The 461,373-nt window shown below is 54.9% G+C and carries 430 protein-coding genes, 5 tRNA genes, 2 other RNA genes, 1 pseudogene and 1 riboswitch (2 of these 439 cut by a window edge); of the genes and pseudogenes, 185 read left to right on the top strand and 253 right to left on the bottom strand.

The window, feature by feature from the left end; all coding sequences use genetic code 11:
• A protein-coding gene (locus ACB496_RS17850; protein WP_248859103.1) for a glycoside hydrolase family 1 protein crosses the window boundary here: on the bottom strand, positions 1–873 show its 5' portion. The gene continues 555 nt to the left of window position 1, outside the view; the window shows 873 of its 1,428 coding nt (coding positions 1–873); the start codon lies at positions 871–873; the stop codon falls past the left edge of the window.
• A 7-nt stretch (positions 874–880) separates the two neighbouring features.
• Positions 881–2,218, bottom strand: a complete 1,338-nt coding sequence (locus ACB496_RS17855; RefSeq protein WP_100779073.1) for a PTS sugar transporter subunit IIC — start codon at positions 2,216–2,218, stop codon at positions 881–883.
• A gap of 394 nt (positions 2,219–2,612) precedes the next feature.
• Between ACB496_RS17855 and ACB496_RS17860 the strand changes: the two genes are divergently transcribed.
• Positions 2,613–3,629, top strand: coding sequence for a LacI family DNA-binding transcriptional regulator (locus tag ACB496_RS17860; RefSeq protein WP_107702910.1), 1,017 nt, complete (start codon positions 2,613–2,615; stop codon positions 3,627–3,629).
• Here the strand turns inward: ACB496_RS17860 and lysA are convergent.
• The gene (gene lysA, locus ACB496_RS17865) at positions 3,621–4,883 is read right to left on the bottom strand and encodes a diaminopimelate decarboxylase (RefSeq protein ID WP_371973173.1); all 1,263 of its coding nucleotides are present in this window, start codon (positions 4,881–4,883) and stop codon (positions 3,621–3,623) included. The genes ACB496_RS17860 and lysA overlap by 9 nt on opposite strands.
• Before the next feature lie 121 nt (positions 4,884–5,004).
• Here lysA and ACB496_RS17870 point away from each other — a divergent pair, with 121 nt between their 5' ends.
• On the top strand, positions 5,005–5,925 hold the full coding sequence (locus ACB496_RS17870; RefSeq protein ID WP_371973174.1) for a LysR family transcriptional regulator: 921 nt from the start codon (positions 5,005–5,007) through the stop codon (positions 5,923–5,925).
• Between the two features lie 4 nt (positions 5,926–5,929).
• Here ACB496_RS17870 and ACB496_RS17875 read toward each other — a convergent pair whose 3' ends face one another.
• Positions 5,930–6,622 carry an aspartate/glutamate racemase gene (locus tag ACB496_RS17875; RefSeq protein ID WP_371973175.1) on the bottom strand — a complete coding sequence of 231 codons (693 nt, stop codon included), beginning with the start codon at positions 6,620–6,622 and terminating at the stop codon, positions 5,930–5,932.
• Positions 6,623–6,758: 136 nt separating this feature from the next.
• On the opposite strand from ACB496_RS17875, the gene ACB496_RS17880 reads away from it, so the two are divergent.
• Positions 6,759–7,082, top strand: coding sequence for a cupin domain-containing protein (locus tag ACB496_RS17880; RefSeq protein WP_102104682.1), 324 nt, complete (start codon positions 6,759–6,761; stop codon positions 7,080–7,082).
• A 47-nt stretch (positions 7,083–7,129) separates the two neighbouring features.
• On the opposite strand, the gene wzz(fepE) is transcribed toward ACB496_RS17880, so the two are convergent.
• Positions 7,130–8,260 (bottom strand): LPS O-antigen length regulator Wzz(fepE), encoded by a 1,131-nt coding sequence (gene wzz(fepE) / locus ACB496_RS17885; RefSeq protein WP_312155163.1) that lies wholly within the window; start codon positions 8,258–8,260, stop codon positions 7,130–7,132.
• 546 nt (positions 8,261–8,806) lie between these two features.
• Here wzz(fepE) and ACB496_RS17890 point away from each other — a divergent pair.
• The 5 genes from ACB496_RS17890 to ACB496_RS17910 all read left to right on the top strand — a co-directional run bounded on the left by ACB496_RS17890 (position 8,807) and on the right by ACB496_RS17910 (position 14,227).
• Positions 8,807–9,697 (top strand): carbohydrate ABC transporter permease, encoded by an 891-nt coding sequence (locus ACB496_RS17890; RefSeq protein ID WP_100779065.1) that lies wholly within the window; start codon positions 8,807–8,809, stop codon positions 9,695–9,697.
• A complete protein-coding gene (locus ACB496_RS17895; protein WP_100779064.1) occupies positions 9,690–10,592 on the top strand; it encodes a carbohydrate ABC transporter permease in 903 nt (300 codons plus the stop codon). Before ACB496_RS17890 ends, ACB496_RS17895 begins: the two co-directional genes overlap by 8 nt.
• A gap of 12 nt (positions 10,593–10,604) precedes the next feature.
• Positions 10,605–11,732, top strand: coding sequence for an ABC transporter ATP-binding protein (locus ACB496_RS17900; RefSeq protein ID WP_268195650.1), 1,128 nt, complete (start codon positions 10,605–10,607; stop codon positions 11,730–11,732).
• Between the two features lie 14 nt (positions 11,733–11,746).
• The gene (locus tag ACB496_RS17905) at positions 11,747–13,033 is read left to right on the top strand and encodes an ABC transporter substrate-binding protein (RefSeq protein ID WP_123428604.1); all 1,287 of its coding nucleotides are present in this window, start codon (positions 11,747–11,749) and stop codon (positions 13,031–13,033) included.
• A 66-nt stretch (positions 13,034–13,099) separates the two neighbouring features.
• Positions 13,100–14,227: an oligogalacturonate lyase family protein gene (locus tag ACB496_RS17910; protein WP_371973176.1), complete on the top strand. Its 1,128-nt coding sequence runs from the start codon at positions 13,100–13,102 to the stop codon at positions 14,225–14,227.
• A 39-nt stretch (positions 14,228–14,266) separates the two neighbouring features.
• Here the strand turns inward: ACB496_RS17910 and ACB496_RS17915 are convergent, their stop codons facing one another.
• The 3 genes from ACB496_RS17915 to kduI all read right to left on the bottom strand — a co-directional run bounded on the left by ACB496_RS17915 (position 14,267) and on the right by kduI (position 17,657).
• A complete protein-coding gene (locus tag ACB496_RS17915; protein ID WP_100779060.1) occupies positions 14,267–15,682 on the bottom strand; it encodes a sugar porter family MFS transporter in 1,416 nt (471 codons plus the stop codon).
• A 313-nt stretch (positions 15,683–15,995) separates the two neighbouring features.
• Entirely contained in the window at positions 15,996–16,757 is a 762-nt protein-coding gene (gene kduD / locus ACB496_RS17920) for a 2-dehydro-3-deoxy-D-gluconate 5-dehydrogenase KduD (protein WP_100779059.1), read from the bottom strand.
• Between the two features lie 63 nt (positions 16,758–16,820).
• Positions 16,821–17,657: a 5-dehydro-4-deoxy-D-glucuronate isomerase gene (kduI, locus tag ACB496_RS17925; RefSeq protein ID WP_100779058.1), complete on the bottom strand. Its 837-nt coding sequence runs from the start codon at positions 17,655–17,657 to the stop codon at positions 16,821–16,823.
• Between the two features lie 457 nt (positions 17,658–18,114).
• Between kduI and ACB496_RS17930 the strand changes: the two genes are divergently transcribed.
• Positions 18,115–19,290: an oligogalacturonate lyase family protein gene (locus ACB496_RS17930; protein ID WP_371973177.1), complete on the top strand. Its 1,176-nt coding sequence runs from the start codon at positions 18,115–18,117 to the stop codon at positions 19,288–19,290.
• 178 nt (positions 19,291–19,468) lie between these two features.
• On the opposite strand, the gene ACB496_RS17935 is transcribed toward ACB496_RS17930, so the two are convergent.
• The 3 genes from ACB496_RS17935 to ACB496_RS17945 form a co-directional block, all read right to left on the bottom strand.
• Complete coding sequence (locus tag ACB496_RS17935) at positions 19,469–20,152, bottom strand: oligogalacturonate-specific porin KdgM family protein (protein ID WP_371973178.1); 684 nt, start codon at positions 20,150–20,152, stop codon at positions 19,469–19,471.
• A gap of 325 nt (positions 20,153–20,477) precedes the next feature.
• Entirely contained in the window at positions 20,478–21,656 is a 1,179-nt protein-coding gene (locus ACB496_RS17940) for an acetyl-CoA C-acetyltransferase (RefSeq protein WP_100779055.1), read from the bottom strand.
• Positions 21,657–21,750: 94 nt separating this feature from the next.
• Positions 21,751–22,617, bottom strand: coding sequence for a LysR family transcriptional regulator (locus tag ACB496_RS17945; RefSeq protein WP_371973179.1), 867 nt, complete (start codon positions 22,615–22,617; stop codon positions 21,751–21,753).
• Positions 22,618–22,720: 103 nt separating this feature from the next.
• Here ACB496_RS17945 and ACB496_RS17950 point away from each other — a divergent pair, with 103 nt between their 5' ends.
• Both ACB496_RS17950 and ACB496_RS17955 read left to right on the top strand, forming a co-directional pair.
• Positions 22,721–23,179 (top strand): multidrug/biocide efflux PACE transporter, encoded by a 459-nt coding sequence (locus ACB496_RS17950; protein ID WP_371973180.1) that lies wholly within the window; start codon positions 22,721–22,723, stop codon positions 23,177–23,179.
• A 118-nt stretch (positions 23,180–23,297) separates the two neighbouring features.
• Positions 23,298–24,527: an amino acid permease gene (locus tag ACB496_RS17955; RefSeq protein ID WP_123428598.1), complete on the top strand. Its 1,230-nt coding sequence runs from the start codon at positions 23,298–23,300 to the stop codon at positions 24,525–24,527.
• A gap of 37 nt (positions 24,528–24,564) precedes the next feature.
• On the opposite strand, the gene ACB496_RS17960 is transcribed toward ACB496_RS17955, so the two are convergent.
• Positions 24,565–25,092: a GNAT family N-acetyltransferase gene (locus ACB496_RS17960; protein ID WP_194512114.1), complete on the bottom strand. Its 528-nt coding sequence runs from the start codon at positions 25,090–25,092 to the stop codon at positions 24,565–24,567.
• 4 nt (positions 25,093–25,096) lie between these two features.
• Complete coding sequence (locus tag ACB496_RS17965) at positions 25,097–25,567, bottom strand: Lrp/AsnC family transcriptional regulator (protein WP_100779050.1); 471 nt, start codon at positions 25,565–25,567, stop codon at positions 25,097–25,099.
• A gap of 114 nt (positions 25,568–25,681) precedes the next feature.
• Here ACB496_RS17965 and ACB496_RS17970 point away from each other — a divergent pair, with 114 nt between their 5' ends.
• The gene (locus ACB496_RS17970) at positions 25,682–26,293 is read left to right on the top strand and encodes a LysE family translocator (protein ID WP_371973181.1); all 612 of its coding nucleotides are present in this window, start codon (positions 25,682–25,684) and stop codon (positions 26,291–26,293) included.
• Positions 26,294–26,322: 29 nt separating this feature from the next.
• Here ACB496_RS17970 and ACB496_RS17975 read toward each other — a convergent pair whose 3' ends face one another.
• The 3 genes from ACB496_RS17975 to ACB496_RS17985 form a co-directional block, all read right to left on the bottom strand.
• Positions 26,323–26,595 (bottom strand): GNAT family N-acetyltransferase, encoded by a 273-nt coding sequence (locus tag ACB496_RS17975; protein WP_371973182.1) that lies wholly within the window; start codon positions 26,593–26,595, stop codon positions 26,323–26,325.
• A 10-nt stretch (positions 26,596–26,605) separates the two neighbouring features.
• The gene (gene yjdI, locus ACB496_RS17980; protein ID WP_100779047.1) at positions 26,606–26,836 is read right to left on the bottom strand and encodes a 4Fe-4S mono-cluster protein YjdI; all 231 of its coding nucleotides are present in this window, start codon (positions 26,834–26,836) and stop codon (positions 26,606–26,608) included.
• A 68-nt stretch (positions 26,837–26,904) separates the two neighbouring features.
• Positions 26,905–27,801 (bottom strand): LysR family transcriptional regulator, encoded by an 897-nt coding sequence (locus ACB496_RS17985; RefSeq protein WP_371973183.1) that lies wholly within the window; start codon positions 27,799–27,801, stop codon positions 26,905–26,907.
• An 86-nt stretch (positions 27,802–27,887) separates the two neighbouring features.
• On the opposite strand from ACB496_RS17985, the gene ACB496_RS17990 reads away from it, so the two are divergent.
• Positions 27,888–28,673, top strand: a complete 786-nt coding sequence (locus ACB496_RS17990) for an NAD(P)H-dependent oxidoreductase (RefSeq protein WP_371973184.1) — start codon at positions 27,888–27,890, stop codon at positions 28,671–28,673.
• A gap of 37 nt (positions 28,674–28,710) precedes the next feature.
• On the opposite strand, the gene ACB496_RS17995 is transcribed toward ACB496_RS17990, so the two are convergent.
• Together ACB496_RS17995 and actS are read right to left on the bottom strand one after the other, a co-directional pair.
• A tRNA-Gly gene (locus ACB496_RS17995) sits at positions 28,711–28,784 on the bottom strand.
• Positions 28,785–28,864: 80 nt separating this feature from the next.
• Complete coding sequence (gene actS / locus ACB496_RS18000; RefSeq protein ID WP_100779044.1) at positions 28,865–29,560, bottom strand: amidase activator ActS; 696 nt, start codon at positions 29,558–29,560, stop codon at positions 28,865–28,867.
• A 210-nt stretch (positions 29,561–29,770) separates the two neighbouring features.
• On the opposite strand from actS, the gene idi reads away from it, so the two are divergent.
• Positions 29,771–30,322, top strand: coding sequence for an isopentenyl-diphosphate Delta-isomerase (gene idi / locus ACB496_RS18005; RefSeq protein WP_371973185.1), 552 nt, complete (start codon positions 29,771–29,773; stop codon positions 30,320–30,322).
• Positions 30,323–30,370: 48 nt separating this feature from the next.
• Here idi and lysS read toward each other — a convergent pair whose 3' ends face one another.
• The 5 genes from lysS to xerD form a co-directional block, all read right to left on the bottom strand.
• Entirely contained in the window at positions 30,371–31,888 is a 1,518-nt protein-coding gene (gene lysS, locus ACB496_RS18010; protein WP_100779042.1) for a lysine--tRNA ligase, read from the bottom strand.
• A gap of 9 nt (positions 31,889–31,897) precedes the next feature.
• Positions 31,898–32,996, bottom strand: a protein-coding gene (gene prfB / locus ACB496_RS18015; RefSeq protein ID WP_100779041.1) for a peptide chain release factor 2 whose coding sequence is annotated in 2 segments (ribosomal slippage) — positions 31,898–32,920 and positions 32,922–32,996 — 1,098 coding nt in all. Because the reading frame shifts where the segments join, the coding sequence is not laid out codon by codon here.
• Positions 32,997–33,086: 90 nt separating this feature from the next.
• Positions 33,087–34,820, bottom strand: a complete 1,734-nt coding sequence (gene recJ, locus ACB496_RS18020; RefSeq protein ID WP_371973186.1) for a single-stranded-DNA-specific exonuclease RecJ — start codon at positions 34,818–34,820, stop codon at positions 33,087–33,089.
• 5 nt (positions 34,821–34,825) lie between these two features.
• Entirely contained in the window at positions 34,826–35,539 is a 714-nt protein-coding gene (gene dsbC, locus ACB496_RS18025) for a bifunctional protein-disulfide isomerase/oxidoreductase DsbC (RefSeq protein ID WP_371973187.1), read from the bottom strand.
• A 28-nt stretch (positions 35,540–35,567) separates the two neighbouring features.
• Positions 35,568–36,464, bottom strand: a complete 897-nt coding sequence (gene xerD, locus ACB496_RS18030) for a site-specific tyrosine recombinase XerD (protein ID WP_231276053.1) — start codon at positions 36,462–36,464, stop codon at positions 35,568–35,570.
• A 100-nt stretch (positions 36,465–36,564) separates the two neighbouring features.
• On the opposite strand from xerD, the gene fldB reads away from it, so the two are divergent.
• Positions 36,565–37,086, top strand: coding sequence for a flavodoxin FldB (fldB, locus tag ACB496_RS18035; protein WP_100779037.1), 522 nt, complete (start codon positions 36,565–36,567; stop codon positions 37,084–37,086).
• A 4-nt stretch (positions 37,087–37,090) separates the two neighbouring features.
• On the opposite strand, the gene ACB496_RS18040 is transcribed toward fldB, so the two are convergent.
• Both ACB496_RS18040 and sdhE read right to left on the bottom strand, forming a co-directional pair.
• A complete protein-coding gene (locus ACB496_RS18040; RefSeq protein ID WP_100779036.1) occupies positions 37,091–37,504 on the bottom strand; it encodes a protein YgfX in 414 nt (137 codons plus the stop codon).
• Complete coding sequence (gene sdhE / locus ACB496_RS18045; RefSeq protein WP_095283258.1) at positions 37,485–37,751, bottom strand: FAD assembly factor SdhE; 267 nt, start codon at positions 37,749–37,751, stop codon at positions 37,485–37,487. The genes ACB496_RS18040 and sdhE overlap by 20 nt, the downstream gene beginning before the upstream one ends.
• Before the next feature lie 267 nt (positions 37,752–38,018).
• Here sdhE and ygfZ point away from each other — a divergent pair, with 267 nt between their 5' ends.
• On the top strand, positions 38,019–38,999 hold the full coding sequence (gene ygfZ, locus ACB496_RS18050; RefSeq protein ID WP_129035100.1) for a tRNA-modifying protein YgfZ: 981 nt from the start codon (positions 38,019–38,021) through the stop codon (positions 38,997–38,999).
• 46 nt (positions 39,000–39,045) lie between these two features.
• On the opposite strand, the gene trhA is transcribed toward ygfZ, so the two are convergent.
• Together trhA and yqfB are read right to left on the bottom strand one after the other, a co-directional pair.
• On the bottom strand, positions 39,046–39,705 hold the full coding sequence (gene trhA, locus ACB496_RS18055; protein ID WP_100779034.1) for a PAQR family membrane homeostasis protein TrhA: 660 nt from the start codon (positions 39,703–39,705) through the stop codon (positions 39,046–39,048).
• A gap of 163 nt (positions 39,706–39,868) precedes the next feature.
• Positions 39,869–40,180: a N(4)-acetylcytidine aminohydrolase gene (gene yqfB / locus ACB496_RS18060; protein WP_231276048.1), complete on the bottom strand. Its 312-nt coding sequence runs from the start codon at positions 40,178–40,180 to the stop codon at positions 39,869–39,871.
• A 52-nt stretch (positions 40,181–40,232) separates the two neighbouring features.
• Here yqfB and ACB496_RS18065 point away from each other — a divergent pair, with 52 nt between their 5' ends.
• Both ACB496_RS18065 and bglA read left to right on the top strand, forming a co-directional pair.
• Positions 40,233–40,964, top strand: coding sequence for a MurR/RpiR family transcriptional regulator (locus ACB496_RS18065; protein ID WP_102104699.1), 732 nt, complete (start codon positions 40,233–40,235; stop codon positions 40,962–40,964).
• 116 nt (positions 40,965–41,080) lie between these two features.
• Entirely contained in the window at positions 41,081–42,514 is a 1,434-nt protein-coding gene (gene bglA, locus ACB496_RS18070; protein ID WP_371973188.1) for a 6-phospho-beta-glucosidase BglA, read from the top strand.
• A 75-nt stretch (positions 42,515–42,589) separates the two neighbouring features.
• Here the strand turns inward: bglA and ACB496_RS18075 are convergent, their stop codons facing one another.
• From ACB496_RS18075 to ACB496_RS18110, 8 genes are all read right to left on the bottom strand, one after another.
• Positions 42,590–43,333, bottom strand: a complete 744-nt coding sequence (locus tag ACB496_RS18075; protein ID WP_100779031.1) for an SDR family oxidoreductase — start codon at positions 43,331–43,333, stop codon at positions 42,590–42,592.
• A gap of 68 nt (positions 43,334–43,401) precedes the next feature.
• Complete coding sequence (gene gcvP / locus ACB496_RS18080) at positions 43,402–46,275, bottom strand: aminomethyl-transferring glycine dehydrogenase (protein ID WP_371973189.1); 2,874 nt, start codon at positions 46,273–46,275, stop codon at positions 43,402–43,404.
• Between the two features lie 69 nt (positions 46,276–46,344).
• Positions 46,345–46,734 (bottom strand): glycine cleavage system protein GcvH, encoded by a 390-nt coding sequence (gene gcvH, locus ACB496_RS18085; protein WP_100779029.1) that lies wholly within the window; start codon positions 46,732–46,734, stop codon positions 46,345–46,347.
• 24 nt (positions 46,735–46,758) lie between these two features.
• Positions 46,759–47,853, bottom strand: a complete 1,095-nt coding sequence (gcvT, locus tag ACB496_RS18090; protein WP_371973190.1) for a glycine cleavage system aminomethyltransferase GcvT — start codon at positions 47,851–47,853, stop codon at positions 46,759–46,761.
• 445 nt (positions 47,854–48,298) lie between these two features.
• Entirely contained in the window at positions 48,299–49,501 is a 1,203-nt protein-coding gene (ubiI, locus tag ACB496_RS18095) for an FAD-dependent 2-octaprenylphenol hydroxylase (protein ID WP_371973191.1), read from the bottom strand.
• Between the two features lie 11 nt (positions 49,502–49,512).
• Positions 49,513–50,691 (bottom strand): 2-octaprenyl-6-methoxyphenyl hydroxylase, encoded by a 1,179-nt coding sequence (gene ubiH / locus ACB496_RS18100; RefSeq protein WP_371973192.1) that lies wholly within the window; start codon positions 50,689–50,691, stop codon positions 49,513–49,515.
• The gene (pepP, locus tag ACB496_RS18105; RefSeq protein ID WP_371973193.1) at positions 50,688–52,001 is read right to left on the bottom strand and encodes a Xaa-Pro aminopeptidase; all 1,314 of its coding nucleotides are present in this window, start codon (positions 51,999–52,001) and stop codon (positions 50,688–50,690) included. Before pepP ends, ubiH begins: the two co-directional genes overlap by 4 nt.
• Before the next feature lie 25 nt (positions 52,002–52,026).
• Positions 52,027–52,605, bottom strand: a complete 579-nt coding sequence (locus tag ACB496_RS18110; RefSeq protein WP_123428885.1) for a YecA family protein — start codon at positions 52,603–52,605, stop codon at positions 52,027–52,029.
• A 166-nt stretch (positions 52,606–52,771) separates the two neighbouring features.
• On the opposite strand from ACB496_RS18110, the gene zapA reads away from it, so the two are divergent.
• From zapA to ACB496_RS18125, 3 genes are all read left to right on the top strand, one after another.
• The gene (zapA, locus tag ACB496_RS18115; RefSeq protein WP_100779023.1) at positions 52,772–53,101 is read left to right on the top strand and encodes a cell division protein ZapA; all 330 of its coding nucleotides are present in this window, start codon (positions 52,772–52,774) and stop codon (positions 53,099–53,101) included.
• A gap of 41 nt (positions 53,102–53,142) precedes the next feature.
• Positions 53,143–53,326, top strand: a non-coding RNA gene (gene ssrS / locus ACB496_RS18120) — 6S RNA.
• 24 nt (positions 53,327–53,350) lie between these two features.
• Positions 53,351–53,947: a 5-formyltetrahydrofolate cyclo-ligase gene (locus ACB496_RS18125; RefSeq protein ID WP_107702889.1), complete on the top strand. Its 597-nt coding sequence runs from the start codon at positions 53,351–53,353 to the stop codon at positions 53,945–53,947.
• 106 nt (positions 53,948–54,053) lie between these two features.
• Here the strand turns inward: ACB496_RS18125 and serA are convergent, their stop codons facing one another.
• A complete protein-coding gene (gene serA / locus ACB496_RS18130) occupies positions 54,054–55,286 on the bottom strand; it encodes a phosphoglycerate dehydrogenase (protein WP_100779021.1) in 1,233 nt (410 codons plus the stop codon).
• Positions 55,287–55,550: 264 nt separating this feature from the next.
• Positions 55,551–56,210 (bottom strand): ribose-5-phosphate isomerase RpiA, encoded by a 660-nt coding sequence (gene rpiA, locus ACB496_RS18135; protein ID WP_100779020.1) that lies wholly within the window; start codon positions 56,208–56,210, stop codon positions 55,551–55,553.
• A 189-nt stretch (positions 56,211–56,399) separates the two neighbouring features.
• On the opposite strand from rpiA, the gene argP reads away from it, so the two are divergent.
• Entirely contained in the window at positions 56,400–57,293 is an 894-nt protein-coding gene (argP, locus tag ACB496_RS18140; protein WP_100779019.1) for a DNA-binding transcriptional regulator ArgP, read from the top strand.
• Positions 57,294–57,330: 37 nt separating this feature from the next.
• Here the strand turns inward: argP and ACB496_RS18145 are convergent, their stop codons facing one another.
• The gene (locus ACB496_RS18145; protein WP_100779018.1) at positions 57,331–58,071 is read right to left on the bottom strand and encodes an oxidative stress defense protein; all 741 of its coding nucleotides are present in this window, start codon (positions 58,069–58,071) and stop codon (positions 57,331–57,333) included.
• An 88-nt stretch (positions 58,072–58,159) separates the two neighbouring features.
• Entirely contained in the window at positions 58,160–58,795 is a 636-nt protein-coding gene (gene argO, locus ACB496_RS18150) for an arginine exporter ArgO (protein WP_100779017.1), read from the bottom strand.
• Between the two features lie 185 nt (positions 58,796–58,980).
• On the opposite strand from argO, the gene dctP reads away from it, so the two are divergent.
• Positions 58,981–60,030 carry a TRAP transporter substrate-binding protein DctP gene (gene dctP, locus ACB496_RS18155; RefSeq protein ID WP_371973194.1) on the top strand — a complete coding sequence of 350 codons (1,050 nt, stop codon included), beginning with the start codon at positions 58,981–58,983 and terminating at the stop codon, positions 60,028–60,030.
• 50 nt (positions 60,031–60,080) lie between these two features.
• Here the strand turns inward: dctP and mscS are convergent, their stop codons facing one another.
• The 5 genes from mscS to tkt form a co-directional block, all read right to left on the bottom strand.
• Positions 60,081–60,941 carry a small-conductance mechanosensitive channel MscS gene (mscS, locus tag ACB496_RS18160; RefSeq protein WP_100779015.1) on the bottom strand — a complete coding sequence of 287 codons (861 nt, stop codon included), beginning with the start codon at positions 60,939–60,941 and terminating at the stop codon, positions 60,081–60,083.
• Between the two features lie 187 nt (positions 60,942–61,128).
• The gene (fbaA, locus tag ACB496_RS18165) at positions 61,129–62,208 is read right to left on the bottom strand and encodes a class II fructose-bisphosphate aldolase (RefSeq protein ID WP_100779014.1); all 1,080 of its coding nucleotides are present in this window, start codon (positions 62,206–62,208) and stop codon (positions 61,129–61,131) included.
• A 92-nt stretch (positions 62,209–62,300) separates the two neighbouring features.
• Positions 62,301–63,464 carry a phosphoglycerate kinase gene (gene pgk, locus ACB496_RS18170; protein ID WP_100779013.1) on the bottom strand — a complete coding sequence of 388 codons (1,164 nt, stop codon included), beginning with the start codon at positions 63,462–63,464 and terminating at the stop codon, positions 62,301–62,303.
• Positions 63,465–63,513: 49 nt separating this feature from the next.
• Positions 63,514–64,533, bottom strand: a complete 1,020-nt coding sequence (gene epd, locus ACB496_RS18175; RefSeq protein WP_102104708.1) for an erythrose-4-phosphate dehydrogenase — start codon at positions 64,531–64,533, stop codon at positions 63,514–63,516.
• 468 nt (positions 64,534–65,001) lie between these two features.
• The gene (gene tkt, locus ACB496_RS18180; protein WP_371973195.1) at positions 65,002–66,993 is read right to left on the bottom strand and encodes a transketolase; all 1,992 of its coding nucleotides are present in this window, start codon (positions 66,991–66,993) and stop codon (positions 65,002–65,004) included.
• Between the two features lie 271 nt (positions 66,994–67,264).
• On the opposite strand from tkt, the gene ACB496_RS18185 reads away from it, so the two are divergent.
• Positions 67,265–68,023, top strand: coding sequence for a M48 family metallopeptidase (locus ACB496_RS18185; RefSeq protein ID WP_100779010.1), 759 nt, complete (start codon positions 67,265–67,267; stop codon positions 68,021–68,023).
• 107 nt (positions 68,024–68,130) lie between these two features.
• On the opposite strand, the gene speB is transcribed toward ACB496_RS18185, so the two are convergent.
• The 3 genes from speB to yqgB all read right to left on the bottom strand — a co-directional run bounded on the left by speB (position 68,131) and on the right by yqgB (position 71,353).
• Positions 68,131–69,051 (bottom strand): agmatinase, encoded by a 921-nt coding sequence (speB, locus tag ACB496_RS18190; protein ID WP_002434404.1) that lies wholly within the window; start codon positions 69,049–69,051, stop codon positions 68,131–68,133.
• 185 nt (positions 69,052–69,236) lie between these two features.
• Positions 69,237–71,213, bottom strand: coding sequence for a biosynthetic arginine decarboxylase (speA, locus tag ACB496_RS18195; protein ID WP_100779009.1), 1,977 nt, complete (start codon positions 71,211–71,213; stop codon positions 69,237–69,239).
• A gap of 8 nt (positions 71,214–71,221) precedes the next feature.
• Positions 71,222–71,353, bottom strand: coding sequence for an acid stress response protein YqgB (yqgB, locus tag ACB496_RS18200; protein WP_129035190.1), 132 nt, complete (start codon positions 71,351–71,353; stop codon positions 71,222–71,224).
• 663 nt (positions 71,354–72,016) lie between these two features.
• On the opposite strand from yqgB, the gene metK reads away from it, so the two are divergent.
• From metK to ruvX, 8 genes are all read left to right on the top strand, one after another.
• The gene (metK, locus tag ACB496_RS18205; protein ID WP_231276032.1) at positions 72,017–73,168 is read left to right on the top strand and encodes a methionine adenosyltransferase; all 1,152 of its coding nucleotides are present in this window, start codon (positions 72,017–72,019) and stop codon (positions 73,166–73,168) included.
• 438 nt (positions 73,169–73,606) lie between these two features.
• Positions 73,607–75,004, top strand: coding sequence for a sugar porter family MFS transporter (locus tag ACB496_RS18210; RefSeq protein WP_100779007.1), 1,398 nt, complete (start codon positions 73,607–73,609; stop codon positions 75,002–75,004).
• A 115-nt stretch (positions 75,005–75,119) separates the two neighbouring features.
• Complete coding sequence (locus ACB496_RS18215) at positions 75,120–75,617, top strand: SprT family zinc-dependent metalloprotease (protein WP_100779006.1); 498 nt, start codon at positions 75,120–75,122, stop codon at positions 75,615–75,617.
• A 94-nt stretch (positions 75,618–75,711) separates the two neighbouring features.
• On the top strand, positions 75,712–76,419 hold the full coding sequence (gene endA, locus ACB496_RS18220) for a deoxyribonuclease I (RefSeq protein ID WP_371973196.1): 708 nt from the start codon (positions 75,712–75,714) through the stop codon (positions 76,417–76,419).
• 83 nt (positions 76,420–76,502) lie between these two features.
• Complete coding sequence (rsmE, locus tag ACB496_RS18225) at positions 76,503–77,234, top strand: 16S rRNA (uracil(1498)-N(3))-methyltransferase (protein ID WP_100779004.1); 732 nt, start codon at positions 76,503–76,505, stop codon at positions 77,232–77,234.
• Positions 77,235–77,254: 20 nt separating this feature from the next.
• Positions 77,255–78,202 carry a glutathione synthase gene (gene gshB / locus ACB496_RS18230; protein WP_100779003.1) on the top strand — a complete coding sequence of 316 codons (948 nt, stop codon included), beginning with the start codon at positions 77,255–77,257 and terminating at the stop codon, positions 78,200–78,202.
• A gap of 117 nt (positions 78,203–78,319) precedes the next feature.
• The gene (locus ACB496_RS18235; protein WP_100779002.1) at positions 78,320–78,880 is read left to right on the top strand and encodes a YqgE/AlgH family protein; all 561 of its coding nucleotides are present in this window, start codon (positions 78,320–78,322) and stop codon (positions 78,878–78,880) included.
• Positions 78,880–79,296 (top strand): Holliday junction resolvase RuvX, encoded by a 417-nt coding sequence (gene ruvX, locus ACB496_RS18240; protein ID WP_129035112.1) that lies wholly within the window; start codon positions 78,880–78,882, stop codon positions 79,294–79,296. Before ACB496_RS18235 ends, ruvX begins: the two co-directional genes overlap by 1 nt.
• Positions 79,297–79,301: 5 nt before the next feature.
• Here ruvX and ACB496_RS18245 read toward each other — a convergent pair whose 3' ends face one another.
• Positions 79,302–80,282 carry a type IV pilus twitching motility protein PilT gene (locus tag ACB496_RS18245; RefSeq protein ID WP_371973197.1) on the bottom strand — a complete coding sequence of 327 codons (981 nt, stop codon included), beginning with the start codon at positions 80,280–80,282 and terminating at the stop codon, positions 79,302–79,304.
• 18 nt (positions 80,283–80,300) lie between these two features.
• Between ACB496_RS18245 and ACB496_RS18250 the strand changes: the two genes are divergently transcribed.
• The 5 genes from ACB496_RS18250 to hemW are packed head-to-tail and all read left to right on the top strand — an operon-like array spanning position 80,301 to position 83,615.
• Entirely contained in the window at positions 80,301–81,005 is a 705-nt protein-coding gene (locus ACB496_RS18250; protein ID WP_371973198.1) for a YggS family pyridoxal phosphate-dependent enzyme, read from the top strand.
• An 18-nt stretch (positions 81,006–81,023) separates the two neighbouring features.
• The gene (locus ACB496_RS18255) at positions 81,024–81,590 is read left to right on the top strand and encodes a YggT family protein (RefSeq protein ID WP_371973199.1); all 567 of its coding nucleotides are present in this window, start codon (positions 81,024–81,026) and stop codon (positions 81,588–81,590) included.
• Positions 81,587–81,883 (top strand): DUF167 family protein YggU, encoded by a 297-nt coding sequence (gene yggU / locus ACB496_RS18260; protein ID WP_371973200.1) that lies wholly within the window; start codon positions 81,587–81,589, stop codon positions 81,881–81,883. Before ACB496_RS18255 ends, yggU begins: the two co-directional genes overlap by 4 nt.
• A gap of 3 nt (positions 81,884–81,886) precedes the next feature.
• Positions 81,887–82,480, top strand: coding sequence for an XTP/dITP diphosphatase (locus ACB496_RS18265; RefSeq protein ID WP_100778996.1), 594 nt, complete (start codon positions 81,887–81,889; stop codon positions 82,478–82,480).
• On the top strand, positions 82,473–83,615 hold the full coding sequence (hemW, locus tag ACB496_RS18270; protein ID WP_371973201.1) for a radical SAM family heme chaperone HemW: 1,143 nt from the start codon (positions 82,473–82,475) through the stop codon (positions 83,613–83,615). The genes ACB496_RS18265 and hemW overlap by 8 nt, the downstream gene beginning before the upstream one ends.
• A 58-nt stretch (positions 83,616–83,673) precedes the next feature.
• Here the strand turns inward: hemW and ACB496_RS18275 are convergent, their stop codons facing one another.
• The 3 genes from ACB496_RS18275 to trmB are packed head-to-tail and all read right to left on the bottom strand — an operon-like array spanning position 83,674 to position 85,485.
• Positions 83,674–84,393, bottom strand: a complete 720-nt coding sequence (locus ACB496_RS18275; protein ID WP_100778994.1) for a DUF2884 domain-containing protein — start codon at positions 84,391–84,393, stop codon at positions 83,674–83,676.
• Positions 84,394–84,442: 49 nt separating this feature from the next.
• Positions 84,443–84,769 (bottom strand): YggL family protein, encoded by a 327-nt coding sequence (locus ACB496_RS18280; RefSeq protein WP_095283305.1) that lies wholly within the window; start codon positions 84,767–84,769, stop codon positions 84,443–84,445.
• Positions 84,766–85,485, bottom strand: a complete 720-nt coding sequence (gene trmB, locus ACB496_RS18285; protein WP_371973202.1) for a tRNA (guanosine(46)-N7)-methyltransferase TrmB — start codon at positions 85,483–85,485, stop codon at positions 84,766–84,768. The genes ACB496_RS18280 and trmB overlap by 4 nt, the downstream gene beginning before the upstream one ends.
• A gap of 138 nt (positions 85,486–85,623) precedes the next feature.
• Between trmB and mutY the strand changes: the two genes are divergently transcribed.
• The 5 genes from mutY to ACB496_RS18310 all read left to right on the top strand — a co-directional run bounded on the left by mutY (position 85,624) and on the right by ACB496_RS18310 (position 90,431).
• Positions 85,624–86,682 carry an A/G-specific adenine glycosylase gene (mutY, locus tag ACB496_RS18290; RefSeq protein WP_312069285.1) on the top strand — a complete coding sequence of 353 codons (1,059 nt, stop codon included), beginning with the start codon at positions 85,624–85,626 and terminating at the stop codon, positions 86,680–86,682.
• A gap of 26 nt (positions 86,683–86,708) precedes the next feature.
• The gene (locus ACB496_RS18295) at positions 86,709–86,981 is read left to right on the top strand and encodes an oxidative damage protection protein (RefSeq protein ID WP_100778991.1); all 273 of its coding nucleotides are present in this window, start codon (positions 86,709–86,711) and stop codon (positions 86,979–86,981) included.
• Positions 86,982–87,036: 55 nt separating this feature from the next.
• Positions 87,037–88,113 carry a membrane-bound lytic murein transglycosylase MltC gene (gene mltC / locus ACB496_RS18300; RefSeq protein WP_371975256.1) on the top strand — a complete coding sequence of 359 codons (1,077 nt, stop codon included), beginning with the start codon at positions 87,037–87,039 and terminating at the stop codon, positions 88,111–88,113.
• Between the two features lie 228 nt (positions 88,114–88,341).
• Positions 88,342–89,598, top strand: a complete 1,257-nt coding sequence (locus ACB496_RS18305) for a nucleoside permease (protein ID WP_100778989.1) — start codon at positions 88,342–88,344, stop codon at positions 89,596–89,598.
• Positions 89,599–89,756: 158 nt separating this feature from the next.
• Positions 89,757–90,431, top strand: a complete 675-nt coding sequence (locus ACB496_RS18310; RefSeq protein ID WP_102104719.1) for a class I SAM-dependent methyltransferase — start codon at positions 89,757–89,759, stop codon at positions 90,429–90,431.
• A gap of 36 nt (positions 90,432–90,467) precedes the next feature.
• On the opposite strand, the gene citG is transcribed toward ACB496_RS18310, so the two are convergent.
• Genes citG through ACB496_RS18350 form a run of 8 tightly spaced genes read right to left on the bottom strand, consistent with a single transcriptional unit; the run spans position 90,468 to position 97,794 of the window.
• Positions 90,468–91,271, bottom strand: a complete 804-nt coding sequence (citG, locus tag ACB496_RS18315) for a triphosphoribosyl-dephospho-CoA synthase CitG (RefSeq protein WP_371973203.1) — start codon at positions 91,269–91,271, stop codon at positions 90,468–90,470.
• On the bottom strand, positions 91,249–91,788 hold the full coding sequence (citX, locus tag ACB496_RS18320) for a citrate lyase holo-[acyl-carrier protein] synthase (RefSeq protein ID WP_371973204.1): 540 nt from the start codon (positions 91,786–91,788) through the stop codon (positions 91,249–91,251). Before citX ends, citG begins: the two co-directional genes overlap by 23 nt.
• 2 nt (positions 91,789–91,790) lie before the next feature.
• Positions 91,791–93,311: a citrate lyase subunit alpha gene (gene citF, locus ACB496_RS18325; protein ID WP_371973205.1), complete on the bottom strand. Its 1,521-nt coding sequence runs from the start codon at positions 93,309–93,311 to the stop codon at positions 91,791–91,793.
• A 10-nt stretch (positions 93,312–93,321) separates the two neighbouring features.
• Complete coding sequence (gene citE / locus ACB496_RS18330) at positions 93,322–94,197, bottom strand: citrate (pro-3S)-lyase subunit beta (protein ID WP_100778985.1); 876 nt, start codon at positions 94,195–94,197, stop codon at positions 93,322–93,324.
• Positions 94,194–94,487 carry a citrate lyase acyl carrier protein gene (gene citD / locus ACB496_RS18335; protein WP_100778984.1) on the bottom strand — a complete coding sequence of 98 codons (294 nt, stop codon included), beginning with the start codon at positions 94,485–94,487 and terminating at the stop codon, positions 94,194–94,196. Before citD ends, citE begins: the two co-directional genes overlap by 4 nt.
• Before the next feature lie 16 nt (positions 94,488–94,503).
• Positions 94,504–95,538 carry a [citrate (pro-3S)-lyase] ligase gene (citC, locus tag ACB496_RS18340; RefSeq protein ID WP_102104725.1) on the bottom strand — a complete coding sequence of 345 codons (1,035 nt, stop codon included), beginning with the start codon at positions 95,536–95,538 and terminating at the stop codon, positions 94,504–94,506.
• A 13-nt stretch (positions 95,539–95,551) separates the two neighbouring features.
• Positions 95,552–96,415 carry a fumarylacetoacetate hydrolase family protein gene (locus ACB496_RS18345; RefSeq protein WP_231276019.1) on the bottom strand — a complete coding sequence of 288 codons (864 nt, stop codon included), beginning with the start codon at positions 96,413–96,415 and terminating at the stop codon, positions 95,552–95,554.
• Positions 96,416–96,432: 17 nt separating this feature from the next.
• Entirely contained in the window at positions 96,433–97,794 is a 1,362-nt protein-coding gene (locus tag ACB496_RS18350; RefSeq protein WP_194512140.1) for a 2-hydroxycarboxylate transporter family protein, read from the bottom strand.
• Between the two features lie 345 nt (positions 97,795–98,139).
• Between ACB496_RS18350 and ACB496_RS18355 the strand changes: the two genes are divergently transcribed.
• Positions 98,140–99,777: an ATP-binding protein gene (locus ACB496_RS18355; RefSeq protein WP_371973206.1), complete on the top strand. Its 1,638-nt coding sequence runs from the start codon at positions 98,140–98,142 to the stop codon at positions 99,775–99,777.
• Positions 99,767–100,459 (top strand): response regulator, encoded by a 693-nt coding sequence (locus ACB496_RS18360; RefSeq protein WP_371973207.1) that lies wholly within the window; start codon positions 99,767–99,769, stop codon positions 100,457–100,459. The genes ACB496_RS18355 and ACB496_RS18360 overlap by 11 nt, the downstream gene beginning before the upstream one ends.
• A gap of 73 nt (positions 100,460–100,532) precedes the next feature.
• Here ACB496_RS18360 and ACB496_RS18365 read toward each other — a convergent pair whose 3' ends face one another.
• Positions 100,533–102,668 carry an ornithine decarboxylase gene (locus ACB496_RS18365; RefSeq protein ID WP_371973208.1) on the bottom strand — a complete coding sequence of 712 codons (2,136 nt, stop codon included), beginning with the start codon at positions 102,666–102,668 and terminating at the stop codon, positions 100,533–100,535.
• Positions 102,669–102,858: 190 nt separating this feature from the next.
• Between ACB496_RS18365 and ACB496_RS18370 the strand changes: the two genes are divergently transcribed.
• From ACB496_RS18370 to ACB496_RS18380, 3 genes are all read left to right on the top strand, one after another.
• Complete coding sequence (locus tag ACB496_RS18370) at positions 102,859–103,572, top strand: DUF554 domain-containing protein (protein ID WP_107702868.1); 714 nt, start codon at positions 102,859–102,861, stop codon at positions 103,570–103,572.
• A 95-nt stretch (positions 103,573–103,667) separates the two neighbouring features.
• Positions 103,668–103,743, top strand: a tRNA-Phe gene (locus ACB496_RS18375).
• Between the two features lie 410 nt (positions 103,744–104,153).
• Positions 104,154–104,927, top strand: coding sequence for a hypothetical protein (locus ACB496_RS18380; protein ID WP_371973209.1), 774 nt, complete (start codon positions 104,154–104,156; stop codon positions 104,925–104,927).
• Positions 104,928–105,116: 189 nt separating this feature from the next.
• Here the strand turns inward: ACB496_RS18380 and ACB496_RS18385 are convergent, their stop codons facing one another.
• The 15 genes from ACB496_RS18385 to tssB form a co-directional block, all read right to left on the bottom strand.
• Positions 105,117–105,596, bottom strand: coding sequence for an Hcp family type VI secretion system effector (locus ACB496_RS18385; RefSeq protein WP_194512197.1), 480 nt, complete (start codon positions 105,594–105,596; stop codon positions 105,117–105,119).
• Between the two features lie 21 nt (positions 105,597–105,617).
• Positions 105,618–106,946, bottom strand: a complete 1,329-nt coding sequence (locus ACB496_RS18390; protein ID WP_371973210.1) for a type VI secretion system ImpA family N-terminal domain-containing protein — start codon at positions 106,944–106,946, stop codon at positions 105,618–105,620.
• A gap of 10 nt (positions 106,947–106,956) precedes the next feature.
• On the bottom strand, positions 106,957–110,421 hold the full coding sequence (tssM, locus tag ACB496_RS18395) for a type VI secretion system membrane subunit TssM (protein ID WP_371975257.1): 3,465 nt from the start codon (positions 110,419–110,421) through the stop codon (positions 106,957–106,959).
• A 75-nt stretch (positions 110,422–110,496) separates the two neighbouring features.
• Entirely contained in the window at positions 110,497–111,906 is a 1,410-nt protein-coding gene (gene tssA / locus ACB496_RS18400; protein ID WP_371973211.1) for a type VI secretion system protein TssA, read from the bottom strand.
• Positions 111,906–112,604 (bottom strand): type VI secretion system-associated protein VasI, encoded by a 699-nt coding sequence (gene vasI, locus ACB496_RS18405; RefSeq protein ID WP_371973212.1) that lies wholly within the window; start codon positions 112,602–112,604, stop codon positions 111,906–111,908. Before vasI ends, tssA begins: the two co-directional genes overlap by 1 nt.
• On the bottom strand, positions 112,601–115,258 hold the full coding sequence (gene tssH, locus ACB496_RS18410; RefSeq protein ID WP_371973213.1) for a type VI secretion system ATPase TssH: 2,658 nt from the start codon (positions 115,256–115,258) through the stop codon (positions 112,601–112,603). The genes vasI and tssH overlap by 4 nt, the downstream gene beginning before the upstream one ends.
• Before the next feature lie 8 nt (positions 115,259–115,266).
• Complete coding sequence (gene icmH / locus ACB496_RS18415) at positions 115,267–116,016, bottom strand: type IVB secretion system protein IcmH/DotU (RefSeq protein ID WP_194512311.1); 750 nt, start codon at positions 116,014–116,016, stop codon at positions 115,267–115,269.
• Between the two features lie 61 nt (positions 116,017–116,077).
• On the bottom strand, positions 116,078–117,421 hold the full coding sequence (gene tssK / locus ACB496_RS18420) for a type VI secretion system baseplate subunit TssK (RefSeq protein WP_371973214.1): 1,344 nt from the start codon (positions 117,419–117,421) through the stop codon (positions 116,078–116,080).
• 2 nt (positions 117,422–117,423) lie between these two features.
• Complete coding sequence (gene tssJ, locus ACB496_RS18425) at positions 117,424–117,948, bottom strand: type VI secretion system lipoprotein TssJ (RefSeq protein WP_100778967.1); 525 nt, start codon at positions 117,946–117,948, stop codon at positions 117,424–117,426.
• Positions 117,945–119,243 carry a type VI secretion system-associated FHA domain protein TagH gene (gene tagH / locus ACB496_RS18430; RefSeq protein WP_371973215.1) on the bottom strand — a complete coding sequence of 433 codons (1,299 nt, stop codon included), beginning with the start codon at positions 119,241–119,243 and terminating at the stop codon, positions 117,945–117,947. Before tagH ends, tssJ begins: the two co-directional genes overlap by 4 nt.
• A gap of 16 nt (positions 119,244–119,259) precedes the next feature.
• On the bottom strand, positions 119,260–120,303 hold the full coding sequence (tssG, locus tag ACB496_RS18435) for a type VI secretion system baseplate subunit TssG (protein ID WP_371973216.1): 1,044 nt from the start codon (positions 120,301–120,303) through the stop codon (positions 119,260–119,262).
• Entirely contained in the window at positions 120,270–122,090 is a 1,821-nt protein-coding gene (gene tssF / locus ACB496_RS18440) for a type VI secretion system baseplate subunit TssF (protein WP_371973217.1), read from the bottom strand. The genes tssG and tssF overlap by 34 nt, the downstream gene beginning before the upstream one ends.
• 4 nt (positions 122,091–122,094) lie before the next feature.
• Positions 122,095–122,514 carry a type VI secretion system baseplate subunit TssE gene (tssE, locus tag ACB496_RS18445; RefSeq protein WP_371975258.1) on the bottom strand — a complete coding sequence of 140 codons (420 nt, stop codon included), beginning with the start codon at positions 122,512–122,514 and terminating at the stop codon, positions 122,095–122,097.
• An 8-nt stretch (positions 122,515–122,522) separates the two neighbouring features.
• Positions 122,523–124,007 (bottom strand): type VI secretion system contractile sheath large subunit, encoded by a 1,485-nt coding sequence (gene tssC, locus ACB496_RS18450; protein ID WP_371973218.1) that lies wholly within the window; start codon positions 124,005–124,007, stop codon positions 122,523–122,525.
• Between the two features lie 20 nt (positions 124,008–124,027).
• Positions 124,028–124,528, bottom strand: a complete 501-nt coding sequence (gene tssB / locus ACB496_RS18455) for a type VI secretion system contractile sheath small subunit (protein WP_371973219.1) — start codon at positions 124,526–124,528, stop codon at positions 124,028–124,030.
• Positions 124,529–125,187: 659 nt separating this feature from the next.
• Here tssB and ACB496_RS18460 point away from each other — a divergent pair.
• From ACB496_RS18460 to ACB496_RS18495, 8 genes are all read left to right on the top strand, one after another.
• Positions 125,188–125,706, top strand: coding sequence for an Hcp family type VI secretion system effector (locus ACB496_RS18460; RefSeq protein WP_100778963.1), 519 nt, complete (start codon positions 125,188–125,190; stop codon positions 125,704–125,706).
• A 572-nt stretch (positions 125,707–126,278) separates the two neighbouring features.
• Positions 126,279–127,133: a DUF4225 domain-containing protein gene (locus ACB496_RS18465; RefSeq protein ID WP_371973220.1), complete on the top strand. Its 855-nt coding sequence runs from the start codon at positions 126,279–126,281 to the stop codon at positions 127,131–127,133.
• 698 nt (positions 127,134–127,831) lie between these two features.
• On the top strand, positions 127,832–129,823 hold the full coding sequence (tssI, locus tag ACB496_RS18470; protein ID WP_371973221.1) for a type VI secretion system tip protein TssI/VgrG: 1,992 nt from the start codon (positions 127,832–127,834) through the stop codon (positions 129,821–129,823).
• Between the two features lie 9 nt (positions 129,824–129,832).
• Positions 129,833–131,011, top strand: a complete 1,179-nt coding sequence (locus tag ACB496_RS18475) for a DUF2169 domain-containing protein (RefSeq protein WP_371973222.1) — start codon at positions 129,833–129,835, stop codon at positions 131,009–131,011.
• A 17-nt stretch (positions 131,012–131,028) separates the two neighbouring features.
• Entirely contained in the window at positions 131,029–135,414 is a 4,386-nt protein-coding gene (locus ACB496_RS18480; RefSeq protein WP_371975259.1) for a PAAR-like domain-containing protein, read from the top strand.
• Positions 135,407–135,637: a hypothetical protein gene (locus ACB496_RS18485; protein WP_319417757.1), complete on the top strand. Its 231-nt coding sequence runs from the start codon at positions 135,407–135,409 to the stop codon at positions 135,635–135,637. Before ACB496_RS18480 ends, ACB496_RS18485 begins: the two co-directional genes overlap by 8 nt.
• 370 nt (positions 135,638–136,007) lie before the next feature.
• Positions 136,008–136,973, top strand: coding sequence for an RHS repeat domain-containing protein (locus ACB496_RS18490; protein ID WP_371973223.1), 966 nt, complete (start codon positions 136,008–136,010; stop codon positions 136,971–136,973).
• Between the two features lie 11 nt (positions 136,974–136,984).
• A complete protein-coding gene (locus ACB496_RS18495; RefSeq protein WP_371973224.1) occupies positions 136,985–137,587 on the top strand; it encodes a hypothetical protein in 603 nt (200 codons plus the stop codon).
• An 85-nt stretch (positions 137,588–137,672) separates the two neighbouring features.
• Here ACB496_RS18495 and ACB496_RS22530 read toward each other — a convergent pair whose 3' ends face one another.
• A complete protein-coding gene (locus ACB496_RS22530) occupies positions 137,673–137,960 on the bottom strand; it encodes a hypothetical protein (RefSeq protein WP_409340090.1) in 288 nt (95 codons plus the stop codon).
• Here ACB496_RS22530 and ACB496_RS18505 point away from each other — a divergent pair.
• The gene (locus tag ACB496_RS18505; protein WP_371973225.1) at positions 137,937–138,443 is read left to right on the top strand and encodes a hypothetical protein; all 507 of its coding nucleotides are present in this window, start codon (positions 137,937–137,939) and stop codon (positions 138,441–138,443) included. The genes ACB496_RS22530 and ACB496_RS18505 overlap by 24 nt on opposite strands.
• Before the next feature lie 429 nt (positions 138,444–138,872).
• Here the strand turns inward: ACB496_RS18505 and ACB496_RS18510 are convergent, their stop codons facing one another.
• Positions 138,873–139,526: an alpha/beta hydrolase family protein gene (locus ACB496_RS18510; RefSeq protein WP_371973226.1), complete on the bottom strand. Its 654-nt coding sequence runs from the start codon at positions 139,524–139,526 to the stop codon at positions 138,873–138,875.
• A gap of 376 nt (positions 139,527–139,902) precedes the next feature.
• Here ACB496_RS18510 and ACB496_RS18515 point away from each other — a divergent pair, with 376 nt between their 5' ends.
• Complete coding sequence (locus ACB496_RS18515) at positions 139,903–142,920, top strand: autotransporter domain-containing protein (protein WP_371973227.1); 3,018 nt, start codon at positions 139,903–139,905, stop codon at positions 142,918–142,920.
• 115 nt (positions 142,921–143,035) lie between these two features.
• Complete coding sequence (locus ACB496_RS18520) at positions 143,036–143,650, top strand: DUF2238 domain-containing protein (protein ID WP_371973228.1); 615 nt, start codon at positions 143,036–143,038, stop codon at positions 143,648–143,650.
• A gap of 39 nt (positions 143,651–143,689) precedes the next feature.
• On the opposite strand, the gene ACB496_RS18525 is transcribed toward ACB496_RS18520, so the two are convergent.
• The 7 genes from ACB496_RS18525 to ACB496_RS18555 all read right to left on the bottom strand — a co-directional run bounded on the left by ACB496_RS18525 (position 143,690) and on the right by ACB496_RS18555 (position 150,560).
• Positions 143,690–144,919: a PD-(D/E)XK nuclease family protein gene (locus tag ACB496_RS18525; protein ID WP_371973229.1), complete on the bottom strand. Its 1,230-nt coding sequence runs from the start codon at positions 144,917–144,919 to the stop codon at positions 143,690–143,692.
• 27 nt (positions 144,920–144,946) lie between these two features.
• Positions 144,947–145,738 carry an HNH endonuclease gene (locus ACB496_RS18530; protein WP_371973230.1) on the bottom strand — a complete coding sequence of 264 codons (792 nt, stop codon included), beginning with the start codon at positions 145,736–145,738 and terminating at the stop codon, positions 144,947–144,949.
• 94 nt (positions 145,739–145,832) lie between these two features.
• Positions 145,833–146,459: a DUF1109 domain-containing protein gene (locus ACB496_RS18535; RefSeq protein ID WP_371973231.1), complete on the bottom strand. Its 627-nt coding sequence runs from the start codon at positions 146,457–146,459 to the stop codon at positions 145,833–145,835.
• Complete coding sequence (locus ACB496_RS18540; RefSeq protein WP_371973232.1) at positions 146,446–147,006, bottom strand: RNA polymerase sigma factor; 561 nt, start codon at positions 147,004–147,006, stop codon at positions 146,446–146,448. The genes ACB496_RS18535 and ACB496_RS18540 overlap by 14 nt, the downstream gene beginning before the upstream one ends.
• Positions 147,007–147,025: 19 nt before the next feature.
• Complete coding sequence (locus ACB496_RS18545; RefSeq protein ID WP_371973233.1) at positions 147,026–148,258, bottom strand: protein-disulfide reductase DsbD family protein; 1,233 nt, start codon at positions 148,256–148,258, stop codon at positions 147,026–147,028.
• A 31-nt stretch (positions 148,259–148,289) separates the two neighbouring features.
• Positions 148,290–148,841, bottom strand: a complete 552-nt coding sequence (locus ACB496_RS18550; protein WP_100778946.1) for a peroxiredoxin — start codon at positions 148,839–148,841, stop codon at positions 148,290–148,292.
• A 93-nt stretch (positions 148,842–148,934) separates the two neighbouring features.
• Positions 148,935–150,560, bottom strand: a complete 1,626-nt coding sequence (locus ACB496_RS18555) for an EAL domain-containing protein (protein WP_370447042.1) — start codon at positions 150,558–150,560, stop codon at positions 148,935–148,937.
• A gap of 322 nt (positions 150,561–150,882) precedes the next feature.
• Between ACB496_RS18555 and ACB496_RS18560 the strand changes: the two genes are divergently transcribed.
• Entirely contained in the window at positions 150,883–151,749 is an 867-nt protein-coding gene (locus ACB496_RS18560; RefSeq protein WP_371973234.1) for a MarR family transcriptional regulator, read from the top strand.
• 55 nt (positions 151,750–151,804) lie between these two features.
• Here the strand turns inward: ACB496_RS18560 and ACB496_RS18565 are convergent, their stop codons facing one another.
• The 10 genes from ACB496_RS18565 to ACB496_RS18610 all read right to left on the bottom strand — a co-directional run bounded on the left by ACB496_RS18565 (position 151,805) and on the right by ACB496_RS18610 (position 179,364).
• Positions 151,805–152,980, bottom strand: a complete 1,176-nt coding sequence (locus tag ACB496_RS18565; RefSeq protein WP_100778944.1) for an HlyD family type I secretion periplasmic adaptor subunit — start codon at positions 152,978–152,980, stop codon at positions 151,805–151,807.
• Positions 152,977–155,169 (bottom strand): type I secretion system permease/ATPase, encoded by a 2,193-nt coding sequence (locus ACB496_RS18570; protein WP_371973235.1) that lies wholly within the window; start codon positions 155,167–155,169, stop codon positions 152,977–152,979. The genes ACB496_RS18565 and ACB496_RS18570 overlap by 4 nt, the downstream gene beginning before the upstream one ends.
• Positions 155,170–155,346: 177 nt before the next feature.
• The gene (locus ACB496_RS18575; RefSeq protein WP_371973236.1) at positions 155,347–169,764 is read right to left on the bottom strand and encodes an Ig-like domain-containing protein; all 14,418 of its coding nucleotides are present in this window, start codon (positions 169,762–169,764) and stop codon (positions 155,347–155,349) included.
• Positions 169,765–169,887: 123 nt separating this feature from the next.
• Complete coding sequence (locus tag ACB496_RS18580) at positions 169,888–171,147, bottom strand: TolC family outer membrane protein (RefSeq protein ID WP_233446079.1); 1,260 nt, start codon at positions 171,145–171,147, stop codon at positions 169,888–169,890.
• A gap of 799 nt (positions 171,148–171,946) precedes the next feature.
• A complete protein-coding gene (gss, locus tag ACB496_RS18585) occupies positions 171,947–173,818 on the bottom strand; it encodes a bifunctional glutathionylspermidine amidase/synthase (protein ID WP_371973237.1) in 1,872 nt (623 codons plus the stop codon).
• A 159-nt stretch (positions 173,819–173,977) separates the two neighbouring features.
• Complete coding sequence (locus tag ACB496_RS18590) at positions 173,978–174,955, bottom strand: ABC transporter ATP-binding protein (RefSeq protein WP_371973238.1); 978 nt, start codon at positions 174,953–174,955, stop codon at positions 173,978–173,980.
• Positions 174,952–175,929 (bottom strand): ABC transporter ATP-binding protein, encoded by a 978-nt coding sequence (locus tag ACB496_RS18595; protein WP_231275997.1) that lies wholly within the window; start codon positions 175,927–175,929, stop codon positions 174,952–174,954. Before ACB496_RS18595 ends, ACB496_RS18590 begins: the two co-directional genes overlap by 4 nt.
• A complete protein-coding gene (locus ACB496_RS18600) occupies positions 175,922–176,767 on the bottom strand; it encodes an ABC transporter permease (protein ID WP_371973239.1) in 846 nt (281 codons plus the stop codon). Before ACB496_RS18600 ends, ACB496_RS18595 begins: the two co-directional genes overlap by 8 nt.
• A 6-nt stretch (positions 176,768–176,773) precedes the next feature.
• On the bottom strand, positions 176,774–177,727 hold the full coding sequence (locus tag ACB496_RS18605) for an ABC transporter permease (RefSeq protein WP_100778936.1): 954 nt from the start codon (positions 177,725–177,727) through the stop codon (positions 176,774–176,776).
• Positions 177,728–177,774: 47 nt separating this feature from the next.
• A complete protein-coding gene (locus ACB496_RS18610; RefSeq protein ID WP_371973240.1) occupies positions 177,775–179,364 on the bottom strand; it encodes an ABC transporter substrate-binding protein in 1,590 nt (529 codons plus the stop codon).
• Positions 179,365–179,611: 247 nt separating this feature from the next.
• Here ACB496_RS18610 and yghU point away from each other — a divergent pair, with 247 nt between their 5' ends.
• On the top strand, positions 179,612–180,481 hold the full coding sequence (yghU, locus tag ACB496_RS18615; protein WP_371973241.1) for a glutathione-dependent disulfide-bond oxidoreductase: 870 nt from the start codon (positions 179,612–179,614) through the stop codon (positions 180,479–180,481).
• 44 nt (positions 180,482–180,525) lie between these two features.
• Here the strand turns inward: yghU and ACB496_RS18620 are convergent, their stop codons facing one another.
• Together ACB496_RS18620 and ACB496_RS18625 are read right to left on the bottom strand one after the other, a co-directional pair.
• On the bottom strand, positions 180,526–181,209 hold the full coding sequence (locus ACB496_RS18620) for a molybdate ABC transporter substrate-binding protein (RefSeq protein WP_371973242.1): 684 nt from the start codon (positions 181,207–181,209) through the stop codon (positions 180,526–180,528).
• On the bottom strand, positions 181,209–182,261 hold the full coding sequence (locus ACB496_RS18625; RefSeq protein ID WP_371973243.1) for an ABC transporter substrate-binding protein: 1,053 nt from the start codon (positions 182,259–182,261) through the stop codon (positions 181,209–181,211). Before ACB496_RS18625 ends, ACB496_RS18620 begins: the two co-directional genes overlap by 1 nt.
• Positions 182,262–182,583: 322 nt before the next feature.
• On the opposite strand from ACB496_RS18625, the gene ACB496_RS18630 reads away from it, so the two are divergent.
• Entirely contained in the window at positions 182,584–183,567 is a 984-nt protein-coding gene (locus ACB496_RS18630; protein WP_100778931.1) for a sensor domain-containing diguanylate cyclase, read from the top strand.
• Positions 183,564–184,280 carry an L-fucose operon activator gene (gene fucR, locus ACB496_RS18635; protein WP_100778930.1) on the top strand — a complete coding sequence of 239 codons (717 nt, stop codon included), beginning with the start codon at positions 183,564–183,566 and terminating at the stop codon, positions 184,278–184,280. Before ACB496_RS18630 ends, fucR begins: the two co-directional genes overlap by 4 nt.
• Here the strand turns inward: fucR and ACB496_RS18640 are convergent.
• The 3 genes from ACB496_RS18640 to yghX form a co-directional block, all read right to left on the bottom strand.
• On the bottom strand, positions 184,262–184,549 hold the full coding sequence (locus ACB496_RS18640) for a DUF2623 family protein (RefSeq protein WP_371973244.1): 288 nt from the start codon (positions 184,547–184,549) through the stop codon (positions 184,262–184,264). The two genes, fucR and ACB496_RS18640, sit on opposite strands and share 19 nt — an antisense overlap.
• A gap of 98 nt (positions 184,550–184,647) precedes the next feature.
• Positions 184,648–186,285, bottom strand: coding sequence for a methyl-accepting chemotaxis protein (locus ACB496_RS18645; protein WP_371973245.1), 1,638 nt, complete (start codon positions 186,283–186,285; stop codon positions 184,648–184,650).
• Between the two features lie 211 nt (positions 186,286–186,496).
• Complete coding sequence (yghX, locus tag ACB496_RS18650) at positions 186,497–187,384, bottom strand: YghX family hydrolase (RefSeq protein WP_371973246.1); 888 nt, start codon at positions 187,382–187,384, stop codon at positions 186,497–186,499.
• 82 nt (positions 187,385–187,466) lie between these two features.
• On the opposite strand from yghX, the gene ACB496_RS18655 reads away from it, so the two are divergent.
• Positions 187,467–188,507 (top strand): aldo/keto reductase, encoded by a 1,041-nt coding sequence (locus tag ACB496_RS18655; RefSeq protein WP_102104854.1) that lies wholly within the window; start codon positions 187,467–187,469, stop codon positions 188,505–188,507.
• A gap of 70 nt (positions 188,508–188,577) precedes the next feature.
• On the opposite strand, the gene ACB496_RS18660 is transcribed toward ACB496_RS18655, so the two are convergent.
• The gene (locus tag ACB496_RS18660) at positions 188,578–189,081 is read right to left on the bottom strand and encodes an ESA_00282 family adhesion-associated protein (protein ID WP_100778927.1); all 504 of its coding nucleotides are present in this window, start codon (positions 189,079–189,081) and stop codon (positions 188,578–188,580) included.
• A gap of 102 nt (positions 189,082–189,183) precedes the next feature.
• Here ACB496_RS18660 and ACB496_RS18665 point away from each other — a divergent pair, with 102 nt between their 5' ends.
• From ACB496_RS18665 to ACB496_RS18675, 3 genes are all read left to right on the top strand, one after another.
• Positions 189,184–189,588 carry a hypothetical protein gene (locus tag ACB496_RS18665; protein WP_123428449.1) on the top strand — a complete coding sequence of 135 codons (405 nt, stop codon included), beginning with the start codon at positions 189,184–189,186 and terminating at the stop codon, positions 189,586–189,588.
• A complete protein-coding gene (locus ACB496_RS18670) occupies positions 189,581–190,045 on the top strand; it encodes a cytoplasmic protein (RefSeq protein WP_100778926.1) in 465 nt (154 codons plus the stop codon). The genes ACB496_RS18665 and ACB496_RS18670 overlap by 8 nt, the downstream gene beginning before the upstream one ends.
• Before the next feature lie 90 nt (positions 190,046–190,135).
• Entirely contained in the window at positions 190,136–191,032 is an 897-nt protein-coding gene (locus ACB496_RS18675; protein WP_371973247.1) for an SDR family oxidoreductase, read from the top strand.
• Between the two features lie 128 nt (positions 191,033–191,160).
• Here the strand turns inward: ACB496_RS18675 and exbD are convergent, their stop codons facing one another.
• Both exbD and exbB read right to left on the bottom strand, forming a co-directional pair.
• Positions 191,161–191,586, bottom strand: coding sequence for a TonB system transport protein ExbD (gene exbD / locus ACB496_RS18680; protein WP_129035160.1), 426 nt, complete (start codon positions 191,584–191,586; stop codon positions 191,161–191,163).
• Positions 191,587–191,592: 6 nt separating this feature from the next.
• Complete coding sequence (gene exbB / locus ACB496_RS18685) at positions 191,593–192,324, bottom strand: tol-pal system-associated acyl-CoA thioesterase (protein ID WP_100778923.1); 732 nt, start codon at positions 192,322–192,324, stop codon at positions 191,593–191,595.
• Positions 192,325–192,575: 251 nt separating this feature from the next.
• Between exbB and metC the strand changes: the two genes are divergently transcribed.
• Together metC and yghB are read left to right on the top strand one after the other, a co-directional pair.
• Positions 192,576–193,763 (top strand): cystathionine beta-lyase, encoded by a 1,188-nt coding sequence (gene metC, locus ACB496_RS18690; protein WP_100778922.1) that lies wholly within the window; start codon positions 192,576–192,578, stop codon positions 193,761–193,763.
• 142 nt (positions 193,764–193,905) lie between these two features.
• The gene (gene yghB, locus ACB496_RS18695) at positions 193,906–194,565 is read left to right on the top strand and encodes a DedA family general envelope maintenance protein YghB (RefSeq protein WP_100778921.1); all 660 of its coding nucleotides are present in this window, start codon (positions 193,906–193,908) and stop codon (positions 194,563–194,565) included.
• A gap of 36 nt (positions 194,566–194,601) precedes the next feature.
• Here the strand turns inward: yghB and ACB496_RS18700 are convergent, their stop codons facing one another.
• Positions 194,602–195,501 (bottom strand): AraC family transcriptional regulator, encoded by a 900-nt coding sequence (locus tag ACB496_RS18700; protein ID WP_100778920.1) that lies wholly within the window; start codon positions 195,499–195,501, stop codon positions 194,602–194,604.
• Positions 195,498–195,716 carry a hypothetical protein gene (locus tag ACB496_RS18705; protein WP_102104772.1) on the bottom strand — a complete coding sequence of 73 codons (219 nt, stop codon included), beginning with the start codon at positions 195,714–195,716 and terminating at the stop codon, positions 195,498–195,500. The genes ACB496_RS18700 and ACB496_RS18705 overlap by 4 nt, the downstream gene beginning before the upstream one ends.
• Here ACB496_RS18705 and yqhD point away from each other — a divergent pair.
• On the top strand, positions 195,696–196,859 hold the full coding sequence (gene yqhD, locus ACB496_RS18710) for an alcohol dehydrogenase (protein ID WP_371973248.1): 1,164 nt from the start codon (positions 195,696–195,698) through the stop codon (positions 196,857–196,859). The two genes, ACB496_RS18705 and yqhD, sit on opposite strands and share 21 nt — an antisense overlap.
• Before the next feature lie 104 nt (positions 196,860–196,963).
• Entirely contained in the window at positions 196,964–197,791 is an 828-nt protein-coding gene (gene dkgA, locus ACB496_RS18715) for a 2,5-didehydrogluconate reductase DkgA (RefSeq protein WP_100778917.1), read from the top strand.
• Positions 197,792–197,847: 56 nt separating this feature from the next.
• Here the strand turns inward: dkgA and ACB496_RS18720 are convergent, their stop codons facing one another.
• The 5 genes from ACB496_RS18720 to ACB496_RS18740 all read right to left on the bottom strand — a co-directional run bounded on the left by ACB496_RS18720 (position 197,848) and on the right by ACB496_RS18740 (position 205,311).
• A complete protein-coding gene (locus tag ACB496_RS18720; RefSeq protein WP_102104773.1) occupies positions 197,848–200,019 on the bottom strand; it encodes a YgiQ family radical SAM protein in 2,172 nt (723 codons plus the stop codon).
• A gap of 182 nt (positions 200,020–200,201) precedes the next feature.
• Positions 200,202–201,614, bottom strand: a complete 1,413-nt coding sequence (ftsP, locus tag ACB496_RS18725; RefSeq protein ID WP_100778915.1) for a cell division protein FtsP — start codon at positions 201,612–201,614, stop codon at positions 200,202–200,204.
• A 57-nt stretch (positions 201,615–201,671) separates the two neighbouring features.
• Positions 201,672–202,409, bottom strand: coding sequence for a 1-acylglycerol-3-phosphate O-acyltransferase (gene plsC, locus ACB496_RS18730; RefSeq protein ID WP_100778914.1), 738 nt, complete (start codon positions 202,407–202,409; stop codon positions 201,672–201,674).
• A gap of 122 nt (positions 202,410–202,531) precedes the next feature.
• A complete protein-coding gene (gene parC / locus ACB496_RS18735) occupies positions 202,532–204,790 on the bottom strand; it encodes a DNA topoisomerase IV subunit A (protein WP_371973249.1) in 2,259 nt (752 codons plus the stop codon).
• A 119-nt stretch (positions 204,791–204,909) separates the two neighbouring features.
• Positions 204,910–205,311 carry a YgiW/YdeI family stress tolerance OB fold protein gene (locus ACB496_RS18740; protein ID WP_100778912.1) on the bottom strand — a complete coding sequence of 134 codons (402 nt, stop codon included), beginning with the start codon at positions 205,309–205,311 and terminating at the stop codon, positions 204,910–204,912.
• Positions 205,312–205,461: 150 nt separating this feature from the next.
• On the opposite strand from ACB496_RS18740, the gene qseB reads away from it, so the two are divergent.
• From qseB to ACB496_RS18760, 4 genes are all read left to right on the top strand, one after another.
• The gene (qseB, locus tag ACB496_RS18745) at positions 205,462–206,121 is read left to right on the top strand and encodes a quorum sensing response regulator transcription factor QseB (protein WP_102104774.1); all 660 of its coding nucleotides are present in this window, start codon (positions 205,462–205,464) and stop codon (positions 206,119–206,121) included.
• The gene (gene qseC / locus ACB496_RS18750; RefSeq protein ID WP_371973250.1) at positions 206,118–207,467 is read left to right on the top strand and encodes a quorum sensing histidine kinase QseC; all 1,350 of its coding nucleotides are present in this window, start codon (positions 206,118–206,120) and stop codon (positions 207,465–207,467) included. The genes qseB and qseC overlap by 4 nt, the downstream gene beginning before the upstream one ends.
• 106 nt (positions 207,468–207,573) lie before the next feature.
• Entirely contained in the window at positions 207,574–208,155 is a 582-nt protein-coding gene (locus ACB496_RS18755; RefSeq protein WP_100778909.1) for an NAD(P)H-dependent oxidoreductase, read from the top strand.
• 87 nt (positions 208,156–208,242) lie between these two features.
• Positions 208,243–208,557 carry a putative quinol monooxygenase gene (locus ACB496_RS18760; protein ID WP_100778908.1) on the top strand — a complete coding sequence of 105 codons (315 nt, stop codon included), beginning with the start codon at positions 208,243–208,245 and terminating at the stop codon, positions 208,555–208,557.
• A gap of 92 nt (positions 208,558–208,649) precedes the next feature.
• Here ACB496_RS18760 and ACB496_RS18765 read toward each other — a convergent pair whose 3' ends face one another.
• From ACB496_RS18765 to ACB496_RS18775, 3 genes are read right to left on the bottom strand one after another with little or no spacing between them, the layout of a single operon-like run.
• Entirely contained in the window at positions 208,650–209,837 is a 1,188-nt protein-coding gene (locus tag ACB496_RS18765) for a glycoside hydrolase family 88 protein (protein ID WP_371973251.1), read from the bottom strand.
• A gap of 28 nt (positions 209,838–209,865) precedes the next feature.
• Positions 209,866–211,131, bottom strand: a complete 1,266-nt coding sequence (locus tag ACB496_RS18770) for an oligosaccharide MFS transporter (RefSeq protein WP_100778906.1) — start codon at positions 211,129–211,131, stop codon at positions 209,866–209,868.
• A 33-nt stretch (positions 211,132–211,164) separates the two neighbouring features.
• Positions 211,165–212,982, bottom strand: coding sequence for a DUF2264 domain-containing protein (locus ACB496_RS18775; RefSeq protein ID WP_371975260.1), 1,818 nt, complete (start codon positions 212,980–212,982; stop codon positions 211,165–211,167).
• 166 nt (positions 212,983–213,148) lie between these two features.
• On the opposite strand from ACB496_RS18775, the gene ACB496_RS18780 reads away from it, so the two are divergent.
• Positions 213,149–213,988 carry a helix-turn-helix domain-containing protein gene (locus tag ACB496_RS18780; RefSeq protein ID WP_371973252.1) on the top strand — a complete coding sequence of 280 codons (840 nt, stop codon included), beginning with the start codon at positions 213,149–213,151 and terminating at the stop codon, positions 213,986–213,988.
• Between the two features lie 21 nt (positions 213,989–214,009).
• On the opposite strand, the gene ACB496_RS18785 is transcribed toward ACB496_RS18780, so the two are convergent.
• The 5 genes from ACB496_RS18785 to ACB496_RS18805 are packed head-to-tail and all read right to left on the bottom strand — an operon-like array spanning position 214,010 to position 218,695.
• On the bottom strand, positions 214,010–214,897 hold the full coding sequence (locus ACB496_RS18785) for a MurR/RpiR family transcriptional regulator (protein ID WP_100778903.1): 888 nt from the start codon (positions 214,895–214,897) through the stop codon (positions 214,010–214,012).
• Complete coding sequence (locus ACB496_RS18790; protein ID WP_102104779.1) at positions 214,894–215,841, bottom strand: iron-siderophore ABC transporter substrate-binding protein; 948 nt, start codon at positions 215,839–215,841, stop codon at positions 214,894–214,896. The genes ACB496_RS18785 and ACB496_RS18790 overlap by 4 nt, the downstream gene beginning before the upstream one ends.
• Positions 215,842–215,853: 12 nt before the next feature.
• Entirely contained in the window at positions 215,854–216,906 is a 1,053-nt protein-coding gene (locus ACB496_RS18795) for a FecCD family ABC transporter permease (protein WP_371973253.1), read from the bottom strand.
• Positions 216,903–217,886, bottom strand: coding sequence for a FecCD family ABC transporter permease (locus ACB496_RS18800; protein ID WP_371973254.1), 984 nt, complete (start codon positions 217,884–217,886; stop codon positions 216,903–216,905). Before ACB496_RS18800 ends, ACB496_RS18795 begins: the two co-directional genes overlap by 4 nt.
• The gene (locus ACB496_RS18805) at positions 217,883–218,695 is read right to left on the bottom strand and encodes an ABC transporter ATP-binding protein (RefSeq protein WP_371973255.1); all 813 of its coding nucleotides are present in this window, start codon (positions 218,693–218,695) and stop codon (positions 217,883–217,885) included. Before ACB496_RS18805 ends, ACB496_RS18800 begins: the two co-directional genes overlap by 4 nt.
• 380 nt (positions 218,696–219,075) lie before the next feature.
• Here ACB496_RS18805 and ACB496_RS18810 point away from each other — a divergent pair, with 380 nt between their 5' ends.
• Positions 219,076–221,217: a TonB-dependent siderophore receptor gene (locus ACB496_RS18810; RefSeq protein WP_371973256.1), complete on the top strand. Its 2,142-nt coding sequence runs from the start codon at positions 219,076–219,078 to the stop codon at positions 221,215–221,217.
• An 83-nt stretch (positions 221,218–221,300) separates the two neighbouring features.
• Here the strand turns inward: ACB496_RS18810 and parE are convergent, their stop codons facing one another.
• Genes parE through nudF form a run of 5 tightly spaced genes read right to left on the bottom strand, consistent with a single transcriptional unit; the run spans position 221,301 to position 225,708 of the window.
• On the bottom strand, positions 221,301–223,193 hold the full coding sequence (parE, locus tag ACB496_RS18815) for a DNA topoisomerase IV subunit B (RefSeq protein WP_231275979.1): 1,893 nt from the start codon (positions 223,191–223,193) through the stop codon (positions 221,301–221,303).
• 27 nt (positions 223,194–223,220) lie between these two features.
• The gene (yqiA, locus tag ACB496_RS18820) at positions 223,221–223,802 is read right to left on the bottom strand and encodes an esterase YqiA (protein WP_371973257.1); all 582 of its coding nucleotides are present in this window, start codon (positions 223,800–223,802) and stop codon (positions 223,221–223,223) included.
• Positions 223,802–224,629 carry a 3',5'-cyclic-AMP phosphodiesterase gene (gene cpdA, locus ACB496_RS18825; protein WP_100778895.1) on the bottom strand — a complete coding sequence of 276 codons (828 nt, stop codon included), beginning with the start codon at positions 224,627–224,629 and terminating at the stop codon, positions 223,802–223,804. Before cpdA ends, yqiA begins: the two co-directional genes overlap by 1 nt.
• A gap of 27 nt (positions 224,630–224,656) precedes the next feature.
• Positions 224,657–225,079 (bottom strand): DUF1249 family protein, encoded by a 423-nt coding sequence (locus ACB496_RS18830; RefSeq protein ID WP_102104786.1) that lies wholly within the window; start codon positions 225,077–225,079, stop codon positions 224,657–224,659.
• The gene (gene nudF, locus ACB496_RS18835; RefSeq protein ID WP_100778894.1) at positions 225,076–225,708 is read right to left on the bottom strand and encodes an ADP-ribose diphosphatase; all 633 of its coding nucleotides are present in this window, start codon (positions 225,706–225,708) and stop codon (positions 225,076–225,078) included. The genes ACB496_RS18830 and nudF overlap by 4 nt, the downstream gene beginning before the upstream one ends.
• 202 nt (positions 225,709–225,910) lie before the next feature.
• On the opposite strand from nudF, the gene tolC reads away from it, so the two are divergent.
• The 3 genes from tolC to ACB496_RS18850 all read left to right on the top strand — a co-directional run bounded on the left by tolC (position 225,911) and on the right by ACB496_RS18850 (position 229,377).
• Entirely contained in the window at positions 225,911–227,389 is a 1,479-nt protein-coding gene (gene tolC / locus ACB496_RS18840) for an outer membrane channel protein TolC (RefSeq protein WP_102104788.1), read from the top strand.
• A 159-nt stretch (positions 227,390–227,548) separates the two neighbouring features.
• Entirely contained in the window at positions 227,549–228,214 is a 666-nt protein-coding gene (locus tag ACB496_RS18845) for a DUF1190 family protein (RefSeq protein ID WP_100778892.1), read from the top strand.
• A gap of 2 nt (positions 228,215–228,216) precedes the next feature.
• Positions 228,217–229,377, top strand: coding sequence for a glutathionylspermidine synthase family protein (locus tag ACB496_RS18850; protein ID WP_371973258.1), 1,161 nt, complete (start codon positions 228,217–228,219; stop codon positions 229,375–229,377).
• Positions 229,378–229,467: 90 nt separating this feature from the next.
• Here the strand turns inward: ACB496_RS18850 and ygiD are convergent, their stop codons facing one another.
• Positions 229,468–230,256, bottom strand: coding sequence for a 4,5-DOPA dioxygenase extradiol (ygiD, locus tag ACB496_RS18855; protein WP_102104790.1), 789 nt, complete (start codon positions 230,254–230,256; stop codon positions 229,468–229,470).
• A 196-nt stretch (positions 230,257–230,452) separates the two neighbouring features.
• On the opposite strand from ygiD, the gene zupT reads away from it, so the two are divergent.
• Positions 230,453–231,226, top strand: coding sequence for a zinc transporter ZupT (zupT, locus tag ACB496_RS18860; RefSeq protein WP_100778889.1), 774 nt, complete (start codon positions 230,453–230,455; stop codon positions 231,224–231,226).
• Between the two features lie 32 nt (positions 231,227–231,258).
• Here zupT and ribB read toward each other — a convergent pair whose 3' ends face one another.
• Positions 231,259–231,912, bottom strand: coding sequence for a 3,4-dihydroxy-2-butanone-4-phosphate synthase (gene ribB, locus ACB496_RS18865; protein ID WP_095283406.1), 654 nt, complete (start codon positions 231,910–231,912; stop codon positions 231,259–231,261).
• A gap of 105 nt (positions 231,913–232,017) precedes the next feature.
• Positions 232,018–232,168: riboswitch (FMN riboswitch) on the bottom strand.
• Positions 232,169–232,405: 237 nt separating this feature from the next.
• Here ribB and ubiK point away from each other — a divergent pair.
• Positions 232,406–232,699 carry a ubiquinone biosynthesis accessory factor UbiK gene (ubiK, locus tag ACB496_RS18870; RefSeq protein WP_100778888.1) on the top strand — a complete coding sequence of 98 codons (294 nt, stop codon included), beginning with the start codon at positions 232,406–232,408 and terminating at the stop codon, positions 232,697–232,699.
• A 137-nt stretch (positions 232,700–232,836) separates the two neighbouring features.
• Here ubiK and hldE read toward each other — a convergent pair whose 3' ends face one another.
• From hldE to ACB496_RS18885, 3 genes are read right to left on the bottom strand one after another with little or no spacing between them, the layout of a single operon-like run.
• Positions 232,837–234,267, bottom strand: coding sequence for a bifunctional D-glycero-beta-D-manno-heptose-7-phosphate kinase/D-glycero-beta-D-manno-heptose 1-phosphate adenylyltransferase HldE (gene hldE / locus ACB496_RS18875; RefSeq protein WP_100778887.1), 1,431 nt, complete (start codon positions 234,265–234,267; stop codon positions 232,837–232,839).
• A gap of 40 nt (positions 234,268–234,307) precedes the next feature.
• Positions 234,308–237,163, bottom strand: coding sequence for a bifunctional [glutamate--ammonia ligase]-adenylyl-L-tyrosine phosphorylase/[glutamate--ammonia-ligase] adenylyltransferase (glnE, locus tag ACB496_RS18880; RefSeq protein ID WP_371975261.1), 2,856 nt, complete (start codon positions 237,161–237,163; stop codon positions 234,308–234,310).
• A gap of 20 nt (positions 237,164–237,183) precedes the next feature.
• Complete coding sequence (locus ACB496_RS18885; protein WP_371973259.1) at positions 237,184–238,485, bottom strand: inorganic triphosphatase; 1,302 nt, start codon at positions 238,483–238,485, stop codon at positions 237,184–237,186.
• A gap of 229 nt (positions 238,486–238,714) precedes the next feature.
• Between ACB496_RS18885 and ACB496_RS18890 the strand changes: the two genes are divergently transcribed.
• Positions 238,715–239,335 carry a TIGR04211 family SH3 domain-containing protein gene (locus ACB496_RS18890; RefSeq protein WP_100780817.1) on the top strand — a complete coding sequence of 207 codons (621 nt, stop codon included), beginning with the start codon at positions 238,715–238,717 and terminating at the stop codon, positions 239,333–239,335.
• Between the two features lie 61 nt (positions 239,336–239,396).
• Positions 239,397–240,638 (top strand): multifunctional CCA addition/repair protein, encoded by a 1,242-nt coding sequence (locus tag ACB496_RS18895; RefSeq protein ID WP_371973260.1) that lies wholly within the window; start codon positions 239,397–239,399, stop codon positions 240,636–240,638.
• Between the two features lie 14 nt (positions 240,639–240,652).
• Here the strand turns inward: ACB496_RS18895 and bacA are convergent, their stop codons facing one another.
• Both bacA and folB read right to left on the bottom strand, forming a co-directional pair.
• On the bottom strand, positions 240,653–241,474 hold the full coding sequence (gene bacA, locus ACB496_RS18900) for an undecaprenyl-diphosphate phosphatase (RefSeq protein WP_100778883.1): 822 nt from the start codon (positions 241,472–241,474) through the stop codon (positions 240,653–240,655).
• A 105-nt stretch (positions 241,475–241,579) separates the two neighbouring features.
• Positions 241,580–241,948: a bifunctional dihydroneopterin aldolase/7,8-dihydroneopterin epimerase gene (gene folB / locus ACB496_RS18905; RefSeq protein ID WP_102104794.1), complete on the bottom strand. Its 369-nt coding sequence runs from the start codon at positions 241,946–241,948 to the stop codon at positions 241,580–241,582.
• A gap of 107 nt (positions 241,949–242,055) precedes the next feature.
• On the opposite strand from folB, the gene plsY reads away from it, so the two are divergent.
• From plsY to ureG, 8 genes are all read left to right on the top strand, one after another.
• The gene (gene plsY, locus ACB496_RS18910; protein ID WP_371973261.1) at positions 242,056–242,670 is read left to right on the top strand and encodes a glycerol-3-phosphate 1-O-acyltransferase PlsY; all 615 of its coding nucleotides are present in this window, start codon (positions 242,056–242,058) and stop codon (positions 242,668–242,670) included.
• A gap of 136 nt (positions 242,671–242,806) precedes the next feature.
• Positions 242,807–243,634: an urease accessory protein UreD gene (locus ACB496_RS18915; RefSeq protein ID WP_371973262.1), complete on the top strand. Its 828-nt coding sequence runs from the start codon at positions 242,807–242,809 to the stop codon at positions 243,632–243,634.
• A gap of 9 nt (positions 243,635–243,643) precedes the next feature.
• Positions 243,644–243,946, top strand: a complete 303-nt coding sequence (locus tag ACB496_RS18920; RefSeq protein ID WP_039031754.1) for an urease subunit gamma — start codon at positions 243,644–243,646, stop codon at positions 243,944–243,946.
• 10 nt (positions 243,947–243,956) lie between these two features.
• On the top strand, positions 243,957–244,277 hold the full coding sequence (locus ACB496_RS18925; RefSeq protein WP_102104796.1) for an urease subunit beta: 321 nt from the start codon (positions 243,957–243,959) through the stop codon (positions 244,275–244,277).
• On the top strand, positions 244,270–245,973 hold the full coding sequence (gene ureC / locus ACB496_RS18930) for an urease subunit alpha (RefSeq protein ID WP_371973263.1): 1,704 nt from the start codon (positions 244,270–244,272) through the stop codon (positions 245,971–245,973). Before ACB496_RS18925 ends, ureC begins: the two co-directional genes overlap by 8 nt.
• Positions 245,974–245,982: 9 nt before the next feature.
• Positions 245,983–246,441, top strand: a complete 459-nt coding sequence (gene ureE, locus ACB496_RS18935; protein ID WP_194512317.1) for an urease accessory protein UreE — start codon at positions 245,983–245,985, stop codon at positions 246,439–246,441.
• Positions 246,442–246,455: 14 nt separating this feature from the next.
• Positions 246,456–247,130, top strand: a complete 675-nt coding sequence (locus ACB496_RS18940; RefSeq protein ID WP_371973264.1) for an urease accessory protein UreF — start codon at positions 246,456–246,458, stop codon at positions 247,128–247,130.
• A gap of 9 nt (positions 247,131–247,139) precedes the next feature.
• Positions 247,140–247,757: an urease accessory protein UreG gene (gene ureG, locus ACB496_RS18945; protein ID WP_102104800.1), complete on the top strand. Its 618-nt coding sequence runs from the start codon at positions 247,140–247,142 to the stop codon at positions 247,755–247,757.
• A 74-nt stretch (positions 247,758–247,831) separates the two neighbouring features.
• On the opposite strand, the gene tsaD is transcribed toward ureG, so the two are convergent.
• Entirely contained in the window at positions 247,832–248,845 is a 1,014-nt protein-coding gene (tsaD, locus tag ACB496_RS18950) for a tRNA (adenosine(37)-N6)-threonylcarbamoyltransferase complex transferase subunit TsaD (RefSeq protein ID WP_100778874.1), read from the bottom strand.
• Positions 248,846–249,072: 227 nt separating this feature from the next.
• On the opposite strand from tsaD, the gene rpsU reads away from it, so the two are divergent.
• From rpsU to rpoD, 3 genes are all read left to right on the top strand, one after another.
• Positions 249,073–249,288, top strand: coding sequence for a 30S ribosomal protein S21 (gene rpsU, locus ACB496_RS18955; protein ID WP_001144069.1), 216 nt, complete (start codon positions 249,073–249,075; stop codon positions 249,286–249,288).
• Between the two features lie 237 nt (positions 249,289–249,525).
• A complete protein-coding gene (gene dnaG, locus ACB496_RS18960) occupies positions 249,526–251,271 on the top strand; it encodes a DNA primase (protein ID WP_100778873.1) in 1,746 nt (581 codons plus the stop codon).
• A 206-nt stretch (positions 251,272–251,477) separates the two neighbouring features.
• Positions 251,478–253,325 (top strand): RNA polymerase sigma factor RpoD, encoded by a 1,848-nt coding sequence (rpoD, locus tag ACB496_RS18965; protein WP_100778872.1) that lies wholly within the window; start codon positions 251,478–251,480, stop codon positions 253,323–253,325.
• A 76-nt stretch (positions 253,326–253,401) separates the two neighbouring features.
• On the opposite strand, the gene mug is transcribed toward rpoD, so the two are convergent.
• Entirely contained in the window at positions 253,402–253,908 is a 507-nt protein-coding gene (gene mug, locus ACB496_RS18970; RefSeq protein ID WP_100778871.1) for a G/U mismatch-specific DNA glycosylase, read from the bottom strand.
• A 125-nt stretch (positions 253,909–254,033) separates the two neighbouring features.
• On the opposite strand from mug, the gene ACB496_RS18975 reads away from it, so the two are divergent.
• Positions 254,034–254,109, top strand: a tRNA-Ile gene (locus ACB496_RS18975).
• Positions 254,110–254,273: 164 nt separating this feature from the next.
• Here the strand turns inward: ACB496_RS18975 and ACB496_RS18980 are convergent.
• From ACB496_RS18980 to ACB496_RS19105, 26 genes and pseudogenes are all read right to left on the bottom strand, one after another.
• Complete coding sequence (locus ACB496_RS18980) at positions 254,274–254,474, bottom strand: ogr/Delta-like zinc finger family protein (protein WP_102104801.1); 201 nt, start codon at positions 254,472–254,474, stop codon at positions 254,274–254,276.
• Positions 254,475–254,541: 67 nt separating this feature from the next.
• Positions 254,542–255,711: a phage late control D family protein gene (locus ACB496_RS18985; RefSeq protein WP_371973265.1), complete on the bottom strand. Its 1,170-nt coding sequence runs from the start codon at positions 255,709–255,711 to the stop codon at positions 254,542–254,544.
• Positions 255,708–256,172 (bottom strand): phage tail protein, encoded by a 465-nt coding sequence (locus tag ACB496_RS18990; protein ID WP_371973266.1) that lies wholly within the window; start codon positions 256,170–256,172, stop codon positions 255,708–255,710. Before ACB496_RS18990 ends, ACB496_RS18985 begins: the two co-directional genes overlap by 4 nt.
• A 13-nt stretch (positions 256,173–256,185) precedes the next feature.
• Entirely contained in the window at positions 256,186–258,633 is a 2,448-nt protein-coding gene (locus tag ACB496_RS18995) for a phage tail tape measure protein (RefSeq protein ID WP_371973267.1), read from the bottom strand.
• A complete protein-coding gene (locus tag ACB496_RS19000; protein ID WP_102104805.1) occupies positions 258,623–258,745 on the bottom strand; it encodes a GpE family phage tail protein in 123 nt (40 codons plus the stop codon). The genes ACB496_RS18995 and ACB496_RS19000 overlap by 11 nt, the downstream gene beginning before the upstream one ends.
• Positions 258,746–258,777: 32 nt before the next feature.
• Positions 258,778–259,071, bottom strand: a complete 294-nt coding sequence (locus ACB496_RS19005; RefSeq protein WP_371973268.1) for a phage tail assembly protein — start codon at positions 259,069–259,071, stop codon at positions 258,778–258,780.
• A 57-nt stretch (positions 259,072–259,128) separates the two neighbouring features.
• Positions 259,129–259,647 (bottom strand): phage major tail tube protein, encoded by a 519-nt coding sequence (locus ACB496_RS19010; RefSeq protein ID WP_102104807.1) that lies wholly within the window; start codon positions 259,645–259,647, stop codon positions 259,129–259,131.
• Between the two features lie 12 nt (positions 259,648–259,659).
• A complete protein-coding gene (locus tag ACB496_RS19015) occupies positions 259,660–260,853 on the bottom strand; it encodes a phage tail sheath protein (RefSeq protein ID WP_107702810.1) in 1,194 nt (397 codons plus the stop codon).
• 118 nt (positions 260,854–260,971) lie between these two features.
• The gene (locus ACB496_RS19020) at positions 260,972–261,391 is read right to left on the bottom strand and encodes a tail fiber assembly protein (protein WP_231275964.1); all 420 of its coding nucleotides are present in this window, start codon (positions 261,389–261,391) and stop codon (positions 260,972–260,974) included.
• A 1-nt stretch (position 261,392) separates the two neighbouring features.
• Complete coding sequence (locus ACB496_RS19025) at positions 261,393–263,435, bottom strand: phage tail protein (protein WP_371973269.1); 2,043 nt, start codon at positions 263,433–263,435, stop codon at positions 261,393–261,395.
• Positions 263,436–263,446: 11 nt separating this feature from the next.
• A complete protein-coding gene (locus ACB496_RS19030; protein ID WP_231276065.1) occupies positions 263,447–263,977 on the bottom strand; it encodes a phage tail protein I in 531 nt (176 codons plus the stop codon).
• Positions 263,970–264,878, bottom strand: a complete 909-nt coding sequence (locus tag ACB496_RS19035) for a baseplate assembly protein (protein WP_371973270.1) — start codon at positions 264,876–264,878, stop codon at positions 263,970–263,972. Before ACB496_RS19035 ends, ACB496_RS19030 begins: the two co-directional genes overlap by 8 nt.
• Positions 264,879–264,883: 5 nt before the next feature.
• Complete coding sequence (locus ACB496_RS19040) at positions 264,884–265,234, bottom strand: GPW/gp25 family protein (protein WP_149044955.1); 351 nt, start codon at positions 265,232–265,234, stop codon at positions 264,884–264,886.
• Positions 265,231–265,872 carry a phage baseplate assembly protein V gene (locus tag ACB496_RS19045; RefSeq protein ID WP_371973271.1) on the bottom strand — a complete coding sequence of 214 codons (642 nt, stop codon included), beginning with the start codon at positions 265,870–265,872 and terminating at the stop codon, positions 265,231–265,233. The genes ACB496_RS19040 and ACB496_RS19045 overlap by 4 nt, the downstream gene beginning before the upstream one ends.
• A 233-nt stretch (positions 265,873–266,105) precedes the next feature.
• The gene (locus ACB496_RS19050; RefSeq protein WP_371973272.1) at positions 266,106–266,573 is read right to left on the bottom strand and encodes a phage tail protein; all 468 of its coding nucleotides are present in this window, start codon (positions 266,571–266,573) and stop codon (positions 266,106–266,108) included.
• Complete coding sequence (lysC, locus tag ACB496_RS19055; protein ID WP_371973273.1) at positions 266,566–266,826, bottom strand: Rz1-like lysis system protein LysC; 261 nt, start codon at positions 266,824–266,826, stop codon at positions 266,566–266,568. Before lysC ends, ACB496_RS19050 begins: the two co-directional genes overlap by 8 nt.
• A pseudogene (locus tag ACB496_RS19060) lies at positions 266,750–267,094 on the bottom strand (LysB family phage lysis regulatory protein); the annotation flags it as partial. The pseudogene ACB496_RS19060 and the gene lysC, both read right to left, overlap by 77 nt.
• On the bottom strand, positions 267,091–267,600 hold the full coding sequence (locus ACB496_RS19065; RefSeq protein WP_107702803.1) for a lysozyme: 510 nt from the start codon (positions 267,598–267,600) through the stop codon (positions 267,091–267,093). The gene ACB496_RS19065 and the pseudogene ACB496_RS19060, both read right to left, overlap by 4 nt.
• A complete protein-coding gene (locus tag ACB496_RS19070) occupies positions 267,584–267,805 on the bottom strand; it encodes an HP1 family phage holin (RefSeq protein WP_102104818.1) in 222 nt (73 codons plus the stop codon). Before ACB496_RS19070 ends, ACB496_RS19065 begins: the two co-directional genes overlap by 17 nt.
• Positions 267,796–267,999 carry a tail protein X gene (locus ACB496_RS19075; protein ID WP_129036062.1) on the bottom strand — a complete coding sequence of 68 codons (204 nt, stop codon included), beginning with the start codon at positions 267,997–267,999 and terminating at the stop codon, positions 267,796–267,798. Before ACB496_RS19075 ends, ACB496_RS19070 begins: the two co-directional genes overlap by 10 nt.
• Before the next feature lie 333 nt (positions 268,000–268,332).
• Positions 268,333–268,776 carry a DinI-like family protein gene (locus tag ACB496_RS19080; protein ID WP_107702802.1) on the bottom strand — a complete coding sequence of 148 codons (444 nt, stop codon included), beginning with the start codon at positions 268,774–268,776 and terminating at the stop codon, positions 268,333–268,335.
• 176 nt (positions 268,777–268,952) lie between these two features.
• Positions 268,953–271,004, bottom strand: coding sequence for a replication endonuclease (locus ACB496_RS19085; protein ID WP_371973274.1), 2,052 nt, complete (start codon positions 271,002–271,004; stop codon positions 268,953–268,955).
• Between the two features lies 1 nt (position 271,005).
• Positions 271,006–271,227 (bottom strand): TraR/DksA family transcriptional regulator, encoded by a 222-nt coding sequence (locus tag ACB496_RS19090; protein WP_102104821.1) that lies wholly within the window; start codon positions 271,225–271,227, stop codon positions 271,006–271,008.
• Positions 271,227–271,454: a DUF2732 family protein gene (locus ACB496_RS19095; protein ID WP_312069351.1), complete on the bottom strand. Its 228-nt coding sequence runs from the start codon at positions 271,452–271,454 to the stop codon at positions 271,227–271,229. The genes ACB496_RS19090 and ACB496_RS19095 overlap by 1 nt, the downstream gene beginning before the upstream one ends.
• Positions 271,455–271,520: 66 nt before the next feature.
• On the bottom strand, positions 271,521–271,859 hold the full coding sequence (locus tag ACB496_RS19100) for a DUF5347 domain-containing protein (RefSeq protein ID WP_102104823.1): 339 nt from the start codon (positions 271,857–271,859) through the stop codon (positions 271,521–271,523).
• A gap of 117 nt (positions 271,860–271,976) precedes the next feature.
• The gene (locus ACB496_RS19105) at positions 271,977–272,240 is read right to left on the bottom strand and encodes a hypothetical protein (RefSeq protein WP_102104824.1); all 264 of its coding nucleotides are present in this window, start codon (positions 272,238–272,240) and stop codon (positions 271,977–271,979) included.
• 133 nt (positions 272,241–272,373) lie between these two features.
• On the opposite strand from ACB496_RS19105, the gene ACB496_RS19110 reads away from it, so the two are divergent.
• Positions 272,374–272,949 (top strand): phage repressor protein CI, encoded by a 576-nt coding sequence (locus ACB496_RS19110; protein WP_102104825.1) that lies wholly within the window; start codon positions 272,374–272,376, stop codon positions 272,947–272,949.
• Positions 272,949–273,983, top strand: coding sequence for a tyrosine-type recombinase/integrase (locus ACB496_RS19115; RefSeq protein ID WP_371973275.1), 1,035 nt, complete (start codon positions 272,949–272,951; stop codon positions 273,981–273,983). Before ACB496_RS19110 ends, ACB496_RS19115 begins: the two co-directional genes overlap by 1 nt.
• A 191-nt stretch (positions 273,984–274,174) precedes the next feature.
• On the opposite strand, the gene ACB496_RS19120 is transcribed toward ACB496_RS19115, so the two are convergent.
• A complete protein-coding gene (locus ACB496_RS19120; protein ID WP_100778837.1) occupies positions 274,175–274,498 on the bottom strand; it encodes a DUF1889 family protein in 324 nt (107 codons plus the stop codon).
• 269 nt (positions 274,499–274,767) lie between these two features.
• On the opposite strand from ACB496_RS19120, the gene ACB496_RS19125 reads away from it, so the two are divergent.
• Positions 274,768–275,937: a DNA repair protein gene (locus ACB496_RS19125; RefSeq protein ID WP_371973276.1), complete on the top strand. Its 1,170-nt coding sequence runs from the start codon at positions 274,768–274,770 to the stop codon at positions 275,935–275,937.
• On the opposite strand, the gene ACB496_RS19130 is transcribed toward ACB496_RS19125, so the two are convergent.
• Positions 275,938–276,702 (bottom strand): siderophore-interacting protein, encoded by a 765-nt coding sequence (locus ACB496_RS19130; RefSeq protein WP_371973277.1) that lies wholly within the window; start codon positions 276,700–276,702, stop codon positions 275,938–275,940.
• Between the two features lie 235 nt (positions 276,703–276,937).
• On the opposite strand from ACB496_RS19130, the gene ACB496_RS19135 reads away from it, so the two are divergent.
• Positions 276,938–277,486: a PadR family transcriptional regulator gene (locus tag ACB496_RS19135; RefSeq protein ID WP_100778834.1), complete on the top strand. Its 549-nt coding sequence runs from the start codon at positions 276,938–276,940 to the stop codon at positions 277,484–277,486.
• On the opposite strand, the gene ACB496_RS19140 is transcribed toward ACB496_RS19135, so the two are convergent.
• Both ACB496_RS19140 and ACB496_RS19145 read right to left on the bottom strand, forming a co-directional pair.
• Complete coding sequence (locus ACB496_RS19140) at positions 277,483–279,042, bottom strand: methyl-accepting chemotaxis protein (protein ID WP_371973278.1); 1,560 nt, start codon at positions 279,040–279,042, stop codon at positions 277,483–277,485. The genes ACB496_RS19135 and ACB496_RS19140 overlap by 4 nt on opposite strands.
• Before the next feature lie 341 nt (positions 279,043–279,383).
• Entirely contained in the window at positions 279,384–280,904 is a 1,521-nt protein-coding gene (locus ACB496_RS19145; protein ID WP_371973279.1) for a PAS domain-containing methyl-accepting chemotaxis protein, read from the bottom strand.
• 435 nt (positions 280,905–281,339) lie between these two features.
• Here ACB496_RS19145 and ygjG point away from each other — a divergent pair, with 435 nt between their 5' ends.
• A complete protein-coding gene (gene ygjG, locus ACB496_RS19150; protein ID WP_181826894.1) occupies positions 281,340–282,719 on the top strand; it encodes a putrescine aminotransferase in 1,380 nt (459 codons plus the stop codon).
• An 85-nt stretch (positions 282,720–282,804) separates the two neighbouring features.
• Here the strand turns inward: ygjG and lsrG are convergent, their stop codons facing one another.
• From lsrG to lsrA, 6 genes are read right to left on the bottom strand one after another with little or no spacing between them, the layout of a single operon-like run.
• Positions 282,805–283,098, bottom strand: coding sequence for a (4S)-4-hydroxy-5-phosphonooxypentane-2,3-dione isomerase (gene lsrG / locus ACB496_RS19155; protein WP_100778831.1), 294 nt, complete (start codon positions 283,096–283,098; stop codon positions 282,805–282,807).
• A complete protein-coding gene (gene lsrF, locus ACB496_RS19160; RefSeq protein ID WP_371973280.1) occupies positions 283,095–283,982 on the bottom strand; it encodes a 3-hydroxy-5-phosphonooxypentane-2,4-dione thiolase in 888 nt (295 codons plus the stop codon). Before lsrF ends, lsrG begins: the two co-directional genes overlap by 4 nt.
• Positions 283,983–283,993: 11 nt before the next feature.
• On the bottom strand, positions 283,994–284,995 hold the full coding sequence (gene lsrB / locus ACB496_RS19165) for an autoinducer 2 ABC transporter substrate-binding protein LsrB (RefSeq protein WP_371973281.1): 1,002 nt from the start codon (positions 284,993–284,995) through the stop codon (positions 283,994–283,996).
• Positions 284,992–285,975: an autoinducer 2 ABC transporter permease LsrD gene (gene lsrD / locus ACB496_RS19170; protein WP_100778828.1), complete on the bottom strand. Its 984-nt coding sequence runs from the start codon at positions 285,973–285,975 to the stop codon at positions 284,992–284,994. Before lsrD ends, lsrB begins: the two co-directional genes overlap by 4 nt.
• A complete protein-coding gene (gene lsrC / locus ACB496_RS19175) occupies positions 285,976–287,007 on the bottom strand; it encodes an autoinducer 2 ABC transporter permease LsrC (protein ID WP_107702794.1) in 1,032 nt (343 codons plus the stop codon). It lies immediately after the preceding gene.
• Positions 287,004–288,491, bottom strand: a complete 1,488-nt coding sequence (gene lsrA / locus ACB496_RS19180; RefSeq protein ID WP_100778826.1) for an autoinducer 2 ABC transporter ATP-binding protein LsrA — start codon at positions 288,489–288,491, stop codon at positions 287,004–287,006. Before lsrA ends, lsrC begins: the two co-directional genes overlap by 4 nt.
• Before the next feature lie 217 nt (positions 288,492–288,708).
• Between lsrA and lsrR the strand changes: the two genes are divergently transcribed.
• Positions 288,709–289,680, top strand: coding sequence for a transcriptional regulator LsrR (gene lsrR, locus ACB496_RS19185; protein ID WP_100778825.1), 972 nt, complete (start codon positions 288,709–288,711; stop codon positions 289,678–289,680).
• Positions 289,681–289,713: 33 nt separating this feature from the next.
• Positions 289,714–291,294 carry an autoinducer-2 kinase gene (gene lsrK / locus ACB496_RS19190; protein ID WP_102104836.1) on the top strand — a complete coding sequence of 527 codons (1,581 nt, stop codon included), beginning with the start codon at positions 289,714–289,716 and terminating at the stop codon, positions 291,292–291,294.
• Between the two features lie 32 nt (positions 291,295–291,326).
• Here the strand turns inward: lsrK and ACB496_RS19195 are convergent, their stop codons facing one another.
• Both ACB496_RS19195 and ACB496_RS19200 read right to left on the bottom strand, forming a co-directional pair.
• Positions 291,327–291,794 (bottom strand): DUF943 family protein, encoded by a 468-nt coding sequence (locus tag ACB496_RS19195; protein ID WP_371973282.1) that lies wholly within the window; start codon positions 291,792–291,794, stop codon positions 291,327–291,329.
• Positions 291,791–292,639, bottom strand: coding sequence for a YPO3983 family protein (locus ACB496_RS19200; protein ID WP_371973283.1), 849 nt, complete (start codon positions 292,637–292,639; stop codon positions 291,791–291,793). The genes ACB496_RS19195 and ACB496_RS19200 overlap by 4 nt, the downstream gene beginning before the upstream one ends.
• 262 nt (positions 292,640–292,901) lie before the next feature.
• Here ACB496_RS19200 and ACB496_RS19205 point away from each other — a divergent pair, with 262 nt between their 5' ends.
• The gene (locus tag ACB496_RS19205; RefSeq protein ID WP_371973284.1) at positions 292,902–294,923 is read left to right on the top strand and encodes an FAD-dependent oxidoreductase; all 2,022 of its coding nucleotides are present in this window, start codon (positions 292,902–292,904) and stop codon (positions 294,921–294,923) included.
• Positions 294,924–294,981: 58 nt separating this feature from the next.
• Here ACB496_RS19205 and rlmG read toward each other — a convergent pair whose 3' ends face one another.
• Positions 294,982–296,118 carry a 23S rRNA (guanine(1835)-N(2))-methyltransferase RlmG gene (gene rlmG / locus ACB496_RS19210; protein WP_107702790.1) on the bottom strand — a complete coding sequence of 379 codons (1,137 nt, stop codon included), beginning with the start codon at positions 296,116–296,118 and terminating at the stop codon, positions 294,982–294,984.
• Between the two features lie 84 nt (positions 296,119–296,202).
• On the opposite strand from rlmG, the gene ACB496_RS19215 reads away from it, so the two are divergent.
• The 3 genes from ACB496_RS19215 (at position 296,203) to ACB496_RS19225 (ending at position 299,018) form a co-directional block, all read left to right on the top strand.
• Entirely contained in the window at positions 296,203–296,706 is a 504-nt protein-coding gene (locus tag ACB496_RS19215; protein WP_107702789.1) for a M48 family metallopeptidase, read from the top strand.
• Between the two features lie 70 nt (positions 296,707–296,776).
• Entirely contained in the window at positions 296,777–297,775 is a 999-nt protein-coding gene (locus tag ACB496_RS19220; RefSeq protein WP_100778818.1) for a Gfo/Idh/MocA family protein, read from the top strand.
• Positions 297,776–298,049: 274 nt separating this feature from the next.
• Complete coding sequence (locus ACB496_RS19225) at positions 298,050–299,018, top strand: TerC family protein (protein WP_100778817.1); 969 nt, start codon at positions 298,050–298,052, stop codon at positions 299,016–299,018.
• Between the two features lie 19 nt (positions 299,019–299,037).
• Here ACB496_RS19225 and ACB496_RS19230 read toward each other — a convergent pair whose 3' ends face one another.
• The 3 genes from ACB496_RS19230 to uxaC form a co-directional block, all read right to left on the bottom strand.
• The gene (locus tag ACB496_RS19230) at positions 299,038–299,592 is read right to left on the bottom strand and encodes a YgjV family protein (RefSeq protein WP_102104842.1); all 555 of its coding nucleotides are present in this window, start codon (positions 299,590–299,592) and stop codon (positions 299,038–299,040) included.
• A gap of 76 nt (positions 299,593–299,668) precedes the next feature.
• Positions 299,669–301,156 carry a UxaA family hydrolase gene (locus ACB496_RS19235; protein WP_371973285.1) on the bottom strand — a complete coding sequence of 496 codons (1,488 nt, stop codon included), beginning with the start codon at positions 301,154–301,156 and terminating at the stop codon, positions 299,669–299,671.
• A gap of 17 nt (positions 301,157–301,173) precedes the next feature.
• Entirely contained in the window at positions 301,174–302,586 is a 1,413-nt protein-coding gene (gene uxaC / locus ACB496_RS19240; RefSeq protein ID WP_102104844.1) for a glucuronate isomerase, read from the bottom strand.
• 480 nt (positions 302,587–303,066) lie between these two features.
• On the opposite strand from uxaC, the gene ACB496_RS19245 reads away from it, so the two are divergent.
• From ACB496_RS19245 to ACB496_RS19295, 11 genes are all read left to right on the top strand, one after another.
• Entirely contained in the window at positions 303,067–304,365 is a 1,299-nt protein-coding gene (locus ACB496_RS19245) for an MFS transporter (protein ID WP_371973286.1), read from the top strand.
• Positions 304,366–304,482: 117 nt separating this feature from the next.
• On the top strand, positions 304,483–305,259 hold the full coding sequence (gene exuR / locus ACB496_RS19250; RefSeq protein WP_100778812.1) for a transcriptional regulator ExuR: 777 nt from the start codon (positions 304,483–304,485) through the stop codon (positions 305,257–305,259).
• Between the two features lie 348 nt (positions 305,260–305,607).
• Positions 305,608–306,270, top strand: coding sequence for a DedA family general envelope maintenance protein YqjA (yqjA, locus tag ACB496_RS19255; protein ID WP_100778811.1), 663 nt, complete (start codon positions 305,608–305,610; stop codon positions 306,268–306,270).
• Between the two features lies 1 nt (position 306,271).
• Positions 306,272–306,655, top strand: a complete 384-nt coding sequence (mzrA, locus tag ACB496_RS19260; protein ID WP_100778810.1) for an EnvZ/OmpR regulon moderator MzrA — start codon at positions 306,272–306,274, stop codon at positions 306,653–306,655.
• Between the two features lie 154 nt (positions 306,656–306,809).
• Positions 306,810–307,178: a DUF1090 domain-containing protein gene (locus ACB496_RS19265; protein WP_100778809.1), complete on the top strand. Its 369-nt coding sequence runs from the start codon at positions 306,810–306,812 to the stop codon at positions 307,176–307,178.
• 29 nt (positions 307,179–307,207) lie between these two features.
• Positions 307,208–307,513, top strand: coding sequence for a YqjD family protein (locus tag ACB496_RS19270; RefSeq protein WP_100778808.1), 306 nt, complete (start codon positions 307,208–307,210; stop codon positions 307,511–307,513).
• Positions 307,514–307,515: 2 nt separating this feature from the next.
• A complete protein-coding gene (locus ACB496_RS19275) occupies positions 307,516–307,914 on the top strand; it encodes a phage holin family protein (protein WP_100778807.1) in 399 nt (132 codons plus the stop codon).
• On the top strand, positions 307,911–308,210 hold the full coding sequence (locus tag ACB496_RS19280; protein WP_100778806.1) for a YqjK-like family protein: 300 nt from the start codon (positions 307,911–307,913) through the stop codon (positions 308,208–308,210). The genes ACB496_RS19275 and ACB496_RS19280 overlap by 4 nt, the downstream gene beginning before the upstream one ends.
• Before the next feature lie 234 nt (positions 308,211–308,444).
• Positions 308,445–308,837, top strand: a complete 393-nt coding sequence (locus ACB496_RS19285; protein ID WP_184957379.1) for a DoxX family protein — start codon at positions 308,445–308,447, stop codon at positions 308,835–308,837.
• An 80-nt stretch (positions 308,838–308,917) separates the two neighbouring features.
• Entirely contained in the window at positions 308,918–309,904 is a 987-nt protein-coding gene (locus ACB496_RS19290; RefSeq protein ID WP_100778805.1) for a glutathione S-transferase family protein, read from the top strand.
• Positions 309,905–310,009: 105 nt separating this feature from the next.
• Positions 310,010–310,375 (top strand): DUF805 domain-containing protein, encoded by a 366-nt coding sequence (locus ACB496_RS19295; protein WP_100778804.1) that lies wholly within the window; start codon positions 310,010–310,012, stop codon positions 310,373–310,375.
• 43 nt (positions 310,376–310,418) lie between these two features.
• Here the strand turns inward: ACB496_RS19295 and ACB496_RS19300 are convergent, their stop codons facing one another.
• Positions 310,419–311,318 (bottom strand): LysR family transcriptional regulator, encoded by a 900-nt coding sequence (locus tag ACB496_RS19300; RefSeq protein ID WP_100778803.1) that lies wholly within the window; start codon positions 311,316–311,318, stop codon positions 310,419–310,421.
• A gap of 104 nt (positions 311,319–311,422) precedes the next feature.
• Between ACB496_RS19300 and ACB496_RS19305 the strand changes: the two genes are divergently transcribed.
• The 3 genes from ACB496_RS19305 to ACB496_RS19315 all read left to right on the top strand — a co-directional run bounded on the left by ACB496_RS19305 (position 311,423) and on the right by ACB496_RS19315 (position 313,355).
• Positions 311,423–312,124, top strand: coding sequence for a pirin family protein (locus tag ACB496_RS19305; protein WP_100778801.1), 702 nt, complete (start codon positions 311,423–311,425; stop codon positions 312,122–312,124).
• Between the two features lie 254 nt (positions 312,125–312,378).
• Positions 312,379–312,702, top strand: coding sequence for a type VI secretion system tube protein TssD (gene tssD, locus ACB496_RS19310; RefSeq protein WP_371973287.1), 324 nt, complete (start codon positions 312,379–312,381; stop codon positions 312,700–312,702).
• Positions 312,699–313,355, top strand: a complete 657-nt coding sequence (locus tag ACB496_RS19315; RefSeq protein WP_371973288.1) for a DUF2931 family protein — start codon at positions 312,699–312,701, stop codon at positions 313,353–313,355. Before tssD ends, ACB496_RS19315 begins: the two co-directional genes overlap by 4 nt.
• 84 nt (positions 313,356–313,439) lie before the next feature.
• On the opposite strand, the gene ACB496_RS19320 is transcribed toward ACB496_RS19315, so the two are convergent.
• The 11 genes from ACB496_RS19320 to ACB496_RS19370 all read right to left on the bottom strand — a co-directional run bounded on the left by ACB496_RS19320 (position 313,440) and on the right by ACB496_RS19370 (position 326,305).
• Positions 313,440–313,850: a Spy/CpxP family protein refolding chaperone gene (locus ACB496_RS19320; RefSeq protein WP_100778800.1), complete on the bottom strand. Its 411-nt coding sequence runs from the start codon at positions 313,848–313,850 to the stop codon at positions 313,440–313,442.
• Between the two features lie 152 nt (positions 313,851–314,002).
• Entirely contained in the window at positions 314,003–316,297 is a 2,295-nt protein-coding gene (pflB, locus tag ACB496_RS19325) for a formate C-acetyltransferase (RefSeq protein ID WP_123428281.1), read from the bottom strand.
• Between the two features lie 15 nt (positions 316,298–316,312).
• Positions 316,313–317,521, bottom strand: coding sequence for a propionate kinase (gene tdcD, locus ACB496_RS19330; protein ID WP_371973289.1), 1,209 nt, complete (start codon positions 317,519–317,521; stop codon positions 316,313–316,315).
• 30 nt (positions 317,522–317,551) lie between these two features.
• Positions 317,552–318,883, bottom strand: a complete 1,332-nt coding sequence (gene tdcC / locus ACB496_RS19335) for a threonine/serine transporter TdcC (RefSeq protein ID WP_100778797.1) — start codon at positions 318,881–318,883, stop codon at positions 317,552–317,554.
• 13 nt (positions 318,884–318,896) lie between these two features.
• Entirely contained in the window at positions 318,897–319,886 is a 990-nt protein-coding gene (gene tdcB, locus ACB496_RS19340) for a bifunctional threonine ammonia-lyase/L-serine ammonia-lyase TdcB (RefSeq protein ID WP_100780814.1), read from the bottom strand.
• A gap of 96 nt (positions 319,887–319,982) precedes the next feature.
• Complete coding sequence (gene tdcA / locus ACB496_RS19345) at positions 319,983–320,924, bottom strand: transcriptional regulator TdcA (protein WP_100780813.1); 942 nt, start codon at positions 320,922–320,924, stop codon at positions 319,983–319,985.
• A 664-nt stretch (positions 320,925–321,588) separates the two neighbouring features.
• Positions 321,589–321,967: RNase P RNA component class A (rnpB, locus tag ACB496_RS19350), an RNA gene on the bottom strand.
• A 32-nt stretch (positions 321,968–321,999) separates the two neighbouring features.
• A complete protein-coding gene (garK, locus tag ACB496_RS19355) occupies positions 322,000–323,145 on the bottom strand; it encodes a glycerate 2-kinase (RefSeq protein ID WP_100778796.1) in 1,146 nt (381 codons plus the stop codon).
• A gap of 97 nt (positions 323,146–323,242) precedes the next feature.
• The gene (garR, locus tag ACB496_RS19360; protein WP_100778795.1) at positions 323,243–324,133 is read right to left on the bottom strand and encodes a 2-hydroxy-3-oxopropionate reductase; all 891 of its coding nucleotides are present in this window, start codon (positions 324,131–324,133) and stop codon (positions 323,243–323,245) included.
• Between the two features lie 30 nt (positions 324,134–324,163).
• Positions 324,164–324,934 carry a 2-dehydro-3-deoxyglucarate aldolase gene (gene garL, locus ACB496_RS19365; protein ID WP_312069372.1) on the bottom strand — a complete coding sequence of 257 codons (771 nt, stop codon included), beginning with the start codon at positions 324,932–324,934 and terminating at the stop codon, positions 324,164–324,166.
• Between the two features lie 36 nt (positions 324,935–324,970).
• Complete coding sequence (locus ACB496_RS19370) at positions 324,971–326,305, bottom strand: MFS transporter (RefSeq protein WP_100778793.1); 1,335 nt, start codon at positions 326,303–326,305, stop codon at positions 324,971–324,973.
• Between the two features lie 413 nt (positions 326,306–326,718).
• Between ACB496_RS19370 and garD the strand changes: the two genes are divergently transcribed.
• Complete coding sequence (gene garD, locus ACB496_RS19375; RefSeq protein ID WP_371973290.1) at positions 326,719–328,290, top strand: galactarate dehydratase; 1,572 nt, start codon at positions 326,719–326,721, stop codon at positions 328,288–328,290.
• An 87-nt stretch (positions 328,291–328,377) separates the two neighbouring features.
• Here the strand turns inward: garD and ACB496_RS19380 are convergent, their stop codons facing one another.
• Positions 328,378–329,187: a DeoR family transcriptional regulator gene (locus ACB496_RS19380; protein WP_268194794.1), complete on the bottom strand. Its 810-nt coding sequence runs from the start codon at positions 329,185–329,187 to the stop codon at positions 328,378–328,380.
• 249 nt (positions 329,188–329,436) lie between these two features.
• On the opposite strand from ACB496_RS19380, the gene kbaZ reads away from it, so the two are divergent.
• The 10 genes from kbaZ to agaD all read left to right on the top strand — a co-directional run bounded on the left by kbaZ (position 329,437) and on the right by agaD (position 337,860).
• The gene (kbaZ, locus tag ACB496_RS19385) at positions 329,437–330,732 is read left to right on the top strand and encodes a tagatose-bisphosphate aldolase subunit KbaZ (protein WP_371973291.1); all 1,296 of its coding nucleotides are present in this window, start codon (positions 329,437–329,439) and stop codon (positions 330,730–330,732) included.
• A gap of 19 nt (positions 330,733–330,751) precedes the next feature.
• Positions 330,752–331,225, top strand: coding sequence for a PTS N-acetylgalactosamine transporter subunit IIB (gene agaV / locus ACB496_RS19390; RefSeq protein ID WP_181826903.1), 474 nt, complete (start codon positions 330,752–330,754; stop codon positions 331,223–331,225).
• A gap of 10 nt (positions 331,226–331,235) precedes the next feature.
• Complete coding sequence (agaW, locus tag ACB496_RS19395; protein ID WP_100778782.1) at positions 331,236–332,015, top strand: PTS N-acetylgalactosamine transporter subunit IIC; 780 nt, start codon at positions 331,236–331,238, stop codon at positions 332,013–332,015.
• Positions 332,005–332,883, top strand: a complete 879-nt coding sequence (agaE, locus tag ACB496_RS19400) for a PTS N-acetylgalactosamine transporter subunit IID (RefSeq protein ID WP_100778781.1) — start codon at positions 332,005–332,007, stop codon at positions 332,881–332,883. The genes agaW and agaE overlap by 11 nt, the downstream gene beginning before the upstream one ends.
• A gap of 17 nt (positions 332,884–332,900) precedes the next feature.
• Positions 332,901–333,335 carry a PTS galactosamine/N-acetylgalactosamine transporter subunit IIA gene (agaF, locus tag ACB496_RS19405; protein ID WP_100778780.1) on the top strand — a complete coding sequence of 145 codons (435 nt, stop codon included), beginning with the start codon at positions 332,901–332,903 and terminating at the stop codon, positions 333,333–333,335.
• 335 nt (positions 333,336–333,670) lie between these two features.
• Positions 333,671–334,828 carry an SIS domain-containing protein gene (locus tag ACB496_RS19410; protein WP_371973292.1) on the top strand — a complete coding sequence of 386 codons (1,158 nt, stop codon included), beginning with the start codon at positions 333,671–333,673 and terminating at the stop codon, positions 334,826–334,828.
• The gene (gene kbaY / locus ACB496_RS19415; RefSeq protein ID WP_371973293.1) at positions 334,825–335,700 is read left to right on the top strand and encodes a tagatose-bisphosphate aldolase subunit KbaY; all 876 of its coding nucleotides are present in this window, start codon (positions 334,825–334,827) and stop codon (positions 335,698–335,700) included. Before ACB496_RS19410 ends, kbaY begins: the two co-directional genes overlap by 4 nt.
• Before the next feature lie 46 nt (positions 335,701–335,746).
• On the top strand, positions 335,747–336,223 hold the full coding sequence (gene agaB, locus ACB496_RS19420) for a PTS galactosamine transporter subunit IIB (protein ID WP_100778777.1): 477 nt from the start codon (positions 335,747–335,749) through the stop codon (positions 336,221–336,223).
• A gap of 52 nt (positions 336,224–336,275) precedes the next feature.
• A complete protein-coding gene (agaC, locus tag ACB496_RS19425; RefSeq protein WP_100778776.1) occupies positions 336,276–337,079 on the top strand; it encodes a PTS galactosamine transporter subunit IIC in 804 nt (267 codons plus the stop codon).
• Positions 337,069–337,860: a PTS galactosamine transporter subunit IID gene (gene agaD, locus ACB496_RS19430; RefSeq protein WP_102105471.1), complete on the top strand. Its 792-nt coding sequence runs from the start codon at positions 337,069–337,071 to the stop codon at positions 337,858–337,860. The genes agaC and agaD overlap by 11 nt, the downstream gene beginning before the upstream one ends.
• 47 nt (positions 337,861–337,907) lie before the next feature.
• On the opposite strand, the gene rsmI is transcribed toward agaD, so the two are convergent.
• The gene (rsmI, locus tag ACB496_RS19435; RefSeq protein ID WP_371973294.1) at positions 337,908–338,771 is read right to left on the bottom strand and encodes a 16S rRNA (cytidine(1402)-2'-O)-methyltransferase; all 864 of its coding nucleotides are present in this window, start codon (positions 338,769–338,771) and stop codon (positions 337,908–337,910) included.
• Between the two features lie 62 nt (positions 338,772–338,833).
• On the opposite strand from rsmI, the gene ACB496_RS19440 reads away from it, so the two are divergent.
• The 4 genes from ACB496_RS19440 to dolP are packed head-to-tail and all read left to right on the top strand — an operon-like array spanning position 338,834 to position 342,535.
• Positions 338,834–340,984 carry a penicillin-binding protein activator gene (locus ACB496_RS19440; protein WP_371973295.1) on the top strand — a complete coding sequence of 717 codons (2,151 nt, stop codon included), beginning with the start codon at positions 338,834–338,836 and terminating at the stop codon, positions 340,982–340,984.
• Positions 340,942–341,337 carry a YraN family protein gene (locus ACB496_RS19445; RefSeq protein WP_100778771.1) on the top strand — a complete coding sequence of 132 codons (396 nt, stop codon included), beginning with the start codon at positions 340,942–340,944 and terminating at the stop codon, positions 341,335–341,337. The genes ACB496_RS19440 and ACB496_RS19445 overlap by 43 nt, the downstream gene beginning before the upstream one ends.
• A 22-nt stretch (positions 341,338–341,359) precedes the next feature.
• Positions 341,360–341,950: a DnaA initiator-associating protein DiaA gene (gene diaA, locus ACB496_RS19450; RefSeq protein ID WP_003861754.1), complete on the top strand. Its 591-nt coding sequence runs from the start codon at positions 341,360–341,362 to the stop codon at positions 341,948–341,950.
• A gap of 9 nt (positions 341,951–341,959) precedes the next feature.
• Positions 341,960–342,535: a division/outer membrane stress-associated lipid-binding lipoprotein gene (gene dolP / locus ACB496_RS19455; RefSeq protein ID WP_100778770.1), complete on the top strand. Its 576-nt coding sequence runs from the start codon at positions 341,960–341,962 to the stop codon at positions 342,533–342,535.
• A gap of 34 nt (positions 342,536–342,569) precedes the next feature.
• Here the strand turns inward: dolP and ACB496_RS19460 are convergent, their stop codons facing one another.
• Both ACB496_RS19460 and ACB496_RS19465 read right to left on the bottom strand, forming a co-directional pair.
• Positions 342,570–343,607 carry a permease gene (locus tag ACB496_RS19460; RefSeq protein WP_123428259.1) on the bottom strand — a complete coding sequence of 346 codons (1,038 nt, stop codon included), beginning with the start codon at positions 343,605–343,607 and terminating at the stop codon, positions 342,570–342,572.
• Positions 343,608–343,647: 40 nt separating this feature from the next.
• Entirely contained in the window at positions 343,648–344,292 is a 645-nt protein-coding gene (locus ACB496_RS19465) for an NAD(P)H-binding protein (protein WP_142503649.1), read from the bottom strand.
• A gap of 128 nt (positions 344,293–344,420) precedes the next feature.
• On the opposite strand from ACB496_RS19465, the gene ACB496_RS19470 reads away from it, so the two are divergent.
• A complete protein-coding gene (locus ACB496_RS19470) occupies positions 344,421–344,939 on the top strand; it encodes a type 1 glutamine amidotransferase domain-containing protein (protein ID WP_100778768.1) in 519 nt (172 codons plus the stop codon).
• Here the strand turns inward: ACB496_RS19470 and ACB496_RS19475 are convergent.
• Entirely contained in the window at positions 344,919–345,353 is a 435-nt protein-coding gene (locus ACB496_RS19475; protein WP_102105476.1) for a YhbP family protein, read from the bottom strand. The two genes, ACB496_RS19470 and ACB496_RS19475, sit on opposite strands and share 21 nt — an antisense overlap.
• Positions 345,354–345,367: 14 nt before the next feature.
• Between ACB496_RS19475 and ACB496_RS19480 the strand changes: the two genes are divergently transcribed.
• On the top strand, positions 345,368–345,709 hold the full coding sequence (locus tag ACB496_RS19480) for a GIY-YIG nuclease family protein (RefSeq protein WP_371973304.1): 342 nt from the start codon (positions 345,368–345,370) through the stop codon (positions 345,707–345,709).
• Here the strand turns inward: ACB496_RS19480 and ACB496_RS19485 are convergent.
• The gene (locus ACB496_RS19485; protein ID WP_102105478.1) at positions 345,696–346,199 is read right to left on the bottom strand and encodes a GNAT family N-acetyltransferase; all 504 of its coding nucleotides are present in this window, start codon (positions 346,197–346,199) and stop codon (positions 345,696–345,698) included. The genes ACB496_RS19480 and ACB496_RS19485 overlap by 14 nt on opposite strands.
• Entirely contained in the window at positions 346,193–346,717 is a 525-nt protein-coding gene (locus ACB496_RS19490; RefSeq protein WP_181826910.1) for an SCP2 domain-containing protein, read from the bottom strand. Before ACB496_RS19490 ends, ACB496_RS19485 begins: the two co-directional genes overlap by 7 nt.
• 220 nt (positions 346,718–346,937) lie before the next feature.
• Here ACB496_RS19490 and ACB496_RS19495 point away from each other — a divergent pair, with 220 nt between their 5' ends.
• The 3 genes from ACB496_RS19495 to ACB496_RS19505 all read left to right on the top strand — a co-directional run bounded on the left by ACB496_RS19495 (position 346,938) and on the right by ACB496_RS19505 (position 350,027).
• On the top strand, positions 346,938–347,933 hold the full coding sequence (locus ACB496_RS19495) for a peptidase U32 family protein (protein ID WP_100778763.1): 996 nt from the start codon (positions 346,938–346,940) through the stop codon (positions 347,931–347,933).
• Between the two features lie 8 nt (positions 347,934–347,941).
• Entirely contained in the window at positions 347,942–348,820 is an 879-nt protein-coding gene (locus ACB496_RS19500; protein WP_123428249.1) for a U32 family peptidase, read from the top strand.
• 199 nt (positions 348,821–349,019) lie between these two features.
• Positions 349,020–350,027 (top strand): luciferase-like monooxygenase, encoded by a 1,008-nt coding sequence (locus tag ACB496_RS19505; protein WP_100778761.1) that lies wholly within the window; start codon positions 349,020–349,022, stop codon positions 350,025–350,027.
• 82 nt (positions 350,028–350,109) lie between these two features.
• Here ACB496_RS19505 and mtr read toward each other — a convergent pair whose 3' ends face one another.
• From mtr to ACB496_RS19565, 12 genes are all read right to left on the bottom strand, one after another.
• Complete coding sequence (gene mtr / locus ACB496_RS19510; RefSeq protein ID WP_100778760.1) at positions 350,110–351,354, bottom strand: tryptophan permease; 1,245 nt, start codon at positions 351,352–351,354, stop codon at positions 350,110–350,112.
• 155 nt (positions 351,355–351,509) lie between these two features.
• Complete coding sequence (locus ACB496_RS19515; protein ID WP_100778759.1) at positions 351,510–353,429, bottom strand: DEAD/DEAH family ATP-dependent RNA helicase; 1,920 nt, start codon at positions 353,427–353,429, stop codon at positions 351,510–351,512.
• Positions 353,422–353,502 (bottom strand): protein YrbN, encoded by an 81-nt coding sequence (gene yrbN / locus ACB496_RS19520; protein WP_097919743.1) that lies wholly within the window; start codon positions 353,500–353,502, stop codon positions 353,422–353,424. The genes ACB496_RS19515 and yrbN overlap by 8 nt, the downstream gene beginning before the upstream one ends.
• Before the next feature lie 110 nt (positions 353,503–353,612).
• Positions 353,613–354,497, bottom strand: coding sequence for a lipoprotein NlpI (gene nlpI / locus ACB496_RS19525; RefSeq protein ID WP_100778758.1), 885 nt, complete (start codon positions 354,495–354,497; stop codon positions 353,613–353,615).
• A 108-nt stretch (positions 354,498–354,605) separates the two neighbouring features.
• On the bottom strand, positions 354,606–356,741 hold the full coding sequence (gene pnp / locus ACB496_RS19530) for a polyribonucleotide nucleotidyltransferase (protein ID WP_371973309.1): 2,136 nt from the start codon (positions 356,739–356,741) through the stop codon (positions 354,606–354,608).
• A gap of 241 nt (positions 356,742–356,982) precedes the next feature.
• Positions 356,983–357,252 carry a 30S ribosomal protein S15 gene (gene rpsO, locus ACB496_RS19535; RefSeq protein ID WP_003861789.1) on the bottom strand — a complete coding sequence of 90 codons (270 nt, stop codon included), beginning with the start codon at positions 357,250–357,252 and terminating at the stop codon, positions 356,983–356,985.
• 150 nt (positions 357,253–357,402) lie between these two features.
• The gene (gene truB / locus ACB496_RS19540) at positions 357,403–358,347 is read right to left on the bottom strand and encodes a tRNA pseudouridine(55) synthase TruB (RefSeq protein WP_248859223.1); all 945 of its coding nucleotides are present in this window, start codon (positions 358,345–358,347) and stop codon (positions 357,403–357,405) included.
• A complete protein-coding gene (gene rbfA / locus ACB496_RS19545) occupies positions 358,347–358,748 on the bottom strand; it encodes a 30S ribosome-binding factor RbfA (protein ID WP_100778756.1) in 402 nt (133 codons plus the stop codon). Before rbfA ends, truB begins: the two co-directional genes overlap by 1 nt.
• Positions 358,749–358,852: 104 nt before the next feature.
• Positions 358,853–361,546 (bottom strand): translation initiation factor IF-2, encoded by a 2,694-nt coding sequence (gene infB, locus ACB496_RS19550; protein WP_100778755.1) that lies wholly within the window; start codon positions 361,544–361,546, stop codon positions 358,853–358,855.
• A gap of 24 nt (positions 361,547–361,570) precedes the next feature.
• Positions 361,571–363,058, bottom strand: coding sequence for a transcription termination factor NusA (nusA, locus tag ACB496_RS19555; RefSeq protein ID WP_100778754.1), 1,488 nt, complete (start codon positions 363,056–363,058; stop codon positions 361,571–361,573).
• A 28-nt stretch (positions 363,059–363,086) separates the two neighbouring features.
• Positions 363,087–363,539: a ribosome maturation factor RimP gene (rimP, locus tag ACB496_RS19560; protein WP_142503648.1), complete on the bottom strand. Its 453-nt coding sequence runs from the start codon at positions 363,537–363,539 to the stop codon at positions 363,087–363,089.
• Positions 363,540–363,746: 207 nt separating this feature from the next.
• Positions 363,747–363,823, bottom strand: a tRNA-Met gene (locus ACB496_RS19565).
• 341 nt (positions 363,824–364,164) lie between these two features.
• On the opposite strand from ACB496_RS19565, the gene argG reads away from it, so the two are divergent.
• On the top strand, positions 364,165–365,511 hold the full coding sequence (gene argG, locus ACB496_RS19570) for an argininosuccinate synthase (RefSeq protein ID WP_100778752.1): 1,347 nt from the start codon (positions 364,165–364,167) through the stop codon (positions 365,509–365,511).
• 199 nt (positions 365,512–365,710) lie between these two features.
• On the opposite strand, the gene ACB496_RS19575 is transcribed toward argG, so the two are convergent.
• The 6 genes from ACB496_RS19575 to rlmE form a co-directional block, all read right to left on the bottom strand.
• Positions 365,711–365,797, bottom strand: a tRNA-Leu gene (locus ACB496_RS19575).
• Between the two features lie 9 nt (positions 365,798–365,806).
• Entirely contained in the window at positions 365,807–366,139 is a 333-nt protein-coding gene (gene secG / locus ACB496_RS19580) for a preprotein translocase subunit SecG (protein WP_100778751.1), read from the bottom strand.
• 224 nt (positions 366,140–366,363) lie between these two features.
• Complete coding sequence (gene glmM / locus ACB496_RS19585) at positions 366,364–367,701, bottom strand: phosphoglucosamine mutase (protein WP_100778750.1); 1,338 nt, start codon at positions 367,699–367,701, stop codon at positions 366,364–366,366.
• Complete coding sequence (gene folP / locus ACB496_RS19590) at positions 367,694–368,542, bottom strand: dihydropteroate synthase (protein ID WP_100778749.1); 849 nt, start codon at positions 368,540–368,542, stop codon at positions 367,694–367,696. Before folP ends, glmM begins: the two co-directional genes overlap by 8 nt.
• Positions 368,543–368,638: 96 nt before the next feature.
• Complete coding sequence (gene ftsH, locus ACB496_RS19595) at positions 368,639–370,573, bottom strand: ATP-dependent zinc metalloprotease FtsH (RefSeq protein WP_100778748.1); 1,935 nt, start codon at positions 370,571–370,573, stop codon at positions 368,639–368,641.
• 102 nt (positions 370,574–370,675) lie between these two features.
• Complete coding sequence (gene rlmE, locus ACB496_RS19600) at positions 370,676–371,302, bottom strand: 23S rRNA (uridine(2552)-2'-O)-methyltransferase RlmE (protein WP_100778747.1); 627 nt, start codon at positions 371,300–371,302, stop codon at positions 370,676–370,678.
• Positions 371,303–371,428: 126 nt separating this feature from the next.
• Here rlmE and yhbY point away from each other — a divergent pair, with 126 nt between their 5' ends.
• Positions 371,429–371,722 (top strand): ribosome assembly RNA-binding protein YhbY, encoded by a 294-nt coding sequence (gene yhbY, locus ACB496_RS19605; protein WP_095283563.1) that lies wholly within the window; start codon positions 371,429–371,431, stop codon positions 371,720–371,722.
• Between the two features lie 151 nt (positions 371,723–371,873).
• Here the strand turns inward: yhbY and greA are convergent, their stop codons facing one another.
• On the bottom strand, positions 371,874–372,350 hold the full coding sequence (gene greA, locus ACB496_RS19610; RefSeq protein ID WP_100778746.1) for a transcription elongation factor GreA: 477 nt from the start codon (positions 372,348–372,350) through the stop codon (positions 371,874–371,876).
• Positions 372,351–372,596: 246 nt separating this feature from the next.
• On the opposite strand from greA, the gene dacB reads away from it, so the two are divergent.
• Genes dacB through pmrB form a run of 3 tightly spaced genes read left to right on the top strand, consistent with a single transcriptional unit; the run spans position 372,597 to position 375,735 of the window.
• Positions 372,597–374,030, top strand: a complete 1,434-nt coding sequence (gene dacB / locus ACB496_RS19615) for a serine-type D-Ala-D-Ala carboxypeptidase (protein ID WP_100778745.1) — start codon at positions 372,597–372,599, stop codon at positions 374,028–374,030.
• Between the two features lie 2 nt (positions 374,031–374,032).
• The gene (gene pmrA, locus ACB496_RS19620; protein ID WP_100778744.1) at positions 374,033–374,695 is read left to right on the top strand and encodes a two-component system response regulator PmrA; all 663 of its coding nucleotides are present in this window, start codon (positions 374,033–374,035) and stop codon (positions 374,693–374,695) included.
• Positions 374,692–375,735, top strand: coding sequence for a two-component system sensor histidine kinase PmrB (gene pmrB, locus ACB496_RS19625; protein ID WP_371973316.1), 1,044 nt, complete (start codon positions 374,692–374,694; stop codon positions 375,733–375,735). The genes pmrA and pmrB overlap by 4 nt, the downstream gene beginning before the upstream one ends.
• A 36-nt stretch (positions 375,736–375,771) precedes the next feature.
• Here pmrB and cgtA read toward each other — a convergent pair whose 3' ends face one another.
• The 4 genes from cgtA to rplU form a co-directional block, all read right to left on the bottom strand.
• Positions 375,772–376,950: an Obg family GTPase CgtA gene (cgtA, locus tag ACB496_RS19630; RefSeq protein WP_100778742.1), complete on the bottom strand. Its 1,179-nt coding sequence runs from the start codon at positions 376,948–376,950 to the stop codon at positions 375,772–375,774.
• Positions 376,951–376,965: 15 nt separating this feature from the next.
• The gene (locus ACB496_RS19635) at positions 376,966–377,931 is read right to left on the bottom strand and encodes a DMT family transporter (protein ID WP_100778741.1); all 966 of its coding nucleotides are present in this window, start codon (positions 377,929–377,931) and stop codon (positions 376,966–376,968) included.
• Positions 377,932–378,025: 94 nt separating this feature from the next.
• Positions 378,026–378,283 carry a 50S ribosomal protein L27 gene (gene rpmA / locus ACB496_RS19640; protein WP_004385076.1) on the bottom strand — a complete coding sequence of 86 codons (258 nt, stop codon included), beginning with the start codon at positions 378,281–378,283 and terminating at the stop codon, positions 378,026–378,028.
• 19 nt (positions 378,284–378,302) lie between these two features.
• The gene (gene rplU, locus ACB496_RS19645) at positions 378,303–378,614 is read right to left on the bottom strand and encodes a 50S ribosomal protein L21 (protein WP_095284390.1); all 312 of its coding nucleotides are present in this window, start codon (positions 378,612–378,614) and stop codon (positions 378,303–378,305) included.
• A gap of 257 nt (positions 378,615–378,871) precedes the next feature.
• On the opposite strand from rplU, the gene ispB reads away from it, so the two are divergent.
• Complete coding sequence (gene ispB, locus ACB496_RS19650; RefSeq protein ID WP_102105489.1) at positions 378,872–379,843, top strand: octaprenyl diphosphate synthase; 972 nt, start codon at positions 378,872–378,874, stop codon at positions 379,841–379,843.
• Positions 379,844–380,070: 227 nt separating this feature from the next.
• Positions 380,071–380,358, top strand: coding sequence for a DNA-binding transcriptional regulator SfsB (gene sfsB / locus ACB496_RS19655; RefSeq protein ID WP_100778739.1), 288 nt, complete (start codon positions 380,071–380,073; stop codon positions 380,356–380,358).
• A gap of 63 nt (positions 380,359–380,421) precedes the next feature.
• Here sfsB and murA read toward each other — a convergent pair whose 3' ends face one another.
• The 7 genes from murA to mlaF form a co-directional block, all read right to left on the bottom strand.
• Positions 380,422–381,681, bottom strand: a complete 1,260-nt coding sequence (gene murA / locus ACB496_RS19660; protein ID WP_100778738.1) for a UDP-N-acetylglucosamine 1-carboxyvinyltransferase — start codon at positions 381,679–381,681, stop codon at positions 380,422–380,424.
• Between the two features lie 50 nt (positions 381,682–381,731).
• Entirely contained in the window at positions 381,732–381,986 is a 255-nt protein-coding gene (gene ibaG / locus ACB496_RS19665; RefSeq protein WP_100778737.1) for a BolA family iron metabolism protein IbaG, read from the bottom strand.
• Between the two features lie 125 nt (positions 381,987–382,111).
• Positions 382,112–382,405 carry a lipid asymmetry maintenance protein MlaB gene (mlaB, locus tag ACB496_RS19670; protein WP_371973322.1) on the bottom strand — a complete coding sequence of 98 codons (294 nt, stop codon included), beginning with the start codon at positions 382,403–382,405 and terminating at the stop codon, positions 382,112–382,114.
• Positions 382,405–383,040 (bottom strand): phospholipid-binding protein MlaC, encoded by a 636-nt coding sequence (gene mlaC / locus ACB496_RS19675; RefSeq protein ID WP_100778735.1) that lies wholly within the window; start codon positions 383,038–383,040, stop codon positions 382,405–382,407. The genes mlaB and mlaC overlap by 1 nt, the downstream gene beginning before the upstream one ends.
• 3 nt (positions 383,041–383,043) lie before the next feature.
• Positions 383,044–383,607 (bottom strand): outer membrane lipid asymmetry maintenance protein MlaD, encoded by a 564-nt coding sequence (mlaD, locus tag ACB496_RS19680; RefSeq protein WP_100780811.1) that lies wholly within the window; start codon positions 383,605–383,607, stop codon positions 383,044–383,046.
• A 4-nt stretch (positions 383,608–383,611) separates the two neighbouring features.
• Positions 383,612–384,394 carry a lipid asymmetry maintenance ABC transporter permease subunit MlaE gene (mlaE, locus tag ACB496_RS19685; RefSeq protein ID WP_100778734.1) on the bottom strand — a complete coding sequence of 261 codons (783 nt, stop codon included), beginning with the start codon at positions 384,392–384,394 and terminating at the stop codon, positions 383,612–383,614.
• Between the two features lie 7 nt (positions 384,395–384,401).
• The gene (mlaF, locus tag ACB496_RS19690) at positions 384,402–385,214 is read right to left on the bottom strand and encodes a phospholipid ABC transporter ATP-binding protein MlaF (protein ID WP_100778733.1); all 813 of its coding nucleotides are present in this window, start codon (positions 385,212–385,214) and stop codon (positions 384,402–384,404) included.
• Between the two features lie 227 nt (positions 385,215–385,441).
• Here mlaF and ACB496_RS19695 point away from each other — a divergent pair, with 227 nt between their 5' ends.
• The 11 genes from ACB496_RS19695 to npr all read left to right on the top strand — a co-directional run bounded on the left by ACB496_RS19695 (position 385,442) and on the right by npr (position 393,361).
• Complete coding sequence (locus ACB496_RS19695) at positions 385,442–386,419, top strand: calcium/sodium antiporter (RefSeq protein WP_102105490.1); 978 nt, start codon at positions 385,442–385,444, stop codon at positions 386,417–386,419.
• Positions 386,420–386,432: 13 nt separating this feature from the next.
• Positions 386,433–387,419: an arabinose-5-phosphate isomerase KdsD gene (gene kdsD / locus ACB496_RS19700; RefSeq protein WP_100778731.1), complete on the top strand. Its 987-nt coding sequence runs from the start codon at positions 386,433–386,435 to the stop codon at positions 387,417–387,419.
• A gap of 14 nt (positions 387,420–387,433) precedes the next feature.
• Positions 387,434–388,000: a 3-deoxy-manno-octulosonate-8-phosphatase KdsC gene (gene kdsC, locus ACB496_RS19705; protein WP_102105492.1), complete on the top strand. Its 567-nt coding sequence runs from the start codon at positions 387,434–387,436 to the stop codon at positions 387,998–388,000.
• A complete protein-coding gene (gene lptC / locus ACB496_RS19710) occupies positions 387,997–388,572 on the top strand; it encodes an LPS export ABC transporter periplasmic protein LptC (protein WP_100778729.1) in 576 nt (191 codons plus the stop codon). Before kdsC ends, lptC begins: the two co-directional genes overlap by 4 nt.
• On the top strand, positions 388,541–389,095 hold the full coding sequence (gene lptA, locus ACB496_RS19715; protein WP_100778728.1) for a lipopolysaccharide ABC transporter substrate-binding protein LptA: 555 nt from the start codon (positions 388,541–388,543) through the stop codon (positions 389,093–389,095). The genes lptC and lptA overlap by 32 nt, the downstream gene beginning before the upstream one ends.
• Positions 389,096–389,101: 6 nt before the next feature.
• The gene (lptB, locus tag ACB496_RS19720) at positions 389,102–389,827 is read left to right on the top strand and encodes an LPS export ABC transporter ATP-binding protein (protein WP_100778727.1); all 726 of its coding nucleotides are present in this window, start codon (positions 389,102–389,104) and stop codon (positions 389,825–389,827) included.
• A 47-nt stretch (positions 389,828–389,874) separates the two neighbouring features.
• Positions 389,875–391,308, top strand: coding sequence for an RNA polymerase factor sigma-54 (gene rpoN / locus ACB496_RS19725; protein ID WP_102105493.1), 1,434 nt, complete (start codon positions 389,875–389,877; stop codon positions 391,306–391,308).
• A 22-nt stretch (positions 391,309–391,330) separates the two neighbouring features.
• Positions 391,331–391,618 (top strand): ribosome hibernation promoting factor, encoded by a 288-nt coding sequence (gene hpf / locus ACB496_RS19730; RefSeq protein WP_100778725.1) that lies wholly within the window; start codon positions 391,331–391,333, stop codon positions 391,616–391,618.
• A gap of 82 nt (positions 391,619–391,700) precedes the next feature.
• Positions 391,701–392,192, top strand: coding sequence for a PTS IIA-like nitrogen regulatory protein PtsN (ptsN, locus tag ACB496_RS19735; protein WP_100778724.1), 492 nt, complete (start codon positions 391,701–391,703; stop codon positions 392,190–392,192).
• 45 nt (positions 392,193–392,237) lie between these two features.
• Positions 392,238–393,092, top strand: coding sequence for an RNase adapter RapZ (gene rapZ, locus ACB496_RS19740; RefSeq protein WP_100778723.1), 855 nt, complete (start codon positions 392,238–392,240; stop codon positions 393,090–393,092).
• Complete coding sequence (gene npr, locus ACB496_RS19745; protein ID WP_095283587.1) at positions 393,089–393,361, top strand: PTS phosphocarrier protein NPr; 273 nt, start codon at positions 393,089–393,091, stop codon at positions 393,359–393,361. Before rapZ ends, npr begins: the two co-directional genes overlap by 4 nt.
• Before the next feature lie 4 nt (positions 393,362–393,365).
• Here npr and mtgA read toward each other — a convergent pair whose 3' ends face one another.
• The 5 genes from mtgA to lptF all read right to left on the bottom strand — a co-directional run bounded on the left by mtgA (position 393,366) and on the right by lptF (position 399,630).
• Entirely contained in the window at positions 393,366–394,094 is a 729-nt protein-coding gene (gene mtgA / locus ACB496_RS19750; RefSeq protein WP_371973329.1) for a monofunctional biosynthetic peptidoglycan transglycosylase, read from the bottom strand.
• The gene (gene elbB / locus ACB496_RS19755; protein ID WP_268194843.1) at positions 394,091–394,744 is read right to left on the bottom strand and encodes an isoprenoid biosynthesis glyoxalase ElbB; all 654 of its coding nucleotides are present in this window, start codon (positions 394,742–394,744) and stop codon (positions 394,091–394,093) included. The genes mtgA and elbB overlap by 4 nt, the downstream gene beginning before the upstream one ends.
• Before the next feature lie 232 nt (positions 394,745–394,976).
• The gene (arcB, locus tag ACB496_RS19760; RefSeq protein ID WP_371973332.1) at positions 394,977–397,310 is read right to left on the bottom strand and encodes an aerobic respiration two-component sensor histidine kinase ArcB; all 2,334 of its coding nucleotides are present in this window, start codon (positions 397,308–397,310) and stop codon (positions 394,977–394,979) included.
• 137 nt (positions 397,311–397,447) lie between these two features.
• Entirely contained in the window at positions 397,448–398,530 is a 1,083-nt protein-coding gene (gene lptG, locus ACB496_RS19765) for an LPS export ABC transporter permease LptG (RefSeq protein WP_319417670.1), read from the bottom strand.
• Positions 398,530–399,630, bottom strand: a complete 1,101-nt coding sequence (gene lptF, locus ACB496_RS19770) for an LPS export ABC transporter permease LptF (protein WP_100778718.1) — start codon at positions 399,628–399,630, stop codon at positions 398,530–398,532. The genes lptG and lptF overlap by 1 nt, the downstream gene beginning before the upstream one ends.
• Positions 399,631–399,896: 266 nt before the next feature.
• Here lptF and pepA point away from each other — a divergent pair, with 266 nt between their 5' ends.
• From pepA to ACB496_RS19795, 5 genes are all read left to right on the top strand, one after another.
• On the top strand, positions 399,897–401,408 hold the full coding sequence (gene pepA, locus ACB496_RS19775; RefSeq protein WP_100778717.1) for a leucyl aminopeptidase: 1,512 nt from the start codon (positions 399,897–399,899) through the stop codon (positions 401,406–401,408).
• A gap of 107 nt (positions 401,409–401,515) precedes the next feature.
• Positions 401,516–401,959 carry a DNA polymerase III subunit chi gene (gene holC, locus ACB496_RS19780; protein WP_100778716.1) on the top strand — a complete coding sequence of 148 codons (444 nt, stop codon included), beginning with the start codon at positions 401,516–401,518 and terminating at the stop codon, positions 401,957–401,959.
• On the top strand, positions 401,959–404,814 hold the full coding sequence (locus ACB496_RS19785; RefSeq protein ID WP_102105497.1) for a valine--tRNA ligase: 2,856 nt from the start codon (positions 401,959–401,961) through the stop codon (positions 404,812–404,814). The genes holC and ACB496_RS19785 overlap by 1 nt, the downstream gene beginning before the upstream one ends.
• A 123-nt stretch (positions 404,815–404,937) precedes the next feature.
• Complete coding sequence (locus tag ACB496_RS19790) at positions 404,938–405,441, top strand: GNAT family N-acetyltransferase (protein WP_100778714.1); 504 nt, start codon at positions 404,938–404,940, stop codon at positions 405,439–405,441.
• A gap of 83 nt (positions 405,442–405,524) precedes the next feature.
• Entirely contained in the window at positions 405,525–406,544 is a 1,020-nt protein-coding gene (locus ACB496_RS19795; RefSeq protein WP_102105500.1) for an NAD(P)-dependent alcohol dehydrogenase, read from the top strand.
• A gap of 88 nt (positions 406,545–406,632) precedes the next feature.
• On the opposite strand, the gene ACB496_RS19800 is transcribed toward ACB496_RS19795, so the two are convergent.
• Positions 406,633–408,270 (bottom strand): dihydroxyacetone kinase subunit DhaK, encoded by a 1,638-nt coding sequence (locus tag ACB496_RS19800; RefSeq protein ID WP_371973335.1) that lies wholly within the window; start codon positions 408,268–408,270, stop codon positions 406,633–406,635.
• 137 nt (positions 408,271–408,407) lie between these two features.
• Here ACB496_RS19800 and ACB496_RS19805 point away from each other — a divergent pair, with 137 nt between their 5' ends.
• Positions 408,408–409,910, top strand: a complete 1,503-nt coding sequence (locus ACB496_RS19805; protein WP_371973336.1) for a helicase HerA-like C-terminal domain-containing protein — start codon at positions 408,408–408,410, stop codon at positions 409,908–409,910.
• On the opposite strand, the gene ACB496_RS19810 is transcribed toward ACB496_RS19805, so the two are convergent.
• A complete protein-coding gene (locus tag ACB496_RS19810; RefSeq protein ID WP_371975262.1) occupies positions 409,887–410,831 on the bottom strand; it encodes a TIGR01212 family radical SAM protein in 945 nt (314 codons plus the stop codon). The two genes, ACB496_RS19805 and ACB496_RS19810, sit on opposite strands and share 24 nt — an antisense overlap.
• Before the next feature lie 684 nt (positions 410,832–411,515).
• On the opposite strand from ACB496_RS19810, the gene gltB reads away from it, so the two are divergent.
• Positions 411,516–415,976, top strand: coding sequence for a glutamate synthase large subunit (gltB, locus tag ACB496_RS19815; protein ID WP_371973337.1), 4,461 nt, complete (start codon positions 411,516–411,518; stop codon positions 415,974–415,976).
• Between the two features lie 9 nt (positions 415,977–415,985).
• Entirely contained in the window at positions 415,986–417,404 is a 1,419-nt protein-coding gene (locus ACB496_RS19820) for a glutamate synthase small subunit (protein WP_371973338.1), read from the top strand.
• A gap of 34 nt (positions 417,405–417,438) precedes the next feature.
• On the opposite strand, the gene nanQ is transcribed toward ACB496_RS19820, so the two are convergent.
• The 10 genes from nanQ to zapE all read right to left on the bottom strand — a co-directional run bounded on the left by nanQ (position 417,439) and on the right by zapE (position 425,967).
• Positions 417,439–417,900 carry an N-acetylneuraminate anomerase gene (nanQ, locus tag ACB496_RS19825; protein ID WP_371973340.1) on the bottom strand — a complete coding sequence of 154 codons (462 nt, stop codon included), beginning with the start codon at positions 417,898–417,900 and terminating at the stop codon, positions 417,439–417,441.
• Complete coding sequence (gene nanK, locus ACB496_RS19830; RefSeq protein ID WP_371973342.1) at positions 417,897–418,772, bottom strand: N-acetylmannosamine kinase; 876 nt, start codon at positions 418,770–418,772, stop codon at positions 417,897–417,899. The genes nanQ and nanK overlap by 4 nt, the downstream gene beginning before the upstream one ends.
• Positions 418,769–420,256, bottom strand: a complete 1,488-nt coding sequence (locus tag ACB496_RS19835) for an MFS transporter (RefSeq protein ID WP_371973345.1) — start codon at positions 420,254–420,256, stop codon at positions 418,769–418,771. Before ACB496_RS19835 ends, nanK begins: the two co-directional genes overlap by 4 nt.
• Positions 420,257–420,365: 109 nt before the next feature.
• On the bottom strand, positions 420,366–421,259 hold the full coding sequence (nanA, locus tag ACB496_RS19840) for an N-acetylneuraminate lyase (RefSeq protein ID WP_371973346.1): 894 nt from the start codon (positions 421,257–421,259) through the stop codon (positions 420,366–420,368).
• A 120-nt stretch (positions 421,260–421,379) separates the two neighbouring features.
• Entirely contained in the window at positions 421,380–422,162 is a 783-nt protein-coding gene (nanR, locus tag ACB496_RS19845) for a transcriptional regulator NanR (RefSeq protein ID WP_371973348.1), read from the bottom strand.
• A 112-nt stretch (positions 422,163–422,274) separates the two neighbouring features.
• The gene (sspB, locus tag ACB496_RS19850; RefSeq protein ID WP_100778704.1) at positions 422,275–422,772 is read right to left on the bottom strand and encodes a ClpXP protease specificity-enhancing factor; all 498 of its coding nucleotides are present in this window, start codon (positions 422,770–422,772) and stop codon (positions 422,275–422,277) included.
• A gap of 5 nt (positions 422,773–422,777) precedes the next feature.
• The gene (sspA, locus tag ACB496_RS19855; RefSeq protein ID WP_100778703.1) at positions 422,778–423,416 is read right to left on the bottom strand and encodes a stringent starvation protein SspA; all 639 of its coding nucleotides are present in this window, start codon (positions 423,414–423,416) and stop codon (positions 422,778–422,780) included.
• Positions 423,417–423,725: 309 nt separating this feature from the next.
• Positions 423,726–424,118, bottom strand: a complete 393-nt coding sequence (gene rpsI / locus ACB496_RS19860) for a 30S ribosomal protein S9 (protein WP_064543072.1) — start codon at positions 424,116–424,118, stop codon at positions 423,726–423,728.
• A gap of 15 nt (positions 424,119–424,133) precedes the next feature.
• The gene (gene rplM, locus ACB496_RS19865; RefSeq protein ID WP_004868222.1) at positions 424,134–424,562 is read right to left on the bottom strand and encodes a 50S ribosomal protein L13; all 429 of its coding nucleotides are present in this window, start codon (positions 424,560–424,562) and stop codon (positions 424,134–424,136) included.
• A gap of 280 nt (positions 424,563–424,842) precedes the next feature.
• The gene (gene zapE / locus ACB496_RS19870; protein WP_371973351.1) at positions 424,843–425,967 is read right to left on the bottom strand and encodes a cell division protein ZapE; all 1,125 of its coding nucleotides are present in this window, start codon (positions 425,965–425,967) and stop codon (positions 424,843–424,845) included.
• A 189-nt stretch (positions 425,968–426,156) separates the two neighbouring features.
• Between zapE and zapG the strand changes: the two genes are divergently transcribed.
• The 3 genes from zapG (at position 426,157) to degS (ending at position 429,249) form a co-directional block, all read left to right on the top strand.
• Positions 426,157–426,555 carry a Z-ring associated protein ZapG gene (gene zapG / locus ACB496_RS19875; protein ID WP_100778701.1) on the top strand — a complete coding sequence of 133 codons (399 nt, stop codon included), beginning with the start codon at positions 426,157–426,159 and terminating at the stop codon, positions 426,553–426,555.
• 170 nt (positions 426,556–426,725) lie between these two features.
• On the top strand, positions 426,726–428,093 hold the full coding sequence (gene degQ / locus ACB496_RS19880; RefSeq protein WP_107702752.1) for a serine endoprotease DegQ: 1,368 nt from the start codon (positions 426,726–426,728) through the stop codon (positions 428,091–428,093).
• An 88-nt stretch (positions 428,094–428,181) separates the two neighbouring features.
• Entirely contained in the window at positions 428,182–429,249 is a 1,068-nt protein-coding gene (degS, locus tag ACB496_RS19885; RefSeq protein ID WP_100780807.1) for an outer membrane-stress sensor serine endopeptidase DegS, read from the top strand.
• 54 nt (positions 429,250–429,303) lie between these two features.
• On the opposite strand, the gene mdh is transcribed toward degS, so the two are convergent.
• Positions 429,304–430,242: a malate dehydrogenase gene (mdh, locus tag ACB496_RS19890; protein ID WP_123428216.1), complete on the bottom strand. Its 939-nt coding sequence runs from the start codon at positions 430,240–430,242 to the stop codon at positions 429,304–429,306.
• A gap of 405 nt (positions 430,243–430,647) precedes the next feature.
• On the opposite strand from mdh, the gene argR reads away from it, so the two are divergent.
• The 3 genes from argR (at position 430,648) to yhcN (ACB496_RS19905) (ending at position 432,133) form a co-directional block, all read left to right on the top strand.
• On the top strand, positions 430,648–431,118 hold the full coding sequence (gene argR, locus ACB496_RS19895; RefSeq protein WP_100778698.1) for a transcriptional regulator ArgR: 471 nt from the start codon (positions 430,648–430,650) through the stop codon (positions 431,116–431,118).
• A gap of 375 nt (positions 431,119–431,493) precedes the next feature.
• On the top strand, positions 431,494–431,757 hold the full coding sequence (gene yhcN, locus ACB496_RS19900; RefSeq protein ID WP_047347671.1) for a peroxide/acid stress response protein YhcN: 264 nt from the start codon (positions 431,494–431,496) through the stop codon (positions 431,755–431,757).
• 109 nt (positions 431,758–431,866) lie between these two features.
• Positions 431,867–432,133 (top strand): peroxide/acid stress response protein YhcN, encoded by a 267-nt coding sequence (yhcN, locus tag ACB496_RS19905; RefSeq protein WP_100778697.1) that lies wholly within the window; start codon positions 431,867–431,869, stop codon positions 432,131–432,133.
• Between the two features lie 66 nt (positions 432,134–432,199).
• Here the strand turns inward: yhcN (ACB496_RS19905) and ACB496_RS19910 are convergent, their stop codons facing one another.
• From ACB496_RS19910 to aaeX, 5 genes are all read right to left on the bottom strand, one after another.
• Positions 432,200–432,472, bottom strand: coding sequence for a barstar family protein (locus ACB496_RS19910; RefSeq protein ID WP_194512290.1), 273 nt, complete (start codon positions 432,470–432,472; stop codon positions 432,200–432,202).
• 48 nt (positions 432,473–432,520) lie between these two features.
• Entirely contained in the window at positions 432,521–433,975 is a 1,455-nt protein-coding gene (locus tag ACB496_RS19915; RefSeq protein WP_371973354.1) for an NAD-dependent succinate-semialdehyde dehydrogenase, read from the bottom strand.
• A gap of 110 nt (positions 433,976–434,085) precedes the next feature.
• Positions 434,086–436,053 carry a p-hydroxybenzoic acid efflux pump subunit AaeB gene (gene aaeB / locus ACB496_RS19920; RefSeq protein ID WP_100780806.1) on the bottom strand — a complete coding sequence of 656 codons (1,968 nt, stop codon included), beginning with the start codon at positions 436,051–436,053 and terminating at the stop codon, positions 434,086–434,088.
• A gap of 5 nt (positions 436,054–436,058) precedes the next feature.
• Positions 436,059–436,991: a p-hydroxybenzoic acid efflux pump subunit AaeA gene (gene aaeA, locus ACB496_RS19925; protein WP_102105514.1), complete on the bottom strand. Its 933-nt coding sequence runs from the start codon at positions 436,989–436,991 to the stop codon at positions 436,059–436,061.
• Between the two features lie 7 nt (positions 436,992–436,998).
• Positions 436,999–437,202 carry a p-hydroxybenzoic acid efflux pump operon protein AaeX gene (gene aaeX, locus ACB496_RS19930; protein ID WP_102105515.1) on the bottom strand — a complete coding sequence of 68 codons (204 nt, stop codon included), beginning with the start codon at positions 437,200–437,202 and terminating at the stop codon, positions 436,999–437,001.
• 180 nt (positions 437,203–437,382) lie between these two features.
• Between aaeX and aaeR the strand changes: the two genes are divergently transcribed.
• Both aaeR and ACB496_RS19940 read left to right on the top strand, forming a co-directional pair.
• Positions 437,383–438,309, top strand: a complete 927-nt coding sequence (gene aaeR, locus ACB496_RS19935) for an HTH-type transcriptional activator AaeR (RefSeq protein WP_095283622.1) — start codon at positions 437,383–437,385, stop codon at positions 438,307–438,309.
• Positions 438,310–438,582: 273 nt separating this feature from the next.
• Positions 438,583–439,197, top strand: a complete 615-nt coding sequence (locus tag ACB496_RS19940; RefSeq protein ID WP_102105516.1) for a YagU family protein — start codon at positions 438,583–438,585, stop codon at positions 439,195–439,197.
• A 60-nt stretch (positions 439,198–439,257) separates the two neighbouring features.
• On the opposite strand, the gene tldD is transcribed toward ACB496_RS19940, so the two are convergent.
• The 8 genes from tldD to csrD form a co-directional block, all read right to left on the bottom strand.
• Positions 439,258–440,703 (bottom strand): metalloprotease TldD, encoded by a 1,446-nt coding sequence (tldD, locus tag ACB496_RS19945; protein WP_100778690.1) that lies wholly within the window; start codon positions 440,701–440,703, stop codon positions 439,258–439,260.
• A gap of 86 nt (positions 440,704–440,789) precedes the next feature.
• Positions 440,790–444,587 carry an AsmA2 domain-containing protein YhdP gene (gene yhdP / locus ACB496_RS19950; RefSeq protein ID WP_371973355.1) on the bottom strand — a complete coding sequence of 1,266 codons (3,798 nt, stop codon included), beginning with the start codon at positions 444,585–444,587 and terminating at the stop codon, positions 440,790–440,792.
• Between the two features lie 43 nt (positions 444,588–444,630).
• Positions 444,631–446,100, bottom strand: a complete 1,470-nt coding sequence (gene rng, locus ACB496_RS19955; protein ID WP_100778688.1) for a ribonuclease G — start codon at positions 446,098–446,100, stop codon at positions 444,631–444,633.
• Positions 446,090–446,683: a Maf family protein gene (locus ACB496_RS19960; RefSeq protein ID WP_102105518.1), complete on the bottom strand. Its 594-nt coding sequence runs from the start codon at positions 446,681–446,683 to the stop codon at positions 446,090–446,092. Before ACB496_RS19960 ends, rng begins: the two co-directional genes overlap by 11 nt.
• 9 nt (positions 446,684–446,692) lie before the next feature.
• Entirely contained in the window at positions 446,693–447,181 is a 489-nt protein-coding gene (gene mreD, locus ACB496_RS19965; RefSeq protein ID WP_095283628.1) for a rod shape-determining protein MreD, read from the bottom strand.
• A complete protein-coding gene (mreC, locus tag ACB496_RS19970; protein ID WP_100778686.1) occupies positions 447,181–448,197 on the bottom strand; it encodes a rod shape-determining protein MreC in 1,017 nt (338 codons plus the stop codon). Before mreC ends, mreD begins: the two co-directional genes overlap by 1 nt.
• Before the next feature lie 60 nt (positions 448,198–448,257).
• On the bottom strand, positions 448,258–449,301 hold the full coding sequence (gene mreB / locus ACB496_RS19975; RefSeq protein WP_000913396.1) for a rod shape-determining protein MreB: 1,044 nt from the start codon (positions 449,299–449,301) through the stop codon (positions 448,258–448,260).
• A gap of 283 nt (positions 449,302–449,584) precedes the next feature.
• The gene (gene csrD / locus ACB496_RS19980) at positions 449,585–451,525 is read right to left on the bottom strand and encodes an RNase E specificity factor CsrD (RefSeq protein WP_102105519.1); all 1,941 of its coding nucleotides are present in this window, start codon (positions 451,523–451,525) and stop codon (positions 449,585–449,587) included.
• A gap of 194 nt (positions 451,526–451,719) precedes the next feature.
• Here csrD and ACB496_RS19985 point away from each other — a divergent pair, with 194 nt between their 5' ends.
• The 11 genes from ACB496_RS19985 to fis all read left to right on the top strand — a co-directional run.
• Positions 451,720–452,694: an MDR family oxidoreductase gene (locus ACB496_RS19985; protein ID WP_371973359.1), complete on the top strand. Its 975-nt coding sequence runs from the start codon at positions 451,720–451,722 to the stop codon at positions 452,692–452,694.
• Between the two features lie 77 nt (positions 452,695–452,771).
• Complete coding sequence (gene msrP, locus ACB496_RS19990) at positions 452,772–453,773, top strand: protein-methionine-sulfoxide reductase catalytic subunit MsrP (protein ID WP_371973360.1); 1,002 nt, start codon at positions 452,772–452,774, stop codon at positions 453,771–453,773.
• A complete protein-coding gene (gene msrQ, locus ACB496_RS19995; protein WP_371973361.1) occupies positions 453,774–454,373 on the top strand; it encodes a protein-methionine-sulfoxide reductase heme-binding subunit MsrQ in 600 nt (199 codons plus the stop codon).
• 234 nt (positions 454,374–454,607) lie between these two features.
• Positions 454,608–455,060 (top strand): type II 3-dehydroquinate dehydratase, encoded by a 453-nt coding sequence (gene aroQ / locus ACB496_RS20000; protein ID WP_100778681.1) that lies wholly within the window; start codon positions 454,608–454,610, stop codon positions 455,058–455,060.
• Positions 455,061–455,081: 21 nt separating this feature from the next.
• Entirely contained in the window at positions 455,082–455,549 is a 468-nt protein-coding gene (accB, locus tag ACB496_RS20005; RefSeq protein ID WP_100778680.1) for an acetyl-CoA carboxylase biotin carboxyl carrier protein, read from the top strand.
• 10 nt (positions 455,550–455,559) lie between these two features.
• Positions 455,560–456,909, top strand: coding sequence for an acetyl-CoA carboxylase biotin carboxylase subunit (accC, locus tag ACB496_RS20010; protein ID WP_100778679.1), 1,350 nt, complete (start codon positions 455,560–455,562; stop codon positions 456,907–456,909).
• A gap of 109 nt (positions 456,910–457,018) precedes the next feature.
• Positions 457,019–457,261, top strand: a complete 243-nt coding sequence (locus ACB496_RS20015; protein ID WP_102105524.1) for a YhdT family protein — start codon at positions 457,019–457,021, stop codon at positions 457,259–457,261.
• Positions 457,251–458,702, top strand: coding sequence for a sodium/pantothenate symporter (gene panF / locus ACB496_RS20020; protein WP_100778677.1), 1,452 nt, complete (start codon positions 457,251–457,253; stop codon positions 458,700–458,702). Before ACB496_RS20015 ends, panF begins: the two co-directional genes overlap by 11 nt.
• An 11-nt stretch (positions 458,703–458,713) precedes the next feature.
• Entirely contained in the window at positions 458,714–459,595 is an 882-nt protein-coding gene (prmA, locus tag ACB496_RS20025) for a 50S ribosomal protein L11 methyltransferase (protein ID WP_371973362.1), read from the top strand.
• 574 nt (positions 459,596–460,169) lie between these two features.
• The gene (gene dusB / locus ACB496_RS20030) at positions 460,170–461,135 is read left to right on the top strand and encodes a tRNA dihydrouridine synthase DusB (protein ID WP_100778675.1); all 966 of its coding nucleotides are present in this window, start codon (positions 460,170–460,172) and stop codon (positions 461,133–461,135) included.
• 25 nt (positions 461,136–461,160) lie between these two features.
• Positions 461,161–461,373, top strand: partial view of a DNA-binding transcriptional regulator Fis gene (fis, locus tag ACB496_RS20035; protein WP_000462905.1) — the 5' portion only. The gene runs 84 nt beyond the window's last position; the window shows 213 of its 297 coding nt (coding positions 1–213); it begins with the start codon at positions 461,161–461,163; its stop codon lies beyond the right edge, outside the window.

Consider the following 461,373-nt stretch of genomic DNA (forward strand, 5'->3'; position numbering starts at 1 on the left):
TTCGGCAATGATTGCCAGCTCATCCGCGCTGTACTCCCACTGCACATGGTGCTGCTCAAGTAAGGTAAACAGCGCCTGTGGATAGCGCCCATGTACCAGCGGGTCGAGAAAGACGCGGTTATAGAACAGATCGTAGATCTCTGCCGCGCGCACGTCATGGGGCGCTTTCGAGCGCGGATAGGTCACTTCCGGATTCAGGATACAGCCCACGGTTCCCCGGTAGCCTTTCTCATGGAACAGCTTCACCACTTTCGCCGTCGCCAGCACTTTGTGATGGTTCCACTGCATCCAGGTGCCTGTGTTCTGCTCGTAGGGCCAGCGCAGCGCGTCGAGATAAACGCGCGTCTGCACCACAATCGGCTCGTTGAAGGTGAACCAGCGCGTCACTTTCCCGTGATAACGTGCAAACACTTTTTCGGCGTAACGCACAAAGAGTTCCACCACCTGCTTTGAGGCCCAGCCGCCGTAGGTTTCCAGCAGCGCACCCGGTAGCTCGTAGTGCTCCAGGCAGATCATCGGCTCGATGCCCTGAAGGTGCATTTCGTCGAACAGAGCGTCGTAATACGCCGCGTACTCTTCATCGACGGTTACGTTTTCGTAATCGGTCAAAAACCGCGACCAGTTAATAGAGGTACGATAGTGCGTCAGCCCGGCCTGTTTCATCAGCGCCACGTCTTCGCGGAAGCGGTTGATAAAATCGGTCGCCACAGCCGGGCCGTAGCCGTTATGCCAGACGTGACGATCGTTTTTGTACCAGAGATCGATCCACGAATCCTGCCCCTCTTTTTTGCCGCTCCAGCCTTCCGTTTGCCAGGCCGACGCGGCGGCACCCAGAATAAAATCCTGCGGGATCGAGATGTGTTTTGTGCTCATGAGATCCTCATACGTTATTTGTCGCTTGCTGGCTTTGCGCCTGCAGGGCCGCCTGCTCCGCGCGGCGTGAGGCCATTTTCACGAACGGCAGATAGATCAGCACGGCGGTGACGATACAGATCAGCTGGGTGATCACCGCTCCCATCGATCCCGCCGTCGACAGCCAGGCGTTAATCAGCGGAGGCGTAGTCCACGGCACCATCACCACGGCTTTTCCGGCGAAACCGGTGACCGTCGCGAAATAGCCAATCGAGCCGGTCACCAGCGGAGTGATGATGAACGGGATCGCGAGGATGGGGTTGAGCATGATTGGCATACCGAAGATCACCGGCTCGTTGATGTTAAAAATCCCCGGCCCGATAGAGAGCTTGGCGATCTCACGCATCTCTTTGCGCTTCGTGCCAATCATCACCGCGATCAGCAGGCCGATGGTCAAACCCGATCCGCCGATGCTCATGTACACATCCCAGAACGGCATGGTGATGATGTTGGGGATCTCTTTGCCCTGCTCGAAGGCGCTCATGTTGACGGTGATCGCCCCCAGCAGCAGCGGCTCGCGGATCGGTTTGATCATCTGATTACCGTGGATGCCGATCACCCAGAAAAGCTGCGCGACGAACATCAGCAACAGAATACCCGGCAGGCTCTGCACCACGCGCTCAAGCGGTTGCTGCACCACCTGATAGACCGCGTCATACAGGTACATGCCGGTCAGTTGATGGAAGATAAAACCGAAGGTCGCAATGGCGGTGGTGGTGATAATCGCCGGGATCAGCGCCGAGAACGACGCCGAAACGTTCGGCGGGACCGTATCAGGCATTTTGATTTTCAGCCCAGGACGGTTTTCCAGCCAGCAGTAAACCTCGACGGAGAGAATGGCAATAAACATACCAAGGAACAGGCTGCGAGTATCTGAGAACTGGCGCAACAGCACGTCTTTCACCACGTGCATCTGCCCGTCGACCAGCATTTCGACGGTGGTCGGCGTGACACAGATAAAGCAGATCACTGCCAGCAGGCCCGGAAACAGCGATTTGATACCGTTGATACGCCCAAGCTCAATACCAATTAAAAACACCGCGCCAATGTTGAGAAAATTCAGCGTGGCGTAGTTTATCGCGCTGGTGATCGGCTTAAGCGCCGCCAGAAACGAGAGGGACTGGAAGCTCGCGAGGCCGTTTTTAGGGTCCAGCACCATGTTTGAAATCAGCACCGAGAAGGCGCCCACAATGATGACCGGCATTAAGGTAATGAACGAAGATTTTATCGCCATGATATAGCGATAGCTGTTGAATTTAGTGGCGAAACTGCCCAGAGCGTCGATCAGTTTTTCCTGCACTGCCATAAGGTAATACCTCAGTAAAAGGGCTTTTATACCCGTCGCCTTTCACGTTGCAGGCTGCACTCACTCACCTGAACCGCTGCCTAACGTAAGCGCATCGGGATGGATACGGGTGCCGCCGTCCTGCCACATGAAGCCGCCTGGATAGAGAATAAGGTGTACAGCCGGATACTATTGGCATACCAAAAATAGCTTCAGGTCGCTCAGGGTTCTGTGATTCAACTCTCAATGCGGCCAGAGGTATTCCAAATCATGATTTTTCACCACTTTGGTATGCCAGTTACCCCGTTTTATGCTGAACCGTGATCGCGATAGGGATTTTCCCCTCGCCGTCTCGCTTATGCGCCTGAGGGTCTGTGATAAACTGCGGACGATTACGTGAATGCAGGAATGTCTAATGGCAACAATGCTGGATGTCTCACTACGCGCGGGTGTGTCGAAAGCCACGGTATCGCGCGTGCTGAATGGCACAGGTCAGGTCAAAGAGAGTACGCGTCAGCAGGTATTTAACGCGATGGAAGAGCTGGGCTATCGCCCAAATTTCCTCGCGCAGTCGCTGGCGAACCAGACCAGCAACAGCATTGGTCTGGTGGTCTCAACTTTTGACGGTTTTTACTTTGGTCGTCTGCTGCAGCAGGCGTCGCGCCAGACGGAAACGCACGGCAAGCAGCTGATCGTCACCGACGGCCACGACGCGCCTGAGCGTGAAGAGCAGGCGGTGCAAATGCTGGCAGATCGCCAGTGCGACGCCATTGTGCTGTATACGCGCTATATGAGCGAAAAAGCGATCATGAAGCTTATCAACAGCGTGAAAATGCCGCTGGTGGTGATTAACCGCGACGTCAGTCTGGCGCGCGATCGATGCGTGTTTTTCGAGCAGCAGGAAGCGGCGTTTAAAGCGGTCGATTATCTGATTAGCCAGGGCCATCGGGAGATCGCCTGCATTACGGTGCCGATTCATACACCAACGGGTAAAGCACGTCTGATGGGCTATCGTCAGGCACTGGAAAAACACGGCATTGCCTGGGACGATCGTCGGGTGAAGTACGGAGATGCGGGCATGACGCGGGGATATGAGCTGTGTAACGAGCTGCTCAGCGAGAAAGTCCCGTTTACCGCCCTGTTTGCCTGTAACGATGATATGGCGCTCGGATCGTCCAAAGCGCTGCATCAGGCCGGGCTGCATATTCCACAGGACATTTCGCTGTTTGGTTTTGACGACGCGCCGAGCGCCAAATGGCTGGAACCCGCCCTCTCCACTGTCTATCTGCCAATCGATAATATGATCGTCACGGCTATCGATCAGGCGGTTCGGCTGGCTAACCACCAGCCGATCGAGACGATCCCGCCGTTTACCGGTACGCTAATGTTGCGCGATTCGGTCACGACAGGGCCGTTTTATACCTCAAAATAGTTCGAGCGCGAGCAGCTCTTCAATGGTCTGGCGACGGCGAATCAGCCGCGCCACGCCGTTATCGAACAGCACTTCCGGCAGCAACGGACGGCTGTTGTAGTTAGACGACATCGACGCACCATATGCCCCCGTATCGTGCAGCACCAGGTAATCTCCCGGCGCAACGACAGGCAACGCGCGAGTTTCCACTTTGCCCCCTTCCTGCTGGGTAAAGACATCGCCCGATTCGCACAGCGGACCGGCGACCACGGTATCAACCCGCGGCGCCTGCGTTAAATCACGACCATCCGCCGCCAGCGCGGTAATGTGGTGATAGCTGCCGTACATCGCCGGGCGCATCAGATCGTTAAAGCCTGCATCCACCAGCACGAAGTGTCGGCTCCCCATCGCCTTCACGCTGCGGACCTGAGTAACCAGCACACCGGACTCTGCCACCAGGAAGCGTCCCGGCTCGATTTCCAGTTTGACCGCATGGCCCAGATGGGCGGCAATTTTATCGCGCGCCGCGCTCCAGAGGCCGTAGTAGTGATCGGTATCGATCGCCTCTTCCCCTTCGCGATACGGGATCGACAGGCCGCCACCGGCGGAGATCGCCTCCAGATCCTGACCGAATTCGATCACCTGGCGCACCATCGCGCCGCACACCTGCTCAAGATGACCGTAATCGACGCCGGAACCAATGTGCATGTGAATGCCCACCAGCGTCAGGTTGTAGCGCTGCAGCACCGCCAGCGCCGCAGGGAGATCGGTATACCAGATGCCGTGCTTGCTGTTTTCACCGCCGGTGTTGGTTTTCTGGCTGTGCCCGTGACCAAAACCTGGATTGACTCGCAGCCAGACGCGGTGGCCCGGCGAAACTTGCCCCAGCTGTTCCAGCATATCCACCGAACCGGCGTTGACCGGGATCTGCAGCTCATGCACGCGGGCGAGCGTCGCGCTGTCAATCACGTCAGCGGTGAAGACAATCGCCTCGCTGTCGTGCTTCGGATCGTACCCTGCCGCCAGCGCACGTTCGATTTCACCCAGCGAAACGGAATCCACTTTCACGCCCTGCTCGCGCATCAGACGCAGAATATGGATGTTCGAACAGGCTTTTTGCGCGAAACGCACCACGTCAAACTGATGCAGCGCCGCAATCTTTTCGCGAACGATCTGCGCGTCATAAACCCAGACCGGGCAGCCAAACTCAGCGGGTAAGCGCAGCAGGTTCTCGGCATTCAGATCGGTATCGGTACTGTTCAGGGGGCGTGGCATGGTGTTCTCCGGGTAACGTCATTTTTTAACATTACGCCACAGCGCGAAGAGAATAAAAAATATCGTTTTATCGCGAGTCTATGCAAAAATGATATGGCTTACCGATCAAAACAGGTGCCCTATGCCCGCCGTTAACCTACGCCATATCGAAATTTTTCACGCGGTGATGACCACCGGTAATCTGACCGAAGCCGCGCAGATGCTGCACACCTCGCAGCCCACGGTGAGCCGCGAGCTGGCGCGGTTTGAAAAAGTGTTAGGGTTGACGCTGTTTGAGCGTACGCGCGGCAGGCTGCATCCGACGGTACAGGGTTTGCGCTTGTTCGAAGAAGTTCAGCGCTCGTGGTACGGCCTGGACCGCATCGTCAGTGCAGCGGAGAGTCTGCGGGAATTCCGCCAGGGCGAGCTGTCAATTGTCTGCCTGCCGGTCTTTTCCCAGTCGTTCCTGCCGCCGCTGATTCAGCCGTTTCTCGCCCGTTATCCCGACGTGAACCTCACTATTGTGCCGCAGGAGTCGCCGCTGCTTGAAGAGTGGCTCTCGGCACAGCGCCACGATTTAGGCCTGACCGAAACCCTGGTCACACCGGCGGGAACGGAGCGCACAGAACTGCTGTCTCTGGATGAAGTCTGCGTGCTGCCTGAGGGCCACCGCCTTGCCAGCAAAAGCGTGCTGACGCCGGCGGATTTCCACGGTGAAAACTATATCAGCCTGTCACAGACCGACAGCTACCGACAGCTGCTGGATACGCTGTTCCAGGAACATCAGGTGAAACGACGGATGGTGGTGGAGACCCACAGCGCGGCGTCCATTTGCGCGATGGTGCGGGCGGGCGTGGGAATTGCGGTGGTGAATCCGCTCACGGCGCTGGACTATGCCGCAAGCGGGATTGTGATCCGCCGCTTTAGCATTTCCGTTCCCTTTACCGTGAGCCTGATTCGTCCGCTGCATCGCCCAGCGTCTGCGCTGGTTGATGCGTTTACGGCGCATCTGGTGGAGCACTCCCGCCGGGTGGCGCAGCAGTTACCGAACCTGCAAAACTAACCTCTTACGACAGCATAAACTCGACGGCATCGGCGGCATGAATTGCCGTAGTGTCAAAGACCGGGAGCGCGCTGTCGTCAGCCGGAACCAGCAGGCCAATCTCGGTGCAGCCAAAGATCACCCCTTCAGCGCCCTGCTCCGCGAGTTTATCGATCACGCCGAGATAATAGTGGCGGGAGGCGTCGCTGAAGGTACCGAGGCACAACTCTTCAAAGATGATCTGGTTGATGCGCGCCCTGTCGGCCTCGGAGGGGATCAGACTTTCAATGCCGAACTGTGACTCCAGTCGCCCGCGATAAAAATCCTGCTCCATGGTGTAGCGCGTCCCCAGGAGTGCCACGCGCGTCATCCCGCTGGCGGTTATGGCCCGCCCGGTGGCATCGGCGATATGCAGGAATGGCAGCGAGCAGCTTTCCTCAATATGTGACGCCACTTTGTGCATGGTATTGGTACAGAGCAGAATGCCTTCCGCGCCCGCACGCTCCAGCCCGAGGGCCGCTTGTGCGAGGATTTCGCCCGCTTTATCCCACTCGCCGCTGGCCTGGCAGGCCTCTATCTCATGGAAATCGACGCTGTGCAGCAGCAGACTCGCCGAATGCAGGCCGCCGAGACGTTGTTTGATGCCTTCATTAATCAGGCGATAATAAGGAATGGTGGACTCCCAGCTCATTCCTCCCAGCAGACCGATCGTTTTCATATGTTCTCCTGTTCAGATTTCTCCAGTGAAGCAAACTTGTGATCCTGTTTCCAGTTATTTGGCTTGCCGTTTCCTTTTCTCTCGCGCTGATATAAATTAATTAAAACAATGTTTCACTAATTAACAGGACACCACGATGTTTATTTTCCACAAAGAGACACAGCTTGAGGATCTGGGCAATGGCGTGACGCGTCGTATTCTGGCGCACGACGGTAAGATGATGGCGGTGGAAGTCAATTTTGAGCAGGGGGCGATTGGGCCAATGCACAACCATCCGCACGAACAGTTAACCTATGTGCTCTCCGGCGAATTCGAGTTCACCATTGGCGAAGAGAAGCACGTGGTGACGGCGGGCGACACTCTCTATAAAGAGCCGCACGTGATGCACGGCTGCGTGTGCCTGAAACCTGGCACGCTGCTGGATACCTTCACCCCCGTGCGCGAAGATTTTCTCAAATAAATAAAAAAGGGCGGTTGTTATCCCGCCCTTCTCGTCATCAATGTGATTTAGTTCGTCGCCAGTTCATGCTCTGGTAGCGGTGAACGTGCATGCATTGCCTCACGAATCAGCACGCTGCCACAAGCCACGATTCCGCCGATCAGAGCGGCCAGGATAATGATCAGAGCCTTGCCCGGTCCGTCTTTTTTCACCGGCATCGACGGCGAAAGCTGATACTTGAACGGTTCGAAATTCACATCATTGATGGAGAGCTTCTCCAGCTGAGCCAGATGGTATTCGCGGTTCTGGAAATCGGCATTCAGCTCGGCCACATCTTTCAACGATTTCTCAATTCGCAGTTTCTGCGCAATGCCGTCCGCGCCCAGCGCGATGGAGTAATCAGGATCGTCTTTTACCGCCTGACCATTGCTGTAGACCGGCTTTTTGATTCCGGCGGCGTTCGCCACTTCCAGAGAGTAGTTAAGGCGCTGAAGATTGGTGTTATGGATCGTCGTCAGACGGACACGGTCCAGCTCCAGCCGCTCTTTTTCCATCTGCGTTTTCAGTTCCAGCGCGTTACGCACGTTGAGCATCGTCTCTTTCTCAACGATGGCAGAGATGTAATCGATGTACCCTTTCAGCACGATCTGCGCGTCTTGCGCCGTCGGCGCGCTAAAACTCAACGTCCATGACGCGTAGGGCGCTTTATCGGAATTTTTGGCTGCTGCGTTGTCGGTCGCGGTCATGCGTTCGGCAATATTCACCGCCGCGCGATGCAAGTCCTGCGGATCGATCTCAGCATCTTTTAACTGCGCCATCACGAAGGGGGAGGTCTTCAGATACTCTTCCAGCAGCGACTGAGACTGAAACTTTTTGATAAACAGGTTAAAGACGTCCGATCGCTTAACGCTGACATCGACATCCAGCACCTGCAGTGCGACCAGCATTTTCTGCACGTCACTCCACTGGGTTTGCTCCGCGGGAGTCACTACCGCTTTACTGGTCCACTTTTGTGGCATCAGGAAGGCGGCGATAAGCCCCACGACAGCAAAAGCGAAAACCACAGCAATAATCCGCTTTCTGGCGGCAAATAAGATTTCGAAGAGCCCCAGGAGGTCAATTTCTTTCTGGGCAACGACCGGGGGTGGATAACTGGCAAAATGCAGCTCCGTGCTTTTTTTGATATCCATAGCAGACATTCTAATTCTTCTGGTTGAGTTGCAGTGAAATCCTGCCAATCACAGTTAGGTAAAATGGATGATACCCGAAACTAAGAATCATCTGAATGTGCGTTTGCAAAAAATGAGGAATGCGCTACGAAATTTAGTAGTTAGTCGCAATGAGTTATTGAATGTTACAAAGACACATGTTTCACCCGTCACCGATCTCCTCCTTCGGCTTTTCTTCTGTCTAAAAGTCAAAATTGCCAGCCACCTCACCTTATTGAAACAGCGTTTCGACAGCGATCACATTTCCATCATTAATAGAATGACGCAGAAACAAATCGCAATAAAATAAATTAAAACGATGTTTTACAAATCAAGAACAACGGTTCGTTTGTTTTTGAAACCCAGACAAGGCGTGTCCAAATGGAATGATAAAACATCTTATTTATCAGCAGGTAAATGGAGTAGACCTCGTGCGACGCACACCGAACACTCGCTTCCCCGTCTCGTAAAACCGATGCGGGCAGCAGCACCACCAGCAGATTCCGTTTTAAACCATTGATTGCCAGGTAGGTATGTATGAATGAAAACAAAATGCTGGGGCTAGCGTGGATATCACCCTACATAATCGGGTTGATAATCTTTACCGCGTTTCCCTTTGTTTCATCTTTCTTTCTCAGTTTCACTGATTACGATCTGATGAGCCCGCCGGTATTTAACGGCATTGAAAACTACCGCTACATGTTTACAGAAGATACCCTCTTCTGGAAATCCATGGGCGTCACTTTTGCCTATGTATTTTTGACCATCCCGCTGAAGCTGGCCTTTGCGCTGGGAATTGCGTTTGTCCTGAACTTTAAATTACGCGGCATTGGATTCTTCCGAACGGCCTATTATATTCCGTCAATCCTCGGCAGCTCCGTCGCTATTGCCGTTCTGTGGCGCGCGCTGTTTGCGATTGATGGCCTGCTGAACAGCTTTATCGGCGTATTTGGTCTGGACCCGGTGAACTGGCTCGGTGAACCGTCTCTGGCGCTGATGTCCGTCACCTTACTGCGCGTCTGGCAGTTTGGTTCCGCGATGGTCATCTTCCTGGCCGCTCTGCAAAACGTTCCTCAGTCTCAGTATGAAGCGGCGATGATCGACGGCGCTTCTAAATGGCAGATGTTCATGAAAGTGACCGTGCCGCTGATTACGCCAGTGATCTTCTTCAACTTCATTATGCAGACTACCCAGGCGTTCCAGGAATTTACCGGTCCGTACGTGATAACGGGCGGTGGACCAACCTATTCGACCTATCTGTTCTCGCTTTACATCTACGACACCGCCTTCAAGTACTTTGATATGGGTTACGGCGCAGCGCTGGCCTGGATCCTGTTCCTGGTCGTCGCGGTCTTTGCCGCTATCGCCTTTAAATCTTCGAAATACTGGGTGTTCTACTCTGCCGATAAGGGAGGCAAAAATGGCTGATATTCAGGAACTCTCCACGGCGAGAAGCATCGCGGAACGCGAAGTGGCCCGCACGCTGCGCAAAGAGAAAATCAACGCCAGTATCCGCTACGTGATCCTGCTGTTTGTTGGCCTGCTGATGCTCTATCCGCTGGTGTGGATGTTCTCGGCGTCGTTCAAACCGAACCACGAGATCTTCACCACCCTGAGCCTGTGGCCCGCACACGCCACCTGGGACGGCTTTATCAACGGCTGGAAAACCGGTACCGAGTACAACTTTGGCCATTACATGCTGAACACCTTTAAGTATGTGATCCCGAAAGTGATTCTGACCATTATCTCCTCCACCATCGTGGCGTACGGCTTTGCCCGCTTCGAGATCCCCTGGAAGAAATTCTGGTTCGCCACGCTCATCACCACCATGCTCCTGCCGAGCACCGTACTGCTGATCCCGCAGTACCTGATGTTCCGCGAAATGGGCATGCTGAACAGCTATATGCCGCTGTACCTGCCGCTGGCGTTCGCCACCCAAGGGTTCTTCGTCTTCATGCTGATTCAGTTCCTGCGCGGTGTTCCGCGTGACATGGAAGAAGCCGCACAGATCGACGGCTGTAACTCCCTGCAGGTGCTGTGGTATGTGGTAGTGCCGATTCTGAAACCGGCCATTATCTCCGTCGCATTGTTCCAGTTCATGTGGTCAATGAACGACTTTATCGGGCCGCTGATTTATGTCTACAGCGTGGATAAATACCCGATTGCACTGGCTCTGAAAATGTCCATCGACGTCACCGAAGGTGCGCCGTGGAACGAAATTCTGGCAATGGCGAGCATCTCCATTCTGCCATCCATCATTGTCTTCTTCCTGGCACAGCGCTACTTCGTACAGGGCGTAACCAGCAGCGGAATTAAAGGTTAAGAGGGAAATATCATGGCTGAAGTTATTTTCAACAAACTGGAAAAGGTTTACTCCAACGGCTTCAAAGCGGTACATGCTATCGACCTGAAAATCGCTGAAGGGGAATTTATGGTAATCGTCGGGCCATCCGGCTGCGCCAAATCAACCACTCTGCGTATGCTGGCGGGTCTTGAGACCATCAGCGGTGGCGAAGTCCGCATCGGCGAGAAGATCGTCAACAACCTCGCGCCAAAAGAGCGCGGAATTGCGATGGTGTTCCAGAACTACGCGCTCTATCCGCACATGACCGTGCGTGAAAATCTGGCCTTCGGTCTGAAGCTCAGCAAAATGCCGAAAGATCAGATTGAAGCACAGGTCAACGAAGCGGCGAAAATCCTCGAACTGGAAGAGTTGCTGGACCGTTTACCGCGCCAGCTCTCCGGCGGTCAGGCACAGCGTGTGGCCGTGGGTCGCGCCATCGTCAAAAAACCTGACGTGTTCCTGTTCGATGAACCGCTCTCCAACCTCGACGCCAAGCTGCGCGCCTCGATGCGTATCCGTATTTCTGACCTGCACAAACAGCTGAAGAAATCCGGTAAACCGGCGACCACCGTTTACGTCACCCACGATCAGACGGAAGCGATGACCATGGGCGACCGCATCTGCGTGATGAAACTCGGTCACATCATGCAGGTGGATACCCCGGACAACCTCTACCACAAACCGAAAAACATGTTCGTGGCCGGGTTTATCGGCGCGCCTGAGATGAATATTCGCGCCACTCGATTGGTTGATCAGCAGGGCCGTCTGGCGCTGAGCATCGGCAATGAAACGATGCCATTAAGCGAAACCTTGCACGACAAAGTGATCGGCCATCAGGCGCAAGACACCTTCTACGGCATCCGCCCGGAATTTGTCTCTGTCTCTGACGAGCCGTTCGCAGAAGGTAGCTGCAGCGGCGAGCTGGTACGCGTAGAGAACATGGGTCACGAGTTCTTCGTCTACCTGAAAGTCTCTGATTACGAACTGACTGCCCGAATTCCTTCCGATGAAGCTAAACCTATGATTGATAAAGGACTTCATCGTAAGGTGTATTTCAAGTTTGATATGAATAAGTGCCACATTTTTGATGCAAAAACTGAACTGAACATCTCAATCTAACTGGAGTTATAAAAATGAAAAAAGTGCTTTTAAGCGCAGCAATCTCCGCTACCCTGGGCCTTACTGCTTTGCCATCGATGGCGCAAGATGTTGATTTACGTATGTCCTGGTGGGGGGGTAATGGCCGCCATCAGGTTACCCTGAAAGCGTTAGAAGAGTTCCACAAACAGCATCCGGACATTAACGTCAAAGCCGAATACACCGGCTGGGACGGCCACCTGTCGCGTCTGACCACCCAGATTGCAGGCGGCACCGAGCCGGACGTTATGCAGACTAACTGGAACTGGCTGCCGATCTTCTCGAAAACCGGCGACGGCTTCTACGATCTCAACAAAATGAAAGACGTGATCGACTTAAGTCAGTTCGATGCCAAAGAGCTGCAGTCCACCACTGTCGACGGTAAGCTGAACGGTATCCCGATCTCCGTGACCGCGCGCGTGTTCTATTTTAACGATGAGACCTGGAAAAAAGCGGGCGTCGAATACCCGAAAACCTGGGACGAGCTGAAAGCCGCGGGTAAAGCCTTTGAGAGCAAACTGGGTAAACAGTATTACCCGGTAGTTCTGGAACATCAGGACACGCTGGCGCTGCTGAACTCCTATATGATTCAGAAATACAACATTCCAGCCGTTGACGAAAAAGCGAAAAAATTCTCCTACAGCAAAGAGCAGTGGGTGGAATTCTTCCAGACTTACAAAGATCTGGTGGATAGCCACGTGATGCCAGACACCAAATACTACGCGTCATTCGGCAAGAGCAACATGTATGAAATGAAGCCGTGGATTCAGGGTGAATGGGGTGGTACCTACATGTGGAACTCCACCATTAACAAGTATTCCGACAACCTGAAGCCACCGGCGAAACTGGAGCTGGGTAGCTACCCAATGCTGCCAGGCGCAACGGATGCGGGCCTGTTCTTCAAACCGGCGCAGATGCTCTCTATCGGTAAATCGAGCAAAAACCCGGAAGCCGCAGCAAAAGTCATTAACTTCCTGCTGAACAGCAAAGAAGGGGTGGATACGCTGGGTCTGGAGCGCGGCGTGCCGCTGAGTAAAGTGGCGGTGCAATACCTGACAGAAGACGGCACCATCAAAGAGAACGATCCGGCCGTCGCGGGCCTGCGCCTGGCGCAGTCTCTGCCAGCCAAACTCTCTGTCTCGCCATACTTTGACGACCCGCAGATCGTGGCGCAGTTCGGCACCTCCCTGCAGTATCTCGACTACGGTCAGAAATCCGTGGAAGAGACGGCAACCGACTTCCAGCGTCAGGCTGAACGTATCCTGAAACGCGCGATGCGCTAATTCCTGTGACCTTCCCTGCCCTGCTACCTCCGGTGGCAGGGTATTTTTTTATCCGGAGAACACGCTATGAAAGGCAAAATCATCCCGCTGACTTTTCGCACGCGCCAGGACAGTGAAACGGGGCACGAGGTGATACGGATGACGCCCCCGCACATCATTTGTCATCGCAACTACTTCTATCAAAAGTGTTTTACTCAGGACGGCAGCAAGCTGATTTTTGGCGGCGCGTTTGAGGGCCACTGGAACTACTACCTGCTGGATATCGCCAGACAGCAGGCCACCCAGCTCACCGACGGGGCGGGTGATAACACCTTTGGCGGGTTCTTATCTCATGATGATAAAGCGCTGTGGTATGTGAAAAACAACCGCGAACTGCGGCGCGTCTGTCTCGACAGTTTCGAAGAGCAGATTGTGTATGCGGTCGACGACGAGTGGGTGGCGTATGGCACCTGGGTCGCGAATTCAGACTGCACAAAACTGGTCGGGATCGAAATCAAAAAGCGTGACTGGCAGCCGTTGACCGACTGGAGCAAGTTCCGCGCCTTTTACTTTACCCAGCCCGAATGCCGCCTGATCAATATTGATCTACGCACCGGCGAGCAGCAGGTGATTTTGCAGGAAAAACGCTGGCTCGGGCATCCGATCTATCGTCCGTTTGACGACAGCACAGTGGCGTTTTGCCATGAAGGACCGCGCGATGCCATCGACGCCCGCATGTGGCTCATCAATCCCGATGGCAGCCAGCTTCGCAAGGTGCGCCAGCATGCGCCGGGGGAAAGCTTTACCCATGAATTCTGGGTGCCGGATGGTTCCGCGCTCTATTATGTCGCGCACAAGGAGAACGATCCTCAGCGCTATCTTTGCAGCGCCGATCCGCTGACGCTGGAAAATCGTCAGCTGATGGCAATCCCGCCCTGTTCGCATCTGATGAGTAACCACGACGGCTCACTGATCGTGGGCGACGGCGCGCCGCACAATACGGGCGATATCAGCCTGAACGATCCTTTTATCTGGGTATTTAATATTGCGACCGGAACGCAACACGCCGTTTGCCAGCATAACACCAGCTGGAAAGTGCTTGATGGGGACCGCCAGGTGACGCATCCGCACCCGTCGTTTTCGCCGGATAATCAGTGGGTGTTGTATACGTCGGATGAGGAAGGGATGCCGGCGCTGTATTTAGCGCGAGTGTAAAAAAAGCCCGGCAGGCGTAGCGCCACCGGGCAGCAAAAATCAGACGCCGATATTGCGTAACTTCTCCCCCGCCATCAGCTTGCGTTCGATATGTTCCAGCGTGACGTTTTTGGTTTCAGGAATCAGCCAGAACGTGATGCCGATAAACGCCACATTCAGCACCGTATAGAGCCAGAAGGTTCCCGCTGCGCCGATGGAGTCGAGCAGCGTCAGGAAGGTCGCGCCGATAATCATGTTCGACACCCAGTTGGTGGTAGTGGAACAGGTGATACCAAAGTCGCGGCACTTCAGCGGCTGAATTTCCGAGCACAGGATCCACACCACCGGCGCAGCGCTCATCGCATAGCCCGCGATGCACATCATGGTCATGCCGACGGAGAGCCAGGAGAGACTGCTGGAGGCCGTACCGTTATCGAACTGCATCAGACAGTAGCCGAGGATCAGCGTTCCGAGCGCCATCACGCTGAAACCAATTTTCAGCGCCGGTTTGCGCCCCGCTTTATCAACGGTAAATACGGCGATAAAGGTGGCGAACATAAAGGTCAGGCCCACTACCAGCGTGGCGATCATCTGCTGTTCGGTGGTGGTAAAACCGGCCATTTTGAAAATGCGCGGCGCGTAATACATGATGATGTTCATCCCGGTAAACTGTTGCATCGCCTGCAGCAGCATCCCAAGAAACACCGCGCGGCGCACGTTGCGGTTGGCCTTAAACAGCGACCAGCCGCCCTGCTTCAGCTTCAGGCTTTCGCGGATTTCATTCAGCTCTTCGCGCGCTTTTTCCGAGGTATCGCGCAGCATCCGCAGCACTTCTTCCGCCTCCACGTGGCGCCCCTTTTGTGCCAGCCAGCGCGGGCTGTTCGGCAAGAAAATCACCAGCACCATCAGCAGTACGGCGGGCAGCGCCAGCACGCCCAGCATTGCGCGCCAGTTGCCGCTATAGCTGAAATAGGTATCCGAAAGAAATGCCAGCACGATACCCAGCGTCACCATCAGCTGGTACATGCTGATCATTTTTCCGCGCACGTTTTCACTCGCCATCTCAGAGAGGTAGAGCGGGGCCGTGTAGGACGCAATCCCCACCGCTACGCCCAGCAGTACGCGGGAAAGCAGTAGCGCTTCAACGCCTGTGGCAAACGCGGAACCGAGCGAACCGGCGACAAACAGCACTGCCCCCACCATCAGGCTGTATTTGCGCCCCAGCCGGAAAGAGAGCCAGCCGTTGAACAGGGCACCCAGCGCCGCGCCGAGCATCATGCTGCTCACCACCCACTCCTGCAGACGGCTGCTAAGCGTAAAGTGGTCAGTGATAAACGGCAGCGCACCGGCGATGACGCCGATATCCAGCCCAAACAGTAAACCGGCCACCGCCGCTGAAACGGACACGAACAGATTCATTCTGCGGGTATCGCGCAGGGCGCGGGGCATAAAGGTAGAGTCATTGATAGATGTCATAATTTCCTGCCTGAACAGCGATAAGACGTTAACTGAAATTACGAGAAAGCCAGCAAAAGTGTCAGGCCGTTAGACGCGAAGTTATGGATTATTTGGCTGGGCAGTAGCGATCTGTGATGGACATTACAATTTCAACTCTGGGTAATTAATCACCATTTATTGTTAATGCATTAATTTATAAGCATTAAAGTTGTGATATGCATCCATCATGGATTTTCACTATGGATTTTATGACTTTAAGAATATGGACAAGCTGATTTTTTGGCAAAAAAAACCTCCGCACCCGGCAGAGGTTTTCTTTATAAGGCGAGAATTAACGTGCCAGCCAGCCACCGTCCACCGCAACGGTGTAGCCGTTGATGTAGTCAGATGCCGGGGAGGCCAGGAAGACAATCGGCCCCATCAGATCGCTTGGCAGACCCCAACGGCCCGCCGGGATGCGGTCGAGAATTTCCGCGCTACGCTGTTCATCCGCACGCAGCTGCTGGGTGTTGTTGGTCGCCATGTAGCCTGGTGCAATCGCGTTGACGTTGATGTTGTGCTTCGCCCACTCGTTTGCCAGCAGACGGGTCACGCCCATCACGGCGCTTTTTGACGCGGTGTAAGACGGCACACGGATGCCCCCCTGGAAAGAGAGCATGGAGGCGATATTGATGATCTTGCCGCCGTTACCCTGGGCGATAAAGTGTTTCGCCGCCGCCTGAGACATGAAGAACACGCTCTTAATGTTCAGATTCATCACGTCATCCCAGTCGCGCTCGCTGAAGTTGATCGCGTCTTCACGACGAATCAGACCCGCGTTGTTGACCAGCACATCGATATGACCAAATTCAGCCACGGCGCGATCCAGCAGTTCAGGGATCACGTCGATTTTGCGCAGGTCCGCGGTCAGGCTCAGGAAGCGACGACCCAGCGCAGTCACGCGCTCGATGGTTTCAGTCGGTTCAACAATGTTGATCCCCACGATATCGCAGCCCGCTTCCGCCAGACCCAGCGCCATACCCTGGCCCAGACCGGTGTCACACCCGGTTACGACCGCTACTTTACCCTGCAGAGAAAATGCATCCAGAATCATGTTTGTTCCTTAATCTTTCAGAGCCTGTCACGAACAGGCAGGTTTATGCTTCACTGCCCGCGACTAGCGCAGATCCTTAACAGCGACGTGGTCCATGTCATCGAAGACCTGATTTTCACCGACCATACCCCAGATGAAGGTATAGGCTTTGGTGCCAACACCGGAGTGAATGGACCAGCTCGGCGAAATCACGGCCTGCTCGTTTTGCATCACGATATGGCGCGTCTCTTGTGGCTGCCCCATCATGTGGAACACGCAGGCGTCTTCGTCCATGTTGAAATAGAAATACACTTCCATGCGGCGCTCATGGGTATGGCACGGCATGGTGTTCCACAGGTTGCCTGGGTCCAGTTCGGTCAGGCCCATGCTGAGCTGGCAGGTTTCCAGCACATCAGGAACGAAGTATTTGTTGATGGTGCGGCGGTTGCTGGTGAGGTTGTCACCGAGGGTGACTGGCGCAACATCCGCTGGAGTGACTTTTTTGGTTGGGTATGCCGTATGCGCCGGTGCGCAGTTGTAGTAGAACTTCGCCGGTTTGCTGCTATCGATGCTTGCAAACACCACTTCCTGCGCGCCTTTGCCGACATACAGGGCATCGCGATGACCGATTTCATAGCAGGTGCCGTCTACCGTGATAGTGCCCGGCCCGCCGATGTTAATCACACCCAGCTCGCGACGCTCCAGGAAGTAGCTGACGCCCAGCTGTTTACCCACTTCGCCACCCACGGAAACGGTTTTGGTGGTTGGCATGATCCCGCCGACGATGATGCGGTCGATGTGGCTGTACACCATGGTGTATTCATCAGCTACAAACACCTTCTCAACTAAAAACTCATCGCGCAGACCCTGAGTATCCAGTGTTTTAGCGTGCGCGCTGTGGATGCTTTGTCTGACGTCCACATTTACCTCCAGAAATGATCGTGCCCGAGGGCAAGGATGATTAACGAAACAACGTTCCGTTTTCTCTATGAGCACATAGTATCCGCTGCGAAATGGGTTTTCAATTACATTTAAAACGATGTTTCACTTTTTCTGCATCTTAATAACAGAAGTGTAGTTTGGATCACGATTGTTAAGCGTTGACAGGGATGCAGAGGCGGCACACGGAAAACAGGTGCAGAATATTTATCATAGTAAACAATCAATTATAAAACCTTTAAGATTTGACCGCAGAGAAAACATTCCACGTTCAAAATCAAAGATAGCCCTCACGACAAACAATTATTCTTACAAAGTGCGCCATCAGTCACACACATTGAAACAATGTTTTGATAATTTAACACTCAGTTTTTAACTTATCTCACATTCAGATCTGACTGGCAGAAAGTATCCTGCGGTCATATTAAAGGAGCGCATCATGGCTAAAGGTATGCGGGTCAAGCTGAACTATGACGTCAGCCGCGATCCGGATACAGGCGTGGAAATCACCCGCCTGACCCCACCGGAAGTAACCTGTCATCGAAACTACTTTTATCAGAAGTGCTTCTTTAATGATGGCAGCCATCTGCTGTTCGCCGGAGAGTTCGACGGCCACTGGAACTACTATCTGCTGGATCTGAAAAAAGCCGAAGCGGTGCAGCTGACGGAAGGCGCGGGTGACAATACGTTTGGCGGTTTTCTCTCGCCGGACGATAAGTCCCTTTATTACGTCAAAAACGACCGCACTCTGCTGGAAGTGAATCTGGACACGCTGGCCGAGCGCGAAGTGTATCGCGTCTCCGACGAGTGGGTCGGCTACGGCACCTGGGTCGCAAACAGCGATTGCACCAAACTGGTCGGGATCGAGATCGCCAAAAGCGACTGGACGCCACTGAACGACTGGAAAATTTTCCATGACTTCTTCCACAAAGGGCCGCACTGCCGCCTGCTGCGCGTGGATCTGAAAACCGGTGAAAGCGCGACCATTCACGAAGAGAAAAACTGGCTCGGCCACCCTATCTATCGCCCGTTCGACGACAATACTGTCGCCTTCTGCCACGAAGGTCCGCACGACCTGGTGGATGCGCGGATGTGGATGGTGAACGAAGACGGCAGCAATGTGCGCAAAGTGAAAGAGCACGCCGAAGGCGAAAGCTGCACGCACGAGTTCTGGGTGCCAAACGGCTCCGCGCTGGTGTATGTCTCGTATCTGAAAGGTCAGCAGGGCCGCACCATTTACAGCTTTAACCCGGACACCGGCGTCAACGACGCGGTCATGCAGATGCCAGCCTGTTCTCATTTGATGAGCAACTTTGACGGCACGCTGCTGGTCGGCGACGGTTCTGGTACGCCGGTGGATGTGAAAGACACCAGCGGTTACACCATCGATAACGATCCTTATCTGTACGCCTTTGACGTGGCGAAAAAAGCGCACTTCCGCATCGCCCGTCACGATACCTCCTGGGCCACCGTGGCAAACAGCCGGCAGGTGACCCACCCGCATCCATCCTTTACTCCGGATGATAAAGCGGTGCTGTTCAGTTCCGATAAAGACGGCAAACCCGCTCTCTATATCGCGATACTCCCCGAGCAACCTGAAATGTTGCATGCATGATTTAAGTTAGTGTTTCTGTAACTGGCCTTGCCCTCCTCCTGGAGGGCTTTTTTTGGTTTGAAGAACATCTGTTTGCTCGTGATTTCGACCCGACCAGGCGAATCCCCCCCTGCCGACAGGCATAAAAAAGCCGGCTCATGCGAGCCGGCTTTTTCCCGGAGGTACTGTTTATTATTATTTAGAAGGAATATGCCACACCTAAACGGAAACGCGTCTGACGTTCGTCGGTCTCTTTCACGCCCACGTTGCCCACTTCCACATACGGCGCCCAGTTTTTATCCCATTTGTATGCCAGCTTTGCGTTATATTCGTTGGAATAATCTTTATTATTATTACGAATCATCCCTTCTGAACTCTTCGCATAGACATAGTTCAGCTCGGTACGGAAATCACCCATTACCCAGCCTACCCACGCATCGCCACGGTTAACTTTATCGTCGTCTTTATTTGAGCTTGAAGGATAGCGCGTATATTCGTAACGATAACGGGCCGCCACATAGAAGCCACTGTCGAAACTGTATTGCAAATGAAGATTCGGTTTATAGATGGTACGGCTGTCATTACTTTCGATGGTAAATGCCGGTGTCAGCGCAATATTGTCGGTGGCTTTCCAGCGCCAGCTAATCTGGTCTTCGTGGCCGTTACCGACGACATCCGCAAAAGGCTGGTCGGCTTTGTCGCCGCCTGATTTCCATTTTGCTTCAACGGAAAAACCTAAGCCATTGGCGAAGCGGTGTGACATGGAAACACGGTCGGCGTTAGAGCCGCTGTCGATGTATTCGTGACGTAAATCAACGGTAACAGCCTGAGCTGCGAAAGACGCACCAACGAGAGAAGCAAGGACCAGAGATTTTTTAAACATGACAAAACCCTCAAATAAAATTATGTTTCGTTTTTATGAAATTGCATTTTATTTTTTAAATAACGATATTTTAGTGATCGAGATCGTAATTATTTGTTTCAACTTTTTTGGCAAAGATCGACGTGACACCCATCAACAAACATCGGGCATTAAAAGGGAATTTCAGGTGTAAGATCACAAAAAGAGGATATTTGATCAGGATATGAAGTTTCTGGATTTTACTGGAGGCTTTAGAATCATCTCATAAACGTAAAAATAGATTTCAGGCGCACACAATAAAGCCTCCAATAAGGAGGCTTCTTAAGAGAGAACTATTTCAGTGCGGTTATCTTTCGATGGCGAGCGCCACGCCCTGACCGCCACCAATGCACAAGGTCGCCAGCCCTTTGCGGGCATTGCGCTTGGTCATCTCATGCACCAGCGAAACTAAAATACGGCAGCCGGAGGCGCCAATCGGGTGCCCAAGTGCAATCGCCCCACCGTTGACGTTCACCCGGCTCGGATCCCACTCCAGCATTTTCCCCACCGATATCGCCTGTGCGGCAAACGCTTCATTCACTTCAATCAGATCCACGTCGCTGAGCTGCCAGCCCGCGCGCTCAAGACAGCGGCGCGTGGCATATACGGGAGCGATGCCCATCAGGGCAGGATCGACGCCCACGCTGGCGAACGCTTTGATGCGCGCCAGCACCGGCAGATTCAGCTCTTCGGCTTTGCTTTCGCTCATCATCATCACCGCCGCTGCGCCGTCGTTGATCGACGAGGCGTTGCCCGCCGTCACCGAGCCGAGCGTTTCAAAGGCAGGATTGAGTTTAGCCAGCCCTTCCGCGCTGGCATCCGTGCGCGGCTGTTCATCCGTATCGATAATCAGCAGCTCGCCGTTGTGGCGCAGAGTGTCCACCGGCACGATTTCATCGCGAAAACGCCCTGAGTCGATGGCGGCACGCGCTTTTTGCTGTGAACTGAGCGCGTAGGCATCCTGAAGCTCTCGGCTGATGCCGTATTCCCGCGCCAGGTTTTCTGCGGTCACACCCATATGGTAATCGTTGAACGCATCCCACAGGCCGTCATGCACCAGGCTATCGAGCAGCTGGCTGTTGCCGAGCTGTGCGCCGGTGCGGCTGTCCGTCAGGACGTGCGGCGCGCGGCTCATGTTCTCCTGGCCGCCGGCGATGATCACATCGGCCTCGCCGCACTGGATCGCCTGCGTCGCCAGATGCAGCGCTTTCAGACCCGAACCGCAGACGTCGTTGATGGTGATCGCCGACACGGTATTCGGCAGCCCGCCTTTCAGTGCCGCCTGACGCGCAGGGTTCTGCCCGGCGCCCGCCGTCAGCACCTGGCCCAGGATCACTTCATCTATTTCATGGGCGGGAATTCCACTGCGTTCGACCAGCGCCCTGACGACCACGCTCCCCAGCTCCACCGCAGAATGGCGAGCCAGCGCGCCCTGGAAACAGCCGATTGCCGTACGCAACGCCCCCACGATCACGACCTCTTTCATCTCTACCTCTGCGCAAAATGACACCGCTGATAGTAGATGCATTGTTATCAACAATTAACGTAATTGTTTAAAAAAAGTGAGTTTTGTCACAGGATTAGCGCGCGTCCTGCAGATACTGGCGCAGCCAGCTTCCGGCAACGCCTAGCGGGCTTCGTTTGTTCCACAGAAGATCGATGGCGATGGTGCGCGGCCAGCCGGGAACGTTGATTTGTACCAGGCTTTTCGCCGCGGCAAACTCTTCCACCAGCGCACAGGGCAGCGCGCACCAGCCGAAGCCCTGCACCGCCATGCTGAGGAGCAGCAGATAGTTAGGCGCAGACCAGATGGGGCCGCGCACCTGGGTGGTTTCCCGTTCCAGATATGTGCTCAGCTGCAGTTCGCGCCAGCCGTGCAGCTCATCCACCGCCACACTCCCCTGCGCCGCAAGCGGGTGGCTGGTGGCAACATAGATCGCCATCTGGGTTTGCATCGGCAGGCGGATCACGCCGATCCCGGTAGGGTAAATATCGCGCGCTTCCGTAAGGCCGACCTGCGCACGCTCTTTTTGCAGCAGATCGATGACGTCCTCTTCCTCGCCAATCAAACACTCAAATTCCGTATGCGGAAAGCGCTTGTCGAACTGGATCATCAGATCCTCCAGCACGTCCGGGTTGAGCGTGTCCGAGAGCACAAAGGTCAGCCGCGCTTCCGTCTGGGCAGTCAGGGAGACGGCCAGTTCGTCCAGACGCGCACTGGCGGCCAGAATCGACTGCACGTAACCCAGCACCTGCTCGCCCTGTTCGGTTAACACCGGTTGACGGGCGGAACGGTCAAACAGGGCAAACCCCAGATCTGCCTCCAGATTGGCAATCGCGGTGCTGACAGTGGACTGGCTTTTACGCAGGCGTCGCGCCGCAGCGGAGAACGAACCGGTAGCCACGGTTTCGACAAAAGCGGTAAGGGCTTCGGGAGAGTAGCGCATGATGTATCTATTTTATCGATGGATAGTATCTTTTATATATCACAAATTACGATAAAAATAGGCCGCATCAACGCCCATTCCGGCGAATTCATGAGGTCAGGTTATGCAACACAATGTACAAAAACGAAAACTACCGGAGCGTATCTTCCACGCGGTGTGCTTCGAGGGGATTGCCACGGCAATTCTGGCGCCTACCGCCGCCTGGTTAATGCAGCGTTCGATGGTGGAAATGGGTGGACTCACCATCATCCTGGCGACCACAGCGATGGTCTGGAACATTATCTATAACTATGGATTTGACCGTTTGTGGCCCGTTCACCGCGTAACCCGCACGGCAAAAGTGCGTGCGCTCCATGCTCTCGGCTTTGAGTGCGGCTTTATCGTAATCGGGGTGTCGATCGTCTCGGCGGTGCTCGGCGTAACGCTGCTGCAGGCATTTACCCTGGAGATCGGTTTCTTCCTGTTCTTCCTGCCGTACACCATGTTCTATAACTGGGCGTACGACACGCTGCGCGAAAAAGTCATCAAGCGCCGCCAGCAACGACGCGCCCTGGCGAACTGATCCCTCTAAGGCCGGAACCCTCTTCCGGCCTGACCTGCGACGTCAACTGCGCCTTCAACGCATAATTATGGTAAATTACCCTCCTTTTTGTTCGTTTTATAGTTGATACGTTGCTCTAATGTCGAAAATTTGGTCAAAAGAAGAGACTCTCTGGAGTTTCGCCCTCTACGGCACTGCCGTGGGCGCAGGAACCCTGTTCTTGCCCATTCAGCTCGGCTCCGCAGGCGCGATTGTCCTGCTCATTACGGCCCTCGTGGCTTATCCTTTAACCTACTGGCCGCACAAAGCGCTGGCCCAGTTTATCCTGTCGTCGAACGCCAAAGGCAGTGAAGGGATCACCAGCGCGGTGGCGCACTACTACGGCAAAAAGATCGGCAACCTGATCACCACCCTCTATTTTGTCGCCTTCTTTGTGGTGGTGCTGATTTACGCCGTGGCGATCACTAACTCGATAACAGAACAGCTGGCGAAGCATCTGACCGTCGACACCACCGTGCGCGTGCTGGTGAGTCTTGGCGTGGTGATGGTGCTGAATCTGATCTTCTTAACGGGCCGTCATATCACCCTCAAGGTGATGGGTTTTCTGGTCTTCCCGCTGATCGCCTACTTCCTGTTTGTGTCCCTGTATCTCACCGGCAGCTGGCAGCCGTCGCTGCTGACCAGCCAGATGGCGTTCGATCAGCACACGCTGCACCAGGTATGGATTTCTATTCCAGTGATGGTTTTCGCTTTTAGCCATACGCCAATCATCTCCACTTTCGCCGTCGACAGACGTGAAAAGTACGGTGATGCGGCCATGGGTAAATGCAAAAAAATCATGAAGGTCGCGTACCTGATTATTTGCCTGAGCGTGCTGTTCTTTGTCTTCAGCTGCCTGCTGTCGATTCCGCCGTCGTACATCGTGGCGGCCAAAGAAGAGGGCGTGACAATTCTCTCGGCCCTCTCGATGATGCCATCTTCCCCGGCATGGCTGGGTATTTCGGGCATTGTGGTGGCGATTGTGGCGATGTCGAAATCTTTCCTCGGCACCTATTTTGGGGTCATTGAAGGGGCGACGGAGATCGTAAAATCGTCGCTGCATCAGGTGGGCATTAAGAAAAGCCGCGCCTTTAATCGCGCGGTATCGATCATGGTGGTGTCGTTTATTACCTTCGTGGTCTGTTTCATCAACCCGAACGCGATTTCGATGATTTACGCCATCAGCGGGCCTTTGATCGCCATGATTCTGTTCATCATGCCGACGCTCTCCACCTATCTCATCCCGACGCTGAAACCTTACCGCTCTTTCGGCAATCTGCTGACGCTGATCGTCGGCGTGCTGTGCGTGTCGGTCATGTTTGTCGGTTAGCCCTCATGAAAGCCCGGTGAGCGCTTCGCTTTCCGGGCTACACTTGCCGCGCTTTACGATAGAGTACATGCTCCGCGAGACGATGATCGGGGGCGAGCGCAGGATGCAAAAACTCGCCCTCTTTTATCATCCCCAGGCGTTTCATCAGGTTCTCTGACGGTGCATTCAACACCGAGGTAAATGAGACCACCTCGCTCAGCCCCAGCGTTTTAAAGCCATACTCCAGCGCCGCCGTGGCCGCCTCGTACGCCAGCCCCTGATGCCAGAACGGTTTTGCCAGACGCCAGCCAATCTCCGTGCAGGGTGAAAAGGCAAAACGGTCAGGCTGAGGGTGCAGCCCCAGACTACCGACAAACTCCCCCGTCGCGGTTAACTCAACGGCCCAGAACCCCCAGCCGCGTTCGGCGATGCCTTCTTGAAATCGCGCGGCAAGATTGTCGCTCTCTTCCCGCGTCAAGGTCGCCGGGAAAAATCGCATGACGTCGCTGTCGCCATTGAGTGCCGCAAAAGGGGCGAGATCTTCTGGCCTCCACTGCCGGAGCAGCAGTCGTGGTGTCTCTATCATCGGGTTATCCTTGTTTTAAGGTGTCGAGGGGGAATGGCCGATCCTGCACGACGGTTTTCATCACCAGCGTCGAGCGCAAATGCTGCACGCCAGGCATTGCCGATAATTTCTCATCGTACAGTTTCTGGAACGCGGGGAGATCGCGCGTGACCACATGCATTAAATAGTCAGGATCGCCGAACAGACGCTGCGCCAGCACGATCTGCGGGATCTCTTCCACCGCCGCCTCAAAGGCGCTGACGGCCCGCTTGTCGCCCTCTTTTAACGTCGCAAAAACAATCGCCACAAAATTGAAGCCCATTTTCGCGGGATCGAGATTTGCGCGATAGCCCGTAATCGCCCCGCTCTGCTCAAGGGCGCGCACGCGTCGGTGACAGGGCGAAAGGCTTAAGTTTACCCGTTCGGCCAGTTCCGTAAGCGACAGACGGCCATCCACCTGTAGCTCAGCAAGTATTTTTCGATCGATGCTATCCATTTAGAAGAGTTTCTCATTTTAGCCCTGTTTTCAGCATAACATTGGAAGCTCATTTCGCCTGGATGTCGATATTCTTTCTTTCCGCTAATGTCGTTTTGGAAGGGTGATCAAAGAATGGAAATGAGTATCGTCGTCGGGTTCTGGCTGGTCTCTTTTCTGCTGATAATGACGCCAGGCGCCGACTGGGCTTATGCCATCAGCGCGGGGATCAACGGGCGGCGCGTGGTACCGGCTGTGATGGGGCTGATGTCCGGGCATTTGCTGGCGACGGTTATTGTGGTGGCGGGTGTTGGGGTGTTGATCGCCGGGCATCCTCTGGCGCTGTCGCTGCTGACCGTCCTGGGAGCCGTCTATTTGCTGTGGCTGGGCGTGACGATTTTGCGCCATCCGGCCACGGTCAGCGCCACTGAGCAGCAGGACGGAAGCTGGAACCAGTGGGCGCTAAAAGGGCTTTGTATCAGCGGACTGAACCCGAAAGTGTTCCTGCTGTTTCTGGCGCTACTTCCGCAATTTACCGACCCCAAAGGCAGCTGGTCGGTGCCTGTGCAGATGTCCGCGCTGGCGATGATGCACCTGCTCACCTGCACGCTGATCTACCTGCTGGTGGGCTACGGTTCACGGGCGCTATTAGCCACACGCCCGCAGGCGGCGCGGGTGGTGGGCATGATTTCAGGTGGGGTGATGATGGTCATATCCGTCATTCTGATTTACGGACAGTTCAGATAAAAAAACACCGGCGGGAGCCGGTGCTGAAGTCAGGCGCGGATATCGTCGTATTCGCGCGTTTTATCAAACTCGTGTTTGGCGAACGGGCACAGCGGGATAACTTTGCGGTTATCCGCGCGCATTTTCTCGACCACTTTCGCCACCAGCTGTTTTCCTACGCCCTGCCCTTTCAGGCTGGCATCGACGTCCGTGTGCTCGATAATGCTCAGATGCTCCCCGGTCGGAACAAACACAATTTCAGCAACCTGATTCCCTTGTGCATCGTTGACGTAAAACTTGTTATGGCCTTCCAGAATATCCATGGTTCCTCGCTTATTTCTGGCGGTACTTCAGGGCACCGCTCGGGCAGGTATCAATCACTCTCTTGACCGTCTCGACATCCACTTCATCGGGGATGATCCACGGCTTACGCTTCAGATTAAACAGCTTGCTGCTGCCGCGCACGCAGTTTCCTGAGTGCTGGCATATCCCCGTATTGAAGTAGACATCGATCTTTTCCCCGGTATACGCCCGGTACCCCGCGTCCAGTAGATCCTTATCCATGACATTGCCTCTGTTATTGTTATGCGTTCGGGATAAGCATAGCGCTGATATCACGGGGTGACTATGGCTCAGCCGAGCTGTGTCATCAGCATCTGACGCAGCCAGACGTGGCCCGCATCGCGATGCAACCGTTCATGCCAAAGCATCAACATATCAAAGCCTTCCACCTCGACAGGCGGCGCTGAGACAGTTAATCCCGCCACATTACGCGTGAGCCTTTCCGGCACCACCGCCACCAGATCGGTTTTCAACAGCGCTTCGACCAGGAACAGGAAATGCGGCACCGACAGCACGACTTTTCGCGCCAGCCCGCTGCGGGCCAGCGCCACGTCAGTAGCAGCCCAGAAGCCGCCGCCATCCGGGGAAACTATCGCGTGTTCCAGCTGTGAAAACTGCTTTGCCGTGACGCCCGTTCGGAGCGCCGGATGGTCGCGACGGCCTGCCAGAACATAGCGCTCGCTGAAGATCACCCGCTGGTGTAGTGACGCGGGCGCCCCCTCCCGGGTATGAAAAATCAGATCGATATCGCCCTGCTCAGCCTGCCGCAAAATCCGCTGCGGATTAAGCTCATAAACCGCGAGGCGCGAGAGCGGCGCCGCCTGGCGGAGCGCTTCCAGCGCGGGCAGCAGGATTGCCGTCGCCATGTAGTCCGTTGCCGCCACGCGCCAGGTATTTTCCGATTTCTTTGGTTCGAATGATGCCGCCGGGGCGACCACCGACTCCAGAGCCGCCAGCGCCTGACGCAGCGGTTCCCGCAGGGCGTCGGCTCGGGCCGTTGGCCTCATCCCGCGCGGCCCCGGCAGAAGTAGCGGATCGTTAAAAACATCCCGTAACCGAGCCAGCTGGACGCTGACGGAGGGCTGGGAGAGGTTCAAGCGCCTCGCTGCCCGGGTCACATTCAGCTCGTCGAGGAGCACCTGCAACGTGAGGAGGAGATTGAGATCGAGCTGCGAGAAATTAATCATGGCAATACCTGTCATTGCGGTAATCAATTTTTACTATAACGGAGATTTCCCTATTCTGACGGGACTTTCTCTATCAGGAATCGCTCATGAATGTATTAATTGTCTTTGCCCATCCCGAACCCCGCTCGCTTAACGGACAGCTGAAAGATGAGGCTGTCAGACATCTGCAGCAGACCGGTCATCAGGTGCACGTTTCTGATCTCTATGGTATGAAGTGGAAGACCGTCCTGGATACCGATGATTCACTCGCCCCGTTGCGCGGTGAACGTTTTGACCCTTCCGTAGACTCCCGCTTTGCCTACGACAACGCCCAACAAGCAGCGGATATTGCTGCAGAGCAGGAAAAATTACGCTGGGCCGATGCCGTGATTTTCCAGTTTCCGCTGTGGTGGTTCTCAATGCCTGCCATCATGAAAGGCTGGTTTGACCGGGTGTACGCCAACGGTTTTGCCTACGGCGTGGGCGAGCACAGCGACCACCACTGGGGCGATCGTTACGGCGAGGGGAATCTGTCCGGTAAACGCGCGATGCTGCTGGTCACCACCGGCGGCTGGGAATCGCACTACGCTCCGCGCGGCATAAACGGTGCTATCGACGACATTCTGTTTCCAATCCAGCACGGGATGCTTTTCTACCCAGGCTTTACGGTGCTGCCGCCAATGCTGATTTACCGCACCGGGAAAACCGACGACGCGAAGTATGCCGGTTACCGCCAGCAGCTGACTGACAGGCTGGACAGTTTGTGGCACACAGCGCCGCTGAATTATCGTCGTCAGAACGCCGGAGATTATGAGATTCCTGCGTTAACACTGCGTCCGGACCTTGCGAAAGGAAAAACGGGACTGGGAATACATTTGCAGGACAGTGATTGATGCTGGTGTGAGTGTTTTGAACCGGGTGGGGTAGAGCTGGAGCGGGCGAAGGGAATCGAACCCTCGTATAGAGCTTGGGAAGCTCTCGTTCTACCATTGAACTACGCCCGCTTTGAGGTGCGTAAGGCATTATAGACCTTACGCATGTTCACACAAGCCTCCCGACTGCTAACCGGTGAATAATTAACCGCTTAGCATTTCGGTTTGCTGCCCTGCGCCGGAAGGTAGCGCTGGGGATCAATCGCCGTTGCGCGATAGCGAATCTGGAAATGCAGCGCAACGGAACTGGCTCCCGTGCTGCCCATGGTCGCGATTTTCTGTCCGGCTTTTACGTTTTGTCCGTTATTCACCAGCAGCGTATCGTTGTGCGCGTAAGCGGTAATATAGTCCTCACCGTGCTTAATCATGATCAGGTTGCCGTAACCGCGCAGCTGATCGCCCACGTAAACCACCTTCCCTGCACCCGACGCATAGACTGGCGTTCCGCGCGCATTCGCAATATCAATGCCTTTGTTGCCACCTTCGGCGGTGGAGTACGGCATAATCACTTTCCCACTGGCAGGCCACACCCAGCAGCGTTGCCCGACTGGCGGCCAGGACGATTGCGGCACCGCATAAGACGGCGTCACTTTGGCGGTTTTACCTTTCGAGGAAGAGGATTTTTTCGCCGTCGAGCTACCGCTATTGAGCCTGAGCTTTTGCCCTATCTCGATGGTATAAGGTGCAGAAATATTGTTCAGGCGAGCCAGGTCTTTCACGCTCGTTCCGGTTGAGCGCGAAATTTTATAAAGTGTGTCGCCGCGCTTAACGGTGTAGACCGCGCCGGAGTAGCTTCCCGAATCCGCTGATTTACTGCCCGAACAGCCTGCCAGCATGAGCGTCAGCATCAGGCAAAAAAGGGCAATCAGGGGATTTCTTGTCAGGCTTCCTGCAAACAAAGCGGCTCCTCGGTCAGCGTAAATGGCGTCCTATGATAGCAGCCTGAATTCTGTTGCCAATCTTTGCTGCAAAGACTCTTTCCGCATTCAGCATACAAGCCGCCAGCCAAAGAGTGAGGTATAATGTTGCCATCCCGTCGTTCGGGTACTGGAGTCGGAATGAGCACACAAGAACACGTCATTTTGGTTAACGCCCAGGGAGAGGTCATCGGCACTCAGGAAAAGTATGCCGCCCATACATCGCATACCCCTCTGCATCTGGCTTTCTCTTCGTGGTTGTTTAACACCCAGGGGGAGTGCCTTGTCACACGTCGCGCCCTGAGCAAAAAAGCCTGGCCCGGCGTCTGGACCAACTCCGTCTGCGGCCACCCGCAAACCGGCGAACGTACCGAACACGCGCTTATTCGCCGCTGTCGGTATGAAATTGGCGCCGAAATCACAGATCTGACGCCCATCGCGCTGGATTTTCGTTACTGCGAAACAGACCCCTCAGGGATCGTCGAAAACGAAATTTGCCCGGTGTATGCTGCAAAGCTGGTCAGCCCGCTGAATCTCAATCCCGATGAAGTGATGGCGGTTGAGTGGGTTGCTCTGGAGTCGCTGTTCCACGCTGTCGGCGCGACGCCGTGGGCCTTTAGCCCATGGATGGTGTCGCAGGTCGCCATCGCCCATAAAGCGCTCAGGCAGTTCGCCGCCGAGCTAAGGTCATAAAAAAAGCCCCAACGCGATGAACGCCGGGGCTTTTTGCATCTCAGTGACTTATTTTACCGGGCGCATCGCCGGGAACAGAATCACGTCGCGGATGGTGTGGCTGTTGGTGAACAGCATGACCATACGGTCGATACCGATACCCAGACCCGCCGTTGGCGGCAAGCCGTGTTCCAGCGCGGTCACGTAGTCTTCGTCGAAGAACATCGCTTCGTCGTCGCCTGCAGCTTTCGCATCAACCTGATCCTGGAAGCGCTGCGCCTGGTCCTGCGCATCGTTCAGCTCGCTAAAGCCGTTACCGATTTCGCGGCCACCGATGAAGAACTCAAAGCGATCGGTGATTTCCGGGTTTTCGTCGTTACGACGTGCCAGCGGAGAGACTTCTGCCGGATACTCAGTGATGAAGGTTGGCTGAATCAGGTGCGCTTCGGCCACTTCTTCGAAGATCTCGGTCACGATACGGCCCAGACCCCAGCTCTTCTCAACTTTAATACCGATGCTGTCAGCGATAGCTTTAGCGGAATCGAAGTTATCCAGATCGGCCATGTTGGTCTCTGGACGGTACTTCTTGATGGCTTCGCGCATGGTCAGTTTGACGAACGGCTTACCAAAGTCGAACACTTCGTCGCCGTAAGGCACTTCAGTGGTGCCGAGAATATCCTGCGCCAGGGTACGGAACAGGGACTCGGTCAGTTCGATCAGATCTTTGTAATCTGCGTAGGCCATATAGAGTTCCATCATGGTGAACTCTGGGTTATGGCGAACGGAGATGCCTTCGTTACGGAAGTTACGGTTGATTTCGAACACGCGTTCGAAGCCGCCAACCACCAGACGTTTCAGGTACAGTTCCGGCGCGATACGCAGGTACATGTCCAGATCCAGCGCGTTGTGATGGGTGATGAACGGACGCGCAGACGCGCCGCCAGGGATCACCTGCATCATTGGCGTTTCAACTTCCATAAAATCACGGCCAACCATGAACTGACGGATACCCGCCATAATCTGGGAACGGATTTTGAAGGTTTTGCGGGATTCATCGTTAGAGATGAGATCCAGGTAACGCTGACGGTAACGCGCTTCCTGATCCTGCAGACCGTGGAATTTATCCGGCAGCGGACGCAATGCTTTGGTCAGCAAACGCAGTTCGGTACAGTGGATAGACAGCTCGCCCGTCTTGGTCTTGAACAACTTGCCTTTCGCACCCAGGATATCGCCCAGGTCCCACTTCTTGAACTGCTCGTTGTAGATGCCTTCTGGCAGATCGTCACGGGAAACGTACAGCTGAATACGGCCGCCGACGTCCTGTAAAGTCACGAAAGACGCCTTACCCATCACACGACGAGTCATCATGCGGCCTGCAACGGACACTTCTACGTTCAGCGCTTCCAGCTCTTCGTTTTCTTTCGCGTCGAAGTCAGCGTGCAGCTGGTCTGAGGTATGATCGCGACGAAAATCGTTCGGGAATGGGATACCCTGCTCACGCAGTGCAGCCAGCTTCTCGCGACGGGTTTTCAGTTCGTTATTAAGATCGACTACCGCGTCAGTGCCCTGTGCTTGTTGTTCAGACATGTTGGTTCCTCATAACCCTGCTTTCAAACTTGCTTCGATAAATTGGTCCAGGCTGCCGTCCAGCACCGCCTGCGTGTTGCGGGTTTCAACCCCGGTACGCAGATCTTTGATACGGGAGTCATCGAGGACGTAAGAACGAATCTGGCTGCCCCAGCCGATGTCAGATTTGTTATCTTCCATCACCTGTTTCTCAGCATTCTTCTTCTGCATTTCCAACTCATAAAGCTTCGCTTTCATCTGCTTCATGGCCTGGTCTTTGTTCTTATGCTGCGAACGGTCGTTCTGGCACTGTGTCACCAGTCCGGTTGGAATGTGGGTGATACGCACCGCAGATTCCGTACGGTTAACGTGCTGACCACCCGCACCGGATGCGCGGTAAACGTCGATACGCAGATCGGCCGGATTGATTTCGATGTCGATATCATCTTCCACTTCCGGATAGACAAACGCGGAGCTGAAAGAGGTATGACGACGGCCACCGGAATCGAACGGGCTTTTACGCACCAGGCGATGAACGCCCGTTTCGGTACGCAGCCAGCCGTAAGCGTAATCACCGATGATTTTGATGGTCACAGATTTAATACCCGCGACTTCACCTTCAGACTCTTCAATGATTTCGGTTTTGAAACCGCGCGCTTCTGCCCAACGCAGATACATACGCATCAGCATGCTCGCCCAGTCCTGGGCTTCTGTCCCGCCAGAACCGGCCTGGATATCGAGATAGCAGTCGGCGTTGTCGTACTCGCCAGAGAACATGCGGCGGAATTCGAGCTGCGCCAGTTTATCTTCCAGCACGTCGAGTTCGGCGATGGTTTCGTTAAAGGTCTCTTCGTCGTCGGCTTCGACGGCTAATTCCAGCAGGCCGGACACATCTTCCAGCCCCTGAGACATTTGATCCAGGGTTTCAACGATCGCTTCGAGGGAGGAACGCTCTTTACCCAGCGCCTGTGCGCGTTCAGGTTCGTTCCAGACGTCGGGCTGTTCCAGCTCGGCGTTTACTTCTTCAAGACGCTCTTTCTTGGCATCGTAGTCAAAGATACCCCCGAAGAACGCTGGAGCGCTCCGTGAGGTCTTGAATGCGGTTTTTTACCGGATTAATTTCAAACATGGTCTTTTTTCTTTATTGGACTAGTCAAAATGCGGTGATAAGAGCGGGATTGTACCGAATCCACGCCCTTTTTTATAGAGAATAGTGACGCTAAATTGGCCAGATATGATCGATGATAATCTGCAAACTGCGATTGCCGCGAAACTCGTTAATATCCAGTTTGTAGGCCAGTTCGACCTCGCGCACGCCGCTGTCGGGCCAGACGGTGGTATCGACGTTAAAGGCTATGCCATCCAGCAGCGGACCGCCGTTCACCGGCTCGACCATCACTTTCAGATGACGCTCACCCACCAGACGCTGTTGCAGCAGGCGAAAACGCCCGTCGAAGAGCGGCTCCGGGAACATCTGCCCCCACGGCCCGGCGTCGCGCAGCATCTGCGCCACGTCCATGGTCATCTCCGCCGCAGACAGCGCGCCGTCAGAGACCACTTCGCCCTGCAGCAGTGACGGATCCAGCCAGTCAGTCACCAGCGCGCTGAACAGGCGCTGAAATTCATCGAATTTCGCCTCTTCCAGCGATAAACCGGCCGCCATCGCGTGGCCGCCAAACTTGATAATCAAATTGGGATGGAGGGTGTCGAGGCGCTCCAGCGCATCGCGCATGTGCAGCCCCTGGATGGAACGGCCTGAGCCTTTCAGCGTGCCGTCACCCGCAGGTGCAAACGCGATCACCGGGCGGTGAAAACGCTCTTTAATCCGCGAGGCCAAAATCCCGACCACGCCCTGATGCCACTCCGGGTGATACATCGCCAGGCCGCCGGGTAGCGTCTCGGTGCTGCGCTCGAGTTTTTCGCACAGGGTCAGGGCTTCGGCCTGCATCCCCTGTTCGATCTCTTTACGCGTCTGGTTCAGCGCGTCCAGCTCATTGGCCAGCACGCGGGCTTCGCCGATGTTGTCACAGAGCAGAAGCGCCACGCCAACGGACATATCATCGAGCCGCCCTGCCGCATTAAGACGCGGGCCGAGCGCAAAACCGAGATCGCTTGCCGCCAGCTTGAGGGGATCGCGATTGGAGATTTCAAGCAGCGCTTTAATCCCCGGACGGCATTTCCCCGCCCGGATACGCCCCAGCCCTTGCCAGGTCAAAATACGGTTATTGGTATCCAGCGGCACCACGTCCGCCACCGTGCCGAGCGCCACCAAATCGAGGTATTCGGCCAGATTCGGGATCGCAATTCCGCGCGCCTCAAACCAGCCCTTATCACGCAGCAGCGCGCGCAGGGCCAGCATCAGGTAAAAAGCCACGCCTACGCCTGCCAGCGATTTCGACGGGAAATCACAGTCGCGCAGATTGGGGTTAATGATGGCTTCCGCTGCCGGCAGCGTTTCACCCGGCAGGTGGTGATCGGTGACGATAACCGGGATCCCGAGATCGTGTGCCCGATCGACGCCGGCATGGGATGAGATCCCGTTATCAACGGTCAGGATCATCTGCGCGCCGCGTGCGTGCGCCTGATCGACCACTTCCGGGCTGAGACCATAACCGTCTTCAAAACGGTTTGGCACCAGATAGGTGACGTTATCGCAGCCCAGCGCGCGCAGGCTGAGGACGCTCAGGGCGGTACTGGTCGCGCCGTCGGCATCAAAATCGCCGACCACGACGATACGGGTCCCTTCACGCAGCGCGTCATAAAGCAATTCAGTCGCTTTTTCGACGCCGCTGAGCTGCTGCCACGGCAGCATGCCTTTGACGCTGCGCTCCAGTTCACTGGCCGCGCGAACGCCGCGCCCCGCGTACAGACGGCGCAGAAGCGGCGACAGGTCGGCAGGTAAATCAACGCTTTCATCCACCTCGCGGCGGCGCAATTTTGTCTTAGTTTTCACGCGGATTATTTACTGCCAAACTGTTTTTGGTGGGCGTCGAGGAACTCTTTCATCTCTTTTGGTCCCTGATAGCCCGGCACGACGTACCCGTTGCTCAGCACAATGGCTGGCGTGCCGGTGACGCCAAACTGCACGCCCAGCGCGTAATGGTTGGCGATATCAATATCGCAGGAGGCCGGTTTCACACCTTTGCCGTTCATGGCGTCATCAAAGGCTTTGTTACGATCTTTCGCACACCAGATGGCTTTCATATCCTGCTCTGGCTGGCTCTGCACGCCCGCGCGCGGGAACGCCAGATAACGCACGGTGATCCCCAGCGCGTTGTAGTCTTTCATCTCTTCATGCAGCTTGTGGCAGTAGCCACAGGTGATATCAGTGAACACGGTGATCACGTGTTTTTCCTGCGCCGCTTTGTAAACGATCATCTCTTTTTCCAGCGCGTTCAGGTTTTTCATCAGCAGCTGGTTGGTCACGTTCACCGGCTGCGCGCCGCTCACGTCATACATTGGGCCCTGAATGAAGTGCTTGCCGTCTTCGGTCACATACAGCACACCGCTGTTGGTCAGCACGGTTTTCATTCCGGCAACGGGCGCAGGCTGAATATCGCTGCTGGTCACGCCGAGTTTTGCCAGCGACTGTTTGATCGCTGCGTCATCAGCATGGGCAAAACCGGTAAAAGAGGCTGCCAGCAGGGAGAACAGCACTAAAGATTTTTTCATTTTCAATCCTATCACTATGGTTCGGCACTCACGCTCGTGGGTGGTGCTGTTGGTGTAGCTGCCGCAAGCGTTCTGTCGCTACATGGGTGTAGATTTGCGTCGTAGAAAGATCGCTGTGCCCCAGCAGCATCTGCACCACGCGCAAATCGGCGCCATGGTTGAGCAAATGCGTCGCAAAGGCATGACGCAGAACGTGCGGCGAAAGTTTTTCACTGTCGATGCCTGCCAGTGTGGCGTAATGTTTAATGCGATGCCAGAAGGTTTGTCGCGTCATCTGCTGCGCGCGCTGGCTGGGGAACAGAACATCAATCGACACACCGTTCAGAAGCCACGGACGTCCGTGCTCCAGGTAGTTTTCCACCCAGTAGACCGCCTCTTCGCCGAGCGGCACCAGCCGTTCTTTATTTCCCTTGCCGATCACCCGCACTACGCCCTGACGCAGGCTGATGTCGCTCATGGTTAAACCGACAAGTTCCGAGACGCGCAGCCCGGTGGCATACAACACCTCAAGCATGGCTTTATCGCGTAACTCCAGCGGGAGGTCAACCGCCGGGGATTGTAAAAGCCGATCGACCTGGGCCTCGCTGAGATCTTTCGGGAGACGCTGCGGAAGCTTGGGCGACGCCAGCAGTGCGCTGGGATCGTCGGCACGCAGCTTCTCGCGATACATATGCTGGAACAGGCGTCGCATCGCACTCAGCAAGCGGGCAGAGCTGGTGGCTTTATAGCCGCCCTCCATGCGTTCGGCCAATAAGGCCTGGAGGTCATCGTGTTGCGCCTGTTCAAGAGACAGGCCACGGTGCGCCAGCCACTCCACCAGCAGGGTTAAATCGCGGCGATAAGCGCTGAGGGTGTTCTCCGCCAGATTTTTTTCCAGCCACAGCGCATCGAGAAATTGTTCGATGAGGGCGAGATCCTTTTCCACGTCTGCTCCTGTGATTCTGCTATCGGCCATTATGACGTAATGGTACAGGTTTCTGGTACACTACGCGCAAAGTCAAAGCAAGTATTGAGAAGTTTACGCGATGAATATTGGTCTGTTTTATGGTTCCAGCACCTGCTACACCGAAATGGCCGCGGAGAAAATTCGCGACATCATTGGCCCGGAACTGGTGACTCTGCACAATCTTAAAGACGACGCACCCACAGAGATGGAGCAGTACGACGTTCTGATTCTTGGCATTCCGACCTGGGATTTTGGTGAATTACAGGAAGACTGGGAAGCCATCTGGGATCAGCTCGATTCGCTTAATCTTGAAGGCAAAATCATTGCGCTATACGGCATGGGCGATCAGCTGGGTTATGGCGAATGGTTCCTGGACGCGCTCGGGATGCTGCACGATAAACTCGCGCCGAAGGGCGTCACGTTTATCGGCTACTGGCCGACAGAAGGCTACGAGTTCACAAGCGTCAAACCGATCATCGCTGATGGCGAACTCTTTGTCGGACTGGCGCTGGATGAAACCAACCAGTACGATCTCAGTGAAGATCGCCTGCAAAACTGGTGCGAGCAAATTCTGGGCGAAATGGCAGAGAAGTTTAGCTGATTTCTTAGCGTCCTGGCGTCGGCTGCTGCATCACCATCCGGCGCAAATCTCGCCACTCGCTGGCATCCATACTGTCTGCTGACAGCCAAAGATGCTGGCAACGCGCCCCTTCCTCTTTACGCAGGCGGAACATCATCCCGGAATTCAGCATCCAGGGTGTGCCGACGATCTCCCACTCTTTGCCCTGCCAGCGCAACCGCGAGTCCATCAGCAGTTTGATCTCACCCTGACGGGCGTTGATACGCCGCTGACTGCGCACACTGTCGAACACCACCAGCGAAAGAAGCAGCATCCAGAGCGGTGTATAGCTAAGCGGCCACGGCATCAGCAAAATAAAAGCCGCCACAATGCCGTGGAGTAAAAGAGACATCCACTGTGAGCGCCACGAGACGCGCAGATCAGATTGCCACAGGACCACGTTCCCGATTCCGTGTTTGAATTAATTGCACCATCCGCTGCAACTCGGTGTCGGCGGGTTTGCCATGATTCATCAACCAGTTGAATAAATCAGGATCGTCACTCTCCAGCAGGCGGATAAACAGACGTTTATCATCATCGCTTAAGCTGTCGTACTCATATTCGAAGAAGGGCATGACGGAAATATCAAGTTCACGCATGCCGCGACGGCACGCCCAGTGGATACGGGCCTTGTTGTTAATGTCCATGTCGATTTCCTGCTTAACGTTTCTTCTACCTCTAAGAGGGACGATTTCTAGTGTAACGTGTTTTTTGCTGTTTCATTACTGGAATATGAACAACTGGAAGCACGCTTCCAGAATAAACCCTGCAATCTAAGCGGATTACTCTGTTCTACGTAGCGCTACGCAAGAACAGCGATAAGGCACAATTGGGCTGCTGAAAGCGCTTGCAATGACTACAGTCTCTTTTACCATTAGGCATTATCGAAGCGTTATGCATTTCAGGACATCACTATGGCTTTTACTCCATTTTCTCCTCGCCAGCCTGTCGCCTCTGCGCGTCTGCCGCTGACGCTGATTTCTCTTGATGACTGGGCGCTGGCGACCCTCACCGGCGCGGATGCCGAAAAGTATCTGCAAGGCCAAGTGACCGCCGACGTGGGCCAGATGACTGAGCACCAGCATCTGCTGGCAGCGCATTGCGATCCCAAAGGTAAGATGTGGAGCAATCTGCGCCTGTTCCGTCGTCAGGACGGTTTCGCCCTGATCGAACGCCGCAGCCTGCGCGATGCCCAGCTCACTGAGCTGAAGAAATATGCGGTGTTTTCCAAGGTCACTATCGCCGCAGATGACGAACACGTTCTGCTGGGCGTTGCCGGTTTCCAGGCGCGCGCGGCGCTGAAAAATCTGTTCAATGAACTGCCGGATGCGGAAAAACAGCTGGTGAGCGAAGGCGCTACCTCGATTCTGTGGTTTGAACACCCTGCCGAACGCTTCCTGTTGGTCACCGATGTGGCCACCGCCGAGCGCGTCACGGAAGCGCTGCGCGGTGAAGCGCAGTTCAACAACAGCCAGCAGTGGCTGGCCCTGAACATCGAAGCCGGGTTGGCGGTTATCGATGCCGTTAACAGCGCGCAGTTTATCCCGCAGGCAACGAACCTGCAGGCGCTGGGCGGCATCAGCTTTAAGAAAGGCTGCTATACCGGTCAGGAGATGGTGGCGCGTGCGAAATTCCGCGGGGCCAACAAACGCGCCCTGTGGTATCTGGCAGGCCATGCCAGCCGCGTACCGGAAGCCGGAGAAGATCTGGAGCTGAAAATGGGCGACAACTGGCGTCGTACGGGCACTGTGTTGGCCGCCGTTCAGCTGGATGATGGTCGTCTGCTGGTGCAGGTGGTGATGAATAACGACATGGAGCCGGACAGCGTGTTCCGCGTGCGTGACGATGCCAACACCCTGAGCATTGAGCCGCTGCCGTATTCGTTAGAAGAGTGAGTGTTTAGTTTTTTTGCCCGGCAAGCGTAACGCCGCCGGGCAAAAATCAAACCTGTCCGACGTACAGATAAATCGCCAGGAAGTGACACACGCTGCCGCCTAACACAAAGCCGTGCCAGATTGCATGGTTGTAAGGAATACGTTTGCAGACGTAGAAAATCACGCCCAGGGAATAGACCACACCGCCCACCGCCAGCAGCGTTACGCCGCCCGCCGCTAACTTCACCGCCAGCTGATAGACCACAATCAGCGACAGCCAGCCCATCGTCAGATAGGTCACCAGTGAAAGCACTTTAAAACGGTGCGCAATGGTGAGCTTAAACAAGATCCCCAGCAGCGCCAGGCTCCAGATGACAATCATCAGGCCGCGCGACAGAGGCGAATTTAACCCTACCAGTAAAAACGGGGTGTACGTCCCGGCAATCAACAGATAGATCGCGCAGTGGTCGAATTTCTTCAGCCATCGTTTTGCCCGCTGATGCGGAATGGCGTGATACAGGGTCGAGGCGAGGAAAAGCAGGATCATACTCCCGCCGTACAAGCTGTAGCTGGTGATCGCCATCGCGTTTGCGTTGGTGTCGAAGGCCTGAACCAACAACAACACCAGGCCCACAATGCCAAACACCAGGCCGATGCCATGGCTGATACTGTTGGCTATTTCCTCAGCCAGTGAATATCCCTGCGCAGTTAATGGTTTGCTAACCATAGAGGACTCCGGGAAAACATAAGATCATGATGTATCGCTTAACTATGCTAACTGAGAATGATTTCAGTGAACACCTGTTAGCTAAAATAAATCTGAATCCCAGATTAGTCCTTAAAAATCATTAAATTAAAAACGATTTTCACCTAACAGATGTGAGTTTTAATCAAAGGCATTTAAAATCAATCACATAAAACTGACTTTGATTCGGATAGATCTCTGCAATCACCTGTTTAAGCGCCCCAAGTGACATATTCTCCTGCTGCGCATGTTTTTCCGTTAGCGTATCCAGCGTGACGGTCGATGTTCCCACCACTTCGATGGTGCAAAAATAGGCGTCGTCTTCAAAGCGTCCGACGCGCAAAATATCGCCCGTTTTAAAATGTGATTCAGACTCGTCACGAATGGTGATGGTTTTACGTCCGGCCAGAATGTCATCCTGGAAGCGCTGAAAAAAAGTGATGTCGTTAGGCTGCATGTTATTATTCCCTGAAGATGAAGTCTGATGAGTGAGTTTAGCCACTGTGAGCATGTTCTCCCATTCCGCCATTGCCAGTCTCAACAATCTGGAGATGATGGTCTACAACTATGTCATCAAAAACCGCGACAAGGTGACCTACATGACCATCCGCGAGCTGGCGGATGCGGCTGGCGTGTCCACCACCACCGTGCTGCGTTTTTGTCGCAAGCTCAACTGTGACGGTTATTCCGAATTCCGCGTGCGGTTTAAATTATATTTAGAACAAAACGAACCGCAGCAGGCGAATTTCGGCACCAGTGAAATTATCAGCTTTTTTAAAAGCGTAAACAACGAAGAATTTGATGCGTTATTAGAGCAGGCGGTCGATATTATATTATCGTCAGAGCGTATTATTTTTGTCGGCGCGGGCACGTCCGGATCGCTTGCAAAATATGGCGCGAGATTCTTCTCAAACATCGGTAAATTCAGTAACCATATCGACGATCCTTATTTTCCGGTAACGAACGATATGGCGAAAAATGCGCTGGCGATTGTCTTATCCGTCTCAGGCGAAACGGAAGAGATCCTGCGCTTCGCCAGCCAGTTCAGCCTGCATCACTGTAAAGTGCTCTCTATCACCAGCCACGAGCACTCGCGCCTGGCAAAACTGGCGGACTTTAATCTCTCCTGGCATGTGCCGCAAACCCGTATTGCAGGCGTCTACGATATTACGACTCAAATTCCGGTGATTTATATTCTTGAATCAATTGGCCGTAAACTGGCGAAGAAACTGGCGGAATAAAACGCCCTGTTTTTTTGATGTAACATATTACATTCCAGGCTAATTGTTATATCGTGACATTTAATTCTGCTTTGCTAGACTCGGAATCAATAGATCCTAAGACGAGCATAGCAAACATGAAAAAACTCACCTTACCAAAAGATTTTTTATGGGGCGGCGCGGTAGCGGCACACCAGGTTGAAGGCGGCTGGAATAAAGGCGGCAAAGGGCCAAGCATTTGCGACGTGCTGACCGGCGGCGCTCACGGCGTTCCGCGTGAAATCACTCAGGAGGTGGTGCCAGGCAAATATTATCCAAACCACGAAGCCATCGACTTCCACGGTCATTACAAAGAAGACATCAAGCTGTTTGCCGAAATGGGCTTCAAATGTTTCCGTACCTCTATCGCCTGGACGCGAATCTTCCCGAAAGGCGACGAAACTCAGCCGAATGAAGAAGGGCTGAAGTTCTACGATGACATGTTCGATGAACTGCTGAAGTACAACATCGAACCGGTCATCACCCTCTCCCACTTCGAAATGCCGCTGCATCTGGTGCAGGAGTACGGCGGGTGGACCAACCGCAAAGTGGTGGATTTCTTTGTACGCTTTGCGGAAGTGGTCTTCGAGCGCTACAAGAGCAAGGTCAAATACTGGATGACCTTCAACGAAATCAACAACCAGCGTAACTGGCGCGCGCCGCTGTTCGGCTACTGCTGCTCCGGCGTGGTCTATACCGAGCATGAAAACCCGGAAGAGACCATGTATCAGGTGCTGCACCATCAGTTCGTTGCCAGCGCGCTGGCCGTGAAGGCCGCGCGTCGCATCAATCCAGAAATGAAAGTCGGCTGCATGCTGGCGATGGTGGCGCTCTATCCGTTCTCCTGCAAACCAGAAGACGTGATGTTCGCTCAGGAATCCATGCGTGAGCGCTATGTCTTCACCGACGTACAGCTGCGCGGCTACTATCCAAGCTACGTGCTGAACGAGTGGGAACGCCGTGGCTTTACCATCAACATGGAAGCGGGTGACGAGCAGATTCTGCGTGAAGGCACCTGCGATTACTTAGGTTTCAGCTACTACATGACGAACGCCGTCAAAGCCGAAGGCGGAACCGGTGACGCGATTTCCGGCTTCGAAGGCAGCGTGCCGAACCCGCACGTGAAAGCCTCCGACTGGGGCTGGCAGATTGACCCGGTCGGCCTGCGCTATGCCCTTTGCGAGCTGTATGAGCGCTATCAGAAACCGCTGTTTATCGTTGAGAACGGCTTTGGCGCGTACGATAAGGTCGAAGAAGACGGCAGTATCAACGATGACTACCGTATCGACTATCTGCGCGCGCACGTGGAAGAGATGATTAAAGCCGTGACCTATGATGGCGTGGATCTGATGGGATACACCCCGTGGGGCTGCATCGACTGCGTCTCCTTCACCACCGGCCAGTACAGCAAGCGTTACGGCTTTATCTATGTGGATAAGCACGATGACGGCACGGGCGATATGTCCCGCTCCCGTAAGAAGAGCTTTGCGTGGTACAAAGAGGTGATTGCCAGCAACGGCGAGAACATCTAAATACCCGGTCGGCGCTACGTTTGCGCCGGCCTAAAATCTCCAGCCCGGTCAGCGCAACGCCGCCGGGCATTATCACTACTTCCCGCCCGCTAACTCGATAAAACTGCCCGTCACATACGACGCTTTCTCGCTGAGCAGCCAGACAATCGCCTGCGCCACCTCTTCCGGCTGGCCGCCGCGCTGCATCGGTAAAGCGGATTTCACCCGATCCACACGACCAGGCTCACCGCCGGACGCATGGATATCGGTGTAAATCAGGCCGGGACGCACGCCGTTGACCCGAATACCGTACGCCGCCACTTCCAGCGCCAGACCCGTCGTGAGTGAATCCACTGCCCCTTTCGACGCCGCATAATCAACGTACTCGCCCGGAGCCCCCAGACGCGATGCTGCCGACGAGACATTCACAATCGCCCCGCCCTTACCATGATGTTTGAAGGACATACGTTTTACCGCTTCACGACAGCAGAGGAAATAGCCCGTAACGTTGGTCGCCAGCACGCGGTTGATGCGCTCGGCGGAGAGATTTTCGATGGTGCTCTGCTCACACAAAATCCCGGCGTTGTTGACGAGTGCCGCCAGCGGCTCTCCCTCGCGGTCAATGCTGTCAAACATCGCCAGCACCTGCGTCTCGTCGCTGATATCCGCACGCACGGCAAAGGCTTTGCCACCTGCATCGGTAATCTGAGCGATCACATCCGTCGCGGCCTTAATATTGTGGTGATAATTCACAGCCACGGTGTAGCCTTCGCCTGCCAGCTGCAGGGCTGTCGCTCGGCCAATTCCCCGGCTCGCGCCGGTAACCAGTGCAATTGCCATATATTTCTCCCAATAAAAAAGCCGGGTGGCGGCTACGCCTTACCCGGCCTCCTGTCAGAGCTTAAGTATTACTGATATTCGCTCATTGGCACGCAAGAACAGAACAGATTACGATCGCCGTAGACATCGTCGAGACGTTTCACGGTCGGCCAGTATTTGTTCGCCACGCCTGCCGGGAAGACAGCCTGCTCACGGGTATAACCGTGGTTCCACTCGGCCACCAGCTCGTTTTGAGTGTGCGGGGCGTTCACCAGCGGGTTATCTTCCAGCGGCCATTGGCCCTGTTTCACACGGTCGATTTCCGCGCGGATCGCCAGCATCGCGTCGATAAAGCGGTCCAGTTCGACTTTGCTTTCCGATTCGGTCGGTTCAACCATCAGCGTACCCGCCACCGGGAAGGACATGGTTGGGGCGTGGAAGCCGTAGTCGATCAGGCGTTTAGCAATATCCAGTTCGCTAATCCCGGTCTCATCTTTCAGCGGACGAATATCAAGAATACATTCATGCGCCACGCGGCCATCGCGACCGGTGTAAAGCACCGGATAAGCGTCTTTCAGGCGAGTTGCGATGTAATTTGCATTCAGAATCGCCACCTGGCTTGCCTGCTTCAGCCCGTCTGCGCCCATCATGCGGATATACATCCAGCTGATTGGCAGAATGGATGCGCTGCCAAACGGTGCCGCAGAGACCGCGCCCTGACGGGTCAGCATGCCTTCAATCTGCACCACGCTGTGCCCTGGAACGAACGGTGCCAGGTGCGCTTTCACGCCGATTGGTCCCATACCCGGGCCGCCACCGCCGTGCGGAATACAGAAAGTTTTGTGCAGGTTCAGGTGCGAAACGTCCGCGCCGATGAAACCTGGAGAAGTAATGCCCACCTGCGCGTTCATGTTTGCGCCGTCGAGGTAAACCTGACCGCCAAATTGATGCACCACTTCGCACACTTCGCGGATAGTCTCTTCGTACACGCCGTGAGTGGACGGGTAAGTCACCATGATGCAGGAGAGCTTGTCACCCGCCTGCTCTGCTTTCGCACGCAGATCGGCCAGATCGATGTTGCCGTTTTTGTCGCAGGCAACGACGACCACTTCCATTCCCGCCATCTGCGCAGACGCCGGGTTGGTGCCGTGGGCAGAGCTTGGGATCAGGCAGATATCACGATGCCCTTCGTTGCGGCTTTCGTGATAGTGACGAATCGCCAACAGGCCCGCGTATTCACCCTGCGCGCCGGAGTTTGGCTGCATGCAGAGTGCGTCGTAGCCGGTCAGTTTCACCAGCCAGTCGGAGAGCTGACCGATCATCTGATGGTAGCCTTCCGCCTGCTCGGCCGGGCAGAACGGGTGCAGTTCAGAGAACTCAGGCCAGGTAATCGGGAGCATTTCCGCAGCGGCGTTGAGCTTCATGGTACAAGAGCCCAGCGGGATCATCGCCTGGTTCAGTGCCAGATCTTTGCGCTCCAGAGAGTGCATGTAACGCATCATCTCGGTTTCGCTGTGATAGCGGTTAAACACCGGATGAGTCAGGATCGCGTCATCACGCAGCATGCTTTCCTGAATGGAGCGGCTGTCGTGCGCCACCTCTTTATCCAGGTTAGCGACGTCCAGACCGTGGTCATCACCCAGCAGTACGCTGAACAGCGCCTGGATATCTTCACGGGTAGTGGTTTCGTTCAGGGTGATACCCACTGCGTTCAGGATGTCGCTACGCAAATTGATTTCGGCAGCTTCAGCACGCGCCAGCACGCCCGCTTTGTCGGCCACTTCCACAAACAGGGTGTCGAAGAAGTGCGCATGGCGCAGCTTGATGCCTTTCTGCTGCAAGCCCGCCGCCAGAATATCGGCAAAACGGTGAATGCGGGTAGCGATGCGCTTCAGGCCGACCGGGCCGTGGAACACGGCGTACAGGCTGGCGATGTTGGCCAGCAGCACCTGAGAGGTACAAATGTTGGAGTTCGCTTTCTCGCGGCGGATATGCTGCTCGCGCGTCTGCATCGCCATGCGCAGCGCGGTGTTACCGGCAGCGTCTTTCGACACACCGATAATACGGCCAGGCATGGAGCGTTTGAATTCGTCTTTCGCGGCGAAGAAGGCCGCGTGCGGACCACCGTAGCCCATCGGCACGCCGAAGCGCTGTGCTGAGCCGAAGACAATATCTGCGCCCTGTTTGCCAGGGGCGGTGAGCAGTACCAGCGCCATAAAATCAGCGGCCACGCTGACCACAATTTTGCGGGATTTCAGCTCAGTAATCAGGCTGCTGTAGTCGTGAACTTCACCGGTGGTGCCAACCTGCTGCAACAGCACGCCAAACACATCCTGGTGATCCAGAACCTTTTCCGCATCGTCAACAATCACGTCAAACCCGAAGGTTTCCGCACGGGTGCGGACCACGTCCAGCGTCTGGGGATGAATGTCTGCCGCCACGAAGAAACGGTTAGCGTTTTTCAGCTTGCTGACGCGCTTAGCCATCGCCATCGCTTCAGCGGCGGCGGTCGCTTCGTCGAGCAGAGAAGCGGAGGCAATATCCAGCCCGGTCAGATCCAGCGTCACCTGCTGGAAGTTCAGCAGCGCTTCCAGACGGCCCTGGGAGACTTCCGGCTGATAAGGCGTATAGGCGGTGTACCAGCCTGGGTTTTCCAGCATGTTGCGCAGGATCACCGGCGGTAACTGCACCGGGGTGTAGCCCATGCCAATGTAAGACTTAAAGCGCTTGTTGAGACCGGCGATTGCCTTCAGCTCTGCCAGCGCGGCGTATTCAGTGGTCGCGTCACCTACCTGCGGCGGCGTGGCGAGCTGAATGTCTTTGGGCACGATCTGGCCGATCAGTGCGTTTAACGAATCCGCGCCAACTGTCTTCAGCATCTCCTGCTGTTGCTGAGCATCCGGCCCAATGTGGCGTTCAATGAAGGCGCCACGGTTTTCAAGCTGGCTTAAAGTCTGTGTCATGAGCGATGGTTCCTAAACGTGCGGTGATATTAGGATCCCCTCCCCCTTTCGGGAGAGGGTGAAAAGCAATTACTCGTCTTCTAACAGTGCTGCGTACGCGGTTGCATCCAGCAGAGCTTCAACTTCTGCTTCGTCGTTCGCTTTGATTTTGAAAATCCAGCCGCCGGTGTACGGCTCGCTGTTAACCAGCTCTGGGGAGTCGCTCAGGGCGTCGTTGACGGCCACGATTTCGCCGCCCACTGGCGCGTAGATGTCAGACGCGGCTTTCACCGACTCTGCAACAGCGCAGTCGTCGCCCGCGCTCACGGTCGCGCCGACGTCCGGCAGGTCCACAAACACCATGTCACCCAGCAACTCTTGTGCATGCTCGGTGATCCCAACGGTGTAAGTCCCGTCGGCTTCTTTGCGCAGCCATTCGTGTTCTTTGCTGTATTTCAGTTCTGCTGGCACATTGCTCATTGGAATTCTCCTGATAAAAAATGATTAGGCGACCGGTTTACCGGCGCGAACAAAAATCGGTTTAGTCACGCTGACCGGCATTTCACGGTTGCGGATCTGCACCACGGCAGTCTCGCCAATCCCGGCCGGTACGCGCGCCAGCGCAATGCTGTAGCCCAGCGTCGGTGAGAATGTGCCGCTGGTGATAATGCCTTCATGAAGATTGCCGCTGGCATCGGTAAAACGCACAGGCAGTTCGTTACGCAGCACACCCTTCTCTTTCATCACCAGCCCGACCAGCTTATCGGTGCCTTTCTCACGCTGCAGTTCCAGCGCTTCACGGCCAATAAAATCGCGGTCAGCCGGTTCCCATGCGATGGTCCAGCCCATATTGGCAGCCAGCGGAGAGATACCTTCATCCATCTCCTGACCGTAGAGGTTCATCCCGGCTTCCAGACGCAGCGTATCGCGTGCGCCCAGGCCCGCAGGTTTGACACCGGCTTCAACCAGCGCACGCCAGAAATCGGCGGCTTTCTCGTTCGGCATCGCAATTTCATAGCCCGCTTCACCGGTGTAGCCGGTCGTCGCGATGAACAGATCGCCTGCCTGAACGCCGAAGAACGGCTTCATGCCTTCGGTCGCTTTACGCTGCTCTTCGCTGAACAGAGAAGCGGCTTTAGCCTGCGCGTTAGGACCCTGAACGGCGATCAGGGAAAGATCGTCACGTACGGTGATATCAACGGCGTATTTGGCGGCGTGTTCAGAAATCCAGGAGAGGTCTTTTTCGCGGGTGGCGGAGTTAACAACGAGGCGGAAGAAATCTTCAGTGAAGTAATAAACGATCAGGTCATCAATCACGCCGCCGGAGGCATTCAGCATCCCGGTGTAGAGCGCTTTGCCTGGCGTTTTGAGTTTGGCGACATCGTTCGCCAACAGATAACGCAAAAACTCCCGGGTGCGACTGCCGCGGAGATCGACAATGGTCATGTGGGAAACGTCGAACATCCCGGCATCGGTGCGCACGGCGTGGTGCTCATCGATCTGCGAGCCGTAATGCAGCGGCATCATCCAGCCATGGAAATCCACCATGCGCGCGCCGCATAACGTGTGTTGTTCGTACAAAGGAGTCTGTTGAGCCATCTTGTCCTCGTTGATTTAGCAGAGCGGGGCAATCTTGTGTTTCGCGCGAAATTTCACCACGAAACCCGGCGTCGGTATCACTCCTGGACGCCGACGCAAACGTTCTCTTTCCCCTGAACTTACCACCGAAATCGGCGATTAACCATAAGCTAAAGCGGGTCATCACATTAGCTTATGACCAAAAAACGCTGAAAAGCCTACAGAGTTATTCACTGGCAAAATGCGATTTACCCCGCATTAAATTAACTTTAATTTCACAATATTTAGCACAGGCTGATATTTTCTGTGGAAAAACGCGGCTAATTTCCGTCATGGAAAAAACACGACATTAGATAATCTAATGCGAAAAGAGGCGTGGAATTAGAATATTTCAAACGAGGGAAACATCCCGGCACAAAGGCCGGGAGAGGAAAGTGTGATGGGGGTCTAATTTAACGTTTATTGCTCAACGCAGCCACTCAGGAAGATCGTTTAAGCCCATCGCCTGGCGAAGGAGTTGCGGTTTGACGCCGGGAAGCGTATCCGCCAGTTTCAGTCCAACATCGCGCAGCAGTTTTTTCGCCGGATGGTTACCGGCAAACAGCTCGCGGAAGCCCTGCATCCCCGCCAGCATCATCGCCGCACTGTGTTTGCGGCTGCGCTCGTAGCGGCGCAGGTACAAATGCTGACCAATGTCTTTGCCTTCACGATGCAGACGACGCAGCTCTTCGATAAGCTCTGCGGCATCCATAAAGCCCAGATTCACGCCCTGCCCGGCCAGCGGATGAATAGTGTGTGCGGCATCGCCCACCAGCGCCAGACGGTGCGAGGCAAACTGCCGCGCGTAGCGTCCGGTCAGCGGGAAGAGCTGGCGTTCACTTTCCAGCGTACACAGCCCAAGACGGTTATCAAAGGCCATGCACAGCGCTTGATTAAATGCGTCAGGCGTCGCCGCCTCCATCTGCTGTGCTTTTTCCGGCACCAGTGACCAGACGATGGAGCACAGATGCGGATCGCTTAACGGCAGAAACGCCAGGATGCCGTCATTGTGGAAAATCTGACGCGCGACACCGCCGTGCGGTTCGGTCGTGCGGATCGTCGCCACCAGCGCATGATGACGGTAATCCCAGAAGGTGAGCGGAATATCCGCTTTGTTACGCAGCCAGGAGTTTGCGCCATCGGCACCCACAACCAGCCGCGCGGTCAGCATATCGCCGCTTTGCAGTGTCAGAAACGCCTCGTTTTCGCCCCAGGCGATCTGTTGCACCTGCGCGGGCGCCATCAGGGTGACGTCGGAACAGCTCTGGGCTTTGCGCCACAGAGCATGGTGAATCACCGCGTTTTCAACGATATGGCCCAGATGACTGTAGCCCATGCTTTCATCGTCAAAGGCGATATGGCCGAAGCTGTCTTTGTCCCACACTTCCATCCCGTGGTAGCAGCTGGCGCGAAACGCGGTGATCTCTGACCAGACGCCGAGATGCGTTAACAGCTTTTCACTGGCGGCGTTAATGGCCGACACGCGTAGCTCTGGCGGCGCGTCCTGCGCAACAGGCTGCGGCGGCTTATGTTCAAGCACCGCCACACGCAGGCCGCTGCCCTGTAAACCACAGGCCAGCGCCAGCCCCACCATTCCGCCGCCGACAATGGCAACATCAACATTCTGCACTTAGTAACTCCTTAACGAGCGACCCAACCGAGAGTTCGCTGCGCCAGCACGTCGCGTGCCGGAATGAATAGTTCCATCGCCATCAGACCCGCGTTGCGCCCGGCTACCAGCGGTACCCAGCGATTCGCGAACAGATGCACCAGGCCATCGGTCACACCGATGGTCGCCTCTTTATCTGCCTGACGGCGTGTCTGATACTGACAAAGCACGGAGTAAGCACCCCAATCGTCGCGATCCTGCCATGCCTGCGCCAGCGTCTCCGCCAGGCTCATGACATCGCGTAATCCTAAGTTAAACCCCTGCCCGGCAATCGGATGCAGGGTTTGCGCCGCATTCCCGACTAACGCCACACGATGAGACACGGAGCGCGACGCGGTGGTCAATGCCAGCGGATAGGCGGCGCGTTTCCCGGCGTGGGTGATTCGCCCTAAACGCCAGCCAAAGGCTTTTTGCAGTTCATCGCAAAAACGCGCATCTGACCAGGCCATCACGTCATCCATAGCATCCTGCGCGTGGCACCAGACCAGCGAACTGCGGCCAGCCGACATGGGCAGCATCGCCAGTGGGCCATGCTCGGTAAAACGTTCAAAGGCGCGGCCCTGATGAGGCACAGCGGTGGAAACGTTAGCGATCACCGCCGCCTGACTGTAAGGCTGCTGCTGCCATTCGATACCGCATTGGGTGGCAAGCGCAGAACGGGAGCCGTCTGCGGCCACCAGCAGTTTGCCGTCCAGCACGTTGCCGTTATCCAGCGTCACGCTCACACTCGCTTCACTGCGGGTGAAGCTTGCGACGCGCGCCGGGCAGTGCAGCGTCACGCCAGGCGCATCCTGCAATAAGCGGAACAGGCGCTGCCCCACGTCGTGCAGTTCGACCACCTGCCCGAGGGCATTAATGTGGTAATCCTGGGCATCGAGCGTAACAAAACCGGCGTGGCCGCGATCGCTGACGTGAACAGTTTTGATCGACGTCGCGCACTCGGCAATCGCCTGCCAGATACCCAGGCGTGACAGGTGCTGGCAGGTCCCCTGCGCCAGCGCAATCGCACGGGCATCAAAGCCTGGATGCTGCGCCGTCTGCGGCGCAACGGCTTCAACCAGGTGAACGGGGAGCTGGCCGTGCGTCAGCTGTGAGATGGCCAGCGCGAGCGTCGCCCCCGTCATGCCACCGCCCACAATGATCACACTCATACGCGCGCCGCCGCCATCAGAGCTTCGATCTCATCGGCCTTTTTGACTACGGATGCCGTGAGGTTTTCGTTGCCGTTTTCGGTGATTACGATGTCGTCTTCAATACGAATACCAATCCCGCGATACTCGGCAGGGACATCCGCATCGGGCGCGATATACAGGCCCGGTTCAACGGTTAACACCATCCCCGGCTCAAGGGTGCGCGAACGATCCGGACCGTAGCCGCCGACATCGTGGACATCCAGCCCCAGCCAGTGGCTCAGGCCGTGCATAAAGAACGCGCGGTGGGCGTTGTCGGCAATTAACTCTTCAACGTCGCCCTTGAGGATGCCCAGTTTCACCAGCCCGTTCACCATGATGCGGATCACCGAGCCAGTCACGTCCTGAATAGAGGTCCCCGGACGGAACAGCGTTAACGCGGTTTCCAGTGATTCCAGCACGATGTCGTAAACAGCGCGCTGCGCAGGGCTAAATTTGCCGTTCACCGGGAAGGTGCGGGTGATGTCACCGGCGTAACCGCGATATTCACACCCGGCGTCGATCAGCACCAGATCGCCGTCATGCAGTTCGCTTTCGTTTTCGGTGTAGTGCAGGATGCAGCCATTTTCCCCGCCGCCCACAATCGTGTTGTAGGACGGGAAGCGCGCCCCGTGGCGGTTGAATTCATGAAGAATTTCGCCTTCGAGCTGATACTCGAACATTCCCGGACGGCACTTTTCCATGGCGCGGGTATGGGCCTGCGCGCTGATTTCGCCCGCGCGGCGCATCACATCCAGCTCTTCCGGCGATTTAAACAGCCGCATTTCATGAACGATTGGGCGCCAGTCCGTCAGGGACGCGGGTGCCGATAAATTCTGACGAGAGCCTTTACGCAGTTTATCCAGCGCCTCAAACACCAGTTCATCGGCGTAAGCGTATTCGCCCTGAGCGTGATACACCACGTCCAGACCGTTGAGCAATTGATAGAGCTGCTCGTTGATTTCGCTGAAAGCCAGCGCGCGTTCCACGCCGAGTTTCTCTGGCGCGGCGTCTTGCCCTAAGCGGCGGCCAAACCAGATTTCGGCAGTCAGATCGCGAACGCGGTTAAAGAGAACGCTGTGGTTGTGGGTGTCATCGCTCTTAATCAGCACCAGTACCGCTTCAGGCTCGTTAAAGCCGGTGAAGTACCAGAAATCGCTGCTCTGGCGATAGGGATATTCGCTGTCATTGCTGCGTGTGGCTTCCGGTGCGGCAAAAATCAGTGCCGCGCTGCCCGGCTGCATATGGGCTAAAAGCGCCTGGCGGCGGCGAAGAAACTCCTGTTGAGTCATGACACCCTCCTGTGCGTTCTTTTTTTTAATGTAAGGTCGGTTTGCGGACTTCCGGTGCGGTCGGCTGTGAGCGCGTAAAGGTGTCGTGGCACAGCAGCGCCGCGACGCGTACGTACTCGATAATCTCTTCGACGGACATTTCCAGCTCTTCCTGATCTTCGTCTTCGTCGTAGCCCAGCTGCGCGATGTTGCGCAGATCGTCGATCGCTTCACCCGCTTCGCCGGTGACTTTATCGAGCTTAGGCTGCGTAACGCCCAGACCCAGCAGATAGTGGTTTACCCAGCCTGCCAGCGCATCGGCACGATCGAAGACGCTGACGTCGTCGCCATCAGGCAGATAAAGCTGAAAAAGGAAGCCATCGTCCTCCAGAGAATCACTGGTCGCCGAGTGCATTTTGCGCAGGGCTTCAGCAAGCTCGTGACCAAAGGCCAGACCTTCGTTCGTCAGGTCATGAAGCAGCGGCTGCCATGAGCTGTCGCTGTTTCCGCCGCACAGCATGCCACTGATCAGACCGTGCATTTCAGCAGGGGTCAAACCCACGCCCTGCTGGTTAAGTAACTGGCTTACTTCGTTGTAACCAGGCATTTCGTTCTGTATAGACATGCGCATTCGTCATCGTTGGAGGAATATTCATGATATGCTACCACTTTGGACCCTGGAGATACCAGAAAAGGGCTTGTATCTTCATATCAGGGTAGCTATAGTGTCGCCCCTTCGCAGCCCCCGGGCCATGTGCGAAGGTCGCGCAGTCAATCAGCAGGAAGGTGGCATGTCTGCACAACCCGTCGATCTCCAAATTTTTGGCCGTTCGCTGCGAGTGAATTGTCCGCCTGAACAAAGGGATGCTTTGAATCAGGCTGCGGATGATTTGAATCAGCGGTTGCAAGATCTAAAAGAACGCACTAGAGTCACAAATACTGAGCAGCTGGTTTTCATCGCCGCGTTGAACATCAGCTATGAATTAACTCAGGAAAAAGCGAAGACCCGCGACTACGCGGCGAGCATGGAGCAACGCATTAAAATGCTCCAACAGACCATTGAACAAGCGCTGCTTGATCAGGGTCGCACCCCCGAAAGGCCGGTGCAAAAGTTTGAATAACACTTTGCAGTTGACTATGGTAGAGTGACTGTGAAGACAAAATTTCTCTGAGATGTTCGCAAGCGGGCCAGTCCCCTGAGCCGATATTTCATACCACAAGAATGTGGCGCTCCATGGTCGGTGAGCATGCTCGGTTCGTCCGAGAAGCCTTAAGACTATGACGACACATTCACCTTGAACCAAGGGTTCAAGGGTTACAGCCTGCGGCGGCATCTCGGAGATTCCCCTTCTTTACTACCTTCAAGCATCATGACTCAATTTCCTGAAGTCCCTGCTTCCCGACAAGACATCCGTCAGTTAATCCGCAAACATCGTCGAGCGCTTTCGCCCGAACAACAAACGCATTTCGCCCAGCTTGCTGCCGCCCGTATGATGGCGTATCCCCCTGTGGTTATGGCCCATACCGTCGCCCTGTTTCTGTCGTTTGACGGCGAGCTGGATACCCAACCGCTGATCGAACAACTCTGGCGCGCCGGGAAAAAGGTCTATCTGCCGGTGCTGCACCCGTTCAGTCCGGGCAATCTGCTGTTCTTGCACTACCATCCGCACAGCGAACTGGTGGTGAACCGTCTGAAAATTAGCGAACCCAAACTCGACGTGCGCGATGTCCTCCCCTTAAGCGAACTGGACGTGCTGATCACGCCGCTGGTGGCTTTTGATGAAAGCGGTCAGCGTCTCGGAATGGGCGGAGGATTTTACGATCGCACGCTGCAAAACTGGCAGCAGTATGGTTTGCAGCCGGTGGGCTATGCCCATGATTGTCAGGGCGTAAAAGCGCTGCCGGTGGAAAAATGGGATATTCCGCTGCCCGCAGTGGTGACGCCTTCGAAAGTGTGGGAGTGGTGAGGTAAACAATAAAGCCGGGTGGCGGCTACGCCATACCCGGCTTACGATTTGGATTCACCAGAGGTCGGGTAAGGCGTCAGCCCCCCCCGACACAGCAAACCGCAGATTAGTACAACAGACGCGCGCGAATCGTACCCGGAATCGCCTTCATGCTCAGCAGCGCTTTCTCCGCCACATCTTCATCTGCTTCGATATCAATAACCACATAGCCCATCTGCGAGTTAGTTTGCAGATACTGCGCGGCGATGTTGACGCTCTGCTCGGCAAAAATCTGGTTAATCGCGGTCAGCACGCCTGGACGGTTTTCGTGGATATGCAGCAGACGGCGACCGCCGTGCAGCGGCAGAGACACTTCCGGGAAGTTCACCGCAGACAGCGTAGATCCGTTATCGGAATACTTGCTCAGTTTACCCGCCACTTCCAGACCGATATTTTCCTGTGCTTCCTGGGTCGAACCGCCAATGTGCGGCGTCAGGATCACGTTGTCGAATTCACACAGCGGAGAGGTAAACGGATCGCTGTTGGTGGCCGGTTCTGTCGGGAATACGTCGATAGCCGCGCCCGCCAGATGCTTACGCTTCAGGGCATCGCACAGGGCAGGAATATCCACTACCGTACCGCGAGCGGCATTGATCAGCAGTGCGCCCGGTTTCATCAGCGCCAGCTCTTCCGCACCCATCATATTTTTGGTGGAGGCGTTTTCCGGCACGTGCAGGCTCACCACATCGCTCATGTTCAGCAGATCGGAAAGATGCTGCACCTGGGTCGCGTTACCCAGCGGCAGTTTGTTTTCGATATCGTAGAAAAAGACATTCATGCCGAGAGATTCGGCCAGAATCCCCAGCTGCGTCCCGATATGGCCGTAGCCGATAATCCCCAGCTTTTTACCGCGCGCTTCGAACGAGCCGGAAGCCAGCTTGTTCCACACACCGCGGTGGGCTTTGGCGTTCGCCTCCGGAATACCGCGCAGCAGTAGCAGCAGCTCGCCAATCACTAACTCCGCCACGGAACGGGTGTTGGAGAAAGGTGCGTTAAAGACCGGCACGCCGCGTTTGGCTGCCGCATTCAGATCAACCTGATTAGTACCGATGCAGAAGCAGCCGATAGCCACCAGCTTCTCAGCGCAGGCAATAACCTCTTCAGTCAGGTGAGTACGGGATCGCAGGCCAATGAAATGGGCATCACGGATGGATTCTTTCAGCTGCTCAGTATCCAGCGCGCCTTTGTGGAATTCGATGTTGGTGTACCCTGCTGCACGAAGGTTATCGAGTGCTTTCTGATGCACCCCTTCGACGAGCAGAAACTTAATCTTGTCTTTTTCCAGTGATACCTTTGCCATTTACCCGACCCTGTTTTGTCTGAACTGATGTTGTGCTGGATTTAAATCCGCTCCCGCCAACATATCAAAAAAAACTATTGCAGCAATATGAACGTTTGCGTCGCCACTCTGAAGAAAAGTCATCCAGGGCGAAATGTCAGAGGAAAATGCTGTGGATAATCAGGAAAGCGGCAGGATCGTCAGAACAGGTCAAAAAACGTGACACAAGTCACCGAATTTCGCTTTTGAAAAATATTTAGCGGGGGGAAGGCTCCCCCCGTCAGATCATTTTACGATGGTTTTCACGCCGTCAGCGGTGCCAATCAGCGCCACATCCGCGCCACGGTTGGCGAATAGCCCTACCGTCACTACGCCTGGGATGGCGTTAATGGCATTTTCCATCGCCACCGCGTCCATAATCTCCATACCGTGAACGTCGAGGATGACGTTACCGTTGTCAGTCACCACGCCCTGGCGATATTCCGGACGACCGCCCAGTTTCACCAGCTGACGCGCCACTGCGCTGCGCGCCATCGGAATGACTTCAACCGGCAGCGGGAAGTTACCGAGAATATCCACCTGCTTAGACGCATCCGCGATACAGATAAATTTATCCGCGACGGAAGCGATGATCTTTTCACGCGTCAGGGCAGCCCCGCCGCCTTTGATCATCTGCATATGGCCGTTGATCTCATCAGCGCCATCAACGTAAATCCCCAGACGATCGACTTCGTTAAGATCGAAGACCGTAATGCCGAGACTTTTCAGCTTTTCCGTGGAAGCATCGGAGCTGGATACCGCGCCCTCGATCTGCCCTTTCATCGTGCCGAGCGCATCAATAAAATGTGCGGCGGTCGAGCCAGTCCCGACACCGACAATGGTACCGGGTTGTACGTACTGGAGAGCGGCCCATCCTACTGCTTTTTTCAGTTCATCCTGCGTCATGATCTTTTTGCCTGTGGTGTGAAAACTCAGGGCGTATTATAGAACAGGCAGGCAGGGAATGTCCCTGTGACCGGTGTCACATTACCGAGCAAAGCCCTGACAGATCCGATGTGGTCGGAATTGGTCTGTCACAAAGGGAAATTTGTGTCATAGTGCAGAATCAGCAAAATTCAGGAGTACTGCCCCGCAATGAAACGTCCGGACTACAGAACACTACAGGCGCTTGATGCCGTCATTCGTGAACGAGGTTTTGAGCGCGCAGCGCAGAAGCTGTGCATCACTCAATCCGCCGTGTCACAGCGAATCAAACAGCTTGAGAATATGTTCGGACAACCGCTGCTGGTGCGTACCGTTCCGCCACGTCCGACGGAACAAGGGCAGAAGCTGCTGGCCCTGCTGCGTCAGGTTGAGCTGCTGGAAGAGGAGTGGCTGGGCGATGAACAGACCGGTTCCACGCCGCTGCTGCTCTCGCTGGCGGTGAACGCCGACAGTCTGGCCACCTGGCTGCTGCCCGCCCTCTCCTCAGTGCTGGCCGATTCCCCTATCCGCCTCAATCTGCAGGTGGAAGATGAAACCCGTACTCAGGAGCGGCTGCGTCGTGGCGAAGTGGTGGGTGCGGTCAGTATCCAGCCGCAGGCGTTGCCAAGCTGCCTGGTCGATCAGCTCGGCGCGCTGGACTATCTTTTTGTCGGCTCAAAAGAGTTTGCTGAGCGTTATTTCCCGAATGGCGTCACCCGTGCCGCGCTGCTGAAAGCCCCTGCCGTGGCCTTCGATCATCTCGACGATATGCATCAGGCGTTCTTACAACAGAACTTCGATCTGCCGCCGGGCAGCGTGCCCTGTCATATCGTGAATTCGTCTGAAGCCTTCGTGCAGCTGGCCCGTCAGGGGACGACCTGCTGTATGATCCCGCATTTGCAGATTGAGAAAGAGTTGAAGAGCGGTGAACTTATCGACTTAACGCCGGGGCTGTATCAGCGTCGGATGTTGTACTGGCACCGTTTTGCGCCGGAGAGCCGCATGATGCGCAACGTCACCGATGCACTGCTGGCCTACGGGCATAAGGTGTTGAGACAGGATTAATAAAAAAGCCGGGTTACCCCGGCTTTTTTGTCATTGATTACTGCGCAGGCGCCTGCTGTTGCTGCTGACCCTGTGCCGGTTCCAGCTGGAAGACCACATCCACCTGATCGTCGAACTGAATGGTCGGCTGCTCGTAAGTTTCCTGTGCGGAAACCGGTGCGGCATCGGCCTTCATCATGCGAACCATCGGGCTTGGCTGGTAGTTAGAGACGTGGTAACGCACGCTATACACCGGGCCGAGCTTCGATTTGAAGCCAGAAGCCAGCTGCTCTGCCTGACGTACTGCGTCGTCAATCGCCGCTTTGCGCGCTTCGTCTTTGTATTTCTCCGGTTGCGCAACGCCCAGCGATACGGAACGGATTTCGTTCAGACCCGCTTTCAGCGCGCCATCCAGCAGCGAGTTCAGCTTATCGAGCTGACGTACAGTCACTTCTACCGTACGCACGGCGCGATAGCCTTTCAGAATGCTTTTACCATTCTGGTAGTCGTAATCTGGCTGGGTGCGAAGATTCGCCGAGTTAATGTCTTTCTTTGCAACGCCGTTCTGCTCAAGGAAAGAGAGATATTGCGCAACGCGATCGTCGGCCTGTTTCTTGGCTGACGCAGCATCTTTTGCCGCCACGTTCACTTCAATCGCAAGGGTTGCAACATCGGGAGCAGCGTCCACGCTTGCCGTACCGGAAGTGACAATGTGCGGTCCATTTGGCAATTCGTTTGCCTGTACCGATACTGCACCAAAACTGACTAATGCCGCCAGGGCCATCACTTTAAACTTCACTGTTATTCCTCCATGTTGCGAAGTGCCCACCTAAGGGCGCATGCCAGCAAGCTTAGCGTGTCTGCTTCAGTTGTCCATAAGACAACGCTTAGTTGAACAATACCTGTACGTGACTAATGCCCTCTTTCGCCAGCTGGAACGCGATAAACCACATCACCACGCCGACGAGAATATTAATGATGCGCTGCGCTTTGGCGGTGCGTAAGCGCGGAGCAAGCCAGGCGGCAAGTATCGCCAGACCAAAAAACCACAGGAAGGAAGCGCTCACGGTTCCCAGCGCGAACCAGCGTTTAGGTTCGACATCCAGCTGACCGCCCAGGCTGCCGAGCACCACGAAGGTATCCAGATAAACGTGTGGATTAAGCCAGGTCACCGCCAGCATGGTGGCGATGATCTTCCAGCGTCCCTGCTTCATCACTTCGGCGCTGGCAAGTTCCAGGTTACTGCTCATGGCGGTTTTCAGTGCGCCAAAACCGTACCATAGCAGGAACGCCACCCCGCCCCAGGTCACCAGTGCCAGCAGCCACGGCGACTGCATCAGCAGCGCGCTACCGCCAAAAATTCCGGCGCAAATGAGCAGCAAATCGCTGACGGCGCAGAGCATGGCGATCATCAGGTGATACTGGCGACGGATCCCCTGGTTCATGACGAACGCATTTTGGGGACCGAGCGGTAAAATCATGGCTGCGCCTAGCGCAAGACCTTGAAAGTAATAAGATAACATGGGGAAATACTCTTACACGATTGTCGTTACGGCAGACTATACTGCGAGATCTTCATTAGAGGAAATTGATAATATTAATCCCTAATTAGCTACCCTAATGATGCCGTATTGAGATTCTGACAAACGTTTTAACTCCGGATTTAGCGTATGCTGAAGGTATCAGCAACCGTACCAAAGGAATGGATATGAAGCATAACGCGAAGGCTTTACTTTACTGCGCCGCATGGGTGTTTACCTGCTTGTGGGCTGCCACCGCAAGCGCGACCACTACGTTACGCTATACCGATCACGAACCGTACGGAAACATGCGTACCCGGCTCATAAAAGAGACTTTTTTTAGAGCGATTGAGACGGAATCCCTCGGTCGCCTGAAAATCGACGCCCACTGGAACGGCGAGCTGTCCACCAGCTATAACGCACTAACGACCATCAGCCAGGGCGGTGTTGCGGATATGGGCACTGTCGTCCCCGAATACACGCCCGACCTCCTTCCACGGCACCAGATATTTAAGAGCTTCCCTCTTGGGCCTGCCAGCGGTAATGCCCAGGCGGCTGCCTTTGAGCGCATCTTCAAGAATTATCGCCAGTTTGGGAACGAGCTTGAAAAAAATAACGTGATAAACCTGCAGTTTTTCCTCGGGTATCCGGTAGGTTTTTTCACCACCCAACCCAATGTGAAACTCGATCAGTTGAACGCAAGCAAATGGCGAACGGCCAGTTTCTGGCATCAGTCATTTTTACGTAACGCGGGTGGCGTTCCGGTGAATATGCCGTGGAATGAGCACATTACCGAAGCGCTGAAGGACGGGCAGCTTGACGGCCTGATGGTTAACCTCGACAGCGGGCACGATATTCACGCCGAGCGGGCCGCACCTTATATTCAGGTTTCTCCTTCCCTGTGGCTCGGACACGTATATCTGCTGGTGATGAATAAAGCGGTGTGGGACAGCCTCGACGTCAAGGATCGCGGTGCCATCAGACGTGCGGCAGCCGCTACGCAAAAACGTCTTGGCGCAGCGCAAGAGGCTAATCTGGCCGAGATGACCAACGCGATGAAACGAGAAGGCGCAACCATTCATTACCTGACGAACGACGAGCTGAAAGCCTGGCAAGCCGCCACCGGGTACCAGCAGGTTCAGGCCGAATGGGTCACTCAGCAGGAAAACAAAGGAATCAGTGATGCGGGACTGTTGATGCAGGGTGTCAGCAGCATTGTTAACCAGACACTGAGATAAAATAAACGCCCGCCGGTATTCACGCGCGGGCGTTGTTTGTCAGAACGGATTTATTCGCTCGCGTGTTCTTTCACGCGCTTGAAGTTCACGTCCATCTGCGGATACGGGAAGCTGATACCGTTAGCGTCAAATTCACGCTTAATGCGCTCCAGCACGTCCCAGTAAACTTCCTGCAAATCGCTGCTTTTGCTCCAGATGCGTACCACGAAATTGATCGACGAAGCCCCCAGTTCGTTCAGACGAACAGTTCTCTCGCGGTCCTGGATGATACGAACATCCGACTCAATGATATTCGTCAGCAGCGCTTTCACCTTATCGATATCGGAATCATACGCCACGCTGATCAACAGTTCGTTACGACGTACCGGTTCGCGGGAAAAGTTAATGATGTTTCCGGCGATGATTTTACCGTTCGGCACCACAACGATACGGCCATCAACGGTGCGCAGGGTGGTGGAGAAAATCTGCACCTGCAGCACGGTCCCGGCAATGCCGCCTAAATCGACGTATTCACCGGAGCGGAACGGGCGGAAAGTCACCAGCAGCACGCCTGCGGCGAGGTTCGACAGTGAACCCTGCAGGGCCAGACCGATAGCCAGACCCGCAGCACCGAGTACCGCGATGACGGAGGCCGTCTGTACACCGACGCGCCCAAGCGCAGCAATCAGCGTAAAGGCAATCAGGCCGTAGCGCACCAGCGCGGAGAGGAAATCTGCCACCGTGGCATCAATCTGACGCGCGCGCATCACGCGGTTGATCGCATTGGACACCACGCGTGCCACGATCATACCGACGATAATAATTGCAATCGCCGCCACGATATTCACCGCATAACTCAGCAGTAGCGCCTGGTTGCGCACCAGCCAGGTGCCCGCGTTGTTGATGCCATCTACTACACCGAGATCATCCATTCATTCTTCCTTTTGCTAATCCAGACAAAAAATCCATCTCACTGGGAGACAGGCAGGTCAGTAAAGGGTAAACAAAAAGTGCTGATTATGCCAAACAGATCACACAATCGGCCGTGGCAGCCCGTTGAAAAGGCATAAAAAAAGGCCCGCAAATGCGGACCTTTTTAACGCTTTTCAGCAACTCAAATTACAGAACGTCAACCGCGTTCAGTTCTTTGAATGCCTGCTCCAGACGGGTAATCATAGAAGTCTGGGCAGCACGCAGCCATACGCGTGGATCGTAGTATTTCTTGTTCGGCTGGTCTTCGCCTTTCGGGTTGCCCAGCTGGCCTTGCAGGTAAGCTTCGTTGGTTTTGTAGTACTGCAGGATGCCGTCCCAGGTTGCCCATTGGGTATCGGTATCGATGTTCATTTTCACTACACCGTAGCTTACGGAATCTTTGATTTCCTGAGCAGAAGAACCGGAACCGCCGTGGAAGACGAAGTTCAGGCTGTTGTGCGGCAGGTTGTGTTTCTTAGAAACATATTCCTGAGAATCGCGCAGGATAGTTGGAGTCAGAACCACATTACCTGGCTTGTAAACGCCGTGTACGTTACCGAAAGATGCCGCGATGGTGAAACGTGGGCTGATTTTGCTCAGCTCGGTGTACGCGTAATCAACATCTTCTGGCTGGGTGTACAGTGCAGAAGCGTCCATGTGGCTGTTGTCCACGCCGTCTTCTTCACCGCCGGTGCAACCCAGTTCGATCTCCAGGGTCATCCCCATTTTGGACATGCGCGCCAGGTATTTGGAGCAGATTTCGATGTTTTCGTGCAGTGACTCTTCAGACAGGTCGATCATGTGCGAAGAGAACAGTGGCTTACCGGTCGCTGCGAAGTGTTTTTCACCCGCGTCCAGCAGACCGTCGATCCATGGCAGCAGTTTCTTCGCGCAGTGGTCGGTGTGCAGGATAACTGGAACACCGTAGTGCTCAGCCATCTGGTGTACGTGGTGCGCACCAGAGATAGCGCCCAGGATTGCTGCGCCCTGAGGAACATCAGTTTTAACGCCTTTACCCGCGATGAACGCAGCGCCGCCGTTAGAGAACTGTACGATAACCGGAGCTTTAACTTTTGCAGCGGTTTCCAGTACGGCGTTAATGGAGTCGGTACCCACGCAGTTAACTGCCGGCAGAGCAAAGTTGTTTTCTTTTGCTACCTGGAACACTTTCTGAACGTCATCACCAGTGATCACGCCAGGTTTTACGAAATCAAAAATTTTAGACATGTTACGTAGTCCTGTATCTTCGGCCGTTAGAAAAGGTGCGAGCTCTAAAAAGCACGCTGAAATTTGGGCAGGTTTCCCTGCCCATGAATGGCTTACTTCTTAGCGCGCTCTTCGAGCATTGCTACTGCTGGCAGAACTTTGCCTTCCACGAATTCGAGGAATGCGCCGCCACCAGTGGAGATGTAGGAAATTTTGTCGGAAATACCGAACAGGTCGATTGCCGCCAGAGTGTCGCCGCCGCCTGCGATGGAGAACGCTTCGCTGTCTGCGATTGCGTTAGCCACGATTTCAGTCCCTTTACGGAAGTTAGGGAATTCGAACACGCCAACCGGGCCATTCCACAGAATGGTTTTCGCGTTTTTCAGGATGTCAGCCAGTTTCTGTGCAGACACGTCGCCCAGGTCCAGAATCTGCTCTTCATCTTTGATGTCGTTTACAGACTTCAGCGTCGCGGTCGCCGTTTCAGAGAACTCGGTTGCTACGCGCACGTCAGTTGGGACAGGGATATCGCAAGTGGTCAGAAGACGTTTTGCTTCGTCAACCAGGTCTGCTTCATACAGGGATTTACCCACGTTGTGGCCTTGAGCGGCAACGAAGGTGTTCGCGATACCACCGCCAACGATCAGCTGGTCAGCGATTTTAGACAGGGAATCCAGAACGGTCAGTTTGGTAGACACTTTAGAACCACCAACGATAGCAACCATTGGACGTGCTGGTTCTTTCAGTGCTTTACCCAGTGCTTCCAGTTCGTCAGCCAGCAGTGGACCTGCGCAAGCTACGTCTGCGAATTTACCGATACCGTGGGTCGAAGCCTGAGCACGGTGAGCCGTACCGAATGCATCCATCACGAAGACGTCGCACAGTGCAGCGTATTTTTTGGACAGTGCTTCGTCGTCTTTCTTCTCGCCTTTGTTAAAGCGAACGTTTTCCAGAACAACCAGTTCACCTGCAGCCACTTCAACGCCGTCCAGGTAGTCTTTAACCAGACGTACCGGGCTGGACAGTTTGTCTTTCAGGTAATTAACAACCGGCAGCAGAGAGAATTCTTCGTTGTACTCGCCTTCGGTCGGACGACCCAGGTGAGAGGTTACCATCACTTTCGCACCCTGTTTCAGTGCCAGTTCGATGGTTGGCAGAGAAGCACGAATACGCGCATCGCTGGTCACTTTGCCATCTTTAACAGGTACGTTCAGATCGGCACGGATGAAAACGCGTTTACCTGCCAGATCCAGATCGGTCATCTTAATTACAGACATGGTGAATCCTCTCGTTGATTCTTAAAGTTTTGCATGCGCACTTTGCGCCCTACCTGAAACCTTGTGCGGCCATGGCTAACGTGGTGTCGAGCATCCTGTTAGCAAAGCCCCATTCATTATCGCACCACACCAGCGTTTTGATGAGGTGAGCACCGCTGACCCGCGTCTGTGTACCATCGACAATGGCACTGTGCGGATCGTGGTTAAAATCTACTGAGACCAACGGTAATTCCGTATAGTCAACTATACCATGAAATGCACCCTGTGCCGCTTTTTGCAGCAACAGGTTGACTTCACTGGCTTTTACCGGTTTTTTAACCGTGACACTGAGGTCAATCGCGGTGACATTTATGGTCGGCACGCGAACCGCAATGGCTTCAAAACGGTCGTTAAACTGCGGAAAAATTCGGGTAATTCCGGCCGCCAGTTTCGTATCCACCGGAATGATTGACTGACTCGCCGCACGTGTGCGACGCAAGTCCGGGTGATACGCGTCGATAACCTGCTGATCGTGCATGGCGGAGTGAATCGTGGTTACTGTGCCCGATTCGATGCCATACGCATCGTCTAGCAGTTTGATGACCGGAATAATGCAGTTTGTGGTGCAGGAGGCATTAGAGACAATACGGTGTTCGGCTTGCAGCTCGAGATGGTTCACGCCGTAGACGACGGTTGCGTCGAGATCGTGACCACCGGGATGGGAAAACAGGACTTTCTTCGCGCCTGCTGCCAGATGCGCCTCGCCGTGTTCGCGATTGCCGTACACGCCGGTACAATCCAGCACCACATCCACACCCAATTCACGCCACGGCAGCGCGTCAATACTGCGCTCATGCAGGACGCGAATCACATCATCGCCGACGAACAGTTGCTCTCTTTCCTGGCGTACATCCCAGGCAAAGCGCCCATGGCTGGTATCGTATTTCAACAAATGCGCCATACCCGCCGCGTCTGCCAGTTCATTGACAGCCACTACGGTGATTTCCGCCCGACGTCCTGATTCATATAATGCGCGAACCACGTTACGTCCGATGCGACCAAAGCCATTAATCGCTACGCGTACGGTCATAGGTCTCCTGCAAGGCTATCCCTGAGATTGAGGTGGCTGAAAGAGTAATCCAGCTACGCTCATAGGGGAATCCTTGCCTGTCACAAACTGCGACTGATTGGTCAATTGTCGAACATTTAATCGACTGAAACGCTTCAGCAAGAATAAGCGAAACGGGGAATAAAAGGAACGTTCGCCCGGAGGGATTCGCCATTTATCTGACTTGCGTCACATTTCTTCGTCCATTTACCGCGGAATTATTCCACTCCGGCGAAAACATATTCGCCCTCAGCCGTCATCCGTGGCGTCAGGTCCGCCGTTCGACTATCGCAAAGAACAGGCGCCACGTTTGGACCCTCAGTGCGCAAATTAAAGGCTACTCTCTTCCTTCGGCAGTTTTTCCCCATATAAAAAAACCAGGCGGTATTGCTACCCACCTGGTTTTTTTATAGCGCCCGGCAAGACTCTCGCCGCCGGGCGTTTACGCGATTACAGCAGTTCTTTCGCTTTCGCGACTACGTTCTCAACGGTGAAGCCAAACTCTTCGAACAGCAGTTCTGCAGGTGCAGATTCGCCGAAGGTGGTCATACCGACGATGGCACCGTTCAGGCCCACGTATTTGAACCAGTAGTCAGCGATACCCGCTTCCACAGCCACGCGCGCAGAAACGGCTTTCGGCAGTACGGATTCACGGTAAGCCGCATCCTGTTTGTCGAACGCGTCGGTAGACGGCATGGAGACCACGCGCGCTTTCACGCCTTCGGCAGACAGTTGATCCCACGCAGCTACCGCCAGCTCAACTTCAGAACCGGTCGCGATGATAATCAGCTGTGGCTGACCTGCGCAGTCTTTCAGCACATAACCACCGCGAGCGATGTTAGCCAGCTGCTCTTCGGTACGATCCTGCTGTGCCAGGTTCTGACGAGAGAGAATCAGCGCGGTTGGACCGTCCTGACGCTCAACGCCATATTTCCACGCTACCGCAGACTCAACCTGGTCACATGGACGCCATGTGGACATGTTCGGGGTCACGCGCAGAGAAGCCACCTGCTCAACCGGCTGGTGAGTCGGGCCATCTTCGCCCAGACCGATAGAGTCATGGGTATAGACCATTACCTGACGCTGTTTCATCAGCGCAGCCATACGCACGGCATTACGCGCATATTCTACGAACATTAGGAAGGTAGAGGTGTACGGCAGGAAGCCACCGTGCAGAGAGATACCGTTCGCAATGGCGGTCATACCGAATTCACGCACACCGTAATGGATGTAGTTACCGGCGGTATCTTCGTTGATCGCTTTAGAACCAGACCAGATCGTCAGGTTAGACGGTGCCAGGTCAGCAGAGCCGCCGAGGAATTCTGGCAGCAGTGGACCGAAAGCTTCGATCGCATTCTGAGACGCTTTACGGCTGGCAATTTTAGCCGGGTTAGCTTGCAGCTTAGCGATGATCTCTTTCGCTTTCGCGTCGAAATCTTCCGGCATGTCACCTTTCATACGACGGGTGAATTCTGCCGCTTCCTGCGGGAAGGCTTTTGCGTAAGCTGCGAATTTCTCATTCCAGACGGACTCTTTCGCCTGGCCTGCTTCTTTGGCATCCCACTGAGCGTAAATCTCAGACGGGATTTCAAATGGCGCGTATTTCCAGCCCAGCTGTTCGCGGGTCAGTGCAATTTCTGCGTCGCCCAGCGGTGCGCCGTGAGAATCGTGAGTACCCGCTTTGTTTGGAGAACCGAAACCGATGATGGTTTTGCACATCAGCAGGGATGGTTTGTCAGTCACGGCACGCGCTTCTTCTGCTGCACGTTTAATCGCGTCTGCATCGTGGCCGTCAACACCACGCACAACGTGCCAGCCGTAAGCTTCGAAACGTTTTGCGGTGTCGTCAGTGAACCAGCCTTCAACGTGACCATCAATGGAGATGCCGTTGTCGTCGTAGAACGCAACCAGTTTACCCAGTTTCAGAGTACCGGCCAGGGAGCACACTTCGTGAGAAATGCCTTCCATCATGCAGCCGTCGCCCATGAAAGCGTAGGTGAAGTGATCAACGATATCGTGACCTGGACGGTTGAACTGTGCCGCCAGCGTTTTCTCTGCAATCGCCATACCGACCGCATTCGCAATACCCTGACCCAGTGGACCGGTTGTGGTCTCAACGCCCGCGGTATAACCCACTTCCGGGTGACCTGGGGTTTTGGAGTGCAGCTGACGGAAGTTCTTCAGCTCTTCGATTGGCAGCGCATAACCCGTGAGGTGCAGCAGGCTGTAGATCAGCATAGAGCCGTGGCCGTTGGACAGCACGAAGCGGTCGCGGTCAGCCCAAGATGGGTTCTGCGGGTTATGGTTCAGGAAATCACGCCACAGGACTTCGGCAATGTCAGCCATACCCATAGGGGCACCCGGGTGACCGGATTTGGCTTTCTGTACTGCGTCCATGCTCAGCGCACGAATAGCATTAGCAAGCTCTTTACGTGAGGACATTTTAACTCCAGATCGGACTGTTAAAGGCCGCGCCCTTGACGACAGCGCGTTTTGGGCTATGCCAGAAAAAAGTGCCAACAATGTAACCCAAGCGACAAAGCATGTACATGGAGCATTCTTTTGCCCTTTAAGAAATCTCTGGATCACGCTCGCATGTTGCGCAATCTACTCGCCCGGGGCTCCAGATATTCCTTATACTTAGCGCGACTGCGGCTTCGCTGCCGGAGCATTTTTCAGACTTTTTTCAGTTAACGAGTACGGAAGCAACATCATGAAAATGCGTGCAATAGTGCTGGCCCTGGGTACGACGCTCCTGCTGAGCGGTTGTCAGAATATGGATTCAAACGGTCTGATGAGCTCTGGCGCAGAAGCCTTCCAGGCTTATTCCCTGAGCGATGCGCAGGTCGTCGCGCTGAGCGACCAGGCGTGTAAAGAGATGGACGGAAAAGCGACCATCGCACCGGCCAGTAGCACTTACGCGCAGCGTCTGAACAAGATTGCCGCCGCGCTGGGCGATAACATCAACGGCCAGGCAGTGAATTACAAAGTCTATATGGCGAAAGACGTGAACGCGTTTGCGATGGCGAACGGCTGTATCCGCGTTTACAGCGGGTTAATGGACATGATGACGGATAATGAAGTCGAAGCGGTGATCGGCCATGAAATGGGCCACGTCGCACTCGGCCACGTGAAGAAAGGTATGCAGGTGGCGCTCGGCACCAATGCCGTGCGTGCGGCGGCAGCCTCTGCAGGCGGTATCGTTGGCAGTCTGTCCCAATCCCAACTGGGTGATGTGGGCGAAAAACTGGTTAACTCCCAGTTCTCCCAACGTCAGGAGTCAGAAGCGGACGACTACTCCTACGATCTGTTGCGCAAGCGCGGGATCAATCCGTCAGGCTTAGCCACCAGCTTTGAGAAACTGGCAAAATTGGAAGAAGGCCGTCAAAGCTCAATGTTTGACGATCACCCGGCGTCCGCAGAGCGTGCGCAACATATCCGCGATCGCATGGCGGCAGACGGGATCAAATAATCCCCTCCAGAAAAGCCAGTAACGACACGGGCAGCGCACCGTCACCCGGGAGTACGTGAGGGTGACGGGCACTGCCCGGTTTCAAAATGGCGAGTCAAACAGCCCGATTACTCGCCTTTTTTGGCTGCCTGAATGTACAGCATTTCCAGCGCCAGTGTTGCAGCGGCCAGAGCCGTGATTTCAGACTGATCGTACGCTGGCGCCACTTCTACCACGTCCATTCCCACGATGTTCAGGTCTTTCAGACCGCGAACCAGTTTGATCGCACGGTCAGACGTCAGGCCACCAATGACCGGCGTACCGGTGCCCGGTGCAAACGCGGGGTCCAGGCAGTCGATATCAAAGGTCAGGTAGACAGGCATGTCGCCGACAATCTGCTTCACCTGTGCGATGATATCGTCCACGCCACGATCGTTCACCTGGCAGGCGTCCAGCACGGTGAAGCCGTTATCTTTGTCGAATTCAGTACGGATACCGATCTGCACAGAGTGATTTGGATCGATCAGGCCTTCGTTCGGCGCAGTGTAGAACATAGTGCCATGGTCAAACTCGCAGCCGTTCGCGTAGGTGTCCGTGTGGGCATCGAAATGCACCAGCGCCATTTTACCGAAATGCTTCGCGTGCGCGCGCAGCAGCGGCAGCGTCACAAAGTGGTCACCGCCGAAGGAGAGCATGCGCTTACCGGCAGCCAGCAGTTTTTCTGCGTGCGCCTGCAGTTTTTCGCTCATTTCACGCGCGTCGCCGAAGGCATACACCAGATCGCCGCAGTCGACGACGTTCAGGCGCTCACGCATATCGAAGTTCCACGGGAAACGGTTGTGCTCCCAGGCCAGGTTGGTAGAGACCTGACGAATGGCCGCCGGACCGTGACGGCCACCGGCACGACCGGAAGTTGCCATATCAAACGGAACGCCGGTGATTACCCAGTCAGCGTCGCTGTCGTACGGCTGGAAGTTCATCGGGAGACGTAAAAAACCAAACGCGTTAGATACCAGAGAGTTGTCGTACTGATGACCTAAAGTGCTCATGTCCTGACCTCATGTAGAGTCGATGCATTAAAAATAGATGAAAAAAAATCCCCTCCGCGTCGTTAAACCCGACGAGGAAGGGATTGATTCGGAAACTGCATGTTGGTGCGAATTATCGCCGTTAATTCGTACAGGTTCAAGTATCCCGTAGGCCCGGTAAGCGCAGCGCCACCGGGCATTAACGGTTACTCGTCTTCCAGATAGGTGTACCCGTACAGACCCGCTTCAAACTCTTCCAGGAACTGTTGCTGCAGCGCAGCGTCCAGATCGGTGTTTTTCACCTGATCGCGGAACTGAGTCAGCAGTTTTTTCGGATCCAGCTGCACGTACTCCAGCATGTCCGCCACGGTGTCGCCCTCGTCGGAAAGCTCCACTTCGACGTTGCCGTCAGGGAAGACAAAGACGTCAACCGCTTCGGTATCACCGAACAGGTTGTGCATGTTGCCTAAAATTTCCTGATACGCACCGACCATAAAGAAGCCCAGCATTGGCGGGTTCTCAGGATCGTACTCCGGCATTGGCATGGTGGTGGCAATCCCGTCGCCGTCCACGTAGTGATCGATAGCGCCGTCGGAATCACAGGTGATGTCCAGCAGCACTGCGCGACGTTCCGGCGCATGATTCAGCCCTTCCAGCGGCAGTACCGGGAACAGCTGATCGATACCCCAGGCATCCGGCATCGACTGGAACAGCGAGAAGTTGACGTAAATCTTATCCGCCATACGTTCCTGCAGTTCGTCGATAATCGGACGGTGCGCACGGTTGCTCGGGTCGAGCTGTTTCTGCACTTCGTGGCACATATTCAGATACAGCTGCTCTGCCCACGCGCGTTCCTGCAGGCTAAAGGTGCCGGATGAATAGCCGACGTGAATGTCATGCAGATCCATCTGGCTGTCGTGCAGCCATTCACGCAGAGAGCGACGGGTGCCCGGCTCATGCATCTCCTGCCAGGTTTCCCACATGTTTTGCAGAGCACGCGGCGCATCGTCTTGCGGTGGTGTCGCTTCCGTATTCTCGCTGCGTTCAACACCGATAATATTGGAAACCAGCACCGTATGGTGCGCGGTTACCGCACGGCCAGACTCGGTGATCACCGTTGGATGCGGCAAACCGTTCTCTTCACAGGCATCACCAATCGCCCAGATAATGTTGTTCGCGTACTCGTTCAGACCATAGTTCACGGAGCAGTCAGACTGCGAGCGCGTTCCTTCGTAGTCCACACCCAGACCGCCGCCGACATCGAAGCACTCGATGTTGACGCCAAGCTTATGCAGCTCGACATAGAAACGAGCCGATTCACGTACGCCCGTGGCGATATCGCGAATATTGGCCATCTGCGAACCGAGGTGGAAGTGCAGAAGCTGGATACTGTCCAGACGACCGCGTTCGCGCAGCATTTCCACCAGCTGCAGAACCTGACCCGCCGCCAGACCGAATTTGGATTTTTCGCCGCCGGAGGACTGCCATTTACCGGAGCCTTGCGACGCCAGACGCGCACGCACGCCCAGGCGCGGCACCACGTTCAGACGCTCGGCCTCTTCCAGCACAATGGCGATTTCCGTCATCTTCTCGATAACCAGATAGACCTTGTGGCCCATCTTCTCGCCAATCAGCGCCAGACGAATGTATTCACGGTCTTTATAGCCGTTACAGACGATCACCGAGCGCGTCATACCGGCGTGCGCCAGTACCGCCATCAGTTCCGCTTTAGAACCGGCTTCCAGACCCAGTGGTTCACCGGAATGGATCAGCGATTCAATGACACGACGGTGCTGGTTTACCTTGATTGGATAGACCAGGAAGTAGTCGCCCTTGTATCCATAGGACTCACGCGCGCGCTTGAACGCCGCATTAATGGAGCGCAAACGGTGTTGCAGGATCTGCGGGAAGCAGAACAGTGCAGGCAGACGTTGCCCTTGCGCTTCGCGCGCTTTCACCAGTTTGGCGAGATCCACGCGAGCTTCCGGTACGTCAGGATCCGGGCAAACGCTGATATGGCCCAGTTCGTTGACGTCGTAGTAGTTATTACCCCACCAGGCAATATTGTATGTGCGCAGCATCTTGCTGGCCTCTTCGGAGCTCATCGCAACCTCCTGCATAGAACGTAGTACACCCTGTCCGCCCGCTGACGAAGGCGAAACCGAAGACATGTCGTCAGACATAGCGAACCTCAACTCTTTGTATTAAGTGTAAAACAGTTGACTACTATCGCAGTGTCACACCGCGATAACAACCCATAAACGGCCCCGCATTCCAGCAGAGTGTGCTGAAATTCAGACCGTGCGACCGGTTTCTTATTCATATCATTGTAAAACACGTAACCGAACTCTGTATGACAAGGTTCGGCGAAACCACGAGATAACTCCTGAATTAACAAGAGCGCCCTTGTTCAGTTTTCACAAAGCGGATGGCCGGCCCTGGAATCCTGAGAAGCACCGAAATGGGTATAACATCGGCAGGTTTGCAGATTAGAAATGCGAGTTGCGGGAAACAGACGCACGCCAGAACAGCGTAACTGAGTTAGCGGAAAACGAGAGTTCATTATCGGGTATCACCTCCACGGCCGCCTTCAGAAGACGAACCTCAAGCCAAAGCTAAGTGTTCACTGCTCAACCCGGCTGGAAGTGGCGACACGATGAAATCATCGAGCGCTTTTTTGTATGAGCCGCGCGCCGCGTTTTATACCCACATCACTCCCAAAATGCAAAGTATAAATGCGCACCTTGCCAGCCCCGTCAGGAAAAATTTCCACCTGCCTTATAAGCACAGTGAGACCTTAGTCAAAAAAAACTGGAAATCGGGCGAAGAAGTGACCTAAAATAGCCATCCAGATGTTAATCCATCTATACTGATTAACACTCAGACTGCCGGTGTCATTTACCTGCCGGTCTTGGTAGAATCGTCTTCTACGGCCATTCCGCACAGCAGTTTGAGCTTACCAAATTATCCTTAGGTGAAATAAAACATGGCAAAACACCTGTTTACGTCCGAGTCTGTATCAGAAGGGCATCCTGATAAAATCGCTGACCAAATCTCCGATGCAGTGCTGGATGCGATCCTGGAGCAGGATCCTAAAGCGCGCGTGGCGTGCGAAACCTATGTCAAAACGGGCATGGTTCTGGTAGGTGGTGAGATCACCACCAGTGCATGGGTTGATATCGAAGAGATCACCCGTAACACCGTGCGTGAAATCGGCTACGTGCATTCTGATATGGGCTTTGATGCCAACTCTTGCGCCGTATTAAGCGCAATTGGCAAACAGTCCCCGGACATCAATCAGGGCGTCGATCGTACCGATCCGCTTGAGCAAGGTGCTGGCGACCAGGGCCTGATGTTTGGCTACGCGACCAACGAAACCGACGTGCTGATGCCTGCCCCCATCACTTACGCGCACCGTCTGGTGCAGCGTCAGGCTGAAGTGCGTAAAAACGGCGCGCTGCCGTGGCTGCGTCCGGATGCAAAAAGCCAGATCACTTTCCAGTATGACGACGGCAAAATCGTCGGTATCGACGCGGTCGTACTGTCGACTCAGCACGCCGAAGACGTTTCGCTGAAAACGCTGCAGGAAGCGGTCATGGAAGAGATCATCAAGCCGGTTCTGCCTGCAGAATGGCTGAATGCCTCCACCAAGTACCACATCAACCCAACCGGCCGTTTTGTTATCGGTGGCCCAATGGGCGACTGCGGTCTGACCGGTCGTAAGATTATCGTTGATACATACGGCGGCATGGCTCGTCACGGTGGCGGCGCGTTCTCCGGTAAAGATCCGTCTAAAGTTGACCGTTCTGCTGCGTACGCTGCACGTTATGTGGCGAAAAACATCGTGGCTGCGGGTCTGGCAGATCGTTGTGAAATTCAGGTTTCCTACGCAATCGGCGTGGCAGAACCTACCTCCATCATGGTTGAAACGTTCGGTACCGAGAAGATCTCTACCGAACAGCTGACCCTGCTGGTGCGCGAGTTCTTCGACCTGCGTCCATACGGCCTGATTCAGATGCTGGATCTGCTGCACCCAATCTACAAAGAAACCGCTGCATACGGTCACTTTGGTCGCGAACATTTCCCATGGGAAAAAACCGACAAAGCCGCCCTGCTGCGTGACGCTGCCGGTCTGTAATTAGCGACTGATAGCGTTCTTAAAGGCCAGCCTCGTGCTGGCCTTTTGCATTTCTGCTCCCGGGATTTTGCCCGTCCGCGCTTCGCTTTTGTGAGCTACATTTCCTTAACGCCCTGCACGCGTAAGATATCGCCGCCACCCGGCAAACCACTCCCACTGAAACCGCTTACACCACGAGATAAAAGCACTTCTTTCAGAATAATCTCTTTGCATGTTCTGCCTTCATCTGCTGTTACATTTCATTTCAGTTAAGTCTGAAACTGCGTTAAACGGGATGCACATCAACAGAATTAACACTATATTTTCAGAGCTTTAATAAAACTGACAGTTATAAGTGAGTGTAACCGATTACACCAATGTGAGTAGCGTCACACATTTTTACGCCGTACTAACCTACCCTTTACATCGATAAAACTGATAACCCAACTGGAGGGCATAATGCCTGACAATAATAAACAGGGGCGTACGTCCAACAAGGCGATGACATTCTTTGTCTGCTTCCTCGCAGCCCTGGCAGGACTTCTTTTCGGCCTGGATATCGGCGTCATTGCCGGTGCTTTACCCTTCATCACCGATGAATTCCAGATCAGCCCACATACCCAGGAATGGGTGGTGAGTTCCATGATGTTCGGCGCTGCCGTCGGTGCCGTTGGCAGCGGCTGGCTCTCCTACCGTCTCGGACGTAAAAAGAGCCTGATGATCGGCGCGATTCTGTTTGTCGCCGGTTCACTCTGCTCCGCCGCCGCACCTAACGTCGAAGTGCTGATCATCTCCCGCGTACTGCTCGGTCTGGCGGTTGGCGTGGCGTCGTACACTGCCCCGCTGTATCTGTCTGAAATCGCGCCAGAGAAAATTCGCGGCAGCATGATCTCCATGTATCAGCTGATGATCACCATCGGTATTCTTGGCGCGTACCTTTCCGATACGGCCTTCAGCTACAGCGGCGCATGGCGCTGGATGCTGGGCGTGATTATCATCCCGGCCATTTTGCTGCTGATCGGTGTCTTCTTCCTGCCGGACAGCCCGCGCTGGTACGCCGCGAAACGTCGCTTCCATGACGCGGAACGCGTGCTGATGCGCCTGCGTGATACCAGTGCTGAAGCCAAAAACGAGCTTGATGAGATCCGCGAAAGCCTGAAGGTCAAACAGACCGGCTGGGCGCTGTTTAAAGAGAACAGCAACTTTCGTCGCGCGGTGTTCCTCGGTGTGCTGTTACAGGTGATGCAGCAGTTCACTGGGATGAACGTCATCATGTACTACGCGCCAAAAATCTTTGAGCTGGCCGGGTATACCAACACCACCGAGCAGATGTGGGGCACCGTGATCGTTGGTCTGACCAACGTGCTGGCGACCTTTATCGCAATCGGTCTGGTTGACCGTTGGGGCCGTAAGCCAACGCTGACCTTAGGTTTCCTGGTGATGGCTATCGGGATGGGCGTGCTGGGGACCATGATGCATATGGGCATTCACTCCGCGACCGCGCAGTACTTTGCCGTCGCGATGCTGCTGATGTTTATCGTCGGTTTTGCGATGAGTGCCGGTCCGCTGATTTGGGTGCTGTGTTCCGAAATCCAGCCGCTGAAAGGGCGTGATTTTGGTATCACCTGCTCAACGGCGACGAACTGGATTGCCAACATGATCGTCGGCGCAACGTTCCTGACCATGCTGAATACCCTCGGCAATGCCAATACCTTCTGGGTATACGGAGGTCTGAACCTGTTCTTTATTGTTCTGACACTGTGGCTGGTTCCTGAAACCAAACACGTCTCTCTGGAACATATCGAACGCAACCTGATGAAGGGCCGTCCACTGCGTGAGATTGGGGCGCAGAACTAAGATTATTGTGGCCTGATGCCCTCCCCCATCACACGGGGAGAGGGTGATACACGAAAAGCCTTCTCCACCGGAGAAGGCTTTACTGTTTATATCCACCGCATTATCCTCTGGCCCTATGAAAACCCCACGTCTTCCCATCGCCCTCCAGCAAGCCGTTATGCGCGCATTGCGGGATAAACTGGCGCAAGCCAACCTGAAGCTCGGGCGAAATTACCCTGAACCTAAACTGGTCTATCAGCAGCGCGGGACGTCGGCGGGCACCGCCTGGCTGGAATCCTACGAGATCCGTCTCAATCCAGTGCTGATGATGGAAAACCAGCAGGCATTTATCGACGAAGTTGTCCCTCATGAGCTGGCGCATCTGCTGGTGTGGAAACACTTTGGCCGCGTGGCACCACACGGCAAAGAGTGGAAATGGATGATGGAAGCCGTGCTGGGTGTTCCCGCCCGCCGTACGCATCAGTTTGAGCTGGAATCGGTGCGGCGAAATACCTTCCCCTACCGCTGCCAGTGCCAGCAGCACCAGCTGACCGTTCGCAGACATAATCGTGTGGTACGCGGCGAGGCCATCTACCGCTGCGTAAAATGCGGCGAGCCGCTGGTCGCAGAATAATCAATTGAACCATCAGGAACTTTCCTGATCTGACTGATTGCATACTGGAACATCTTTCGCTACGTTGCGGGCTCGTTTTGACACGGAGTTTGAGATGTCCCGTCACTATTCTTTCACTGTTGCCTTTCTGGCGACGGTGCTCGCAGGCCCTGCGCTGGCCGAAGGTATTAACAGTTTTTCCCAGGCAAAAGCCGCAGGCGTCAAAGTGAACGCCGACGCGCCGGGTGATTTCTACTGCGGATGTAAAATTAACTGGCAGGGCAAAAAAGGGGTCGTTGACCTCGAATCCTGCGGCTACAAAGTGCGTAAAAATGAAAACCGCGCCAACCGTATCGAATGGGAACACGTGGTGCCGGCATGGCAGTTCGGCCATCAGCGCCAGTGCTGGCAGGATGGCGGGCGTAAAAACTGCGCCAAAGATCCCGACTATCGCCAGATTGAAAGTGATATGCACAACCTGCAGCCCGCCGTGGGCGAGGTCAACGGCGACCGCGCCAACTTCATGTACAGCCAGTGGAATGGCGGCGAAGGTCAGTACGGCCAGTGCACAATGAAAGTCGATTTCAAAGAGAAAGTGGCCGAGCCGCCAGCCCGCGCGCGCGGCAGTATCGCCCGCACCTACTTCTATATGCGCGATCGCTACGACCTGAACCTCTCCCGCCAACAAACCCAGCTTTTTAACGCCTGGGATAAGCTGTATCCGGTCACCGACTGGGAGTGTGAGCGCGATAACCGCATCGCCAAAGTCCAGGGGAATCACAACCCGTACGTGCAGCGGGCTTGCCAGGCGCAAAAGAGCTAACCTACACTAGCGGCAATTGCTATTTTACCCCTCACTTCGCCCACTCTTTAAGGGAGTGGGAAGTTTTAGATGGAATACTGACTATGCGCATCCCTCGCATCTATCACCCTGAACCGATCACCGCAGGCCACGAAATCGCCCTCTCCGACGAAGCCGCGAACCATGTAGGCCGCGTATTGCGCATGGGCGCGGGCCAGGCCGTGCAGCTTTTCGACGGCAGCAATCAGGTGTTCGACGCCGAAATCACTCGCGCCGATAAAAAGAGTGTGCAGGTGAATGTGTTGCGAGGCGAAGTGGATGACCGCGAATCTCCGCTGCACATTCATCTGGGCCAGGTGATGTCGCGCGGTGAAAAAATGGAATTCACCATTCAGAAATCGATCGAACTGGGTGTAAGCCTCATTACGCCACTTTTTTCTGAACGTTGTGGCGTTAAACTGGATGCTGAACGTCTGAACAAAAAGATTCAGCAATGGCAGAAAATCGCCATCGCCGCGTGCGAACAGTGCGGCCGCAACCGCATTCCGACGATCCGCCCGCCCATGGATTTAGAGGCGTGGTGTGCCGAACAAGAGAGCGGCTTAAAGCTTAATCTTCACCCGCGCGCCAGCGCCAGCATTAATACGCTGCCGCTGCCGGTGGAAAGCGTGCGGCTGCTGATCGGCCCGGAAGGTGGGCTGTCGGCAGACGAAATTGCCATGACCGCACGTTATGAATTTACTGATATTCTGTTGGGACCTCGCGTTCTACGTACTGAGACGACTGCACTCACAGCCATCACTGCACTCCAGGTGCGTTTTGGCGATCTGGGTTGAAGCATTAACGGAGAAGAACAATGATCAAGCTCGGCATCGTGATGGACCCCATCGCAAGCATTAACATCAAGAAAGATTCCAGCTTTGCTATGCTGCTGGAAGCACAGCGTCGCGGCTACCAGCTTCATTACATGGAGATGGCCGATCTGTACCTGAATAATGGTGAAGCCCGCGCGCGGACGCGCATCGTGAACGTCGAGCAAAATTACGATAAATGGTACGAGTTCGGATCTGAGCAGGATATTCCCCTCGCCGAACTCGATGTGATCCTGATGCGTAAAGATCCCCCGTTCGACACCGAATTCATCTACTGCACCTATATTCTTGAGCGCGCAGAAGAGAAAGGCACGCTGATTGTTAACAAACCGCAGAGCCTGCGCGACTGTAATGAGAAGCTCTATACCGCCTGGTTCTCCGACCTGACGCCAGAAACGCTCGTCACCCGTAACAAAGCACAGCTGAAAGCTTTCTGGCAGAAACACGGCGATATCATTCTGAAGCCGCTGGACGGAATGGGCGGTGCATCGATCTTCCGCGTGAAAGAAGGCGATCCAAACCTCGGCGTTATTGCTGAAACCCTGACCGAGCACGGCACCCGCTACTGCATGGCGCAGAACTATATTCCGGCTATTGTGGACGGTGATAAACGCGTGCTGGTCGTCGATGGCGAGCCGGTACCTTACTGCCTGGCGCGTATCCCGCAGGGCGGCGAAACGCGTGGCAATCTGGCAGCCGGTGGCCGTGGTGAGCCGCGCCCGCTGACGGAAAGCGACTGGGAAATCGCGCGCCGCGTCGGCCCGATGCTGAAGGCCAAAGGGCTGATTTTTGTCGGTCTGGATATCATCGGCGACCGCCTGACGGAAGTGAACGTCACCAGCCCGACCTGTATCCGCGAAATCGAAGCCGAGTTCCCGGTCTCGATCACCGGTATGCTGATGGACGCGATTGAAAAACGTCTGAAGCAATAACGCTCTCGCACATGCCGCCGGTCATCCACCTGCGGCGAAGTCAATAGTGACAAGGCCCAGCTTTCTCCGCATACTGGGCCTTGTCGCTTTTTAAACCAGGAATCAGAACCTCTGACAATGAATTTACAGCATCACTTTCTTATTGCCATGCCTGCTCTCCAGGACCCGATTTTCCGTCGAGCTGTCGTGTATATCTGTGAATACAGCGAAGACGGCGCAATGGGGATAATCATCAACAAACCGCTGGAAAACCTGCAAATCGAGGGCATTCTTGAGAAGCTCAAGATCACGCCTGAAGAGCGCGCCCCGGAAATCCGCCTGGATAAGCCGGTGATGCTCGGTGGTCCGCTGGCAGAAGATCGCGGCTTTATTTTGCATACGCCTCCGGGTTTCTCCTCCAGCATTCGCGTATCCGATAATACGGTGATCACCACCTCGCGCGACGTTCTGGAAACCCTCGGCACGCACAATCAGCCTTCCGAAGTGCTGGTCGCGCTGGGCTACTCCTCCTGGGAGAAAGGCCAGCTTGAGCAGGAAATTCTCGATAACGCGTGGCTCACGGCCCCGGCGGATCTGAATATTCTGTTTAAAACCCCGATCGCCGATCGCTGGCGGGAAGCGGCAAAACTCATTGGTATCGACATCCAGACCATGCCTGGTGTGGCGGGGCACGCATAATGAGCGGAACGCTTCTCTCCTTTGATTTCGGCACCCGAAGTATCGGCGTGGCGATTGGTCAGCGCATTACCGGCACGGCACGCCCGTTAACGGCGATCAGAGCCCAGGACGGTACGCCCGACTGGGCCATTATCGAGCGCCTGCTGAAAGAGTGGCAGCCCGAAGCCGTGATCGTTGGGCTACCGCTCAACATGGACGGCACCGAGCAACCGCTCACCGCCCGTGCGCGCAAGTTTGCAAATAAGATCCATGGCCGCTTTGGCGTCGTCGTTAAGCTGCACGATGAACGTCTGAGCACCGTTGAAGCCCGCGCAGGTCTGTTTGAGCATGGCGGATTCCGCGCGCTAAACAAAGGCAGCGTCGATTCTGCCTCGGCGGTGATTATTCTCGAAAGCTACTTCGAGCAAGGGTTTTAATTTCGCTAAAGCCTTCCCTGCGCTTTGCGCTCTGCAAGGCTTTGGTCGAAATTCTGCATACCCGCCTGCTGCCCGGTCTGGATCACACCGGGCAACTGCCAGGTTTTCCCTTCGCGGATAAGATTGGCCGACGCCGGTGTGTTCACCAGCATCTCAAACAGCGCTACGCGCCCGCCCTGAAGGTCCCGTACCAGTTTTTGTGCCAGCACCGCACGCAGGCTTCCTGCCAGTTGGTTTCGCACCGGATCTTTCTCTTCTGCCGGAAAGGTGTCCACCAGCCGTTCAATGGCCTGAGCCGCCCCGCGCGTGTGCAGCGTCGCCAGCACCAGATGCCCGGTCTCCGCGGCCGTGAGCGCCAGGCGGATCGTCTCGCTATCGCGCAGTTCACCCAACAAAATGACATCCGGATCTTCACGCAGCGCCGCCCGTAGCGCCTGAGCAAATGACGGGCAGTGCAGGCCAATTTCCCGCTGCTGAATCAGGCACCGCTGGCTTTGATAGACGTACTCCACCGGATCTTCCAGCGTCAGAATATGGCCGTCGGAATGGTGGTTGAGATAATCCACCATCGCCGCAAGCGTTGTGGATTTGCCGCTGCCGGTGGCCCCCGTCACCAGAATCAGGCCATTGTCACTGGAGAGCAGGTCGGGAATAACGCGCGGCGCGCCAATCGTTGAGAGCTGCGGGCACTCCTCCGACAGAAGTCTCAGAGTCAGCGAGACGCCATGGATATGCACAAACGCGCTGGCACGCAGACGCTTGCCACTGAGCAAGGTCACCGCGAAATCCACGTGTCCATTTGCCCACCAGGCGCCCTGCTGTTCGTCATTCAGCCATGTTTTTAACAGCTGCGCGACATCAGGCGGAGGAAAGGGTGCCGGCTCAAGTTTGCCTAATCTACGCCAGCGCGGTGGCGAATCGCTGCACAGGTGTAGATCCGAGACATTATGCTTTACACTAAGGGCCACAATTTCTTCCATATCCATACAACCATCCTCGGACTCATGAACGACATTGCGCATAACCTGGCACAGGTCAGGGACAAAATCTCAGCCGCTGCAACGCGTTGCGGCCGTGCTTCAGAAGAAGTTTCGTTGCTTGCAGTGAGTAAAACGAAGCCTGCGAGCGCCATCGCAGAAGCCATCGACGCCGGGCAGCGTGCTTTTGGCGAAAACTACGTTCAGGAAGGTGTGGACAAAATTCGCTATTTCCAGCAAACCGGGAATACGAATCTTGAGTGGCACTTTATCGGCCCGTTGCAGTCGAACAAAAGTCGGCTGGTTGCTGAGCATTTTGACTGGTGTCATACGGTCGATCGTCTGCGCATCGCCACACGGTTGAGCGATCAACGCCCTGCCGACATGGCACCGCTTAACATCCTGATTCAAATCAATATTAGCGATGAGAACAGTAAGTCTGGTATCACTCTGGCTGAACTGGATGCACTGGCCGAACAGGTGTCTGAACTGCCCGGTTTGACCCTGCGCGGGCTGATGGCGATTCCGGCACCGGAAACGAGTTACGACAGGCAGTTTGCCGTAGCAAAGCAAATGGCTGTAGCATTTGAGGCGCTTAAAGCGCGCTACACGACCGTAGACACGCTTTCACTGGGCATGTCGGACGATATGGAAGCCGCCATCGCGGCAGGCAGCACTATGGTGCGCATCGGCACAGCCATTTTCGGTGCGCGCGATTACACCCCAAAATAAGGAAACCTGAGGAACGCCATGAAGACGTTGACTTTCCTGCTCTCAACGGTCATTGAGCTGTATACGATGGCGCTGCTGTTACGCGTCTGGATGCAGTGGGCTCGTTGTGATTTTTATAACCCGTTCTCGCAGTTTGTCGTGAAAATCACACAACCTGTTATTGGGCCGCTGCGCCGCATTATCCCACCGATGGGGCCGATCGACAGCGCCTCTCTGCTGGTGGCGTTTGTGCTCAGTATCATCAAAGCTATCGTGCTGTTTATGGTGGTCACCTTCCAGCCGATCATCTGGATCGCAGCGGTGCTGATTCTGCTGAAAACCATTGGCCTGCTGATCTTCTGGGTGCTGCTGGTGATGGCGGTCATGAGCTGGGTGAGTCGCGGCCGTAGTCCGGTTGAATACGCCATGATTCAGCTGACGGAGCCGCTCCTGCGCCCGATTCGCAATCTGCTGCCAGCCATGGGTGGGATTGATTTTTCACCGATGATTCTGGTGCTGCTGCTGTATGTCCTGAACATGGGCATCGCTGAACTGTTACAGTCAACGGGCAACATGCTGCTGCCGGGGCTGTGGATAGCGCTATGAGTGCCGTCAGTCACCTCGCCGACGGGCTGGTTTTGCGGCTGTATATTCAGCCGAAAGCCAGCCGCGACAGCATCGTGGGATTACATGGCGACGAGTTAAAAGTCGCCATTACCGCCCCTCCCGTGGACGGCCAGGCGAACGCGCATTTGTCCAAATATCTGGCAAAACAGTTTCGCGTCGCCAAAAGCCAGGTCATCATTGAAAAGGGTGAGCTGGGGCGCCATAAACAGGTAAAAATCCTCAACCCGCAACATATCCCGACGGAAGTCGCGGCACTGTCACAACAGGATTAACGTATGCAGAAAGTTGTTCTCGCGACCGGTAACGCCGGTAAAGTGCGCGAGCTGGCCTCGCTATTAAATGATTTTGGTCTGGATGTGGTCGCGCAGACCGAGCTGGGCGTCGAGTCCGCGGAAGAGACCGGCCTGACGTTTATCGAAAACGCGATTCTGAAAGCGCGCCATGCGGCACAGGTCACTGGCCTTCCGGCTATCGCGGATGATTCCGGGCTGGCGGTCGATGCGCTGGGCGGCGCGCCGGGCATTTACTCTGCGCGCTATTCTGGCGTAGACGCCACCGACCAGCAGAATCTGGAAAAGCTGCTGGAGACGCTGAAAGCGGTGCCGGACGAGCAGCGCCAGGCGCAGTTCCACTGTGTGCTGGTCTATATGCGTCATGCGGAAGATCCCACGCCGATTGTCTGCCACGGCAGCTGGCCTGGCGTGATTGCCCGCGAATCATCAGGAAATGGCGGCTTTGGCTACGATCCGATTTTCTTTGTCCCCTCTGAGGGCAAAACCGCAGCGGAACTGACCCGCGAAGAAAAAAGCGCGATTTCCCATCGTGGGCGCGCGTTGAAACTGTTACTGGAAGCATTACGTAATGGCTAATTTGCCACCTCTGAGTCTTTATATTCACATCCCGTGGTGCGTGCAGAAATGCCCGTACTGCGATTTCAATTCGCACGCGCTGAAAGGCGAAGTGCCGCATGACGACTACGTTCAGCATCTGTTGACCGATCTGGATGCCGACGTACCTTACGCACAGGGACGTGAAGTTAAGACCATTTTCATTGGTGGCGGTACGCCGAGCCTGCTTTCTGGCCCGGCGATGCAGACGCTGCTGGACGGCGTACGTGCGCGCCTGAATCTGGCAGCCGATGCGGAAATCACCATGGAAGCCAACCCGGGTACCGTGGAAGCCGATCGTTTTGTCGAGTATCAGCGCGCCGGAGTGAACCGTATTTCGATTGGCGTACAGAGCTTTAGCGAACCTAAGCTCAAGCGTCTGGGGCGTATTCACGGCCCGGAAGAGGCGAAACGCGCGGCGCACCTGGCAACCGGTCTGGGGCTTCGCAGCTTTAACCTCGATTTGATGCACGGCTTGCCCGATCAGTCTCTGGAAGAAGCGCTGGACGATTTGCGCCAGGCTATCGAGCTGAACCCGCCGCATCTCTCCTGGTATCAGCTGACCATTGAGCCAAATACCCTGTTTGGTTCGCGCCCGCCGGTCCTGCCCGACGACGACGCTCTGTGGGATATTTTCGAACAAGGCCATCAGCTGCTGACGGCTGCGGGTTATCAGCAGTACGAAACGTCCGCCTACGCGAAGCCCGGCTACCAGTGTCAGCACAACCTCAACTACTGGCGCTTTGGCGATTATTTAGGTATCGGCTGCGGCGCACACGGCAAAGTGACTTTCCCTGACGGGCGTATTTTGCGTACCGCGAAAACCCGTCATCCACGCGGGTATATGGAGGGGCGCTATCTGGAGCGTCAGCACGACGTGGCGGTAGACGATAACCCCTTTGAGTTCTTCATGAACCGTTTCCGTCTGCTGGAAGCGGCCCCACGCGCGGAGTTTACGCTTTATACCGGCTTGCCGGAAAGCGTGATTCGACCACAGATTGATGCCGCGCTGGAGAAAGGGTATCTGACGGAATGCGACGCGTACTGGCAGATTACTGAACACGGGAAACTGTTCTTAAACTCCCTGCTCGAGCTGTTCCTCGCCGAAGAGTCCTGACGCGCAGAATCAAAAGCGTGAAGAGATCCACTCCCGGGGAGGGAGTGGATACGAATACTTACTTCAGCGTACTCACCAGCGCTTTGCGGCTGTCTTCCAGAGTTACCACGCGTTGACACACGTCTTTGCCGAATTTCTGGAAATCCGCTTCCTGATTCTTCCATTCGTTCTGGATCGAGGTCTGCAATCCGCCCAGGCTGCCTAATACGCCCTGCAGTGGATTACCGCCGCCTTTCAGCACGGCTTTCGCCCCCATCTCATTGATGCTGTCCTGCAGAATGCCGCCCATCGCCTGATTCACCAGGTTCTGTCCGTCTGCGCGCACCTGATCGATGGCTTTATAGTGGAACGTCAGACCATCCGTGCGGTGCTCGATGATACGGTTCATCTGCTCTTTCAGCTGGGCGTCCAGCTTGGTCAGACGGGTGCGCATATTGCTGCTCTCACCCACCTCTTTGGCGATGATCTTATCCAGCGCCACGCGGCCTTTCTCAACGCGGGTCAGGGCGCCTTCGTCGATCCAGGGCAGCGCTGAGCGCAGATCCGCCTGATAATCTTTCGCCTGCTCGCGTTGGGCCGCGCTCAGGGTGTATTGCTTGCCGTTGTACATCACGTTGCCATCCGGCGTGATCACCAGATTGCCGTTCTCACCTTTTACCTGAACGGTTTGCGGGCTGAGAATCACATCGTCGCGCGGTGTGACTTCACATTTGTAGTCCGCATGGGCAGTTAACGCGGTGGTCATCAATGCCACAGCCAGCAGCGTTTTGCGCATCATAATTATCCCTCAAGACAAAACGGGCCGGCATTTGCCGGCCCTTTGCTAGTTAGTCCCACCAAATGTCGAAAAGTTCGCTAACGCGGACCTCTTCGAATTTGCGGTCTTCCAGCCATTTGCGCACAAGTGCCTGCTGCTCTTCGGTGCATTTACCGATCTCTTGCTTGCAGATCAGCCCTTCCCAGGAGAGATAGCCGCTGCCATCAAACGCCAGTTTGTTTGGCTCGATCACTTCATCGATAAAGGCGTCAACTTCCTTATCGATGGTTTCTACGCTAGTACCTTCCGGGAAACGCCATGCGACGGAAAAACCAACTTCCTGGAATTCCTCGATGTGCATTTTTTTACGCAGACGACGGCTACGGTTTGCCATTATTTAACCCTCTCGAACATTAAGTCCCATACACCGTGACCAAGACGATGGCCACGCTGTTCAAATTTCGTTACCGGACGTGAATCCGGTCGCGGTACATAGTCGTTGCTCTCAGACTGGTTTTTATACCCGTCGAGCGACGACATCACTTCCAGCATGTGTTCCGCGTAAGGTTCCCAGTCGGTGGCCATATGGAAGACACCGCCCAGTTTTAGCTTACTTTTCACAAGCTCAGCAAATTCTGCCTGAACGATACGGCGCTTATTATGACGTGCTTTGTGCCACGGGTCAGGGAAAAAGAGCTGAACCATGTTCAAAGAATTGTCAGGAATCATTTTGTGCAGCACTTCGACCGCATCGTGGCACATGACACGCAGGTTCTCTACGCCCTCTTCGTGCGCGGTCGCAAGGCATGCGCCCACGCCCGGTGAGTGCACTTCAATGCCGAGGAAGTTTTGCTCCGCACGCGCTTTCGCCATGGTCACAAGCGATGAGCCCATGCCAAAACCGATCTCCAGCGTGATCGGCGCATCGCGGCCAAACAGGGCGGCGAAGTCGACTGGCTGTTCGCTGAACTCAACGCCCATCACCGGCCAGTAGTTATCCAGCGCATGTTGCTGCCCTTTTGTCAGGCGCCCCTGACGGCGGACAAAGCTACGAATACGGCGCAGTGGGCGACCGTTTTCATCAAATTCCGGTGAAATGACGTCGTTTTTCATAAAAGAGTAGTCTGCTTGTGAGAATGTTCGGGAAACGGGCATTATCCAAAGTTAAGCCCTGTATGCAAGCATGGGAAAGATCCGGTTTACAGTCGCATGGCGCTGTGCTGCAATCTGCGTCCCTGATTAAGCGAATCGATGACCATGCAAGCCTCTCAATTTTCAGCCCAGGTGCTGGACTGGTACGACAAATACGGGCGTAAAACCCTGCCCTGGCAAATTGAAAAAACGCCCTACAAAGTATGGCTCTCCGAGGTGATGTTGCAACAAACGCAGGTCGCGACCGTGATTCCCTACTTTGAGCGTTTTATGGCGCGGTTTCCGACGGTAACCGATCTCGCCAACGCGCCGCTCGATGAAGTGCTGCACCTGTGGACCGGCCTTGGCTATTACGCCCGTGCGCGCAATCTGCATAAGGCAGCGCAGCAGGTCGCGACTCTGCATAACGGTAAATTCCCGGAAACCTTCGACGAAGTGGCCGCCCTGCCCGGCGTCGGCCGTTCCACGGCGGGCGCGGTGCTTTCTCTCTCCTTAGGCAAACATTTCCCGATTCTCGATGGCAACGTCAAACGCGTGCTGGCTCGCTGCTATGCGGTCGGGGGCTGGCCGGGTAAGAAAGAGGTCGAGAAGCGCTTATGGGAGATCAGTGAAGCGGTGACGCCCGCGAAAGGCGTCGAGCGTTTTAACCAGGCGATGATGGATTTAGGGGCAATCGTCTGCACGCGTTCCAAACCGAAATGCGAGCTGTGCCCGGTCAATAATCTTTGCGTGGCCTATGCCAATCATTCATGGGCGCAATATCCCGGCAAAAAACCGAAGCAGACCCTGCCAGAACGTACCGGCTTTTTACTGCTGATGCAGCACGGCGACGAAGTGTTTCTTTCGCAGCGTCCGCCGAGCGGTTTATGGGGCGGGTTGTACTGCTTCCCGCAGTTTGACAGCGAAGAGGGGCTGCGTGAGTGGCTGGCGCAGCGACAGATAAGCGCCGATAAACTCCAGCAGCTGACGGCGTTTCGCCACACGTTCAGCCATTTCCATCTGGATATTGTGCCAATGTGGCTTCCCGTGTCCTCCTTCGCCTCTTGCATGGATGAAGGCGTGGCTCTCTGGTATAACTTAGCGCAACCGCCATCCGTCGGGCTGGCAGCTCCCGTGGAGCGCCTGTTACAGCAATTACGTGCCGGAGCAGTCGTTTAGCTTCGACAAGACAACGAGGAATCAGAATGGCCAGAACAATTTTTTGTACCTATCTGCAGCGCGACGCCGAAGGGCAGGATTTCCAGCTCTATCCGGGTGAACTGGGTAAGCGCATCTATAACGAGATCTCCAAAGAGGCGTGGGCGCAGTGGCAGCAGAAACAGACCATGCTCATCAACGAGAAAAAACTCACCATGATGAACCCGGAACACCGCAAGCTGCTGGAACAGGAGATGGTGAACTTCCTGTTTGAAGGCAAAGATGTGCACATTGAAGGCTACACGCCGCCGGAAAAATAACAGCGTGCGGGGGTAACCCCGCAGTTTAGCAAACACAACACGCAATCCCGGAATGATGAAAAAATTACTAGCGCTAGCCCTTGTTGCGCCGTTGCTTGTCTCTTGTTCCAGTAAAAAAGGCGATAGCTATAACGAAGCCTGGGTTAAGGACACGAACGGTTTTGACATTCTGATGGGGCAGTTTGCCCACAACATCGAGAATATTTGGGGATTTAACGAAGTTCTTATCGCGGGACCGAAGGACTACGTTAAATATACCGACGCCTACCAGACCCGTAGCCACATCAACTTTGATGAAGGTACGATCACGATCGAAACCATCGCGGGAACCGAACCTGCGGCGCACTTACGTCAGGCCATCGTCAAAACCCTGCTGATGGGTGACGACCCTGGCACTATCGATCTCTATTCCGACGCCGACGATATCACCATCTCCAAAGAGCCGTTCCTGTACGGGCAGGTCGTTGACCAGACCGGGCAGTCGATTCGCTGGGAAGGCCGCGCTACCTCTTTCGCCGATTACCTGCTGAAAACGCGTCTGAAAAGCCGCAGCAACGGCCTGAAAATTATCTACAGCGTGACCATCAATCTGGTGCCGAACCACCTCGACAAGCGTGCGCATAAGTACGTGGGCATGGTGCGTCAGGCGTCACGCAAATATGGCGTGGATGAGTCGCTGATTCTGGCGATTATGCAGACCGAATCCTCCTTTAACCCGTACGCAGTGAGCCGGTCCGATGCGTTAGGACTCATGCAGGTTGTCCAGCACAGCGCCGGGAAAGATGTGTTCCGTTCGCAGGGCAGATCCGGCATGCCTAGCCGCAGCTTCCTGTTTGATCCGGCCAGCAATATTGATACTGGCACCGCCTATCTGGCGATGCTGAGCAATGTCTATCTGGGCGGGATTGATAACCCGACGTCGCGTCGCTATGCGGTGATCACCGCGTACAACGGCGGCGCAGGCAGCGTACTGCGCGTGTTCTCGAATGATAAAATTCAGGCCGCGAACATCATCAACAGCATGTCGCCAGGGGACGTTTACTCAACCCTGACCACTCGCCACCCGTCTGCGGAATCCCGTCGTTATCTGTATAAGGTGAATACGGCGCAGAAGAATTATCGTCGCCGCTAGTTTTCCCCTGCCCTCTCCGTTCGGGAGAGGGCAATTATCCCCCCACTGCCGCCCCATCCATACGAAAATGTTATTTGCATCACAATCTAAACTGCAAATTAATGAGGATTGCATTTTTTTGCGGGAGGTAACAAAACATAACCTCGCCTGCTGATAGAATTGCATCAAATAACAACCCTGAATGTTCCCATAACAACATATCTCCCGCTCAATTGTGAGGAAAGTAACATGAACCTTAAGCTGCAGCTTAAAATATTGTCGTTTCTGCAGTTCTGTCTGTGGGGTAGCTGGCTAACCACGCTCGGCTCCTACATGTTTGTGACGCTCAAGTTCGACGGTGCGTCTATCGGTGCCGTATACAGCTCGCTGGGTATTGCAGCGGTCTTTATGCCAACGCTTCTGGGGATCGTGGCGGATAAATGGATAAGCGCGAAATGGCTTTACGCGCTCTGTCATCTGGTGGGGGCGGGTACGCTATTTATGGCGGCCGGAGTGACCACGCCAGGGGCGATGTTTATGGTGATCCTGCTGAACTCGCTGGCCTATATGCCAACGCTTGGCCTGATCAATACCATCTCCTACTACCGCATTAAGTCTGCGGGCCTGGATATCGTGACCGACTTCCCGCCAATCCGTATCTGGGGCACCATCGGCTTTATCATGGCGATGTGGGGCGTGAGCTTCGCAGGCTTTGAACTGAGCCATATGCAGCTCTACATCGGTGCTGGCCTCTCTGTACTGCTGGCCCTGTTCACCCTGACGCTCCCGCATATTCCGGTTTCTAACCAGCAGCAAAAACAGAGCTGGAGCTCCATGCTCGGCCTGGATGCGTTCGCGCTGTTTAAAAACAAACGCATGGCGATCTTCTTTATCTTCTCCATGCTGCTGGGCGCAGAGCTACAAATCACTAACATGTTCGGGAACACCTTCCTGCACAGCTTCGACAACAACCCGCTGTTCTCCGGTAGCTTTATCGTTGAACACGCGTCGGTAATGATGTCGATTTCACAGATCTCTGAAACCCTGTTCATCCTGACCATCCCGTTCTTCCTGAGCCGCTACGGTATCAAAAACGTGATGCTTATCAGTATCTTTGCGTGGATGCTGCGCTTCGGTCTGTTCGCCTACGGCGACCCAACGCCGTTCGGCACCGTGCTGCTGGTTCTGTCGATGATTGTTTACGGCTGCGCCTTCGACTTCTTCAACATCTCCGGTTCGGTGTTTGTCGAAAAAGAAGTTAAGCCTGAAATCCGCGCCAGTGCTCAGGGTATGTTCCTGATGATGACCAACGGTTTCGGCTGTATTCTCGGCGGCATTGTGAGCGGTAAAGTCGTTGAGATGTACACCACCAACGGGATTACCGACTGGCAGCCAGTGTGGCTGATCTTCGCCGGTTACTCTCTGGTGCTGTTCTTCGCCTTCATCGCCCTGTTCAAATACAAACACGTCCGCGTTCCGAATGGCGCACAGCCAATCGCGCATTAATCCTCCCTTCCCTCTCCCGAAAGGGAGAGGGATCCCCCCTCTATCCTGATAAATACCTATAAAAAAGGGACCTATTTAGCGCCTCATTCTTAACCTATTGTGGCAAATTTGTTGCTATCGACATTCCGTCATTCCTGATGCACAAATAAGGTTAAAAGATGCTAGATATCGCTGACTTGAAAGTTTTCTTCCAGGACCCTGAGATAAAAAAAATTATCGATACGACCTGGGATAGTGTTGGCGAAACGCTGGCGCGGGCACAAGCCGAGCTACCGGAAGAGCTGGCCATGGCGCGTCGGGAGCTTTCATTTCACGACCACGTGAAATGCCTCGGTTATCTTTGCTGGCTGCTTGAGCATAATAATGTTGCGGGCGATATCATTGAGATTGGCGTCTGGAAGGGCAAATCCACGTCGTTTATGAATGAAATTTGTCAGCATAAACGCCGCATGATCGGCATTGACCCGATGGAATTAACCTGTCAGGAAAGTGAGCTGCGCTTCTATCACGAGCGTCTTTTCCCGGAAGTAAACCTGATACGCGGATATTCGGAGCTGAGCATCGAACGCGTTCTGGCACTCAATCCTCAGACTGTACTTTTGCACATCGACGGCGGCCATGAAGGGCGTCACGTCCTGATCGACTTCCTGCTCTACTCCCCAACCGTAGTGCCTGGCGGCTTTATTGTCTTTGACGATTATCGCGATCACCAGTACTCGCCACAGGTCGGCCCGGCGGTCGATTTGCTGCGTGCGGGTGGTTACTTCAACGGCTTCGACGTGATTGGCAGCCTGCCTGGATTTGAAAACAGCTACCTGCTCCAGAAGCGCTAATCCCTTGACTCATCTCCCGTCGGGAGATGAGTCTTTTCATCCGCACCCATCCAGTACAATCCCCACCGACAGTAAATCTGCGCTGCCTCCTGGGCTTAGATGGCGGGCGATCAGCGCGTTATCCATTTCATTCAGAATCTTTCGATCCCAGCCGTTCGCCAGCACATCTTTCGCGTACCCCTGGACATAGCGCAGCCCGTCCAGGCCGCCGCGCGACACCAGATTACTGTCCTGATTCACCGCCATTAACCGCAGCAGCAGATCGTGGAGTTGATGACGATTCCACTGAGGCAGAACCTTCCTGACCGTCGCGAATCCGCTTTGAGCCTCGCCGCGCGCCCCCGTTAAGCCCAGCTCCTGGTACTGGCGCTCACCGGCGGTTGCACTCCCGCTGCGCCCGGCCAGTTCACGTTCTACCAGTCCCTGGCAAATGTTACTTATATCACAGCAGAGACTGTCTGAAGTGACAGGGTTAACGCGTCCGGCTGCAAAACAGAGCAGCCCTAGCGCGAAAATCCCGCCTTTGTGGGTGTTAACTCCGCCCGTCGCCGCGTACATCGCCTGCTCACAGGCGATTCCCATCGGGCGAATCAGGCTCAACTGTTCCGCCGCGGGTTTTCCGGCATGTTCCGCGCCCAGTTCAGCAAAGCGCGAGAACCACGGCGCTATGGCGGCGATACTGCGTGTAAAAAGTGCGTGATCCATATCGCGATGGGAGCCGTTATTGCGCTTATCCACCAGCCCCGGTTTTGGCGTGAGCTCCAGTTCCATCCACAGAGCCTCCTCGGCAAGCTGCGGCACATCTGTGAGGCGCGGTTTAGTCGCGAGCAAACCAGTCATCGATCATCTTCTCCACACGGGCTACCACCTGCTCCACTGGATGCTGACGCGAGCGGGAACAGGCGTGCGCCGGTTCATTGCAGATCAGGCAGCGGCGCATGTTCTCTCCCAGCGAGCGCCGTCCGACATGCCCGGCGTTGGGGCAGATCACATCCAGATCCCACAATCGCCCGAGAGAATGCGTCTGTTCCAGCTCGGCACAGTGAGCTTTAATTTCTGGCGCCTGATGCGCCACGCACCACATGGCTTCTGGTCCCGTGGGCAGCCACAGCACCTGGCGGTCCAACACCTGCCAGCGGTGCTCCCACAACAGTTGATCGCACATCTGCAGCGCCACGCCCATGGTATTGCGATAGCGCAGAGAGTCTTTGATATCACCGGGCGTTACCAGCGTCAGGGAAATCACCGGTTGTTGATAATGTGTAAGCCAGTCAGCCTGACGCGCGGCGCGATTCTCTTTCGCCACCAGCATCTGCGTAAGGCTGACACCCGAATGAACGGGTGTCGCGATGGTCATGATTATGACTCCTTAACCTGTCGGACGGTGTCGATCACGCTGCCGTCACGGTAGCGGATCACCCCGACGATTTTGTCGGTAAATTCGATGGGTTTGGGTTCGCCGGTCAGCGAAATCGCCCGCGCGTACAGGGCCTCGATATCGACAACTTTCAGCCCCGCCGCTTCCAGCCGTTCGCGAATTTCCGCACGCGCAGGATTGACGGCGATACCGTGATCGGTCACCAGCACGTCGATACTCTCCCCCGGCGTTAAGCGCGTGGTCACCCGTTTCACCACCGTCGGAATACGGCTTCGCAACAGCGGTGCGACGACAATGGTCAGGTTCGCGGCGGCGGCCACATCACAGTGTCCGCCCGATGCCCCGCGCATCACCCCATCAGAGCCGGTAATGACGTTGACGTTGAAATCCACGTCGATCTCCAGCGCACTTAAGATCACCACATCAAGCTGATCGCAGCTCGCCGCCTTGCTGCCCGGATTGGCGTAAACGTTAGTGGAGATCTCCACGTGATTCGGATTGCGAGCCAGTGAAGCCGCGGCCTGTCCGTCAAAGCACTGGGTATCGAGCAGTTTTTCGATCAGCCCTTTTTCATGCAGATCGACCAGGCTACCGGTGATCCCCCCCAGCGCGAAGCGCGCTTTTACGTGGCTTCGCGCCATCTTTTCGCCCATAAAGCGGGTGCAGGCGGTGGCCGCCGCGCCGGAGCCGGTCTGCATCGAGAAGCCGTTTTTGAAATAGCCGGAGTGCTCGATTACATCCGCCGCATAGCGGGCAATCATCAGCTCGCGCGGATTGCTGGTCACGCGCGCCGCGCCGACGCTGATCTTCGCCGGATCGCCGACACTCTCGACCTGCACCACATAATCCACCCGATCCTGCACCAGGCTTGCGGGCATGTTCGGGAACGGCACCAGCTCTTCTGTGAGCAGCACCACCTTGCGAGCAAAATGGGCGTCGACCATCGCATAGCCCAGCGAACCGCAGCTGGATTTGCCGTGAGTTCCATTGGCATTGCCAAACTCGTCGCTGCACGGCACACCGAGAAACGCGACGTCGATATTCAGCTCGCCGTCCTGCAGAAGCTTCACGCGTCCGCCGTGGGAGTGAATTTGTACCGGTTCGTCCATCAACCCGTGAGAGATGGCATCCGCCAGTTTGCCGCGCATCCCGGAGGTATAAATACGGGTAATTACACCGTTTTTGATATGTTCGATCAGCGCATCGTTGCAGGTCATCAGGGAGCTGGACGCCAGGGTCAGGTTTTTAAAGCCCATGTGCGCGAGCAGCGCGACCACGTTGTTGATGACCCGGTCGCCTTCGCGAAACGCATGGTGGAACGAAATGGTCATCCCGTCCTGCAAACCGCTGCGCTTCACCGCCTCTTCCAGGGTTTCGCACAGTTTGCGGCGGTGTTTGGCGTCGACATCCGCCAGCCAAGGCGTGGCACTGTGGGCGGTATCAAAAGATTTAAGTTCCCGCAGATGAGGGAAGTTCAGGTGGAGCAGTTCTGTCTGATTCATTGTGTCATCCTTAGCGACGCACGCCGGAAGCAGCCGCGCGTTCCAGCACCATTTGCGCATGGTTAATAATCGGCGCATCCACCATTTTGCCGTTGAGCGACACCACGCCCAGGCCGTTGCGTTCGCCCTCTTCTGCCGCTTCAATCACTAATTTTGCGTGATCCACTTCCTGCTGCGTCGGCGCGTAGGCGTTATGCAGCAGGTCGATCTGGCGCGGGTTAATCAGGGATTTGCCGTTAAAGCCCATTTTGCGGATCAGATTGACCTCGCGCAGGAACCCGGCTTCGTCGTTTACGTCCGACCACACCACGTCGAAGGCGTCGATCCCGGCGGCGCGTGCGGCGTGCAGCACGGCGCAGCGGGCGTAGAACAGCTCGGTGCCGTCGCCGCGTTCGGTTTGCATATCCATCACATAGTCAAACGCCGCCAGCGCAATGCCGATCAGGCGCGGTGAGCTGCGGGCTATGGCCACGGCGTTAATCACGCCAATCGCCGATTCAATCGCCGCCATCACGCGGGTAGAACCGACTTCGCGACCGCACTCGCGCTCAATGCGTTCCAGATGGCCTTCCAGCTCAAAGATATCTTCCGGGGTATCAGTTTTCGGCAGGCGGATCACATCCACGCCCGCACGAACCGCCGCTTCCAGATCCAGCAGGCCAAACGGCGTGCTCAGCGGATTAATACGCACCACGGTTTCGATATCCTGATACATCGGGTGCTGCAGCGCATGGAAGACCAGCAGCCGCGCAGTGTCTTTTTCGCGCAGGGCCACGGCGTCTTCGAGGTCAAACATGATGGAGTCCGGACGATAGATAAACGCGGTTGAGAGCATGGCGGCGTTGGCGCCGGGTAAAAACAGCATACTGCGACGGAGTTTGTTCATGACATTTTGCTCCAGTCGATCTGCTGCGAGTCTGAAGCGCGGATCACCGCACTCTGCAGGCGGGCGCGGATCACACAGTCCAGCGCACCTTTATCCTCAACGATAATTAACCCCTGGCGCACATCCATGGCGCGCAGCGTTTCGTCGACCACCTGGCGAATTTGCTCGCCAAACTGCTTAATCACTTCACTGTGGATGACAATCTCCAGCTCGCCGTCGGCGGGGGCGATTTTCACCATCAGGTCGCTGGACTCCTGCGTTCCGGCCAGCGCCTCCCTTACAATATTCATGATAAATTCCTGATAGTTATGCGACTTCCGCGCGCGCGTGATCTTTCACGTAGTGCGCTTTGAGATGCGCGAAAGTGGATTCCGGGACAATCTCCCGAATACGAGAAAACTGCTGTGTTTTGAGCAAGCGGCGCACTTCTGACGCCGAAATGGCGTTGCCTGTTACCTTGATGCGCGGCATCTCCACTACTTCGATCGCCGGGGCCAGCAGCTGATGCAGCGTCTGGTTGTACTGGCGGGTGATGTCGCAAAACGGCTCCGAGCCGATAAAACGATGGGTGATCCCCAGCGCAGGGGCGATAAAGTCGCGGAAGATCAGCACGTCGATTTCACTCCACGCCTGCTGCACTTTGCCGCTCTCTTTAAGGAAATAGGCCGGGAACGTGGCGCGGGAGATGATGTACTGCGATCCCTCATGCACCGAGACATTCGGCAGATGTGCCACACCGGCGCGCACCATCTCCAGACGGGCGCAGAACGGGAAGAACGATGCGTCCTCGCGCACCACAAAGAGGTGCAGCCAGTCACACTGCTTCGCCGCCTGTTCCACCAGATGACGATGGCCGAGGGTGAACGGATTGGCGTTCATCACAATCGCGCCAATCGTCTCCCCGCATCTGCGGCTGCGCTGCAGCGAGCGGCAGTAGCGCTCGATCCCCTGTGGGGTGTTCTCCAGCAGCACGGCGTTATTGCCGCTCTGGGCAATCGGCCAGAAACCGCTGCGGGCGAAGCGCTCTTTATTGCACGGGCGGGTGCAGAGAAAGAGATGAAAATGGCCACGCGCCAGCGCGGCATTTTCCACTTCCGCCAGCAGGCGGGCGCTGAGATTCGCGCCCCTCAGCTTTTCATCCACCGCCACGCACTTGATGACGTTGGCAGCCAGCCCCGCACATCCCACCAGCTGTGAACCGGACCAGGCCTCTATAAACAGCGTAATGTCGTTATCCAGCCCCAGGCCGCTGTCCGCCAGCAGATAACGGATCTGGCTTAAGCGTTCCGGGTGTTGCGCGACGATCGTCTGACGAAAGTCGATAGGGAGTTGCGAGTGCATGCTGCCGCCTTGATCAGTGCGCTGCCGCCAGGGTTTGCGCGGGTGCTTCCATAATCACATTGCTCAGATGACCGATGTTTTCGATCTCAACCTCAATGCGATCGCCCTCCTGCATAAACAGCGGTGGAGTACGTTTTTTGCCGACGCCACCCGGCGAGCCGGTGATGATCACGTCACCCGGGCTGAGACGGGTAAAAGTACTGATGTACTCGATCAGCTCCGCGACTTTGTGGATCATGCTGCTGGTGTTGTCTTCCTGCACCATGCGGCCATTGAGCCAGGTGCGGATTGCCAACTGGTGCGGGTCCGGGATCTCATCGGCTGTCGCCATCCACGGGCCAAACGCTCCGGTCTGCCGCCAGTTTTTCCCGGCGGTGAACCAGGTGTGCTGCCAGTCGCGGGCGGAACCGTCCATGTAGCAGCTGTAACCGCCGACGTGACTAAGGGCCTCTTCGCGACGGATGTTCTCGCCGCCTTTGCCGATGATCACCGCAAGCTCACCTTCGTAGTCGAATTCGCACGAGTGGCGCGGTTTTAATACCGGTGAGTTATGCCCGGTCTGGGAATCGGCAAAGCGGACGAACAGCGTCGGCGCCGGGTTGTGCTGGTCAAACTCTTTGCGCTTGTCGGCGTAATTCATCCCCACGCAGAGGATTTTTTCCGGCTGCTCAATCACCGGCAAAAAGGTGATGGCGCTCATCGGGATATCTGCAACATCGTTGAGATAGCGCGTGGCATCCGCCAGGCCGTTGCCCTGCAACAGCGCCTTGAGGTCGCTGTAGCGATCGCCCAGACGGCGACCTAAATCCACCACACCTTCGGCCTGCACGATGCCGTAGCTGCGTTTACCCTGATACAGAAAACTTGCGAGTTTCATTGTTCTTTCCTGAAGACTTAGACGAGGAAGTTGCCCAGAACCAGTAGCGAGATAGAGACGTTAATCGCGCCGCCAATTCGGGTAGCAATTTGGGCGAACGGCATCAGGCTCATACGGTTGCCTGCGGTCAGAATCGCCACGTCACCCGTACCGCCCTGCCCGCTCTGACAGCAGGAGACGATGGCGACATCAATTGGGTGCATACCAATCTTTTTACCGACGAAGAACCCGGTGGCCACCAGCGCCGAGACGGTGCTGACAATCACCAGCAGGTTGCTCACAGTGAAAGCGTTCACCAGCTCTTGCCATGGGGTGATCGCCACGCCAACGGCAAACAGAATCGGGTAGGTCACGGAGGTCTGGAAGAATTTGTACACCACCTGCGAACCTTCCAGCAGGCGTGGAGAGGCACCGTTGCAGAGCTTAACCAGCACCGCCACAAACAGCATGCCAACCGGAGCAGGCAGGCCAATCAGCTTATGACCGAGCATGCCCAGCATATAGAGCAGCACCGCCAGCAGCGCACCGGAGGCAATGGTGGTCACATCCGCTTTGCCGGAGAAGGCCGATTGCGACACACTGGCGTCTGCATTGGCGCGGTTTGGCATCAGCTGGCCTTCACCCGTGAGGTGCGGATAGCGTTTGCCGAGCTGGTTCAGGCAGCCGGAGATGATGATGGCGGTTAAGCCGCCAAGCATGACCATCGGCAGCACACGGCCAAGGGCAACGCCCTGATCCATGTGCAGCAGCGTGGCGTAACCGATGGAGAGCGGGATCGCCCCTTCACCGACGCCGCCCGCCATGATCGGCAGAATGATAAAGAAGAAGATCTGGAACGGCTCAAGGCCGAGCGCCATGCCGACGCCCATCCCGACGATCATGCCGACAATTTCACCGCACAGCATCGGGAAGAAAATGCGCAGGAAGCCCTGAATCAGCACCGTGCGGTTCATGCTCATGATGCTGCCGACAATGATGCAGCAGATGTAGAGATAAAGAATGTTGGTGGATTTGTAGAACTTGGTCGTGGACTCGACCACCACATCCGGCAGCAGACCGTAGTACACCATCGCTGACGGAATAAAGGTGGCGCAAATTGCCGCCGCGCCGAGTTTGCCGACAATCGGCAGACGCTTGCCGAACTCACCGCAGGCAAAACCGAAGAACGCCAGCGTGGCGACCATCACCACGATATCGCTCGGCAGTTTACCGCCCAGACAATCCACGGCGATCAACGCACCGGCTAACACAAACAGCGGCAGGGGAATGATCCCGACTTTCCAGGTATCCATAATGTGCCACCAGCGCTCTTTAAGCGACGGCCTCTGAATTTCAATCGGGTCGTGGGTAACAGAGAAAGAATCGTCAGTAGTGCTCATAATTAAGCCTCTTGGTTATTTGTGCGTTCAGCTTAGAGTCACAAAGGCTTACTTTATGTGAGGAAAGGCATATTAAAACCGAAGTTTTTATGGCCTCTATGGTTTTAATGGTTTCTTTTATTTAATGTGATTAACACCTTATTTATTGCCGTGGTTTTTATGGTTTCTTTTCCGGAATGTACAAACAAATAACATTGATTAAATTAGCCTTAAGATAAGCCTGATTTTGACATTTTCTTTTGCTGGTCGCGCTGTGCAAGGGATCACAAGTTTCGGGCAAAGCCCGCATCAGGCCGGGAAAAGATGATATATTGGCAAAACCCATTGATACCCTGCGTGATAGTCATGAAAGTGTCGTTTCAGATAAAGCTATTTATTTCGCTGGTCGTCTTTTTCTCAGTGCTGTTTGCATTACTGGGCGGATATTATTATGTCGACGTCGGCAGACAGCTATATCAGGAAATGAGCACGCGCGCCAAAATACAGGCGGAGGAGATTGCGCTTATTCCTAATCTGCGTAAAGAGGTGGAAGAAAAGGATATCAAAGCCATCCATGATTTTATGCACCAAATAGCCTCCCACAGCGATGCCAGTTTTATTGTCATTGGTGATAATAAAGGGTTGCATCTGTTTCATTCGGTGTTTGAAGACCGCATCGGTAAAACGCTGGTCGGCGGGGATAACGACGCCGTGCTCCACGGGAAAAGCACCACCACCATCCGCAAAGGGGGTTTAGGGATTTCCCTGCGCAGTAAAGCGCCAATTTTCAACGATGCCGGGCAGGTGGTAGGGATTGTCTCCGTGGGGTATCTCACCAGTTACCTCGACACCATTACCGTGAGCAAAGTGGTGAACATCCTGATCGCTGCGGTGCTGCTGCTGATCGCCCTGTTCGTCTTCTCGTGGTTTTTCACCCGCAGTATTAAGAAACAGATTTTCTCTCTTGAGCCGCGTGAGATCGGCCTGCTGGTGCGCCAGCAAAAGGCAATGATGGAGTCGATCTACGAAGGGGTGATCGCCATCGACGATAACTATCGGATCGAAGTGATCAACCAGGCGGCGCGCACGCTTCTCGGTTTGCCGCAACCGGCGCGGGAACTGCGCGGGCAGCCAATTAGCCAGGTGATCGCCCCGGTGGCGTTTTTTACCCCCCAGACCATGCTGGCGAAGGATACTCACGATGAGATCTGCCGCTTTAACGATCTGACGGTGATCGCCAGTCGCGTGCGGATCATGCTGGAGGATTCCCTTCAGGGCTGGGTGATCACCTTCCGCGATCGCAACGAGATCGACTCCCTGAGCGCCCAGTTGAGCCAGGTAAAACGCTACGTCGATAACCTGCGGATCATGCGCCACGAGCAGTTGAACCGCATGACGACGCTCTCCGGGCTGCTGCATATGGGGCGCTACGAAGAGGCGATTGGCTACATTCAGGCGCAATCAGAACATGCCCAGGAGCTACTGGACTTTATCTCCTCTCGCTTTAGCTCGCCGACCCTGTGCGGCCTGTTGCTGGGGAAAGCGGCGCGGGCGCGTGAGAAAGGCGTCGAGCTAAACTTCGATCCCGCCTGCCGGATGGACAAGCCTTTCGCTCCGCTGCTGGAAGCAGAGCTGATTTCTATCATCGGTAATCTGCTCGATAACGCCATCGAAGCGACCCAGCGTTCCCCGCTCCCCCACGATCCGGTGGAAGTGCTGATTAAACTCAACGATCGGGAGCTGATTATTGAAGTGGCGGATCGCGGCGTCGGCATCCGGCCTGAGATCCGCGAGCGGATCTTTGAGCGCGGTATCACCACCAAAACGCGTGGCGATCACGGTATCGGCCTGTACCTGATCGACAGTTATGTCACCCAGGCTGGCGGCTCCATTGAGGTTGCCGATAACACGCCCCGGGGCGCTATTTTCTCGCTGTTTATTCCCGCCACGGGCACTCCCCCGCGCCCTGTTCAGGAACTGGAAGAGACTGACTATGCAACATGAACATATCGACGTACTGATCGTTGAAGATGAGAACGAGCTGGCACAACTTCACGCAGAGCTGATTAGCAAACATCCGCGCCTCAGACTGGTGGGTATCGCGTCATCCCTCGCCGAGGCGCAGTCCCTGCTTTCCAGCCTGCAACCACAGCTGATTTTACTGGATAACTATTTGCCCGACGGCAAAGGCATCACCTTGATCAGCAATCCTCTACTGGTGCACGCCAACTGCTCGGTGATTTTCATTACCGCGGCCAGCGATATGGACACCTGTAGCCTCGCGATCCGCAACGGCGCATTCGACTACATTTTGAAACCGGTGTCGTGGAAGCGGCTGAGCCAGTCTCTGGAACGCTTCGTGCAGTTTGCGGAGCAGCAGCGGGTTTGGAAGATTGTCGATCAGCAAAACGTCGATTCGCTGTATCAGCTGCAGGCCAAAAACTACCGTCAGGATAACGGCAGCAAAGGAATCGAAGAGAACACTCTGGCGCGGGTACAAACGCTATTCAACGACAAAGCGACACACTGTTTTTCCGTCGACGAGGTGGTTAACGAGACGGGATTAAGCAAAACCACCACGCGGCGCTATCTGGAACACTGTGTGGAAGCGGGTTTTTTGAGCGTGGAGATGCTCTACGGGAAGATTGGCCATCCGCGGCGGATGTATCGGCGAAATGTGGAGTGAAAGAGGCCGGATGGCGCTTACGCCTACCCGGCCTGATATCACGCTCCCCACCCCCGAAAGGGAGAGGAAAAATCTACTTCAACACATACCCGTACAAGCGCTTGATCCCGTCGGCATCCTTCTCGCTGTACACGCCCTGGAGTTCTGGCGAGAAGCCTGGCAGCAGATTCACGCCCTCTTCCAGCGCCAGGAAATAGCGCTGCACCGCTCCGCCCCACACTTCCCCCGGAACCACGCACAGCACACCCGGCGGATACGGCAGCGCGCCTTCGGCCGCAATGCGCCCTTCGGCTTCGCTGATGCGCACCAGTTCCACGTCGCCACGAATGTAGGCCTGGTTGGCATCCTGCGGATTCATCACTACCGCAGGCAGGCTCGCTTTGCGGAACATCGCTTTTTGCAGATCTTTAACGTTGAAGCTGACGTACAGATCGTGCATCTCCTGACAAAGGTCGCGAATCGAATAGTCACGATAGCGGACCGGATACTTGTTGAAGATGGTCGGCAGGACCTCGGCAAGCGGCGTGTCGTCTTCGATATGCTGCTCAAACTGCCCCAGCATCGCCACCAGTTGCGCCATCTTCTCCGCACTTTCAGCGGGGGTCAGCAGGAACAGAATCGAGTTTAGATCGCACTTCTCCGGCACGATGCCGTTTTCACGCAGGTAGTGAGCGAGGATCGTGGCGGGGATGCCGAAATCCGTGTAATCACCGGTTTGTGGGTCGATGCCCGGCGTGGTTAGCAGCAGTTTGCAAGGATCGACAAAATACTGCTCGTCAGCATAGCCTTCAAAACCGTGCCATTTCGCGCCCGGTTCAAAGCTGAAGAATCGACGCTCGCTGGCAATGGCGTGCGTCGGATGATCCTGCCACGGACGCCCCGCCACCACCGGTGGAATAAAGGGTTTGATCATCTTGCAGTTGGCAATAATCGCCTTGCGCGCGTCGATGCCAAGCTCAACGCACTCCGCCCACAGCCTGCGTCCGCTCTCCCCTTCATGGATTTTGGCGTTGATATCCAGCGCGGCAAACAGCGGATAAAACGGGCTGGTAGAGGCGTGCAGCATAAACGCATTGTTCAGGCGCTTGTGCGGGCAGAATCGCGCCTGGCCACGAATATGATTATCCTTTTTATGGATCTGCGACGTTTGCGAGAACCCGGCCTGCTGCTTGTGCACCGATTGGGTCACAAATATTCCAGGATCGTTCTCGTTCAGTTCCAGTAACAGCGGCGAGCTGTCGGCCATCATCGGGATAAACTGCTCGTAACCGACCCAGGCGGAGTCAAACAGAATGTAGTCGCACAGGTGGCCGATCTTGTCGATCACCTGACGGGCATTGTAGATCGTGCCATCGTAGGTGCCGAGCTGGATCACCGCCAGTCGGAATGGACGCGCATCCTGGGCCTTATCGGGCGCCACGTCGCGGATCATTTCACGCAGGTAAGCATCGTCAAAACAGTGCTCGTCGATGCCGCCGATAAAGCCAAACGGATTACGCGCGGCTTCCAGATACACCGGTGTGGCTCCCGCCTGAATCAGCGCCCCATGGTGGTTAGATTTGTGGTTGTTGCGGTCGAACAGCACCAGATCGCCGCGCGTCAGCAGCGCATTGGTGACCACTTTATTGGCGGCAGACGTTCCGTTAAGCACAAAGTAGGTTTTATCCGCGTTAAAGACTTTTGCCGCGAACTTTTGTGCATCTTTGGCAGAACCTTCATGAATAAGCAGATCCCCGAGTTTGACGTCTGCATTGCACATATCCGCACGAAAAACGTTCTCACCAAAAAAGTCGAAGAACTGACGCCCTGCCGGGTGCTTCCTGAAAAAGGCACCATGCTGATGACCCGGGCAGGCGAAGGTGCTGTTGTTCATCGCCACATACTGACTCAGGGTGTCAAAAAAGGGTGGCAGCAAGTTCTCTTCATAGCCACAGGCTGCTGCTTCCAGTTCCAGGAACTCCTGCGCTTTACCGCTAATCACACCGGTAACACCGTCTGGCGCGACATCTGGCTCTTGCGAGAAGATGAATACCGGAATCTGGAATCCCGTACGTTTCAGTAACGCGAGAATACCGCTGCGGCTTTCGGCCAACGTCATGACGACTGCCGCCACGTCCGTAAAATCGGTGTTATCCAGCGTCACCTTTTCCCGGTGAGTGGACAGCGCAGACACCAGCTCATGGCTGACGGCAATTTTTAGTGATTTCATAGGCGTAAATACCCGTTTCAAGGGGAGAAGAAATCCAGACAGGAGGGGAAAATTCGCGCAATAATGTCACCTTTCATTTTGAGGTGCAAGAAACAAACTTTATGCACTTCTCTGTGGGAAAGCAGGCAGCTTATGGCCTCCATCATGTAATAATAATGCAAGATCAATGATTAAATAGCGGGAGTGTATTTTGGTTATTGGACCCTTTATCAATGCCGGAGCCGTACTGCTGGGTGGCGTGCTGGGCGCGGTATTAAGCCAGAGATTACCTGAACGTATTCGCACTTCGATGCCCTCCATCTTTGGACTGGCATCCCTCGGAATCGGTATTTTGCTGGTTATCAAATGCGCCAATTTACCTGTGATGGTGCTGGCGACGCTGCTCGGCGCGCTGATAGGTGAGTTTTGCTATCTGGAGAAAGGGATTAATGGTGCCGTGAGTAAAGCCAAAAATCTCATCTCCCGCCCGGGGAAAGTGGCTAGCGGTTCCCATGAGACGTTTATTCAGAACTATGTGGCGATCATTATTCTGTTCTGCGCCAGCGGCACGGGGATTTTTGGCTCGATGCAGGAAGGGATGACTGGCGACCCCAGCATTCTGATCGCCAAGGCTTTTCTCGACTTCTTTACCGCCACCATCTTCGCTACTACGCTCGGGATTGCCGTCGCCGCGATCTGTGTGCCGATGCTGATGATTCAGCTGGCGCTCGCCACCTGTGCCGCGCTGATTCTCCCGTTAACGACACCAGCGATGATGGCCGACTTCACCGCCGTGGGCGGCCTGCTGCTGCTGGCTACGGGGCTTCGCATCTGTGGCATTAAGATGTTTGCGGTGGTGAATATGCTCCCCGCGCTGGTGCTCGCCATGCCGCTCTCCGCGCTGTGGACCCACTTTTTTGCCTAAGTTGCCAGCAAACTGGTGAGAGAGTGTGCAGTCCGTTGCGAAATCGATAAATTTCGTTGACGGAAGGGCCCCAATCGGGTTTAATGCGCCCCGTTGCCCGGATAGCTCAGTCGGTAGAGCAGGGGATTGAAAATCCCCGTGTCCTTGGTTCGATTCCGAGTCCGGGCACCACTATTTAGAAAAACCAGCCTTAGGGCTGGTTTTTTGCTTTCTGGGGTTTAGAAGCCCCCATCTTGGTCGATCAACCCCCATTCCTTTCAAGTTCACGCAGCCATGTTGGCGCTATCTATCAATGCCTATCATCGGCTGATCGATGCCGGGTATGGAAACGGATGCATCCCGCGGGCGCGAAGTCACCCCACTGGCGAAGAACAGGCGTCATTTGCCGCCCCTGGTGGTGCAATGAGTAATTTTCACACTGGTAAGAATCAATAATATTTAAGGCCATAATAAAAAAACCCCGCAAAATAAATATATTGAGCACATGAATATATATTATGTTTTATCCTGCCCTGTCACAGGTATATAATCAGTAAAATATCACCGCCACATAATTTCATTGTAAATCAGGGAACGAAGACATGAATTTCAGGACAATAGCACTCTTCTGCGCGTCAGCCTATTTTCTATCGGGTTGCGCGCCACACTCCCCTATTGATGCAAAGAAAACGGGGACCACGGGAAAGGAGAGCGCCACCAGTAAAAGCGCTTCCCTACAGCTGACGGACAAAGATATTTTTGGCAATGAAACGACGCTTGCGGTTTCTGAAGAGGATATTCAGGCTGCGCTTGAGGAAGATGAATTCCGGGTGCCACTCAATTCAAAAGTTATTCTCGTACAGTCCGGCAGTCGTGCACCAGAGACGCTTATGCAGCAGGAGATGAGTCAATATTATTCCGTGGCAACTTTTTCCGGCATTCCTGACAGACAGAAAGTGGTTTCCTGTAACAAAGAAAAAGATGAGAACAGTGAAGCAACGATTGCAGAAAACATGAACTGGATGCAGGCACTTCGATATATTGCTGCAAAAGGCCATCAGAAAGCCATCATCGTTTATCAGGATCTCCTGCAGTCAGGAAAATATGATCCGACAACAAAAAACACAATCTGGTCGGATTACAAAAACGAAAAACTAACAGAAGCGACTTCACTGCGTTACCTGGTGCGTTTCACGCTAGTGGATGTGGCGACGGGCGAATGGGCGACCTGGTCACCGGTCAATTATGAATACAACATTACGATCCCTAAGACTAACAAGAAAGAAATTATTGATACCACCGACCAACAGGTATCTCAGCTTAAGCAAAGAACGTACGCGTTAATGGTTAAAGATCTGGTGAATCGTTATCAGTAGACAGGCTATATCTGCCGCCAGAAATTTTCGGCGGCAGGTAAAATTATAAATATCTCCAACCCTCTGATAAAAGACTGATAAAAACAATCCCGCCATAATAACAAGATAGAAGAATAGATATTTTTATAATATGACAACAGCCTTGAGTTTCACAAGGCCACGCGACTAATATACCCAATTTCAATTTTGTTAAAAAATTCTTTCCTCCCACAAGCTATATGCACTGGTTCCCGCTATGCAGTGTTCCTGGGTAATACTTTCATAAGTGAAGGATACCGACTCTTCTGGCTGGCCCTGACTGTTGTTAATAGTGTGCGGCAACTCACTATGTATGCTTGAGATGCGGGCCTTAATCAGTTTCACTTTGTAATACAACTCATTAATACCAAAACGGTTAGTGCGATAATATTCAAAATCGCATGTCAGACACTCATTTTCAGTAATGGACTTACTCAGTAAAGGGGATGATTTATCTACCGGCTTCTGAATGCTTAATGCGAGATGGTTAACATTCTGCGCCCTGGTCAGGCCGTGTTTAAGCGCCAGCACCATAATCTGATCCGTGTGCGCTAATTGCGCCTTATTGCCAATGGAGTCCAGCGAAGAACAGCCAGCCGAGATCAGCCCCTGAAGTTCACCGTTAAGAGTTAGATAAACAAGATTTGCCATAATAAGTTCCTCGGGTCCGGATTATTTCCCGGCACTGGTTTCGTTGGCTGCCGTTTCAGGCAGAGAATGATTTTTTAGCAACAGCCAGCGGCTTGCTACGCCCTCCAGCCGCTCGTTAATTTCTGTTTCCAGCGCCTGCGTATTCTGCCCCTGCATCTGGGCATCCTGATATTGCGTCAGCAGGGACTCCAGAGGAGTTTCCTCACCTAGCCCTCGCTCTGCCTGCCAGACCACATTTTTAATGTAGGAGAGTGTCAGCCCCTCCTTTTCACGTTTCATCACCAGATCAGCAAAGGCGCGTAAATCCTGTCGCGTCTGCAGCCAGCCCCGGAGCTGCGGGCTGCTGCTAGCGCGTGTTTTCACCGTCTCATCCCACCACGCGGTAGCCTTTTGCTGCTGCTGACTCTCCGGCCAGCGGCTACTCGCAGTGCGAGCCATCAGCATTCCTGTTTCCAGCGGCTGCAGTGCGGAGGTCTCTGACTGTTGTTGCAGGCGATGCTGATAGGTATCCAGCATGGGCGAAACCAGCCATAGCGATGCGGCTCCTGGCCCGCTGTCCTTAACCTGCGAAAGGATCTGCTGCGACGGGTAAAACTGCCACCACCAGAGCGCAGCGACGATCGCTGCGCTACAGGCGATACCTGCAATAAACCCTTTAATCGCGCTGCCCGTTTTTTTTGCCGGACTGCGCACCGCCACCGTGATTTTCGGCAGTTCGGGCAGCGGAGGCATCGCGTCTGTCGAAGCTGACGAGATGCTCTCCGGCGCGTAAACCAAAGTTCTGACCGTGTTCTGCGTCTGGGTTTCGGCAATGCTCTTAGGCTGCGGCTCCAGCCGTTTACGCGTGTTCTGCACAAAATAGAGCAGATTCTCAACGCGTGGCTGACGCTTAAGCTCCACCTGCTGGAGTTTGTCGCAGATGAGCTGCAACGCACGTTCCGCGCGATACAGCAGTGGCAGATCGACTGGCGCGAAGGACATTTGCTGTCGCAGAATATTGCCGGTGCGAATATTCAGCCAGTCGAGCATTTCGGTACGTGCTGTACCACCCTGCGGCCAGAATTTGTCCCACTCGTGGCAAATCATCGCCGCCAGCAGTTCCACGCCCTCACAAAAGCCTGCCAGGCCCTGAGTGCGGGTTCGCGCCAGGGTGAAGTAGGTCGCCGTATGCAGATCTACACCGTTGGTTTTGAAAATCGACAATGCCAGAGACGCCACCAGCCGCCAGTTCAGCTCCGGCTGTGACGGATGATTAGCTTTATTAATCTCCTCCCGGATTGCGCTGAACTCAGGCAGATCACGAGGATCGCTGCCGGTAACGATGGTCTGTGTGAGTACGTCATTATTCATCCCTGCCTCCTTAGTACAGCGTGTCCGGTAACTCGAACTGACTGAACAACCCACCTGCGAATGGATTGTCCTCCGTATCCGTGTGTACGCGATAAACCATTGCCCCGCCGTCCACGGTAAAGCGCACGCTGAACGTACCGTCCTGCACACCCGTTAGCTGCCCCGCCCCGAACAGGCGGAACTGAGCCCACGGACCGCTGAAGCTGATGCTGCGAGGGGAATTGCCGCTTGTGCCGATAAGCGTCAGTTTGCTTTCATTGCCTTCACGCATATTGTTCGGCCACACCAGATGCGCGGTGTAATTGCGCCCCTGGCTGTAATCCACTAACTGGCCATCGAGATTCAGCACGCTGCGGCGTTTGTTGCCGGATAATGACACGGTCTCTACCGCAAATTTCGCACCTAAGCCGTTCTGTTTGCTGAAGAAAATATCGCGAATTTTTTGTGCTGCTTGCAGTTGCTGGCGGATATCCTCACGGATGATCACCGCACTGTCACCGTCTTCCAGGCTGAGGTCGTTTTCCATAAACAGACGCAGATTCTGCTGATAAAACGCGTCCAGCACGCCATCCGGTTTAAAGAAACGTTCAAAGGCATCCAGTGAGGCGTCCTGCTGCGCACCCGGATTGAACGGATAGTTGTTCGCCAGCTGTTCGTTGAAGGGTTTCACTACGGTGTCGCGCCAGTCCACTTCCATGTAGTGAACGGCTTCCACCATCACCACATGCCAGGCCTGGTCAGCGAGTTTACCCACCCAGCGGTTAAGCGGCGCGGGCAGCGTTTTAGCCATCTGACGGGTGGCAAAAATCGGGTCGCTGCTGTTCTGATCCAGCCGAAGCTGTACCGCTTTGAGCGCCGATTTTCCGGGGACCGGCGCATTCTGGATTGCCAGCAGATAACGATGCAGTTCCGTTAATTGCTGATAGACCGCCTGCATCGTGCTTTCTTTCTCTTTCTGCATCGCCAGCGCGCTGTTTTCCGGCGCAAATTCATGCCCGAGACGGGTCAGCAGACGGTAATCCGGCTCAGCCAGCGCCTCTTCCCGCTCTTTATCGGAGAGCTTTTCTGAGAGGACTGCGGGTTGGGTGTTGTCGCGCAGAGCCGTCAACGCCCGTTGGAGGGGCTGATCGCCACTGATCACCTGCTCCAGCGCACCCGTCAGCTGCGCGATAGATTCATAATCGCGGACATTAAGGTTATCCATTCCAACCCGCCAGGTGGCGGTGTAATCGCTGAGATATTGTTCCGTAAGCTGACGCTGAATTTCCGTCCTGTCTGCCTGGCTGTACTTAACGCTGCGGGTGAGGTTCAGAACCCAGCTGTCCATCGCTGTGAGTTCTACCAGTTCGTCGCGCTGTTTCACAAAGTAACTCTGCAAGCCATAGCGGGTGAGGAACTGCGGAACGATCAGCTTGTTATCGTCAGCCGAGGTAAACACCCGCTCAAAGCTTGGCCCTACCTGATCGCGCAGGTTCAAATCTGCAGGTAACACGCCCAGCGCACGCGTTTTCAGGCTTTGATAAACGCGCTGGTATACCGGAAGTTTGCTGAGTTCTTTTTGCGCACCAGCAACAGAACTGCCATAGGGCGTCCATCGACTGATAGCATCGCTATCACCCTTCTCCCGCTCAGCATGCCAGTCGGTATGCTCCAGCGCATAGTCGAGATGGGACATTAGCTGCACCTGGATATCACGCTGACCGTGGAATTTTTCACTCCAGCGCTTCGCCATATATTGCTTCACCACTTCATTGCTGCGCCCGCTTTTGTCTTCCAGCATGCGGATCACTCGCAGGATGGCGAGTTTCTCCTCGCTTTCAGCTGGCGCCGAATTCATCTCTTTGACCAGACCGTTCAACAAAGAAGGCAGATAGCGCTGCTCAAGCAATTGCAGATAGGTCTGCTCCACATAGGGACCAATACGTCTGCCCTGATACAGACCCAAATCCGCCAGACGGCTGCGGTCGCCCCAGTCGCCGTAGGCCAAAGTGGCATCGCGTACAGGATTAAGCAGAGGCAATTGCAGATTGCCATACTCATCCATACCCTGCGGAGGTTGCACGGCCATAAAGGCTTTCGCCTGCTTCAGCACCTGAATGCCTGAGGCGTAGTTGGCATTGTAATAATGATGCCAGCCTGTTATCAGCAGTATCACTCCCGCGCCGCCTGCGACAGAGAAAATCGTCAGGCGACGGCGAGCGTTGATAAGCCAGGCATGGCTTTCGCCCGCCAGGTTTGGCTCCGCCAGCAGCACCTGTGGGAACAAATTACGGGTAAAATAGGGGGCTGTATCCACCAGCGGCCAGGCGCTGAGTGGACTACTCCCAAGACCGTATTGACGGGCTGCGGACTGCATAAAGATGTCATCCATCTGGCCACGTTGCAGCGACGACGTGAGATAGACACCGCGCAGCATAACGTCCATGTTTTCGCCGTCCAGCAAGCCGTCAAGCAGTGCAACAAGAGGAGCCAGACTCCCTTGCATCTGACGAGCAAAACTGAACAGCGAGCTGCGGTCATGGCTCTGCGCCAGCATGAGATCTGGCAGAGCATGATTAATCAGATCGCCCCATACCTTCCAGAAGCTGTCCAGCTCGGCACGCCAGTCGTCACTCTCATGGGCACCACGCGTAAACGTCACCCCAAGGATGCTGTCGCGCCCCTGTTTATCCAGCGACTGAAATAGCGCTGCAAATCCATGTAACAAATCGAGCCGGGTGAGGACGACATACACCGGCAGCTGGCAATGAAGGTGCTGGCGTACATCCTGTAAACGGCTCCGTAACATCTGCAAGAGGTATTCACGGCGGCGCTTATCAGCCGTCAGGAGATCGAGAAAATCGAGAGTCAGAATAAGACCGTTGAGGGGCTGGCGGGCGCGTTTCTGAACCAGCCAATCAAGCATATGCTCCCATAAACGGCGGTGCAGCCCATCCGCCTCAGGCTGCTCACAGAGTGAGCCGCTGACGTCAAAAATGACCGCCTGTTTTCCGACGTGAGGCGTGAGATACAGCCGCTGTTCGGCGCCGCGTGCCGTTTCCGGAGTATAAATAATATCCGAGGCAAAGCCTTCGCGAAGCAGCGCGGTTTTGCCACTTCCTGCAGGGCCGATAACCATATACCACGGCAGTTGCCAGAGATATCGACGGCTGTCGAGATGGCGTTGCAGGCGCAGTAGCCAGCGATCGAGGTAGCGCTGCTGAGCATTCAGCTCCACGCTTATCGGATCCTGAGTTTCCTCACGCTGCTGTTTCTGCTGTCGCTCAAGCTGTTGCAGACGTTTCATCACCCTTATGGTGAGCCATGCCAGCGCGATAAATCCCCATACGGCTGTCGCCAGCCAACGGCGGGTCAGCGGCTGCAGCCAGTGCTCTTCGTAGAGTGTCCATGTCGGGCCTTTCCACCAGATCCATACCAGTAGAAAAATCCACGCCAGCACCAGTAACCAAAAGGCGGAAACCTTAAAGCGAGGCATGGCCGGTCTGAGGGCAGATTTCAGCCCGCTGAAGAGTCGGGGTGTTGGTAATCTCACAAAAGCTCCTGTTTATTCTTACTTTTCTGCCATGAATTTATGTTCAAGCTGCTCCAGCAGGGAGGGTTCCCAGTCTGTAAGCCGCATTTGTGAGCCCGCGCTGAACAGCATCCGATACTGTTGCTGCGCGAGTTTGCCCATCCCGGCCTCTTCCATTAACTGTGCTCCAGAGTACTGGCGGTAGAACTGTTCGCGAGGTGATCCCTCGGGCAACGAATCCAGATACTGCAGCGCCGTTTCCAGCCCCTGATCGGCAAACAAGATCCGGGCGGCCTGTAGCTCCTCGCCGTTTTCTGAGACATATGCGCTCTGGCTGGCAGAAGCAGGAACCAGCCACTGCTTCGTCTGTTCGCTCATAAAGGGCGTACGGTCGTTAAACAGCAGCGCCGAAAGCGAAGGAAGACGCGCAACAAAACGGGTAACTTCGTCGAGGATGGCTTCTGCCACTGCGAGATAACCAAGGCGCAGTGCAATCTGCGCGGAGAGGTAATGGCCATCCAGCCAGTATGGCGCGAGTAATATGCTTTTCTCGACCTGCAACCAGAGCGCTAAATCTGCGTTGCCAAAACGGGTCTGATAATCGGCAACCCTGTCCGCCGGAATAGCCGCAAGCGGCGTTCGACCGTCACTTTCGGCCTGCGGCGTAGCCGTGATGGTTTGCCAGATCGCGTGACGTCGCAGACGATAGCCGTGCGGTGAGTCCGGCTGACGTTCACAGAGAATATCGGCCACCTCCAGCAGCGTGCTGCGCCAGGCGTTATCGTCATGGCTGTTGATGGTGACCCGCGGTGCCGGAGAGATCGCAGGAGTGCTGACCGGAGGGGTATCGGGCGAAGCGGCGTGGGGCGCGTTCAATGCAGCGCGTGCGGAAGTATCCGCAGAAGCGTCGCGACACTCGCGCTGGTAGAGGGCAAAGAGTTCATCCGTTGCCTGCGCCAGCTCAGGCGCATGCTGTGTCTGCCAGCACTGCGCCAGTTTTGCCAGCTCGCCCAGAAGTTCGTCACGCTGTGAAGTGGTTGCACGGCCAGCAAAGCCTGCGACGCCCGCGTCAAAACGTTTTATGACCTGCCCGGCAAAGCGCTTTTTATGCACCATATTTTGCGGTGCCGCAACGGCCCAAAAGTGCTCGACATAGAGAGCCAACAGGCGCAGCGCCAGCAGCGGATCGCCCGCATGCTGAAGGGTTCTGAGCAGGTGCGCCAGCAGGCGGAAATCTTTGCTTTCGCATGCCAGCAACACCAGCCCCCGACGCTGAATATCCGGGATATCCAGCTGGCTATGAGCCAGCGAGCCGAGTTTAACGATCTCACCCTCGATAAACTCCCACTCCGGGTTATCGTCTTTCAGGCTCTCACTCAGCTTGTCTCCCGGCAGATTTTCCAGCAGATGCGAAATCCAGGTCTGTGGATTATTCAGATCTAAAGGCATTAATAATCTCCCGCCCAATGGCACGCATCACGCAGTGGCGCGATGGCCTGTGCCAGCCCGTTAATATCAAAGGTCAGCTTGCCGGCGGGGCTACCCACCCCCGTATCCAGGGTCAGTGTTTTGGCGCTAAACAGCTGTTTGATTTCACCAATCCCGGACAGCCCCCGACTGGCTTCCAGCAACACGCCGTTCTCACGGACAAACCAGTGGCTGTTGAACGTCCTGCCATCAGCATTCAGGGTGACCGCGATGTCATGAACATCCAGCGAATGCATCAAAGCCACCTGCATCCGGGTGATGTTATCCATGCAACTGAACATCAGTACCGGACGCGGCGGGACGCTGCCGATAGCCGGGGTCGTGATAACAACGGTTGGATGCTCGCCCGGCGTTTGCACGACCAGCAATGAAGTGGTGTTACCGTCGCGGTGTTTTTCCTGCTCCGTGGCTAGCGTCCAGGCTTCTCCCTGATAGCGCGCTTTAACCAATGCCCCCTCGAAGCCGCCCGGCGAGACGGGCGCGAGCAGATTGTCGTAGCAGTCAAGACGCTCCAGAGCTGCCGTTTGTTGACGGCAGGACTGCATCGCCTGCAGGGTTACCAGAGCATCAGACATGGGCACCGTTTCCGCATGTGCAAATCCCGCACAGCTTCCCACCAGCAGAGCCGCAATCAGCCAGGGAAGGCATGGCTGGCTCATATAACGACACCATCCTCAGGCTGGGGAGATAAGGGATCGCTGTCCTCGTTGTCACACGACGCATCTTCCACACAAGTGGTAAACGCGCCATTCTCGGCCGACAGTCGGATCAGGGAAATCGCGGTGTTGGCCGCCATTTTCTGTAGCAGCAGCAGCGACAGCGGCGGCAGCAACTCGCCGTCGATCACGGATTCCAGCATTCTGGCGCCATTCTCGGCGCGGGTGACGCGCTGCATAATTTCATCCGTCACCTCCGGTTCAATAATCACCTCAGCACCAAAGCGGCTACGCAGCACGCTGTCCAGTCGCGCAAGCTTTCCGGCGATAATCGTGGTAAGCGTCTCGTGGGTCAGCGGCAGATAGGGCACCACTTCCATTCTTGCAAGCAGCGCGGGTTTGAAGAAACCTGCCAGCACCGGATACAACGCGTCCTGCATCAACGCCGGGTTATCAGCATGTTCGACAATCACCTGATAACCGAGGTTGGAGGTGAGGAAAAATACAATGTTTTTGCAGTCAATCAGACGGCCTTCACCGTCCGCCATTTCGCCCTTATCAAACGCCTGATAGAACAGATTCAGCACGTCCGGGTGAGCCTTTTCTACTTCGTCAAGGAGCACGACCGAGTAGGGTTTCTGACGAATGGCTTCGGTCAGCACGCCCCCTTCTCCGTAGCCCACGTAGCCAGGAGGCGAGCCGATCAGCCTTGAAACCGTGTGCTTTTCCTGGAACTCCGACATATTGATGGTCGTGAGATACTGACGTCCGCCGTAGAGTAGCTCCGTCAGTTGCAGCACGGTTTCGGTTTTGCCTACACCGCTCGGACCGGCTAACAGGAACGCACCCTGAGGCCGCCCGGGACGGCGCAAGTCAGCACGGGCGGTCAGCAGATGTTTATGCAAACTGGCAATCGCCAGCTGCTGGCCTTTTATGGTTTCGCCCAACCAGAGCGGAAGATCGGTAATCACCGACATCTCGCTCTGCGACAGCCGGTTAAGCGGCACGCCGGTCCATTCGGCTATCACCGCTGCAATCTGCTTTTTATCGACGTGGGGCGAAACCAGTAGCTGATCGTTATGCAAGGCGTCCAGCTCTGCCGTCAGCCGTTTCAGGCGCTCGGCGTGAGACAGCGTTTGCTCCTCGGTAGTGAGTAATTGCTGACGCAGGGCAATAATCTCCTGTACCAGCGCCTGCTGTTGATGCCAGGCGTCCTCCAGCGTTCGCAACGCCTGCTGCGCATTCTCATACTGCGCTTGCACCTCATCTCGGCGCGCCGTCTCGATGCGTAGCCCGATACGGATTTCGCGTTCCAGCTGGCGGATTTCCGCCTCGCACTGGTGGCATAACGTCGTCAGGGCAGAAATTTTTTTCGGCGGCGAAGAGAGATTAATCGCCACCCTTGCACAGGCGGTATCCAGCACATCGATAGCTTTGTCAGGTAACTGACGCCCGGAAAGATAGCGCTCGCTTAACGTCGCGGCCGCCTGAAGTGCCTCATCGTCGATCAGTACACCATGCGATTGTTCATATACCGCCGACAGACCGCGGAGAATGATCGTGGCTTCGGCCGCATTCGGCTCACTGACCTTCACCAACTGGAAACGACGCGACAGTGCAGCGTCCTTCTCAAAATATTTTTTGTATTCGCCCCAGGTCGTTGCGGCGATAGTTTTCAGCTCACCACGCGCCAGCGCTGGTTTGAGAAGGTTAGAAATATCCAGCCCGCCCTGCTGGTTGCCGGCACCTATCAGCGTATGCGCTTCATCAATAAACAGAATGACTGGAACGGGGGATGAAATGACTTCAGCCATCAACCCTTTGAAGCGTTTTTCAAACTCACCTTTGACGGATGCTCCAGCCTGCAACGCCCCAAGATCCAGGTTCATGATGCGGGTGTTTTTGAGTTTATCCGGTACCTGGCCTGCAACAATGCGCAGAGCAAGCCCTTCGATTAACGCGCTTTTACCCACACCGGCCTCACCCACCACGACAGGGTTGTTCTTGCGGCGGCGGCTAAGAATATCGATCATCAGATCGATTTCGTGGTCGCGGCACAGCACCGGGTCAAGCCGCCCCTGACGGGCGTCTTCTGTCATGTTCCTGGCATAACGCGCAAGCAGGCTATCGCTGGCATCTGTCGCCACGCTGACGTCTTTTCCGTCATCATCCTGTATCACGGCTTCAGCAGACTCACGCGTCCACTGCGAAAAATCCTGCTGCAAGCGATCGCGGTTAATAGCTGTCAGTTGCCGGGCAGCCGCGGGTGGGACGTAACGTAGCGGCGAGTGCAGAAGCGCCAGCAGCAGCACGCCGCCCCGTAATTCACTCATCTGCATTTCCGTTGAAGCCAGCAGCCAGGCCTCTTTTAACCACTCCACAAGCATAGGGGAGAAGGCCGGATAGCTGTCCGCAGAGCGCACGGTGGCATAATTTTCGACCGTTAACGCCTGACGCAGTGTCGCCACATCAAGATCGGCTTGTTCCGCAATCACTCGCAGATCGCTGCGAACAGACGACAGCATTTGCAGGAGCACATGTGCCACGGTGATTTCCGCCGCCTGCTGGGTCATACACTCTGCCGCAGCGGCCTCCAGCGCCTGTCGGGAAAACAGATTCAGCCGCTTTACCAGCACGGGAAGATCAATCTGGATCATAGACGTCCTTATCGCAGTAATTTATTTAACTGATGCAAAATGTCCTGCGTCTGACTGTCGAGGCGCAGTAAATAGAAGAGATAAAACAGTGCCAGCACAGCAATCCCGCCGAACAACACCTGTTTAATGGTCAAACGCTTCATAAGCTGATAGCGCCCTCCCCGCGTTTTTTTGTCCTGATGTAGCAGTGGGAAAGCCGCGTCGCCGCGAAGTTTATGAAGGACGTGATACAGACGGCGGTATATCTGTTCAAATTCGCCCTGGTTCTGTACAGCAACCTTGTAGCGCCCACGGAAACCCAGCGAGAAACAGAGGTACAAAAATTCGAGTAAATCCTGGTAGCGTTTGGGTTCGCGAATCAGGCGTTCGAGCAGAATAAACACCTTCTCGCCGCCCCAGGCTTCATTATGGAAATGCACCAGCAGGGACTGCTTTATCCACTCGTTCTTGTTCGACCAGCCATTGCCAAGCGCCGCCTCGTCAATAAATGTGCAGAGCACATAGCGAAACGAGACGATCACGCCTGGCTCGTAGCCCTGCTCTTGCAGCAATTGCTCCACCGCCTGAACGTCGGTCACAACCCTGGAAAAGAGGTGTTCAGGCATCGACTGACTGTTCATCCCCGCCACGCGCATCACCATTCCCAGCAACGGGGTGGCCGCATCGATCATCGGGTTGAGGCTGTTACCACGCAGGGCGAGCCGGTACTGGCGATGGGACGTTTCCCCGCCAGCCTCATGCGAAAAGTCACTGCCCATTTCCTCGGAGTAGACCGAGTTATTGCTGCCGGAATAAAAGTCAGGCTGTTCGCTCATCGTCTCAACCTCTTATCGCCCACAGCTGCATATCCAGGTCCGGGAAGGTGCCGGAAATATGCAGCGCCATCGCCCCGGCTTTCGCCACGTCCTGCCAGGCCGCGGCCCCTTTATCAAGGTCGAAATAGACGTAACCATCGTGATAAGGAAGCTGGCGAGGTGCGGCAGTGCGGGGTGACAGCGGTACGCCAGGCACCTGGACACTGACGACATTGCGGATTTTGTCGGTCGCAGCGATTTTCGACTGCTGAGTGAACTGGAGAATGATCTGGTTCTGCGGCATCCGCGCGCGGACGGCCAGTACGAATGAGCCCGACTGCAGCAGCGTCGGATCGTTAACCGTGGCGATATACACCCCATCGGAAAAGATCAGCGGCAGGTTCTGAGCCCGTGGCATCAGCACGGTGTTGAGCGCCCGACGCAGCTCCAGAATCACCGTTTTAAAAGACTGCGTGAGATTCCGGTGGTTGTAGACATCGACCGGACACGGCAGACGGCTGTTCTCGGTAAAGGTCATCAGCTCACCCAGCAGACGCACCAGATCCAGATAAAAGGTTTCCGGATGCAGCGTATGCAGATGGGTGCGGTGGGTGAAGTGCATCTGGCTGCGGTTCAGCATCTGCAACATCATAAATTCTGCCACATCGGCGATACCGCTCTGCTCCGGCGAGCCAATGCGCTTTGCCAGTTCGCTGGCGCGGTTACTGATTAGCCCCTGAACGTCCCCGGCAAACCCGTTCAGCACAGGGCTCACCCGAATCGCCTGACAAGTGGGGATAAAGCCCTCATCCAGCACCAGCGCGCCATTGGGCTGCTGACTGCGAATGCGGCATAACGGCAGGGTGACCATCGCGCTGAGATCGTCCGCGCCGCTCACAATTTTTGGCGCCAGCTGCCCCAGAACAAGCTGCTGGACATCGCCATCATCTGAGTGCAAATCACGAATATCGCTGCGGGCCAGCCGGTAACGCTCCGTGCTTTGTCCAGCACTCTGGCGGCTCTCAATTTCGCAGGTGATATCACTGATGACCGGCAGCGCGAGGTAGATATCATGGCTTCCGGGTTTTGACAGATCGACAGGATGGTAGGGCAAAGGAAGCTGGTCCTGCTCCGGGATACTGAATACCGTGCCATCAGGCATGCAGCCGCTCGCAAAGTCGAGCATCAGCTTCCCCTGTGCCAGCAACTCTGAATTCACTGACAGCGCTGTAAATCCCCAGCTAAAGTCAGCCTGTGCATTGAATCGCTGGTTCAGCAGATATTCCTGATTACGCTGCTGTTGCTGGAAGTGCTGCGGCAGGGCGAATAACCCCTCTTGCCAGATCACCTTATTTTTCATCGTCGCCATCGTCAGTCTTCCTCTTTTTTCATTTCGATACTGCTCTGCCGCACATGCACCAGCACACGGTATTGGTGGCCCGTACCTTCCACTGGTTCGATCTGCTTCCATTCGGAGGACTGGTCATCCGAGAAGTAGGCAACAATGCCAATAAACTGCGTTTTTTCGTCCAGTTTCACCGGCGGCAGGGTTTTGAGCGTGTCCGGCAGCAGGCTGAAATCCTGGTGATCGATGTAGTTTTTCCCTAACACATCCGGTAACGGTGTGCTGGCTATCTGGTCATAGTCAGCGGCCTGCAGCTTTGAATCGTCGCTGAGATAGACCAGTTGCACATCCACAGGGGCGGCTTCCCCCTCTGCGTTGGTATTGGTATCCGGTTCAGTGAGAAGCGTGACAGTCACCTCCGACGGTTGTACTGCCTGCTTTCCGACCTGAATATCCGGATTACTGATCACCTGGCCGAGTTTTTTCGCCGTTTCGCAGCCGGTTAAAACTACGCTCATCAGAACGCAGGCCAGAAACGCCCTCCTGATCATGCTTCCGACTCCCGTTGCTTCTCTCTCAATACCCGGTCATAGACCTGGGCATACACTTCGTTAAACAGCATCTCGAAACCCTGCTGACGGCTGGACGCCAGTTCGTCGTAGTAATGGCTATACATCTGCCATGCGCCGGCATCGTCCAGCGGCTGGCGCAATTCATGGCTGCGACGATACTGAACAAAACGGCGCATCAGGCTCTGGGGAGAAAAGGCGTCCAGCAGGACACGCAGCGATTCGATAATCGCCCCGCGATTGGCTTCTTCATGGTGGCGAATGTTGCGCAGGCTCTCACGTACTGCGGCAGGAGCAGCAAGGTGAACCGGGCTTTTACCCTCGGCAAACATCACATCCAGCGCCGTGGTGTAGTCCATATTCAGACGCAACGGGTTATCTTCCAGCGGACGCAGATGCTTGTCAGACAGGCTGTTACGTTGATGTTGAAGCTCAAGCAGCCCTTGTATTGCGGCCTGCAATGTCCTTCCAGCCTCTTCCAAAAAATCATCCGCCTCCTGTGAATTGCGTACAGAAAGCGAGCAGCCTAGCCCACGCATAAGCGGCGTGACGGCGAGATGGCGATGTGTCATTTCACCCTGTGCGCCCGCTTCATCATGACTCTCGTGAGAATCGGCATACATCGGCGGCAGATCCATAAACTGATTTTCCAGCCCGCTATTACTGGACGGGGCGGAAAGTGTGGCAGTGGTTCGGAGGGGAGCCGATCCCGACAGCAGATCACCCGCAGTGGTCAGACTTTCTGTTTGCAACGCCTGAAGAGGATCGGTAGAAAAGCCGTTCACTACAGTGTCTGCGAGCTGATGTCGGTGAGGCATTCCCGGATACGTCGGTTGCCCGTCAGTGGTGAGCAGCGCATCAGCCAGGCGATCGCGGTTAGTCACGATGGTTTCCGGGGCGGCCATCTGCTCGCTATAGCTGACGAGTTTTCCTTCGTGGAGGAACACTTTTAATGCCAGCGCCCCAAGTCCAATCTCATCGCCCTGACGCAACCGCACTAATCCAGAATCCATGGACACCGGGGCCAGATTGATCATCAACCCTGGCATCAGACTACGAAGACAGAAGGTGCCATCATGGAGAACCACTTCGCAGGCACGGCCAGCGATAGATCCTGCTCGATCCTGTACCGGCCAGCGGCACGCCGTGGCGTGGCCGATATCTCCGCCCTCGGCAGAAAACAGGCATTTTGCAGCCCTTCCACTCTCCAGCTCATTGCCGTTCATGACCTGCAACGTGAGTGACAGCACGGAAGAGTGCTTTTTCTCCTCAGCCATATGCGATTCCATAAAATTAATCCCTGATATGAAGGGTGATAGAGGGCGGCACTTTCGGCTGTCCGATAAACGCCGTGCGCCCGATACAGGATCGGGCGCTGTCGCCTAACAGCATGCCTTTCGCCTGCTCGGGAGCCAGATCCAGACGCAAATCCCAGGCGAACTGATCGCGCAGTAAAAAAGAGACAAACATCGTCAATGCCTGGTGATTTCCACCGTCCGGCAAAAATGAGAGATAACGCTCCATCGAGAGATTGCTGATCCGCAGAAGAAATTTTCCGCTGCGATCGGGCACTCTGGCTCCGAGGGTAAAATTGACACCGATGACTGAGCGCCCCGGCACATATCCGGCAGTTCTGTTTTTTGGATTTCGCACACCCAGCCGATTCTGCTGGGCAGGATCGACAGGCACTTTGCGTAGCTGCCAGCTCTCGATACGCACTTCCGGTAGATCAAAACAGTGAGAGACCAGATTGCACACCACATCTGGCGAGCGCCCCGGCGTAGCAAGTATCCCGGCGTAGGCCAGCATCTTGCTATGGTTGATGGCAAGCCTGGCGCGCACACTGGGATTGCCCAGCCCTACAAGGGCATACATACGCTGCGAAAAAGTGTCCGTGCCACCGTTACGAAAACAGATGTAATAGCGGTACTTACGCCAGGCGTGATAGGCAAACTGCGTCCATCGATGGCTAAACAGATCGAGAAACTCTTTCAGCCCCTCTTCATTCTGTGCCGACTCCTGCGCCATTCTGTCCAGGTAGTAACCAGGCAGTGGCGACTGGCTACCGGAGAAGCCCAGGAATTTGGTCGTCAGGTTGAACTGCCCGGTCTCGTTACGACTGAGCGTACTCAGGTCACTTCCAGGGAAAGCAATACTGGCATCGGATTTGAACAGCGCCACTTCTAGTTCCGGTTCCGTACGCAAGGATGGCTCCTGGTCCGTACCGCCATAACGCCGATAGAGCGATTCCATCAGCACAAAAAAGTTTGTCCCGCGCACATCCGGGAGATTTGCTGTTTCCCTTACATCAGGGCGTGCTGGCCGGTATGTTGCCATTCCCAGGACTCCTGACTTTCGGTGTTGATAATTTTGAGGCAGTGAAACGAATTGATGCTGGCATACAGCGCAAAGAAATAGGACAACACCGTCCCCAGTAGATAGATCTCACCTTCACAGACAAAGGGGGCCGGATTTATCCACAGCGTGGTGGACAGCCCTCGAACCGGCACCCCCTTAAACAGGCGGTCGACCGGACGAGACGCCATTTTTTCAATAGCATCCAGTTTCTGCGAAGAGAGTCGGGCCTGCTGCGGGTGGTGAATACCGGGTAAATCAAACGTGCGCAGAACCTGAATCAACGCTTCCCTATCCAGCAGCGAGAGATAGTTCAGATTCATGCAGGAGATCAGCGACCAGTGCATATTGCCGTCCGTCATCGGATAAAGCGGACGGGTTGGCCGCATCACATTACTGAAGGACGCAACGGCTGGATTTTTATTAACGGCCTCGCAGATATCACCGATATGCAACGACGCAGGTAACATGCGATTGGTGCAGACAAGCGAGGCTGTGAAAACTTCGCCATCCAGTCGGGTGTGTTCTGGTATGTCTCCGTTCGCGTGAACAAATGCAATCGAATGCTCCAGACCTTGATGAAATAATGACGTTTTTGTTCGATGGTGCCAGTAAACGACTTCACGCTGACGGTTGTACTCTATCTGGTGCTGAAATCCTTCAAACTCAGGCCAGAGGCGAAACTTTCTGCTCTGTCCGGAACCGCTCTCTTTGCTCGAAACCGAGGTTATCTGGAAAATATCATAGGATTCCGGGTTCTGTTGACTGGCACGCAACGGGTACTGCGGCGCACTGTTATCCGGTCTGACAGGTTCAGAGTGGTGCGCGAAAAGATTCACCGCAGGCGTACAATAGGGACGTAAAGAAGCCTTGCGCAGCTTGATATCTGCCGGTAGTGGCAGATTAAAATGCAGGCGCAGCGTAAACGCACCGACGGGAAAATCGTCTGGCAGTGGCGCGGCATCCTTCACGTGGAAGAAGAAAAAGCTCTCCGGATAACAGAAATACTCCTGCAGTACCCGGTAACCGACATGAACGTTTTTCGGCCATGGCAACAGCGCATCTTCTGGTTCAAACCCGGCGGCCTCAAGCCACAGATCCGATAACGCTAAACGCCGCTCACCGGCAACCAGTTCGGCATCCACCAGATGTTCACTGAACCATAAATAGAGCTGATGACGGGTGTAGTCGTCTTCATTACCCAACCAAAAAGTCAGTTTATTCAGATCAATTGCGCGGGGAGAAATATTGCCCTCAGTGAAAAAATCAATCTCAATGGCACCTGCTTTTAGGCTACTGGTGTTTCTCACATCCTGAACTAAAAGAGGCTGAAGCCAGGTATCACGTGCCAGAGTGAAATGACAAACCGGCAACGAGGCGCGCTCTCCGCTGGTCAGTGCCCCCTGAGCACCAGTCTGCGAGCGGTCACTCTTTCCGGTTTTAATCAACTCATCGCGGCAAACCTGAACGAATGTTTGCAGCTCTTTACGGGGCTGATATTCAATGACCGTCATCGCCGGCACCGGACGCAGATAATTTGGCCACAGCATGTTGATGAGTCCATGCGTGAACTCGGGGAATTCATCTTCAAGCTTTTGCCGCAGGCCACCTGAGAGGAAGGCGAACGCTTCCAGCAGACGTTCCACATCCGGATCGCCCTCTTTCTCGGCCAAAAAACGAGCCAGGTAGGGTTTCTCCTGTGCCAGCAATTTGCCGAGCTGACGCAGATAATCCAGCTCTTCGCGGTAGTAACGCTCTTCAAAGGCCATCGGGTTACTCCACTTTCCAGTGCCGGTGGTTATCCAGTAGGATGTCAAACTCCAGGACATCCTGGCTGTTGCTGAAATCTATCGTTGCCACAATATGAAACCGCAGTTCCAGCGGCAGGCAGGCATCCTCTGCGATAGCCGCCACTACCACGTCCGAAATCCGCGGTTCATAGCCCAAAATAGACTCCCTGATCGCCTTAACCATCCAGTCGCGAATGTTCAACGAATCGGGGGATTGACTATTAAAATCATCAATCCCCAGCTCCGGCGAACCGTAACAACTGCCGGAACGGGTATTGAGGACGTTACGAAGAGTATCGCGCACCGAATTCAGCAACGACGCCTTAGGTCGCTGGCGCAGAGGTAGATTCGCCGCCTCGCGGATACGCTCAAACAAACTGCCCCCAGATTCCCGTTCCATTATCATGGTGCTTAATCCCTGTCTAAGCGGCCGACTAAGGACAGCTCAAACGATGCTCCCATATATTTGAAATGCGGACGCACGCTAAGCGCCACCTGGTACCAGCCCGGCTCCCCTTCCACATCCGATACTTCAATTTTCGCCTGACGCAGCGGTTTGCGACTGCGAACTTCAGATGGCGGATTTTCCTGATCGGCCACGTACTGGCGAATCCAGGTATTAAGTTCACGCTCGAGGTCGCCACGTTCTTTCCATGAGCCGAGCTGTTCGCGCTGAAGCACTTTGATGTAATGAGCTAGTCTGTTGATAACAAACAGGTAAGGCAGCTGTGTTCCTAACTTATAGTTAGTTTCCGCTTCCTTTCCTTCCACTGTATTAGGGAATACCTTTGGTTTCTGAACTGAATTAGCCGAGAAAAAGGCAGCGTTATCAGAACCTTTACGCATCGTTAGCGTAATGAACCCCTGCTCTGCCAGTTCGTATTCACGACGGTCGGTAATGAGAATTTCGGTCGGCACTTTTGCCTGAAGTTGCCCCATGGCTTCATAGAGATGCACCGGTAAATCTTTCACCGCGCCGCCGCTTTGTGGGCCAACAATATTCGGACACCAGCGGGTCGATGCAAAACTCTCCGCCATGTTGGCGGCCAGAAGAAACGCCGTGTTACCCCAAAGATAGTGTTCGTGGCTCTTGCTGACATCTTCGTGGTAGTTAAAGCTTTTGATGGGATTTTCATTCGGGACATAAGGATGTCGCAGCAAAAAGCGCGGTGCCGTCAGACCAAGATTTCGGGCATCTTCTGATTCACGCAGCGATCGCCATTTGGTGTATGCCGGCCCTTCAAAAATGGCCGCAACATCCTTGATCCCAGGCAGTTCGGTAAACGAATCAAGTCCGAAAAATGTCGGAGAAACGGATGAGAGGAATGGGCTGTGCGCCATTGCACTGACGGCGCTGATATATTGCAGCAGCTTCATATCGGCCGTCGTGTTATCGAAGCTATAGTTGCCGATAACCGCCGCGACAGGCTCGCCGCCAAACTGCCCGAAACCACTGGAGTAAACGTGGCGGTAGAAACCAGACTGGGTAATTTCCGGCGCAAAAGAAAAATCGTCCAGCAGCTCTTCTTTTGTGACGTGCAGTAGATGAATTTTGATGTTTTCCCGTGGATCGGCATGATCCACCAGGAGTTTCAGTGAGCGCAGAAACGACTCCAGCTCCTGGAATTCTGGCGCATGAAGGATCATATCCATCTGACGCCCCATGCGCTCATCAATATCAGCAATCATGCCGTTGACGGCCAGGATATCGACGGATTCGCCCTCTTCATCATTCTGTAGAAGAGCCGTAATAAAGGCTGTTACGCCCTGGCGCGCAATATCGTAACTTTCTGACTCCGGCTTGAAACGGGTCTGCGCCATGATGTCATCCAACAATGTGGGCGCGGCGACCTGTACAGAGGAAGCAGAGGCTTCCGGTAAGGTGATATCTGACATAGTGAAATCCTTGTACAAAGTTATTTCCGACCTGCGATGCCCAGTTCCGCAATCAGTTGTTCACGGCTTTGTTCGTTATCCAGTAAAGCTTTTAGCTGCGCGCGGAAAGCCGGGATATTTCCCATTGGGCCGCGTAACGCCACCAGGGCCTCGCGTAGCTCAAGCATTTTTCGCATTTCAGGTATCTGGGCAGCAATGTTATCTGGTGCGAGATCGGACAGTGATTTCACTTTCAGCCTAACGCCCATGCGCTCATCGTGGTTTTCACTGAGCGTGGAGGGAACGGCAAACTCACGGCCAATACCTGCTTGCTCTAACACTGCATTGAAATTGTTACGATTGATGGCAACAGGCTGCCGCTCATCAAGCGGCGTCTCATCCGAAGCGCCTGTCAGATTACCGGTGACCAGCAGGTTAAGCGGCAGCTCAACTTCAGCTGTCTGGGAGCCTGTTTTGGGGGTGAATTTAATATTAATGCGCTCCCGTGGAGCGATGCTGCCGTCATTTTTTTGGCTGCTCATAAAAAATAGTCCTTCAGGTTATCGACCAGGCCATCAATGCAGCATATTCCGCACCACTAAAAACACCGGAAATGCCGCCGAAGTGGCGGTTAAATAGATTGAAACGCCTTATCAACCCATATCCTACGCGAAAACAACATTCCCGAAATACTTCGATTCCGGATAATACGGCTCTATATGACAGATATAAAATGCGTGCTACAAAGGTTCAAGATACAATGCGAAGCGTAAGATCACAACCTAATAGATAATAGATTTTCACAGTACAACTCACATTTATAATTTCGCTAAATGATTGATATAAAATGCATTCATGGATTAATTAGGATATTTGCGAAACTTAAGAATTGCCTTATAAAAGCCCAACAACAAAATAAACCAGGAGATTGACTTACCATTGCCCATGATTCAATCTGCTCATTAATTTCATCGCAACTAAATATACTAAAGAATTATACATAGCGATAAACCATATAATCAAAATCATGAATTAAACATAGCTAAACATTATTTGATGGCTACTACTTATTTGCATCACCTGTAGCAGGGATGTACGAACATGACCGATTTCGGGAAAGAGCCGTTTCAAAATTTGCCTGTCGAGGACTAACGGCAGGTGATTGTCAGCAGTCATTTATACATTAACAAGGAGTTTAAAAATGCCTACACCGTGTTACATCTCAATCACGGGTCAGACCCAGGGAAATATTACCGCAGGTGCATTTACTGCCCCTTCGGTTGGTAACATTTACGTGCAGGGCCACGAAGATGAGATGCTGGTACAAGAATTTCATCATAACGTGACAGTCCCTACCGACCCTCAGTCCGGCCAGCCATCTGGTCAACGTGCCCACAAGCCGTTCATCTTTACCGTGGCACTGAACAAAGCTGTACCTTTACTGTATAACGCGCTGGCTTCCGGCGAAATGCTGCCAACCACCGAGCTGCACTGGTGGCGTACCTCAGTGGAAGGCAAGCAGGAACACTTCTTCACCACTCGCCTGACCGATTCCACCATTGTGGATATCGACTGCACTATGCCTCACTGCCAGGACGCGGAGAAGCGCGAGTTTACTCAGCTGATTAAGGTCTCCCTCGCCTACCGTAAAATCGAGTGGGAGCACGTTAAGTCTGGCACTTCTGGTGCTGATGACTGGCGCGCACCGCTGGAAGCATAAGTTGAAACCCAGCATCCGGTTCTTAGGGACCGGATGCTGTTTTTGTATTGCACCTCGAAAAATGGTTGTCAGTAATAAGAAACGCTTTTTGGGAGATGGCGGATGCCGGAGACTTTGGCGGTAGCGTGCCTGAAGACATGTTGAAACCGCACTTTCAACATGGAGAAATTTCGAGTAGTTCATACTTGAGCGGATAGTTTGTAAAAAAACCAGTTAATTGCCAGAAGAGCTGCTACAAAGGGGCTCGTCTATATTTTTTCTTGAGTCTTGTACAAATGGAGCATCAACGACTAACTGCCATACTGATGGCCTTACAAAGACGTTTCGATATAAAAAGCCCAGCGCCTTACCATACTATTTGAAAAAACACATTCAGCCTTTAAATATAAAGACATGGTATCTACTGTCAAAAATATAGTGTTATTTGTCACCCTGTTCGTGCTGACTCCTTTTTACTGCAGTGCAAATGAACCAGAAGTAAATTCTTTAGATAACCTTATCGTGAACATTTTACGAAAACTTGGCGCTCAAATAGCTTAGCGGTAGTGAGCAATTAAAACGGAGAAAACTGCGTGACAGGGTATCTCGAAAGCAGAAATGGCAACAACGGAAGCATAAGTAGCATTTACAGGTCTCAAGGCGAAGTTGAAGCAGGATCATTAAAAAACCTGGCAATTACAGCTTCAGGATTTATTATGAATGATAGAGTGAGAATAGGCTTTTTAGGTAACATTGATGCTTTTACCGAAGCTCAGATGAGCTGTATTATTAATGCCAACTCCATGGCAGAAAAAAATCAAGCACTCAGTTATTTAAGACAGGAGCAGGAGTTTCTGGAAAAACAAATAGCTTGGTTAGACTCGCAACAAGTCAAACCAGCCGTGTCTGTTGAAATAAGAATTATAAATGGTGTACTATCCTATATAGTTAAAGGCATTGGATTAATTGGGGGAGTACTTCAGGTCATTGCTGGAACGACTCTTATTTTCGCTGGATCGCCAACAGTTGTAGGTACTGCGGTCGGTACTTTACTTGTTTTACATGGCGCTAACAACATTACTGAAAGCAGTTATAGTTTGTTTTTTGATAATGATAATTACGAAGGCCCCATAACCAGATTGTATGAGGCGAGTGCTGAAACGATAGGAGTAGATAGAGCTTACGGTAAATTAGCATTTGCGGGGATAGATTTATTCTTATCATCCATGGCATTATTAGGTACAAAATTAGTACCTGATGCGTACAGGCTATTTCAGTACATCCCAGCTGATTATGATCTTAATTTTAGACTGATGAGCATGGGAGAATTAGCTGGAGAAATACTTCCTGATTCAGCAACATTATATTCAAGCACTCAAACTTACTTTTCATTACCCGTTAATAAACCAGATGATCCATCTAGCCCGCTTGTACCCTTTGCAAATTAGAAGTTTTATTTATAGAACTCCATATTAATATTATTAATAGCAATGTGCATCTTTAAAACCAAAGGACATAAAAAAATGAATGAAGAAAAACTGATCTATTTAATGTTAGAACATGGTTTTTCTGAAGGGCAAATAAACAAAATTAAGAAATTATCTAAAAAAAACTCAATGACACTGTGCGATGCTATCAAAAAACTCGGGAGTATGTTTTATCGTTCATTAATCATGCATATTTTGATATTTATCATTCTTATATATTCCTATTATCATGATAGTAAACAGTATTACTACTCATCATGGAGTATCTTGATGTACTTAAGTATCTTATGTTTTATCTACTATACGTTCAATGCCTTTGCACCATTATTACTGGGGTACAAAGCAAAGAAATTTTCAGAACTTTTAAAGAAAAATTAAGCGTGTCGTATTCACTGAGGTCAATCTGCTTCTTTTATCGTGGTAAAAAAAACAAAGGTCATTATTTTTAGTCGGCACTTTAAGAAACGTTATACACATTAAACCTTCTGTAAAAACCCATATTTTCCTTTTTTATTTCAGCACTGAAACACCACCAGTAGTCATTGCATAAATTATTGTCATTTAAAAATAGCTTATATAATAAAACACTTAAAATCACTGCATTGAGATTACACAGATTACCTCCCCTAATTTAATATATTCTTAAAAGAGATAAATATATGTCATTGGACGGATTACGTTTTACATTCGACGTTGATGGTCAGGAAACAGACACGTTCGCCGTAGTTAACTTCAGATTAACACAAGAATTTTCATTTCCGTTTAAGTTGGATATCCATGTTGCCAGCAAATCCTTCAACCAATCAGCACAAAATTTACTGGAAAAAAATGCCACACTCACTATATGGCAGGGAATAAAAGCTGTGCGCTATATCACTGGTGTAGTGGCCAGTTTTGGGATGACCGAAAATAACCGCTGGCAAATGCGATACCATTTTTGTATCCAGCCCCCTTTGTGGCGCAGCGGCCTACGTAAGAATTTCCGTATCTTTCAGCAAAAAGATATTCATGCTATTTCAGCGACTTTGTTAGATGAGAATGGAGTAACCGACTGGAGCACATCCTTTAATGAAGTTCATTCCGCCCGTGAGTTTTGTGTGCAGTATGGTGAAAGCGATCTTACTTTTTTATCACGCCTCTGGGCGGAGGAAGGAATTTTCTTCTATGACAAATTTGGCTCGGATGACCCCACTCAGAAACTGACATTATGTGACGACATAGCTGGCCTCACTCGAATTAAAGAGGCCTTTACCTTCAATCCAGATGCCAATGCTGAGTTGATGAAAGAGTGTGTCAGTAAGTTTCATTACGGTGCTAATGTTCGCCCCTCATCGATTCTGAGTAAAGACTACACATTCAAAACTCCCGGCTGGGAGGGAACGTTTAACAGCCAGGGAGAGAAACTGAACAACCAATTTCAACAGTATGAAATCTATGATTATCCAGGACGGTTTAAGGACGAGGCGCACGGTGAAGAATTTACTCGCTATCAAATGGATGGCCTCCGCAACAATGCGGAGACCGCTAGTGGTCTTAGCAATTCGCCAAAGCTGTGGCCCGGTGTCCGCTTTTCTCTAAAAAATCATCCGCAGGAAACACTCAACCAAGAATGGCAGGTGGTAACGAGTATTTTGACTGGGGAACAGCCTCAGGCTCTACACGGAAGTCAGAGACGTGGGACCAGTATGTTTAATCAGTTTTCCGCCATCCCGGCAGATCGAACCTGGCGCTCACTACCTCGGTCTAAACCCAAAGTCGATGGCCCACAAAGTGCGATCGTCACTGGCCCGGCTGGTGAGGAAATCTTCTGCGATGAACATGGCCGCGTCCGAGTGAAGTTTCACTGGGACAGATATAACCCTAAGAATGAGAGCAGTTCATGCTGGGTACGCGTGTCGCAGGCGTGGGCCGGTACCGGATTTGGCAACCTTGCCATTCCTCGCATCAATCAGGAGGTCATTGTTGATTTCCTGAATGGTGATCCTGACCAACCTATCATTATGGGTCGAACTTATCACCAGGATAACCGCTCTCCTGGCGGCCTGCCAGGTACGAAAACGCAGATGACCATCCGCTCAAAAACCTACAAAGGTGAAGGTTTCAATGAACTGCGTTTTGAGGATGCGACAGGAAAAGAGCAGCTCTATATGCACGCGCAAAAGGACATGCAAACAGAGGTGCTGCATGACCGAACGACGACGGTTAATCACGATCACACTGAAACCGTATCCAATAACCAGACTGTCACCGTAGGCGTCGGACAGACGATAAATGTGGGTGGCAAAAATGAAGGTGGACACGACCAAAAGGTCACCGTCGCCCATGATCAGACGATCACTGTGCAGAACAAGCAGACGCTAAATGTCACGCAGGATCGTGAAAAAAGTGTCGGTGGCGACCAAACAGCCACAATCACCGGCAGCGACACCGCGACCGTCAAAAAAGATCAGTCCGTGACTGTTCAGCAAAACTACACCCTCGATGTCGCGAAAATCACCACCATCAAATCAGGCGAGAAAATCGAACTGATCTGTGGAGCCAGTTCCATCACCCTTGAACAAGGTGGAAAAGTGACGATCTCCGGCACGGAATTTGATTTCACTGCCGGCGGCATTGTTCAAATCAAAGGTAAAGACGTCAATCTCAACTGAGGCACGAAAATGGAATTTCGTAATCTGACGCCGTTTTCAGTAATGGAATATGCGATGGACGACAAGCATAACGAACGTCATCGTGTCGTCGCCATGAAAACCGGCTTCCGGCTTGTCCAGGATGATAATGGTCAGTGGCAGACGCAATTACTGGAAAACCCACCGATGCCATTATGCATCGAAGATGAGTTTGCCGGTGAAATAAACTGCTCCCCTGTCCTGCGCGAGAGTGACCTCGCCCCCCTGAAACCCGCTTGCGACATCATCATTAACGGAACGGCCCATACCCCAGACGGAATTCCTGCCTCTGAAATGACGGCAGGAGTACTAATACGCGCATCGTCAGGTGACTTTGTATTAGATAAGAAACTACGGGTGACGGGTCGGCGTTTCTACCAGCGCCAGGCTTTAACCGGGCAATGGTACGAAACAGAACCAGAGCCATTCAACTCACTACCGCTGGACTACCGCTTTGCATTTGGCGGTGAATGCAGGGTGGATACTGACAGCAATTTCGCCGAGCGCATCCCTGAAAAATATCACCTAAATGAGGAGCAACGACGTACCCACCCAGACCAGAAATATCCTCCGCTGGCCCACACTGCCTGCCTGTCGAATCCATTGGGAATGGGATATACCCAGGCGTGGTATCTGCGCGCCGCTGACATTCAGCAGATAGAAGCCCCACGCATTATGAGGCTGGATAGTCCGTTTACCCTTAGCCATTTTATGGCCTGTCTGGACGGAAAAGCCGACTGGTTTGCTCAAGAATTTCAGCCTGCTGGTTTTAACGCTGTTGGGCGTACGTGGTTGCCACGACTCGCACTGGCAGGTACCTACGATCAGGCGTGGCTGGAAACGCAGCACCCTGCCCTACCAAATGATTTTGAATTCGGTTACTGGAACTACGCTCCTTATGACCAGCAAATACCTTACCCCACGCAGGGAATGACAATCACCCTTAATGGGCTGCATCCCAATGGCGATATAACCTTCACGTTGCCTGCAAACCAGGCCGTTATTTTGCTGCGGATGCATACCGGCGCGTGGGTGCCGCAGAGGATGTGGGTTGACACCTTACACATTGATACCCAGGAGCTCACCGTAGCACAGACCTGGCGATATCTACTGCCATCCAATTCAGCGGTTCGGGTCATGGAAGCCCGTTACAGTATCTCAGGAGAATAATCATGGCCCGGAATTATATGGCCCGCCAGGATGGAACATGGATAGTGGTCAGTGTCAGTCCAGATGTGTGTAAAACCCCGATTGGTCCCTCCACGCCGCCCATCCCCTATCCAGTGACAGCAAATCTGGGAAATGCCGTACTCGTCGTACCGTCAGTTAAAGCTAACGGATGTCCAGTTGTGGTTCTGGAGCAGAGCTTTGTCCCCTCTACCAAAGGAGATGAGGCTGGAGTCGCTAAAGGAGTTCAAAGCGGTACGGTTGGCGATATCTGTGAACCACTGGAGTCAAGTACTACCGTACGCGCAAGGGGGAAACTCGTTCTAAGACACAATGATATGTTCTGGATGAACGCGCGAAATACGACCGGGATCATTATAGGCCAACCTCCTGCGGCCAATGTTATGGCGAGTGAAGCAGACCCGGAAGTCAAACCCGAAACACCAGATGAGCAGAGTTTCATGAATGCCTTGTTTAAGGCATATCAATATGAGGCAAATTCCCGACACCTGGCAACGCAGGATATGGCTGATTCCGCAAAGGCCGTGAAGGACATTTTTGTCGATCACACTCCAGACAATGTGATGAACAGCCAGGCCATCGGCGGAATGCTCAATGGTTCCAGTTATTACAACACCACCCCAGAAGCTGCCCGAAATATGGCCGAGCAAATCGGAGGTGAAGCGCTCGATACCTTTAATACCATGGATACACCGGAGAACAGAGCGCTGATGACAGCCGCTCAAAGTCTATTCATGGCTTATGCGCTAAGAACAGCGGGTGGCGCAGATATGGATGGAGCCATCATTAAAGGAGAAACAGTAGCTAACAAAGGTGAAGGTCATACTCCAGAATTTTCATTATGTACACGTAAGGGCGATCCAGTAGATGTAGGCAGCGGTGATTTTATTCAACATCACAGCGTATTGGCCTTGCCGGGAACCTTGCCCCTGAATCTCACTCGGCTCTATCGTTCTCGCACCACTACCTCCGGACTGTTTGGCGATAAATGGGCTGATGACTGGTCATCTTCTCTGACTGTCCATGATAAAAATCTTCACTTTGCTGATCATCAAGGTTCCGTACTTTACTATCCCATCCCACAGGACGGGCTTTTTCATGCCGCAGTAAACTCCCGCCAGTCCCGTTATCGACTTTCCGGTGATATGCGGAGTGAACTGACTGTCTTTGACCGTCGCACGCAGCAGGCGCAGTTTTTTTCCCCCGCTGCTGATGACCTCTGGTTACTCTCCGCTCTAACGGATAATTACGGCAACCGAATTGATTTTCTCCGCACCGATGGCCTGCTGACCGAGATCCGCCACAGCGACGCCTACACGCTCGCCCTCGAGTGGCAACATCAACAGCTGATGAGCATTGACCTGGTGACCCCTCAGCACCAGCGTCTCGTGACCTGTCGCTACGACACCAATGGCTATCTGGCGGAATGTGACACCTTCCAGTTCACCCATTTATGGCATGAATACTCTACCGAAGGCTACATGACCCGCTGGCGGGATACGGATAAAACCTGCGTGGATGTCTGTTATGACGCACAGGGCCGTGCCATCAGTACGCTGTCCACCGAAGGCTATTACGACGACCGATTTATCTATCAGGATGAAGCGTCTTGCACCACCTACGTGGATGCGGAAGGTGGCGAAACCCGTTACTGGTATAACGAAGATGGCCTGGTCACCCGAGCTGTCGACCCGCTGGGCCGGGAAGAAATTACGGTCTGGGAGAATACGCAACTTCAGTCCCGCACCGATGCCCTGGGTCGCACGACCGAATACTACTATAACGATGAAGGCGATATCAGCCATGTTGCCCTCCCCGGCGGCTACAGCCTCTGGTATGAATATAACGTTGCCGGGCAGCTAACTCGCCTGACCGCTCCGGGCGAGCAGATCTGGCAGTGGGCTTACGACGACCACGGTAGCATGGTCTGCCTGACTGACCCACAGGGACGCGTCCAGCAGTTCAGCTACAGCGACCAGGGTGATTTGCTGCAGAGGATTTTGCCCGGTGGTGCAACCTGGCGCTGGAGCCATGACGCCCTGCATCAGGTGCGAGAAACCATCGCCCCGAATGGCGGTATCACGCACACCGAACAGGATTTTCTCGGTCGGCTGTTAAGTGTGCAGGACCCGCTCGGCTTCACCACCCAGTTTCGCCACAGTAAACATCACGCCGGGCCACAGGGCAGCGTGGAAGAAATCAGCCGCCCGGACGGCGTCCGGGAGCTGATTCGCCACAACAGCGAAAAGCTCCCGGAGCACTTCACAGACGGTGAAGGCAAAACCACTTGTTACGAATACGGTGCCTTTGACCTGCTCATGGCGATGACCCGCCCGGACGGCGAACGCCTGGCATGCCGGTACGATAAACTCACTCGCCTGACTGAAATCATTAACGCCGAAGGCGAACGTTACCGACTCACCTATGACAAAGCCGGACAGCTGATTGCTGAAACTGACTTCACTGGGCGCACGCTGACGTACGAATACGATAATGCAGGCCGCTGTATCCGCACCCGCTTCCCGGATGGCACCTGCCTGAACCGCCGCTACAATGTCACCGACCAGGTCACAGATGAGCAAGTGACGCGGGGCGATAGCAACCACACTCTCAGCACCACCACTTTTCGCTATGACACTCTGTGCCGTCTGGTAGAGGCAAAAAATGATGCGGCGACGGTCACGTATGACTATGACGGCGCAAGCCGTCTCATCGCCGAAACCCTCAACGGCAGACGCACGGAGTATCAGTATGATACTGATCGTGACACGGTATCTCAGCGCATCACTGGCGGACTGACTGAACACTTCACCTGCGGCATGACGGGTGAGCTGAAACAGTGGCAACTTAACGGCCATGCTCCCCTGACATTCACCCATGATCTGCGCGGCCAGGAAACTTCTCGCCAGAGCGACACCGGGTTTTACCAGCAGCTCAGCTATACGCAGACCGGCATGCTGACAAAGCAGAAAGCCGGGAATCAGAACACCGGACCGGATGAGCTTAACAGCAGTCTGGCGCGGGAATGGCTGTACGACAAAGCCTACAACCTGACCATGATTGCCGACTCACTGCGCGGCACTGCGGTGCACAGCCTGACGGCAAACGACCAGATAAGTCATGCCACCTGGACCGGCAGCCAGAGTGTGCCGATGCGCGAAGAGCGCTTCACCTACGACAAAAATCTCAACATCGCCCGTCGCCAGACCTGGATAAACGAGGTGATGGAAAGCGAAGCACACCAGCAGCAACGGCATGGACGGGTAACATTCCGGGAACACAAGGCCTGGCGACATACCACTTCACGCATCAACCCGAATACAGGAAAACCGGAGGAAGGTAAATTTGTCCGGGTGGTAAACGCGCATAACACCGCCTGGAAGTACGATGTGAACGGTCGTCTGGTGGAGAAACTGGTCGATAAAGGCGGCTACCGCCCTCTTCTCTGGCGCTACCGCTGGGATGCCCGGAGTCAGCTGACGGGTATCGAAACGCCGGATGGCGAACGCTGGGAATACAAATACGACCCGTTCGGCCGGCGCATCAGTAAACGCTGCACCAGCCACAACAAACCGGGGATGGATTTTCACTGGAACGGCGACCAGCTCAGCGACGAAATTCCGGTCGGCTCCGATGGTAAAGCGGATGAAAAAAACGCCGTTCGCTGGATATACGAACCAGGCAGCTTTACACCGCTGGCGCGCTACGAAAAGGGACAACTGCACTATGCAGTAACGGATATGGTCGGGCGCATCCAGGAACTGCTGACCGAAGACGGCACCATCGTCTGGCGGGGAAAACAGCAACTGTGGGGCCGGGAAGAGAGTGCGAATGACGCCAACGTCTCATGCAGACTGCGTTTTCCGGGTCAGTACGAGGATGAAGAATCCGGGTTGTATTACAACCGATTCCGGTACTATGATTGTGAGGCAGGTCAGTATATAAGTCCGGACCCGATTGGGCTGCTGGGTGGACTAAACCCATATGGATATGCATCAAATCCACTGAAATATATTGATCCGCTGGGGTTAAGTAATTTACCAGTAACATACTATCCACCGAACGATGGTGCTCATGGCCCAGTAACTAATACGACGTTAGAACCTGGTGCTACTATTGATAGGTATGGTTTACCCAGAGGGAAATATGCATCTCCAGTTGGAACTCCTTATCCGATGAGAGCTTTACCACCAGGCACGGATTCAGGACCTTATACTGTTTACAAAGTGATGAAACCTATTCCAAACGTGGCAGAAAGCAAAATTGCTCCTTGGTTTGGGGAAATGGGGATGGGAACTCAATATAAACTGGAATATAGTGTTCAATCTTATTTGGATTCAGGTCATCTTAAAAAGATGTTAGAAGGAGTTGATTGCTGTGGATAAACTAGAGCTTATAGATGCTTTTAAAAAACTGAACATCCCAAAAAGTACTTATTCAATTGATGACGTGAATAATGAAACCCTTTGTTTAATAATGGAAAATGGCAAGTGGATTATCTTCTATAGTGAAAAGGGTGGGAGGACTGATCCTGAATATTTTGATGATGAAGAGTCTGCATGCAAAGCCTTTTTATATGAAGTGCAGGATATGTTAAATCATTTATAATTTGAATATTTAACCCATCATGAAATAGCTGGTAATTACCCAAGCTATTTCATACTAAGCTATTATTTAACTCGTCATTCCACGCAGCACATTTTTAATATTGTTATTAACCGGTTTAACATCCCGTAACTGCTGGCGAAGCAACTCCTGCTCATGCTTCAGACAGTACACTTCATTACTGTTACGTATAAGCACAATGTAGTCGTTCGATATTTTCACTGTCAGATGTGGGCCCGTCTCAAATCCCGACTCACGCAGCCATTTAGCCTTTTAATTAATATTCGGTGTGCTGTTGTCACCACAACTTTAAAGCCTAAGAGGAAAATTTTTCCGGGTGGTGAATGCCCATGGCATTACCTGGAAATACGATGTGAACGGTCGTCTGGTGGAGAAACTGGTCGATAAAGGCGGCTACCGCCCTCTTCTCTGGCGCTACCGCTGGGACGCCCGGAGCCAGCTCTCAGGTATCGAAACGCCGGATGGCGAACGCTGGGAATACAAATACGACCCGTTTGGCCGGCGCATCAGTAAACGCTGCACCAGCCACAACAAACCGGGGATGGATTTTCACTGGAACGGTGACCAGCTCACCGACGAAATTCCGGTCGGTTCTGACGGCAAACCGGATGACGGAAACGCCATTCGCTGGATATACGAACCGGACAGCTTTGCACCGCTGGCGCGCTACAACAAGGGCCATCTGCACTATGCGGTAACGGATACGGTCGGGCGCATCCAGGAACTGCTGGCCGAAGACGGCACCATTCTCTGGCGGGGAAAACAGCAACTGTGGGGCCGGGAAGAGAGTGCAAATGACGCTAACGTCTCATGCAGACTGCGTTTTCCGGGCCAGTACGAGGATGAAGAATCCGGGTTGTATTACAACCGCTACCGGTACTATGATTGTGAGGCAGGGCAGTATATAAGTCCGGACCCGATTGGGTTGGCCGGTGGGGTAAATCCTTACGGGTATGTGTATAATCCGTTGGGGTGGATAGACCCACTGGGGTTGGCTTGTTGTGCAATAAAAGCTAGAAGCCGGAATGAAGCTTTCAGACTTGCTAAAGAATATGCCCAAGTTCCTCGTATTTCTCGTGGTGGCCTTAATATTTCATTAGACGACCTGAAGGTGACCAGTCGTGGGGAAAATTGGGAGAAAATGAAAGCTGCTGGCGGTCAGAAATTGGGACGCAGAAATCCATCGGGTAAAAATGAATGGTTTGAGCATCCCGACGGACACCCAGATGCGGGAGAGCCGGGCATTCCAGATTATCATTCAGGCGGTCATATACATGCTATTGATCCACAAGGCAATGAAAAGGTATTTACATGGTAAGGTGCAAGTCTATGTCCATTGAGCGAGTAATTAAATTCCCTCTTCCTATTTGGATGGCAGATAATTTTATACGAGCAAAAGAATTATGTACCGAACCATACTGTATATGCTATCAAAGGGATGTGGACAATAACGGTTTTGGCCCTTACGGTTTCTCTACAGATAAGTCACAAAAAATAATATCCGGTGTCTTTGGTAACATTTCCCATTTGGATGCCGAGCGAAATAGTATCAAAGAACAAAAAAACATTAATATTGACGGAGTGTATTTCTATGGCGAAAGAAGCAATAACCTGATACTTGAACATAATAAATTCCACTCATTCAAAGCCAAGAATAAAATGAGAACAAAAAGAGGGCTAAGTGCAGAACCATTACCTGCAGAGCCATTTCTCTTTAATTTTATCAAAGATGGAATTTATGACTCCAACAAGCTCAATTATTTAATAATTAATGGCTATAACTTCTTTTTGAGTAAGTTTAACACGCCTCAAGCAGGGCAGACTCTATGTTTATTTGAACCAAATGTTTGGCATAAAATAAAACTACACTGTGAATTGAATGAGGTGCATACGCAAGAGTTTAACTCCCCCGAACAATTAAATTATTGGTAATAATCTTACACGTTATGAATAATGACCGAAACGGTCTTACATATATACGTGGCCATTTTAAACTTAGCAGCTATTACAAACGCACTTAGTCACTTAACGCCACACCGGCGAACGCCTGGCATGCCGGTACGATAAACTCACTCGCCTGACTGAAATCGTTAACGCCGAAGGCGAACGTTACCGACTCACCTATGACAAAGCCGGACAGCTGATTGCTGAAACTGACTTCACTGGGCGCACGCTGACGTACGAATACGATAATGCAGGCCGCTGTATCCGCACTCGCTTCCCGGACGGCACCTGCCTGAACCGCCGCTACAATGTCACCGACCAGGTCACAGATGAGCAAGTGACGCGGGACGATAGCAACCACACTCTCAGCACCACCACTTTTCGCTATGACACTCTGTGCCGTCTGGTAGAGGCAAAAAATGATGCGGCGACGGTCACGTATGACTATGACGGCACAAGCCGTCTCATCGCCGAAACCCTCAACGGCAGGCGCACGGAGTATCAGTATGATACTGATCGTGACACGGTATCTCGGCGCATCACTGGCGGACTGACTGAACACTTCACCCGCGGCGTGACGGGCGAACTGAAACAGTGGCAACTCAACGGCCATGCTCCCCTGACATTAACCCATGATCTGCGCGGCCAGGAAACGTCCCGCCAGAGCGACGCCGGGTTTTACCAGCAGCTTAGCTACACACAGACCGGCATGCTGACAAAGCAAAAAGCCGGGAATCAGAACACCGGGTCGGATGAGCTTAACAGCAGTCTGGCGCGGGAATGGCGGTACGATAAAGCCTACAACCTGACCATGATTGCCGACTCACTGCGGTGCACTGCCTGACGGCAAACGACCATATAAGCCATGCCACCTGGACCGGCAGCCAGTGTATGCCGATGCGGGAAGAGCGCTTCACCTACGACCAAAATCTCAACATCACCCGCCGCCAGACCTGGATAATAGCCATACCTTCGTTACCACGCATGTGAAAAATACAGCATTCTGAAATTTTAACGGTATAGGACATATCCATATCAAATCCAACATCACGCAACTCTTTATCTATGAGATGACTCTTAGGCATGCGATTGACGCCCTGATATAGAAATATCACATGTATATGCCGGGCCGCACCACGGGTTGAAGTATGAGCAGGCGCTGAAAACGACATACCTATGTCAACCAGACAGCAAGCATTGCAACAATCGCAGGTTGAGGGGCAGGAAAAAGTAACGATAGCGTTCTCAAAATTTTATTTAATTAAATGCTCCATTAACAAGCTGTCACGCCTCTCGCCAGCCATTGCGGCCAGACGGCTGCCCAGTCAGAGCCATGCGCCATGCCGCTTACCACTGCTGTGTGGGCGCAGGTTCCGCCTGTCGCCTGCACAAAATGACGGGCGACCTCGGGGGGAACCGTTTCATCCGCGTCGCCGCTGAGGTGTAGCTGCGGAATGCGCCCCAGCTTGCTGGCACGGTCGATAGCGCTCATTGCGTCAGGCATCGCGCTCACATGATGCAACTCGTTGACATAATTGACATCGAGATTACCCGCCACGGTGCGCAACACCCGGACATCCCCACGCCTTTCGGCCAGCAGCGCCGCGATATTACCCCCGCCAGAATATCCCGTTAATTCAAGCGCCACTCCCGGATAACGCGCCGTGAAGTGGCTTAGCGCCTCGTCCATCGCCTTCAATACTTGCAGGGAGAAACGATCGGCGGTCCACCAGCGAACACTGCAATACGCAGGCAACGGCGGCCCAATGAACTGACATGGCCGGCCCAGATAAAGCACGCTGGCGTGAGTATCAGCGGCAGCCAGCTTCAGGCCAACGGGATTACGCGGAGTCGGATCGTCCGAGGGGCGCGTGCGGCTTTGCCAGGCAAATCCATCCCCTTCGATGTAGACATGCAGTGACGTCACGGTGGGTGTAATTCGACTCCAGCTGGCAATCAAAAAGGAATCTGTCTGAACATTTTCTCTGGTAAGACCTGCATCCTGCGCAATCTGGCTTGCCGTCTCCCGGGGTTCGACAGAAACGCAGCCCGTGAATAAAAAAGATAAATTAATCAATAAGGCTGCAAAGAATATATTCTGTTTAACCCGCAATGCCATATCTCACCCTAAGTTAAATTAAAAACAACACAAAATTTATGGAATTATTTCTCGATGAAATAATTAAGCAAAGCTTATTGTTTTTTGCAACAAATTGTATATTCTGCGCCCGAACAATATCGGATTAATCCGAAGTTTCTCCATCTGCATTTTTACAACAATCGCAACTTTGTGACGGCTCACCATGAGAAAAAAATACCTTAGCCAGCTGATTTCTTTGCTGGTGGCTTCAACAGCGGCACAGGGGCTGCTGACGACCCATTCTATCGCAGCATCAGACGTTATCATCGACGCACCAATGTCCGACCTTCAGGTGCTCGGCTCAAACGATGTTATTCGCGTAACCAATACCGGATCCCTTAGCGGCGCGCCCACAACCGCGTTAACACTTCAGCAGGGGGCGACGGTCACTACATTCACCAACGAAGGCCTGATCACAGATATTAGCGATAATAATCTGCCCTTCAGTATGAATGTGGTTCAAATTGACGGTACAGCAGGTACGTTTGAAAATAACGGCATTATCCAAAGCGTTAATCAATACCATTATGGCAGCATCGTCGAACTGAGTGCGTCGGGCGTCGTGGATAACTTTATTAACCGTGGCACGATTCAAAATTCGCTGAATAATTTTAATATGGGGATGGATAATACCGGCTCCATCGAAAATAACGGCCATATTCTTAATCTGACGAACACGGAAACCGGAACCATTACCGGCTATCGCGGTATTAATAACCTCGGCACTATTGATAGTCTGACCAATGCCGGCCTAATTACCGCTGCGAATAACAATTTTATGCCGATGCCCGGGCAAAACGGCGCGATTTATAATCGCGGGATCATTGGTACGCTGCATAATACGGGCACGCTCCAGACCGGCACCCTCAATTATTTCGGCAGCGCCGGGGTGATTAACTGGGGGACGATCAACACCCTTATCAATGACAATCTGATTAGCGGTAGCGCAGACGCCATTACCAACTATGGCACCGTAGGTACCCTTGAAAACAATGGCCGCATTGCTGCGATTAACAATGGTATTTTCGCCAGCAGCTCAGACGGCAACGCTATTGCCGAGATCGTGAACAACGGCGAAATCTCGGGCGGCTATTACGGTATTTACCTTGCCAGCTACAGCAACCAGAATCCAGCCACTCAAATCATCAACAACGGCACCCTGAGCGGCGGCAACACTGCCCTGTATATCTACACGGATACCAACGCCAGCGCGGATATTACGCTGACCAACAACGGTGTGGTGAAAGGCGATATTTACTCCCAAAGCGCAGCACCGTTACTCATCAATGGCGGTAGCACGACCACGGGAACCTTAACCGGCCAGAACGGGACAGGCACCCTCACCAGCCAGCACTCAGACGTCATCTTTGGCACCGGTTCACTGCTGCTGAACGATAACGTGAATGCGGCCACGGTCCAGAACCGTGGCGCGTCCTTGCAGGTCAATACAGACATAACAATTGCCGGGGATTATCACCAGAAAGCCGCGGCAGCGCTGATTTCAGGTATCTCCGATCTGGCAACCCAGAACGGCACGCAGATGGCCGACACCGGCTATGGACGTTTGAATGTCACCGGCAATGCGACAATCGAAGAAGGTTCCAGCATCAACCTGGTCCGCACGGGTGGCACGTATCAGTTCGCGGAAGGCCAACGCTATGTGGTGATCAATGCTGCGGGATCGGGCACCGATTACAACGCCGATAAGCTGAACTACAGCGCGATCGGCTATCGTGGCGCCGTGAGTGGCTCCGTTTATGAGACAGGGACGGACAAAGCGCTGGTCTTGACCGTGGGCGCGGAGCCTCCGGTTGTGACACCGCCTGTTGTCACACCGCCAGTAGTGACGCCACCTGTTGTCACACCGCCAGTGGTGACGCCGCCGGTTGTGACGCCTCCCGTTGTAACACCGCCCGTTGTGACGCCACCGGTTGTGACACCGCCTGTTGTCACTCCACCCGTTGTGACGCCGCCGGTTGTCACACCGCCGGTTGTGACGCCGCCAGTGGTCACACCGCCGACTCAGCCAACGCCAAAACCTGCGCTGGCGACGATCCCAAGCGCCACCGCCGCATTGGGCGGTCTGGCGAACTACACCGGGATCTCCTCTCCGCAGCTGTTGGATCTGTATAACGCCTCGTTAGCCATCCAGGGCAAAGACGAAGCCAACCGCGCGGGTGAAAAACTCTCCCCAGGCCAGAACATCAACACCAGCTCTGCCGCCGCCGTGGCGACCTCTACCGCTCAGGCGGTTGTGGGCGCGCACATTGATGCCGTGCGTAATCCGCACACCTCCGGCACCAGCGGCGTCGCGACCGGTGATGACTACACAAGCAACTGGATCGTCTGGGGTCAGCCGTTTGGCGGCTATGCGCGTCAGGACAGCAGCGCTGAAATCAGCGGCTACACGGCGAAATTTGGCGGCCTGATTCTGGGCGCCGACCGCTCGCTGGGTGACGACTGGCGTCTGGGCGCCGCCGTGAACTACAGCAACACCTCCGTGCACGGTAAAGGCAATCTGAGCGGTAACACCTCCACCGCCGACAACTACGGCATCATCGGTTACGCTGGTTACACGGGCGATCCGTGGTATCTGAACCTCTCTGCCGGTGTAAACCGCCAGAACTACAGCTCGGTTCGCCGCGCAGACTTCACCGGTTTCTCCGGCGCTGCGCAGGGTAAATTCAACGGTCAGTCCGTCACCCTTCAAACGGAGTTCGGCTATCCGGTCACGCTGCCTGCCGACGTTGTCGTCACGCCGCTTGCCAGCCTGACGTACGGGTATCAGCATGTGGATGACTATAAAGAGACAGGCGGTAACGGCATGGCGCTGGATGTGGGCAGTACCCACTCCCAGTCTGTGGTGAGCGATATCGGTGCCCGCATCGAGAAAACCTTCGCAACCGGTCTCGGCAGCCTGACGCCGTTCGCGCAGGTCTCGTGGATTCATCAGTACGATAATCGTCAGATGAGCAGCCATGCGACCTACGCTGCCGATGCCGTCGGTGAAACCAGCTTTATCACCAAAGGCGCATCGCCGGTGGAAGATATGGCGGGTGTGGCGATCGGCAGCACGCTGTACGACGCCAACGATCTGAGCCTGGACGCGCGCTACGATCTGCAAGCAGGCGAGCGCTATCAGGCGCATACCTTCAGCCTGCGGTTGCGTAAGATGTTCTAATTGCTGTGAATAAAATGGGGCCGCACATGGCCCCGTTTTTTTATCATGGGCGGCAAAACATTGAGTTTTTCATCGGGCGCGTTAATAGTAGTTCTTTTCCCGATAAGAAAATGCCATGAGCCAAACTGCACTCTCCTCTGCATTAAAGGGCGGCGCGCTGCTCCTGATGCTGATCTTGATTTATACCGGCCTGTTTACCGGGGACCGCGTCACCTGGCTGATGGAAGTCACTCCCGTGGTCATCGTGGTGCCACTGCTGCTCGCTACCCAAAAACGCTACCCACTCACTCCCCTGCTTTACACGCTGATCTTCTTCCACGCGATCATTCTGATGGTCGGCGGAATGTACACCTACGCCAAAGTGCCCATCGGTTTTGAAGTTCAGGAGTGGCTGAATCTGAGCCGTAACCCGTACGATAAACTCGGACACTTTTTCCAGGGGCTGGTGCCTGCCCTGGCGGCGCGTGAGATCCTGGTGCGCGGCGGTTACGTGAATGGCCGCAAAATGACGAGTTTTCTGGTGTGCTGCATCGCGCTGGCCATCAGCGCGACCTACGAGCTGATAGAATGGTGGGCGGCGCTGGCGATGGGACAAGGCGCGGATGATTTTCTCGGCACGCAGGGCGATCCCTGGGATACCCAGTCAGATATGTTCTGCGCCCTGCTCGGCGCGCTCACCACCGTCCTGCTGCTGGGGCGTTTTCATCAGCGGCAGCTGGAACGTTATTAAAAACGATAAGAACCCGCCTCGATTGGCGGGTTCTCTCAATTAACGCATCAAGTCCAAATCCATTTCTTGATAAACACGCAGAATAACGTCCCTAACGGCAGCAAAAATACTGCTCTCTCCACGTTCACCCAGGGTCACCCATACACTACCGTCGTTGCCCCAGCTGCGCGGAATACGATTCTGTCCAAGCGGGTCCATATCCCACGACCACCACGCACACCATTTACTGGATTTTGGTATCGAACCCTGGAAAAGGGTACACATTGCCTTGTAGAGCATGTCGTTCTGACTTTTCTCTTCTTCCCTCGCAGTGACCCCGAAGTAGAGATTGTTGTAATTCCCATTCGAAAATTCCCAAAAAAGAGAGCGCTCACTTTTGGGATGAAAAAGAACGTGGAAACCACCAAAACGTACGGAAGGATCTTCCTCAGCATTAATTATTAAGGGAGAATCAGAAAAGTATTCCCTAAGTGCATCGATGAAATCAAAAAACACTCTCTTTTGAATTTCTGGAATTTGATTAGCGATAATAAATGCAGATTGAATACTCTCTTTATCTTTCAATATTATCTCAGACAATCCTTGTGAATCATTCATTATGTAATCTCCATTCACTGATTCTCTAATAAATTCAATTAGTGACTCTACGAAAAACTTTACGTTATTGGCTTTGATATATGGCACAGTTGATGAAAGCCATTCGACAATATTGAAAAAGGAAATTACAACAATATGATCGCGGATATCAGATGCGGCAGTCACAGGGAGTGCCTTTGGAGTAGGGGGCGTGTTGCTAAGATAGATTAAGGACCAGGGTTGATTTTTCTTCAGTAACCATTCGCCATAATCGACTAACTGACGTTCCTGATCAGCTGCCCAAGGCTTATTTTCTAACGCGATCAGCCCACTCTTGCCCGTCAGCAGTACATCGATTCTTCGTCCAGTATCCGTTAATACCTCCGTAAAGGATCGCACATCATGACCAAATGAAATATTGGCTTTGTCTTTACCCGAATTTTTATTAATCAGTTTGATAAAGCCGTCGAGGAATAGCCTGGACTGTCCATGCGCCGCACCGGGATCAAGCAGAAATGCAAAATATCGTGATAGCGCCATTTCATCCTTCTGCAGCCACGTCATCAGACTAAAGTCAGGTGCCAGTTGAGCCTGATATCGTGATTTAGAAAGTTGTCTAACCTCATTCCATCGAGAGATACTCTCTAACAGTGCTGCGACTGAATACTTTTGTGCGCCATCCATGCCTTGCATATTACCGCCTGATACCAGATTAAAATATCACCCTTGTTTACCGGTAATAAAACGCACCGGCTTCAGAGGGGTCCTTAGTGGTTGATTATGCAACCTGGCATATCTTGGCTCGTTTTGTGCCGCCAGAGAGAGTACGACTTTGTTATTTTCAAAGCTCAGATGATCGTTATCAAATAACGTGTGCAGATCGGCAGCAAGAGCGATGCCATTTTCAATCGCATAGGTTCCTTTAGTAGCATGACTTTCAATATGGCAGGCTTCAAGTGCCAGAGCAGACCCTGTAATTGCACATCTATTTTCCCAATTGGCCATAATACTCTCACGGAACGCCTGCTGCCCGTTGCGAACTTTGAGCATTCGCAGACCATCTTCGCGAAATAGGACTTGGTCAGGAGCAAGGTCTGTCATGTTCACCAGACTGTTTAAAACTGCAACAACTTCATGATCCAGGGGAGCCTGGAAAGTTGCCCCCTGACGGCAGAAATGCTGTTTAAAGATACTTAGACGAGAGTCACCTTTGATGTCGGGTAATTTTCTATTTAACGCCTGCTCATCTAACACAATAAATGCATTATCCTGGCTAATTTTCTCTAATCTAAACCTGAAAGGATAAACGCTCTCAGAGGCCTCATAATGACCAACGATCTCATACAGGCCACAAAGTTTGTATTCTTGCTGCTTCTCCGGATGCTGAATGACAAAAACGCGATCGCCTTCTTTGACGCGTTGCCAGGTGGATACTCGACTGACTCCATAACCCTTTTCATACTCAAAATCATCGCTGTTCGTAGGGCCATGATAGGCGTAGTAGCAGTTCATACTGATATCCTTATTATTGATAATAAAGATATTATCGGCACGGCTATCTCTATTCTTAAGCATTAATACCAAAATTATTCTTCAGCTCTAACGCTCAATCTATCGCCACCCATCGCCACCCCAAGCCGACCGTGGCGACCACGATTGTCAGGGTCGCTGCCATGTGCAGGGCGAAATCCAGTGGATGCACTTCAACGGAGTGGCAAAACGACAATAGCGTCAGCGCCATGCAGGCGACGCCTGCGCCTGCCGAGGCGAGACTTTGCAGGGGATGGAGGCTGCGGGTACGGCGCAGATAGCCAATGACCAGCAGCACCATCGGCGCGCTGACGGTCATCATAAAGACATAGCAGTTCACCGCGTCACGGTGGTGAATCTGGGACGACTGGCCCAGATTTGCCAGCACGCAGCCCAGCCACACGATCAGCAGCGGCATAAACCACTTCCAGCTCAGGGGACGACGCCCGGCGATGCTGAGTAAAAACGCATTGCGGATCGCCAGCACCCCCATCACAAACGTCAGCCCCAGTTGCAGCAGGGCCAGCAGTGCGCCCGCCTGGGACCAGTCCGTCGCCACGCGCTGCAACAGCAAACTGCAAAGCCATCCGCTCGGCAACGCCATTAACGTCCACGCCAGCACGCGCCAGCCATCGCGCCACGGACGGGTGACGGGCTGCGCCTGCCGACTCAGTTTTTCGATTAACAGCTCATGATCGGTCATGATTCGCTCCCATCCGGCGAAGATTGGTAATAGCCCTGTGCAGCAGGGATTTCACCGCAGAGATCGTCAGATTGTGACGGCTTGCCGCCTGCGCAAGCGTCATCTCCTGCAGATGAATATGTTCCACGATTTGCCGCTGGCGGGCGGGCAGCCTGTTGAGGATCAGCGCCAGCTCCTCCTGCTCGTCCTGATATTCCACGCTCTCGACAGCCGCGACGTTGGCCAGCGCCTCTTCCGTATCCGTTTCCCGGCGTAATGTCCGCCCCTGATGGCGCAGCGCATCGACCGCCCGAGCCTGAGTAATCGCCATCAGCCAGGGTAAAAAGGGGCAGTCTGGATCGTAGGTATGGCGAACCCGATGCACTGTCAGCAGCACATCCTGGATGACATCTTCCACCAGCGCCGGATCGAACACCTGTCGGCGCACTATCGCGCGGATAGCCGGAACGATCGCCCGCAATAACTGCGTATAGGCGTGACGATCGCCAGCCTGAGCTTTTGTCATCAGCTCAGGCCAGGCCTCGCGCGGGGCATGCCCGTTATCCATGTTCCGCCATGACGTTACCTCATGCTTTTTTGCCAGCCGCCTGATTCAGGGCATTCACCACGATTGAGGGCGTCAGCACTTGCGGGAGCACGTGCGGCGCGCTTCCGTCTGCCGGATAGACCACGTACAGCGGCAGACCGCCCTGGCCGAACGTGTTCATCGCATCATCGATGTCCGCGTTAAATTTGGTGGAGTCCGCCACCATATACACTGCGCCAGTGCGGGCCATCGCCTCTTTCACCGCCTGCGTTGAGAGCGAAGTGCGATCATTAACCTGACAGGTGATGCACCACGACGCGGTAAAGTTTACGAAGATCGCTTTGCCGTGACCGCGCAGGGCCTCCACGCTCTGCGGAGACCACTTCACGGGCGCCGCGTTATCCGCCACTGCGGTCACAGGCGCCGTTGATCCTGCGTTGATCGCCCTCGGTAACGGCACGATGGCGACAACAAAAAACGCCACCGTGATAGCCAGCAGCACTTTGTAAGAGTGACCGAGATAGCGTCTGCGCTGCGCGATACCGTACAGCCACGCGGCAAAGCTCACCACCACGGCGCTCGCCAGCATCACCGCCAGCGCCGTGGTGCCGGCCTGCTGCGCCAGCACCCATACCAGCCAGGCAAAGGCGCCCAGCATCGGAAACGCCAGCCCACGCTTGAGCATATCCATCCACGCACCAGGACGCGGCAGGCGACGGGCAATTGCCGGGAACAGGGAGACGAGGGTAAAGGGGGCGGCAAAACCGAGCGCCAGCGCGAAGAAAATGGCCAGTGAAACCGCAGGCGGCTGCACCAGAGCATAGCCCACGGCACCCGCCATAAACGGCGCGGAACACGGCGTGGCCACCACAATCGCCAGCGCGCCGGTCAGGGCAGAACGGACAAACGCTCCGCGACCGACAGAGATCTCCCCTGCCCGCTGCAGCGACAGCCCAACCTCAAATACACCGAGCAGGTTGAGCGCAGCCCCGAGAATAATCAGCGCCAGAACCGCAATCACCAGCGGCGACTGCAGCTGAAATCCCCATCCCACGGCGGTTCCCCCGGCGCGCAGCGCCAGCAGCAGCGCCGCCAGCGCCATCATGGTGAAAATCACCCCGAGCAGAAAACCCAGCCCTTCGGTTCGCGCGCTTTTCGTGTCGCCCTGATGGCGCATGATCCCCAGCGCTTTCAGGGAGATCACCGGGAAAACACAGGGCATGAAATTCAGGATCACGCCGCCCAGAAAGGCGGCAAAAATGGCGGTTAACATAGCAAACCTCGAATGCGAACGTCAGCGTTAATCAGGAGTGCGATTTCGCATATTGCTTCACGGCGTCCATCGTTTTCTGAATGTGCGCATCCGGGTTGCGGTCGGTGTAGCTCAGCAGAATTTTGCCATCCGGGGCGATGACAAAAGAGGTACGATCGGAGAGGGTTTTACCGTTCATCTGCATCAGCGTTTCATACTCGGCCGCCACTTTCGCACCAGGATCGGCTGCCACTGCAAACTTATCGCGGCACTCCAGTTTCGAGAATTCATCCACCTGGTCGACGTTCCCGGCCGTTACCCCCACCACCGTGGCGCCCAGTTTTTTGAAATCATCCGTCGCTTCAGCGAAGGCGTGGGCTTCCAGCGTGCAGCCCTTGGTAAACGCCGCCGGGAAGAAATAAAGCACCACCGGCCCTTTTTGCAGCGCCTGCTGTAAGGTGAACGTCAGCGGTTTACCGCCGAGCGCGCCCTGAAGGGTAAAATCGGGCGCTTTCGCTCCGGCTTCGAGCGCGGCCTGGGTGTTCATGGAAAACAGTGAAAGGGTCAGTACGGCGGCGGCGGACGCGATTTTCAAACGTTTCATGGTCAACTCCATCAGGGAAAAGGGGGCTATCTGAATAATAGTTCGTTAGCCCGCGAGCAAAAGTTTCGCCCGACCATAAAAAATTTATCGCTGTTAGCTAAATTTACGCACCAGAAAATCGAGATCCTCTTCTTTTACCGCTCTGGCAAGGTAATACCCTTGAAAACTTTTGATGCCAGCGGCGGATAAGGTATTAAATTTTTCCTCGCTGTCCACCCCTTCGGCGACACAGGCAACGCCAGTAATATCGCTGTAATACTGCATCGCTTTAATCAGACTGAAATCACTGTCATTTGCGGCAAATTTATCAACGATATCTTTATCCAGTTTCAGGCCATCAAAGGGAATTTGTCTCACCGGGAACATAACGTGATCGCTTGAAAAACAGTCATCTAAAAACAGTCTGCACCCCGTTTGGCGCAGGCGCTGCATGGTGTCCGCAATCCCTTTATCCAGCGTTACATCAATCGTTTCGGCGAACTCAAACACCAGTTTTTCTGCCCAGTGTTCATCACTTAACATTTCAACGGCTTTTTTTGCCATCCCTGGTAAGGCATTTCCGGATGCCAGTTCAGGCGGGATATTAACGGAGAAATAATATTTTCCATTATATTTGTTAATCCCGCGAACGGCGGCATCAATAACCAGAGCCATCAGCTGCAACCAGATATTTTTATCATGCAAGTTCGCCAGAAAATCTGCCGGTTTAAGGATGACGCCTTTACGATTCCAGCGCAGTAATATTTCAAAGCCAACGCCTCTTTTATCACTGTCGGTAATAATCTGATACACCGGGAATATTTCTTTATTTATCAGTGCGGTGGTGAAACGTCCGTCTAAATATGCATTATCATGACTCACAGGCTCGCCTGAAACAGCGAATGTCGCCCGAAACAGCGCGCCACGGCTTAAAAAGGTATTGATCAGCTGTAATTTTCGCAGGCCCTCTTTGCGATAAACGTATATCGTTTTGATCGCCAGACCACAGGCTTTTGCCTGGGCTTTAACCGACACGCCACGATAGAAAGAGAGCACAGAATCTAACTCCCGGCTCGTCAAACCCTTTTCAAAACAATCTTTTACTTTTCTCTCAAGGAACGCGGCCTCTTCCAGCGGCGGGAACACTGCCGTCACAATATCCTGACAGGGGTGCGATAAATTCGCGACGCGTATATTTCTGAGTTTATTTTTATCCCTGATCAAACTGTACAATGTGCGGTAAAGCCAGTTTGCTGGTAATTGACTGTAAATAAGGACGGTGACTTTCGCAGGTTTGGCGTTGAGCAAGACGATCATTTTTTTCAACGAACCTAAAATTTCGCAGATATCTCCTTTAAGGAATACAGAAATCGTAGCACCTGCACTGGCGTACACCGCATTCAGTTCTTCCTGGGATGGCTCATCACCATCGACCATAATACGGTAAGCGCAGATCCCGCTGTTATTCAGGAGCATTTCATACCCTTGCCAGGCATAGCTGCAGGAAGAAATGACGTATCGATTCTGAAAACGTTTCAGGTAGTTGGCACGTGCATCCCAGGCCATGATAATCTCCAGCGAAATATAAATGAGGGTAAAAATGTTTATTGCGAAAAGACGATAGCTGTCAAAATCAATGACCAGAAATAAAAAAGAATGATGTTTGCGAACGCCTTTGACACCTTCACCACTGCGTCTCTGAATAGCGAGATCATAACAAACCAGGAATGTTATCACCATAGATTTAATATCGTATTTTTGTATAAAACAGGTGTCTCCTGTGTTTTTTGTTTAAAACAAAAACATTACTCATCGCGACAGGTGGACATATTTACGTTAATTACCCAACGTATTTAACGTAAAGATGTTCATTCAGTAAACATCCACACATTCATTCAACTTCATTTCTTCATCATCTGCCCACCACGCAAATACACACTTCCTGAATATTATTCATAAATACCAAAAGTAAATTCCACTTATCACATGTATAATAGTGACGCTAAACATTCAATAGAGAAATGAATACCCCCATTGGCTCGTCTCAACATAGGACAACCGTATGGATATCCATATATCATCAAGGGCTTTACTGCTGCGAAGGGATGTGATTAAAAATAATCCAAGATTCAGCGAAGCAATAAAACAACACTTCACCATTAATGATGCCATCTACAAAAAACAACCGTTGTTCTACAAAACGATGCTCCAGGAGTCACGGTTCAATATTGTGTTATCGATGTGCTGTTTTGTTTTTGGCGATCAGGCCTCTTCAGTATCAGAAATAAAAGAGTTATGTACCCGATATAAAATTGCCAGTCCAAACAGTGTCATAGCCATCATCACTTTACTCAGAACCACCAACAGAATTAAAACCTGGCGGTGCACAGAGGATCGGCGCAAGACCATCATCGAACCAACAAAAAAAGGGTTAGACGAACTTAAAAATTATATGTCCGGGGCCTTTTTACCCGTAAGCACTTTATATCCTGATTACAACGTCAATATTAACCTGCTGGATAATGATACGCTCAGACACAGTTTTTTCCGGCGGGCCGCAGAATATCTTTTTCGTGGTGTTACCTTTAAAAATATTTTGCCAGAGGTAGGATTATTTATTGAGAAAGATGGCGGGCGCATGATCATGCTGTATCTTTATCTGCAGGCGATGAAGAATAAAAATGCTCACGGTGCCACTATTGATTATTCAGCCAGCGTGCTGGCAAAAGAGTTTTTCGTCTCCAGAATTCATGTAAACCGGATCATGAAATCCGCTCAGGAGGCCGGCTACCTGAAAGAGCGAGAAGATGGACGCATCAGTATTTATCCAAACTTCTTACAGCTGGTCGAAAACTATGCCGGACTTTACTTTGCCTACGTCACGCATTATCTGAACATACATCCTAAAGAGCGACTGTCTTCTGTCTGATTAAATTCCACCGGAAAATTGAACTGGCGAGCGGTTTTCCGATCGCCAGTATTCATTATCTTTCGCGCAGGGCCTCTTTGGTTTTATTCAACGGTTTCAGCAGGTAGTCAATGATGGTTTTACTGCCCGTTTTAATATCCACGGTCGCAATCATCCCCGGAAAAACAGGAAATTCTTTCCCCTGCTTATTCGTCAGGTGATTACTCGTGGTCCTGATATAGACCCGGTAATAGTAAACATCTCTTTTAACATCATCCTGAATTGTATCAGGAGAAATCATGGTCACTTCGCCTTCCAGCCCGCCATAGATGGAGTAGTCATAGGCCGTCACTTTGACCAGCGCTTTTTGCCCTGGATGGATAAAGGCCACATCGCGCGGGGAAATTTTGGCTTCAATCACCATCTGATCGTCGAGCGGCACCAGGCTCAACAATTTTCCATTTGGCGGAATCACGCCCCCGACGGTGGTAACATCAATATCTTTAACAATCCCGCGAACCGGCGCGTTGAATGTCAGACGGGTGAGGGAATCTTCACGCCCTTTCATCACCGAACGCTGGGCTTCGATTTCGGCATTCGCCTTGGCTAACTCTTCACGGGCGCGAACGTAATACTGGTTTTGCATTTCCGTGATTTTATTCTCAAGCTCATTTTTTTGACGCTCAAGACGCAGAACTTCCACCTTGCTTGCCGCCCCCTGGGTGACCAGCGGTCGGGTCAATGATAGCTCGCGCTGGATAAGCGTGACCCCCTGGCGCAAACCGGTAAGCCCTTTTTCCAGGCTGTCGCGGCGGGAGTGATACAGCGCGGTCTCCTGTTTGACCAGCTCAACGTCATCGTCCAGCTCTTGCGGGAAAACCAGCGCACTTTGATTGGCCTCCGCGTTCAGGCGCGCGGCGGTTGCCATCGCGGCATTCAGCCGGGATTCACTCTCCAGCACGCTGGACTCGGTTTTGGTGCGATCCAGCTGCGCCAGCTGTTGCCCACGCTCGACGATATCCCCTTCGCGCACCAGCAGCTTATGAATAATCCCCCCTTCCAGCGACTGAATAACCTGCTCATGCGAAGAGGGGATCACTTTACCGCTCCCGGTGGTCACTTCATCAAGCTGGAACATACTTGCCCAGATCGTAAAGAGGGCAAAGAGCGCAAACAGAGACCAGGCCACCAGCGTCGAGCGCGGGAGTTTAGGCTCCTGCAGACGGCTGTTGAAACGAGAAAAATCACTCATGCCATCCCCTCCTCGGTTGCGGCCTTCGCGGGAGCGGACGGCTTCATTTTCACGGTGCGCTGCGCCGCCTTCTGCGGGGCCATACCATGGTTATTCAGGATGTTGTCGCGCGGGCCATCCATAATAATTTTGCCGTTTTCCAGCACGATGATGCGATCGACCAGTTCCAGAATCGGCAAACGGTGCGTGGCCACCACCAGCGTTCGCCCGTCGCCGAGCCAGTTTTTGAGATGATGGATAAACTGCTTTTCGCTCACTTCATCAAGCCAGGCGGTCGGCTCATCGAGCAAAAGGATATTCGGTGCGGTGAGTAACGCGCGCGTCAGCAACAGGGCCTGTCGCTGGCCGCCGGACAATCCGGCCCCGCCTTCGCTGATCACATAGTTCAGCCCCATTTTTTGCTTGCGAACAAACTCCAGCGCCCCGCTGACGGTTAATGCCTGATGAATCTCCTCGTCAGTCGCCAGCGGATTCCCCATCACAATGTTGTCGCGCACGGAGCCAAAGAACAGGCGCGCCTGCTGGCTGAGGAACTGCATATCGCGGCGCAGATCGGCCGTGTCGAGGTGATTCAGCGCCACATCATCGAGCAAAATGGTGCCCTGCTGCGGTTCCTGCATCCCCGCCAGAAGCTGTAACAGCGTGCTTTTGCCGGAACCATTGCGCCCCAGAATCGCAATCCGCTCGCCCGCATTGATGGTCAAACGGGGGATGTTCAGGACGTTTTGCTTCTCTTCTTCGTCATAATAAAAGCCGACCTCCTCCAGCACGTAGTGGCCGCGCAGATGGGCTTTATGCACCTTTTTCCCTTGTAGGGGATCGTCAATCGGACGCTGCATCAGATCGTCCAGCCCCTTGCGGGCAACTTTTGCCGACTGCCAGCGCGACAACACGCCGGAAATTTGCGACAGCGGCGCGATAGTGCGCGAAGCAAGAATCGATGTCCCCACCAGCGCACCGGTGGTCATGTCACCGCTGATCACCAGATAACAGCCAATCAGCAGGACCACGGCATAGACAATCGACTGAACTTCCTGCGTCCACGTCAGAAGCAGGCCGGTGAGCCAGCGCTGTTTCATCCCGACGCTCGCGGCCACGTCGTTCGAGTTGTTCCACTGGTTCTGAAAACGCTGCTCCGCGCGCATCAGTTTAATGTCTTCGATGCCCTGCACCGCCTCGACCAGCGTGGCGTTACGAATGGCCGATTCGCGCATCCCTTCCGTGGAGAGCTTTCCGAGCGGACGCTGGATCAACAGACCCGGAATCAGCAGCAGCGGCACCGCAAGCAGCACCACCAGCACCAGCGGGCCGCCGATCATCCACAGGATGAAAACGAACAGCAGGAAAAACGGCAGATCGGAAATCGCCGCAATCGTCGTGGAGGTGATCAGCTCGCGAACAGACTCAAGCTCGCGGATCTGAGCGATAAAGGAGCCGGTTGATTTTGAGCGGGCACCGTTTTTAATGCGCAGGGCGTGGGCGAACACCCGCTCCGAAATGCGCAGATCGGCACGCTTCCCGATCACATCTGAGATGTGTACCCGCAGCATACGCATCACAAACTCGAAGGTGATGGCGAGCATCACGCCGCCAAACAGCACCCACAGGGTGGCCTCAGACTGGGACGGCACCACGCGATCGTAAACCTGCATGGAAAACACCATTCCAGAAAGGGCCAGCACGTTCGCCACCAGCGCCACCAGCATGATGTCGCTGTAGCGACGCCAGTCTTTCAGCGCCAGCTGCCAGAACCAGTTCTTTTCATAAGGTTTGATGTAGTCATCGACCCTCGCGTCGGGCGTCGACTCCAGCGGGCGCAGCACGATTAACCCCGTCAAACGGGTACCCAGCGCATCGCGCGTCAGGCTCGTTTCCAGTCCACCGTCACCGCTGAACTGCAGGCTGACGTTGCCCTCTTTGTCCATCCGGTTGATGACCGCAACCTGCCCGCCATCAAACTCCGCTAACAGCGGCAGACGCCACGGATCAATCAGTGCCGCATCCGCTGGCACAACGCGCAGCCGAAGCCCGAGCTGGCGTGCCATATCGTTGAGCACCTGCTCTCGCGGAGAGTGGCTCTCGTGATGAATCGTGACCCGGACGTGTTCTTGCGAATAGTCCAGCCGGTAATGTTTTGCAACGAGCACCATGGCTTCAAGCCAGGGTTCGTACTGCGGGTGAGTCTTCATTTTGCAACGTCCTGTTCAGGGCGGCGATATCGCTCTGAAATGATATCCCTGTGGAACGGCCAGAATGTAAACCCTTTCTGAACGTGTCGACAAAAATACCTTAATATTTATGTGGTTAGTCGTATTACTGTAAAGATACGAAAAATGCCGCGAGAATCGCTTCTCGCGGCCTGAGGTTTACGCAACTAACAGCTGATGGTTTGCCAGCAAGGTGGCCAGATCCGTCTGTACCCCGTTCAGAGTGACCACCGTAGTCGGATCGAACTGGCTGCCCGTTCCGTCGCGGTCGATCTGAATTTCGGTGTTACTGCCGTTCTGCACCACGCGCAGGTAATCCGTAATATTCCCCGCGCTGCTGTCCAGAGTGGCGACACCGTTGACATAGCTCGCCGAGGCGGTGCCGGTATACCCGCTGTCGGATAACAGCTCGCGCAGATCGATACGGTCGGTATCCGCCGTCCCTTCCCAGGTCCCGACGGTAAAGCCGTTAACCTGATCGCTGCCGTTACCGCCCGTGGCGTCAGCGGCGTTGATGAGCTTGTACAACAGCGTGTCGTGCCCGCCGCTGCCAATATTGAAAGTGTCGTTCCCGCCACGGCCTTCGAACTGGTTATCCCCGCTGTTGCCGGTGATCACGTCGTCGAAGTCTGAGCCTGCAATCCCTTCAATATTCTTCAGGGTGGTGGTGTTAAACCCGGTGTCCTGGGCTGTCGTGACGCTCAGGTCCACCGTGATGCCCGCGCTCGCATTGCGGTAGTCGACCACATCCATCCCGCCGGTGTTGCTCCAGGTATCGTGATCCGACGTGGTGCTCCAGCCGCCGGAACCGTTGTAGGTATAACTTCCTTCTTCGGCGATAAAGGTGTCGTTATAGCCCGTCCCGGTCAGCGTTCCGCTGTGCCCCCCCGTCGCGGCATCGGCTGTCAGCACATAGCCTTCTTTGCCGTTGCCTGCTTCCAGTCCGTCCCAGGTCACGTTGGCGGAAGCACCGTTAGTGAACTTCACAATCTCTGCGGAGTAGGTTTCATCCGGATTCAGGCCGTAGAAACTGACCAGCGCCGAGCTGTCATTCACCCCGAAACCGGACTGGGCGTTGATGATTTGCGACGCCACCAGCTCACCGCGCGCGTTGTACAGATTCACGGTGTTGCCGTAATAGCTGTTGATGCCTTCGCTATCGACAATACGCAGGTGCATGGCCGTGCCGTCTGCAATGGTCTGTTTGTTCTGCACATAGACCACTTTGCCGTTCTGCTGAGACACCAGCAGATCCTTCGCGCCATCCCAGTTGTAATCCACCGCCGCAATCCCGGTGACATTCACCAGGCCAGTTGCCAGCTGGCTTGACGTCCACGTCGTCCCGTTATTGTTGTTGGTGAACAACGTCGCGGTTTGCGATCCGCCGTAGGTGCTGAACTTGATCACGTCCATTTGGCCGTCACCGTTCCAGTCCACCGCCGCCGACAAATAACCCGCCGTGGCGTTTGAGGCTTCCACCGCACTCTTCGAGGCCGACAGCTGGCCGTTACCGTCGTTGTAATAGATCACACCGCCGGTATTGCCGTAACTGCTGCCGAGATAGAGATCCATATACCCGTCGCCGTTGAAATCAGCCCAGGTCATCGACGCCGCCGTGGTGGTGTTTGCCGCGTTCACCACAAACACGTTGGTGATGGTTTGCCCGACAGTGAGCGTGCCATTCCCGCCGTTGTTGATGACCGTCATCGAGAACGCGTTACCGCTGCGGTTGGTGTGCTGGACGATATCCACGGTGCCGTCGTTGTTAATGTCCACCCCGGAGATTTCACGTCCTGAGTCAAACTGGCCGTAGAAACCACCTTCCCCGCCGGTTCCATCCGGTGTCAGCGTGCCGTTGTTGTTGATCAGGTAGGTCAGGGAGTCCATCCCGGCATCGCCGTAGGCCAGATCCAGATAGCCATCACCGGTTTTATCGTACGCAATAACGCCGCCGTAATAGATAGTGGTTCCCATCCCCAGCTGGCTGCCGGTGTAGCTGGTGCCGTTATAGGTCCACATCACCTGCGTCGAGTTGAGGTAAGTGCTTTCCGTCGCAAACACATCCCCGGTCCCATTACGGTCGAAGTCGGCCGTGGTCTGGCTCACCACGTTATAGCCACGGGTGTTGGTCAGGGCGGTATTGCTGTAGGTCGACATATCGCTGCTGGAATACGAGCGTCCGTTGGCGATGATATTCCACAGCCCGCTGCTGTTCATGCCGAGCGTCATGGTGGAGTTGTCGCTGCTGCCGGTGGTGCTGGCCCAGTCGGTATTCACCGAGTCGGTTCCGATGGTCAGGCTGCCGGTGGTGGTGCCTGTCGTGTTGCCGTTACCCGCGCTGCTCTTCACCTGCGCCGTCACGCTGTAGCTGCTGGCAGCCAGCGCATCGCCGTCAGGTATCTGCACATACCAGGTGTTGTGATTCGGGTCGACCACCACCGCACCGCCGGTTTCGGAGGTGTAGGTTTTGCCGTTAACCGTGACCACCAGATACTCGCCGTTGGTCAGCTCAGCGGACAAGGTCCCGCTCAGGATCGGCGTGGTGTCCGACGTGGTCTGTCCGGTAATCGCCGCCGTAGTGGTCGGAATGCTGGTATCGACGCGCAGCACGAAATCATCGGAATCCGTGGTGTTCCCCGCCGTGTCGGTGACACGCAGCACGTAGGTGTGGTTTCCGTCAATCAGACCGCTGTCCTGGAAGTACCAGCTGGTCGCCCCGTTCATCGTGACCTGACCCAGCTTCACGCCGTCGCGGTACAGCTCGGCAATTTCACCCGCCGCCAGGGCCTGATTCAGCGTCCCGTTGATCTGTGGCGTGGTGTCATCGGTGGCGACAGACGATCCGAAATCGCTCTGGCGCTCGCCTTCGTTGTCCGTGTAGCTCACCACGGTACCCTGCGTGACAGGCGGTGTGGTATCAACCGTCACCACCTGCTGCGCGGTCGAGCCGACGTTGCCCGCCTCATCGATAATGCGCACCTGGTAAGTGTGGTCACCTTCCGGGAGCACGCGAGGATCGGTGTAGCTCCACTGCGTCTGCGTCACCGTGGCATCGGTCCAGGTGGCACCGCCATCCATACTAATCTGCACGCGCTCGTCGCTGGCAAGCGCTCTGCCAAGCGATCCGCTGACCGTCAGGGTGGTATCGTTGGTGATAAAATCACTCGCGGATTGCCCGGTGTCATCGCTGATGGCATCAACCGTAATGCCGTATTGCGGTGCCTGGGTATCGACAGTCACCACCTGCGAGGTGGTCGCGCCCACGTTGCCCGCCTGATCCACCACGCGAACCTGATAGCTATGGTCGCCATCGCCCAGCGTACGGGTGTCGGCATACTGCCATTGGGTGCCGTTGACCGTGGCATAGACCCAGGTCTGCCCACCGTCGAGACTCACCTGGACAAACTCATTCGCCCCGAGCGTTGCCCCCAGCGTGCCATGCAGCGTGTAAGAGGTTTCGCTGGTCAGGAAGTCATTGTTATCAAAGCCGGTATCGACGGTGATGTTATCCACCGTAACGGTAATCGCCGCATCAGGCGCAATCGTATCGACGGTCACCTGCTGATGAGCGGAATCCCCCACGTTACCCGCCGTATCAATGACGCGTACCCAGTAGTCGTATGTCTGGTTTTGCAGCGTGCGGCCGTCCGCGTAGTACCAGCTATTGCCTACCACGGTGACGTTCTGCCAGGTATTGCCACCATCCAGGCTAATCTGCACGTACTCGCCGTCCGACAGCGTCGCGCCCAGCGAGCCGTGCAGGGTCAGGGAGGTATCCTGGGTGACAAAGTCACTGTTGCTCAGCCCGGTGTCGTCGCTGATGCTGTCGATGGTGACGGTTTTACTCGCGTCCGGCACCACCGTATCAATGGTCACCACCTGGCTGGTGGTGGCGCTGATGTTGCCTGCGTCGTCAATCACGCGCAGCTGATAGTTGTAATCGCCGTCGGCCAGCGTGCGGCCATCGACCCAGGTCCAGCCCAGGCCACTCACGCTCACGTTAGCCCAGGTCACGCCGCCATCAGTGCTGATTTGCGCATATTCGCCGTTGCCCAACGCCGCGCCCAGCGTCCCTTTCAGGGTGATCTGGTTATCGCTGGTAATAAAGTCGCTGCCGGACAGCCCCGTATCCTGGGTCACAGAATCCACGGTAATGGTGGTGGAGGCCGGTGCGGTGAGATCGACCACCACGTTCTGGCTGTCGGTCGCGCCCACGTTACCCGCGTTATCCACCACCCGGACCTGATACGTGTAAGTCCCGTCCGTCAGCGTGCGGCCATCGGTATAGCGCCATTGCGTGCCGGTGACCGTCAGATCGCTCCAGGTCACGCCGCCATCAAGGCTGATCTGCGCCTTCTCGTTATTGCCGAGCTGCGCGGTCAGGGAGCCGTTGACGATAACCTGATTATCGTTAGTGATGAAATCGCTGCTGCTCAGGCCGGTGTCGTTGTGCAGAGAATCAATGCTGATCCCCATCGACGGCGCGGTCAGATCCACCGTCACGTTATGGCTATCGCTGGCGCTGTTGCCGATGGTGTTGCTGACCTCGGCATGAATGACATATGCGCCACCGTCGGCCAGTGCGGTCACATCCGCGCTGCCCAGGGTGTATTCCCAGCTGCCGTCGTTTTGAACGGTTGTGGTGTAAGTTTTACCGTTCAGCGTGAGGGTGACCGTGCGGCCCGCAGGCGCGTCGGTGGTGCCGCTGATCACCAGCGGGGTGCCGTGCTCTGCGGCGTTGACAATATCATCGTCGGCAAAGGTGTTGATGCTGATGGTCGGCACGTCACCGTTCAGGGTCACGTCATGCGTGGTGCTGCCAGGGTTTCCGGCTTTATCGCTGACGGAGGCGGTAATGGTGTAATCACCGTCGCTCAGGCCGAGGAAATCGCGCCCGGAGACAAATACCGACCATTTACCGTCGGCGTCAACTATCGCCTGATAGCTGTGGCCGTTGAAGGTCACCGTCACCCTCTGGCCCTGTTCGGCGGTCGTTGTGCCGCTGAGGGTTTGCCCCGCCAGCTGTTCGCTGTTATTCACGATATCGTCGCCCGCCACGGTATCAATGGTAATGACCGGCGCAACGGTATCCACCGTCAGGGTATGGGTGGTCTGTCCGCTGTTACCGGCTTTATCGCTTACCGACGCAGTGACGGTTAACGCCCCTTCGTTCAGCGCCGCGAGATCCGTTGCTGGAACATTCAGCGTCCAGGTTCCGTCGCTGGCAATCTGGGCGGTATAGGTCTTGCTGCCCAGCGTGACGGTGACCATTTGCCCCGCTTCCGCGCTGGACGAACCGTGGATGGTCAGCGGCTGCTGCTGTTCGACGGCGTTCAGAACATCGTCGCCCGCGAGCGTGGCGATACTGACTACCGGCGGCGTGGTATCGACGCTCACCGTGTGGGTGGCTGACGCACTGTTACCCGCGCTGTCCTGGGCGGAGACGGACACCTGATAGTGTGCGCCATCCGCCAGCCCCGCGACGTCTGCCGCAGGAACAGTGGTCGTCCAGGAACCATCGCTCTGGATGTTCGCCGTATAGTTTTTACCATTCAGCGTAACGGTCACCTGCGTCCCGCTGGCGAACTGGGTGCTTGAGCCGCTGATGGTCAGCGCGCTGCCCGCTTCCGCCGCGTTAATCACATCATCGCCGCTGATGGTCGCAACCGTCAGGGAGACAGAAGCGGTGTTCACCACCACGTCGTGCGTCTGGGTGCTGCTGTTACCCGCGCTGTCCGTCACGGTGGCGCTGATGGTCACCGTACCGTCCTGCAACGCTGAAATCACGCTGGCTGGCACACCGACGCTCCACTTGCCGCTGGCATCCACCGTGGTGGTGTACTGCTGGCCGCCGATCGTGATAATGAGCTTATCGCCCACCGCCGCGCCCGTCGCCGTACCGCTGACAATCTGCGCCTGTCCGTGCTCAACGCTGTTGATGACGTTATCGCCCGCCACCGTATTGAAGCTGATAACGGGCGGCGTGGTATCGAGAGTGATCGCCTTGCTGGCGCTGCCTGGGTTTCCGGCGTTATCGCTCACGCTGACCTGCACCGAATAGCCGTTATCCGCCATCGCCGCCAGATCGCCCGCCGGAACAGAGAGGTTCCAGCTACCGCCAGCCTCTACCTGGGCGGTGTACGTTTTACCGCCCAGCATGACGGTCACCGTCTGGCCCACTTCTGCGGTAGTGGTACCGGAAATCACAATCCCTGCGGCTGCTTCGCTACCGTTGATGACGTTATCCCCGGCGACCGTATCAATCGTGACGGTCGGCGCAGTGCTGTCGACGCTGTATTCGCGCCCCGCCGAGGCGCTGTTGCCGTTGACGTTGGTGACGCTCACCTGCACGCTGGCGTCGCCCTCTTTCAGACCGTTCAGATCCGCCGATGGCACCGTGACGGTCCATTTCCCGTCCGCATCCACCTGCGCGGTATAGGCTTTCCCGCCAAAGGTGATGTTGACCGTCTGATTCGCTTCGACGTTCGTGGTGCTGCCAGAGAGGACAAGGTCCGCCCCTTTTTCCGCCGCGTTGATCACATCGTCTGTCGTAATGGCATCGATGCTGATCGCCACGTCCGCCAGATCGACTTTCACGACATGGTTGATCGAGACCGGATTCCCGGCGCTGCTCTGGCCTGCCACCGTAATGGTGATGTTGCCTGCCGCCAGCGCACCGACGTCTGCCGCAGGAACGGCGGCGCTCCAGGTGCCGTCCGCCAGCACCGTCGCCGGATAGGTTTTGCCGTTGACGGTGACGGTCAGGGCGCTGCCTGCCGGGAGGCCGTCGCTGTCGCCGGTGATAATCAGGTTCTGTCCGTGTTCAATGCGGTTGATCACGTCATCGCCCGCCACGGTATCCACGCGCAGGCCCGGCAGGCTGGCGTCGATGGTGATGTCGCGCTCGCCGGAACCGCTGTTACCCACGCCGTTAGTGACGGAGGCGGTGACGGTCAGATCGCCGTTGCCCAGCGCCGTCAGCACGTCCGCCGGGACGTTCACCGACCAGCTCAGATCGTTCTGCACTGTGGTGGTGTAAGTGTTGCCGCCAATGGTGACAGTCACGGTGTTGCCCTGCTGGGCGTTCACCACCGTACCGCTGATGGTCTGGCCCGCCGCCACTTCGTCGGCGTTGATCACGTTGTCCGTAGCAATCGCATTAATAGTGACGCCTGGCAGCGCCGTATCCACCTGCAGGTTTGCACTGCCGCTGATGCTGTTGCCCACGCCGTTGGTGGCGCTGGCGTTAAGGGTGTAGTTTGCTTCACCGAGACCCGCGAGGTCGGCTGCCGGTATTGTCAGGCTCCAGCGGCCATCTGCGGCCGTTGTGGCGGTGTACTGCTTACCGTTCAGCGTGACCGTCACCCGTGTGCCTTCGGCCAGGTTTGCGCTGATCCCGTCGACGCTCAGGTCGTGACCTTTTTCTACGGCGTTCAGCACGTTATCGCCGGAAATGGCATTGAAGCCCAGAGACGGCAAACCGGTATCGACAGTCACGTTATGGCTGCCGCTGCCGGTGTTGCCTGCTGCATCGGTGACGTTCACGGAGACCGTCACTGAGCCATCGCTGAGCGCCGAAATCACGCTGGCTGGCACGCCAACACTCCAGTTGCCGCTGGCATCCAGCACCGTGGTGTACGTCTGGCCGCCGATGGTCACAGTGACGCTATCGCCTGCCGCCGCGCCGGTGGCTGAACCACTGATGATTTGCGCCTGAGCATGCTCGGCCACGTTAATGACGTCATCGCCCGCGATGGTATTGATGGTGATTACCGGAACGGTGACATCCACCGTCAGGTTACGATCGACCGACGCCGGGTTACCGGCTTTGTCAGCCACCGAGGCGTGGATCGTGGTAACGCCGTCCGCCAGACTCGCCACATCAGCCGCCGGAACGTCCAGCGTCCAGCTGCCGTCTGCGCCTACCGTGGTGGTGTAAGTTTTATTGTTCAGCGTCACGACGACCGGCTGGCCCGCTTCCGCCGTGCTGGTGCCGCCGATCGTCAGATCAGCTTGCGCTTCTGCCGCGTTGAGAATGTCGTCTGCCGCAACAGTGTTGATCGTCACGCCCGGCGCGGTGCTGTCGACGCTGTACTCGCGTCCCGCCGAGGCGCTGTTGCCGTTAACGTTGGTGACGCTCACCTGCACGCTGGCGTCGCCCTCTTTCAGACCGTTCAGATCCGCCGATGGCACCGTGACGGTCCATTTCCCGTCCGCATCCACCTGCGCGGTATAGGCTTTCCCGCCAAAGGTAATGTTGACCGTCTGATTCGCTTCGACGTTCGTGGTGCTGCCAGAGAGGACAAGGTCCGCCCCTTTTTCCGCCGCATTGATCACATCGTCGGTCGTAATGGCATCGATGCTGATCGCCACGTCCGCCAGATCGACTTTCACATCGTGGTTGATCGAGACCGGATTCCCGGCGCTGCTCTGGCCGGCCACTGTAATAGTGATGTTGCCTGCCGCCAGCGCACCGACGTCTGCCGCAGGAACGGCGGCGCTCCAGGTGCCGTCCGCCAGCACCGTCGCCGGATAGGTTTTGCCGTTGACGGTGACGGTCAGGGCGCTGCCTGCCGGGAGGCCGTCGCTGTCGCCGGTGATAATCAGGTTCTGTCCGTGTTCAATGCGGTTGATCACGTCATCGCCCGCCACGGTATCCACGCGCAGGCCCGGCAGGCTGGCGTCGATGGTGATGTCGCGCTCGCCGGAACCGCTGTTACCCACGCCGTTAGTGACGGAGGCGGTGACGGTCAGATCGCCGTTGCCCAGCGCCGTCAGCACGTCCGCCGGGACGTTCACCGACCAGCTCAGATCGTTCTGCACTGTGGTGGTGTAAGTGTTGCCGCCAATGGTGACGGTCACGGTGTTGCCCTGCTGGGCGTTCACCACCGTACCGCTGATGGTCTGGCCCGCCGCCACTTCGTCGGCGTTGATCACGTTATCCGTAGCAATCGCGTTGATGGTGACGCCTGGCAGCACGGATTCCACGTTAACCGTATGCACCGCACTCCCGCTGTTGCCTGCGCTGTCGGTTGCCGACGCGCTAATGTCATACAGCGCTTCGCCCAGCGCCCCGACCTGATCCGCCGGAACGGTGGTGGTCCATTTGCCCTCGTCATTGACGATGGCGCTGTAGGCTTTGCCATTGAGCATCACCGTCACCATCGCGCCAGCCGCCAGGCCCGTCGCGGTACCGCTGATCGTCAGCTCCTGGGCTTTTTCGGCGTTGTTGATGACGTCGTCACCGGAGACCGTATCGATGGTCAATACCGGCGCAGTGAGGTTGACCGCCACGTCATGGGTGGTGGTGTCGCTGTTACCCGCTTTGTCCGTCAGCGTTGCCGTGAGGGTATGATCGCCCGCGATCAAGGCTCCCACGTCTGCCGCCGGAACGCCCACGATCCAGTTGCCAGAGGCATCCAGCGTGGCGGTGTAAGATTTGTTGTTGAGGGTGACGGTCACGACATCGCCCGCTTCAGCACCCGTCACGTGGCCCGTGACGATCAACGCCTGGCCATGCTCGGTGCTGTTTATGATGTCATCGCCGGAAAGTGTATCGATGGTTAACTGCGGCACCGTGGCGTCCACCAGCACGTCGCGATCGGCGCTCGCCGGGTTGCCCGCTTTGTCGGCCACGGATGCGGTCACGGTGTACTGGCCGTCGCTGATTCCGGCCATATCGGCCGCCGGAACGGTGACGCTCCAGTTGCCCCCCGCCAGAACCGTGGTGGTGTACTCTTTTCCGTTCAGCGTGACGGTCACGGGTTGACCCGCTTCGGCGTTGGTCGTCCCGTTCACCACCAGATCCTGCTGCGCTTCCGCCGCATTGACGATGTTGTTATCGCTGATGATCTCGATAGAAAGTGACGGCGCGGTAGCATCGACGCTGTACTCGCGGCCTGCCGAGGCGCTGTTGCCGTTGACGTTGGTGACGCTCACCTGCACGCTGGCATCGCCGTCTTTGAGACCCGCCAGATCCGCAGATGGCACGGTGTACGTCCAGTTGCCGTTGGCATCGACGGTCGTGGTATAGGTTTTGCCCCCAAAGGTCAGGGTGACCGTCTGGTTCGCTTCGACGTTCGCCGTGGTGCCGGAGAGCACCAGATCGGTCCCTTTCTCCGCCGCGTTGATCACATCGTTGCTGGCAATCGCGTCAATGCTAATTGCCACATCCGCCAGATCGACCTTCACGTCATGGCTGATAGAGACCGGATTTCCGGCGCTGCTCTGGCCTGCTACCGTGATGGTGACGTTGCCTGCCGCCAGCGCACCGACGTCGGCCGCAGGAACGGCAGCGCTCCAGGAGCCGTCCGCGAGGACCGTCGCCGGATAGGTTTTGCCGTTGACCGTTACGGTCAGCGCGGAGCCTGCCGACAGGCCGGTACTGGTGCCCGTCACCATCAGGTGCTGGCCGTGTTCAACGATGTTAATCACATCGTCGCCCGCCACCGTGTCCACGCGCAGCCCCGGCAGATTGGCGTCGATAGTGATATCGCGCTCACCCGTACCGGTATTGCCATGACCATTCGTGACCGACGCTTCTACCGTCAGATCGCCGTTGCCGATTGCGCTCAGCACGTCTGCCGGGACATCCACAGACCAGCTGAGATCGCTTTTAACGGTCGTGGTGTAAGTATTGCCGCCGATAGTCACCGTAACGGTATCGCCGTTCGCCGCGCCGCTGACTTTACCGCTGAGGGTCTGCCCGGTCGCCACTTCCGAGGCGTTAATAATATCGTCGCTGGCGATGGCATTGAGGGTGATCACCGGCAGGGCGCTGTCGACCAGCACGTCGTGCGTGGTGCTGCTGTTATTGCCCGCACTGTCCGTGACGCTGGCCGTCACGGTGTAATTCGCTTCACCCAGCGCGCTGACCGCCGAGGCCGGAACGGTTACCGTCCAGTTCCCGCTGTCATCGGCGATGGCGGTGTATTGGATGCCGTTGAGCGTGACGGTGATCACCGTGCCCTGCGGCTGGTCGCTGGTGCCAGAAAGAGCCAGATCTGCACCTTTTTCAGCCGCATTGATCACGTCGTCATCGGCAAGCGTGTTAATCGCAATCACCGGTTTTGCAGTGTTCACCACCACATCCACCGAATTACTGCCCGTATTGCCGGCACTGTCAGTCACGGAGACGTCGATTGTCCAGGTTCCGTCTGCCAGCCCCTGAATCACGGAGGCGGGCAGGCCCAGGCTCCAGTTGCCCGCCGCATCCACTGCGGTGGTGTAATTCACGCCGTCAATGGTGACGGTCACCAGATTGCCTGCGGCCGCGCCCGTCACCGAGCCACTTAAAATCTGCGCCTGCGAGTGGGCGGTGTAGTTCACGGTGTTGGTGTCGGTGACAAAATCATTAATCGTCACCTGCGGAACCGTAGCGTCGACCAGGCCGATTCGGTCGGTGCTGGCGCTGTTTCCGGCCACGTCGCTGACGCTCGCGTTGATCGTCACGTTGCCGTCGGCGAGGGCACCCACATCGGCGGCAGGAACGCTCAGCTGCCAGCTGCCGTCATTCTGCACGATAGCCTGATAGGTTTTGCCGTTCAGGGTGAGGGTCACGGTCTGGCCCGCTTGCGCACTGGTGCTGCCGCTTAAAATCAGATCCTGCTGCGCTTCTGCAGCGTTGATGATGTTGTCGTCCGTCAGGTTGTCGATAGCAATCGTCGGTGGCTGGGTGTCCACCGTGATCACGCGTGACGCATCGGCGCTGTTGCCGCTGGTGTTGGCTACGCTGACGCTAACCTGCGCGCGCCCGTCGCTTAGCCCGTCCATCGCGCTGGAAGGGACCGTCAGGCTCCAGGAGCCGTCCTGCTGAACCTGGGCCGTGAAGGTTTGATCGGCAAATTTCACTACCACCGTCTGGCCCGCTTCGACGCCCTGCGTCTGGCCGGACAGGGTGAGGTCAGCCGCTTTCTCGGCGGCATTCAGCATGTCATCAAGGGTCACCGTGTCGATGGACACGGCGACAGGAGAGAGATTCAGTTCAATGGGATGTTCAGCGGAAACGGTATTGCCCCACTGATCCTGCGCGCTGGCCACAACCAGAATATCGCCCGCGGTCCAGTTTTGCAGGTCTGCCGCCGGGACACCGATCTGCCAGCTGCCGTTGGCGGCAATGACCGCCGGATAATCGATATTGTTGATGGTGACGGTCATCTGTGAGCCTGGCGCCAGGTGGCTGCTTGAGCCGGTGACAGTCAGATCCTGGTGCTGCTCGATGGCGTTAATCACGTCGTCGCCAGAGATGGTGTTGACGCGCAGGCCCGGCAACGCGGCGTTGATATTAATATCGCGCTCGCCGGTGCCCGTATTGCCGTGAGCGTTGGTCACCGATGCCGTAAAGGTCAGATCGCCGTCGCCAAACGCGTTCAGATCGGCGGACGGAATCGATACATTCCAGCTCAGGTCGTTGCCGACGATGGCAGTGTAGCTTTTGCCGCCGACGGTAATGGAGACGGTGTCGCCCGCAGCCGCACCAACGACGCGGCCACTGAGCGTCTGGTCAACGGCGACTTCCGCATTGTTGACCAGATTATCGCCCGCAAAGGTATTGATGATCACCTGCGGCAGCGCCGTATCCACCAGCAGCATGGCGTCCGCGCTGCCGACGTTGCCCACGCTGTCCGTTCCGCTCACGCTTACGGTGTAGAGGGTATTCGCCAGATTCAGCACATCGGCCACCGGCACCTGCACCGACCAGACGCCGTTCTCCACGGTGACCTGGTAGCTGATGTTATTCAGGGTTACGGTTACCGCGCTGCCGTTCGGCAGATTACTGGTGCCGCTGAGATCGAGTGGCAACATCGCTTCCTGAGCGTTCAGCACGTTGTCCTGGCTGATAGGGTCGATCGTCAACTCAGGTGCTGCACCGCTCAGGGTAAAATCGTGAGTGGCATTCCCGGTGTTACCGGCCGCATCCGTCACCGCAACGGAGAGCGTAAAGTGACCTTCGCCGAGCGCACGGATTTCGTTCGCCGGAACGCCCACGCTCCAGCTGCCATCGGCTTGTACGACGCCCGTATAATGCTTACCGCCCAGCGTCACGGTAACCACGTCACCTTCGGCTGCGCCGCTCGCGCGACCGGAAATAATCTGCGCCTGACCCTGCTCATCGGCATTGATCACGTCATCGCCCGCGACGGCGTTCACCGTCACGACAGGGGCTACGGTATCGACGCTGAAATCAGCGGTGGTGGAGGTGGGATTGCCGGCTTTGTCGTTGACGTTTACCGTGACCGTATGGGAACCCTCAGCGAGTGCGTTGACGTCGCTGTTATTCAGGGTCAGGGACCATGTGCCGTCACTGCCGACGGTGGTGGTGTAGTTTTTACCGTTGAGGGAGACCGTGACAATTTGCCCGGCCTCGGCGTTGGTTTTACCGCTCAGCGTTAATGGCTGGCCGTGCTCGGCGGCGTTGAGAATGTTGTCCTGCGAAATGGCATCCACGGAGAGCGTCGGCGCGTGGGCATCTACGTTCAGCGTCTGATTTCCGGTGACGGTATTACCCGCCGCGTCTTTGCCGGTCACGGTGACCGTCCAGGTGCCGTCCGCCAATGCCTTCGCATCAGCCGCCGGAACGTTAACGCTCCATGCGCCGTTCGCGCCGACTTCAGTGGTGTAGGTCTTACCGTTCAGCGTGACGGTCAGGTCGGTGCCCTGCGCGAGATGTTTGCTGGTGCCGGACAGGGCAAATCCTGCGGACTGCTCGCTGGCATTGATGACGTTATCTCCGGCAGTGGTGCTCAGCGTTACGCTGGCATCGGCGGTGACCACATTCACGGTGATGCTGCCCGCAGAAGTCGTTTTGCTGCCGTCGATTTGCACTACCGACCAGGTGTGTTCGCCGTCGGTTTGCGTCGGCAGTTTTACCGTCCAGGTGCCATTGGTGCCGACCATCGCGCTGGCGATGGTGTTGCCGCTGCTGTCCTTGATCTGAATGGTCGCGCCCGGCTGGCCGGTGCCGCTAAAGGTCGGGGTGTTATCGTCCGTGACCTCTTTTGCACTCAGCACACCCTGCTTGTCACCCTGTTTATCCGTCACGAGGAAGGTCGGCGTCGCGCTTTCGACCTCTTTGGTGTTGTCGATGACTTTGGTTTTGGTGTCACCATCCCCGCCGTGCGCCAGCAGCGCGCCAATCGCCCCGCCGCCTAATGCGGCCCCTGCGATCCAGCCCCACGGGGCATCGCTTAAGCTACTGGCCTGCTCCAGGAACGGCTCGATGGTGGAAATCGGCGTGGCCTGCGCGCTTAATTCCACCGCCGCCATCCCCGCGGCCTCTTCCGTCTCTGCAAAGGTGATATGAGTCAGTTCCTGCTGGTCGTTAAACACCAGTTCGGAATGGTTTTTACCCTCGGGATCGTCGAGAAAATAGTTATTGCATCGAATCACGCTGCCATCTTTCATGTAAATCAGCAGATCCTTACCCTGGCGCATATAACGTGCGACATCCTGGGCCGATCCGTGGATTTCAATGACACTGGGTGCAGAAACAGATACCGAGAGATTTCCCTCTCCGGTCAATACTGTTTTCTCAGCGGTTTTGCGAATAATGACATCGACAATCTTAGCGTTACTCATATTTCTCTCCTTGCAGGTACACGGGTGCCTGTGAGTATTTCTATCCTGAGGATGTGACTATCCCCGGGAATGAAAATCTCCCATTCTTCTTGAACTTATATCCGCAGCGTCAGCCGCGTTTCTCTAACTTAAATCAGGTAATTTGGCCGCAGCGTTTTTTTCAATTCCAATACGTTGCATGAGATTATCAACGGCTGACGCATAATTAACTGCACTCGCCCAACTATCATATTCTGCTGATATTTTTGAGGAGGTTGCCTGCCAGACATCTTGTTCGACGCTCAGGAGATCGTTAATACTTCGCTTACCGAGGGTATATTCATTTTTATAAACTTCACGGGCGCGTAACGCATTTTCCAGCTGGACATTTCCGGCCTCCATTCGGCCACGCGCCCCGCTCCAGTCTGCCATTGCGACTGAGGCTTTTTGCAGGACATCAAAACGAGCCTGATCCACCTGCGAAGCGGCCATAGCACGCGCCCCCTCAGCCTGGCGAACCCTGGCGGATACTGCCCCGCCCTGATAGAGAGGGGCATCAATATTCAGCTGGATCTGGTCGTCCCAATAGGAGCGGTTATCCGATTCATAGCGCGTTCTTCCCCCTTTCAGGCTCAGGGTCGGCCAGTGCTGGGATTTCGCCCGTTCAATGCCGTACTGGGCAGAACTCTCCATGGTTCTCGCCGCCAGAACGGAGGGGATCAGCGTGTAGTCGATGCTATCAAGGGAATCCTGCTGCACCTCAAGCGTGGACGGTAACGGGGAGAGCTGTTGTGCATCAATTCCCGTCAGAACCGACAGCCTGGCGCGGGCACTTTTCAGCGCCGCGTTGTATTGCTCAAGGGTTGCCTGCATTCCCGCCACGCGGGTTTGCGTTTGCAGCTCATCAGAGGTGGAGCTAAGGCCCGCACTGGAGCGTAATTTCGCCAGCTGTTGCACATTTTTCAGGGCGAGGATGTTCTCCTGCGCGGCCTGGGTCAGGTCTGTATAGCGTTTCACATCCACATAGCTCAGCGCGGTTTTCTCTGCGACCGACGATAACGTCGCCATCAGCTGATACCGATAGCTGTCATGCTGGGCGGAAGACTGGCTGATCGCGCTATTGGTTTTGCCAAAGTCGTACACAAGCTGCGTCAGGCTCAAGCCCCACGCCGCCGAATTTTTCAGCGAACCGCTGGAGTCCGTCGTCTGGCTATGGCCCGTATTGCCGTTCAGTGAAATTTGCGGCATCCACCCGCTTCGGGCTTCATCAATCTGGGCCTGACCAATCCCCATCTGAGCGGCTTGCTGGCTCACGGAGGGATCGCGATCGAAAGCAAAAAGAATGCTCTCTTTTAATGACGTGCGTGCGACGGGAGCGCTGCCAATCGTCCCGTTATTTGCCATCGATGAGGACATCGTGGCCGCAAATAAAACAAGGGCGGCAGGTATCTGGGTATATTTAAACGCTCTCAAGATAGATCTCCCTTACTATTCCACCCCTGAGGATGGTGTATATCGTTTTCTTCGCCTCCCCCACTTAGCCAGTGGTAAAAATCTTACACGTAAGAATTTTTCAACGTTTAATGAATGTGCGAAAAAGCCTAAGCACCAATTTTCACTAACGGAAATCAGTAGCAGATAATCGTTTTTAAGAATTTACTTATTCAACATTTCTTAACGGCGAGCATAACAAAATGTCTTAAGTGGAACTATACCCACAATGTTAACAAGGTGTTAATGCTAAGAGAAAAAATGCGGTTTCCAGACAAACCGTGAAAATAGGGCCTAAATCGGCCTGGAATAAACGCATTGTTATTTAAGAAAATATTTAAAATACCTGCCTGTACATTTTTGCGTTTATTTCTCAATGAATATGACACAAAGATTTTCAAAGAAATGTCAGTTTTAGTGCCGTGGTTATTATTTAAACAACAAAGAAAAAATAATCCCTTAAGAAACAGGATACTGCGCCAGCAATTGTTAATAATTGGCATTTAACACCAGCAATTTCTTTATAAGCAGTCATTCAATCTAAATGTGAAAAAATAAACAGAACAATAACAATATATCAGGTGAATTATTAGCACATTCGGGATAACTCATTACGTTTATTCATCAATCGATGGCATCAGCCCCAAAACGGCAATAAAAAACCCGCAGGGGAATCTGCGGGTTTTACCGTTTCGACGCGCGTTGTGCCGGATTAGCTCTCCTTATCCTTCTCCACAATCAACGGCTCGATATCGCTCTCTTTCTTGATCACCAGCGAATCATCCCCGCGCAGGCAGGTGCCGCCGTAGTTGCCACCGACGGTAAAGGTGCAGACCTGGATGTATTTCCCGTCCACTTTCGGCAGGCACCACAGCTGCTGGTAGATATTTTTACGATCCGTAAATTTACCGCTGGATTTATCCAGCAGCTCCTCTTCGGCGCTGATCAGATCGATATTGCTGCCGCAGCGACCTGCGATAGGTTTCACCGCATAGCCGGTTTTGGTGAGCAGTTCGTTGACCTCGAAATCCGTATCCAGCAGATAACGGTGATTCGGGAACAGCTGCCACAGCACCGGCAGAATCGCTTTGTTGCCGGGGATCACGGTCCACAGCGGTTCAAATACCAGCACTTCCGGGCGCAACAGCACGTCAATTAAACGCACCTCTTGCTGGGGATGACCGGTGCGAATCGGCACGGCGGCGTATTCGGTTTCGCTCACTTCACGCACCTGCTCGATCGCCGTTTCCCACGCCCAGGTTTTCCAGACACAGTTCACCGCGCGACCTTCATCATCGATAAGCTGCCCTGCCGCATCCCAGCTCAGCGCTTCCAGGCCGTGCAGAATTTTGGTGTCAAAACCGGCCTGCATCAGCGAGCGCTGGATAAAGAGCGCGTGGTAATCCTCTTCGATATCGTTGTCCTGCATGATATGCACGAACGGACGCGCGTGGCTGTGTTTCCACGCGCCGGTCAGCTCTTCGAGCAAGCCTTCCGCCGGGTTATGCCCGGTGCCGCGATAGCCATTTTTCACCCACTCTTCAAGGATCAAACCGCCTTCCGTATGGCAGGAGGCGGAATCGGCGTTGTACTCGTACACCTTCAGCCCGCGCTCATCCATACAAAAATCCATACGACCGGTGATCATATGGTGACGACGCCACTGCCAGGAGAGGCGCAGACGCGGCCAGAGGATTTTCGGGATGTCGAAAAGCGCGAGTAAGTTGTCGTCTTTCAGCACTTTATCGGTGGCGTGGAGATACATCAGATGCAGCTCGTTGGTGGCCTTGATCAGCTCCTGCTCGGCACTTTCGGTAATGGTGAAATACTGGCAGGGATCTTTGTTGATCACATGCCCGTTGGCGCGAACGTAAGCTTGCTGGAGAGCATCCTTTTCGTTGAGCCATTTCCCGTCGAACTGGCGCTTGTTGGGCAGTCGCGCCCCGCTGATTTTCAGCTGTTCACCGCCGATTTCCGGCTGCGGCAGGCTGTGCTCTGTGTCGTCGGTCTGGATCATCCAGCCCAGAATAGTGGTATCTGTGAAGGTGTCGTGCAGGGTGTAGCAGCCTTTTTCGACGGACAGGCGCAGCTCGCGCGTCCACTGCTGCCCGACCGGCAGAGGCGAATGGAGTACGTTCTGCTCGGCAATGCGCACTTTATCGCCCATCAGTTGAGTGATAACGGCCACATGGCCGGTCTCATGAAACTCACCGCCCTTTTGCCAGATGAGCAGCGAACCGGCTTTTGGCGCGCGTTTCGATCCGTTGGCAAACGCCTGCAGCGGCAGGATGGTGTCGTTCACCACGGCGCGCAGGAAGCGCAGGGAGAAGATCTCCCACGCCATGCCGACGTCGGTAAATACCATGCCGTAGTTGAGGAACAGGAAGCGGCGCGCGAACTCCACGCACTGCCATTTGTGGCCCATGTATTCGTTGCCGATATAGCTACGAAACTCCGCGTCTTCGGGGTACTGGCGCGGGTCAAGACTGCTGTAGTTCGAGGAGTAAATTGCCACGCCACCCGGCGCATAACCTAACAACGTCCCAAACGGAGCGTCACTGCTTTGCTTTCCATTATTTCGCATGAATCCAACCTAAAAAGGCAGGCGGCAAGATGATGAGGGTTGTCGTCTGCGTGTTGACATGAATCAGACAGAAGAGGATTTATCATACACCTGATAAAGGGACAATTCACAGTGCGAGCCGGGCGCGCCTTCGCGCCGCCCGGCGTTGTTCGCGGCACCTTAAACCTTAAATAACCAACAGGCCGCAAAATGCCCCGGCGAGATCTCCTGCATGGCGGGCTCCTGCGAGCGGCAAACCGGCATGACGTGCGGGCAACGGCTGCAAAATTTACAGCCAGGAAGCACCGACGTAGGGCCGGGGATCTCCCCGCGCAGGGTCGCCTGCTCAAGATGGCGGATGCGCGGATCGGGCAGCGGAACGGCGGCCAGCAGCGCGCGCGTATAGGGGTGCGCCGGATGGGAATACAGCTCGCCCGCCGGGGCCACTTCCACCAGCTTTCCGAGGTACATCACCCCGATACGGCTGGAGATATGGCGCACCATCGACAGATCGTGGGCGATAAACAGATAGGTCAGCCCCAGCTCCTGCTGCAGGTCCTGCAAAATATTCACCACCTGCGCCTGCACCGACACATCCAGCGCCGAGAGCGGTTCATCGCACAGCACAAATTCCGGGCGCACCGACAGAGCACGCGCAATGCTGATGCGCTGGCGCTGACCGCCGCTGAATTCATGGGGGAAGCGCTGCAGATGTTCCTGTTTAAGCCCCACTTTATAGAGCAGGGTTTCCGTACGTTCCCGCTGCTCCTCCCGGCTGTAGCCGTGGATCTGCATCGGTTCGGCCACCAGCTGCTGCACCGTCATACCCGGATTGAGCGACGAGTACGGGTCCTGGAAAATGGCCTGCATTCTTTTACGCAGTGGCTTGAGCTGTTTTTCGTTGGCCTGCGCAATCTCCTGTCCGGCAAAGTGAATTTCGCCGGAGGTGATATCAAACAGGCGCAGCATTGCGCGCCCAAGCGTCGATTTTCCGCAGCCTGATTCGCCCACCAGACCAAAGGTTTCTCCGCGCTGAATATCAAAACTCACGCCGTCGACCGCTTTCACCGCCACGCCTTTGCGCAGCAGCCCACCCTGAACCTGATAGTGTTTACGCAGTTCACGGACGCTCACTAAAGGGGCATTTTGCTCGCTCATGCCTGAACCTCCTTATCAGCCCATAACCAGCAGGCCGCACGGTGGCCCTCGCCAACGGAATAGAATGCGGGTTGGCGCTCACACTGCGCCATCCGTTTCGGACAGCGCTCGGCAAACGGGCAGCCCGGCGGCGGATTGAGCAGGCCAGGCGGCGTCCCTTCGATGGGTGACAGGCGGTGATTTGCCTCGTCCGCGCGCGGCAGGGAGGCCAGTAACCCCTGGGTGTACGGGTGCGCCGGACGATAAAAAATATCCTCTACACTCCCCTCTTCCATCACCTGCCCGCCGTACATCACCACGACACGGCTGCACACCTGCGCCACCACGCCGAGATCGTGGGTGATCAGCAGAATGGCTGTCTGAGTCTGCTGTTGCAGGCTTTTCAGCAGGCGCAGGATCTGCGCCTGAATGGTCACATCCAGCGCGGTTGTCGGTTCGTCGGCGATCAGCAGTTTCGGGTTGCAGGAGAGCGCAATGGCGATCATCACGCGCTGGCGCATCCCGCCGCTAAACTCGTGGGGAAACTGATCGTAACGGCGCTCCGCTTCGGCAATCCCCACCTGATCGAGCATGGCAATGGCCGCCGCTTTTGCCGCCTTTTTGGACAGCCCTTTGTTGCGAATGAGGATCTCCGACATCTGCCTGCCGATGGTCACCACCGGGTTTAGGGCGGTCATCGGGTCCTGGAAAATCATCGCAATGTCGTTGCCACGGATCTTGCGCATTTGCTCGGGGGTCTTCTTCGCCAGATCGTCATTCTGAAAGCGAATACTGCCGCCGGAGATGTGCCCGTTGCTGCCGAGCAGCTGAATGATCGATTTGCAGGTGACGCTTTTCCCGCACCCGGATTCGCCGACGATGCCGACCAGCTCCCCGGCCTGCACATGAAAACTCACGCCGCGCACCGCCTGTACGTTACCGTCGCGGGTGCGAAACGAAGTGTGCAGATTATCGAGTTCTAATAAGTTATTCATCGCGGTTCGCTCCCGGCTCAAAAGCGGTGCGGAATACGTCACCGAGCACGTTAAAACTAAACACCGTCAGCAAAATCAAAATGCCGGGGAACATCGCCAGCCATGAGGCTTCGCCGATGTACGACTGGGCGTTGTTGAGCATACTTCCCCACGACGCAGCGGGCGCCTGCACGCCCAGCCCGAGGAAACTGAGGGTCGATTCCATCAGAATGGCCGATGCGATATTCAGCGTCGCCGCCACAATAATTGTCGGCAGCACGCCGGGAATAATATGGCGCAGAATGATGCGCAGCGGATGCTCGCCCGACGCGCGGGCATACAGAACATATTCGCGCTCTTTGACGCTGAGCGTTTCGGCACGCACCAGCCGCGACATGCTCATCCAGGTCAAGAGGCTGATAATCAGGATGATGTTATCCACGCCCGGCTTGAGGTAGGCGTTCACCACCAGCAGCAGAAAAAACGCCGGAATGGCCATCAGAATATCGACGACGCGCATCATCAGGTTATCGAGCCAGCCGCCAAAATAGCCGCTGATGGTGCCGACAAGCGTGCCGATCAGCGTGGAAAAAAGCATCGCCAGAAAACCGACCATCAGGGAGATCTGCCCGCCGTACAGGGCGCGGGTGAAGTAATCGCGTCCGTATTCATCGGTGCCAAACCAGTGCGCGGTGTCAGGCGGCAGAGTGCGCGCGCCAAGGGACATCTGATCCGGATCGTAAGGACTTAGCCCTGCGCACAGGGCGGCGACGATAAAAATAAAGAGAACAAAGAGTGAAAACTGCGCCGGACGGTTGCGGCGCAGCTGGTGGCGTACTTGTTGCCAGCGTCTGCTCATCCGGGGTTACCTCAGGGTACGAATACGGGGATCGGCGAAGCGATAGAGCAGATCGGCGATCAGATTGCCGACGATCAGCATCATCGACGACAGCATGATGATCGCCATGATCAGCGGGTAGTCCAGCGAGGTGATCGACTGAATGCCCAGCAGCCCCATCCCCGGCCACGAAAAGACGCTTTCGGTTACGTAGGCGCCCACAACCAGCTCGCCAAACGACAGGCCAAACAGGGTGATCACCGGCAAAAGTACGTTTTTCAGCACATGGCGGAACAGGATACTGGTGCGCGTGGCGCCATACGCCAGCTGGGTTTGCACATAGTCGGCGGAGAGCTGCGAAATGGTGTTCGAGCGGATATAGCGCACGTAGCTGGAGAGGTTATAGAAGGTCAGCGCAATGCACGGCAGCACGCCGTGACGCACCACGTCCAGCCAGTTGTCCTCCATACCGATAGTGCGCATCCCCATGCTGGGGAACCAGTTTAGCTGCACGGCAAAAATGGTGATCAGCAGAATACCGAACCAGAAAATGGGTACGGAAATACCGATATAGGCGAATAAATTCAGGATGTGATCCAGCCAGCGGTGTTTGAACGCGCCCGCGAGCAGCCCCAGCGGAATGGCGAGGAGGATCGCCATCACCAGCGACGCGCCCATCAGCCCAAGCGTGGCCGGAATGCGTTCGCCGATCATCTCCAGCACCGGGCGATGGTAAATCAGCGAATAGCCCAGGTCGCCCTGCAAAACGTTTTTCAGCCACAGAACGTATTGCGTCACCAGGGGCTTATCCAGCCCCATGCTCTGGCGGATACGTTCGATATCGTCCGGGGCCATTCTCGGCGTGATGTACGCCGCCACCGGATCGCCGGGCGCGAGTTTGACCAGCAAAAACGCCACCAGCGAAATAAAGAAAAGCATCGGCAGCAGTTGCAGCAGCCGACGCGTCAGTAATGTGTTCACGACATGCCCTTAAAAAAACACCCCGGCCAGTTGGCCGGGGCAACGACTTATTTTTGATAGATTTTTGAAAGGTCCTGGAACATATAAACCGGTTTCGGTTCGGCTTCCTGCGTCCCGCCAAAGCGTTTATCCACGGCAACTGTCGCGTTGGTGTAGGCGATGGGGTAGTAGGTCATGTCGTTGGCGACGGTCTGCTGAATTTGCTTGTAGATTTCAGCACGTTTGCCGCTGTCAGTTTCCACTGCGCCTTTGTCCCACAGGGCGTCGAACTGCGGGTTTTTATAGTGCGCATAGTTGTAGGCTTCGTTGCTCATGAACAGGGATTTGTAGCCATCCGGCTCCGCGCCCATGATGTAACCGCCGAGGTTCAGCTCCCACGCGGTGTTGTTCATATCCAGGCTGCGCTGGGACATGGCGTTGGAGTCGAGCGGCATCAGTTCCACATTAACGCCAATACCTTTCAGCTGCTGCTGAATATAGAGCGCCATGCTCTCCTGGGTTTTGTTGGTGTTCACATAGGCCAGGCGCAGCTTGAGATCGGCTGGCGCGCCGGACGCTTTCAGCAGTTCTTTGGCTTTTTGCTGATCGAACGTGTACTGCTCAACGTCGTTGGTCTGATAAAGCGTGTCCGGCGTCAGGAACGAGCTGGCCGGTTTAGCATAATCCAGCGAGGTGAACGCGGTTTGGGTCAGTTCATCTTTGTTGATGGCATAAGCAATCGCCTGACGAAGCGGTTTGCTTTTCATCACCGGCACGTTCTGGTTGAAGGTCATGTACGCCAGACGGCCTTCCGGATAGACCACAAAATCAAATTTGCCGGTATTCTTCAGGCGGCTGACGTCCTGCGGGTCGACCATCTTCAGATTGATTTCGCCGTTTTGCAGCGCAAGGTTTGCGGAGTTGCTGTCTTTGGCAAAGCGATAGGTCACGGAGTCGAGCTTCGCTTTGCCGTTCCAGTAATCGTCAAAACGGGTCAGGGCGTAATATTGCCCCGCGCGGTACTCTTTAAACTTGAACGGACCGGAACCTACCGGCGCATCGTTTTTGGTGCTCTTTTCCAGATCCGCTTCTTTTGCGAACACGTGTTCCGGAATCGGGTAGATCTGCACCAGCGTTCCGGTAAAGGCGGCGCTGACCTGCGGCAACGTGAACTTCACGGTGCGATCGTCGACTTTACTCACTTCGACAGGCTTACCGCCGTAGGTGAACATGCTGCGGAAGAAGCTGTGCTGTTTGGCTTCGAGGAGCTTATTAAAGGTGAAGACCACGTCGGAGGCGGTCAGCGGCTGGCCGTCCTGCCATTTCAGATTCGGTTTTAAGGTCAGGGTATAGCTGAGATCATCGGCGGATGGCGTCAGGCTTTCGGCCAGGCCCCATTCGATTTTGCCGTCGTTAAAACTGTAGAGCGGCGCGTACAGCGCCTGCATGATGGTCAACGTGGTACGGTCGCTGGCGTAGAGTGGGTTTACGGCCAGCGGGTCGCCGGACGTGATACCGATAATGAGCGAGCCACCCTCTTTTGGCGCATCACTTTTTGCTGCTGGCGCGTTCGCCGTTTCATTCTTTTTAGCATCGTCACAGCCCGCTGCGGCCAATGCCATGGACACCAGAACAGCAGATAACAGTAGCTTGCGCATATCTCACTCACTCCTTGCCTCAATAATATTAAATACTGAAAAGTTCTTTTTATTCAGGAGCATCATATTCAGCTTTGTCATATTGCGCATTAACAATGAAAATGCGATTTTCGATTAAGCTTATAACCAATTTGATATATATAAGCGCCAGAAGGAATAGGGCCTAATCAATTGCGCTCGCAACGTTAAAGGGTTCACGAATCTCCTGCTACACTGCCTCAACACATCACTAAAAAGGCAGATCAACATGTCAGACAACACCTACCAGCCACCGAAAGTGTGGGAATGGAAACAGAACAGTAACGGCGGCGCGTTCGCCAATATCAACCGCCCGGTTTCTGGCGCGACGCATGAGAAAACGCTGCCAGTGGGCGCGCATCCCCTTCAGCTCTACTCCCTCGGCACGCCAAACGGCCAGAAAGTGACGATCATGCTGGAAGAGCTGCTGGCACTTGGTGTGACAGGCGCGGAGTATGACGCGTGGCTGATCCGCATCGGCGAAGGCGATCAGTTCTCCAGCGGGTTTGTAGACGTGAACCCAAACTCGAAAATTCCGGCACTGCGTGACCACTCAGTGAACCCGCCACTGCGCGTATTTGAATCCGGGAATATCCTGCTTTATCTGGCAGAAAAATTCGGTCACTTCCTGCCAAAAGATCCGGCGGGACGCACCGAAACCCTGAACTGGCTGTTCTGGCTGCAAGGCTCTGCCCCGTTCCTTGGCGGCGGTTTCGGCCATTTCTTTAACTATGCGCCAGTGAAAATTGAGTACGCAATTGACCGTTTCACCATGGAATCAAAACGCCTGCTCGACGTTCTGGATAAGCAGCTGGGGCGCGGTCGTTTTGTCGCGGGAGATGAGTACAGCATCGCCGATATCGCCATCTGGCCATGGTTCGGCAACGTGGTGCTTGGCAACGTGTACAACGCCGCCGAGTTCCTGGATGCAGGCAGTTACATGAACGTTCAGCGCTGGGCCAAAGAAGTTGCCGAGCGCCCGGCGGTGAAACGCGGTCGCATCGTCAACCGTACCTTTGGCGAGCCGAGCGAACAGCTGCATGAGCGCCATGCCGCCAGCGACTTCGACACCCAGACCGAAGACAAACGTCAGGCGTAATGCGCTGACAGATTGCCCGGTGGCGCTGCGCTCACCGGGCAAAATTACACGCCGAAACCGCCCTGCTGCAATATCGCTTTTGCCTGATCCGACTGTAAATAATCCGCCAGCACCTGCCCCTGGGGCGTCATCACCGCGCTTGCATATTCCGCTTGCGGGTTAAAAGGCGCAGGAATGTTCAGCACGCTCAGGCCGACAATCTGACGAAGCGCGGGCGCGTAGCTGGCGTAGCCGATAAACAGATCCGCCTGATCACTTTCAATGATCCACTCTGCTGCCAGTTTTCCCTGCGGAACCGGAGCAGACGCGTGCCCACCGACCAGCGCCATCGCCCGCTCCCGCACAGGGATGCCCGCCTCGCCCATACGTGTGAACAGCTCCTGGGTGTAGTCGCCGGAGGGATCGCACCCCGCCGTTGAGGTGCCGAGGCGCAAATCGGGCCGCGTAAGCAACGAGAACCAGTCATCGTCGTCGCTAAGCACCTCGCTGCGCGCTGTCAGGCAGAGCTGATTGCGGGCAAATACCGCCACGGAAGATGCCAGCCCCTTTATGAGCAACGCCTGAGGATGGGCGACATTTGCTGACGCAAACAGATCACACGGCTCTCCGGCTTCAATCCGTTCCCGCAGCAATCCGGCCGGACCAAACTGTGTCTCAACCGGGTGCGGGAAATGGGCCAGTAATTGCGGCCATATACCGCGCAGGCTGCCCGCTGCCAGCACGTGCATCAGTCGATGCCCTGGTAATGGGTGCGGTAGAAACGCTGATACCATTCGTCGGCCAATTTGCGCATATCAACGTCTTTAAACTTCTCAGGATAGAGTTTTTTCGCCATCCACAATTCGCCAATGCCCATCGCTTCCGGCATCGGGTAGCCCCAGGCTTTGGCGTAGTCCGGCATCAGGTAGACGCGATGATTTTTCACGGCGTCGATCACCTGCCACTGGGCCGAACCCTTGATTTCATCGACCACCGATGGATAGCGATCCTGCACAAAGATGACCTGCGGATCCCAGGCGATAACCTGCTCCATCGCCACGGTTTTAAAGCCCTGAATGGTCGCCGCCGCCACGTTGACTGCGCCCGCATGAGCCATCATCAGACCGGTGTATTTCCCCGAACCGTAGGTGGTCAGTTCCGGATTGGCCATATAGGCGCGAATACGTTTCTCTGCAGGGATATCTTTCAGACGGTCGCTGACCATCTTGCGCCCTTTATCGGTGGCGGCGATCAGATCTTTGGCTTCCTGCGGTTTGTTGACGATCTCACCGATCAGGGTGATCCCCTCGCGCAGACCCAGATCGTAGGCTTTTTCTTCGTCGGTGAGGGTTGGGTTCAGCTTCGCTTTTTCGCCCGGCGCGTCGTGGCGCAGGGAGATGGCGATCACCGGGATACCCAGGCTGCTGATTTTGTCGATCATCTCCTGCGGCGCGTAGTTGGTGACAAACACCACCTGCGGATGCAGAGCGATCAGTTTTTCCGGGTCCACATGGGTGAGATCGCCGAGCGTCGCTTTCTGGTTCAGCTCAGGTGCCAGGCGGGCGTAGCCCTCGCCAAGCTGCTGTTTCCAGTTCGCCATCACGCCGACGATTTTGTCGGTCGCGTTCATTTGCACCAGTAAGTTCAGCGTCTGATGCTGAAGCACTACCACGCGGTCGACCTTATCGGGAACGGTGACGGTACGGCCAATTTGATCGGTTATCTGGCGGGATGCCTCAGAAGATAACGGGAGTAAAATCAGTAAACTAAAGGTAACTGCCTGCCAAAATCGATTGTTCATAATGCCCTCGCACTTTCGTTATGCACAGGATTATATAACGATTTGTGACGCAGATCTTCGCCTGCTTTGTGGGTAGGCATTATTGCCCTGAAAAAAATGAACACCCCGGCATTAAATAATTCCCGGACCGGTTTTGTCTTTTGCAAATAAAATGCAAAGGGCGAGAGTGAAAAAATAATCCGCTGCGAAAAATTATTTCACCCCTATTTTCTTAAAAGAAAACAGATGTACTTATTGCAAATCACGCTCTTTTTTCAACAGCATATTTACAACCGACGCTAAACTGGCAAGAATAATTTTTATTTCCCCTAAGAAACGTTCCATGTCAGAACAGGCGCTACGACAGCAGATTCAGAATCTGAAAAAGCATAACGCCCGGCTTGCCAGGCTGGCGCGTGACGCCCGCAGCAAGCTCAGCGCTGCACTGGATGGCACGGGCCTGTGTCTGTGGCAGCTCGACGTGCCCAGCGGGAAGTTAATTATCTACAATCGCCGCTGGGGCTCGATGCTCGGGTACCAGCCGAAAGAGCTGAATGCGCAGTTCGACGTCTGGCGCGAGCACCTTCATGCCGATGATAAACAGATGGTGTTGGATGCGTTTTATGACCATCTCCACGGCAAAACCCCGTTCTACGAAGCCCTGCACCGCATGCAGCATAAAAATGGCACCGTCAGTTGGGTGCTCGATCGCGGGCGTGTCAGCGAATGGGATGAGCACGGGAATCCGCTCAAGGTCACCGGCACCCACATTGATATGACGAAGGAAAAGCAGTACGAGGAGCAGCTCGCGCTGCTGGCGAACCACGATCCGCTGACCGGCCTTGCCAATCGTCATGCGCTAATCAAACAGTTCCGCGCCCTGAAAGAGCAGGGTCCGCTTTGCGTGGCTTTTATCGATCTGGATGATTTCAAAACCGTTAACGACACCTTTGGCCATCGCAGCGGCGATGAACTGCTGATTCAACTGAGCCAGCGTCTGCGCGAAACCTGCCCGCAGGGTTCTGTCGTCGGGCGTCTGGGCGGCGATGAGTTTGTTCTGCTGTTGCCCTTCCCGCTCTCCAGTCTGTGGGTGAACAGCACCGCGCACAGCTGTTTGCGCGCGGCGCTGACCCCTTTCGAGCTGGATAATGGCCAGGCGCAGGTGGGGGCGTCGATTGGGATAGATGAGGTTCAGCCGCAGGATGATTTCGTAAACGCCCTGCGCCGCGCCGATCAGTCGATGTACCAGATCAAACACACCGGAAAGAACGGCGTGGCGATCGGCTCCACGCTTATCTCGATTTCCCGTACCGGAACGGACGCGTGAAGGCCAGCCGCCAGCAGAGCATTATCCAGCTACTGAGCGATTGCGACGGGCTGACCACCGACGCGCTGGCAGAACAGCTGGCGGTCAGCAAAGAGACTATTCGCCGCGATTTGAAAGGGCTGCAGCAGCAGGGGAAAATTGTGCGTCACCATGGCCGCGCGCGGGCCATTCACCCGGACAGCCGCGACGGCGGTGAGCCGTTTGGCGCACGCCTAAAGAGCCATTACGCCGATAAAGTGGATATCGCCCACCGTGCGCTGGACTGGGTCAGTAGCGGAATGACTCTTGCCCTCGACGCCAGCTCGACCTGTTTTCATCTGGCGCGCCAGCTTCCGGACATCGACCTGACGGTGTTCACTAACAGCCTGCCCATCTGCCACGAAATGGCGAAACGCGAGCGCATCACCCTGATCTGCACCGGCGGCACGCTGGACCGTAAGTATCGTTGTTACGTCAATCCGGCGCTGATCTCCCTGCTGAAAGGCGTGGAGATCGACCTGTTTATCTTTTCCTGTGAGGGGGTGGACGAACAGGGCGATATGTGGGACCCGGCCGAGCACAGTGCGCTCTTTAAAACGCAGCTGTTACGCCGCGCCAGCCAGTCGCTGCTGTTGATTGATAAGAGTAAATTTCAGCGTGCGAGCGAAGTCAAAATCGGCTCGCTGTCGCAGGTGACGCAGATGATTACCGATGCTCACCCCTCCAGACGGTAGCCCGCCATAAAGTAGCGCAGTATGGTACTCGACTGATTTTCTTTGAAAAAATCCATCACCATATCGCGGTCCAGCCCGTAGCGGCGTGTCAGGATACCGGCCTCCCACGCGCTGAGCTGGCGATCGCCGGTTTTCTCAAACATCCGGTGCGAAAAACCCAGCACAAATCCCCGTTTATAGTCAGAGCAGAAATGCGCGACGTTCTTTGCGGTATCCGCCTGTGCCGCGCGCATCCCCGCCATCAACCCTTTGCCAAAATGGTTTTCCATTGATTTACCCTCAATCGCTATATATTAAATTATATAGCGATATTTTGAGCGATGGCTAGTGGAAATTAAGGCCGCACAGGGCGGCCTTTAGAGATGAATCAGAACGAAACCCACTCGTCGGGCGTACCCGATGCGTTAGCCCGCACGGGCGCTTTCGGCGACGCAGCAGGCGCGCTGTTTTGCGGTTCCTGCGCGGACAGACGGAATTTCTGCACTGAGCGTTGTAGCTCTTCCGTCTGACGTTCCAGCGCCGAGGCGGCGGCGGAGACCTGCTCCACCAGCGAGGCGTTCTGTTGCGTTACGCCGTCCATCTGGGTGATCGCCACACCGACCTGGGAAATGCCTTTGCTCTGCTCTTCCGACGCCGACGCGATCTGCTTCATGATGGTGGTCACTTCGGTCACGGCACGCAGGATCGCTTCCATGGTGGTCCCGGTATCGCTGACGATTTTCGAACCCTGCTCGACGCGTGAAACGGAATCGGCGATCAGGCCTTCGATCTCCTTCGCCGCATTTGCGCTTCGGCTGGCCAGGTTACGCACTTCACCTGCCACCACAGCAAATCCACGGCCCTGTTCACCGGCACGCGCCGCTTCAACCGCCGCGTTGAGTGCCAGAATATTGGTCTGGAAAGCGATGCTGTTGATGACGGTAGTGATCTCGGCAATCTTCTTCGAGCTGGCGGAAATTCCGCTCATGGTGGTAACCACGTCATCCACCAGCGAACCGCCACGGCTTGCGGTAGTGGAGGCAACATCGGCCAGCTGGCTCGCCTGACGCGCATTTTCGGCGTTGAGTTTCACCGTGGCAGTGAGCTGTTCCATGCTCGCGGCGGTCTCTTCCAGCGCGGCGGCCTGCTCTTCGGTGCGTGAAGAGAGATCGTTATTTCCGCTGGAAATTTCAGTGGCTCCGCGCCAGATATTCTCGCTGCCGGAGCGGATCGAGCTGACCGCTTCGCGCAGGCTGTCCTGCATCGCGGTTAACAGAGGCACCAGTCGCCCCACGCAGTTACGCCCAAATGGCGTAATGGGCTGGCTGAGATCGCCCTGCGCAATCTGGCGGAAATGCTCACGAATGCGATCCAGGGGTTTCACCAGCATCGCCACCAGGTAGCGGTCGGTGAAGAGGAGGATCAGCAGACCGATAATCGTCGCGGCGATAATCACAATGCGCGTCATGCTCGTCAGGCTGTCCACCACGTCACGCGTACTGTCGAGCGTGCTGGCGGCGGAAGTGTTGAATTTATCCGCCGCTGCACCGAAAGCGCGGCTCAGCGGTGGCGTGACGTTGTTGGCCTGCTGACGATATCCCTCGATCGTCCCCTGCTGCGCCTGCTGCATCTGCAGGGCAATCCCCTGATCCAGTAACGCCTGCCAGCTGCTAATCACTTCAGCAGAGACGCTTTCGTCCATCGGGCCTGGGGAGATGGCCTTCATCTCGTTCAGCTTCTTGCTCATATTCTCCAGCGCCTGCTGCGCGGGGGCTAAATCGGGATTTCCACCCGCAACTTTGGCTTCCATTGCGCGGCTGAGGCGCGTGACAAAGCGGAAATATTGATCGTTACCCTGACTCAAAATAGTCATTTGTTTCACGATCTGGCGATCGATGTCATTACCGTCTGAGACCCTGGAAAGTGACCAGGTGCTGTAAAGCCCAACCCCTGCCCACATCAAACAAAAAATACCCAGAATCGTCAGCATGACGAACCGGATAGTAAAATTACGAAGCATTTGCATAAGAGTATCCTTGCCGTTAGGGAAAACTCGCTTGAGACGAGTCTTATCTTCGTTATCGGCAATGCCTACACTTTAAGGAGTATTTTTATAAAAACTTGCACATCTTAACTTTTAAAAAAATAGTATTGCCTAATACCCTTATAATTAGCACGCAAATATAATAGAAAAAGACCGGAATTTTCCGGCCCTTTTTTGAAACATTAAATACATATTACTTCAAATATTTCTCAAACCATCCCAGAGTCCGTTTCCATGCCAGCTCCGCCGCGGGCTCGTCATAACGTGGGGTTGAGTCATTATGGAAGCCATGATTTACGCCGGGGTAAATATAGGCTTCATAGACTTTATTATTCGCTTTCAGGGCGGCTTCGTACGCTGGCCAGCCTTCGTTGATGTTTTTATCCAGCTCGGCATAGTGCAGCAGCAGCGGCGCGTTGATTTTCGGGACATCAGACGCGGCAGGCTGGCGGCCATAAAACGGCACCGCGCACTCCAGCTCCGGATAGGCCACCGCGGCGGCATTCGAGACGCCGCCGCCGTAGCAAAATCCGGTAATCCCCACGTTGCCCGTCGCATCGGGATGTTTTTTCATAAACTCCACGGCGGCAAAGAAATCGTTCATTAATTTGGTGGGGTCCACTTTCTGCTGCAGCACTTTCCCCTCTTCATCATTCCCTGGATATCCGCCGACGGAACTTAATCCGTCCGGTGCCAGCGCAATATATCCCGCTTTCGCCACCCGGCGAGCAACGTCTTCGATATACGGATTTAAACCGCGGTTTTCATGGACCACGACCACCGCCGGCACTTTTCCCGTCGTCTTCGCAGGCTTCACCAGATAACCCCGCACTTCACCATGACCGTTGGGTGAAGGGTAGTGGATGTATTCCGGCAAAATATCGGGATCGGTAAATTTCACCTGTTCAGCAAGGGCGTAATTCGGTTTGAGCATATTGAATAACGCCAGCGCCGTGACACCGCCTGCCGCGTAGCGCGCCGCAAGATTGAGAAACTCGCGTTTGGATATTTTGCCGTGGGCGTAATAGTCATAGTAATCGAGCAATTCTTGCGGAAAATCTTTCGCGGTCAGCCGGGTCATCGCATATCTCCAGGAATTGTGATTTTATAAGGATAGAATGAAAACGCTGTTTCGAAAATTCATCACTAAAAAAGGAGATATCATGTCCTGGACCCCTACTTCAAGCCGCTACGACACCATGCAGTACCGTTACTGCGGGAAGAGCGGCCTGCGTTTGCCCGCGCTATCACTTGGATTGTGGCACAGCTTTGGTCACGTTCAGGCGCTGGACAGCCAGCGCGCACTGCTGCGCAAAGCCTTTGATTCAGGTATTACCCATTTTGATCTCGCGAATAACTACGGCCCGCCTCCAGGCAGCGCGGAAGAGAATTTTGGTCGTCTGCTGCGCGAGGATTTTGCCGCGTATCGCGATGAACTGATTATCTCCACCAAAGCCGGGTACGACATGTGGCCTGGCCCGTACGGGTCTGGCGGTTCGCGGAAGTATCTGCTCGCCAGTCTCGACCAGAGCCTGAAACGCATGGGCGTAGAGTATGTCGATATTTTCTATTCCCACCGCGTTGACGAAAACACGCCGATGGAAGAGACCGCCGCCGCGCTGGCACAGGCTGTTCAGAGCGGGAAAGCGCTCTACGTGGGGATTTCCTCTTACTCGCCGGAACGCACGCAGAAAATGACTGAGCTGCTGCGCGAGTGGAAAATTCCGCTGCTGATCCATCAGCCGTCCTACAACCTGTTAAACCGTTGGGTGGATAAAAGCGGCCTGCTGGATACCCTCGTGGCAAACGGCACCGGCTGTATTGCTTTTACGCCGCTGGCGCAGGGGCTGCTGACGGGCAAATACCTGAACGGTATTCCGGATGGTTCGCGTATGCAGCGTGAAGGCAAAAAGGTGCGCGGGTTGACGGAGAAGATGCTGACCGACGCGAACCTGAACAGCCTGCGACTGCTCAATGAAATGGCGCAGGCGCGCGGGCAGTCAATGGCGCAGATGGCCCTGAGCTGGCTGCTAAAAGATGAGCGCGTGACGTCTGTGCTCATCGGTGCCAGCCGCCCTGAGCAGATCGAAGAGAACATTCAGGCGCTGCAAAATCTGCACTTTAGCGACGATGAGTTGAAGAGGATTGATCAGCACGTTGCGGATGGAGAGTTGAATTTGTGGCAGGCATCGTCAGATAAATAGAGAACGCGGCGTGATGCCCTCCGTCGCCTCTCATGGCCCGGTAAGCGTCGCGGCACCGGGCCTGCAAAGCCTACACCGTCGCAGGATCCACCACCGGGCGCTCGTACTCCGGCCAGACCAGCACCACCAGCTCCGGATAGGCTTCCAGACTGAATTCGCGGAAACACTGACGTAAATTCAGCACGTCCAGATCGGAGTGCGAGACCTTCTCACCATTCAGGCAGCGCTTTTTGATATTGTCATAATATTTATAGACCGCCGAGTTTAGATCGCTGCAACGGCGCTGGGCTTCAAAAAGACCAGGTCTGTCGTTTATTTCCGTCATCTTCATCCGCTTAATTGTGGCATGAAGAAAGTCGATATATTCATGATTGACGCGCCAGTACCATACCGGCGTTATCGCATTCATCAGCAGTGAGAAATGGTCCTCACCCTCTTCTTTGGTCATCGGAATCGGCTGGGATGACTCGCCAGTTTGCTGTAAGTCTTTCGTTTTATTGAACTCACGCATCAATAAAAGAACACCAGCGGTAAGCAATAGCAATGTAATGACAGAATAAAAAATGCTGTTCATGGGATGGCTCCATTTTTTTTGATTTTAAATTTGCCTCATGTTATTGTCAACGAATCTCACGCCCTATTTGAACCTACCCTGCTGAAATTAAAGGATATTAAAATGCTGCCCGACAATCTTGTGCCGGTCCGGTACCACATCGCCTCTGTGGTCCCTAAATCGGCGGAAGCAGAAAGCAATGCTAATTTCACTCAGGGAAAAAGAAAACTATCCGATTTTGAGGCTGACATATTAATTGGTGTTACCCGTACCGGTAAATCACGTAATATGCTGTTAGAAGAGCATGACCGCCATATAAAAGATCGGCTATTTCGCGTGGTGAAGATTGAAGCCTTTGCCCACCTGCTTAACGACCTGCAGGCCGAGGGAGAAATAGACGCTCAAACATTAAGTCAAATAATGACTGAAAAAACCGAAGAAATAAACGAAGCTGGCAACGAAATTTGGCTTAATCTAATTACCCGAGAAAAAAACAACCCTATTTTTTATAAACTAGAGGATGATTAACGTGAAAGAAGTTGAAGATAATAACGTTTATTTGACTTTAGATAACCATAAAAGCGATGAGTTTATCTTAAAGCAAAATCTCGACGCATTAATAAAACATAAAAATGACGAGATGACCCGCATTGCGCAAGACATGGTATCGATCCCGGCCGCGCTGGTTCGCCTGAAGTGGGAAAATCGCCGCGAGATCTACTCGTTGCAGGTGAAAGAAGAGATTTATGGCGCGATGATTAACGCGGTGATATCCCTCAAGCCCGAACTGAAAGATAAAATCATGGGCCGCATTGAGAGCAACTACCAGCATCTGCTCTCCAGAGAGGCCTCCACGCTGCGTTTGACGCGCAAACTGGCTGACGGTGGCTATCACACCTCGAACGTCACGACCGTCGCTCTGGACGAAGATGCGCTGGCGGCAAAAGTGGACGCCCCTTCCCACGCGCCTGCTGAGCCGAAATAGCCTCACCAGTCAGATTCCCCCGAATACGACAACCTCCTCCTCTCGCTCTTCTACACTTAATGGCCTAACTCACCCAACAGGAGAGGCCTTATGTCAAAACATCAGACACATATCCAGGACCCAACCACCCAGTACTACACCGGCGACTACCCTAAGCAAAAGCAGCCAGCGCCTGGCGTGCAAGCGAAGATGACGCCCGTGCCCGACTGCGGCGAGAAGAGCTACAAAGGTAGCGGCAGGCTCCAGGATCGTAAGGCACTGGTGACTGGGGGTGATTCCGGTATCGGGCGCGCCGCCGCCATTGCTTACGCGCGTGAAGGCGCTGACGTGGCGATTAACTATCTGCCTGCGGAAGAAGAGGACGCCCAGGAGGTCAAACAGCTGATCGAAGAGGCGGGCCGAAAAGCGGTGCTGATTCCAGGCGATCTGAGCGATGAATCCTTTGCCCGCTCGCTGGTGCATAAAGCCCGCGAAGCGCTGGGCGGGCTGGATACGCTGGCGCTGGTTGCCGGTAAACAGGTCGCTGTCGAGAAGATTGCCGATTTGACCACCGAACAGTTTACGCAAACCTACGCGGTGAACGTGCTGGCACTTTTCTGGATCACGCAGGAGGCAATTCCCGTCCTGCCAGCCGGTTCCAGCATCGTGACCACCTCGTCCATTCAGGCCTATCAGCCAAGCCCGCATCTGCTCGATTACGCCTCGACGAAAGCGGCGATACTGAACTACAGCCGTGGGCTGGCAAAACAGGTGGCAGATAAAGGCATTCGCGTTAACGTGGTTGCCCCTGGCCCGATCTGGACGGCACTGCAAATTTCTGGCGGCCAGACGCAGGAGAAAATTCCGCAGTTTGGTCAGAAGACGCCGATGAAACGTGCGGGGCAGCCTGCCGAACTGGCTGGAGTGTATGTCTATCTGGCGAGTCAGGAGTCGAGCTACGTTACGGCGGAAGTGCACGGCGTGTGCGGCGGGGAGCATTTAGGCTAGTGCTGTCAGTCTGCCCGGGGGCGCTACGAATATCGCGCCTGCGGGTTTGTCCCGCCTGAGACTTTCTCTTACGCGTTACTCACGAAAGAGAGAAAACAAAACGGCAACTTGCGTTGCCGTTTTTACGTTTATTTCGCCGCCGTTTTCTCTTCGCCGACCAGTCCGATTTTGAGATAGCCCGCCTGGTGCAGCGTGTCCATCACTCTCATCATGGTCTCGTAGTCGACGGTTTTATCCGCGCGGAAGAAGACGGTAGTGTCTTTTTTGCCCTGGGTCAGCGCATCCAGTGCCGGAATAACGGATTGATCGGTGACCGGGTCGTTGCCCAGGAACATCGATTTATCAGCTTTCACCGACAGGTAAATCGGTTTTTCCGGACGCGGCTGCGGCTGGCTGGAAGAGGCCGGCAGATTGACCTTCACGTCCACCGTCGCCAGAGGCGCGGCCACCATGAAGATAATCAGCAGAACCAGCATAACGTCGATAAACGGCGTTACGTTGATTTCGTGCATTTCGCCGTTATCGTCCAGATTTTCATTAAGACGCATTGCCATAACGTATCAACCTACACGCAGTTTCGAAGCAGAATGTACCGGCTTAACGGAGCTGGCGCTGAGGTCGAGATCGCGGCTTTGCAGCAGCAGAACCTGTGCGGCAACATCACCGAGCGTGGCTTTGTAGCTGCCAATCATACGCGCGAAGATGTTATAGATAACCACCGCCGGAATAGCAGCGATAAGGCCGATCGCCGTTGCCAGCAGCGCTTCCGCGATGCCCGGTGCCACTACGGCGAGGTTTGTGGTTTGCGTCTGAGCAATACCGATGAAGCTGTTCATGATGCCCCACACGGTACCAAACAGACCCACGAACGGGGAGATCGCACCGATAGTTGCCAGATAACCATTTCCGCGGCCCATGTGACGGCCCACGGCGGCAACGCGACGTTCCAGGCGGAAGCCCGTACGCTCTTTAATGCCTTCGTTATCTTCACTGCCTGCGGAGAGTTCCAGTTCGTTTTGAGCTTCGTTGACCAATTGGGTGGTCAGGCTTTTCGCATGGAACGCTGAGGTGATGTCAAATGCCTGATTCAGCGAGCGGGCTTCAGCCAGCTGCTGTTGCTCGCGCTTGAGGCGGCGCTTTTGAGAAATCAGCTCAACGCTTTTGCTGAAGAAAATTGCCCAGGTGATCACGGACGCCAGAATCAGGCCGATCATCACAATCTTAACCACGATGTCAGCATGTTGATACATGCCCCAAACGGAGAGATCCGTCTGCATCAAATTATTACCCACTCTGTATCTCCAGGACGCAAATCACAAATTCTGAGCATAATAATATCAAAACCACGTCGAATTGATAGTAGTTCTCATTAGTATTTGCATAGTGCCGTAATTTTCGCTCATTTTCCTTGCGCTTACGCAGTAAAAATTTCTTATGCGTATTTTTCATAAAATATTGTGCTTATTCGCTAAGCATCCGGGTGCAGATTTTCGCAATCGTGGTAGTCTGGACGTCCAGACGGATAAAAACAGGTTTAGCGAACATGACAGAGAAGCATCTTGATACCACGCTTGTGCAGGCAGGACGCAGTAAAAAGTACACTCAGGGTTCGGTAAATAGCGTGATTCAACGCGCCTCCTCGCTGGTCTTCGATACTGTTGAGGCCAAGAAACACGCCACCCGCAATCGCGCGAAAGGCGAGCTGTTTTACGGGCGTCGCGGCACTTTGACCCATTTCTCATTGCAGGAAGCGATGTGCGAGCTGGAAGGCGGCGTCGGCTGTGCCCTGTTCCCGTGCGGTGCTGCTGCGGTAGCAAATACGATTCTGGCGTTCGTTGAACAGGGCGATCATATCCTGATGACCAACACCGCCTATGAGCCAAGCCAGGATTTCTGCACCAAAATTCTGACCCGTCTGGGTGTCACCACCGGCTGGTTCGATCCGCTGATAGGCGAAGGCATTGCGGAGCTTATCCAGCCGAATACGCGCATTGTGTTCCTGGAATCTCCCGGCTCTATCACCATGGAAGTGCATGACGTTCCGGCGATTGTCCGCGCGGTGCGTCGCGTGGCGCCAGACGCCATCATCATGATCGATAACACCTGGGCGGCGGGCGTGCTGTTTAAAGCCCTTGAGTTTGACATCGATATCTCGATTCAGGCGGCAACGAAATACCTGATTGGCCACTCAGACGGCATGATTGGCACGGCGGTGTCTAACGCCCGCTGCTGGGATCAGCTGCGCGAAAATGCCTACCTGATGGGGCAGATGGTGGATGCCGATACCGCTTATATGACCAGTCGCGGGCTTCGTACGCTGGGCGTGCGTCTGCGTCAGCATCACGAAAGCAGTCTGAAAGTGGCCGAATGGCTGGCGCAACATCCGCAGGTCGCTCGCGTGAATCACCCTGCACTACCGGGCAGCAAAGGCCACGAATTCTGGAAACGTGACTTTACGGGCAGCAGCGGTCTGTTCTCATTTGTTCTCAATAAGCGATTGAGTAACGACGAGCTGGCCGCCTACCTGGATAACTTCTCGCTCTTTAGCATGGCTTACTCCTGGGGCGGCTTTGAATCGCTCATTCTGCCGAATCAGCCTGAACAACTTGCCGGTTTGCGCCCTGGTGGAGAAATCGACTTTACCGGCACGCTGATCCGACTGCACATCGGTTTAGAAAATGTTGATGATCTGATCGCGGATTTATCGGCAGGTTTCGAACGCATCGTGTAGAGTGCGGGCTGTAAATGTACTCCCGGACCGTTTTACAGACACGTGCAGCAGAAAAGACTGCATTTGTTGGGTCCCCGATCAACCCCACTGGGCGAAATCAGGAGTACAATAGCCACATATCAGTTGTTCCACAGGAAAGTCCATGGCTGTCATTCAAGATATTATCGCTGCGCTCTGGCAACACGACTTTGCAGCGCTGGCGGACCCGCACGTTGTAGGTGTTGTTTATTTCGTTATGTTCGCCACGCTTTTTCTGGAAAACGGTCTGCTGCCGGCCTCGTTTCTTCCGGGCGACAGCCTGCTGTTATTAGCCGGGGCGTTAATCGGTAAAGGCGTTATGGACTTCGCCCCCACGATCGTGATTTTAACGTCGGCCGCCAGCCTCGGCTGCTGGTTGAGCTATGTGCAGGGCCGCTGGCTCGGCAATACGCGCGTCGTGAAAGGCTGGCTGGCGCAACTGCCCGTGAAATACCACGAGCGCGCCACCTGCATGTTTGACCGTCACGGCCTGCTGGCTCTGCTCGCCGGACGTTTTCTGGCGTTTATTCGCACCCTGCTGCCAACGATGGCCGGGATTTCTGGCCTGTCGAACCGCCGCTTCCAGTTCTTCAACTGGCTGAGCGCCCTGCTGTGGGTCGGCGTTGTGACCTCTTTGGGTTATGCCCTGAGCATGATCCCGTTTGTGAAGCACCATGAAGATCAGGTGATGACCTTCCTGATGATCCTGCCGATTTTCCTGCTGGTTGCAGGCCTCGTCGGGACGCTGTTTGTGGTGATCAAGAAGAAATGCTGTAACGTCTAATCTCTTCCGTCCTCTCCCTCCCCGGGAGAGGACGCTTTACATTCCCTGCATCGTTCTGATACGCGCCGCATCTTCCCCCGGCGTCACGCCAAAATAGCGTTTAAACTCACGGCTGAACTGCGACGCACTTTCATACCCAACGCGCATCGCCGCAGCGCTGGCTTTCATCCCATCGTGAATCATCAGCATCCGCGCTTTGTGCAGGCGATAGCTTTTCAGGTACTGCAATGGCGACGTGCTGGTGACGGATTTAAAGTTATGGTGGAACGCCGAGACGCTCATATTGGCCTCTGACGCCAGCTCATCCACGCTCAGGTTTTCCGTGTACTGGCTCTCAATACGTTTTAATACGCGGCTGATGAGGCTGAAATGGGTCTGACGGCTCACCAGCGCCAACAGCGCCCCGCCTCCCGGTCCCATCAGAACGTGATAGAGGATCTCGCGGATTATCTGCTTGCCGAGAATACGCGCGTCGAGCGGGCGTTCCATAACGTCCAGCAGGCGCTCAATGGCGCACAGAATCTCATCGGAGAGCGTCGCGGAGTTAATGCCGCTCGCCGCCATCGCGGGCTGGAACAGTTCGTCTTCACCGATATCCATCAGCAGTTCCTGAAGCTGGAGAATATCTACGTTGACGCGAATGCCCGCCAGCGGAACGGCCTCAGTCGCATAGGTTTCACATTCAAAGGGTAAAGGTACAGTGAGGAGTAAATATTCGTTGGTGTCGTAACGGAACACGCGCTCATTGATATAGCCAATTTTATGGCCTGAAAAGAGAAATACGATGCCGGGCTGGTACATCACCGGCGTGCGCGTGCCGGGCTGTGTGCCGTATAAAAGACGGATATCCGGCAGCAGCTCAGTGAGCGTATTTTCTTTATCTTTCAGTCTGTTAATTTGCCCCGTCAATTGCAGGCAAATCTCATCGCGGTTCATTCAGGTTTACTCCCGATACGGTTTCCATTGTTGCCAGTTTGCGCACCTTTTCGCATTTTCTCCAGCCCTCTGTAGAAATGGGCAAGACAACGGCAGGAATGTGCATTGAGAGGCGTGCCTTCGATGGCCACAATGGGCACCATCAGGCAGCCATCGACGCCGCCACGTTTTTCACCCACATAAGGGAACGAGCAATGAATAATTTTAATCTGCATACCCCAACCCGCATTCTGTTTGGTAAAGACGCCATTGCCGATCTGCGCGACCAGATCCCAGCCGGGGCGCGCGTCCTGATCACTTACGGTGGTGGCAGCGTCAAAAAAACCGGCGTGCTGGACCAGGTGTACAGCGCACTGGAAGGCGTGGACGTACGTGAATTCGGCGGCATCGAGCCAAACCCGTCCTACGAAACGCTGATGAACGCAGTTAACATCGCCCGTGAAGAGAACATCACCTTCCTGCTGGCAGTCGGCGGCGGGTCGGTTCTCGACGGCACCAAGTTTATCGCGGCTGCGGCCCATTACGCCGACGGCGTGGACCCGTGGGAAATCCTGCAAACCGGCGGCAGCAAAATCACCAGCGCCATCCCGATGGGCTCTGTACTGACTCTGCCTGCGACCGGTTCTGAATCCAACAAAGGCGCGGTCATCTCCCGTAAAACCACCGGTGACAAACAGGCCTTTATGAACGAACACGTTCAGCCTGTGTTTGCGGTGCTCGACCCGGTTTACACATACACCCTGCCGCCGCGTCAGGTGGCTAACGGCGTAGTGGATGCCTTCGTTCACACGGTTGAGCAGTACGTAACTTATCCGGTCAACGGCAAAATTCAGGATCGCTTCGCGGAAGGCATTCTGCTGACGCTGGTAGAAGACGGCCCGAAAGCGCTGCAAGAGCCAGAGAACTACGATGTGCGTGCAAACGTGATGTGGGCGGCGACTCAGGCGTTGAACGGCCTGATTGGCGCAGGCGTGCCGCAGGACTGGGCGACCCATATGCTGGGCCACGAACTGACCGCGATGCACGGCCTGGATCACGCCCAGACGCTGGCGGTGGTTCTGCCTGCCCTGTGGAATGAAAAACGCGACACCAAACGTGCCAAACTGCTGCAGTATGCAGAGCGCGTATGGAACATCAATTCCGGTTCTGAAGACGAGCGTATCGACGCGGCAATCGCGGCGACCCGTAACTTCTTCGAGCAGTTGGGCGTGCCGACTCGCCTCTCCGGTTACGGCCTGGATGGCAGCTCTATCCCTGCCCTGCTGGCCAAACTCGAAGAGCATGGCATGACGCAACTGGGCGAGAATCACGACATTACGCTGGACGTCAGCCGTCGCATTTACGAAGCGGCCCGCTAAGCGTTTTTGTCATCCCGCCTTTCGTTTTTTGACATTTCGTCCAGACTTAATGCACACCACATCACCGGGGACACCCCCGGTGATGAGCAAATGGAGGAGGAAAAATGGCAAACCAAACCGTAATTAAGCTTCAGGACGGCAACGTCATGCCCCAGCTGGGACTGGGCGTATGGAAAGCCGGTAATGACGAGGTCGTGTCCGCCATTCACAAAGCACTGGAAGTCGGCTATCGGTCTATCGATACCGCCGCCGCGTACAAAAATGAAGACGGCGTCGGCAAAGCGTTGGCCAGCGCCAGCATCCCGCGCGATGAGTTATTCATCACCACTAAACTGTGGAACGACGACCAGAAACGCCCACGCGAAGCCCTGCTGGAAAGCCTGGAAAAACTCCAGCTCGATTTCGTCGATCTCTATCTGATGCACTGGCCGGTTCCGGCAATCGATCACTACGTTGAGGCCTGGAAAGGTCTGATCGATCTGCAAAAAGAGGGGCTGGTGAAGAGCATTGGCGTCTGTAATTTCCAGATCCATCATCTGCAGCGGCTGATTGATGAAACGGGCGTCGCGCCGGTGATCAACCAGATTGAGCTGCATCCGCTCATGCAGCAGCGTCAGCTGCACTCCTGGAACGCCACGCACAAAATTCAGACCGAATCCTGGAGCCCGCTGGCTCAGGGTGGCGAAGGCGTGTTCGATCAGAAAATTATTCGCGACCTGGCCGAGAAGTACGGCAAAACCGCTGCGCAGATTGTCATTCGCTGGCATCTGGACAGCGGTCTGGTGGTGATCCCGAAATCGGTCACCCCGGCGCGTATCGCCGAGAACTTCGACGTCTGGGATTTCCGCCTGGATAAAGAGGAGTTAAGCGAGATAGCGAAGCTGGATCAGGGCAAGCGGTTGGGGCCAGATCCGGATCAGTTTGGGGGGTAACACCCTCGTTCAAAAGCCCGACAAACGTCGGGCTTTTTTATTGCCGGGCGACAGGCTTAGCGCCCTGCCACTTTCCCGCGTTTTTTGTTCGCCGCCGGCGTCTGGCGCTGATGCGCAACAGGCGTGTGTTTGGTCAGTGCCGGACGGGTATTGCGGTTCTGGCGACGCGCTTCGCGCATCTCATCGAGCGTCGGCGCAGGCACCAGGCATTCGCGGCGCGAGCCAATCAGATGCTTTTTACCCATATCTTCCAGCGCCTGACGGATCAGCGGCCAGTTAGCCGGATCGTGATAGCGCAGCAGTGCTTTATGCAGTCGACGCTGTTTGTCACCTTTCGGCACCACCACATCTTCACTCTTGTAACCAATTTTACTCAGCGGGTTCTTACCGGTGTAATACATGGTCGTCGAGTTAGCGAGCGGCGACGGATAGAAGTTCTGCACCTGATCGAGACGGAAACGACGCTGCTTCAGCCACAGAGCCAGATTCACCATATCCTCATCGCGCGTACCAGGGTGCGCAGAGATGAAATAGGGAATCAGGTACTGCTCTTTACCCGCCTGTTTCGAATAGGTGTCAAATAGCTCTTTAAAGCGATCGTAGCTGCCCATGCCCGGCTTCATCATCTTCGACAGCGGGCCTTCTTCCGTATGCTCAGGGGCGATCTTCAGATAGCCGCCAACGTGATGGGTCGCCAGCTCTTTGATGTAGCGTGGATCTTCCACGGCGATGTCGTAACGCACGCCGGAGGCGATCAGGATCTTTTTGACGCCTTTCAGATCGCGGGCGCGACGATACAGGTTGATCGTCGGCTGGTGGTTGGTGTCCATGTGCTGACAAATATCCGGATAGACGCACGACAGACGGCGGCAGGTCTGCTCCGCGCGCGGTGATTTGCAGCGCAGCATATACATGTTGGCGGTCGGGCCGCCCAGATCGGAGATCACGCCGGTAAAGCCCGGAACTGTGTCGCGAATGGCTTCGATCTCGTTAACGATCGAATCCTCAGAGCGGCTCTGAATAATGCGCCCTTCGTGCTCGGTGATCGAACAGAACGAGCAGCCGCCGAAGCAGCCGCGCATGATGTTGATCGAGAAGCGGATCATCTCGTAGGCAGGAATTCGGCTATTGCCATAGGAAGGATGCGGCACGCGTTTGTACGGCAGTGCAAATACGCTGTCCATCTCTTCGGTTGAGAGCGGAATGGCTGGCGGGTTAACCCAGATATAGCGCTCGCCGTGCTTTTGCATCAGCGCACGTGCGCAGCCTGGGTTAGTTTCATGATGAAGAATGCGTGACGCGTGGGCATACAGCACCTTGTCGCCTTTCACTTTTTCAAAGGACGGCAGCAGAACGTAGGTTTTTTCCCACGGTTTTGGGCGCGGCGGCTGCACGACTACAGCTTTGGCTTCGGCTTTCTTCGGTTCAACCGGTTTGTTGTCCGCACACGGCAGATCTTCACCATACGGGTGCGGAATCGGGTCGATTTTGCCCGGCATGTCGATGATACGGGAATCCACCCCGCTCCAACCCGGCAGCGCTTCTTTCACCATGATCGCCGTGTTACGCACGTCGCGGATGTTACCGACAGGTTCGCCCTGCGCCAGACGGTGCGCCACTTCCACCAGTGGACGCTCGCCGTTGCCGAAGATCAGCATATCGGCTTTGGAATCCACCAGCACCGAACGGCGCACGGTATCAGACCAGTAATCGTAGTGCGCGGTGCGGCGCAGGCTCGCTTCGATTCCCCCCAGGATGACCGGCACGTCTTTCCATGCTTCTTTGCAGCGCTGGGTATACACCAGCGTGGCGCGATCCGGACGCTTACCGGCGACATTATCGGCGGTATAGGCATCGTCGTGGCGCAGTTTGCGATCGGCGGTGTAGCGGTTGATCATCGAGTCCATGTTCCCGGCAGTAACGCCGAAAAACAGGTTGGGTTTGCCGAGGCTCATGAACGCGTCTTTGCTGTTCCAGTCTGGCTGGGAGATGATCCCTACGCGGAAGCCTTGCGCCTCCAGCATACGGCCACAAATAGCCATGCCGAAGCTCGGGTGATCGACGTATGCATCGCCCGTCACCAGAATAATATCGCAGCTGTCCCAGCCCAGTTGGTCCATCTCTTCGCGGGACATCGGCAGGAATGGCGCCGGTCCGAAGCAGGCTGCCCAGTACTGGGGCCAGGAGAAGAGGTCTCGATCCGGCTGGATCAGGGATATTGCGCTCATAATGCTTCCGAAGAAAAAATAGACAAAGGGCGGGGATTATACGCTGGATTTATACATGAAATGAAGGGGTATTATGCGGGCATTTTCGCCGCTCGCCCGGTAGCGCTGCGCTTAGCGTGCCTGGGTTCGCGGATTTTGTAAGCCGGGTAAGGCGAAGCCACCGCCCGGCCTGTGAAAGCGTGCTAGACCAGCGGATTCACCAACAGCTGCCCTACGGAACCGCGATCCGACATCTCCAGCGTCTGGCTGTGGAACAGGAACGGGAAGTGCGGCCATGAAGGCTGTCCGTAGTAGACCAGCAGCTCTACCTGCCCATCGACCCAGACCGTATCTTTCCAGCCGCGATCTTCCGGGAACGGCATCGCGCCGTTGACGTTACGGATCAGGAAACTCACCCCTTCGATATGGAACGCCTGCGGCATCTCCGCACGCACCGTCCAGCGCTCCCAGGTGCCCTGCTGCGCTGTAATATCGATACGATTGACGTCCCACAGCGCACCGTTGATCCCCGGATCGTCGCCGAGGCTGATATCACGACTGCGCACCGGCGTCCCGCTCAGGATCTCTTCTGGCAGCAAACGCATCGGCAGGCTGTCCGTCACCAGCGGTAACAGGCCTGTCGGACGCAGGGTCAACACCAGCGTAGACACCAGAATGCTCGACGGCTCGAAGAAGCCGCGAATACGATCTACGATGCTCGCCGCCTCGCCGCAGGTAATCGACACTTCATCCCCGTTGGTCATATCGACGAGGATTTCACGCCGTTCACCCGGCGCCAGCGCCAGCTGTTTAACGGAAACTGGCGCAGGTAAAAAGCCCTGATCGCCGGAGATCACATGCAGCGCGCGGCCATCGCTCATCTGCAGCTGATAGCGCCGGGAGTTGGACGCATTCAGCAAACGCAGACGGACCCAGCCGCGAGAGACTTCGACGTACGGGCTTTGCGCGCCGTTCACCATCAGCGTATCGCCGACAAAACCGCCGCTGCCCGGCTCGCTGTACTCCGGCGAGCCAAAGTTATCGAGGCGTTTGTCCTGAATGATGACCGGGAAATCATCGACACCGTAGTGGTTCGGGATCGGCAGCGATTTACTCACGTCGTCTTCCACCAGCCACATTCCGGCCAGACCGTTGTAGACCTGCTGCGCCGTGCGGTTTGGCGTGTTCGCGTGATACCACAGGGTCGCGGCACTCTGGCGAATCGGCAGTACGGGTGCCCAGTCAGCGCTCGGCGTCATCATGCGCGCCGCGCCGCCCATCAGTGGGCCGGGGACCTGCAATCCGCTGATGGTCATGGCGACGTTTTCCGCCAGGCGGTTGCTGTAAATGAGCTTTACGTCATCCCCGCTCCAGACGCGGATCGTCGGCCCGAGATAGCGGCCATTCACCCCCCAGACCGATGCGCGCGTGCCCTGGGTAAAGGACCAGTGTGTGCGCTGCATGGTGAGGAAAAGCGGTTGCCCACGACGAGATTCCAGTAACGGCGGAATGGGCAGCGGCTGTTGCTGCCCGGCGGCGTTGGCTGTCAGCGGAACCGCGCCAGCACAAAGGGCGATTCCTGAAGCCTGAATAAACTGACGCCGACTGAGTGACATATTTGCTCCATGTGAAACGACGATAAAACGCGGGAATTCATTTCCCTGAAACTCCGGTTAAATCTTGCCGGAGGCTTCTCTCTCTGCGACTTCTTTGTCGAGCACTTCGATTTGACGCGCCATCAGCTCACGGCAATGGGCAGCCAGTTCACGCACCTGGTCTTTACCGTATTTGCTGGTGTCCACGGGTGGCAGCATCTCAACAATTACCAGCCCGTTTTTCAGGCGGTTAAGGTTAATTTTATTCGAAGTATTGGAAACACACACAGGAATAATTGGCACACCTGCAGCAATTGCGGCGTGAAACGCGCCAGTTTTAAATGGCAGCAGGCCGCGACCGCGGCTGCGCGTCCCTTCCGGGAACATCCAGATAGAGATTTTACGTTTCTTAAAGTGATTGACCACTTCGGCAATGGTGCTGTGCGCTTTGGCGCGGTTATTACGATCGATCAGCAAGTTACCCGTGAGCCAGTACAGCAGGCCGAAGAACGGCACCCACAGCAGGCTCTTTTTACCCACCGTGACCGTTGGCGGCAGCACGATGTTCGCGGCGGTGACCATATCGTAGTTATTCTGATGATTACCGATATAGATGGCGTTGCCGAAATTTTCTGCGCCTTCCGGCAAGCGGGTTTCGACCTTCAGGCCATACAGCGGCGCCAGTCGACCAAACATGCGGCCAAAGGTGGAGACATGCTTCGGGTTACGCGGGCTGAACAGGCAGTAAATGCAGCCGAACACGCAGACCAGAATGCAGTAGATAACGGTGAGAATTGCACGAACAATGAATAGCATAGCGACCTCAGAAGCCCTAACAGCTGACAATTATATACTCCAATGCCAGCCAGGTAAGGACTTTGTGTAAAGACAGATAATTTTAGCGAGAACCCCCTCCCGAACGGAGGGGGAGAGGCACATTACTCTTCGCTATCGCCCGATTTCGCACGCAGTGGAGAGTCAATCTCCACGCGGTCGATACGCTGCAGCCCGCGCATCAGCGAGCCGCGACGCCCGCGCTCGCCCACCACTTTCTGCAACTCTTCCGGACGCAGTTTGATCTTACGCTTGCCGACATGAATGGTCAGCGTGCTTTGCGGCGGCAGAATGAAGAGATGCGCCAGACCGTCTTCGCCTTTTGCGGCTTCCGCCGCCGGGATATTGATGATCTTGTTGCCCTTGCCTTTCGACAGCTGCGGCAGGTCGCTGACCGGGAACATCAGCATCCGTCCAGCCTGGGTGATCGCCAGCAGCATATCGCTGTCGTTCTCGATCACCAGCGGCGGCATAACGTGGGCGTTATCCGGCAGGCTGATCATCGCTTTACCCGCGCGGTTACGGGCAATCAGATCGTTGAAGGTACAGATGAAACCGTAACCGGCATCGGAGGCCATCAGCAGCTTCTGCTCTTCGCCTTCCATCAGCATATGATCAACGGTCGCACCCGGTGGCAGCGTCAGCTTGCCGGTGATTGGCTCGCCCTGCCCGCGCGCCGACGGCAACGTGATCGGGTCGATGGCGTAGCTGCGCCCGGTGGAATCAAGGAACACCACCGGCTGGTTACTCTTGCCTTTCACCGCCGATTTGAAGCTATCGCCGGATTTGTAGCTCAGCCCCGGCGCGTCGATATCGTGGCCTTTCGCGCTGCGCACCCAGCCGCTCTGGGACAGCACGATAGTCACCGGCTCAGACGGCTGCATGTCGTGCTCGTTCATCGCTTTCGCTTCTTCGCGCTCCTGCAGCGGTGAACGACGGTCGTCGCCAAAAGCTTCCGCATCTGCCTGCAGCTCTTTCTTCAGCAAATTGCTCATCTTGCGTTCGGACGCCAGAATCGCCTGCAGCTGATCGCGCTCTTTCGCCAGCTCATTCTGTTCGCCGCGAATTTTCACCTCTTCCAGTTTGGCGAGGTGGCGCAATTTCAGTTCGAGGATCGCTTCAGCCTGGGTTTCGCTAATTCCAAAACGCGACATCAGCGCAGGCTTCGGCTCGTCCTCGGTGCGGATGATCTCAATCACTTCATCGATATTGAGGAACGCCACCAGCAAACCTTCAAGGATATGCAGGCGCTTAAGGACTTTTTCCAGACGATAGTTCAGACGGCGGCGCACCGTATCGCGACGGAACGCCAGCCACTCAGTGAGGATCTCCAGCAGGTTTTTCACCGACGGACGACCATCCAGACCGATCATGTTCAGGTTGATGCGGTAGCTTTTTTCCAGATCGGTAGTGGCGAACAGGTGGTTCATCACCTGGTCCATATCGACGCGGTTAGAGCGTGGGACAATCACCAGACGCGTCGGGTTTTCGTGGTCCGATTCGTCGCGCAGGTCGTCGACCATCGGCAGCTTTTTATTGCGCATCTGGGCGGCGATCTGCTCCAGCACTTTCGCGCCGGACACCTGGTGCGGCAACGCGGTAATGACCACGGCGCCGTCTTCTTTATTCCACACCGCGCGCATGCGCACAGATCCGCGACCGTTCTGGTAGATTTTGCGGATTTCAGCGCGGGAGGTGATGATCTCCGCTTCGGTCGGATAGTCCGGCCCTTGCACGATATCCAGCAGTTCATCCAGCGTGGTTTTCGGCTGTTCAATCAGGGTAATGGCGGCTTTCGCCACTTCACGCAGGTTGTGCGGTGGAATATCCGTCGCCATGCCAACCGCGATGCCGGTGGTGCCGTTCAGCAGGATATTCGGCAGACGGGCAGGCAGCATTTTCGGCTCCTGCATCGTGCCGTCGAAGTTTGGCACCCAGTCCACCGTGCCCTGGCCGAGTTCGCCGAGCAGCAGTTCTGCATATTTTGATAAGCGCGATTCGGTGTAACGCATCGCGGCGAAAGATTTCGGATCGTCCGGTGCCCCCCAGTTTCCCTGGCCATCGACCAGCGGATAACGGTAGGAGAACGGCTGCGCCATCAACACCATCGCTTCGTAACAGGCGCTGTCGCCGTGCGGATGGTATTTACCCAGCACGTCACCCACGGTACGGGCGGATTTTTTGAATTTGGCGCTGGCGTTCAGGCCCAGCTCAGACATCGCGTAAACGATGCGACGCTGAACGGGTTTCAGGCCATCGCCGATAAACGGCAGTGCCCTGTCCATGATGACGTACATGGAATAGTTCAGATAGGCGTTTTCAGTGAATTCATGTAGCGCGAGGCGCTCTGCCATATCGCTCATTAAATGTCATTCCTCAACTCAGAAACCTGTGGGTTTCAGGCAATATTGCCGCAGATACTACCCTATCTGACGAGTTGAGTCACAAAGAAAAAGGGCCGCAGAATCGGCCCTTTTCGTCATTATTTGTTCAGTTTGATAACTTGTTTGACGTCGATTTCAAACTCATTCCACTCTTTATCGACCTTACCCTGAATCTCGACCTGATCCTGCGGGGTGATGGTCTGCCCGTTCCAGCGTTTGTGGTCAATTTCCACATTCACCGTACCGGTGGTGTCGCGGAACAGGTAGCGGTCGTCGGACAGGCGCTCGGTAATGTTACCGCGCAGTTTGACCCAGCTGTCGTCCTTCTGATCTTTGACTTTGGCCGCGGTGGTCAGGTTAGCGTTATTGTCCACAAATCCGCCCTGCTGGGTTTGGGTTTGTGCAGGCGTTGCAGATGGACCGTTAAAGCCGCCTTCTGCAGCAAATACCGGAGCCGTGGTCATCATCATGATTGCCGTAATAGCTGCGAATTTTTTCATCGTTATCTCTCCCTTTAATGTTGTTTAGAACGCCATTAAACAGGGTAAACCTTAACAACTTCTTAAGGGGAAAATTTAATTTTTTTTGCTGTACAGCATGATGTCACAGGGGGTTTACTGCACATAAACCGCAGCATCAAGGAGGGGAACATGCGCATCTTACTGGTAGAAGACGACAGGCTGATTGGCGACGGCATCAAAGCGGGCTTAAGCAAAATGGGCTTTAGCGTTGACTGGTTTACCGACGGCAGCACAGGCAAGGCCGCGCTCTATACCGCCCCTTTCGATGCGGTGGTACTCGACCTGACGCTGCCGGGCATGGACGGCCTCGACATCCTGCGCGACTGGCGCGAAAACGGGCGCAGCGAGCCGGTGCTGATCCTCACCGCGCGCGATGCCCTCGATCAGCGCGTCGAAGGTCTGCGTCTCGGCGCGGACGACTATCTGTGCAAACCCTTTGCCCTGGTCGAAGTGGCGGCGCGGCTTGAAGCACTGCTGCGCCGCAGCCACGGCAAATCCCGCAGCGAACTGCGCCACGGCAACGTGACGCTGGACCCCACAAGCCTGGTTGCTACGCTTAACGGCGAAACGCTGGCCCTTAAACCGAAAGAGTTCGCCCTGCTGGAGCTGCTGATGCGTAACGCCGGGCGCGTGCTGCCGCGCAAGCTTATCGAAGAAAAGCTCTATACCTGGGACGACGACGTCTCCAGCAACGCCGTCGAAGTCCACGTTCACCATTTACGCCGCAAGCTCGGCAGCCATTTTATCCGCACCGTTCACGGCATCGGCTATACCCTGGGTGACGCATGAAACTGACTCAACGCTTAAGCCTGAAACTGCGCCTGACGCTACTTTTTCTCGTGCTGTCCCTCGGCGCATGGCTGGCGGCAAGCGTGGTAGCCTGGCAGCAGACCACCCACAAGCTCGATAAACTGTTCGATACCCAGCAGATGCTGTTTGCCAAACGGCTGATGACCATGGATCTCGACGAGCTTAACGCGCCCATGCGGATGAGCGACGTGCCAAAAAAAGCCAAACATGGCCATCTTGATGACGACGCGCTGGCGTTTGCCATCTACGCCAGCGACGGGAAAATGCTGCTGAACGACGGCGAAAATGGCCGGGATATTCCTTATCACTATCGTCGCGACGGATTTACCGACGGGCGGCTGAAGGATGACAACGACGCGTGGCGTTTCCTGTGGCTGACCGCGCCGAACGGGAAATACCGGATTGTCGTCGGGCAAGAGTGGGAGTATCGCCAGGAGATGGCGCTGGATATTGTCACTTCGCAGCTGACCCCATGGATGGTGGCGCTGCCGCTGATGCTGCTTTTGCTGATTGTTTTACTCGCGCGCGAACTGCGCCCTCTGAAAAACCTCGCCCTGACCTTGCGCCGTCGTTCACCCGACGCCACCGACCGGCTGGGAACCGATGGGCTGCCGACGGAGGTGCGCCCGCTGCTCGACGCCCTGAATCATCTTTTTGCCCGCACGCAGGAGATGATGACCCGCGAGCGGCGCTTTACCTCCGATGCCGCCCACGAACTGCGCAGCCCACTCACCGCTCTGAAGGTGCAAACCGAAGTGGCGCAACTGTCGCTGGACGATCCCGAGGCGCAGGCGAAAGCGCTCAACCAGCTTCACGCAGGCATCGACCGTGCCTCGCGGCTGGTGGATCAGCTCCTCACGCTGTCGCGCCTCGACTCACTGGAAAACCTCGATGATGTCCAGACGATCGCGATGGCCGATCTGCTGCAATCGTCGGTGATGGACAGTTACCATTCGGCGCAGCAGGCGGGCATCGAATTGCGCCTCAACATTCACGCGCCTCAGGTGGCGCGCGCCGGCCAGCCGCTGCTACTGAGCCTGCTGGTGCGCAACCTGCTGGATAACGCCGTGCGCTACAGCCCGCGTGGAAGCGTGGTGGATGTCACGCTGGATGCGCAGAGTTTTACCGTACGCGACAACGGGCCGGGGATTTCGCCGGACGCGCTGGCGCGCATCGGCGAACGTTTTTATCGTCCTCCGGGCCAGGAGCAGACCGGCAGCGGGCTGGGATTATCCATCGTCAAACGCATTGCGACGCTGCACGGCATGCGGGTAACGCTCGCCAACGCGCGCGAAGGCGGGTTTGAAGCGTCAGTAAGCTGGTAGTTGGATTATTGCGCTATAAGCAAAAGACTTTGCACATTTTGCTCATTTTTCCGCACCGTTATTACGGGTAACATGACTGCCAAACTTGCCAGTCTGAGGACAAATAATGAGCAACATTCTGATTATCAACGGTGCGAAAAAATTCGCCCACTCTAACGGCCAACTGAATGACACCCTGACCGAGGTCGCGGATGGTTTCCTGCGCGACGCCGGGCATGATGTTAAAGTGGTTCGCGCCGACAGTGATTACGACGTCAAAACCGAAGTGCAGAATTTCCTGTGGGCCGACGTGATTGTCTGGCAGATGCCAGGCTGGTGGATGGGCGCACCGTGGACCGTCAAAAAGTACATGGACGATGTCTTCACCGAAGGTCACGGTTCCCTGTACGCCAGCGATGGCCGCACCCGTTCCGACGCCTCTAAAAAATACGGTTCCGGCGGTCTGCTGCACGGTAAAAAATACATGCTGTCCCTGACCTGGAACGCGCCGCTGGATGCCTTCACCGATGAAGATCAGTTCTTCCACGGCGTTGGCGTGGACGGGGCTTACCTGCCGTTCCATAAAGCCAACCAGTTCCTGGCGCTGGAGCCACTGCCGACCTTTATCGTCAACGACGTGATTAAAATGCCGGACGTGCCGCGCTATATCGCAGAATATCGCAAGCATCTGGCTGAGATTTTTGCTTAACTGGTTATTCAATTAAGACCCAATTAATTCGAGTTGCAGCCAACGCAGCTGCAACTTGAAGTATGCCGGGTAGAGAAGGAGTTAACCATGCTTACCGTTATTGCTGAAATTCGCACTCGTCCAGGTCAACATCACCGTCAGGCGGTGCTGGATGAATTCGTGAAAATTATCCCGACCGTTCTGAAAGAAGAAGGCTGCCACGGCTACGCGCCGATGGTGGACGCTGCCGCAGGCGTAAGCTTCCAGACCACCGCGCCCGATTCAATCATCATGGTTGAACTGTGGGAAACCGTGGCACACCTGGAAGCGCATCTGCAAACCGCGCACATGAAAGCGTGGAGCGAAGCAGTGAAAGGGAACGTTCTGGAAACGCATATCCGTATTCTGGAGCAAGGGGTTTAAGTTTTTGTCTTTTGCCGGGCGACACCGCGTTTACCCGGCATTCAAAACCTGAGCCAGAGGCCCGGTAAGCTTAGCGCCACCGGGCTTTTTTATTACCAGTACAACTTCCAGCTCTGGGTAAAACGCACCAGCGCCTCCACGTAGAAGTAATCCCCCCAGCTCGCGCACTCATCCACGCCCTTATTGCTCGCCAGATGGTAAACCGAGTGCTTCAGCAGCCCGTTACCCTTCTCGTCTTTGCCCATCAGATAGTGACGGGTCAACGATGACATCATCCCTTTCGCCCACTCCAGATAGCGCTCGCGATCCGGGTCCGTCACCGGCAGGTGCTTAACCAGCTCCAGCAGGCCGCACACCGCAATCGCCGCCGACGATGAATCGCGCAGGGCATCGGTGCCCACCAGCGCCAGATCCCAGTGACAAACGTAATCCTCCGGCAGGCGGTTCAGGAAATAGTTCGCCAGCCGTTTCGACAGGGCGATCATCGTCTCGTCGCCGGTATAGATGTAGCTCAGCAGGAAACCGTAAATTCCCCACGCCTGGCCGCGCGACCAGCAGGAGTCATCCGCGTAGCCCTGCTGCGTATTGCCGTAGCGCGGCGCACCGGTTTTGACGTCCATGTAGTAGGTGTGGAACGTTGACGCGTCCTCGCGGATCAGGTAGGTCGCCGCCTGCATCACGTGCGCTTTCGCCGCGTCGGCAAAGCGCGGATCGCCGGTCTGCTCCGTCGCCCAGTAGAGCAACGGCAGGTTCATGTTGCAGTCGATGATCATTCGTCCGGCCTGCTCCGGGTCGGACAGATCGCCCCACGCCTGGATGATCTTCGCCTTCTCGTGGAAGCGCTCAAGCAGCGCTTCGGCGGCCAGCAGCGAGAAACCACGCGCCTCGCGATTGCCCGTCAGACGCCAGGCCGCCACGCACGACAGGGTATAGAGGAAGCCTAAATCGTGGGTATTGGTATCATTTCGCCCGGCGATGCGCAGGCCAAATGAGCGGACGTTTTTCTCGGCCAGCGCACGGAATTTCTCGTCTCCGCTCATCTCCCACGCCAGCCAAAGCTGCCCGGTCCAGAAACTGGTAGTCCATTCCACGTTTTCCGTCAGGGGATAAAAGCCCTCTACACAGGTTTCAGCCGGGAATTTTTCACCGAACTCCGTTAAATGACGGCTAATCAGTTCGAGGACGTGATTCCGCGCCGAGCTTAATTCATCACTGAACACGCGCGCATCAACGGGTGCAGGAATATCGGACAGGCGTTCCTCTGCGATACGATTTAACATATTTCGGTTCCTTCTTTGACAGCAAAAATTAGCGTGATGGATTTTGTTCTGCGATGTTGATGGCCTGCGCGCCGCGCCATTTGCTCTGGCAGGCAGATAAGGTAAAGGCAGAAATAAGGGTAAATGTCAGTGCCGTGGCACCCATGATGATATAAGTCTGCTCAAAGCCGATACGGTCATACATATATCCGGCAGGCGATGACACCACCACGTTTCCGACATACAGCATCGCCTGATAGCCTAATAAATACATGGTGGCGTTGACGCGTTTGTCGAAATGCTCGGCGATATATTTAAATACCGACACCAGCAGCAGACAGATTTCCAGGCCGTATAACGGTTTCAGAATCGAAATTAACAGGTGGGAATCGCACATGCCGGAAATAATCAGGCGTGCGCCCACTACTAATCCCACAATTAATAATCCGCGTTTGGCACCTATAAAGTTAACGAACAGCGGGATCACCATATACATCAGGAATTCCATCCCCGACTGTACCGTGCCCAGATAGCCAAAGACCGCGTTGCCCTGATGCACATCGTCGAAGAAAGTGACGAAGTAGCGCGAGAACTGCTGCTCAGCAATAAACATCATCCACGCCACGCCCGCCACGTACAGGCAGAAGGCCCAAAACTTGCGGTTACGCAGCAGCGCGTAGACGTCCGACGGCGCGATTTTTTCTTTGGTCAGCACTTCCCCGGCATGAACGGAGTTAGTGTTCACTTTCAGGTTTAGCAGGACAATCAGCATGATGACCGACGCGACGCTGCCCATAATAAAGTTATACGCCGGAGAGAGGTTAAACAGCAGGCCGGAGAAGGATGACGCCACTGCCCAGCCGAGTGAACCCCACATACGAATCTGACCAAACTCCATGCCGTTCAACCGGCTAAAGCGATCGGAATAGGATTCGCACGCCGCCACGCCCGCATACCAGGCAAAGCTTAAATAGAGCGCACCGATAATAATCCCGAGCAGTGTGTTGGACATCAACAGCGGCTGATAGACGTAAATAAAGAACGGTGCCATCAGGGCCGACATGGCCACCACAAAATAGAGCAGATATTTGCTCATCCCGATTTTATCGAGAATATAGCCGTAAATAGGTTTCAGAATAACGGAGAAGACACCGTTAACCGCAAATACCGTACCAATCACCGAACCGCTCAGATTCGCTTTTTGGCCGAGCCAGATTGCCAGCAGGCCAATACTGGCCGACCAGGTAAAGAAATAGAGAAAAATAAAGGTACTGATTTTGTAATATTCGGTTTTATTCGTTGAGCTGATTTTCATAGAATCCTCGCCAACAGGTAGGGTCCAGAGTGTTTATATAAAGAACGACAACTGACGTTCGCTGCCCGGTTCGTGAATCACGACCTGGTTATTGTTTATTTTCAGCTGCGGCGTGACCGCGTAGTTTTTCTGCTCTCCGGAAGCGGTGACAGCGCAGCAGAGCCAGCTTTCCCCGGCCGGAATTTGTGTGGCAAGCACAGGAATCGATGCGCATTGCGCAAACATCACGCTGCTGTTCGGCGGCGTAACGATGCTGTCGGGCTGGCGCGAAAGATCGGGCGACAGATCGACAATCACGCTGCTGCCATTTTCCGCATTCAGGACACAGCCGCGCGCCTGCAGGCGATGCGCCGTTTTGATCACCGCAAAGCCCCCTTCCACCGTCTGCAAGGTGCGCGCGCTATTGATGCGATGCAGACGCAGATGCCACTCGCCGAACGGCACCAGCCAGGTGTCGATCTGCACGTCGTGCCACGGCGACCAGCGCGAGAAAATGAAGTTCTCATCAACGCGCACCGCGTCGCAGTCGCGGCGACCCCGGAAATAGTTATCGCCATCACTGAGCAGCAGCATCGAGTCGCAGGCCGCGTGTTTGATGCCGTAGCGTCCGCGCTCAATGGTGAAACCAAAGCGGCTGGAGTAGGCAAATTTGGTGTACTTCGCCTCGGTGTTGACGTAATTGTTCAGCTCCAGCTGCCCGGCGGTGAGCAGGGTCGCGTGCTGTGAATTGTCGGCGTGGATCAGGATCTGCTGCGCGTTGGGGATAACGTGTTTTTCAGCGCGTTCCGGCAACGGTTGTTCCTGTGCCTGCCAGAACGGATGATCTTCACCCAGCGCAAGGATCAGGTAGGTTTTCAGCGCCCAGTACGGCGATCCCGGCGAGTTGTAATCCTCGCACATCGCCAGATTGGGATAGGCAAAACCGAGCGTCAGAATACCTTCGCGATCGAGGATCGGCTGCTGCTGCCACCAGCGCAGATGACGCAGAATGATCCCTTTTACAATGCCCGGCGTGAACACATCCAGTTCAGAAAATGCCACCGCGCTCCAGAACGCGACCATCGCAAAACGGTAGGTCAGGCTGCGGCCAAAGGGGATCGATGCCCCGTCGGCGGCAGACATAAAGATAAAATCGTCGGCAAACTGGCGGGCGCGATCGCGCAGCACTGCGGCCCGCGCCTCGTCGCCGCTCAGGGTGGCGTAGATCAGGCCATAGAAGTGGAACGCCATCGAGATGTAATAGTCTTTCGGGCGGCCCACGCCATCGGAATACCAGCCGTCGCCGAGGTAGTAAGCGTCCATCAGCGCAAAGCGACGATCGATGGCAGACTGGTCGAACGGCAGTCCGGCGCGTTTAAAACCAAGCTGGACCATAATGGCAAAATAGTTCCAGTTGCTGTCCGGCATCTGGGCATCGGTGATCTGATTCAGCCAGGCGTGCAGGTTTTGCACCTCCCGCTCGCTGAAGAGATCCGTGAGCCGGTTTTGCAACAGCGCAAGCCCAAGGCCATAGGCCGCCATCTCCACCAGACGCTGATCGTAAGGCGCGGTTTCGCCCCAGTAACCCGCGCTTTGCGGGTCCGTGCCCTGTTTAATCGCAGTGATGTATTTCTCGCTGTAAGGCGTGCGCTCGCCGGAAGCCAGCAGCGGAAACAGCCCCCACAGGGCACGCGACAGCCCTTCCATTTCGGCAATATCCGTCGCGTAGTGCGCGCAGGTATCACCCAGCGAAATGCGTGAACTGCCCGGCGCAAACTGCTTGTCCAGCGCACCTAACAGGGTATTTAGCTCCGCCACCACATCCTGACGGGAAGACAACGGATTTGATGTTTCTTTCTTTGCCGCCCACATACGCTCGTCCTCGTAATCATCTGCGGCAAAGAATAGTGAATGCATAACCCTCAGAAATGTTAGCCGTGTCACAGGGAAGAGAGATGAATAAACCTGAAGTTGAGAAAATTTAAAAAGGTGGTTTATAACGAGAAAGAGACGGGGAAAAGTTGAGTTTTATTGCACTATGCGCGACACGCCAAAATCCGACCATCTGGAGCTGATCGCCCTGAATGACACCATCGTGTCGTTCAGCCGCCTGTTCGCCAATACGGTGCGCTACCACCACTGGCATCAGTGTCTGGAAATTCTCTATGTCGAAGAGGGATTTGGCGTGGCGATTGTCGATAACCGCCACTACACCATGCGCCCCGGACGGCTGTTTTTCTTCCCGCCGTTTACCCTGCATAAGGTGATGGTGGATGAACAGGCCGAAGCGATTTATCGCCGCACTATTATTCATCTCGATCATCACGCGGTGCTGAAAGTGCTGCGAGATTTTCCGCAGGCGCAGCAGCGGTTGCAAAAACTGTCACGACGCGGCGGGCCAGCTTGGGTCGCTGATGTTGCTCACTGTCAGGTTCACATTCATCACCTGCTGAGCTGCTACCAGCCGCCGATGAACAGCGAAAGTATCGCCAGTCTGCTGATTGCGCTGTTTGCCATGCTGCCGGACGACAGCGACGGCGCGCCCGGCAGCAGCCACGGCATCGCCAGCCAGGTGATGTTCTGGCTGGATGATAACTATCAGGTTAAATTTAGCCTCGATGCGCTGGCGGCGGAACTGGGCAAATCCCGCAGCTACGTTTCCCGCAAATTCCATCTGGAAACGGGCGAGAAAATTCATGATTACCTGAATACGCTGCGGCTGCGAAAAGCCTGTGAATGCCTGTTACACAGCGAAGAGAGCGTGCGGGATATCGGTGCGCGGGTCGGGTTTTCTGACGTGACCTACTTTATCAGCGCCTTCAGGAAGGGCATCGGCGAGACACCCCTTCAGTACCGGAAAAATCATTCGGGACGTTGAGCGGTATTTTGCCCGGCAGGTTCACGCGCTTTTCTTACCCGGCTTTAATCCACGGTGAAATTCATTGATACGCTTCATGGACTTAATCGTGCGCTGCGGCGCGGTGGAGGCCACCGACAGCACAATCATCTCCAGACACAGCATCACCGTACCATGCAGCGGGATTTTGCCTTTTTCATTGCCGCGCGGAACGTGGATCACCACGCTCGCCTCTTTGCTGAAACGCGAATCGACGGCGTTGGTGAGCAGGATGGTTGGGATCCCCAGACGCCGGGCTTCGCGAAGGGTCGTCTGCCCTTCCCGGTGCGCGGATTTTTGCGCCATCATCACCAGCACATCCCCGCGCTGGAGTTCGATCAGCTGCTCGGCAAGGTTAATTCCGGTGCGGTTCAGTGCCGTCGCCGGCAGGCCAATGCGACTGAACAGTCGCGCGGTGTATTCCGCCAGAATTCCCGACGCGCCGATGCCAAAAATCGCCACCTGCCGCGCTTCGCCCAGCAACGCCACCGCCTGCGCCAGGGCGTAGCGGTTGGCCGGTTCAGACAGCACTTCGCAGGTGTGCTGATGCCCTTCGAGGACGAAATCGATGCTCGAATTGACGTCGCTGGTCAGCGCTTTCACCGTGGTGGTGATCTTCTCGCTCGAGCTGAGCGTGGGGCCAAACCAGTGTTCAAGCGTCTGTTTGAGGTCGCGTAAACCGGCAAAGCCCAGCGCCTGAATCGCCCGCACCACGGTGGCATCAGAGGTTTTCAGCAGCGCGGCAATCTCCATCGCCGTCTGCTCCATCACCGCTTCGCGGTTATCGTTGATGTAGCTGGCCACCAGCAGCAGACGCGGCGTCAGCTGATGCCCGCGAGCACGAAAACGCTCGCCGTAGAGATCGACCCGCGATTTGTCTTTTCTAATCATTTCGCCTCCGGCAGCGGACGCCCGGCGATTTGTGACTGCACCTGCGCCGCCATTAATCCCAGCGAGGCAAAGGAGTTGGAGATTGCCTCCTCGCGTGAGATCAGCACGTAATGTCCGGTGCGACAGGCATTAAGGAACTGACACCAGCCGGGCATCACCGCCTCCATCGCTGCCAGCTCATCCTGCGGTTTACCGCCCGTATCGCCGCGCCAGGTGGCAAAGACGAAATCCGCATCCAGCTCCGGCAAACGTTCAGCGCTGACGTCGATACGCCCGCCTTCTGGAATCGCGTCGATAAGCTTCGGGAAGGTGAATCCGGCATCGCGCAGCACGCGCCCTAAAGAGTGATAGCTGTGCATCACGGTGATTTTGCCCTGATTAGCTTGAATCACCGCGACGCTGATTTTGTGCGTATCAATCGTCGCTTTTAGCGCCTTGATCTGCTCCTGGTAACGACGTTCAAGAATTTTCAGCCGCGCCTGCGTGCCGGTTAACTGCGCCAGCTTGCGGTAGATTTCCGGCGCTCCGCCGTCGAGGTGATCGATGCTCACCGTTGGCGCGATTTTCTCCAGCATCGCGACAGGCGTATTGCGGGTTGGCTCGGTGATGATCAGATCCGGCCTGGCGGCGGCGATGGCTTCAATATCGATATCCGCAGTGCCGATAAACTGAATCGCAGAGTTATCAAAATCCACACCCGTCAGCAGCCCGCCGGAGCGAATAAAATGGCTGCCGTCCGGGCGCGTACGTCCATGGCTCGCCACCGGCGGCACACCGAGTTCAATCAGAGGAATGGTGATGTCGAGATCGTGCAGCGAGACGATGCGTTTCGGGTGTAGCGGCACCGTGACCGTGCGCCCCAGATCGTCGGTAAAGGTTTGAACAGGTTCAGCGGCGCTTGCGGAAAAGCCCGCCAGCAGCAGCAACATTAACACTACGCGCATAACACTCCCCTTTTAAAACCGGTCCCGGCGCGCCCAGAGCAGCACCAGGAAAAACGGCCCGCCAATCAGCGAGATAACAATGCCCGCAGGCAGTTGCAGCGGCAGAAACGCCAGCCGCCCGACATTATCTGCCAGCAGAACCAGCAGCGCGCCCAGCGCCGCACTGCCCACAAGCAACGTGGTCTGGCCGCCGCGCAGCAGAAAACGCGCCATGTGCGGCGCAATCAAACCGACAAATCCAATGCTCCCGACGCATGACACACAGGCGGCCGTCAGCAGCACCGGGGCCAGCACACGAATCAGGGCCAGACGTGCGGTGCGCACACCCAGCCCGGTGGCCGTCTGGTTACCGAGCAGTGCGACATCTGCCGCGCGGGCCGTCAACAGCAGCAGCGCAAACCCGGGCAGCGCCCAGCCTGCCGCCACACTCACCAGCGGCCAGCTGGCGGCATGCAGGCTGCCAGCCAGCCACAGCAGCGCGGTCTGTACGTCGCGCACGTCTGCCGTCGTCATAAAGACGCCCATTCCAGCGGCAAAGGTCCAGGAGACGCCGATGCCAATCAGGATAAAACGCGGACGAGAAATATCGCGGGCGAGCACCACCACCAGCAGCGCCGTCAGCAACCCGCCCGCCATCCCTACGACCGGACGCCAGAACACTGACATCGCCGGGAACTGGAAAATCAGCAGCAGTACCGCCACGCTACACCCCTCTTTCACGCCGATCAGCCCCGGATCGGCCAGACCGTTGCGGGTGATGGACTGCATCGCCGCACCCGCCATGCCCAGCATCGCCCCGCAGAGCACTGCCATCAGCAGGCGCGGCAGACGGATATCCTGCACGATGTAGCGCGCGTCGGGGCTAAGAGCGTCAGGAGAAAACAGCGCGCGGGCCACGTCTGAGGTGGGAACCGGAAGTGTGCCGTGGGTCAGGCCCATGACCAGCAGCGCGGAGATCAACGCGGTTAAAACGGCTAACCACGCCAGCGCTTTGGGGCGGATCAGGGTTGAAAATCGGCCCCAACGCAGCGGGCGTAATTCGGCGCGCAGCACGGCCCGGCTCATCGGAACATCCTCGCGGCAATCAGGATAAACACGGGCGCGCCCACCAGCGCGGTCATCACGCCGGTCGCCAGTTCGTGGGGCATAAACAGGGTGCGCGCGGCGATATCTGCCAGCAGTAACACCAGTGCGCCGCAGCAGGCCGAGAGCGGCACCATGACGCGCAAATCCACCGACACCAGACGGCGAATCAGCTGTGGAACAACGAGGCCGATAAACCCAATCGGCCCGGCGATCGACACGGCGGCACCGCACAGTAACGCGATGGCGATCAGCGCGAGTATCCGCGTGCGGATAAGGGACACGCCTAGCCCCTGCGCCATGCGATCGCCCAGCGCCAGCATGTTCAGGGAAGGTGAAATGACCAGGGAAAGGGCCAATCCGCCCGCCGCGACCCAGGCGGCGTTTTGCGTGGCCGCCCAGCTTAAGCCTGCCAGATCGCCAGCCAGCCAGGTGCGCATCGCCAGCAGGGTTTGTTCATCAAGGATCAGCACCGCTGCGGTGATGGATGAGGCGAACGCCGACAGCGCTACGCCGCAGAGCGTCACTTTCATCGGCGTCAGGCCAGTGCGACCGGCAGACGACAGCGCGAGCACCAGCAGGAACAGGAGTGCCGCGCCCGCCGCCGCAATCAGCGGCCGCCCAAACGGCAGCGCCAGCCCGAGGGCGCTGGTTAAAACCACTGCCAGTGCGGCTCCGGCGTTTAGCCCCAGAATGTGCGGTTCACCCAGTGGATTGCGGATTACCGCCTGCAGCAGTACACCCGCCACGCCGAGCGCAGCGCCGGTAGTAAGCGCTGCCGCCAGACGCAGCAGGCGCAGGTTGATGATCACATTGTGATCGAAGTTGCGCGGGTCAAACGCCAGAAACGCCTGCACCACGGTCTGCGGGGCGATAAACCGCGCGCCGAGGCCCAGATGGACAATCGCGCTCATAAGCAGCAGCGCCAAAAACAGAGCAGAAGCCAGTCCTGTGCGCATCATGCTTTTTCGCTACCGCGACGAAACGGGATAAAGAACGGTTTGCCGGTCATCGGGTTGATCGACATTTGCACATCGACATCAAACACCGTTTTGATGAGTTCCGGCGTGCAGACGTCGTCCTCATGAAGCACGCCCTGCACTTTGCCTTCGCGTAAAAAGACCAGCGTATCGCCGTAGTTCACCGCAAAGTTAAGATCGTGGAGCACCACCACCACCGTCCGGCCGTGGTGACGGGTGAGATCGTGCAGGAGTTCGAGGATCTCCACCTGATAGCGCAGATCGAGAAAAGTCGTCGGCTCGTCCAGCAGAATCACTGGCGTTTGCTGCGCCAGCGCCATTGCGATCCAGCAGCGCTGGCGCTGACCGCCCGAGAGACTCTCGACGGGCAGATGGGCGAAGGCTTGCGTGCCGGTCAGACGCAGCGCCTCTTCCACGGCCTGTTCGTCGGCATCGGTCCACTGGCGCATAAAATTCTGCCAGGGAAAGCGCCCGCGCGAGACCAGCTCAAACACCGTCAGCCCTTCCGGCAACAAAGGCGACTGCGGCAGAATGCCCAGTTCGCGTGAAACCGCTTTGGTTGGCTGGTCGTGCAGGACTTTACCGTCGAGCAGCACCGCGCCGCCCATCGGCTGCAACAGACGCGCCATCGTACTAAGAAGCGTCGATTTCCCGCAGCCGTTCGCCCCGACCAGCACGGTCATTTTTTCAGAAGGGATAGTGAGGGAAATATCATCGACGATGATTTTTTTCTGATAGCCAGCAGAGAGGTTTTCGACAACCAACCCCTGCTTTGTCGCGTTATGAGCCACGTGTGCGCCAACTTAATCAAATAACAAATAAATAAAAATAAATCTCATTCTCTTTTGTGAGTTTGCCGCTGCGCCATGTAGTAGTCAAGGGGATAAACACCCTGAAAAAACCAGGGATTAGTCGACCGATACGCATGTTCCAAGAAAGTCATTAATTGATTATTTTCAGTGAATTACATTTTTTACAGGCATCTCATATCAGGCGATTTTTTGCTGTAGCCGAATTTTGCTTTTTTCCATTTACTACTACATTCCTGCATGATTGAATGATTCTCAATTACATACCCGACTCCGCACAGGCAAACGGGTAGCGCTTTACGGGCAATGACACACCATCTTCACTCGCGACCATGCGCGGGTATTTCGGGAAAACAGATCCAATGGCTATGTACACACCTTCATTCTCTGGGATTAAAGGGCGCGCGCTCTTTTCACTGCTGTTCCTCGCGCCACTGGCGCAGGCGGCTGACAGCACCACCGCGAAAGACGGCGAAACGCTGACCGTCACCGCCGATCCTTCCGCGAAAACCGATGCCACTAACGGCTATCAGCCGCTGAACACCTCCACCGCCACGCTCACGACTATGCCGATGCTGGACATCCCGCAGGTGGTCAATACCGTGAGCGATCAGGTGCTGGAAGATCAGCACGCCACTACGCTCGACGAAGCGCTGTATAACGTCAGCAACGTGGTGCAAACCAACACCCTCGGCGGGACGCAGGATGCGTTTGTGCGCCGTGGTTTTGGCGCAAACCGTGACGGGTCGATCATGACCAACGGCCTGCGCACCGTGCTGCCGCGCAGCTTTAATGCCTCGACGGAGCGCGTCGAAGTGCTGAAAGGCCCCGCGTCGACGCTGTACGGAATCCTCGATCCAGGCGGGCTGATTAACGTGGTGACGAAGCGCCCGGAAAGAGAGTTCGGCGGTTCGATCTCGGCGACCTCCACCAGCTTTGGCGGCGGCACCGGACAGCTCGATGTGACCGGCCCGATTGAAGGCACACGTCTGGCGTATCGCCTGACGGGTGAGTATCAGAGAGAGGATTACTGGCGTAATTTCGGCAAAGAGCGCAGCACCTTTATCGCGCCGTCTCTGACCTGGTTTGGCGATGACGCCACCGTTACGGTGCTCTATTCTCATCGCGATTATCAGACGCCATTCGATCGCGGAACGATCTTCGATTTAACGACCAAACAGCCAGTCGATGTGGATCGCAAGACGCGCTTTGACGAACCGTTCAACATTACCGACGGGGAATCCGATCTGGCCCAGCTGAACGCGGAGTACCGTCTCAACAGCCAGTGGACCGCCAAATTCGACTACAGCTTTAGCCAGGATAAATACACGGATAACCAAGCGCGCGTGATGGCCTACGATTCCGCCACCGGCAATCTGACCCGCCGCGTGGACGCCACGCAAGGCTCGACTCAGCGCATGCACTCCACGCGTGCGGATCTGCAGGGGAATGTGGATATTGCCGGGTTTTATAATGAGATCCTGACCGGCGTCTCTTATGAGAATTACGATCTGCTGCGCACGGATATGATCCGCTGTAAGAACGTTAAAGATTTCAATATCTACAACCCGTCCTACGGCAATCTGAGCAAATGCACGACCGTGTCAGCATCGGACAGCGATCAGACCATTAAGCAGGAGAGCTATTCCGCCTACGTGCAGGATGCCCTCTATCTGACGGATAAATGGATCGCCGTCACCGGCCTGCACTATCAGTCCTACACGCAGTATGCGGGGAAAGGCCGTCCGTTTAATGTCAATACCGACAGCCGCGACGACCAGTGGACGCCGAAAGCGGGGCTGGTTTACAAGCTCACGCCGTCGGTGTCGCTGTTCGCCAACTACTCGCAGACGTTTATGCCGCAGTCGTCCATCGCCAGTTACATTGGCAATCTGCCGCCGGAAACATCCAATGCCTACGAAGTGGGTGCGAAGTTTGACCTGTTCGACGGAATTACCGCTAATATCGCGCTGTTTGATATCCATAAACGCAACGTGCTTTACACTGAGAGTGTCGGTGATGAGACGGTGGCGAAAACCGCCGGACGCGTGCGTTCGCAGGGCGTGGAAGTGGATCTGGCAGGCCGGTTAACCGAGAACACCAATGTGATCGCCAGCTATGGCTACACGGACGCGAAGGTGCTGGAAGATCCGGATTACGCCGGTAAACCGCTGCCAAACGTACCGCGTCACACAGGTTCTCTGTTCCTGACTTACGACATTAACAATGTGATCGGCGGGAATACCCTGACGCTCGGCGGCGGCGGGCATGGCGTGAGTCGTCGCTCCGCCACCAACGGCGCGGATTATTATCTGCCGGGCTACGTGGTGGCCGACGCTTTTGCAGCGTACAAACTGAAGCTGCAGTATCCGGTGACGCTCCAGCTGAACGTGAAAAACCTGTTTGATAAGACCTATTACACGTCGTCGATTGGCACCAATAACCTGGGGAACCAGATTGGCGATCCGCGTGAAGTGCAGTTTACGGTGAAGATGGATTTTTGATGTTAAAAAGCCCGGTAGCGCTACGCTTACCGGGCTTAGAATTTATTCCCACTCCCTTTCGGGAGTGAGTCAGCATGAGGACATCAGGCCTCAATATCCGCCATATCGCCTTTTTCCTGCAACCAGTTACGTCGGTCTTCGGAACGCTTCTTGGCTAACAGCATATCCATCATTGCGTTGGTCTGCTGCTCGTCTTCGTCGCTGATAATCAGCTGCACCAGACGGCGAGTATTGGGGTCCAGCGTGGTTTCACGCAGCTGCATCGGGTTCATTTCACCCAGCCCTTTAAAGCGCTGCACGTTAGGTTTGCCTTTCTTGCGCTTCAGCTGCTCCAGCACACCCGCTTTCTCTTCTTCCGTCAGGGCGTAATAGACCTCTTTGCCGAGGTCGATACGGTACAGCGGCGGCAGCGCAACGTGAACGTGACCGTTCTTCACCAGCGCGCGGAAGTGTTTCACAAACAGGGCGCACAGCAGCGTGGCGATGTGCAGACCATCGGAGTCCGCATCCGCGAGGATACAGATCTTGCCGTAACGCAGCTGGCTTAAATCGTCGCTGTCCGGATCGATACCGATCGCAACCGAGATGTCATGCACCTCCTGAGACGCCAGTACCTCATCGGAGGAGACTTCCCAGGTGTTGAGGATCTTACCCTTCAGCGGCATGATCGCCTGATATTCACGGTCGCGCGCCTGTTTGGCTGAGCCGCCCGCCGAGTCACCTTCGACGAGGAACAGTTCGGTGCGATTCAAATCCTGCGCCGTGCAGTCGGCCAGTTTACCCGGCAGCGCCGGACCGCTGGTCAGCTTTTTACGCACCACTTTCTTCGCCGCGCGCATACGGCGCTGGGCGCTGGAAATCGCCATTTCAGCCAGCAGTTCTGCCGTCTGAATGTTCTGGTTCAGCCACAGGCTGAAGGCGTCTTTGACCACGCCGGAGACAAAGGCCGCGCATTGGCGCGAAGAGAGACGCTCTTTGGTCTGACCGGCAAACTGTGGGTCCTGCATTTTGACCGACAGGACATACGCGCAGCGATCCCAGATATCTTCCGCCGACAGCTTCACGCCGCGCGGCAGGATATTGCGGTATTCGCAGAACTCACGCATCGCATCCAGCAGACCCTGACGCAGACCGTTGACGTGCGTACCGCCCTGCATCGTCGGGATCAGGTTGACGTAGCTTTCTGTCAGCAGTTCGCCACCTTCTGGCAGCCACAAGAGCGCCCAGTCGACCGCTTCCGTATCACCGGAGAAGTTACCGAGGAACGGTTTTTCTGGCAGGGTTGGCAGGCCGTTAATCGCTTCGCCCAGATAGTCGTTAAGACCATCCTGATAGCACCAGCGCTGCTCGCTGCCGTTCACTTCGTCTTTGAAGGTAATTTCAACGCCAGGGCACAGCACCGCTTTCGCTTTCAGAATGTGCGTTAAGCGCGAAACGGAGAAACGTGGGCTGTCGAAGAAGCTTTCGTCGGGCCAGAAATGGACGCTGGTCCCGGTATTGCGTTTGCCGCAGGTGCCGATGACCTGCAGGTCCTGAACTTTGTCGCCGTTTTCAAAGGCGATGTTGTAGACCTGGCCGTCGCGGCGCACGGTCACTTCCACGCGCTTAGAGAGGGCGTTGACCACGGAGATCCCCACGCCGTGCAGGCCGCCGGAGAACTGGTAGTTTTTATTGGAGAACTTACCGCCCGCGTGCAGACGGCAAAGGATCAGTTCAACAGCAGGGACACCCTCTTCCGGGTGAATATCGACCGGCATACCGCGCCCATCGTCGATCACTTCGAGGGACTGGTCGGCATGCAGGATCACATCGATGCGTTTGGCATGGCCTGCCAGCGCTTCGTCCACACTGTTATCAATCACTTCCTGGCCCAGGTGGTTTGGGCGAGTGGTATCGGTGTACATCCCAGGGCGGCGGCGAACCGGCTCAAGCCCGGTGAGTACCTCAATGGCATCAGCGTTATAGGTTTGCGTCATGATTTAGCTAGCAATTCGCATTGGTTGTCAGAGGCTGTGCAGCCCAAGAAAATCGACAATCTGGGTGAAATGATTCTCAAAGTCCGTGAAAGCATGGTTTCCGCCTTCTTCTACAGTCTGGCGGCAAGAGGCGTAATACGCCACCGCCTGGCGGTAATCCAGCACTTCATCACCCGTCTGTTGCAGCAGCCAGAGGAGATCTGGCGCGTCAAGCGGGTCTATTTGCATCACTTTGAGGTCGTAAATATGGCGAGACTCTAGCACATATTGCTGCCCGGTGTAGGGGTTCTCGTTCTGGCCGAGAAAGTCCGTCAACAGCTCAAACGGGCGTACCGCCGGGTTGACGACGACCGCTGGCAGCATAAAGCATTGGGACAACCAGGTGGCGTAATAACCACCGAGCGACGAGCCGACAACGCCGAAGGATTCCCCGCCGTGTTCCATCACGATGGACTCCAGCATCTCTGCCGCATCCGCCGGATACGGCGGCAGCTGCGGGACAATCATCTCGATATCCGGATGATGTTCGCTGAGCCACTGGCGAAACTGGGTCGCCTTCGCGGAACGCGGCGAGCTGTTAAACCCGTGCAGATAAAGGAGCGTAGACATCAGTATCCTTCTGAAGCAGTGTCAGGACGGAACTGTGCCCCTTCCAGACGACACACTTCCGTGGTCAGCCGGCCATCCGCATGGAGTTCCAGCCAGCGCCATCCCGGCGCGATGGTATCTAAGGTGAAGTTGGCGCAGTGCGGTTTAAACTGCACGCAGGTCGACGGCGTCGCCAGCAGACGGCGGCCATTCCAGTCGAGATCCTGTTCCTGATGAATGTGTCCGCACAGCAGATTGTTCACATGGGGATATTTCGACAGCACGCGGTCGAGCGCGGCAGAGTTGCGCAGGCTGTGCTGATCGAGCCAGCTGCATCCCGCCGGGAGCGGATGGTGATGCAGCAACAGCAGGGTATGGCGTTCGGGTGCGTCAATGAGTTTGCTTTCGAGCCACTCCAGCTGGAAATCGCTCAGCTCGCCGTGCGGCACGCCGAAGACCTGGGTATCCAGCAGCAGAATTTGCCAGTGATCGCCCACGAACACACGCTTGGCCGGTGAAATACCCGCGTCCTGAAGCGCGCTGTACATGGCGGGCTGAAAGTCATGATTACCCGGTAACCAGACGCAAGGCACGCTGAAGCTCGCGATCCCTGTAGCAAAATGCTGATAGGCCGCGGCGCTTTGATCCTGTGCCAAATCCCCCGTCGCAACGATCAAATCACAGTCGCGATTTTCGAGGTGAATGGCATCAAGTACAGCCTGATAACTCTCCCAGGTATTCACACCCAGCAGCGTTTCATGCTTTTCGGCGAACAGGTGAGTATCAGTAATTTGTAATATCCTGACTGGCGCCCCACCAGCAACAGTCAGGTTCAACAGGCTTTCCAAATGGTGTCCTTAGGTAGGTTTATGACGCTAACAAACCGGAATCGCCATTGCTCCATGTGCTAAACAATATCTTAGCCAGTCAGCTAAAAACTGGTTAATTTGATGCTTTTCGTCGCGTTGATGCAACTTTTTATTAGGATAATCATATCGCGCTTTGAAGCGAAAGATCTGCTGACTCGAACACACTTCAGCCACCATCGCGTCGTGATAAAGCCTGACGGTCATCGACGGCAGGCTCCAGTAGCTGACGGACGGCGCCGTTTGTTTAATCTCGACCAGCGTAGTGTAGCGAGTGGATTCCACAATCGTTAATCGATATTGCGCATTGCTCACCTGATAGCTCACCGTTTCGCCGGCCGCATCAGTGCGCGGCAACAGGCGACGTAATTGTGCGAAGTTGGTCTCGCACAGACGCATCATTTCTGGGAAGTCAGGTGTATAACGCTTCATTTTTTCCACTCTTTTCGTAAGTCTTGATAATGCAGCTGTAGCCATTGCAAAGCGATGACAGACGCTGCGTTGTCGATTTTCCCCTCATTGACCCATTGATAAGCCTGCTCCCGACTCACCACATGAACACGAATATCTTCGTTTTCATCTGCCAGACCGTGAATACCTTGTGCGGTCGTGGCGTCCACTTCACCCACCAGAATGGAAGAGCGCTCGGTGGTTCCACCTGGGCTTGCCAGGTAGCTCAGCACCGGTTTGGTCCGGCCGACAATCAGCCCCGCTTCTTCCTGCGCCTCGCGGCGGGCGACCTCTTCCGGCGTTTCGCCCTCTTCGATCATTCCCGCGACGATCTCCAGCAGCCATGGGCTTTCGCTGGTATCCAGCGCGGCAATTCGAATCTGTTCAATCAATACCACTTCGTCACGCACTGGGTCAAAGGGTAGCAAGACTGCGGCATGCCCGCGCTCAAAAATTTCACGTCGAACTTCGCCACTCATTTCACCGTTAAACAGGCGATGCCTAAAACGGTAAAGTTCCAGTGAAAAAAAACCGCTATAAAGCGTTTCCCGTGCAATAATTTCTACATCGTTTTTAGAGAGCGTCACTGGCAACTTATCTGGTTTTTGCATGGCGATATCCTGGTCACAATTGTGTTGAAATCATGAATTTCAAGGCTGTTTGGCTGCCGTTTGACAGGCTATATGATAGATTGGTGCAAATTACCGCCAGATGGCACGTAACGCCAACCTTTTGGCGTGGATGATTCTGTTAGAATCGGCAATTATTTTTAATTAGATCAGCGCTAATACTGCTTCACAACAAGGAATGCAAATGAAGAAATTGCTCCCCATCCTTATCGGCCTGAGCCTGACGGGCTTCAGCGCGATGAGCCAGGCAGAAAACCTGTTACAGGTTTATCAGCAAGCACGTCTGGGTAACCCTGAGCTGCGTAAGTCAGCCGCCGACCGTGATGCTGCGTTCGAAAAGATTAATGAAGCACGTAGCCCGCTGCTGCCGCAATTGGGTTTAGGTGCAGATTATACCTACAGCAATGGATTCCGTGACAGCAACGGTGTGAACTCCAATGTCACCAGCGCCTCACTGCAATTAACGCAGACCTTGTTTGATATGTCCAAATGGCGTGCCCTCTCCTTGCAGGAAAAGAGCGCCGGTATTCAGGACGTAACCTATCAGACCGATCAGCAAACGCTGATCCTGAACACCGCTACCGCTTACTTCAACGTACTGAGCGCGATCGACTCGCTCTCCTACACCGAAGCGCAGAAACAGGCGATTTACCGTCAGTTGGACCAAACCACCCAGCGTTTCAACGTGGGCCTGGTCGCCATCACTGACGTGCAGAACGCCCGTTCGCAGTACGACAGCGTGCTGGCGAACGAAGTAACTGCCCGTAACAACCTCGACAACGCACTCGAATCTCTGCGTCAGGTGACCGGCAATTACTACCCAGAGCTGGCGTCTCTGAACGTTGATAACTTCAAGACTGACAAACCGCAGGCGGTTAACGCCCTGCTGAAAGAAGCTGAAAACCGTAACCTGGCGCTGCTGCAGGCTCGTCTGAGCCAGGATCTGGCGCGCGAGCAAATCCGCCAGGCGCAGGATGGTCATCTGCCAACCGTGGGGCTGACCGCATCGACGGGTGTTTCTGATACTACCTACAGTGGCTCAAAAACCAACACCACCCAATTCGATGACAGCAACCAGGGACAGAATAAAATCGGCCTGAACTTCTCTTTGCCTCTGTACCAGGGCGGCATGGTGAACTCTCAGGTGAAACAGGCACAGTACAACTTTGTTGGCGCGAGCGAGCAGCTTGAAAGCGCGCACCGCAATGTGGTTCAGACCGTTCGCTCTTCCTTTAACAACGTGAACGCCTCCATCAGCAGCATCAACGCTTACAAACAGGCCGTTGTGTCTGCGCAAAGCTCCCTGGATGCGATGGAAGCAGGTTACTCCGTCGGTACACGTACCATCGTTGATGTGCTGGATGCGACCACCACGCTGTATAACGCGAAGCAACAGCTCTCCAGCGCACGTTATAATTACCTGATTAACCAGCTGAATATTAAATCCGCGCTGGGTACGCTGAACGAGCAGGATCTGCAAATGCTGAACAGCACGCTGGGTAAACCGGTTTCAACAACGCCTGAAAGCGTTGCCCCGGAAAACCCACAGCAGGACGCCAGCGCTGATGGCTACAATGCCAACAGCACCGCCCCTGCCGCTGAGCCAGCCGCGGCACGCACCACCACAACAAATAGCACCGGAAACAACCCGTTCCGTAACTAATTGTTGAATAATCCCTCTCCCTTTCGGGAGAGGGTCACATTTGAACGTAAGCCAACGTAAAGATCCCCCCGAATCCCCCTCTGCGCTTCATTTTCGACCACTCATCCTCTATCCTGAGCCTTATTTACTTCGTTCTACCACTGGGTCCTGGAAGACAAAATGAAACGGACAAAAACGATCAATCACGCTTCGTTCCGCAAAAACTGGAACGCACGCCATCTCACCCCTGTCGCCCTGGCGTTCACCGCCGTATTTATGCTGGCAGGCTGTGAGCAATCCGATGAAACAGTCTCGATGTATCAGAATGCCGATGACTGCTCGTCAGCCACCGGTAAAAGCGCGGAATGTACCACTGCCTATAATAATGCTCTGAAAGAAGCAGAACGTACTGCGCCGAAATACGCCACCCGTGAAGACTGTATCGCCGAGTTCGGTGAAGGTCAGTGCCAGCAGGCACCGGCTCAGGCTGGCATGGCACCTGAAAACCAGGCGCAGGCCCAGTCCAGCGGCAGCTTCTGGATGCCGCTGATGGCAGGCTACATGATGGGCCGCATGATGGGCGGTGGAATGGGCTTCCAGCAGCAGCCGCTGTTCAGCTCCAAAAATCCATCCAGCCCGGCCTACGGTAAATACACCGATGCGAGCGGCAAAAACTACGGCGCGGCGACGCCTGGCCGTTCGATGACGGTTCCGAAAACCGCGATGGCGCCAAAACCTGCGACCACCAGCACCGTGACGCGCGGTGGCTTTGGCGACTCCGTGGCGAAACAAGCGACCATGCAGCGTAGCGCGACAGGTTCCACCACTCGCTCAATGGGCGGCTGATAATGGAACGAGTCAGTATTGTCGAGCGCCCGGACTGGCGCGAAAAAGCCACCGAATATGGTTTCAACTTCCACACCATGTACGGCGAACCGTACTGGTGTGAAGATGCCTATTACAAGCTCACCCTCGCCCAGGTCGAAAAACTGGAAGAGGTGACAGCCGAGCTGCACCAGATGTGCCTTAAGGTGGTGGAAAAGGTGGTTGCCAGCGATGAGCTGATGACCAAATTCCGCATTCCAAAGCATACCTGGGGTTTTGTACGTCACGCCTGGCAGACCCACCAGCCTTCACTCTATTCACGCCTCGATCTGGCGTGGGACGGCGTAGGCGATCCTAAGCTGCTGGAAAATAACGCCGATACACCGACCTCGCTGTACGAAGCGGCGTTCTTCCAGTGGATCTGGCTTGAAGATCAGGCGGCGGCGGGCAACCTGCCGGAAGGCAGCGATCAGTTCAACTCCTTGCAGGAAAAATTGATCGAGCGCTTCGCTGAACTGCGCGAGCAGCACGGATTTAATTATCTGCATCTGGCCTGCTGTCGCGATACCGTTGAAGATCGCGGGACCGTGCAATATCTGCAGGACTGCGCAGCCGAAGCGGAAGTGGCGACTGAGTTCCTGTATATCGAAGATATCGGTTTAGGCGAGCGCGGCCAGTTTACGGATACGCAGGACCAAGTGATTAGCAATCTGTTCAAGCTCTATCCGTGGGAATACATGCTGCGCGAAGTGTTCTCTACCAAGCTGGAAGACGCGGGCGTGCGCTGGCTGGAACCGGCCTGGAAGAGCATTATCTCTAACAAAGCGCTGCTGCCGATGCTGTGGGAGATGTTCCCGAACCACCCTAACCTGCTGCCGGCGTATTTCGCCGAAGATGATTATCCGCCGATGGATAAATACGTCATTAAGCCGATCTTCTCCCGCGAAGGGGCGAACGTTTCCATTATTGAAAACGGTAAAACCCTCGAAGCGGCCGAAGGCCCGTACGGCGAAGAAGGAATGATCGTGCAGGAGTTCTATCCGCTGCCGAAATTTGGCGAAAGCTATGTGCTGATTGGCAGCTGGCTTATCAACGATCAGCCTGCGGGGATTGGGATTCGCGAAGATCGCGCGTTGATCACCCAGGATCTGTCGCGCTTCTATCCGCATATTTTTGTGGAGTGATGGATTTGCCGGGTAGTGGCTTCGCCTTACCCGGCCTGCAAAATCGCATGAACCTGAAGCCCGGTAAGCGCAGCGCTACCGGGCTTTTCGTTAGCCAATTTGCACCGACAGCATACTCAAACTGCCCATCTCGATGCCCTCCACCGGCACGGTCACCGGTTCACTGCCGTCCCACGCGCCCAGCACGTACAGCAGCGGCAAGAAGTGCTCCGCCGTTGGATTAGAGAGCGAACCGCCCTCGTGATCCAGATAGTTCACCAGCGGATGTTCTTCCGCAGGTCCTTGCCAGGTGAGATTGGCTTTTACAAAATCATTGAACGACGTCGCCCATGGGTATGGCGTGTTTTCACCGTGCCAGCGGGCCGTGCGCAGGTTGTGCACCACGTTACCGCTCGCCACCAGCATGATGCCTTCATCGCGCAGTTTTGCCAGCTTGCGACCGATCTCAAGATGCCACGCCGCCGGTTTGGTGCTGTCGATGCTCAGCTGCACCATGGGGATATCGGCATCCGGATACATTTTGATCAGCACGCCCCAGGAGCCATGGTCGAAGCCCCAGGCCTCTTTATCCAGCGTCACCGGAACAGGCGCCAGCAGCTCCACCAGTTGTTGTGCCAACGCTGGCGAACCCGGTGCAGGGTAATGGGTGTCATACAGCGCCTGCGGGAAGCCGCCAAAATCATGAATGGTTTTCGGTGCTTCCATGGCCGTGACGCCGGTGCCGCGCGTAAACCAGTGTGCAGAGATCACCACGATGGCCTTCGGACGCGGCAACGTCTCGCCCAGGTGACGCCAGGCACGCGTATAGACGTTATCTTCCAGAACGTTCATCGGACTACCGTGGCCCAAAAACAGTGCTGGCATACGAGAAGAAGTCATGGTGATATCCTTACATAGGGTGTTTATTTAATGTCACTACATTACCCGCTATCTGCATAACAAGAACTCAGATAAGCGTGATGAAGATCTTCAGAAAATTTGAATGTAAGAAATATGTAAAGCCGGGAATGCCCTCTCGCTTTGCAGCAGATTAGTCATTAACATTAATGAGAATCATTATCATAAGGAGCATTGAATGTCAGTACCCTTGATTCTGACGATACTTGCGGGTGCCGCCACCTTCATCGGTGCCATTCTTGGCGTGCTCGGACAGAAGCCTTCGAACCGCGTGCTGGCGTTTTCTCTCGGCTTTGCCGCCGGGATTATGCTGCTGATCTCCCTGATGGAGATGCTGCCTGCGGCACTCGGCACCGAAGGGATGTCGCCGGTTCTCGGCTACGGCATGTTCGTCGTGGGCCTGCTGGGGTATTTCGGTCTCGACCGGATGTTACCCCATGCGCATCCGCAGGATCTGATGCAGAAAAGCGTCAAACCGTCGCACGGCAACATCAAACGCACGGCCATTTTGCTCACTCTCGGCATCAGTCTGCACAACTTCCCTGAAGGCGTCGCCACCTACGTGACGGCGAGCAATAACCTCGAGCTGGGCTTTGGGATTGCGCTGGCGGTTGCGTTGCACAATATTCCTGAAGGACTGGCCGTCGCTGGCCCGGTTTATGCTGCGACAGGCTCAAAACGCACGGCGGTCTTTTGGGCCGGGATTTCGGGTCTGGCGGAGATATTAGGCGGCGTGCTGGCGTGGCTGATTCTGGGCAGCATGATCTCCCCGGTGGTAATGGCCGCAATTATGGCTGCGGTGGCGGGGATTATGGTCGCGTTGTCCGTAGACGAACTGATGCCGCTGGCGAAAGAGATCGACCCTAACAACAACCCCAGCTACGGCGTGCTATGTGGAATGTCGGTGATGGGATTAAGTCTGGTACTACTACAAACAGCAGGAATTGGATAAAAAAAACGCCGGGATAACCCGGCGTTTTTTATTTAGCTGGCTTTACGTTCATGTGCCTGGCGGTAGGCCACCAGATCTTCGATGGTCACCACAGCCATATTGTGTTTCTTCGCAAACTCGATGCACTCTGGCGCACGCGCCATGGTGCCGTCATCGTTGGTCAGTTCACACAGCACACCCGCAGATTTAAAGCCTGCCAGCGTCACCAGATCGATGGTCGCTTCAGTGTGGCCACCACGCGTCAACACGCCGCCCGGCTGCGCGCGCAGTGGGAAAACGTGGCCAGGACGGTTCAGGTCTGATGGCTTAGCATTATCCGCGGTGGCGGCACGCACGGTCGTCAGGCGGTCAGCAGCAGAAACGCCGGTGGTCACACCGTGCGCGGCTTCGATGGTCACGGTAAAACCGGTACCGAATGCGCTGGTGTTGTTTTCGACCATCATCGGCAGATCGAGCTGTTTACGACGTTCGTCGGTCAGACAAAGACACACGATGCCACTGCCGTGACGAATGGTCAGCGCCATCTGTTCAACGGTCATGGTTTCAGCGGCGAAAATCATATCGCCTTCGTTTTCACGGTCTTCATCATCGAGAACCATCACACCGCGATGTTCACGGAGTGCGGTAAGAGCAAGCTCTACACGGTCAGTAGAGGTGCCAAAAGCGGAAAGTAGCGTCTGATTCATGGTAAAAAAACCTCATTAAAATTATGGTTACCAGAATCAGGGCAGTCTTAGGAGCACCGCGTAAGCGGTAAAAAAATAACGTGAGCGGGCCTTGCCCGGCTTGATCGTTACTCTCTCCCATCCGGACTCTAACCGTCGGCTCCGGAATTACACCGGATCTGCTGACCTTTGAGTTTTCACCCAAAGCGCTCGCGGGCTTTCAGCGCAAGGCTGATTTACCGCCGGTGGGGAATTTCGCCCCGCCCTGAGAATAAGCGAGATAACTATAACGCTATTGATTATGCTGGGCAATGCATAAGCATCAAACAATTCTGGATTTGCATTTCATCATCCAAATTGCCTGGGCGTTGGCGGCCCCCTCCAACCCCGTTCACATCGTTAACGTGACTTTGGGTGGATTTCACGCTTACCGCATCGCAAATGATTTTGTGCAAAAGATCGCGGGTAACGCGCTACAATGTTCGCTAACACCTTCTGATCAAGGGAAACGACCATGATTGACCCGAAAAAAATTGAACAAATTGCCCGTCAGGTTCATGAATCTATGCCGAAAGGTATTCGTGAGTTTGGCGATGACGTCGAGAAGAAAATCCGCCAGGTGCTGCAGTCGCAGCTGACGCGTCTTGATCTGGTGAGCCGTGAAGAGTTCGACGTGCAGACGCAAGTGCTGCTGCGCACCCGTGAAAAGCTGGCGCTGCTGGAGCAACGCCTGACCGAGCTGGAAAACCGCAGCCAGCCCGCAGAAGTGAAACCGGCACCGGCGATTCCGCCCGTCGACGAAGCATAAAAAAGCCGGGTGGCGCCTGCGCCTTACCCGGCCTGCAAATCGGAAAACAAAACGGCAACCTCAGTTGCCGTTTTTTGTATTTGCACTCTCACTGTGGAGAAGATTAAGTGAGAGCATCAGCCCGCACCAATCCCATTTTACTGGCTGTCTTTCTGGATCTTCTTAATGATGTTGGTGGTGGAACACCCGTCCTCAAAATTGAGCACCATCACTTCGCCGCCGTTGGCCCAGACCTCTTCACTCCCCGCAATCTGCTCCGGCTTATAGTCGCCGCCCTTCACCAGCAGATCCGGCAGAATGCCAGCAATCAGACGCTGTGGCGTGTCTTCTTCAAAAGAGACCACCCAGTCGACCGCTTCCAGCGCGCCGAGCACAATCATGCGCTGCTCCAGTGGGTTCACCGGACGCGTTTCGCCCTTCAGACGTTTGGTAGACGCATCGCTGTTCACCGCGACAATCAGACGATCGCCAAGCTTACGCGCATTCGCCAGATACGAAACGTGGCCGGCGTGCAGAATGTCGAAGACGCCGTTGGTCATGACCACTTTCTCGCCGCGCTTGCGCGCCGCAGCCACCGCAGTTTTCAGCTCGTCTTCGCTCATCACACCAAAACCGGTATCCGCACGTCCGCGTACCGCATTTTCCAGCTCGATAGGCGAAACGGTAGACGTCCCCAGCTTACCGACCACGACGCCCGCCGCTGCATTCGCAAAGTAGCAAGCCTCTTCCAGTGAATTGCCCGCCGCCAGCGTCGCCGCCAGCACGCCAATCACCGTATCGCCTGCACCGGTCACGTCGTACACTTCCTGCGCCTGCGTCGGCATATGCAGCGGCGCTTTGCCCGGCTGCAGCAGCGTCATACCCTGCTCAGAGCGGGTCACCAGCAGCGCGGAGAAGTCGAAATCGGCGATGATTTTCATCCCGCGCTCCACGATCTCTTCTTCGTTTTTGCATTTGCCCGCCACCGCTTCAAATTCGGAGAGGTTTGGCGTCAGCAGCGTCGCGCCGCGATAGCGTTCAAAATCGGTCCCTTTCGGGTCGATCAGCACCGGCACACCCGCTTTACGCGCCAGCTGAATCATCTGCTGTACGCTGGCGAGCGCACCTTTGGCGTAGTCAGACAGCACCAGTGCGCCAATATTGCCCAGCGCCTGCGCGATACGCTCGTGCAGCGGCTCAGGATCAACACCCTCAAAACCTTCTTCAAAGTCGAGGCGGATCAGCTGCTGGTTGCGGGACAGCACGCGCAGTTTGGTGATGGTTGGATGCGTTGGCACAGAAACGAAATCACACTTCACGTTCACGTCGGCCAGCGTTTTGCTGAGCGCGCGTGCCGCATCGTCAATGCCGGTCAGCCCTACCAGACGCGAATGCGCGCCGAGAGAAGCGATATTCATCGCCACGTTTGCCGCGCCGCCGGGACGCTCTTCAATGGTATCGACCTTGACGACCGGGACCGGTGCTTCCGGGGAGATGCGGCTTGTCGGCCCGTACCAGTAGCGGTCCAGCATCACATCACCGACAACCATAACTCCAGCACGTTCAAACTCTGGCAGTGTTACTTTCATTCCTGACTCCAGAAAGATTCACAATTTGCGCGCGATAATATCACACTTGTTTTGTTACGCACGGTTCCACCAGCCACTTCTGCCAGCTGGTTCGAACGCGTTCTCGCTCAATGCTGAAACATTCAGCCGCCACATGGCCCGGCTGTTCCTGTAACGCCAGATGATGCAATTCATCGCGAAGCGTGGTGTAGGCGTGGGTCAACGCCTGCGCTTCTTGCTCATCCATAATGTCGTTTTGCGCCAGCAGTTCCAGAATGCGCACGTTATCAGACCAGCGCGTCAGCTTCGGCTTGTCGTGCGCATGACGAAGCACCAGATACTGAGTAATAAACTCGATATCGGTGATCCCGCCCTCATCGGCTTTGATATCAAAGCGATCGCGATGCTTGTTGCCGAGATGGGCGCGCATCTTCTCACGCATCTCCCGAACTTCGGTTTGCAGGGTTTGGCCCTCACGCGTTGCGGTAAGCACATCACGGCGAATGGCGTCGAACTGCGTTTTCAACTGCGGATCGCCGTACACCACACGGGCACGCACCAGCGCCTGATGCTCCCACGTCCAGGCTTCGTTTTGCTGATAATCCGCAAACGATTCGGTGGACGTGACCAGCATCCCCGCCGCGCCAGACGGGCGCAGGCGCGCATCCACTTCGTACAAAATCCCGGAGGAGGTGCGGGTGCTGAAGAGGTGCATAATGCGCTGCGCCAGACGCAGGTAGAACTGACGCCCGTCGATTTCGCGATCGCCATCGGTCATGACATCCACCGGGCAATCGTGCAGGAAAATTAAATCCAGATCGGAGCTGTAGCCCAGCTCCCAGCCGCCCAGTTTGCCGTAGCCGACCACGGCAAAACCCCGTCCTTCACGATCCGCCAGATGTTTTGGCTGACCGTAGCGCACGACCATTTGGCTCCAGGCCTGCTGGACTACCGCGTCGATGATCGCTTCCGCCAGCCAGGTTAAATGGTCGCTGACTTTCATCACCGGCAGGGTGCCCGCGATATCGGCCGCCGCCACGCGCAGCATCTGCGCCTGTTTAAACTGACGCAGCGCTTCGAGCTGTTGCTCTTCGTCCTCTTCCGGCACGCGCAGCAGATACTGACGCAGTTCGTCGCGATACGCATCCATCGCTGTCGGTTGATAGAGGGTGTTAGGATCAAGCAGCTCATCCAGCAGCAGCGGATAGCGTGCCAGTTTGCTCGCCACCATCGGCGACGCGGCGCAGAGGGAAATTAAATGTTTGAGCGCACCGGGGAATTCACTCAGCAGCTCAAGATAGGTCGTGCGGGTGATGATGCCGGTGAGCAGCGGCGTCAGGCGCGACAACGGGATCGGCGCATCCGCCCGCGAGCAGACGTTGCTCAGCAGGTGCGGCATCAGGTGGTCGAGCACCTGTCGCCCGCGCGGGCCGATGGCGCGCTTGTTCATCTCCATGCGGAAATCGGCGATCAGCGCCACCACACGATGGCGGTCGTCGTCGCTCAAATGGGCCAATACCGGCGTGGTGTCATCTTCCTGCAGCGCATCCTGCCACAGCTCGCGCCAGTGTTCGGACAGCGTATCGTCCGGCGATTCGCTCTCGTCATCGCCAATCAAATCGTTAAAGATGCGTCGAACGCCCGCCATATGGGCGTCCAGCGTCTCCGTCAGCCCCTGCCAGTCGTCAACGCGCATGCCCCAGGCCAGCCGCGCGCGGTTCAGATCGTCGCCCGGCAGCGTCTGGGTCTGTTCGTCATTGATGCTTTGCAGCAGGTTTTCGAGGCGACGCAGATAAAGATAGGCATCGTGCAGAGTCTGCGCGTCCCCCTCCGGCAGCAGATGCAGCTGTTCGATGGCCTTCAGCGTCGGCAGCAGCGAGCGGGACTGCAGGGAAGGCTCACGCCCACCGCGAATCAGCTGGAACACCTGCACGATAAATTCGATTTCACGGATACCGCCCGCGCCGAGCTTGATGTTGTCTTTCAGGCCCCGGCGGCGCACCTCGCGGGCAATCATCCCTTTCATATTACGCAGGGACTGAATAACGCTGAAATCGATATAGCGGCGGAACACGAACGGGCGCAGCATGGCGCGCAATTCGCTGGCGTAGATGTCGTCTTTGTCGCCCATGATCCGTGCCTTGACCATCGCGTAGCGCTCCCAGTCGCGCCCCTGCTCCTGGTAATAATCTTCCAGCGCGGCAAAGCTCAGCACCAGCGGACCGCTATCACCGAACGGGCGCAGGCGCATATCCACGCGATAGACGAAACCGTCCTGGGTTGGCTGATCCAGAGCTTTGATAAGCCGCTGGCCGAGACGGGTGAAGAACTGCGCGTTATCCAGTTCGCGGCGGCCCCCACGGGTCGCACCCTTTTCCGGCCAGGCGAAGATCAGGTCGATATCCGACGAGAAATTCAGCTCACCGCCGCCCAGTTTCCCCATGCCTAAAATCATCAGCGGCTGCGGCGTGCCCTCTTCACTGCACGGCGTGCCCCACTCTTTACAGCAGGCGTCGTAGAGCCAGTCGCGCGCGGCGACAATCAGCGTTTCCGCCAGACAGCTCAGCTGCTGCAGAGTGCTCTCTTCGCTCACCAGCGCCAGCGACTGCGCCCAGGCGATACGCACCATCACGCGACGGCGGAACTGACGTAAAACGCGCATCAGCGTCGGCTCGTCTGCCACCTCTGCCAGCGCGTCGCTCAGCCACTGAGCGTAGTGCTGCCATTCGTCGGCCTGCGGCGGTGCCGCTTCCAGTTCAGCCAGCCAGTCAGGATTCGCGGTGATGCTCTCCTGCACAAAATCACTAAAAGTAAGCACTTGCTGCGCCTGCTCACTCAGTGAGGCGGCGGGTAATGACTCCGGCAGACGCGCACAAACCGTCTGCCAGTGCTGCTGAAGCTGTGAAGAAAGCGGCATCATGGGGTTCCTTGCCTGAGTTAACGTTTTCCGCTGTGCAGCCAGAACGGCTCTTGCGAAATAGCCTCGTTACGGAAATGTTCAATTTCAATACGCTGGCGCGTCTCAATGGCATGGCGAAGCCCCTGCCAGTTCTCCAGCCACGCCTGCGCTTTCGGCCCATCGTAACTTCCCGACAGCAGCAGAACGCTGTCGATATCGCGGTTCAGACGTACCAGCTGATCGCTGTACTGATCGCCCAGCGGGCGGTCAAAAATGGTTTTCAGCTCGGAGTTGCTGCGGGACAAATGGGTATCCGCAAAACGCTTAAACGACTCGGCGATTTTCTTCTGGGTTTTATCATCCAGAAAACGCTGCCAGCCGCGCGTCACCAGGAATTCCGTTAACGCCAGTTTGGCGGCCGCGGTTTGCGGGCTGTAGACCGCCGTTTCGGCAGAGACGTCAGTGGCCATCAGCGTTTCGGTCTGGGTCAGGAAATCACGTAAGTGAGTGCTCGCTTTACGCGGTACGACGCCGCCAAACAGCGTCAGGGTGCTGCGCACCAGTCCCATCGCCGCAATCACATGTTTTTTCGCGTCGCTCACGCCGCGTATCCACAGCTCCTCGTGGTACTGCCACTGGCTCAGGGCCAGCTCCAGCGAGGCTTCCAGGCCCTGCTCAACGCTGGACTTGGGTGCCACGTGCAGGATGGTGGTGGCTTTCACCTGACGCGGCGCATTTCCCGCCGCCAGATGGTAGCCGCGCGCGGCCTTGCTCAGGCTGCCCTGACGCAGACCCGACTGGCCCACCAGCTTACGTGCCAGTTTGAGCACGTCGTCAGCGCTGCCTTCCAGCAGTTCAAGCTCCAGCTCGCAAATCGGTTCCTGGAACTCGCCCGCTTTCACTTCGCCCTGATCGAGGGCAATTTCGATGCGGCTTTTGCCTTCGTTCACCAGCCATTTTTCACGCCAGAAATCGGTGCTAAACAGCGGCTGAACCTGCGCTGACAGCCCGTCCGGCAGCTCACCGTTCGGCCAGACTTCTGCCGGAAGACGATTCAGCTCAAGTTCTGGCTTTTCAATGTCGATATTGTATTCAGGGCGCTGATGCAAACCGCCCACCACACGCCCGGCAATTTTCATCGTCATTTCATAGCGCCCGTTCGCACCACGGATGCGCAGCCCCATATCGTGACGACGCAGCCAGTTATCCGCCGTTTCGTAATAGATATTGAGGAGTTGCACCGGCTCGTGGTGCTCGCTGGTCAGCTGATTCAGATGGTTACGCAGCGCATCAACGCTGCCCGTTTCGACGATAAATTTTAATTCGATCTCTTGTGCCATAGCCCTGTACTTTCGGTTGCGTCACAGCCGCGTCAATGAAGGCGAACTTCCTCGCCATTTGTTTGTCAGTACATAGTATTTTGCGCCAAATTGCCACGCAATGAGCAATTTGAGGGGTGTAAAAGTCCGAAGCCGTGACACAGATGATTCCGATTGCTGACGAATGCTTTGCGTGGAGACACTGTTGCCACTACTATCGTTCCACTTTTTATGAAAATAACGACTAATGATGCTTAAATTACGCCTGATTGGACTGACTTTACTTGCTTTCAGCGCCGCGACTGCGGTCCACGCTGAAGAGAAACGTTATGTTTCCGACGAATTGAACACCTGGGTACGTAGCGGCCCTGGAGATAATTATCGCCTCGTGGGTACGGTGAATGCCGGCGAGGAAGTGGTTCTGTTACAAACAAATCAGGACAGTAATTACGGTCAGGTGCGCGACAGTACCGGCCGTACGTCGTGGATCCCGCTGAAAGAGCTGAGCACCGTGCCGAGTCTGCGCACCCGCGTGCCGGATCTGGAAAATCAGGTGAAAACCCTGACCGATAAGCTGACTAATATCGACACCACCTGGAACCAGCGCACGGCTGAAATGCAGCAGAAAGTGGCCCAGAGTGACAGCGTGATCAATGGCCTGAAAGAAGAGAACCAGAAGCTTAAAAACGAGCTGATTGTGGCGCAGAAAAAAGTGAGCGCCGCCAATCTGCAGCTCGATGACAAACAGCGCACCATCATCATGCAGTGGTTTATGTATGGCGGCGGCGTGCTAGGCGTAGGTCTGGTACTCGGTCTGGTTCTGCCACATCTGATCCCAAGCCGTAAGCGTAAAGATCGCTGGATGAACTAATTCGTCTTATTCACCATACTTACGTATTATCAGGTGAAAAGAGAATTGGGGAGTTTACGGCGTGAAGATTTATCTGGTCGGTGGTGCGGTTCGTGATGCGTTGTTAGGTCTGCCGGTCAAAGATAAAGACTGGGTCGTGGTGGGCGCCACGCCAGAAGAGATGCTTAACGCGGGCTACCAGCAGGTAGGCCGCGATTTTCCTGTGTTTCTTCACCCTAAAAGCCGAGAAGAGTACGCCCTGGCGCGCACGGAGCGCAAAGCCGGTTTTGGTTACACCGGTTTTACCTGCTATGCCGCGCCGGACGTTACGCTCGAGCAGGATCTGCTGCGCCGCGATCTGACGATTAACGCCCTGGCGCAGGACGACGACGGTCATATCGTCGACGCCTACGGCGGCCAGAACGATCTGCACAACCGAATTTTACGCCATGTCTCCCCGGCCTTCTCTGAAGATCCGCTGCGCGTCCTGCGCGTGGCGCGCTTCGCTGCCCGTTATGCCCATCTGAGCTTCCGCATCGCCGACGAAACCATGGCCTTAATGACTGCCATGACCGACGCGGGCGAGCTGGAACATCTCACGCCGGAACGCGTCTGGAAAGAGACGGAGAACGCCCTTACTACCTGCAATCCGCAGGTCTTTTTCCAGGTGCTCCGCGACTGCGGCGCCCTGAAGGTGCTGTTCCCGGAAATCGACGCCCTGTTTGGCGTCCCGGCTCCGGCGAAGTGGCATCCGGAAATCGATACCGGCGTTCATACCCTGATGACGTTAAGCATGGCGGCGATGCTCAGCCCGGACGTGGATGTGCGTTTCGCGACGCTCTGTCACGATCTGGGCAAAGGATTAACGCCGAAAGCGCTCTGGCCGCGCCATCACGGACACGGCCCGGCGGGCGTCAAACTGGTAGACAATATTTGCCAGCGCCTGCGCGTGCCCAATGAGATCCGCGATTTGGCGAAGCTGGTCGCTGAATTCCACGACCTGATCCACACCTTCCCGATCCTCAAACCGGCCACCATCGTGAAGCTGTTCGACAGCATTGACGCGTGGCGAAAACCGCAGCGCGTGGAGCAGATCGCCCTGACCAGCGAAGCGGACGTACGTGGGCGCACCGGCTTTGAAGCCTGCGACTATCCGCAAGGACGTTTGCTGCGCGAAGCGTGGGAGATCGCCAGAGCGGTGCCGACGAAAGACGTGGTTGAAGCCGGATTTAAAGGCCCGGCAATCCGCGACGAGTTAACGAAACGGCGGATTCAGGCGGTAACGGACTGGAAGGAAACGCGCTGCCCTCAGCCAAAAGACTGAGGGCAGTGAGTGGCTTAGAAGAAGACCACGTAAACGGCCGCTGCGACGATAAAGCGGTAGATCGCAAACGGGATGAACGAGATACGTTTGATGATCTGCAGGAAGGTTTTGATCGCCACCAGCGCGACCAGGAACGCGGTCACAAAGCCCACGGCGAACATCGGAATGTCACCCACCGTCAGGAAGTGGAAGCTCTTATAGAGATCCAGCGCGGTGGCACCCATCATCATTGGCACTGCCAGCAGGAACGAGAACTCGGACGCCGCATAGCGGCTCACGCCCATCAGCATCCCGCCGGAAATGGTCGCCCCTGAACGGGAAAAGCCCGGCCAGAGCGCCAGACACTGGAAGCAGCCGATGATAAACGCCTGGCGATAGGTCATATCGTCCAGACCCGGCGCTTTCGGCTCTTTGGGTTTCAGCAGTTCCGCCGCTATCAGCAGCACACCGCCGACCACCAGCGCATACATCACGTTAATTGGGTTAAACAGCGATTTGATCGTGTCGTGGAAAACCAGCCCCAGCACCACCGCCGGAACCATCCCAAGCAGGATGTGAATCAGCGTCAGACGCCCTTTGCCCTCGCCTTCGTGCTGCGGCGGGCGGCCAAAGTGAATGCCGATAAGACCGAACAGGCGACGCCAGAACATCACCACCACGGCCAGAATGGAACCCAGCTGAATGACCACTTCAAACGTCTTTGCCGTTTCGCCTTCAAAGCCGAGCAAATGACCGACAATGATCATGTGTCCGGTACTGGAAACGGGTAAAAATTCCGTCAATCCTTCGACCACACCCAGTATTGCCGCCACCAGCAGCGAGTGTACATCGCTCATCTATTAACCCTTCTAAAAATGTAAAAAACGGCGAACCTCAATGGACGCCGTGAAAGAGACAGCTTTAAGACCGGTATAACCGAAAATGGTTTAGCGATTATGACGTTAAATCTTTGCTTTAAGATTTTTGCCACGCTCAATGATCACGCCGACGTTCGCCGCGCGCGCCACGGCACCCGGTTTGCTGAGTTTAATGCGCACCCACGGCGAATTGAAACGGCTTAACAGCAGTTCGGCCACCTCTTCCGCTACGCGCTCCACCAGCGCGAAACGTTGCCCTTCGACATGCTTCACCACCGTTTCGCTGATATCCGCATAGCTCAGGCAGTCTTTAACATCATCACTTTTTGCGGCCAGGCGGTTATCCCAGCCCATTTCGATATCGAACACCAGCTTCTGCTCGATGGTCTGTTCCCAGTCGTAAACACCAATTGTGGTGATTACCGAAAGTTGCTCTATAAATACAATATCCATCACGACCTGCCTGCTTTTTGGCTAAACCGGATACCACTTCCGGCGAATTATGCGTATTATCCACAGATGCAGAGAATACAGATACATTTTCAAAACGGAACAGCGTTATGAGTGCAATCGCGCCTGGAATGATCTTCCTCGCTTACCTTTGCGGCTCAATCTCCAGCGCCATTCTGGTCTGCCGCATCGCCGGATTGCCTGACCCTCGCGCCAGCGGTTCCGGGAATCCAGGGGCGACCAATGTATTACGAATTGGCGGCAAGGGAGCAGCCGTAGCGGTATTGATCTTTGATGTTCTGAAAGGGATGTTACCCGTCTGGGGCGCCTATGCGCTGGGCGTCACGCCGTTCTGGCTGGGGCTTATCGCCATCGCTGCCTGTCTGGGCCACATCTGGCCAATATTCTTTGGTTTTAAAGGCGGCAAAGGTGTCGCCACTGCGTTTGGCGCAATCGCCCCCATCGGCTGGGATTTGACCGGCGTGATGGCAGGCACCTGGCTGCTGAGCGTATTGTTGAGCGGCTACTCGTCGCTGGGCGCAATTGTCAGTGCGCTGATCGCCCCGTTTTATGTTTGGTGGTTTAAACCCCAGTTCACCTTCCCGGTCTCCATGCTCTCCTGCCTGATTCTCCTGCGTCATCACGACAACATTCAGCGTCTGTGGCGCCGCCAGGAAACAAAAATCTGGACCCGATTTAAGAGAAAGAAAAAAGATCCGCAGTAGTTCGGACCACGAGAATTCCAGAAACCGGCTCAGAAATGAGCCGGTTTTTTTCATCTATCCATAAGCGACTCATATGACAGGGTTCATTTCTGCCAGGGCATACTGAAGCAGAAAATGGCGAGCGGATGGATGCAGCATGTTAGCAACCCAGGTGACTGATAACGCGTATAAAGGCTGGCAGGCGTCGCTTGCGTTGCAGTTTCGCCACACCCCGCAAAAAACCGTCCTGCACTCGGCGCGACACATCGGCCCCCTTACCGTTCAGCGTCCGTTTTATCCCGAAGACGAAACCTGCCATCTCTATCTGTTGCACCCGCCCGGTGGCATTGTCGGCGGCGATTCGCTCGATATTTCAGTCCAGCTGGCAGCGAACAGCCATGCGCTGATCACCATGCCGGGTGCCAGCAAGTTTTACCGTAGCGGCGGCGCGCAGGCGCATCTTAATCAGCATTTTTATGTTGAGGAGCAGGCGACGCTTGAGTGGCTGCCGCAAGACACGATTTTTTTCCCCGGCGCTGACGCCCGCCTTCGCTCGGTGTTCCATCTGCATCACTCCAGTACCCTGCTGGCGTGGGAGCTGCTGTGCCTGGGCCGTCCGGTGATCGGTGAAACCTTCAGCCATGGCACCCTGGAAAGTCGACTGGAGGTGTGGCTCGACGACGCACCCTTGCTCGTGGAACGTCAGCACCTGCGCGACGGCGATCTCACGCCGGTGGCGGCTCATCCGTGGACAGGCACCCTGCTCTGTTATCCGGCAAACGAAGCTCTGCTGGACGGCGTGCGCGAACGGCTGGCAGCGCTTGGTAATTTTGCCGGAGCAACGCTCACCGATGGCCTGCTGTCGGTGCGTTTTCTCTCTCACGACAACCTGATTTGCCAGCAGGCGATGCGCGACATCTGGCAATACCTACGACCGCAGGTTACTGCTAAAGCGCCTCACGCCCCCCGAATCTGGCAGACCTAAGAGAATCCTATGGAACTGACTCCCAGAGAAAAAGACAAGCTATTGCTGTTTACCGCCGCGCTGGTCGCGGAGCGCCGCCTCGCGCGTGGCGTCAAACTTAATTACCCGGAATCGGTCGCGCTGATCAGCGCCTTCATTATGGAAGGGGCGCGAGACGGGCAAACCGTGGCGGAGCTGATGGAAGCGGGTCGCCATGTGCTGACGCGCGCGCAGGTGATGGAAGGCGTGCCGGAGATGATCCCGGATATTCAGGTGGAAGCCACCTTCCCGGACGGCTCTAAGCTCGTCACCGTTCACAACCCGATCCTGTGAGGGGAAACCGATGATCCCAGGCGAATATCAAATTAAACCCGGCCAGATCGCCCTTAACGTTGGGCGCAAAACCCAGCGCACGATCGTCGAAAATCACGGCGATCGACCGATTCAGGTGGGATCGCATTACCACTTTTACGAAGTGAATCCGGCGCTGAAATTCGATCGCGAATCCACAAAAGGCTATCGCCTTAACATTCCTGCAGGCACTGCGGTGCGCTTCGAACCGGGGCAAAAGCGCGAAGTGACGCTGGTACAGGTCGCCGGGGCGCAGCGCATTTTCGGTTTTCGCGGGGAAGTGATGGGCGAACTGGAGGACCACAATGGCTGAGATTTCGCGTCAGGCGTATGCCGATATGTTTGGCCCTACCACGGGCGATAAAGTGCGACTGGCCGACACCGAGCTGTGGATCGAGGTGGAAAACGATCTCACGATTTACGGCGAAGAGGTGAAATTTGGTGGCGGGAAAGTGATCCGCGACGGCATGGGCCAGGGGCAGATGACGGCGCAGGCGTGCGTGGATCTGGTGCTGACCAACGCGCTGATCGTCGATCACTGGGGGATCGTGAAGGCGGATATCGGCATCAAAGATGGCCGGATCTTCGCCATCGGCAAAGCCGGGAACCCGGATATCCAGCCCGGCGTGACGATCCCGATTGGCGCGGCGACAGAAGTGATCGCCGCCGAAGGTAAGATCGTCACCGCCGGCGGGATCGACACCCACATTCACTGGATCTGTCCGCAGCAGGCGGAAGAGGCGCTGGTCTCCGGCGTCACCACCATGATCGGCGGCGGAACCGGCCCCGCGGCAGGCACCAACGCCACCACCTGTACGCCGGGGCCGTGGTATATCGCGCGGATGTTACAGGCCGCCGATACCCTGCCGGTGAATATCGGCCTGCTGGGCAAAGGCAACGCATCTAATCCTGACGCCCTACGCGAACAGGTTGCAGCGGGCGCTATCGGGCTGAAAATCCACGAAGACTGGGGCTCGACGCCTGCGGCGATCAACTGCTCGCTGGAGGTTGCCGAAGAGATGGACATTCAGGTGGCGCTGCACAGCGACACGCTGAACGAAGGGGGCTTTGTCGAAGATACGCTGGCGGCGATTGGCGGGCGAACCATTCACACCTTCCATACCGAAGGGGCGGGCGGCGGCCATGCGCCGGATATTATTACCGCCTGCGCGCATCCGAATATTTTGCCCTCCTCCACCAATCCGACGCTGCCGTACACGGTCAACACCATCGATGAGCACCTCGATATGCTGATGGTTTGCCATCACCTCGACCCGGATATCGCCGAGGACGTGGCTTTTGCCGAATCACGCATCCGCCGGGAAACCATAGCCGCCGAAGATGTGTTGCACGATATCGGCGCTTTCTCGCTGACCTCGTCAGACTCCCAGGCAATGGGCCGCGTGGGCGAAGTGATTATCCGGACCTGGCAGGTGGCGCACCGCATGAAAGTGCAGCGCGGGCCGCTGGCGGAAGAGTCCGGGGAGAACGACAACTTCCGCGTCAAACGCTATGTCGCCAAGTACACCATTAACCCGGCACTGACCCATGGGATCGCCCACGAGGTCGGTTCGATTGAAGCGGGAAAACTGGCGGATCTGGTGGTCTGGTCACCCGCGTTCTTTGGCGTTAAACCCGCCACCATCGTTAAAGGGGGAATGATCGCCTGTGCGCCGATGGGGGATATCAACGCATCAATTCCCACGCCGCAACCGGTGCACTATCGTCCGATGTTTGGCTCGCTGGGCGCCGCACGCCACGCCACGCGGCTGACGTTTGTCTCCCAGGCCGCAGCAACCGGCGGCATCCCGCAGCAGCTTAACTTACAAAGCGCCATCGCCGTGGTGAATGGCTGCCGGACGGTGAAAAAGGCCGACATGATCCACAACAGCCTGCAGCCGAATATCACCGTGGATGCGCAAACCTACGAGGTACGCGTGGATGGTGAACTGATAACCAGCGAACCGGCAGACGTCCTGCCGATGGCGCAACGCTATTTCCTGTTCTGAGGAGAGATGATGATCTACTTAACCCAACGCCTTGATCACCCGCACCCGGTCACCGCGAGCGTCACGCTGCCGATTGATGTGCGGGTGAAAAGCCGCGCCCGCGTGGAGCTGAACGACGGGCGTGAAGCGGGGCTGATGCTGCCACGCGGGCTGCTGCTGCGAGGCGGCGATCTGCTCACCACCGACGACGGTCTGGAAGTGATCGAAGTGATTGCCGCGCCGGAGTCGGTGTCGGTAGTGCGCTGCGCCGATCCCTATCTGCTCGCGCGCGCCTGTTATCACCTCGGCAACCGCCACGTTCCGCTGCAAATCATGCCCGGCGAGTTGCGCTACCACCACGATCACGTGCTCGATGACATGTTGCGCCAGTTTGATCTGGACGTGACCTTTGCTCATCTGCCGTTTGAACCGGAAGCCGGGGCCTATGCCAGCGAAACCCACGGTCATGCGCATGCACATTCCCATTAAGGTGCCCTGAAGGAATGGAGCACAACCGCCAGCAGTTACGCCTGATGCAGCTCTCCAGCAGCAGTCTGCCGGTCGGCTCTTTCACCTGGTCCCAGGGGCTGGAGTGGGCGGTGGAAGCGGGCTGGATTTCCACCGCGGCTGAGTTCAGGCAGTGGCAAATTCAGCAGATGGAGCGAAGTTTTTTGTGCGTCGATTTGCCGCTGTTTATCCGCCTGTACCGCGCCTGTGAGCAGAACGACATTGCCGCCGCAAAACGCTGGACGGCGTATCTGCTCGCCTGCCGCGAAACGCGTGAGCTGCGTGAGGAAGAGCGCAATCGCGGCGCGGCCTTTACCCGGCTGATTAAGAGCTGGGAGCCGGATTGCCCGCCCGAGTGGTTACCGTTGTTTTCCAGCAGCCAGCTATGCGGCATGGCGTGGCTCGGTGTACGCTGGGACATTGACGTCCAGGCGTTAGCGTTGAGCCTTGGCTACAGCTGGATGGAGAGCGCCGTCATGGCGGGCGTAAAACTGGTGCCGTTCGGACAGCAGGCCGCGCAGCAGTTAATTATCGAATTGAGCGACCATTTTGCTGCAAAGCTCGGTCAGGCGTGGGAGCGCAGCGATGACGAACTGGGTGCGGCGACGCCGCTCTCGGCCATCGCCTCTGCGCGTCACGAAACACAATATTCACGGTTATTCCGATCCTGAGGATTATTTATGGCTGAATACAAACATCCCCTGCGCGTGGGCGTGGGTGGCCCGGTCGGGTCGGGTAAAACCGCTCTGCTGGAATCCCTGTGCAAAGCGATGCGCGACACCTACCAGCTCGCCGTTGTGACTAACGATATCTACACCAAAGAGGATCAGCGCATCCTGACGGAAGCCGGGGCGCTGGAGCCGGATCGCATTGTCGGCGTGGAGACTGGCGGCTGCCCGCATACCGCGATCCGCGAGGATGCCTCCATGAACCTCGCCGCCGTCGAGGCCTTGAGCGAGAAGTTTGGCAATCTGGATCTGATTTTTGTTGAAAGCGGCGGCGATAACCTGAGCGCCACCTTTAGCCCGGAGCTGGCGGACCTGACGATCTATGTGATTGACGTTGCCGAGGGGGAAAAGATCCCGCGCAAGGGGGGGCCGGGGATCACCAAATCAGATTTCCTGGTGATCAATAAAACGGATCTGGCGCCGTACGTCGGGGCGTCTCTTGAGGTGATGGAGCGCGACACAAACCGGATGCGCGGTGAACGCCCGTGGACCTTTACCAACCTGAAAGCCGGCGACGGATTAGCGAAGATTATAGATTTTTTGGAAGTGAAAGGGATGCTGAAGGTATAAGCGGGATCCTCAACCGATGCAGGCCGCACATTTTCAGGCCCGGTGAGCGTTGCGCCACCGGGCAAGACAGACACTTACGCCGCAGGCAGCTCAGCCAGCGGCCAGCGTGGGCGCACAGAAACGCTCAAATCCGCCGTCGCGCCTGCTTTCGCACGCACCATGCCCGCATATGCGATCATCGCGCCATTGTCGGTGCAAAATTCCGGACGTGCATAAAACACTTCGCCGCGACGTTTTTGCATCATCTCCGCCAGCTTCGCGCGCAGCGTACGGTTAGCGCTCACGCCCCCCGCCATCACCAGGCGCTTAAAGCCGGTCTGATCCAGCGCGCGTTTGCACTTGATCATCAGGGTATCCACCACCGCATCCTCGAAGGCGCGAGCGATGTCAGCGCGAGTCTGATCGTCATTTTCATTGTTGCGAATGGTATTCGCCGCAAACGTTTTCAGGCCTGAGAAGCTGAAGTCCAGCCCTGGGCGGTCGGTCATTGGACGCGGGAAAACAAAACGTTTTTCAACGCCCTGAGACGCCAGTTTCGACAACATGGGGCCACCCGGATAATCCAGGCCCAGCAGTTTGGCGGTTTTATCGAAAGCTTCACCGGCGGCGTCATCAATGGACTCGCCCAGCAGTTCGTACTCGCCAATACCGGTCACGCTGATCAACTGGGTATGACCGCCGGAGACCAGCAGCGCCACAAACGGAAACTCTGGCGGATTCTCTTCCAGCATCGGTGCCAGAAGGTGCCCTTCCATGTGGTGAACCGCAATCGCCGGAACATCCCACGCAAACGCCAGCGAACGCCCTACGGTGGCGCCAACCAGCAGCGCACCGACCAGACCCGGGCCTGCAGTATAGGCAACCGCATCGATATCTTTTGGGGTCAAACCGGACTCTTTCAGCGCCGCCTGAATCAGGGGAACCGTTTTACGCACGTGGTCGCGCGACGCCAGCTCCGGCACCACTCCGCCGTAATCAGCGTGTAATTTCACCTGACTATACAGTTGGTTGGCTAACAGACCTTTTTCGTCGTCGTAAATAGCGATGCCGGTTTCATCGCAGGATGTTTCAATACCCAGTACACGCATGGCTTAATTTACCTCTTTTCTGTACCGCGCAGTGTAGGGCGAATGCGGGTCGATGTATACCCTGAGGGGTGAGTTCGTGTATACTCTTACCCCTTACAAAAGTCCCGTTCAAAAACGGCATTGGTGCTTTACAAAGCAGCATGAGTTGCAGTAAAATTCCGCACCATTTTGAAATAAGCTGGCGCCGATGCCAGCGGCAAACCGAATTTATCAAAGGTGAGAGTTACATGCCGGTAATTAAAGTACGTGAAAACGAGCCGTTCGACGTAGCACTGCGTCGCTTCAAGCGTTCATGCGAGAAAGCAGGTGTTCTGGCGGAAGTTCGTCGTCGTGAGTTCTATGAAAAACCGACTACCGAACGTAAACGCGCTAAAGCTTCTGCTGTGAAACGTCACGCGAAGAAACTGGCTCGCGAAAACGCACGCCGTACTCGTCTGTACTAATCTGTTGAGGGCACACGCCCTCAATGGTCAGACTGAGTTATAGTCGTAAGGCCGTGCTTCCGGAAGGAATGCGCGGCTTATTTTCGTTTATGCGTTAGCAAATACACAAAATCATTCAAGACGCATCACGGCGGCAAGGGAGTGAATCCTCAGCGCTTACATCAGTAAGTGACAGGGTGAACGAGCGCAGCCAACGCAGAAGCAGCTTGAGGGATAAGGTGTAATTTTACGGGGCCTATGGCTGGACGAATTCCACGCGTATTTATCAATGACCTGCTGGCCAGAACCGATATCGTCGATCTTATCGACGCGCGGGTAAAGCTCAAAAAGCAGGGCAAGAACTACCATGCGTGCTGTCCGTTCCATAACGAAAAAACCCCCTCTTTCACCGTAAACGGTGAAAAACAGTTTTACCACTGCTTTGGCTGTGGCGCCCACGGGAATGCTGTCGATTTCCTGATGAACTACGACAAGCTCGAGTTCGTGGAAACCGTCGAAGAACTGGCGGCGATGCACAACCTTGAAGTGCCTTACGAAGCAGGCAGCGGTCCGAGTCAGATAGAACGCCATCAACGACAAACGCTTTACCAACTGATGGACGGTCTGAATTCGTTTTACCAACAGTCTCTTAAGCAACATGCAGCTGAACCTGCGCGTCAGTATCTGACACAGCGCGGATTGAGCGACGATGTGATTGCGCGTTTCGCTATTGGTTACGCCCCGCCCGGCTGGGACAACGTGTTAAAGCGTTTTGGTGGCAATAGCGAAGATCGTAAATCTCTGATCGATGCCGGCATGCTGGTAACAAACGATCAGGGACGAAGCTATGACCGTTTCCGCGAGCGGGTGATGTTCCCCATTCGCGACAAACGAGGCCGGGTAATTGGTTTTGGTGGACGCGTGCTGGGTGACGGCATGCCGAAATACCTCAACTCCCCGGAAACCGATATTTTCCACAAAGGTCGCCAGCTGTATGGCCTTTATGAAGCCCAGCAGGATAACGCTGAACCCCGGCGTTTACTGGTGGTCGAAGGCTATATGGACGTGGTCGCGCTGGCGCAGTACGACATCAACTACGCGGTTGCGTCGTTGGGAACGTCCACCACCGCCGACCACATTCAGCTCCTGTTTCGGGCGACGAATAACGTCATCTGTTGTTATGACGGTGACCGTGCCGGACGCGATGCCGCCTGGCGTGCGCTGGAAACTGCACTACCTTATATGACCGACGGGCGCCAGCTGCGCTTTATGTTCCTGCCCGACGGTGAAGACCCGGATACGCTGGTGCGTAAAGAGGGCAAAGCGGCGTTTGAAGCGCGGATGGAGCAGGCTCAGCCACTCTCCACGTTTCTGTTTAACAGCCTGATGCCGCAGGTGGATTTGAGCACACCAGACGGACGCGCCCAGCTGAGCACGCTGGCACTGCCGCTGATTTCTCAGGTTCCGGGCGAAACGTTGCGCATTTACCTGCGCCAGGAGCTCGGCAACAAGCTCGGCATTCTGGATGACAGTCAGCTTGAACGTTTAATGCCTAAACTGGCTGAAAGCGGTGCGGTTCGCCCCGCGCCACAGCTAAAACGCACAACCATGCGTATACTGATAGGGTTACTGGTGCAAAACCCTGAGCTGGCGCCGCAAGTGCCGCCGCTCGCGGGGTTGAACCATGAAAAGCTGCCAGGACTTGGCTTATTTTCAGAACTGGTCAACACGTGTCTGTCGCAACCAGGTCTGACTACCGGCCAACTGTTAGAGCACTATCGCGGCACAAAAGAGGCCGCCACCCTTGAAAAACTGTCGATGTGGGACGATATAGCTGATAAGGACATTGCAGAAAAAACGTTCACCGACTCACTCAACCATATGTTTGATTCGATGCTTGAACTGCGCCAGGAAGAGCTGATTGCTCGCGAGCGTACACATGGCTTAAGCAGCGAAGAGCGCCGGGAACTCTGGATGTTAAATCAGGAACTGGCGAAGAAATAAACTGAACAAAAACCGTTCACGTTGTATCAAAGCAGAGACAACGTGAAGGATGCAGCATTTAACGGCTTAAGTGCCGAATATCGATCGGGAAGCCCCCGGCAGCCGCACTGAGAGGCAGCGGCAAAAATATAAGTACGCCCTCGCTTCAAAGGTTGGCAGCGACACCGCCGACACCAATTAAACGAATTAAGTGTGGATACCGTCTTATGGAGCAAAACCCGCAGTCACAGCTGAAACTTCTTGTCCAACGTGGTAAGGAGCAAGGCTATCTGACCTATGCCGAGGTCAATGACCATCTGCCGGAAGATATCGTCGATTCAGATCAAATCGAAGACATCATCCAAATGATCAACGACATGGGCATTCAGGTGATGGAAGAAGCACCGGATGCCGATGATCTGTTGCTGGCTGAAAACTCCAACAACACCGACGAAGATGCAGAAGAAGCCGCTGCACAGGTGTTGTCCAGCGTTGAGTCTGAAATCGGGCGTACCACTGACCCGGTGCGCATGTACATGCGCGAAATGGGCACCGTTGAACTGTTGACCCGCGAAGGCGAAATCGACATCGCGAAACGCATCGAAGATGGGATCAACCAGGTTCAGTGCTCCGTTGCCGAATACCCTGAAGCGATCACCTATCTGCTTGAGCAGTACGATCGCGTCGAAGCCGAAGAAGCGCGTCTTTCTGACCTGATCACCGGTTTTGTCGATCCGAATGCTGAAGAAGATCTGGCGCCAACCGCGACTCACGTCGGTTCTGAACTGTCTCAGGAAGAGATGGATGATGACGAAGACGAAGAGGAAGAAGACGGCGACGATGACAGCAGCGATGACGACAACAGCATCGATCCTGAGCTGGCGCGCGAGAAGTTTGGCGAACTGCGTACCCAGTACGAACTGGCTCGCGACACCATCAAAGCCAAAGGCCGGAGCCATGCCGCCGCTCAGGCCGAGATTCAGAAACTGTCTGAAGTTTTCAAACAGTTCCGCCTGGTGCCGAAACAGTTCGACTACCTGGTGAACAGCATGCGCGTCATGATGGACCGCGTTCGTACTCAAGAACGTATCATCATGAAGCTGTGCGTTGAACAGTGCAAAATGCCGAAAAAGAACTTCATCACTCTGTTCACCGGCAATGAAACCAGCGAAACCTGGTTCAACGCGGCTATCGCGATGAACAAACCCTGGTCTGAAAAACTGCACGACGTGGCTGATGATGTTCAGCGCGGCCTGCAGAAATTGCGTCAAATCGAAGAAGAGACCGGCCTGACTATCGAGCAGGTTAAAGATATCAACCGTCGTATGTCCATCGGCGAAGCGAAAGCCCGCCGTGCGAAAAAAGAGATGGTTGAAGCTAACTTACGTCTGGTTATTTCTATCGCGAAAAAATACACCAACCGTGGTCTGCAGTTCCTGGATCTGATCCAGGAAGGTAACATCGGTCTGATGAAAGCGGTTGATAAGTTTGAATATCGTCGCGGTTACAAATTCTCCACCTACGCAACCTGGTGGATCCGTCAGGCGATCACCCGCTCTATCGCGGATCAGGCGCGCACCATCCGTATCCCGGTGCATATGATTGAGACGATCAACAAACTCAATCGTATCTCCCGTCAGATGCTGCAAGAGATGGGCCGCGAGCCGACGCCAGAAGAGCTGGCTGAGCGCATGCTGATGCCAGAAGACAAGATCCGTAAAGTGCTGAAAATTGCCAAAGAGCCTATCTCCATGGAAACGCCAATCGGCGACGATGAAGATTCGCATCTGGGTGATTTCATCGAGGATACCACCCTCGAGCTGCCGCTGGACTCTGCGACTACCGAGAGCCTGCGTGCTGCCACTCACGACGTTCTGGCGGGCCTCACCGCGCGTGAAGCGAAAGTCCTGCGTATGCGTTTCGGTATCGATATGAATACCGACCACACGCTGGAAGAAGTGGGTAAACAGTTCGACGTTACCCGCGAACGTATTCGTCAGATCGAAGCGAAGGCCCTGCGCAAATTGCGCCACCCGAGCCGTTCTGAAGTTCTGCGTAGCTTCCTCGACGATTAATCGGCCCTGAAAAGTAAAAAGCTCCCAACCGGGAGCTTTTTTTTCATCTTTTTCAGCACAGCAGAACCACAAGCCCTTACCGCCCTCGCACCATCAACGCCTCATCGAGTTCGCGATAGGCTTCGACCAGCTTGTCGAGCGTCGCCCTGTTCAGCCCACTCGGATTTGGCAGCACCCACACCTGCGTCATGCCAATCGTAATCCTCTGTTTTCCCCACTGCGCCCCGCGCTGGCTAAAGGCCTGCTCATACGCCTGCTTGCCAAGGATCGCAAGCGCCGAAGGCTGGTAATCTTCTATTTTCTTCACCAGTTCCCGCCCGCCGCTACGCAGCTCATGCAGATTCACCTCTGTAGCCTGAACTGTCGGGCGCTCCACCAGCATGGTAATCCCGCAGCGAGTATCCAGCAGATGCTGCTCCTCTTCAGGCTTCAGCAGCCGATCGGTGAATCCTGCCTGATGAATGACCTTCCAGAAACGATTTCCTGGATGGGCGAAGTGAAAACCCGTATGGGCGGAAGACTTGCCTGGGTTGATCCCGCAGAACACCACCCGCAGCCCCGGTGCCAGAATATCGTTGATCATCTCACTCCCCGATGAATGTATCTTGTAGTTAGTATAAAGGATTGATAATGCGTTGTTTATAAAAACAGCAGGCAGGAGGGAATGGCTGGATTGCAGCAGGGAGTTACTTTATAATTCACCGCCACGGCCCCTTAGCTCAGTGGTTAGAGCAGGCGACTCATAATCGCTTGGTCGCTGGTTCAAGTCCAGCAGGGGCCACCAAATTTTAGCATTAGATACATACACTTAGGCCACTCTCGCGAGTGGCCTTTTTGTTGCCTAAGATATTGATGGCGATGAAATGGCGGTGGACTTCTTACCGCCATTTTCTTTAAGGCATAAAAAACCCGCTCGCGGCGGGTTAGTTTAAAGGGGGATAACAGGCGCTAGCCTTTGAGTGCGGATCGCGACACTTTAGGGGTGACTCCACCAGTGGTAACAATAAATCGCTCTACCGATTCCATCGTCACGAAAGTGCAACTGCAATTGATGTTTGTGCACTGATGATAACGTTCTTTGGTATTCTCGCTAAGGTATCGACTCGTACGGGCATGTGCCGCTTGCTTACACTCAGGACAATGAAACATAACTGGCTCCGCAAATTCACTAAAAGTGAATTTATAATACCCAATAAATCACTAAATGGGTATTTTTTTATCCCTTCCCTTCTTCTGTGACATATTCAATATCTGAGGATTTCACTTGCAGCTCAAGCGTCGAAGTGAAACCGCTGCTATTAAGACGATGCACTACCCGGCTGATTACCCATGCTTGATTATCTATGACGTTCTTGAATCCTCTGACTGTAACAGGTATTTCAGGAAACAGATCTGCACGGCCAATTGCGAGCGTGATAGAAAACTCAGCTGCACCACGCTGTATCTCTTCCCATTTGGCCTGCGCCGCACGGATGGCCTGCGCTTTGCTAGCGAAAATGGTCGTTAACTCCAGAACATTTTCCGGTTCTCCAGCCATGTATTCACCGTTTCGTGCGCCCTGATTCCCGCTCGGCTTGCTCGCTGACGGTGTCATAGTGGCATCCGGATGTTGCCAGGAATGTAGATCCTGCTCTTTCGACACACGTTTGAGATTAACGTTTTGGTTTTGCTGACTCGGGTCTTTGGTTTGCAGCCATTTGGCTGTAACACCGCTATACGCCCCCCGATCGGCAATAGTAAATTGATGGCTGTCTCCATCGCCACGTTCTATGACCCTTTGCGGGAAGGGTTTATTACTTGCATTCATCGCACTCCCCTTTTTCAGGAAAAGGAGTTTTCCGGCCTTTACGGAGACAACCGCACCATTTCGCTCGGCCAGCCGCGACAAGAATACAGCATCAGACTCCTGCGTCTGATCGATATGGGGCACCTCAACAGGTACCAAACTCTCGGCTATCCTGGCTATGAGCTTATTCCGCTGAGCAATGGTGTCGACAATCGTCCCAAGCGTTGTATCATGCCAGGACTGCTCGCGACGCGAGTTGAGCGATCCTCGAAAATCAGCACTGCGTGCACGAATGGTGAGAACGTCTGGAGCACCTCGATAAGCGATTTCGTCTACGATAAAACTCCCCTTTCCCAGCAATGCCGATCCCTGCCAGCCTAACCACAAACTCAAAGAAGCACCGCGCGGTGGTAACTCAACCAACCCGTCAGAATCATCAAGCTCTATATCAAGCTGGTCAGCTTCAAATCCATTATTATCAGTCATTGTCAGACTGATGAGCCGCTCTCTGAAAACCTCAGTAATATCATCCTTACCGAAAGCGAGCATAAAATCGGGAGCAATGCATGCACCTGCCTGGAGAGTCATTCCCGTTATCATCCCACCAGTCCTCCCGCCCAGCTACCCACTGATGACACCAGGGTTTCGGCTTGTGCTTTTAAATCGCCATACATAACAACCAGGGATTCATCGACTCTCTTTAAAGTCAGGTTAAACTCGATTTTTCTGGCAGACCCATCACTGTAAAGATCCGTATGAGTATGTGTTACCTTTTCAACCACATACATGCCGTGAATCATTCCACTACCGTCGATCAGTGGCCATGCACGTCCCTCGTTGGCCATCAATTCGATCGCCAAAAGCGATAATTTACCGCCAGTAATTTCTGGGTAGAGCGTACCGGAGAGTATGCGTGTGGTTTCTCCCTCACCAAGAAATTGATACGCAGGTGACTTGCCGATGCGGTTATTTGATGCCCATCGATAATCTTTTGTATATTGCATCGACTGATACGGTAGCGTTCGGCGCTCAAACACAAATAAACCTAATACCATTAACACTGTCTAAATCTCCTCAGTCATGCGAAAAGCTTGAGCGCTGATATGAACGCTCTTGACGAGCGAGGTTATCAACGGCTTCTCTGAGCCGACGGTCTAAATCACTGTTCGGCAGAACATCACCTTGCAGAGTGATGCTGTACTCTCGCTTACTGTTGTCGACAAAAGATCGCCCAGCGGGAGCAGATAGCGGCTGATAAAGCGGATAGCCGCTTAATGTGGATGTCGGCGGAATATAGGTTCCGTCAGGCGTCACGGCCGTGGTTTTCACCTTAGCCTCGGTATCTTCAAGTTGGCCGGACTCTTTTTTGATAATGCCGAGTTTGTCCAATAACCAGCTTGCTTTACTGCTCAGGCTGTTAAAGATATTAAGTGGCGCCATGAGCGCATTGGCCAGTGCCTGGCCAAACATTACCCCCACATTCTTACAGCGTTCGAGCGTTTCTTGTGTCGCCTTTACGGGTTCAAGCAGATCAGTGAACCACTGCCAGATGCTGCCGAGCTTCTCAACGAGAAAATCAAATGCCGGCGCAAGCGGGGAAAAAATTTCTGCCAGCGGAGCAAAAGCGGTACCAAGTCCCTCAATAACGCCGCCAAAGAATGCACTGAGTGGTTCCCAATATTTACGGATCAGCAGGGCTCCACCGACAATCGCCGCCACAACAGCTATAACTGGCCACGTGATGGCCCCAAGAGCTGAGGCGATAGCGCCGCCGGTTAGAGTAAATACTGTCCCCAGCATGCTTGCTGCAGCAATAATGACATTCACCCCGGCAATCAAAGGCCATACGATTTGCCCGACACCTCCCAGCACGCCGACCAGCGCCAGCGTACTCGTGGCAACGTTCAATAGGGTTTGGGTCAGTTCGGGATTTGTCTGAACCCAGCTTGCGGCCATGCCAACCCAGGTGTTTGCCGAAGCCGTCAGACGCCTTAGGGCAGACTCTTCTTGCGCAAAAACATCAATTTTCAGACCATCCAGGGTCGACTGTAGTTTTACTAAATCTCCATCGAGATTATCGGACTTGATACTGGCGATGCGTGAAGTACTCCCTTTGGCAGCGAGCATTTGCTGACGTTTGTTGTCCAGAGTTCCATCACCGGCTGCGGCAACCAGTGCTCCTGCCCCCTTTACAGCCTCTTCACCGAACAGGCTTTTCAGGTATTCGGCCTGCTGAGCCATATCAAGTTTGTTTGTCTCAAAGGCGTGATAAATATCTTTAAATACCTTCTCGACCGGAAGCTTATTTCCGTTACCGTCGTGTGTGCTGACCCCCAGGGAATTGAGGGCAACAGGCGCCTGGCCTGTCATCGCATCCAGACGGCTCAAAATAGTGTTGATATTACTCCCGGCGCTGGCACCTTTAATATTGTGGTCTGCCAGGATGCCGAGCATCGCCGTTGTGTCTTCAAGACTTTCACCAGCCATTTCCGCACCTGGTGCAACGTTTTTCATCGCCGCAACCAAATCATCAAGACTCGTGCTCGATGAGTGGAGGCTTTGTGTCAAGACATCAGAAATGCGTTCGATCTCTGTTATCGGCAACTTAAACGCCGATTGCACCGTAGAAAGTGCGCCAACAGCATCGCTGGCTGCAAGACCATTAGCTTGCCTCATTGTCACTGTCGAGTCGGTTGCCATGAGAACGTCATTCGCATTGTAACCTGAGCTTGCGAGCACACCCTGTGTTTGAGCTACGTCGACTTGAGAGAGATATCCTTTAGAACCAATATCTTTAGCCTGCTGGCGAAGAGCAGCCATCGTTTCATCATTCTTATCAATACCGAGAGTCGACTGCGTATCCGACATCTGTTTGGTGAAAGCGACGCCCGGCGCAAAAAATTGAGACAGACCATGGAATCCAGCACTCGCCGTATTTATTCCCGCCGCCCCCGCATCACGTATGCCGAAGGCAAGCGTTTTACCGGACTCGTAGCGGCGCTTTATTGCATCGACTCTTTCCTGCTGCTGATTGACGCGGGAAAGAGCGTCACGCTGCATATTTAGCTGTTGCGTGGTCTGTCTAATCGTGACTTTCACACGCTGTGCATCAGCAGAGAGTGTACGTGTGTTAATGCCCGACTGAGAAAGCTCGGAACGCTGGCGCTGTAAGGACTGGCGCATACCGTTGTATTTACTCTGCAGCTCAGCTGCAGATTTTTTTGCAACATCCAGCGCCTGCGACTGTGCCAACGTGGGTGCTTCGATATTCTTAAACTGAATGGCCAGTGCTGCCGCCTCCTGCTTCGCTTTTGCAAGAGACCGCCCGGTTAGAGAAAGCTGAGCGCTGGCTTTCCTGAACCCATCAATACGGGCTGCCTGCACGTTGAGATCGCGCAGAGATTGCTCAGAATCACGGATGTCACCCGCAAGGGATTTGCTGGCAGTCCGGATAGCATTGAGCGGTCGGCTTGCGCGTCCAACGGCATTAAGCAGCGCCTCAAGTTTCACGTTATTGCTCATAGTGGTTTCCGCTTCGCTGTAGCGCCTTGTCGCGCCAGGTTATGAGTTCGGCCACGTCCAGAGGATACAGCTCGGATGGCGGCCAGTGAAAAATCACAGCAATATCCGCCATCAGGTCATCTACCGACAATTGGTCGGGGAAATTCAGCGAGCCGAAGCAGGTGATAAAAAACCAACCACCTTCCCGGCAAGTGCAATGAGATCTGCGCCATCCAGTTGAGCAATCTCATGTTCGTTCAGCGCCGGGTAGGTCATTCGAGGTAAAACCTTAATTAAGGCGTCAACATCACAGTTTGCCAGTGCAGCCAATGACACTCCGCGGAGTGTCCCCGCGTTGGGCCTGGATACAGTAACTTGCTCAATTTTTTGCTCACCGCGCATCAGCGGATTGTCGAAGGTCACAACGTTTGAATTTCCGGTATCGATAATATTTTCCATTTGTCACTCCCTCAAAAATAGAAGAGACCGGCCTGCCTGAGCGGCCGGTCAACAACATTACAGGCCAATCGCCTTACGGTGTTCGGCCAGACGGTCTACACCGTCGACCTTCAGCACCATGTTGACGATGTCAATTTCAATGACTTCTTTTCCGTCAATTGTCAGCTGGTAATAAGCACAATCAGTTGTCATTTTCGTTGTACCGCTTTCGCCCTGCTTGTTCTCACCGCAGTCGTACTCTTTATGACGACCTCGCATCACCACCTCGACGGCGGAAATTGCGCCGGTGTCGTCGCGCTGATAGGAGCCAGTAAAACGCAGCGGTACGCTGTCTGCACCAGGGGATGCATACTGCGCCCATAGTGCGACATCCGGCAGACCACCGAGCGTCCATTCAAGGGACAGCGCATCATCATCAAGGCCCATATCAATGGATACCGAACCCGGCATCCCGCCGCCGCGGTATTTCTCCAGCTTGCGGGTCAGCTTCGGTAAAGTGACGGATTCAACGACGCCCATGTAGCTCAGGCCATCGTTAAACATGTTCAAATATTTTAATTTACGTGGTAACGCCATGCTGTTAGCTCCTTAGCCGTTGACCGAATCTGACAGATTCGCCAGATAGGTATCAGTGATGCGCTGGCGCAGGGTCAGGTTTTCCAGCGGTGGGACGGGGGTATAGTCGTAATCGATATACAGTTTGCCCGCTTTAAGCGTCGCAACATCGTTGGACTCAGGGTCGTACCAGCAGGAGCCATCGACGATATAACCATTACTTTTCAGCTCACGGAACTTGGCATTAATGCCCGCCACGATGTCGCGAATAAGGGTCGGGGTAATCGGTTTATCCATCGCCCACGCATGTGCTTCCGCCATGGTGTCGGCCAGTACCTGCGCGGTACGGGTGTAGTTTTCAAACAGGAAAAGAGGATCATCCGCGCAGGTGCGGTTACCCCAGAATTTGAAACCATCATTGCGGATCAGCGTGGTCACACCAGCCTGATTAAGCAGGTTGGCATCGGTCGCCGGTTCCTGCAAATCCCATGAGACTGAGGCGCTAACACCGGTGACGCCATTCACGCCGACGTTTGACAGGGTTTTATGCCAGCCGGTTGTCTGGTCGATTTTGGCACGCAGGCCCAGCGCGCGCGCCGTCGCCCATGCGGTATCTGTTGCGTTTGTCGTAGTGTCCCACGCCAGAAAATCGGGGAAGATCACCATCAGCTCACGCTGGCTGAAATTCTTGCGATAGTCGATGGCCTCGGAAATGGTTTTACAGTCCCACGCACTGACATAGCCAAAGGCACGCAGGCTCTGACAGGTAGCGGCAAGCGCAGTCGCTACTTCCTGCGAATCCAGCCCCGGCACGCCAAGAATGCGCGGCTTAACGCCGGTGACAGTCTGCGCCGTCAACAGCGCTTTCAGGCCGGTGTATTTGCCGTTTTCGTCCGTGGTACCAATGATGTTGGAAATCGTTTGTTTCTGAGCCGCGTCGGGGGCCTCAGGGTCTTCGACACCTTCGGCCACACGTACAACCACAATGACCGGTTTGCACTGGTCAGCGATCGCCTGTAGTGAAGATGATAGTGTTCCCTGTTTGCCGGCTTTACTAATAGCGCTTTGCACATTAGTAATCAGCACAGGTTCATTAAGAGGGAAAACCGTCTCGTCAGCATCGCTGGCGGTACAAACCATGCCGATGATGGCTGTTGAGACAGTGGAAATGGTGCGCACGCCGTCATTAATCTCGATGACCTGCACGCCGTGATGATAGTCGCTCATCCATTTAACTCCGTGGTTTAGTGGTGAGACTATTGTCAACGTCATACCTTGCAAGCGCGACGGGAAGGGGTTGGAGCGGGGATTACACAACAATAAGCCCTCCGGAGGAGGGCTTTATTTATTCGGGGAGTTGCGGCCAGTCAACCGGGCGTGTCACTGATACAGTATCGATTTTTTCAACCTCATCGATGTAATCCAGAACAGCGAACAGTTTTGCTGCTTCGAGTTCAGTGAGTGTCCGACCTGCCTGCAGTTTGAGTTGAATCACACTCACTGACTGCATCGCATCACTGATGAGCATTTGCTTTTGCGACTCCGCCATTGCAGGGTAATCAGGCTCAATAGCTTTAAGTACTGGCATACCCTCTTCGTTCGGCACAATTGAATTACCTTTGGTCTGCCCTTCGATTAAATGCTGATACCAGCTTTGAGAGATGATTGACGCATCAGCAGGCCAGCTTCCTACCGCTTCATAAAGCCCCCTGTCGGACTCAAAGTAAAAGCCAGACAGTTCAGCACTATAATAAATACTATTCATATCAGTACCCTTTAGCCTGAATAATTACAGCGACTTGCCCGATGCTGCCGTAAGCCCTGTTTGCCATGACAACACAGCCCGTATTTGTTTTTGAGATCAGTTGGAACATCCCTTCCGTATTGCTACTACCGTTGGCGTTTAATGTACTGACCGAAACTGATAAGCAGGCTGACGGAAACGCTTTAGGGAATGTGATCGCCTGCGTCGTCTCGCTGGTCATTGTCGCCCCCTGCACCCACTGCTCAATAATGCCGGTACTTCCGCATTGCCACCATCCATTCGCCGCCTTTGATGCCGAGTTTGGTGCAGCAAACGAGCCTTTGGGCTGAAAACGTCCGTCGCTTTCGGCTTTGGTATATGCCCCGGTACGCGGCATATATCCCGCATCTGATTGTGCTTTTGTGTAGTAGCGAGCATCAAAGTTGCTGTAATCTGATGGCACAAATTGACCGGAGCCTGTGATACCACCGTTCACAGCGAGACCGTGCCCCATGGTCACTTTGCCGGTTGAAATTTCGACATAAAATGGACGCAGGCTGTTATATGGTCCGAGCGGGTCGAGGGAGTTTGTCAACATCAGATAAAGTCTGTTGCCGTCGTTTCGCCAGAATGTTCCGTAATTCCCATAGGCAATTCGGTAACTGTTTGCGCTATCACTCATTAACTCAGATCGAAATCTAGCCCGAGCTGGTGTAAGACTGAATTCAGTAATGGCATCCGTATTCCCGGTTGCGATTCTGTACTCTTGTCCCTGAACCGTCTCATGCCAGATGGTATCACCCGTTCCGCCACGCATTTTTCGAAGATAGTTTTTACCTCCGGTAGGCCCACCTGAAAGTGATGAAAAATTGTAGGTTGCCGAGGGAATTCCATCCTGATTAAGCGTTCCAGTCATGCTATCACCAGCTTTTGCCACTTTACTGGTGTCAGGGTTTTTATCAGTGAAAACATACTGATAGTCTTTACTACCCGTCGCGATCGCCCCATCCCATCGAATAGCGACTTTCCCTTTGGGATCGGATGGAATAATAAGGTGACGGCTTTGTTTTACCGCACCACCATCCTGATAAAGCGTGAAGGTATAGGCGTAAGGCCCACCACTCACGGCGTGCGTCCAGAAACCGGAAGGCAAATCCGTCGGGATATTGTCATAACTGTTACTCGCTACAGCTGGCGTTCGGGGTGCTACCCCACCTAACCCCATCCAGCCAGTCACCGGTACTCTCCCGGCAGTCGTGTCTATCATTGAGGTGACAACATCAGCTTTTGCCGCCGTTCCCAGACTACTTTTAACACCGGCCAGTTCATCATTGACGGTTTTCACCGCTTTCGGTGTCGCGGCGAGCGACTCAGACACACTGTCGGTCGCGCTACTGAGCTGGACAATCCCCTTCTGCGCCGTGGTCGCGTCCTGAGCCGTATACTTCGCGCTGGCGAAGTCATAGACTGCTTTAACCGCTTTCGGTGTGGCTGCAAGTATCTCAGACGCGCTGTCGGTCGCACTGCTTAACTGCGTGAAACCCTTTTCTTTCAGCGTGGCGTCGGGATGGCGACGTGACTGCTCATGCTCCGCAAGTTTGTCGTCGACATAATCCTGCGTTGCCATCACAAGCGTAGTATCGATGGACAGCTCGACCGTCTCGATATCGCTCACCATGATTACCATGCGCAGCGTCTGCGCGCGCCCTGACCCTTCCGCCAGCTCGGGCTTGTAGCTTTCTGCCATATTGCCGACCGCAATCAGCGTGCCGGTGTCATCGTAAAGCCCCATTTCGCGCAGCCAAAAACCGCCGGTCTCAGGTGGAATCACCAGCTCCGCGACGACATAGTTTTTGTGCTTTTTATCCTGGCTGATTTTATTCAGCGCATGACGCCAGACTTCATTGACCAGTTTTGTCTGGCTGGCGTTCGGCTCGGGCAGTTTGCCGCCGCCATCCCCGACGGCCATCGCCACAAAATTGACTTTCTTCCCGTTCGGGACGCTCGCCGCCGCCAGCTTTTCAGCACCGGCTTTGGTGATAACGGTTTTATATTTTACTGTCATTGTGCTCTCACTTATCCGGGGTAAACCGTGGTGATATCGCCGTCATAGTTCAGGGCGCCGTAATACAGATGCCCCGGAATATCCTGAATAATATTCAGACCAATAAGATGACGGCTGGCTGGTTTTGCATCGGCAATCAGCCTTTCCATTTCGTAATACATTTCCTCGGTGATGCCTGTCTCTAACACACCGATATCGAGGCGGAATGTGCCGGGCGGGTCGTTGGTTTCCCACCACTCCGTCACGTTAATCAGATACCCGAGCGGCTCGACCACCCGGCGCACCGCACCAATCGTCCCTTTGTGCGCATGGATAAACCACGCCGCGCGGATCACCTCGCGTTTGGTCTCTTCCGGCCAACTCTCATCCCAACGGTCGACCGAAAACGCCCAGGCAAGCCACGGCAGCAGATTTGCCGGGCAGGTATCGGGACTCCAGAGACGGCGCAGGGGGATCGGCGTATTTTCGATATCGGCACAGGCTCGCGCCGCCGCCACCTCAAGCGGCGAGGAGCCGACCGGCAACAGGCGGGCGTCACTCATCATTGCCCCCGATGGTTACGCTATATTCACTACACCAGGAAGCCTGTGTACTATCGAGCACGATGTCAGCCAACGGTGCGGCCAGCTCAACACGTTGCACCCCCTCAACGTGAAGGGCGGCATAAATAGCCGATTTACGGATATCTCGCCCGAGACGGTGCTGGGCGCTGATATAACTCTTAAGCTTCGCCTTTGCTGCACTGAGCACCGGCTCGCTTTCAGGGCCTGGATAAAGAAATAGTGAGGCGTCGACTTTATAGTCAATAATATTTGCCGATTGCACTGTGACGCGATCGGCGACCGGCCTTACGTCCTCATCATTGAGAGCATTTCGGATGACGGCGAGCAGTTCTTCTGAGGCCACGCCATTATTTTCGCGAGACAATACCGAAATGGTCACGTTCGCAGGCTCGGGGCTAATTACAGAAATATCCGCAACCCTGCCGTCAGCACTGCGGCCATGAAACTGATATGCGCCGGTTGAGCCAGCCACACTCATTCCCTCAAAGGCTTGCTGGATACGCAGGCGATAATCGGTATCAGCTTCTATCACCGCAGGCGTGGGCGGTAGCGAGGACTCATCCCCTGGGGTGATCACAAGACGTGTGACGTTATAATTTGCACCAATATTATCGAGATCATTCCCGGCTGCGTAGGCCAACATGACCGCACGCGCCGCTTCATTAACATGCTGACGCCAGATGACTTCCCGGTAAGCATTTTCCTGCAAAAGCTTCACAATGGGCTCAGATTCAAGCGTCAGAGTACGTGCAATAGCCTCCTGCTGATCTTCTGGATACAGGGAGATGAGGGTCGCCTTTCGTTCTGCAAGAAGGATTTCATAATTCAGCTCTTCCACGACATCGGGGGCGGCGAGCTGGCTTAGATCTACAATAGCCATAACGTTTAACTCAGTGGAATGGTAAGGGAAAAAGGCTGGCCTGAAGTCGAGCGTGCGCCAGTAATATCGACAAACAGCGCTCCGTCATCGCTAGGGTGTTCAAAGATGATGGTCGAAAGACTCACACGAGGTTCCCACTTCTGAATCGCGGAGTAGCACGCAGCCATAATCTGCAGGCGCAAAGCCGGGGTCTGCGGCTGGTCAATCAGCGCTGAAAGAAGCGAGCCGTATTCACGGCGCATCACTCGTGAGCCAACCGGCGTGACCAGAATGTCGCGCACGCTTTGCCTGATATGGTCGGCCTCAGAAATACTGAGTCCGGTTTGGCTGTTCATTCCAAGATAGCGCACTGTCATTTGGTCTCCTTCGTCCAGCTCCCGCCGCTCTGCACATTGCCGTGTGCATGGTCATCCACCTGCACGCCGTTGGAGGTAAACTTCCCGCCGGTGTGCCCGATGTCTCCTCTCATCGTCCCGCCCTTCTGCACTTCGAGTGAGCCGGTAATCAGCTTGTTGGTACAGACCACCTCGGGTGTATCGAGGGTGATGCGGGTTTCAGCTTTAACCAGCACAACAGGGACGCTGGCCGTGATGGACTCGCTAGCCGTGATGTTGGCGGTTGTGATCCCGGAGACAGTAAGCGCCCCATTTTCTGGTTCGTACTCAATCATTGCCCCATCAGGAAACGAGACGTGAAACGCATCAGGAGAAGCAGAGGGGGCAGGATGGTCATCCGAGAAAATACCCGGTAGCACAAAGGCGGTGTCGAGCTCGCCGCCAATGGCAAGAACCAGTACCTGCTCGCCAACGGAAGGCGCCCACCACACCCGTGCGCGGCCAGCACGACAGGTCAGCCAATTGAGCCACGTAGTTTTCATCCCTCCGGTCTGGACGCGACAGAGCCCCTCCTGAAGAGAGACATCTGTTACTACGCCGATGCGGATAAGATTACGGATTGCACGAGCGATACCGTGGATTGAAGTTAGCGTATTCATGAGGAGAGAATGCCGAGGGTTCAGAGCAGCAGCAATGAGGCTAAGTTTTCTGCTGGATGAAACAACAATTTGCGACCGCAGGGCATGATAATTTACATGCGTAAAACAACACCCTGAGCGCTAAACACGCTATCGCCGAGAACAGACAATCCTCTAAATATAAATCCAGGTCATTAAGTTCATTTCAGAACCCATACGGTATCGTTTTTACTCAGGCTTCTATCACCTGCAATTTACTCACTCCACTGGCTGACGAGTTCCCCATTAATGTACAACTCTTTAGGTGGAGTAACAGGTGCAGGTAACGGTGGTTCAGGAGAATAACTGGCGCGTAATGTGCCATTTTCCTCTGTGACAAGAATCCGCTCGGTCAATTGCAGACTGAAGCTAATATCTTTACTTTCATCTTCATTCATGACTATCTGAAAGAGATAGCCATTTTTACGCCCTTCATCCAGCGTGAAAATATCAGGTTGATTTTCCCGAAGCCAAGCTAACAGCGGCACGAAAAGTTGATTGGATTCGCCGACAAAATTTTTAACAAGACCTTTTAGTGTATATTTCTTCTCAAATGATAATGAGACGGAGAGACGTGCATCAATATTTCCGTTCTCAACAGAGAAGCGCAACATTTCTGGGTGAGCACTAAGCTGTGGAATAGCGTCAATTAATGCCTGACGTAAGCTATTTGGTTTATTCATTACTTTTACCCTGACACTCTTTGATGGTTTCGATTTGCAGCGCGCAGGTAATCAATGCCTGCTCGAGCCTGCGTATATCTGCACTTAGATCGCCATTAATCATCGGTTCGCTGCCTGGCATTGGGCATGAGCTCACTCTCGGGCAGATGTTGTAGACAGCGTGCAGCGGAGGCACAGCCGGTGCGGGTGTGCAAGCGGCGCACCACATCAGGCAGACGGTCACGGTACCAACGGCGTAAAGCTTCATTTTCATTCATCAACCTTGTAATAGTCTCCTCACGCTTTGCCCGCTGCTCACTCAACATTGAAAGTTCGTCACGCAGCCTGACCTGCGCGTTTTCATTATCTCGGGCTACTCGCAGTGAGACAGAGAGTTGATTTTTCAGGTTTGCAATAATGTTTTTTTGCTCGCCAGCAACTTGATTTACTTTTTCGAATGATCGAGAAAGGTTCAGATTTTCGCGGCTCAACCACAGTACTGAGGCAAGCAGCCCGGCCAGTATAAGTAGCAGGACTTTCATGGAATCCCTTTGATGCAATATGCTTTTTCCCGTATACGTCGATTCTCAAGACCAGTATTCCTGATACCTTTCACATATACCCAGCGCGGAAACTGATCGCATGCCTGTTGCCACTGCTGGCGCTGAACAAATGACATCAGCGTCGACCGGCATGCGGCTCCCGCGCCAACGTTAAAGGCAAAACTAACCAACGAGTCATATATACGAGGGGGTATTTCGGCTGACACACACGCAGAAAGTCTCTTCTCAACATTGCGCACATCAGCAACAAGATTTACAGCCGCTTCGCGTTCACTGATATCTTCTTTAGGCACAACGCCAGCCGTATGGCCAATACCTGACGTCCACACACCCGCACTGCACTGATAAGGTCTCAGCCGACAGCCCTCAAGATCGGCAATCAGCGCTAATCCCTCAGGAGACGTTTTCAGCAAATGAAAGTCTGGCAGCAGGGCTGCGAACATTAGTACGCTGGCTACACTGCAGCGCTTAATGATTGAATTCACGAATCGCCTTCTCATCAAACCCGAGTGAGGTCAGATAACGGTATGTTTTGCGCTTAAACCAGTAATTCGTCAGCGCCGTAAAAATGGCACACATCCCCCCCACGTAGAGTGCTACTTTTTCAGGTGACATTGCCCCAAAATAGGCGAGGCAAACGGCTAACCAATAAGCAACAAACGTGGTGATTTTTTCCAAGCTTAGTCCCATAGATGCACAGCCTCAGCTTTTGCTGCGCTATCAACCTCAGGAATTTCAATCGCCTTGCCGTGTGGCACAATAACGCCTGAAGCAGCAAGACCGGGATTTGCTTCTAACACTGTTTCAACGACGCCCTCAGTACGCCCGTAATAACGCGCACAAATAGCATCAAGCGTGTCCCCCTGCATTGCGTAGACCTTCATCAAATGCTCCCAACAAATGGATTTTCGGATCTAAGATAGTTTCCAGAGCAGGTGTTAAATCGGCTACTGCTTACAGACGTGCAATCACGCGCACAACATTCCTTTATCGCTGGAAGCCCTCATATAAATGACAAAATACATAATGCCCGCCACTGATGAGACAATGAGCAGCGTAAATAAAATCAGGTGAACGTAGAGCTACAGAAACGGAACGCTACAACTCTGGAGTGGAAAAATAAGGTTGGGGGCGTGCTAACATATACTGCATTAACTATGTTCGTATCAGCAGCCCCTGTTTAGGGATATAACCTTTGATGGGCTGAGTATTAATAGCTATCGCCAGCTCTCATCTTCCCAGACTTCCTGAAGAATATTGTCCAGGGCTTCACGGTCGGACTCTTTATCAAAGCCCCTCAATTCTACACCTGTCACAGAACCCTTTTTAACGGTGACATGCGTTGATGGGAACAAAGAATGAATTCGTCGGGTCAGCTCATATTGAAAGGCATCAACCATCGTCTGTCCTATTTTTTGTTCTTGGTCTAAGGCGATATTGACTTTCACGTAGCCTCCCCTCTTTTTTAATCTTTCTGGTGCAGGCGTTGCTGAAAAGACAACTGTAAAGGCATTGCCTTTCATCAAGTTCCCTCTCGCAATCTCAGCGATTAAATTCAGGGCAATTTCACGATCTCTTTCCTGGCAAGTTCCTTCAGCTGTCAGACGGGCAATCATCTCGACTCGCTCAATCATAACTTGCTCGTTTAACTCTCTGTCCACACAACCTCCACCATGAGTAACTGTATATGCATACAGTAGCACGTATTACTAAAAGCTGGGAAGAAAAAAATCAGGGGTAGCATATGTATCTTCATGATATCGATGGATATTAATGGGATGCACGCAACCTTCAACGGCTAAAAAAACTTCGGATTTCACTTAATTCGGGTTCACACTCAGCCCTCAGACGAAGCGTTCACTGGCGTTGAAAGGCTTTTCAAGTCGTCTGGCCAACGCGCTTGATCAACCTGTATCTCACGCCCGCAATAAATATCAATATCCTGCTCTGGCAGCCTGAGTTGAGCCTTCAATAGCCGCCTTTTACGTAGGCCTAAGGGCCTTGATAAAGCGAATACCGGAGGATCGCTTTCACTCTCCGTACAGTTAATGACAGAACTCCAAGAGGGCGCAGGAGCGCCCTTAACGTCAACGGCCAAATCAACGGCCCGCTTCGGCACAATTTTCCATTGTGTGAGCCGGGTTAAAATTGGAGTACCTGCACCGACGGCGGAATCGTACACGCCACGAATACAAACGATTTCCTCGCCATACTGGTTAAATTCGGTGCGAGGCTCATACAGCGTGCGCACTTGCAAATCATCGCGACGGACAAACGGCCCACCCTGCGCATTAACGTAACCGGCCCAGTCACCGGCGTCGGCGGTATCGTGGACGGCGGCAAACTCAACGCTCAGGCCGTGCGCGGTCTCGGTATCCGCGAGACGACGCAACTCACGGTAGACCGTCACTGGCGCACCGCCGATAAATTGAAACTGACGGATGTGCCAGCGCGCCGCCCATGCCGAAACGGCAGCGGCAGTCTCTTTCAGTAGCTCACCGCTTTCGTCATCGGTTTCACCCTCAAGAGCATAACCGTCGATATTTTTGGAAATGTATTTAGCGACATAGCCGGTCGCGCTGCCCTTTGCCGGATCAATGACCTCAGCATGAAAGCGTGCCTTTTTAGCTTTATCACTTCTCAGTTCCTGGCAGTCTTCCTCCCACGCATAATCGCGAATGATGAGGCGTACACGCTCTGCATCTTCTGGCAGCATGAACATAAGCATGTGCCAGTGCGGCGTACCGTCATGATGAGGCTCAGCAACACGGATACCGAAAATACGGATGTCTTCCCGGTGCAGCCTGGCGCGAATACGCGCCCACAGGCCGGTTAGATAGCTCTGCGTGTCCGACGGGCTGGCTCCGTTCCATTTGCTGTTACGGTAGCCCGCTTTTGTAGTTGCGTGATATTTAGACGGCGCGGTCAGGGTGTAAAACTCCCCAACATAACCAAGCTCATTGCAGATATTTTCAAACCCACGGATGCGGGTCATTAGCTCGCAGCGGCGTATCGCAGGATTAGCGACCGAACCGTCGTATTTTTCAATCAGGCTGATGCGGTTGCCGTCTTCGTCTTCAAGATCCAGCCCCTTAAGAAATTCACGCGTGCGGCGCTTCTGCTCGCGCCAGTCGGTCACGCAGTTTTTACTCGCGTAGGCGTGCCGTTTTTTGCTGACATTGCCAACGGCAATTTGCAGGTGTTCGCGCCATGCAGCCGCAATACGGCGCAAACGACCACGCCACCACACTTCACTGAACATGCGCATTACTGCCGGTGCAATGACATCCTCCCCGACATATTTCTTTGTGACTTTCTCCCACTGCGGCGGAGTAATGTTGAATTGCAGGGATATAAAACCGGCACGCATGTACCAGGTGTACAGCGTTTTAAGCTCGCTAACCCCAATGTCGTCAATGTTAGCCAGTTCAGCGCGAATGAAATTAGCAATATCAGCGGACAGCAGGTCAATATCGGCGCGCGACATGTCCGGGAGGCGGTTATATCTGGCGACCATATTGACCATGCGTGATGCCAGATATTGCATAATCTGGGTATCGAAATGACCACCAAAAACAGCGGCTGATACATTGCGATTAATACCCGTACACTCGTATTTTTTTGCGACCCGCTCAACGCGTGGCAATGCCTTTTTGCAAAAGCTGATTAAAAAAGCGTTGGCTCGTTGGCTGCCCTTATTTTTTTCCAGCAGCGCAGCAGTGCGGTAAATATCAAAACGCACGCACTCCGGCTGGAGAGAAAGCGCCTTTCTCGCATGCAGTAAAGCCGCGAATATACGGTCGCGGCGATACTGTTGCTCATAGGTCAGATATGGGCTGGCTATTGCAGGTCGCGCTGCGTTCCATGGGTAAGCGAGCTGAATAGCCAAGTCATCCAACCCGATAATTTCTGTTTTTTAGCTCTGTGATTTCCTGGCAGGTCACACAATATGCCACCCCAGGGATGGCAATGCGACGAGCCTCTGGGATTGGGCTATCACAGGCTTCGCAAATGAGACGAGAAGGCGCAGTAATTCGGCTACGAGCGCTGTTGATGTAACGCTCACGCTCTTCCAGCTCGCGTTGCTGTGCGAGATCCATTGCGTCAGCCATTAGTGTTGCACCTGAGATTCGTACTCAAGATGTTCAGCCTCGCCACGCAGCAATTCCGCAGCTTCGGTACTATTCAATCCCTGGTAACTAATATGGAGGGCCATTGCTTCAAGGCGTTTAGAAAAAACCAAAGCGTGTGCTTTACGCTCTTCATTTTTAACGTCAGACAGCAATACCGCCAAACTATCGGGATCTGTTTCAATTTTATTGATTTCGTTATTTCGCATTATGTAATCTCCTGAATTTAGGCAAAGGGATGCCCGGTGGGTTTACACCAGTGTATTTTTTTAGGGTTAATTCGGCATGGTTAGCCGTTTTGGAAATAAACTCACTACTGCACGGAAATGATTCATTGCAGTAATAAGCGATTTTTTCTCATCATACGTCAGTGAATTGAATTGCAGTTCATGACGAGCCACAGGGAGTTTTGCGAGATAAAAAATAGCTGCCAGCGCGCGAATATTATCTTCATATAAGGGGTCGTGCTTCTCACGCATTTTCTCGATAAAACATTCCAGTTCTTTACTGTTGCAACCCCAATATTTTGCACGCAGTTCTGCCACATAATTGAGACCCGCCAAACGCTCACTCGTCTTGAGTGGAACGGTTGCTGAATCAGCTTCAATAGCCATACTTTCTCTCCTTATGAAAGGGGGGTTCCACTCTCGGAACACCCTGTAGCTTCAGGAATATGAAACGCACAGTGAAAAGAAATGAATCAATCAGCTATCGAACTTACTCAGATGGCGTCATGCACCGATGATGAGCTGAAAACGGGAGTGCCCTAAAGCTTTACGCAATTGCTCTTCTTTCCAGCGAGCGTAATAGATGCGTATCGGGCCACCGGCTTTCTTACAACCCTTGCGTATTGTGCGAGGTTCAATAGGTACACAAGGGTTGTCACCGGTTGTCCAGCGATAAGCGGTGCGTTCAGATACCCCCTCAAGCACTGCGAACTGTTGCAGAGTAACGATTGGAGCAGGCACTTTGATGATTGCGATTTCAGAAGCCATGTTGCATGATTCCCATTTGGATAATGTTTGCAATCAATGGTCTCTGTTTGCCAACCTCAGCCATTGATTTTCCTGAATTAGCAACAATACTAATACCCATTTGAGCATTAGTAAACACCCAAAGGAGTATATATTGATCCTTGATTCTCAAGTGAACAATGATGAGTTACTGGACCGCATCTGCCAGGTATATGGATTTAATCAAAAAATCCAGCTCGCAAGGCACTTCAACATTGCGGCCAGTTCCCTTCAAAATCGCTACTCTCGTGGCACAATTTCGTACGATTTCGCCGTACAATGCGTTCTTGAAACGGGGGCAAGCTTGCGATGGTTACTTACCGGGGAAGGTTTGCAATATGATGGAAAGCCCGCCGCAACGGATCCCAAAGAGATCGCATCATTCACTTTAAGTGATGGTGAACTCGTTAAAAATTCCACTTTAAGTATTGATGCTGATTTTTTTAGTAAAGCGCTCAAAGACGGTATCGCTGTTCGTACCGAAGGCAAACTGCACTTTATTGAACAAGATGCGGCCCTGACTGACGGTCTCTGGCTGATTGATATTGAAGGAACCATCAATATCCGCGATTTGACTTTACTTCCAGGTAAGAAGCTTCACGTTGCGGGTGGAAATGTGCCTTTTGAATGCGAAGTCCGCGAGATAAAAACGCTTGGTCGTGTGGTAGGTATATACAGCGAGATTAAGTAATGACTGTCCGTAAAAACCCTGCAGGAGGCTGGATTTGCGAGCTTTATCCGAACGGGGCAAAAGGCAAACGAATTAGAAAAAAATTCGCCACCAAAGGCGAGGCACTCGCCTTCGAACAGTACACCGTACAAAATCCCTGGCAGGAAGAGAAAGAAGACAGACGCACGCTAAAAGAGCTAATTGATGCGTGGTATAGCGCACACGGCATAACTCTCAAAGATGGACTAAAACGTCAGTTAGCAATGCACCACGCCTTTGAGTGTATGGGCGAACCGCGCGCGCGTGATTTTGATGCGCAGATGTTTTCCCGCTACCGGGAAAAGCGGTTGAAAGGTGAATATGCCCGTTCAAACAGAGTGAAAGAGGTGTCGCCTCGCACCCTTAATCTTGAACTGGCCTACTTTCGCGCGGTGTTCAATGAGTTAAACCGCCTCGGAGAATGGAAGGGTGAAAATCCGCTGAAAAATATGCGCCCTTTCCGCACGGAAGAGATGGAGATGGCCTGGCTAACTCACGACCAGATAGCGCTTCTGCTCGGTGAGTGTCAACGCCACGACCACCCTGACTTACAAACCGTGGTCAGAATCTGTCTTGCCACAGGCGCTCGGTGGTCAGAGGCTGAGAGTTTAAAACAAAGCCAGCTTGCGAAATACAAAATCACATACACCAACACGAAAGGCAGAAAAAACCGCACAGTTCCCATCAGCAAAGAGCTTTACAACTCCCTGCCCGATGAAAGAAAAGGTCGGTTGTTTAGTGAATGCTATGGCGCGTTCCGTTCTGCTTTAGAAAGAACAGGCATCGAACTACCGGCAGGTCAACTTACCCATGTTTTGCGCCACACCTTCGCCAGCCATTTTATGATGAATGGCGGAAATATTCTGGTCTTGCAGCGTGTCCTCGGCCATACCGACATCAAAATGACAATGCGATATGCGCACTTTGCTCCAGACCATTTAGAGGATGCCGTTAAGCTCAACCCTTTGGCGATGAGTGGCGATAAAGTGGCGGTCGAAATGGCGAATAATGGGTAAACCCTGGCAAACAATGGCAATGTATGTCAATGATAATTAAAATAAACCATTGTTTTTCGGTTGTTACTGTAGGAACTCATAATCGCTTGGTCGCTATTCAAGTCCAGCAGGGGCCACCAAACATAAAGGGCTTACGCCAAAACGTAAGCCCTTAGTTTTTTCAGGATTTCTGAATCAGCGGCGTGGATAACTCACACGAGCTCCCGGAGTTGCTCCTGCATATACGCAGAAAAGTATTCAGGGTTCTTGATAACGACGTGGTCAGTTGAGTTAATTTTCTCAGCCCATCCGGCGACTTTTTTGGTGAAGTCCGGATCCCATCCCTCCTGGCTGCCGCGCGCCATCACATCAGCGGCGCTGGCTGGTGTACCCAACTCTTTCAAATACTTGAATATTCCCTTCGCGGTACTCTCGTCCATCGACTGCGGCACTGACGCGGAAGTGTCCATACCACCAATGAAATCCAATGCTTTCTCAATGACTGTTGGCATACTCTTATCCTTAAAATTAACCATCTGGTAACTACGCTTTACCAGGGCCTGAAATTGATCGGAAATTCAAAGAGATTGTCACGGTATCGGAAACCCTCTCTTACCCTTGAGCGCTCCGGTACATTCATAAAGCATTGCACAATCCACACACCCGAACCATTAACCCCCTCACAAACATCTAAAACTAAAGAAATCCCTCGTCGCGCCGATCATCATCCGTGTGTATTATTTCCTGTAGCTCTTACCACAACTATCCTTAACTCAAATACTTAAGCGCTAAAGCGAAAGGCATCATGAGCACACCGATCAAGCGGCTAGAAATCATAAAAAATGCCATTGAACTGGAAGATGACGACATCATTTACAGTCAGCTGGCACGGCTGAAAAGTGAAGCGTTTGACGATGAGCTACAGGCGATCGTCGCGGCGCTTGAGAATAAGAACTACACGGCAGCGATGGCTGCCATCACTGCCTGGTTGCAGAGTCAGCGCTCACTGACCCAGTGGCGCGACCCGCAGGTGGCTGCCAGCAAACTCGAACTCAGAGCATTAGAAGAGCGTCTGCGCGATCTGATTGACCGCCGCAACGCCCGCGTACAGCAGCTCGACGAGTTCAACGATCTCTATTTCTCCCGCCTTGGCCCGCTGATGTCACAAATCCTGCAACTGCGCAAAACCCTGGCGGAGCTGAACCTGCGTCGCCAGCAGGCGGAGGCGCGTCGTCGTGAAGAGGATTATCGCCGCTGCCAGCAATACATGGCCCAGGCCGTAGAAGTGCTGGCAACGCTGACTCAGCGCTGGCGTGCCCTGCCGGCCGACTCCGTGCAGGCCACCGAGGCGCGTAAGCATCTGCAGCAGCAAAGCGATCTGATTGCCAATCTGCTGGCCGAGGCACAAGAGCTGGAAATGGGCTTAACGCGCGAAGAGGAGCCAGCGCGTCAGGCGCGGGACGAGGCCAACGAAGAGTACGAGAAATATCGCGAGCAGCACCACGATGCTGAAGTGCGTTTGCGCAAAGGCAAAGATCTGTCGGAAGAGGATCAGAACGAGCTGAAACGGCTCTGGCGTCAGGCCAGTAAGCTCTGCCATCCGGATCTGGTGGCAGACGATCTGAAAGAAGAAGCCAACACCATGATGGTGCAGCTCAACCAGGCCAAACAGCGCGGCGATGTGAAAGCCATTCGTTCGCTGGTTGCGCGTCTGCAGCAGGGTTTTGAACCGCTAATGGCAAGTGACCGCCTGAACGATCTGGAACGTATTCGCAAAAAAATGGCGCAGGTACGCGAGCAAATCGACACATTAGTGAACGAACTGGCAGAGCTGGAAAAAGAAGAGTCCTGGCTGCTGGTCTCCTCGCTGAGCAATATGGAGTCCTATTTTGCCCAGCAGGAGAAAGCGCTGCACGACGTGCGCGCCGCGCTTGAACATCAGGTGAACGCAGCGCAGCTCGACGAAGTGGCCTGATTACTTCGCGTGCCAGTACGCGCTGGCACGCACCAACTGTGGATCAATCGCGTCGGTTTCAAACTGGCGGCTCAGGTTTTTCACCACCTTCCCTTCCCCGGTTAGCCAGATAAAGTAATCCCCCGCAGGCACATTAAACGTCGCCAGCCGATCCGCCACCGCCTTCTCGCTGTGCCCGACAATCCAGGTGATGTTGAAATCACCCAGATGCGCCAGATAGTCCTTATACGCTTCGTCACCCACGGTCACCACTGCGTGAATCTCCGGGCGAACCGGTAGCTGTGCGATAGCCTCCAGACGGCGACGTAGCGCAGGCATTCCTGACTCATCACACACGTACAGCTGCCAGGCGTAATCTTCGGGCACAACCAGCGATCCGCGCGGGCCGCCGATCGTCAGTTTATCGCCCTCTTGTGCCTGCACCGCCCAGTTGCTGGCGACACCGCCATCGTGCACAAAGAAATCGAGCACCAGTTCGTGGCGTGGTTCGTCGTACAGCGGCGTGTAGTCACGCGCCATAGGACGCACACCGTCGCCCCAGTCGATGCCTTCGTCAGTGACTACCGGCGGGACAAAAGTCGCGCCCGGCGCCGGGAAAAAGACTTTGGTGTGGTCGTCAAAACCCTTTGAGCTAAAGCCCTCCAGCGCGTCGCCGCCTAAGACGATGCGTTGAAAGCCAGCACTTATACGCTCAACGCGGAGCACGGTCAGCTCGCGAAAGCGCAGTTCATTGCGTACACGTTGTGGGTAGCGGGTCGATGTCATGTTTATGCCTTCGTGAAGTGAATACGATATATCTAAATAAATTTCAAATGATAATGATTGCTAACAAACGGGATTGCAAGTCTTTTTTTGATATAGCCATCACGATGGTTTCCCGCCACATCAACTCATAATTAAATTCCATAAATTCATATAGATATCACAAATACAGAAAACTGCATTGCTAATCCGATAACTTTAGATATAAATTAGATATATCAAATTAAGGAGAAAACCGATGCGACATTCCCACGACGATTTCGACAGAGACCATCACCATCATGGCCGCGGCACCGACCATCACGGCGGCGGCGGTGGACGCCGTCAGCGTTTCTTCGGCCACGGCGAGTTACGCCTGGTGATTCTGGAGATTCTGACCCGTAACGCCAGCCACGGCTACGAACTGATTAAAGAGATTGAGAGCATGACTCAGGGGAACTACACCCCCAGCCCGGGCGTGATCTATCCGACCCTCGATTTCCTGCAGGATCAGGCGTTTATTACCATTTCGGAAGAGGAAGGCGGGCGCAGGAAGATTGCGATCACCGTAGCCGGGCAGCAGTGGCTTGACGAAAATCAGGAACATCTGGAACACATTCAGGCACGTATTAAAGCGCGCTGCGTGGGCTTCCAGCTGCGTAAAAACCCGCAGATGAAGCGGGCGCTGGATAATTTCAAAGCGGTTCTCGACCTGAGAGTGAATCAGGGGGAGATCAGCGACGCGCAGCTCAAACAGATCATCGGCGTGATCGACCGCGCGGCGCTGGAGATCTCCCAGCTGGATTAAGCCAGCGCGTCCTCGCGTACGCGGAACACTTTTACCAGCTCATTCAGGTGCATCGCCTGATCGTTAAGCGAGGCCGCTGCCGCAACCGACTCCTCCACCAGGGCAGAGTTCTGCTGGGTGGTGGAGTCAATCAGGCCAATCGCGCTGTTAATTTGCGAGATGCCTTCCGTCTGCTCATGGCTCGCCTGACGGATCTCACGCAGAATAACGTCCATCTCCTCCACGTTCCCGACCATGCCGTTAATCAGCCCGCTCGCTTTTTCCACCAGGTTCATCCCGTCCTGGGTCTGACTGGTTGAGCTTTCGATCAGCTGGCGGATCTCGCTGGCCGACGAAGCGCTTTTCTGCGCCAGCTGGCGCACTTCACCGGCCACCACCGCAAAACCGCGCCCATGCTCACCGGCACGCGCCGCCTCAACCGCCGCGTTCAGCGCCAGAATATTCGTCTGGAAGGCAATCGCATCGATCAGGTTGATGATATCCGACATGCGGTTAGAGGTTTCGTTTATCAGGCGCATTTTCTGCGTCACCTGCTTCATCATCTCGCCGTTGTTTTTCACCACGCTCGCCGCATCAGCGGAGAGGTTTGTCGCCTCCCCCGTATGGGCCGCGGTATTTTTCACCGTGGCGGTGATCTGCTCCATCGAGGCCGCGGTTTGTTCTACAGAACTGGCCTGCTCTTCGGTACGCGCCGCCAGATCCTGGTTCCCCGCCACAATCTGCGCCGCCGCGCTGGAGATATTTTCCGAACCGGACTGCACCTGCTGCACAATTTCCAGCAGTCGGGTTTTCATCTCCATCAGGGCATGCAGCAACAAGCCTGTTTCGTCTTTCGTGCGGGTGGTGATGTTGCGGGTTAAATCGCCTTCAGCAATGGCTTCAGCAAACGCCACCGCCTCGCCCAGAGGACGGGTAATGGATCGCACGATAAACCAGCCAATCGTACTGCCGATCAGCACGCTAAACGCGGTGAGGATCACCAGCAGCAAGCGGTTGGTGTTGAAATCGCCATCCACCTGCTTTCCGGCGCTTTGCATTTCGCTGTTTTGCACCGCGATCAGCTCCTGCACTTTGGCCTTGTAAGCCTGTTGCAGATCCACGGTGTGGGTCATCATCTCCTGGATCGCCCCCGCGCGGTCGTTGTTCTGCACGGCCTGCAAAATCCGATAGCGGGAGTCGAGATACTGCTGACGCACGTCGCGGATGCCGGTCAGGATCTGTTGCGACTTCGCGTCTTTCAGGGAGTTATTCAGGTCAGTCAGAATGACGGTAATCTGTTCGCTGATCGCTTTCAGCCGCTGCTGCGACTGGGCGGCATACTTGCCCTGCTCATCCAGCAGCATGAGCTGTTGAGTGCTAACAAATTCCTGGAAGTTATCAATTAACTGATTGGCTTTTACCGTCGTCGGGTAATCGTGGGTAATGATGGTTTGCATCCCGTTATTTGCCCGGTTTAGGCTCAGAAGCGACAGGCTGGCACTCACCACCATCAGAACAATTAAGAATCCAAAGGCCAGAAATAATTTTGTGCCGATCTTTACGTCATGTAAGAACATATATACTCCATCGATGTGATTATTTCTCAGACGATCAGCGTTATCGGTAACTTTCACGCTAACTTTATGACTTTGATCGTTTTTATATTTCATAACCACTGCAATGGATAGGCTGAATCTATTAATAACGCGCCATCGATCGTTACTTAACCGTCAGACAGGCGGTTTTTGAAATAGCGTTGGGGTAAATTGAGTTAGGTGGGGATAAATAACTGAGCCAATTACTTTAGTTATTTAATATAAAATCAACATTTCAGCGCAAATATAATTACAACGCCGGGAATAAAAAAGCCCGCTTATTTCAGCTGAAACAAGCGGGCTTTTTCTTGAACGTTACTGAATCAATGAAGAACCGTGACCGCATCTTCCAGACGTCCGGCGCGGTGCTTCACCATCGCCGAGACGCGGGCGCTCTCTTCCACCAGATCGGCGTTTTTCTGCGTAATGTCATCCAGTTCGGCTACCGCACGGGTCAGGTCAGACAGACCGGTTGCCTGCTCCGAGGTCGAGTGACTGATCTGGGCAATCAGGCGCGTCACGTTTTGCACCTGCTCCACGATGTCGTCCATGGTGCGCCCGGCGGCGTGAACCTGATCGGACCCCGACTGCACCTTGCTGGCGCTGGCATCAATCAGCTTGCGAATATCGTTGGCGGCGCTGGCGCTACGGCTTGCCAGATGACGCACCTCTCCGGCCACCACGGCAAAGCCTTTACCCTGCTCACCCGCACGCGCCGCTTCAACCGCCGCATTCAGCGCCAGGATATTGGTCTGGAAGGCGATATCGTTGATAAGTTTGGTGATGGAGCCAATGCGCTGGGTGCTGTCGGCAATATCATCCATGGTTTTCACCACGGTCTGCATCGCGTGACCCCCTTCCGCTGCCGCGTCGCTCGCCACTATCGAGAGTTTATCGGCCGCGGCTGCGGTTTCAGAGTTGCTCTGCACCGACGCCGCCATCTGATTCATCGTCGTCACGGTCTGCTGCACATTCTCGACCGTCTGGCGGGTGCGATCGTTGAGATCTTCATTGCCCTTCGCCAGCCGGTCGCTGCCATCGCGCACACTTACCACCTGGCTGGAAACATCATTGATCAGCCAGCGGCACATCAGCCCCAGCTGTCCGACCGCGCGCAGGGTCAGCCCCAGTTCATCGCTGCGGTTCAGATGGTCAACGCTGTTACGCTCGCCGGTCGCCACTTTGAGCGCCTGACGCGCCACATTCTCTACCGGGCGCACGATTTGCTGCTCGAACAGTAGAGTGCCCAGCAGCATCACCAGCGCGCTCGCGCCCAGTGCCGCCCAGCTCGCATGAGTGGCAATAAGCGTGCCAGCCAGTGCCACAAACAGACCAGCCATCACGCCACGCACTCGCCAGCGCAGCGGCATCGCCGGTAATTTCCCGCGCCAGCCCTTACTCACCACCAGCCCTTTATGTACACGTTTATTGCAGCGCCCTTCGTTCAGGGCTTTATACAGCGGCTCGACTGCGGCGATCTCCTCCGCCGTGGCTCGGGTGCGAATCGACATGTAGCCCGTCACCTCTCCGCCGCGCACCATCGGCACGGCGTTGGCGCGCACCCAGTAGTGGTCGCCATTCTTACGGCGGTTTTTCACAATTCCACTCCACGGCTCGCCCTGTTTCAGCGTGTACCACATATCGGCAAAGGCCGCTTTAGGCATATCCGGGTGACGCACCAGGTTATGCGGCTGGCCCAGCAGTTCATCCAGTTGGTAGCCGCTCACTTTCACGAAGGTGTCGTTGGTGTGGGTCATGTGGCTGTGGAGATCGGTGGTGGACATGAGGGTGGTATCGTCGTTCAGAGGATATTCATTCTGAGTGACATACGGTTGAGCGGACATGATGGGCATCCCTTGCAGGTTATTTGAATGTTAATTTTGTGGGTTTATCTTTTTTCGGCGGTAAATAATTTATCTTTAGTTGTTAAATCCGATCGAGATCGCAAATTGCAGTTAAACTGCACTTTTTGTACGCATTTATAATTGATTGATTTCAAATACTTTCGCAAAGAAATTACCCACAAAGGCCCACCCGTTAACGCCTCCTTAAGTGGCAGGCCATGCACTACAAGGGTGCAATTGACGAATTCCAGGGCACTCGCCAGGCCAGATAGCCCAGCGGCAAAGCGCGTATCTTTTCTTCCGGCGCGATTAAATTTTGCACAACATTATGTTGACCTGGCATTTATCCCGATTTTCGTTAAGTCACGGGAAGTGGCGTAATCCCTGCAATAATTAATTCAGTATCATGTGATACGCGATCCCCCGGAGCTCATTTTGAACAGGTTACCTTCCAGCGCCTCGGCTCTCGCCTGTACCGCGCACGCACTGAATCTCATCGAAAAGCGAACGCTTGACCATGAGGAGATGAAACAACTTAATCGAGAGGTGATTGATTACTTTAAAGAACATGTGAATCCGGGATTTTTAGAGTACCGAAAATCTGTTACCGCTGGCGGGGATTACGGAGCCGTAGAGTGGCAAGCGGGAAGTCTAAATACGCTTGTCGACACCCAGGGACAGGAGTTTATAGATTGCCTGGGTGGTTTTGGAATTTTCAACGTGGGGCACCGTAATCCAACTGTGGTTTCCGCCGTACAGAATCAACTCGAGAAACAACCCCTTCACAGCCAGGAGCTGCTCGACCCGCTTCGCGCCATGCTTGCAAAAACGCTGGCAGCATTAACGCCCGGCAAGCTGAAATACAGCTTCTTCTGCAATAGCGGCACGGAGTCGGTCGAAGCGGCGCTGAAACTCGCCAAAGCGTACCAGTCGCCGCGCGGGAAATTTACCTTTATCGCGACCACGGGCGCGTTCCACGGCAAGTCGCTGGGCGCACTGTCGGCAACGGCAAAATCGACATTCCGCAAACCCTTTATGCCGCTGCTGCCGGGCTTCCGCCACGTGCCGTTCGGTGATATTAACGCGATGCGTACCGTGCTCTCCGAGTGCCGTAAAACCGGCGACGACGTGGCTGCGGTGATCCTCGAACCGATTCAGGGCGAAGGCGGAGTGATCCTGCCACCGCAGGGCTATCTTCCTGCGGTACGTAAGCTGTGCGACGAGTTTGGCGCGCTGCTGATTCTGGATGAAGTGCAGACCGGAATGGGGCGCACCGGCAAGATGTTTGCCTGCGAGCATGAGAACGTGCAGCCGGACATCCTGTGCCTGGCGAAAGCCCTCGGCGGCGGCGTGATGCCGATTGGTGCAACCGTTGCCACCGAAGAGGTGTTCTCGGTACTGTTCGATAATCCGTTCCTGCATACCACCACCTTTGGCGGTAACCCGCTGGCCTGTGCGGCCGCGCTGGCCACCATCAACGTGCTGCTGGAGCAGAACCTGCCCGCACAGGCAGAGCAGAAAGGCGATATGTTGCTGGACGGTTTCCTGCAGTTAGGGCGTGAGTATCCGGATCTGGTGCAGGATGCACGCGGCAAAGGGATGCTGATGGCCATCGAGTTTGTGGATAACGAAATCGGCTACAACTTCGCAAGCGAGATGTTCCGCCAGCGCGTGTTGGTGGCCGGGACGTTGAACAACTCGAAAACCATCCGTATCGAACCCCCGCTGACGCTGACCATTGAGCAGTGCGAAGCCGTATTAAAAGCGGCCCGCAAGGCGCTGGCGGCAATGAGGGTGAGTGTGGAAGAGGCGTAACGACCACTCTCTCGCCGGATAGCGCTGCACTTATCCGGCCTACGCAATCGGTAGGCCGGGTAAATCGCAGTGCCTCCGGCGATTTTTACGCCGGCATTAACCCGACAAAGCTCCGCTTCTTCCTCGGCTCCGACATCAGCGCTTCGAGTTTCTCCACGCAGGCCAGATAGTGCGGCGTCTTCTTATGCGCCAGCACCGCCTCTTCGTCTTTGTATGCCTCGTAGATAAAGAACCGGGTTTTTACTCGCGGGTCCTGCAGCACGTCAAAACGCAGATTTCCCGGCTCCTGAATGGCGCCCTCATGATTGGCGCGAAACACCTCCAGAAACTCATCCACGCGCTCCGGTTTAATATTGATTTCCACTAACGTCACATTCATTTCACCTCTCCCTGTTTCTCTTCCTGCCAGAACTGGAACGCCTCGCGGGCGCTCATGTTCTCGTGAACCACTTTCTTCACTGCCTTCAGCATCGCCAGCGGTGCGCTGGACTGGAAGATGTTGCGCCCCATATCCACGCCCGACGCCCCCTGATCGATGGCGCGGAAACACATCTCCAGCGCTTCGTGTTCGGGCAGCTTTTTACCCCCGGCGATCACAATCGGTACCGGACAGCTGGCGGTGACTTTTTCGAAGCCCTCTTCCACGAAATAGGTTTTGACGAACTGCGCGCCAATTTCGGCGGCAATACGGCTGGCGAGCGAGAAATAGCGCGCGTCACGGGCCATCTCTTTCCCGACGCCGGTCACTGCCAGGGTCGGAATGCCGTAGCGATTGCCCGCATCCACCAGCTTGATAATGTTGTTGATGGACTGGTGCTCAAACTCGCTGCCGATATACACCTGCGCCGCTACCGCGCAGGCGTTCAGGCGCAGCGCATCCTCCATTGCCACCGCCACGCACTCGTTCGACAGCTCGCCCAGAATCGAGTTACCGCCCGACGCGCGCAGCACCACCGGTTTGTTGGTGGCTGGCGGAACGGTGCTTCGCAAAATCCCGCGGGTACACATCAGCACGTCGGTTTCGGCAAACAGCGGAGCAATCGACAGGTCGATACGCTCAAGCCCGGTGGTCGGCCCCTGGAAATAGCCGTGGTCGAAGGCGAGCATCACGGTGCGATTACTTTTCGGGTTGAAGATGCGCGCAAGCCGGGACTGCATCCCCCAGTCCAGCGCGCCGCAGCCCTTCAGGGTAAAGGGCACGTTCTGCTGCGGCGTGCCGATACCGAAATCTTTTCCGTCTTTGATGTCATCTAAATCAGCCATGTTCTCCCCCGTCAGAAGTTGTATTTATCAATGTTCTCTTTAGTGAACACCACGCGCTCCGGCAGCAGCACGATGCCGTTCCCCTTCGCCTCATACTGATAACCCTGCACGCTGTTAGGCTCGACTTTCAGCACGCCGATGCCTTTCACATCCACGCTGTCGCCCACGTTAAGATCGCCTTTTTTCAGCAAATGATCGGCGACATTGACCGCAATTTTGCCCTGCTGGACCACATCCCACAGGCCGAAGGCTTTTACCGTGCCGCGCTCGACGTACGGACGCATGACGTTCGGCGTACTAAAACCGACAATCGCTACCCCTTCGCGCTTGAGATTCTCCGCCGCCTGCGCCGCCGCTGGCAGCGCGTTAGCATCCGGCGCGATGATCGCATCCAGATCCGGGTAGGCTTTTAAGATCCCCTCGGCGGTTTGCAGGGATTTGGTCGCGTCGTTATAGCCAAACTGGGTGGTGACGATTTGCCACTGCGGGTGGTCTTTCTCGATTTTGGCCTTCGCCTCTTTCACCCACTGGTTCTGGTCCGTCACGGTTGGGCTGGAGTAGAAGAACGCGACTTTGGCGTCCGGTTTCGTGACCTGTTTTCCGGCCATATCCACCAGCAGGCTGCCGAGCTGCTCCGGCGTACCCTGGTTGATATAGATGCTGCGGCATTCAGGTTTGGTGTCGGAATCCCAGGTCAGCACTTTCACGCCGCGCTGCATCGCGCGTTTCAGCGCCGGGCAGAGTCCGTCCGGCGATACGGCGGAGACGATAATGGCGTTGAAGCCCTGGTTGACGAAGTTGTTGATGAGCTGCACCTGGCCGGAGACGCTCGGTTCGGTCGGGCCATCGTAGGTGACATCCACGCCCAAATCTTTACCCGCCTCTTTTGCGCCGTTCCCGCCGCTGGTAAAGAAGCCGACGCCTACCAGTTTAGGAATGAACGCAATCCGTTCGGCGGCCTGCGCCGAGGCAAAGCTTAACGCCATCGCCAGGACTATCAGTTTTGTTTTCATCTTACGCTCCGGGTATTTTTTGTGAGAAGAGTGCGCAGCCATTCACGGTGCAGACTCAGCGAACGTCCCATCACCACCACAACCAACAGCGCCCCTGACAGCGCGCTCGACACCTGGTTGGGGATGCCGACCATCTGTAAACCCTGCTGCAGATACCCCACTAGCAATGCCGCCAGCGCTGTACCCACAACCGAACCTGAACCGCCATAAATATTCGCCCCGCCGAGCACCGCCGCCGTGAGCGCGGGCATCAGCAGGTCACGCCCCAGATCGGAGCGCGCCGAGCCGAAATAGGAGACCATCACCAGCGCGGCGATCGCCGACGCCACGCCCACCAGCCCGTACAACGCATACGGCATCCCGTTCACCGACAGGGCGGCGTAGCGTGCCGCACGCGGGTTTTGCCCAATCAAAAACAGGTGCCGACCAAAGCGCCCGCGATGGGTGATCAGCCAGAAGAAGAAGGTAATCACCGCGAACAACACCAGCGGGATCGGCAGGCCGAACAGCGTCAGATTGGCGAAGGCGGTAAAGCTGTCCGGGAAGCCGCCGATGCCTTCGTAGCCGGTCGCGCCTGCCATGCCGGAGAGCAGCAGCGCCCCGCCGCCGTAGAGGTAGAGCGTACCGAGGGTAATCACCAGCGGGCTGATGCCGGTGTAGTGGATCAGCGCCGCGTTAAACAGGCCACACAGCAGGCCGAGCACCAGCGTGAGCGGTATCGCCAGCGTCATGGGCCAGCCGGCCTGCATCATTACGCCCAGCGCAATCGCGCACAAGCCAATGGTCGAGCCGAGCGAAATATCAATCCCGCCGCTGATGATCACCAGTGTCAGCGGCAGCGCCACAATGCCGATGCAGATGAAATCGCTGGTGCTGAACAGCAGCATGTTGATATCCAGCATCCGTGGGTTGATGGCCCCGAACAGCAGGATCTCCAGCACCAGTAAAATCAGCAGCGCGCTTTCCCAGTTAAGCTTCATTTACGCCACCTCTTTTTTGCGTTTCGGAAACGGGGTGACGTGCTTTCCCCCTTTGTTGCCGGGCTGGAAACGGCTGTACTTCAGCGCGCGCTGATGACGCGCCAGCGCCTGACGCAGACGCCCGTCGAGGACCAGCACACCGAGCAAGACCAGCCCGGCGATAAAGTCATTCCACCAGGCCGGGAGCTTGAATAGCACCAGCACGGTGTCGATTTGTGTGAGGAAGAAGGCGCCGAGAAACGCGCCAATCAGCGTGCCGGTTCCGCCGAGAAGGGAGATTCCGCCCAGCACGCACGCGGCGATGGCTTTCATCTCCAGCCCGCTGCCGGTCTGATTCGGTACAAAACCGATCTGCGACGCAAAGACGATCCCGGCGCAGGCGGCCAGCACGCCGTTGAGGGTAAACGCGATCATCCGGGTGCGGTTTACCGCCACACCGAGCTGACGCGCAGCGGCCAGGTTATCGCCCACGGCGTAAAAATCACGGCCAGACGCGGTGCGCGACAACGTCCACGCGCCAATCAGCGCCAGAAACAGCACCACCATACCCAGCGGCGAAACACCGACGGCGACAGGTTCCGACAGGGCTTTCAGGCTCGACGGTAATCCTTCGATCCACTTCCCGCCGGTCCACAACAGCATCGCCCCGCGATATAGCCCCAGCGTGCCGAGAGTGGCGACAATCGCCGGAATACGCAGCCCAACCACCAGCAGGCCGTTAAAGGCCCCGGCCAGCGCGCCAATGGCGACCGCAAAAAGCATCGACACCGGCAGGCTGTAGCCGTTGTTAAGCGCCACGCCGACGGCAATCGCACACAGCCCGACCGTCGAGCCAACCGACACATCAATGTTGCGCGTCAGCATCACCAGCGTCGCGCCCAGAGCCAGCAGGATCAGGATTTGCGAACTGGCGAAAATCATCCCCAGCGTCTGAAAGCTCAAATACGCCGGATTAAGCGCCACCAGCACGCCGAACAGCGCCAGAATGGCGAGAAAGGCGCTCAGCTCGCGGTTCTTCAGTAACGTCTTCATGATTGTCCTCCAAAGGCCAGCGCCATCATCCGGTCGAGGCTGACGGCGTGGCGCGGCAGTTCACCGCTGAGCACGCCCTGATGCATCACCAGCACGCGGTCAGCGAGACCCGGAAATTCATCGAGATCGCTGGAGATCATCAGCACCGCCACGTTCTGCGCCGCCACGCTTTTGATCAGCTGATAAATGTCCGCGCGCGCCGAAACATCGACGCCGCGCGTCGGCTCATCCACGATCAGCAGCAGCGGATTGGCTTCCAGACAGCGGGCCAGTAGCACCTTCTGCTGATTGCCGCCGGAGAGCGTGCGCACGGTTTGATCCGGGTGGTTGAGCTTGATCCCAAGCGCCCGGTGGTAACGCTCCACCACCGCCGCTTCGCGCTTGCGCTGCTGCCAGAGGGACGGCTCATTCAGCGCCACGGTGTTCCAGCGGATGGGCGCATCGAGAAACAATCCGGAAACTTGCCTGTCCTCCGGGAGATAGACCAGCCCTTTGGCGAGACGCGACAGGACGGAATCGCCGCCGATCTCCTGGTTCTCCAGCCAGATCCGCCCACCGCGTGCAGGCCGCAGCCCGTAGAGCGTCTCCGCGAACTCGGTGCGCCCGGATCCCACCAGCCCGGCGAGGCCGACGATCTCCCCGGCGTAGATCTCGACATTGAGATCGATAAAGCCTTCGCCCGTCAGATCTTCCACCCGCAGCACCGGGAAATCCTGCGCCTGCGTGCGGCGATTGCCCGGCAGCGCCAGCCACAGTTTTTGCGTATCGCTTAGTGCGTGCTCGCGGCTGACCGGCGTCATGGCGGCGATTAAGGCGCTGTCGTCATAGGCCGAGGTTTCGCCGCTCAACACCACCGCCCCGTCGCGCATCACCGAGATGTGGCTGGCGAGCTGGCGGATCTCCGGCAATTTGTGAGAGATAAACACGATGCCGACCCCGAGATCCTGCAATGCGCGGATCTGGCGGAACAGGCGTTCCGTTTCCCCCGGCGTGAGTGAAGCGGTCGGTTCATCGAGGATCAGGATCTTCGCCTCACGCATTAATCCGCGCAGGATCTCCACCATCTGCTGATCCGCTACTTCGAGGGTGCTGGCAGCGGCGTCGAGATTCAGCTGACACTGCAGCTGCTGGAGTTTATCGGCGAGGCGTTTTTCGTGTTGCGTTCCGCGCGGCAGACGAAAGAGGATGTTCTCGCGCACGGTGAGATTGGGAAACAGCATCGGCTCCTGCGGCACCAGGTAGATCCCCAGCTGGTGTGCCTGGCCGGGCTTAAGGCGCGCAAATGGCTTGCCTTCAACATAAAGTTCACCGCCGTCGGGCGTTTCCACCCCAGCGATAATTTTCATCAGCGTCGATTTTCCCGCGCCGTTGCCGCCCATCAGAGCATGGACCTGACCGGATAGCAGCGTGAAATCAATGCCTTTCAGCACCGGTACGCCGGAGAACTGCTTGTGGATATCACGCGCTTCGATCAGGACTGTCATCATCGCTCCGCTATTGAACAAATGATTTTTTGATTTAATAATGTTCAAAAGCGTAGACGGTGAACTATATTTACAACCGTGCAGGGATCACAGTTTTATCGATTCAGATCCTGATAACTCTGCGTTGTTTCTTTAAAGATCCGTTTTGCCGCGTGGCTCACACTTTCTGCCCGCGTCTGAGCGAACATATGATCTAAATTTTTATAAGAGTTCAAATATGGGCGATAAACGCACTGCCGAAGAGAGTCGGTTTGCCGGACTGGCGCTGGCAGAGGAAGAACTGGTCGCCAGGGTGGCGTGGTGTTACTACCACGACGGCCTGACGCAGAACGATATTGGCGAGCGCTTAGGGCTGCCGCGCCTGAAGATCTCCCGTTTACTGGAAAAAGGGCGTCAGTCTGGGGTGATCCGCGTACAGATAAATTCCCGCTATGAGGGGTGTCTGGCGCTTGAGACTGAGCTACAACAGCGCTTTAACCTGAAAATGGTTCGCGTGGTGCCAGCCCTGAATACTGCACCGATGAACGTGCGGCTGGGGATTGGCGCAGCGCAGTCGCTGATGGGGTTACTGGAACCGGGACAGCTGCTGGCGGTGGGATTTGGTGAAGCGACCATGAGCTGCATTCAGCACTTAAGCGGCTTTATTAGCTCACAGCAGGTGCGGCTGGTGACGCTTTCCGGCGGCGTGGGCCCTTATATGACCGGCATCGGTCAGCTGGATGCGGCCTGTAGCATCAGCATGATTCCGGCCCCGCTGCGGGTTTCATCGGCAGACGTTGCCGGCATTTTAAAACGCGAAGCCAGCGTGCGGGACGTGATCCTCGCCGCCACCGCCGCCGACGCCGCCGTGGTGGGCATTGGCTCCGTGAATCAGCGCCGTGACGCCACCATTTTGCGCTCGGGCTATATCAGCGAAGGCGAGCAGCTCATGTATGCGCGCAAAGGTGCGGTCGGCGATATCCTCGGCTATTTCCTCAATGCCGCAGGCGAACGGGTGCCCGACCTGGAGATTCATCAGGAATTGCTCGGCGTCACGCTCGATGAACTGGCGCAGTTGCCAACCATCGTCGGCGTGGCCGGAGGGGAAGAGAAAGCAGATGCGATTTACGCCGCACTGAAAGGTCGACTTATTAATGGCCTGGTGACGGAAGAGACGACAGCCCGCGCGGTGCTTGCCCTGGCGAAATAAGCCACTTGCCCCGTGCCAACACGAGGCAAGCTCATGAGTTACCTTTTAGCGTTAGATGCAGGGACGGGAAGCGTTCGCGCCGTTGTATTTGATTTGCAGGGCAACCAGGTCGCCGTCGGCCAGGCGGAGTGGAAACACCTGAGCGTGGAGAATGTGCCAGGCTCGATGGAGTTCGATCTCGACACCAACTGGCGGCTGGCCTGCCAGTGCATTCACCAGGCGCTGGAGCGCGCGCACCTGAGCGCAGCGGATATCCAGTCCGTCGCCTGCTGTTCGATGCGCGAGGGGATCGTGCTTTACGACCGCAACGGCGATGCCATCTGGGCCTGCGCTAACGTCGATGCCCGCGCCAGCCGGGAAGTGGCTGAACTCAAAGAGATCCACGACTACCGTTTTGAATCCGAAGTGTATGACGTCTCCGGCCAGACGCTGGCCCTGAGCGCCATGCCGCGCCTGCTGTGGCTGGCGCACCATCGTCCGGATATCTATCGCAAGGCGGCGACCATCACCATGATCAGCGACTGGCTGGCGGCGAAGCTTTCGGGCGAGCTGGCGGTGGACCCTTCCAATGCAGGCACTACCGGGATGCTTGATCTCTTCAGCCGCGACTGGCGCCCTGCTCTGCTGGATATGGCCGGGCTGCGGGCCGATATTCTCTCCCCTGTCAAAGAGACGGGCACGGTGCTGGGAGCGGTGACCCGTGAGGCCGCACAACAGAGTGGGCTGCGCGAAGGCACGCCGGTGGTAATGGGCGGTGGCGACGTGCAACTGGGCTGTCTGGGGCTGGGTGTGGTCCGCGCCGGGCAAACCGCGGTGCTGGGCGGAACGTTCTGGCAGCAGGTGGTGAATTTGCCGCAGGTGCGCACCGATCCGGAGATGAATATTCGCGTTAATCCGCACGTGATACCCGGTATGGCGCAGGCGGAATCCATCAGCTTCTTCACCGGGCTGACGATGCGCTGGTTCCGCGACGCATTTTGCGCTGAAGAGAAACTCATTGCCGAGCGGATGGGGATGGACACTTACGCCCTGCTTGAAGAGATGGCAGCCCGCGTTCCGGCGGGATCGCACGGCGTGATGCCAATCTTTTCCGATGCGATGCATTTTAAGCAGTGGTACCACGCCGCACCGTCGTTTATCAATCTCTCCATCGATCCGGAAAAATGCAATAAAGCCACGCTGTTCCGCGCGCTGGAAGAGAATGCGGCGATTGTCTCCGCCTGTAATCTGGCGCAGATTTCGCACTTTTCCGGCGTAACGTTTGAGAGCCTGGTGTTTGCAGGCGGCGGCGCAAAAGGCGCGCTCTGGAGCCAGATTTTAAGCGACGTCACCGGGCTGCCGGTGCGCGTGCCGGAAGTCAAAGAGGCGACCGCGCTGGGCTGCGCCATTGCAGCGGGCACCGGTGCCGGGTTGTATGCCGATATGGCATCGACGGGGGAAAAACTGGTGCGCTGGAGCCGGGAATTTACCCCCAACCCAGAACACCGCGAACTGTACGACGGCATGATGCAGAAATGGCAGGCGGTGTACGCCGACCAGCTAGGGCTGGTCGACAGCGGGCTGACCACGTCGATGTGGCAGGCCCCGGGGCTTGTGCGGGCTGTTGCACCATAAAAACGGGCCGGATAGCGATGCGCTTATCCGGCCTACCTCTCTCTATGGCTATATTCAATTTTGCCTTCTGGAGTTAATTCATAATTATAAACTGCCCATTCAGAAGATATCTGAAAATGAATATTTTCATAGGGCCGTTCACTCATAACCATCGGATAATTTTTAATAATACAATTATGCTCATTCTTTCCCATTGAAAAACACAATAGATCTTCCTTCGGGTTCTCTTTATAATTTGTAAATCCTTCACCTACATCCATAATATAATAAGAATGAGGAATACCATCGATTAAAGGATAATCATTCATTAATTTTTCCCTTCGTGATAAAAACCAACCAATTTTATCACTGTCAGCCCATGGTAAATGATCAACTACAACGAAGACAGAAGAATTGAAGTCAGAATAAACATGTAATATTTTAACTGGCCGAAGCGACCAAAGATTACACATTGCAATAATAATAAAAATGCCAATAAATCGCTTTTTTTTATTTTTCATTGATAACTTCCAATTCTTGCAAACGCTGAAAAATTCGTAAAGAAAGGTCGAAAGGCGAAATCTTTATGCCGTTGAAGAAAGAACCAGATGCGAAAAAAACGGAACTGGCTATAAAATTCACTTTTAATATCAGTACAATCGAGACCAAAGTGGTCCTGTGCCTCAAAGAGAATTTCAGCCTCCCATCCTATTGCATATTTTTCAATGAATAGAAGCGTTATCTTCTGAGCATGGATATCATGCACCGTTATTCCAAGACCATTAATGTTGTCTTGCACTTGGTTGAATTTTGGTAAAATTGAATCATGAAGTGCTAATGCAATACTATCCTCGAGTGGTGTATATGCATTCCAGAAAAAACCAGCACCAGTTTTATCCTCAATGGTGCTCTTTATTATTGATATTGAACTGTTAGGTTTTGGGTCATTCACACGGTTTTCGAACGCAACATTAAGAGATGTGCTATAAAAAGGTTTTCCATCACCATATCTAAAATGAGAGATCATCTCTTTAATTAGATGCTGATATTTTCCTATGCGCGAAAATTCATTTGAAAGTTCAATCATTTCAGTGAATAAAATATTAACGCATTCTTCGTGAGACACTTTTCTTCCATCGGAGGGGGAAGTGTACCCACCAAATATCGTTGGTACGATCGGAACGTCGTAGCAAATTAGCCGATAGGGGTCCACCTGGCCTGAGATATCGTGCAACCCAAGTGATCTTAACTGCTGCTCATTCATATCCCCACATTGCATATCATCCGCAGAATAATCATTAAATGGGTTGATCGTTTTAAACAGAGTACAGGGACAATCTATTGATAATTTTGATGGATACTCCATTATGATTTCCTCCTTGAATAACAACAAGTTATCACCATTACATGAAGTGCATTTAATCATGTTTTTCTAAAAAAAAAGTACCCAATCTCACATTCTGAATGTGCATTTGTATGTTGTTACAATACTTCCGAACGAGTAACAGCACTCCTAATCTTTGAATCCCATCACATTCATCACACACCTCTTTTCCTCTTTTGCCCGCGAGTGGCTAAATTAGTAACTCATCCGACCACATAACAATAATTTTACACTGGAAGAGATTATGAGCCGCTATCCGTCGCTTTTTGCCCCCCTCGATCTGGGGTTTACTACGCTCAAAAACCGCGTGTTGATGGGCTCTATGCATACCGGTCTGGAGGAGCATCCTGACGGCGCAGAGCGTCTGGCGGCGTTTTACGCCGAACGTGCGCGTCACGGCGTGGCGCTGATTGTCACCGGCGGTGTCGCCCCTGCCCCCTCGGGTGTAGGCATGGAAGGTGGCGCGGTGTTGAACGATGCCAGCCAGTTGCCCCATCACCGGCTTGTCACCGATGCGGTGCATAAAGAGGGCGGTAAAATCGCCCTGCAGATCCTGCACACCGGGCGCTACAGCTATCAGCCGCATCTGGTGGCCCCTTCCGCCATACAGGCGCCGATTAACCGCTTTAAGCCGCACGCCCTCACCCACGAAGAGATCCTCGCCTTGATCGATGACTTCGCCCGCTGCGCCGCGCTGGCGCGTGAAGCAGGCTACGACGGCGTAGAGATCATGGGCTCCGAAGGCTATCTGATTAACGAGTTTCTGGCCGCACGCACGAACCAGCGCGACGACGAATGGGGCGGCGATTATCCCCGCCGGATGCGGTTTGCCGTGGAAGTGGTACGCGCCGTGCGCGAGCGCGCCGGGGCTGATTTTATTATCGTGTTCCGCCTGTCGATGCTCGATCTGGTCGAAGGCGGTGGCACATTCGAGGAGACCCTCCAGCTGGCGCAGGCCATCGAAGCGGCAGGCGCGACCATCATCAATACTGGCATCGGCTGGCACGAGGCGCGTATCCCTACGATTGCCACGCCGGTCCCGCGCGCAGCGTTTAGCTGGGTAACGCGCAAGCTGAAGGGCAAGGTGTCGATCCCGCTGGTCACCACCAACCGCATTAACGATCCGCAGGTTGCAGATGATGTGCTGGCAAAAGGCGATGCGGATATGGTGTCGATGGCCCGTCCGTTCCTCGCCGATGCCGAGCTGCTTTCCAAAGCGCAGAGCGGCCGCGCGGATGAGATCAATACCTGTATTGGCTGTAACCAGGCGTGCCTGGATCAGATCTTCGTCGGTAAAGTCACCTCGTGCCTCGTCAATCCGCGCGCCTGTCATGAAACCAAAATGCCGATTGTGCCTGCGGTGAAAATCAAACGACTGGCCGTGGTCGGCGCAGGCCCTGCGGGACTGGCATTCGCGGTAAATGCCGCGGCGCGCGGCCATTCGGTGACGCTGTTTGACGCGCTGGCGGAGATCGGCGGGCAGTTTAATATCGCCAAACAGATCCCCGGCAAAGAGGAGTTTTACGAAACTCTGCGCTATTACCGCCGAATGATCGCCCTGACGGGCGTGGATCTGCGGCTCAATCAGTTTGTCCGCGCGGAGGATCTGGCGGCGTATGACGAAGTGATCCTCGCCAGCGGGATCGCCCCACGCACACCCGCGATCGAAGGGGTCGATCATCCAAAAGTGTTGAGTTATCTCGACGTGCTGCGCGACAAAGTCCCGGTCGGCGAACGGGTGGCAATTATCGGCTGCGGCGGCATCGGCTTTGATACGGCCATGTATTTAAGCCAGCCGGGCGAAGCGACCAGCCAGAACATCGCCGAGTTTTGCGTGGAATGGGGTATCGACACCAGCCTGAAACAGTCCGGCGGACTGCGACCGGAAGGGCCGCAGCTGCCGAAAAGCCCGCGCCAGATTGTGATGCTCCAGCGCAAAGCCAGCAAACCGGGCGATGGGCTGGGGAAAACTACCGGCTGGATCCATCGCGCGACGCTGCTTTCTCGCGGCGTGAAGATGATCCCGGCGGTGAGTTATCAGAAGATCGACGATGCAGGGCTGTACATCACCCTTGCCGGTGAACCGCAGGTGCTACGCGTGGATCATGTGATTTTATGTGCCGGGCAGGAGCCGAAACGCGATCTGGCCGATCCGCTGCGCGAGGCCGGAAAAACGGTGCATTTGATTGGCGGGTGCGATGTGGCGATGGAGCTGGACGCCCGGCGCGCGATTGCGCAGGGAACCCGTCTGGCGCTGGAAATCTAGGTAATGTACGCCCGGTAAACATAGCGCTACCGGGCATTACCGTCGCAGCACAGCCGGCTTAGCGACGACGCCCCAGCTTCACGGCTTTCAGCACCACAAATTTGTTATTGGTGGCGACCGTAGAGCAGTTACCGAAGATCTTCTTCAGCTTGTGGAAGTAGTCGAGGTGGCGGTTCGCCACGATGTACAGCTCACCGTTAATTTTCAGGCAACGACGCGCGTGGTGGAACATTTCCCAGGCCACGTTATCCGTGAGGGCATGTTTCTGGTGGAACGGCGGGTTGCACACCACCGCGTTAAAGCGGAATGGCTCAACGCCCGACAGCGCGTTGTTGATCATAAACTCGCAGCGATCCAACGCTTCCGGCATGTTGGTTTCAACGTTCAGGCGGCTTGAGGCCACGGCCATCGGCGATTCATCGGTGAAGATCACGCTGGCTTCCGGGTTTTTCTCAAGCAGGGTCAGGCCGACAACACCGTTACCGCAGCCGAGATCGACGATTTCGCCTTCCAGATTATCCGGCAGATGTTCCAGGAAGAAGCGCGCGCCGATATCCAGCCCCGTGCGCGAGAAGACGTTCGCATGGTTATGAATGGTCCAGTTCGTTCCTTCCAGCTTCCAGCTCAGGGTTTCTGGCGCGTCTTTCAGCTCAGGATTGCTGAATGTGCAGTTAATCAGACGGGCTTTTTTCCACGCCAGCGTCGTCGTGGTAGGACCCAGAACCTTTTCGAACAGCTCAAGAGTCGAGTTGTGAATATCACGCGCTTTGGCGCCCGCAATAATCCGCGTTTCCGGTGTCACAACATGACGCAGCGCGCGCAGCTGCTGCTCCAGCAGGGCCAACGTTTTAGGGATCTTGATCAGCACAACGCCCGGTGCTTGCGGGTACTCTGCCGTGCTGTCGAGGAACTTAACGCTCGATTCCGCAATCTCGTTGTGACGCAGGTTTTCACGGGTCGCAAGCTCGCTCAAATAGGAATCGCCGATGCTGTAAGGTGTGTGTTCGGCCAGCGCGCAACCCAGCGCACCAAAGGTGTCATTCAGGATCAGAACCGGGCCGACAATTTCAGTGTCATCCAACTGTTGCAGCAGATATTCATCCGCCGCTTCCCACGCCTGAAGCGGGTTAACGTCGTCCGTTTCCGGGAAACGTTTAAGATTGAGTGAACGGAAACCGTTGTCTAAGTGGCTCATCGGCCCTCCTGAGTGGTAAAATTTGGCGTTATCCCTGAAAAGGGTGCGTGAGTATACCCTTTTTATTATTCAGGTGGAGCGTTGATGAGCAATCTTAGTTATCTCCAGGGTTATCCGGAGAACTTACTTTCCCAGGTCCGCACCTTAATTGCCGAACAGCGCCTGGGCAGCGTTCTTGAAAAACGTTATCCAGGAACACACAGCTTCGCGACGGATAAAGCACTTTGGCAGTACACCCAGGATCTGAAAAGTCAGTTTCTGCGTAACGCCCCGCCCATCAATAAAGTGATGTATGACAACAAGATCCACGTGCTGAAAAACGCGCTGGGTTTGCACACCGCCGTGTCCCGCGTGCAGGGTGGAAAGCTGAAAGCCAAAGCCGAGATCCGCGTCGCCACCGTGTTTCGCAATGCGCCGGAGGCTTTTTTACGGATGATCGTGGTGCATGAGCTGGCGCATCTGAAAGAAAAAGAGCACGACAAAGCCTTCTACGCCTTGTGCTGCCACATGGAACCGCAATACCACCAGCTGGAGTTTGATACGCGCCTGTGGCTTACGCATTTATCGTTAAAGAGTAATGAGGGTTAACGCACTGGTTTTGTCATGTGTGCGTGCTAAAGTGACAAAAGGTTCCCCGTTACGGAGTACGTGAACGTTTATGATACGTTTCGCAGTTATAGGCACGAACTGGATCACGCGCCAGTTCGTCGACGCCGCCCATGAAACCGGCAAATTCAAACTCACCGCCGTCTATTCCCGCAGCCTTGAACAGGCGCAGACTTTTGCTAACGATTATCCTGTCGAGCATCTGTTTACCTCCCTTGAGGAGATGGCGCAGAGCGATGCCATTGACGCGGTGTATATCGCCAGCCCGAATTCGCTTCACTCCCCGCAAACGCTGCAGTTCCTCGCCCACAAAAAACATGTGATTTGCGAGAAGCCTCTGGCGTCCAATATTCAGGAAGTGGAAGCTGCCATTCAGCTGGCGCGGGAAAACCAGGTGGTGCTGTTCGAAGCGTTTAAAACCGCCAGCCTGCCGAACTTCCTGCTGTTGCAGCAATCATTGCCGAAGCTTGGCAAAGTGCGCAAAGCCTTTATCAATTACTGCCAGTACTCCTCGCGCTACCAGCGCTATCTGGACGGCGAAAACCCTAATACCTTTAATCCGACCTTCTCGAACGGCTCGATTATGGATATTGGCTTTTACTGTCTGGCCTCTGCGGTGGCCCTGTGGGGCGAGCCGCACGGCGTGATCGCGACCGCCAGCCTGCTCGACAGCGGTGTCGATGCTCATGGCGTTGTGGTGCTGGATTACGGCGATTTCAGCGTCACGCTTCAGCACTCCAAAGTCAGTGATTCTGTGCTGCCGAGTGAGATTCAGGGCGAAAATGGCGCACTGGTGGTTGAGAAGATCTCGGAGTGTCAGAAAGTCAGCTTTATCCCGCGTGGCGGTAAGGCCCAGGAGCTGACGCAACCTCAGCATATTAACACTATGCTGTATGAGGCAGAGGTGTTCGCACGTCTGGTAGAGACCAATGAAGTGAACCACCCAGGGCTTGCCGTGAGCCGCACGACGGCGAAACTGCAGACCGAAATCCGCCGTCAAACCGGCGTGGTGTTCCCTGCGGATGACGTGAGCACGACAGCGCTCGCGTAAAGCTGTGTAATAGAATCGTTAAGGGCATTGACGAAAACCGTGTCCTGACATATTTTGTTACCTGCAAAGGGGAGTAACTTCATTGCCGGTGGGTCGTCATTACGATGCGTGCAATACCGCATCCGGTCGCCGGGCAACGAAAAAGAGTCACGAGATGTGTTCTTTTTGGTTGTAAGTGAGACCTTGCCGGAAGGCGAGGTCCCTGCATAAATAACGCAACGGCTATCGTCTTCTGACGTTGGCCGTTTTTGTTTTTATGGAAGGAAAAATCTCTATGCACTCTGTCGGCACTCCAATGTTATGGGGCGGTTTCGCAGTCGTGGTGGTCATCATGCTGGCGATCGACCTCTTTTTACAGGGCCGTCGCGGCGCACATGGCATGACCATGAAACAGGCCGCGGCCTGGTCGCTGGTGTGGGTTACGCTCTCTCTGCTGTTCTGCGCCGCGTTCTGGTGGTATCTGGCGTCAACGGAAGGCCGCGCGGTGGCCGACCCGCAGGCGCTGGCCTTCCTCACGGGCTATCTGATTGAAAAAGCCCTCGCCGTTGATAACGTCTTTGTCTGGCTGATGCTGTTCAGCTATTTTGCGGTGCCTGCTGCGTTGCAGCGTCGCGTGCTGGTCTACGGCGTGCTGGGCGCAATTATTCTGCGTACGGTGATGATCTTTGCCGGTAGCTGGCTGATTACGCAATTCGAATGGCTGCTGTATGTCTTCGGCGCGTTCCTGCTCTTCACCGGTGTGAAAATGGCGCTGGCGAAAGAGGATGAAACGGGGATTGGCGAGAAGCCGCTGGTGAAATGGATCCGTGGGCATCTGCGCATGACCGACACCATCGACAACGAGCACTTCTTCGTGCGTAAGAACGGCCTGCTGTTTGCCACGCCGCTGCTGCTGGTGCTGATTCTGGTTGAACTGAGCGACGTGATCTTCGCGGTCGACAGTATTCCGGCTATCTTCGCGGTGACCACCGACCCGTTCATCGTCTTGACGTCTAACCTGTTTGCGATCCTCGGTCTGCGTGCGATGTACTTCCTGCTGGCCGGCGTGGCGGAGCGCTTCTCGATGCTGAAATACGGGCTGTCGATCATCCTGGTGTTTATCGGTATCAAGATGCTGATCGTCGATTTCTACCATATCCCGATCGCCGTCTCGCTGGGCGTGGTATTTGGTATTCTGGCGCTGACGCTGATCATTAACGCCTGGGTTAACCACCAGAACGATAAGAAACAACAGGCGCAGTAAGTGCGCCCTCGCCCTTCCGTCAGCGGACGGAGGGGCTCTCTTCCTGCACCGCTTTTTCCACTTTAAACGGATCGATTCCCCGCCGCTGCATCCGCCAGAAGCGGATAATATTCAGGCCGTTCATCAGCAAAAAACTCCCCTCAATCAATGTTCCGCCAATCGAGCCCAGCCAGAAATTGTGGATCACCCAACAGCAGGTGGAACACCAGATGACGCAGCGCATGGTCAGGCCTTTACAGCGAAACAGCGCCCAGGTGCTCACCAGCGTGCCGGCCACCGGCAGCAGCTCGATGGGGTGATGGAATTTCGCCAGCCCCAGTCCGGCTGTCAGGACGATAAAAATCGCCATGACCCACAGGCTGCGCGTGCGCAGAGTGATGAGCGTTCGTACCGCGTTGAGCATTGCGCTCGATCCGGCCGGAAACGCCCCCATCAAAAAGAAATGCACGCCGATAATGGCGCTGTAGACCGAAAGCTGTTTTTTGAATTTCCGCTCGTCGCGGTTGATGAAGGTGGTGATTCCCACCAGAAAGGCGATGACCCCAACGCCCTGGGCAAGCCAATACGTGGTCATGAAAATTTCCTGTTCAGACAAAAACAAACGGCGCCTCAGAGTGAAAGCGCCGTTTCTTATGCTAACGCTAATGGACTTACAGCGTCACGCCGCTTTTGAAAATCGCCAGCTCGCGGAAATCGTTACGCTCATTGCAGGTCTGCTTGCCGTTGGCAAACTCCACGATGGTGTCGATGAACTCATTCAGCAGCTGCGGCATGGCTTTACCGTGAATCAGCTGCCCGGCGTCAAAATCGATCCAGTGCTTTTTCTTGGCCGCCAGCTCGCTGTTGGTGGCAATTTTCACCGTTGGCACAAAACCGCCGTACGGCGTGCCGCGTCCGGTGCTGAACAGCACCATATGACAGCCCGCGCCCGCAAGCGCACTGGTCGCGACGGCGTCGTTCCCCGGCGCGCTGAGCAGATTCAGACCGTGCGTTTTCAGGCGTTCGCCATAGCGCAGCACGTCCACAACCTGGCTGGCACCGGCTTTTTGCGTACAGCCGAGGGATTTCTCCTCGAGCGTGGTAATGCCGCCCGCTTTGTTGCCCGGTGATGGGTTTTCGTAAATCGGCTGATTGTGCGCGATGAAATACTGTTTGAAGTCGTTCACCATGGTGACGGTTTTTTCAAACGTCGCTTCGTCGCGGCAGTGGCTCATCAGAATGCGTTCCGCACCGAACATTTCCGGCACTTCGGTCAGCACGGTGGTCCCACCGTTGGTGATCATGTAATCCGAGAAGCGACCCAGCATCGGGTTGGCGGTGATGCCCGACAGACCGTCAGAACCGCCGCACTCCAGACCGAACTTCAGCTCGCTCAGTTTGCCCGGCTCGCGCATGTCGTGACGCATCACCTCATACAGCTGATGCAGCTGTTCGAGACCCGCCTCCACTTCGTCGTCCTGATGCTGGCACACCATAAAGTGCACGCGCTCAGGGTCGAAATCCCCCAGCGTTTCGCGGAAGGCATCGACCTGGTTGTTTTCACATCCAAGGCCAATCACCAGCACCGCACCCGCATTCGGGTGGCGCACCATGTTTTGCAGCATGGTGCGGGTGTTAATGTGGTCGTCGCCCAGCTGCGAGCAGCCATAAGTGTGGCTGAACAGGAACACGCCGTCGGTACCTTCAGCATTGTTGGTCTCTTTCAGAAAACGGTTCTGAATTTGACGCGCAATCCCATTCACGCAGCCGACGGTTGGCAGGATCCACAGTTCGTTGCGGATCCCGACTTCTCCGCTGGCACGGCGGTAGATCTGAACATCGCGATCCTCTCCCTGCCCTTCTTCAGCCTGAAAATCAGGTTGATAGCTGTACTCGTCCAGATCGCTGAGATTGGTGCGGGTATTGTGGGAATGAATATGTTCACCCGGCGCAATATCCGCCAGCGCATGACCGATCGGCAGACCATACTTCACCACATTCTCGCCTTTCGCGATGGGGAACACGGCAAATTTATGCCCGCGAACAATCGCCTGACGCAGGGTGATGGTCTGGTTTTCCACGGTGACTTCCGCGCCTTCGGTCAGATCCGCCAGCGCTACGGCAACGTTATCCAGCGAATGGATCTTGATGTATTGCATATCAACCTCAAACGGCCTTAGTTCAGTTCAATGGCGAAGTAGTCGCGCGCATTGTTAAAGCAGATGTTTTTCACCATTTCGCCCAGCAGCTGGATATCGGCTGGCGCTTCACCCGCAGCTACCCAGCGGCCAATCATCTGGCACAGAATGCGGCGGAAATATTCATGGCGGGTATAAGAGAGGAAACTACGGCTGTCGGTCAGCATCCCCACGAAACGGCTCAACAGGCCCAACTGCGCCAGCTGCGTCATCTGACGCTCCATGCCGTCTTTCTGATCGTTGAACCACCAGCCGGAACCAAACTGCATCTTGCCTGGCATCCCTTCGCCCTGGAAGTTACCGATCATGGTGCCCAGCACTTCGTTGTCGCGCGGGTTCAGGCAGTAAAGAATGGTTTTTGGCAGCAGGTTTTGTTCGTTCTGTTTGCTCAGCAGTTTTGACAGCTCTTCCGCCATCGGGCGGTCGTTGATGGAGTCAAAGCCCACGTCTGCACCCAGCAGTTTGAACTGGCGCTGGTTGTTGTTGCGCAGTGCACCGATGTGATACTGCTGCACCCAGCCGCGACGCGCGTATTCCGCGCCGAGGAAGACCAGTACTGCCGTTTTGAACTGAGCCACTTCGTGTTCGTTCAGGGACTCACCCGCCAGACGACGCGCCAGGATACTGTCCAGCTCGGATTCATTCGCTTCCGCAAACAGCACGACGTCGAGCGCATGGTCAGAAACTTTACAGCCGTGAGCCGCAAAGTGGTCCAGACGTTTGGTGAGCGCCGTTTGCAAATCGGTGAAACGACGGATATCGGTGTCAGAAACTTCGGCAAGCTTCGCCATGTAGTCACCAAAGGTCGCCTGTTCAATGTTGAACGCTTTATCCGGGCGCCAGCTTGGCAGCACTTTGACATCAAAAGAGGTGTCTTTAGCGACAACCGCGTGGTGTTCCAGCGTATCAATCGGATCGTCAGTGGTGCCGACCATTTTGACGTTCATCTGCTTCATGATGCCGCGCGCGGAGAATTTATCCTGCGCCAGCAGCTCGTTGCACTGGTTCCAGATCTCGTCAGCAGTAGAAGGCGAAAGCAGTTTGCCGGTGATACCGAATGGACGACGCAATTCCAGATGGGTCCAGTGGTAGAGAGGGTTGCCGATAGTGTGCGGCACGGTCGCAGCCCAGGCGTCAAACTTCTCGCGGTCAGACGCGTCGCCGGTACACAGGCGCTCGGCCACGCCGTTGGTGCGCATCGCGCGCCATTTGTAGTGGTCACCCTTCAGCCAGATGTCATACAGGTTTTTGAAACGGTAATTTTCGGCAACCTGCTGGGGCGGTAAATGGCAGTGGTAGTCGAAAATCGGCTGATCTTTTGCGTAGTCGTGGTACAGACGGCGGGCAAATTCGGTATCTAACAGGAAATCTTCGGTCATAAACGGCGTCATTATCGTCTTCCTCTATAACGAGAGCGTCAGAAAGCTATTGCTTATGTTCAGATGCTGCAAAGTTATCACACCAATTTCCAGAGACCGATGTTTTTTTCGTGAGTTAGATCAATAAACGTCGACAAATAAATTACCCCTAAAGGAGCAAACCCCGTCGTAGCCCGCGCCAATCCTGGCTTTGCGTGGGGTGAATAATGACCCTACAAAGATTCACACTTTTGTGATGTCACTCACCTTTTAAAGTTGTATGACAAGTTATCTTTTTACCGTCGCAACATATAAGCCGACGGAATGCATTACCGGTGTGAAATCATCGGAATTAGCGGTACGGATACCGACTTATGCACGATTACAACTGGCAAGGTTCGGGCCGTTCCGGGAGTCACTCCCGGTTACGCCCTCCCGTTACAAGACAGCTCCCGGCAACGGTCGAGATGTACCGTGCCCCGGCGCGGCAATACTATAACGATGAGGTTTTACATGCGTAAAATTAGAGGGTTACGTTGGTACATGATTGCACTGGTGACGCTCGGCACCGTGCTGGGTTACCTGACGCGTAACACCATAGCGGCGGCTGCGCCAACGCTAATGGAAGAGCTGCACATCTCCACTCAGCAGTATTCCTACATTATCGCGGCCTACTCCGCGGCTTATACCATCATGCAGCCAGTTGCGGGCTACCTTCTGGATATCCTCGGTACCAAAGTGGGCTACGCCTTCTTCGCCGTAACCTGGGCTATCTTCTGCGGCGCGACAGCGCTGGCAGGCAGTTGGGGTGGACTGGCACTGGCGCGTGGTGCGGTCGGTGCGGCAGAAGCGGCAATGATCCCTGCGGGTCTGAAAGCCAGCTCTGAGTGGTTCCCGGCAAAAGAGCGTTCTATCGCTGTAGGCTACTTCAACGTTGGTTCCTCTATCGGTGCGATGATTGCTCCGCCGCTGGTCGTGTGGGCGATTGTGATGCACAGCTGGCAGTTAGCGTTCATTATCTCCGGTGTGCTGAGCTTTGCCTGGGCGATGGCGTGGCTGATCTTCTACAAACACCCGCGCGATCAGAAGAAACTGTCTGACGAGGAACGCGACTACATCATTGGTGGTCAGGAATCTCATCACCAGACCAACAACGGTAAAAAAATGTCCGTCTGGCAGATTCTGGGTACCCGTCAGTTCTGGGGTATCGCACTGCCGCGCTTCCTGGCAGAACCGGCCTGGGGCACATTTAACGCCTGGATCCCACTGTTCATGTTTAAAGTCTACGGCTTTAACCTGAAAGAAATCGCGATGTTCGCCTGGATGCCAATGCTGTTTGCTGACCTCGGCTGTATCGTCGGCGGCTACCTGCCACCGCTGTTCCAGCGTTGGTTTGGCGTGAACCTGATCGTGTCCCGTAAAATGGTGGTGACCATGGGCGCACTGCTGATGATTGGCCCTGGGATGATCGGCTTGTTCACCAGCCCATACGTGGCAATTGGCCTGCTGTGTATCGGTGGTTTTGCGCACCAGTCTCTGTCTGGCGCACTGATTACCCTCTCTTCTGACGTCTTTGGACGCAACGAAGTGGCGACCGCCAACGGCCTGACCGGCATGGCAGCCTGGACTGCGAGCACCCTGTTTGCTCTGGTGGTCGGTGCACTGGCTGACACCATCGGCTTCAGCCCGCTGTTCGCCGTGCTGGCTATCTTCGACCTGATGGGTGCAGTGGTGATCTGGACGGTGCTGAAGAACCAGTCTGCCGAGGAGCTACTCAATAGCTCGGTGGGTGGGCCCGCCGAACAAAGTTAGGGTTTGATCTGAGATCAACTAAAGCCGCCTCCGGGCGGCTTTTTCATGGGGAAATCTGGAGACTGGCTCGCAAAAGTGGTATAACAAATCATCCGCCGTACCCTGCCTGGAGCGCATATGGAAATCACCGAATCACGTCGTTTATATCAGCAACTTGCTGCCGAGCTGAAAGATCGCATCGAGCAAGGTGTCTATCTCGTCGGTGATAAACTGCCAGCCGAACGCTTTATTGCTGATGAAAAGAGCGTCAGCCGCACCGTGGTGCGTGAAGCGATCATCATGCTCGAGGTAGAAGGTTACGTTGAGGTGCGCAAAGGCTCCGGCATTCATGTGATTTCCAATCTGCCAAAACACTCCCCGGTGCCGGATGAAAGTCTGGAGTTCGCCAGCTACGGTCCGTTTGAACTGCTCCAGGCCCGTCAGCTGATCGAAAGCAACATTGCGGAATTTGCCGCGACCCAGGTGACCAAGCAGGACATCATGAAACTGATGGAAATCCAGGATCAGGCGCGCAAAGAAAAATGTTTCCGCGACTCCGAATGGGACCTGCAGTTCCACGTCCAGGTGGCGCTGGCGACGCAAAATACCGCCCTCGCAGCAATCGTCGAAAAAATGTGGACTCAGCGCGTTCACAACCCGTACTGGAAGAAATTACACGATCACATTGATTCCCGTACCGTCGACAACTGGTGCGACGATCACGATCAGATCCTTAAAGCGCTGATTCGTAAAGACCCGCATGCGGCGAAACTGGCGATGTGGCAGCATCTGGAAAACACCAAGCTGATGCTGTTCAACGAAACCAGCGACGACTTTGAATTCAACGCCGACCGCTATCTTTTTGCCGATAATCCGGTGGTTCATCTCGATACCGCAACCAGTCAGGCAAAATAGTTCCCCTTATCGCTGGCAGGCGCACCGCTGCGCCTTCCGGCTCGCTGTGAGTCAGTAAACATATATAGTGTCAGCCTGTGTAAATACCCTCGCGTCACTTCCTCTCCATAGGCCAAAATCATTTCCCCGGCCGATCGCAAAATCTGTGACGTATTACGTTGGGCTTTGTTACAATTGGATGCAAATTGCATTTTTTAGTTAGTGCTTGCTTACCTAGCCATTAAACAGGGATCAGTTCTGGCCACCACAATGTGTCCGCGAGCGACCATAATGAAATCATAAACGATGTCGCTGAGCTGTTTACCCCGAATAACAGGCGAGACGTTAACCGATTTCCAGGAACACTGAATGGAACTTTTGACCCAATTACTGAACGCCTTATGGGCTCAGGATTTCGAAACCCTGGCCAATCCGTCCATGATAGGCATGCTCTATTTCGTCTTGTTTATGATTCTGTTCCTTGAGAACGGACTGCTTCCTGCCGCCTTTCTGCCGGGTGACAGCCTTCTGGTGCTGGTCGGCGTGTTATGCGCCAAAGGGGCCATGGCATTTCCGCAAACGGTGTTACTGCTCACTATCGCTGCCAGCCTTGGCTGCTGGCTGAGCTACATTCAGGGACGCTGGCTTGGTAATACGCGGATCGTTCAGAACTGGCTATCTCATCTGCCGGCCCACTATCACCAACGTGCGCACCATCTGTTCCACAAGCATGGCCTCTCCGCGCTGCTGATTGCACGTTTCATCGCTTTCGTCCGTACCCTGTTGCCGACCATCGCGGGGCTTTCTGGCCTGAGCAGCACCCGTTTCCAGTTCTTCAACTGGATGAGCGGTCTGCTGTGGGTGCTGATTCTGACGACCCTCGGCTACCTGCTGGGCAAAACGCCGGTGTTCCTGAAATATGAAGATCAGCTGATGTCATGCCTGATGCTGCTGCCGGTGGTGCTGCTGGTCTTTGGTCTGCTCGGTTCGGTATACGTGCTGCTGAAGAAAAAATACGGGGCCAGGGATTAATATGGTCATCTCGCCGCATTCCCTGCGCCGGTTGTCCTACGCCCTGATCGCGCTGATGATCCTCAGCGCGATGGTGCTTATCTGGACGGCGGTTCAGCATCAGGAATCGACGCTGGCCATTCGCCCGATGAACCAGGGTGCCAGCGTGCCGGACGGTTTTTCTGTCTGGCACCACCTTGATGCCAACGGAATTCGTTTTAAAAGCATTACGCCGCAGGACGACGTTTTGCTGATTAAGTTTGACTCCAGCGCTCAAAGCGCCGCCGCGAAAGAGGTGCTCGACCGCTCCCTGCCGCGGGGTTATATCGTTGCACTGCAGGACGATGAGAGTCAGACTGCATTGTGGTTAACGCGCCTGCGAGACACCTCGCACCGGTTTGGATAATTACCAGGATTCTGAATCTTTTCACTCACTTTGGTGATAACCCCGTTTACTTACTATGCTTAAGTACGCGGAGCACCCCTCAGATGTTCTCCGCATGACACTGGAAACGCGGCATACTCTTCGGACTGCCGTAACACAATGGAAGGTTTCTACAATGAAATACCGCATCACTCTGGCTTTGGCCCTTTTGTCTTTGAGCACCGCGTCCTTTGCGAACACTCTCTGTCAGGAGAAAGAAAAGGACATCCAGCGCGAAATCAGTTATGCCGAAAAGCATAACAACCAGCACCGTATCGACGGTCTGAAAAAAGCGCTGAGCGAAGTGAAAGCCAACTGCTCGGATAGCAAGCTGCGTGCCGATCACCAAAAGAAAATCGCTGAACAGAAGGACGAGATTGCTGAACGCCGTCAAGACCTGAAAGAAGCGAAAGAGAAAGGGGATGCGGAGAAGATTGCTAAGCGTGAAGATAAGCTGAAAGAGGCCGAGGAAGAACTGAAAGCCCTGGAAGCTCGCGATTATTGAGTTAACGGAAATCTCAACAGGAGAAAATCATGTCTAAAGATACTACTTCAGAACATCTGCGCGCTGAGTTGAAATCCCTGGCGGATACCCTGGAAGAGGTACTGAACTCTTCAACGGACAAATCCAAAGAAGAGCTGAGCAAGCTGCGCTCTAAAGCGGAAAGCGCGCTGAAAGAGAGCCGTCATCGCCTGGGTGAAACCGGTGATGCGCTGGCTAAACAGACCCGTGAAGCCGCTGCGAAGGCTGACGAGTATGTGCGCGATAACCCATGGACCGGCGTAGGTATCGGCGCCGCGGTGGGCGTGGTTCTGGGCGTTCTGCTGACGCGTCGTTAATCATGGACGATCCACGTCACGCACAAGGGCCGGCTAAAAACGTCCTCGGCATCGGCCAGCGTATTTTGACGACGCTGGTGGGGATTGCCGAAACGCGAGTTCGACTGGCAGTGGTGGAGCTGGAAGAGGAGAAAGCCAATCTCTTCCAGATGCTGCTGATGCTGGGGCTCACCATGCTCTTCGCCGCATTTGGGCTGATGAGCCTAATGGTGTTAATCATCTGGGCGATCGATCCGCAGTATCGCCTCAACGCGATGATCGCCACAACGGTTGTGCTGTTGGTGGCCGCACTGATTGGCGGGATCTGGACGATGCATAAAGCGCGCAGTTCTACGCTGCTGCGTCATACCCGTCAGGAGCTGGCCAACGATCGCGCACTGCTGGAGGATGACAAGCCGTGAGTAGCACAACAGAGCGTCGCAAGCGCAAAGCGTATCTGCTAAGCCAGATCCAGCAGCAACGGCTGGATCTGACTGCCTGCCGTCGCGACTGGCTGGAAGTGACCCGTTCGTACGATCATGGCTGGAACACGTTGCTGAGCTTGCGCTCCTGGGTGCTGGTAGGCAGTAGCGTGATGGCCGTCTGGTCCGTTCGTCACCCCAGCATGCTGGTCCGCTGGGCCAGACGTGGCTTTGGCGCCTGGAGTGCATGGCGTCTGGTCAAATCAACGCTACGTCAGCAGCAGTTACGTTCCTGACACCACTGCTCTTTATGCCGGGTGGCGATTCCGTCTTACCCGGCTTCTATTTCCCCTCTTCCCTTCATTCGCAACTCTCACTCAATATCTTTGAAGAAGATTGACAGTTTTCCTTGCTAACAATTGTCATTCGTCACGTTTATTATCCTCTCCATCGACAGCAAACACGCGGTATCTACCCGGATTTGCACACAAAAAATCGTCAGCCGCGTAAGTGGTTTTCTGGAGAGTAAAATGAAAAAATTAGAAGATGTTGGTTTACTGGTTGCACGCATTCTGATGCCAATTCTGTTTATTACTGCGGGCTGGGGCAAAATCACCGGTTATGCCGGTACGCAACAGTACATGGAAGCCATGGGCGTCCCAGGGTTCCTGCTGCCACTGACCATTCTGCTTGAGTTTGGCGGCGGCCTGGCGGTTCTGTTCGGTTTCCTGACGCGTACCACGGCGCTGTTCACCGCAGGCTTCACCCTGCTGACCGCGTTCATCTTCCACAGCAACTTTGCGGAAGGCATGAACTCCCTGATGTTCATGAAAAACCTGACCATCGCAGGCGGTTTCCTGCTGCTGGCTATCACCGGTCCTGGCGCATTCAGCATCGACCGTGTTCTGAATAAGAAGTGGTAAGCACGCTATACTGAATAAAAAAGCGAGGAGATATCTCCTCGCTTTTGCTATTTGAAGACGGAATAAAGACGGAGGAATCAATGGGACAATTAGTCGACGGCGTCTGGCAGGATATCTGGTATGACACCAAATCCACTGGAGGACGCTTCAAGCGCTCTGTTTCGGCCTTCCGTAACTGGCTCACCGCCGATGGCGCCCCCGGCCCTAGCGGTGAAGGTGGCTTTGCGGCGGAGAAAGATCGCTATCATCTGTATGTTTCCCTCGCCTGTCCGTGGGCGCACAGAACGCTTATCGTGCGCAAACTCAAAGGGCTGGACGCGTTAATTCCGGTTTCTGTGGTGAATCCGCTGATGCTGGAAAACGGCTGGACGTTCGACAGTAATTTCCCGGCGGCCACTGGCGACGACCTTTACCACCACGATTTCCTCTACCAGCTCTATCTGCGCGCAGACCCGCACTACACCGGACGCGTCACCGTCCCTGTTCTGTGGGATAAGAAAAACCAGACTATCGTCAGCAATGAATCCGCCGAGATCATTCGCATGTTTAATACAGCGTTTGATGCGCACGGTGCGCGGGCGGGTGATTATTATCCGCCAGAGCTGCGCGATAAGATCGATGAACTGAACAGCTGGATCTACGACAATGTCAATAACGGCGTCTATAAGGCCGGTTTCGCGACCAGTCAGGAAGCCTACGACGAAGCGGTCAGCAAGGTGTTTGAATCCCTGGCGCGTCTGGAACAAATTCTCGGGCAGCACCGCTATCTGACGGGCGACCGCCTGACAGAAGCCGACATTCGCCTATGGACCACGCTGGTGCGTTTCGATCCGGTGTACGTCACCCACTTTAAATGCGACAAACACCGCATCAGCGACTACCTGAATCTGTATGGTTTCCTGCGAGACATTTACCAGATGGATGGCATCGCGGAAACCGTCGATTTTAACCACATCCGCACCCACTACTATCGCAGCCACAAAACGATTAACCCGACGGGGATTATCTCCATCGGGCCGTGGCAGGATCTGGACGAACCACACGGTCGCGATACACGTTTTCGCTAAATTTTAAGGGCATCCATGGATGCCCTTTTTTATTTCACTATCTGCGACTATCCTTACCTCGATCGCTTAAAAAACAAGAGATTGTCTGAATATCGAGGCATACAAATGGACTGGTATCTAAAAGTACTGAGAAATTACGTTGGGTTTAGTGGTCGTGCTCGTCGCAAAGAGTACTGGATGTTCGTTCTGGTGAACTTCATCCTCACCCTGGTGCTGGGTATCGTTGATAAAATTCTGGGGTGGGACCGCGCAGGTGGCGAAGGCATTCTCACCACAATCTACGCACTCCTGGTCTTTTTGCCGTCGCTGGCGGTACTGTTCCGCAGGCTCCACGACACGGATCGTTCGGCGTGGTGGCTGCTGCTGATTTTGATCCCGATCGTGGGCTGGCTGATCATTCTGGCCTTTAACTGCCAGGCCGGTACACCGGGCGAAAATCGCTTTGGGCCAGATCCAAAATTACAGCCGTGAGCATTGCCCGGTGACGCATCGCGATCCGGGCCTGCACATTGCACTACTTATTATGCGCGAACAGTTTTGGGATTTCGCGTAAGCACCAGGACTTGGCCTCGCCCATGCTGTCACGACGCCATGCCATGATGATATCCACCTCGTTGGTGTATTCCGGGCTGACCACGCGCAAGCGCCCTTCGGCGATATCTTTTTCCACAAACGGATAAGGCATTGTCGCCACCCCGAGGCCCGCTAACAGCGCCTGGCGCTTGTCTTCCAGAGAGGTCACCGTCAGACGCGGCTGTTTATCCAACAGCTGCACCGTGAGCACAGGGCGCTCACGTGCGGTATCCGCCACCGCCACGCCGCGATACTTCACGCGCGTCACTTCGGATAGTGGCTCCGGCTCCTGATGAATCGGGTGATCCGGCGCTGCCACATACACGTTCATCACACTGTAGAGCTTGCGCGAGTTGATTTCAGACGAGGAGCGAAAGTGCATATCGGGGGCGATCACAATGTCCGCCCTGCCCGTCTCCAGCCGCTCCCACGCGCCTGCCAGCACTTCGGTAATGACAGAGAGCTGCGTATTGGCTTTGGCAGCGAGGCGCTCGACCAGTGGGAACAGGGCCGATGTCGGCACCAGCGCCTCGGTGACCAGCGTCAGGTGCGTTTCCCAGCCGCGTGCCAGCGCTTCGGCGTCGGTGGTCAGTTTGTCGGCAGCCTCCAGCAGAACGCGTCCTCGCTCCAGCAGCATACGCCCGACATTGGTGAATTTTGTTCGGTGACCGGAACGGTCGAAAAGCACCACATCCAGCTCTTCTTCCAGCTTTTGCATGGTGTAACTCAGGGCCGACGGAACCCGCCCCAGCTCGTCTGCCGCAGCGGCAAAGCTGCCACGCCGGTCTATCGCGTCCATGACGCGTAGCGCCTCAAGCGTCAATGCTCTCTCTTTTGCCATCTCGTTCTCATTCAGGAAATTTGAACATACCGGGCAGAATATCTGGCTAACAATGAAGCGTCCATACCTTTACCATTGTTTTAGTGTAAAGAGAGGTCAGTTTTATGATTACGACAAGAACAGCAAAACAGTGCGGACAAGCCGATTTTGGTTGGCTGCAGGCCCGCTACACCTTTTCCTTTGGACACTACTTTGACCCAAAACTGCTCGGTTACGCCTCACTGCGCGTGCTGAATCAGGAAGTTCTCGCACCGGGCGCTTCCTTCCAGCCACGCACGTACCCGAAAGTGGATATCCTGAATCTGATACTGGAAGGTGAAGCAGAATATCGCGATAGCGAGGGCAACCATGTCCAGGCGAAGGCGGGCGAAGCGTTGCTGATATCAACGCAGCCAGGCATTAGCTATAGCGAACATAATCTCAGCAAAGACAAGACGCTGACGCGGATGCAGCTGTGGCTGGACGCCTGCCCGGAGCGGGAAAACCCGCTGGTGCAAAAGCTCAACCTGAGCGGCGACAAGCAGCAGCTGATTGCATCCCCGGATGGCAGTCATGGCAGCCTGCAACTGCGCCAGCAGGTGTGGCTGCACCATATCGAGCTGAAAAAAGGTGAACAGGCGAGCTTCCAGCTCCACGGGCCTCGTGCCTATCTGCAATCCATCCACGGCACGGTGCATGCCCTGACGCATACGGAAGAGAAAGAAGCGCTCACCTGCGGCGATGGCGCGTTTATCCGCGATGAAACGAACATCACGCTGGTCGCGGACACTCCCCTGCGCGCGCTGTTGATTGATTTGCCGGTGTGATATTGGTTATTTCTTTTGCGTTGTCTCTTGATAAGCTTTTTAGCTCAAGAGACTTCGCAAGATGATAACGCTCCACTAATCCCCCTCTTATTACCTCGACATTTCCCTGCGGGAAATTTCACACGTCATAATATTTACTTTTTGATTCCATGACTTTGACGACATTATTAAGTGAATTAAAAAGGCTACACTCCTCATCCGCATAATTAATTGTCGCAATACATTTTATTAAATAATGATAAGGACATCATTGAGTGAGCAACGTTATCTATTTAACGCTGACGGGTGAGCGTCAGGGGGAAATATCCGCAGGTTGTGGAACAGAAAAATCTATTGGTAATCGCTTTCAGTATCGCCATGAAAACGAAATTCTGGTTTATCAGCTCTCCTCCAGCAGCGTCAGCACCGCGGGCGGCATGCATCATCAGGGCCTGCGCTTCACCAAACCCACCGACAAAAGCTCGCCACTCCTGACCACCGCCATTAATGAGAATGAAAAACTGCGGCTCAGTTTTTTAAACCGGCCAGATGAAAACTGGCAGCGCACAACCTACAACATGGACGGCAATAAACGATGAGTTATGGAAAACTATTCTCCCTTGTGCTGATGCTGACGACAACAGGCTGCCATTCTGGTTCCCCCTTAACGCCAGAAGACACTGGCGAAATGCCGTTTGGCATGTTGGGCTTCGCTTTTTTTACACCAAAAGCGTTGCCCGCTGATGTCACTTACGTGGGTTTCATTGATGACAAAAAGGTTATCTATTCATTCAAAACACTTGATAGCGTGGAGGATGATTATTCAAGCGTAGGGCAATGGGATAAACGTTATATGCGTTTTGCGCAGTTTAATAAAGCCCGCCATCCGCCCGTGACGATGCTGTTTTGCTGGGATTCAGTCATCGATAAAAAAACGTATGAAACGCGGATTACATTCCCTGAGTCTATGAGAAAAAAAATGTACATCTCGACGGGAATAGACATGTTCGGAGAAAAAGCGTGGTACAGCACGATTCTTTTTGGTCTTGCCCCAGAAGGTAAAGTTAGAGTCTGGCTGCAAAATACCGCCGGTGGCGATAACTTGCCCATAGAACCAACAAAGATCTCTACGCTGTCGGGTGATAAACTAGACGGCTGTAAAGGGATCACTCAGCACCCCAATGGTTATCTCTACTATGGAGAAACGCCTGAATTCATTAAAGGCAAAACCTACCCCTACGGTGAATGGTGAATTAACACGCTCTTTTAATCAGTCCAAAAGAATAAATCATCAGCAAACATCTCATAAACGCCCGCGATTAACGCGGGCATCGAATTATTCGCTCAGCGCGTTCGCCATATCCGTTTTGATCTGCTTACGCTGTTCCGGCGTAAGCACCTGGCTGACGTCGAAGTAGTATTTCACGCGGTAATAACGCGCCTGCTCTTCCACCTTGCTGAAAGCCGCGAGCTGGTTTTTCACCACGCTTTCATCCCATTTTCCGGCCTGGAACATATCCACCAGCGCGCCATCTTTTACGCCGGTCATCGGGATTTTGCTGACGTTGTCTTCCAGTTTCTGATGCAGATCTTCAATTTTCTTCACCTGATCGTTGCTGAGCTTCAGATGCTGAACAAGGGGATCTTGTGAAGGGGACGGTGCGGCTTCAACGTTTGCCGCCTGCGCTGCAAAACTACCACCCGCCAGTGAAAGCGCGAGCAGAGCGATACGGGTCATTTTCATCATCTTACTGTCCTTAAATTGGGAGAGGGAAAAGCAGGTGCATTGTTTTTCAAGACCGGATGAAGATGTGTGATCAATTATATAAACAAATTTGTATGTGCAGCGGGCAAAAAAAAGCCCCCTTCGCGGAAGGGGGCGTGGTCACGGGTGTTGGCTTAAATGGCCTGGGTAAAGGTTCGTGAAATAACGTCCTGCTGCTGCTCGCGCGTCAGGGCGTTAAAGCGCACCGCATAGCCCGAAACGCGGATCGTCAGATTCGGATAATTCTCCGGATGTTCAATGGCATCCATCAGCATTTCCCGGTTCATGACGTTGACGTTCAGATGCTGCCCGCCTTCGATTGCCGCCTCGTGGTGGAAATACCCGTCCAGCAGGCCGACAAGGTTGGTTTTACGTACCCCTTCGTCTTTGCCCAGCGCCTGCGGCACAATCGAGAAGGTGTAAGAGATCCCGTCCTTGGCGTAGGTGAACGGCAATTTCGCAACAGACGTTAACGACGCTACCGCCCCTTTGCGATCGCGTCCGTGCATCGGGTTCGCGCCCGGCGCAAACGGTGTGCCGCCGCGACGTCCGTCCGGGGTGTTACCCGTTTTCTGGCCGTACACCACGTTTGAGGTAATGGTCAGAATCGACTGGGTCGGTACGGCGTTGCGGTAGGTTGGCAACGCCTGAATTTTCTTCATAAAGCGCTCAACCAAATCGCAGGCGATGCTGTCCACACGATCGTCGTTGTTACCGTACTGCGGATACTCTCCTTCAATCACGAAGTCGACGGCCAGGCCCGTATGGTCACGCACTGGTTTCACCGTGGCGTACTTGATCGCCGCCAGGGAATCCGCTGCCACCGACAGGCCCGCGATCCCGCAGGCCATCGTGCGATGCACGTCGCGGTCGTGCAGGGCCATCAGCGAGGCTTCGTAGCTGTATTTGTCGTGCATAAAGTGGATAAGGTTCAGGGCGCTGATGTACTGCACCGCCAGCCAGTCCATAAAGTGGTCAAGGCTCGCCATCACGGTGTCGTAATCCAGCACGTCATCCAACAGCGGCTCGGTTTTAGGTCCGACCTGGATTTTCAGCTTCTCATCCACCCCGCCGTTGATTGCGTACAGCAGCGTTTTGGCGAGGTTGGCGCGCGCCCCAAAGAACTGCATCTGCTTGCCAATCACCATCGGGCTGACGCAACAGGCAATGGCGTAGTCATCGCTGTCGAAATCGGCGCGCATCAGATCGTCGTTTTCATACTGCAACGAGGAGGTGGCGATCGACATCTGCGCGGCATATTTTTTGAAGGCAATCGGCAGCTGTTCAGACCACAGAATCGTCAGGTTTGGCTCCGGGGCAGGCCCCATGGTATTGAGCGTGTGCAGATAGCGGAACGAGGATTTACTGACCAGCGTACGCCCATCCAGCCCCATCCCGCCGATCACTTCCGTGGCCCAGATCGGATCGCCCGAGAAGAGGGTGTCGAATTCCGGGGTACGCAGGAAGCGCACCATGCGGATCTTCATGATGAAATGGTCGATCAGCTCCTGAGCCTGTTGCTCATTCAGGCGCCCGGCCTTCATGTCACGTTCGATATAGATATCAAGGAAGGTCGCAGTGCGGCCCAGGGACATCGCCCCGCCGTTTTGCGATTTCACCGCCGCCAGATAGGCAAAGTAGAGCCACTGCACCGCTTCCTGAGCGTTCATGGCTGGACGTGAGATATCACACCCGTATTTCGCCGCCATCTCCTGGATTTGCAGCAGTGCGCGGCGGTGCTCAGACAACTCCTCGCGCAGGCGAATGGTCGCTTCCAGCTCTTCACCGCGCTCCATTTTCGGCTGCAGATCGGCAAACTGCAGTTCACGTTCGCGCACCAGATAGCTGATGCCGTACAGCGCCACGCGGCGATAGTCGCCAATAATACGTCCGCGCCCGTATCCGTCCGGCAGGCCGGTAAGAACGCCGGATTTACGGCAACGCATCATCTCCGGCGAATAGACGTCGAACACACCCTGGTTATGGGTTTTGCGCAGATGGGTGAACAGATACTCGAACTGCGGGTCCATCTCGCGTCCGTAGGCTTCAAACGAGCTGCGGATCATGTTGATCCCGCCATACGGATGCAGGGCGCGTTTCAGCGGACGATCCGTTTGCAGGCCGACGATCGTTTCCAGCTCTTTCTCAATATAGCCCGGCCCGTGAGCGGTAATGGTGGTCGCGACGTTGGTGTCGAAATCAACGGGGGCGTGAGTGGCGTTCTCCTGACGAATCCCCTCCATTACCTTCTGCCACAACGCCGTGGTGGCTGGCGTGGCAGGCGCTAAAAAGTGCTCATCGCCCTCGTACGGGGTGTAGTTTTGCTGGATAAAATCCCGCACATTAATGCTTTCCTGCCAGTCATTTCCGCAAAAGCCGGCCCACGCGTCGCTGTAGGGAGCGACACGAATATCGATATTTACCTTCATGAGTTTCTCTCTGTGTCAGGCGATTTCCGCAGCCAGACGGACCTTTCCAAGACGGAGGGCATCCAGTGCGATCATTTTTTCTTCGTTGGTTGGGATCACGGCGCACGGCACGCGGGAGGTGTCAGCGGAGATGATGCGCTCACCCTCGCTACCCGGCAGGGCATTTTTCTGCTCATCCAGCTCGATACCGAAAACCTTCAGGCGATCGGCCACCAGCTGGCGTATCAGTCTGGAGTTTTCACCAATTCCTCCCGTAAAGACCACGCCGTCCAGACGGTGCAGGGAGGCGGCATGACCGGCGATATGGCGAGCGATGCGATGAACAAAAGTCTCAATCGCGAGGCGGGCGCGCTCGTGACCGTCGTGCCAGGCTTTTTCCAGCGTGCGTAAATCAGACGAGAGGCCAGAAAGCCCCAGCAAACCTGACTCTTTATTCACCACGCGCTCAAGATCCTCCAGCGTTTGCCCGGTTTGCTGTGCAATCCAGGCCATTGCGCCAAAATCAACGTCGCCGCAGCGCGTCCCCATCACCAGCCCTTCCAGCGGCGTCATGCCCATGGAGGTATCCACGCTGCGCCCGTTTCTGACCGCGCAAATGGATGCCCCGTTGCCCAGATGTGCAATCACCAGTCCGCTATCGGCTTCGGCAATATTCAGCAGCGAATAAGCCCGTTGCGAAACATAGCGATGCGATGTGCCGTGGAACCCGTAGCGGCGCACGCCCAGCTCTTCGAAGAAGCGATACGGCAGACCGTAAAGATAGGCCTCAGGCGCGAGCGTCTGGTGGAAGCTGGTATCAAACACCGCGACCTGCTGCACGCCGGGGAACAGCTGCTGAGCCGCTTCCACGCCGCTGAGATTGGCGTAGTTGTGCAGCGGGGCCAGAGGCGAAACCTGACGAATCTGATCGATGACCTTATCGGTGATCAGGGTGGACTCGCTGAACAGGCTGCCACCGTGAGCGATGCGGTGGCCAATTAAGGCCACGCTGCTCATCAAATCGCGCTTTTCCAGCTCCAGGGCGATGGCAGCCAGCGCCCCTTCGTAGTCCTTGCGAGCCAGGGTGACTGGCTCGCTCCCGTTCACGGATATAAAGGCACTTTCAGTGTTCACGCCATCTGCAATGCCTGTCATCAGCGCGTCACAGCTCGCTGCGTCCAGCACCGAAAACTTCACAGATGACGATCCACAGTTAATGACCAATACAACCGGAAATTCATTCATGTCTTCACTCCGCTCATCCTGAGCTTTGAATCAGAAAAGTTTGTATACGATATTCAAAATGGTCAGCAGGCCAATCGCCGTCACAAAGATGTTCTCGGTTCTGCCTTTGTATTTCGCCAGCGCTGGCGTTTTGCGGATGGCATACATCGGCAGCAGGCACAGCAGAGAGGCGATAATCGGCGCACCCATCGCTTCAATCAGGTCCAGAATGTTCGGGTTGGCGTACGCCACGACCCAGGTGGAGCCCATGATGAAGATCATGCTGATGGTGTTCAGTTTGCCGACGGAAACTTTCTTCTTATCGCCTTTGTAACCAAACTTCAGGACCAGACCGTTCAGCCCTTCCAGCGTGCCCAGGTAGTGGCCGAAGAAGGATTTGAAAATGGCAACCAGAGCGATGATCGACGCGCCGTACTCCAGCACGGTGGCAAAGGTCGATTTGGTCCCGGAGAGCGAAGCAAAGTGGTTGGCCAGGTAAGAAAGCACCGGAATGTTCTGCGCTTTGGCTTCCGCCATGTTCTGCGGAGAGAGCGTGAACAGGCAGCTAAAGGCGAAGAACATCACCACCGCCACCATCAGCATGCTGGCGCGACCGATGATTTTGGAACATTTCTGCTCGGTGAACTCTTTACCGAATTCGCCCTCGTACTCTTCACGTTTCGACACCACGAACGAGGAGACGATTGGCGAGAAGTTGAAGGAGAAGACCATGATGGAAATCCCCAGCCAGACGGTGACCAGAATGCCATCGTGCCCGGTGAAGGAGATGTCGCTCAGGTTAACCTGGTCAATAACCGCCGAGTTCCAGTAAGGGATAAGGGAGAGGGAGATCAGCACCAGGCTGGCGATGAACGGGAAGACCAGGAAGCTCATCACTTTCACCATCAGGTCTTTACCAAACCAGATAACGAATGCCATCAGCAGCAGCAGGAACAGGGCCACAAAGCCACGGTTCAGTGCGGGAAGCTGGAGCTGGTTTTCCCAGAAGGTCATAAAGGTGTTTGTAATGGTGACGCCGTAAATCCACAGCAGCGGGCAAATCGCAAAGAAGTAGAGGAAGGTGATCACCACCCCGCCAGTCTTACCAAAATGCTCTTCCACCGTCTCGGTAATGTTGCCGGACGGATTGCTGCCGGACAGGCACAAACGCGCCAGCGCGCGGTGGCAATAGAAGGCAATAGGATAGGCCAGCAGCAGCATCAGCAGAATCGGTATCAGCCCGCCAAAGCCCGCGCGAATCGGGAAAAACAGCACGCCCGCGCCGATTGCCGTACCGAACAGCCCCAGTGTCCAGGTGGTATCTGATTTTCGCCAGGAAGACGTTTTTGTCTGACTGGCAATGATAGTTTCAGAGTTGCTCATAATTTATCCTTATTTATGCATCAACGAGGCCGGTAATTTGGGAAACGCGGGAAAGGTCGATATTGCCGCCGGAAATAATACTAACCGTTTTGCGCCCCTGAATATAATGATCCAGTTTTCCGCTTAATAATGCAGCCGTTGCCAGCGCGCCAGCCCCTTCTGTCACCACTTTATTTCGTTGGATCAGCGCGACCATGCTGTTACGAATATCGTCTTCGCTCACCAACACGATGTCGTCGACTAATTCACGAACAATTTCGAAGGTTAAATTACCTGGACGAGAAACATCGCAGCCGTCGGCTAATGTGCCGGTGGTACGGTGATTCATAATTTCTCCGGCGTAGTAAGACGCCGCCATACCGTGCACATTTTCGGACTGCACACCGATAATATTAATGGTCGGGTTGATGGATTTAATGGCCGTGGCGATCCCGGCGATTAATCCGCCGCCGCCGATAGGTACAATCACGTTATCGACATCATATAAGTCTTCGAGAATTTCTAGACCAATGGTGCCCTGTCCGGCAATCACTTTTACGTCGTCATACGGCGGAATAAAGATGCGCCCTTCCTGCTCGACGATTTCGCTGACTTTGGCGATGGTGTCGTTAAAGTTCTCACCGTGCAGTACCACTTCAGCGGAGTAATCACGCGTGGCGGCCACTTTCGATTTTGGGGCGCCCATCGGCATAACAACTTTGCCGTCAATACCGAGCATGGCGCAGGAGAGCGACACACCCTGAGCATGGTTACCGGCGGAACACGCCACCACACCTTTGCGGCGTTCAGCTTCGGTTAAGGAGCTTAATTTGTTAAAAGCACCGCGAATTTTAAACGAACCGGTGCGCTGCATATTTTCAAACTTCAGGAAAATTTCGCCTTTGCAGCGCTCGCTCAGATAATTAGAACGCGGCATGCCAGTTTTATAAATTTTACCAGCCAGTCGTTTGCGGGCATCTTGTATTTCTTCAATCGTTACCGGAAGATCGTAAGTAATGTGCATATAATCCTCTTTATAATAATTCATATTCTGTAAGCAAAGTCTGGGTGTCAGCGAGGGAATTCCCTCACCGGGTGTTTTATAATGGTACGTCTCAATTCATTGTTCAGTTATGGTGAGCTGTTTTCGCCTTTCACTGTTTTGCGCGGAATATTGCTTCGCCAACTCCACTAATACCGAAGCGGATTTTTTAATACGATAATTTTTTGACCAGACGGCAGCATAACGTGCTATGGGTAATTCATCTTCCACGGGCAGTACGACAAACTGGTCGGAACCGAATGGCGTAATCATGTCTCTCGGGATCACGGTGAGATAATCGGCGTTGAGAACCAGGTTATAGATGGTGACGACGGAATCGGTCTGGACGATGTTTTCGATGCTGATGTGGTTGTTCTGGAGAGTGGTTAATAATTCTTTGTAGTAGCCCATATCGGTTTGCGGCATCACCCACTGCTCGTTGGTGAGCGATGCCAGTGTCGTCGTTCCGGTGCACGTTCGCGTTTTACTGGCCACCAGCACAAATTCCGATTCAAACAGTGGCTCAACGTGCAGATCCTGCAACAGCATTTCATCGCTCAGGGTGCCGATGGCAAAATCCAGTCGCCCATCGCGGATGGCAGGCAGGAACGAGGAGAGCTGTGCTTCAAACATCGAGACTCGCGCTTTCGGGAACACTTCTTTGAATTTTTTGATCATGCTGGAGAGGAACGTAAAACCGATCAGCGACGGATAGCCGAACGAAACGTCAATGACGGTGCTGAAGCTCAGGTTGTTCATCTCACTGACCATATTCTTCATTTCGCGGGTGATGGACTCGGAGTACGCGAGCAACGTTTGCCCGGCGCTGGTCAGCTTCACGCCGGTGTTCTTGCGCACAATCAGTTCGACACCAAAGTAGGATTCGATATCGTTAATGATTTTGCTGACGGCGGGTTGAGTCAGGCCAAGTTGACGGGCGGCAGAACCAATAGATCCACTTTTAATGACTTCCTGAAATACAACTAAATGTTGTGTTTTCGGTAGAATAATAGTGCTCATCATATTCTGCTCTTATTTCCTTATCCGTGGCAGGATTCTACCCATTATTGATGACGAGGGTATGTGCTGTTACTCACAGATTACTTTTTCATACCAGTTACACCCTCACCAAAACACCAATTAACTCATATAAATCATAATGTTATCATTTACCTTATCAATAAAACGTCTGATATTGATCAATAAATCTCAGGGAGATAAATTAATTTTATGGCGATAACCACGATCTATTTATGGCAATAAACCAGAGGGAATAAAGGTGATATTTCAGGCAATTAAAGGCGAATAAATAGACGTTATTTGCTTTAAACATTTTTGTATATTATCAAATAAGTTAATAAATATTTGCCCGCAGGGGAAAAAGCGTCGAGGGCATCACACATTCACAGGGCAAATGTATTGAAAGGAAAGATTTCATTAATTTATACGCCATAAAGAAGACACATTTCAGCAACAGCAGTAACATCAAGTCAACACTGCGAAATGGCGATTTTTTAGCGCGTAATTTTGTGAATGCGATCTCTAATCTCGGTAAAAAAACATCATTCCACTCAAAAGCAGTGAAATGTGCTTATTGTCGCAAAAATGGGAAATCGTTCGGTTTCATGAAGGCGGTGGTGAGGAGCAAAAAGCAAAAACCCCGCCGAAGCGGGGTTTTCTTAATAGTTGAAGCTGACCGATAAGCCGGGTTCTGTCGTGGACAGTCATTCATCTAGGCCAGCAATCGCTCACTGGCTCAAGCAGCCTACCCGGGTTCAGTACGGGCCGTACCTTGTGAACCCCTATTTGGCCTTGCTCCGGGTGGAGTTTACCGTGCCACGGACTGTTGCCAGCCGCGCGGTGCGCTCTTACCGCACCCTTTCACCCTTACCTGATCCCGCTTGCGCGGGCCATCGGCGGTTTGCTCTCTGTTGCACTGGTCGTGGGTTTCCCCCCCAGGCGTTACCTGGCACCCTGCCCTATGGAGCCCGGACTTTCCTCCCCTCCGCCCGTCTCCCCCCGAAAGGGGACGACGACGAAGCGGCGACTGTCTGGTCAGCTTCGGCGCGAAGTATAGAGGGTTTAGGCGCCGCTGTCACCCTTGCGTGCGCATCCCCACCTGCAAAGTCGCTGCGATGTTGCGTGACGAGCGATAAATGTTGTCAAACGCCCCACGGAAGGCCTCTTCCAGCGAGCCAATGCTGTTCAGCACGCTGAACACCGCATCGATACCGTACTGATGTACTACACCGACGTCGCTAGTCAAACAGCCTGCAATGCCGATCACCGGTTTATGGTATTTTTTGGCGACATTCGCCACGCCAACCGGCACCTTGCCGTGAATGCTCTGGCTGTCGAGCCGCCCTTCGCCGGTGAGCACCAGGGTGCAGTCGTGGATATGTTCTTCGAGGTTCAGCGCCTGGGTGACAATCTCAATCCCACTGCGCAACTCCGCGCCGAGAAACGCCATCAGCGCCGCGCCCATCCCCCCTGCCGCGCCGGAGCCTGGGACATTTTTAACGTCAATCGACAGGGACTTCTTAATCACGTCAGCAAAATGGCTGAGATTGCGATCGAGTTCGACGATTTTCGCCTCATCGGCCCCTTTTTGCGGACCAAAAATGCGTGATGCGCCATTCTCACCGATCAGCGGATTGGTGACGTCACAGGCCACGCGAATCGTGCAGCCTTTTAAGCGCGGGTCCAGACCGGAAATGTCGATACTGTTCAGCGCCATCAGGCTGCCGCCGCCGTAGCCGATCTCCGTGCCGTTGGCATCACACAGCTTCGCGCCCAGAGCCTGCACCATACCGGCACCTCCGTCGTTGGTCGCGCTGCCGCCAATGCCGATAATAATGTTGCGCGCGCCTTTATCCAGCGCATTCAGAATCAGTTCGCCCGTGCCGCGAGAAGTGGTAATCAGCGGATTACGCTGCGCCAGCGGCACCAGCGCCAGGCCGCTGGCTGCGGCCATTTCGATAATCGCCGTTGCGCCATCGCCGGACATTCCCCAGCAGGCATTCACTTTTTCGCCCAGCGGACCCGTGACAATGGCGTGTTGCTCAGTGCCCTGGGTGGCGGCAATCATCGCTTCGACCGTACCTTCTCCGCCATCAGCGACCGGCACAGACACATACTGAGCATCAGGAAAAATTTCCCGAAAACCTTTTTCTATCGCCTGAGCTACCTCGGAGGCAGAAAGGCTTTCTTTATAAGAGTCAGGGGCGATTACGATTTTCATAGTTGTAGCCTGTTACTGCACAACGCCGGATGGCGTTTCACTTATCCGGCCTACAGGGTAGGCCCGGATCGCTGTGCGCTATCCGGGCAGAACGTCATTAGCGAGTGACTTCCACTTTCGCCAGTTTTTCGTAGTAGCAGGCAATGGCGCTATGGTCCGCCGTTCCCAGACCATCGGCGCGCAGGGCCTGCATCATCTCCATCACCGCAGCGGTCAGCGGCAGCTGTGCGCCGACACCATGGGAGGTGTCCAGCGCGTTAGCCAGATCTTTAATGTGCAGATCAATGCGGAAACCCGGCTTGAAGTTGCGATCCATCACCATCGGCGCTTTAGCATCCAGCACGGTACTGCCCGCCAGACCGCCGCGAATGGCCTGATACACCAGATCCGGATTCACGCCCGCTTTGGTCGCCAGCGTTAGCGCTTCAGACATCGCGGCAATGTTCAGCGCAACGATCACCTGGTTCGCCAGCTTGGTGACGTTACCTGCACCGATTTCACCCGTATGTACAACGGAACCGGCCATCGCTTTCATCAGATCGTAATATTTGTCGAAAATCGCTTTATCACCGCCCACCATCACCGAGAGGGTGCCGTCGATGGCTTTTGGCTCGCCGCCGCTCACCGGCGCGTCCAGCATGTCCACGCCTTTCGCTTTCAGCGCTTCGCTGATTTCGCGGCTCGCCAGTGGGGCGATAGAGCTCATGTCGATCAGTACCAGGCCCGGCTTCGCGCCTTCAATCAGGCCGTTTTCACCCAGCGCCACTTCCTGCACATGGGGTGAGTTCGGCAGCATGGTGATGACCACATCGCACTGCTCGGCAATTGCTTTTGCCGTAAGGGCCGTTTCGGCACCGGCGGCAATCAGCTCCGCAATCACTTCTGGATTACGGTCAGAAACCACCAACGAGTAACCTGCTTTGATGAGGTTTTTACTCATTGGTTTACCCATGATACCCAGGCCAATAAAACCAACTTTCATTGTCATAACGTTCTCTCTCTCACGTGTCGATGGTGGTTATTTTTTAAAGGAATCAGCTAATTTTTGCGTTGCAGAGCGGAAGACGCCGAGGTCACTGCCGACGGCCACAAAGGTGGCGCCCCACTCTAGATAACGGCGGGCATCGGCCTCGACCGGCGCCAGAATGCCGCACGGTTTGTTGTGAGCTTTCGCTCGAGCGAAAATGTGCTGAATGGCGCGCTGCACGTCCGGGTGGTTGGCATTGCCGAGGTGGCCCAACGCCGCAGCCAGATCGCTTGGACCGACAAAGATGCCGTCCACGCCGTCGGTGGCAGCGATGGCATCCACATTGTCCACGCCATGCTGGCTCTCAATCTGAACCAGAATGGTGATGTTCTGGTTGGACTGCGCAAAGTAGTCCGGCACGGTGCCAAACATGTTGGCGCGATGGGAAACGGACACACCGCGAATGCCTTCCGGCGGATAGCGGGTCGATGCCACGGCCTGCACCGCCTCTTCCACATTTTCCACAAACGGGATCAGGAAGTTATAGAAGCCGATATCCAGCAGGCGCTTAATAATCACCGGTTCGTTGGTCGGCACACGCACCACCGGCGCGCTGCTGCTGCCTTTCAGTGCCATCAGCTGTGGAATAAAGGTGCTGATATCGTTCGGCGCATGTTCACCGTCGAGCACCAGCCAGTCAAAACCTGCCAGACCTAAAACCTCGGTGCTGATTGGGCTTGCCAGCGCAGACCAGCAGCCAATCTGAATCTCTTTCGCCGCCAGGGCCGCTTTAAACTTGTTCGGGAAAATATCGTTACTCATCGCTTTTACCTTCAATGATTCGTGATGTTGAGGCGCTTATTTCTGCAATTCCATACGCTTGATGTCACCCACTACGAACAGGTAGCAGAACATCGCCATCAGCGCAGAGCAGCCAACGAAGACCAGCGCCGCATTGAATGAATGCAGTTCACTCACCAGATAACCAATCACCAGCGGGGTGACAATCGACGCCACGTTACCGAAGACGTTGAACACGCCACCACACAGGCCCACAATCTCTTTTGGCGCAGTATCAGAAATCACCGGCCAGCCCAGCGCACCAAAGCCTTTTCCGAAGAACGCCAGCGCCATCAGCGCGACGACCAGCACCGTGTTATTGGTGTAGTTGCACAGGATAATGGAGGACGCCAGCAGCATACCGAGCACAATCGGCAGCTTACGCGCCAGGGTGATCGACTTGCCGGTTTTAATCAGGTGATCCGAGAACACACCGCCCAGCACGCCACCTGCAAAACCACACAGCGCCGGGATGGAGGCCACGATGCCGACTTTCAGAATCGACATTCCTTTTTCCTGCACCAGATAAATCGGGAACCAGGTAAGGAAGAACCAGGTAATGGTGTTGATAAAGTATTGACCAAAAAATACGCCCAGCATCATGCGGTTGGTCAATAACTGTTTGATGTAATGCAGCTTTGGACCACTCGCCGCTTTATCGCCCGGTTTTTTATGATCCATATCGACCACCGCGCCACCGTCAGAGATAAACTTCAGCTCCTCGGCAGACATACGCGGGTGATCGGTGGGGTTATGGATGAACTTCACCCACATCGCCGTCAGGATGAAACCAATGACACCCATCACGGTGAAGACATGTTCCCAGCCCCACGCGAAGGTCAGCCAGCCGAGCAGCGGAGAGAAAAGTGCCAGCGAGAAATACTGCGCGGAGTTAAATATCGCCGAGGCGGTGCCGCGCTCTTTGGTCGGGAACCAGGCCGCCACAATACGGGCGTTAGCCGGGAACGACGGTGCTTCGGAGAAACCGAGCATAAAGCGCATACAGAACATGGAGATACCGGCCCACGCCAGCGGGAAGAGATCGACAAAGCCCTGCAGGAAGGTAAACAGCGACCAGAAAAACAGGCTATAGGTGTAGACTTTTTTCGAGCCAAATTTGTCCAGCAGCCAGCCGCCGGGGATTTGCATCAGCAGATACGCCCAGCCAAACGCGGAGAAGATGTACCCCATGGATACGGCGCTGAGCTGCAGCTCTTTTGCCACTTCTGTCCCGGCAATCGACAGCGTGGCGCGGTCAGCGTAGTTCACTGCCGTCACAATAAATATAATCAGTAATATTAAATGGCGGGTATGAATACCCTTTTTCGTTTCTACAGCTGTTTCCAGTGACATGTTTATTTCCTCAGGCACATCGATCTTGGTATTTTTATTATTTTGGAAAAGTCTTTACTGATTATTTATCGATAGCAGGCAATATCCGTTAATTAACCAGATGCAATGAAATCGTGATTAAGTATAAACATCCGTTCGCCCCTGCACATTGTCGCATCGCTCAATTATCACCGCCTTCATGAACGTTATTTTGAGCATATGCACAATCTCATGGGCGCTGATGCACAGATTTACGCATTGCCTGCCAGCTGGCGCGGGTGCAGGTTTCGCGGAGTGATCTTGGTCACATTTTTATCTTTCGACTCCTGACATTCTTTATTCAAGAAGGCAGCGTCTTTATTTCTGACAATAAGAAAATAAACACTCTCTTAACTGCATTTAATATCTAAAGTTTTACTGGAGAATAATGAGCAATGGCCGACATCGAAATTCGACAAAAGTCGCCGACGGCGTTCTATATAAAGGTAAACGACACGGATAACGTGGCGATTATTGTTAACGACAATGGCCTGAGAGCAGGAACACGCTTCCCCGATGGCCTGGAACTCATCGAACATATTCCCCAGGGCCATAAAGTCGCGCTGGTCGATATCCCTGCCCACGGCGAAATCGTCCGTTACGGGGAGATCATCGGCTACGCCGTGCGGGCGATTCCGCAGGGCAGCTGGATTGAGGAGTCACTCGTTGAGCTGCCGAAAGCCCCGCCGCTGAATACTTTGCCGTTAGCAACGCGCGTACCTGAACCGCTGCCGCCGCTGGAAGGCTACACCTTCGAAGGTTATCGCAACAAAGATGGCAGCGTTGGCACCAAAAACCTGCTCGGCATTACCACCAGCGTGCATTGCGTGGCGGGTGTGGTGGATTACGTGGTGAAAATCATCGAACGCGATCTGCTGCCGAAATACCCGAACGTCGACGGCGTGGTGGGTCTGAACCACCTGTACGGCTGCGGCGTGGCGATTAATGCCCCGGCCGCCGTGGTACCCATTCGCACCATCCATAATATCTCCCTCAACCCCAATTTTGGCGGCGAGGTAATGGTGATTGGCCTGGGCTGCGAAAAACTTCAGCCAGAGCGCCTGCTGCAAGGCACTGACGATGTCCAGGCGATTGCCGTGGATGACGCCAGCATTGTGCGTCTGCAGGATGAGCACCACGTCGGCTTTAAATCCATGGTCGACGATATTCTCCAGGTCGCCGTGCGTCACCTGGAAAAGCTGAATAAACGCCAGCGCGAAACCTGCCCGGCGTCCGAACTGGTGGTCGGCACCCAGTGCGGCGGCAGCGATGCTTTCTCCGGTGTGACCGCCAACCCGGCGGTCGGCTACACATCTGACCTGTTTGTGCGCTGCGGCGCTACGGTCATGTTCTCGGAAGTGACCGAAGTGCGCGATGCGATCCACCTTCTCACCCCGCGCGCCATCAACGAAGAGGTGGGCAAACGCCTGCTGGAAGAGATGGCCTGGTACGACAACTATCTCGATATGGGACAGACCGACCGCAGCGCGAACCCGTCACCGGGTAACAAAAAAGGCGGGCTGGCGAACGTCGTCGAAAAAGCCCTCGGCTCGATTGCGAAATCCGGCCAGAGCGCCATCTCCGAAGTGCTTTCTCCGGGTCAGCGCCCGACCAAACGCGGCCTGATTTATGCCGCTACGCCTGCCAGCGATTTTGTCTGCGGCACGCAGCAGGTAGCATCGGGGATTACGGTGCAAGTGTTCACTACCGGGCGCGGCACGCCGTACGGGCTGATGGCAGTTCCGGTGATCAAAATGGCGACCCGCACAGAGCTTGCAAACCGCTGGTATGACTTAATGGACATCAACGCCGGGACTATTGCGACGGGTGAAGAGACGATTGAGGACGTGGGCTGGAAGTTGTTCCACTTTATTCTGGATGTCGCGAGTGGCCGTAAAAAAACCTTCTCCGATCAATGGGGATTACACAACCAACTGGCGGTGTTTAACCCGGCTCCGGTGACCTGATGCCTGTGCCTGGTAGCGTTACGCTTACCGGGCACAAGGTTTCCATAGGCCGGGAAAGGCGCAGCTGCCACCCGGCCAGATTTGCGCTCACTCTTTAACCCGCACCACTTCAATCCCCGAACGCTGAAGCTCCTGTAAGCTCTCAGCCGGAATCCCTTCGTCGGTGATGATCATATCGATACGCGGGGTATCGATGATTTTGTGCAGGCTTGAGCGATTGAACTTGCTGGAATCGGTCACCACGATTATCCGCTCCGCCACTTCGCACATCTTACGGTTCAGTCGGGCTTCATCTTCATTGTGTGTACTGACGCCACGGTCCGTATCAATAGCATCCACCCCCAGGAACAGCAGATCGAAATGGTAGTTTTGCAGCGACTGCTCAGCCTGATCGCCGTAGAACGACTGCGACTGACGACGCAGATGCCCGCCGGTCATCAGCAGCTCGACGCCTTCCGCTTCCAGCAGGGCATTCGCCACGTTCATGCCGTTGGTCATGGCGATCACGTCCGTATGCTGGCGTAACATGCGCGCAATTTCATAGGTCGTGGTGCCGGAGTCAAGAATGATGCGGTGACCCGGTTTGATCAGATTGGCTGCCGCCTGGGCGATGCTGCGTTTGACCGCCGTATTAAGTGAGCTTTTATCTTCGACGGAAGGCTCCAGCCCCGGTGTGTTGCTATCGCAAATCAGCGCGCCGCCGTAGGCACGAACGGCGATACCCTGCTTTTCCAGGAAAGCGAGATCGTTACGGATCGTCACCGTTGATACGCCATACAGCAGCGAAAGATCGTTCACCTGCACGCTACCCTGCTGCCGCAACCTCTGGATAATTTGTTCACGCCTTTCGCTGGTGCCGGTCACACGTTTCTCCGTGGAGGATTCGGTGCTGCTCATGCGAGCTCCTTTAAGAAAATCTTTCGTTTCATTTCGTTTTATCTATTAACGCCTTTCTTTTAGGGGAATGCAAGCCCCATCCCGCTCCGACAACCTATTATCCCCGTGCTGAAACCTTTCATTATGTTTCTTTTGTGAAACAGATCGGAAAACTATTATCTTTCGTTTTATTTTTATAAGACCATCACGCAGTATAAAGTGAAATAAAACGAAAGATTAGCACTCAAACCATCCAACGTGGAGAGGAAAGTGAAACATCTTATTGAAATGGTGGAATTGCACAAAGCAGGGGCAGACAATGGAATTTACGCCGTCTGTTCCGCACATCCACTGGTACTTGAAGCCGCGATTCGCTTCGCTCGCGATCATCACACCGCCCTGCTGATTGAGGCCACTTCCAACCAGGTGGATCAGTTCGGCGGCTACACGGGTATGACACCCGCCGATTTTCACGCTTTTGTCAGCCAGCTTGCCAGCGGACTGAATTTCCCCCTGTCGCAGCTGATTTTAGGTGGCGATCATCTCGGCCCTAATCGCTGGCAAAACCTCACCGCCAGTGAAGCGATGGCCAACGCCGACGATCTGATCAAAAGCTACGTGGCCGCCGGATTTACAAAGATCCACCTCGATTGCAGCATGTCATGCGAGGACGATCCGGTGCCGCTCACGGACGCCATCGTCGCCGAGCGCGCCGCACGGCTGGCGAAGATCGCCGAGCAGACCTGCCGCGAGCGCTTTGGTGAGTCAGATCTGGTGTACGTGATTGGCACAGAAGTGCCGGTTCCCGGCGGTGCTCACGAGACGCTAACCGAACTGGAAGTAACCACACCACAGGCCGCTCGCGCCACACTGGAAGCCCATCGCCACGCCTTCGAAAAACAGGGGCTGAGCGCAGTCTGGCCACGCATTATCGGGCTGGTGGTGCAGCCTGGCGTTGAGTTCGACCACACCCATGTGATCGACTATCGCCCGGAAAACGCCGTTGCGCTCAGTGAAATGGCAACATCCTGGGATTCTCTGGTCTTTGAAGCGCACTCCACCGACTACCAGACGCCACAGGCGCTGCGCCAGCTGGTAAAAGATCACTTCGCGATTTTGAAAGTTGGCCCGGCTCTCACCTTCGCCCTGCGCGAAGCGCTGTTCTCACTCGCTGCTATTGAAGAAGAGCTGCTGCCGGCCAAAGCCAGCTCGGGCCTGCGTCAGGTGCTTGAAAGCGTGATGCTCGACCGCCCGGAATACTGGCAAAGCCACTACCACGGCGACGGGAATGCTCGTCGGCTGGCGCGCGGCTACAGCTATTCGGATCGTGTTCGTTACTACTGGCCGGACAGTCAGATCGACGACGCCTTCGAACGGCTGGTGCGCAATCTGGCGGATGAGCCGATTCCCCTTCCGCTCGTGAGCCAGTACCTGCCGCTGCAATATCGAAAAGTTCGCGAGGAGGCTCTCAAGGCGACGCCACGGGAACTCATTATCGACCACATTCAGGACATACTGCGCCAGTATCACGCAGCCTGTCAGGGCGCGTCGTCCCATAACGCATAACAACGAAGAGGATAATGCCATGCCAAACATTGTCTTATGCCGCATCGATGAACGGTTAATCCACGGCCAGGTAGGCGTTCAGTGGGTGGGGTTCGCAGGCGCGAATCTGGTGCTGGTCGCTAATGATGACGTCGCTGAGGATTCGGTCCAGCAAAACCTGATGGAAATGGTGCTGGCGGAGGGGATCGCGGTGCGTTTCTGGTCTCTGCAAAAAGTGATCGACAACATTCATCGCGCCGCCGACCGACAGAAAATCCTGCTGGTCTGCAAGTCACCGGCCGATTTCCTGACCCTCGTTGAGGGCGGCGTGCCCGTGAAACGTATCAATGTAGGAAACATGCACTACGCCAATGGCAAACAACAAATTGCCAAAACGGTCTCTGTCGACGCCGGTGATATTGCGGCATTTGGCGGCCTGAAAGCCGCCGGGGTGGAATGCTTCGTGCAGGGCGTCCCGACAGAACCCGCTTTGGATCTCTTTAAACTACTCTGAGGGATTCACAATGGAAATCAGTCTGTTGCAGGCATTTGCGTTGGGCATTCTCGCCTTTATCGCGGGCCTGGATATGTTCAACGGTTTAACGCATATGCACCGCCCGGTGGTGCTTGGGCCGCTGGTGGGCCTGATTCTGGGCGATCTGCATACGGGTATTCTGACCGGCGGGACGCTGGAATTAGTGTGGATGGGTCTGGCACCGCTGGCGGGCGCGCAGCCGCCGAACGTCATTATCGGTACTATTGTCGGGACGACGTTCGCCATCACCACGGGCGTAAAACCGGAAGTCGCGGTGGGTGTGGCGGTGCCGTTCGCTGTTGCGGTTCAGATGGGGATTACTTTCCTGTTCTCGGTCATGTCCGGCGTGATGGCGCGCTGCGACCGGATGGCGGCGAACGCCGACACCAACGGGATCGAGCGGGTGAACTATCTGGCACTCCTGGCACTGGGGATCTTCTATTTTCTTTGCGCATTCCTGCCGATTTATTTCGGGGCAGAGCACGCGAAAACGGCCATTGATGTTCTGCCTGCCCGTCTGATTGACGGTCTCGGCGTGGCAGGCGGCATCATGCCTGCGATTGGTTTCGCCGTGCTGCTGAAAATCATGATGAAAAACGTCTACATCCCCTATTTCATCCTTGGTTTTGTCGCCGCCGCCTGGCTCAAACTGCCGGTGCTGGCCATTGCTGCGGCAGCGCTGGCGATGGCGCTGATCGATTTTCTGCGTAAATCACCTGAACCGGCCGCGCCGGTCGCCCAGAAAGAGGAATTCGAAGATGGCATCTAATCAAACCACCCTGCCGACCGTCTCCGAAACCGACGAGACGCTTCTGTCCGGCGTGAACGAAAATATCTATGAAGATCAGACTATCGGCGCGGAGCTGACGAAAAAGGATATCAACCGTGTGGCCTGGCGTTCGATGCTGCTGCAGGCATCGTTCAACTACGAGCGTATGCAGGCCTCAGGCTGGCTGTATGGCCTGCTTCCGGCGCTGAAAAAAATCCACAGCAACAAACGCGATCTGGCGCGCGCCATGAAGGGCCACATGGGGTTCTTCAACACCCATCCGTTCCTGGTGACCTTTGTGATCGGCATTATTCTCGCCATGGAGCGCTCGAAGCAGGACGTGAACAGCATTCAGAGCACCAAGATTGCGGTGGGCGCGCCGCTCGGCGGGATTGGCGATGCCATGTTCTGGCTGACGCTGCTGCCGATTTGCGGCGGTATCGGTGCCAGTCTTGCGCTGCAAGGCTCAATACTTGGCGCAGTCGTGTTTATTGTGATGTTCAACGTGGTACACCTGGGTCTGCGTTTTGGTCTGGCACACTATGCATATCGTATGGGCGTTGCCGCCATTCCACTGATTAAGGCCAACACCAAAAAGGTCGGCCACGCGGCTTCCATCGTCGGGATGACCGTAATTGGTGCGCTGGTTGCCACGTATGTGCGCCTGAATACCACGCTTGAGATCACCGCAGGGGACGCGGTGGTGAAACTGCAAACCGACGTGATCGACAAGCTGATGCCTGCGTTTCTGCCGCTGGTCTACACCCTGACCATGTTCTGGCTGGTCCGCCGTGGCTGGAGCCCGTTACGCCTCATCGGCATTACGGTGGTGCTTGGCGTGGTAGGTAAATTCTGTCACTTCCTGTGAATACAAAGAGGTCTTAGATGTTAAGCATTATTTTGACGGGCCACGGTGGGTTTGCCAGCGGGCTGGAAAAAGCGATGAAGCAGATCCTCGGTGAGCAGGAGCAGTTTGTCGCCATCGACTTTCCCGAAACGTCCACCACTGCCCTGCTAACCTCACAGCTGGAACGGGCGATCGCCGATTTGGGTGATGCGGAAGATATCGTCTTTCTGACCGATCTGCTGGGCGGTACGCCTTTTCGCGTGGCCTCCACCATGGCGATGGAAAAGCCGGGCTGGGAAGTGATCACTGGCACCAATTTACAGCTGCTGCTGGAGATGGTGATGGAGCGCGACGGCCTGAGCAGCGAAGCCTTTCGCTTACAGGCGCTGGAGTGCGGGCATCGCGGCCTGACGAGTCTGGTGGATGAGCTGGGGCGCTGTCGGGATGAAAAGCCCGTTGAGGAAGGGATCTAACGCCAACTTTTTCATTTCATTCAGGGCAGGCTCTCCCCCTTAGCCCTTTCATTGTGTATCGCCTTGGCCTTCGGTGTAGATCCGTAAGGCCTTTCTTTTCCTTTCGTCATCATATCGCAAAGGACATTTACTTTTAAAATATTACTTATGTATCAATGTAATGGGTGAAATTGCGTGTCTCTTTGATCACACTTTCCGTTTTATTTCTTTTTGTTTGTTGATCTTTCGTTTTCCTTTCGATAGATTTTAATCAATCGAACAAGTGAAACGAAACGAAAGGCAAAAGTGACTGCACTGGCGTCTGACGCGGGTTTCACCTTACTAAGGACTGCGTTATGTCAGAAAGCCAAACCGCCACCGGCACCTGGACGGAAAAAGAGATCCGTCAGCAACCCGACTGCTGGAGCCGTTCCCTTAAAAATATCGCCAATATCCGACAGACTCTCGATCGCTTCCTCTCACCGTTGCTGCAAAAAGACGATCTGCGGATCGTTCTGACGGGAGCGGGAACATCCGCATTTATCGGCGACATTATCGCCCCGTGGCTTTCACGCCACACCGGGAAAAATTTTACGGCGATTCCCACCACCGATCTGGTGACGAATCCCATGGATTATCTGAATCCTGCGCATCCTTTACTGCTGGTCTCGTTCGCCCGTTCCGGCAACAGCCCGGAAAGCGTGGCCGCCGTCGAGCTGGCAAACCAGTTCGTCCCTGCGTGCTATCACCTGACGATCACCTGCAACGAAGCCGGTAGCCTGTACCAAACCGCCGTCGCCAGCGACAACGCCTTTGCCCTGCTGATGCCTGCTGAAACGCACGATCGCGGATTCGCCATGACCAGCAGCATCACCACCATGATGGCGAGTTGCCTGGCGGTGTTCGCACCGGATACGATCAACTGTCACACCTTCCAGGACGTGGCGGATCGCTGCCAGTCGATCCTCGCCTCGCTAACCGATTTCAGTCACGGCGTGTTCGGTGATAAGCCCTGGAAGCGCATCGTCTATCTCGGCAGCGGCGGATTACAGGCGGCGGCTCGGGAATCGGCGCTCAAAGTGCTGGAGCTTACCGCCGGGAAAGTGGTCGCGTTTTACGACTCGCCGACCGGGTTCCGTCACGGCCCGAAATCGCTGATCGATAACGAAACGCTGGTGGTGGTATTTGTCTCCAGCCATCCGTATACGCGCCAGTACGATCTTGATCTGCTGGAAGAACTGCGCCGCGACGGCCAGGCAATGCATGTGGTCGCCATCGCCGCCGATCGCGATCCGGTGATCGACGCTGGCCCTCATATTTTGCTGCCCGCCTCGCGTGACTTTATCGACGTGGAACTGGCCTTTTGTTTCCTGATCTACGCCCAGGTCTTTGCCCTGACCCAGTCGATTAGCGTCGGCAATACCCCGGACACCCCATCCGCCAGCGGTACCGTCAACCGCGTAGTGCAAGGCGTTGTGATTCACCCGTGGTCAGCCCCAAGGAGCGCATCATGAGCATTATCTCCACCAAATATCTTCTTCAGGATGCCCAGGCAAAAGGGTATGCCGTTCCTGCGTTTAACATCCATAACGCCGAGACGATCCAGGCGATCCTCGAAGTGTGCAGCGAAATGCGATCGCCGGTGATCCTCGCCGGAACGCCCGGCACTTATAAACATATCGCCTTCGAAGAGATCTACGCCCTGTGCAGCGCCTACTCCATCAGCTACGACATGCCGCTGGCACTGCATCTCGATCACCACGAATCACTGGAGGATATTCGTCGCAAGGTCAATGCGGGCGTGCGCAGCGCGATGATTGACGGCAGTCATTACCCGTTTGAGCAGAACGTGAAGCTGGTGAAATCGGTGGTGGATTTCTGCCATCTCAATGATTGCAGCGTCGAGGCAGAGCTGGGACGGCTGGGCGGTGTGGAAGACGACATGAGCGTGGACGCAGAGAGCGCATTTCTGACGGACCCGCAGGAAGCGAAACGCTTTGTCGAACTGACCGGCGTCGACAGCCTCGCAGTGGCAATCGGCACGGCGCATGGGCTGTACACCAAAACGCCGAAAATTGATTTCAAACGCCTCGGTGAAATCCGCGATGTGGTGGATATTCCGCTGGTGCTGCACGGCGCGAGCGATGTGCCGGATGAATATGTGCGTCGCACTATTGAGCTTGGCGTATGCAAAGTGAATGTGGCGACGGAACTGAAAATCGCGTTTTCCGCGGCGGTCAAAGAGTGGTTTCGCGAAAATCCGCAGGGTAACGATCCGCGTTACTACATGCGAGTGGGTATGGACGCCATGAAAGAGGTGGTAAAAAACAAAATAAACGTCTGCGGATCGGCCAACAAGCTGGTGCTCGATTCCGCCACCGTTTGATAAAGACAACAACACTCACAACTCAACATCGGCAGGAAGGAAGACTATGAGCAGTCCCAATATCTTATTGACCCGTATCGATAATCGTCTGGTGCATGGTCAGGTTGGTGTGACATGGACGTCGACCATCGGAGCCAATTTGTTGATCGTCGTTGACGATGAGGTCGCCAAAGACGAGATCCAGCAAAAACTGATGGGCATCACCGCCGATACCTATGGATTTGGTATCCGCTTTTTCTCCATCGAGAAGACTATCGCCATCATTGAAAAAGCCGCGCCGCACCAGAAAATTTTCCTGATTTGCCGCACGCCGGACATCGTCAGGAAACTGATTGAAGGCGGCGTGCCGCTGAAGGATGTCAATGTCGGCAATATGCACTTCTCGGAGGGGAAACGGCAGATCAGCAGCAAAGTGTATGTCGACGAACAGGATCTCGACGATCTGCGCTTTATCAAGCACAGCGGCGTGAATCTTTTTATCCAGGATGTTCCCGGTGATGCGAAAGAGGGCATCCCCGATTAGTGGCAGTGTCTCGACATTCAAATAGCTGAAGTCATCATTATGAGGCAAAAAAATGCACGAAATAACATTGATTCAGGGGATATCCCTGGCGGCTTTAGTATTTTTTCTAGGGATAGATTTCTGGCTGGAAGCACTGTTTCTGTTTCGTCCCATCATCGTTTGTACCCTCACCGGGGCGATTCTGGGCGATATCCACATCGGTTTAATTACCGGCGGTTTGACGGAGCTGGCGTTCGCCGGTTTAACCCCTGCCGGCGGTGTGCAGCCGCCGAACCCGATTATGGCCGGGGTGATGACCACCGTCATTGCCTGGTCCACCGGGGTCGATGCCAAAACCGCTATTGGTCTTGGGCTGCCGTTTAGCCTGCTGATGCAGTATGTGATTCTGTTTTTCTATTCAGCGTTCTCGCTGTTTATGTCGAAGGCCGATAAGTACGCGAAAGAGACCAACACCGCCGCTTTCGCCCGTCTGAACTGGACAACGACGCTGATTGTCGCCTGCACTTACGCCGTCATTACCTTCCTTTGCACTTACCTGGCGCAAGGAGCCATGCAGGCGCTGGTCAAAGCGATGCCTGCCTGGCTTACCCACGGCTTTGAAGTCGCGGGCGGCATCCTGCCTGCGGTCGGCTTCGGCCTGCTGCTGCGCGTGATGTTCAAGGCGCAGTACATTCCGTATCTCATCGCCGGGTTCTTGTTCGTCTGTTATATCCAGGTGAGCAACCTGCTGCCGGTGGCCGTGCTGGGGGCCGGATTTGCGGTGTATGAGTTCTTTAACGCTAAAGCCAAAAACGCCGCGCAGCCCGCTGTCACTGCAGCGAAAAAAGATGAAGAGGATTACAGCAATGGGATCTGAAATCAGTAAAAAAGACATTACCCGCCTTGGCTTTCGCTCCTCTCTGCTGCAGGCGAGCTTTAACTACGAACGCATGCAGGCGGGCGGTTTTACCTGGGCGATGTTGCCGATCCTGAAAAAGATCTACAAAGGCGACAAAGAAGGGTTAAGCGCGGCGATGAAGGATCATCTGGAATTTATCAACACTCACCCGAATCTGGTGGGGTTCCTGATGGGCCTGTTGATCTCCATGGAGGAGAAAGGCGAAAACCGCAGCACCATTAAAGGGCTGAAAGTGGCGCTGTTTGGCCCTATCGCCGGAATTGGCGACGCGATTTTCTGGTTTACGCTGCTGCCGATCATGGCCGGGATTTGTTCGTCGTTTGCCAGCCAGGGCAACCTGCTGGGGCCGATACTGTTCTTCGCCGTTTACCTTGCGATCTTCTTCCTGCGTGTAGGCTGGACGCACGTCGGGTATACGGTGGGGATCAAAGCGATCGATAAGGTGCGAGAAAATTCACAGATGATCGCCCGGTCGGCAACCATTCTTGGGATCACGGTGATCGGCGGGCTGATAGCCTCGTACGTGCACATCAACGTTGTCACCAGCTTTGCCATCGATGCCACTCACAGCGTGGCGCTGCAAAAGGACTTCTTTGACAAGGTGTTCCCGAACATTTTGCCGATGGGCTATACCCTGCTGATGTACTACCTGCTGCGGGTCAAGAAAGCGCATCCGGTACTGCTAATTGCCGTCACTTTTGTGCTGGCAATTGCGGGGTCGGGATTGGGGATTTTGTAATTAAGAGTGTGCCGGGCATAACTATGCTTGCCCGGCCAACAACGGGATTATTCCCCCTGCTGCTCCAGGGCATACTTATACAGCGCATTCTTTTTCACGCCGTGGATTTCGGCGGCGAGGGCGGCGGCTTTTTTCAGCGGCAGTTCGGCTTGCAGGAGCGCCAGAGTGCGCAGCGCTTCGGCAGGTAGCGCCTCTTCTTGCGCTTTATGGCCTTCGACGATTAGCACCATCTCCCCTTTGCGGCGGTTTTCGTCCTCTTTCACCCATGCCAGCAGTTCACCGACCGGTGCGCCGTGGATGTTTTCCCAGGTTTTGGTCAGCTCGCGGGCCAGCACCACGTAGCGAGACTCCCCCCAGACGCCAACCATATCTTCTAAACTGTCCAGCAGACGGTGGGTTGATTCATAGAAAATCAGCGTGCGCGGTTCGGCTTCGAGATCCTTCAGGACGTCGCGACGGCCTTTGGATTTTGCCGGTAAGAAACCTTCGTAACAGAAGCGGTCGGATGGCAGGCCCGCCGCGCTTAAAGCGGCAATCGCTGCGCACGGGCCCGGCAGCGGCACCACGCGGATACCCGCTTCGCGGCAGGTACGCACCAGGTGATAGCCCGGATCGTTGATCAGCGGCGTCCCTGCATCGGACACCAGCGCGATAGTCATCCCTTCTTTCAGTTTAGCCACCAGCGTTTCGGCTTTTTGTTGCTCATTGTGATCGTGCAAGGCAAACATTTTGGCGCTGATCGCGAAATGTTGCAGCAGCAGGCCAGTGTGGCGGGTATCTTCAGCGGCAATTAAATCAACAGCTTGTAAAACGGTGAGCGCACGTTGGGTAATATCAGACAAATTCCCGATAGGAGTAGGTACAATATAAAGCTGGCCTTGAGAATTATCTGCCGTTTCGTGTTGTTTCATTGTTTAGTCCGTATTGCCGATTTAATATTGAGCATTGCCTAAAAAATATCACTGGATACAGTATGGTACCCTTAACGTTTCTTCGAACAAAAGCTTCGCGCAGCCTGCCCATTGTGCTGGCAGCGCTGATTTTCGCAGGCTGTGGCACTCAGGCGCCCGATCAGACTGCTGCCCATATGCAGGGTACTGCGCAGGCTGATTCTGGCTATTATCTGCAACAAATGTCGCAAAGCTCAGATGATACCAAGACCAACTGGCAATTACTTGCCATTCGTTCACTGCTGAAAGAAGGCAAAACGCAGCAGGCTGTCGATCTGTATAACCAGCTGCCGCAGGAACTGAACGATACCCAGCGCCGCGAACAGACTCTGCTGTCGGCCGAAGTGAAAACCGCGCAGAAAGATTACGCGGCGGCGAAAAAGATCCTCGCCGATATCGACGTGAAAGCGCTGGATAACAACCAGCAGGCACGCTACTGGCAGGCGACCATCGCCGCCGAACAGGGTCGCCCTTCTCTGGCCCTGCTCCGCGCGCTGATTGCGCAAGAGCCGCTGCTGAGCGGCGATGCTAAGCAGAAAAATATCGACGCCACCTGGCAGGCGCTTTCCGCTATGACGCCGGAACAGGCGCAAACGCTGGTGATCAACGCCGACGAAAACGTACTCCAGGGCTGGCTGGATTTGCAGCAGATGTGGTTCAACAACCGCAGCGATCCGAAAATGCTCAAAGCCGGAATCACCGACTGGCAGACTCGCTATCCGCAAAATCCAGGCGCGAAAATGCTGCCAACGCAGCTGGTGAACGTGCAGAACTTCAAACCGGCTTCCGTCAATAAAATCGCCCTGTTACTGCCCCTGAACGGTCAGGCGGCGGTGTTTGGTCGCACCATTCAGCAGGGCTTTGAAGCGGCGAAAAACGGCACCACCGCCGTTGCGGGGAACGCCATCCCGGCACAGGCTGCGCAGGCCGCCAACGTCAATGACGTGATTAGCCCCTCTGCGGCAGAAACCAGTGATTTAACGACCTCGCAAGCGCCTGCCCAGGGCACGATGCAGAATCCAGTCACGGCGCCAACCACGCCTCCGGTGGCTGCGCCAGCGCCCGAAGCGCAGGAACAGACTCCGGCGCAAGCGCCAGCAGCCCCGGCAACCGATGCCGCTGTCACTGCCCCGCAAACCACCGCACCGGAACAGCAGCCTGCCGCTCAGCCACAGGCCGTTGCGGCCACCACCGCAAATCCAGGCGCCGAACTGAAGATTTACGACACCAGCTCACAGCCGATCGATCAGATTCTGGCGCAGGTTCAGCAGGACGGTGCCAGCATTGTGGTCGGCCCGCTGCTGAAGAATAACGTTGAAGAGCTGATGAAGAGCAACACCACGCTGAACGTGCTGGCCCTCAACCAACCTGAGCAAGTGCAAAACCGCGCGAACATTTGCTATTTCGCACTTTCGCCGGAAGATGAGGCGCGTGACGCCGCGCGTCATATCCACGAGCAGGGGAAACAGGCTCCGCTGCTGCTGACGCCGCGTAGCGCTCTCGGCGATCGCGTGGCGAATGCGTTTGCTCAGGAGTGGCAACAACTGGGCGGCAGCGTGGTACTGCAGCAGAAATTTGGTTCGACGTCTGAACTGCGTGCAGGCGTAAACGGCGGTTCCGGTATCGCCCTGACCGGCAGCCCGATTTCGGCCAGCCTGCCTCAGCAGCAGAGCGTCACCATCGGCGGCCTGACCATCCCGGCTCCGCCGACTGATGCACAAATCAGCGGTGGCGGTAAAGTGGACGCGGCGTACATTGTCGCCACGCCAGAAGAGATTGCCTTTATCAAGCCGATGATTGCGATGCGTAACGGTAGTCAGAGCGGTGTAACCTTGTATGCCAGCTCACGTAGCGCGCAAGGGACGGCTGGCCCGGATTTCCGTCTGGAGATGGACGGCCTGCAGTACAGCGAAATTCCAATGCTGGCGGGCAGCAATCCGGCCCTGATGCAGCAGGCGCTGAGCAGCGTGCGTAACGATTACTCCCTCGCACGTCTTTACGCGATGGGCGTGGATGCGTGGGCGCTGGCTAACCACTTTACCCAGATGCGTCAGGTGCCAGGCTTTGAGCTTAACGGCAACACCGGCGATCTCACCGCGACTCAGGATTGCGTGATTAACAGGAAGTTATCATGGCTCAAATACCAGCAGGGGCAGATCGTCCCGGCGAGTTAAGCCGTAAACAGACGGGCGACGCGTGGGAGTTAACAGCCCGTCGCTGGCTGGAAGGCAAAGGACTGCGCTTTATCGCCGCCAACGTTCGTGGACGGGGCGGCGAAATTGATCTGATCATGAAAGAGGGTCAGGTCACCGTGTTTATTGAAGTCCGTTTCCGACAGTCGTCCCGCTTTGGTGGCGCTGCCGCCAGCGTGACGCTCGCCAAACAACGTAAATTATTACAAACTGCCCACTTGTGGCTCGCCCGCCATAATGGGAGTTTTGATACTGTGGATTGCCGGTTCGATGTGGTAGCCTTCACCGGAAACGACGTAGAATGGCTTAAAAACGCCTTTGGCGAAGACGTCTAAAACAAAGTTTTAAAGGGATAACGTGCTCGAAAGAATTAAGGTTTGTTTCACAGAAAGCATTCAAACTCAGATTGCAGCGGCGGAAGCCCTCCCGGATGCTATTTCTCGTGCCGCGATGACGCTGGTGCAGTCCCTGCTTAATGGCAACAAAATCCTCTGTTGTGGCAATGGCACATCGGCCGCCAACGCACAGCATTTTGCTGCCAGCATGATCAATCGTTTTGAAACAGAACGCCCAAGTTTACCCGCCATTGCACTTAATACCGATAATGTGGTCTTAACGGCGATTGCCAACGATCGTCTGCATGACGAAATATACGCAAAACAGGTACGCGCCTTAGGGCATGCCGGGGATGTTCTGCTGGCGATTTCCACGCGCGGTAATAGCCGCGATATCGTCAAAGCCGTTGAAGCGGCCGTGACGCGCGATATGACTATCGTCGCGCTGACGGGCTATGACGGTGGCGAACTGGCGGGTCTTTTAGGACCGCAGGATGTGGAAATCCGCATTCCTTCGCATCGCAGCGCGCGCATTCAGGAAATGCACATGCTGACGGTGAACTGCTTATGCGATCTGATCGATAACACGCTTTTCCCTCACCAGGATGATTAAGGAGTACTAATGAAGGCATTAACGCCCCTCGCAGTCCTTATTTCTGCGCTGCTGCTTCAGGGATGCATCGCGGCGGCCGTTGTGGGTACTGCGGCTGTTGGCACCAAAGCCGCAACCGACCCGCGCTCTGTGGGAACTCAGGTGGACGACGGTACGCTGGAACTGCGCGTGAACAGCGCCCTGTCGAAAGACGAACAAATTAAGAAAGAAGCGCGTATCAACGTCACCGCCTATCAGGGCAAAGTGCTGCTGGCAGGCCAGGCGCCGAATCTGGATCTCGCGTCCCGTGCGAAACAGATTGCCATGGGCGTAGAAGGCACCACCGAGGTGTTTAACGAAGTGCGTCAGGGTCAGCCGATTGGTCTGGGCACTGCGTCGTCGGATACCTGGATCACCACCAAAGTGCGCTCCCAGCTGTTGGGTAGCGATCAGGTGAAATCGTCCAACGTGAAAGTCACCACCGAGAATGGCGAAGTGTTCCTGCTCGGTTTGGTCACGGATCGTGAAGGCAAAGCGGCAGCTGATATTGCCAGCCGCGTGAGCGGTGTGAAGAAAGTCACGACCGCCTTTACCTTCATCAAATAATAGAAAACCCGGCGATTGCCGGGTTTTTTATGTCTTAAAGCAGCGCAATGCTGCCCGTGATAACCCCACCTATCGCCACCAGCAATCCCGTCAGCCACAGGGCTTTTGCCGGGAATGATTTGCGCAGCATAATCAGTGACGGCAGGCTGACCGCCGGAAGCGTCATCAAAAGCGCCAGCGCAGGTGCAGCGCCCATCCCCGCGAGCATCATGGTCTGCACAATCGGGATTTCTGCCGCCGTCGGGATGACAAACAGGCATCCAGCAACCGCCATCGCAATCACCCACAGCAGCGTGTTATCGATCGCCCCGTCCGCATGAGGGAACAACCAGACACGCGCCGCGCCAAGGACCAGCACCGCCAGAATATAGACCGGGATGGTGCTCCAGAAGAGCTGCCACAGCGCCTTACCCCAGCGGGAGAAAAACGTCCCTTGCGGTTCAGGCGTGGCAACGTCGATTGGCACAGGCTGCACGAGCCGATCTTTCACCAGATACTGCACCAGTGAAGCAACAACCAGCACCATGATCACCCCGGCCACCAGACGGATTAGCGCGAAATGCCAGCCCAGCACAAAGCCCATAAAGACCAGCGTCGCCGGGTTAAGCACCGGATTTCCCATCCAGAAAGCCAGCGCCCCGCCCATTGACACATTCTGGCGCCGCATCCCCGCCGTCACGGGCGCCGCGCAGCAGGAACACATCATTCCAGGCAGAGAGAAGATCGTGCCAAGCAGCGTTCCCTGAAAGCGTGGCTGCCCGAGCGTACGCATCAGCCAGTGGCGCGGAATCAGCACTTGAATCAGGGAACCGAGCAGCACGCCCAGCACTGCCGCTTTCCAGACCGCCAGGAAGTAGACCATCGCGTAATCCCAGGCCGCCTGCAGCGGGCTGGTTTCTGCCTGCGCCAGTATGGATTTACCGATGCTGTGGGTTTCCGCGGCGGTGAACGCTTTGCCGTAATAGGGCTGCCATTTCACATACCAAAGACCAATAATAACGACGAGAAAAAAGAGTGCGGGCTTCCACCACTGAAATGGCGTTGCCGCCTGAGATGAAGACTGACCAGTCATAGCATTCCCCGGGGAGTGTAATTAATTTAGCCCGGGGAGTTTACGCCTCACCTTTGGCGATTTCACGCAGTTTAGCCGAGGGGATAATATTGACGCCCTCTTTTGAGGGAGAACGTGCTTCGTGCAGCATAGCGCTCGCCACATCACGTGCCTGAATAGATTTCCAGTTACCCGGAAAAAGCTGGAACAGGGGCGCAAAAATGGACTCATTAAAACGCTGCTTTTCGCGATCGCCCAGCAACATTGACGGTCGCACAATCGTGAGCCGCTCCCAGTTCTGTGCAATTAGCGCGTCTTCCATTTTGCCTTTCACTTTGTTGTAAAAGAACGGCGAGCTGGCATTGGCTCCCATTGAGCTGACCACCAGGAAATGCTTTGCGCCCAGCCGTTTAGCCGTGAGCGCCGTGTCCACCACCAGCGTGTAGTCGGCGTGGATAAAAGCCTCTTTGCTCCCGGCTTCGCGACGGGTCGTGCCCAGGCAGCAGAAGGCGATATCAATCGGATCCTGCACCTGGCCGAGTGCATCGGTTAGCTGCGGATCGTGGGGGTTAAAGACGCCGGAAATATCCGCCAGTGGGCGTCGCGTCGGCGCGGCAATGTAGTTGATCCAGGGCTGCTGGATCAGCATTCGCAACAAGTGTCCGCCCACCAGCCCGGTGGTACCTGTGATTAATACCTGGCTCATTTTGTCTCCTTTGCAGATTAGTCCGTTTGCGATTTCAGTCTGCTTAGCCACACTTAAAAGTCTGTTACGGGTAAGTATTTACCACAAACGGCAAAAAATCTGTCTGAAGCCAAAACAACGGAGGAAGCATGAGCAAGAAAATAGCCGTCTTGATCACCGATGAGTTTGAAGATTCAGAGTTCACCTCTCCTGCAGAGGCGTTCCGCAAAGCGGGACATGAGGTCATCACCATCGACAAGCAGGCCGGAAAAACGGTGAAAGGCCATAAAGGCGAGGCCAGCGTTACTATCGATAAAGCCATTGATGAGGTGCGTCCGGCGGATTTCGACGCCCTGCTGCTGCCTGGCGGTCACTCCCCGGATACGCTGCGCGGCGACGAGCGCTTTGTGACGTTCACGCGCGATTTTGTCTCCAGCGGCAAGCCTGTCTTCGCGATCTGCCATGGGCCACAGCTGCTGATCAGCGCCGAAGTGGTGCGTGGACGCAAGCTGACGGCGGTTAAACCGATCGTTATCGATCTTAAAAACGCGGGCGCTGATTTTTACGATCAGGAAGTGGTCGTCGATAACAATCAGCTGGTGACCAGCCGTACGCCGGACGATCTGCCCGCCTTTAATCGCGAAGCGTTACGCCTGCTCGGCTCGTAGCCAGTGAAGCTTTTTGCCAAAGCCCAGCGTGTTGTCTGTGAACTTCAGCTCATCGAGGCGAATTTCCCAGACGGGCGCTGACAGAGCAAGCGCAACCGGGAAGCGACGTGTATAGCGCTTGCGCATCGCGTCGCTCTCTTCCCCTTCCAGACGGCGGATCTCGCCTTTAAACTGCACGCCACGAATCAGCGCGACATTTTTCGGCTGGCCATTAACGGTGCCGGCGACAGGTGCTTGTGGCCCGGACATCTGCGCATGACGGGTTTTATCTTCGCTTAAGAGGTAAAACGCGACGCGTTCGGGATCGTAAAGGTAAAACGCATTCGCGCACCACAGCTCGCCCTCCTGATGGACACACCAGGTGACGACGTGCTGCTTTGCCAGCCAACGGCTGATAGCGGCCAGAGTTTCCATTTTCGCGCTCTCTCATGCTATGGTGCGTTCACCTTAACATACTGAATCTGCAAACTGTGTGCTGGTTTCTCTATCTTGTCCGAACGGCCAATAATGCACTCTACACCGGGATTACCACCGATGTAGCGCGGCGTTTCCTTGAACATCAAACGGGGAAAGGCGCCAAAGCGCTGCGGGGGAAAGGTGAGCTGACGCTGGCCTTTTCGGCGCATGTCGGTGAGCGCTCGCTGGCACTGAAGATGGAGTACCGCATTAAGCAGCTGACGAAGCGCCAGAAAGAACGCCTCGTCGCCGGGGATGGTTCGTTTGAGGCGCTACGCGAGCGCCTGCAAAACGCGTCGATTAAAGACGATTGAAGTGGTCGTGATACTCCACCAGACCGCTGACGCCGTTCAGCGCGTCATCTGCCAGACGATGCACCTGGAAGGCGGTCTCAGTACCCGGCCAGCGGCAGTGCAGATCGTAAGGGGCGGCAGGCTCAAAACCTAAACGGCCATAGAATGCCGGGTCGCCCAGCGTGACCACCGCCGCGTATCCGAACTCATTCAGAGAATCCAGCCCTTCATAGACCAGCTGGCGCGCCAGCCCCTGACCGCGATAGTTTTCGTCGACAGCCAGCGGTGCCATTCCGACCCACTGAAGATCTTCGCCCTGAACGGCGACCGGGCTAAAGGCCACGTAACCCACAACCTGTCCTTCGTCATCCGTCGCAACCAGGCCGAGCGTCACCAGCCCGTCTTCACGCAGATCGTGGACCAGTCGGGCCTCGGCGTCTTCCGGGAATGACCGACGTAATAATGAATCAATGCCAGGGGCATCAATCCCAATTTCAACTCGAATCAGCATGGCTCACCTACTGAAGTGTGTTTACTTTCGGGCGGGGTTTTCAGACCCGCCTCAACGAAATCGGCCATTTGCATCAGCACCGTGCGCAGCGCCTTCGGCATCTGATCCAGCTCAATGGCATCCATTAAATTTTTGACGTACAGGCCAAGCTCGGTATCCCCTTCAATCACCAGACGACGCTGGAAGAAAAGGGTATCCGGGTCCTGCTTACGCGCGGCGATCATCAGCAGATCGCTGGCATTCGCGCTGAAACTGACATCCGCCGGGGCGGAATCACTGACCATCAGCTTGCCGTTCTCGACGGAGGTAAACCAGCACAGTCCGATGTCACGCACCTCGATGCGTAGCCAGCGCCCGTCGAGAAACTCCAGCTCACCCTCTTCCAGCGCCTGGCGGAACTGCCAGCTCAGCACCTGCTGAATCACCTGGCGTTTAAGAGCGAACGGCGTGAGTTTGACCGGCACGCTCAGCAGAGATGGACCAAATTGTACGAGGCGTGAACGCAGTTTTTCCAGCACGAGCTTTACTCCCTGATGTCGATAATCCTGTTATTTTGCCATATCCGGCAGCCATCGTAGCGGCGTAAATCAACAAACCGTATTGCGGCATGATTGATTATTGGTGTCATCAATACGCCATTAACTGCCTTAAATCAAAAATTGTCGCGTGGAGGTTAATTAAACTCCCCGTTCGTTAACAATTTTGTGCCCTCTGGGGCAGCGAACGTCAGGATAAATTATGGAGCTGCTCTGTCCAGCCGGAAACCTTCCGGCACTTAAAGCGGCCATCGAAAACGGCGCCGATGCGGTCTATATCGGGCTGAAAGATGACACCAACGCCCGCCATTTTGCTGGTCTGAACTTCACGGAGAAGAAGCTCCAGGAAGCGGTCAATTTCGTCCACCAGCACCGCCGCAAGTTACATATCGCCATCAACACCTTTGCGCATCCCGATGGTTATGTACGCTGGCAGCGCGCGGTGGATATGGCGGCACAGCTCGGGGCAGACGCGTTGATCCTCGCCGACCTCGCTATGCTGGAGTATGCCGCAGAACGCTATCCGCATATTGAGCGCCATGTCTCTGTTCAGGCCTCGGCCACCAACGAAGAGGCCGTGCGCTTTTATCATCGTCACTTTGACGTCGCCCGCGTGGTGTTGCCGCGCGTGCTGTCTATTCATCAGGTTAAGCAACTGGCGCGGGTCTCGCCAGTTCCACTGGAAGTTTTTGCGTTCGGCAGCCTGTGCATCATGGCTGAAGGCCGCTGCTATCTCTCGTCCTATCTGACCGGCGAATCACCGAATACCGTCGGGGCCTGCTCCCCTGCCCGCTTTGTGCGCTGGCAGCAGACACCACAGGGGCTGGAGTCGCGGCTGAATGACGTGCTGATCGACCGCTATCAGGACGGGGAAAACGCCGGATATCCGACGCTGTGCAAAGGCCGTTATCTGGTCGACGGCGAACGCTATCACGCCCTGGAAGAACCCACCAGCCTGAACACGCTGGAACTACTGCCGGAACTGCTGGCGGCGAACATTGCCTCGGTGAAAATCGAGGGTCGTCAACGCAGCCCGGCGTACGTCAGCCAGGTGGCGAAAGTGTGGCGACAGGCGATCGATCGCTGCATGGCCGATCCGCAGAATTACGCCCCACAACCGGCCTGGATGGACACCCTGGGCGCGATGTCCGAAGGCACGCAAACCACGCTTGGCGCGTATCACCGTAAATGGCAGTGAGATAATCCATGAAATATTCATTAGGACCCGTGCTCTACTACTGGTCAAAAGAGACGCTGGAAGATTTTTACCAGCAGGCGGCGGGCAGTAGCGCCGATACGATTTATCTCGGGGAGTCCGTCTGCAGCAAACGTCGTGCAACCAAAGTGGGCGACTGGCTGGATATGGCGAAAAACCTCGCCGGCAGCGGCAAGCAGGTGGTGCTGTCGACGCTTGCGCTGGTGCAGGCCTCATCGGAGCTGGGCGAGATTAAACGCTACGTCGAGAACGGTGATTTCCTGCTGGAAGCGAGCGATCTTGGCGTGGTGAACATGTGCGCTGAACGCAAGCTGCCGTTTGTCGCCGGACATGCGCTCAATTGCTATAACGCCGTGACCCTGCGCCTGCTGCTGAAACAGGGGATGACGCGCTGGTGTATGCCGGTGGAACTCTCCCGCGACTGGCTGGTCAACCTGCTGAATCAGTGTGAAGAGCTGGGCATCCGCAATCAGTTTGAAGTGGAAGTATTGAGCTACGGGCATCTGCCGCTGGCGTATTCCGCGCGCTGCTTCACTGCCCGCTCCGAAGACCGCCCGAAAGACGAGTGCGAAACCTGCTGCATCAAGTATCCCAACGGGCGCAATATGCTGTCGCAGGAGAACCAGCAGGTCTTTGTCCTCAACGGCATTCAGACCATGAGCGGCTATGTTTACAATCTCGGCAACGAGCTGACGTCGATGCAAGGCGTGGTGGATATGGTGCGCCTGTCACCGCTGGACACTAACGTGTTTGCGATGCTGGATGCGTTTCGTGCCAACGAAAATGGCACCGCTCCCCTGCCGCTAAAGGCAAACAGCGACTGCAACGGTTACTGGAAACGTGTGGCCGGGCTGGAGCTGCAGGCCTAAATGTAGACATCTTTTAAGCTGCATGAAAGCGGCCAGTCTGGAAATCCGCCTGAGCATACTCAAGTCAGTGTCGGGATAAACAGATCAAGCCAACGCACAGGCAGTTTGAAGGATGAAGTGTAAAAGCTCACTTTGTTAACAACGGTTATTAATTTTTAATGCACTATTAAAAGATTCACCGTCGACAAAGTGAGCTGTTATGACTGATAAATCCATTCCTTTTTCGGTGCTCGATCTGGCGCCGATCCCAGAAGGCTCCTCGGCACGAGAAGCTTTTTCTCACTCTCTGGATCTTGCCCGTCTCGCGGAACAGCGTGGCTATCATCGCTACTGGCTGGCAGAACATCACAACATGGTGGGCATCGCCAGCGCGGCGACCTCGGTGCTGATTGGCTATCTGGCGGCAAACACCACGACTCTGCATCTCGGCTCGGGCGGCGTAATGTTGCCGAACCACTCCCCGCTGGTGATTGCCGAACAGTTTGGCACCCTGAATACGCTCTATCCCGGGCGAATTGATTTAGGGCTTGGCCGTGCGCCAGGAAGCGATCAGCCGACTATGCGCGCGCTGCGTCGTCATATGGGCGGTGATATTGATAACTTCCCGCGCGATGTGGCGGAACTGGTGGACTGGTTTGATGCGCGCGATCCTCATCCGCAGGTGCGCCCGGTACCCGGTTACGGCGAGAAGATCCCCGTGTGGCTGCTCGGTTCAAGTCTGTATAGCGCACAGCTGGCGGCGCAGCTCGGCCTGCCGTTTGCGTTTGCCTCCCACTTTGCCCCGGATATGCTGCATCAGGCGCTGCATCTCTATCGCACTCAGTTCAAACCGTCCGAACGGCTGGAAAAACCGCACGCGATGGTGTGTATCAACATTATCGCCGCCGACAGCAACCGCGATGCGGAATTCCTCTTTACGTCAATGCAGCAGGCGTTTGCGAAGCTGCGCCGTGGCGAGAGCGGACAGCTGCCGCCGCCGGTGGAGAATATGCATCAGCTGTGGTCAGCGTCGGAACAGTACGGTGTGCAGCAGGCGCTCAGTATGTCGCTGGTAGGCGATAAAGCGAAAGTGCGTCACGGGCTGGAGGCGGTGCTACGAGAAACGCAGGCTGACGAGATTATGGTTAACGGGCAGATTTTCGATCACCAGGCGCGTTTGCACTCGTTTGATCTGGCCATGCAGGTGAAAGAAGAGTTGCTAGGATAGTGTTTGTGCCCGGTGGCGATACGCCTGCCGGGCCTGCAGATTTTTATGCCGGATAAGGCGCAGCCGCCATCCGGCAATCGTCTTACTGATACACCGGCAACACATCAAAGCTCGACAGCACATGTACCAGCGCGTTTCCGACACCGAAGATCAGAATCAGCGCAATCATCGGCTTGCCGCCCCAGACGCGGAATTTTGGGCTGCCGAAGCGTTTACGTGATTTGCGGGCCAGCAGCGCCGGAACGATCGCCGCCCAGATGGTGGCCGCTAAACCAGCATAGCCGATAGCGTACAGGAACCCGTTCGGCCACAGCAGGCCACCGACAATCGGCGGCAGGAAGGTCAGCAACGCGGTTTTGAGACGACCCAACGCGGAATCGTCAAAGCCAAACAGATCCGCCAGATAGTCAAACAGCCCCAGCGTCACCCCGAGGAACGAACTCGCCACGGCAAAGTTCGAGAACACCACCAGCAGCAGATCCAGACTGCGGCTATTCAGCACGCCACTCAGCGCCTGCACCAGCACATCAATGTTACCGCCCTTCTGCGCAATGCCGATGAATTCCGGACGCGGGATGTTGCCCATCGTCCCCAGCAGCCAAATCACATACAGCCCCAGCGCCAGCAGCGTGCCGTAAACCAGGCAGCGAATAATGGTGCGAGGATCTTTGCCGTAATACTTCATCAGGCTCGGGACGTTACCGTGGTAGCCAAATGACGCCAGGCAGAATGGCAAGGTCATGAGCAGGTACGGCGAGTACGATGCGTGGCTTTCGGCAACGTTAAACAGCGTAGCGGGCGTGACATGGCCCAACAGGCTGCCGAAGGTCAGGAAGAAAGTGATAACTTTTGCACCGAGGACGATGGCGGTCATGCGGCTCACCGCTTTGGTGCTCATCCAGACGATAAACGCCACGGCCAGCGCGAAGATCAGACCCGCCACACGCGCCGGGACATTCAGCGACATTTCAGAAAACGTGTGGTGCAGTATCGAACCGCTCGCCGAAATGTAGGCGTAGGTCAGGATATACAGCACGAAAGCAATCGAGATGCCGTTTACCAGATTCCAGCCTTTCCCGAGCAGGTCTTTAGTGATGGTGTCGAAGCTCGACCCGATGCGGTAGTTCAGGTTCGCCTCAAGGATCATCAGCCCGGAATGCAGCATGCAGAACCAGGTGAAAACCAGCGCAGCCAGCGACCAGAAGAACCACGCGCCGGACATGACCACCGGCAGGGAAAACATCCCTGCACCGATTATCGTCCCGCCGATAATCACCACGCCGCCAAGCAGCGAAGGTGAAGTTTGTGTGGTGGTTAGTGTCGCCATACAGCCGTTTCTCCAGTTAAACATTTTGCTACTGCATTTTAATGTGTCGCACTGTACCAGTACGATAGTACAAATGGAATAAAAAAAGCCCCGATAAAAAATATCGGGGCTGTAATGATTACTTTACGCTATCAGGCGTGTATCAGGCGTGGCAATTACGCGTCACGACGACGGGCAGTGCCTTCATCGCGACGTGGGCCGCGGTTTTCGCGACGCTCACCGCTGAAGCGACCTGCACCGGCTGGTGCTGCGCCATCACGACGAGGACCACGACCGCCTTCACGACGCTCACCGCCACCGAAACGACGCTCGCCCGCTGGACGATCACCTTCGCGGCGAGGACCACGATCAGGACGCGGCTGGGCATCGCCCATCAGCTGCATGTTCATCGGTTTGTTCAGGATGCGGGTGCGAGTAAAGTGCTGCAGAACTTCGCCCGGCATGCCTTTTGGCAGTTCGATCGTAGAGTGCGTACCGAACAGCTTGATGTTACCGATGTAACGGCTGCTGATGTCGCCTTCGTTCGCGATAGCGCCAACGATATGACGAACTTCAACACCATCATCACGGCCAACTTCAATGCGGTACAGTTCCATATCGCCTGCGTCACGACGCTCACGACGTGGACGGTCTTCACCGCTACGCTCTGGACGGTCGCCACGTGGACCACGGTCATTACGATCGTTACCGCGACGCTCGAAACGCTCATCGCGCTCACGGAATTCACGCTTAGGACGCATCGGTGCATCAGGTGGCACGATCAGAGCACGTTCGCCCTGCGCCATTTTCAGCAGCGCTGCAGCCAGAGTTTCGATGTCCAGCTCTTCGCCTTCCACAGTCGGCTGGATTTGCGCCAGCAGAGCACGGTACTGATCCAGATCGCTGCTTTCCAGCTGCTGCTGTACTTTCGCGGCGAATTTTTCCAGGCGGCGTTTGCCCAGCAGGTCTGCGTTTGGCAGTTCTGCTTCTGGAATGGTCAGCTTCATGGTGCGTTCGATGTTACGCAGCAGACGACGCTCGCGGTTCTCAACGAACAGCAGAGCACGGCCAGCACGACCCGCACGACCGGTACGACCGATACGGTGAACGTAAGACTCGGAATCCATAGGGATGTCGTAGTTCACAACCAGGCTGATACGTTCTACGTCCAGACCACGTGCTGCCACGTCGGTTGCAATCAGGATATCCAGACGACCGTCTTTCAGACGCTCCAGAGTCTGCTCACGCAGGGACTGGTTCATGTCGCCGTTCAGCGCTGCGCTGTTATAGCCGCTACGTTCCAGGGCTTCAGCCACTTCCAGGGTCGCGTTTTTGGTACGAACGAAGATAATCGCCGCATCAAAATCTTCTGCTTCCAGGAAACGCACCAGCGCTTCGTTTTTACGCATACCGTATACAGACCAGTAGCTCTGGCTGATGTCCGGGCGAGTGGTTACGCTGGACTGGATACGCACTTCCTGCGGATCTTTCATGAAGCGACGAGTAATTCGACGGATCGCTTCTGGCATCGTTGCAGAGAACAGAGCGGTCTGATGACCTTCTGGGATCTGCGCCATAATGGTTTCTACGTCTTCGATGAAGCCCATGCGCAGCATTTCGTCAGCTTCATCCAGTACCAGACCGCTCAGTTTAGAGAGATCCAGAGTACCGCGTTTCAGGTGATCCAGCAGACGGCCAGGTGTACCGACAACAATCTGTGGACCCTGACGCAGGGCGCGTAACTGCACGTCATAACGCTGGCCGCCGTAAAGGGCTACCACGTTCACGCCGCGCATGTGTTTAGAGAATTCAGTCATCGCTTCCGCTACCTGAACAGCCAGTTCACGGGTCGGAGCGAGTACGAGGATCTGCGGTGCACGCAGTTCCGGATCAATGTTGTGCAGCAGTGGCAGCGAGAACGCTGCGGTTTTACCGCTACCAGTCTGGGCCATGCCCAGCACGTCACGACCAGAGAGCAGATGCGGGATGCATTCAGCCTGGATCGGAGATGGTTTTTCGTAACCCAGATCGTTAAGGGCTTCAAGGATAGTGGCCTTCAGGCCCAGATCTGCAAAAGTGGTTTCGAATTCAGCCATGTAGTACAAGTGCCTCGATATTAATGGCGGCCAGTCTACATAACTCGTCGTGAAAATGATTAGCAATTTTCATTGAAAAGTGTGAACCGGCTCAAAGTAGGTGTATTGACGAACAACAACGCCCTCACCAGTTAAGGTGATGGCAATCAAAAAAATGATTACGGGCTGATGTGGTGACGTCAGCTATTGCTGGTCCGATTCTGCCAGGTCGTCTTGCTCCTGGCCCAAGAGCGATAATTCCAACAATGCATAACGGTGCTCAACGAAGTTGTGGACGTTGTTAGCAACCGCTAATTTGAACAGTGCCGTAGCGCTGTCCATATCCCCCAGACTTAGGTAGTACTTACCTAAATAGAAGTTGGTTTCACTGAGATGCTCAGCGAGCGAGGTGTTATCCGTTGCGTCCGCCTTGAGCCTATCCATCAGCGTTGCTTCGCTAATGTTGCCCAGGTAGAACTCGACAATGTTCCATCCCCATTGTTCCTTGTCCGATTTCTCGAAGCGTTGTTTTAACGCCTCTTTCGCCTGCTTCTCATTGAGCTTCTGCTCAACGATGTAAAGCCACAGGACGCGGAAAGGATCATTAGGATCGTCTTGATAAAACGCCAGCAGATCATCTTGCGCTAACTTGTCACGACCGCCGTAATACAATGCGATACCGCGATTCAAGTGCGCGTAGTTGTAAGTTGGATCAAGCTCAAGTACAGAATCAAACGCTTCATAGGCAGCATCAAAATTGCCTGCCTGCGTTAAATATATACCTAAGTAATTGAATACTTCAGGCATATCAGGTCGGATTGCCAGCGCTTGTGAAAAATCATTTCGCGCTAGTGCCCTCAGACCGAGACTATCATACAACACTCCGCGCTCATATAAAAGCTGTGCGCGTTCATCATCGGTTAAAGCCCGACTGGCAAGAATTTGTTCCATGCGTGCCAGAATCACTTCCTGCTGCAAAGTCGGTTGCAATGGCACTGCGAGGACTTCGCTCTTACGCCAGGCAGAGTTGCTGCATCCTGCCAGCGTTAAAGCTGTCGCAACGAAACACCAGCGCAAAAAAGGCTTCATTTCCCACTCCCGAAGACAACTATTGGATGAACGTCCTGTCCCCCGGCTGCTAACAAGGCGTCCTGCCTGATAATACGCCCCCCGCCGAAGCGGAGGGCAAATGCAACCTTACTCGCCTTGTTCTGCGGCCGGGGCTACCGGCGCGGCAGCAGGCTGAGACTGCTCGGTCGCTTCTTTAATGCTCAGACGGATACGGCCCTGGCGGTCAACTTCCAGAACTTTAACCGGGACTTCCTGGTTCATCTGCAGGTAGTCGGTCACTTTCTCAACGCGCTTGTCAGCGATCTGAGAGATGTGTACCAGACCTTCTTTACCGCCACCGATGGCAACGAACGCGCCAAAGTCAACGATACGGGTCACTTTACCATTGTAGATGCGACCCACTTCGATTTCTGCAGTGATCTCTTCGATACGACGAATCGCGAATTTCGCTTTTTCGCCGTCGGTCGCTGCGATCTTCACAGTACCGTCATCTTCGATTTCGATAGTGGTGCCGGTCTCTTCAGTCAGAGCACGGATAACAGAACCGCCTTTACCGATCACGTCTTTGATCTTGTCTGGGCTGATCTTAATGGTGTGGATACGCGGTGCGAACTGAGAAATGTCGCCGCGTGGCGCGTTGATCGCCTGCTCCATCACGCCCAGGATGTGCAGACGCGCACCTTTAGCCTGGTTCAGTGCAACCTGCATGATCTCTTTGGTGATACCTTCAATTTTGATATCCATCTGCAGTGCAGAGATACCTTCGCGGGAACCCGCAACTTTGAAGTCCATATCGCCCAGGTGATCTTCGTCGCCCAGAATGTCAGACAGAACAACAAAGTTGTCGCCTTCTTTCACCAGGCCCATTGCGATACCCGCAACAGCAGCTTTGATTGGCACGCCTGCATCCATCAGAGCCAGGGAAGCGCCACACACGGAAGCCATAGAAGAAGAACCGTTAGATTCGGTAATTTCAGAAACCACACGAACGGTGTACGGGAATTTGTCAGCTTCCGGCATAACTGCCAGCACGCCGCGCTTCGCCAGACGACCGTGACCAATTTCACGACGCTTAGGCGAGCCAACCATACCGGTTTCACCTACGGAGTACGGAGGGAAGTTATAGTGGAACAGGAAGCTGTCAGTGCGCTCGCCCATCAGTTCGTCGATGTTCTGTGCGTCACGTGCAGTACCCAGAGTCGCGGTTACCAGCGCCTGAGTTTCGCCACGGGTGAACAGTGCGGAACCGTGAGTACGTGGCAGAACGCCAGTACGCACATCCAGACCACGGATCATGTCTTTTTCGCGGCCATCGATACGCGGTTCGCCAGCCAGAACGCGGCTACGTACAGCATTTTTCTCGATAGCGTGCAGGATTTCGCTCAGCTCGTTCGCGTCCAGGGATTCATCTTCTGCAACCAGCGTAGCGATGGTTTCAGATTTGATGACATCAATCTGCGCGTAACGCTCTTGTTTGTCAGTGATGCGGTATGCATCGCTCAGACGCGCTTCTGCCAGGGCAGCAACGCGCGCGTTCAGCGCTTCGTTAACGGCTTCTGGCTGCCAGTCCCAACGTGGTTTACCGGCTTCTTTCACCAGATCGTTGATGTTCTGAATAACAATCTGCTGCTGCTCGTGGCCAAATACCACGGCGCCCAACATCTGGTCTTCGCTCAGCAGTTCTGCTTCGGATTCAACCATCAGTACGGCAGCTTCAGTACCGGCAACAACCAGGTCCAGCTTACTTTCTTTCAGCTCATCCTGAGTCGGGTTCAGTACGTACTGGTCGTTGATATAACCAACGCGAGCAGAACCGATAGGACCGTTGAATGGAATGCCTGACAGGGACAGTGCAGCGGATGCACCGATCATCGCCACGATGTCCGGGTTAACCTGTGGGTTAACGGAAACAACGGTCGCGATAACCTGAACTTCGTTTACGAAGCCTTCCGGGAACAGCGGACGAACCGGGCGGTCAATCAGACGCGCAATCAGGGTTTCGCCTTCGCTTGGACGGCCTTCACGACGGAAGAAGCCACCCGGGATTTTACCAGCAGCGTAAGTACGCTCCTGATAGTTCACGGTCAGAGGGAAGAAGTCCTGACCTGGTTTTGCTTTTTTCTGGCCTACAACGGTCACGAATACAGCGGTGTCATCCATGCTTACCATAACGGCAGCAGTAGCCTGACGCGCCATCATGCCGGTTTCCAGCGTGACGGTATGCTGACCATACTGGAATTTACGAACGATCGGATTCAGCAAAATTCTGTCCTTTCTTAATGAATGACAGCACACCTTCGGTGTGCTGTCGATTTAACCCGACCTTCTTCGCATCCTCGCGACTAATGACAACCGACACCCCCATGGGTGAAGCCTCTCATTAGCCGCGCGAACCTCTGCAATGAAGATCATTTATAGCAACAATACAATAGTTTCCAGTGAATTGCTGCCGTCTGGTTGAAAAAAGGGGCCATTAGGCCCCTTTTTCTGAAACTCGCAAGACTTAGCGACGCAGACCCAGACGCTCGATCAGCGCGGTGTAGCGTGCAACATCTTTACGTTTCAGGTAGTCGAGCAGTTTACGACGCTGAGAAACCATACGCAGCAGACCACGACGGCTGTGGTGATCTTTTTTGTGCTCTGCAAAGTGACCCTGCAGGTGGTTAATCTGTGCAGTCAGCAGGGCAACCTGAACTTCGGTAGAACCGCTGTCGTTAGTACCACGACCGAACTCGGAAACGATTTTAGCTTTAGCTTCAACGCTTAGAGACATGATGAACTCCAAAAAATAAAGAATGAAAGGGTGCCGATCTCTAATTCAGCAACCCCAGTTTACGCCGCGCAGATTGTTAAACAATTTGCCCGACGTTAAGCGGCGATATTCTACCCGTCTCCCCTGCTTATCGCAAGGCAAGTAAATCGCTTAGAGGGGATATTCAACAACCAGGCGACGCGGTGCTACGCGGCCTTCGTCGTCGATTTCACCCATTCCGATAAACTTGTTTTCTTCGCCTTCGGTAACACGGACCAGCCCGGTATGCGGGGTATCTGTCGTGCGAACCGGATTGCCGTTTTTAAAGTAAACGGATGAAGTCAGGGGCAAATTCACAATCGGGAAATCAGCAGCCGGACTGTCCATCGGCATCAGCAGCGGGTCAAGTAAATCGGCCGGGGAGATCCCCTGCTCTTCTGCCTGATCGACCAGCGCACGAAGATGCTCAAGCGTCACCATACGTTCAACCGGATATTTACTGACCGCAAGACGACGCAGGTAAATCACATGCGCGCCACAGCCCAGTTTTTCACCCAGATCGTCAATGATGGTGCGAATGTACGTGCCTTTCGAGCAATGAACTTCCAGCTCCAGTTCGTCACCTTCGTGGCGAATGAACAGCAGTTCGTAGACGGTGATCGGGCGCGCTTCACGCGGGACTTCAATCCCCTGGCGGGCATATTCGTAGAGCTTTTTGCCCTGATACTTCAGCGCCGAATACATGGACGGCACCTGCAGAGTATCGCCACGGAAGCTTTCCAGCGCGGCCTGAAGCTGCTCGGCACTGAAGGTCACCGGACGCTCTTCGACAACCTGACCGTCTGCGTCGGAGGTGTCCGTACGCTGACCAAGTTTCGCGATCACGCGATAGCGCTTATCAGAATCGAGCAGGTACTGGGAAAACTTGGTTGCTTCGCCCAGACAGACCGGCAGCATGCCTGTCGCCAGTGGGTCCAGCGCACCGGTATGCCCGGCGCGGTTAGCGTTATAAAGACGCTTCACTTTTTGCAGCACGTCATTGCTGGATGCGCCCTGAGGTTTATCCAGCAGCAGCACGCCGTGCACGTCGCGACCGCGACGACGAGGACGACTCATCAGTCCTCCTTGCTGTCGTCCGGGTTCACACGACGTTCATCGTCATGTTTAACCACGCTGGTCACCAGGTTGGACATCCGCATACCTTCAACCAGCGAGTTATCGTAGAAGAAAGTCAGCTCCGGCACGATACGCAGACGCATCGCTTTACCGAGCAGAGAGCGGATAAAACCAGAGGCTTCCTGCAATGCTTTAATGCCGTTCTTAACAGCGGCTTCGTCTTTGTCGTTCAGGAACGTGACGAACACTTTGGCATAGGCCAGATCACGGGACATCTCAACGCCCGAAACAGTGGTCATCATACCCACGCGTGGGTCTTTGATTTCGCGTTGCAGGATGAGTGCGATCTCTTTCTGCATCTCCTGAGCCACGCGCTGTGGGCGACCAAATTCTTTCGCCATAATAAATTCTCCAGACAAAAAAGGGGCCATAAGCCCCTTTTGATATTTCATGCCGGGTGGCGCTTCGCTTACCCGGCTTACAATTTTCTTAATCCTTTCGGGGATTAAGCAATGCTACGCTGGATTTCGATGATTTCGAACACTTCGATCATATCGCCAACGCGAACATCGTTGTAGTTCTTAACGCCGATACCACATTCCATGCCGTTACGGACTTCGTTAACGTCATCTTTGAAGCGGCGCAGGGATTCCAGCTCGCCTTCGTAGATAACCACGTTGTCACGCAGAACGCGGATTGGGTTATGACGTTTGATGGTACCTTCGGTAACCATACAACCCGCGATCGCACCAAATTTCGGTGATTTGAACACGTCACGAACTTCAGCCAGACCGATGATCTGCTGTTTCAGTTCTGGAGACAGCATGCCGCTCATCGCTGCTTTCACTTCGTCGATCAGATGGTAGATGACGGAGTAGTAGCGCAGATCCAGGCTTTCTGAATCGATAACTTTACGCGCAGAAGCATCAGCACGAACGTTGAAGCCAACCAGAATCGCGTTGGACGCCGCAGCCAGGGTTGCGTCGGTTTCGGTGATACCACCGACACCAGAACCGATGATCTTCACTTTCACTTCGTCGGTAGACAATTTCAGTAAAGAGTCGGAGATCGCTTCCACAGAACCCTGAACGTCCGCTTTCAGTACGACGTTCACTTCGTGAACTTCGCCTTCAGTCATGTTAGCGAACATGTTCTCGAGTTTAGATTTCTGCTGACGAGCCAGCTTAACTTCACGGAATTTGCCCTGACGATACAGTGCAACTTCACGCGCTTTCTTCTCGTCACGAACAACGGTCACTTCATCACCGGCAGCCGGAACACCCGACAGACCCAGGATTTCCACAGGAATGGATGGACCTGCTTCCAGAACTTCCTGACCCAGTTCGTTACGCATCGCACGAACACGACCGTATTCGAAGCCACACAGTACGATGTCGCCTTTGTTCAGCGTACCTTCACGGACCAGAACCGTTGCAACCGGGCCACGACCTTTATCCAGGAAGGATTCGATAACGGCGCCGCTTGCCATGCCTTTACGAACGGCTTTCAGCTCCAAAACTTCAGCCTGCAGCAGGATTGCGTTCAGCAGGTCATCAATACCGGTACCCGCTTTTGCAGATACTGGGATGAACTGAGACTCACCGCCCCACTCTTCCGGCATAACGCCGTACTGGGACAGTTCGTTTTTAACGCGATCCATGTCAGCTTCTGGCTTATCGATCTTGTTCACAGCAACAACCACTGGCACCTGCGCCGCTTTCGCGTGCTGGATTGCTTCGATTGTCTGTGGCATCACGCCATCATCTGCTGCAACAACCAGAACAACGATATCCGTTGCCTGTGCACCACGAGCACGCATAGAGGTAAACGCGGCGTGACCCGGGGTATCCAGGAAGGTGATCATACCGTTGTCAGTTTCAACGTGGTAAGCACCGATGTGCTGGGTAATGCCGCCCGCTTCGCCAGAGGCTACTTTCGTTGAACGAATGTAGTCCAGCAGAGAGGTTTTACCGTGGTCAACGTGACCCATGATGGTCACAACGGGTGCGCGGGATTCTGCCGCAGCGCCAGTATCACGGTCGCTCATTACCGCTTCTTCCAGCTCGTTTTCACGACGCAGGATAACTTTGTGGCCCATCTCTTCAGCAACCAGCTGCGCGGTTTCCTGATCGATAACCTGGTTAATGGTTGCCATTGCGCCCAGTTTCATCATCGCTTTGATGACCTGAGAACCTTTAACAGCCATTTTGTTTGCCAGGTCGCCCACGGTGATGGTTTCGCCAATCACAACGTCGCGGTTAACGGCCTGAGCAGGTTTCTGGAAGCCCTGCTGTAAAGAGGAACCTTTACGCTTGCCACCTTTACCACCGCGAACAGCGGCGCGCGCTTCTTCACGGTCAGCTTTGGATTCAGAGTGCTTGTTGCCTTTCTTCTGAGGACGAGCCGCTTTAGTCGTGCGAGTACGGCCACGGCCGCCTTCAACTTCACGATCGTTCTCATCTTCGGCCTGGCGAGCATGCTGAGAAGTCGTGACGTGATAATCGCTCTTATCCTCTTCACCTTTCTCTTTTTCTTGCTCAGCCCAAACACCGGCATTTTCTTCCGCCATACGACGTGCTTCTTCAGCCACGCGACGCGCATCTTCTTCGAGCTTGCGACGTGCTTCTTCTTCCGCTTTACGCTTCAGGTCGGCTGCTTCGGTTTCACGACGGGCTTTTTCTGCCTGGGCGGTTTTGGTCATTTCGTCAGTTTGTTGATTGCTCACTTTGTCTTTTTCCGCAGCTTCACGCTTTGCTTTATCACTGGCATCGCGTTTCGCTTTTTCAGCGGCCTCACGTTCAGCTTTTAATACTGCCTCACGCTTGGCTGTTTCTTCTGCCTCACGATGGGCTTGCTCTTCCGCTTCACGCTGCGCCTGCTCTTCCGCTGCAAGGCGCTCGGCCTCTTGCGGATCACGTTTTACAAAGGTGCGTGTCTTGCGGACTTCGATTTGTACCGATTTGCTTTTTCCACCGGTACCTGGAACATTTAACGTGCTGCGCGTTTTACGCTGCAACGTCAGTTTGTCAGGCGTTGAACCGTGTTCACGGTTCAGGTGCGCTAACAAAGTTTGTTTTTCTTGTGCAGTTACTGAGTCATCAGCAGCCTTTGGGATCCCTGCATCAGCAAATTGCTGTACCAGGCGGTCCACAGGGGTCTGAATCTCAGCAGCCAGCGATTTTACAGTTACATCAGTCATGCTGTTCCTTCCTGCTACAGTTTATTACGCTTCGTCGCCGAACCAGCAAATATTACGTGCGGCCATGATGAGTTCGCCGGCTTTCTCGTCGGTTAAACCTTCGATATCAGCCAGGTCATCAACGCCTTGCTCAGCGAGATCTTCCAGCGTACAAACACCACGGGCAGCCAGCTTGAACGCAATCGCACGATCAAGACCTTCCAGATTCAGCAGGTCATCAGCCGGCTTGTTATCACCAAGGCTTTCTTCCTGAGCCAGCGCCAGGGTGGTCAGTGCGTTTTTAGCGCGTTCACGCAGGGCTTCAACGGTTGCTTCATCCAGGCCGTCAATTTCCAGCAGTTCTTTAATTGGCACATAGGCCAGTTCTTCAAGCGAAGAGAAACCTTCTTCGACCAGGACAGTGGCGAAATCTTCGTCGATGTCCAGGTACTTGGTAAAGTTATCGATCGCTGCATGGGCTTCAGCCTGATGCTTAGCCTGCAGGTCATCAACCGTCATTACGTTCAGATCCCAGCCGCTCAGTTGAGACGCCAGACGGACGTTCTGACCGTTACGACCGATAGCCTGTGCCAGGTTACCTGCTTCAACGGCGATATCCATGGTGTGCTTGTCTTCGTCGACAACGATAGAAGACACGTCAGCCGGAGCCATAGCGTTAATCACGAATTGTGCCGGGTTGTCGTCCCAAAGCACGATATCAATGCGCTCGCCGCCCAGTTCAGTAGAAACAGCCTGGACACGTGCGCCACGCATACCAACGCAAGCACCGACCGGGTCGATACGCTTATCGTTGGTTTTTACCGCGATCTTAGCGCGAGAACCCGGATCGCGGGCCGCTGCTTTGATCTCGATAACTTCTTCACCGATTTCTGGCACCTCAATGCGGAACAGTTCGATCAGCATTTCTGGCTTAGAGCGAGTGACGAAGAGCTGCGCACCACGCGCTTCCGGACGCACTGCGTACAGAACGCCGCGGATACGGTCGCCTGGACGGAAGTTCTCACGCGGCAACATGTCTTCACGCAGGATCACGGCTTCAGCGTTGCTGCCCAGATCCAGAGAGATGTTGTCACGGTTCACTTTCTTCACCACACCGGTGATGATTTCACCTTCGTGTTCGCGGAACTGATCAACCACCATCGCGCGCTCAGCTTCACGTACTTTCTGTACGATAACCTGCTTAGCGGTCTGGGTGGTGATACGGTCGAAGGTGACAGATTCGATCTGATCTTCAACATATTCGCCAACGTTGAAGCTTTCGTCTTCGTAACGAGCCGCTTCAAGCGTGATTTCTTTGGTTGGTTGAGTCACTTCTTCCACGATCACCCAACGGCGGAAGGTATCGAAGTCACCACTTTTACGATCGATTTCTACGCGAACATCGATCTCTTGTTCGTATTTTTTCTTGGTTGCTGTAGCCAGTGCACTTTCCAGCGCTTCGAAAATCTTCTCACGCGGCAGTGATTTCTCGTTAGAGACGGCTTCAACAACAGCCAAAATTTCTTTGTTCATCGCGGGCTTTTCACCTCAATCCAGACTGTTAAAAGTGGGGAACCAGGTTCGCCTTCTGGATATTACTCAGCGCGAACACTTCATCTTTGCCTTCGACTGTCACCGTGATCATCTCACCATCAACGGCCTTAATAATGCCCTGCCATTTACGGCGGTTTTGCACAGCCATACGCAGAACGACAGTCACTTCTTCACCGAGATACCGCGTGTAGTGCTCAGCGGTGAACATCGGACGGTGGAGACCAGGCGAGGAAACTTCCAGGTTATAGGCAACAGTAATAGGATCTTCAACGTCAAGAACTGCACTAACCTGGTGGCTGACATCAGCACAATCATCAACATTGATGCCATCTTCACTATCAATATAGATGCGCAGCGTGGATGTGCGGCTGCGAATAAATTCGATGCCGACCAGTTCGTAGCCCAGTGCTTCGACTGGTGCCTTAATCATCTCTGTTAATTTTTGCTCTAATGTGGACAAGCCCACCCCCAAGACATAAAAAAAGGGCCTAAAGCCCAGTTATTCTGTAGTCAGATAACAAAAAACCCCGATAAATCGGGGCTTTAGATAACTGAACCCTATAGCCGCAACTGCGGCCTGGAGCACTTTCTGAAAGAATTTTTTCAAATCCAGCTACGAAGGCTCTGAGTCTTCACAGTATATTTGAAAAAGAACTTTATAGGAAAGTGGTTGCGGGGGCCGGATTTGAACCGACGACCTTCGGGTTATGAGCCCGACGAGCTACCAGGCTGCTCCACCCCGCGCCTGAAACGTGGCAAATTTTACTCGTTTTGGGTAAAAAATGCAAATAATGCTGGGATTTGGTACCGAGGACGGGACGTAAAATCTGCATGCATTATATTGGTTAGAGCATTCCGCTGTCAACTCTGGTTTCCATGCGCTACGCTGAATAACGTTAAAGGCTTGTGTCTTTTTTCCTGTTTCCCTCGCAACAGGCAGCAGCACAGGATTTTTCACAAAAAATGCACGAATCTCTTCCGGTCATCGACAAAAGATGATTAAATGAAAACTCACTTATTTTGCATAAACATGCAATGAGAGCGAAAGCGGTCTCTAATCAGTCAATCAAGCAGGGTTTTATTTTATGACGACGATTCTCAAGCATCTTCCGGTAGGACAACGTATTGGCATCGCTTTTTCTGGCGGCCTGGATACCAGCGCTGCACTGCTGTGGATGCGCCAAAAGGGAGCGGTTCCTTATGCTTATACTGCGAACCTGGGTCAGCCGGATGAGGAAGATTATGATGCGATCCCTCGTCGTGCCATGGAATATGGCGCAGAGAACGCACGTCTGATTGACTGCCGTAAGCAGCTGGTTGCGGAAGGCATCGCTGCGATTCAGTGCGGCGCATTCCATAACACCACGGGCGGTCTGACCTATTTCAACACCACACCGCTGGGTCGTGCGGTGACGGGCACGATGCTGGTTGCCGCCATGAAAGACGATGGCGTGAACATCTGGGGCGATGGTAGCACCTATAAAGGCAACGACATTGAGCGTTTCTATCGTTATGGTCTGCTGACAAACGCCGAACTGCAGATTTATAAACCGTGGCTGGATACCGACTTTATTGACGAGCTGGGCGGCCGCCATGAGATGTCCGAATTCATGATCGCCTGCGGCTTCGACTACAAAATGTCAGTTGAGAAAGCCTACTCCACTGACTCCAATATGCTGGGTGCGACGCACGAAGCGAAAGACCTGGAATTTCTGAACTCCAGCGTGAAGATCGTTAACCCGATCATGGGCGTGAAGTTCTGGGACGAAAACGTCAAAATCCAGGCTGAAGAAGTAACGGTACGTTTTGAGCGTGGCCACCCGGTTGCCCTGAATGGTCAAACGTTCGCTGATGACGTCGAGCTGATGCTGGAAGCAAACCGCATCGGTGGTCGCCACGGGTTAGGCATGAGCGATCAGATTGAAAACCGTATTATCGAAGCGAAGAGCCGTGGCATCTATGAAGCCCCGGGGATGGCACTGCTGCACATTGCTTACGAGCGTCTGCTGACCGGTATTCACAACGAAGACACCATTGAGCAGTATCACTCCCACGGTCGTCAACTGGGTAAACTGCTGTACCAGGGCCGCTGGTTTGATCCACAGGCACTGATGCTGCGTGATGCTCTGCAGCGTTGGGTTGCAAGCGCTATCACCGGTGAAGTGACTCTGGAGCTGCGTCGCGGTAACGATTACTCCATCCTGAACACCGTGTCTGACAACCTGACCTATAAAGCAGAGCGTCTGACGATGGAGAAAGGTGATTCCGTGTTCTCCCCGGACGATCGTATCGGTCAGTTAACCATGCGTAACCTGGATATCACCGACACCCGTGAGAAGCTGTTCAACTACATCGAAACCGGTCTGCTCTCTGCCTCTTCCGGCAATGGTCTGCCGCAGGTTGAGAATCTGGAACACAGCGACAAGAAGTAATTCTTAATAAAGACATGCAAAAGGCGCCTGAGGGCGCCTTTTTTGTTGGCCTGATATTCTTTTGTCGGGCGGGTAAGCGCACTGCTATATGCCCGTTTTGTCCGGTGGTACTACTACGCTTACCGGGCCTGTGAAAACTGGGACTCAAAAGATACAGACGAAAAAAAAGACGTCTTTCGACGTCTTTTTTCTGGAATATTGGTACCGAGGATGGGACTCGAACCCACAAGCCCGTTAGGGCACTACCACCTCAAGGTAGCGTGTCTACCAATTCCACCACCTCGGTACTGAGTACTTAGTGCGGGATATCGCTGGTCGGCTTAGCCGGTTCAGCTGGCTGAGTCTGCTCAGTTTTAGACGGAGCACTCAGATTGTCCCACTCGCTTCCTTTTGTGGTCTTGTTGCTATTGATATTGCCAAGCGCCAGACTGATGATGAAGAACAGCGTAGCCAGAATAGCCGTTGTACGGGTCATGAAGTTCGCAGAACCACTTGAACCAAACAGCGTACCGGAAGCGCCTGCTCCGAAGGAGGCTCCCATATCAGCGCCTTTACCTTGCTGCAGCATGATCAGCGCTACAAGAGCGATGGCTACAATAAGGAAAACAACTAAAAGAGCTTCGTACATAATCAACCTGTTCCTTGCGGAGTTGCCGCATACCAATGCTTCGACCAATTTAGCAGGAATTGTGTTTCCCACTGAAGCGGGTGTGAATACTAACCAAAGCGAATGACCTTCGCAAGGGCAATTTCAGCGCATTGTATCAACTGCGGAAAAAAACAGCAAAAGCGCATCTGTCGGGCAAAATAAAGGCGACAAGCGTCGCCTTTTTAAACACTTACTGTATAAAGTTATGCAGCTTTCACCGCATCGGCGATTCGATGAGCAAACTCAGTAACCTGCTGCTCGTCTTCACCTTCGACCATCACGCGAATAAGCGGCTCAGTTCCGGATTTACGCAGCAGCACGCGGCCACGATTTCCGAGGGCAGCTTCGACTTCCGCCATCACCGTTTTCACGTTCTCATTTTCCAGCGGATCGCCTTTACCCGCGGTAAAGCGAACATTCACCAGAATCTGCGGGAACATTTTCATGCCGGTGCAGAGATCGTGCAGACTCATATGGTTGCGCACCATCGCGGCAACCACCTGCAGACTGGCGACGATACCATCACCCGTAGTGGTTTTATCGAGCAGGATCACGTGACCGGAGTTTTCAGCCCCAATGCGCCAGCCTTTTTCCTGCAATTTTTCCAGCACATAGCGGTCGCCCACTTTAGCACGCGCAAATGGAATACCCAGCTGCTTCAGCGCCAGCTCAAGACCCATGTTGCTCATCAGCGTACCTACCGCGCCACCGCGAAGCTGGCCCTGACGCAGTCCTTCACGGGCGATGATATAGAGGATCTGATCGCCATCGACCTTATTGCCTTCGTGATCAACCATGATGACGCGATCGCCATCACCGTCGAACGCAATCCCCAGGTCGGCTTTTTCAGCCAGAACGCGGGCCTGCAGCGCGCGCACGTCAGTGGCGCCCACTTCTTCGTTAATGTTGACGCCGTCTGGCTCACAGCCGATGGCAATCACTTTAGCGCCGAGTTCACGGAACACGTTTGGCGCAATGTGGTAGGTCGCGCCATTGGCACAATCGACCACAATTTTGAGATGACTCAGGCTCAGTTCGTTCGGGAAGGTGCCTTTACAGAATTCGATGTAACGGCCCGCTGCATCCACAATACGGCTGGCTTTGCCCAGCTCAGAAGAGTCAACGCAGGTCAGCTCTTTTTCCATTTCTGCTTCGATGGCCTCTTCGACTTCATCCGGCAGTTTGGTGCCATCGATGGAGAAGAATTTGATGCCGTTGTCGTAGAACGGGTTATGGGAAGCTGAAATCACAATACCGGCTTCAGCGCGGAAGGTGCGCGTCAGATAAGCCACCGCAGGGGTTGGCATTGGACCGGTAAAGGAAGCGGAAAGCCCGGCGGCTGAAAGCCCCGCCTCTAATGCCGACTCCAGCATATAGCCAGAGATACGGGTGTCCTTACCGATGATGATCTTACGCGAGCCATGACGCGCCAGTACCTTACCTGCCGCCCAACCCAACTTAAGCACAAATTCAGGAGTAATAGGTGCATCACCCACGCGCCCACGGATACCATCGGTGCCAAAATATTTACGATTACTCATAGCGTTTGTTTTCCTTCGCTGACAATGTGGCTTCAACCACACGCATAGCTTCTACTGTCTCTTTGACGTCATGGACGCGAATAATGTGAGCACCTTGCATAGCCGCGATCACCGCGCAGGCAAGGCTGCCGCTCAGACGTTCGCTCGGGCCAACATTCAGCAATTGCCCGACCATGGTTTTTCGCGACATCCCGACCAGCAACGGCAAGCCAAAATGGTGAAATTCCGATAAGCGTGCAAGCAGCTCATAGTTATGGGAGAGATTTTTACCGAAACCGAATCCCGGGTCGAGCAGCAATTTCTCTTTTGCGATACCGGCACGCTCACAGCGCGCGATTTGCTCAATAAAGTAGCGATTCACGTCCGCGAACACATCAGAATATTTTGGAGCTTCCTGCATCGTTTTTGGCTGCCCCTGCATGTGCATCAGGCAGACCGGCAAACCGGTCTCTGCGGCAGCCTCAAGGGCACCAGGTTCAGACAGAGAGCGAATATCATTAATGATGTGAGCACCCACTCTCGCCGATTCACGAATAACTTCCGGCTTAGAAGTGTCGACGGAGATCCAGACTTCAAAGCGCTGGGCGATAGCCTCAACCACCGGGATCACGCGTGATAACTCTTCTTCCACACTCACGTCCGCCGCACCGGGGCGCGTCGATTCGCCGCCGATATCAATAATCGTTGCGCCTGCATTGATCATCAGATTGGCATGCTTCACCGCGTCAATCAGCGTGTTATGCGTGCCGCCGTCGGAAAAGGAGTCAGGGGTAACGTTCAGGATGCCCATCACATGGGGATGTGAGAGATCGAGAGTCGTGTCCTGGGCGAAAAGTTTCATGGCTAAATCCCTGGTATTTTGAGTTATGCAGATAAGAAAAACCCCGGAGCAAGCTCCAGGGTTTCAGGTGAAGATAAATACATCTTCAGCGGTGACTTATTTGTCGCCTAACTGTTCTGACATGGTATTGCCCGGATTTGGCGTACGCGGTTCATCGACCGGACGCGGTGCACGCGGGGTGCCATTGTTGTCAGAATTATTGGAAGCGCCTGGATCTTCCCAGCCTGCTGGCGGACGCACTTCGCGGCGAGCCATCAGGTCGTCAATCTGCGGAGCATCAATGGTCTCATATTTCATGAGCGCATCTTTCATTGAGTGCAGAATGTCCAGGTTGTCATTCAGGATTTCACGTGCGCGGCCATAGTTGCGTTCAACCAGCGCCTTCACTTCCTGATCGATGATACGCGCGGTTTCATCGGACATGTGTTTCGCTTTCGCTACAGAGCGGCCCAGGAACACTTCGCCTTCCTCTTCCGCGTACAGCAGCGGACCGAGTTTGTCGGAGAAGCCCCACTGAGTAACCATGTTACGTGCCAGGTTAGTCGCGACTTTGATGTCGTTAGACGCACCGGTAGAAACATGCTCCACACCGTAGATAATCTCTTCAGCCAGACGACCGCCGTACAGGGTCGAAATTTGGCTTTCCAGCTTCTGACGGCTGGCGCTAATCGCATCGCCTTCCGGCAGGAAGAAGGTCACACCCAGTGCGCGACCGCGCGGGATAATGGTCACTTTATGCACCGGATCGTGTTCCGGTACCAGACGACCAATAATCGCATGGCCCGCTTCGTGGTATGCCGTGGACTCTTTCTGCGCTTCAGTCATCACCATGGAGCGACGTTCCGCACCCATCATGATTTTATCTTTCGCTTTCTCGAACTCCACCATCGACACGACGCGTTTGTTACCGCGAGCGGCAAACAGCGCTGCTTCGTTGACCAGGTTTGCCAGGTCAGCACCGGAGAAGCCCGGCGTACCACGTGCGATGATTGCCGCATCGATGTCCGGAGACAGCGGTACGCGACGCATGTGGACTTTAAGGATCTGTTCACGACCACGAACATCTGGCAGACCGACCACAACCTGACGGTCGAAACGGCCTGGACGCAGCAGCGCAGGGTCAAGTACGTCTGGACGGTTAGTCGCCGCGATAACGATGATACCTTCGTTACCTTCGAAGCCGTCCATCTCAACCAGCATCTGGTTCAGAGTCTGTTCACGTTCATCGTGACCGCCGCCCAGACCCGCGCCACGCTGGCGGCCTACGGCATCGATTTCATCGATGAAGATAATGCACGGTGCTGCCTTCTTGGCCTGCTCGAACATGTCACGCACACGAGATGCACCAACACCCACGAACATTTCAACGAAGTCAGAACCTGAAATGGTAAAGAACGGGACTTTCGCTTCACCCGCAATGGCTTTCGCCAGCAGGGTTTTACCGGTACCCGGAGGACCAACCATCAGAACGCCTTTCGGGATCTTACCGCCCAGTTTCTGGAAACGGCTCGGCTCACGCAGGTATTCAACCAGTTCCGCCACTTCTTCTTTTGCTTCGTCACAACCTGCGACGTCGGCAAACGTGGTCTTGATCTGATCTTCCGTCAGCATACGCGCTTTGCTCTTACCGAACGACATGGCACCTTTGCCACCGCCGCCCTGCATTTGGCGCATGAAGAAGATCCAGACACCGATAAGCAGAAGCATCGGGAACCAGGAAATGAAGATAGAAGCCAGCAGGCTTGGCTCTTCAGGCGGCTCACCTACCACCTTGACGTTTTTAGTCAGAAGGTTATCAAGCAGCTTAGGATCGTTCACCGGGATGTAAGTCGTGTAACGGTTACTATCTTTCTTGGTAACGTTGATCTCACGTCCGTTGATACGCGCTTCGCGAACCTGGTCCTGATTGACCTCTTGCAGGAAGGTAGAATAATCCACCTTGCGGCCATTCGACTCGCTGGGCCCAAAGCTCTGGAACACTGACATCAGCACAACGGCAATGACCAGCCAGAGTATTAGGTTTTTCGCCATGTCACTCAAGGGATTAACCTCATATTACAACTGTGTTAAAAACAGCGTCAGGAGACTCTCTATCCAGTGTCTTTCGAACGTTCGTCCGAAGTCAGCCGGTTATCATTTCCGCCCGGTCGCTACAATATACACTTCACGTGAACGAGCACGGGAAGAGTCCGGCTTACGAACTTTCACCTTCGCAAACAGGGAGCGAATTTCCTTAAGATACTCCTCGAAACCTTCGCCCTGGAACACCTTCACTACAAAACTACCACCAGGCGCTAGAACATCACGACACATTTCTAACGCAAGTTCAACCAGATACATGGAACGGGGAATATCCACCGCTGGTGTTCCGCACATATTTGGCGCCATATCAGACATGACAACCTGAACTTTACTGTCACCTACACGTTCGAGTAATGCTTTCAGGACTAATTCATCACGAAAATCGCCCTGAAGGAAGTCAACACCGACAATCGGATCCATTGGTAAAAGATCGCATGCGATGATTCGCCCCTGGCCACCAATTTGTGTCACAGCGTACTGTGACCATCCGCCAGGTGCCGCACCGAGGTCAACAATCGTCATTCCCGGTTTAAAGAGTTTGTCACTTTGCTGTATTTCATCAAGTTTAAACCAGGCACGGGAACGTAACCCCTTTTTCTGTGCCTGAAGAACATATTTATCGCTAAAGTGTTCCTGGAGCCAGCGGCTGGAGCTGGCAGAACGCTTTTTACCTGTCATTTAACTTTCCGTCCTGGTTCATCGTAACCTGCCTTTGACGTAAATTTCTACGCAGCTATTTGGCGATATAAGGGAGATGGCGGTAGAATGAACCGTTTTCAATCCCAACGTAAGCAAAAATATACGATGAATCTGAGTACTAAACAAAAACAGCACCTTAAAGGTCTGGCACATCCACTCAAGCCTGTAGTCATGCTTGGCAACAATGGTTTGACCGAAGGGGTGCTTGCCGAGATCGAACAAGCGCTGGAGCACCACGAGCTGATTAAGGTGAAAATTGCCTCTGAAGACAGAGACACGAAAACCCTGATCGTGGAAGCTATCGTGCGCAATACCGGTGCCTGTAATGTACAGGTTATCGGTAAAACGCTGGTGCTCTACCGCCCGTCTAAAGAGCGTAAAATCTCGCTGCCACGCTAAGAATATCCTGAATCGAACACTTTTTCAGTGTAAAACGAGGGATTTCCAATAGCAGGTGAGCAAAATGCCATGCTCCGTGAGTTGATAAAAGGCCGCTATGCGGCCTTTTTCCTTTCTTTACAATGTATCAACAACTGCGGTGAGATGCGAATTACAGGTACTCGACCTTAATAATTTCGTATTCCACTTCGCCGCCAGGCGTGCGGATAACCACCACATCGTCCTGCTCTTTGCCAATCAGACCACGGGCAATCGGCGAGTTAACGGAGATGAGGTTCTGTTTAAAGTCCGCCTCGTCATCGCCCACAATGCGGTAAGCCTGCTCTTCGTCATTGTCCAGGTTCAGCACCGTCACGGTAGAACCAAAAATCACGCGGCCATTGTTCGGGATTTTGCTGATATCGATCACCTGTGCATTCGACAGTTTCGCTTCAATATCTTTGATACGGCCTTCACAGAAGCCTTGCTGTTCGCGCGCGGCGTGATACTCCGCGTTCTCTTTCAGGTCGCCATGCTCACGCGCATCCGCGATTGCGGCGATGATTTCAGGACGGCGAACAGATTTCAGAAAATCCAGTTCTTCGCGCAGTTTTTCGGCACCACGTAAGGTCATCGGAATAGCTTGCATTTGTTATACCTCTTAAACATTCCTGTTGGGAGCGATTCACTCACTCCGACTTCCGGCCTCGCAGGCGTCAAAGCGTGTCACAGGTCGGGAGCAAAAGAAAACTGCCCGGAAGCAAAGTTCCAGGTCAGCAGCAATTTTTCAATTTGATGCGCATTTTACCGCGAAGTTCACTATGGGTCATCGTTTACTTTACAGGGCGTTGCACCGTAGTATGACGGTTTGTTTACGGGTTGTTAGCGCGAGATTATGCGATTTTCCAGATTTATCATCGGATTGACTACCAGTGTGGCGTTCACTGTCCAGGCAGCGAATGTGGATGAGTATATTAATCAACTCCCAGCTGGCGCTAACCTTGCGCTGATGGTGCAAAAAGTGGGTGCCCAGGCGCCGGAGATTGACTATCACAGCCAGCAAATGGCACTCCCCGCCAGTACACAGAAAGTGATTACAGCTCTGGCTGCACTCTTGCAGCTGGGGCCCGATTTCCGCTTCACCACCACGCTGGAAAGCAAAGGCAGCGTGGATGACGGCGTCCTGAAAGGCGATTTAATCGCCCGTTTTGGCGGCGATCCGACATTTAAGCGCCAGGATATCCGCAATATGGTCGCGGTGCTGAAAAAGTCAGGGGTGCAGAAAATCGACGGCAACGTGCTGATCGACACCTCCATTTTTGCCAGTCACGATAAAGCCCCCGGCTGGCCGTGGAACGACATGACTCAGTGCTTTAGCGCCCCGCCATCTGCGGCAATCGTCGACCGTAACTGCTTCTCCGTCTCGCTGTACAGCGCGCCTAAGGCCAATGATTTAGCCTTTATTCGCGTGGCGTCCTACTACCCCGTCACCATGTTCAGCCAGGTACGCACGCTGGCGAAAGGCTCGCCTGATGCACAGTATTGCGAGCTGGATGTGGTACCCGGCGATCTGAACCGCTTTACCCTGACCGGATGCCTGACGCAGCGTGCCGACCCGCTGCCGCTGGCGTTCGCTATTCAGGATGGTGCCAGCTACGCCGGTGCCATTCTGAAAGATGAGCTGAAACAGGCCAATATCAGCTATTCCGGGACGCTGCTGCGCCAGACGCAGTCCAATGAACCCGGCACGGTGATTGCCAGCAAACAGTCCGCGCCGCTGCACGATCTGCTTAAGATTATGCTGAAAAAGTCCGACAACATGATCGCCGATACGGTGTTCCGCATGATCGGCCATGCCCGATTCGGCGTTCCCGGTACATGGCGGGCAGGTTCCGATGCCGTTCGCCAGATCTTGCGCCAGCAGGCGGGGATCGATCTTGGTAACACTATTGCGGTCGATGGCTCCGGCCTTTCGCGCCATAATTTGATCTCACCTGCAACAATGATGCAGGTTCTTCAGTACATTGCGCAGCACGACACTGAGCTAAACTTTATCTCGATGCTCCCTCTCGCGGGTTACGATGGATCTCTGCAGTACCGTGCAGGTCTGCACGCTGCTGGCGTAGACGGCAAAGTTTCCGCCAAAACGGGTTCACTGCAAGGGGTGTATAACCTGGCAGGCTTTATTACCACGGCCAGCGGGCAACGCATGGCGTTTGTGCAGTATCTTTCCGGCTATGCCGTCGAACCGAGCGACCAGCGCAATCGCCGTATCCCTCTGGTGCGTTTCGAAAGCAGGCTTTACAAGGACATCTACCAGAATAACTAGCGATGAAATTACTCATTGTTGAAGACGACCTGTTATTACAGGAAGGTCTGGCGCTGGCGCTGGCCAACGAAGGATATGCGCTTGATTGTGCCGCCACTGCGGCAGAAGCTGACTCGCTGATTCAAAGCGGCGAGTACAGCCTGGTGATCCTGGATTTAGGGCTGCCCGATAAAGACGGCGCTACGTTGCTGAGCCAGTGGCGTCGCCGCGGCGTTGATAATCCGGTGCTGATCCTGACAGCGCGCGATGCCCTCGCAGACCGAATCAATGGCCTCGACTCCGGCGCCGATGATTATCTGGTGAAACCCTTTGCCCTGGCAGAGCTACAGGCTCGCGTTCGGGCGCTGATTCGCCGCTATCAGGGGCACAGTGACAATCTGGTGACAGATGGCGATCTGACGCTGAATTTGCAAACCCAGCAGGTGATGCGTCATTCGCAGGCGGTCGAAGTCACTCCGAAAGAGTTCGCTCTGCTCACGCGGCTGATTATGCGCACCGGACAAACCGTGCACCGCGAAACTCTCCAGCAGGATATCTATTCCTGGCAGGACGATCCGGGATCAAACACCCTTGAGGTCCATATTCACAATCTGCGGCGCAAGCTCGGTAAAGACCGCATCAAAACCGTTCGCGGCGTGGGCTATCGCCTGGAGAGTCAAAAATGAACAGCATGCGTCGGCGATTGATGGTTTTGCTGGCGGTCATTCTGTTATTTTTCCAGTTGATTAGCGTGATTTGGCTGTGGCATGAAAGTCGCGAGCAAATTGGCTTTCTGGTGAGTGAAACCCTGTCGGCAAAATCGCGTAACCAACATGTCGAGAAGGAGATCCGCGAAGCCATAGCCTCGCTGCTGGTGCCTTCGCTGGTCATGGTCGGTTTTACCCTGCTCTTCTCCTTCTGGGCCATCACCTGGATAACGCGCCCGCTAAATAAACTGCGTGTCAGTCTCGCCAACCGCTCGGCGGATAATCTCACTCCCCTGCCTCTTTTTTCCGATATGGAAGAGATTGGAGCGGTGACGACGTCGCTGAATCAGCTGCTTGCGCGTCTGGACCACACCATCAAGCAGGAGCGCTTATTCACGGCTGACGCGGCCCATGAGCTACGTACACCGCTCGCTGGTATCCGGCTTCATCTGGAACTCATGTCTCAGTCAGGCTCACCACAGGCTGCGACGCTGATTCATCGCATCGATCAGCTGATGCACACCGTCGAACAGCTGTTGATGCTGGCGCGAGCGGGGCAGGCAATGGCCAGCGGCCATTATGATACGGTCAACTGGAGTGAGCATATTATCGCGCCGCTGGCGTTAGAGCATGAGGCGAAAGAGCACAGCGTCATTTGGCCGCTTCAAAGCTCTCTGACCGTTCAGGGCGATCCGGTACTTCTGAGACTGATGCTGCGCAACCTGTTGGAGAATGCGGCGCGCTATAGCCCGGCGGGTACGACTATCACCGTCACGCTAACGGAGCACGACGAGGGCACCCAGGTCAGCGTCATCGATCAGGGGCCAGGCATTGACGAGGCGCATCGCCACTCGATTACCGAGCCGTTCCGTCGTCTCGACCAACGTTTTGGTGGCAGTGGGCTGGGGCTGAGTATTGTCCAGCGTATCGTGCAGTTGCATCGCGGCAATCTGACGCTGGAGAATGCGCCTGAAGGCGGGTTAATCGCCAGTTGCTGGCTGCCCTCCACTCTGAGCTAAAAAAAAGCCCCCTTCGAGAGGGGGCTTCTTAGTGGATTAGTGCTTGTAGATGAATTCGACACCTTCTTCGTCGTCTTCGTCCCAGTCATCATCCCAGTCTTCGTCATCTTCGACGTCAACTTCTTGTTCTTCGAGCTGCTGGCGATGATAGTCATCCCACATAAACTCAACTTTCTCAGGCCCTTTCACTTCTTCTGCCTGAGCAACTGGGTTTTCGATGATAAACGTCATCACATCCCAGCAAAGATCTTTCACGCCCATCTGGCTTGCCGCAGAGATCAGGTAGTATTTGTCTTCCCAACCCATTGCTTCAGCGATGGCTTTCGCTTTCGCTTCTGCTTCGGCTTTGTCCATCAGGTCGATCTTGTTAAAGACCAGCCAGCGCGGTTTAGCGGCCAGCTTATCGCTGTATTTCTCTAGCTCACCGATGATGATACGCGCATTCTCAACCGGATCAGAACCGTCGATCGGATCGATATCGATGAGGTGCAACAGAACACGACAACGCTCAAGGTGTTTCAGGAAGCGAATACCGAGGCCTGCGCCTTCAGCCGCCCCCGCAATCAGACCTGGGATATCGGCGACCACAAAACTCTTTTCGTTATCCATACGGACAACGCCGAGGCTTGGTACCAGCGTCGTAAACGGATAATCCGCCACTTTTGGTTTCGCCGCAGAGACTGCACGAATGAACGTCGATTTACCGGCGTTTGGCATGCCCAACATACCCACATCCGCCAGCAGCATCAGTTCCAGCTGTAGGTCGCGTTTATCGCCCGGCGTACCCATCGTTTTTTGACGCGGAGTACGGTTCACAGACGATTTGAAACGGCTGTTACCCAGACCGTGCCAGCCACCTTTTGCCACCATCAGACGCTGACCGTGTTTGGTCATGTCACCCATGGTTTCGCCCGTACCCTGATCGATAACACGCGTACCGACAGGCACTTTAATGGTGACGTCTTTGCCGCGTTTACCGGTACAGTCGCGGCTCTGACCATTCTGCCCACGCTCCGCGCGGAAAGATTTTTCAAAGCGGTAGTCGATAAGCGTGTTGAGGTTTTCATCCGCCTCTAACCACACGTCACCACCATCTCCACCGTCGCCACCGTCAGGGCCGCCACGAGGAATGTATTTTTCACGGCGGAAGCTAACGCAACCATTACCGCCATCACCTGCAACAACCAGGATCGTTGCTTCATCAACAAACTTCATCTTACTCTCCGTAAATCATTCGCCTGAGCGGGGGACAACTACAACCGCTTCACTTTTGCGCCAACGTCCCCAAAGACGATGACCAATGGCGGAATACATCGCGCCCGCAACCACGACAAACGCACCGAGATACCCCAACAGGTTTAACATCGGTTTGACGAAGAAATCGGGCCAGGCCATTGATAACAAATCTGAAAATAACAGCGTAAACAGCGGCGTGAGTGTAATCAGGGCACTCACTTGTGCTGCCTGCCAGCGCGCCATCGCTTCGGCCAGCGCGCCATAACCGACCAGCGTGTTAAGCCCACAAAAAATGAGGCACGCCAGTTGCCAGTCGCTTAACTGAGTAATCACACCCGGTTTCGCCAATGGCAGTAGTGCTATCGTACACAAAGTGTACAGCAAAAAGAGGATCTGCTGTGAGGCAAGTCTGCGCAATAACACCTTTTGCGCGACGCCGTAGCTCACCCAGACCGTTGCTGCCCCGACGCCAAAAATCACACCCCAGGTGTAATCTGTCAGTCGGGTAAAGATCTCAATCAGGCTGGTGTTAAAGAACATCACCAGACCACACAGCAACATGATTGCCCCGATGATCTGTGTGCCACGCATCTTTTCCTTGAGGATAAAGACGCTGGCCACCATCATGCCAACCGGTGAAAGCTGACCAATCACCTGAGACGCGGTGGGACTTAAATACTGCAAGGAAGAGCTGAACAGAATGAAGTTACCGAACAGACCGCCCGTCGCAATAGCCAGAAGCACCAGCCAGCGTGGTTTACGGAAAATCCGCAGCGGCGGCAGTTTGCCTTTTATCGCCAGAATCGCGCCAAGGCCGATACTGGCCATCAGAAAGCGATAAAACACCACTGTCGGCGGTTCCATCACTTCCAGGACCTGCTTCATTGCAATTGGCAACGCCCCCCAGCACACCGCTGTAGTGAGTGCCAGAAGAATGCCGATGCCAGCCTGCTGTTTCATGCCGGTTTTCCCTGCAGAAATTTTCCGGGTTTTCAATGTAAAAAGCCCCGCAACACGTTGCGGGGCTTTAATCCGTTACCGGACCACGAAAAACTTACTCAGCAACGATGCTGATGTATTTACGGTTGTTCGGGCCTTTAACTTCAAATTTCACTTTACCGTCTGCTTTAGCAAACAGAGTGTGGTCACGACCGCAACCTACGTTGTTGCCAGCGTGGAATTTAGTACCACGTTGACGAACGATGATGCTACCCGCCAGAACAGATTCGCCACCGAAACGCTTAACGCCAAGACGTTTAGCTTCTGAGTCGCGACCGTTACGAGTTGAGCCGCCAGCCTTTTTATGTGCCATTTAAATCTCTCCTCAGGTCTTAGGCGCTGATGCCAGTAATTTTCACATCAGTGAACCACTGACGGTGGCCCTGCTGCTTACGGTAGTGTTTACGACGACGAAACTTAACGATTTTAACTTTCTCGCCACGACCATGAGCAACAACTTCAGCTTTAATCACGCCGCCATCAACGAAAGGAACGCCGATTTTGACTTCTTCACCGTTTGCGATCATCAGAACTTCAGCGAACTCAACAGCTTCGCCAGTTGCGATGTCCAGCTTTTCCAGGCGAATGGTCTGACCTTCGCTTACTCGGTGTTGTTTACCACCACTTTGGAAAACCGCGTACATATAGAACTCCGCTTCCGCGCACATCCTCGTGTGATTCAGAGTGCGCTATAAATATTCACAATAGGGCGCGAATATTACGCAAAACGCGAGCCTTTGACAAGTGCTACCATCAATACATGAAGAAAAAAAACACAACGCGTACGCTAACGTTTATCTGAGCCGTTTTTTCAGTACAATCAGCAATACTATTGATAAACCGAAACCTTCATTAGCCCAGTAGTCATGCGCTAAACAGAATAAGAAGCCCGGCTTTTGCGATGAATTTAGAAAAAATCAACGAGTTAACCGCGCAAGATATGGCGGGTGTGAATGCAGCAATCCTGGAGCAACTCAACTCTGATGTTCAACTCATCAATCAGTTGGGTTATTACATTGTCAGTGGCGGCGGTAAACGTATCCGCCCGATGATCGCCATCCTTGCCGCGAGAGCCATTGGCTATCAGGGAAATGATCACGTCAATATCGCGGCCCTGATTGAGTTTATCCACACTGCCACGCTGCTGCATGATGATGTGGTGGATGAATCCGATATGCGTCGCGGTAAAGCCACTGCGAACGCCGCCTTTGGCAACGCCGCCAGCGTCCTGGTCGGCGATTTTATCTATACCCGCGCCTTCCAGATGATGACGCGTCTCGGCTCGCTCAAAGTGCTGGAGGTGATGTCTGAAGCCGTGAACGTCATCGCTGAAGGCGAGGTGCTGCAGCTGATGAACGTCAACGACCCGGACATCACTGAAGAAAACTACATGCGCGTCATCTACAGTAAAACCGCGCGCCTGTTTGAAGCTGCGGCTCAGTGCTCCGGTATTCTTGCGGGCTGCACCGAGGCGCAGGAGCGGGGTCTGCAGGATTATGGCCGCTACCTGGGTACCGCGTTCCAGCTGATTGACGATCTGCTCGACTACAGCGCCGATGGCGAAACGCTGGGCAAAAACGTCGGAGACGACCTGAACGAAGGTAAACCGACCCTGCCGCTGCTGCACGCAATGCGTAACGGCACGCCAGAGCAGGCAAAGCTTATCCGCGAAGCGATTGAGCAAGGAAACGGCAGACATCTTCTGGAACCCGTACTGGAAACAATGGCGATCTGTGGATCGCTGGACTGGACGCGTCAGCGTGCAGAAGAAGAAGCCGACAAAGCCATTGCCGCTATTCAGGTTATCCCAGACAGCCCATGGCGAGATGCGCTAATCGGGCTGGCACACATCGCCGTTCAGCGCGATCGTTAAGTTCCTTTTTCTCCCCGCGGCATTCGCGGGGAGTTTCAATAAGTTCCCAAAACACCCAATCTAATGTTACACATTCGGCTTACATGCCGTGTGTATAAAGCCTTGATATATTCTGAATGTTGCATCCTGTTATTCGAACTTTTTAGAACGACCGTTCGAAGAACGGTATAATCGCCATGTCAGTTCAGCCGAAATGACGTGGACGTATTTGAACCAGAGGACAGGATATGGATAAGAAATTTATCGACTGGCATTCGGCCGACATTATTGCCGCATTGCGCAAAAAAGGGACATCGCTGGCCGCCGAATCGCGACGAAGTGGATTAAGTTCTTCTACGCTGGCTAACGCGTTAACCCGTCCGTGGCCCAAGGGAGAGTTGATCATTGCCAGTGCGCTGGAAACGCAGCCCTGGATTATCTGGCCCTCGCGCTATCACGATCCCATTACCCACGAATTTATCGACAGAACACGCATGATGCGCAAGAAGACAGAGGGGAAAGAGCGCCAGAACTGACGCTTTGACTCAGACAGGAACAGCAACCCCCCGGTCAATATTGGCAGGGGGCTGCGGGAACGATTACTCGCCCTTCACACGCTCGATATTTGCACCCAGCGCGCGCAGTTTGTCTTCAATACGCTCGTAGCCGCGATCGATATGATAGATACGATCCACAATCGTCGTCCCTTCCGCAATACAACCCGCCAGCACCAGGCTCGCAGAGGCACGTAAATCCGTTGCCATTACCTGCGCACCAGACAGCGTTGCTACACCGTGGCAGATGACTGTATTGCTCTCGATTTCTGCGTGTGCACCCATACGGATCAGTTCCGGTACGTGCATGAAGCGGTTTTCGAAAATGGTTTCAGTGATGAAGCCAGTCCCTTCCGCCACCAGGTTCAGCAGCGTGAATTGCGCCTGCATATCCGTCGGGAAAGCCGGGTGTGGTGCCGTACGCACGTTCACCGCTTTTGGACGGTTGCCGTGCATATCCAGGCTGATCCAGTCTTCCCCGATTTCGATATCCGCACCCGCGTCACGCAGTTTTGCCAGAACCGCATCCAGCGTATCCGGCTGCGCGTTGCGGCAGATGATTTTGCCGCCAGAAATGGCAGCAGCAACCAGGAAAGTACCGGTCTCGATACGGTCTGGCAGAACACGGTACACACCGCCGCCCAGGCGCTCAACGCCTTCGATGGTAATGCGATCGGTACCCTGCCCGGTGATCTTCGCACCCAGCGCCACGAGGAAGTTCGCGGTATCCACGATTTCCGGCTCACGCGCGGCGTTTTCGATAACCGTGGTCCCTTCAGCCAGCGTCGCCGCAGACATGATGGTAACGGTCGCGCCAACGCTCACTTTATCCATCACAATGTGCGCGCCTTTCAGACGGCCATTGACAGACGCTTTCACGTAACCTTCTTCCAGCTTGATCTCTGCGCCCAGTTTTTCCAGACCAAAGATGTGCAGGTCGACAGGACGCGCACCGATAGCACAGCCGCCCGGCAGAGAAACCTGGCCCTGACCAAAACGTGCCACCAGCGGGCCAAGCGCCCAGATGGATGCGCGCATGGTTTTTACCAGGTCGTACGGTGCGGAGAAGTTATTGACGTTGCTGGCATCGATCCACACGGAACCATTGCGCTCCACTTTGGTGCCCAGCTGAGTGAGCAACTTCATGGTGGTGTCGATATCTTTCAGTTTCGGTACGTTCTGGATTTCTACCGGCTCTTCCGCAAGCAGTGCGGCGAAGAGGATCGGCAGTGCAGCGTTTTTCGCGCCGGAAATTGTGACTTCGCCCTGGAGACGCGTAGGTCCCTGTACACGAAATTTGTCCATGATGTGCTCTCTTATGAATTCAACCGTGCTGCGGGCTAGACACCCTCAGCTCAAAAACCGTTTAGCTTGCGATCGCGTTCCCACTCTTGCGGGGTGTACGCTTTGATCGACAGAGCGTGAATGCGATTATCTGCAATGTATTCCATCAGCGGCGCGTAGACAGCCTGCTGTTTTTTCACACGGCTCATGCCGTCGAAAATCTCACCCACAGCAATAACCTGAAAGTGACTGCCATCGCCAGTGACGTGGACTTCCTGAAGGGAGAGTGCGTTCATCAGCACTGTCTGGATTTCATGATTTTCCATGGGTTCTAAATCATCGGGTAGTGAAACAAGCCCAACATCTTAGAGCAAAGTGACGCAGGCTTAAACAGGCAAAAAGCCCCGACGATGAAACAGTCGAGGCTTTCAGAAGTAACGCACTGAAAATATTAACGAGGTAAAACGTCTTCGGGAAGATTATAGAGCTGCACCAGCGTCAGCACCTTTTCGCTGACCCCGGTTAACGTGACCGCCTGGCCCAGCTTTTTACCTTCAGCCACCAGATGGACCAGCAGCGCAACGCCTGCCGTATCCACGCGGGTAACGTGGGTTAAATCGATGAGCTTAACGCCCTGCATGACGTCATGACGCACATCCCACAGGGGGTTCAGCAGATCCTGGTCAAGTTCACCGGACAGCGCGAGTTTGTCGCCTTCACGCGACCAGCTAAATGGCTGCGTCATTACTTTTTCTCGTCCAGAGAAATTTTCTGGCTGGAGATCGATTTCAGCTGTGCGGTCAGGCCATCAATACCTTTAGTACGCAGCAGATCGCTCCACTCGTTCTGTTTGGTCGTGATCATGCTCACCCCTTCGGCGATCATGTCATAGGCCTGCCAGTTGCCCGTCTGGGAGTTTTTACGCCACTGGAAATCCAGGCGCACCGGAGGACGGCCGTTCGGATCGATAATGGTTACACGAATCGGTACGATCGTCGCGTCACCCAGCGGTTGTTCCGGAGCGATTTGATAGGTCTGGCCGTGGTACATCGCCAGCGCCTGGCCGTACGCCTGTTTCAGGTATTCACGGAAAGCGGCAAAGTAAGCATCGCGCTGCGCAGGAGTCGCATCTTTGTAATAACGGCCCAGCACCAGCGCACCCGCATATTTCACCTGCACATACGGCAGCAGTTCCTGATCCACCACATCGCGCAGGTAATCCGGGTTCGCACGAATTTTAGGTTGCTCGTTTTTCAGGCGATCAAAGGTCTTCTGCGCCGCCTCATCCATCAGTTTATAGGGGTTGCTCTGATCCGCAGCAACAGCTGCACTCAACGGGGCAATCACCAGCATGGCAACCATTAACAGTCGTTTAATCATGAATTACTTCTCCTGAGATGAATTCGTCGTGCCAGGGGTCGGCGCGACGTCAGTTTGGCCTTCACTCTGTGCAGAGGTATCGTCGGATTTCTTATCATCTCCTTTACCGCTGTAAAGGAACTGACCAATCATATCTTCAAGCACCATGGCTGACTTCGTATCCTGAATCACGCCGCCGTCTTTAAGAATAGACGTTCCCAGCTCAGGATCTTCAAAGCCGACGTTCAGCGCAAGGTATTGCTCGCCTAGCAGACCGGACGTGCGAATAGACAGCGAGCTGGTGTCCGGAATGTGGTTGTAGCGCTCTTCGATATCCATTTCGACGCGCGGCAGATAGGTTTTTTCATCCAGCGTGATGTCTGAAACTCGGCCAATCACCACACCGCCGATGCGCACCGGCGAACGCGCCTTCAGACCACCGATATTATCGAAGGTCGCATAGAGACGATAAGTGGGTTCAGTCCGAATGGAGGTGATATCCGCCGCTCTGAGACAGATAAACAGCGCAGCCAGAAGCGCCAACAGCAGAAACACACCTACCCAAATTTCACTTTTTCTTGTTTGCATGAACTCAATTCCCAAACATCAGTGCGGTGAGCACAAAATCCAGGCCAAGAACGGCCAGCGACGAATGAACCACAGTACGCGTTGTCGCGCGACTGATGCCCTCAGAAGTTGGTATCGCGTCATATCCGTTGAACAACGCAATCCAGGTCACAGTCACGGCGAATACCGCGCTCTTAATCAGGCAGTTCACCAGGTCCATGCGCAGATCGACGGCATCCTGCATTGCAGACCAGAAGAAACCAGCATCAATCCCTTTCCACTGCACGCCAACCAATGAACCGCCCCAGATACCGACGGCGACAAACAGAATGGTCAGCAGCGGCAGAGAGATCACCCCTGCCCAGAAACGCGGCGAGATCACGCGGCGCAGCGGGTCGACCGCCATCATCTCCATACTGGAGAGCTGTTCCGTCGCGCGCATCAGGCCAATTTCGGCGGTTAACGCGGAACCGGCGCGGCCGGCGAATAACAGTGCCGCCACCACCGGGCCAAGCTCACGCAGGAGTGAAAGCGCCACCAGCATACCGAGACTGGTTTCTGCACTGTAGGTGGTCAGCACCAGATAGCCCTGCAGCCCCAGCACCATGCCGATAAAAAGACCCGACACGATGATAATCAGCATCGACAGCACGCCGACATTATAGAGCTGACGAATCAGCAACGGGGAGTGTTTGCGGAATTCCGGCTTACCCACCAGCGCATTGAACAACATCAACCCGGCACGCCCGAACGTCCTGATGGTTTTTATGCCACGGTGTCCAAGGGCGGCCAACGCATTTAACAGCATCAGCGGCTTAACTCCCTATTCCCAGTAAATCGTGATGATAGTCACCCGCCGGATAACGGAACGGCACAGGACCATCCGCTATCCCGTCGAGGAACTGGCGAACGCGCGGGTCACTGTTGTTCTGCAGCGCCTGAGCACCGCCGTGGGCGACGATCTTTTTATCCGCCACAATATAGGCGTAATCCGCGATGCTCAGTACCTCTGGCACATCGTGTGAAACCACAATGCATGTGACACCCAGCGAGCTGTTCAGTTCTGAAATCAATTTGACCAGCACGCCCATGGTAATCGGGTCCTGGCCGACGAAAGGTTCATCGAACATGATTAAATCGGGTTCGAGCGCAATCGCACGCGCCAGTGCGGCACGACGCGCCATCCCGCCGGAAAGCTCTGACGGCATTAGTTTGGCCGCCCCGCGTAACCCCACGGCTTCCAGCTTCATCATCACCGTCGTTTTCAACAGTTCCGGGGAAAGACGCGTATGCTCGCGCAGCGGATAGGCGACGTTATCAAAGACGTTCATGTCGGTGAATAGCGCGCCAGACTGAAACAGCATGCTCATCCGTTTACGGACGGTATACAGGCGTGAGCGCGACATCTGCGGGACATTTTCACCGTCGAAAAGAATTTCACCGCGGTCCGGTGGGATCTGCCCACCAATCAGACGCAGCAGTGTGGTTTTGCCGATGCCGGATGGCCCCATGATCGCGGTGATCTTACCCCGCGGCACCGTCAGCGTGATGTTTTCGAATATCAATCGGTTAGCGCGCGAGAAGCTGACGTCACGGACGTCGACTAAATTCGCCATCGTTTGGCTCATTTAACGTTCCTTTCTTTCCCATCAAGGTTAAGCATGGCGCTTAATTCAGCCTTAAACCCGACATTTTTGCAGATAATTATCCGCTCAGGTTAGCGAAAGCTGGCATTTGTTTTACTTTTCCGGCGCATAAAGTCAAAATTAGGAATTCGTTACGTCTACAGACTGCATGCGGCGCCAGAGATTCATTCTCAGTGGACCGGCGAGTATACCTGAATAAAGGATTTTTGATGCTTTTAGCAACGGCACTGTTAATAATTGGTTTACTTCTTGTGGTCTACAGTGCTGACCGTTTGGTTTTCGCCGCATCCATCCTGTGCAGACTCTTTGGGATACCGCCGCTGATTATTGGCATGACGGTGGTGAGCGTCGGCACATCGCTTCCGGAAATTATTGTCTCTGTTTCCGCGTCGCTCCATGGCCAGGTTGATCTCGCCATTGGTACCGCGATCGGCTCAAATATCGTTAATATTTTATTGATCCTTGGCCTTGCCGCACTGCTGCATCCATTTCGCGTGGATTCTGATGTTCTGCGCCGCGAATTGCCGCTAATGTTAATTGTCAGCCTGCTGGCAGGCTATGTGCTTTATGATGGGCAACTGACCTTCGACGACGGTATTTTACTGCTGGCGCTGGCGATCATCTGGCTGCTCTATATCGTCAAGATTGCCCGGCTGGCGGAAAAACAGGGGAATGATAGCCTGACGCGTGAGCAGGTGGCTGAACTTCCGCGTGAAGGCACTCTGCCCGTTGCCCTGCTGTGGCTTGGCGTGGCGCTGATTATTATGCCGATGGCCACCCGCATGGTCGTCGACAACGCCACGGTACTGGCCAACTACTTCGCGATTAGCGAACTGACGATTGGCCTGACGGTAATTGCGATCGGTACCAGCCTGCCAGAACTGGCCACGGCGATCGCGGGCGCACGGAAAGGCGAAGGTGATATCGCAATTGGCAATATCATTGGCTCGAATATCTTCAACATCGCTATCGTTATGGGTTTACCCGCACTGATTGCGCCAGGGGCATTTAACCCGCTGGCCTTCTCCCGCGATTACGGTGTGATGCTGTTCGTCAGCGTGATTTTCGCCCTGCTCTGCTGGCGGCGGAAGCAGCAAATAGGCAAAGGGGCGGGCGCCTTACTGACAGGTGGTTTTATCGTATGGATGGCGATGCTGTACTGGCTGTCGCCTCTTCTCTCTGGGTAAACGGAAACGCATTATGTCGCAAATAGAATTGCAGCCGGGTTTTGACTTTCAGAAAGCAGGCAAAAAAGTTCTGGAGATTGAACGTGAAGGTCTGGCGCAGTTAGATCAATACATAAATCAGGACTTTAGTCAGGCATGTGAGCAAATTGCCGCCTGCACCGGTAAAGTCGTGGTGATGGGGATGGGCAAATCCGGTCACATCGGTCGTAAGATGGCCGCGACCTTCGCCAGTACCGGCACGTCGTCCTTCTTCGTCCATCCGGGTGAAGCCGCCCATGGCGATCTCGGAATGGTCACGCCGCAGGACGTGGTGATTGCGCTGTCTAACTCCGGTGAATCGAACGAAATCCTGGCGCTGATCCCGGTGCTCAAGCGCCTGCACGTTCCCCTCATTTGCATGACCAGTCGCCCGGAGAGCAGCATGGCGCGCGCGGCGGATATTCACCTGTGCGTGAAAGTCCCGCAAGAGGCCTGCCCGCTCGGCCTGGCACCGACGTCCAGCACCACTGCGGCGCTGGTGATGGGCGATGCCCTCGCCGTGGCACTGCTCGAAGCACGTGGTTTTACCCCCGAAGATTTTGCCCTCTCTCACCCAGGCGGCGCGCTCGGACGTAAACTTCTGCTGCGCGTGAATGATATTATGCACACCGGCGCGGAAATCCCGCACGTCAGCAAAGATGCCTCGCTGCGTGATGCGCTGCTGGAAATCACCCGTAAAAATCTCGGTATGACGGTCATTTGCGACGACCTGATGAAGATCGAAGGGATCTTCACCGACGGTGATTTACGTCGCGTCTTCGATATGGGCGTTGACGTGCGCACGCTGGGCATTGCAGATGTAATGACCCCCGGCGGAATTCGGGTCCGGCCTGGTACGCTGGCGGTGGAAGTTTTGAACCTGATGCAGTCCCGTCATATTACCTCAGCCATGGTTGCCGATGGCGACCAACTGCTGGGTGTGGTACATATGCATGATCTTCTGCGCGCAGGCGTAGTGTAATGAAGGATAAGACAATGAGTAATGCGGGTGCATCCCTTGCAACCTGTTATGGCCCGGTCAGTACGCAGATGATGGCAAAGGCGGAAAACATCCGTCTGCTTATTCTGGATGTGGATGGTGTGCTGTCCGATGGCTTAATTTTTATGGGCAATAACGGCGAAGAGCTGAAGGCATTCAACGTGCGCGACGGCTACGGAATTCGCTGTGCGATCACATCCGGCATCGAAGTTGCTATCATCACCGGGCGTAAGGCTAAACTGGTAGAAGATCGCTGCGAAACATTAGGCATTACCCATTTGTATCAGGGGCAATCCGACAAAATGGTCGCGTTCCGGGATTTGCTGGCGAAGCTTGCCATCGCCCCTGAAAACGTCGCCTACGTAGGAGACGATCTGATCGACTGGCCGGTCATGGCTGAAGTCGGGTTGAGCATCGCCGTGGCGGATGCCCATCCTTTGCTGATCCCGCGCGCTGACTATGTCACCCGGATCAACGGCGGTCGCGGCGCCGTTCGTGAAGTCTGCGATTTGTTACTGCTGGCGCAGGGCAAGCTTGATGAGGCCAAAGGGCAATCGATATGAGTAAAACCAGACGTTGGGTTATCATTCTGCTTTCACTGGCCGTACTGGTTCTGATTGGCGTGAATCTCGCCGACCAGGACGACACGCCGGATGAAGTGGTCAGCACCAATGATCCAACCTACAAAAGCGACCACAGCGACACCGTGGTTTACAGCCCTGAAGGCGCCCTGAACTATCGCCTGATTGCGCAGCATGTAGAGTATTTTTCCGATGATGGCATCTCGTGGTTCACCCGGCCGGTGATGACCACATTTGATACCAACAAAATTCCAACGTGGTCGATTAAATCTGACAGAGCAAAATTGACGAATGACCGTATGCTTTATTTGTATGGTCATGTTGAAGTCAACGCCCTGACGCCAGATTCTCAACTGCGCAAAATTACTACGGATAATGCCCAGATCAACCTGGTCACCCAGGATGTCACGTCTCAGGATCTGGTGACGTTATACGGCACAACATTTAATTCCAGCGGTCTAAGAATGCGCGGGAACTTACGCAGCAAAAACGCCGAGCTGATTGAAAAGGTTAGAACCTCCTATGAAATTCAAAACAAACAAACTCAGCCTTAACTTTATCATTGCCAGCGCGCTGCTGGCCGCCAGTCTCCCCGCGCTTGCTGTTACGGGCGACACTGAGCAGCCTATCCATATCGAATCTGACACTCAGTCGCTTGATATGCAGGGTAACGTCGTGACCTTTACCGGCAACGTCGTCATGACCCAGGGCACAATCAAAATCAATGCCGACAAAGTGGTTGTCACCCGTCCGGGCGGCGAGCAGGGCAAAGAGATTATTGATGGCTACGGTAATCCGGCCACCTTCTATCAGATGCAGGATAACGGCAAGCCGGTGAAAGGCCGCGCCTCTCATATGCACTACGAGCTGGCTAAAGATCTCGTCATCCTGACCGGCAATGCCTATCTGGAACAGCTGGATAGCAACATCACCGGCGATAAGATCACTTATCTGGTGAAAGAGCAGAAAATGCAGGCTTTCAGCGAAAAAGGTAAGCGCGTCACTACCGTTCTGGTTCCGTCTCAGCTGCAGGACAAGAACAAAGACCAGGCCCCGGCACAGAAAAAGAGTAACTAATTCGTTATGGCAACATTAACTGCAAAGAACCTCGCCAAAGCCTATAAAGGCCGCCGCGTCGTGGAAGATGTCAGTCTGACCGTAAACTCCGGCGAAATCGTGGGCCTGTTAGGCCCAAACGGTGCGGGCAAAACCACCACCTTTTACATGGTGGTCGGCATCGTTTCACGCGATGCGGGCAACATTATCATTGATGATGAAGACATCAGCCTGCTGCCACTGCATGCGCGCGCGCGTCGTGGTATTGGCTATCTGCCGCAGGAAGCGTCGATTTTCCGTCGTCTGAGCGTGTTCGACAACCTGATGGCCGTGCTGCAAATCCGTGACGATTTGACCTCCGAGCAGCGTCAGGATCGTGCCAACGAGCTGATGGAAGAGTTCCACATCGAACATCTGCGCGACAGCCTCGGTCAGGCGCTGTCCGGTGGTGAACGCCGCCGCGTGGAAATCGCCCGTGCGCTTGCCGCGAATCCAAAATTTATCCTGCTGGATGAACCTTTTGCGGGCGTTGACCCTATCTCCGTCATCGACATCAAACGTATTATCGAGCATTTGCGCGACAGCGGCCTCGGTGTGCTCATCACGGACCACAACGTACGTGAAACGCTGGCAGTTTGTGAACGCGCTTATATCGTCAGCCAGGGCCATTTAATCGCCCACGGCACGCCACTCGAAATCCTCGAAGACGAGCATGTGAAGCGTGTGTACCTTGGGGAAGACTTCAGACTCTGATAGGGTAGAGGTTAAGTCACGCCAAAGCGGGGAAAAACGCTCTGAACATGAAGCAAGGTTTGCAATTACGGCTCAGCCAGCAACTGGCGATGACGCCACAGCTACAACAGGCGATTCGTCTGTTGCAGCTGTCCACGTTAGAACTTCAGCAGGAACTCCAGCAGGCGCTGGACAGTAACCCCCTGCTGGAGCAAACCGATCTTCATGACGAGGTTGATACCCAGGAAAAGCAGGACACCGAATCGCTTGATACGGCAGACGCTCTTGAACAAAAAGAGATGCCGGACGAGCTACCGCTAGACGCCAGCTGGGATGAAATCTACACCGCCGGAACCCCTTCCGGGACGCGTGCAGATTACCAGGATGACGAGCTACCGGTCTATCAGGGTGAAACCACCCAGTCCCTGCAGGATTATCTGATGTGGCAGGTGGAGCTGACGCCATTCACCGAAACCGATCGCGCGATTGCTACCTCGATTGTCGATGCCGTGGATGACACCGGCTATTTGACCGTTTCTCTGGAAGATATTCTGGAGAGCATCGGGAACGGCGATATCGATCTCGATGAGATCGAAGCGGTGCTAAAACGCATCCAGCGCTTTGACCCGGTTGGCGTGGCGGCGAAAGATCTGCGTGATTGCCTGTTGATCCAGCTGTCGCAGTTTGCGAAAGAGACGCCGTGGATCGACGAAGCGCGGTTGATCATCAGCGATCACCTCGATCTGCTGGCGAATCACGACTTCCGCTCGCTGATGCGCGTCACCCGTCTGAAAGAAGATGTGCTGAAAGAGGCGGTGAATCTGATTCAGTCCCTCGATCCACGCCCCGGACAGTCGATCCAGACCAGCGAACCCGAGTACGTCATTCCTGACGTTCTGGTACGCAAACACAATGGCCGCTGGGCCGTTGAACTGAATTCCGACAGCATTCCTCGCCTGCAAATCAATCAGCAATACGCCTCCATGTGCACCAGCGTGCGCAACGACTCCGACAATCAATATATTCGTAGCAATCTTCAGGAAGCGCGCTGGCTGATCAAAAGCCTTGAGAGCCGAAATGATACGCTGCTACGGGTGAGTCGTTGCATCGTCGAACAGCAGCAAGCGTTTTTCGATCAGGGCGAAGAGTTTATGAAACCGATGGTGCTGGCGGATATCGCCCAGGCCGTCGAGATGCACGAATCGACCATTTCGCGTGTGACTACGCAGAAATATCTGCACAGCCCGCGCGGTATTTTTGAGCTTAAGTATTTCTTCTCCAGCCATGTGAATACCGAAGGCGGTGGCGAAGCCTCGTCAACGGCCATTCGCGCACTGGTGAAGAAGTTGATCGCCGCGGAAAACCCCGCGAAGCCACTGAGTGACAGTAAGTTAACCACCATGCTGTCCGACCAGGGTATTATGGTGGCACGTCGTACTGTTGCGAAGTATCGAGAGTCTTTATCCATTCCGCCGTCTAACCAGCGTAAACAACTGGTTTGACACAACCGATAAGGAAGACACTATGCAGCTCAACATCACAGGACAGAATGTCGAGATCACTGAAGCCTTGCGTGATTTTGTGAATACAAAATTCGCCAAACTGGAGCAGTATTTCGAGAGGATCAATCAGGTCTACATTGTGTTAAAAGTGGAGAAAGTGACTCATATCTCGGACGCAACCCTGCATGTCAACGGGGGCGAAATCCATGCCAGTGCGGAAGGGCAAGACATGTATGCGGCTATCGACGGCTTGATTGACAAGCTGGCACGACAGCTTAATAAACATAAAGATAAACTGAAACAACACTAATTGTCCGGGCAGTTAACGGGTGCAGGGCGGCCTGTTGTCAAACACAACAGGCCATTTGTACAGTTAGCGCTTAGGTGAAATTATGATGAACAACGATTCCTCGCTTCAATTGAGTAATGTCCTTAACCAGGAATGTACCCGCAGTGGCGTTCACTGTCAGAGCAAAAAACGGGCTCTGGAAATTATCAGTGAACTGGCTGCAAAACAGTTAAGCCTGCCGCCTCAGGTGGTATTTGAGGCCATTCTGACCCGTGAAAAAATGGGCAGTACCGGCATCGGCAATGGCATCGCCATTCCGCATGGCAAACTGGAAGAAGACACATTACGCGCCGTGGGCGTTTTTGTGCAGCTTGAAACGCCTATCGCTTTTGATGCGATTGATAACCAGCCGGTTGATTTGCTTTTCGCTCTGCTGGTGCCTGCTGACCAGACGAAAACCCATTTGCATACGCTTTCTCTGGTCGCAAAACGTCTGGCGGATAAAACAATTTGCCGCCGTCTGCGCGCAGCCCAAAGTGATGAAGAGCTGTACCAAATTATCACCGAAGCGGAAGGCAATCAGGATGATGCGTAACCAGGAGATGGCCTTCACATCTGCAGTCGTGAGGAGAAACGGAACATGGTGCTGATGATCGTCAGCGGTCGTTCAGGCTCGGGGAAATCCGTGGCCCTGCGAGCGCTCGAAGATATGGGATTTTACTGCGTCGACAACCTTCCGGTTGTCCTGCTGCCCGACCTGGCGCGAACGCTTGCTGACCGGCAGATCTCTGCTGCGGTCAGTATCGACGTGCGCAACATGCCGGAATCCCCGGAAATCTTTGAAGAGGCGATGAACAGCCTGCCGGATAACTTCACGCCGCAGCTGCTGTTCCTTGACGCTGACCGTAACACGCTAATCCGTCGCTACAGTGACACCCGTCGTTTACACCCCCTTTCCAGCAAGAATCTGTCGCTTGAAAGTGCCATCGACGAAGAGAGCGATCTGCTGGAACCGCTGCGTTCCCGTGCGGATCTGATCGTCGACACCTCTGAAATGTCCGTGCATGAGCTGGCAGAAATGCTGCGTACCCGCCTGTTGGGTAAACGCGAGCGCGAGCTGACCATGGTGTTCGAATCCTTTGGCTTCAAACACGGCATTCCAATCGATGCGGATTATGTTTTCGACGTACGATTCCTGCCGAACCCGCACTGGGACCCGAAACTGCGTCCAATGACCGGTCTGGACAAGCCCGTGGCGGCATTCCTCGATCGTCACACAGAAGTTCACAATTTTATCTACCAGACGCGAAGCTACCTTGAGCTATGGTTACCTATGCTGGAAACCAACAATCGTAGCTACCTGACGGTCGCAATTGGTTGTACCGGCGGTAAACATCGTTCGGTGTATATTGCCGAACAGCTGGCTGATTACTTCCGCTCACGCGGTAAAAACGTTCAGTCTCGTCATCGCACGCTGGAAAAACGTAAAACATGACCGTAAAACATACCGTTGAGATCACCAACAAGCTGGGCATGCACGCACGCCCGGCGATGAAACTGTTTGAACTGATGCAAGGATTTGATGCGGAAGTGCTGCTGCGTAACGATGAAGGCACGGAAGCAGAAGCCAACAGCGTAATTGCGCTGCTGATGCTGGATTCCGCAAAGGGCCGACAGATTGAAGTGGAAGCGACCGGTCCGCAGGAAGTCGAAGCGCTGGCTGCGGTCGTCGCGCTGTTCAACGCCGGATTTGATGAGGACTAAGTCCTCATCTGTACAATTTATTCCTGGTCATAAACCCTTCTCCACCCAACTGTCGCATCTGGCGCATGATCCACGCCTGACGGTTGCGGACATACCCTGACGGCGCATCCGCTTTATAGCGAATCGGGTTAGGTAACACCGCGGCCAGCAGTGCGGCCTCGGCTTGAGTCAGGCGGCTGGCGGGTTTGTGGAAATAGCGTTGTGCCGCCGCCTCCACGCCAAACACCCCATCACCAAACTCAGCGATATTGAGATACACCGTCAGAATGCGTTTTTTACTCCAGACGGTCTCCATGCCCAGCGTCAGACCCGCCTCCAGCCCTTTGCGCACCCAGCTTCTGCCATCCCATAAAAACAGGTTTTTCGCCGTCTGCTGAGAGAGCGTCGAAGCACCGCGCACGCGATTTTCATTCCGTTCATTGTGGGCCAGCGCTTTTTCAATCGCCGAGACGTCAAAGCCCCAGTGTTCCGGGAATTTCTGATCTTCCGCCGCGATAACCGCCAGTCCCATCCACGGGGAGATTTCGTCCATGCTCACCCAGTCCGAGTGTGCCACATAGCTGAAATCCCCCGTCAGCCATGCGCCGAGCTGGCGCTCAACCATGACCGCAGAAAACGGCACTGGCACAATGCTGAAGAGCGCGATGCCACCGCCCCAGAACACTGCAAGCGCCAGCAGCGCGCGCAGCACAATGCGTTTCACCCAGGCGACAGAAGAGCGTTTTTTACTCACCGGGAAAGCACCAGCACGCGTTCGACCAGTTTCTCAATACCGACGGCGGCTTCAGCGATAGTTTGCGCCAGCATATAGGCGGGCGTGGTCACGATTTTGTTGTCCTCGTCGACCACGATATCTTCCACCGGGCACGGCACATGCTCGCCACCCATCTCTTCGATCACTTCAGCGGTATCGATGTCAGTGCCGATGGTCAGGCGCAGCGGGAAATCAAAAATCTTAGGCAGCATCGCAGGGGCGATGCACATAAAGCCCAGCGGTTTTCCTGCGGCGTGCATGCGCTGCGCCAGCGCTTTCAGCGCATCATCGACCCGACACTCGCTGCCCTGACTGGCGAAATTACTCAAATTTTTGGCGGCACCAAAACCACCTGGCACGATCAGGGCATCCAGCTCCTCGGCATTGGCCTGTGCCAGCGGCTGGATATTGCCACGGGCAATGCGCGCCGCTTCAATCAGCACATTGCGGGTTTCCGGCATTAATTCACCAGATAAATGATTGATAACATCCGTCTGGCTTTTATCCGGCGCAAAACAGACCGCTTCTGCACCCTGTTTCGCCAGTGCGAGCAGCGTCAGAACTGACTCATGAATCTCTGCGCCGTCGTAAACGCCGCAGCCGCTCAGTACAACACCTACCTTTTTCATTTCGCCGTCCCTTCTCTCCAACTATCTGAAGCACATTAAAAATTCTGATTAAAACGCTATGCTTCACACATTTCACTGATTCCTGTAACAAATCATTTAAGATTTGCTATCTTAACTGCGTGCGGCCTAAATTTTCGGGCAGCGTCCATGCAGTCACAATACTAAAAAAACAGGCGCTGCCAAGATTTCCCTGGTGTTGGCGCAGTATTCGCGCACCCCGGTTTAGCCGGGGTCATTTTTTGGTATTTTCCACCCACGCTTTCAACACATCCACATCGTTCTGCCACTCTTGTTTCATCTCTTCAACCCATTCACCCACGTTATCCCACCACGCCGGTAAATCCGGAGACTGGATCTGCTGACCCAACTGCTGCAAATGGCGTAACCCGACCGATCCGGCAGCGCCTTTAATTTTGTGCCCCTCTTCGACGATGCCTTTCTGGTCGCGCGCCGTCAGATTGGACTCCAGCACGCTTAAATAGCCCGGCATCATTTTCTCGAACACTGCCACCCCATCGGTGATCAGTTTCGGCCCGACTAGATCGATGTACTGCTCCAGCATGGCGATATCCAGAAGTGATTGTGCTTTTTCGCTGTCTACAGGCGTCATCGTGCTCTCCTCTTCATCACAGGTATCCCAGAATTTTTTGATCATAGCGGTCAGGGCAGGCACCGCCAGCGGTTTGCTGAGCACATCGTCCATACCGGCATCGAGGTACTCTTTTTTGTCCTTCAGAACGTTAGCGGTCAGGGCCACCAGCGGCGGTAATTCATCGCGCGTATAACGACGCGTCAGCTCGCGGGAGATGTCCAGCCCGGTCATATCCGGGAGCTGAATATCCAGCAGCACGAGGTCATACTCACCTGGCGTAAACATCTCCAGCGCAGCAGTCCCGGTCATCGCCACATCGACGCTGTTACCCAGTTTTTCGAGCACAGAACGGGCGACAATCACGTTCAGCTCAATATCTTCAACCAGCAGAACATGAAGGGCGGGCAGCGGCAGTTCATCGTTCTCGAAGGTATCTTCCACCTCTTCAGCAACCGCAGGCGCATGTACCGTCAGCGTAAAGACAGAGCCTTTCCCCTGCTGGCTGGAGACGGTGATATCCCCGCCCATGCTCTTCGCCAGGCGGCGCGAAACGGCCAGGCCAATCCCGGTGCCCGTTGCCGGTTTCCCGCCGTGGCTGTCTTTCACCTGATAATACATGGCGAAGATTTTGTCCTGCTCTTCCTGCGGAATGCCGATGCCGGAGTCCTCCACTTCGAAGTGCAGCATATCGCCTGCATCGAAGCGAATACGCACCACCACTTCCCCTTTCTGGGTGAACTTGACGGCGTTGCTGATGAGGTTCCACAGGATCTGGCGCAGACGCGTACCATCCGTCACCACTTTATGCGGCAGCGGCAGCGAAGGCTCCAGCACAAAGCGCAGCCCTTTCTGCTGCGCCTGCAAACCGGAGAGATTCTCCAGATCCGCCAGGAAACCGGTGAAGTCGACAGGCTGATTATCCAGCTGGACTTTTCGGCGTTCCATCTTATCCATATCAATAATATCGTTGAAGATATTACCGAGAGTCACGGCGGAAACGTGGATAGTTTTGAGGTATTTTTCCTGTTCGCCGGTCAGTTCCGTGTCCAGCAGAATACGGCTAAGCCCCACGATGCCGTTCAACGGCGTACGCAGCTCATGGCTGATGGTCGAGATGAAGGTGGTCTTGTCGCGGCTGGCACGCTCTAGCGCGTCCTGATAACGCTTACGCTCGGTAATATCGCGGCCAAAGCCCATCAGGCCGTGGCGTTTGCCCACGCGGTCGTAATAAGGCACTTTACGAATTTCAAAGCAGGCTTTGCGCCCGTCGGGGTAATCCAGCCACTGCTCGTAGGTGAGAGAGACATTATGGCGGAACACCTTCTCGTCGGTTTCGATAACCTTGGCCGCCGCCTCTTCCGAGTAGACATCCTGCGGTTTAAGGTGAATCAGCTGTTTCTCACTTTTCCCCGTCAGCAGCTCCATCGCCCGGTTACAGCCGGAGAACTCTTTATCTTCGTTGCGGTAGAAGACCAGATCCGGTGAAGCGTCGAGGAACGAGCGCAGGAAGGAGGATTGCTGCTCCAGCTGAATCTGCGTGACTTCACGCTCTTTCATCTCAACCTTCAGCTGCTCAAGGGTCGCCTGACGTTCGGCTTCCGCTTTCTCACGATCCGAAATCTCCTGATTCAGCTGCGCAATGTTGTCTTTTAGCTGGACGTTAAGCTTGAGGTCACGCTCGCGCATCTCCTCCAGTTTCTGCACCAGACGGGAGAGCCGCTGGCGTGACTCTTCCAGCTGTTCCACCACCACCGAGAGAAAATAGACCGCCCACGGAGTGATCAGCAGGCCGAAGAAGATCGAGCGGATAACGTCGATACTTTCGACCTGGCCGTGCAGCACCATGGTCACCGCCATCTGCACGACAATCGCCAGCACTACCAGCGCCAGGGCCAACAACATTGAGAAACGCACCAGGCCGAGCTTCATCATCAGGTCGACGTAGTACTGCGCAAGCATACGAATTTGCTTCATAGGGGATCCCTTCACGACTTCATCGCTCAATAATACTCAAATTCCGGGCAAGGCGTTGAAGGTTGTGTGAAAAAGTGCGGCGTGAATCAGGAGATTAGCCTCACTCCCGGCGATTCGGGAGTGAGGAAGAGGTGCGATCAGGAGCGTCTGAGAAGCAGCCAGAGGCTGATCAGGAAGAACGACGCGCTTGGCAGCAGCGCACCGATCAGCGGTGGAATACCGTAGACCAGCGTCAGCGGGCCAAAGATCTGGTCCAGCACGTAGAAAACAAAGCCGAAGCTGATACCGGTGACCACACGCACGCCCATCGGCACGCTACGCAGCGGCCCGAAGATGAACGACAGCGCCATCAGCATCATTACCGCCACGGACATTGGCTGGAAGATTTTGCTCCACATGTTGAGCTGATAACGCCCGGCATCCTGGCCGCTCGACTTCAGGTACTTCACATAATTGTGCAGGCCGCTGATAGAGAGCGCATCCGGGTCCAGCGCCACCACGCCCAGTTTGTCAGGCGTCAGGTTGGTCTTCCAGGTGCCCGAAACGGTCTGAGCACCGGTGATTTGTTTCGGATCTTGCAGGTTCGACTCATCCACCTGCGACAGGCGCCAGAGCTTCTGCGCCGGATCGAATTTCGCCGTGGCCGCGTAACGCACGGACTGTAAACGGCGATGATCGTTGAAGGCGTAAATACTCACACCGCCCAGCTCATCATCACCTTTTACGCGTTCGATATAGACGAAGTTGTTACCGTCTTTCGCCCACAGGCCTTGTTGAGTCGAGAGCAAAGAGCCGCCGTACATGGCCTGCGCACGATAGTTACGCGCCATCTGCTCGCCCTGCGGAGCGACCCATTCACCGATCGCCATCGTCAGCAGGACCAGTGGAATAGCGGTTTTCATTACCGACAGCGCCACCTGCATACGGGTGAAGCCCGAAGCCTGCATCACCACCAGCTCACTGCGCTGGGCCAGCATCCCCAGCCCCAGCAACGCGCCTAACAGCGCGGCCATCGGGAAGAAGATTTGCACATCTTTTGGCACGCTGAGAATGGTGTACATCCCGGCGCCCAGTGCGTCGTAACTCCCCTGCCCGGCTTTTTTCAGCTGGTCGACAAACTTGATGATGCCCGAGAGCGACACCAGCATGAACAACGTCATCATGATGGTGGTGAAAATGGTTTTACCGATATAGCGGTCAAGAACGCGGAAAGCCTGCATCACACCGCTCCTTTACGTACAAAGCGGGCACGTATGCGGCGCATCGGCACGCTATCCCACAGGTTTAATACCACTGCCAGCAGCAGGTACAGGCCATTGACCACCCACATCCAGATCATCGGGTCGATCTTGCCCTTGCCGCCATTCGACTTAATAGACGTTTGCAGCAGGAAGAACACCAGATAGAGCAGCATCGCTGGCAGCATCGAGAGCACACGACCCTGACGCGGGTTAACCACGCTCAGTGGCACAACCATCAACGCCATCATAAACACGGTGAATACCAGCGTCAGACGCCAGTGCAGTTCCGCTCTCGCGCGATTGGTATCGGTGTTTATCAGGGTACGCATGTCCATCTGCTCGGTATCCGTTGGATCGAGCGCCACGTTCTGATGGCCGACAATCGCCTGATAGTTCTGGAAATCGGTAATACGGAAGTCGCGCAGCAGCGCGGTGCCTTCAAAGCGGGTGCCTTTGTTCAGCGTCACCACCTGAGAGCCGTCTTTACGCTGCGAGAGCTGACCGGAATCCGCGACCACCACGGAAGGGCGGGCGTTGCCTTTGGTACGGATTTGCGCGAGGAACACGTCGTTGAATCGACTGCCGTCAACGCTTTCAATAAAGAGGACGGAGCTGCCGTCTGTGGCCTGCTGGAACTGGCCCTGCGCGAGCGCCGCCATGCCAGGGTTGGCTTTGGCTTCGGCCAGCACTTCATCCTGATGTCGGGAAGACCAGGGGCCGGCCCACATTACGTTTACCGCCGCCACGATACCGGTAAACAGTGCCAGCACCATCGCGGCTTTCACCAGTACGGCTTTGCTTAGGCCGCAGGCGTGCATGACGGTGATTTCACTTTCGGTATAGAGTTTTCCCAGCGTCATGAGCAGGCCGAGGAAAAGGCTTAGCGGCAGAATAAGCTGCGCCATTTCGGGCACGCCTAATCCGAGCAGAGAAAGCACCAGATTTGTTGGGATTTCGCCGTCTACCGCCGCGCCGAGGATCCTGACTAACTTCTGACAGAAAAAGATCAGAAGTAAGATGAAAAGGATCGCCAGCTGGCTTTTGAGCGTCTCCCGCACCAGATATCTTATGATTATCACTTTAAATACGCCCGTAAAAACCCGTCTCTTTGCTGGAAAATTGCTTGTTTCATGGCTTAAACGTCATTTATTCTCTTGAGTCGTCGAAAACATCGCTAAGATTAAAAAACCCGGCGGTGTCGCGCTTCAGGATATTTTTTGACGTGTCGAAACCGTAGTAACGTAAGATTAACACGAAGTCACCACAACAGCGGACATGAGTTACGAAAGGTTTCAATTCTATCCGTAGCAGCCGTCGTTGTCTTTAAGATTCAGGAGCGTAGTGCATGGAGTTCAGTGTAAAAAGCGGTAGCCCGGAGAAACAGCGGAGTGCCTGCATCGTTGTGGGCGTCTTTGAACCACGCCGACTCTCCCCGATCGCCGAACAACTCGATAAAATCAGTGACGGCTATATCAGCGCCCTGCTGCGCCGTGGCGAACTCGAAGGCAAACCTGGGCAGACGCTGTTACTGCACCATGTTCCCAACGTGCTGTCCGAGCGCATTCTGCTGATTGGTTGCGGTAAAGAGCGCGAGCTTGATGAACGCCAGTACAAGCAGGTCATTCAGAAAACTATCAATACCCTGAATGATACCGGCTCAATGGAAGCCGTCTGCTTCCTGACCGAACTGCACGTGAAAGGTCGCAACACCTACTGGAAAGTGCGTCAGGCCGTTGAGACCGCGAAAGAGAGCCTCTACAGTTTTGATCAGTTGAAGACCAACAAAAGCGAACCGCGTCGTCCGCTGCGTAAAATGGTCTTTAACGTCCCAACCCGTCGCGAGCTGACCAGCGGCGAGCGCGCCATTCAGCACGGTCTGGCGATTGCCGCCGGTATCAAAGCGGCGAAAGATCTCGGCAATATGCCGCCAAACATCTGCAACGCCGGTTACCTGGCCTCGCAGGCGCGTCAGCTGGCTGATTCCTACAGCAAAAATGTCGTCACCCGCGTCATCGGCGAACAGCAGATGAAAGAGCTGGGGATGCACTCGTACCTTGCGGTCGGAAACGGTTCGCAAAACGAATCGCTTATGTCGGTCATCGAGTACAAAGGCAATCCGTCCGAAGACGCGCGCCCTATCGTGCTGGTTGGCAAAGGCCTCACCTTCGACTCCGGCGGTATCTCCATCAAGCCTGCCGAAGGCATGGATGAGATGAAGTACGACATGTGCGGTGCAGCGGCGGTTTACGGCGTGATGCGTATGGTTGCCGAACTGCAGTTGCCGATTAACGTCATCGGCGTACTGGCGGGCTGTGAAAACATGCCTGGTGGTCGCGCGTATCGCCCTGGCGATGTTCTGACCACCATGTCCGGCCAGACCGTTGAAGTGCTTAACACCGACGCCGAAGGCCGTCTGGTGCTGTGCGACGTGCTGACCTACGTGGAGCGCTTTGAGCCTGAAGCGGTCATCGACGTGGCGACGCTGACCGGCGCCTGTGTGATTGCCCTCGGCCATCACATCACCGGCCTGATGTCGAACCACAATCCGCTGGCCCACGAGCTGATCGGCGCATCCGAGCAAGCGGGCGACCGCGCATGGCGTCTGCCGTTGGGCGATGAGTATCAGGAGCAGCTAGAATCTAACTTCGCAGACATGGCCAACATTGGCGGCCGTCCTGGCGGGGCGATTACCGCAGGTTGCTTCCTGGCACGCTTTACCCGCAAGTACAACTGGGCTCACCTGGATATCGCGGGTACCGCATGGCGCTCCGGTAAAGCCAAAGGCGCTACCGGTCGTCCAGTTGCCCTGCTGTCGCAGTTCCTGCTTAACCGCGCCGGTTTTAACGGCGAAGAGTAGTTGCACGCCGTTGTCCGGCGGCGTCAGGCTTGCCGGACCTACAAGGTGTACGCTGGCCGGGTAACCCCCGGCTTTGCGTTTAAATCCACCCAAAGAAGCCCCATATTATGAAGAATGCGACGTTCTACCTTCTGGACAACGATAACACCGTCGATGGCTTAAGCGCCGTTGAGCAGCTGGTGTGTGAAATTGCCGCAGAACGTTGGCGCAGCGGTAAACGCGTCCTGATTGCCTGTGAAGATGAAGCGCAGGCGATTCGTCTTGACGAAGCGCTGTGGGCAAGGCCACCCGAAGGTTTTGTTCCGCATAATTTGTCGGGAGAAGGGCCGCGCGGTGGCGCACCGGTGGAGATTGCCTGGCCACAAAAGCGTAACAGCAGCGCGCGCGATATTCTGATCAGCCTGCGTATCGGCTTTGCAGATTTTGCCACCGCTTTCACAGAAGTGGTAGACTTTGTCCCTCACGAAGATTCTCTGAAACAACTGGCGCGCGAACGCTACAAAGCGTACCGCCTGGCCGGTTTTAACCTGAATACGGCAACCTGGAAATAATGGAAAAGACATACAACCCACGAGATATCGAACAGCCGCTTTACGAGCACTGGGAAGAGCAGGGCTATTTCAAGCCTAACGGCGATGAAAGCAAAGAGTCCTTCTGCATCATGATCCCGCCGCCGAACGTCACCGGCAGTTTGCATATGGGTCATGCCTTCCAGCAAACCATCATGGATACCATGATCCGTTACCAGCGCATGCAGGGCAAAAACACCCTGTGGCAGGCCGGGACTGACCACGCGGGCATTGCGACCCAAATGGTGGTTGAGCGTAAGATTGCCGCTGAAGAAGGTAAAACCCGCCACGACTACGGTCGCGATGCGTTCATCGACAAAATCTGGCAGTGGAAAGCCGAATCTGGCGGCACCATTACCCGTCAGATGCGTCGTCTCGGCAACTCCGTGGACTGGGAGCGCGAGCGCTTCACCATGGATGAAGGCCTTTCCAACGCCGTGAAAGAAGTTTTCGTCCGTCTGTACAAAGAGGACCTGATTTACCGTGGCAAACGCCTGGTGAACTGGGACCCGAAACTGCGCACTGCGATCTCCGATCTGGAAGTGGAAAACCGCGAGTCTAAAGGCTCCATGTGGCACATCCGCTATCCGCTGGCCGATGGCGCAAAAACCGCAGACGGTAAAGATTACCTGGTGGTTGCGACGACGCGTCCAGAAACCCTGCTGGGCGATACCGGCGTGGCCGTTAACCCGGAAGATCCGCGCTACAAAGATCTGATCGGTAAATTTGTGGTTCTGCCGCTGGTGAACCGCCGTATTCCAATTCTTGGCGACGAGCACGCCGATATGGAAAAAGGCACCGGCTGTGTGAAAATCACCCCGGCACACGATTTCAATGACTATGAAGTTGGCCGTCGTCACGCCCTGCCGATGATTAACATTCTGACCTTTGACGGCGATATCCGTGAAAGCGCGGAAGTGTATGACACCAAAGGCGAAGAATCAGACGTTTACTCCTCTGAAATCCCGGCTGAATTCCAGAAACTGGAACGTTTTGCTGCGCGTAAAGCGGTGGTTGCGGCCATTGACGCGCTCGGCCTGCTGGAAGAGATCAAACCTCACGATCTGACCGTTCCTTACGGCGACCGTGGTGGCGTGGTCATCGAGCCGATGCTGACAGACCAGTGGTACGTGCGTGCCGATATCCTGGCGAAACCGGCTGTCGAAGCGGTTGAGAACGGTGATATCCAGTTCGTACCAAAACAGTATGAAAACATGTACTTCTCCTGGATGCGCGATATTCAGGACTGGTGTATCTCTCGTCAGCTGTGGTGGGGTCACCGTATCCCGGCCTGGTATGATAACGACGGCAACGTGTTCGTTGGCCGCACCGAAGAAGAAGTGCGTCAGGAAAACAATCTGGGCGCTGACGTGGCCTTGCGCCAGGACGAAGACGTTCTGGACACGTGGTTCTCCTCCGCCCTGTGGACCTTCTCCACTCTCGGCTGGCCGGAAAACACCGACGCCCTGCGTCAGTTCCATCCGACCAGCGTGATGGTCTCCGGCTTCGACATCATCTTCTTCTGGATTGCCCGCATGATCATGATGACCATGCACTTCATCAAAGATGAAAACGGCAAGCCGCAGGTTCCGTTCCATACCGTTTACATGACCGGTCTGATTCGTGACGACGAAGGCCAAAAGATGTCCAAATCCAAGGGTAACGTTATTGACCCACTGGATATGGTTGACGGGATTTCGCTGGCAGATCTGCTGGAGAAACGTACCGGCAACATGATGCAACCGCAGCTGGCAGAGAAAATTCGCAAGCGCACCGAGAAGCAATTCCCGGACGGCATCGAGCCGCACGGCACCGACGCCCTGCGTTTCACCCTGGCAGCGCTGGCCTCTACCGGTCGCGATATCAACTGGGACATGAAACGTCTGGAAGGTTACCGCAACTTCTGTAACAAGCTGTGGAACGCCAGCCGCTTCGTGCTGATGAACACCGAAGATCAGGATTGCGGCTTTAACGGCGGCGAAATGACCCTGTCTCTGGCGGATCGCTGGATTCTGGCGGAATTCAACCAGACCATCAAAGCGTACCGTGAAGCGCTGGATACCTATCGCTTTGATATCGCAGCAGGCATTCTGTATGAGTTCACCTGGAACCAGTTCTGCGACTGGTATCTGGAGCTGACCAAGCCAGTAATGAATGGCGGCAATGAAGCGGAGCTGCGCGGCACGCGCAACACGCTGATTACCGTTCTGGAAGGTTTGCTGCGTCTCGCGCACCCAATCATCCCGTTCATCACCGAGACCATCTGGCAGCGTGTGAAGGTCATCAAAGGCATCACTGCCGACACCATCATGCTGCAGCCGTTCCCGGAATTCGACGCCGCACAGGTAGATGAAGCAGCCGCTTCCGATACCGAATGGCTGAAACTGGCGATTGTGGCAATCCGTAACATTCGCGCAGAGATGAACATCTCTCCAGGCAAACCACTGGAACTGCTGCTGCGCGGTTGCAGCGAGACGGCGATTCGTCGTGTGACTGAGAACAGTAGCTTCCTGCAAAACATGGCGCGTCTGGAAAGCATCACCGTGCTGCCAGCTGATGACAAAGGTCCGGTCTCCGTGACTAAAATCATCGAAGGCGCCGAGCTGCTGATCCCGATGGCGGGTCTGATCGATAAAGAGACCGAACTGGCTCGTCTGGCAAAAGAAGTGGCCAAAGTCGAACTGGAAATCGGAAAAATCGAGAGCAAGCTGGCTAACGAAGGCTTTGTCGCACGCGCCCCTGAAGCGGTTATCGCGAAAGAGCGTGAACGTCTGGTCGCCTTCGCCGATGCAAAAGCGAAACTGATCGAGCAGCAGGCCGTTATCGCCGCGCTGTAATGCCTCTACCCCTTGCCTGATCGCAGGCAAGGGGTATCCTCCCTGAATTATCCTCGCTTGCACTCCCCTTTCTGTGGTGCTATTAACTGCAACTGTGTGTCAATTTTTGTCATGAGTAATGCTATGAGCGTGATTACCCCCGTCGCAGCGGCTATGCGCCGGATCACTGAGCAAGACAACGCCGGGATCGCTGCGGTTATCCGTGAAGTGTCGGCGGAGTACGGCCTGACGGCCGATAAAGGCTATACCGTCGCCGACCCCAACCTGGACGAGCTGTTTCAGCTTTACAGCCAGCCGGGCCATGCCTACTGGGTGATTGAACAGAACGGCAAAGTCGTCGGTGGAGGCGGTGTCGCGCCACTGAGTTGCAGCGAGCCAGATATCTGCGAGCTGCAAAAGATGTATTTCCTGTCGAACGTGCGCGGACAAGGCCTGGCGAAAAAGCTGGCGCTGCTTGCTCTCGATCACGCGCGCGCGCAAGGTTTTAAACGTTGCTACCTCGAAACGACCGCCTTCCTTAAAGAAGCCATCGGCTTATACGAGCACCTGGGTTTTGAACATATCGATGCGCCGCTGGGCTGTACCGGGCATGTCGATTGCGAAGTCAGGATGCTGAAAACTCTGTAAATCTCCTTCCCGCCCTCTTCTGTTAAGCAGCTGTAAACTGAATGCTCTACACTCTCAGTTCACACCAAAACGGGGGAAAGACGATGTCGAAGATAAAAAGCTATGCCGCGCCGCAGGCAGGTGCAGACCTTGAACTGTACGAATACGATGCGGGCGAGCTGAAAGCAGAAGACGTCGAAGTCCAGGTCGATTATTGCGGGATCTGCCACTCAGACCTGTCTATGATCGACAACGAATGGGGCATCTCAAGCTATCCGCTGGTTGCCGGACACGAAGTGATTGGCCGCGTGGTGGCACTGGGTACAGCAGCACAGGACAAAGGGCTGAAAGTCGGCCAGCGCGTCGGTATTGGCTGGACCGCTCGTAGCTGCGGCCATTGCGATGCCTGTATTAGCGGCAACCAGATCAACTGTCTGGAAGGCGCAGTTCCTACCATCCTCAATAAAGGCGGTTTCGCCGACAAACTTCGCGCCGACTGGCAGTGGGTTATCCCGTTGCCCGACAGCATTGATATCGAATCCGCTGGCCCGCTACTGTGCGGCGGTATCACCGTTTTCAAACCCCTTCTAATGCATCACGTCACTGCCACCAGCCGCGTCGGCGTCATTGGCATCGGCGGTTTAGGCCATATCGCCATCAAATTACTGCACGCGATGGGCTGTGAAGTGACTGCCTTTAGCTCCAATCCGGCGAAAGAGAAAGAAGTGCTGGCGATGGGGGCTGATAAAGTGGTCAACAGCCGCGATCCGGAACTGCTGAAAGCGCTGGCCGGTCAGTTCGATCTGATCATCAACACGGTCAATGTCGATCTCGACTGGCAGCCGTACTTTGAAGCGCTGGCATACGGCGGGAATTTCCACACCGTCGGTGCGGTACTGAAGCCGCTTCCGGTTCCGGCATTCACCCTGATTGGCGGCGATCGCAGCATTTCCGGCTCTGCGACCGGTACCCCGTTTGAATTGCGCAAACTGATGAAGTTCGCGGGACGCACCAAAGTAGCGCCAACTACCGAACTCTACCCGATGTCGAAAATCAACGAAGCCATCCAGCATGTGCGTGACGGTAAAGCCCGTTATCGCGTGGTGTTGAAAGCGGACTTCTGACATTAATCGCCCGGTAGCGTTTTGCTTACCGGGCGACAACACTCAATCGCTGGCCGGGTGAGGCAGTCGCCACCCGGCACATTTCACATTATCGCGCGAGCGCCGCAAAAACTTCCGCAACAGCCACCGCCCCTGGATCCGTCACCCCGTCCAGATTCTCTTTATTCACATACGACGAACGCCCCGCGCCAGCCTTTTGCATACTGGCCGTCGCGTCGGCCCCTTTCTTCGCCGCCTGTGCAGCAGCCTGGATGTCGCTCTTCTGCAACGCTTCCAGCGCCGGTTGCAGCGCATCGATCAATGTGCGATCGCCGAGATCCGCCCCGCCGTATTGCTTCATTTGCGCAAGCCCACTGAGGAGAGCATCCGCCAGCGGTTTGCCGTCGTGAAGCGCTTGCCCGGCAGCAGTAAAGAAGATCGACATCAACACCCCGCTCGATCCGCCCATCACCGTTGCCAGTCGCTCGCCCGTCAGCAGCAACAGTTTCGGGATATCGTTCAGCGGCAGCTGCTTCTCTTGCAATAAATGCGCAATGTCCCGCGCGCCTTGCGCAAAGGTCGAACCCGTATCGCCGTCACCCACTTTTGCATCCAGCGCATTCAGGCGATTCTCCAGATCGACCAGCGTTTGCGTCGCCGCCCCAACCAAAGCCGCCACCTGCGCGTTGTCAGAAGGCGCATAGTCCACGCGATCCTGTATAGCCGTATGCGGCAACGTGCGCAGCGGCGCAAACGCCACTGGTTTTTGCCAGCCGATGGTCTCGACAGGCTCATTAATCGCCCGTTCAAAGGTCTCGTTTAGCCTGAGCAGCGACAGAGAAAAGCCCTTCATGTCCAGCGAGCTCACCAGCGGTGCGGGGCCGATGAGATACGCAATCTGATCCTGTAGCGCCGAATGCGCCAGCTCTTTCGTCAGCAGCGCCATTTCCAGCGCAGACACGCCGCCGAGATTGTTAATCAGCACCGCAAAACGTCCGTCACCCGCCTTCTCTTTGAGCGGCGCGATCAGCTTGTCGATAATGGCTTTGCTGTTTTGCGTATCCAGCACCGACGCCCCCGGTTCGCCGTGAATGCCCAGACCCAGCTCGACATGCCCTTGCTTAATGCGCCCTTCTTCGTCATCGCTTCCCGGCAGATTACAGGTCTGCATCGCCACACCCAGGCTCCACAGGTTTTCGCAGGCCTGTTGCGCAATATCCCGGACTTCACTCAGCGATTTCCCTTTTTCGGCCGCAAAACCTGCAATTTTGTGAACCAGCGCGGTACCCGCAATGCCGCGAGGCTGTTTGTTGTCCGGAAGCGCGATGTCATCGGCCACAATCACCATCTCGACTTTCAGTCCGTAGCGTTTGGCCTTTTCCGCTGCGAGGCCGAAGTTCAGACGATCGCCGGTGTAATTTTTAACGATCAGCAGGCAGCCACGATCGCCCGTCACTGCCACGATCGCATTCAGCACCGCATCGACGCTCGGGGACGCAAACAGATCCCCGCACACTGCAGCGGTTAACATCCCTTTGCCGACAAATCCGGCGTGCGCCGGTTCGTGGCCGGAGCCCCCACCGGAAATCACCGCCACCCGGCTCTTATCCCAGTCACTGCGCGCGACCACGCGGATGGCCGGATCGATATCGAGTTTGACCAAATTGCCGTGTGGCGCGGAGATCAGTATGCCTTCAATGGCGTCATTGACCAGCTGTTTGCGGTCATTAAAAAAGAATCTGGACATAGCTTTCCAACTTTTTGTGAATCGTATGCAAAAGCATAGTCCGCGCTGGGTAATGCGCCGCAAAGTCAGGAATTTACTGAGTCAAATTGCCGTCAGGTTGCCTATACTCGACGCAGGACAAAGAGAGGAAGCGCACCATGAGTACACCACTGCTGATTGCCCGGACGCTGGATAAAGAGTTGTTCCTGTTGCCCGGAATGGCGAACCGCCACGGGCTGATTACCGGCGCCACCGGGACGGGGAAAACCGTGACTCTGCAAAAACTGGCGGAGTCTTTTTCCAGTATTGGCGTGCCGGTCTTTATGGCTGACGTGAAAGGCGATTTAACCGGCATCGCCCAGGAGGGGACAGCGTCAGAAAAACTGCTTGAGCGGCTGAAAAACATCGGCGTGACCGACTGGCAGCCGCAGGCGAATCCTGTGGTGGTGTGGGATATTTTCGGTGAGAAAGGCCACCCCGTGCGCGCGACCGTCTCGGATCTCGGCCCGCTGCTGCTGGCACGGCTTCTTAATCTTAACGACGTCCAGTCCGGCGTGTTGAATATCATTTTCCGCATTGCCGACGATCAGGGCTTGCTGCTGCTTGATTTTAAAGATCTGCGCGCGATTACCCAGTACATTGGCGATAACGCCAAATCCTTTCAGAACCAGTACGGAAATATCAGCCCCGCATCAGTGGGCGCTATTCAGCGCGGATTGCTTACCCTAGAACAGCAGGGCGCAGAGCATTTCTTCGGCGAACCCATGCTGGATATCAAAGACTGGATGCGTACCGACAGTAACGGCAAAGGGATCATCAACATCCTGAGCGCCGAAAAGCTCTACCAGATGCCGAACCTCTACGCCGCCAGCCTGCTGTGGATGCTTTCTGAACTCTATGAACAGCTACCGGAAGCGGGCGATCTGGAGAAACCGAAGATTGTGTTCTTCTTTGACGAAGCGCATCTGCTGTTCAGCGACGCCCCACAGGTTCTGCTGGATAAAATCGAACAGGTGATTCGTCTGATCCGTTCCAAAGGTGTGGGCGTCTATTTTGTCTCGCAGAACCCTTCCGACATTCCCGATAACGTGCTGGGCCAGCTCGGGAATCGCGTGCAGCACGCGTTGCGTGCTTTTACTCCGAAAGATCAAAAAGCGGTTAAAGCGGCGGCGCAAACCATGCGCGCAAATCCTGCGTTTGATACGGAAGAGGCGATTCAGGCGCTCGGCACCGGGGAAGCGCTCATCTCATTCCTTGATGCCAAAGGCAGCCCGTCCATCGTCGAGCGCGCAATGGTTATCGCGCCGTTCTCTCGCATGGGGCCGGTGACGGACGACGAGCGTAACGCGCTGATCAACCACTCGCCGGTTTACGGCAAATACGAGGATGAAGTGGATCGGGAGTCCGCATTTGAGATGCTGCAAAAAGGGGTTCAGACGAGTACCGAGAAGCAGCAAGCTCCAGCGGCTAAAGGGGGTGATGTTGCCGTTGATGACGGCATTCTCGGCGGGCTGAAAGATATTCTGTTTGGCAGCACCGGACCACGCGGCGGTAAACGCGATGGCGTGGTGCAGACGATGGCTAAAAGCGCCGCGCGGCAGGTGACGAATCAGATTGTGCGCGGCATGCTGGGGAGCTTACTGGGTGGACGACGTCGGTAGCGGGGAGACCCACGGCGTACCTAACGCCGAGCCTTGCACACCGTGCTGGTTCAGATAACGATCCAGTTCCACCATCCCCGTCCAGCGATTCTCGCACCACAAGGGCGCGAGAAGCGTTGGGCGGCGTGCGCTGGCAGAGATGCGGTGGTAAATCACCTGCGGCGGCGTGTGGCGGATCATCTCCCCTGCCGTCACGGTGTATTCGTCCAGCGCAATGCCGTTTAACCGCCCGGCTTCCCAGGCTTTCGCCATGGTGCTTCCGGTTACAATATGCAGCGGGTGGAGCTTAATGCCATCCACGCCCGTCTCCACAACTCTTTCCAGGGTTTCCAGACCGTGCTGCTGCCCTTCCCCCGGCAGACCGACAATCAGATGCGAACAGACCTTTAAACCGCGCTCCCGCGCCAGTCGGGTGGTTTTCTGATAACAGGCAAAATCATGACCACGATTGATCCGATGCAGTGTTTTGTCGTGCGCGGTCTGCAATCCCAGCTCCAGCCAGATTTCGTAGCCCAGATCTTTATATTCGCTCAGTAAATCCAGTACAGCTTCAGGTACGCAGTCCGGGCGCGTACCGACACAAAGCCCGACGATATTCGCCTGGCTTACGGCCTGCTGATACATGGAGCGCAGCACCTGCACTTCTGCAAAGGTGCTGGTGTAGGCCTGGAAGTAGGCCAGATACTGTTTTGCGCGGTTAACCAGACTCGCCTGATGGGAAAGCTGCTCGGCAATAGAGTTATGCTGCTGCGCCTCATCGGCAAAAGAGGCCACATTACAGAAAGTACAGCCGCCACGCCCGATGGTGCCATCGCGATTAGGACAGCTAAATCCGCCGTGCAGCGTGAGCTTGTGAACCTTTTGTCCGTAGCGGCGTGAAAGATCCCCACCAAACATGTTGACTAATTTCTGTAACTGCATAATCTGATAGACCGTCCCGGAGAAAGGGGACAAGCCTGCCATTTTTAGCCTCTGTCGGCGATGACCTGGATCAATCGCCCAGGACGGCTATTATTCATTTGAATAAAAACTCACTATTACTGCAATTTCATTCATCACTCTGGCAATTACTTTTCCTTATGTTGGCGGGGATTTTTTCACTTATCGCCCCCTGGCAGTAAAACAGTGCGATTATGCAACTTGATCGCCCGTACCAGATTATTATCCTGCAAAAAACCCGCCATTCAGCACGGCAAAGGGATAATACCGCTTTCATATAGTGAGTCAGATCACACTCCCTCGCGCCTTCCCCCTCTCTTTTGCAGCTGAAAAACCGATTAAATCTCCTTTATATTCAAAGCAATAACTCACCTTTAGCACATTTTTGTATAAATAAGATTGCCATTTGACCTGTGTATCAATTCCCGATAAGTTGGAAATCCGCTGGAAGCTTTCTGGATAAGCAGCCTGCTTATCATATTTATGCAGTAATTGAGATTCCCTCTGAAGCAAGTCCTCAAACTTGTTTGACCTGTGCGAAAAGGAAATGAAGAGGGCGAATGCGAGGTGCGCGTATGAAACGCAAACCCCGTCGCCGCGCTCTTTCTGTGCCTGTGCGCCACGGTTCAGTGGGGAGTCCCGAAGAGCCTGGGGAGGTTCACTGATATGTTGTACGATAAATCCCTTGAGAAGGATAACTGTGGTTTCGGCCTGATCGCCCACATAGAAGGCGAACCTAGCCACAAGGTAGTGCGTACCGCTATACACGCACTGGCCCGTATGCAGCACCGTGGTGCAATCCTCGCTGATGGTAAAACCGGCGATGGTTGTGGCTTGCTGCTACAAAAACCGGATCGTTTCTTCCGGATCGTTGCGCAAGAGCGCGGCTGGCGTTTAGCCAAAAACTACGCTGTCGGCATGCTGTTCCTGAATCAGGACCCTGAAAAAGCTGCCGCCTCACGCCGCATCGTCGAAGAAGAACTTCAACGCGAAACCCTGTCGATTGTCGGCTGGCGCAATGTGCCAACCAACGAAGGGGTGCTCGGTGAAATCGCCCTCTCCTCGCTGCCACGTATCGAACAGATTTTTGTGAATGCGCCTGCGGGCTGGCGTCCGCGCGATATGGAACGCCGCCTGTTTATTGCCCGTCGCCGCATCGAAAAACGTTTGCAGGACGATAAAGAGTTCTACGTCTGTAGCCTCTCGAACCTGGTGAACATCTATAAAGGTCTGTGTATGCCGGCTGACCTGCCGCGCTTCTACCTGGACCTCGCGGACCTGCGTCTGGAATCGGCCATTTGCCTCTTCCACCAGCGCTTCTCCACCAACACCGTTCCACGCTGGCCGCTGGCTCAGCCTTTCCGCTACCTGGCGCACAACGGTGAGATCAACACCATCACCGGTAACCGCCAGTGGGCGCGCGCGCGTACCTATAAATTCCAGACTCCGCTGATCCCGGATCTGCATGACGCCGCCCCGTTCGTCAACGAAACCGGCTCTGACTCCAGCTCGATGGATAACATGCTCGAACTGCTGCTGGCAGGCGGGATGGATATCGTACGTGCAATGCGTCTGCTTGTTCCGCCAGCCTGGCAGAACAACCCGGATATGGATCCGGACCTGCGCGCGTTCTTCGACTTTAACTCCATGCACATGGAGCCGTGGGACGGCCCGGCAGGCATCGTTATGTCCGATGGGCGCTACGCCGCCTGTAACCTCGACCGTAACGGTCTGCGCCCGGCGCGCTACGTTATCACCAAAGACAAGCTGATCACCTGCGCGTCCGAAGTGGGGATCTGGGATTACCAGCCTGACGAAGTGGTCGAAAAAGGCCGCGTCGGCCCTGGCGAACTGATGGTTATCGACACCCGCAGCGGGCGCATTCTGCACTCGGCGGAAACCGATGACGATCTGAAAAGCCGCCATCCGTACAAAGAGTGGATGGAGACAAACGTCCGCCGTCTGGTGCCGTTCGAAGACCTGTCGAACGAAGAAGTCGGCAGCCGCGAGCTGGACGACGACACCCTCGCCAGCTACCAGAAACAGTTTAACTACAGCGCCGAAGAGCTGGATTCTGTTATCCGCGTCCTCGGCGAAAATGGCCAGGAAGCGGTCGGCTCAATGGGTGATGATACCCCGTTTGCCGTGCTCTCCAGCCAGCCACGCATCATTTACGATTATTTCCGCCAGCAGTTTGCGCAGGTGACCAACCCGCCAATCGATCCGCTGCGCGAAGCGCACGTGATGTCGCTGGCCACCAGTATCGGTCGCGAGATGAACGTCTTCTGCGAAGCCGAAGGCCAGGCGCACCGCCTGAGCTTTAAGTCGCCGATTCTGCTGTACTCCGATTTCAAACAGCTCACCACCATGACTGAGGAGCACTACCGCGCCGACACGCTCGATATTACCTTCGACGTGACCGAAACGAGCCTCGAAGAGACGGTGAAAGCCCTGTGTGATAAGGCCGAGCAGATGGTCCGTAACGGCACCGTTCTGCTGGTGCTGTCTGACCGTAACATCGCTAAAAACCGCCTGCCGATTCCGGCTCCGATGGCGGTGGGTGCCATTCAGACCCGCCTGGTGGATAAGAGCCTGCGCTGCGACGCCAACATCATTGTTGAAACGGCAAGCGCCCGCGACCCGCACCACTTCGCCGTGCTGCTGGGCTTTGGTGCGACGGCTATCTATCCGTACCTGGCTTACGAAACGCTGGCGAAACTGGTCGACGGCCATGCCATCGAGAAAGATTACCGTACCGTGATGCTGAACTACCGTAACGGCATCAACAAAGGTCTGTACAAGATCATGTCCAAAATGGGCATCTCGACCATCGCCTCTTACCGCTGCTCGAAACTGTTCGAAGCGGTCGGTCTGCACGATGATGTCGCAGATCTCTGCTTCCAGGGCGTGATCAGCCGTATCGGCGGTGCCGGATTCTCTGACTTCCAGCAGGACCTGCTGAACCTGTCCAAACGCGCATGGCTGGCGCGCAAACCGCTGGATCAAGGCGGTCTGCTGAAATACGTTCACGGCGGTGAATACCACGCCTACAACCCGGACGTGGTGCGCACCCTGCAACAGGCGGTTCAGAGCGGCGAATACAGCGATTATCAGCAGTATTCCAGTCTGGTAAATGAGCGCCCGGCGGCTACGCTGCGCGATCTGCTGGCAGTGAATCCAAACGGCGAAACCGTCAGCATTGATGACGTTGAACCGGCCAGCGAACTGTATAAACGCTTTGATACTGCGGCGATGTCCATCGGTGCACTCAGCCCGGAAGCCCACGAAGCGCTGGCCGAAGCGATGAACAGCATCGGCGGTAACTCGAACTCCGGCGAAGGCGGTGAAGATCCTGCGCGTTACGGCACCAACAAAGTGTCGCGTATTAAGCAGGTGGCCTCTGGTCGCTTTGGCGTGACGCCAGCGTACCTGGTCAACGCCGACGTGATTCAGATTAAAGTCGCGCAAGGTGCGAAGCCGGGCGAAGGCGGTCAGTTACCGGGTGATAAAGTCACGCCGTACATCGCCAAACTGCGCTACTCCGTGCCGGGCGTAACGCTTATCTCCCCTCCGCCGCACCACGATATTTACTCTATCGAGGATTTGGCACAGCTGATTTTCGACCTGAAACAGGTCAACCCGAAAGCGATGATCTCCGTGAAGCTGGTTTCCGAACCGGGTGTGGGCACGATCGCCACCGGTGTGGCAAAAGCCTACGCGGACCTGATCACTATCGCAGGTTATGACGGCGGGACGGGCGCAAGCCCACTCTCCTCCGTGAAATACGCGGGCTGTCCGTGGGAGCTGGGCCTTGTGGAAACACAACAGGCGCTGGTGGCTAACGGCCTGCGTCACAAGATCCGTCTGCAGGTGGATGGTGGCCTGAAAACCGGTCTCGACATCATCAAAGCCGCGATTCTCGGCGCAGAAAGCTTCGGCTTTGGCACCGGGCCAATGGTGGCGCTGGGCTGTAAATACCTGCGTATTTGTCATCTGAACAACTGCGCAACGGGTGTGGCAACTCAGGACGAAAAACTGCGTAAGAACCACTACCACGGCCTGCCGTTCAAAGTGACTAACTACTTTGAATTCATCGCCCGCGAAACTCGCGAGCTGATGGCACAGCTGGGTGTGAAGCGTCTGGTCGATCTGATTGGCCGTACCGACCTGCTGAAAGAGCTGGAAGGGTTTACCGCCAAGCAGCAGAAACTGGAGCTGTCCCGTCTGCTGGAAACCGCCGAGCCGCACGCAGGCAAAGCCGTTTACTGCACCGAGAACAACCCGCCGTTCGACAATGGCGTGCTGAACGCGCAGCTGCTGCAGCAGGCGAAATCGTATGTTGATGACAAACAGAGCAAAACGTTCTGGTTTGATATCCGCAACACCGACCGCTCCGTAGGCGCTACGCTTTCTGGCTATATCGCGCAAACTCATGGCGATCAGGGGCTGGCAGCCGATCCCATTACCGCGCACTTCAGCGGTACGGCGGGTCAGAGCTTCGGCGTCTGGAACGCCGGCGGCGTTGAGCTGTACCTGACCGGCGATGCCAATGACTACGTCGGCAAAGGCATGGCGGGCGGTCTGCTGGCGGTGCGTCCTCCGGTTGGGTCTGCGTTCCGCAGCCACGAAGCGAGCATCATCGGTAACACCTGTCTGTACGGCGCGACGGGCGGACGTCTGTTTGCCGCAGGCCGTGCGGGCGAGCGTTTTGCGGTACGTAACTCCGGTGCCATCACGGTGGTTGAAGGTATCGGCGATAACGGCTGTGAATACATGACCGGCGGGATTGTCTGCGTAATGGGCAAAACCGGCGTGAACTTCGGCGCAGGCATGACGGGCGGTTTCGCCTATGTCCTGGACGAAGACGGTGAGTTCCGTAAACGCGTTAACCCGGAACTGGTAGAAGTGCTGGACGTTGAAACACTGGCGATCCACGAGGAACATCTGCGCGGTCTGATTACCGAGCATGTGCAGCATACCGGTTCTTCGCGCGGCGAAGAGATCCTGGCGAACTGGCCAGCATTCTCGGCGAAATTCGCGTTGGTTAAACCGAAGTCCAGCGATGTTAAAGCACTGTTGGGTCACCGTAGTCGTAGCGCAGCAGAGCTGCGTGTGCAGGCGCAGTAAGGGGTAGCAATGAGCCAGAACGTATACCAGTTTATCGACCTGCAGCGCGTTGATCCGCCAAAGAAACCGCTGAAGATCCGTAAAATTGAATTTGTTGAAATTTACGAGCCGTTTTCAGAAGGCCAGGCCAAGGCGCAGGCAGATCGCTGCCTGTCCTGTGGCAACCCGTACTGCGAATGGAAATGCCCGGTCCACAACTACATCCCGAACTGGCTGAAGCTGGCCAACGAAGGGCGTATTTTCGAAGCCGCCGAGCTGTCGCACCAGACCAACACCCTGCCGGAAGTGTGTGGCCGCGTGTGTCCGCAGGACCGTCTGTGCGAAGGTTCTTGTACGCTGAACGACGAGTTTGGCGCGGTGACCATCGGTAACATCGAGCGCTATATCAATGATAAAGCGTTTGAGATGGGCTGGCGTCCGGACATGACCGGCGTGCGTCAAACGGACAAACGCGTGGCGATCATCGGCGCAGGTCCGGCAGGTCTGGCGTGTGCCGACGTGCTGACCCGCAACGGCGTCAAAGCCGTGGTGTTCGATCGTCATCCGGAGATCGGCGGCCTGCTGACCTTCGGTATTCCGGCCTTTAAGCTGGAAAAAGAGGTCATGACCCGCCGTCGCGAAATCTTCACCGACATGGGCATTGAGTTCAAACTGAACATCGAAGTCGGCAGTGATATCCAGATCGACGATCTGCTGAAAGATTACGATGCCGTGTTCCTCGGCGTCGGCACCTATCAGTCGATGCGCGGTGGGCTGGAAAATGAAGACGCTCCGGGCGTGTTTGACGCCCTGCCGTTCCTGATTGCCAACACCAAGCAGATGATGGGCTTTGGTGAAACCCCCGCTGAGCCGTACGTCACGATGGAAGGCAAACGCGTGGTGGTGCTGGGCGGCGGTGATACGGCGATGGACTGCGTGCGTACCTCGATCCGTCAGAATGCGACGCACGTTATCTGTGCCTACCGTCGTGACGAAGAGAACATGCCTGGCTCCAAACGCGAAGTGAAAAACGCGCGTGAAGAGGGCGTTGAGTTCCAGTTCAACGTTCAGCCATTGGGCATCGAAGTGAATGCAAACGGCAAAGTCAGCGGCGTGAAGATGGCGCGTACCGAAATGGGTGCACCGGATGCCAAAGGCCGTCGTCGCGCAGAAATCGTGGCAGGTTCCGAGCATGTGGTTCCGGCAGATGCGGTCGTGATGGCATTTGGTTTCCGCCCTCACAGCATGGAGTGGCTGGCGAAACACAGCGTTGAGCTGGATTCCCAGGGCCGCGTGATTGCGCCAGAAGGTAGCGAAAACGCTTTCCAGACCAGCAACCCGAAAATCTTCGCCGGCGGCGATATCGTTCGCGGTTCCGATCTGGTGGTTACAGCAATTGCCGAAGGCCGTAAAGCGGCAGATGGGATCATGAACTACCTGGAAGTGTAAAAGCGAACCGGATGGCGATGCCATCCGGTTTTTTTTATGCGCCGACCAAACTGGCGCGCACTTTCACCACCACTTTCTTAATCTCTTCAATTTCCTTCACCCTACACCCTGGTTTATGCGGTTCGCCGGGCATAAAGATGGCGTACATACCGGGTTTCAGATCAAGCTGCTGCACGCCTTCAATGGCGCTACATAGCTGATAATCCTCCTCAATATGCCTTTCCTCGCAATGTCGCGCAGAGCCAGCTACGCCGTACAGGATGCGTTCGTCACCCGCCAGCAACAGCTGGATATCGATATACTGCTCGTGCAGCTCCGCTTTTTTCTGCTCTGGTTCCTGCGTGGCGAACGTCATCACGTTCATAAAGATATCGTCGCCTTGCAGTTCATAACGCCCCGGCGCTTTGTCCTGCGGCCAGGCCGCGATGGCCTGTGTCAGCGCCTCCGCCAGCACGGGATGTAATCCCGACAGCGCGCTCGCTTTGCCCATCATCATGATGTTGCTCCTGTAGCCAGTCTTGCCGCGCCCAGCAAACCGGCATCGTGGCGAAAATACGCCGGGCGAAGTTCGACGTGATAGACCGCAGGCTCCTGCGCAAGAAACTCAGCGACCTGCGATAAATATCCCTCAGCCAGCCCAACGCTGCCGCCGACAACGACGGTCTGACAATCCGTTACTGCTTTGACATCGGCGATGAGTCGCGCCAGCGTTTGGGCAGAATGAGCGACCACTTCGCGGGCGGGCTGATGCCCGCGCTGCGCGTGGTCGAAGATCGCCTTCGCATCGAGACCCGCCAGCTCGCCCTGCGCCCGGGCAGCAATCGCCCGACCAGAGGCAATCGCTTCCACACACCCCCTACGACCGCAGCCGCAAATGGGCCCTTGCGGATCGGCCAGCGTATGCCCCAGATGCCCGGCAAGCCCGCCCGCCCCCGTCTGCAACTTGCCATTAAGTACCACGCCCCCGCCGACCCCCGTAGAGACGGTGATGAAAACCATATCCGGCGCATTGATGCCAGGCGCATGGTACTCCGCCCACGCCGCAGCTTGCGCATCGTTCACCGCCATTGCGGGCAGTCCGGTTATCGACTCCAGCGTCTGTACCAGCGGGAAATGCAGCAGGCCGCCAAGATTGTGAGGATTAATCGACAGCAACGTGCCTTCGCGGATAATCCCCGTCGAGGCGATTGCCACCCGCTGCGCCGCTGACATTATCGGTTCCACCAGCGATTTTAACGCTGCGCGCAGGGCGTCTGGCGTTTTGCTGGCAGGTGTCGGCTGTTCGCACCGCTCGCGGATCTGTAAGTCATCGTCGATCAGCGCAGCGGCCAGTTTGGTGCCGCCAATATCGATCGCCAGCGTCGTCATTTCACCGCCTCACGCTCGTTTTTAATACTGCCAAATGGAACGGCGCCGCTGAAAGGTTTACCGTCGATAGCATCGTGAGTACGCAGGGCCTCCGGACGGATCCAGCGCTGTACGCGGGATGGCATATCAAGACCGATCAACAGGATCACCACAAACGTCAGGCCAAATGACAGGGTTCCCAGCGCAGTACCCAGCTCAAGTCGCTGTGCGAGCAGAGCGCCGATAATCGGGGCGATCGCGCCGCCCAGGGCGCCGACGTTGTAGGTAAAGCCCAGCCCGGCAGCACGCTGATCCGTGTCGAAATAGCCCCCAATCAGCTTCGGTAAAATCCCGGAAATCCCCTGCCCCAGCATCTGCTGGAAGAAGAGCAGCAGGCCCAGCACCCAAATATTTGACCCGCCGATGGCGAACACCGGAATAATCAGCAGCTGCGAGGCCAGCAGGCTGCAAACGTACGCTCTGCGGGTGCCCAGCCAGTCGCCGAGGAAGCCGCCGACGCAGCAGCCCACCGCCGCACCAAAGCCGCTAAAGAACAGCACATGGGCGACCGTCATCGGATCGTACGCCAGATCCGTTTTCAGATAAGTGGGCAGCAGCGCCTGAATAGGCCACGAGTAGAGGAATGCAAAGAGCACCACGACCATCAGGGTGACACCCGTCGGCCAGCGTTTACCGCTGCTTTGCACCATAAAGCTGATAAAGACGCAGGCGCATAACAGCCCCAGAATCACCACCAGCCCGGCGTTGTTTAGCTCACCGGCAAAGCAGAACCACAGCGCGATGCCAGCAAACAGCGTCATGACGATATTGATCAGGCGGTGCTTGCCGCGATAGAGAATGTCGACCATCGTGCGCACCGGCGCTTTGCCTTCGTGCTTCGCTTTCCAGTCTTCCGCTTCCGGGATGTTTTTACGCAGCCACAGGGCGAAAATGATTGGCAAAATACCGATAAGGAACAGCGCTCGCCAGCCCCACGCGGGAACAACCATACTGTAAACCTGCGCCGCAACCACGGCCCCGACAGAAAAACCGGAGATTAAAAAGCCGCTGGCTTTATTACGCAAATGTTTCGGCCAGCTTTCAATCACATAGGTTGCGCTGGAGCCGTATTCGCCCGCCATACCCATGCCGATCACCATACGGGCAATAAACATGGTGACGTAGCCTGGCGCAAATCCGCACGCCAGCGTGCCGCAGGAGAAGAGGACGATACTGGTGATCATCGCCAGTTTGCGACCGTAGCGATCGCCCATCGCCCCCAGCAGCAAGCCGCCAAACCAGCGCGAGATAAAGGCGGCCGAAATCAGGCTGGCTGCTTCGACCGTCGTTAAACCAAATTCACTTTTGACTTCTGTTAATACCAACGCCATCAATACAAAATCAAAGCCATCAAGCAAATACCCCAGCCAGGCGGCGGAGAATGCGCGCCACTGTGGGCGGGTCAGATGGCGGTACCACGGGATGCTTTGGGTAGAAATACTCATAACACTCTCCCGACGATTTTTTGTCGTATTGCCGGATGACGGATTCACCATCCGGCTTACATATCGTGTTTTGTCTTTGCCGGATGCGCTTCGCTTCTCCGGCAATGCATTAGCGTTTCTCAGCCAGCAGCTGTTCTGCGAGGGCCTTCAGCTCCGGCAGATACTGCTCTGCCACCGGAGCAAAAGGCTTACGGCATAGCGGAACGGAGACCACATCCATGTAGTGCAGGACGGTTTTCAGACCACGGAACACGCCGACTTTAATCAGCAGATCGATAACCTTGTTGCACTCGCTTTGCAGATGCTGCGCGGTTGCGTTGTCCCCTTCGCGGATCGCTTTGGCAATCGCCTGATAGCGCGCGCCCATGATGTTGTAAGTGCTGCCGATCCCGCCGTCTGCGCCTGCCAGTAAACCGGAAGCGAAGATCTCGTCGTAGCCGTTATAAAGCACCAGATCCGGATGCGCCCGGCGGATCTGCTCCATCTGGAAGAGATCGCCAGAGGTCTGTTTCAGGGCACCTACACCCGGCAGCGTCACCAGCGTATTGATTTGATCGAGGGATAACTTCACGCCGCTCAGCGCCGGGATGTTGTACACCACCATCGGCAAACCATCCGATGAATCAATGATTGCACGGTAGTGGTCACAATGTTCTTCGAAGCTGAAGGGATAGTAGAAGGGTGTGACCGCCGACACAGCGTCGAAGCCGATACGGCTTGCCGCCGCCGCGAGCTGCTGGCTTTCCGCTGTGCTGACGCAGCCGACATGGGCGATCAGCGTCACTTTGCCCTTCGCCTCTTCCGCCACGATCTCCAGCACCTGCTCGCGCTCGGCGAGGCTTTGTACGAAGGCTTCGCCCGTTGAGCCGCCGATATACAGACCGTCGATTCCCTGTTGAATGTTGAACTGCACCAGACGGCGCAGGCTCTCTTTGTCCAGCGCCTGCTGTGAATTAAACGGAGTCAGGAGTGCGGCCATCACGCCACGTAATTGCTTTGCCATAGATACCTCAAGTGGTTATTGATCTGCTTTTTGATATACCTTTATACCTGTTATACCAGATCAAATAAGCAGCACCCCATACAGAACGCTTATATTGCGATCTGCTTCACTAAAGGATCGTTATTTTTTCTTTTGGGATCCCTGGCCGAAGGCGTGCCAGGTGGCGGAAACGCTGTTGAGATGGGTTTGCAGCGCCCGATCGGCTTCATCAGGATCGCGGCGGCGGATGGCGTCAACAATAGCAATATGCTGCTGATAGCTGACATCGTTGTGCTGATACAGCTCGGCGTCGGAGACTTTCGGACGAGCGGCTATCAGCCAGTCGAGCAGCGCGACATGTATCGCCATAAAGATTGGGTTGCCGGGGATCTCCGCCAGCACACGGTGGAAATCGACATCCGAGCGGATGAAAAGCGCGTTATCGCTGAGGGACTGGCTGTTAATTTCCAGAGCCTTCGACAGGCGCTCAACCTGTTCGTCCGAGGCGTATTCTGCCGCGTAACGCACCAGGCTGGATTCGAAAAACAGACGCAGCTGTTCAAAGTGGGTAATGCCACCCGGCTGGGTGAGGAAATCCTTCGCCATGCCGGAGAGTTCGCTAATGATGGTATCGGCCGAAGGCATCGAGACGCGGGCGCGTTCGCCGTTGTTGATTTGCACCAGGCCTTTTCGCTTCAGGGCGGCCAGTGCTTCACGTACCGATGGGCGGCCCACGTTGAAGAACTCCATCAGCTCACGCTCGGAAGGAAGTTGTTCGCCCTGGGCAAACTCCTGACGACGGATCATCTGCTCCAGCTCTTCTTCCACCATATCGGAAAGTTTTTTACGCGCCAGCGGGCGACGACGCAAACTGCGACCAAGGGTTTCGGTTGAATTTTCCGCCTGAAGATCAAATGGTTTCATAAAGACTCGGGTCAGAAGAGTGACAATCAGTGACAACGACTCATCATAACACAGGATTTTTGGCTGGGCGAAAAGCCCTGAATAGCAAAACAGGCCCATCGGGCCTGTTCAATTATTTCACAACGCGTAACGCTGGACGGCCACCGCGCGGCGGCGGATCGTCATCAGGGTCGTTGTCATTGTCGTGATCGGGCTTATCGCCGTCGATAATGGACATCACCGTTTCGCTTTCGCTGGCGGTAGAACCGTCTTCATCGTTGAGGCTGGCGACATCTTCGTCATACGCCGCTTCCGGCTCAAACATCGTACCTGCACCGTTTTCACGCGCATAGACTGCCAGCACGGCAGCGAGCGGAACAGAGACCTGACGCGGTACGCCGCCGAAACGCGCGTTGAAGCGCACTTCGTCGTTTGCCAGCTCAAGATTACCCACCGCGCGTGGCGCGATGTTCAAAACGATCTGACCATCACGCGCGTATTCCATCGGAACGCTCACGCCCGGCAACGTCACATCCACTACCAGGTGCGGCGTAAGCTGGTTGTCCAGCAGCCATTCATAGAAGGCACGCAGCAGATACGGACGGCGTGGAGATAGCTGTGACATTTCCACAATCGTTAACCTCGACCAAGACGCATTTCGCGTTCCGGTTCTGTCAGAGAAGCAAGGAAAGAGTCGCGCTCAAATACGCGAGTCATGTAGCCTTTCAGCTCTTTCGCGCCAGGACCGCTGAACTCTACGCCCAGAGCCTGCAGACGCCACAGCAGCGGAGCCAGGTAGCAATCTACCAGACTGAACTCGTCGCTCAGGAAGAACGGCTTTTGACCGAATACCGGCGCAATGGCCAGCAGTTCTTCACGCAGTTGCTTACGGGCAGCGTCTGCTTCTGAGGATGAACCGTTCACAATGACGTTCATCAGGGTGTACCAGTCTTTCTCGATACGCTGCATGTACAGGCGGCTTTCACCACGCGCAACCGGATAAACCGGCATCAGCGGCGGATGAGGGAATCGCTCATCCAGATATTCCATAATGATGCGGGATTCCCACAGGGTCAGCTCGCGATCCACCAGCGTTGGTACGCTCTGGTTCGGGTTGAGATCGATCAGATCCTGAGGTGGGTTATCCTTTTCCACATGCTCGATCTCAAAACTGACACCTTTCTCGGCCAGCACGATACGAACCTGATGGCTATAAATGTCAGTAGGACCAGAAAACAGCGTCATTACCGAACGTTTGTTGGCAGCGACAGCCATGAAAACCTCCAGGTATATTCAGAATATTACTGCTACCGGCCCGTGGGCCAGCCAGATGATTTGTTACCCATCCCAGGAACAAACTCAATCGCTCAAAAATCGAACAAAAGTGGTGTATTCACTGACATTTGGGCAGAAAATTGGATGATAGTTTACCAGATTTTGCAGGGTTTGTGGTGAGGGGATTCTGGAAATGCTGAAAAAGAGCTGATAATCAAATAAATACTGTGGATAACCGTCGGATTATCCATAAAAAAAACCCGCCGAAGCGGGTTTTTCGCCAATCTTTCTGCCGAAGCAGAAAATAGATTAACGTTTGGAGAACTGAGGACGACGACGTGCTTTACGCAGGCCGACTTTCTTACGTTCAACTTCACGAGCATCACGAGTAACGAAGCCAGCTTTACGCAGTTCGCCACGCAGGGACTCGTCGTACTCCATCAGAGCGCGGGTGATACCGTGACGGATCGCACCAGCCTGACCAGAAGTACCACCACCTTTAACGGTGATGTACAGATCGAATTTCTCAACCATATCAACCAGTTCCAGCGGCTGACGAACTACCATGCGGGCAGTTTCACGACCGAAGTACTGTTCCAGAGAACGTTGGTTGATTACGATTTTACCACTGCCCGGTTTGATGAACACGCGAGCGGCGGAGCTTTTGCGGCGACCAGTGCCGTAGTATTGATTTTCAGCCATTGCCTATAATCCCGATTAGATGTCAAGAACTTGCGGTTGCTGTGCCGCGTGGTTGTGCTCGTTGCCTGCGTAAACTTTCAGTTTACGGTACATAGCACGACCCAGCGGGCCTTTTGGCAGCATGCCTTTAACCGCGATTTCAATCACACGCTCAGGACGGCGGGCAATCATCTCTTCAAAGGTCGCTTCTTTGATACCACCGATGTGGCCGGTGTGGTGGTAATACATTTTGTCTTCGCGCTTGTTGCCGGTTACAGCAACTTTTTCTGCGTTCAGAACGATGATGTAATCACCAGTATCAACGTGCGGAGTGTATTCCGCTTTGTGCTTACCGCGCAGGCGACGAGCCAGTTCGGAAGCAAGACGACCCAGAGTTTTACCGGTCGCGTCAACAACATACCAGTCGCGTTTTACGGTTTCTGGTTTAGCTGTAAAAGTTTTCATTAAAAGCTTACCCAAATAATAAGTTACACGTTGGTGAACACCCAAACGTTTAGTCAGTTGAGGCTCACACGACAAAGTCCGGCAAACCTACCCCTTCGAATAGCCTGTGCCAGCACATAGAAAGTTTTGGGAAAAAAACCTTCTCGTAACGTGGGGTCGCAAGATTATAGAGAAGTCGAGGTCAAAGATCGACCCTTAAATGTGATTAGTCGCAAGGTTTTCGCTGGGGAATTGCCGGGTGGCGACTACGCCTTCCCCGGCCTGCGGCACGGTGCGGTATTTACGGCATGTGTGCGCGTTTCAAATACTCTTCGCTCTGCATTTCCTGCAAACGCGACAGACAACGCTGGAACTCAAACTTCAGCCGCTCGCCCTGGTAGATCTCATAGAGCGGCACGGCGGCGCTCACCACCAGCTTCACATGACGTTCGTAAAACTCATCTACCAGCGCGATAAAGCGGCGGGCTTCACTCTCCATCAGCGGCGTCATCACCGGCACATCAAACAGCATTACCGTATGAAACAGACGCGAGAGCGCAATGTAGTCGTGCTGGCTGCGGGCATCGACGCACAGCGTGGCAAACGAAACCGCCAGCGTCTGGTTTTCAACCCCCAGGGTTGGCAGAGGACGATGATTAATTTCCAGCTCTGGGGCTGTATCGCGATTAGCGCCTGCCAGAGCCAGCCAGAGCTTGTCCATCTGGCTGCGCGTCTCTTCATCTAAGGGTGAGAGCCACAGATGCGCCTGGGTCAGCGTGCGCAGACGATAATCTACGCCCGCATCGACATTCATAATGTCGCAGTGTTCTTTGATTGCCTCGATGGCCGGCAGGAAACGCGCGCGCTGCAAACCGTTGCGATAGAGATCGTCCGGCGGAATGTTAGACGTCGCCACCAGCGTAATGCCCCGCGCAAACAGCGCTTTCATCAGGCCGCCCAGCAGCATGGCGTCGGTGATATCCGAGACGAAAAACTCATCGAAACATAAAACGTCGGTTTCGGCTTTAAAACGCTCGGCGATGATATCCAGCGGATCGGTATGACCTTGTAGCGCGTTAAGCTCTTCGTGGACGCGCAGCATAAAGCGGTGGAAGTGCAGACGCTGTTTACGCGTGCCAGGCAGGCTCTGATAAAACATGTCCATCAGCCAGGTTTTCCCCCGGCCCACGCCGCCCCACATATATAAGCCGCGAACGGGCGCTGCGGTCTGTGGCTCTTTTTTTCCCAACAATCGGCCAAATGCCGCTTTCAGTCCGCCGCTCTGTGCGGGGGCGGGCATCTGCTGAGTCAATTCCTGGTAGATCAAATTCAGGCGATTAACGGCCTCACGCTGAACGTCGTCGGGCTGATGAGTGCCCTCATCAAGGGCCTGTTTGTAACGCGATGTGGGGGACAGATTTTGCATAATCTTGTTGTTATTCCTTCAATTAAACCTCACCAGTGGGCGCGACTGGCGAAAAAAAGGCCGTTCTACAGTACGCGATGATGCGTCAGGATTCCACTTCTGAAGAAATAGCGGTTATAGTGGCATAATCAGGCACAGGCAGGAGCCGAGCCACTACCCTACGGAACAACAAGACAACGGGAGAAGTTCATGACCTGGGAATATGCGCTAATTGGTTTAGTCGTCGGTATCGCCATCGGTGCCGTGGCCATGCGTTTTGGTAATCGCAAATTGCGTCAGCAACAGTCGCTGCAGTATGAACTGGAAAAGAACAAAGCTGAGCTGGAAGAGTATCGTGAAGAGCTGGTCAGCCACTTTGCCCGTAGCGCCGAACTGCTGGACAATATGGCGACCGATTACCGTCAGCTGTATCAGCACATGGCAAAAAGCTCCAGCAGCCTGCTGCCGGAACTGAGCGGTGACACCAACCCGTTCCGCAACCGTCTGGCGGAGTCTGAAGCCGGTAACGATCAGGCACCGATTCAAATGCCGCGTGATTACTCTGACGGTGCATCCGGCCTGCTGCGCGGTGGCGTAAAACGCGATTAATCGCACATCTACGATTTATTTCACGGGCGCACACCTCGCGCCCGTCCTTTCTTTCCCTTCCCAGCTATTATTTAGTCAATTACCTCATTGTTCAGTGGTTTGAAATTCAATAACATCAGACTGTTTTTGGGCCGATTTTCCTTTACTCCAGGCAACGAGAGCCAGCATCAATGAAGAAAAAAAACCAGCTGTTAAGCGCGATAGCGTTAAGTGTCGGGTTATCTTTGACGGCGTCCTGGCCTGCGGCCGCGGCGCTTCCTTCGCAAGTGCCTGGTGCGGCTGCCATTCCGAGCCTGGCGCCGATGCTTGAAAAAGTGCTGCCTGCGGTGGTGAGCGTGAAGGTGGAAGGCACCGCCGCGCAAAGCCAGCGCGTGCCGGAAGAGCTAAAAAAATACTTTGGCGAAGAAGGCCCGGACCAGCCAGCGCAACCTTTTGAAGGGCTTGGCTCCGGCGTGGTGATCGACGCGGCGAAAGGCTACGTGTTGACCAACAACCACGTCATCAGCCAGGCCGACAAAATCAGCGTGCAGATGAACGATGGTCGTGAGTTTGACGCCAAACTGATTGGCGGCGATGACCAGAGCGACATCGCGCTGCTGCAAATACAAAACCCCAGCAATCTGACGCAAATTGTGATCGCCGACTCCGATAAACTGCGCGTCGGCGATTTTGCCGTGGCCGTCGGTAACCCGTTTGGCTTAGGCCAGACCGCGACCTCCGGGATTGTCTCGGCGCTTGGCCGCAGCGGGCTGAACCTTGAAGGGCTGGAGAACTTTATCCAGACCGACGCCTCCATTAACCGCGGCAACTCCGGCGGTGCCCTGCTGAACCTGAACGGCGAGCTGATCGGGATTAACACCGCGATCCTCGCACCGGGCGGCGGCAGCATCGGCATCGGTTTCGCCATCCCCAGCAATATGGCGAAAACCCTGGCGCAACAGCTGATTGAGTCCGGCGAGATCAAACGCGGGCTGTTGGGTATCAAAGGCATGGAGATGAGCGCTGATATTGCGAAAGCGTTCAATCTTAACGTCCAGCGCGGGGCGTTCGTCAGCGAAGTGCTGGCCAATTCCGGCTCGGCGAAGGCGGGCGTGAAATCGGGCGATGTGATTGTAAGCCTGAACGGTAAGCCGCTGAACAGCTTTGCGGAGCTGCGCTCGCGCATCGCCACCACAGAGCCAGGCACCAAAGTGAAACTCGGCCTGCTGCGCGACGGTAAACCGCTCGACGTGGAAGTGACGCTGGATAAGAGCACCTCTGCATCGGCCAGCGCCGAGCTGATCGCCCCTGCCTTGCAAGGCGCGGCGCTGAGTGACGGGCAGCTCAAAGACGGCACCAAAGGCATCACCATTGAAAGCGTCGAGAAGAGCAGCCCGGCCGCACAGGCTGGCTTGCATCAGGATGACGTGATCATCGGCGTGAACCGCAACCGCGTGCAGTCGATTGCAGAAATGCGCAAAGTGCTGGAGAGCAAACCGACGGTGATTGCGCTGCAAATTGTTCGCGGCAACGACACGCTTTACATCTTATTACGCTAAGCACTGACCCCGGACATCACCGCTGCGTGTGATGTCCGGATAAGTCATGTTATGCTGCAACCGTTTCTCAATTAACGACGCCCGCATCATGGTTCTTAAGCTATTTCGCTCCGTCGCCATCGGATTGGTCGTTGGCGGTTTATTACTGGCTGCAATGCCCTCATTACGTCAGTTCAATAAGCTGGCGGCGCCTCAGTTCGACAGTACGGATGAGACGCCAGTGAGTTACAACCAGGCCGTTCGCCGGGCGGCACCCGCCGTGGTAAACGTCTATAACCGCGGCCTCAACAGTTCCGCCAATAATCAGCTGGAGATCCGCACCCTCGGGTCCGGCGTAATTATGGACGAGCGCGGCTACATCATTACTAACAAGCACGTTATCAACGACGCCGATCAGATTATTGTGGCGTTGCAGGATGGCCGCGTTTTTGAAGCCCTGCTGGTCGGTTCGGATAGCCTGACGGATCTGGCGGTGCTGAAAATTACCGCCAGCGGTGGCTTGCCGGTGATTCCGATTAACCGTAAGCGCACGCCGCATATCGGCGACGTGGTGATGGCAATCGGAAACCCCTATAACCTGGGCCAGACCATTACCCAGGGGATTATCAGCGCCACCGGTCGTATTGGCCTGAACCCTTCAGGACGACAGAATTTCCTGCAGACGGATGCCTCCATCAACCACGGGAACTCCGGCGGTGCGCTGGTGAACTCCCTCGGCGAGCTGATGGGCATCAACACCCTCTCCTTTGATAAGAGCAACGATGGTGAAACGCCGGAAGGCATCGGTTTTGCGATCCCGTTCCAGCTGGCGACCAAAATCATGGACAAGCTGATCCGCGACGGTCGCGTGATCCGTGGCTACATTGGAATTGGTGGACGTGAAATCGCGCCGCTGCATACCCAGGGCGGCGGTATCGATCAGATTCAGGGCATCGTCGTGAACGAAGTCACCCCAGGTGGCCCGGCTGCGGCGGCAGGACTGCAGGTTAATGACGTGATTGTTTCGGTGAACGGTATCCCGGCAGTATCCGCGCTGGAGACAATGGACCAGGTGGCAGAGATTCGCCCGGGTTCTATCATTCCGGTGGAAGTCATGCGTAATGATAAGAAGCTGACCATTCAGGTCACTATTCAGGAATATCCGTCCACCAACTAAGCGGCATAAAAAAACCGGAGCCATGGCTCCGGTTTTTTATCGCCTGGCATTCGCTTACTTGTTAACGAACTCTTCGCCCAGGGTGATATCTTTCTTCAGCGTATCAAGCATGCCTTCCATCGCCTGTTGTTCAAACGCGCTCAGCTTGCCGATTGACTGACGTTCTTCAACGCCGTTTTTACCCAGCAGCAGCGGCTGTGAGAAGAAGCGGGCGTGCTCGCCGTCACCTTCCACATACGCACATTCCACCACGCCTTTCTCGCCTTGCAGGGCGCGAACCAGAGACAGACCAAAACGTGCAGCCGCCTGGCCCATAGACAGGGTTGCAGAACCGCCACCCGCCTTCGCTTCCACCACTTCGGTGCCCGCGTTCTGGATGCGTTTGGTCAGGTCAGCCACTTCCTGCTCGGAGAAGCTCACGCCTGGGATCTGGGACAGCAGTGGCAGAATTGTCACGCCAGAGTGACCACCGATAACCGGCACGTCGATGTCTGAAGGCTGTTTGCCTTTCAGTTCAGCCACGAAGGTGTTGGAACGGATGATGTCCAGCGTAGTCACGCCAAACAGTTTGTTCTTATCGTAAACACCGGCTTTTTTCAGCACTTCTGCTGCGATAGCAACCGTAGTGTTGACCGGGTTAGTGATGATACCGATACAGGCTTTCGGGCAGGTTTCTGCGATCTGCTGGACCAGGTTCTTCACGATACCGGCGTTGACGTTGAACAGATCGGAACGGTCCATACCAGGCTTACGTGCAACACCCGCGGAGATCAGCACGACGTCTGCGCCTTCGAGCGCCGGACGTGCGTTTTCACCGGAGAAGCCTTTGATTTTCACAGCTGTTGGGATGTGGCTCAGGTCAACCGCCACACCTGGGGTTACCGGAGCAATATCATACAGAGAGAGTTCTGAGCCTGAAGGCAGTTGGGTTTTCAGTAGTAGGGCAAGCGCCTGGCCGATACCACCAGCAGCGCCGAGGACTGCAACTTTCATCCTAAACTCCTTATTATGGTTAACTTTAATATCTGTTACTCCGTTGCGGCGACATTAATTCAGCAGGTAAATAATTACAATTTTCGTAGCTAAAGAATTTGAGGTCACGCGTCTTTCACCTTTGCCAGAATGCTTCCAGCAAACTGCGGCAACGAAGTAGCCAATCAAGACGGTGGTTACAATACACCCTCACTCGCCAGCAAAACAACATCATTTTGATAACATTTAGTTTACTTTTAAGGTTATTTACGCGCCGTGATGTAGGCATGTTTTCTGATAACGAAATTTGATAAAATCACTCCCTTTCATAACATTATTTCAGCCTGGTTCAGGGCAGAATATTTGCATAAAAATTCATCCACATGCATAATAATGTTGTTTCTATCGTCATATTCCGGGTGACTTATGCGAAGCTCGTCAAAACAAGAAGAATTAGTGAAGGCGTTTAAAGCGCTGCTCAAAGAAGAGAAATTCAGTTCTCAGGGAGAGATTGTTCTGGCTTTACAGGAACAAGGTTTCGAGAACATTAATCAGTCGAAAGTCTCCCGTATGCTCACCAAGTTTGGCGCGGTGCGTACTCGCAACGCCAAAATGGAAATGGTTTACTGCCTGCCCGCCGAACTGGGTGTGCCGACCACCTCCAGCCCGCTGAAAAACCTGGTGCTGGATATTGATTACAACGACGCGGTGGTCGTGATCCACACAAGCCCAGGTGCGGCGCAGTTAATCGCCCGCCTGCTCGATTCACTGGGTAAAGCGGAAGGGATCCTCGGCACCATCGCGGGGGATGACACCATCTTTACTACGCCAGCGAACGGTTTTTCCGTTAAAGATCTCTACGAAGCTATCCTGATGCTGTTCGAACAGGAGCTGTAATCCCCTTCCCTGCTGCTCAGGCAGCGGGGAATGTTCTGCCCACCGCCTTGTTTACGTCCCCATTCTGTTGTGCTTACTTTTGCAAATAGTGCTTTTACCTGCCTCTTTTCATTCATCCAGCGAATGATCTATCAACAGATCGCACAAAAAATCAAAGTTCGTTATGTCTATGATTTACTTATATATCGACAATCCTTGTGACCAAAAAACGGTCAATTCTATGCATTTTAGTTATAAAAACGTGACCAGTTAACACGTAATTACCCATGAAACAATTAGCGTGGTATTAATATTTAGCGTGATTAGTGTATACTTGATTTTGTGATGAGGGTCACGAAACGAAAGACCCCAATAAATTCGACGAGGTAAACAATCATGAAAATCAAAACAACTGTAGCGGCTCTGAGCGTCCTGTCTGTCCTGTCATTCGGTGCATTTGCTGCCGACTCTATCAACGCTGATCAGGCACAATCTCGCCAGGCCATCGGCACCGTTTCCGTAGGTGCAATCGGTACGTCTCCGATGGACATGCACGAAATGCTGAACAAGAAAGCCGAAGAGCAGGGTGCGTCTTCTTATCGCATCATCGAAGCGCGTTCTGGTGACCACTGGCACGCAACGGCTGAGCTGTACAAATAAGTTTTATCAAGAGTAAGTAGTAACGACATTATCGACTCAACGGCACCAGGCATAAAAATAGCGGTATAACCCTTCTCGCCGTCGAGGAAACACATTCAGGAGTACGACTATGAACACCAAATTAATCATCGCAACCCTAGGCTTAGCTTCCGTTCTCTCTTTCGGTGCCAGCGCAGCTGTGCATCAGGTGAATGCTGAGCAAGCGCAAAACCTGCAATCAATGGGTAGTGTATCCGTATCTTCCGTCGCGGGTTCTCCGATGGATATCCGCCAGGAGCTGGCGGCTAAAGCTGAAAAAGCAGGCGCAAGCAGCTATCGTGTCACCGAGCTAAATCAGGGTGACCACTGGCATGCAACGGCTGAGCTGTACAAATAAACCCTCGTCGTATCTCATCATACGACTTGCCCCTGACGCTTTGTCAGGGGCTTTTTTATGTCTAAATCAGTGACGAACGTTAAAGCGTAGTTGCCCTTCCAGCTCCTCTTCCGCCTCGTCAAACAGCAGAACCAGTGCGCCAAAGCGTCGACGTAGCTTATCCGGCAGATGGATAAACTCCAGTTCCAGCGGCATGGGTAAGGCATCGCCAATCACCACGTCCCACAGCGAATCCAGATCCGTTACCTTTGCCTGTTCTAACCCAAATGTGCGACAAAATTCGCGGTAAAAGTCTTCCTGACTGTCGATTTCATCAAAATCAAACGTATAGATATTCATTGCCCGCCACCCCGTCCAGAAAGGCGGCCTGCGCCGCCCTGACGATAATTATAATCCCCCGATATGCAGGGTTTTAACTTCCAGAAACTCTTCCAGCCCAAGAACCGATCCTTCCCGACCCAGTCCCGACTCTTTCACACCGCCGAATGGGCCAAGCTCGGTCGAGACCGCACATTCGTTAATGCCGATCATGCCGCTCTCAATCGCCTGCGACACGCGGAAAACGCGCGAAAGATTTTGCGTATAGAAGTAAGCCGCCAGGCCAAACGGCGTGTTGTTCGCACGCTGGACCACCTCTTCTTCTGAGGTAAAGCGGAAACAGGCGGCAACCGGGCCAAAGGTCTCTTCCTCAGCCAGTTTCATCCCTTCGTGACACTCGCCCAACACGGTTGGCTGCCAGAAATTACCGCCGAGAGAATGCGCTTTACCGCCCGCCAGCACCGTTGCACCTTTTGCGACCGCATCCTCAACGTGTTCGCGCACTTTATTCACCGCATTAGGTTCAATCAGCGGCCCCACCACCACGCCCTCTTCCAGACCGTTTCCCACTTTCAGGGCGTTTACCGCATCAGCGAGTTTGGTCACAAAGGCGTCGTAGACGGATTCCTGAATATAGAACCGGTTCACGCTGACACACACCTGCCCGGCGTTACGGAATTTATTGGCAATCGCCCCTTTCACGGCGGCTTCAATATCAGCATCGTCAAAGACGATATACGGCGCATTACCGCCCAGCTCCATGGAGACTTTTTTCATGGTTTCTGCGGCATTACGCACCAGCGTTTTGCCCACGGCAGTCGAACCGGTAAACGAGATTTTCCGCACCTCGTGGCTGGCCATGATGGCATCGCTGATCTCGTGGGTGTTCCCGGCGACGGCGTTGAGCACGCCATCAGGGACACCGGCTTTTTTCGCCAGCGTCAGCAGCGCAAAAGCGCTGAGCGGTGTGTTGTTAGCGGGTTTGATCACACCGGTACAGCCTGCGGCCAACGCCGGACCGAGTTTGCGGGTCAGCATCGCCATCGGGAAATTCCACGGCGTGATCGCCGCGACCACGCCGATGGGTTCGCGGGTCGCCAGAATGCGTGAGCCGAGTTTGATGGGGGGAATGATTTCGCCGTTGGCGCGTTTCGCCTGCTCGGCAAACCACTGGATAAAGCTGGCGGCGTATTCGACTTCGCCTTCCGCCTCTTTTAGCGGTTTACCTTGTTCGGTGGTCATCAGCCGTCCAAGCCAGCTTTTGTTCTCAATGATCAGTTCGTACCAGCGGTACAGGATCGCCGAACGCTCTTTCGCCGTTTTCGCGCGCCACGCCGGGAAGGCGCGACTGGCTGCCGCGATAGCCTCTTCGGTTTCTTTTTTACCTGCTTTTGCGACTTTCGCGACGACATCGCCCGTGGCCGGGTTGAGCACATCAAAAGTGGTATCCAGCGTTTTCCATATGCCGTCTACAAGATATCCGGTTTGAAAAAGCGCATTGTCCTGGAGTGCCTGGGTGGTCATGTGTCCTCCTGATCTGGGTTTAAGAGCCTGCCAGAATAAGTATAGCCACAAAAAAACCGACGCTTTTGGCGTCGGTTTTTACGGTGTGTTTGTCGGCTGTGCAGAGCCAACTAGCTGTCGGTAAGTGTATTTTGATACCGATGCAGCACATCCGTCAGTCGCTGTACCGGTTCCGTCACTTGCCGCGGCGCTTCCCAGACCCGCAGTTTCTCCTGGTAGATGTTTAGCTCTTCCAGTAACTGGCCAAAGTAGCGGCGGCGCTTATCGTCCGACGAGGCCGAAATCACATGATCCGCCGTGCGACGCAGCTGGCGGTGAAATGCCGACAGATCGTCGTTGATCGGAATCGGCGCATTGCGCAGACGCTGGTGCGCGATGATCATCGTCAGCGCCAGGCGGAACTTGGCAATATCGCCAGGGAACTTCGTCAGCAGTAAAAACAGCTGCTGATACAGGGCCGGCAGATGGTTCTCTTTGCGACGCGCGGTGTTGGTGGTCATCGCAGATACCGCCGCCGAGACAAACTGGTTCAGCAGCACACGTCCGGTACGCGCATGGGAGTTATCACGCACCAGCAGGATGACCATCATCGCCAGGAAACAACCCACCAGCTGGCCTAACGCGCTGTCGAGGAACTGACTGAAGTGGAAGGTCATCGGGTTATCCAGCACCAGAATGTTGATCGTACTGGCGAGTGCGCCCAAAGACCCGAGACGACGCTTCTGCACTTCAATCCCGATAAAGAACGCCAGCACCGCAAGACTGATACACAGCAGCAGCATACTTTGCTGGGTGGAGGGCAGCACCACGAGGAAATAGAACGCCCCGATGGGGAGCGCCGCGAGCGCGCCATACAGAAAATCGACCGCCACCATACGTGGATTTGGCAGACGCATCGCCAGCGAAGTCACCACTGCAATCATTACCATCGCGCTCGCACCCGACGTCCAGCCCGTCCACAGCCAGAAGAGCGTGCCGAGCACACACGCGATAGTCGTACGCCAGAAGTTCACCATCGCATGGTGGCGCTCTGCCGACTCGGCTTTGATGACCACTTCGCTACGTAGAATCTCCTCTTCAATAGCGCTGATTTTGGTATTACTGATCACGCCGCGTTTGAGGAGCAGATAGCGCGTCGCCGCACCTACCCAGCTGTAAATGGTGACAGGCGTGTCGCGCTCACCGGTCCAGACAATGACCCGACGCATTCTCTTCAGCTGTTTACGCACATCCTGCACCGTTTCGACGGGTTCTGCGAACAGCTCACGGAAGGTATCCGTGACCGCCTCGGGACGGGTATTTTGAATCAGGTAGGTTTCACAAGCCTGGGTGATCAGCGTCAGGGAGACGGTATTGAGCGCTTTAAGGCGTCGGTTAGCGCGCGCCCAGCGGGAGGATTCCATATTCAGGTTGCTGCGCATTCCTTCCAGCGCCGTGCTGCGACGCACCAGCGCGCTCCAGGCGTTGTCCACCTCTTCACTGTCGCCGTGTTTAATACACAGCTGCATCAGTTGATATTGAGCAACAATCAGCGCATCCAGTTCGCGATCGACTTCCTGCTTGATGGAGCGCGGCGAGAAAAGCAGATCGGCAACGATCGCACAGACAATCCCGATGACAATCTCACTGCAACGCTCAAGAGCAAACTGCGGCGCAAGCAGGGGTTCACTCTGAATGGTGATCACAATGATCAGCGCGGTATAGCCGGATAAGCCCCAGGCGTAGGAGTTCTCCACCTTCACCAGCGAGGAAACCCAGGTACAAAAGCCCGCCCAGATACAGCACACCATCAGCATCATTAGCGGGGAGCGAATCATGGTGATAATGATCGTCAGTGCCGCGATACAGCCGATAAACGTCCCGGCGATACGCAGCATCCCGCGATAACGGATGGCACCCGAGTAAGGTTCGCCGCCCGCCGCGAAGGCCGGGCCCGCAGCAACAATCGCCGCTGTCAGCACCGCCCAACGCGGGGTTTCCAGTTGGAAGTGAAAACCGACAAAGAGTGCCAGCACGATGGCGCACGCCAGCTTAATGGCGAAGCGAACGTGCTGGGTGGCGATGGTGAAAATACCCATCACAATTAACCAATCTCACGCAGACGATGCGCGATTTTACGGAACAGGGAGTCGTTGTTGCCGTTACGATCTTTCTCACCGGTGATCACCACCGTCGCCGTGGTGCCGGCCGGCCACAGGTTGCCCTGCTCGTCATCGAGACGAATACGCACCGGCACACGCTGCGCCAGACGAACCCACTCAAGGTTAGAATCAACCGTTGCCATCCCTTTAGTATCGCGGGTGGCGCTGGAGTTGGTGACGCCTGCGGCCACGCTGTCCACCGTGCCTTTAAGCACGCGGTTGCTGCCCAGTGGCGTGATTTCGGCGCGATAGCCTGGACGTACCCCTTCCAGTTTGGTCTCTTCCATGTAGGCGAGAATATAGAAAGAGTGCTGTTTTACGAGCGCCACGGCGGTGGAGCCGCGAGTGATAAATTCACCGGTATAGACGTTGAGGTTGGTCACCCAGCCGTCAGACGGCGCACGGATCACCGTACGTTCCAGATCCAGTTTCGCCAGGTCGCGCGTTGCTTCGGCTTTTGCCTGCTGATGCAGAACGGTTTGCAATACGTTGTTAGACTGGTCAATCTCTTCACGAGACATGGCCTGTACGCCCAGCTGGTTACGTCGTCCGGCTTCACGGCGTTTTTCCGTTGCCAGCGCCCGATAGTAGGCGACGTCTGCTTCAGCCTCTTCGAGGGCTTTCTGGTAGCGAGGCTGATCAATGGTGAAAAGCACCTGATCTTTTTTCACCAGTTCGTTATCACGCACGTTAACCGCGGTAATAAGCCCGGCGACGTCAGGGGCAATGGCCACCACATCCGCGCTGAAACGCGCGTCACGCGTCCAGGGTGACTCGGTGTAAAACACCCAGGCGCGGAAAATTGCGATGAACGCCAGGACCACCAGCGCCACGGTGATGGCGGTACGGGAGATATTTCTTGTTAGTGTTTTCACATCTACCTCAGACAAACATGCGCGATACAAGCCAGAACAGGCAGCAATACAGCGCGGTATTAAACAGTGCAGGGTGCCAGACAAAATCGTAGATGCCGGTTGGAACCAGCACCTTGCGCACCAGCCAGAAAATCGCCAGTGATAAAATTAGTTCGAAGAAAATCGGTGGGAACGATAAACCGAACACCACGATAACGGGAAACAGACTCATGTTGACCTTGATTTGAACGCGTGCAGGCGACAGTTTTTGTTTAGCTCACACCATCGCAGAAGGGCAAGAAAAGCCGGGCGGGAATGGTGAAGCTGTTATGTCAGTAATAATATATTAACGTAACTGTTATGCTGTTATCTATAATATGTGATCTAAATCACTTTTAAGCCAGAGTGAACAATGGAACGTTTAAAGCGCATGTCAGTGTTTGCCAAAGTCGTCGAATTTGGCTCCTTTACCGCCGCTGCCCGACAGCTTCAGATGAGTGTTTCATCCATCAGCCAGACGGTGTCGAAACTGGAAGATGAGCTTCAGGTCAAGCTGCTCAACCGCAGCACCCGCAGCATTGGGCTGACGGAGGCGGGGAAAATCTATTACCAGGGCTGTCGTCGGATGTTGCACGAAGTCCAGGACGTTCACGAGCAACTCTATGCCTTCAATAACACCCCCATCGGCACGCTGCGGATCGGGTGTTCTTCAACTATGGCACAAAATGTCCTCGCCAGTATGACGGCGGAAATGCTCAAAGAGTATCCAGGTCTGGCGGTAAATTTGGTCACCGGCATCCCGGCGCCAGACCTGATCGCCGACGGTCTGGACGTCGTGATTCGCGTCGGTGCGCTGCAGGATTCCAGCCTCTTCTCCCGTCGCCTGGGCAGTATGCCGATGGTCGTCTGCGCCTCTAAAAACTATCTGGCGCAGTTTGGCGTGCCGGAAAAACCAGCCGATTTGAGCAATCACTCCTGGCTGGAGTACAGCGTGCGTCCGGACAACGAGTTTGAGCTGATTGCCCCGGAAGGGCTGTCGACAAAACTGCTGCCGCAGGGGCGGTTCGTGACGAACGATCCCATGACCATCTCCCGCTGGCTGGTCGCCGGAGCAGGCATCGCCTACGTGCCGTTGATGTGGGTGATCAATGAGATCAACAGCGGTGAGCTGGAGATCCTTTTCCCGCGCTACCAGTCCGATCCCCGTCCGGTGTATGCCCTCTATACGGAAAAGGACAAACTGCCGCTCAAGGTCCAGGTCTGTATTAACTATCTGACGGACTATTTTGTGGAAGTGGCGGAGCTTTATCAGGGAATGCGGGGCAGAAGAAAAGAGTAAGCCGCCCCGTAAATGCAGAGAGGTCAGATGATTATTGGAATTTGGCCTCTGCCCTCCTGTCAGAGATAAATAACCTCCAGTCCCTTCCGGCGCAATTAAGATATTTCACTGAGTTCTATTAATAATGGCGAATTGACATATTTGCCTTGTGACCTTTATCGTACTCATTGTCTGAAACCTGTTCTACGCAAATATCAGACGGTTATAGAGTTGTTAAATAAATACTTCATAAAAATAACGTTTCTCAGGATTTTGTTTAAACAAGGAATAAATATGAATCTATTCGAACAAACACCGCCTTCACGCAGGCGCTACGGACTCGCCGCGTTCATTGGGCTGATCGCCGGGATTGTCTCCGCCTTTGTCAAATGGGGCGCCGAAGTTCCTCTTCCTCCGCGCAGTCCAACCGATTTATTCAGCGCCGCATGCGGGCCAGAGCAATTAATCAGAGCAGCCAGCCAAATTGATTGCTCACGTAATTTCCTGAATCCACCCTATGTATTTCTCCGCGACTGGCTGGGCGTCGTCGACCCTAACGCTGCGGTTTATACATTTGCCGGACATATATTCAACTGGGTTGGCGTGACACATATTATTTTCTCAATCGTGTTCGCCGTAGGCTATTGCGTTGTTGCGGAAGTCTTTCCGAAAATAAAGCTCTGGCAGGGTTTATTTGCCGGGGCATTAGCGCAGCTATTTGTTCATATGATTTCGTTCCCGCTGATGGGGCTGACACCGCCACTGTTTGATCTTCCGTGGTACGAGCACGTTTCCGAGATAGTGGGTCACCTGATCTGGTTCTGGTCGATTGAAATTATCCGTCGCGATTTACGTAACCGCATCACTCGCGAGCCCGATCCTGAGGTGCCGCTAAACAGCGCGCGATAAGCGTCGCAAAAAAAATGGCGCGCCTTTTCAGACGCGCCATTTTTTCAATAAGACTTCAAGTCAGGCGGTACCGCCGACGGTCAGATTATCCACTTTCAGCGTCGGCTGACCGACGCCCACCGGCAGGCTCTGGCCTTCTTTACCGCAGACGCCCACGCCTTTATCCAGCTTCAGATCGTTACCCACCATCGAAATCTGCTGCATCGCCTCGATACCGGAGCCAATCAGCGTAGCGCCTTTCACCGCTTTGGTGACTTTGCCTTTTTCAATCAGATAGGCTTCAGACGTCGAGAAGACAAACTTGCCGGAGGTGATATCCACCTGGCCACCGCCGAAGTTTGGCGCGAAGATCCCGTAATCCACGGATTCGATGATCTCCTGCGGCGTCGATTTGCCTGCGAGCATATAGGTGTTGGTCATACGCGGCATCGGCAGATGTGCGTAGGATTCGCGACGCCCGTTCCCGGTTGGCGCAACGCCCATCAGACGCGCGTTGAGTTTGTCCTGCATGTAACCTTTCAGAATGCCGTTTTCGATCAGCACGTTGTACTGCCCCGGCGTCCCTTCATCATCGATAGAGATAGAACCGCGACGATCGGTCATGGTGCCATCATCCACAACGGTACACAGTTCCGAGGCCACCAGCTCGCCCATCTGACCGCTGAATACGGAGGTGCCGCGACGGTTGAAATCGCCTTCCAGACCGTGACCGACCGCTTCGTGCAGCAGCACGCCAGGCCAGCCTGCGCCGAGTACCACCGGCAGCGTACCGGCTGGGGCCGCTACCGCATTGAGATTCACCAGCGCCATGCGCACGGCTTCTTTCGCCCACGCATCTGCGCGAACATCGCCGTCTTCATCGGCCAGGAACCAGTCATAACCAAAACGACCGCCGCCACCGCTGGAGCCGCGCTCGCGTTTACCGTCATCTTCCACCTGCACGCTGACAGACAGACGTACCAGCGGGCGCACATCAGCGGCCAGCGTACCGTCGGTAGCAGCCACCAGAATGAGTTCATACACACCGCTCAGGCTGGCTGACACTTCTTGAACGCGTTTATCTGTCGCGCGAGCCACTTTGTCCACGCGGCGCAGGATATCCAGCTTCTCCTCGCGGGTCATGCTTTGCAGCGGATCGATGCTGGTATAGAGCGCAGAATGCTGCACTTCGCCGAGGGTTTTCACACGACCATCGCCCGCTTCACGCACGATAGTGCGCGCTGCCTGGGCGCTCTGCTCCAGCGCAGTCAGGCTAATCTGATCGGCATAGGCAAAGCCGGTTTTCTCACCGCTTACGGCGCGAACACCGACGCCCTGGTCGATGTTGTAAGAGCCATCTTTAATGATGCTGTCTTCTAAAACCCAGGATTCGTGGTAGCTCGACTGGAAATAGAGATCGCCGTAATCGAGGCGACGCTCGGTTAGTTGGGCAAGAATGGAAAACAGGTCCTGATGACTCAGGCCGTTCGCTGCGAGCAAATGTTCACTTACCAGGTTCAGACTCATCGTTTTGCTACTCGTTCGTTGCCGCCCAAGGGCGGTAAAAAAATTCATTATTTATGAGAGTGGGGCAATTACTCGCCCGCGTCAAATCATTGCTGTGCATCTTTGCGCGCCTGACGGAGCACCTCATTAATCTGCGGCTTATCGACCGGGCCGGTAATGCGATAGCGCAGGATTGAGACCTTACTCCACAGCGGCCCCAGCACCTTACTGGCGGCAAACACCGCTGCGCCCACAATCGGGTTGACCACGAATGCCGCAGCGACACCGACGGTCGCCGAGATCTCCGGCGCAACGACCGCTTCCATATCCAGTTCGCGACGCACCAGATTCACCGAGCCTTTCATGGCGATGTCGGCCTCCAGGCCATCCACCAGCGTGTCATCCGTATGCAGAACGCCGTCTTTGATCCACGCCGTACTGCGAATAGAGTCGTAATAGAACCCTTCGCTGAAGGTATCGCTGAAGTCAAAACGCAGTTTGCGCAGCAGCGCGTCAAAGCTCAGTAAACGTAAAAGCTGCCCGGCGTGACCTGTGCTGACGTCGGCGATTTCGCCTTTGCCCAGATTGGTTTTGAGGATGCCGTTCAGCGTAGCTTCGTCCGGTTTCCACGGCTCAGCGCGCCAGTGCAGATCGTAATTAACATCGAAGGAAGAGCCGCGCAGCGGTGTGCTGACGCCAAAGAAATTCGCCGCCGCATCCAGCTTGTTGCCCTTGATTCTACCTTTCAGGGAGGTGCGCTGTTCGCCCGCGCCATTCACCCACTCTCCGTCCGCAGTCAGACGCCCAAAGCCGGTATCAATCAGGCCGCCCGCGAGGCTAAGGGTGTTGCCCTTCACGGCAAAATCACCGTCGATGCGGCCATATTTCTGGCCCCACAGCCAGCACTCCGCGCAGCGCAGTTGTAAATCCGGCCAGCCGCTGAAATCCACTTTTGAAACCTCGGCTAACGGCGAAGCCGCTCCCGTTTGCCCTTTCGTGGCCGTCGTCGGGTTGTAGTAAAGATAACGAATCGCCGCCTGCCATGGCGCATTGTCACGCATTGTGAGCGTGGCGTTAATCTCACGGCCCTGCGCTTCCACCGTCGACCCGTTGAGGGTTGGCTCAGAGACAATGCTGAGGTTATTCCACTGCTGTCCGCCCAAGGTCAGTGACGGCGTACGGACGGTCACGCGCTGCGGGAACTGGGCGGCTTCATCCACATTTTGCCCAACGCCCTTGTTAAACATCGCCAGCCACTCGGCGCCGTCCATCGCGGGCAGGTTCAGCTCAACGCCTGGCTGCTCAGGGAGTGGCGGAATGGTGCGGCTGTCCGTGGTCCAGATAGCCCGGTCGAGAGTCAGTTTGCGACTGAGCAACCAGCGGCTGTTAAAGTGATTTGTACCATTCGCATTACCAGTGAGAGCGAAGCTGTTCAGATCGCCCTGCACATTGATGTTCATCGGCAGTGGCTGCCCAGCTTTCTTATCCAGCGGTGCAGGTAAGTGACTGCTTACATTCTTCAGATCGCCGGTCACGTCGACTTTATAGTGCGCACTTCCACGATAAGGCAGGTCGATGGCCACTTTACCTTTCCAGGCAACCGTTCCGTCAATAGATTCGGCCACCGGCTTTGGAAGCACGTCCATCCGCGCGGGCTGCCAGTTAGCATCCATATTGACGGCGACCTGATAGGCTTTTTCACCTTCGGTGGTACTGAAATCCACGTTAATCGGTTGATTAAACCAGTTGGCTTTCAGCGGCCCGCTTTTCAGATTGCCATTCACAAAGTTGAATTTGCCGCTCAGGTTCTTGAGCGTACTATCTAGCGGCTTGATAAACAGGCTGTTGTTGTTCAGCACCACATCGCCTTCGGCGGTGGTCATCTCGCCATCCAGCGGGATGTCGAGATGCAAACGGGCATTCACATCGCCATCGATTTGCAGCTCTTGCAGCGCAGCGCCCAGCGAATCATCCAGCGGTGTCTCGTCAAAATAAGGCCCGACGGCTTTGCCCGGCCCGTTAATGTCCGCGTCGATCAGCAGCTTCTCTTTCGAGTAATCCGGAATCACCGCTCTCAAATTACTGGCGGTTACGCCGCCCAGCGCAACGCTGTCGGATTTCATCCACAGCCCGTCGTTCAGGAAATTCAGTTCGATATTGAGGTTTTTCAGCGCTGGCCAGTCGGGCTGGAAGGCGAAAGTCGCATTGCGCAGCGGCACCAGAACCTGGAACTGGCCTTCGTTGTGTTTGTAAGGGAACAAGTGCGGATTGCCGCCATAAACCAGCGTGGCATTATCGGCCTGACCGCCCTGAATCGCGCCGCTCAGGTAGTCCACCAGCGCTTTGCCCATCAGGTTTTCCGGGAAATAGCGCCATGCCTGGCCGCCATCGTCAGTGCTGATACCGGCCAGAATCCCCAGCCATGGCTCATCGCCTTCCGGCTGCAGATAGCGGAAATTACCGCGCGCGTGAACGCCGGTGGCTTTTACGTCGATATCACGGCCATCGAGCTGAAAACCTTTCTCATTGTTCAGCCAGTTAAGAATGGCAGTGCCTTTTTCAATCTCCAGCGGCGCACGGAAAACCGTTTCGTACGGCATTTTGGCGTCATTCATTTCCGCCGTCAGTCTGCCGTTTTCAACGCTGCCCTCAAGCTTTCCGCCAAAGTGTTCGGCACCGGGCAGCAGCTTCCACTGCTTCCAGGAGAGCGCTTTCCACGATGCCTGGAAACGGGTTTTTTCTGTGGCCTGCAGAGGGATATCCAGCGCCAGGGTGTCGATCTGGCCGCTCGGCTGTGTGGCTTCCCAGACTTCACCCAGCGCAGTTGATATGCGGTTCGCAATAGGCCGTAAACCGTCGAGACTTGCCAGATCGAGGTTGCTGGCGCGGATACGCAGCTCATCGCTGCGCTTGTTGTTCACGCCGCCCACTTCCTGCTCAGGCACCCACGCCATCGTTAATGCGCCGCGCGGCCAGGCTTTGCCGTCCATAGTGATACGGGTATCGGGAATGGAGAATTGCCAGCTGTCGCCCTGACGGGTGACGTGTGCCGTCAGGTTATCGACTGACATATCATGGGATTGCGTATCCCCTTTCCACGCCGCGCCGCCCTGCTTCAGCCACACATCCCCGGCGGATATATCACCGTCGGCCAGCGTCAGCCAGCCTTCAACACTGAAGCGCGCCCTTTGCAGCGCCACGTTATCCTGCATCCATTTGCCCAGCCAGGGTTTGACATCCACATCGTCGGCCTGCAGCCAGACTTTGCCTTTGTTCAGCAGGCCGTTGTCATCGCGCAGATCCATGCGCACCTGCATGATGCCGTGCTGCCCGTTCAGGCTGGAGAGATTCACCTGCCCTTCGGCGCGATGGCGATCTTTGCCGTTAAGCCAGGTGAGCTGCGGGATCGCCAGTTCGGCCCGTTGTCCGGAGAGGGTAATAAAACTGATTTCACTGTCGCGCAGATCGAAATGATCGAACTGGCGCAGGAAAAGATCGCTGAAGCGGTTGGTCTCAATGCCTTTGCTGTTATCGCCCTGGTTCAGAGGCGTGTTGGTCAGAAACTGAAGCTGCCAGAAAGTGAGATCGCGAAACTGCCAGCGCATGTGTAGCAAACTTTGCCAGACATCCAGCGCCAGCGTCACACGTTTGATTTTGAGATGGCCGCCGTCTTTCAGGCTCGCGTTGATATCGCGGACATCCAGCGTTGGGCCGAAATTTTGCCAGCTGGCACTCAGCTGGCTGACGTCAACGGGAATGCCGGTGGCGCTTTCGATCTTTGCCAGCACCTGCGGGCGCCAGCTGTCGAGATGCGGTAACACGAGGCGCAGCCCGCTCACGAGCAACGCGACAATGACGACAAGCGTTGCCCCTGTAAGCAGTAAAATTCCTGGCAATCGCCTCACGCATCTCTCCTTGTCAGCCGTTCTCTTGCAGCATTGCTGCCTCTTACATCATCACCACGTCAAACTGCTGCTGGTTATAGAGTGGTTCGATTTGTACTTTTACCTGTTTGCCGACAAAGATTTCCACTTCCGCCAGCGCGTGCGACTCTTCGCCTTTCAGTGCTTCTGCCACCGCAGGGGAAGCATAGACCAGAAAACGGTCGGAGTCGTAGGCGTGATGGACGCGGACAATTTCACGCATGATTTCGTAGCACACTGTCTCCACAGACTTTACCGTGCCGCGTCCGTGGCAGGTTGGGCATTCATTGCACAGCACATGTTCAACGCTTTCGCGCGTGCGCTTGCGGGTCATCTCCACCAGACCGAGCTGAGAGAAACCGTTGATGCTGGTTTTCACCCGATCTTTGCTTAGCGCCTGCTCCAGAGAGTGCAGCACGCGGCGGCGGTGATCTTCATTATTCATATCGATAAAGTCGATGATGATAATGCCGCCAAGATTGCGCAGACGCAGCTGACGCGCGATGGCCTGCGTCGCTTCGATGTTGGTGTTAAAGATGGTGTCGTCGAGATTGCGGTGGCCGACAAATGCCCCCGTGTTGATATCCACGGTGGTCATCGCTTCCGTCTGATCGATGATCAGATAGCCGCCGGATTTCAGCTCCACTTTGCGCTCCAGCGCGCGCTGGATTTCGTTCTCGACGTCAAAGAGATCAAAGATCGGCTGGCGGCCGGTGTAATGCTCCAGCAGGCCAGGCATCTCTGGGATATATTCGGCGGTGAATTCCAGCAGCGCGTCGTAGGTCAGACGCGAATCCACGCGGATTCGATCGAGCTGCGCATCAGCGAAATCGCGCAACACGCGCTGGGCCAGTGCCAGCTCGCCGTACAGTTGATAGCGGGTCTGGTTGCGTTTTTTACGCTCCATGACTTTGGTCCAGACGCGTTTCAGGTACGCCGCATCGGAGGCCAGATCGTCTTCGCTGATCCCTTCTGCCGCGGTACGGATAATAAAGCCGCCCTGCTCGTCGCAGTAAGCGCCGACCACCTTTTTCAGGCGTTCGCGCTCGCTTTCACTTTCGATACGCTGAGAAACGCCGACGTGTGAAGCGCCCGGCATAAAGACCAGGTAGCGAGAAGGTAAAGTGATGTCGGTCGTCAGACGGGCGCCTTTGGTACCGAGGGGATCTTTCACCACCTGGACCATCAAATCCTGCCCCTGGCGGACCAGCTCGGAGATGTCGCGAACGGTAAACTGCTTTTGCTCTTCACCCGCGACACATTCGGTGTGCGGCATGATATCCGAGGCGTGCAAGAACGCTGCTTTATCTAGGCCAATATCTACAAATGCCGCCTGCATACCCGGTAGTACACGACTGACACGACCTTTGTAGATATTGCCTACTATTCCGCGTCGCGCTTCGCGCTCAATATGAATTTCCTGAAGAATGCCGCCATCAATATAGGCCACTCGGGTTTCCGATGGCGTTACGTTTACCAACAATTCAGCCGTCATAATTATCCCTTCCCTCACGCAGTGAGTTAAAATTGCTCAGCAACTCATACGTTTCCACCAGCGGTAAGCCGACTACGGCGTGATAGCTGCCATTAATCTTCCTGACGAAACAGCCACCCAGCCCCTGAATACCGTATGCACCTGCTTTATCCATAGGTTCACCGCTGGCGATATAACCGGCGATTTCCTCATCGGTAAGCACTCTGAACGTGACATCCGTGACTACCAGACAATCCAGCACCTGCTGGCTATCTGCCAGTGCAACCGCCGTCATCACCTGATGCGTTTGTCCGGATAATTTGCGCAGCATTTGTGCCGCATGTTCACCGTCACGCGGTTTCTCGAGCACTTCACCGTTGAGAATCACGATGGTATCTGCCCCCAGCACCGGCAAATCACGCGGGGTTTGCGCCACGCCAGCCAGGGCTTTTTCCCGGGCCAGACGAGACACATACTGCTGCGCGCTTTCGCCATCGCCCCGTTTTTCTTCAATACCGGTGACGATACGTTCAAAAGAGACACCCAGTTGAGTGAGTAACTCCTGACGACGCGGGGAACCAGAGGCAAGAAATAAAGACGTCATAGAAACCTTTTATTGCACGGCAAACTGCTGGCGAACTTTACGCATCAGCAGGAACAGCCACGGCCAGAGCACACCGTTTACTACACTACTCCAGAACACTTCCGGTCGGAAAGAGACGTTGATCACTAAAAACTCAGCCCAGAAAACAATGATATCCGCGGCGAGGGACAACAACATCACCACCAACGCCTGTTGCCAGAGCGCGAGGTTACGGAAAAGCTGGAATTTCAGTGCGACGAGGTACGCAATAATACTCATCGACAGGGCGCGCACGCCGAGCGTTGAGCCACTGATGAGATCCAGTATGGCACCCATCACAAAACCCGTGCCCACATTTACGCGGTGCGGCAGGGCCAGGGTCCAGTAGAGTAAAATGAGCAGCACCCAGTTTGGCCGGAAAACGAGAATGTCGTCCGGCCAGGGCATGACTTGCAGCAATAACGCGATGAAGAACGAGAGCCAGATTACCCAGCGTCCCTGGCTACGATAGCTCGCCACTACTGCCCTCCCGAGGAGATTTGTGGCGGCAGCGGTGCATCCGGAGGAGGCTGCGTTAATCCCGTAGCAGGTGCAGGCACTGGCGCAGGCGGCCCCATGGAGTCCGGCGCAGGCAGAACCTGCGGCATCATCTGCATTAAGCGTTCATTGGCCACGCGATGCACCTCTTCTGGCGTCATCGGGTTGATACCGTTACGATCGGCGCCCCACAGCAGCAGCAAATAGCGCAGACGCTGTAAGCCCGCAGTTGGACGAGCCTGAATCACCGTGTACGCACGTTGCGTATCCAGCTTCACCGAGGAGACAACCGCCACCGGGTAACCTTCAGGGAAACGCCCGCCGAGACCGGAGGTGACCAGAACATCCCCCACACGAATGTCGGTGTTGGCTGGCAGATGCTCCAGCTGCAGATCGTCCGTACAGCCGTTACCGGCCGCAATAATACGGATATCATTACGCAGTACCTGAATCGGCAGCGCATGGGTGGCATCACAGATCAATAAAACGCGGCTGGTCAGCTTAGCAACAGCAACCACCTGGCCCACAACGCCTTTATCACTGATGACCGGCTGGCCTTCGTAAACACCGTTCACGCTGCCTTTGTCGATGACCACCTGATCGCTGTACGGATCGTTGACGGTGGAGATCACCTGAGTCACCATTTTCTGCTCGTCCTGACGCAGCGGCGATCCCAGCAGCTCACGCAGACGTGCGTTTTCCTGGCGATACTGGCCCAGCATCAGCAGCTCGCTGTTTTTCAGCAGCAATTCCTGGCGCAATGCACGGTTTTCAAGCTCGAGTTGGTCGCGTGATGACAAGGTTTGAGAAACACTGTCGAGTAATTCACGGGGACCATTTGATACAAAGTAGAAAGGACTGACGGCGGTATCCATGTATGTTCGGATCTGGCTGAACATACCGAGGCGGCTATCGGCGATGATGACTCCAAGCGCTACCAGCACCCCCAGGATCAGGCGAAACTGCAGCGACGGGCCACGGCTAAAAATTGGCTTCATAGGCTATGCGTATTCTCGTGTCAGAGAGAAAGGGTAGCCTTCGCTACCCTCTCAAACCGACTACTCTTCGCTGAACAAGTCGCCGCCGTGCATGTCGATCATTTCCAGCGCCTTGCCACCACCACGGGCTACGCAAGTCAGTGGATCTTCTGCAACTACGACAGGAATACCTGTCTCTTCCATTAACAGGCGGTCGAGGTTACGCAGCAGCGCGCCACCACCGGTCAGAACCATGCCGCGCTCTGAGATGTCGGAAGCCAGTTCTGGCGGGCACTGTTCCAGCGCAACCATCACCGCGCTCACGATACCGGTCAGTGGCTCTTGCAGCGCTTCGAGGATTTCGTTGGAGTTCAGGGTAAAGCCACGCGGAACGCCTTCAGCCAGGTTACGGCCACGAACTTCGATTTCGCGGACTTCGTCGCCAGGGTAAGCAGAACCGATCTCGTGCTTAATACGCTCTGCGGTGGCTTCACCGATCAGAGAGCCGTAGTTACGGCGCACATAATTAATGATGGCTTCATCAAAACGGTCACCGCCGATACGCACGGAAGAGGAGTAAACCACACCGTTCAGAGAGATGACGGCCACTTCAGTGGTACCACCACCGATATCCACCACCATGGAACCTGTTGCTTCAGAAACCGGCAGACCCGCACCAATTGCAGCAGCCATCGGCTCTTCAATCAGGAAGACTTCGCGCGCACCTGCGCCCTGAGCGGATTCACGGATCGCACGGCGTTCAACCTGAGTTGCACCGACTGGCACACAGACCAGCACGCGCGGACTTGGGCGCATGAAGCTGTTGCTGTGAACCTGCTTGATGAAGTGCTGAAGCATTTTTTCAGTCACGAAGAAGTCAGCGATAACGCCGTCTTTCATTGGGCGGATCGCGGCGATGTTGCCTGGGGTACGACCCAGCATCTGCTTCGCATCGTGTCCTACGGCTGCCACGCTTTTCGGGGAGCCGGCACGATCCTGACGAATGGCCACAACGGAAGGCTCATTCAATACGATGCCTTGTCCTTTTACATAAATCAGGGTATTCGCGGTACCCAGGTCAATGGACAGGTCATTGGAAAACATGCCACGAAATTTTTTCAACATACTAAGGGATAATCCTGAAAGCTGGGGCGGAAAAATTAAAATCCGCTTACTTTACCAACCACACGTAGCAGCGACAAGGCGCAAAAATCATCTGCTACGGTGAAAATTAGTGCAGCACGTTTCCTTATGTTACAAATTTATTTCCTGACTCCATCAGGGCTGAGTTAACAGCTGCGTCACTCGCTTTCATTTGTAACCCGTCCAGGTAAACGACTGGCGTTTTGCTCGTCATACTCAAAGCTACAGGCGCGATATTCTACGTGAAAACAAATTAAACGGCAGGTCAAACAGAGTATCTTTGCAAATATTTTTTCACATTGCTGTCAAGCGGCTGAGAGGTAGCAATAAAATCCCCCTGACCACCCGCGACACCGCGCTCCGTCAACATCTGCCATTCGCTGCGTGAACGTATGCCTGTGGCGAAGACTTGCGTTTGCGTTCCCTTGCACGCTTCCACCAGACTCTGAACCAGCAGCTGGTTTTCCGTGCGCTTTTCAATATTCCTGACCAGCCCCGGATGCAGCTTTAACAGCTCCACATCCAGCTCCTTGATCCAACTGGTACTGACCAGCGTTAAACCCGCCTGAGTCACTGCCACGCGAGCACCGAGTGCATTCATCAAACGGACGACCGGCTGTAAACGGCTGATATGTTGACAAACATCTGCCTCTGCAAGTTCAAAAATAATACGTTTCCGCTGCGATTTTTCACATTGCATCAGCACATCACGCAGCCAGCGCTGAAAACGCGGGCGAATCAGCGATTCTACCGTTACCTGTAATGCCAGATTTTCCTCCGGCCAGAAAGATAAAAATGGAATAAGGCGCGTAATTTGCTGCCGGTCGTACTCTTCCGACAGACCAAACTGCAGCACCATCGGCAAATATTCGGCGGAGACAACCTCTTCCGAGCCGTCGAAGATACGGCAAAGTAACTCGCGGTGATGCACCTGGCCGTTACGCAGCACGGCCGGTTTTTGATAAATTCGTGGCCCGCCGCGGCTCAGCATCTGTTCAATGAGCGTTCGCCAGCGCACGTTGCCGCGCCCTTTTTCCGGCAGAGAATCATCGTAAACCGCCCAGCCATTTGCTCCCTGCAGCACCGCGTTACGCGTGGCCGCTTCGGCATGCTCCATCACCTGTTGAGTTTGCTGGCCGCCGCGCCAGGCGCAAATGCCGATATGAACCATGTCATCCCGGTCGAGCATTTTGGTTGGCGGCAGCGCATCGACCGCTTTCAGCAGCTGACTGGCGATGCTTTCCGATTCTTTCAGCGTCCGGTGCGGCAGCAACACGGCAAAATCACTGCGGTGGTAGCGCGCCAGCAGCGCACCGGGATAGCGCATTATAAAGGTCGATAACAAATTGATGAGCGTAAAGAGATGCTCTTCCGCCACCGAGCGGCCCCAGGTATCGCGCAAAAGGTCAAAATCGGGCAGACGGATCACCATCACCACCCCGTGAGTACCCACCTTTTCGGTATCTTCCAGCAGCGTGGCCAGTTGATTATCAAAGAAAAGGCGGTTATTCAGCCCGGTTTTATTGTCCTGGGCGGCGTAGGACCGAATCAGCGTATCCATACGGCTGCGCTGATCGCTGGCGAACTGGATCTCTGAAAGCAACACATCCAGCGCACTGCTGGTCCGCGACGGCCATTCATAAACAGACCCGCGCACCTTAGCACCTCGTTCACCGTTTAAAATACGTACAGATCGCGATTCCAGGAGTTCCTGTCCGGAAAGCTGGCGTCGAAGCCAGCGCACCGCCAGAAAGATCAGCACCACAATAAAGCCCACCGCAACGGTGAGCGGCGCAGTGGTCATCAGTGAACGGAAATAGTTCGCCATCGGGTCCTGATAGACCAGCCTGATGGTCACCCCAGGGCTTTTCAGGGAGTGAATCGTCATCTCGCGGTATTGTGCCAGCGTCCCGGCCGGGCGATAGCTGCTCTGACGCGCATGGCTCAGGAGGACTTTGCTACCCTGTAGAATATCGATGTGTACAATATCGACCGGCACCATCAGCTCATCCAGTTGCTGAGACAGCGCGGGCAACGTTGACGTAACCAGTCGCGAATCAATGACCGAAGCCACGGACTGCACGCGGTTGGTCAGTTTGTCCTGAATGGCATTATAAAAGCTTAGCGAGCACCCCATCAGGGTGACGAAAATAGTCAGCCCCGTCAGCAGCGTAATAAAAGCTGAAAATTTCGTCGTTAATCGCATCCTTGAGATCACTCCGTTGGTTGATGGGGAGGCAGTTAAAGTGCAAGTAAGTGCTAACTTGCGTTTAGCAGGGGCATACTACCAAACCTGGTCTATCTGGCAATTTATTGCGTTAAATCGGCATAGCGTTTCAATGAGCGAGTATAGTCTTCAGAAATTATTTTCCAATCATCATGCTTAGTGAGGACATCTGTATGCAGGCTTTGATCTTAGAACAGCAAGACGGCAAAACTCTGGCGTCGGTTCAATCCGTTGAGGAAAACCGTCTCCCGGAGGGGAACGTGACTGTGGATATCGACTGGTCCAGCCTGAACTATAAGGATGCTCTCGCCATCACGGGCACCGGGAAAATCATCCGCAATTTTCCGATGATTCCGGGAATTGATTTCGCAGGTCACGTGCATTCCAGTGAAGATCCGCGCTTTCACCCAGGACAGCAGGTGCTGTTGACCGGCTGGGGCGTGGGGGAAAACCACTGGGGCGGCCTCTCCACGCAGGCGCGCGTCAACGGCGACTGGCTGGTGCCGATGCCAAAAGGTCTCGATGGCCGCAAAGCGATGATCATCGGCACCGCCGGTTTCACCGCGATGCTGTGCGTGATGGCGCTGGAAGAGGCTGGCGTTCGCCCGGACTCCGGTGAAGTGGTCGTGACCGGCGCCAGCGGTGGCGTGGGCAGTACCGCAGTGACGCTGCTGCACAAACTCGGATATCAGGTTACTGCCGTTACCGGGCGCGAAAGCACACATGATTACCTGCGTTCTCTGGGCGCAAACCGTATTCTGGGACGCGAAGAGTTCAGCGAAAGCCGTCCACTGGAAAAACAGGTCTGGGCGGGTGCGGTGGATACCGTGGGCGATAAAGTGCTGGCAAAACTGCTGGCACAGATGAACTACGGCGGATGCGTGGCGGCCTGCGGTCTGGCGGGTGGTTTTGCGCTGCCAACAACCGTGATGCCATTTATCCTACGTAATGTGCGTCTGCAGGGCGTGGATTCCGTCATGACGCCAGCGGCGCGTCGCACGCAGGCATGGGAACGTCTGGTGCGTGATTTGCCGGAGTCCTTCTTCAGCCAGAGCGCCACCGAAATTACGCTGGACCAGGCTCCGGAGTATGCCGAAAAAATCATTAGCAACCATTTCCAGGGCCGGGCGCTGGTGAAAATTGCTTAATCTTCAAATTTTCGTGACATATTCGCGATAACCCGACTCCTCCGTCATGCTTAGAAAAATGCATGCCGGAGGATGCCATGAAAAACAGAAAACTGACGGAAGCCGATGTAACGGCCGAATCTGTCTTTATGCTACAGCGCCGCCAGATCCTGAAGATGCTCGGTATCAGCGCTACCGCCCTTACTCTCACCCCCAACGCCCATGCCGACCTGCTTGACTGGTTCAAGGGGAACGATCGTCCAAAAGCCCCCTCTGGCCAGCCGCTAACCTTTACCAAACCCGCACAGTGGCAGAGTAAACTCGCGCTGACACCGGAAGATAAAGTGACGGGCTATAACAATTTTTATGAGTTTGGCCTCGATAAAGCCGATCCCGCCGCCAATGCCGGGAGCATGAAAACCGATCCCTGGACCTTAAAAATTGAGGGCGAAGTCGCCAAACCGCTCACTTTTGACCATCACGATCTCACGACCCGTTTCCCCCTTGAGGAGCGTATTTACCGAATGCGTTGCGTTGAGGCGTGGTCAATGGTGGTGCCGTGGATCGGTTTCCCGCTGCACAAACTGCTGGCGATGGCCGAGCCCACCAGCGATGCCAAATATGTCGCTTTCCAGACGCTTTACTCGCCAGAGCAAATGCCAGGGCAGAAAGACCGCTTTATCGGTGGCGGGCTGGAGTATCCCTATGTCGAAGGGCTGCGCCTCGACGAGGCAATGCATCCGCTGACGCTGCTGACCGTCGGGGTATATGGCAAAGCGCTGCCGCCACAAAACGGGGCCCCCATCCGTTTAACAGTGCCATGGAAATATGGCTTTAAAGGGATTAAATCCATTGTCAGCATTAAGCTCACCAAAGAGCGCCCGCCGACCACCTGGAACCTTGCCGCGCCGGGCGAATATGGCTTTTTCGCGAACGTTAACCCGCACGTCGATCATCCGCGTTGGTCTCAGGCGACCGAGCGCTTTATCGGCTCCGGCGGCGCGCTGGACGTGAAACGCCAGCCAACGCTGCTGTTCAATGGCTATGCCGACGAAGTGGCCTCACTCTATCGCGGGCTGGATCTGCGGGAGAATTTTTAAGTGCGCTTAACCATAAAACAGATCACCTGGCTAAAAGTGCTGTTGCATCTGGCCGGTTTGCTTCCTTTTATATGGCTGTTCTGGGCAGCCAGTCAGGGCTATTTCAGCGCCGATCCGGCCAAAGATATTCAACACTTTACCGGTAGGATGGCTCTGAAATTTTTGCTGGCAACCTTGCTGGTTTCCCCACTGGCGCGCTACGCTAAACAGCCATTATTGATACGAACACGACGTCTTTTAGGGCTATGGTGTTTTGCCTGGGCGACGATCCATCTCACCAGCTACACGTTGCTGGAGCTGGGCATTAATAATCTGGCATTGTTAGGCAGCGAGCTGGTATCGCGTCCGTATCTGACGTTAGGGATTATCAGCTGGGTGATTTTACTGGCGCTGACGCTCACATCAACGCAGTACGCACAGCGAAAACTGGGCCGACGCTGGCAACTTTTGCATAACTTCGTCTATCTTGTGGCGATCCTGGCCCCGATACATTATCTGTGGTCGGTGAAGATTTTATCCCCTCAGCCTGTTATCTACGCGCTGCTGGCTCTGGCGCTGCTGATATGGCGCTACAAGAAGTTCCGCCAGTGGTGGCGATAGTTCGCGAAACTGTGCGTATTCCCGCAGATTACTTATCAACCGCGCTTCTTTTATCAATTGCGGTTGATAATCTTCCCTGATAAGACCAGTATTTAGCTGCTAAATGCTACGAAATCGTTATAATGTGCGACCTTGGTTTTCCTGGAGGGGTTTTTCATCCCCTGAAAGGGTGACAATTGCGCATCGAAGGTATATTTTGTTTTTTACCCGAGAATCGCAGGAGATAGCGGCACAATGACTGGAAAGTTGCACATCTTAGTTTTGAACGGACCGAACCTGAACATGCTCGGTACCCGCGAACCCGAGAAGTACGGCACGCTGACATTAAGCGAAATTGTTAACCGTCTTGGGACGGAAGCAGCTGCGCTTAACGTGAGTCTTGACCATTTTCAGTCTAATGCGGAGTACGCACTCATCGACCGTATTCATCAGGCTAAAGACACTGTGGACTATATCCTGATTAATCCGGCCGCGTTTACGCACACCAGTGTTGCTATCCGCGACGCACTGCTTGCGGTAAGCATCCCGTTTATCGAGATCCACCTGAGCAATGTGCATGCCCGAGAGCCGTTCCGCCACCATTCGTATCTGTCGGATATCGCTGCTGGCGTTATCTGCGGACTGGGTGCTGACGGTTATTCATACGCTTTACAGACAGCGGTAAAACGCCTGTCACAATCACACTAAACAAGAGTACGGAACCCACTCATGGATATTCGTAAGATTAAAAAACTGATCGAGCTGGTTGAAGAATCAGGCATCTCCGAACTGGAAATTTCTGAAGGCGAAGAGTCTGTACGCATCAGCCGTGCAGCGCCAGCCGCTAGCTTCCCGGTCATGCAGCAGGCTTATGCTGCACCTGTGATGCAGCAGCAGCCTGCTCTGTCTAACGCAGTTGCCCCGGCAGCAGAAGCGCCGGCTGCAGCAGCCGCAGAAATCAGTGGTCACATCGTACGTTCCCCGATGGTTGGTACTTTCTACCGCACGCCAAGCCCGGATGCTAAAGCGTTCTGCGAAGTGGGTCAGAAAGTCAATGCAGGCGATACCCTGTGTATCGTTGAAGCCATGAAAATGATGAACCAGATCGAAGCTGACAAGTCAGGCGTTGTTAAAGCGATTCTGGTCGAAAGTGGTCAGCCGGTAGAATTTGACGAGCCGCTGGTCGTCATCGAGTAACGAGGCGAACATGCTGGATAAAATTGTCATCGCCAACCGTGGCGAGATTGCACTGCGTATCCTTCGTGCCTGTAAAGAACTGGGCATCAAGACCGTCGCTGTGCACTCAAGCGCGGATCGCGATTTAAAACACGTATTACTGGCGGATGAGACGGTCTGTATTGGCCCGGCTCCGTCCGTAAAAAGTTATCTGAATATCCCGGCAATCATCAGCGCCGCTGAAATCACCGGCGCGGTGGCAATCCATCCGGGTTATGGCTTCCTCTCTGAGAACGCCAACTTTGCTGAGCAGGTTGAGCGCTCTGGCTTTATCTTTATCGGCCCGAAAGCTGACACTATTCGCCTGATGGGCGACAAAGTATCCGCAATCACCGCGATGAAGAAAGCAGGCGTTCCAACGGTACCAGGCTCCGACGGCCCTCTGGGCGACGATATGGATGCTAACCGCGCACATGCTAAACGCATTGGCTATCCGGTTATTATCAAAGCGTCCGGCGGCGGCGGCGGTCGCGGTATGCGCGTTGTTCGCAGCGATGCAGACCTGGCACAATCCATCTCCATGACCAAAGCTGAAGCGAAAGCTGCGTTCAGCAATGACATGGTTTACATGGAAAAATACCTGGAAAACCCACGCCACATCGAAATTCAGGTGCTGGCTGACGGTCAGGGTAACGCAATCTATCTGGCAGAACGTGACTGCTCCATGCAGCGTCGTCACCAGAAAGTCGTCGAAGAAGCACCAGCACCGGGTATTACTCCGGAACTGCGTCGCTACATCGGCGAGCGTTGCGCCAAGGCGTGTGTCGATATCGGCTATCGCGGTGCAGGTACGTTCGAATTCCTGTTCGAAAACGGCGAGTTCTATTTCATCGAAATGAACACCCGTATTCAGGTTGAACACCCGGTTACCGAAATGATTACTGGCGTTGACCTGATCAAAGAGCAGCTGCGTATCGCTGCGGGTCAACCGCTGTCCATCAAGCAGGAAGAAGTCGTGGTGAAAGGCCATGCGGTCGAGTGCCGTATTAACGCCGAAGACCCGAACACCTTCCTGCCGAGCCCGGGTAAAATCACGCGTTTCCACGCGCCGGGTGGCTTTGGTGTGCGTTGGGAATCTCATATCTACGCGGGCTACACTGTACCGCCGTACTATGACTCAATGATCGGTAAACTGATCTGCTACGGCGAAAACCGTGACGTGGCGATTGCCCGCATGAAGAACGCCCTGCAGGAGCTGATCATCGACGGCATCAAAACCAACGTTGATCTGCAGGTTCGTATCATGAACGACGAGAACTTCCAGAATGGTGGAACGAACATCCACTATCTGGAGAAAAAACTCGGCCTTCACGAAAAGTAAGACCGCATACGCGTTAAAAGGCCGGATATTCCGGCCTTTTTTATTTCTGGGGATCGCCTGTGTCCCATCATGTACAATCCCCGCTTTCTTCATCCACAAGGGACTTAAAATGGACAAGCGTTTTGTTCAAGCCCATAAAGAAGCGCGCTGGGCGCTGTGGCTGACCCTTCTCTATCTCGCTGCTTGGTTGGTAACTGCTTACTTACCTGGTTCGGCTCCCGGAATTACCGGCCTGCCGCACTGGTTTGAAATGGCCTGTCTGCTGTTGCCTCTGGTATTTACGCTGCTGTGCTGGCTGATGGTGCGTTTTATCTTCCGCGATATCTCTCTGGAGGATAGCGATGCAAACTGAAATCATCGCCGTTCTGGTTATCTATCTCTTTATTGTGTTTGGCCTCTCCGCTTACGCCATGCGCAAGCGCAGCACCGGTTCGTTCCTCAGTGAATATTTCCTGGGAAGCCGCTCGATGGGCGGTTTTGTCCTGGCGATGACGCTGACCGCCACCTATGTCAGTGCCAGCTCGTTTATCGGCGGGCCAGGTGCGGCGTACAAATATGGTCTCGGCTGGGTACTGCTGGCGATGATTCAGGTGCCAACGATCTGGCTGTCGCTCGGGATTCTGGGCAAGAAATTCGCCATTCTCGCCCGACGCTATAACGCCATTACCCTCAATGACATGCTCCAGGCGCGGTATCAAAACCGGGCGGTAGTCTGGATCGCCAGCGTCAGTTTGCTGGTCGCTTTCGTCGGTGCGATTGCCGTGCAGTTTATTGGCGGCGCGCGGTTGCTGGAAACGGCGGCGGGAATCAAATATGAAAATGGCCTGTTGATCTTCGGAATTACCATCGCGCTCTACACTGCGTTTGGCGGCTTCCGTGCCAGCGTGCTGAATGACACCATGCAAGGCATGGTGATGCTGATTGGCACCCTGGTGCTGCTGGTTGGCGTGATCTATGCCGCGGGCGGTTTGCACAATGCCGTTGAAACCCTGGAGCAGATTGACCCTAAACTGGTCAGCCCGCACGGGGCCGACGATATTCTGACCCCGGCGTTTATGACCTCGTTCTGGGTGCTGGTCTGCTTTGGCGTCATCGGCCTGCCCCACACGGCGGTGCGTTGTATCTCCTATAAAGACAGCAAAGCGGTGCATCGCGGGATTATAATCGGCACGATCGTGGTGTCACTGTTAATGCTGGGAATGCATCTGGCGGGGGCTTTAGGCCGCGCCATTCTTCCGCATCTGACCGTGCCGGATCAGGTCATTCCGACATTAATGGTGCAGGTCTTGCCGCCATGGGCCGCCGGGCTGTTCCTCGCCGCGCCGATGGCAGCGATCATGTCGAACGTTAATGCGCACCTGCTGCAGGCCTCGGCAACAATCATTAAAGATCTGTGGCTCAGCGCGACGCCGACTAAAATGCGTAATGAGCATCGCCTGAAGCGCATTTCGACCTGGACCACGCTGGTACTCGGCATTCTGATGATGCTGGCCGCCTGGCGTCCACCGGAGATGATCATCTGGCTGAACCTGCTGGCATTCGGCGGGCTGGAAGCGGTGTTCCTGTGGCCGCTGGTGCTGGGCTTGTACTGGGAGCGCGCGAATGCTGCGGGCGCGCTAAGCGGGATGATTGTCGGTGGCGTACTCTACGCGGTACTCGCCACCTTTAAGATTCAGTACCTGGGCTTCCATCCGATTGTGCCTTCGTTACTGTTAAGTTTGCTGGCGTTTGTGGTGGGGAACCGTTTTGGTCAGCCCGTCCCACAGGCCGCCGTCATTTCTACTGATAAATAAAGAGTTTTGCCATGCCGTGGATCCAACTAAAACTGAACACAACCGGTGCCAATGCCGAAGAACTGAGTGACGCGTTAATGGAAGCGGGTTCAGTTTCCATTACTTTCCAGGACACGCATGACACGCCGGTCTTTGAGCCGCTGCCAGGCGAAACCCGTCTGTGGGGCGATACCGATGTCATTGGTCTGTTTGATGCCGAAACTGACATGAAAGAGGTCGTAGCGATCCTGGAAAATCACCCGCTGCTGGGCGTTGGGTTTGTGCATAAAATCGAGCAGCTGGAAGATAAAGACTGGGAGCGCGAGTGGATGGATAACTTCCACCCGATGCAGTTCGGTAAACGTCTGTGGATCTGCCCTAGCTGGCGCGATGTGCCTGACGCGAACGCCGTGAACGTAATGCTCGATCCGGGCCTGGCGTTTGGTACCGGCACCCACCCGACCACCTCCCTGTGCCTGCAATGGCTTGATGGGCTGGATCTGGAGGGCAAAACCGTGATCGACTTCGGTTGTGGCTCCGGGATCCTGGCGATTGCGGCGCTAAAACTGGGCGCGGCCAAAGCTATCGGGATCGACATCGATCCGCAGGCGATCCAGGCCAGCCGCGATAACGCGCAGCGCAATGGTGTTTCCGATCGTCTGAAGCTGTATCTGCCTGATAGCCAGCCAGAGGTCATGAAAGCCGATGTGGTGGTCGCGAACATCCTGGCAGGCCCGTTACGTGAACTGGCACCGTTAATCAGCGTGCTGCCCGTTGAGGGCGGTCTGCTGGGTCTGTCCGGTATTCTGGCAAGCCAGGCTGAAAGCGTGTGCGAAGCCTATGCCGATCTCTTTACTCTTGATCCTGTCGTCGAGAAAGAAGAGTGGTGTCGCATCACTGGCAGCAAAAAGTAATTCTGACTTTCCGGCGTGGGTCTCTTCCCACGCCGTTTCTGCGCTCTCTCTCCCTCAGCATAAATGGGGTTAGCCGGTGACATGTCAGCGGTGAAATGGGACACCCACACTTACCTGCATAAACTTTTGGCGAAGAACCACACCTGCTGGCGTCTTAAGCAACGTAGCTGAAGTTCACTCATACGAGCATCACGAAAATACCTCTCCGGTACAGTCGCTCAACGGTCGCATTGCGGTTAAATTATGTTCTGAAGGCAAACTGCGATCATGTTCTAAAATGAGACGCAGATCGCAAAGAAGGCCGATAATCTGCTGCTTAAAACAGCAGATTATCCCGATTAAGTGATTCATTTATTCAGAAATGATGAGAAGTTACGGGAAAATGTAAGCGCCCATAAAATAACCGTAACGGCATAACGTAATGATTTAAATGATTAATAATTCGCTTCAACCCCGCTGAGCAGCAATTCCTTGATCTGTAACAGCGGATTGTTCAAAGTTTGGCCTTTCATCTCGTGCAAAAAATGCGTAATATACGCCGCCTTGCAGTCACAGTATGGTCATTTCTTAACTCATGCGCATCGGACACTACCAGCTTAGAAATCGCCTGATCGCAGCTCCTATGGCAGGTATTACTGACCGGCCTTTCAGGACGCTGTGCTACGAGATGGGAGCAGGATTAACCGTTTCCGAGATGATGTCGTCTAACCCGCAGGTTTGGGAAAGCGACAAGTCCCGTCTTCGGATGGTGCATATTGACGAGCCAGGTATTCGAACCGTGCAAATTGCCGGAAGCGATCCTGAAGAAATGGCGGAAGCCGCGCGTATTAACGTTGAAAGTGGCGCCCAAATTATTGATATCAATATGGGTTGCCCGGCAAAGAAGGTGAATCGCAAGCTGGCAGGTTCAGCTCTTCTGCAATACCCCGATCAGGTGAAGTCGATCTTGTTGGGGGTGGTTAACGCAGTGGACGTTCCCGTTACGCTGAAAATTCGCACTGGTTGGGCGCCGGAACACCGTAACTGTGTAGAAATTGCCCAACTGGCCGAAGACTGTGGTATCCAGGCCCTGACCATTCATGGACGCACTCGCGCCTGTTTGTTCAACGGCAATGCGGAATATGACAGCATTCGGGCAGTTAAGCAGAAAGTTTCCATTCCGATTATCGCGAATGGCGACATAACTGACCCGCTTAAAGCCAGGGCTGTGCTCGACTATACAGGGGCAGATGCTCTGATGATAGGACGTGCGGCTCAGGGAAGACCCTGGATCTTTCGGGAAATCCAGCATTATCTGGACACTGGAGAGTTGCTTGCTCCCCTGCCTCTGGCAGAGATTAAGCGCTTGCTTTGTTCGCATATTCGGGAACTGCATGACTTTTACGGTCAGGCAAAAGGGTACCGAATTGCGCGTAAACACGTATCCTGGTATCTCCAGGAGCACGCTCCAAATGACCAGTTTCGGCGCACATTCAACGCCATAGAGGATGCCAGCGTACAGCTGGAGGCGTTGGAGGCATACTTCGAAAATTTTGCGTAAACAGAAATAAAGAGCTGACAGAACTATGTTCGAACAACGCGTAAATTCTGACGTACTGACCGTTTCTACCGTTAACTCTCAGGATCAGGTAACTCAAAAACCCCTCCGTGACTCGGTAAAACAGGCACTGAAGAACTATTTTGCTCAACTGAATGGTCAAGATGTTAATGATCTGTATGAGCTGGTATTGGCTGAAGTTGAACAGCCACTGTTGGACATGGTGATGCAATACACCCGC

Source organism: Lelliottia nimipressuralis (genome assembly GCF_041464075.1).
Lineage (GTDB): Bacteria > Pseudomonadota > Gammaproteobacteria > Enterobacterales > Enterobacteriaceae > Enterobacter > Enterobacter nimipressuralis.

Bases quoted from the DNA above. Each gene is read 5' to 3' on its own strand.
- garK (WP_100778796.1), bottom strand. From the start codon at position 323,145: ATGAAAATCGTAATCGCCCCTGACTCTTATAAAGAAAGCCTTTCTGCC.
- ACB496_RS18800 (WP_371973254.1), bottom strand. From the start codon at position 217,886: ATGATGCGCACAGGACTGGCTTCTGCTCTGTTTTTGGCGCTGCTGCTT.
- ACB496_RS19785 (WP_102105497.1), top strand. From the start codon at position 401,959: ATGGAAAAGACATACAACCCACGAGATATCGAACAGCCGCTTTACGAG.
- ruvX (WP_129035112.1), top strand. From the start codon at position 78,880: ATGAGCGGAACGCTTCTCTCCTTTGATTTCGGCACCCGAAGTATCGGC.
- speB (WP_002434404.1), bottom strand. From the start codon at position 69,051: ATGAGCACTTTAGGTCATCAGTACGACAACTCTCTGGTATCTAACGCG.
- npr (WP_095283587.1), top strand. From the start codon at position 393,089: ATGACCGTAAAACATACCGTTGAGATCACCAACAAGCTGGGCATGCAC.
- tldD (WP_100778690.1), bottom strand. From the start codon at position 440,703: ATGAGTCTGAACCTGGTAAGTGAACATTTGCTCGCAGCGAACGGCCTG.
- citX (WP_371973204.1), bottom strand. From the start codon at position 91,788: ATGACCATCGCGACACCCGTTCATTCGGGTGTCAGCCTTACGCAGATG.
- sfsB (WP_100778739.1), top strand. From the start codon at position 380,071: ATGGATAAGAAATTTATCGACTGGCATTCGGCCGACATTATTGCCGCA.
- ACB496_RS18575 (WP_371973236.1), bottom strand. From the start codon at position 169,764: ATGAGTAACGCTAAGATTGTCGATGTCATTATTCGCAAAACCGCTGAG.
- ACB496_RS18125 (WP_107702889.1), top strand. From the start codon at position 53,351: ATGACTCAATTTCCTGAAGTCCCTGCTTCCCGACAAGACATCCGTCAG.
- ACB496_RS18185 (WP_100779010.1), top strand. From the start codon at position 67,265: ATGAAAATGCGTGCAATAGTGCTGGCCCTGGGTACGACGCTCCTGCTG.
- ACB496_RS19485 (WP_102105478.1), bottom strand. From the start codon at position 346,199: ATGCTGATTCGAGTTGAAATTGGGATTGATGCCCCTGGCATTGATTCA.
- elbB (WP_268194843.1), bottom strand. From the start codon at position 394,744: ATGAAAAAGGTAGGTGTTGTACTGAGCGGCTGCGGCGTTTACGACGGC.
- ACB496_RS19915 (WP_371973354.1), bottom strand. From the start codon at position 433,975: ATGACCACCCAGGCACTCCAGGACAATGCGCTTTTTCAAACCGGATAT.
- exuR (WP_100778812.1), top strand. From the start codon at position 304,483: ATGGAAATCACCGAATCACGTCGTTTATATCAGCAACTTGCTGCCGAG.
- ACB496_RS18550 (WP_100778946.1), bottom strand. From the start codon at position 148,841: ATGAAACGTTTGAAAATCGCGTCCGCCGCCGCCGTACTGACCCTTTCA.
- lsrK (WP_102104836.1), top strand. From the start codon at position 289,714: ATGAGTTACCTTTTAGCGTTAGATGCAGGGACGGGAAGCGTTCGCGCC.
- ACB496_RS18670 (WP_100778926.1), top strand. From the start codon at position 189,581: ATGATTAACGTGAAAGAAGTTGAAGATAATAACGTTTATTTGACTTTA.
- ACB496_RS17895 (WP_100779064.1), top strand. From the start codon at position 9,690: ATGGCTGATATTCAGGAACTCTCCACGGCGAGAAGCATCGCGGAACGC.
- ACB496_RS17935 (WP_371973178.1), bottom strand. From the start codon at position 20,152: ATGTTTAAAAAATCTCTGGTCCTTGCTTCTCTCGTTGGTGCGTCTTTC.
- ACB496_RS19130 (WP_371973277.1), bottom strand. From the start codon at position 276,702: ATGACATCGACCCGCTACCCACAACGTGTACGCAATGAACTGCGCTTT.
- infB (WP_100778755.1), bottom strand. From the start codon at position 361,546: ATGACTGATGTAACTGTAAAATCGCTGGCTGCTGAGATTCAGACCCCT.
- ACB496_RS18850 (WP_371973258.1), top strand. From the start codon at position 228,217: ATGGAACGAGTCAGTATTGTCGAGCGCCCGGACTGGCGCGAAAAAGCC.
- csrD (WP_102105519.1), bottom strand. From the start codon at position 451,525: ATGCGATTAACGACGAAATTTTCAGCTTTTATTACGCTGCTGACGGGG.
- mltC (WP_371975256.1), top strand. From the start codon at position 87,037: ATGAAAAAATTACTAGCGCTAGCCCTTGTTGCGCCGTTGCTTGTCTCT.
- nanA (WP_371973346.1), bottom strand. From the start codon at position 421,259: ATGGCAAAGCAATTACGTGGCGTGATGGCCGCACTCCTGACTCCGTTT.
- ACB496_RS18265 (WP_100778996.1), top strand. From the start codon at position 81,887: ATGCAGAAAGTTGTTCTCGCGACCGGTAACGCCGGTAAAGTGCGCGAG.
- ACB496_RS19045 (WP_371973271.1), bottom strand. From the start codon at position 265,872: ATGAATACGCTAACTTCAATCCACGGTATCGCTCGTGCAATCCGTAAT.
- ACB496_RS18345 (WP_231276019.1), bottom strand. From the start codon at position 96,415: ATGAAACTCGCAAGTTTTCTGTATCAGGGTAAACGCAGCTACGGCATC.
- ACB496_RS18625 (WP_371973243.1), bottom strand. From the start codon at position 182,261: ATGAACAATCGATTTTGGCAGGCAGTTACCTTTAGTTTACTGATTTTA.
- mlaD (WP_100780811.1), bottom strand. From the start codon at position 383,607: ATGCAAACAAGAAAAAGTGAAATTTGGGTAGGTGTGTTTCTGCTGTTG.
- ACB496_RS19030 (WP_231276065.1), bottom strand. From the start codon at position 263,977: ATGAGTGACGCCCGCCTGTTGCCGGTCGGCTCCTCGCCGCTTGAGGTG.
- ACB496_RS19225 (WP_100778817.1), top strand. From the start codon at position 298,050: ATGCACTCTGTCGGCACTCCAATGTTATGGGGCGGTTTCGCAGTCGTG.
- ACB496_RS19960 (WP_102105518.1), bottom strand. From the start codon at position 446,683: ATGACGTCTTTATTTCTTGCCTCTGGTTCCCCGCGTCGTCAGGAGTTA.
- agaC (WP_100778776.1), top strand. From the start codon at position 336,276: ATGCACGAAATAACATTGATTCAGGGGATATCCCTGGCGGCTTTAGTA.
- ACB496_RS19820 (WP_371973338.1), top strand. From the start codon at position 415,986: ATGAGCCAGAACGTATACCAGTTTATCGACCTGCAGCGCGTTGATCCG.
- pmrB (WP_371973316.1), top strand. From the start codon at position 374,692: ATGAACAGCATGCGTCGGCGATTGATGGTTTTGCTGGCGGTCATTCTG.
- ACB496_RS18065 (WP_102104699.1), top strand. From the start codon at position 40,233: ATGTTCTCCCATTCCGCCATTGCCAGTCTCAACAATCTGGAGATGATG.
- fldB (WP_100779037.1), top strand. From the start codon at position 36,565: ATGAATATTGGTCTGTTTTATGGTTCCAGCACCTGCTACACCGAAATG.
- tssK (WP_371973214.1), bottom strand. From the start codon at position 117,421: ATGGCGACGATGAAAAATAAGGTGATCTGGCAAGAGGGGTTATTCGCC.
- agaB (WP_100778777.1), top strand. From the start codon at position 335,747: ATGAGCAGTCCCAATATCTTATTGACCCGTATCGATAATCGTCTGGTG.
- ACB496_RS18785 (WP_100778903.1), bottom strand. From the start codon at position 214,897: ATGATTAGAAAAGACAAATCGCGGGTCGATCTCTACGGCGAGCGTTTT.
- ACB496_RS19140 (WP_371973278.1), bottom strand. From the start codon at position 279,042: ATGTTCTTACATGACGTAAAGATCGGCACAAAATTATTTCTGGCCTTT.
- vasI (WP_371973212.1), bottom strand. From the start codon at position 112,604: ATGAGCCAGCCATGCCTTCCCTGGCTGATTGCGGCTCTGCTGGTGGGA.
- yghU (WP_371973241.1), top strand. From the start codon at position 179,612: ATGTCAGACAACACCTACCAGCCACCGAAAGTGTGGGAATGGAAACAG.
- rpsO (WP_003861789.1), bottom strand. From the start codon at position 357,252: ATGTCTCTAAGCGTTGAAGCTAAAGCTAAAATCGTTTCCGAGTTCGGT.
- agaE (WP_100778781.1), top strand. From the start codon at position 332,005: ATGGCATCTAATCAAACCACCCTGCCGACCGTCTCCGAAACCGACGAG.
- speA (WP_100779009.1), bottom strand. From the start codon at position 71,213: ATGTCTGACGACATGTCTTCGGTTTCGCCTTCGTCAGCGGGCGGACAG.
- pepA (WP_100778717.1), top strand. From the start codon at position 399,897: ATGGAGTTCAGTGTAAAAAGCGGTAGCCCGGAGAAACAGCGGAGTGCC.
- aaeX (WP_102105515.1), bottom strand. From the start codon at position 437,202: ATGAGTCTGTTTCCCGTTATCGTGGTGTTCGGTTTATCGTTCCCACCG.
- ACB496_RS19090 (WP_102104821.1), bottom strand. From the start codon at position 271,227: ATGGCTGACGCAATGGATCTCGCACAGCAACGCGAGCTGGAAGAGCGT.
- ACB496_RS18360 (WP_371973207.1), top strand. From the start codon at position 99,767: ATGCAACATGAACATATCGACGTACTGATCGTTGAAGATGAGAACGAG.
- garL (WP_312069372.1), bottom strand. From the start codon at position 324,934: ATGAGTAACGATATTTTCCCGAACAAGTTTAAAGCGGCCCTGGCGGCG.
- lsrF (WP_371973280.1), bottom strand. From the start codon at position 283,982: ATGGCTGATTTAGATGACATCAAAGACGGAAAAGATTTCGGTATCGGC.
- garR (WP_100778795.1), bottom strand. From the start codon at position 324,133: ATGACAATGAAAGTTGGTTTTATTGGCCTGGGTATCATGGGTAAACCA.
- plsC (WP_100778914.1), bottom strand. From the start codon at position 202,409: ATGCTATTCATTGTTCGTGCAATTCTCACCGTTATCTACTGCATTCTG.
- yqiA (WP_371973257.1), bottom strand. From the start codon at position 223,802: ATGTCTACGCTCCTTTATCTGCACGGGTTTAACAGCTCGCCGCGTTCC.
- ibaG (WP_100778737.1), bottom strand. From the start codon at position 381,986: ATGGAAAATCATGAAATCCAGACAGTGCTGATGAACGCACTCTCCCTT.
- ACB496_RS18620 (WP_371973242.1), bottom strand. From the start codon at position 181,209: ATGCACGTGCTGGCAGCGGGCAGCCTGCGCGGTATATGGCCGCAATTA.
- lsrC (WP_107702794.1), bottom strand. From the start codon at position 287,007: ATGAAGACGTTACTGAAGAACCGCGAGCTGAGCGCCTTTCTCGCCATT.
- mlaB (WP_371973322.1), bottom strand. From the start codon at position 382,405: ATGACGCAGCCATTTAGCTGGTCGCGTGAAGGCGACAAACTCGCGCTG.
- ygiD (WP_102104790.1), bottom strand. From the start codon at position 230,256: ATGACTTCTTCTCGTATGCCAGCACTGTTTTTGGGCCACGGTAGTCCG.
- folP (WP_100778749.1), bottom strand. From the start codon at position 368,542: ATGAAACTTTTCGCCCAGGACACGACTCTCGATCTCTCACATCCCCAT.
- ACB496_RS19235 (WP_371973285.1), bottom strand. From the start codon at position 301,156: ATGCAATACATCAAGATCCATTCGCTGGATAACGTTGCCGTAGCGCTG.
- ACB496_RS18770 (WP_100778906.1), bottom strand. From the start codon at position 211,131: ATGAAAATCAGCTCAACGAATAAAACCGAATATTACAAAATCAGTACC.
- dacB (WP_100778745.1), top strand. From the start codon at position 372,597: ATGCGATTTTCCAGATTTATCATCGGATTGACTACCAGTGTGGCGTTC.
- yhcN (WP_047347671.1), top strand. From the start codon at position 431,494: ATGAAAATCAAAACAACTGTAGCGGCTCTGAGCGTCCTGTCTGTCCTG.
- ACB496_RS17880 (WP_102104682.1), top strand. From the start codon at position 6,759: ATGTTTATTTTCCACAAAGAGACACAGCTTGAGGATCTGGGCAATGGC.
- ACB496_RS19200 (WP_371973283.1), bottom strand. From the start codon at position 292,639: ATGGAGTATCCATCAAAATTATCAATAGATTGTCCCTGTACTCTGTTT.
- ACB496_RS19285 (WP_184957379.1), top strand. From the start codon at position 308,445: ATGAAAAAATTAGAAGATGTTGGTTTACTGGTTGCACGCATTCTGATG.
- argR (WP_100778698.1), top strand. From the start codon at position 430,648: ATGCGAAGCTCGTCAAAACAAGAAGAATTAGTGAAGGCGTTTAAAGCG.
- sdhE (WP_095283258.1), bottom strand. From the start codon at position 37,751: ATGGACATTAACAACAAGGCCCGTATCCACTGGGCGTGCCGTCGCGGC.
- ACB496_RS18885 (WP_371973259.1), bottom strand. From the start codon at position 238,485: ATGGCACAAGAGATCGAATTAAAATTTATCGTCGAAACGGGCAGCGTT.
- mzrA (WP_100778810.1), top strand. From the start codon at position 306,272: ATGGTCATCTCGCCGCATTCCCTGCGCCGGTTGTCCTACGCCCTGATC.
- metK (WP_231276032.1), top strand. From the start codon at position 72,017: ATGGCAAAACACCTGTTTACGTCCGAGTCTGTATCAGAAGGGCATCCT.
- ACB496_RS18610 (WP_371973240.1), bottom strand. From the start codon at position 179,364: ATGCGCAAGCTACTGTTATCTGCTGTTCTGGTGTCCATGGCATTGGCC.
- nanQ (WP_371973340.1), bottom strand. From the start codon at position 417,900: ATGATGATGGGCAAAGCGAGCGCGCTGTCGGGATTACATCCCGTGCTG.
- ACB496_RS19495 (WP_100778763.1), top strand. From the start codon at position 346,938: ATGGAGCTGCTCTGTCCAGCCGGAAACCTTCCGGCACTTAAAGCGGCC.
- hldE (WP_100778887.1), bottom strand. From the start codon at position 234,267: ATGAAAGTAACACTGCCAGAGTTTGAACGTGCTGGAGTTATGGTTGTC.
- dkgA (WP_100778917.1), top strand. From the start codon at position 196,964: ATGGCAAACCAAACCGTAATTAAGCTTCAGGACGGCAACGTCATGCCC.
- ACB496_RS17955 (WP_123428598.1), top strand. From the start codon at position 23,298: ATGTCGAAAATTTGGTCAAAAGAAGAGACTCTCTGGAGTTTCGCCCTC.
- argG (WP_100778752.1), top strand. From the start codon at position 364,165: ATGACGACGATTCTCAAGCATCTTCCGGTAGGACAACGTATTGGCATC.
- citG (WP_371973203.1), bottom strand. From the start codon at position 91,271: ATGACTGGTTTGCTCGCGACTAAACCGCGCCTCACAGATGTGCCGCAG.
- ACB496_RS19070 (WP_102104818.1), bottom strand. From the start codon at position 267,805: ATGGGACTAAGCTTGGAAAAAATCACCACGTTTGTTGCTTATTGGTTA.
- ACB496_RS19000 (WP_102104805.1), bottom strand. From the start codon at position 258,745: ATGGCGGATATTGCTGTGATTTTTCACTGGCCGCCATCCGAGCTGTAT.
- dctP (WP_371973194.1), top strand. From the start codon at position 58,981: ATGAAGCATAACGCGAAGGCTTTACTTTACTGCGCCGCATGGGTGTTT.
- tssJ (WP_100778967.1), bottom strand. From the start codon at position 117,948: ATGATCAGGAGGGCGTTTCTGGCCTGCGTTCTGATGAGCGTAGTTTTA.
- idi (WP_371973185.1), top strand. From the start codon at position 29,771: ATGAGCACACAAGAACACGTCATTTTGGTTAACGCCCAGGGAGAGGTC.
- ACB496_RS19370 (WP_100778793.1), bottom strand. From the start codon at position 326,305: ATGTCACTGGAAACAGCTGTAGAAACGAAAAAGGGTATTCATACCCGC.
- ACB496_RS18310 (WP_102104719.1), top strand. From the start codon at position 89,757: ATGCTAGATATCGCTGACTTGAAAGTTTTCTTCCAGGACCCTGAGATA.
- ACB496_RS18995 (WP_371973267.1), bottom strand. From the start codon at position 258,633: ATGAGCAATAACGTGAAACTTGAGGCGCTGCTTAATGCCGTTGGACGC.
- ispB (WP_102105489.1), top strand. From the start codon at position 378,872: ATGAATTTAGAAAAAATCAACGAGTTAACCGCGCAAGATATGGCGGGT.
- yghB (WP_100778921.1), top strand. From the start codon at position 193,906: ATGGCTGTCATTCAAGATATTATCGCTGCGCTCTGGCAACACGACTTT.
- hemW (WP_371973201.1), top strand. From the start codon at position 82,473: ATGGCTAATTTGCCACCTCTGAGTCTTTATATTCACATCCCGTGGTGC.
- ACB496_RS19795 (WP_102105500.1), top strand. From the start codon at position 405,525: ATGTCGAAGATAAAAAGCTATGCCGCGCCGCAGGCAGGTGCAGACCTT.
- ACB496_RS19295 (WP_100778804.1), top strand. From the start codon at position 310,010: ATGGACTGGTATCTAAAAGTACTGAGAAATTACGTTGGGTTTAGTGGT.
- ACB496_RS19515 (WP_100778759.1), bottom strand. From the start codon at position 353,429: ATGGCTGAATTCGAAACCACTTTTGCAGATCTGGGCCTGAAGGCCACT.
- ACB496_RS18925 (WP_102104796.1), top strand. From the start codon at position 243,957: ATGATCCCAGGCGAATATCAAATTAAACCCGGCCAGATCGCCCTTAAC.
- tssC (WP_371973218.1), bottom strand. From the start codon at position 124,007: ATGTCAGATATCACCTTACCGGAAGCCTCTGCTTCCTCTGTACAGGTC.
- ACB496_RS19460 (WP_123428259.1), bottom strand. From the start codon at position 343,607: ATGACTGGTCAGTCTTCATCTCAGGCGGCAACGCCATTTCAGTGGTGG.
- yhcN (WP_100778697.1), top strand. From the start codon at position 431,867: ATGAACACCAAATTAATCATCGCAACCCTAGGCTTAGCTTCCGTTCTC.
- ACB496_RS19440 (WP_371973295.1), top strand. From the start codon at position 338,834: ATGGTACCCTTAACGTTTCTTCGAACAAAAGCTTCGCGCAGCCTGCCC.
- zapA (WP_100779023.1), top strand. From the start codon at position 52,772: ATGTCTGCACAACCCGTCGATCTCCAAATTTTTGGCCGTTCGCTGCGA.
- ACB496_RS18525 (WP_371973229.1), bottom strand. From the start codon at position 144,919: ATGCAAGGCATGGATGGCGCACAAAAGTATTCAGTCGCAGCACTGTTA.
- mreB (WP_000913396.1), bottom strand. From the start codon at position 449,301: ATGTTGAAAAAATTTCGTGGCATGTTTTCCAATGACCTGTCCATTGAC.
- ACB496_RS19115 (WP_371973275.1), top strand. From the start codon at position 272,949: ATGACTGTCCGTAAAAACCCTGCAGGAGGCTGGATTTGCGAGCTTTAT.
- gcvH (WP_100779029.1), bottom strand. From the start codon at position 46,734: ATGAGCAATGTGCCAGCAGAACTGAAATACAGCAAAGAACACGAATGG.
- yghX (WP_371973246.1), bottom strand. From the start codon at position 187,384: ATGACCCGGCTGACCGCGAAAGATTTTCCGCAAGAATTGCTCGATTAC.
- ACB496_RS18255 (WP_371973199.1), top strand. From the start codon at position 81,024: ATGAAGACGTTGACTTTCCTGCTCTCAACGGTCATTGAGCTGTATACG.
- ACB496_RS19275 (WP_100778807.1), top strand. From the start codon at position 307,516: ATGGACGATCCACGTCACGCACAAGGGCCGGCTAAAAACGTCCTCGGC.
- ACB496_RS17985 (WP_371973183.1), bottom strand. From the start codon at position 27,801: ATGATTAATTTCTCGCAGCTCGATCTCAATCTCCTCCTCACGTTGCAG.
- holC (WP_100778716.1), top strand. From the start codon at position 401,516: ATGAAGAATGCGACGTTCTACCTTCTGGACAACGATAACACCGTCGAT.
- ACB496_RS18540 (WP_371973232.1), bottom strand. From the start codon at position 147,006: ATGGATAACGGGCATGCCCCGCGCGAGGCCTGGCCTGAGCTGATGACA.
- ygfZ (WP_129035100.1), top strand. From the start codon at position 38,019: ATGGCTTTTACTCCATTTTCTCCTCGCCAGCCTGTCGCCTCTGCGCGT.
- ACB496_RS18515 (WP_371973227.1), top strand. From the start codon at position 139,903: ATGAGAAAAAAATACCTTAGCCAGCTGATTTCTTTGCTGGTGGCTTCA.
- ACB496_RS19015 (WP_107702810.1), bottom strand. From the start codon at position 260,853: ATGAGCGACTATCATCACGGCGTGCAGGTCATCGAGATTAATGACGGC.
- ACB496_RS19145 (WP_371973279.1), bottom strand. From the start codon at position 280,904: ATGTCCGCTCAACCGTATGTCACTCAGAATGAATATCCTCTGAACGAC.
- ACB496_RS18560 (WP_371973234.1), top strand. From the start codon at position 150,883: ATGGATATCCATATATCATCAAGGGCTTTACTGCTGCGAAGGGATGTG.
- ACB496_RS18640 (WP_371973244.1), bottom strand. From the start codon at position 184,549: ATGGAAAACCATTTTGGCAAAGGGTTGATGGCGGGGATGCGCGCGGCA.
- ACB496_RS19985 (WP_371973359.1), top strand. From the start codon at position 451,720: ATGCAGGCTTTGATCTTAGAACAGCAAGACGGCAAAACTCTGGCGTCG.
- truB (WP_248859223.1), bottom strand. From the start codon at position 358,347: ATGAGTCGTCCTCGTCGTCGCGGTCGCGACGTGCACGGCGTGCTGCTG.
- trmB (WP_371973202.1), bottom strand. From the start codon at position 85,485: ATGAAAAACGACGTCATTTCACCGGAATTTGATGAAAACGGTCGCCCA.
- yqjA (WP_100778811.1), top strand. From the start codon at position 305,608: ATGGAACTTTTGACCCAATTACTGAACGCCTTATGGGCTCAGGATTTC.
- gltB (WP_371973337.1), top strand. From the start codon at position 411,516: ATGTTGTACGATAAATCCCTTGAGAAGGATAACTGTGGTTTCGGCCTG.
- ACB496_RS17970 (WP_371973181.1), top strand. From the start codon at position 25,682: ATGGAAATGAGTATCGTCGTCGGGTTCTGGCTGGTCTCTTTTCTGCTG.
- ACB496_RS19410 (WP_371973292.1), top strand. From the start codon at position 333,671: ATGTCAGAAAGCCAAACCGCCACCGGCACCTGGACGGAAAAAGAGATC.
- kdsC (WP_102105492.1), top strand. From the start codon at position 387,434: ATGAGTAATGCGGGTGCATCCCTTGCAACCTGTTATGGCCCGGTCAGT.
- ACB496_RS18675 (WP_371973247.1), top strand. From the start codon at position 190,136: ATGTCAAAACATCAGACACATATCCAGGACCCAACCACCCAGTACTAC.
- citD (WP_100778984.1), bottom strand. From the start codon at position 94,487: ATGAATATTGTAAGGGAGGCGCTGGCCGGAACGCAGGAGTCCAGCGAC.
- ACB496_RS17910 (WP_371973176.1), top strand. From the start codon at position 13,100: ATGAAAGGCAAAATCATCCCGCTGACTTTTCGCACGCGCCAGGACAGT.
- ACB496_RS18755 (WP_100778909.1), top strand. From the start codon at position 207,574: ATGAGCAACATTCTGATTATCAACGGTGCGAAAAAATTCGCCCACTCT.
- ACB496_RS18705 (WP_102104772.1), bottom strand. From the start codon at position 195,716: ATGCAGATTAAAATTATTCATTGCTCGTTCCCTTATGTGGGTGAAAAA.
- ACB496_RS18665 (WP_123428449.1), top strand. From the start codon at position 189,184: ATGCTGCCCGACAATCTTGTGCCGGTCCGGTACCACATCGCCTCTGTG.
- ACB496_RS19790 (WP_100778714.1), top strand. From the start codon at position 404,938: ATGAGCGTGATTACCCCCGTCGCAGCGGCTATGCGCCGGATCACTGAG.
- ACB496_RS19635 (WP_100778741.1), bottom strand. From the start codon at position 377,931: ATGAAACAGCAGGCTGGCATCGGCATTCTTCTGGCACTCACTACAGCG.
- ACB496_RS19075 (WP_129036062.1), bottom strand. From the start codon at position 267,999: ATGAAGGTCTACGCAATGCAGGGGGACACGCTTGATGCTATTTGTGCG.
- ACB496_RS18780 (WP_371973252.1), top strand. From the start codon at position 213,149: ATGCGCGACACGCCAAAATCCGACCATCTGGAGCTGATCGCCCTGAAT.
- mreC (WP_100778686.1), bottom strand. From the start codon at position 448,197: ATGAAGCCAATTTTTAGCCGTGGCCCGTCGCTGCAGTTTCGCCTGATC.
- gcvT (WP_371973190.1), bottom strand. From the start codon at position 47,853: ATGGCTCAACAGACTCCTTTGTACGAACAACACACGTTATGCGGCGCG.
- gshB (WP_100779003.1), top strand. From the start codon at position 77,255: ATGATCAAGCTCGGCATCGTGATGGACCCCATCGCAAGCATTAACATC.
- ACB496_RS19025 (WP_371973269.1), bottom strand. From the start codon at position 263,435: ATGACAGTAAAATATAAAACCGTTATCACCAAAGCCGGTGCTGAAAAG.
- lptB (WP_100778727.1), top strand. From the start codon at position 389,102: ATGGCAACATTAACTGCAAAGAACCTCGCCAAAGCCTATAAAGGCCGC.
- ftsH (WP_100778748.1), bottom strand. From the start codon at position 370,573: ATGGCGAAAAACCTAATACTCTGGCTGGTCATTGCCGTTGTGCTGATG.
- ACB496_RS20015 (WP_102105524.1), top strand. From the start codon at position 457,019: ATGGACAAGCGTTTTGTTCAAGCCCATAAAGAAGCGCGCTGGGCGCTG.
- lysC (WP_371973273.1), bottom strand. From the start codon at position 266,826: ATGAAAATGAAGCTTTACGCCGTTGGTACCGTGACCGTCTGCCTGATG.
- accB (WP_100778680.1), top strand. From the start codon at position 455,082: ATGGATATTCGTAAGATTAAAAAACTGATCGAGCTGGTTGAAGAATCA.
- mutY (WP_312069285.1), top strand. From the start codon at position 85,624: ATGACCATGCAAGCCTCTCAATTTTCAGCCCAGGTGCTGGACTGGTAC.
- tdcC (WP_100778797.1), bottom strand. From the start codon at position 318,883: ATGAGCAACTCTGAAACTATCATTGCCAGTCAGACAAAAACGTCTTCC.
- ACB496_RS18385 (WP_194512197.1), bottom strand. From the start codon at position 105,596: ATGGCAAATCTTGTTTATCTAACTCTTAACGGTGAACTTCAGGGGCTG.
- fbaA (WP_100779014.1), bottom strand. From the start codon at position 62,208: ATGTCTAAAATTTTTGATTTCGTAAAACCTGGCGTGATCACTGGTGAT.
- ACB496_RS18390 (WP_371973210.1), bottom strand. From the start codon at position 106,946: ATGAATAATGACGTACTCACACAGACCATCGTTACCGGCAGCGATCCT.
- mdh (WP_123428216.1), bottom strand. From the start codon at position 430,242: ATGAAAGTTGCAGTCCTCGGCGCTGCTGGTGGTATCGGCCAGGCGCTT.
- ACB496_RS19270 (WP_100778808.1), top strand. From the start codon at position 307,208: ATGTCTAAAGATACTACTTCAGAACATCTGCGCGCTGAGTTGAAATCC.
- rng (WP_100778688.1), bottom strand. From the start codon at position 446,100: ATGACGGCTGAATTGTTGGTAAACGTAACGCCATCGGAAACCCGAGTG.
- ACB496_RS19500 (WP_123428249.1), top strand. From the start codon at position 347,942: ATGAAATATTCATTAGGACCCGTGCTCTACTACTGGTCAAAAGAGACG.
- dsbC (WP_371973187.1), bottom strand. From the start codon at position 35,539: ATGAAAAAATCTTTAGTGCTGTTCTCCCTGCTGGCAGCCTCTTTTACC.
- yggU (WP_371973200.1), top strand. From the start codon at position 81,587: ATGAGTGCCGTCAGTCACCTCGCCGACGGGCTGGTTTTGCGGCTGTAT.
- ACB496_RS18305 (WP_100778989.1), top strand. From the start codon at position 88,342: ATGAACCTTAAGCTGCAGCTTAAAATATTGTCGTTTCTGCAGTTCTGT.
- tkt (WP_371973195.1), bottom strand. From the start codon at position 66,993: ATGTCCTCACGTAAAGAGCTTGCTAATGCTATTCGTGCGCTGAGCATG.
- ACB496_RS17960 (WP_194512114.1), bottom strand. From the start codon at position 25,092: ATGATAGAGACACCACGACTGCTGCTCCGGCAGTGGAGGCCAGAAGAT.
- lptC (WP_100778729.1), top strand. From the start codon at position 387,997: ATGAGTAAAACCAGACGTTGGGTTATCATTCTGCTTTCACTGGCCGTA.
- folB (WP_102104794.1), bottom strand. From the start codon at position 241,948: ATGGATATTGTATTTATAGAGCAACTTTCGGTAATCACCACAATTGGT.
- ACB496_RS18355 (WP_371973206.1), top strand. From the start codon at position 98,140: ATGAAAGTGTCGTTTCAGATAAAGCTATTTATTTCGCTGGTCGTCTTT.
- rpsU (WP_001144069.1), top strand. From the start codon at position 249,073: ATGCCGGTAATTAAAGTACGTGAAAACGAGCCGTTCGACGTAGCACTG.
- ubiH (WP_371973192.1), bottom strand. From the start codon at position 50,691: ATGAGTGTGATCATTGTGGGCGGTGGCATGACGGGGGCGACGCTCGCG.
- rplU (WP_095284390.1), bottom strand. From the start codon at position 378,614: ATGTACGCGGTTTTCCAAAGTGGTGGTAAACAACACCGAGTAAGCGAA.
- ACB496_RS19265 (WP_100778809.1), top strand. From the start codon at position 306,810: ATGAAATACCGCATCACTCTGGCTTTGGCCCTTTTGTCTTTGAGCACC.
- ACB496_RS18915 (WP_371973262.1), top strand. From the start codon at position 242,807: ATGTTAGCAACCCAGGTGACTGATAACGCGTATAAAGGCTGGCAGGCG.
- yrbN (WP_097919743.1), bottom strand. From the start codon at position 353,502: ATGAAAATTGCTAATCATTTTCACGACGAGTTATGTAGACTGGCCGCC.
- ACB496_RS19465 (WP_142503649.1), bottom strand. From the start codon at position 344,292: ATGAGCCAGGTATTAATCACAGGTACCACCGGGCTGGTGGGCGGACAC.
- ACB496_RS18545 (WP_371973233.1), bottom strand. From the start codon at position 148,258: ATGTTAACCGCCATTTTTGCCGCCTTTCTGGGCGGCGTGATCCTGAAT.
- glnE (WP_371975261.1), bottom strand. From the start codon at position 237,163: ATGCCGCTTTCTTCACAGCTTCAGCAGCACTGGCAGACGGTTTGTGCG.
- nanK (WP_371973342.1), bottom strand. From the start codon at position 418,772: ATGACGACGCTGGCGATCGATATTGGCGGCACCAAACTGGCCGCTGCG.
- ACB496_RS19095 (WP_312069351.1), bottom strand. From the start codon at position 271,454: ATGCGAAATAACGAAATCAATAAAATTGAAACAGATCCCGATAGTTTG.
- ACB496_RS18760 (WP_100778908.1), top strand. From the start codon at position 208,243: ATGCTTACCGTTATTGCTGAAATTCGCACTCGTCCAGGTCAACATCAC.
- ACB496_RS18645 (WP_371973245.1), bottom strand. From the start codon at position 186,285: ATGCAAATGCTTCGTAATTTTACTATCCGGTTCGTCATGCTGACGATT.
- ACB496_RS19010 (WP_102104807.1), bottom strand. From the start codon at position 259,647: ATGGCGTTACCACGTAAATTAAAATATTTGAACATGTTTAACGATGGC.
- ACB496_RS19315 (WP_371973288.1), top strand. From the start codon at position 312,699: ATGAGTTATGGAAAACTATTCTCCCTTGTGCTGATGCTGACGACAACA.
- rpoD (WP_100778872.1), top strand. From the start codon at position 251,478: ATGGAGCAAAACCCGCAGTCACAGCTGAAACTTCTTGTCCAACGTGGT.
- gcvP (WP_371973189.1), bottom strand. From the start codon at position 46,275: ATGACACAGACTTTAAGCCAGCTTGAAAACCGTGGCGCCTTCATTGAA.
- mlaC (WP_100778735.1), bottom strand. From the start codon at position 383,040: ATGATTAAACGACTGTTAATGGTTGCCATGCTGGTGATTGCCCCGTTG.
- bglA (WP_371973188.1), top strand. From the start codon at position 41,081: ATGAAAAAACTCACCTTACCAAAAGATTTTTTATGGGGCGGCGCGGTA.
- ACB496_RS18250 (WP_371973198.1), top strand. From the start codon at position 80,301: ATGAACGACATTGCGCATAACCTGGCACAGGTCAGGGACAAAATCTCA.
- plsY (WP_371973261.1), top strand. From the start codon at position 242,056: ATGAGTGCAATCGCGCCTGGAATGATCTTCCTCGCTTACCTTTGCGGC.
- kdsD (WP_100778731.1), top strand. From the start codon at position 386,433: ATGTCGCAAATAGAATTGCAGCCGGGTTTTGACTTTCAGAAAGCAGGC.
- tssH (WP_371973213.1), bottom strand. From the start codon at position 115,258: ATGATCCAGATTGATCTTCCCGTGCTGGTAAAGCGGCTGAATCTGTTT.
- ACB496_RS18980 (WP_102104801.1), bottom strand. From the start codon at position 254,474: ATGTTTCATTGTCCTGAGTGTAAGCAAGCGGCACATGCCCGTACGAGT.
- ACB496_RS19135 (WP_100778834.1), top strand. From the start codon at position 276,938: ATGCGACATTCCCACGACGATTTCGACAGAGACCATCACCATCATGGC.
- tssI (WP_371973221.1), top strand. From the start codon at position 127,832: ATGTCATTGGACGGATTACGTTTTACATTCGACGTTGATGGTCAGGAA.
- ACB496_RS18350 (WP_194512140.1), bottom strand. From the start codon at position 97,794: ATGAGCACTACTGACGATTCTTTCTCTGTTACCCACGACCCGATTGAA.
- ACB496_RS18210 (WP_100779007.1), top strand. From the start codon at position 73,607: ATGCCTGACAATAATAAACAGGGGCGTACGTCCAACAAGGCGATGACA.
- ACB496_RS18475 (WP_371973222.1), top strand. From the start codon at position 129,833: ATGGAATTTCGTAATCTGACGCCGTTTTCAGTAATGGAATATGCGATG.
- ACB496_RS18570 (WP_371973235.1), bottom strand. From the start codon at position 155,169: ATGAAGACTCACCCGCAGTACGAACCCTGGCTTGAAGCCATGGTGCTC.
- lsrB (WP_371973281.1), bottom strand. From the start codon at position 284,995: ATGAAAACAAAACTGATAGTCCTGGCGATGGCGTTAAGCTTTGCCTCG.
- ACB496_RS18630 (WP_100778931.1), top strand. From the start codon at position 182,584: ATGTCAGAACAGGCGCTACGACAGCAGATTCAGAATCTGAAAAAGCAT.
- ACB496_RS18380 (WP_371973209.1), top strand. From the start codon at position 104,154: ATGAATTTCAGGACAATAGCACTCTTCTGCGCGTCAGCCTATTTTCTA.
- ACB496_RS19835 (WP_371973345.1), bottom strand. From the start codon at position 420,256: ATGAGTATTTCTACCCAAAGCATCCCGTGGTACCGCCATCTGACCCGC.
- ribB (WP_095283406.1), bottom strand. From the start codon at position 231,912: ATGAATCAGACGCTACTTTCCGCTTTTGGCACCTCTACTGACCGTGTA.
- ACB496_RS17950 (WP_371973180.1), top strand. From the start codon at position 22,721: ATGCAACACAATGTACAAAAACGAAAACTACCGGAGCGTATCTTCCAC.
- glmM (WP_100778750.1), bottom strand. From the start codon at position 367,701: ATGAGTAATCGTAAATATTTTGGCACCGATGGTATCCGTGGGCGCGTG.
- ACB496_RS18595 (WP_231275997.1), bottom strand. From the start codon at position 175,929: ATGAATAACTTATTAGAACTCGATAATCTGCACACTTCGTTTCGCACC.
- msrP (WP_371973360.1), top strand. From the start codon at position 452,772: ATGAAAAACAGAAAACTGACGGAAGCCGATGTAACGGCCGAATCTGTC.
- aaeB (WP_100780806.1), bottom strand. From the start codon at position 436,053: ATGGGTATTTTCACCATCGCCACCCAGCACGTTCGCTTCGCCATTAAG.
- lysA (WP_371973173.1), bottom strand. From the start codon at position 4,883: ATGCCACGCCCCCTGAACAGTACCGATACCGATCTGAATGCCGAGAAC.
- tsaD (WP_100778874.1), bottom strand. From the start codon at position 248,845: ATGCGTGTACTGGGTATTGAAACATCCTGCGATGAAACCGGCATCGCT.
- ACB496_RS18555 (WP_370447042.1), bottom strand. From the start codon at position 150,560: ATGGTGATAACATTCCTGGTTTGTTATGATCTCGCTATTCAGAGACGC.
- ACB496_RS19120 (WP_100778837.1), bottom strand. From the start codon at position 274,498: ATGGTTAATTTTAAGGATAAGAGTATGCCAACAGTCATTGAGAAAGCA.
- tssF (WP_371973217.1), bottom strand. From the start codon at position 122,090: ATGGCCTTTGAAGAGCGTTACTACCGCGAAGAGCTGGATTATCTGCGT.
- ACB496_RS19810 (WP_371975262.1), bottom strand. From the start codon at position 410,831: ATGCAGTTACAGAAATTAGTCAACATGTTTGGTGGGGATCTTTCACGC.
- ACB496_RS19205 (WP_371973284.1), top strand. From the start codon at position 292,902: ATGAGCCGCTATCCGTCGCTTTTTGCCCCCCTCGATCTGGGGTTTACT.
- gss (WP_371973237.1), bottom strand. From the start codon at position 173,818: ATGCGAAATAATGGAAAGCAAAGCAGTGACGCTCCGTTTGGGACGTTG.
- rsmE (WP_100779004.1), top strand. From the start codon at position 76,503: ATGCGCATCCCTCGCATCTATCACCCTGAACCGATCACCGCAGGCCAC.
- ACB496_RS17915 (WP_100779060.1), bottom strand. From the start codon at position 15,682: ATGACATCTATCAATGACTCTACCTTTATGCCCCGCGCCCTGCGCGAT.
- dolP (WP_100778770.1), top strand. From the start codon at position 341,960: ATGAAGGCATTAACGCCCCTCGCAGTCCTTATTTCTGCGCTGCTGCTT.
- ACB496_RS19320 (WP_100778800.1), bottom strand. From the start codon at position 313,850: ATGATGAAAATGACCCGTATCGCTCTGCTCGCGCTTTCACTGGCGGGT.
- nusA (WP_100778754.1), bottom strand. From the start codon at position 363,058: ATGAACAAAGAAATTTTGGCTGTTGTTGAAGCCGTCTCTAACGAGAAA.
- prmA (WP_371973362.1), top strand. From the start codon at position 458,714: ATGCCGTGGATCCAACTAAAACTGAACACAACCGGTGCCAATGCCGAA.
- tdcD (WP_371973289.1), bottom strand. From the start codon at position 317,521: ATGAATGAATTTCCGGTTGTATTGGTCATTAACTGTGGATCGTCATCT.
- ACB496_RS18775 (WP_371975260.1), bottom strand. From the start codon at position 212,982: ATGTGGGCGGCAAAGAAAGAAACATCAAATCCGTTGTCTTCCCGTCAG.
- lsrR (WP_100778825.1), top strand. From the start codon at position 288,709: ATGGGCGATAAACGCACTGCCGAAGAGAGTCGGTTTGCCGGACTGGCG.
- ACB496_RS19050 (WP_371973272.1), bottom strand. From the start codon at position 266,573: ATGAATAAACCAAATAGCTTACGTCAGGCATTAATTGACGCTATTCCA.
- ACB496_RS19695 (WP_102105490.1), top strand. From the start codon at position 385,442: ATGCTTTTAGCAACGGCACTGTTAATAATTGGTTTACTTCTTGTGGTC.
- ACB496_RS19475 (WP_102105476.1), bottom strand. From the start codon at position 345,353: ATGGAAACTCTGGCCGCTATCAGCCGTTGGCTGGCAAAGCAGCACGTC.
- ACB496_RS18565 (WP_100778944.1), bottom strand. From the start codon at position 152,980: ATGAGTGATTTTTCTCGTTTCAACAGCCGTCTGCAGGAGCCTAAACTC.
- lptG (WP_319417670.1), bottom strand. From the start codon at position 398,530: ATGCAGGCTTTCCGCGTTCTTGACCGCTATATCGGTAAAACCATTTTC.
- ACB496_RS19195 (WP_371973282.1), bottom strand. From the start codon at position 291,794: ATGAAAAATAAAAAAAAGCGATTTATTGGCATTTTTATTATTATTGCA.
- ureG (WP_102104800.1), top strand. From the start codon at position 247,140: ATGGCTGAATACAAACATCCCCTGCGCGTGGGCGTGGGTGGCCCGGTC.
- yqfB (WP_231276048.1), bottom strand. From the start codon at position 40,180: ATGCAGCCTAACGACATCACTTTTTTTCAGCGCTTCCAGGATGACATT.
- ACB496_RS19805 (WP_371973336.1), top strand. From the start codon at position 408,408: ATGAGTACACCACTGCTGATTGCCCGGACGCTGGATAAAGAGTTGTTC.
- qseC (WP_371973250.1), top strand. From the start codon at position 206,118: ATGAAACTGACTCAACGCTTAAGCCTGAAACTGCGCCTGACGCTACTT.
- tssB (WP_371973219.1), bottom strand. From the start codon at position 124,528: ATGAGCAGCCAAAAAAATGACGGCAGCATCGCTCCACGGGAGCGCATT.
- argP (WP_100779019.1), top strand. From the start codon at position 56,400: ATGAAACGTCCGGACTACAGAACACTACAGGCGCTTGATGCCGTCATT.
- tssM (WP_371975257.1), bottom strand. From the start codon at position 110,421: ATGCCTCGCTTTAAGGTTTCCGCCTTTTGGTTACTGGTGCTGGCGTGG.
- citF (WP_371973205.1), bottom strand. From the start codon at position 93,311: ATGAATCAGACAGAACTGCTCCACCTGAACTTCCCTCATCTGCGGGAA.
- ACB496_RS19005 (WP_371973268.1), bottom strand. From the start codon at position 259,071: ATGGAAAATATTATCGATACCGGAAATTCAAACGTTGTGACCTTCGAC.
- ACB496_RS18365 (WP_371973208.1), bottom strand. From the start codon at position 102,668: ATGAAATCACTAAAAATTGCCGTCAGCCATGAGCTGGTGTCTGCGCTG.
- rapZ (WP_100778723.1), top strand. From the start codon at position 392,238: ATGGTGCTGATGATCGTCAGCGGTCGTTCAGGCTCGGGGAAATCCGTG.
- rplM (WP_004868222.1), bottom strand. From the start codon at position 424,562: ATGAAAACTTTTACAGCTAAACCAGAAACCGTAAAACGCGACTGGTAT.
- yjdI (WP_100779047.1), bottom strand. From the start codon at position 26,836: ATGGATAAGGATCTACTGGACGCGGGGTACCGGGCGTATACCGGGGAA.
- ACB496_RS18795 (WP_371973253.1), bottom strand. From the start codon at position 216,906: ATGAGCCGGGCCGTGCTGCGCGCCGAATTACGCCCGCTGCGTTGGGGC.
- ACB496_RS19445 (WP_100778771.1), top strand. From the start codon at position 340,942: ATGGCTCAAATACCAGCAGGGGCAGATCGTCCCGGCGAGTTAAGCCGT.
- ACB496_RS19245 (WP_371973286.1), top strand. From the start codon at position 303,067: ATGCGTAAAATTAGAGGGTTACGTTGGTACATGATTGCACTGGTGACG.
- ACB496_RS19380 (WP_268194794.1), bottom strand. From the start codon at position 329,187: ATGAGCAGCACCGAATCCTCCACGGAGAAACGTGTGACCGGCACCAGC.
- actS (WP_100779044.1), bottom strand. From the start codon at position 29,560: ATGCTGACGCTCATGCTGGCAGGCTGTTCGGGCAGTAAATCAGCGGAT.
- yqhD (WP_371973248.1), top strand. From the start codon at position 195,696: ATGAATAATTTTAATCTGCATACCCCAACCCGCATTCTGTTTGGTAAA.
- ACB496_RS18245 (WP_371973197.1), bottom strand. From the start codon at position 80,282: ATGGATATGGAAGAAATTGTGGCCCTTAGTGTAAAGCATAATGTCTCG.
- tssA (WP_371973211.1), bottom strand. From the start codon at position 111,906: ATGCCTTTAGATCTGAATAATCCACAGACCTGGATTTCGCATCTGCTG.
- ACB496_RS17890 (WP_100779065.1), top strand. From the start codon at position 8,807: ATGAATGAAAACAAAATGCTGGGGCTAGCGTGGATATCACCCTACATA.
- lptA (WP_100778728.1), top strand. From the start codon at position 388,541: ATGAAATTCAAAACAAACAAACTCAGCCTTAACTTTATCATTGCCAGC.
- tdcB (WP_100780814.1), bottom strand. From the start codon at position 319,886: ATGCACATTACTTACGATCTTCCGGTAACGATTGAAGAAATACAAGAT.
- pgk (WP_100779013.1), bottom strand. From the start codon at position 63,464: ATGTCTGTAATTAAGATGACCGATCTGGATCTGGCAGGTAAACGCGTT.
- parC (WP_371973249.1), bottom strand. From the start codon at position 204,790: ATGAGCGATATGGCAGAGCGCCTCGCGCTACATGAATTCACTGAAAAC.
- ACB496_RS18660 (WP_100778927.1), bottom strand. From the start codon at position 189,081: ATGAACAGCATTTTTTATTCTGTCATTACATTGCTATTGCTTACCGCT.
- nanR (WP_371973348.1), bottom strand. From the start codon at position 422,162: ATGAAACCATTTGATCTTCAGGCGGAAAATTCAACCGAAACCCTTGGT.
- lsrG (WP_100778831.1), bottom strand. From the start codon at position 283,098: ATGAATGTGACGTTAGTGGAAATCAATATTAAACCGGAGCGCGTGGAT.
- tolC (WP_102104788.1), top strand. From the start codon at position 225,911: ATGAAGAAATTGCTCCCCATCCTTATCGGCCTGAGCCTGACGGGCTTC.
- ACB496_RS18480 (WP_371975259.1), top strand. From the start codon at position 131,029: ATGGCCCGCCAGGATGGAACATGGATAGTGGTCAGTGTCAGTCCAGAT.
- ACB496_RS18740 (WP_100778912.1), bottom strand. From the start codon at position 205,311: ATGAAAAAATTCGCAGCTATTACGGCAATCATGATGATGACCACGGCT.
- ACB496_RS19470 (WP_100778768.1), top strand. From the start codon at position 344,421: ATGAGCAAGAAAATAGCCGTCTTGATCACCGATGAGTTTGAAGATTCA.
- ACB496_RS19040 (WP_149044955.1), bottom strand. From the start codon at position 265,234: ATGACAGTGCGCTATCTTGGAATGAACAGCCAAACCGGACTCAGTATT.
- ACB496_RS18790 (WP_102104779.1), bottom strand. From the start codon at position 215,841: ATGCGCGTAGTGTTAATGTTGCTGCTGCTGGCGGGCTTTTCCGCAAGC.
- ACB496_RS18700 (WP_100778920.1), bottom strand. From the start codon at position 195,501: ATGAACCGCGATGAGATTTGCCTGCAATTGACGGGGCAAATTAACAGA.
- cgtA (WP_100778742.1), bottom strand. From the start codon at position 376,950: ATGAAGTTTGTTGATGAAGCAACGATCCTGGTTGTTGCAGGTGATGGC.
- rlmE (WP_100778747.1), bottom strand. From the start codon at position 371,302: ATGACAGGTAAAAAGCGTTCTGCCAGCTCCAGCCGCTGGCTCCAGGAA.
- endA (WP_371973196.1), top strand. From the start codon at position 75,712: ATGTCCCGTCACTATTCTTTCACTGTTGCCTTTCTGGCGACGGTGCTC.
- rlmG (WP_107702790.1), bottom strand. From the start codon at position 296,118: ATGAGCCACTTAGACAACGGTTTCCGTTCACTCAATCTTAAACGTTTC.
- ACB496_RS19305 (WP_100778801.1), top strand. From the start codon at position 311,423: ATGATTACGACAAGAACAGCAAAACAGTGCGGACAAGCCGATTTTGGT.
- argO (WP_100779017.1), bottom strand. From the start codon at position 58,795: ATGTTATCTTATTACTTTCAAGGTCTTGCGCTAGGCGCAGCCATGATT.
- ACB496_RS19940 (WP_102105516.1), top strand. From the start codon at position 438,583: ATGAATCTATTCGAACAAACACCGCCTTCACGCAGGCGCTACGGACTC.
- ACB496_RS19290 (WP_100778805.1), top strand. From the start codon at position 308,918: ATGGGACAATTAGTCGACGGCGTCTGGCAGGATATCTGGTATGACACC.
- ACB496_RS17905 (WP_123428604.1), top strand. From the start codon at position 11,747: ATGAAAAAAGTGCTTTTAAGCGCAGCAATCTCCGCTACCCTGGGCCTT.
- ftsP (WP_100778915.1), bottom strand. From the start codon at position 201,614: ATGTCACTCAGTCGGCGTCAGTTTATTCAGGCTTCAGGAATCGCCCTT.
- murA (WP_100778738.1), bottom strand. From the start codon at position 381,681: ATGGACAAATTTCGTGTACAGGGACCTACGCGTCTCCAGGGCGAAGTC.
- agaD (WP_102105471.1), top strand. From the start codon at position 337,069: ATGGGATCTGAAATCAGTAAAAAAGACATTACCCGCCTTGGCTTTCGC.
- epd (WP_102104708.1), bottom strand. From the start codon at position 64,533: ATGACCGTACGCGTAGCGATTAATGGCTTTGGTCGCATCGGACGTAAC.
- ureC (WP_371973263.1), top strand. From the start codon at position 244,270: ATGGCTGAGATTTCGCGTCAGGCGTATGCCGATATGTTTGGCCCTACC.
- rpsI (WP_064543072.1), bottom strand. From the start codon at position 424,118: ATGGCTGAAAATCAATACTACGGCACTGGTCGCCGCAAAAGCTCCGCC.
- ACB496_RS19220 (WP_100778818.1), top strand. From the start codon at position 296,777: ATGATACGTTTCGCAGTTATAGGCACGAACTGGATCACGCGCCAGTTC.
- kduD (WP_100779059.1), bottom strand. From the start codon at position 16,757: ATGATTCTGGATGCATTTTCTCTGCAGGGTAAAGTAGCGGTCGTAACC.
- ACB496_RS19020 (WP_231275964.1), bottom strand. From the start codon at position 261,391: ATGAATAGTATTTATTATAGTGCTGAACTGTCTGGCTTTTACTTTGAG.
- tdcA (WP_100780813.1), bottom strand. From the start codon at position 320,924: ATGAGCACTATTATTCTACCGAAAACACAACATTTAGTTGTATTTCAG.
- aaeR (WP_095283622.1), top strand. From the start codon at position 437,383: ATGGAACGTTTAAAGCGCATGTCAGTGTTTGCCAAAGTCGTCGAATTT.
- tssG (WP_371973216.1), bottom strand. From the start codon at position 120,303: ATGGCAACATACCGGCCAGCACGCCCTGATGTAAGGGAAACAGCAAAT.
- nudF (WP_100778894.1), bottom strand. From the start codon at position 225,708: ATGCAAAAACCAGATAAGTTGCCAGTGACGCTCTCTAAAAACGATGTA.
- mlaE (WP_100778734.1), bottom strand. From the start codon at position 384,394: ATGCTGTTAAATGCGTTGGCCGCCCTTGGACACCGTGGCATAAAAACC.
- ACB496_RS18235 (WP_100779002.1), top strand. From the start codon at position 78,320: ATGAATTTACAGCATCACTTTCTTATTGCCATGCCTGCTCTCCAGGAC.
- rpiA (WP_100779020.1), bottom strand. From the start codon at position 56,210: ATGACGCAGGATGAACTGAAAAAAGCAGTAGGATGGGCCGCTCTCCAG.
- ACB496_RS19125 (WP_371973276.1), top strand. From the start codon at position 274,768: ATGAGCACACCGATCAAGCGGCTAGAAATCATAAAAAATGCCATTGAA.
- dusB (WP_100778675.1), top strand. From the start codon at position 460,170: ATGCGCATCGGACACTACCAGCTTAGAAATCGCCTGATCGCAGCTCCT.
- mug (WP_100778871.1), bottom strand. From the start codon at position 253,908: ATGATCAACGATATTCTGGCACCGGGGCTGCGGGTGGTGTTCTGCGGG.
- ACB496_RS18110 (WP_123428885.1), bottom strand. From the start codon at position 52,605: ATGTCTATACAGAACGAAATGCCTGGTTACAACGAAGTAAGCCAGTTA.
- ACB496_RS18720 (WP_102104773.1), bottom strand. From the start codon at position 200,019: ATGAGCGCAATATCCCTGATCCAGCCGGATCGAGACCTCTTCTCCTGG.
- qseB (WP_102104774.1), top strand. From the start codon at position 205,462: ATGCGCATCTTACTGGTAGAAGACGACAGGCTGATTGGCGACGGCATC.
- mlaF (WP_100778733.1), bottom strand. From the start codon at position 385,214: ATGAGCCAAACGATGGCGAATTTAGTCGACGTCCGTGACGTCAGCTTC.
- ACB496_RS18845 (WP_100778892.1), top strand. From the start codon at position 227,549: ATGAAACGGACAAAAACGATCAATCACGCTTCGTTCCGCAAAAACTGG.
- parE (WP_231275979.1), bottom strand. From the start codon at position 223,193: ATGACGCAAACCTATAACGCTGATGCCATTGAGGTACTCACCGGGCTT.
- yhbY (WP_095283563.1), top strand. From the start codon at position 371,429: ATGAATCTGAGTACTAAACAAAAACAGCACCTTAAAGGTCTGGCACAT.
- metC (WP_100778922.1), top strand. From the start codon at position 192,576: ATGACAGAGAAGCATCTTGATACCACGCTTGTGCAGGCAGGACGCAGT.
- hpf (WP_100778725.1), top strand. From the start codon at position 391,331: ATGCAGCTCAACATCACAGGACAGAATGTCGAGATCACTGAAGCCTTG.
- trhA (WP_100779034.1), bottom strand. From the start codon at position 39,705: ATGGTTAGCAAACCATTAACTGCGCAGGGATATTCACTGGCTGAGGAA.
- ACB496_RS19100 (WP_102104823.1), bottom strand. From the start codon at position 271,859: ATGGCTATTGAAGCTGATTCAGCAACCGTTCCACTCAAGACGAGTGAG.
- lsrA (WP_100778826.1), bottom strand. From the start codon at position 288,491: ATGACAGTCCTGATCGAAGCGCGTGATATCCACAAGCAGTTCTCCGGC.
- ACB496_RS19505 (WP_100778761.1), top strand. From the start codon at position 349,020: ATGACTGATAAATCCATTCCTTTTTCGGTGCTCGATCTGGCGCCGATC.
- zupT (WP_100778889.1), top strand. From the start codon at position 230,453: ATGTCAGTACCCTTGATTCTGACGATACTTGCGGGTGCCGCCACCTTC.
- accC (WP_100778679.1), top strand. From the start codon at position 455,560: ATGCTGGATAAAATTGTCATCGCCAACCGTGGCGAGATTGCACTGCGT.
- ureE (WP_194512317.1), top strand. From the start codon at position 245,983: ATGATCTACTTAACCCAACGCCTTGATCACCCGCACCCGGTCACCGCG.
- ACB496_RS17855 (WP_100779073.1), bottom strand. From the start codon at position 2,218: ATGGCAGTGCAGGAAAAACTGATCGACGCTCTGGGCAGTTTCGCCACT.
- kbaY (WP_371973293.1), top strand. From the start codon at position 334,825: ATGAGCATTATCTCCACCAAATATCTTCTTCAGGATGCCCAGGCAAAA.
- rsmI (WP_371973294.1), bottom strand. From the start codon at position 338,771: ATGAAACAACACGAAACGGCAGATAATTCTCAAGGCCAGCTTTATATT.
- zapE (WP_371973351.1), bottom strand. From the start codon at position 425,967: ATGCAAAATCTGTCCCCCACATCGCGTTACAAACAGGCCCTTGATGAG.
- pepP (WP_371973193.1), bottom strand. From the start codon at position 52,001: ATGACTCAACAGGAGTTTCTTCGCCGCCGCCAGGCGCTTTTAGCCCAT.
- ACB496_RS18460 (WP_100778963.1), top strand. From the start codon at position 125,188: ATGCCTACACCGTGTTACATCTCAATCACGGGTCAGACCCAGGGAAAT.
- ACB496_RS18985 (WP_371973265.1), bottom strand. From the start codon at position 255,711: ATGATAACGGGAATGACTCTCCAGGCAGGTGCATGCATTGCTCCCGAT.
- exbD (WP_129035160.1), bottom strand. From the start codon at position 191,586: ATGGCAATGCGTCTTAATGAAAATCTGGACGATAACGGCGAAATGCAC.
- ACB496_RS18890 (WP_100780817.1), top strand. From the start codon at position 238,715: ATGCTTAAATTACGCCTGATTGGACTGACTTTACTTGCTTTCAGCGCC.
- mscS (WP_100779015.1), bottom strand. From the start codon at position 60,941: ATGGATGATCTCGGTGTAGTAGATGGCATCAACAACGCGGGCACCTGG.
- degQ (WP_107702752.1), top strand. From the start codon at position 426,726: ATGAAGAAAAAAAACCAGCTGTTAAGCGCGATAGCGTTAAGTGTCGGG.
- nlpI (WP_100778758.1), bottom strand. From the start codon at position 354,497: ATGAAGCCTTTTTTGCGCTGGTGTTTCGTTGCGACAGCTTTAACGCTG.
- agaV (WP_181826903.1), top strand. From the start codon at position 330,752: ATGCCAAACATTGTCTTATGCCGCATCGATGAACGGTTAATCCACGGC.
- agaF (WP_100778780.1), top strand. From the start codon at position 332,901: ATGTTAAGCATTATTTTGACGGGCCACGGTGGGTTTGCCAGCGGGCTG.
- mtr (WP_100778760.1), bottom strand. From the start codon at position 351,354: ATGGCGACACTAACCACCACACAAACTTCACCTTCGCTGCTTGGCGGC.
- panF (WP_100778677.1), top strand. From the start codon at position 457,251: ATGCAAACTGAAATCATCGCCGTTCTGGTTATCTATCTCTTTATTGTG.
- ACB496_RS17945 (WP_371973179.1), bottom strand. From the start codon at position 22,617: ATGCGCTACTCTCCCGAAGCCCTTACCGCTTTTGTCGAAACCGTGGCT.
- rpmA (WP_004385076.1), bottom strand. From the start codon at position 378,283: ATGGCACATAAAAAGGCTGGCGGCTCAACTCGTAACGGTCGCGACTCA.
- pmrA (WP_100778744.1), top strand. From the start codon at position 374,033: ATGAAATTACTCATTGTTGAAGACGACCTGTTATTACAGGAAGGTCTG.
- citC (WP_102104725.1), bottom strand. From the start codon at position 95,538: ATGCACTCGCAACTCCCTATCGACTTTCGTCAGACGATCGTCGCGCAA.
- ACB496_RS19300 (WP_100778803.1), bottom strand. From the start codon at position 311,318: ATGGCAAAAGAGAGAGCATTGACGCTTGAGGCGCTACGCGTCATGGAC.
- ubiK (WP_100778888.1), top strand. From the start codon at position 232,406: ATGATTGACCCGAAAAAAATTGAACAAATTGCCCGTCAGGTTCATGAA.
- ACB496_RS19230 (WP_102104842.1), bottom strand. From the start codon at position 299,592: ATGACCACGTATTGGCTTGCCCAGGGCGTTGGGGTCATCGCCTTTCTG.
- ACB496_RS18530 (WP_371973230.1), bottom strand. From the start codon at position 145,738: ATGAACTGCTACTACGCCTATCATGGCCCTACGAACAGCGATGATTTT.
- zapG (WP_100778701.1), top strand. From the start codon at position 426,157: ATGACCTGGGAATATGCGCTAATTGGTTTAGTCGTCGGTATCGCCATC.
- ACB496_RS18295 (WP_100778991.1), top strand. From the start codon at position 86,709: ATGGCCAGAACAATTTTTTGTACCTATCTGCAGCGCGACGCCGAAGGG.
- ACB496_RS18215 (WP_100779006.1), top strand. From the start codon at position 75,120: ATGAAAACCCCACGTCTTCCCATCGCCCTCCAGCAAGCCGTTATGCGC.
- arcB (WP_371973332.1), bottom strand. From the start codon at position 397,310: ATGAAGCAAATTCGTATGCTTGCGCAGTACTACGTCGACCTGATGATG.
- rbfA (WP_100778756.1), bottom strand. From the start codon at position 358,748: ATGGCGAAAGAATTTGGTCGCCCACAGCGCGTGGCTCAGGAGATGCAG.
- ACB496_RS18535 (WP_371973231.1), bottom strand. From the start codon at position 146,459: ATGACCGATCATGAGCTGTTAATCGAAAAACTGAGTCGGCAGGCGCAG.
- ptsN (WP_100778724.1), top strand. From the start codon at position 391,701: ATGATGAACAACGATTCCTCGCTTCAATTGAGTAATGTCCTTAACCAG.
- ACB496_RS19035 (WP_371973270.1), bottom strand. From the start codon at position 264,878: ATGGCTATTGTAGATCTAAGCCAGCTCGCCGCCCCCGATGTCGTGGAA.
- pflB (WP_123428281.1), bottom strand. From the start codon at position 316,297: ATGAAGGTAAATATCGATATTCGTGTCGCTCCCTACAGCGACGCGTGG.
- ACB496_RS19910 (WP_194512290.1), bottom strand. From the start codon at position 432,472: ATGAATATCTATACGTTTGATTTTGATGAAATCGACAGTCAGGAAGAC.
- ACB496_RS17870 (WP_371973174.1), top strand. From the start codon at position 5,005: ATGCCCGCCGTTAACCTACGCCATATCGAAATTTTTCACGCGGTGATG.
- ACB496_RS18655 (WP_102104854.1), top strand. From the start codon at position 187,467: ATGTCCTGGACCCCTACTTCAAGCCGCTACGACACCATGCAGTACCGT.
- greA (WP_100778746.1), bottom strand. From the start codon at position 372,350: ATGCAAGCTATTCCGATGACCTTACGTGGTGCCGAAAAACTGCGCGAA.
- ACB496_RS17940 (WP_100779055.1), bottom strand. From the start codon at position 21,656: ATGAAAGAGGTCGTGATCGTGGGGGCGTTGCGTACGGCAATCGGCTGT.
- ACB496_RS19800 (WP_371973335.1), bottom strand. From the start codon at position 408,270: ATGTCCAGATTCTTTTTTAATGACCGCAAACAGCTGGTCAATGACGCC.
- ACB496_RS17900 (WP_268195650.1), top strand. From the start codon at position 10,605: ATGGCTGAAGTTATTTTCAACAAACTGGAAAAGGTTTACTCCAACGGC.
- tagH (WP_371973215.1), bottom strand. From the start codon at position 119,243: ATGGCTGAGGAGAAAAAGCACTCTTCCGTGCTGTCACTCACGTTGCAG.
- degS (WP_100780807.1), top strand. From the start codon at position 428,182: ATGGTTCTTAAGCTATTTCGCTCCGTCGCCATCGGATTGGTCGTTGGC.
- dnaG (WP_100778873.1), top strand. From the start codon at position 249,526: ATGGCTGGACGAATTCCACGCGTATTTATCAATGACCTGCTGGCCAGA.
- lsrD (WP_100778828.1), bottom strand. From the start codon at position 285,975: ATGAAGCTTAACTGGGAAAGCGCGCTGCTGATTTTACTGGTGCTGGAG.
- bacA (WP_100778883.1), bottom strand. From the start codon at position 241,474: ATGAGCGATGTACACTCGCTGCTGGTGGCGGCAATACTGGGTGTGGTC.
- ACB496_RS17965 (WP_100779050.1), bottom strand. From the start codon at position 25,567: ATGGATAGCATCGATCGAAAAATACTTGCTGAGCTACAGGTGGATGGC.
- ACB496_RS19105 (WP_102104824.1), bottom strand. From the start codon at position 272,240: ATGGCTTCTGAAATCGCAATCATCAAAGTGCCTGCTCCAATCGTTACT.
- ACB496_RS18600 (WP_371973239.1), bottom strand. From the start codon at position 176,767: ATGAGCAGACGCTGGCAACAAGTACGCCACCAGCTGCGCCGCAACCGT.
- ACB496_RS18075 (WP_100779031.1), bottom strand. From the start codon at position 43,333: ATGGCAATTGCACTGGTTACCGGCGCGAGCCGGGGAATTGGCCGAGCG.
- ACB496_RS17875 (WP_371973175.1), bottom strand. From the start codon at position 6,622: ATGAAAACGATCGGTCTGCTGGGAGGAATGAGCTGGGAGTCCACCATT.
- ACB496_RS18830 (WP_102104786.1), bottom strand. From the start codon at position 225,079: ATGAAGCGTTATACACCTGACTTCCCAGAAATGATGCGTCTGTGCGAG.
- icmH (WP_194512311.1), bottom strand. From the start codon at position 116,016: ATGGGCAGTGACTTTTCGCATGAGGCTGGCGGGGAAACGTCCCATCGC.
- citE (WP_100778985.1), bottom strand. From the start codon at position 94,197: ATGAACAAACTCCGTCGCAGTATGCTGTTTTTACCCGGCGCCAACGCC.
- ACB496_RS18765 (WP_371973251.1), bottom strand. From the start codon at position 209,837: ATGTTAAATCGTATCGCAGAGGAACGCCTGTCCGATATTCCTGCACCC.
- garD (WP_371973290.1), top strand. From the start codon at position 326,719: ATGGCCGACATCGAAATTCGACAAAAGTCGCCGACGGCGTTCTATATA.
- aroQ (WP_100778681.1), top strand. From the start codon at position 454,608: ATGACTGGAAAGTTGCACATCTTAGTTTTGAACGGACCGAACCTGAAC.
- sspA (WP_100778703.1), bottom strand. From the start codon at position 423,416: ATGGCTGTCGCTGCCAACAAACGTTCGGTAATGACGCTGTTTTCTGGT.
- agaW (WP_100778782.1), top strand. From the start codon at position 331,236: ATGGAAATCAGTCTGTTGCAGGCATTTGCGTTGGGCATTCTCGCCTTT.
- ACB496_RS18520 (WP_371973228.1), top strand. From the start codon at position 143,036: ATGAGCCAAACTGCACTCTCCTCTGCATTAAAGGGCGGCGCGCTGCTC.
- ACB496_RS18810 (WP_371973256.1), top strand. From the start codon at position 219,076: ATGGCTATGTACACACCTTCATTCTCTGGGATTAAAGGGCGCGCGCTC.
- rpoN (WP_102105493.1), top strand. From the start codon at position 389,875: ATGAAGCAAGGTTTGCAATTACGGCTCAGCCAGCAACTGGCGATGACG.
- ACB496_RS18920 (WP_039031754.1), top strand. From the start codon at position 243,644: ATGGAACTGACTCCCAGAGAAAAAGACAAGCTATTGCTGTTTACCGCC.
- ACB496_RS17930 (WP_371973177.1), top strand. From the start codon at position 18,115: ATGGCTAAAGGTATGCGGGTCAAGCTGAACTATGACGTCAGCCGCGAT.
- ACB496_RS18275 (WP_100778994.1), bottom strand. From the start codon at position 84,393: ATGATGCGCAAAACGCTGCTGGCTGTGGCATTGATGACCACCGCGTTA.
- lysS (WP_100779042.1), bottom strand. From the start codon at position 31,888: ATGTCTGAACAACAAGCACAGGGCACTGACGCGGTAGTCGATCTTAAT.
- secG (WP_100778751.1), bottom strand. From the start codon at position 366,139: ATGTACGAAGCTCTTTTAGTTGTTTTCCTTATTGTAGCCATCGCTCTT.
- ACB496_RS18580 (WP_233446079.1), bottom strand. From the start codon at position 171,147: ATGGCAAATAACGGGACGATTGGCAGCGCTCCCGTCGCACGCACGTCA.
- serA (WP_100779021.1), bottom strand. From the start codon at position 55,286: ATGGCAAAGGTATCACTGGAAAAAGACAAGATTAAGTTTCTGCTCGTC.
- ACB496_RS19480 (WP_371973304.1), top strand. From the start codon at position 345,368: ATGCTATGGTGCGTTCACCTTAACATACTGAATCTGCAAACTGTGTGC.
- ACB496_RS18590 (WP_371973238.1), bottom strand. From the start codon at position 174,955: ATGAGCGAGCAAAATGCCCCTTTAGTGAGCGTCCGTGAACTGCGTAAA.
- uxaC (WP_102104844.1), bottom strand. From the start codon at position 302,586: ATGACGCCGTTTATGACCGAAGATTTCCTGTTAGATACCGAATTTGCC.
- ACB496_RS17990 (WP_371973184.1), top strand. From the start codon at position 27,888: ATGAATGTATTAATTGTCTTTGCCCATCCCGAACCCCGCTCGCTTAAC.
- ACB496_RS19215 (WP_107702789.1), top strand. From the start codon at position 296,203: ATGAGCAATCTTAGTTATCTCCAGGGTTATCCGGAGAACTTACTTTCC.
- yqgB (WP_129035190.1), bottom strand. From the start codon at position 71,353: ATGAATAAGAAACCGGTCGCACGGTCTGAATTTCAGCACACTCTGCTG.
- ACB496_RS18940 (WP_371973264.1), top strand. From the start codon at position 246,456: ATGGAGCACAACCGCCAGCAGTTACGCCTGATGCAGCTCTCCAGCAGC.
- ACB496_RS17860 (WP_107702910.1), top strand. From the start codon at position 2,613: ATGGCAACAATGCTGGATGTCTCACTACGCGCGGGTGTGTCGAAAGCC.
- ACB496_RS18495 (WP_371973224.1), top strand. From the start codon at position 136,985: ATGTCCATTGAGCGAGTAATTAAATTCCCTCTTCCTATTTGGATGGCA.
- ACB496_RS17975 (WP_371973182.1), bottom strand. From the start codon at position 26,595: ATGGATATTCTGGAAGGCCATAACAAGTTTTACGTCAACGATGCACAA.